A 461,373-nucleotide genomic window follows, 5' to 3' on the forward strand; every position below is an offset into this window, starting at 1 on the left:
GCGGTCGGAGCGCCGGCGAGCTTGGCGACGGTCGCGAGCTTGCGATTGTCGATGCTGACGAGCCTGCCACTATAGGGTGCGATCATATCCGGTTAAACTTGGCCACCGGCGGTTCGCGCATGCCGCCCTGGGCTTCGCAGATGCGCTGAAACTTCGTCCAGGCCCGACCGCTCTGGAGGCTCTCCAGTGCGCATGCAAATCCTCCGCCGGTCGGTGTCGCTCCCGCCAGTTCGAAGAGGCCACCGGCGAGTTCGCATGCGCGGTTCGCCAAATCCTCCGCGCCGGGTTCGCCCAAAAGTACGATCAATATGTCCTGGGCTTCTAGCGCCGGCCCGATATCGCGTCCGATCGGCTCTGCGCCAGGGCCGCACATCACGCGCGTGCGCAAGCCAAAGGCCTCGGCGACCGAGGTCAGCGCCGTCGAGAGTGTTTCGGCCGCATCGGCGCCGCGCACCTTGGCCGTCGGACCGAACAGGATATCGATCACGAGATGGGTCGCGCCGGCGGCGATCTTCTGGGTAAGGACCGAGCCCACCATCTGGCCGACCGCATCGATGTCGAGCACCCGTTCGACCCCGATGATCACATCATCGGCCGGACTGAGCTTCACGGCCCCGCCCCAGGCGATACAGCCGCCTTCGCGCTCGACCACCCGGCGGATCGCGGGCACGTCGAGGTCGACGGGCGCCAGCACTTCCATCGTGTCGGCAGTGCCGGCCGGCGAGGTGATCGCCATTGAGGACGTCTTGGGCATAATCAGGCCTTCGGCGGCCATGATCGAGAAGATGATCGGCGTCGTGCGATTGCCCGGCAACCCGCCGACGCTGTGCTTGTCGACGATGACGGCACCGGGCCAGCTCAGCCGCTCGCCGACGTCGACCATGACCCTGGTGAGGCCGATCATCTCATCGCGGTCTAATGGCACCGCCGAACAGGCTGTCACGAAGGCCGAGAGATGGACGTCGCTGTACCGGTGCTCGGCAATGTCGCTAATGATCGCCGAGAAGGCCTCTTCGCCGAGCCGGTTCCCGTAGATGCGACGGCGCACGTCGCTGAGCGAGGCGAGCTGTTGGGCATGCGCGTTCTCCACCAGATCGCCGTCACCGACACCGAGCCTGTGCTACTCGCTCCCGCACGATCTGCCCCGATCGCTGAAATATGCCCAGGGAGAAATGCGCTTTGCCGTAGTTAGCGATTTCCCGCGACTTGTTGGGGCTGGCCTTGATCTTGAACATCAAGGACGGCGGACATCATTCTGACACGACCGCACTCAATGGCCGGTCTCACTTCCCCTCTGCTCATATATTGGCCAAGAGCCTCGACACAGGGCGCGTACGGCAACAGCCAAGCGAGGTCGCAGCCCGGCGGCGTCAGCGATCCTCATTCGACGGAGTTCGGCAGGATCGTAAGCTGCGTCGTGCTAATCGGCGATGCCCAGGTCCATAGTTGCGACCGTCAGAACAATCGCGCCCAACTCTTTGACCTCGGACAAGAACTTTATCTACGTAGCTGACATGATGAACGAGCGTATCTGGATACTCCTACGTGATATCGATCAGCCGCCTGGAGCGATCGGTCTCGTCGGCGGGCAAGCAAGCCAGTTTACCTGGCCGCAACCAATCGATACCGACAGCCAGGGCAATATCTACACGACGGAAATTAGCATTGGCCGGCGCATAAGGAAGTTCGTGTTCGACGGGCTGCGCTGACGCTGACTCGCGACGAACAAACGAACGATTTGAAAGGAGATCCCTGATGAACCCTGTCTACGACTTCACTGGCCAGGTCGCGCTGGTGACCGGCGCGGCCATGGGGCTGGGGCTGGCGACAGCGCGCGCCTTTTCCGATGCGGGGGCTGCTGTTGTTCTCGTCGACCTCAACGGTGACCTTGCCGCCGAAGAAGCACGCAAGATCGTCACTTCGGGTGGGCGCGCGATCGGGCTCACATGCGATGTCGCGAACGAAGACCAGGTCGCAGCGGCGATTGATCAATCAGTCAAGAACTATGGCCGCCTCGATTTTGCCTATAACAATGCCGGGATCCAAGTCCCGCCGAGCGATCCTGCCGACGAACTCGTCGAGAATTTCGATCGCATCACCTCGGTGAACATTCGCGGCGTTTGGGCCTGCATGAAGCATGAGCTACGCGTGATGCGGACTCAAGGGTCTGGCGCCATCGTCAACTGCTCGTCCGGCGGAGGCCTGGTAGGTCTGCCCGACCAAGGTTCTTATGACGCGACGAAACACGCCGTCATCGGGCTGACCAAGAGCGCAGGGTTGAAGTATGCGGCGCGCGGCATTCGAGTCAATGCTGTCTGCCCGGGGCCAATGGATACACCAATGCTGTCGGGCCTAATCGAGCAGGACAAGGACATGATCGACGAGATGGTCAAGGTCCAGCCGATCGGCCGCATCGGTCGTCCGGAGGAGGTCGCCGCGGCGGTGTTGTGGCTGTGCAGCCCCGGCGCCAGCCTCGTCGTCGGCGCAGCTTTGCCAGTCGATGGCGGGTTTACCGCACAGTGACTTTACAATGCCGAGCCTGAACGGGCCCTCTATATCGAGAGCGATTGTTTGAAAGACGAGGTGTTTCCACTTTTCATGCTGCTAAGATCGCCCGGCATAGCGAGGAACTGTAACGTCAACTCCTTTAGCCATTGCGCTAGGGTCAGGACTCGATGATCATAGCCAGAAGATGACGGTGGCAGCGGGGGCGATGGCGGAGAAGAAGACGGTCGGGCACCGGTCGTAGCGGGTCACGACGCTGCGCCAGTCCTTGAGGCGGCGAACATGATTTCGATGCGGCTGCGGCGTCGGTAGCGGCGCTTGTCGTATCTGACCGGCTCGTTGCGCGATCGCCGGCCCGGGATACAGGGCTGGATGCCTATGGCCTGGAGCGCGTCCCTGAACAAGTCAGCATCATAGCCGCGGTCGCCGAGCAACCACTGCGCCTTTGGCATATCATCGAGCAGCGCTGCCGCACCGGTATAGTCGCTGACCTGCCCGGCGGTCATGGAGAAGCTCAAGGGGTGGCCATTCGCGTCGGCGACGGCATGGAGCTTGGTGTTCATGCCGCCTGTGGTGCGGCCAATTAGGCGGCCGAGACCCCCTTTTTAACTCGCAGGCTCGATGCCGTGCGGTGCGCCTTCAGGTAGGTGGCATCGATCATCACCGTCCTTGGCTCAGCGCCAACCGCAGCAAGCCCTTCCATCATCGCGTGAACACGCCCGCCTCGGCCCACCGCTTCCACCGGTTGTACAGCGTCTTGTGCGGCCCGTAGGCGCTGGGCGCATCGCGCCACCGCGGCCCGTTGCGGTTGACGAACACGATGCCGCTGAGCACCCGCCGGTCATCCGGGGCTTGCCGTGGCTCTTGGGGAAGAACGGTCGCAGCCGCTCGATTTCGTCCGTCAGCCAAAACAGGTCGCTCATCCCGGTCTCCTCGCAGAGCCTGAATCAGATCGGGAGCCTCACATCAATAGGTCCTGACCCTAGGTTGCGAAGGTCATCCGCCGGATCGGGGTTCGGAGCAAACCTTTTACCGCTGGTGAAAACTTTATTCCATGCCTCTCATGGTTTGCCGAGGAGACTTCGGTGCCTGCTCGAAGACCCACGTCAGGGCCGCCATGCTTGCAACGCCAAAAGCTATCGGATGCTCGTCCCTGCAAATGGCCTAGCAGCTCGGCAAGGACAACGGACCGCTTGCCTTGATTCAGCGCGGATCCAGTACTTGTTACGGAGTTCGAGCGGTTCGATCCAGGCACGTGTTAGCGGTCGTTCTCGTCAGCCCTGACGCGCTCGAGGAGTGACAGCCGCGAGAGCATGACGAGCCATACGAGCCGCCATTTCCTCGGGTGGTTCCATTTCCGTCCGGCTGTACCAGCGGTGTGACCAGCGAACCATGCCGACGACGATCTGTGCGGAGATGAGGGGATCATCTACATCAAAGGCGCTTATCCGCGCTCCATCCTCCAAAATACCGGCTACAATTCGCGCAAATTTATCATAGTCATCCCGCGACCTTTTTTGCATATACTCTGACAGACTGCGCTCTTCATTTGAAAAGATGACAGCCATCTCCGTGTGAGTAAGGCTGACAATCGCATATCGTCTTATCAGCTCGTAGAGCTGGGCATCGGGCGTCCGAGATACTGAAAACACCTCATCAAATGCATCGAAGAATATCTCTCGTAGAATCTCGTAGATATTTTCAAGCAGTGAGGTTTTGTTCGGAAAGTAACTGTATATAAACGGTTTTGTAACGCCTAAATGCGAGGCGAGTTCGCCTACGCTCGTCTGCTGAAATCCCTTCTCTGAGAAAAGCTTGATAGCTCCTGTAAGAATGATCTTGCGCTTCTCGATGGGCGAATAGCGCTTAATGCGCCCGTCTGCCTCAGTCACTATTCCGCTCCAGTTCGCTGTCCGGTCTGGTGGACGCGCGACAGTTGCTTGTCGCGGTCAGGTAGGTTGTGTGCCCAAAGCGCGCAAGCTCCACTTTTTGACTCCCGGCGCGCCATGTCCAGGCTCGAGCCAGATTGATCGTATCGATGGCGGCCCTCTTCAAAAATACCGTTGATCTCTGGATTGTCGCCATATATGCACCATCGTATACGATCTACCAAGCGGTAGAATCGCGCTTGGAGGGATTTCTTGTGGCAGGGCCGGGGTCGCATGCGACCACGGTCTAGCGACGCTCTTTGATATGTTTCTCGCGGAAAGAAAAATGTAAATTCGCGAGATAAAAGGCGTCGATAATTAATGCTGAACAAAAGGGGGCGCATAATGCTTAGTTATCGCAAAAAATCGTTTCAATCGTGCCTGATGTCTGGCGCAGCCATTATATTAGGGGTAGGCGTTGGTTCGGCTCCGTCATTTGCACAGTCGTCTTCATCTGTTGGATCGTCTGCCGATGCCCAGCAAAATGACGAGCTTGTCGTTACAGGAACTCTGATCAAGAATGCTGCAGTTGCCTCTGCTACACCAGTGCAGGTGACGGGGAGCGAGGAGATTCGTCTTAGGCAATCGAATACTGCAGAAGACCTTCTGAAGACATTGCCTGGTGTTGTTCCAAGCCTTGGAAGCTCCTTCAATATTGGTAATCCAGGTTTCTCGTTCGTGGATCTCCGTGGTTTGGGCTCGAACCGAAACGTGGTGCTTCTTGATGGCCAGCGCATTGCGCCGGCTGATCTTCTCGGTCGCGTCGATCTCAATAACATTCCGCTGGCTTTGGTGGCCCGTGTAGAGAATCTGACCGGTGGTGCGTCCACGACATACGGTGCGGATGCCGTTTCTGGCGTCGTTAACTTCATTACCAGGCGAGATTTCACCGGCGTCGAGCTGAACATGTCCGATCAGATCACGTCACGCGGTGATGGCAACTATTTTCGTGCGGATGCGACATTTGGTGGCAACTTCGCAGAAGACCGTGGGAACATGGTTCTCTCTTTCGGATATCAGAAGGCCAAGCCCGTGTCTCAGGGCGCGCGCAGCTTCTCCCGCATCGCGATCGATTCCTTTGACAACAGTCCTGCAGGCTCGAGCTATGCCTTCCCTGCCGTGTTCGACCTCATTGGGCAGACCGGCGGCCGGATCCAGTTGCGGCCGCAGACCGGCACGGTCAATAACGGCATCTATGCGCCGTTCAATTTCAATCCCGACAACATCTTCCAGCTGCCGTTTGAGCGTTATAACATCTACAGCTCCGGTCACTATGAGATTGCTGACGGTATAGAGATATATGGTCGCGGAATCTATTCTAAGAACAAGTCTACGACGATCATTGCGGCATCAGGAGTCACTGGGGCCAATGTGGCGATCCCGCTGTCCAATCCCTACCTTCCGAGCGCAGTGCGCAATCTTTTCTGTGCCGACTCCGGCTTTAGCGCATCGGTCTGCAACGCGGCCGCGTCGGCGACCAATCCGGCTGATCCGAATTACCGGACGGTGACGGAGTCCCTGCGCTATCGCTCGGTCGATCTCGGGCCGCGTATCGATCGATATGAGACGCAGGTCTTCGATATTCGGGCAGGCGTTCGCGGTGCGCTTACGAGCCACATCGATTTTGACGTCTCCGGCAGCTACGGAGAAAGCAGCAACGATCACTCGCAGCAGGGTTATATGTCGCTCTCGCGAACCCGGGACGCTTTGCTTGCGACAAATACTTCGTCGTGCCTGAGCGGAAATACCGGCTGCGTGCCCATCAACGTTTTCGGCGACCGCGGCTCGATCAATGAGAATATGGCAGGCTATGTCTCGGTGCCTGCCCTCAGCGTCGTCCGGTCATCCCTAGCTCAGGCACAAGGGCAGATTTCGGGCGATGTCGGCATCGCTAGCCCGTTGGCAGAAAGGCCAGTCGATTTCGCAGTGGGCGGCAGTTATCGCAAATATCACGCGTCGCAGTCGGCCGACGCGTTCAAGTCGCTGGTCGGCGACCTCGGCCTGGATTCTGCTCTGACCCCGTTCGAAGGCGGCTACAACGTTGTCGAAGGCTTTGCCGAAGTGATCGCGCCGCTGGTTACGGATCGCCCGGCGTTCCGCAACCTGACACTCGAAACGGGTGTCCGCTATTCGCGCTACTCCGTTGATGCGCCGAGCAGCCCGAAATTCAACACGACGACCTATAAGGCGGGTCTGAACTGGACGGTGGTCGACGGAATCAAGCTGCGCGGCATGTATCAACATTCGGTTCGCGCACCGAACATCAACGAACTCTTCTCCCCGCCCGTATCAGGTTTCGGGAACCTGTCGGTTGATCCCTGCGCTGGATCCGCACCGGTCGGGAATGCCGCGCTTACAGCAGTGTGTATCGCACAGGGCGCTCCTGCGAGCCGGATCGGCTCGATTGGTCAGCCGGCTTCAGGCGAGGTCAACATCGTCAATTCGGGCAATCTGGCGCTCAAGCCGGAAACGGCGAACAGCTTCACCCTCGGCGTTGTTCTTGAGCCGCGGAACATGATCCCGGGCCTGTCGGTCACCATCGATTATTTCAACATCAAGATAACGGATGCGATCACCGCACTTTCGACGCTCGACGCGATCAGCGGCTGCTTTGGAGGCGTAACAGCAGCCAGCGCCTCAAGCCCGGCGTGCCTTGCGATCGGCCGCAATCCGAGCACTGGGACGCTTGACGGTGATGCAGCAACGACCCGCGGTCTCGCTCTGCCGCTCACCAACTCGGGGCGGGTGTTGACGGACGGCATCGACCTTGGCGTCAACTACCGTCGGGACGTCGGTCCGGGGCTGCTCGCGCTGAGCTTTGCGGGGACGTGGACGAATCGCGCGGTGTTCAAGGCCAGTGCTGCCGCCGTGAGCCGCGAATGCGCCGGCTATTACAGCGCGAACTGTGGTACTCCGGCCGCTCCCGATCGCGGCGCGTTGCAACCGAAATATGTCTGGAACCAGCGTACGTCCTACACGGTCGGGCCGGCGACTCTGTCGCTTTTGTGGCGTCACATCGGTGCAATGAGCTACGAACCACTCGCTCAGCTTTCGACCGGTCCGGCTTACGTCGGCGGCGGCGTCGACTATGGTCATATCAAGGCCTACAATTATTTCGATCTTTCCGCACGGATCGAAATCTCGACGAACTATGAGTTGACGCTGTCGGTCCAAAACCTTGCCGACAAGCAGCCGCCCTTCGTCGGTTATGATATCGGTGCGACCGGGTTCAACGCCGGCAACACCTTCCCGTCCACCTACGATACGCTTGGTCGTCGCTTCGCGGCGTCGCTGCGCATCAAATATTGATGGAGTGCGGTGCCGGACGTGCGGGGCAAAGACCCGTACGTCCGGCGTCGATGGCGCGGTCCAGAGCGCACCCGGGGCCGGTGCTCGCGCTCAAGCGGGGAACATGATCCGATGACCATTAGCGGGACCCACGACTATCGGTGCGAGCCAAGGCGCGCCTCGCGCGCTATCGCCGCAGGGCTTGCGATTCTGCTTGCGGCGCTGCTGCCGTTGCGAAGCGTCCCAGCTCAGACGGCGTCGGCCGCCGATATTGATGACCGAGTGGCGCAGGCGCTGGGGTTCACGAGCCAGACGCTCAGCGGCAAGGTTCTGAATGCCGGTTTGACCTTTCACTGGATCGGGCAGGGCAGCCGCTTCTGGTTCCGTAAAGCTGTTGCGGGCGGCGGAGATATGTTCATCTCGGTTGAGGCAGCAACAGGAAGCCAGGTGCCGTTGTTCGACACGCAAGCAATGGCCCAGGCCTTGGTTTCGGCCGGAGCACCGGCAAGTAGCGGTGTCCCCCGCATCGTTGATGCCTCGGTTGCCGAAGATGGTCGCACGATCGTGATCGCCGTGGCCAAGCCCGATGCCGCCTGCCGTTGGCCGCAACTCTATGATAAATGTGAACTGGCAACGCAGCATTATCGCTGCGATCTTCCAGCGCCTGCTTGTGTCGCCCTGCCAGACTTACCGGGCGCCGACACTCTGCTGTCGCCGGATGGCCGATTTGAAGTTCATGTCCGGAAGCACAATCTGTGGCTTCGAGATCTGCGAGGCGGCGAGGAGCGTCGCCTCACGAGCGATGGCGTGGCGGGTTTCGCTTATGGTGAAATGCACGATCAAATCGAGACATTTGCGGCCTCGCGGCGTCGGATCGGACTGCCGGATCCGCTTCTGGGTATTCGTTGGTCGCCTGACGGTCGCTACCTAATTGCGCTGCGCCACGACGTCCGGCCTTTTGGTAAGCGGCTCGTTCTCACCGAATATCTGCCACCCGAAGGCGGCGCGCCTGTTGTCCACGAGAAGCGGGAGGCCGCAGCAGACGACGCCGTCTATCCGGCAGCGGCATTGTCGGTGATTTCGGTTGCAGATGGCGCGATCCGGCAGGTCGATCTCGATCCGCATCTCTTCGAAGACGTGGCCGGGCGCTATTTCAATGCGGTTCACTTCGGGAATGGCGGCCCGATGACGTGGGACATGGACCGCCGGAAGCTCTGGCTGATCGGTGCAAAGAGGGGCGGCAAGGAATTGCGGCTGATCGAGGTCGATTTACCAACGGGTAAGGCACGATCGGTAGTGACGGAAAGGGGACTCGTGCCGATAAGCCTCCATCCGGGAGGTGGCTCGCCAAATATTGCGGTGTTGCCGAAGTCTCGCCGCTTCATCTGGTATTCGGAGCGGGACGGCTGGGGCCATCTTTACCTGTACGACCTGGATAGCGGCAAGCTGCTCACGCAGCTTACCAAAGGCGCATGGGCGGTGGCAGATCTGATCCGGGCGGATGAGGAGAGGGGGATCGTCTTTTTTGCCGCGAACGGGAAAGAACGCGGCAATCCCTATAACCGATATCTTTACAGCGTGTCGCTGCGAGGCGGTACACCCAAGCTGTTGACGCCGGAGAATGCCGATCATGCGCTCGTCGCAGGTTCGGGTAGCGACGGCAGCATCTCGCCGATAGGGGACTATTTGATCGACGACTATTCGACCGTTTCGCTGGCAGATCACTTCGTCCTGCGCCGTGTCGATGGAAGCCTTGTGGGTGAGATCGCGACAGCGGACATATCCGCCCTCGCGGCAACCGGCTGGAAACCGCCGGAACCTGTCACGGTGAAGGCGGCGGACGGCAGGACCGACCTTTATGGTGTCATCTATAAGCCCCGCAATTTCGACCCCGCAAGGCGTTATCCGGTCATCGAGATCACTTATCCGGGCACTTGGTCAAAATACGCTCCGAACAATTTCAGAGGTGTCTTCTACGGTTCTGCCGTGATGAATGCGTATGCTTTTGCCGAGCTGGGCGCTATCGTGGTCTCTGTCGACGGTCGCGGTACGTCGTATCGATCTGCAGAATTCCGCAATCATTACTACGGAAAGGACGACGCAACCGGGGCCGAGGACCATGTCGCGGCGATCCGCGGCCTGGCTGCCACCCGTCCGTTCATGGACCTCTCTCGCGTCGGGGTCACTGGTCACTCATCCGGGGGCGACGGCAGTCTCCGTGCTGCGATGCTGTACCCGGACTTCTTCAAGGTCGTAGTGTCCGGGGAAGGCCCGACCGACTATCTTACGTTGCCGATGGATGTCGCGATCGAGCGGCCGCTGGGGGTGCCCGACACGCCCGAAATCAGGGCATATTACGAGCGGATCGCGACCAGGAATATGGTGAGCAGGCTGACACCTGCCAACAAGGTGCTCGTCATCTATGCGGGGGCCGACGAGCAGGTGCCGCTCCAGCAAGGGTTTCAGATCTTCCGTGCATTCCAGAGTGCGGGCTTTGTCTATGACGAGTTGATCGTGCCGGATGCCGGACATTGGGGCGGCCGGCACCCTTATGGCGTGATGCGGACCGCCCGTTACTTCGCCGAAAATCTCGGCGGGCCGCAATGACCCGCGATCCTCTTTCGCTCCCAGAACCGTTGGAGATATCCTTGCCGAATTCCACGCTATCCCTTTCGCGCCGCGACCTTCTGCAAGGTGTCGGCGCGGCCGGACTGGCCGCGACGATACCCAATCTGGCAACGGCGGCAACCAGAGGAGGCGATGTCGCGGCTATCAAGTCCGTCGTCGCGCGCCAGCATGACGACATGATTCGACGCCTTCGCGACTGGATCGCTCTGCCGACCATCGCGGCCGAGAGACGCAATCTCCAGGAAGGCGCGCAGATGATGAGCGCCATGCTGACCGACGCGGGTTTCCAGCACACCGAGATCATTCAGACGCCTGGCACTCCGGCCGTGTTTGCCACCCTTGATGCCGGTGCCGCCAAAACGCTCGGCGTCTACGCGATGTACGACGTCAAGCAGTATGACGGACCGGGCTGGATCGCACCGCCTCTCGAAGGACGGATCGTCGAGGATCCCGATCTGGGCAAGATCATGATCGCGCGCGGTGCGATCAACACGAAAGGCCCGCAAATGGCTTTTCTGGCGGCGCTGCATGCAATCCGGGCCGCCGGCCGGAAACTGCCCGTCAACATTGTTCTGATCGCCGAAGGTGAGGAAGAAGTCGGCTCGGTCCATCTCGAGGAGGTCCTCAACAAACCCCAGGTGGCGCAGGCATTGTCCCGCTGCACAGGCATGATCTACGCGGATGCCGCACAATCCCCGTCAGGCGATGTCACGCTCGACCTTGGATCGAAGGGAATGCTCGAGGTCGAACTGACCGCATCGTCGCAGGCGTGGGGCCGAGGCGCGGCCGAAGAGGTTCATTCAGGCTATGCCGCCGCGATCGACAGTCCGGTGTGGCATCTCGTTCAGGCCCTGGCGACGATGACGTCGCCTGACGGAACGCGCGTGACGATCGACGGCTGGTATGACGATATCCGGGCGCCAACGCCGCACGAACTCGCGCTCCTGGCAAAGAATGCCACACCCTCGAGCGAGGAGAGCATGAAGAAGATTTTCGGCGTGCGGCGCTGGCTCAACGATGTGCCTTATCCGCAAGCCGTCGAGCGGCTGGCCAACGCGCCAACGGCGAACATCGAAGGGATTTATGGCGGCTATACTGGGCCTGGCGGGAAGACGAGCCTGCCTGCTCGCGGCGTCGCGAAAATGGATTTCCGCCTCGTCCCCAACCAGACGGCCAAGGGCGCTGAAGCAAAGCTGCGCGCTCATCTGGCCAAGCACGGCTTCGGCGACATCGATGTGAAAGCGACCGGCGGGGTGGATCCGAGCGAGACACGCGAGGACACTCCGCTCATTGCGGCGGTGAAGAGCGTCTACGCCAAGGAAGGCGTGCCGCTGACGATCAACCCGCGCAACCCGACATCCGGCCCAACCTACCTGTTCACCAACCCGCCCTTCAGCCTGGCGTTCAGCAGCTTCGGCCTTGGGCATGGTGCACGCTTCCATGTGCCGAACGAATATTATGTCATTGAACCCAAGAACCCGCTGCTCCGGGGATTTGACGGAGCGACATCATCATTCGTGGAACTGCTCTATGCGCTCGCCTGAGCGGGACGTACGGCCCGGGGAGCCAAGCGGTATGCGCAGCGCGCGGCGACGCTCGGGAATACATCACGCCGCTCTGCTCGTGGCGGCATCGCTCGCCGTGCCTGCCATCGCGCAGGAACAGGGCCCCAAGCCCGCCGTGAGGGCTGCTCATGCGATGGCATCATCTTCCAACCCGATCGTGACGCGCACGATGGTGGAGGTGATGCGTCGCGGCGGCAATGCAATGGACGCAGTGCTCGCCTCCATCCCCGTCGCGACCGTCGTCGAACCGCAGATGGTCACGCTGGCGGGAGGTGCGGGCATCCTTTATTTCGAGGCGAAGACCGGCCGCTATCACTATCTCGACGCCGAACTCGACCATACCGCTGACGGGGCGGCAATGACGGCCGGCTGGACCGATCTGACGGTCGGGCGGGGAGAGCAGGTTCCCATCACGTCCGGTAAGCGGGTCGCTGTGCCCGGCGTCGTCGCGGGCATGAAGGCTGCGGCCGATCGCTTCGGAACGCTGCGCTGGGCGGACTATTTCGCGCCGGCGGTGAAGATCTCGACCCAGGGCTTCCCGATGTCCTCCTTTCTCTACGGAGAGCTGTCGGCTGCTGCCCAGACCGTGCTCGCCGCCTATCCGTCAGGCCGGGACGAATATCTGCCGCAAGGCTATCCCGCGCCTGTCGGAACGACGGTACGCTTTCCTCACCTAGCAACCGCCATGCAGCGCCTGCAAGCGGAGGGGCCGGACTATATGTATTCCGGTGAGTGGGCCCATCATCTTGTCGAGCAGGTACACGCCGCCGGCGGCAGCATGACGCTCGCCGACCTGGCGCAGTACAAGCCCCGCTGGGAGGAGCCCGTGCGCTCCACGTTCCGGAATTTCGAGATCGTCTCGGCGCCGCCCCCTGCAACCGGCGGCATCCTGATTGGAATGACCCTCAACATTCTCGAACATTATGATCTGGCGGCACACCCTGATTACGCGGCTTCCGCCGCGAGCCTCGAGATGGTGCGGCGCGCCGTCGGCGCTGCGGAAACCGCCACCGACGAATATGTCCGTGATCCACTGAGCTACGAGGTCCCGGTCGCGTCCCTTCTGTCGAAGGATTATGCGCGCATGCTGTACAATATTGCAGCAGGCAGCATGCCGAGGGCGGCCGGACTCCCGCCCCTCACAGCAGTGCGGCCTCCCGCATCCGGGCTTCAACTCGCTGCCGATTTCACGGCTCACGGGCGCCACACGACCGATACGACCCACGTCGTCGCAGTCGACAAGGACGGCAATATGGCCTCCCTGACCCATTCGGTTTACGGTAATACGTTCGGTCCGGGTTTCGTGATCGACGGAATTCAGGCGAACAGCGGCAATTCGTTTCCAGGCAATGTCGCCGGAGCGGGACGACGGACGATCTCACCGTTCCCGCCCACCATGGTGGTGAAGGACGGCAAGCCATGGATGACGATCGGTTCGCCCGGGCTGGCATCGGAGGCGGTGGCGATCACGCTGATAAACCGGCTCGGATACGGGAAGGACCTGCTGGCGGCGACAGATGCGCCCCGTTTCTCCGGGAGCCAGGTCGGTGTCGATTTCGTGGTCGAGAACCGTCTGGCACCAGGCGTTTTGGATGAGCTGAAAACGCGATATCAGGTATCTGCTCGGCCTACGGTGCCCTATATGTGGCACTTCGGATCCATTCAGGCGATCGAGCGGCTTCCCGACGGTTCGCTGCTGGGTGTGGCCGACGCGCGACGTGCGGGTTCTGTCGCCGGCTATTGAGACGCGCGTCGGCTGCGGCCGGCGCTCAACGACAATCACTCCGATCAGGATCATCTCGATGAAGACCTTTGCGCGCCGACCGAAGCTGTTCCTGTCGATGGCGACCGCATGCCTGTTCGCGGGGATCGCCACGGTGCCGGCATATTCTGACCCTGTATCGAAGCCGCAGGTCGCTGATCCGATTCCGGCCCGTACAGAAGGCGAGGGGCCTTTCAGCCGGCTGATCCTGCGCGGGGCCATCATGGTCGATGGAACCGGCGGACCTGCACAGGGTCCGGTAGACATCGTGATCGTGAACGACCGGATCGCGGAGGTCGTAACGGTCGGGGCGCCGGGTCGTATCGAAGAAGACCGGCGACCGGCCAAAGGCGATCGTGAGATCGATATGACCGGCTATTATGTGATGCCGGGCTTCATCAATTCACACGTCCATCTTCTGTCGCTCAATGACCCGCAGAAGATCCCCACCGATTACATGCTGAAGCTCTGGCTTATAAACGGCATCACATCCGTGCGCGAACTCGGCAGCGATCGTCCTCCTGAATGGTTGCTCGATATCAAGCGGCGCAGTGCGCGCAACGAAATCACGGCGCCGCGCATCGACGTCTATCCCTATTTTTCGTGGGGCCAGAAGACGATCACGACCGAGGCGCAGGCCCGCGAACGGATCGATGCAATGAAGAAAATCGGCGTCGACGGTGTGAAATTCGGGGGCGGGCCGGCAAACCTCACGCTCGCCGGGATTGCTGAGGCCAAGAAGATCGGCCTTCGTTCGACGATGCATCATGACCAGCTCGCCGTTGCTGACACTAACGTTCTGGACACCTCCGGCGCCGGCCTCGAAAGCATGGAGCATTGGTACGGGTTGCCGGAGGCGATGTTCACCGATCGCGCGCTTCAGACTTACAGCCCGAATTATATATACGACAACGAGCAGGATCGCTTCGGGGAAGCCGGGCGGCTCTGGCAACAGGCCGCGGCACCTGGTTCACCCAAATGGGAAGAGGTGATGAGCACGCTGCTCGATCGCCATTTCGCCTTGAGCCCGACCTTCGTTCCCTACCTCGCCAGCAGGGACCTGTGGCGCATGATCCGCATGCCCTGGCAGGAGGAATATACGATGCCGGCGCTTTGGGACTTCTGGCGCCCCAACCCCCTCAATCACGGCTCGTTCTGGTTCGACTGGACGACCGAGGACGAGGTCGCGTGGCGCGACAATTTCGCCAAATGGATGAAGTTCGTCAACGAATACAAAAACAGGGGCGGCAGGGTGTCTGTCGGGGACGATGCCGGCTACCTCTATAATCTGCCGGGCTTCGGATATGTGCAGGAGCTTGAACTCCTGCGCGAGGCGGGATTCAGCTCGCTTGAAGTCATTCGCGCTGCGACCCAAACCGGTGCACGCGTGCTTGGTCACGAGGATCAGGTCGGTGTGATCGGACCCGGTCTCAAAGCGGATATTATCGCTGTGAAGGGCAATCCACTGGCCAATCTCAAGCTGCTCTACCCGACAGGAACAATCCGGATGGACCCTGAAACCGGCAAGGTCGTGCAGGTCGGCGGGATCGATTGGATCATCAAGGACGGTATCGTCTATCAGGGCAAACGGCTCCGCGATGAGGTCAAGGCGATGGTCGCAAAACAGAAAGCAGAGCGCGGGATTGCGCCCGGCATGATGCGCGTGCCGTCCTGACGCACTGGCGATCGGGGCGCGATCGACGACAAGGGCAACCTGTTCATCCTAGCGGATTCAGGTCCGTCGAGATGGCCCCTCGGCGGTACCCGCGTCTCGGTGGTCCATCGAGGACGCTGAGGCGGCCGGCGTGCCTTTGCCAATGGGCGGTTGTGCTTCCATGTGCGCAACCGCCGGTGACGTTAGATCGCTTGGCCTCCGTCCACGACGAAATTCGTGCCGAGCGTGAAGGCGGACCAGTCGGAGCAGAGCCACAGGACCTGGGCTGCGATCTCTTCCGGCCGGCCCAAGCGACCATTGGGCTGTCGCGCAACCGCAGCCTGCCGGCCATCGCTCGTGCCGCCTGTAAAGCGGGTCATCATCGGTGTCTCGATAATCCCTGGGCTGAGGGCGTTGATCCGGATGTTGCGAGCGGCATAATCGAGTGCTGCGGCCTTGGTGAGTCCGATCACACCAAACTTGGCGGCGCAGTAGGCGGCCTTGCCAGCGACACCGCGAAAACCCGCACCTGATGCGGTATTCACGATCGCACCATGCCCCTGGCCCACCATCTGCGCGAGTTGATGCTTCATCGCGTAGAAGACACCCGTCAAGTTGACGCCGATCTGACGTTCCCATTCGGAGGAGGAGAGGTCAGCGACAGCCGCCCCGGGCTGTTCGATACCGGCATTGTTGAAGGCAAAGTCCAGTGAGCCGAAGGTCCGGATGGTTGTCGCGATCGCGGCCTGAACCTCCCCCTCGCGGGCGACATCGGCAGGAAGCGCGATGGCGCGACCGCCTTCGTGCCCGATCAGGGCGACGGTCTCGTCGATGGCCGCCTTGGTGCGACCGACGGCAACGACGATCGCACCGGCGTTCGCGAAGGCCAGCGCGGTGGCCCGGCCGATCCCTGTACCGGCGCCGCTCACGAATGCGACCTTGTCGCGGAAGTCGAACGTTGGTCCCATCGGTCAGTTGTCCCGCATTTGGTCGGCTTGCATTCCGCGTGCCTGGCTGTTTTGGCTTTCCAGTCGTTCTACACGCAGTCTTACGGCCACCAGCGCGGAGCCGCAGACGAGAAGGGCCGACAGCAAGTAAATCTGCCCGATACCAGAGTGATCGGCGACGAAGCCGAAAACCGGACCGGCCGTTCCGAGCGCCAAATCGAGAAATGCCGTATAGCTCCCCATCGCCGCCGCGCGGCTTTCCGGAGGGGTTCGACGAACGGCCTCGACGCCCAGCGCCGGGAAAACCAGTGCATATCCGAAACCGGCCAGTGCCGAGCCGCCGATCGCCACGGGCGGCGTCTGTGCGAGCCAGATCAGCGCAAGGCCGGCGGCTTCGACGAGCGAAGAAAACAGGGCAACCTTGGCGCCTCCAACGCGGTCGGGAAGATGCCCAAAGAGCAAACGTGCCAGGATGAATGCGATGCTGAACGCGGTGAAAGCCGCCCAGCCTGACGTCCATCCGTGCTGTGCGAAGAGCAGGGCCGCGAAGATGGTGAGAGCGCCGAAGCCCAGACTGGCAAGCGACAGACCGATGCCAGGCAGGCGCACATAGCCGATCACCGTCAGGATTCCGGCTCGAGGAGCCTGTTTCGGGACCACGGGCGCAAACGGCGTCACGCATAGAATGCCAAGCAGCGGAACAGCTGCAGTGGTGAGTGAAATGGCGGCGAAGCCGAACGAGGCGTAGAGCGCGGAGCCGAGCGGCGCGGCGAGCGCGAAGGCAGCATACATGGGCAGCCCCATCCATGCGATGACCTTGCCTGCATTGTCCGAGCCGCCAAGTGCGAGCCCCCAGGCGAGCGCCCCGGTGATCACGAAGCTTTCGCCGATGCCGAGCAGCCCCCGCCCCATGATCAGAATGGCGGCGGAGGCAATAGGAGGCCAGTCGATGTCGACCGAGCACAGATAAACGATTCCGGACGCAGCGGCCGCGACACATCCGACGATGATTGCCGATTTCCCGCCCCGTGTATCGGCGAACCGTCCGGCCATGATCCGCGAGACCAGGGACGCTAGGAACTGGCTACCTGCAACGAGCCCGATCACGAATGATGGAAGGCCGAGCCGATCATGAATGTGGAGCGGCAGGACGGGCATGGCGAGCCCGATCACGCCGAAAATGAGGAAGACAACGCATGCCATCGGCATGATGGCGATCGCCAGCGGGTGGTGCGGGAAAGCGCTCATGCGAGGGGTCTCGTGGCGAGGATCGCGAAAGGACGAAGGCACTAGGCCAGTGGGATTTGTTGCGGTGCAGCAATTCGGGGAAGGGAGCGGATCTCGGGTACCGATTGCCTGATATGTCCAATAATTGGGATTTCAGGGTTTATGACGCCGCAAACGCGCTATCGTTCCGTCGATAACGTTTAAAAAATCCTGTGATTTGAAATTTTCACTTGAACAGATCATGCTGCAGTGCGATAAGGAGCTCGCCTTTCAGGCATCCTCTCCTAACTTCTGAGGTCACCTTGCGGTGGCCTCTTTTTTTTGCCTGCGCCTCCAGCGCGCCGGAAATGGTCCTTTGGGATCGCCTCCATGAGGCCCTCATGGAACCGGGGCAGCAAAGCGGGGAGGTCGGGGCTGCGTAAGATGGGAATGGCCTCAAACCTGAGTCGATCGCGCCGCCGGTTCCTGCAACGCAACGATGCTTTCACGTCTGTTTGTTGCCTGCACCGGGGCGGCCTCGGACCGCGCAATGGCGATGAATTCGCTTTGTCAGATTTTCAGATCGACAAGGAGGCCATGTCGATCACGAAACGATACCGGACGTCGGCCTGTTCCATACGATCAAATGCGGTGTTGATCTCATCCATGCGGATCATCTCGACATCCGGCAGGATGTTATGCTTGCCGCAGAAGTCGAGCATTTCCTGTGTCTCGGCCATGCCACCGACGGGAGAGCCGGCAATCTTGCGGCGCCCCATGATAAGACCCGGGGTCATGACTTCGGGCAATGGTCCGATCTGACCGACGATGTTGAGCACGCCTTCGACGTCGAGAAGCGCAATATAGGGATTAATATCGTGCTTGACCGGCACGGTATCGATGATGAGATCAAAACTGGAGGCAGCCGAAGCCATGGCTGCCTCGTCCGACGAGACCAGCAGGGTATCGGCTCCCAATGTCAGGGCATCCTGTTTCTTGGAGTCCGTGCGGCTGATGACTGTCACTTCGGCTTTCATCGCCTTGGCGAGCTTTACCGCCATGTGACCTAACCCGCCGAGACCGATTACGCCGACGCGGCTGCCGGGCCCTACCTGCCACATGCGGAGCGGAACATAGGATGTCAGACCGGCACAGAGCAGAGGGGCGGCCTTCGCCACATCGAGCGTCTCCGGCACATGCAGAACGAAATGATCTCGCACGACGATATGTTTGGAATAGCCGCCCTTGCTATTCTCCTGGGTGACGCGATCGGGGCTATTGTAGGTCTGGGTCACGTCGTGGCGGCAGAAGATTTCTTCGCCGCGTGCGCACTGGTCGCACTCCATGCAACTGTCGACCACGCATCCGACGGCACCATAGTCGCCGACCTTGTGCCGGGTGACGTCGGACCCGATGGCCGTGATGCGACCAATGATTTCGTGCCCTGGGACCAGCGGATAGACCGCGCCGCCCCAGTCGTTGCGCGCTTGATGGAGATCGCTATGGCAGACACCGCAGAACAGAATCTCCATCGCGACGTCGTTCGCTCGAAGCTCGCGACGCTCGAACGAGAGCGGGGCCAGATCGGCCTTCTCGGCGTGAGCGGCATAACCGATGGTCTGCATATGTCTTTCCGTTCTGAATTGTCGCACATCAGAGCCGGCGACTTTCCGATATCTGTACCAGTCTCCAACGTCTGGTTTCGTGATCGTGGCGGCGCTGCGCAAGTGTGCATTGCTCAACGACGCAGTGAGCCGCGCTCATCGCGCTGACGCGAAGAAAGGTTCGAGCCCGCTATTTACGCCGGGTGATGGGAAGCTATGCGATATGACATTGATATTTTAGGCAATGTTGATGTCATCACTCCACCTGGTCGGACAGCGATGTTTCGATGTGAACCTGGATACGGGGTCAGCGTGGTGCTGCCACGTGGTCTCCTTTCTTGGGCGCGCACCTGCCTCGGCAAGGTGGGCATGCGTGTGCGATCGCCGCGCAAGGGGTGAAAGAAGATCATGAGCAAGCGATGCTGGTCAAAAGACTGATGGCGGCAAGCGTGGCGTCGGCGCTGGCCTATGTCGGCTCCGGCGCCATGCCTTTTCAGATAACGGCGCTGATGCGCAGGGATGGTCTTGGCGCGTCGGCTGCAGGAATGTTCGGGTTCTTCGAAATCCTGTCCTTCGCTCTTGTCATGATGATCGCGTCGCGCCTCCTTGGGGCGCGCTGGTTGCGGTCTGCCGGGCTTGCAGGGGCGTTGGGCTGTCTTTGTGCCAATCTCATTCTCGCCACGGTCGGGGGCGATCATTATGCCATCTGGACGGAGGCCGCTTTTCTTGGCGCTTCCCAAGCGCTGCTCGGGCGCGCTTATGTTTGCACGGCCGCTGCGAGTGACAATCCGGATCGCATGTTCCTCCTGGCCAGTGCTCTCAGCACGCTGATCATCGTCAGTCTGATCGCGACAATTCCCTTCTTCGGCACCTGGTTTGGGGATGCCGGCGTCTTCTTGGCCTATTGCGCCTTCATCGTGGTGCTTTCGCCTTGCCTGTTCATGCTGCCGCGGTCGGCAGGTGAGGCCGCTCATTTGGAGGATTTCGTCGAAGAGCGACGACAACTCCGCTTCCCGGTATTTGGGCTGATGGCGATAGCGCTGGGCATGTCGCTCGCTGTCGGCATGGCCTGGTCCTTTTCGCACCACTTCGCTGAACTGATCCGCATGAGCGAGGTGAAGATTGCCTTGATCGACAATATCGGTCTGCTGTCAGGAGTGGCGGCGCTTGTCGCTGCGTCCCTTGCTGCCGGCAGGCTGAACACTATCGCCGTGCTGGCGGTGGCGGTAGTCGGGGCAGGAGGTGGGGCTGCCCTGATCTGCCTGGCGCAGACGCCCTCGGTCTATGCAATCGCGGTCGTGATAAACTGGATATTCGCCTCGACCGCCTGCTGCTGGATCCCGGCTGCATCGGCTGAACTGGATCGGACCGGGCAGGCCGCGACTTTGTGCAGCAGCGCCGAGCGGATCGGCTATGCCTTCGGAGCACCGTTTGGCGGGTTCATCCTCGATCATGCATCACACCAGTTTCTGGCTGCCGCGGCATTCCTGTGCTGCGTGACTGCGCTTCCCTTCAGCTTGCCGCGAATAGCCCGTGACGTGCGCGCCAGCGCTCCTGGGCGGTCGGCAAGCACGGCCGGGGCCGGATGATCGCCATCATCTGCCGCCCGCATCCGGCCGGACGGCGCCGACGTTGCCAGCGTGATGCGCACATGCGCCGGAACGGGCATTGTTCGATGCATTGACAGTGCTGTCAATTTTTGATCTGTCCCTATGCCGTAGGAGCGAAGATTCCGATCGGGAGGGTGAGGATGAAGGTGCTGAGCATCGGCTTTATGGTATCGGCTGCCACGACGCTGGCCGCTCCCATTGCCGCGCACGCAGGCGGCCTGAGGGCAGGGGCAGGGCGAATTGAGATCACCCCGCCAGAACAGTCTCTGGCCAAGGGCGACCGGATCGTTGACCGCCTTTATGCCAGGGCGATTGTCCTGGAGGATATGGGGCGATGTGCCGTCATCGTGGGCGTGGATCAAGGAGGTCTGCGCGATCCCGTTGTCAAACCCGCAATTGAGCGCGCGATGCACGTTACCGGCTGCCCCGCCGAGAATTTCGTGATCTCAGCCACGCATACGCACAGCGGTTCGACAGGGGGGCTTGGGGCCGGTGAGCCAGGTCCGAAAGTCGTCGAGAATGCGATCGTCGCGGCCGTGCAATCCGCGCAGACTGCCTTGCGTCCGGCTCGCATCGGCTATGCGACGACCAACGTGTATCTGAACGTGAACCGCGACGATTTCATCGATGGCCGATGGACCCAGGCACCGAACATTGATGGTCGTTCTGACAAGACGCTGGCTGTCGTAAATGTTCTCGACGAACGCAGTAATCCGATAGCAGTCTATATGAACTATGCGATGCACCCGGTGAATTTCTATCATTCGGGTGTCATCAGCGCTGATTTTGCCGGGGAGGCCTCCCGCTATATCGAGCAGCATTACGCACCCCAGACCGTCGCGATCTTCGCGCAAGGGGCGTCCGGCGACCAAAATCCGCGTCTCCAGCGGCCTGAGCGGCAATTGATCTACGTGCGCACCCATTCGCCGGCGGCAAGAGATCGAGCCATTACCGGGCCTCAGCCGTGGCAGCGTGCCACCAACGAACGCAATCCCGTGGCGCGCGACGATGCGCAGATGAAGATACCGGTTTCCACCGAAGAGAGGCCTGCCTACGACGCGGCCGTCGAAAACGTCGAGCAAGTCGTGCAGGCGATGGGAACGATCATCGGCGAAAGCGCGATCCAGGCGATGATCGATCAGGGGCGGCTGGCGGACACGGTGGAAATAAAGGGGGCAGGCCGAGCGGTCCAGTGTCCAGGCCGGGACCGGCTCGATCGCGAAGATCCGATCCGGGAGGGGGCATTGCCACCTTATGCCGACGGTGCGCCGGTGAACTTGAAAGTCGGGATGCTCAGGATAGGCGATATCTATATCGGGACGGTCAACGGCGAGGTCTATGGCGACATTGCCGCACGGCTGAAGCGCGAAGCGCCTGTAGGGAAGCTGATGATGACGACGCTTGCCAACGGTGCCGCCAACTCGGGCTATATTTACTCGAACGAGGCAAGCGCGCGGCTGACGTTCCAAGTTATCTCGTCACGCCTGAAACCGGGCTGCGCCGAGGATGCGATCGTTAATGCCAGTCTCGACATGATCGGCCAGCTTTCCCACTGATGATTGTCGGGCTCGTTGCTGCCTTTACGGAAGGTGGGACGGAAATGATGGACCATGTTCTGCTTGGGCGATCCTGCATCTACGTTTCTTGTCGGGCCGACAAGAAACGATGGCGCGGTTCGCTTTCCTGGTGTGGACTAGCGGCCGCGGACCGTCCGCCTTTTGGAGCGAAAAGCGGCCCGGGGCCTCTCTGCCCGGATCCGGGGAAGGCGCCGTGAAATGACGCTATCCATCATAGGCTATGCGTTCGATTTTTCCGGTGAGCAGCCCGTATGAGAGCGCGCCCATGACGGTCAGGCACGTTACGAACACGAGCGCGGGAGCAAAGTTCTTCCCGTCCGCCAGATAACCGATGCACAGCGGTACCAGGATGCCCGCGATACCGCCGGCCGTGTTGAAGACGCCTCCTGTAAGACCAAGCAGGCGTTTGGGCGCGAGCGCGGATACCAGTGACCAGACAATCGAGGCAAAGCCCGTGCCGAAGAAGGCGATTGCCATGAACAGAATGACCAAGCGGGAATCTTCGACGAAATTGGCACCAATGATGGTCGTCGAAAGGATCATGCCGCCGACGATCGGAGTTTTTCGCGCAACGCCTATGCTGAAGCCGCGGCGCAGCAGGAAGTCCGAAAAAAAGCCGCCACAAAGGACTCCGACGAAACCGCACAGGAACGGGACGGATGCCGCGAACCCGGCGTTGATGAAGCTCATGCCGCGATAGTCGACCAGATAGGTCGGAAACCAGGTCAAGAAGAACATCGTCGTACCGCCGAGGCCGATTTGCCCGAGGTAAAGGCCCCACAACTTCCTGCGAGAGAGCAGGAAGCCGAGATGGCGCCATCGGAAGCCGAGCCTGTCGCCGTCCACCCGCTCAAGTTGCTCTGAGAGATCCGGAATGCCGCCGCCGTTGCGGATCAGGTCGAGTTCGGCCTGGTTGATCCGAGGGGCGTCGCGAGGCTCGCGATACAGCAGGAACCAAGCAACCGCCCATGCCATGCCGAGCATGCCGGTAAACAGGAACACCGACTGCCATCCGAACCGGACAAGCATCCATGTGAGCAGGGGATTGAGGAACGCGATGCCGACGAATTGCGCTGAGCCGAAGATGCCGACGGCGGCGCCTTTTTCCCGTTCGGGGAACCATGTCGTCACGACGCGACTGTTGATCGGATAGCTTGGCGCTTCCAGCGCTCCGACCAGGAAGCGCAGCACGATCAGCGCCGCGAAACTGGTCGTCAGTCCAAGACACAAGGTTGCACAAGACCAGGTAAAGATCAGCACTGCCGCCAGAAGCCGCGGCCGCACCTTGTCAGCCAGCCATCCGCCCGCAATTTGGCAGACCGCATACGCCCAACCCCATGAACTGAAGATCCACCCCATCATGTGCGGGGTGAGATGAAAATCATCCCGCATCCGCGGGGCTGCGATCGAGATGTTGGTCCGGTCGAGGTAATTGACGAGGACCGTCACGAACAGCAGTCCCATCACGCCGAAGCGCCGTCGCGTTGCCGTCATGCCGTGCACCGTTCCGGTTGCCATCCCGCCGTCTCCGCAGTCAGTTTTTCGGGGGCGCATGGCATCACCAATTGGTCACCGATCCGTCGCGTCGCTGGAGATGCGGCGCTTCCCAGAAACGGAATTCGGCACGCTCGACCAGATCCTCGTTCACCTCGACACCGAGCCCGGGTCCGTCCGGCACTCGGTAGATCGCGCCGTCCAGCTTCGGTTGGATCGGGAAGATGGCGTCGTCATCGAAGCCCAGATGGGTTTCGGCGGGGCTGGCACGGGTTTCGAGCCAAGCGAAATTTGGGACCGCCGCCGCGAAATGTATCGATGCCGCGGTACAGATCGGGCCGAGCGGATTGTGCGGCATCATGTCGACATAATGCGCTTCACTCCAACCGGCGATCTTCATGGCCTCGGTCAGCCCCCCCGCGAGGCATACGTCGACCCGGTTGAACTGGTGGATATCCTGCTCGACGAACGGCACGGCGTCCCATTTCGAGGTAAATTCCTCACCGATTGCAAAGGGAATGTCGGTCAGCCGGCGCAGCGCCGCATAGGCTGAGGGTGTCTCGGCACGGATCGGCTCTTCGAGGAAGTCCAGCGTGCCTGAGGACATTTTCTGACAAAAGCTGGCCGCTTCGGCGACCGTCAGCCGGTGATGGTAATCGATGCCCAGAACGACATCGGGACCCAGTGCTTCGCGCGCGGCCACGCACCAGCGCGCGGTCTCGGCGATATGTTCGCGCGGTTCATAGACGGATTTCTCTTCGGCGCCCGACGGTGAGAGGCGAAGTGCCGTCCAGCCATGCTCCACAAGCATGCGGGCCTGCTCGATCATCGCTTCGCCAGGTGCGGCAGACGTGCTGGCGAAAGTCGGGACGACGTCTCGCTGCCTGCCGCCCAGGAGTTCGTATACCGGAAGTCCCAGAGCCTTGCCCTTGAGATCGTAGAGCGCAATGTCGACGGCGGCCACAGCGGCCTGAAGAACCCGCCCGCCCTCATAATATTGGCTGCGATAAAGCTCCTGCCAGATCCTGCCGATCCGGAACGGATCCTGCCCGACCAGGAATTGCTCGAAATGACGGAGGGTCGCGCTGACCGCCAGTTCACGCCCTGACAGGCCGCTCTCGCCCCAGCCGAAGACGCCCTGATCGGTCTCTATTTTCAGCAGCAGCTGATTGCGGATACCGACCTTGACGGGAAACGTCTTCAAGCCCGTTATTTTCACGAAAGCTCCTTCCGCTTAATATGCTGAGGGGGCGTCGATATGCTCGATCGCCCCCTCGTTCATTCGATCAGAACTTGTAGCTACCCGTCAGGAAGAAGGCCCGAGGAGGCGACGGAATAACGGCGATCAGCTGGTTCGGATTGGCGGCAACGTCCGCCTTGGTGAGGTTCTGGCGATTGAGCGCCTCTGTAAAGCCGCCCCCCTTCGCCCACGACAGGATGCCATAGTTGTTGAAGACATTGTTCACATTGAACTGAATGTTGAACCGAGATGTCACATCGTACGAAATGCCAGCATCGACCGTGCTGAAGCCCGGCAGATAAAAGGCATTGTTACGATTGGCCGCGCGCTTGCCAAGGTAGCTGTATGTGGCGAAGAGCGATAGACCTTCCTTTGGCGTGTAGGTCGCTGTCGAACGAACGATGATCTTTGGATTGTTGTCCGCGTCGCCTTTGGGCGTCATCGTCAGAACATCGTCAAACCGCGATGCTGTTGGGCCGGCGCTATAGGCACCAAAACCCGATGCCTTGGGGTTCTGCAACGTGACCGCGGCATAGAGATTCAGCTGTCGTGTCAGATCGACATTGCCTTGGAACTCGACGCCATACGTCTCGATCTGCCCATAAACCGGCGGCGGCGTATACTGGATATTGTTCTCATCGGTCAGCAGCGTGACGTCGAACACCTTTGTCAGTTTGCTGTAGAACGGATAGGCTTGGAGGCTGAGGCCGCGCCGCTGATACTTGATCCCGATCTCGGCCTGCTGGATGCGCTGCGAGACGGGAAACACGGTGTTCACGGCCGCAATGGTGTTTATGTTGGAGATCAGGCGGAAGTCTGGCGCCTTCTTGCCATCCGTGTAGCGGACGTAGGTCTGGAACTCATTCGTCCATTGATAGGTGGCCGCCGCAGAGAAGTTGACATAGCCGAAGTTGCGTTTTGCCCGGACCGGGAAATAGCTGTACGTCGCGTTATCGTAGAGCGTGAGTGGATTGCCGTCCACGCCACCATCGGTCAGCCGGTTGCCGGTGTAAGGGCGGGCTACTGTGTTGGTGACGTCATAATCAAGGAGTTCGCCACGGACGCCCACGTCGATGCTGAGCTTGTCGGTCACCTGCCAGGTATCGCCCGCGAAGCCTGCGAAGTTGTTCTGGGTGCCGCGGAAGCCCTGGCCGAAATTCAGGCCGAGATGATTGCCGAAGCCGGACGGGTCGGTGACCTGGTAGACCGTGCCGCCGGGCGTGGTCAGCGTCACGTCGAGCATCTGTGGCTTGTTCGTCAGTTGCGCGAAACCCACGCCGCCATCGAGAACCTGCCGGTTGAGGCGCCCGAGGAAGATGTAGGTACCAACCGTCACCTTGTGGTTTCCGATCGACCCCGACAGGGTGAACTGGTCTTGAAACTCGGTGGCGCGATATTTCTGAGCGAATGCAGACTCGTTGATGACGCCGTTGGCGAGAATCTGCTGGTTCGGCAGATTGTTGCTCAGCACGCTGTAGCTGGATCCGTTGGTCGACACTCTCGCAAGCGTCGCGCCCGAGTCTCGATCGCGATAGGTCAACACGCCGCTCAATCCGTTCACGCCGAGATAGCGGTTACCCGTGGGGTCCGTGAGCGGGACGGCAAAGGTATTGGCGCCCGTGGCCCAGTCCGACGTGTTGTGTGAGAAACGCGCATTGTTGGCGATGTGCCAGTCGTCGTTAATGTCGTGGGTCCAGGAAAGTCCGATCGACTGGGCTCGAGTATGGACCAGGTCTGCAGCATCGTAGGATTCCTGCCCTCCGGTGCCGTTCGCGTAGGCATGTTTGGAGCGCGCAGGCAGGACGGACGAATAGTTATTGAAGGGCGCCGCGATCTTCGGATCCGCATAGTTGAACGCGGGCAGGAACTCGGGAAAGCTGATATGATCGTCGAGGAATTTGCCCGAAAGCGTCAGCGTGCCGTTGCCATAGTCCCATTTGAGATTGCCACGGATCTGGCCGCCATAATTGAATGCATAGCCGGCGTCGCGAGCTCCGTCGCTGTGCCGATAGAAGCCGCCGACGGCATAGGAGAGGTTCGTGCCTCCGATCCGGCCGCCGGTATAGGCGTCCGCACGATAATATGGGTTACGGCCATCCCCTTCCAAGCCGACCTTGGCAGATATCTCGGTGCCCGGTCGATGGTCTCCGTCGCGCGACTTGTAGTTGAACACGCCGCCCGGGGCGTTAGGGCCAACGATCGCGGCCGTGCCGCCGCGCAGCGCCTCGAGACGGTCAAGATACAGGTCTGTTCGCGTGAAATAATCAGGGCCGAAGTTGCTGGCGAGCATTCCTTCGACCGGAAGGCCATCTTCCTGAAGTGACACGTAAAAATAGCCACCCGATGCATCGAGTGAGTTGGCGGATACGCCGCGCGAATAGACAACCGCGCGAGCTTCGCCGAACGCCGAGTTCACGAACACGCCTGGAACGTTCTTAAGCAGTTCGGCCGCGCTCAGCGGGCTCTGTTGGCGGATCTTGGTGTTGTCCACAGCCGTGATCGAGATCGGCGCGCGTTCGATGGTCGTGGCGCTCAGCGAGCCGGTGACGACAATATCCGCGGCTTGTGAAATTTCACTGCTCGAATCGCTGGAAGCGGATGTCTGCGGCGAGTCGGCATTTTGCGAAGATGAAACGGATAATGCCGGGGAATCCGCCGTCCTGGCATAAGATGCACTGGAAATGACAGCAGCAAATAAGCTAATTGAAGATAGATAATATGCTTTGTGCAATTTAACCTCCCCTTGATTTATTCAAATTGCTTGCAGGAATTTGAATTCTTGCTTCCATTATACTTGGAATGACAAGATATTGACGATTGAAGACTCGCGAGTGTTGTTCGCCGTCCTCTGCCGTCCCATTAGAGGAATGCAAAATGGGCTGCAACAGAAATTTCAGATGGGGGCGGGCGCGGCTGGTCCCGAGGGGCTTGGCGAAGCCCGCAGCCTAGCGAGCCGCCCTGGGGCGGGGGGAGAGCTTGGCGAGTACGCCGTAAACCTCGGAGAGCATCGAGCGTACGATTTGCTCAGCCTCGATGGGGTCTCCGTTGAGAACAGTGTTCACCAGCGTCAGGTGCATCGCGATCGTTTCGTCCAGGCTTTCGCGTGATCCCAGGCGCGAATGAAACAGCCAGCCGGACCGGCGATATAACGTTTGCAGCGGCATGAGCGTGTTTCCCAGCAGCGGCTCGTCGGACGCCTTGAGTACCAGCGCGTTAATATCTCGATCGACCACATTGAATTCGGCAAGCGACATGGTGCCTGAGCCTTGTGCAAGCATTGCAGCAGTCTGCGCCAACGCCTCGCGGCAACCGGTGTCGGCGCGTTGCGCAGCGAGCTTGGCCGCGAGCGCCTCCATCTCGATGCGAACCGGAAGGAGGAGGCGCTCTTCCTCAAGGTCGAGCGGTGCGATCCGCAGACCTGCGCGCGGCAAAACCTGTATGAGTCGAGCGACGGCCAAACGCTTGACCGCGTCGTGAACCGGAGTTCGCCGAAAACCGGATACTTCCTCCAATTCACTCAGTTTTGTTCGTTCGCCAGGGGCTAGGTCGGATGTGACGATCAGCATCTCCAGCTTATCATAGGCTTGTTCAGAGAGGCTTGCCTGCACGTGTGTACCCTAGTGAATTTGCTGTCCGCGGGATGGGGAGATCGTTGCGCGTCGATCCCCATCCCGTCATAGGTATCGATGTTGGTCCTGGACAATCCATTTCGCCATACACGAAGGCTCGGGCATATCTCCGGCGATGATCCCTGTTGACACCCGCGCGCCGTGTCCAAGGAATATGCTCAAAACGCCTGGATGATTCGGGTGCTGCCTCTGTGATGGTCGCAACATATCTGAGCATATAAGGGCCGGACTTTGCCTGACGATTCCCGCCCCACGCCAGGAATAGTGAAGGCCTACGCCACACTGTCTTGTTGCACATATCGTATAACGTATACTAAAGACCCGGACCTCTGTGGTGTCCGAGGTGGATGTCGCTAGACAGGCAGGCAAAGTGTTTGTGATGGCGCTCGTTATCAGGAACCTTTCCAGCCAAATTGTCGAGCTCGTTCGCGATCGCATTCTGTCTGGAAGCGTGGCTGGTGACGGGCCGATCCGCCAGGACGCACTCGCTGCTGAGCTAGGCGTGAGCAAAATTCCCCTACGCGAAGCGCTCGGCCGCCTTGAACAGGAAGGTCTGGTCCGTTCAGAAACCAATCGCGGGTTTTTCGTCCGAACGTTGAATGCCGAGGAGGTGGAAGAGGCTTATGAGGCACGCCTCGCCCTCGAGCCAGATGTTGTGGGAATTGCTGCTTTGAGAGCGACTGACGGTGAGCAGCGGCTTGCGATCGCAACCTGCGATGCGCTTAATCAAACGACTGAGATGGGCGTCGGGGTTAGCGCCTTCAATCGCTCGTTTCATCTTGCCCTCATCCGCCCGAGCCGACAGTCGATCAGGATCAGCATTCTCGAGAGGCTCCACGTTTTGTCCGAGGTCTATATGCGCAAGCATCTCGAGCCCCTCCGCCGAGACGGGCGGGCGAATGAAGAACACCATTCGCTGCTGCAAGCCTGGCTCGCGCGCGATCAGGTCAAGACCGCAGACCTGATGCATGCTCATATCAACCAGACGCTTCTTGACTTCCGTCAGCAGTTGTCCCGCCATGCCGGCAAAACGAAGAGCATGGGAATGCCATAGGGCCGGATGCCGTTAGTCTGCACGCAGACGGGGCGAGCCTGTAAACGGCAAGCGAACGTCGCGTCCCCGATATATGGTCCCCGATATATGTCGGTCCGATCGTCGGACCGCACCTGTATCCAGCAGGTCTTACCAAGAGAAATGCGCTTGCACTCAGGATACGATCGTGAAGCCAGACCCTGACCTGATCGGCAGGATTTTCGCGCTGGTTGTCCCGCCTGCCGCCGCTTTCCGGAGAGGACTGTCAGCCGGCAAAGCGAGGCGGTCGCGTCAGCTGTCGTCGTCTTCGACCAGAAGCGTCGCGCTGCCTTCGGCATTCAGGTCCAGCATGTGTTTGCGATCGCGGGAATAGGGCTGCCAGATCGGCAGACCAGAACCGTTTGGATCACCCGTGCGGACGAAGTTGACCATATACCGACTCGCGACCTTGGCCGCTGCGCGGTCCGTCGCTGTCGTTTCCCCGCCATATTTGACTGCGGCGGTATCGAAGAAGAAGGGGATATCGGTTGCGTGTCTGGCGCCTTTCGTCTCAGGCGTTCGGGCGGATCCGGCGACGTAAGAAAAACGATAATAATAGACCGGTACGCCTTGGCCGGCGAGCGTGGTGACGGCCTCGCGTGTTCCGGTGACCATCCGTCCCTTCGGGCCGCCCATATCGTCGCTGGTCGCGCCGATCATCGCCGGAATATGCCTGAAGTGGCCCTCACGATAGGCCTTGAGATTGTCGACGGCCAGGCGACCGTCGATGACCGGCCCCAAGAATGGGCGAGGACCGGGCGCGCTCATCGTGCTCATATTGAGGCCGTTCATGACGCGATCGGCCGGCAGCGCGCGCAGTCTCGACACTGCGTCGGGCGCATCGCGTGCGATGCCGTTTGCTTCGGCGAATGTAGCGCCCGCGGTCTCTGCAGCGTTCAGGGTCGCGTCCGCGGGCCGACCGGAAGGCCCGGACAGTATCACCATCCGCTGGAACAGCCCTTGCGCTATCGGGGAAGTGGCGAGCGCGTGGATGGACATGCCTCCCGCGCTCTCGCCGACGATCGTAACGTTGGCGGGATCTCCGCCGAATGATGCGATGTTCCGCTTGACCCATTTCAGCGCGGCGAGCTGATCCATATAGCCATAGTTCGCCAGCAGCCCGTCATCATCATTTTCCCGCGTCAGGGCGGGGTGCGCGAAAAAGCCGAACCGACCGATCCGGTAATTGAAGCTGACGACGACGATTCCTTGCTTGGCCAGCTCTGCACCCGAATAAGTCGGCGGCGAGGCTCCGCCGTTGACGAAGCCTCCGCCGTAGATCCAGATCATGACAGGCAGCTTTCCGTCCGATCCCGCCGGCCGCCACACATTTGCGTAAAGGCAATCCTCGGCGGGTGGCATGCCCAGCGGAGCGGCGTCGCTCGGGACGGGGATCTGCATGCAGTCATTGCCGTAGCCGGTCGCAGCGCGAACTCCGGTCCATGACGCGGGCGGTTCGGGCGCCCGCCAACGCAGGGATGCAACGGGTGGGGCGGCAAACGGAATGCCTTTGAACATGTTCACTCCGTCCACGGTGGCGCCACTTAGCACCCCGGTCTCGATGCGGACCTGCGGGGCATCCGTGGCGGCAACACAAAAGCCCATTGCGACGAGGCAAAGGATCGAAACAGAAAATGCGTTTCTCATGCCAGTCTTCCTTGGTGGGAAGGGTGGGGGGGGCGAGGCGGCAGATCCTTCGGCGCGCGACCATATTGCAATAACCGATGATCAACGTTGCGATGACCAGTAGGCCGACACCGCTCCAAGCCACCAGCCTAGTCCGAGAAGATGCGGACCTTCACTCACGGAAGGCGCATCCCCGCACCATGCCGAAAATGACGATCGAGGCCGTGTGTATCGCCCACGGCGAGAAGCCGACCTTCCTCAACTGGCCCTCGCCCATGGTGTAGAAGGGGGGGCGACTAGGCGCTCGCATGGTCGCGCGCCGATCCCTGCTGACAGGGCTCGAAAGCGAGGCGGCTCTCATGCTGTCAACAGATAGGCCAAGAATGGCCGTAGGACAGCGGTGCCGGCAGCGATCATGCCCGATCCTCTCTTCCAGTATTGTCGGTTTGTCCGACTTGCCATTCGATAGGACAATTTAGTAGGGTTCTGACGAGGAATCGTCAATGCACGCGAATAAGACAGCGCTGTCTTGTTTGGGGGCGGTGAAGCACTTGTGGTTCTGAGGGAAGGATCTGGACCGCAAAAGTCCGACTGCTTTTCCGTGAGGCAGATGACGATTGAATAAGGACGGTAGAGCGTCCGGCTGAGGGGGGTGATAATGGATTGTTCTCGTAGAGCGATACTTGCCGGCGGTGCGGCTCTCGGCTGGGCGACGGTCGCTCCGGGCCTGCTTGCAGCCGATGCCGAGGTGGTTGCCACCTCGATCGCACAAGGGCGGCTGCAGGGGCTGCGGGAACGTGGAGCCTGCGTTTTTCGTGGTATCCCCTACGGTGGGAGTGTCTCGTCCACCGAGCGTCGCTTCAAGGCGCCACCGCCACCGCCGTCATGGACGGGTGTGCGGGACGCGACCGTCTATGGCTCGCCGTCGATCCAGGCGGGGGCTTTTCCAGGGGAGCCGGTTGCAGCAGAGGATTGCCTGTTCCTCAATGTCTGGACGCCGGCGCCCGATGGCGCGCGGCGGCCGGTGATGTTTTATAGCCATGGTGGTGGCTTTACCGTCGGTTCGGGCAACCGGCCTGCGCAGAACGGGGCCAATCTCGCGCGTCTCTACGATGTCGTTGTGGTCGAAGCGAACCACAGGCTCGGCCTGTTCGGTTATCTTTATCTCGGCGGTCTGCTCGGGCCTGAATATCAGGGCAATCAGGGCCTGCTGGATCTGGCGGCGGCCCTGAGGTGGGTGAACGAGAATATCTCCGCGTTCGGCGGGGACCCCCACAATGTAATGATCTTCGGCGAGAGCGGGGGTGGCGGTAAAACTGCCGCACTCTATGCGATGCCCGCCGCGTCGCCCTATTTTCACAAGGCGTCGATCGAAAGCCCGATCGGACCCGGCAACCGCACGCCCGATGAGGCGACAGACGTCGCACGGGAAACTATGCGCGCGCTTGGCCTGACCGATCCTCGCAAACTCCTGGAGTTGCCGGCGGAACAACTGCTGCGTGCACAGACCGGCGAGGCCGATGCTACCGTCCCTGGCGCACGTAGTGGTGGCGCGCCGCGTAACAGCCGCGATCGCATGTTCTGGCCGATCATCGATGGGAGCATCCTTCCTGAATCGCCGTTTCATCAGCACGCGCCGGTCATCTCCGCGACCAAGCCCCTTATCGTGGGCGGGTGCAAGGACGAGGCGGTGTTCTTCAATTTTGGCGACGCGTCCGCATTTTCGATGAGCGAGGCCGACCTTAAGGACCGCCTCTTGATGATGTTGGGTGACCGCACGGATGCCTGGATCCGGACCTTCAGGGCTTCGCGCCCGGCCGCGTCGCCGTCCCAACTCTACATGGCGATCGCGACGGCGACGCCTTGGCGCGCCTATGCCGTACGGATTGCGGAACAGAAGGCGCAGGAAAAGCGGGCGCCGGTCTTTTCCTATATCCTCGACTATCAGTCTGAGAACACGGTGCCAGGCACGAACTATCCGGTGGGCTCGCCCCATGCGTCAGACATCGCGACCAAGTTCAACAATATCGGGCCGCAACCCGGCGAACCGGTCAGGCCGGCCGGACCGTTGGGTGATGCCAGCCCCGGCAAGCAGGCGACCGCCGCGAATATGAGCGCGATGTGGGCCGCCTTCGCCCGCACCGGGCGACCGACCATTCCCGGTCAGCCGGAATGGAAGCCGTATTCCCTGGCGGCCCGCGAGACGATGCTGATCGACGCACAATGCACTCTCGTGTCCGACCCAGAAAAGCCGGAGCGGCTTTTCTGGGAAGGCGAAAAGGACGCGGGTGCGATCCGATGAAGGGCATATATCGCATGCGACACGCGCCTTTTTGCTTCGCTCTCGCGTTCACCGGCCTAGCATTCTCGTCAGTCGCGCAAACGGGCAGCGACGGCGACACCATCCGTCCGATCCAACCCAGTGCGACTGCCATGCCGCTCAACCAGCTGCTCGATGATCCTCGCGCAAAGGAGATTGTCGGCCGTCATGCACCCAAGGTGCTGGGAACGGGCGGACCGCAGGCGCGATCGATGACGCTTGCGGATATCCGCGCCTTCGCGCCGGATAACCTTCCCGCGGATGCCTTTGATCGGATCACAGGCGAATTGGCGGCGTTGCCGCCGACACCCGCTGCGATTGCCGCAGCGCGTGCCGCAACCGACGCGGCCGCTCAGGCACGGCTTGATCCGGCAGCGCCCTGGATTACGCATCCTGCCGCCTTCTCGGCGGATTTCCGACAGGCGCCCGTAGCGCTCCAATTTCGCCGCACGATCAGTTTGACGATGAAGCCGTCGACGATGCCGATCCGCGTCAGCGCGGACAATCGGTTCATCCTCTACGTGAACGGAGTGCGGGTAGCAGCAGGCCCTGCGCGCGGCGATCTGGCTCATTGGCGTTACGAGATCGTGGACATCGCCCCGTATCTCAGGCCGGGCGCCAACACGATTGCCGCGCAGGTTTGGAGCGATGGCAAGGTCGCGCCGGTCGCGCAGATTTCGACGGGCCATACCGGCTTCATGCTCAAGGCGGAAAGGCCTGAGGATTCCACCATCGATACCGGGCCGGACTGGAGCGTGCGCGTCGATGCGTCACGTCAATCCAGTTCGGGAATGCGCCAGCTGATCGGCGAGGTTGGCCCGACTTACTACGCAGCAGGCGCTCCCGAACAGCTTGTAGCGGGTTTTCAGCTCGACGGCTGGGCGACCGGTGCCGACCGCGCGCAAGACTGGCGGTCCCCGGTAGCGGCGATCACCGAAGGGGCCAGACGACGAACCTTGGTGCCGGATGTGCTGCCGCAGATGCGCTATGCGACCGTGGCGAGCGGTCGTGTGGTTCGGGCAAGCGGCATTTCGGCAGGGGCCTTCCCGCGGGGGGCCGTAATCGTGCCGGCGCACAGCGAGGCTAAGCTGCTGATCGATGCCGGTCGCGTACTCGCCGCCTATCCGGCGCTGATCGCAAGTGGAGGGCGGGGCGCGACGATCACGCTGACATATGCCGAGGCGCTGTACGATCCGGTCAAGCGCGGTGACCGCGGTGGGCCAGTCCGCTTTCCTGACCGCGCCAAGGTGGATGACGGCCTGGCTCTGGGGCTGACCGATACTCTGATCGCCGACGGGCGTCCGGACCGGGTTTTCGCGCCCTTCTGGTGGCGGGCGTGGCGTTATGTCGAGGTCCGCGTGAAGACGGGGGACCAGCCTCTCACGCTCGATCGATTCGAAACGCGGGAGACGGGCTATCCGTTCGAGCAGCGCGGCCATTTCACCAGCAGCGACCCGCAATTGAACGAAATTTGGCGGATTGGCTGGTTAACCGGACTGTTTGATGCACACGAGACCTATCAGGATTCGGCATATTGGGAGCAACTTCAATATGTCGGCGACACGCGCATTCAGGCGCTGTTGTCTTACGACGTAGGTAGGGATCCGAAGCTCGCCGTGCAGGCACTGGATGCCTTTGACGGCTCCCGGGTGGTGGATGGCCTGCCCCAATCGTCATGGCCTATCTCAGGAAGCAACCCGATTCCTCCCTTCGCCTTGTTGTGGATCGGGATGCTTCACGATTACTGGCTGCGGCAGCCAGACACTGCGGTCCTGAAACGGACGCTGCCGGGCATGCGCGCCGTGCTCGACTGGTATGCCCCCTATGTCCGTGACGACGGCATCGTTCGGGCGAGCCCGGGCTGGCTGTTCGTGGACTGGCGCGATGGCCAGGACGGCGGGCGGGATCGTACCGGCAAGGCGCCGGACAATTGCGTCATCTCCCTGCTCAGGCTCGGCGCCCTGAAGGAGGCGGCCGATATCGAAAATGCGGTCGGCGATCCGGCACGCGCGCGGAGCGATGCCGAGCAGGCCGGCATCGCGGCTCGCGGTATCCAGGCGCAATGCTGGGACGCCGGACGGCGCCTTTATGCCGACACGCCGTCAAAGACCGGGTTCAGCCAGCATGCCAATACGCTGGCGGTCCTGTATGATGTCGCGCCCAAGGCCGAGCAGAAGGCGCTGCTGGAGCGGGTCATCGTCCCAGGGCACGGTATCGATGCGCCAGCCGGGATCATGGGCACGACCTTCTACTTTTCTTTCTATCTCGCGCGCGCGCTCGATCATGCCGGATTGTCGGATCGCTATCTGGGGCTGCTGGATTCGTGGCGCGATCTTCTGAAACAGCACTTCACGACGTGGCCCGAAAATCCGGATCCCAGCCGATCGGACAGCCACGCATGGAGTGCGCATCCGACCAGCGGGCTGCTGACGTACGTGGCGGGCATCCAGCCTGCGGCCAGCGGCTTCTCCAAGGTGAGGATCTCGCCACATCTCGGCGAACTTCGAACGCTGGACGCCGCGATGGCGCATCCGGCGGGACTGATCAGCACGCGTTACAGGCAGGTGGGCAACGGTCTTGAGGTCGAGATCGACCTGCCTCGCGGTCTGACCGGAACATTTGTCCATGCAGGGCGCGAGTGGCCGCTTAAGCCAGGCTCCAATCGCATCAGGTCGCCTGCAGGCAAACCCTGAACTGACCCACGAACATTCAGAAAGGGGGAATGAAAGTAATGACGTTCGGAGGATTTGCAGCGGCAGTCGCGATGACAGCGCTGGCGGCGGCAGCGACCGCAGCTCCGGCCCAGCGGCCATGGATGGACAAGAGCCTGTCGCCCAAGCAGCGTGCGGATCTGGTGAATGCGCAGCTGACGCTGGATGAACGCATCTCGCTCGTACACGGGATTGCAGCGGTACCGATCAAAGGCAGGAAGGTACCGCCTGGCATCCCCATTGCGGCCGGCTACATACCCGGTGTAGCCCGGCTCGGCATCCCGGCGCTGTATGAGACGGACGCAAGTTTGGGGGTGACCAATCCGATGCGGTATCGCGTTGGCGACGGAGCGACCGCGCTTCCGTCCGGGCTTTCCTTGGCCGCGACCTTCAACCCCGATATCGCTTATGCCGGCGGCAAGATGATTGGGGCGGAGGCGAGGGCAAAGGGCTTCAACGTCCTGCTGGCGGGCGGCGTCAACCTCACGCGCGACCCGCGTGCGGGTCGCAACTTCGAATATCTGGGAGAGGATCCGTTGCTCGCTGGCCTGCTGGCCGGCGCGTCGATCCGCGGCATCCAGAGCAACAATATCGTCTCGACGATCAAGCATTTCGCGCTCAACGATCAGGAAACGCTGCGCCATTCGGTGAACGAAAGGATCGAGGAGGGGGCTCTTCGCGAGAGCGACCTGCTGGCATTCGAGATCGGTATCGAGCAAGGGCGTCCGGGCTCCGTCATGTGCGCCTATAACCTCGTCGAGGGAGCGCAAGCGTGCGGCAATGATTTCCTGCTGAACCGCGTCCTCAAAAGCGACTGGTCTTATCCGGGCTGGGTCATGTCGGACTGGGGCGCTGTCTATGCGACCGACTTCGCCGTTAAGGGCCTGGACCAGCAATCGGGTGAGCAGATCGACAAACAGGTCTGGTTCGGTGCGCCCCTCAAGGCGGCTGTTCAGGCGGGCAGCGTACCGGCCGCTCGTCTGAACGACATGACCGGGCGCATTCTCCATGCGATGTTTGCGACCGGGCTTATCGACCATCCCCTGCCCCCCAAGAAGATGTCGATCGACTATGCCGCCAACCGCAGGATCGCGGAGAAGGCGGAGCAGGAAGGGATTGTCCTGCTGCGCAACCGTGACGGGGCATTGCCACTCGCAGCGTCTGCCAAGAAGATTCTCGTCATCGGCCATTATGCCGATCGCGGCATGATGTCGGGTGGCGGTTCGTCGCAGGTCTTCTCGCCGGACGTCACCGCCAAGCAGATCATCGAGCTTGGCACCGGCGGCCGGACGGAGATGGTGGCCTGGCGTCGGATGGTACTTCAGGGGCCCAGCCCCTATGATTCGATCCGTACACGTGCGCCGGGCGCGACGGTGGAATTCGATGACGGGCAATATAGCGCAGCTGCGGCAGCGCGGGCGAAAAAAGCCGACGTCGTCATCGTCTTCGCGTCGAAATGGATGGCCGAGGGCGCCGATGCACCCGACCTTACGCTGCCGGATGGGCAGGACGAACTGATCGCGGCGGTCGCTACGGCCAACCCGAATACGATCGTGGTTTTGGAAACGGGCGGACCTGTCGTCATGCCTTGGCTCGATCGCACCGCCGGCGTTCTCGAGGCCTGGTATGGGGGTGCCGCTGGCGGCGATGCCGTGGCGGACGTTCTGTTCGGGCGCATCGTGCCGTCGGGTCGGCTGCCCATGACATTTCCCCGCTCGGTCCAGCAACTTCCGCGGATGGACATTGCGGGCATGTCCTCCGCGCCCCTCGCGTCCGTTGACGCCGATCACGACGAAGGAGCCGATGTCGGCTATCGCTACATCGCGAAGACCGGGCACGAACCATTGTTCCCGTTCGGCTTCGGCCTCTCTTATACGCGCTTCGATTATTCGGGCCTGAAACTCCAGGGCGGTCGAACGATGACTGTGACATTCGATGTCACCAACGTGGGCGATCGCGCGGGGATGGATGTGCCGCAGGCCTATCTGACCCAGGCTGGCGGAAAGGCAGTAAAACGGCTCGTGGGCTTCCAGAAGGTCGCACTTGCTCCCGGCGAAAAGAAGCAAGTCACGTTGACAGTCGATAGCCGCCTGCTCGCGAACTTCGATGCTGCTGCCCGTCGCTGGTCCGTACCGGCGGGGGCTTACCGGGTGGTTGTCGGTGCCTCTTCGGCAGACAGACGGCTGGAAGAGACGACCAATATGGAGGCCGCGTTTATCAAGCCCTGAGGAGTGGGGCCGGAGCGGATCGCTAGCATGGTCCGACCGTTCTGTCCATTATTGACAGGGCTGTCATATTCCATCACGCTCCAGGCAAGGGACTAAGAGCCCGTAAGGCGGCAGGAGGGACGTGATTTGCGCATCGCCGCACAATTCGTGCGTGGTCCGGAGGACGGAGCTGGCGGCTTGACGGTCCCGGATCTGCGTCGCCATCCCTGTTCCGGCGAGGCTGGGCGCGTTGTGCAGACCGGCCAGGACATGGCTCCGGGGGCGGCCTTTCGATCGGGATCGCTCCGCTCCGAAGCGCTTCGGGACGAGGGGGCGGAAAATGGAGCGAACGACTTTCTTCCCGTGCTTCCAGGAACGGAAAGCTTGGCAGTGGCTGCGGGAGCGTGGCTCGTCCTGGCTTTCCACTGCGAACCGGACAAAGCGCCTCGTGTTCAGTTGATTGTCGCCGAAAATATCGCTGTCGCAGGGCGCGTGGCCCCCTTCGACCGGCCGGTCTGCGCCGTTCCCGCAGCTGCGATTGAACGGTGGAACACGTCCCAGCGCGTGGGCGAGATCGGCACGATCGGGATCGAGCCAGGAATGTACTTCCTGACCCCGCGATTGGAGGATCTTTGCCGAATGTTCGTCCAGGTGTCCGGCGCGCATGTCGCCAACAGGGCGCACAGGTCTGTCAGGTTCAATGAATTGGTTTGCGAGACGATTGACGCGTTCGTCCAGAACGCGCTTTTCGTAGCGTGCGGAGGTGAGCGCTTGGCAGCCACAGAGCGCGATCGGCTTGACCGGGCGCGCCGGCATATCGTGACGCACTATGCCGACAAGCTTACCATCTGCCAGATCGCACGGGCGGCGGGGATCGGGCGTGCGAAACTCATTCGCGGTTTTCGCGAGCTTTACGGCTGCACAGTCCATGAAATGATGACGACGACGCGGCTTGAAGTCGCCGCGACAATGCTTCGCGGAACGCTGCAGCCGATCTCCCGGATCGCGTTCGAATGCGGTTATCACAGCAGTGCGGCTTTCGCGCGTGCCTTTGCCAAATATTACGGCTCCTCGCCATCAGCGTTTCGCAGCGAAGAGTAATCTTATTTTCTCAAACTTCTGCCGGATGCGGGCGCGGCAGAATATCTTCTCATAAGCTCGCGCGGAGAGGGCAATTGGAGTGGGGCGGATCGTCGATCGCCGTGGCTGCGGCCGTGGCCAGTCTGGTGTCAGCGCACGCGGGGGCGCAGTTCGAGCCCCTGACCGTGCAAAAAGGGCCAAAGCTCGAGGCGGTGACGGCTTTTCCGCCACCCGGGACCTATGCCAACACGACCGGAATAGCGCTTGGTGCCGCTCCTGGTGCTGCGATCCACTATACCTGGGACGGCAGCAAGCCCACCGAACAGAGCGCCCGGATCGTGCCAGGCCAGCAGTTGTTTGTCGCCGGCGTCTATGAAGGCCAGAGAGGGGTGACGTCGGGCTATACGATCCGCGCGGTTGCGACGAAGGACGGGTTTACCGACAGTGATCCGGCCACGTTCTCCTACACCGTGGAGCGCCGAGATCGGACCACGTACATTTCCGAAGACGTCGCCGACGGCGTGCGCATGATCCGCGATTCCGACAACGACAAAATGTTCCTGATCCGAGGAACGAAGGCCTATGCGCTGATCGATACGGGCATGGGGCAGGGGGCATTGCGCGACTATGTGGCGCGCTTCACAGGCGGCCTGCCGGTGATCGTCATTTTCACGCACAGTCACGGCGACCATATCGGGCAAGGCGGCCAGTTTGTCGCCGATTCCACAGAATATGTCGGCGCAGGGGACCGTGCCGCAGTTGCGCAGTTTCTTGCCCGCCAGGGTGCCGAGCCGGCGATGATCGAGGCGCATCTGAAGGTTGTCGGCGATGGAGCCCGTGTCGATTTGGGCGACCGGGCGCTCGAAATATACGAGGTGCCGGGCCACACGCCCGGATCGATCGCAATCTTCGATCCGGCCAGCGGCAATCTGTTCACAGGCGATACGTTCGGGAACAATTCTCCGCTGCCGCCGGATGTGATGTGGATGCAGGGATATCGGCAGTCGCTCGATATCTATCTGGCCAATGTTCGTACCGTGCGCGCCAAACTGGCCGGACGCGTAAAGCGGATCTTCACCGGGCATAATGACCGCCCGCTGGAGGGCACCGTCTTTCTCGACAATCTGCAGCGGGCGATACAGCGTGGGCTGGACGAGGGCGATCAAGCGCTGATCCCCTCGTGGAGGCCGGCAGGCATCGTCCAACTCGTCCAAGGCGACCGCCGCGCGGATCCCAACTGGTTTGGCGTGAACGTCAACCGCGAAACTTACCTGCCGGCCGCGCCGGACCAAATCGCCGGTCTGACCGGTCTGGCCATCAGCGGCGGCGTGCTGTCTCGCCGGTTCGATCCCACGATACGAGACTATGTCGTGACGCGGCTCGGGCGGAGCGCGGTGACGATTGCGGCTATCCCCACGTCCAGCCGATCGCAGGCTTTGCGCATCGACGGCAGGGCTGCGCGCTCCGGTATGCCTGTCCGGATCGTCTCGGGGCACAACGACGTCGTGATCGAGGTGGTGGCGCCCGACGGCAAGACGAGGGCCCGCTACGGGCTGAAGATCGAGAACGGGCGCCCGGGCGGTTGAGCCCCAAACGGCATCCATCCGCGTCGGTACCGGCCGTCTTTGGCACCAGTCACTTCGGGAAAGCCAGATCATGACCCACAAGCTCTTGTTCACCTCGCTTCTTGCTTCCGCCGGCCTGTGCGGCATGGCCACCTGCCTTGTCGCTCAATCGCCGGCAAAAGCGTCTGATCCCCTTCGTTCGGGATTTGCGGATCCTGGTGCGTCGGCGCGGCCGCGTGTGTGGTGGCACTGGATGAACGGGAACGTGACACCGGAGGGTATCCGCAAGGACATGCAATGGATGAAGCGGGTCGGGATTGCCGGCCTGCAGGCGTTCGACGCGGGGCAGGCGACGCCACAGGTGGTGACCAAGCGGCTGCCCTACATGACGGATGGGTGGAAGGCGGCGTTCAAGGAGGCCGCGACGCTGGCGGACAGGCTGGATCTGGAACTGGGGATCGCGGCGTCGCCGGGCTGGAGCGAGACCGGCGGCCCGTGGGTGACGGCGCCGGATGCGATGAAGAAGATGGCGTGGTCCGAGACGCGGATCGCGGGCGGCAAAAGGTATCATGGCGTCCTGCCCAAGCCGCCTACGACCACGGGGGTCTTCCAGACCAGCGTGGGCGGTACGATGCTGGGTGGGCGTGCGCCGGGGCAGAACCCGCCTGAATATTATGCGGACCAGAAGGTGATCGCGGTGCGTGCGCCGGACGATTCCGTGCTGCCGGTGCCGACGATCACATCGAGTGGCGGCACGCTCGATGCCGCCGCCTTATCGGACGGCGACATCACCAAGACGGCCGCCGCACTGACGAGCGCAAAGGATGTGGGCGGCATCTCGTGGATCCGGTTCGATTATGGAAAGGTCGTCGTGGTGCGGGGGCTGACGGTCGCGTCGTCGATCATCGCGGCTTATTATGACGCGCTCGAGCCGAGCTTGCGCGAAGGCACGCCTCCGTCATCCTTTCGCCTCGATGCCAGTGATGACGGCGTGACATGGCGCGATACCGGCGCGGTCGTGTTCGCAGGCCGGCCTCAGCGGACCATCTCCGTGGACAGCGTCAAGGCGCGCTATTTCCGGTTTGTCAGCATCCGGCCGGCCCAACCCGCACCGCAGCCGGTCAAGCGCTTCTCGCGTCCGGTCGGTCCTGTGCCGGACAGTATCGACATCAGGGAATTGGTGCTGCGCGGCGAGCCCACCGTGCACTCGTTCGAGGAGAAGGCGGCCTTTTACAACAACACCCATTATTACGGCCTGCCTGGGGGCACGGCGGGCGCGGCGCCGAAGGCAGGCGAAGTGATCGACCTGACGGACCGGATGCAGCCGGACGGCACGCTCGACTGGCAGGTACCGCGCGGCAACTGGGTGGTGTTGCGGATCGGCTATTCGCTGACGGGTGCGATGAACCGGCCGGCCTCGCCGGAAGCGACGGGGCTGGAGGTCGACAAGCTCGATCCGGCGGCGGTGAAGCGCTACATGGATCATTATCTGGGTATGTATCGCGATGCGAGCGGTGGCCTGATGGGCGAGCGCGGCCTGCACGCGATGATGTTCGACAGCTGGGAGGCCAGCAACGAGAACTGGACGCCCAAGATCATCGCCGAGTTCACGCGTTTGCGCGGCTACGATCCGACGCCGTGGTTGCCGGCGCTGGCGGGGTTTGAGATCGGCAATGCCGGCCAGAGCGACGCCTTCCTGTTCGACTGGCGGCGGACGCTCCAGCAGCTTTTGAAGGTCAATCATTATGAGCAGCTGACGGCCATGCTGCACGATATCGGTATGATCCGATATGGCGAAGCGCACGAGGAGCTGTTCGCCACGATGGGCGACGGCATGGAGATGAAGCAGTCGGCCGACGTCCCGATGGCGGCGATGTGGCAGGTGAACAAGCCGGGCGAGATCGAGCCGGTCTATTATAACGACATCCAGGAATCAGCTTCGGTCGCGCACATATACGGGCAGAATATCACCGCTGCGGAATCTCTGACCGGGGGGGCGCCTTTTGGTTCGGCACCATGGGATCTGAAGCCGACCGCTGATGCGATCCTGCTGGCGGGGGTGAACCGCTTCGTGATCCACACATCGGCGCATCAGCCGATCGACAAAGGTCCGGGCATGACGCTGGGCGTCGGCCAGTATTTCACGCGCAATGAAACGTGGGCGGAGCAGGCCAAGCCTTGGGTCGACTATCTGTCGCGCGCCTCCTTCATGCTCCAGCAGGGGCGCGGGGCGAACGATGTCGCCGTCTTCTACGGGGAGGCGGGACCTGTCATCGGCAGTTATCGTGAAATCTATCCGGCGGTGCCGGAGGGGTACCGCTACGATTATGTCAACGCCGATGTGATCATCAACCAGTTGGGGCTTCGGGACGGGCATTTCACGACACGGAGCGGAATGGACTATCGCGCACTGTTTCTGGGGCGCGGCGCTGAGCGCATCACCTTGCCGGTCCTCGAGAAGCTCAGATCGTTCGTTGAAGGTGGTGCGACCCTGATTGGTCCGAAACCCCTAGGCTCGCCGAGCCTGTCAGACGATCCTGCCAGGGTGAAGGCAATTATCGACCTGCTCTGGCCCGGCGGAGATGTCGCGATGGTGGGCAAGGGGCGTGTGTTTGCTGCGGCCGATGCTGCGGGCGCGCTGGCGGCGATCGGACTGGCTCCCGACGTTACCTACGCAAAGCCGCAGGCGGACAGTAAAATGATGTTCATCCACCGGAAACTGGAGGATGGGGACGCGTATTTTCTGTCGAACCGCCACGATCGCGCGGAACGAATTGAGGCCAGCTTCCGGGTCGCGGGGCTGAGGCCGGAATTGTGGGACCCGGCGACAGGGCAAGCCCGTCCCGTCTCCTATCGCACCGAAGGCGGCCGGACGCTGGTCGATATACCGTTCGACCGGTTCGGCTCGATCATCGTGCTGTTCCGGGGGGCTGCGCCAGCGCCGTCGCGACAGGTGGCGGAGGCGGCACCGCACATTGTCGCGACGATTTCGGGGCCCTGGGACGTCACCTTCCAGCCGGATCGGGGCGCGCCTGCCGCCGCGCGCTTCGATCATCTGAGCGATTTTCGCGCCAATGCCGATCCTGGCATCCGCTATTTCTCCGGCATCGCCACCTACCGGACGACGCTGGACGTGCCCCGCATGACGGCGAAACGCGCGTCCGGCTTATGGCTGGATCTCGGCGACGTGCGCGATCTGGCGGAGGTTGTGGTGAATGGCACGCCGGTGGGAACGGTGTGGAAGCCACCTTACCGCGTCGACATATCGAGAGCGGTCAGACCGGGACGCAACATCGTGGATGTCCGATCGGTCAATCTGTGGGTCAATCGCCTGATCGGCGATGTCCAGCCCGGTGCGACGAAGAAGGTCACGTTTACGGCAGCGGACGGACAGATCGACGCGACAACGGCACGGGGGCGCTCGGCGCAGATGCCCTATAAGCCCGACGCTCCGCTGCGCCCATCCGGCTTGCTGGGCCCTGTGACGCTTGTCGAGCAGCAATGACGAAAGAAGGCGGGTTTGCCGATCGCCAGTTCAAACCCCGCACGTTGGCGCCGTGCCAACGTAAAAGTCAAAAATGACAAACTCTCGCGCTCGATAGCATTTCGCATACTCGGATGTTCTGGCTATCGTATTTGAATATAAGGATAATATATCAACATATTTGTTTCTAAAGAAATTGACAGCGCTCCCGGAATCGCCTTAGAAAGTCGATGCAATGCGGCGGTCGGGAAAACCCGAACAATGATCCGCAGGCGGAGGAGAGGGGCTGTGAAACATTCGAAGCTATTCGTGCGTCGGCTGCAGATCGTTATGCTGGCGGGGACTGCATCGTCGGCGATCTTGCCGGCTTTAGCTCAGGCGCAAAGCATGCCGGCTACACAGCAGGATGCTGCCTCATCACAAACGCCAGAGCCCGAAACTGGGGAAAACTCGCCCGCGGTGCTTCCAGCGAGAGCCGCGTCTTCCGGGCCAAGTGATGCCGAGATCGCCGAGATCATCGTGACCGGCACAAGCATCCGTGGAGCGGCGCCGGTAGGCTCGGCCCTGATCAGCGTGACGCGTGATCAGATCACGGCGATCGGCGCGCAGACCACGCAGGACATCATTCGCAATACGCCGGCCTTTGGCGCATTCGGACAAGCTCTCGTGCCGACGGGGGACTTCGGTCAGGTCGGCATCAAGCCGTCCATCCACAATATCGGAAACGGTGCCACTCTCACGCTGATGAACGGCCATCGCCTGGTCGGAGCGGGCATTCTTCAGACCAACGCCGATCCGTCTGTCATACCGCCCGCAGCCGTGGAGCGTATCGAAGTCATCGCGGACGGTGCGTCGGCGATCTATGGCTCCGATGCGGTGGCTGGCGTGGTGAACATCATCCTGCGGAAGAACTTCAACGGCATCGAACTGTCCGGGCGCTACGGTTTCGCCGACAATTATCGCACGTTCGACCTCAACGGGGTCATCGGGCGCAGTTGGGGGACAGGATCGATCATGGTCGCGGGCGAGTTCACCGGCAATGACTCGCTGTTCGGACGCAATCGCGATTATGTGCTGCAGGACCAGCGCTCGATCGGGTTCAACGATCTGCGGACCACCGCGTCGATCCCGCCGAACATCACCATGCAGGGCGTGACATATGCATATCCCGGTTTCGGTACGACGCCCAATCTCTACGATAGTTCGCAAGTCGGCAGCCTAATTCCCCGCTCAAGGCGCTACAGCTTCGCCGCTTATGCCCGGCAGGAAGTCACCGACCACATCGAACTGTACAGCGATGCCTTCTATTCTCGGCGCAAATCCGTCGTGACGGTCGATCCCGGCGGCATCACGCCAACCATCACGACTGCCAACCCGTTCTTCGTGCGCGTGCCAGGCACGACGGCGAACACGCAGATCGCGCGTCTCAGTCTGCTCCCTTTGATCGGGGCTCTCTATACGCCGTCCAAGCTGAAAGGCATGGGCATCGTCCTCGGTACGAATATCGATATCGGCAGCGACTTCCGGGTGACGATCGAAGGAAACCTTGGGCACGAAGACGATACCAACAAGCAGCAGACCATCAACAACAGCGCGGTGGCGGCGGCCGCCGCAGGCACGACGACGGCCACAGCGCTCGATCCCTATACGGGGCGGACGAATCCGAGCGTGGTCGCGGGCCTGGTTGGCGTGAACGATGCCCGAAACATCCAGAATCTGCGGGAGGCTATGGCCAAGATCGATGGCCCGCTCTTCGATCTTCCCGGCGGATCCGTGAAGATCGCGGCGGGTATCCAATATCATTATGAATCGTTGAAGCAATCATACAACACCATCGGCGTTAACGGCACCCTGGTGTCGAAGCTGAGCCGTAACTTCCTTTCGCAATATGCCGAAGTTCTGATCCCGGTGTTCGGTGACGATTTCGTGTTTCCATTGTTGCGAAAGGTCGATCTGTCAGCATCTATCCGTCACGATAAATATAGCGATGTCGGAAATACGACGAACCCGAAGTTCGGTATCAACTGGTCGCCGGCGAGGGGCATGAACCTGCACGGCTCCTACGGAACGTCGTTCCGCGCCCCACCGCTGGCGGACAAGAATCCGGCGAGTATCGACACGCGGGTGCAGCCGCTCTTTGCAAGTACGCAATTCGCGCCCCCCGGCGCACTGCCTTCAAACTATTTCTATCTGGCGGGCAGCGATCCCGGTTTGACGCCGGAGAAGGCGAAGACTTACTCGGCGGGCGGCGATTATTCTCCGCCGTTCATTCCCGGCCTGACCCTGGGGGCGACGTGGTGGCGGGTGAAATATTCCAACATCGTCTCCATCGCATTTCCGCCTGCACTTTATACAGATTCTAGCCTTGCGCAGTATTTCACCAACAATCCCACAGATGCGCAGATCGCCAATTTTATCGGAAATCTCCGTGTCGACGGTCTGGCCGCGAACGACCTGGCGTCGCGCGTAGCCTTGCTGTCGGGCGCGACGCGGATGATCGATCTGCGACGTAAGAACCTGGGCGTGCTTGATGCGCGCGGCATCGACTTCACGTTCAATTACAAGCGCTCGATCGGACCGGGCACGTTCCTTGCGAACTGGTCCGGAACGCGGATGAGCAGTTGGGAAACGAAGGTTTCTCCGACCGCGCCCACGGTGGATAACTTTGCCAACGGGACGCAGATTCGCTGGCGGTGGCGTGGATCGGGAAGCTATTCGATTGGTGGTGCAAACCTCCTGCTTGCCTATAATTATGTAGGTGGCTTCACCAATCTCGGCGTCGCGGCGCAGCCCAGGGTCAAGGCGTTCAAGACCCTTGATCTTGTGGCGAGCTACGAGATCAAGAGCGATAGCTTCCTGAACGGACTGGAGCTTACGCTCAATATCGACAATCTGACCGATCAGGATCCACCCATCCGCTTCTCGGGCAATGGATACTCTACCGTATCCAATCCGCTCGGGCGCACATTCACCTTCGGCGTCCGCAAGAAATTCTAGTTCCCCACCTCGGGCCGGGTTCCGCAACGAGCCCGGCCCTGTTTTCTCAAGCGGGAACGGTCGAGGTCCGAGGTGACGCGCGATCGGCTTCTCATGGATGGCAAGGCTATGATGATGATGCACGACCGACACGTCTCGAAATCGATGATGTGGGCGCTGCTCTTAACAGCGATGCCTGCCGTCGCTCATGCGGCCGTCGCCTCGCAACCCGCATCGTCTGATCCGCTTCTTTCGGGATTTGCGGATCCTGGTGCGTCGGCGCGGCCGCGTGTGTGGTGGCACTGGATGAACGGGAACGTGACACCGGAGGGTATCCGCAAGGACATGGAATGGATGAAGCGGGTCGGGATTGCCGGCCTGCAGGCGTTCGACGCGGGGCAGGCGACGCCACAGGTGGTGGCCAAGCGGCTGCCCTACATGACGGATGGGTGGAAGGCGGCGTTCAAGGAGGCCGCGACGCTGGCGGACAGGCTGGATCTGGAACTGGGGATCGCGGCGTCGCCGGGCTGGAGCGAGACGGGCGGCCCGTGGGTGACGGCGCCGGATGCGATGAAGAAGATGGCGTGGTCGGAGACGCGGATCGCGGGCGGCAAAAGGTATCATGCCGTCCTGCCCAAGCCGCCGACGACCACAGGTCTCTTCCAGACCAGCACGGCCGGGTGGACGCTCGGAGGGCGTGCGCCGGGGCAGAACCCGCCGGAATATTATGCGGACCAGAAAGTGATCGCGGTGCGCGCGCCGGACGATTCCGTGCTGCCGGTGCCGACGATCACATCGAGTGGCGGCACGCTCGATGCCGCCGCCTTGTCGGACGGCGACATTCTGAACGGCGCGATTGATCTCCCGGCCGGTAACGAGACGGGGGGCGTCTCGTGGATCCAGTATGATTATGGGAAAGCCGTGACGATCCGGGGACTGACGCTCGCGACGCCTTTGTCATCCCGTTATTATGATGCTCTGGATCCGCGCCAGCCGGGTTTTGCACCCACGCTCTTCCGTTTCGATGCGAGCGACGATGGCGTGACCTGGCGCGATACCGGTGCACAGGTGCAGGCGGGGCTGCCGCAGCGGACGATTTCGGTAGACGACGTGAAGGCGCGCTATTTCCGCTTCGTGAGTGTGCGGCAGGCGCCGCTGCCTCCACCCGTGCGCGTTCCGCGCTTCGCGCGCCCGTCGCCGCCGCCGCCGGCGACCGTACAAGTGAACGAACTGGTGCTGCGCGGCGAGCCCACCGTGCACTCGTTCGAGGAAAAGGCGGCCTTCATCACCAACGGCAACTATTACGGCCTGCCTGGGGGCACGGCGGGCGCGGCGCCGAAGGCAGGCGAAGTGATCGACCTGACGGACCGGATGCAGCCGGACGGCACGCTCGACTGGCAGGTACCGCGCGGCAACTGGGTGGTGTTGCGGATCGGCTATTCGCTGACGGGTGCGATGAACCGGCCGGCCTCGCCTGAAGCGACTGGGCTGGAGGTCGACAAGCTCGATCCGGCGGCGGTGAAGCGCTATATGGATCATTATCTGGGTATGTATCGCGATGCGAGCGGTGGCCTGATGGGCGAGCGCGGTCTGCACGCGATGATGTTCGATAGCTGGGAGGCGGCGAACGAGAATTGGACGCCGAAGATCATCGCGGAATTCACGCGGCTGCGCGGTTATGATCCGACGCCGTGGCTGCCGGCGCTGGCGGGGTTCGAGATCGGCAGCGCGGCGCAGAGCGACGCCTTCCTGTTCGACTGGCGGCGTACGCTCCAGCAACTGCTCAAGGTCAATCACTATGAGCAACTGACGGGTATGCTCCACGATATCGGTATGATCCGCTACGGGGAGGCGCATGAGGCTTTGTTCGCCACGATGGGCGACGGCATGGAGATGAAGCAGTCGGCCGACATCCCGATGGCGGCGATGTGGCAGGTGGAGCGGCCGGGCGAGATCGAGCCGGTCTATTATAACGACATCCAGGAATCAGCTTCGGTCGCGCACATATACGGGCAGAATATCACGGCGGCTGAATCTCTGACCGGGGGACCGCGCTTCGGATCTGCCCCGTGGGATCTCAAAACGACCGCCGATGCGATCATGTTGGCCGGCGTGAACCGTTTCGTGATCCACACCTCGACGCACCAGCCGGGCGACAAGGGCCCGGGAATGACGCTCGGCCCGGGCCAGTATTTCACGCGCAATGAAACGTGGGCGGAGCAGGCCAAGCCCTGGGTGGATTATCTGTCGCGCGCGTCCTTCATGCTGCAGCAGGGGCGCAGTGCGAATGACGTGGCGGTCTTCTATGGCGAGGGCGATCCCGTCATAACCTTCTACCGTACGCGCTATCCGGCGGTGCAAGAGGGCTATCGCTACGATTATGTGAATGCCGACGTCATCCTGAACCGGCTCAAGGTGGTCGATGGGGCGCTCGTGACGGAAACAGGGATGCGTTACGGCGCGCTGTTCTTCGGGGCCGGGGCGGGCCGCGTTTCACTGGCAGTGCTGGAGAAGACGCGAGCGCTGGTGGAAGCGGGCGCGATCTTGATCGGCCCGAAGCCGGCAGGCTCGCCGAGCCTGTCCGACGATCCGGCCAAAGTGACGGCGGCGATCGACGCGCTGTGGCCGGGCGGCGAAGTGGCGAACGTCGGCAAGGGAAGAGTGTTCGCGGCAGGGGACACAGCGGCAGCGCTTGAGGAGATCGCGCTGCCCCCCGATTTCAGTTATGCCAAGCCGCAGCCGGACAGCAACGTCATGTTTTTGCACCGCCGGCTGGATGATGGCGACATCTACTTTCTGGCAAACCGCGTGGAGCGCTCCGAGAGGGTCAAGGCGAGCTTCCGCGTGACGGGGAAGATACCTGAATTGTGGGATCCGGCGATGGGACAAGCCCGTGCCGCGTCCTACCGGATTGCGGGCGGGCGCACAGAGGTCGATGTGCCACTTGATCCTTTCGGCTCGTTGTTCGTCGTGTTCCGAAAGCCCGCAGGGAGCATGGAGCATGCTGCGCCGGACCCCGTATGGCAGACGCGCACGCGGCTGATGGGGCCATGGACCGTGGCTTTCCAACAGGGGCGAGGCGCTCCCCCGACCGCCACCTTCCCGGACCTGGCCGATTTCCGAGACAATAAGGATCCCGGCATCCGCTATTTTTCGGGCATTGCGACCTACAGCAAGGATATCACCATATCCCGCGCCGATCTGGTTGATGGCAAGGCGGTGTGGATGGATCTCGGCAAGGTTAGCAACCTGGCCGAGATATGGGTGAATGACAGACTCGCCGGCACGGCGTGGAAGCCGCCTTACCGGGTCGATATCACCCGCTTTGCGCGGCCAGGCCGAAATCATGTCGAGATCCGCAGCGTCAATCTCTGGGTCAATCGCCTGATCGGGGATGTGCAGCCCGGCGTGACGAGCAAGATCACCTTCACCGCAGCCGACGGAGTGCCTCGAGCCGGAATTACCGCCGAAGAGGCTCAACGCGAGCGACGAATGCCCTATGCTGCGAGTGATCCGCTGGTCCCGTCCGGATTGCTGGGCCCCGTGACAATACAGGTCGAGCAGCCGTAAACCCGGCAAGCCTCGATTCGAGGGGAGCGGGAGGTTCCATTTGCCAACGATCTACGACCTGGCAGAGCTGGCTGGTGTCTCGATCAAGACTGTCTCGCGTGTTCTGAACAACGAGCCGCATGTGCGACCTGCGACTCGCGAGCGCGTCGAGGCTGCGGCTCGCAAGCTATCGTACCAGCCCAGCCAGGCTGCCCGGCGGCTGGCGGGTAACCGGTCTTTCCTGATTGCGCATCTCTATGAGGCCAGCGAATCCGCTTATATCGGCGGGATCCAATCCGGTGCGATCCGACGGTGCCGGGAGCTTGGCTATCATCTCGTGGTCGAATCGCTCGAGGCGAATTCTGTCGATATTCCCGCGACCGTCGAGCGGATCATCTCGGTTCTCGCTCCCGATGGGATCATTCTGACGCCGCCTCTCTCCGACAATCGGGAGGTGGTGGACCTGGCACGCAAGCGCGGAGTGCGGCTCGTGCAGGTCGGTTCGATGGAGCATGAGCATGGATTGCAGGTGTTCATCCAGGAACGCGCCGCCGCTCAGGCAATCACGGAACATCTGATCGAACTCGGCCATGAACGCATCGGGATCGTGCGCGGCCACCCCCAGCACCGCGGTGCTGCCCTGCGATTCGATGGCTTCCTTGACGCGCTTGCGGCCGCGGGCATGGAGCCGCAGCGGCATTATGTGACGCAGGGTTATTTTGATGTGCAATCGGGGATCGAGGCAGGGCGGGCCATGCTCGCGCTCCAGTCCCCGCCGAGCGCGATCTTCGCTGCCAACGATCAGATGGCGCTGGGCGTTATGATCGCAGCACGGGATATGAGCATCGAAGTGCCGAACGCCCTGTCGGTCGCGGGGTTCGACGACACGCCCATGAGCCGGCTGATCTGGCCCTCTCTGACAACGGTTCGGCAGCCACTGCTCGAGACCGGTTCGCTTGCTGTCGAGATTCTGGTCCGACGGACGGAGGTCGAGCTTCTCGAGGAATTACCTTTCGCCCTCCAGATCCGGGCGAGCACCGCACCAGCGAGCTGATCATGTGCGTCGGCTTGGCCTTGCCGGGGTGACCGTGTTTGCGAGGTCGTTAACGATACGTTCGTGAACGCCCAGCCTGAGCGGAGAAAAGTAAGCGGAGATACCGCTTCCGATCAGTCCGGTCGCCGAGAGGCCAACCATGACGAAGCCGAGTGCCTCGAGCGTTCCCGCCGTCATTTCTGTGTTGGCGTGGAAGCCGATCGTCGAAAGAGCTGCCCCGTATATCGCGACCGCGAGGCCGAAGCCTGCTTTCTGGACAAACATGAACAGGCCGAACAGGAACGATTCGTGGCGCACTCCGGAGCGCCACTCGCCATATTCCACCGTGTCCGGAAGCGTGCCCCAGTAACCGACCTGAATGCCCACGGTTGCGATCTGCATCCACATGAAGAAGGCGGTTGCTGTCGTCGGCGTCGTCGGTCGGACGACCAGGAAGCCGAACAGGCCGACAACTCCGCAGCCGACCGCTGCGAGCCACATGATGCGCTTGCCTGCACGACGCCCGAGGATCGCCCAACCGGGGGCTAATATGAGCGATATGAAGGCTCCAGAAGACAGGGCATAGCGGGCGCTGGCCTCGTCATGCACGACATATTTGAAATAATAGATCAGCGACTTGTTGAGCGATGTCGTCGAGACCGTCGTGAATAGAAGGCCCAGCGCCAAGGCGATGAAGGCCGGATTGAGTCGCACGCACGCAAAGTAAGAAGAAAGCGCCACCTTCGGGATGGCATGCTGTTTTTCCGACGGCTCGCGCGTCGAGGCGAAGGCCACTAGGAACGCGAATGTCGCCACAGTGCCGAGCACGACCGCAACCAGGAATATCCCGTGCGCTTCGCTTCCCGCGCCCAGCGTTGCGGCCAGTGGCTGCGTGACGAAACCGACCGTGGCCGTAGCACCCGCACCGAACAACATCCGCAGGGATGCCAGGGTGGTCCTCTCCGACGAACTGTCCGTCATGCGCGCGGACAAAGACGCCAGCGGCACAGCGATAATGGTATAGCAGATGCGGAAGAAGAGATGTGCGACCAGCAGCATTGCAAGCAGCGTGTAGCCCTGGCTTTCCGGCTTCCAGTAGAGCAGCCCGAACGACACAGCGAGCGGCAGCGCACCGATCAGCAACCAGTGTCGATAACGGCCGAAACGGGTTCGGCCGCGATCCATCAGTGCGCCGACGACCGGATCGATGCAGCCGTCGAAGATCGAGGCCGTCATATAGATGAGGCCCGCAATGCCGACGGGTATGCCGACGATATCGGTGTAAAAAAACAGCAGGAAAAACGAGATGCTCTGCCAGTACAGATTGCATCCGTAATCACCGAAAGCATAGCCGATCTTGCGATGCAGGGGCATGCGGGGCTTCATATCAGCCGTTGTCTCCTCTCGGCTGCGGCGCCGGACCGCGTTACCGCGAGCCGCTCCTATCACGCCAGCGATTGGAAGAGTGTGCAGCTCGGATTTTTGACTTGCCCGATCGGTTCCGAAGGTTAGCTACGCCTTGTTCGCTGGTGATGCTCTGGCATTGCGCTCTCATGACGATGAGACATTCAGATGATCAGTGACCGCCTGACGATTGTCGGCGACAGGTTTCGGGACACAAATGGTCGTTCCGTCATCTTGCGAGGAGTCAATCTCGGTGGCGATTGCAAGCTGCCTTACCCTTATGGCGGGACGAATTTCCCGACCGATTTTTCGGATCACCGCGACGTGTCTTTCATCGGCCGGCCGTTTCCGATCGAGGAGGCGGACGAGCATCTCGGGCGGTTGAGCCATTGGGGGTTCAACGTCATCCGCCTGCTGACGACATGGGAAGCCGTCGAGCACGGTGGCCCCGGAGTCTATGACGAACCTTATCTGGAATATCTGGCGGAGATCTGCCGGCGTGCGGCCAGATACGGCCTGTATGTGATGGTGGATTTCCACCAGGATGTCTGGAGCCGCATGACGGGGGGCAGCGGCGCGCCCGGATGGACCTTCGAGACCGTGGGCCTGGATTTCACCAAATTCCACGCCGCGGATGCGGCTCATGTCATGCAAAATGTATATGATTATGATCGGGGGGGCTGGCAGGACGCTTATCCCCAGATGAGCTGGGGCCGCAATCACCGCCTGCCGCCGACCAACATCATGTGGACCTTCTTCTGGACAGGCCGCCTGTTCACGCCCGACTATCGGATTGACGGCGTCAACGTGCAGGATTTTCTCCAGCAACATTATTTGGGCGCGATGGATCAGGTCGCGCGCAAGGTGGCGGGCATCGAGAACGTGATCGGCTTCGATACGCTGAATGAGCCTGTTACGGGCTGGCTCACCCGTCGGATGAATTATCGCCATGTGGCGCCGACCGAGGAGAATCCGCTTCGACCCCGGCCTGGACTGGCGATGTCCCCGATGGACTGCCTGCTCGCAGCACGCGGCATTCCTGTGGAGGTGCCATTTGTGGTGCGCGATCCGAAGACCGGCGCGCTGTCGGCCTCGACTGAGCGGACGGTCAATTCGGCGCGCGTGCCGATCTGGCGTGAGGGCATCGATTGCCCGTTCGAGGCGGCGGGCGCCTATCGTCTGGATGGGGAACGGGCGGTCGACGTGAGGGAGAACTTCTTCCAGCAGCGCGACGGCCGTGCGCTCGTCGCCAGCGAGGATGCCTATGCGCCGCTGTTTCATAGGGTGGCCCAGGTCACCCGGTCACATGAGCCGGACTGGGGTGTGTTTGCGGAGATCGAACCCTATGCAGGACTGTCGGGCGAGGGCTTTCCGGCCGAGATGCCAGAACGCTCGATCAACGCCAGTCACTGGTACGATTTCTCGGTCCTCTACACAAAGAGGTTCACGCCGGAGGCGGCTTACGACTTCGGCACAGGAGAGACGGCCTATGGTCGGGCTGCCCTGAAGCAGGTCTATTGCGACCAGTTGGGGCGCATAGCCAGTCACGCCAAAAGGTTCGGGCCTGCGGGGGCTCCGACGCTGATCGGTGAGTTCGGCATACCATATGATCTCGATCATGGTGCGGCGTTTGCGGCCTGGGCAGAGGGCGATCATGGCAAGGCGCCGTGGGTCGAGCATGTCGACGCCCTCTCGTTGATGTACGAGGCCATGGATGCGCTCCAGCTGCATTCGACCCAGTGGAATTATACGGCGAGCAATCGCAACGATCTGATGGTCGGAGATGGCTGGAACCAGGAAGACCTCTCGATATTCTCGCGCGACCAGCAGACGGATCCGGCCAGCCCCGGCTCAGGTGGCAGGGCAATAGAGGGGTTCTGCCGTCCCTTTGTCAGGCGCACGACAGGCGTGTTGCGGGAGATGGCATTTGACGCGGAGACGAAGCGATTTACCGCTTCGATCGGTGAAATTCGAGATTCCGGAATCGACGAATTCGCCGAGATCTATGTTCCATTCGCCCAGTTCGGTATATCGCCTGACATCGCAGTGTCCGGTGCCGATTGGCGATTTGACTCGCCGACGCAGATCCTGCGGCTTTTCTATACCTATCGCGATGAAGTTCATGTAGTCATCACATGCTGAACTGCCGTTTCCCCACTGTGGGAAGCAATAAACCGCATTTTGGCCGAGTTGTTGGCTTGACGACGAATTTATTGGGTCATAGCGCTACGACAGCGCAAAAATGACAGCGCTGCCATTTGTTAAACGAGTCGCCTCAAGAGAAGGCGAAGAGGGGATTGTATGAAGATGAGATCCATTCTGATCGCAGGTGTCGCGTCCGGCGCCTTGTCTCACGCCGCAGTGTGCGCGCAGGCGCCATCCGCCGCTCCAGAACCGCCGGCATTGTCCGCTCCCGCCGCGGCTTCTCAGGAAGCCGCCAGCGAAATCATCGTCACCGGATCGCGTACCATCCGCAATGGAGCTGCAGCGCCGACGCCGGTGACGACGCTCACCTCGCAGGCGCTGACGCAGACTGCGCCCAGCAACATTCCTGATGCTCTGAACCGGTTGCCGCAGTTCCTCGGCTCCTCAAGTCAGTATCGCAGCACGACGTTCAACGCCACGGCCGGGCTCCAGGGCAATTACCTGAATCTGCGCGGCTTGGGGCCACAGCGGGTTCTCGTCCTGATCGATGGCAACCGTGTCCCCCCGACGGCCACGAGCAATGCCGTCGATTCCAACATCATGCCCCAGATGCTGATCGAGCGGGTCGATGTCGTCACGGGCGGTGCTTCGGCCGCTTATGGCTCGGATGCGGTCAGCGGCGTCGTCAACTACATCTTGAACAAGAATTTCAACGGTGTGCAGGCAAGCGCGCAGCGCGGCGTCTCGACCTACGGCGATGCGGGCTCGTACCGGCTCGGCGTCGCTGCCGGGCAAGGCTTTGCAGGCGATCACGGTCATATCGAGGCGAGCGTTGAGCATTATCGCAATGACGGCATTCCCAGCCAGTCCCAGCGGCCGGACTATTCGCGACTGGCGCTCATTACGGGGACGGGCGCTGCCAACAATCCCTATACGCTGGTAACGAACGCGCGCTTCAATGACGTCACGTTCGGGGGGCTGATCCGCTCCGGGCCGCTGGCGGGAAGCCAGTTCAATCCCGACGGCACCGCGTCTCCCTTCACGGCCGGAGCGCCGACGGGGACCTCGCAGGTGACGGTGGGCGGGCAGGGCGCTGTGGTTCCGCCGACGGTTCTCGTTCCCAAGCTTGAGACCACGCAGGCATTCGGTCGGGCGTCCTACGAGTTCACCGATACGATCAACGGTTTTGTCCAGGGCGGCTATAGCCGAAGCAAGACCGGCTATCTCTCTGCGTTCGCAACGCGGCGTGCCGGGACGAGCAATGGCATCACGATTTTCGCGGACAACCCCTATCTGTCGCCGTCGGTGCGCACGGCGCTCGGCGCCGCGCCGAGCTTCACGATGTCGCGCCTGTTCAGCGATGCGCCGGGCAACGAGCAGACCTCGCTGACGCAAAGCTACAATGTAATGACCGGCCTGGAAGGGACGCTGGGGGGGCTTCACTGGGACGTGAACTATACGCACGGCCGCGCTCAGCTTGATCTGTCGCAAGTCGAGCAGAACAACCGCAATTTCTATGCGGCGGTCGACGCGGTACGCGCACCGAGCGGCCAGATTGTCTGCCGAGTGACGCTCGTCAATCCGGCGTTTGGGCAGGGCTGTGTGCCGATCAACGTGATGGGGCTTGGCAATCTGGATCCGGCAGCGCTGGCCTATATCCGTCAGGATTCCCGTTCGCGTATCGTGAACCGGCTCGACGTGGTCGGCGCGAACCTGCGCGGCGATCTGTTCGATCTGCCTGCAGGCCCGGTCGCCTTTGCGATCGGGGGCGAGGCGCGCTGGCAGAAGCTGCGCCAGACGTCGAACGCGGATCCCTCGATAGCCGTCGACTATACCGGCATCCGCGGCGTGCCGAGTGGCGTGCTGCCGTTTGCGACCACGAACGTTGGCGCGGCGCGTGGCAGCCAGGACGTTAAGGAGGGCTATGCCGAACTGAACGTGCCGATCTTCAAGGACCAGCCTTTCGCGAAGCGGCTCGAGCTGAACGGGGCCTTCCGCTATACCGACTATAAGACCAGCGGATCGGTGAAGACCTGGAAGGTCGGGGGGATCTACGAGCCGATGGGCGGTATCCGTTTGCGCCTGACGGCATCCCGCGACATCGCGGCGCCCAGCCTGTTTGATCTGTTTGCCGGCCAGCAGGCGCAGGTGGGCACGAATACCGACCGGCATACTGGGGTCACCTCGCTCTCGACGATCGTGTCGTCGGGCAATGCGAGCCTGCAGCCGGAGCGGGCCAACACGCTCGTCGGCGGTCTTGTGCTGCAGCCGAGCTTCATCCCGCGCCTGACCTTCTCGATCGATGCCTATCGGATCGCGATCAAGGATGCGATCGGCAGCCAGGACGCACAGACCGAGCTCAACGATTGTGAGCTCAGCGGCGGAACAGCGCCGGTCTGCGCGCTGATCACGCGTCCTTTCCCTTATAGCAACACGACGCCAGCGAATTTCCCGACGACCATCGTCGTCGCGCCCCAGAACCTGTCGGCGCTGCGCGTGAAGGGTATCGATTTCGAGGTGAACTATACGGTCCCGCTGGAACCGGTGGTGGGTATCGGTGGCAATCTCGATCTTCGGGCCTTCGTATCCTACCTCGATTCTTACCAGACGAAGGCCAATGCGACGGCGAATTTCATCGAGCGGGCCGGGCGTGTCACCACCGTCGCGACGACGGCGGGCCTGCCGAAATGGCGTGGTCTGGTGCAGCAGGCCTATCGCAATGGTGGCCTGACGATCCAGCTGACCGAGCGATTTACCGGTAGCTATCGACGCACAACGACGGAAGCCTTCGATCCTGCCTTCGTAGAGGCGCCGAACAAGATCTATACGGATCTTTACGTGTCGCAGGGCTTTGATCAGAACCGCTATTCGTTGTTCGTGCAGGTCGACAACCTGTTCAACGTCAAACCCCCTCTGCTTCCGGCGACCGTCAATCCGGGCTTCACCTACCCCACCGACAAGCAGAATTACGACATTGTCGGTCGCGTGTTCACGATTGGCGCGAAGGCGAGGTTCTAAAACCGGCAAGTGCCGATCGTCCGGGCCGATGCTCCGGATGATCGGCTCGCCATGCGGGATTGGACGTGTCGATGACCTTTTCCCCAGACAGATGGCATATCCAGACAGCCGACGGTGTGGAGTCCGGGCGCCGCCGTGAATCCGCAACCTTGCAAAATGGGCTCGATATTCTTGAGCTTGTTGCGGATGGATCCATGTCTCTGGCCGAGTTGGTGCAGCGAACGGATCTGCCGAGGGCGACGGTTCGCAGGCTGTCACTGGCGTTACTGAGCCGGAATCTGTTGGTGGCGGACGCAACCGGTCGATTTCGGCCTGGCCCGAAGCTCCTGCTTCTGGGGGAGAGCGCTAAATCGCAGATCGATCTGATGAGGGTGGCGCGTCCCTGCCTGCAGGCCCTGACGACACTGACCGGCCATTCCACGTTTCTCGGTAGGCGCGACGGCGATTATTGCGTTCATATGCATCGCAGCACGGGACGCGAGCGGGTGACGGTGATGACTGGCCCCGGCACACGCCGCCCGCTTGCGGAAACCAGTCTCGGCAGAGCCCTGCTGATAGACGATAATCCTGGAGCGGTGGATAGGGCGCTCGCGCTGGCCAATCCCGATTACATGCCCGCAGCTGCTCGGGACGATATGCAAACGAGCGCCGGGCGTGGCGTCATTCTGAGCCAGGGCCCCGGTCCGCACTTCGTCAACGGGATCGCCTCTCCCGTGCGCGATGCCAGCGGGGCGATCGTCGCTGCGATCAGCGTGGCCAGCGCGGCATCCTATCTTCCTTTGGACCGTATGCGTCTGCTGGCGCCGGTGGTTCGTCAGGCGGCAGCGGAGATCAGCGGCATGTTGGGGCACGCTCTCGGCGCGCGATGAGATGCGGCGGCGGATCGCTTGCGACCTAGCCGCGCCAATCGTCACGCGCCCGGCTCGCCTCACCCTCTTGCGTGATCGCGGACTTGGGCGTCCGCTATCAGTAATGGACCAAGGCCACTCCCGGGCCTGATGTCAGCCTCGCCACCCATAGGTTCGGTGAGCGGCGAGGAGAGATCACGCTGCTGCGTCGCAATTGAGGGACCAACGGACGAGCGCATCTCGTAACTCGATGACGCGCCCAGCCTTGAGGCGCTTACCAAGCGCTGGGACGTCCTTACGGACCTGGGAGAGCGATCGCCAAGCAGCCCGCGCGACACCTGACACGGTGGATGTGGGGGCGGGCGGGCCACTGATCGCAGTGGCGGGATTGCGCTGCACGTGCCTTGCGGGGATCGAATTTCTCCCCGCTCTGTTGGTTTTTCGAGCGACGCTCGTCCGTCTTTCGTTCCCCGCAGTAAAGGCCGTGCTCTAGACGCCTCGTGGGTAAAGAAACGCCAAGGGTGGCGTCAGCGCTCGATTGAGATAGCTGCGGACCGCCGCGTCGCAGGAGGCGTGGCCCCAGCTGATGAGCTGCTCCTGAGTGGCTGCGTCTATCTTTGCGAGCCGGGTCGGGGTGAGAGCGAGCTTACTCGTCTGCGCGAACGGACAATTCAGCCTATTGGGTGCCGGATAGGCGTCAATGTCCGAGCGAGCGCTCCAATAGGCGCCCTTCCGATAATTGGGCGAGGCCAGCGGTTCGGCGAAGCTCCCGATCAGCTGGCGGTTGCGCAATGACCTGACCTGACTGTCTTCGATGTCCGCGACGCGGATCGACCCGTAGAGCCGCCATAGCGTGCCTAGATGGAAGAGCATCGCCCGGAAGCCCCCGCCAGACACAGCAAGGCCATGCGCCCGAGGCTCGGGTCGAACGCATAGACTTTGAGCGGACGCCGGCCCGGGAAAGACACAGCATTCGGCGAATTGCGTGTCACCATGCCGGAGGTCTCGTGACGGAGGTTCCGCGGACGCAAAAACTTTGAGGGAGTACCAGCAGCATCCTATCACGGGATGGCTGGGTTCGCCAGCGTAACGACTAAGCTATAACATCCATTATCGGTGGGATTGGCGTCGAGTTGAGAGGAAGTCATTGGCCGTTGAAGAGCATCCGGACGGGCCGATGGAGCGCTGACATGCGCCGTTCGGTCGCATGCAGCATATCAAGATCATCTGAGATCTTCGGATATGCTTCGCCTGAGGCGTCAGCCATCTATCCTGATCTGGGAGCCGCTATCGGTGACGCGCAGGCTGTAGCTCTGCGCGACGGCGGCAGCGAAGCCTGCAGGGTCGCTTGCGGAGAAGGCACCGCTGATCCGGTGGGCGGCCACCTGCGGATTGGGGATCACGATCGGCTTGTCGTTGTAGCGCGCGAATTCGGCTGCAGCCTCGGCCAATGTCGTATCGCTGAAGGTGATCCGTCCCTCGCGCCATGACAACGTCCGTTCGATCGCAGCCTCGTCGATCGCGCCGGTTTCGATGGTATCGTGGTTCGCGGGCAGGTCGGCGCGCATATTGTGCACCAATCGAAGCGGTGGCCGCGCATCTGGTCCAGTCGAACCGACCTCGACGACACCTTCGCTTACCATCACGCGTACCGGTTTATCGGCGTCGCGACGGACCGCGAAAGCGGTGCCGACCGCGCGGACCTGCATCGGCCCCGCCGTCACGATGAACGGTCGTGTCGCGTCCTTTGCGACCTCGAACAGCACTTCGCCACGCGAGACCGTGATCGCCCGCTTTGTGTCCGAAAGGTGCACGGTTATGTCGCTGGCCGTGTTAAGAATGACGATGCTGCCGTCGGCCAGCGTCACCCGGCGCATCTCGCCGATCGCGGTGGCAAAGCTCTGCGCCGGACGGAACAGCGAAAGGCCGAGTGCGCCGACACCGCTCGCGGCCAGGGCCGCGCCACCGGCCCGAAGCACGTGTCGGCGTGAAATCCGCCGACCGATCGGTTGATCCGCAACGGACTGTTGAACCGCGCTGAAAGCCGCCGGATCATAGCCTGTGCCCAGAGCGCGGGCCGCTTCCGCGCGGGCCATGACGGCTTCGGCGCGGGCGAGCGCTCCGACGCGACGTATGTCGCCGGCCAGCCACGCGTCGAGAGCGACGTCATCGGCTTCGTGGAGCGCACCACGATCGATCCGGGCAGCCCAGTCGGCCGCCGCGGCGTCGATCGCATCACTCGGTTCGCGCTCTGCCATCCCGCTTCGCACCTAATCCACGCAAGCTAGACACGCGAACCTCTTCGTTTCCGCCATCTCCGAATATCCTCGCCAGCTGGCGGACGGCGGTGGCGATGTGCTTTTCGACCGTGCTCTCTGATATGCCGAGTTGCTGGGCCGCCTCCCGCTGCGACAGGCCATGAACTTTACGTAGGACGAACGCGTCGCGACAGCGCGGCGGCAACTGGGCGATCGCCTCGGCAACAAGGCGCAGTTCCTGGCGGCCCTCTATCTGCACGTCGGGTGTCGGTTCGGGCAGCTCGATCTCGAGCCGTTCGAGTTCACCGATCGCGTCGATCGGCACGACCTGGGCGCGCCGCACCTCATTGGCGAGGATGCTAAACGCGGCCTGGAAGAAATAAGCGCGGGGATGAGCGATGTGATCGACCGACGGCAATGCCGCCAGCCGCGCATAGGTTTCCTGCACGATATCGTCCGCATCGTAACAGTCGACGACCGTGCGACGCGAAAGCCACCGCCGCAGCGCCGGCTCGTGCGGGCAAATCATCCGTGCGAGCCACCGCGCGCGGTCATGATCGATGCGAGACACGGGAAAGCAATCAACAGTGGAATGTTGCAACGCACAAGTGATAATTTGGGAAAATGTCACCTATCACCGCTTCATGGAAAAAATATTGCGGTCAGATGGCGGATTGGTCGCGGTCACCTGTCTATAGCTTTGTAGCTGCACGGCGAGCGGGAAGAACAGCCCGCCGAATAGATGCCGCCGCAAAGGAGAGCGCCAGGAAGGCTTTCGGGGGCGGTTCGGCGCATCTCATTCTGATGAGAGCGGCGGACCCCGTGTTCGACACCGGCGGCATGAACGGGCTGCCGCACGGTGTTCCAAGGCCGGGGGGACTGTGCTTATGCGAAACGGGAAGTGGGTTGGGCGAGCCCTTGCGGGGATCAGCATCGCTGCGCTCTGGGCCGGCGGTGCGGTGGCGCAGCAACGGCCATTCAATCTGCGCGCCGGCCGCGCCGTCGTGACGCTACCCGATTTCGCGATGCAGAGCGGTTTGCAGATCATCGCCGCCGCCGATCAGCTCGGCGACAAGATGACGCCCGCCATCCACGGCACCTATGACGTGCGCTCGGCGCTGCGTCAGCTTATCGCTGGCACCAATCTCACCATCGCGTCCGACAGCAATGGCCTCATCACGCTGAGGGATCGCGGCACGGTCACTGCCTCGTTCCGCCCGGTCGCCTTTGCAGACTATCGTCAGGCGGATACGGCAGCCGAGGCACCGGCTCCGGCGCCCGAGGCGCCGCCGCCCGAAACGGCCTCCAGTTCGCAGATGCCGGCGGACGACATCGTCATCGTCGGCTCCCAGATCCAGGGCAGCAAGGTGACCGATGCGCTGCCCGTCACAGTGGTCGGCAAAACGCAGATCGCGAACACGGCGGCTGTCTCTGGCGATGAGCTCTTCCGCTCTATCCCGCAGATGGGGAGCATCACCTTCAACAGCCAGTATATTCCCGGAAGCAGCAATTCGCCGCGCGGCGACGTGGGTTCGGTCAACCTGCGCGAGCTCGGGCCCGGCAATACCCTGGTCCTGCTCAACGGCCGCCGTGTCGTCCAGCATCCGGTCAGCACTGCCGACGAAAATCTGGTTCCCGTCATCAGCTACAACACCAATGCGATACCGGTTTCGGGTGTCCAGCGACTGGAGGTGCTGCGCGACGGTGCCGCAGCCATTTATGGTACCGACGCCGTCGCGGGCGTGGTCAATACTGTTCTGCAGGAGAAGTTCAGCGGCGTCGCGTTGGAGACGCAATATGGCTATGCGACCGGCACGAACCTGCGTGAATCGACCACCAATGCGACGGTCGGCCACAATTTCGAACATGGCAACATCACGCTGTTCGCGAGCTACACGCACCGCGATGCGCTCTACGCGTCCGACCAGAATTACACGTCTTCCGCCGACAAGCGCGCGCTGTTCGCGGGGACGCGTTTCGCCGGGGCGACGTCCCTAGATGGTCGAAGCACCAATTCCGCCTTCGCCAGCCTGTCCACTCCCGTGACGACGGCCGTGCGGGTGGGCGGCACGGCCATCACCACGGCCGCAGGCCTGTTCCATATTCAGCCGACCGGAATTTCCGGCTGCGGCTATGGCGGCGCGCCTCTGACCGGGGGCACCTGCATTGGCTCCGGGACGCTGGCGACGGCGGGTGCTGCGCGCGACACGCGCTACGATTCCCCGGTCGCCGACAATACGACGATCATGCCCAAGCTCGACCGCATCAACCTGTTTATGACCGGACAATATGAGGTCTCGCCCGACGTCACGGTCTATGGGGAGGCGGGCTATTATCATGCCAAGACGGTGAACAGGGTCGGAGCCACGGGGACCTTAGCATCGGTCCTGATCAACGTTCCGGCATCGAATTACTGGAACCCGTTCGGTGCGACGACGATCAACGGCGTCGCCAATCCTAACCGCATTCCAGGGCTTGTCGGCGTGCCGGCCGCCGGCCTTCCGGTGACCATCCGCGCCTATACTTTCTCCGACGCCGGCGCGAACACGGTGATCGACCGCAACAACCAGCTTCGCCTTCTCACGGGCATCAAATTTCCGCTGTTCGGCTTCAAGTGGGATTCGGCGGCGGTCTATTCGCGCGCCCACGTCAGCGACTGGTCGACCGGCATCTCGGCGACCCAGCTCCAGCAGAACCTCGCTCTCGCTACGCCGGATGCCTATAACATCTTCAACGGTGGCAATACCGGCGTCTACAGTCAGGCCGACACCTCTCCGAGCAGCCAGGCGGCGCTCAACGCGATCCGCATCAGCACGGTCCGCAAGGACACGACGACGCTGGCGATGGCGGATCTGAAAGGCAGCAACGCCGCATTGTTTCACCTGCCTGGTGGTGATGTCGGCTTCGCCCTGGGTGGCGAAATCCGTCGCGAGACGCAGTTCGACAATCGGGATCCCCGCGTGGATGGTACGACGACCTTCACAGATAGTGTGAGCGGAATCTTGTATCCGAGCGATCTGATCGGCACGAGCCCGAACCCGGACACCAGGGGCAGGCGCACCGTCGCTTCGGCATACGGAGAGCTTGCCATCCCGGTCGTCTCTCCGGAGATGAACATCCCGCTGATCCGCAAGATCGAGCTTCAGGTCGCCGGTCGCTACGAGCATTACAGCGACATCGGATCGGTGGCGAAACCGAAGGTCGCCGGATCCTGGGATCTGGTCGATGGCGTACGCCTGCGCGCCAGCTGGGCACAGGGCTTCAAGGCGCCGAACCTGGAGCAGATCAATGCGACGCTGATCACCCGGTCGAATACCCGCACCGATTATGTCCGCTGCCAGGCGGACCTGACTGCGGGCCGCATCACCAGCTTCGCCAATTGCGGGCAGAGCTTCGCGACCTCGGTGCAGCGTGCCGGCAATCCCGATCTCAAGCCGGAAGAGAGCGAAACCTGGTCCGCAGGCGTTGTGCTGCAGCCCAAATTCATTCCGTCGCAATTCGGCCGCTTCACGATCACCGCCGATCTCTGGCATGTGAAGCAGACCGGGATCGTCGGCCTGTTCGGGGAGGGCAATGCCCTGATCCTGGATTATCTGATGCGTCAGCAGGGATCGAGCAATCCCAACGTTATCCGCGCCGCACCGAACTCCGATGATCAAGCATTGTTTGCAGGCACCGGTCTTGCGCCGGCGGGGCTCGTGCTGTTCGTACGCGACCAGTACCGAAATCTGCTGCCGCAGACGGCCTCCGGCATCGACATGGGCCTCAACTGGCAGATCAATAATACGCCGGCCGGCAGCTTCAGTCTCGACGTCAACGTGGCCTATCTGCGAAAATTCTACCGGGATCCTTCGCCGGATATCGCGGCGCTGCTCGCCGCGCGCGCGGCGGGCCAGATCAATGCCGGTACGACGATCACGGGCGGGGGCGATCTGATCCAGTTCGGCAGTCGTCCGCGCTGGCGAGGAACGTCGTCGCTTACCTGGAGCCTGAAGCAGGTTCAGGTGGGTGCCTACGCCCAATATACCGGTCCTGTGGACGACACCGCGCTGATCGATTCAACCGGCGACTATTGGCGGCAGAAGAGCCTTCTGATCGGCAATCTCTACGTCCAGTTCACGATGCCGGCTTTCGGCAACGAGTCCAAATATCGGCTTCGGCTGGGCGTCCGCAACATCGCCGATGCCAAGCCCCCGCTGGTGGCAGCCGGTTATAACGGCGATCTCTATAATCCCTATGGTCGCTATCTCTATGTCAACGCACGCGTCGAGTTCTGATCCCGTGCCAGATCGTGGAGACGCGGCTGGCCGGCAGACCCTATCCTGTGACTATCGAACAACGGCGCAGCAGCCTGTCCCTTGGCTGCATGTGCCCGTGACGGAGATACCAGCATGAAGAAGACCATGTTCGCCGCGCTCACGGTAACGACGGCGATCGGGTTGACCGCGACACCCAGCATCCTTGCTGCTCCGAACGAGAAGATGGTCGCGATTGTCGGCGCGACCGTGTTCGACGGCACGGGGGCATCGCCAAGGCCCGCCACCGTGCTGATCCGAGGCGAGCGCATCGTCGCTGTCGGCGCGAATGTGAAGGTACCATCGGGCGCCAAAGTGATCGATGCCAAGGGAGAGGCACTTCTGCCTGGTTTCTATGATCTGCACACCCATTGGACCGCCGGCGGCGATCCGGCGGTGACGCCCGCCATCGCGAACGCCTATGTCTCGGCAGGCGTCACCACCAGCAACGACTTCAACTCGGCCCCGGAATCCTTCGAGGCAAGGCGCAGGTGGATCGCGTCGCTGGCCGTCGCGCCGCACGTCAACATGTGCGGCCGCATCTCCACGCCGGGCGGTCACGGCGCGGACTGGGCGGACGCCGCCACCACCAGAATGATCGTGACCCCGGCAGCCGCGCGCCAGGCCGTGGACGAACTGGTCGCCTACAAGGCAGACTGCTTCGGTGAGACGATGGTCGATGGATGGCGCTATGGCCTGTCCCCAGACAATACGAGCATGAACGAAGACGCGCTGACCGCGCTGGTGGATGAGGCCCACAAATATAACCTGCCCGTGCTGACGCACATCCTGCGAACCGAAAAGGCGGCGGAGGCGGGGCGTGCCAAGGTGGATGTGATCGCCCACGCCTTGCAGGATCTGCCACTTACGCAAGACCAGATTGAGACCATCAAGAAGGGCGGCGGTTTTTATGCGCCGACGCTCGCCGTCTACGATCCCAGTAAACCGAGCCGTCGTGCGGCCCCGCCTGGCAACGAGGCTGCCCGCGCGCGCGGTACCGCCAACTGGAGCAACGCCCTTTCGAGCACTAAGAGGCTCTATGACGCAGGAGTGCCGATCGCGGCAGGCACCGATGCGGGCATGCCGGGCACGCACCATGGCACATCGGCGCTGCATGAGATGGAACTGCTCGTCCAGGCCGGCCTGTCACCGTCCGCGGCGCTGATCGCGGCAACCGCCAACAGTGCTAGGGCCATGCGTCAACTGGAGGATCGTGGGATGATCGAGGTCGGTAAGCGCGCCGATCTCGTGCTGATCAAGGGCGTCCCCTGGGATACGATCAGCGATGTCCGCAAGACCGATCGGGTCTTCGTCGACGGCAAGCTCGTCTTCGGGCCTGGCGCGCCGCCGCTGAACCCGGTGGTGCCGATGCCGCCGGTGGCGGTCGGCCCGCTCGTGGACGATTTCGAAAGGCCAGATGGCCGTTCGAACCTCGACACGCTGGTGGTGACCGAGCCCGACAGTGGTCTTGGTCGAAGCATTGAGATGATCGATACGATCGCCCGCGAGGATGGCGGCCATGCGCTGACCATGATCGGCACGATGGCTTTCAAGCCCGAACCGCAGATCGCGGTCGTGCTGCCCCTCACCAAAGGCTCGGTCCAGCCTGCAGACGTTCGGAAGTATAAGGGCGTGAAGCTTGATCTGCGCGGCGATGGCCCGTTTGAAGTCGCGCTCAACACGCTGGGAGGCACGTATATCGCGACCGTCAGCGGTGGGCCCAAATGGCAAACTGCGGAATTGCCATTTGCCGATTTCAAGAAGCAGACAGGCCGCGCCGAATTTCCTGCCGATCATTGGACCGGGACGGACGTGATGGAGATCGAGGTCAGAGCCAAACGGAAAGGCGGAGAAAAAGCGTGGCTCGTACTCGATAACATTGCGTTCTACTGAGATTGCCTGGCCGTGGCGTTCTCCCCCTGATGCCCGCAACGGCACCGCACCGCCGATCGTCGCTTTGCAGCCGCGGGTTCTCGACGGCATCAGGTCGCTCTGGCTGACGCCAGCATCGGCTTTGGGTCTGTCTTTCCGGGAAACCGGGGGCCTGTAACAGACGAAGTCGAGCCGTCGCTCGACCTGTGTCAGAGCGGCTGTTCTCGCCGAGCCCCGCCATTTGCGTCGACCACGGCCTGACGATGCGGGGCGAACGTCGAAAGCCTCACTTGTTCCGAAAGCGGGCTCAACATCGGTTCTCCTGCGGGCAGGGACGGGCGCCCTGTCGGACGGATGGTGCCTGCGCCTGGGTGGGCTCGCGCAGGCACCTGTCTATCAACCGTTCAGGCGATCCCTGATGGCCTTGGCCGGCGCAAATCCGAGCTTCTTGGACGCTGCGATCGTGATCGCCTCGCCTGTCGCAGGGTTCCGGCCCTTACGCTCGGGCTGATCCTTCACCTTGAACTTGCCGAAGCCCGCCAGCGACACTTCGTCGCCCTTGGCCGCCGCGTCCGCGATCGCGGCAAACACGGCATCGACCAGCTTTTTGGCATCAGCCTTCGCGATGCCCTGGTCGTTCGCCAGTGCCTCGGCGAGGTCAGCATTGTTCATGTCTTCGGTCCTCCTTACACTCATCGAAAAAACGATGCCGGGCAAGCCGTGGCCGCCCCTTTGCACCGTCGACCCCGCCATAAACGGCTCGCTTTGGGAGGAAAGCCCCCAGCAGCCGCGGGCCCTGCGTTCAGGCCTCGGGACCCAGTGCTCTGATGGCTCTGCGTGGACTGTGGTGCGTGGGCGGACGTTCTTAACTCTTCCAGACGATATCGAGGCGTGCACGAAATTAGCCATTTGCCATCGACCCTGCGATATTGGTCGGCGTAGATGCCGAGCAACAGAAGGGGGTTGGGATCGGGCTTCGACGCGGTCTCGAAATCGATCAGATAGCAGCGCCCGGATGCCGCATCGCCGTTCAGGGCGATGTCGTGATTGGCAATCGCGTGGACGAACGGATAATCGCGTGGACGAACGCATAATGGTTGCGTGCATCGCGATCATAGCGCCGATACGCTTCGGCAAGGCCGGCCTTGATGGCGGGAAGCCCGGACATCTCGCCATCGGCCACCGCAACCACGGCATCGGCCGTAAAGACCTGATCGAAGCCTTCAAAGTCGCCGCCACCCAGGCAGCGCGCATGACGGATCCGCAACTGGCGGATCTCCTCGACATCGAGCAGTGCTGTCAGCCGTCCGTCGAACATGGGATGCATCTCACGCATACTGCACCGCCTGACGTTCTTCGGACCAGACCGGGTAATCGGTATAGCCTCGCTCGCCTGACGAGCCGTACCAGGGGGCGCGATCCGCAACGTTGATCGGGCGGTCATGCCGCATCCGCTCGACGAGATCGGGGTTGGCGATAAAGGGACGGCCGAATGCGATCAGGTCGAGATCTCCCGACTGCAAGGCCAGTTCACCGCTGTCCTTGGTGAAGCCTCCGGCGGCGATGAGCGGACCTGTATATGTCTTGCGGAACGAGGCGGCGAAGCTGTCGGGCGTTTTCTCGGCCCCGATCGTCAGCTGGTCGCTCAGACGAACATAGGCTAGTTCGCGCTTTTCGAATTCCGCTGCGAGTGTGACCCAGATCTTTGCCTCTCCAATATACGGCTCCATGCCGAACAGTCGCCCGAACGGCGATATCCGGACGCCGACCCGGCTGCCGCCGATTTCTGAGGCGATCGCATCGAGCGTCTCGAGCATGAAGCGGAGCCTGTTGCCGATCGAACCGCCATAACGATCGTCCCTTCGATTGAGTGCGCCGTTGACGAACTGCTCGAACAGATAACCGTTGGCACCGCGCAGTTCGACCCATCGAAGCCCGCATCCACGGCCACTCGCGCGGCGCGCACGAAGTCCTGGGTGATCCTGGCGACCTCTTCTGTTTCAAGGGTGCGCGGTGGGCTCGCCAGTACGCTCGCCGGTTCTCCCGCTTCGTTTCGCGCGAATGCCCAGGCATGCTCGCTTGTGGTCGCATTGGACGACACCGGTGCCCGGCCGTCCGTCTGCGATGATACGTGCGAGACGCGCCCGACATGCCATAGCTGCGCGAAAATCCGGCCACCTTCGGCATGCACGGCATCGGTTACGCGCCGCCAGCTTGCCGCCTGCTCCTGCGTGTAGAGGCCGGGATTGAACAGATAGCCGCATCCCTCAACCGACACGGGGGCGCCTTCGCTGATGAGCAGGCCGGCACCTGCGCGTTGGCGATAATAGAGGATCGTGAGATCATCGGGGATGGTGTCCGCTCGTGCACGGGTCATCGGTGCCATGACGATGCGGTTGCGCAGCGGCAGGCCCGCAAGATCGAACGGCTCGAACAGTTTGCTCATGCATGCATCCCTTGGAAAATGGCTGCGACGGATCTCGTCACAGCATCTCGGGGCGATTTAATTATATCTGGGAAGACGATAATCCGTTTGGCAGGAAGATCACTCCGTCCAAAAATTCCGGAGTGAAAGTTCAGGATTCCTTTGTCGGGCTGATGGAGTTCGTCACAACCGCGCGGATCGGGAGCTTCACATCTGCCGCAGCATCCCTCGGCGTCACGGGGGTCGGCGCTGGGGAAAAGCGTTTCGCGGCTGGAAGCCCGGCTCGGCGCGAAACTGTTGCACCGGACGACGCGGCGGCTGACTCTTACCGCCGAGGGACACGAATTTCTCGATGCATGCCACCGCGTGCTGGATCATCTGAACGAAGCGCAAATCGCTATAACTTCGGGCCGGGACACGCCGGTTGGGACCCTGCATCTTAGCCTGCCTGCCGCATTATTGGCTGGAGGCGGGTGCCGCGACCGGTCTGGCTGCTGAGGGATCCATCGGGTGTTATCGTGCCGCACGAAGTGAATGTACGGCTTGAGTTCAGGGATGGCGAAGCGATGGTCCAGGCGGTGCTTGCCGGCAGTGGGCTGGCCCAATTGCCGACCTGGCTTATCAGCGATCATCTCGCTCGGGCGCGCTGGTGCCAGTACTCGATCAGTTTGCAGGCGCCGAGATGCCGATCCACGCCTTATGGCCCAGTTCGCGCTATATGCAGCCACGCTTGCGCATCGTCATAGACGCCTTGGCAGACGCCGCCAGACGGGCCGGATCGGGCTTCAATCCTTGAGAAGGGGCAATCGCCCATTTTGTCTGTGAGCGTGTGCAGGATGCGAGCCTGTTCGCTTCGTCTTCGCAGATCCGCCTCCGGCAAAACCGCGATCCTGCCCAATTGATCGAATGAGGGGAGGAAATTGTCGGCACACAGTCGCGCCCCTAGACGAGATCGAGCGCACAGACGCCTCAAAGACGGTGTCTCTGTCGCCCCCGCGCAAACCCGGACCATCATTTCCAGCCGGGCAAGATCATTACCCGTCCGTGCGTTGAGCTAGGACAGAAGCTTCCGTACGCTGGCCTGGGCCGGGCGACGATCGGATCAGAAGGAGGAGCGGCCCTCGTGCCGACCTGCCTTCAGGAGAAGGTCCAGGGCACCTTCGATCAACTGCGCCATGAGCGTCGATGCACCTGCAGCATTGCCTCTGATGATGGCGTTCGCAACACGTCGGTGATCGATCGCGCTGGCGCGGCTGACACCGGCGTAGGAGTTGGTCCGCCGGATGCTGAACCGCAGCGTGGCTTCCGATAGATCGGTGAACTGGCGCATGAACCGGTTGTTGCTTGCCTCGATCACCGCACGGTGGAAGGCGATATCGGCCTCGAGTGGATCATCGTCATGGATTTCCGATGCGAACATCCGGTCGATCGCCGACATGATCGCCAGTCGCTGAGGCCCGGTCGCGCTGTTCGCGGCGAGGCCTGCAGCGCGAGGTTCGATCGCCATCCGCATCTCGGTGAAGTCGATCAGGAGATCGATCGAAAATTCACGTTCCAGCAGCCAGCGCAGCACGTCCGGGTCGAGCAAATTCCAGCTGTCCTCGCGCTGGACGACCGTGCCTGCCCGCTGACGGGGCCGCAGGAGGCCCTTTGCCGTTAGCATTTTAACGGCCTCGCGAACGACTGTCCGGCTCGCTCCATATTGCTCGCACAGGCGGGCTTCGAACGGGAATCCCGTCGTTTCCGTGAAGCGCTCGGTGACGATGGACCGGCCCAGATCCTCCACGATCCTGCGCGTGACGTTGCGGCTTTGCGTCTCGACGCTGGCGGCCGGGCTGCTTCTCTCTATCGATTCCATTCCGTTACCATAAGCGTGCGTCGTGATATGGTCAGCCGCTATCGCCGTCGCCGCTCCTCGAGTCGACCTTCCGTCTCTCATCAGCCGAGAAAGAGCGTCGGCGGCAGGCCGGCGACGCCCGGGGCGAGCTCGAAGAGGGCGCCCGCATGCCGTTCGTCCTCCCGTCCGATTGTCGAGGAGGTCACGAACAGACGGTCCAGCCTGTCGCCGGCGAACGCGCAGCTGGTGATATTGCTGGCAGGCAGCGCGATGGATGTCCGCCACACCCCATCCGGAGAGAAGCGGCTGATCCGTCCCCCGTCCCAGTGAGCGATCCAGATGCATCCCTCGGCATCGGTCGTCATGCCGTCGGGATACCCCCATTCCTCCTCGAACGTCAGCCATAAGCGCTTGCCCGAGAGCGAGCCGTCCCGCGCCATATCGAAGGCGTAGATCTGCCGTGCCGCACTGTCGGTATGATAGAGGGTGCGCCCATCGGGAGAGAAAGTGGGGCCGTTGGCGATGCCGTATCCGTCGTCCTGTCGGGACCAGGAAAGCGACGGATCGAGCCGGTAGAGCGCGCCGGACGCAAGTTGATCGCTGTCATCCTTCGATCCGGCCCAGATGCGTCCCATAGGATCGACCTTCGCATCGTTGAGGCGGTTCTGAGGGCGGTCGGATTCGGGTGTCCCGATGGCGCGCCTGGCCCCAGTCTCGAGATCTAGGAAGTGGAAGCCGCTGCGAAAGCCCGCGACGAAATCGGTGGCACCGGCGCGGGGAAGTACCCAACCGACCGGCTCGTCGACGGGCATTGTATCGACACGTCCGTCCTCAAGTGACAGGCGATGGACGCACGGTGCGAGAATATCGACCCAAACCAATTCGCCACGTGCCGGATCCCAGACGGGGCCTTCACCGAGCGTATCACGCACCGCGCGTTCGACAATCTTCATGCTCCGGTACCTCCCGGAGCAAAAAGTACGATATTTTCTTGACCCCTGTCGAGGCGGCTTGGTACGACCGCTCCATCGTTCCGGCCGTATGCGTGCGGACGGTGCCCTCACAGAATGAGGACCAGCCACGACAGCATCCGGTCCGGCTGCCGGTTCGTGCTCGTCCCATCAATCATAAGGATCATCAGGATGTCGAACGGCTCAGTCGACCGGATCGGCCGTATCGAATGCTTCCTGGTGCGCCCTCGCTGGGTGTTCGTCCGCGTGGAGACGGCGCAGGGCGCGGTCGGTTGGGGCGAGGCGACGCTGGAGGGGCATGCTGAGGCGGTGGTCGGGGCGTTCGAGGCAATCCGCGATCGGCTTGTCGGGCATGATCCCGATCGGATCGAGGATGCCTGGCAGATGCTGCACCGTTTAGGCTTTTACCGCGGCGGTCCCGTCCTTCTCTCCGCCATATCAGGGGTCGATCAGGCCTTGTGGGATATCAAGGCCCGCAAGCTTGGCGTTCCTGTCTACCAGCTTCTTGGCGGACGCGTGCGGGATCGGATTCCAGTTTATGCCTGGATTGGTGGCGATCGGCCGAGCGACGTGGCCGATGCCGCCCGGGCGCGTCTCGCGCAGGGATTCGCCGCCGTGAAGATGAACGGCACCGAGGAGATTGGCTGGCTCGACAGTCCGGCCCGGATCGACGAGGTGGTCGCCCGTATCGGGGAAGTCCGCGCGGTCGGCATCGATGTCGGTGTCGACTTTCACGGGCGGGTACACAAACCCATGGCCCGAATGGTGCTACGGGCGATCGAACCGTTGCGACCGCTTTTTGCCGAGGAAATCGTGCTGAGCGACAATCCTGCGGTGGTGGCGGGTCTTGCGTCTTTCAGCAGTGTGCCGCTGGCGCTTGGAGAACGGCTTTACAGCCGCTGGGATGTCCGGCCGTTCCTGGAAAGCGGTGCGATCGACATCATCCAGCCCGACCTGGCGCATGCGGGTGGCATATCGGAGGCACGCCGGATCGCGGCCATGGCGGAAACCTATGATGTCGCCTTGGCGCCGCATTGTCCGATCGGTCCGATCGCGCTTGCCGCATGTCTCAATCTGGCGGCTGCGACCCCCAATTTTGTGATCCAGGAGATCTCGCTGGGCATTCATTATAACGGGCCCTCGCAGGATCTGATGACCCTGATGAAGAACCCCGAAATCTTCGAGATCAGCGGCGGATCGATCGCGATTCCCTCAGCGCCTGGCCTTGGTGTCCAGATTGACGAGGAGGCGGTGCGCGCGATGGCGCGGGATCCGCATCGGTGGCGCAATCCGGCCTGGCGAGGGCCGGACGGGGAGTTGCGCGAATGGTGAGCCGAAGCGTCATCGTAACGGGCGGGTTGGGCGATATCGGTTTCGCAGTGGCCCGGGCCTTCGCGCAAGAGGGCGCGTCGATCCTGCTGGTCGATGCGCGGGAGGACACAGAGGGCACCCCCGCCTCGCTTCTTGCGATGGGGGCGGCGGCTGCCCGTTCCGTTGTGACGGACGTCGGGGACGACAAAGCGGTCGCAGCAGCCGTCGACGCCGCGATTGGCAGCTTCGGTGGGCTGGACGTCGTGGTTAACGTTGCCGGGATGATGATCTACAAGGCGATCGCCGAACTGGGCGCAGCCGATTGGCAGCGTCTTCTCAGTGTCAATCTCGTCGGTGCGGCGCTGTTTACCGCGCATGCCTTTCGTCACATGCGGCCCGGCGGATGCATCGTGAACGTCGCGTCGGTCCATGCGCGCCGTACATCGGCCCTGGTTGCTCCTTATGCCGCTGCCAAGGCCGGCTTGGTGAGCTTGACGCGGTCGGCCGCAATCGAGGGCAAGCCACTCGGTATCCGCGTCAACGCGGTGCTGCCCGGAGCCATCGACACGGCGATGCTGCGCGCCAGTCCGAATATTAAATCCGGAGCGGAGGTGATCGATCCGGCCGATGTCGGCCAGCCGGACGACATTGCGGAACTGACCGCATTTCTTGCATCGGACGCCGCGCGCTTCATCACCGGCGAAGACATTGTCGCGGACGGCGGCAGGATGGGGAGCCTCTGAATGCAGATCATGGATGCCGGCGCGCCGGAAGGGCCGGTCGCGCCTCTCTCTTCGGCGCCGCCGACCGTCTGGCTCGCGGCCGGCGTGTCCGCGCTCGGCGGCCTGCTGTTCGGCTACGACTGGGTCGTCATCGGCGGAGCGAAGCCTTTTTACGAGGCGCGCTTCGGCCTTACCGCGCCGACCGACCAGGCCTGGGCCGTCAGCTGCGCGCTAATCGGCTGCTTGGCCGGCGCGATGGTGTCGGGCGGGGTCGCGGATCGCTGGGGGCGCAAACCCGGTCTCCTTCTGTCCGCGCTCATTTTCGCTGTGTCCTCGATCGGAACGGCGCTCGCGGGTGGCTTCGGCACCTTCGTGCTCTGGCGGATTGCGGGGGGCGTTGCCATCGGCATGGCGTCCGGCCTGTCGCCCCTGTACATCGCCGAGATCGCGCCGCCTGCCCATCGCGGCCGCCTGGTGTGCCTCAATCAGATCGCGATCGTGCTCGGTCTGCTGGCGGCTCAGATCGTCAACTGGCTGATCGCAGAACCCGTCGCTCCTGATGCGACGACGGCCATGATCGCCCAGTCATGGAATGGCACGACCGGCTGGCGCTGGATGTTCGCAGCGGCGGCCGTGCCTGCGGCAGCCTTTTCGATCGGCGCGGCCCTGATCCCTGAAAGCCCTCGCTTTCTGGCGCATCACGACAAATGGGGTGCGGCGCATCAGGTCCTTGCGCGCCTGTTCGGGGAAGCCGGAGCGGATGCAGCGCTCGAGGATATCCGCGCCGCGCTTTCGGCCGCACCGGGCCGCAGCCTGGCAGCCGTCCTTTCCGAGCCGCGGTTCCGACGGGTTCTGGCGATCGGGATCGTCATCGCTGTGTTGCAACAGTGGTGCGGAATAAATGTAATATTTAATTACGCGCAGGAGATTTTCGCGGGCGCGGGCTATGCGGTGTCCGATACGCTGTTTAACATCGTCATCACCGGTGTCGTGAATTGTGTTTTCACGTTCCTGGCTCTGGCCACCGTGGAGAAATGGGGCCGCCGCCGGTTACTGCTGCTCGGCTGCGCCGGTCTGGCGCTCATCTATGCGGCAGTCGGCGCAAGCTATGTCGCGGGCGTACAAGGCTGGCCGCTGCTCCTGCTCGTTGTCGTGGCGATCGCCATCTATGCCATGACATTGGCACCGATGACGTGGGTGGCCTTATCCGAGATATTCCCAGGGGAAGCGCGTGGAGCCAGCATGGCGATCGCGACAACCGCTTTGTGGGCCGCCTGTTTCCTGCTGACCTACAGCTTCCCCATCCTCAATGCGGCAGCCGGCACAGGCATGACGTTCTGGATATACGGCCTGGTCTGCGCAGCGGGCTTCGTGTTCATCTTCCGGACGCTGCCAGAGACGAAGGGCAAGACGCTGGAGCAGATCGAGCAAGATTGGCGGTAAACCCGATCGAGGGCGGGAAAGGATCGCCGGTCGCCTCCGCTTTGGCGGGCGCCTGCTGTCCATGCGTCGGCGAGAGACGGATGGCGCACGGCGCGGCACGGTCCAGCATGCCTTCGATGGCCCGCGCCGTCCGATATCGCGAGGCGCGGGCAAACGGATCCAGACGGTTCGCCCGGTCAGTCGCGCCGCAGACGAACCGCTGTGATGGCGCGCGGAGCAGCGATTGCAGTCGGGACGGATGAACCGGCCGCGCAGGGGGCCTGTCCAACCAGCCGGCCGTCCCTCGTCACCGATGCTACTGTCCAGCGCCCCTTGGGTAGGCTTGCGGTTGAAAATGGCAGCAGCCGGTCGTAAGGACCGTGGTTCACATGGACGGCGACAGCTTCGCGCCCATCCGCGGACAGAGCGGTGATCGTATCGGGATCGTCGTTGCGGACGAGACGGAAGCCCGGGCGGATGGCATGGCTGAAGGTCGCCATCGCCCAATATTTCGATGTTATATGGACGCTCGTATCGGCCGGGTGCGCCTGCGACATGTCGGCACGGAGCAAACCCCAGTTCGACCCCTTGTCCTCGCCCACGGCGCTCGGCTCCACGGCCTGCCAGAAAACCCAGCCGGCAGGTTCGAGCCGCTTGAAATCGAGGACGAGCTGCTCACCCAAGGCCAGCGCGGACGAGACGTTGTCGAAATCCTGGACGCTGTTGGGTGCCGACAGATCGACCTCCGACATCCATAAGGGCAGGCCGGTCACCGCCGCGACATCACGCGGTCCGGTTGCGCCGGTCGTGCTGTAGCTGTGCACGTTCAACTGCCGCACGACCGCCTTCGCACCTTCCGAATATCTCGACCAGTCTTTGACGAACGTGTCGTGATTGGTCTCGTCCATTGCCGACAGGATGGCGCCCGAGCGATGCGCGCGCAGTACGCGATCTGTCGCTTCCAGCATGCGGGCCTGGCCTTCGGGCGAGAAGTAATTGCCCTCCTGGCGGTTCCCGGACACCCAGTAAGGCGTGTTGGGCTCATTGAGCGGGGCTATGCTGTGGAAGCGTACGCCGTGGCGCCGTTCCAGTCCTTGCATGGCGCCTACGAGATATTCGGCGAACAGTGCCTCTTGTCCCGGACGGAGATTGGGCTGGTAGGGTTTGGCCGCGCCAGCGACATCGCCGCTGACAGTCATGAACCAGGGCGGCGAATAGCTTGAGGCTTCGAGAAGGAGAGTCGCCGCAGGTACGCGTGCCTTGACCGCCTCCAGCCACCATTGCTGCCCGCTGTCGGCCGACCAATCCCACATTGCCGGATTGTCGGGGTGCCACCAGTCGGTTCCGGTGGCGCCAGCCGGCATGCGCCACAGGCCAGGCACATTGGCATTTGCGCGCGCGAGCGGAGGTGAACCGGGCTTTCTCCCGCCGCCGATATTGTAGCGCGCGATCGTCCAGCCAAGCCCGTCGGCGCCGTAGAGAAGGTCGGCGATGCGCGAGCGGACAGGGTCAGGCCAATTGCCCGTGGTGCTTGCAAACCAGGCCAGCGACGTGCCCCATCCTTGAAACGTCGTGCGTGGCCGTGCCCAGTCGGCGCCCAGTTCGATGAGGATTGGCGCTCGGCATCGCCCTTCAACAGCCGGACGGTGTACAGGCGGTGCGGCCGGAAGAGGAGACGTCGCACCGAGGCAGGCGACCATCACCCAGAGTGCGCAATTGCCGGCGGGGCGCCGAAATCTCCTGGTCATGCTCATGCTTTCACCAGGCTACGAAGCTGCTCGGGCGAGACTCGGACGGCCGGGCGGAAGCCCGTTCCGCTCATGTAGCGCTCAAGGCTTGCGACCAACTGGCGGCTGACAGGGTCCGCTGCGTCCGCTCCATCGAGCGCAAAACCGCAGATGATGGCACGTCCCCTGCCCACCGTGACTTCGATGACGAGCCCCAGCGGTCGGGCCGTGAACCAGTCATCGATGATGCGGACGATCGGTGTGACGCCTGCCGGTAGAAGGTCGAGCCGGAGCGCGCCGGCCCTGTGCAACAGATACCACCACTGCCAGTTGCTGTGCGCGTCCGTGGGGAAATCGGCCAGGGCATCGTGGCGTGGGTCACACAGGATGCCGAGCGTCGTTGGCGCCTGGCCCTCCGTCCACAAAGTGTTCCAGAAGATCGACGAGAAGCCGAGCTTGACCGGATTGGTCTTGTGGTTGGCGACGTCCGACCCGGGGAGACCGATGAGCGCATCGCCGCCCGATGCAAGATGCTGAAGGACGGCCTCGTCGATGTGGTTCGCACGCAGGATCGTGCTGGCTGCGGGTGCCAGCGCAGGCGTGGGATAGACCCAGAGGTCCCAGTCATTTTCCGCGACGACCCTGCCGTGCTGGCGGATGGTCACCAGCAGTCGTGCCGCCGTGGCCTGACGGACCGACAGGGTCGCAGTGGCGGCCAGCGACAGCGGCGCATTGCCGAGCGGAACGAGGCGCGACGGGAAGCCGCCTTGGGCCAGTTCCGTCCCCGACGTCGATGCGATCGACCAGTCGATCGCCGCATCATCCAGCGGCGTCGCACCGAAGTTCGCCACGTCGATCGTGAAGGCGAACGATGCGCCCGATTGTACAATCCGGCTGTCCATGCGTGCGAGCGGGACGACCGGTGCGCAGAAGCGTCGATATTCGGGTCCGCTCACATAGCCTTTGTCATCCCAGAAGGGATCCAGCACGCCGACGAGGGCCGTTCCCTGACCCGGGAAATCCTGAAGTCCAAGGAGCTGGAAGCCGCCCATTCCATGCGTCCGCAGCGCGCTTTCGATATCTTCCTTGTAGCACAGCACTTGCAGCCGGCCGGACGCGTAGAGAAATTCAGGTGCATAGCCGATCAGACCGTTGTCTCGCAGGCGGTCTTCGAAAATGTCGAAATTCTTGGCTTTCAGATATCCGGTGTATTTTCTGCGTTCGTCGAGATTAGGGTAGACGCACCATTGCCCGATTTCGTGGCTGATCACGGGCACGCGATATTGTCCGATGAAGTCGCGATAGTCCGTCTGCGTTTCCGGCGGTTTGGCGTTGATGCGCGACTTCAGCTCGTCAGCCCATTGGTGGATCCGCGGGAGCGGCGTCACATGATACTGGTTCTCGTCGATCGACGGCCAGCCGGATCCCGAGGTCCACAGCCTGCGCGCATCGCGCTCGCGATAGTGGCGGACATAGGCTGCGAGGAACGTGTCGCGCTGCGCTTCTTCCGTCTTGGGCGTGCTGTTGCCTGGCTCGTTGCCGTGCGTCATCAGCACGAAGGAGGGGTGGTTCCCGTGCGCCGCGAGCACGCGATCTGTCTCGCTATAGACCCACTTGTCGACCGGCAGGCCGGCGCCGATCCGTACCGACTGATTGGCCCAGACCGTCTCGATCTGCACATAGACGCCTGCCTCGTCGGCTGCATCGAAGGCGGCTTCGGGCGGGCAATAACTATGGAAGCGCAGATGATTGAGGCCGTAGTCCTTGATCCGGCGCATGATCCGGCGCCAGCTCTCGATATCGGTCGGCGCGTGCCCGGACAGCGGGAATATGCTGCACTCCAGGGCGCCCCGCATCATGGCCGGCCGGCCGTTGATTTCGAAGCCCGTGGGCGTAGGCGTCAACGCCCGCCAGCCGAACCGGCCGTGCCAGGTTTCTCCGTTGGTCAGCCGTACCGCAACGTTGTGGAGAATTGGGTTGAACTCGTCCCACGGCTTCAGCGCAGCGGTATCGGCGGGCGAGGGGCGGATTTGCGCCTCGAAAATTCCCTTCATGCCCTGCCATGAAACGGTCGCGCTGACGGTCTGGCCGGCGAGTTCGATCGCCGCGCCGTCGATCGTCTGCGCGTTCGCCATGCGTGCGAGCTGGCCGCGCACGGTGAGTGTGCGATCGGCATAGGAGGGATGAAGATCGATCCGGTCTATCCAGACCGGCTCGGTTGCGCGCAATTCGATGCGCCCGGCAATGCCGTTCCAATTGCCCTGGGTATGATCGGTTACGCCATGCCCGTTATAGCCGACCTCGACGATCATCCGGTTATCGACCCTGATCGTGAGGCGATGCGGGCCTGGCTCCAATGTGCCAAGATCGTAAAGGTGGGGGACGTGCAGCGCATCGCTTCGGCCGATCGACCGGTCGCCGATCCAGACCCGGGTCTCCCAATGCGGTCGTTCGAGAAAAAGTTCGACGCGCTTGTTTCGCCAGGTCTCGGGGATCGTGATGTCACGTTGGTACCAGGCAACACCACGGTACCAGCTGTCGGGCTGCAGGAAAAAGGGGACCTTGAAATGAGCGGGATCCCGGTAGCGGGCATAATCGGGCGACGTGAAGAATGAGCGGTCGTTGATATCGCCCGTCCATGGCGTGTCGATCGTCACCGGATTGCCAACGCGTCGTTCCTCCAGGCTGCCGGGCAGGGGAAGCGCATCGGCCAAGGCATGGCCGAACCAGCGAGCTTTGAGGCCCTTATCGGACGGGTCCAGCGCGCGCCGCCAGATTGCGGCCAGATCGGCAGCCTGTGCATTTGGAAGCGTCGCTGCTTGCGCCCCGGCGGCAAACAGGCCGAGAAACGGGGCGGCGCCCAGCGACTGAACAAATGCGCGGCGTCCGACGCGATTCTCCAAAAATCCGGATGCCTTCATCGGGTTGCTCCCCCCTCTCGAGTTTGCTGGCGCCAAGCTGGAACGCGTGGGCTATTAAAGTACGATATTTATAATTGGGCTTACCAGCATGCAAGGCCCGCGAAGCTCACGAGCGACGGTTCAGTACCGAAATGATGGCCCGTTATGTGGCAAGTTATTGCAGAAAATGGACTTTTTGCATGATCGTGCTGGCTTTTGTCCGTCGGCGGCAGCCGGCATGGCCCCCTCCGCTCTCATGTATAAGTAGGATATAATTGACGGGGTCGGCATTCGACATTATTCGAGGATCGCTCGCGGCAATGGTCGTGAAACAAAAATCAACGGAGGCCCGGGGAGGCTATGCGACACACCTTTTTCAAACATGTCTCGATCGGTGCTCTCGGCGCGGCGCTCGCGATGCCTGCGGCCGCCCAGGTGCCTGCGGCACCTATGCCGCAGCCTGCTGGTGACGGGCAGGCGGCTCCGGCCGGCGGCGCTGAGGATATTGTCGTGACGGGCATGCGCGCCAGCCTGAACACCGCGCAGCAGATCAAGCGAACGAGCGACCAGATCGTCGATTCGATCCAGGCGCAGGACATCGGCAAGCTTCCCGATGCCAACACCGTGGAATCGCTCCAGCGCATCACCGGCGTGCAGATCCAGCGTCGCTACGGCGAGGGCGGCACGGACGTTGATCATCGGACGCAGTCAGCGGTCGCGATCCGCGGCCTGACCCAGATCCGTACCCTGATCGACGGCCGCGACACCTATTCCGCGTCTGGCGGGCGCAACTTTGATATCGAGGCCCTGCCGCCCGAGCTGCTGGCTGGTATCGATGTCTACAAAAACCCGTCGGCCGACGTCATCGAGGGTGCCATCGGCGGCGTGGTCAATCTGCGCACGCGTCTGCCATTTGACCAGAGCGGCGAGGTGATCAACGCCTCGGCGCGGATCAACTATTACGATCTGGCCAATAAGGTCGGCGGCACAGGCTCGGCGCTTTACAGCAATCGCTGGGACAGCAGCCTTGGCGAGATGGGGTTGTTGGTCAACGTCGTGTACGGCGAGAGCAAATATCGTCAGGATGCGCTGCTCGTTCAGCCCTTCTTCAACGTTGCGGGCAGTGGTGCAGCAGGCACGCCGGGGATCATTCCTGGCGCACCCGCAGGCGCACGCGCGCCGCTGGGTTTCCAGATCTATGACGAACTCGGCTCGCGCAAGCGTCTGACGGCGGCTGGCGCTTATCAATGGAAGATGAGCGACCGTCTAGATTTCACCGCACAGGTCCTGCACAGCCGCTACAAGTTCAATCGCGACGGTCGGTACTTTTACAACACCACGCACGGCCAGAATCTGATCGCGACGCCGGGCGCCACGTTCACCTATGGAGATGACGGGCGCGTGGTCAGCGGCTCGTATAACAATATGGTGTTCGAATCCGCGCGCTATCCGCAGGCGCTGAACGCCATCAACACCAACATCACCGGCAATCTCGCCTGGAAGAGCACCGACACGCTGACGATGACGTTTGATGCGCAATATCTGAAGTCCAGCTACGATGTCGATTCAGGTGGCTTCGTGATATCGCAATATTCCGGCGATCCGGAGCTGCCATCGGCATCGCCGAACAAGAGCATCGTCGACTTCGATCTCTCGGGAACGCCGACATGGACTGTGCGCAATCCGGCGCTTCTGACCGATCCGACGCGCTACCGTTTTGCCTATTTGGCCGATTACACGACACGCAACGACACCAATCAGTTGGCGCTCAAATATGACGTCAAGTGGACGCCGATCGATTCTATCGTGAAGGCGCTGAATGCCGGGGTACGCTACGCAGAGACCAAGGTGACGCTGCGCAATCTGAGCGATGGCTTTTGCGTGTACACGACCGGGAACAGTGCAAGCTGCGTTGCGCCCAACGGTGGCAGCTATGTTCCTAACTCCTCAAGCCTGGCGCAGCTCACCACGACCGGGCCGTCGTCGAACTTCTTCGAGGGGCGGACGATCAACGGGACCATCTATCCCGCTTCGCCATCTGGTAGCGTGTCTCAGGGCCTGACCGAGACCTATCGCCTGTTTGGCGCGACCCGGCGTGGCTTCTACCCCGCAGACATGAACCAGCAGCGCGAGCGGATCATGACCTTCTATGCGAGCGGCAAGGCAGGGACGACGATATTCGGCTTGCCGGTCGATGCGACGGCTGGCGTGCGCGTCATACGGACCAAGACGACCTCGGAAGGCTATCTGTTCCCGTCGAACAGTACGGTCGATGCGTCCAATCCAGCCAATCTCCAGGCGGTCAACGTCGGGCGGACCTATACGTATGCGCTGCCCAGCGTGAACTTCCGGGCGCTGCTGACCGAAAAGCTGCAGGTGCGTCTGGCCTATGCGAAATCGATCGCGCGGCCCGATTTCACGCAGCTGGCGACGAACGTCACTCTTGGACCGCCGACCGTCGTCAATCCGTCGACCGGGCGTCCTAGCGGCTCGTCCGGGAACCCGCTTCTCAATCCCATCAAGGCGACATCTTATGACGCATCGGCGGAGTGGTATTTCGCGCGCGCCGGCTCGCTGACGGCCGGTGTATTCAAGAAGGATGTGAATGGCTTCCTGACGAGCGGCCGTGTCGTTCGTAATTTCAACGGCATCGATTACGACATCAGTACGACTGTCAACGCCAATTCGGGGACGATCAAGGGGTATGAGCTTGCCTATCAGCAGTTTTATGACTTCCTGCCCGGACTTTTGAGCGGGTTGGGCCTGCAGCTCAACTATACCTATGTCGACAGCAGCGTCGAAAATCCGTTCTCGACGCCTGGCAGCTCCATTCCCACGCGGGTGCCTCTCGAGAAGCTCTCGAAGCATAGCTACAATATCGTCGGCCTGTACGAGAAGGGACCGGTGAGCGCTCGTCTCGCCTATAGCTGGCGCGGGCGCTATCTCGACACCACCGTCGGAAGCGGGGCGAACGGTCAGCCGCAGATCCAGGCACCTTATGCCAGCCTCGATGCGTCGATCAGCTACAATGTCACCAAGCATATCGCGGTCACTGTCGACGCGGTGAACATCAACAACCGGATGAACCGGACCTACATCGGGACGCCCTCCGAGCCGCTGCAATATACGCTGAACGACAGGCGCTTAGGCTTCTCCGTTCGCGCCACTTATTGAGGCAGGGATCTTGAGTAGGTGCTCGTTTATCGCAGTGGACTGGGGCACCACCAACCGGCGCGCCTGGCGGATCGAGAGCGGGCGTGTCGTGGCGGGCGAGCGGGACGGGAAAGGCGTCGCGTCTCTTACGCCCGATGATTATCCCGGTGAGCTCGAGGCGGTTCGCGCCCGCCTGGGGGATCATCCGGTCCTGCTAGCGGGCATGGTTGGGTCGAACCGGGGATGGAGGGACGCGGGCTATATCGACACGTCGGCGACGATCGATGCGCTCGCGTCCGCCGTGCTGCCGGTCGGAGACAGGATAGGCATCGTGCCCGGCGTTCGAACGCTGACGGCGGGGCGGGGCGACGTCATGCGCGGCGAGGAGGTCCAGTTTCTGGGCGCGGCGGCGGCGGGGCTGGTGCCTGATTCCGCGCTGCTGTGCCAACCTGGCACGCATACCAAGTGGGCTAGGGTAAGCGGCGGCGCCATCACAACATTCTCGACGGCCATGGTGGGCGAAATGTTCGCATTGTTGCGCGCGCATTCGCTGATCGGTGCGGGCATGACCGGGCTCGCACGGGATTGTGCAGCCTTTCGACAGGGCGTTGTTCGGGCAGGTGGCGCAGATTTGCAGACGGCGCTGTTTGAGGCGCGGGCCGCGAGCGTCCTCGGGGCTCGCACGGGCGACGACATCACCTCCTTCGTCAGCGGACTTTTGGTCGGGGCTGACGTCCGCGCCAATGTTGCCGCCGGCGATGCGGTTCATCTGATCGCCGATCCCTCGCTGGGCGCTCTTTATACAGCGGCAATCGAGCAGGTCGGGGGCGCCGTCTTTCGTGTCGATAGCGAGGCCGCATTCGTCGCCGGCATATGTCGGGTGTGGGATAAAATGGCGTGATCGACTTCAAGAGCGCGTTTGCGTCGCTTCCCCTTGTTGCCATTCTTCGGGCGTAACACCAGACGAGGTGCTTCCGATCGGCGACGTGCTGTTCGAGGCAGGCTTTCGGCTCATCGAGGTCCCGCTCACCTCACCCCAGCCTCTCGCCAGCATCGAGCGGCTTGCGCGGCATTTCTAAGGACGTGCGGTCATCAGGGCCGGTACTGTCCTTGCGCCCGGACAGGTGGCGCAGGTCGCCGCGGCGGGCGGGACGATGATCATTTCGCCCAATACGGACCTGGCGGTGATCGCGGCGACTGTGACTGCGGGCATGGCGTCGCTTCTCGGCTATTTCACGCCGTCCGAAGCATTTGCCGCGATCGGGGCGGAGGCTACTACCCTCAAGCTCTTTCCGGCTGAAGTCGCGTCGCCTGCCGTTCTCAAGGCCCATCGCGCCGTACTTCCACCTGCTATCCCGTTGCTGGCGGTGGGAGGCGTCAGCCCCGATGATATGGCCGCATGGCGAGCGGCTGGTGCGAACGTGAGGTGGCCCCCTAAATGACCTGACAGGGTCTCGCTCTTAGATAAGAGTGAGGCATATGACTGACGGTACGACCAGGCGTTACAATGACGGCGAGGTTCTCTCCGGTGTGCAGCGCCGGAGGCGGTGGACACCGGAGGAGAAGGTCCGGATCGTCGAGGAGACGTATTTGCCGGGGATGAGCGTGTCGCTCGTTGCCCGTCAGCACGGCATCAGCGGCAGCCAGGTGTTCACCTGGCGCAGGCTGATGAGCCAGGGCGCGTTAACCGCCGCGGCAGCTGGCGAAGAAGTGGTGCCGGCGTCCGAGTATCGCGCCTTGGAGGCGCAGGTGCGCGAACTGCACCGCCTGCTCGGTAAGAAGGCCATGGAGAACGAACTGCTGCGCAAGGCCGTGTCCCGGGCCGCAGGCCCAAAAAACGTATGGCCCGCCCCGTCCGCAAGAGTGTTTATCTGATCGGCAACTGACAGGTCTGCATCAACGTATACGGCATAGCGGCTAAGCCGTTGCCAAGATGGAGATCCGCACGCTCCAGGCCTCATAAACTTCACGACATCGAGTGTCATTTTTTTGGTCAGGCTGTTGGGGCGTCGGTATACCGTCAGGCCATCTTCAAAATTCCTCCCGCAGACATCTCGTGGGCCAGCCGGCCGTTTTGCCGCTGCTGACCGATACCGTCAGGCGATCGCCACACGCTGGGTGGCGAACATCGTGTCTCGCCGCATCAACACCCAAGCGATCCGGGCAAGCTTGTTGGCGAGCGCCACCACCACAGTATTGGGGTGACAGCGCGCCTGGAGGCCGCGCAGCCATGCACCGAGCGTTGTGTCGGCTTTCGCCAAAGTCGGCAGAGCCGCTCGGGCGCCATGGATCAGCAATGTTCGGAGATAAGTGTTTCCCCGCTTGCTGATGCCGAGCAAACGCGGCTTGCCGCCGGTCGTATGCTGCCGCGGAACAAGGCCGAGCCAAGCCCCAAGATCTCGTGCCTGATCGAACGCTTCGGCTCTACCGACGGCAGCCACCAGCGCCGTTGCGTTGAGCGCGCCGACACCGGGGATGGATGTCAAACGACGGGCGACCTCGTCGGTGCGGGCGAGCTGGACGAACTCCTCATCGAGAGCACCAATACGGCTATCGAGCGCGGTCCACTCCGCACGCATGTCGAGGAGCAGATCGCGCAGTCGACCAGGCGTAAGCGCGGCTTCATCCGCGAGCATAGCATCAACAGCGCGTTCGAACTTGCGACGACCTTGCGCAATCGTGACGCCGCGTTCGAGTAGCAGAGCGCGCATCTGGTTGATCAGGGTCGTTCTTGAACCAACCAACCGAGATCGCACACGATGCAGCGACTGGATATCGAGCTGTTCCTGGCTCTTCAACTCGACAAAGCGCATCGTTGGGCGTGTTGCCGCTTCCGCGATCCCTTCGGCGTCCCGGTCGTCATTCTTCTGTGCCTTCACATACGGGCGCACATATTCCGGCGGCATAAGCTTCACGGTGAGACCGCGAGCGATGAGCTGCCGCCCCAGATAATGGGCGCCACAGCATGCCTCCATCGCCACCGTGCAAGGTGCATATTTAGCAGCAAACTCCACGATGCTCGTGGGTCGCATCCGCCTCCGAAGCACAACAGCACCCCGCTCGTCGAGCGCTGCGATGCTGCAGCTGTTCTTGCCTAAATCGACACCGATCATCACAATGGTCATGGTCCGTCCCTCTCTGCTAGCACCGGCATCGTATCCGATGTCGGAGGGTTGGGGCGGGCCATTCCATAAACTGCTCTTGCGCTCGACCTCGTTGCCCGGGGACATTCTGTGACCGCGGTGGCCGACGCGCTTGGCATCACCCGCCCGCATCTCTCCGCGATGCGCAACCGACCACCGCCACGCCCGCGTGGGCGACCGCCGCTGCCGGACGAAGAACTGGTCGCCGACATCCGGCTGCTCGTCGCCGATCTGCCGACCTATGGCTATCGTCGTGTCCATGCTTTGCTACGCCGCCAGGCGGAAAAGAACGCGCGCGCAGCGCCCAATGTCAAACGTGTCTACCGCGTTATGAAGGTGCACGGGTTGCTGCTCCAGCGAGGCGGCGAACAGCGTGAGGAACGCCGTCACGACGGTCGCGTCGCCGTCGACCAGCGCAACACCCGCTGGTGTTCGGACGGGCTCGAGATCGCCTGCGACAACGGCGAGAAGGTGCGCGTCGCGTTCGCGCTCGACTGCTGTGACCGGGAGGCCATGGGGCATGTGGCGACCACAGGCGGCATCACCGCCGAGGACGTTCAGGACCTGATGGTTGCCACCGTCGAGCATCGCTACGGCCGCGTAAACCGTGTGCCCGAGCTGATCGAGTGGCTAACGGATAACGGCAGCTGCTACACTGCTCGCGAGACCCGCACCTTCGCCTGTGACATCGGGCTGGTCCCGCGAACGACGCCCGTCAGCAGCCCACAATCCAACGGCATGGCAGAGGCGTTCGTCCGCACCCTCAAGCGCGACTACGTTCGCGTGAACCCCAGACCTGATGCGCAGACCGTCATCGCGCAACTGCCAGGATGGCTCGCCCATTACAACGAGGTGCACCCGCATCGCGCTCTGGGCTATCGTTCACCCCGCGAGTACATCGCGCAAACCCGCGAGGCTCCGTCAGGCCTTTAGGGGGCAACAACATCTCGCCGTATGGCGAGCCATCAAAGTGATAAAGCGAAATGAGCAGTTGTGTGGGCTCGGGCGTTAAAGCGAGCGTGGAGCGAAGGTCGATCGAGACCGTGACGCTGGCTGGCAGGTCGGCAGTCGCGCCCATTCGCCCTGGCCGATGCCGAACAACGTGCGTTCAAACACCGCCTGTCCCGATATCGTCGCTGCGTGCCTGACGATCGACAGGGTAAAGGAGAGGGGGGCTGCTCACCCCACGCAGTGAAAGCGTCCCGCTTGCTCGATAACGATCGCCGCCGAGATGCCGTAAGGCTGTCGCACGCCAGCTCGCGGTTGGATAGGCGGCAACCGAGAACCATTCGGCTTCGGGCAACGCGCTTTGCTGTTCTGCGTCGGCGGCGAACATGGAGGCCGTATTGATGGTGATTGTGACAGACGCCTTCGCCAGTTCAGCGAGATCGAAGATGATCTTGTTGCCGGCTCACGTCAGCCGTGACAAACGAGGTATCGATCGCCGCGTCCTTGACGCCGACCAACCCCGCTCCACGCAGCGCCTTACGGTCTGCTCGAACAGCAGGCGGAAAATTCCGACGTCGCGGAAGCGGCCGTGCCGCTTCTTGCTGAACGTCGAGTGGTGCGGGATGGGCCGTCGAGGGCAAGTCGGCAGAACCAGCGATAGGCGAGGTTGAAGCGCACCTCCTCGCACAGCCGGCGCTCGGAGGTGGCGGCATACAGGCGATCGATCAGTGTCATGCGGTTCAGCGCTCAGTCGCGATCGAGGGGCGCCTCTGCCGGCTGTAGTGCGGCGTCAGCGCGGCGCGCAGCTCAGCCATGTCGAGTCGCCGTTCGATACGACAGACGAGGTGATCGGCGGGAACAGTCTTGGCCAGCGCCCGGCAGCTTGCGACTTTACCGCCCTGCTGCTGCTCACCCATCATTGCCGCTGCCCCACTTGCTCAAAAATGGACCCTCGGCGGGCGAGCCGGCTTTCGAGAGAGTTACGCTCTTCAACAGCCCCACATGTTTTCCGACAGAAGGCGATGCTATCGGCTTCACGGGGCGATGACGACCGTTGCTTGTGGACGACAAACCCTGTCGCTTTGACTTGGTGTGCGCCAACACGGTCGGCGACGGGGGGGCGGGCGGCACCGTAGGCGAGCCCCTTCGTGCAGAAGAAGAAATCTGCCGTGATCCCGAAGGCTTCGGCGGCTGATGCGGCGCGGATCCGGCCAAACGCCGTAATGACTTCGGCGAAGATCAGAATGATGCCATGCCGTTGCGTGATTTCGTAAAGGCGCTCGAGACATTTTTTGGGCGCGATCAGCACTTTGGTGGAGCCCGCAACGCGCTCGACTATCACGGCTTCGATCGTCTGCGTACCGTGCAGGGCGGTCAGGTGTTCGAGTCGCCTTCGTGATGCGAAACGCTGCTCCAGCCATTTTAAGCCGTCGAGAGAGGCAGGTATTTTGCCCTGCAGCAGGTTTGTCAGTCGCCGTGGCGAGCGACATTAGTGATCAAATCGCTTAACCTCGGTCCGCCAATGACCACGCATCTTTCCTGTCGAGGCGCATTTGCTCCAAGGGCGCTTATCAGACGTCTTTGGCCGCCCCGCGCAAACGGGACGGCCGACGTCATCACTTCGTGCCAAGCGGTCGCAGTTCTTTCCACTTCTCAATAAACTGAACGGCGGCGTTGACGAACTTTTCGGTTTCGTCGTGCCCTTGTTCGGCGGTTGCGGTGCGCGGATCCAGTGAGCTCCACGACCCCGTGTCGGTCATGTTCTTGGTCGTGGTTCCTTTCCCAGTCCCCTCCGCTTTCAGCGCCTCCACGAGGAAAACGAGGTTGGCCGTGGGATCGCCAGCCTCAATCATCGGGACCATCTTGGTCAGATGATCAGGCATCGTCAGCTTTGCCTTGCGGGCTCTGTCGAGATCTACGAGGCTCGGAATGAGATATAGGGAATTGCTCGTCTCGCCGACGCCGGCATGGCGATCGAACGGAGCCGTCTTGCCAGGCGTTTTGGGCTCGCGTGCCATGAACGGCGCTGCCGCCGTGGCGAGATCAACAGCGATGCCAGGTGTTTCCTGATTGATACGATCAACGATGAACGCCGTCGTGGCGGCGTTTCCGCCGTGCGAGTTGAGGAACATGAAGCGCTTGAAGCCCTGCTTGATCAGGCTTTGCACGACCTCGACGTAAAAATGCTGCAGCGTTTCTTCGGAAACCGAAAGCGAGCCCGGAAAGTCGAGATGATAGCCTGCATTGCCGACATTGGTGATCGGGGCGACCAAGACGTCGGTATATTGCGCGACCAGTTTCGCTCGCTCCAGGCCATTGAGATAATCGGTGCCGAGCGGACCTTGTGGACCATGCTGTTCCGTCGAACCGACCGGAATAATCACCATATCGGTCCGCTTAAGCAGATCGGCAACTTCCGCCCAGGTCATCTCAGGCAAATAGTTCTTCGTCTTGTGCGGCTGCCACAGCGGATTAGTCGGAGGCAGTTTGATGGCCTGCGGTGCAACTTTCGCCGGCTTTTGGGCTGATGCGGGAAACGCCGGCAATAGCGCCGCACACCCCATGAGCATATATCGTAGCATGTCGACCTTCTCCCTTAATAAGTGACGCGGATACCGGCGGTATAGATGCGCCCGAGAACGTCATAGAGAGCGCGCGCGGTGCCGGTCTGGGTCAGGGGCGGATCCTTGTCGCCCAGGTTTTGGATTTTGCCGAACAGAGCGACCCTGTTCGAAGAGTGATCGATGATCGTCCATTCGCCCGACAGATCGAGATAAAGGCGGCCGGAGACACGCTTCACGTCGATATTGTTGTCCTGCGTGAGGATGCCCCCACCGACGTATCGGCCAGTCAGGTTGATGTTTACACGGCTGGTCTCGTAGCCGAGGTTGGTGTTGAAGCGCCAGTGCGGCACGCCGCCGATACCGATCGTTTCGGTGTTACCAGCGAAATGGCGGGTTGCCGCACCATCGATCAGATCCAGCTTGTTCGTATAGTTGACCAGCGAACGAAAGTTTATTCTGCCAGGTCCGACCGGCACCGCGTAGGCGAGCTCGAAATCAATTCCACTCGTTTCCAGCCGCTGGAGATTGGCGGGTGCTGCACGAACAACTGTGATGTTGGCGGTTGCACTCGGTCGCGTAATAAGCGCGCAGAGTTGCGGCGTATCGGTGTAGCATCGCTGGACGATTTGAGAAGTGGTCAGCGTGTTGATCGCCCCCTTCAGCTTGATCTCGTAATAATCGACCGAGAGCCTGAGACGAGGCACGAAGCTAGGCTGTACGACGATCCCGCCGGTAAACGTGTCAGCCTTTTCCGGCTTCAAGTCGGGATTTCCGGTAGCGAGCTGCTGCACGTTGTAGGTCGTCCGAAGCAGCGGATCATTGATACTCGGAAGAGTAACGCCGCCGGCGGAAAACAGTTCGTCCATGCTGGGCGCGCGGATGTCGCGGGAGCGGGTCGCGCGCAGGCGGATCGAGTCATTCACTGTGTAATTCAGACCGGCCTTCCACGTCTTCACCGTGCCAGATGTCGAATAGTCGGTGATGCGGCCGGCGATATCGAGATCGATGTTCTGCGCCCAGCTCTCGTCTTTCGCGAGAGGCACGACGATCTCGACAAAAGCCTCTTTGACATTCTGTCTAGCAGACCACGGCTGGTTATTTCCGATGCGGAAAGAATTGGTGACCGATAATGGGTCGCTGGTTACTCGCACCGTCTGACGTCGATACTCGCCACCGGTGGCGAAGGATATCGGCCCCGCCCAAAGCGAGATGGGCTCGCCGCGAAGCGTCAGCGAAGCCACAGTCTGCCCGATATTCCAATCCCGGACGGAGGTGCCGTTCATCCAAGTCTTGGCGGCCTCACTAACGTTACCGACGCCGAAGAAGTTGGCTGGCACGCAGCCGTTGGTTGGGCTGGACAGCGTCGAACGGCAGACGATCTGGCCGTTGGCTGGATTGACTACGGCATCGATCGACTGCTGCCAGCGGGTGGTGATGCGATCGTCAGTGAAGAGCGTCAGCGATCGGGTTTTGCCGTGCGCGAAATAGCTGTCGAACGACCAGCTTCCACCAATTTTGCCCTTCAGGCCGCCAGCCGCTTGCCAGGATTTCGTGGTAATATCAAAGAGCCCGCGCGCATAATCATCGAAGCCGCGGCCCATGGTGAAGCTGCTGATGTTATTCGCTGCCATTTGCGCGACGAGCGATGCTGGCAGATAGGCGTTGTCGCGTCGGATGGTGATCGAATCCACACGCAAATTACTGTCGCTGTTCACATCCGTTCGGGCATAGTTGAATTCGGCTGAAGCGGTAATATCCGCGAACAGATTATAGGTGGCCCGGCCGAAGCCGTTCCAGCGCTTGACGGGAGATTCAAGGACGGAAACGCCGTTGAGCGGATACCCGTCGCCGCCGTCCATCGTGGTCGCCGTCGCGTTCGCACCATATGCAAATGGGATCGTGCCCGTGCCGCTGCTGGTGAACTGGGTTCCGCGCAGCGACGCGGGCGCGCTGATCATGCCGGCATATGTGGCATTCGAGGCACGGACGTCATTCACGAGTAGCAATTGCGGCTGGCCGTTTGTGGCAGTGTAAGCAGGGTTCTGGATCGTGCCGGCATTACCCCATTTCCGGCTGTTCAGGGCTCCAACTCCCTTGTTCTGCTGCAATTCGCCGCCAAGCAATAGCTTGCCGCGTCCATTGCCGAATTCGCCGCCATATCCCAGCGAGATCAGGAAATTGCGATGATCGTTATGGTCGCTGATGCCTGCCTGCCCCGTCGCTTTCAGTCCCTTTAAGTTATTGTCGAAGCGCAGATTCACGACGCCCGCGACTGCGTCAGAGCCGTAAGCAGCCGACGCGCCTCCGGTCACTACGTCAGCAGTGGAGATCAGCGCTTGCGGGATGACGTTGATGTTCACGCTGCCCGTCGTCGTCGTGGGAACATAGCGCTTGCCGTCGATCAGGGTCAGCGTGCGCAGGTTTCCGAGCCCCCGCAGATCTAGATAGTTGCCGCCGATGGTCACGGAATTGGATGTGTTCGACGTCGGCGTCAGCGAGCCACGCAATGCCGGCAGTTGGTTGAGCGCGTCGGCAACGGTCGGCGCGGCAATACGCGCCAATTCGGCCGAGCCAATGACGGTGGTCGGGGTCGGGGTCGTGAAGCCGCTGCGGGAGACCTGCGAACCGGTGACGACGAGTTCGCCCTCGTCGGCCGATGTGCCCGCAGATGGAAGCGGATCCGAGACGGAGGCGGTCTGCGCCCACGACGGTGTGGCGATCGCGAGCCATGCAGCTGCCAGCATCAGGCCTGCCTTAGCGATATTATTTCGACGAGGGCCGATTGCCGTCGTCACTTCATTTTCCCTTTTCAATGCCAGTATCCCCTGTTTTTTCGGGCCGCCAGCATCCCCCAAAGTCGTTAGTTTTTATGGTCCATAGCGTCCGCGAGTTTGGCGATATCGCATAGGACCAAGAGCGATTGCCCCTGTTGCGGGTTGCGCAACGTGATGAGGCCGCGGCGGTTCGAAGGCGGTCCTGCAGCGGCCATGTGACACCCGTGCCGATTTGTGCGGTGCAGCATTGATCGGTTGTGCAGCCGCCCCTCCACTGTCATAATTGCGTCAAATATAGGGTGTTGGCGATGTTTCCAGATCCAATGCGGGCATTTCAGTGTGTGGTAAGATCAGGATCCATCCGTAAAGCGGGCGATTCCCTCGGTCTGGCACCGTCCTCCGTAAGCAGGCAGATCGCGATCCTGGAACGGCAAATGGGCACGGCACTTTTTAAACGCTCCGTGACCGGTCTGGAATTGACCCACGCGGGCCAGCTCGTCGCCGATTATTCGGATGTCGTGGTGATGGGGTTCGACTCGCTCCGATCCGATCTCGACGACATTAAGGGTAGCTCGCGTCTCATCCGCCTCATGATGGTTGAAAGCGTCGTTTCGGCCGGACCGGCGCAGGCAATCGCCGAATTCGGTCGCAAGTTCGAGAACGTGCAATTCGAATTCGAGATTGTGCCCGCACCTGCAGTCGTGGATGCCGTGCGTAGCCAGAAATGCGATATGGGCATCACGTTTTGCGCCGAAGTCGACAGTGCAATCAACGTGATAGCCCGTGTACCTGAGCCTTTGCTTGCGTTAGTTCCCTGGGGCCATCCGCTGGGGCAAGTCGAACATTTGCCGCTCGGCGATCTGACGCGCTGGCGTGTCGCGCTGCCTACGCGCGATTTCGGTGTCCGCCGCATTTTTGATCGCGCGTGCGCACAGGCAAACGTTCTCATTCGCCCGCATCTGCAGAGCAACTCGTTCGAGGCACTTCGCGATTTCGTTCGATCAGGTGTCGGCATCGCTATCCTGCCAAAGCGGGCCGCCCTACGGGAAGCTGAAACGCAGCGGGCCCACTGCGTGCCGCTGGCGGGCCAGGTCTTCGGGGAGAGCACTCTGGATCTTATCAGTTATCGCCAGCAGCGTACCCCGCGTCTCGTGCGCTTGTTCGTTGATACCCTGCGCCAATCGATCGAGGCGCATCATTGATGCCTTGCTGTGTTGCGTCGAATGCAACGGGGGCAGTGAATATCGGCTCTGTCGCTGCCACGCTGCATCGCGGAAAACCCGGCCCATACAAACGAGGTCGGTCATGGTGTTCCATCAATGAAGCGTGCGGCAATTTTTGGAATGGGCGCAATTGGCACTTCGCTGGCGCGTGATTGGCAAAAGGCGGAGCTTGCAGCATGGACCCTCGCGGGGGTTTGCGCTCGGCCGCACAATGTTGTGTCGCTTCAAGCGCAACTCGGGGAAGGGGTCGCCGTTGTAGATACGGTCGATAAAATGCTTCTCCTTTCGTTGGATGCAGTAGTTGAGGCCGCTGGCCATGACGCAATTCGTACGGCAGGTCCTGCAATCCTTCGCGCCGGATGCGATTTGCTTCTGCTGTCGTCGGGCATTCTGGCCGAAGACAGCACTCGCAAGACGTTTGTTGAAGCGGCGCAAGAAGGGGATGCCCGCATCATCATTCCGACAGGAGGACTTGCCGGTTTCGACGGCCTCATGGCCCTTGCCCAAGCCGGAGCCGCGGACGTGTTATATCGCTCCACCAAACCCGCTTACGCGTGGCGCGGCACGCCGGCGGAGGATCAATATGACCTCGAGGCACTGCCCGGGCCGACGACGATTTTCAGCGGGTCGGCGCGCGAGGCGGCGCGCCTCTATCCGCGCAATGCCAACCTCGCGGCCAGTGTCGCACTTGCGGGCATCGGATTTGATCGAACGCGAGTGGAACTGATTGCCGATCCCGCCGCGACGGGTAATACTGCGGCGATCGAGGCCTTTGCCCCGGAATGCAGACTTTCGGTCGATCTGTCCGGCGTTTCCGAAGCGCAGAATCCCAAATCCTCAGGAATCGTACGTTTTAGCATCCTCGCCGCTTTGAATCGCTCATCAAGCAGGCTGACGCTTGGCTGACGCTACGCTGGCCGTCAGGCGCGGTGCGCGGTAGAGCCATGGCACAATGCGAGGATGCAGCGATAATGAACACGAGCTTCGAAGATCTCGCTGCCGCGATCCGCGATCGCCGAGCCATGCTTTTCGCCGGTGCCGGTGTTTCGATGAGCGTCGGCCTCCCGTCATGGGACGAACTGATCGGGCATCTGCAGAATCAACTTTCTCTGGAGACGGTTGACAAGCGGATCTCCTACCATACGCTCGCCGAATATTATCGGTTGAGGCAGGGTAGTATCGGGCCATTGCGCAGCTGGATGGATCGCACGTGGAATGTCTCGCGAGATAAGGTTGCCAGTTCCGAGATTCATCGGTGTATAGTCGATCTCGATTTTCCGATCGTTTACACAACGAACTACGACAATAATCTCGAAATAGCATATGACATATATCAAAAGCCTTACCTGAAAATCACCAATACACATGATTTGGTTGGCATTGACGGCCTGCGCACGCAAATCGTTAAGTTTCACGGCGATTTTGCCGATGATACGACCTTGGTAATTGCCGAGACGGATTATCTAAAGCGACTTGCATTCGAAACGCCGATAGATACGAAGTTTAAGGCGGATTCGCTTGGGCGGACGCTGCTGTTCATCGGCTACAGCGTTTCCGATCTTAATATCCGTCTCCTTCTCTATCGACTCTGGCAGACTTGGCGAGACACAGGGCGTGAACGTGAGCGGCCGGGGGTCTACGTTTTTACGCCGAACCCCGATCCTATTCAGACAGCGGTGCTGCAGCAGTGGGGGATTACCGTCATCTCACGTGCAGGTACTCCGCAAGAAGCGTTGATCGCGTTTCTTGGCGAACTTCGCGATGCTGTGTTGGAGGGCGCTCCGCGTGCCTGAACAGCGTTGCACGTGGCGCAACGCGCCCGACGCCGATGAGTAAGCAATCCTATCTTCCGCAATGATAGCTTTGGTTGGCCACTGCAGATCGAGATCACTATGAACCTTCCTAAGCGCTTCTCTTTGATTGTGTTCGGCGTGCTGATTGCGGGCGCGCTTGTTGGTAGCCTCGTCCATGCCTTCGCCTCGCCGGCACTGGCGGGGTCTGTGATTGCGGTCTGCCGGGTGCTGAGTACGATCTTCATCAATCTTGTGAAGATGATTGTCGCACCGCTCATTTTTGCCACTTTGGTTACCGGTATAGCCGGCATGGGCGACGGGCGAGCTATAGCCCGGATTGCACTGAAGGCGATGCTGTGGTTCCTGATTGCCTCGATCGTCTCACTCGCGCTGGGCACGATCATTGCATCAGTGCTGAGGCCGGGTGCGGGCCTCTCTATTCCGCTGCCGACGGGGCATGCCGACGGGTTGAATGCCCCCCTTTCGGCAGAGAAGGTCTTCATTGGTGCCTTTCCGTCATCTGCAATCGATGCGTTCGCAACCAACAATATTCTGCAGGTCGTTGTGTTCGCGATCTTCACTGGCCTCGGGCTTGCGGCGATTCGGGAGAAGGGCGAGGCGATACAGCGGGGGATCGGCCAGCTTGCCAGCTTGATGCTTGCCATCACGGGGCACGTCATGCTGCTCGCACCTATCGGCGTATTCGCCGCAGTAACGGCGACTGTCGCGAAAGAAGGGTTGGCTGTGATCGGCGCGCTTGCGTGGTTGGTTGTCGGTTATTATCTTGCGCTTGCAGTTCTCATTGCCATCTTGCTCACAGTCGGTTGGTTCATGCTTGGTCGACGGCTTGGGAGGCTTCTTGCTCTCATCCGCGATCCAGCGACGATCGCATTCTCGACTTCTAGCTCTGAGGCTGCCTACCCGCGATTGCTCGCTGCGTTGGAGAGCTTTGGGGTGCGCCGCGATATTGTGAGCTTGGTCCTGCCGCTAGGATATTCTTTCAACCTCGATGCATCGATGGTTTACTGCACTTTCGGTGCCCTCTTCATTGCCCAAGCCTATGGTATCGCGCTGCCGTTCGGCACGCTGGTACTGCTCATGCTGATGCTCATGCTGGCAAGCAAAGGAATCGCCGCCGTGCCGCGGGGATCGTTAATTGCGCTTGCCGCCGTCCTTCCGGAATTTGGCTTTCCGCCCGGGGGGCTGCTGTTGTTGCTTGGTGCTGATCATCTGTTGAATATGGGACGCTCGGGTACCAATGTTCTGGGTAACGCTCTTGCAGTCGTCGCGGTCGCGAAATGGGAAGCTGATGCGGGCCCTCAAACGGAATTGCTCGATGACAGGCAGTAAAACACGTCCAATTAACGGCAGGGCGAACCCTAGAGAGTGACGACGCCGAGGTGCGGAACAAAAGCGTAAGCTGGGAATGCCGTGAGATCCAGCACCGTGGCGGGGTATTTAAGGCTTCGGTTGCTCAGCCGCACGCTTGGCGATGATCCAGCTCATATGGGTAGAGCCCGCGAAGTTGATGCGGCGCCCTTCGGGATGATCGATCAGCGCGCTGACGATCTCGGGGGCCTCGGCGAACGCCTCGATAATCAGGCTGTGCGTGCGCGGGCATTGCTCGGATGCTTCCAGCGCTACGGTGCTGTCGCAGGCCAGCGGCACGGCGATCGCGCGAATCCGGAGGATGAGGGCGCATTTCAGGATTCGATGCCGAGGATTATGCCGACGGGCTCGCGCTGCGCCATCTCCATCCAGCCGGACTTGTCGGAGAGGATCACCTCGCCGGCAATCGGGGTGGGCAGGGCGGCCGTCTCGTGCATGATGCTGACCGCGAGCATCAGGTTGCAGGTCCAGCCCTCGGTCGCGCCGATCTCGCTCATCATCGCATCGAAGGCATCGGGCTTGCCCGCGAGCGCGTCGGCGGCCTTGGTCAGGATCGTGCCGCTCGAATTTGGTGGATTGGATTCGGGCAGATGATCAACGGTCGCGACGGCTCTTACACGGCTATTGGCATGAGGGACAACCATGGCTGCCAAGCGCGCGACCCGGATTTAGGTCGTCGTTTTGCTGTCAGTAATTGGTTGGAATTTCTCTCGCTTCGATCCGACGAACGAGGCTAAGCAGGACCGAGCGCTCTTCATTGCTGAAATCGGCGAGCAGCCTTTCCTGATATTCTTGGAGCAATTTCGTGCAGCGCTCCAGCATCTTTTTCCCTGCGGCGGTCAACTCCAGCTCAAAAGCTCGACGATCTTCGAATGACTGGCGCCGGTCAACATAGCCTGCGTTGATCAAATCTGTCACAAGCGCAACCATATTGGCACTTTGTATGCCCAAGGTTATGCCCACTTCCCCTTGGCGGATGCCAGGATTGGCAGCGATTACGGACAGGATCGCGAACGGGACCTGACGCATGCCTTCATTGCCGACCGCGTCAGTAAAGTCGTTGCCTAGCACCGCAGAGGCGCGACGGAGATGGTAGCCTACCAGCGTGTCGAGCACGCCGAGTGGCCTGTCGCCGCTTCCTTCCAACACAGCCTCGCTCATCCAATCTCCTATCAATTCGACCAATGCTCACCAGCCGGTAGCACATAGCCTACAACGAACAGCAAGCCGGCGATCACCGGTGCCAGCGCGGTTCCTCCTCGTCGGACACCGATAACAAAGCCGGTTGCGCTCGCCCGTACGGCAATGAGGATGCTGCGGGCCCTCAACACATAGAACGCCACACCGGCGGCACTAGTGCAGAAGCCTGCCGCTGGGGCGAGTCCCGACCATTGGCCGGACGGCATCTCGTCGAGACACATCCGTCTAGGACTGCGCAACGTTGCTTGCCGTTCGGCGCACACGAAAGCATCCCGACGCCCTCTTCGACAGGCGTTTCACCGGCGTCCCGGGAATGTCCAAACCCGCCGTTATCCGCGCGTTAATCAGGCGGCGAAGCATCTCCCATTGTTCGACATCTCGATGATTTTTCCAGGTGAGCGCTCCACCCCTGGGTCGCGGAGAGAGATGCGCGATGAGGAAGATGTGCTCCGACCCGGTTTTATCCGAAGGCAGCTTACCGGCGGCTCGTAGCTCCTCGTCGGACCTTGTGCGGCCGTCGGCGTCCCGACGCCAATAATCGGCGAGGGACAGTGGTAGGCAGCCAGGATCGTCTGGGATCACAAGCGGTGTAAGGCGTTGCCCAAGAGAAATCGTCTGCCCGCTATTGAGCAACCACGCAGGGCGCGGATATTCCTCATCGGCACTGGGTTGTTTGGTGGTTGCACCTACATTTCATCGGTCGTCATCGAACGCCCCCAACCGGCCCCTAATCGATGAGGTTAGGCGAAGCCGTAGACTCATAGGCCCGCAACCACAGCCGCATCGAGGCGATCTGGATCATGGCGAGGAAGTTGCAGCCCAGTTTGTCATAGCGGGTGGCGACGCGGCGGAAGTGCTTCAGCTTGGAGAAGAAGCGCTCAACAAGATTGCGCTCGCTGTAGAGTCGCTTGCTGAAGCACTGCTTCCAGTGCCGGTTGCTCTTCGGTGTGGATCAGCGTGGAAAAAGGACCCCGTCAGCGGGGTGATCGGCGTGGAAAAGGGCCCCCCCATCCCGGTGGTCTAGGTACGTGCGCTTGGCGGTGGCCAAGCGGCAAGATCGGGATGTTGGCATTGGTGACGGGCGGCGCCGGTCGTGGGCCCCTCCTATGGACTACCGCGACAACCGCCATTCGCCTGCAGAGGGGTCCCTTTTGCATGCCTATAGGGGGGAAATTTGGACGCCGATCGAAAGCTATGGCCCAGCGAAGCGCGATCGCAACTGTGGTGTATCGCGGCGACTTCTCGCCGCCTTGTTCGTCTGGGCTCATTCTCGATATTCCGCTTTGCAAATTCCTAGACGATCGGTCTGGTTCCCACCCACGATCAGGAGGCAAAAGGATGTCGGGGTGGGCCGAGGATTGTCTCGGCCTCAGACACAGAGGCGCAGATCTTGCGCTTTGCGATTGGCACGGAGGACGAGACGATCCGGCCCCGTTGCGCGAGTATGGCGTCGGGGGCGCCTCTGGCTATGACGGCACCTTAGCTTCAGCGGCACTCGAACGCGCTGGCAGTCTCCTTGTTACCTCCAACATAATGAGCGCTCTTTAGAAAAGGGCACAGCGGGCGGGTGCGCCCGGGCCAAGGGGTTGCGGGGCCAGCAATGGCGGTGATCATATCAGGCGCGCGCTTTTTCTCGACCCAATCGACAACCGCGCCGAGCGCATCATATTGATCAGTAGCGGGACCACCACCGCAATGGTTCATTCCTGGCACCGGAAAAACCCGCACGAAGCTCGCCGCAGCGCCATGAGATCGACCGTCGACCTTACGATACCAGTCTATCGTATCGTTTATGGAGAAAACGGGATCGGCAACGCCATGTGGAACAATCAGTTTGCCGCCATGTGCCCGGAATGCGGCGATGTCCGGGGCCTGTGCCGAGACGTCTTGCCACGCGGATCGCGCAAAGGTGCCGTCCGTTGCATAAATGCGATCGGCATCGGTGCTAAAATCGTAACTCAACTCCCAAGCCAGAAGAGCGTGCGGATCTGCCGGGACGGCGAGGGGAGGGACGCTCAATACGGAAGAGAGTGATGCGCCGCCGAGCACGACGTTGAGCGCGGGCACCTTTCCATCAGCGCTGCCTAACTTCCACAGGCGCCAGCCAGGTGCGGCGATATCGGGATCCTACGGCCAACTGGCGTAAATCGGGACTCCCGCTAGCGTGCGTGCGCCCGCCATCACCAAGGTGATCGCGGTGAGTTGCGGTAGCGAGAGGCAGGCCTGCGCCTTCTCACCGGTGCAGGCAATGCGGGCGAGCGCGCTTTGCACCTTGCTGTTCGCGCATTGCCCGACAGCGGCCACGATCCCGTCGGTTAGTCCGTCCTCCTGATCGCAGACCGCGAGAACGGTGTGCCCCGCGAGCGCCAGATCACTATCGGAGAAGGCGCCGGCTAAAGACGCGAGCGTGACCGGCCGATTCGGGGTTGAGCCGGCCAGCGTTTGGACGTCCCAAACCTGCGCAAGCGCGGCTTTCGGCAGGGCAAATCCCGGTGCGGCAGCTACGATCCCGTTGAACAGGTTCGGGTGCTGCTGCGCAAGAACCATGCCCTCCTCGCCACCTTTGGAGCAGCCGAAAAAGTAGGAGAAAGCGGGCGGCGTCCGATAATAAGTAGTGATGATCGCCTTGGCCGCGCGGGTCACAGGCGCAAGCGATGCATGGCCATAATCGGCGCGCGCTTGCGGGTCGAAACCGAAAGCGGTGGGCCCACCGCGCGCCGGATCGTTGTTCGTGCGATTATCGTGTCCGGAGTCCTGGCTCACAACAGCATAGCCGCGCAGCACGGCGGGCGTCTGTCTGGGACCTACAGGGCCGAGAGCGCTGCCAATCTCGCCGTTGGTGCCACCGCCCCCCTGAAACAGAAAGCGCCCATTCCAATGATCGGGCAGTCGCAGGTGGAAATGGATTGCATATTCTTGGCCATCGTTTCCCCATGTTCTCCCAAGATGCCGAAAACTTCGCAGTGAGGCGGGATCGGCGCAGGGGCGCCGGTGCTTGCAAGCACGTGTAGGGCGCGCTCGATACGAACGCCCGTCTGGACGAGACGAACAGGCAGGGCAGAGTTGCAGCGATCCGGGGAATCCGCAACAGCCGTCTGTTTGGCGGCGGCCGGAGCGAGGGCCGCCGCAAGCCTGATACCCGACACCGCAAGCATTATTGACGTCCGATGACAGAAGATGTTGCCCATCTCGCGCCTCCACAATGTGGCTTTCATGCCACTCGCTAACGCTCTTAGCGAAAAACAGTTATGTAACATAGTCGATATGAGATATAACCATTTCTGACAGCGATATCAGTGCCGACGTAGAGCATGGTCGCGGTCGGATAACCGGCGAGAGCCGCAGGAGGGGCGAATGAAAGTCTGTTACTTGTTGGGATCGTGTGCGCCGCTGTGCCTGATCTCAGTTCCGGCCTTCGCACAGGTGGGGCATCCGAGCGTTCCCGAGCAAGGCCAGTTGATGCAGCACCAACCCAGTGCAGTGTCCGGCACGAATACCGCCAATGATGGTCTCGCAGAGATCGTGGTCACGGCACAGCGGCGATCGGAAAATCTCCAAAATGTTGCCATCTCTGCGACAGCGCTATCCGAACGCGCTTTGACCGAGAAGGCGGTGACGCGCTTGTCCGATCTGCAGTTCGCGGCGCCATCACTCAGCGTCACAGACGGCGGCCTGGTTCAGTCGGCAAATATCCGTGGCATCGGCCTCGCCTCGGGCTCGCCGTCGGTTGCAAACGGCGTGGCGACATATGCGGATGGGCTGTTCCAGCCGCCGATTGTCGCGACGGGCGTGTTCTACGATATCGCCAGCGTCGAAGTTCTGCGTGGTCCTCAAGGCACGCTGGTGGGCTCGAATTCCACCGGTGGCGCGATCTTCATCAATTCGCAGACCCCCAAGCTTGACCGGATCGGAGGCTACGCCGAAGCGCAATATGGTAATTACAATGCGGTCGGCATCCAGGGCGCGCTCAATCTTCCGGTCACCAAGACGTTGGCGGTGCGCGTAGCTGGCATCTATCGCCGCAATGACAGCTTCTATCATGACCTCGGTCCTGGCGATACCCATCCGGGCCGGCTGGACGAGAAGTCCGGTCGGGTGCTGGTCTTATGGAAGCCGGGTAATTTCCAAGTCCTGCTGAAGACCGAGATCCTGGATCATGACACGGGCGGCTTTGCCTACCGTCCGGTTGCAGGCACGCTTTATGCTGCGGGGCGAACGGGCGGCATTCGTACGCTCGACTATAATGCGCCGATGCGCGGCCACGAATACGCGCAGATCCATAGCGCGGAATTGAAGTATAATTTCGACAGTGGGATAACGCTACGTGGCATCGTCGGCTACCAGGATAAGCACGTCGATTTGCTGTACGATAATGACGCGACCGAACTCGCTTCCATTGCGACGGACCAGTATGTCCGCGAGCGCCAGCTCAGCGGAGAGGTCAATCTGATCTCGCCGACCGATGGTCGCTTCGATTGGATCCTCGGTGGCTATTACCAGCGCAACCGGATCAACGTTCGTCTCTCGCAGACAGATCCCGCTGGCGTCGGCCTCAACGTCATGCAGCAGCAGTACAAATATACCACTGGCGTATTCGCGCAGACCAATTACAAGCTGACCGACAAACTTGAGGCGCAGTTCGGGCTCCGATACTCGCATTTTGAAGCGAACGGAGCCGGTGCGGTCCGCATTGGCGTCGGTGTTCCGGGTTTTCCGGCCGGCGGCATCCAAGTCGCGGATCTTGCAGCAGGAAACAGCGACGGTCGTGTAACCGGTAAGTTCGCACTGAATTACAAGGTAGATCCAAATAACCTGATCTATAGCTTCGCCGCGCGCGGGTACAAACCCGGAGGATACAACTCTGCGACATCGAAGTTTAAGCCGGAAACGGTATGGAATTACGAGATTGGTTGGAAGTCTACGCTTGCGGCCGGTCACCTGCGTACGCAGCTTGACGCCTTCTATAACGATTATCGCGGATTCCAGTTCGGTGTGATAGACGTGACGAGTGGGCAGAACGGCGTGACCAACCTGCCCAGTGCCACGATCAGGGGCATTGAAGCGCAGGTTCAAGCGAAATTCGGGGGTTTCAGTGCTGACGCGTCCCTATCTTATATCGACAGCAAGCTGCCTGCATTCAGCACCGTCAATCCCCGCCTGTTGCCAGCCGGCAACCTGGGGCCGCAATGTGCGGTCGGTACTCCGTCAAATCCGCCGAGTTGCTTCGACTATGGTCCATTCACGGCCACGGCGGGCGGACGATCGAACCTGCTGTCGCCCAAATGGACCTACAGTGCCGGTGTGCAATATGGATTTCATCTCGACAGAGACGGTACGCTCACGCCGCGGGTGAATTACGCGTTCGTTGGTCAACAATATGCCGGCCTATTCTATTCTCCCACCTTCGATCTTCTGAAGTCGCGCGGCCTTCTGTCCGCCATGCTCTCCTATCGTCGGGGGGATTGGCAAATCGAGGGGTTTGCAACCAACCTGACCAACAGGAAATATGTGTCAGGCCAGACCGGCAACAACGAATTCTACGGGGCACCACGTCAATACGGCGTTCGAGCGAATGTGACATTCTAGCCCGGGATCTCCGCGCCAGCTCGGCGCAGGCGCGGAGGTGCTCCCTTTCGATCACGTGCCGCGGGCAAGATTGGTCGAAGATCGGGATGACCGGAGTTACGCAAACGATTGGGGTGCCAAGAGTATGATGAGAAGGTTGGGAGCCTGCACGTCGCATCGTCATTCCAAGCGGCATCAGAATAATCGGCTTCGATGATCTGACGGCACTATCTAAATTCGTCATGAATAAGCGGATCCTAGAATTATGGGACGGACGAGTGCGCAGATCCTAGCTGTTCAACGGTCGGCTTCGGTTTTCAGGTCGATCGACAATGTTGGGCGTTGTCAAACGCCCGGGGAAAGAGGGGTGGAGATGAATTGGTCTCGAAGAGCAATCCTTGGCGGTGGCGCCGCACTCGGCTGGTCCACTATGGCGCCGCGCGCGCTTGCAGCGGAAGGTGAAGCGGTGGCGGCAACCGTTCAGGGGCAATTGCGCGGCACGCGCGAAAAGGGAGTGTGCGTGTTTCGCGGCGTGCCGTATGGTGGCAGCGTCTCCAGCCCTGAGCGTCGTTTCAAAGCTCCGCCCCCGCCAGTCGCCTGGACAGGGATCCGCGACGCTACGATCTACGGGCCACCGTCAATCCAAGCCGGGGGATTCCCAGGTGCGCCAGCAGCATCAGAGGACTGCCTGTTCCTGAATGTCTGGACGCCTGCGACCGATGGGGCAAAACGCCCAGTCATGTTCTACAGCCATGGCGGCGGGTTCACGGTGGGATCTGGCAACAGTCCTATGCAGAATGGCGCTAATCTCGCGCGCTTGTACGATGTCGTCGTTGTCGAATCAAACCACCGTCTAGGCGCATTCGGATATCTATATCTGGGTGAGCTTCTGGGCCCCGAATATCAGGGCAACCAAGGGCTGCTTGACCTCGTCGCGGCTCTGTCTTGGGTCAACCAGAACATTGCCGGCTTTGGCGGCGATCCCGACAACGTTATGATCTTTGGCGAAAGCGGCGGCGGTGGCAAGACTGCCTCACTGTACACGATGCCAGCGGCTGCGCCCTTCTTTCACAAGGCCTCGATCGAGAGCCCCGTCGGCCCGGGCGATCGTAGCCCCGACCAGGCGACGGAGGTTGCTCGCGCAGCGATGCGCGCGCTCGGTCTAAGCGATCCACGCACGCTTCTCGAAGTGCCGGCCGAACAGTTGTTGCGCTTCCAGACCGGGAATGCCGATGCCACGGTCCCAGGTGCGCGAGCGGGCGGTGCTCAAAGGAATAATCGCGACCAGATGTTTTGGCCGATCGTGGACGGGATTGTTCTGCCGGAATCGCCTTTCAAGATGCATGCACCGACGGTTTCGGCGGCAAAGCCGCTGATAGTTGGGGGGTGCAAGGACGAGGCGGTGTTTTTCAATCTCGGCGACAAATCGGCGTTCTCGATGACCGAGGAGGATCTTCGTCAGCGCCTGGCGATAACGCTGGGTGATCGCGGGGATGCGTGGATCCGAACATTCAAGGCCTCGCGACCGAAAGCTTCGCCTTCGCAACTGTATATGGCGATCAGCACAGCAACGCCGTGGCGCGCTTATGCCGTGCGCATTGCTGAACAAAAGGCCGAGCAGGCGCGCGCGCCCGTTTTTTCCTACATTCTCGATTACCAGTCGCCGGCGAAGGTACCCGGTACGGACTATCTGGTCGGCTCACCGCACGCATCGGATATTAACACCAAGTTCAATAATGTCTTGCCACCGCCCGGCGTGAGTCTCCCCCCCGGGCCGTTCAGCGATGCCAGTGCAGCCAAGCAGAAAACGGCGGCTAACATGAGCGCGATGTGGGCGGCCTTCGCGCGAACCGGGTGTCCATCGATCAAAGGGCAACCCGAGTGGAAGCCCTATACTACCGCACGGCGCGAGACGATGCTGATCGACGCCGATTGTACACTCGCCTCGGATCCCGAGAGACACGAGCGGATCTTCTGGGAAGGCGAAAAGGACGCGGGATCGATCCGATAAGCCGGCCGGGACTAGTCTGCAGCGACGCGCCGGCGCGGTGATTGACAGTGCCAGCGCCATGATCAAGAGTGGGTAATCCAGTGACGATTTCGCCAGGACAGGGCCGGAAATCAGTCCCTCGCATGAATGTTCAGGGAAAGCGCCTGCTACCTTTCGTCTTCGCGCCTCGCATAATTGCCGAGCCCTCACGGGAAGCGCTGTCCGGTATGCATATCGACCGCAAAGCTCGCCTGCCCGAGTAGAAGCGTCGGTCCGAAACGAAATCGCACTTGCCCGATTTCAGCACTCAGCGCGTTACGCCGTGGGCTCGGAGATAATCCGCCTCTCCCGGATACCAGTATGTCCGGTGACAGGACTCGCACGCCGCATCGATCGCTGCGCCGGCATCCGAAAGACGGGCGGAGTTATGTGCCTTTGCTGCATCGACGGCTTTCAGTGCGGCCGTCTGGAGGTCGGCCGCGAGCCGCGCGAACAGCGCGGGATCTGCCACGATTTTTTGCTCGATCTGTTCGGCGGTCAAATTTCCGGGCGCATCCACGTCATCGAGAGACTGGCCCCCATGGGCGACCCGACGGCCAGGCACGACGAGCAGGTTCGGCGCTTCGGCCAGTCTCAGCGCCTGGCTCTGTACCGTTTGCCACTCGGCGGTGGTGTGAGGCTGATGCTCCTTTACGCCCTCGGACGTGACGTCCGTACTTACCGATTCCCATACGAAATCGGCAGCAGGATCTATTTCGTACAGCATGATGTCGCGGATGCTCGCGTGAGGCTTGGGTCCCTCACTTACAGGGGCGCTTCGATGACATGCGGCAAGCCCTGCGATCGAGCATAGACCGGCGGTGAGCCCGAGAAGGTTTCGGGCGGATCGAGCGAGCTGGCGCATCAGAAACGTGTCCGCAGGATCGCAGCGACATAGCGGCGGGCGCCGATGCCATCGTAGCCAACCGGCGCCGTGTTGCTGAAATCGTTGACGCTGGTCGTATATTTCGTGTCGAACACGTTCTTCGCGACGAGGCTCAGTTCGGTTTTCAGGCCGGCCACTTCGCCGATCACGCCAATACCCAGATCGGTGAGAGTATAGGCTTTCTGCCAACCATAGTCTGACAGAAGCTGCTCGAGATTGTGGCGCGACCGCCAGCTGCTGTTGCCGAACAGGTGCAGTGACGCGCCCGACCCGGCGACCTCGCGAACATAATTGAAGCCTAGAATGCCCGTCCACTTCGGCGCTCCCACGATCTGGCGGCCGGTATTGTCGCAGATCGGAATGGAACTGGGATAGGAACGGGGGCAGGTTGCCGTGGACCAGTCGCTGTAGGTCGCCTTGTTGTAGGCGCCGCCGGCGGTGATCGTCAGAGCGCGATCGACGGTGAAGGCCGCGTCGAACTCGACGCCGCGCGCCTTGATTCCGGGAATGTTGCCGAGACGGGAACTGTAGCCGGTCGACGAGGTCGGATCGACCTCGCTGGTCACGTTCTGATAGTCGCGGACCTTGGTATGATAGAGATTGACGTTCAGCGTCAGGCGCCGATCGAGCAGGCTCGCCTTGATGCCCAATTCGTAGTCGGTCGCTTTCTCCGGCAGCACGTTACGTTTGGTGCCGTTATTTTCAAACGCCACCGCGCCCGATTTTTCGCCCGAACTGGCGGATGCATAGAGAAGGATCGCATCGGTCAGCTTGAAGCTGGGATTGATAAGCCACGCTACTGCATCATTCTTGATCTTGTCGCCGTCGATCCTCGCATAATCGGTGCCGACCTGGGCGGCGCGGATCGCATCCGCCGTGGCGTTGCCGGTAGAGATTAGCGGTGCTCCGCTGAGCAGGGTTGTCGTACGGGTGATGCTGTTGGTCTTCTGCTCGCGCGTATAGCGCAAGCCCGCTGTGACACTCAGGCGATCGGTGGCGGCCCAGTTGACCTGCCCGAAGACGGCTTGGCTATCCGAGACCGGATCCTGATAATTGGTCTGGAACACATCGCCTAGTGCGGCCCGCAGGAAGGTGCGGCCGGCGGTCGTGTTCAGCGTGCGATATTGTGCGTCGGTGGCGTAAAAGGCTCCGGCATCGGCGCCATAGGTGCTGCGGCCGGTGGTCTTCGTGTCGATTTTGAACAGATACAGGCCGACCTGATAATCGAGCGTAGGGATAACCTTGCCCGCGAGCCGGAATTCCTGCGAATATTGCTTAGTATCGACCAGGGTGCCGCTGCGCGCGATGGCGAAGCGGGTCTGCTCGCTGTCATTCTTGGCGTCGAAGGAAAACCAGCGCACCGCGCTGATCGAGGTGAGTTCGACCGCACCGGGCGTCCAGTTGGCGATCAAAGAGACGCCGGAATTCTCCGTGACCACCGGACGGGCCATATCCAGATCGATCTTGCTCCAGGATCCGATGATCGGAACGTAGCCGCCGAAATAGTCCCGGCTCAGCCGTGTAGTGTAGGTGGTCGTGCGTACCGAACCGTCGTTCAGCGTCGTGGGATCGACCATAAACGGCTTGGTGTTGCTGTTCTCGTCGGTCTTCGCGGCATCGGCATTCAGCTTCAGCGTCAACGTGTCGCTCGCATTGAGCAGCAGTTGCAGCCTTCCGCCCCAGCGATTGCGCTCGTGCCAGTGCCCTCCGTCCGAATTGACGTTCAGGATGTCGCCGGTCTGCTTGTCGAGGAAGGCCGAGACGCGGAAAGCCAGTTTATCTGGGATGAGCGCGTTGGAATAGGATGCGCGCACCTTGGTGGCCCCTGGCGACAGGCCCGCTTCGCCTTCCACCAGCCCTTCAGGGGTGAAGGTCGGGACCTTGCTCGTATATTTGATGACGCCCAACGTGGTGTTCTTGCCCAGCAGTGTACCTTGCGGCCCGCGCAACACTTCCACCTGCGCCAGATCGGTGAAGTCCTGATAGGTCATGCCGACATGGCCGAGGAAGACGTCATCGACGATCACGCCGACGGCCGCCTCCATATTGTCGTTGCCGCTCGTCTTCCCGATGCCGCGGATCGAGATACCGGAGCGACGCGCGTTCGGCGTCGTCGCGGTCAGGCCGGGCGCGCGCTGCGTAAGATCGGCGATCGTCAGAACCACCTCGCGGGACAAACGGTCACCACCGATCACCGAGATCGGAATCGGTACGCTCTGGGCGCTTTCCTGCCGGTTGCGTGCTGTCACCAGGATGTCGTCTGCGCCCTCGGCCTCGGTAGCCGCATCGGCATCAGCTGGCGCAGCGAAGGCTGGTGGCGCGACCAGGAACGCGCTGCCGGCGCAAGCGGCCAAAGCGTGTGAGCGAAAACGTGACGACGCGCGTCGGCCGGCGATGTGATGCCGCATCAAAACTCCCCAAATAAAATAGACTGTGCCGACGTCACTTGCCCGGCCGGGCGATACCCTTGGCGAGCGTGGCGATTCGATAGACGGCGCCGCGACCCACGACGAAAAGGCGAGACCGATCTCCCCCTCCGAATGCGAGATTCTGAGGCGCGTTCGGCAGTGCGATGACACCCAGTTTCCGTCCATCGGCCGCGAAGATCTGTACGCCGATGCGGGTGGCGACATAGACGCGTCCATCGGCGTCGACGACGATTCCGTCCGCGCCGCTCGCCGTGCTGCCAGCGGGCTCTGGCGGCAATTGCAGTTGCGCGAAGTCGCGTCGATCGGCAGCGCTGCCGTCTGCCCGGACCGTAAAGGCCAGGAGCCGATCGCCGGCTGTGTTCGCGACGTACAAGGTCCGCTCGTCGGGGCTCAGCGCGATGCCATTGGGGCGCGCGATATCGTCCGCGATCAAGGTCACACGCCCGCGAGGATTCACGCGATAGACGGCGGTAGCAGCCGGAGGCGAGCCCGGCTGCGGCGCCGCGCCTGGGTCCGTGAAATAGACGTTTCCGGTGTGGGCGAGAACGAGATCGTTGGGCCGGTTGAAGGCCTTTCCCTTATAATCCTTCGCGATAATTTTCGCCGTTGGCTTCAGTATGGCGATGGCCGAAGGCTGGGTCTGCGCGGCATAGAGATCACCTTTTGCACCTACCGCCAGCGCGTTCGCGCCGCCGACATGATCGGCATAGGTGGAGATCGTGCCATCGGGCGCGATCCGGACGATCTTGTCCGCGCGGTTCTCGGTGAACAGGATCGATCCGTCGTCGAGTGCGACGGGGCCTTCGGTACCGTTGAAGCCTTCGCGTATCACCTCGATGCGGGTATCGGCCTTCGTAACCCCCGCGATCGCCGGCGCGACCAGTGCCTTGCCGCTGCGGGCGTCGCCCTGCGCCGCATAACCCTGCGCTGCGGCTACTCCTGTAAGCGGCCCGCCGGCGGCGCCCAAGAGAATAGAGCCAGCGCCAGTAACGCCTATCAGAAATCTCGTCATTCAACTGGCCCCTATTTGATCATAGGTCGGCTAGGACTGATCGAGCGATATCCGAAATATGGTTTCGCTATATGTTATGCAGCGATGTTATGAGACTGCACTGATGTTGTCCGATCCACGGGAGGCCCGGAAATAAGGCGGCCCCTGATCGAGCAGGATCTAGCGCCATCATGCGCAAGTGGCTTCTATCCTTGCACCTGATGAGCATCGATCCAGCCTAAAGATTCCACCGGGCTCCGGCGCGAACGGAGCGAGGCTCCATCACGCGGCTCAGACGCCCCTCGACGGGACCGTGGGTGTCGAAGGCGGGAACATAGGATTCGTAGTAATAAGCGATATCCTTGTCGCGACTGTTGAATACGTTGAGCAACTCTCCGTAGAGTTCCAGGCGCTTCACCTTCCAGGCCGCGCGCAAATTGACGACGGTACTGCCTTTGTCGCGAAGGCTGTTATCCTCCAGCAGCGGATAAGGACCGAGATGGCGAAGGCGGACGCTTGCCTCCCAACGGTTCCAGACGATCGAGGCTCCGGCCGATGCCGCATTCTCGAAAGCATTCGGGATGCGGTCGCCATTGTCGAAGCGGGCATGGTTGGCGGTATAATTTCCGTCCAGCGCGAGCCACGACAAGGGGCGCCAGAAGGCGACGAGTTCGTAGCCATGGCGTCGGCTCGCACCCGATGGCTCGACGGCATTGGAATCGCCGACGAAGCGCAATTCGCTGCCGACGTTCAACCACCAATATGTGGCGGTCAACGTCAGTTTCGACCGCTGCCAACGCGCGCCCAGTTCCTGTCCCGTACCGCGGACGAGAACTGGGACGGGCGTATCGACATTGGCGGCGCCACGCACATCGTTCGAGTGAAAGCCGCGCCCCCAATTGCCGTAGAGCTCGAGTGCGGGCGTCACGACATAAGCGAGCGAGGCCTTGGGCGAGACGATCCGGTCATGCCCGCTGCCCTCTCCGAGGGCCGCCGCCGCTGCGTCCCGTGCCCGAACCGAGTAATGATAGGCGTCGGCGCGTAGACCGCCCGTGACGCGCAATCCTGCCAATGGCCTCCAGGTCGCATCGGCGTAAGCGGCGGTCGATGCTTCTCCGACATGGTAACGGCCAAGCGATGCCACGAAGGTGCGGTCGCTGGTGTGCGAAACCCCGACGTCACCGATATGATCGTATCGGCCCTCGACTCCGATCTGGGCGGTCAGGCTCGGGGCAATGTCGAGAGTCTTTTCGCCCCGGCCACCGGTGATCCAGCGGCGATCATATTGGCGGATCTGCGCGCTCGTTCCGTCCGGGTTCGCGTATGTGGGGTTGGAGTACATCGCCCAATCATAATATTGACCGTAAAGGTTTGCGTGCCAGCCCGACTGGCGGACGGCGACATTGCCGACCAGTCGCGTGGTCTCGCCGTGGGCGGTGGGATCGGGCGAGCAGAAGACATTTTCGCAGACAGGCGAGCCGATGATGCGCTCGGGAATCTGCTCGGTCGGGTGCCAGGTTGCACGATAGGCCTGTAGGGAGGCCTCGATGCGCCCGGATCCGGCCGGCCGGCTATATTTGACGAAGCCGGCATAATGGCGAAGCTGCTCTGGTTCCTGCCAGGGGCCGTCATAGCGTTTCGCCTGCCCGACGAACGTCAGCGCCCCGCCTGCGGAGTCCACGATCGTGGCGCCTCCCGCGAGGCGCCGGTAGCCATAGGAGCCGCCTTCGGCGGACACCCAGGGCCGGTCGAAGGCATCGATCGTCGTCATATAGGCGGCTCCGGCCAGTGCGAAATCGCCGCCGTCCGCCCGGTACGGGCCTTTGCGGAAATCCTCCCGCGCGACGATTTCGGGGATGAGCCCGTTCAGATCGAGATAGCCCTGGCCGTGGCCGTGGCTCCGCAGATTCATCTGCACGCCATCGATATAGGTTGTGAAATCGCTGCCGTGATCGAGATTGAAGCCGCGCAGGAAATACTGGTTGGCCTTGCCGCTGCCGGAATGCTGGGCGGCGACAAGACCGGGAACGGCCTCCAGCAATTCGGCTACGCGCAGCAGCGGCCGCACGAGCAGGTCGGACCCGGCAACGGTTCCTTCGCTGGCGGCCGCCGCGACGCCGATCTTGGCCTCGCCGCGGCCGAATATCAGGATATCCGACGCGTTGGGATCTCCCGCATCATCGGAACCGATGGATGCGGCCGGTGCCTCGGCCGCGATCGCGGCCGAGGTGGTCCAATGAAGCAGCAAGGCAAGCGACCCGATATGCCTGATCCGCATTATCTGAACTTGCTACTCACGACGGCGCCGATCCACCGGCGGCGCTGATAGACGGTGTAGGTGTTCCAGCCCGGATCGCCGCGGTCCTCGTCGAAGAGGTTGCGAACGACCAGATTGACGTCAAACAGCCCGTCCCGACGGCCGAAGCCGATCGAAGCATCGGCGATGCCATAAGGTTTGCGGAAGCCATAAGCTGAGAGGGCGGTGTCGCCATTCTCCCGGCTGGTGTACGTGTAGCCAGCGCTGGTGTGGAACAGATAGTTCTCGAAGATCGGCCGCCTATAATCGCCTGTCACGTTGAACTGCAGCTTTGGCGCATTGGGCAGGGTAAACCCGCTCACGTCGCGGAAACGCTGGGTCAGGTTCGCATTTTCCGAAGGCTGGCCGGAAAATGCGAAGTCCAGATATTTCGCGTCCGTATAGGCTCCGGAGAAACGGAACGTCGTGTAGCGCAGCCCGCTATAGACGAGGTCCGTCTCCAGTCCTTGCGTCCGCACCTTTCCGACATTGCCGACACCGCTCGAATAATACAGCGTCCCATCGTTGTTCAGCGCGGTCAGGAGATCGTCGAGGAAATAAACGGTCTGCTGGAAATCCTTGATGTAGGACCGGAATACATTGGCGTTGAGCACGAGGTCGCCGCCAAGCCAGTTGGTTCGTACGCCGACCTCATAGGAGATCGTCCGCTCTTTTTTCGCGGGTAGATTGCGCGGCGCGCCGCTGGTCCCCGGAACGAGCCCGTTGAACTGCGCGATGCCCGGCTTTTCGCCATATTGGACCGTCGCATAGCTTGTGAGATTTTGTGAGAAATCGTTCCGCACGCTTAACTGGCCGGTGTAGATATTCCCAATCCAGGGCTTGGCCGCGGTTTCGCTGAACAGGGTGCTGAAGGTCCGCAGGCGGATGGCCTTCGCCGCCGCGACCTGGCGACGCTGGGCTGCTGTCAGGCTGTTATAGGCGCCTCCGGGCGTGCCGGTCGCCGCGACGTTGAAATATTGCTGGGCCACGGCATCGGCCAGCGAAAGCTGGGCCGCACTCTGGCCGGCGACCAGCGTACCCGCATTGGCGGCGGTGAAAGCCGTGCTGTTGAAGCCGCCGAGCTGTACCGCACCGACGTTCACGGGATTGAGAGACGAGCCATATCCATTGTCGAGGATCGAGATGCTCTCGCTCAGCCTGCGCGCCTCGCGGGAGATGCGCCCGCCGGTGGTGAGCGTCAGCGTATGCGTCAGGTGCCAGTCGGCCTGCGCGAAGGCAGATTTGCTTTCGCTCCGAACGTAGCTCTGGTCTCCTCGATAGACCCGCGCGAGCGAATTGGTCAGCAGTTCGCGGCCGGAGCTATTCGCGTCGAGCGCGGCATATTCCGCCACGTTGGCGTTGTAGGCGCCGGAATCGTTGCCCTGGCGACTGCGATTGAGCGAGTTCGTATGTGCCTTCAGGTAGAACAGGCCGGCGGTGTAGTTCACCAGCCCGTCGCCCAGCTCGCCCGTCAGCTTCGCCTCGTTGGTGAACTGCCAATATGTGCTGATGAAGCCGCCGTTCCTGCTGATGTCGAACGGGGTGCCATCGTCATTGGCGGCGAGGAAATAATGCTTCCGCGCCGACGACAGAACCGACAGGGTCTGATCGCCGATGTCCCATGATGCATCGACGAGACCGCCTTTGCCTCCCGTCGTGATGGCACGGTTGGAATCCAGATAGACCGGATATTTGTAATAATCGTTGGCGGTATAGGCGCTCTGCTGCGTGAACCACCGACGGCTCAATTTGGCGATCACATCGTTGGTTTTGTCGACTGGCGCGCCATTCGCGTAGAAATCGGGCGTCGGCTTGTTGAAGGCCAGGCCGTTCACATATTCGTCGCCGTTCGGCTGGTGATCGTACAGCACGCGCACACGGAAATCTTCGGTGGGCGTGAAGAGCAGCTGCACGCGGCCATATGTGCGGTCGATATTGCCGTGGCTCTGCAGCCCGCGCAGGTCGGGATATTTATTCCAGTAATCGCCATCGCGCTGGTCGCGGGTCGCCGTGATGCGGAAGGCGAGCTTGCCGTCGATGATCGGGCCGCCACCCTCGACTTCGGCACGTAACGCATTGTTGGAGCCTAACGTGAGCGACGCGCTGGCATCGGGCGTGAAGCTCGGTCGACGCGTGGTCACATTGATCTGGCCAACGCTCGTGTGGCGCGCGCCGGTCGTGCCCTGCGGTCCGCGTGTGACGTTGACCTGCTCGATATCGACCAGATCGGTGCCGACCGCCATCGCGAGGTAGGCATATGGCACACCGTCCACGGTCAGGCCGATCGAGGGATCGATCGTGTCGGTGCCGGCGCCGGCGGTGAGGCCGCGCATCGAGAAGCTGCCGGTGCGCGGATTGCCGTCATTGAAGCGGACGTTGCCGAGGCGGCTCAGAACATCCGGCAATGTGACCTGATCGAAGATCTTCAGTTCGGCCTGCGTGACGACCGAGACGGGCTTGGGATTGTCCTTGAGGTCGCGCAGCGCGGCGCCGACGATGCGGCCGACGACCTTGACTTCATCCTCATCGGCGTTGGCGACGCCTGTCGCGGGAGCGGGCGCATCCGCTGCGGCATTGTTTAAGTTCTCCGGAGCCGCGACGGGCGGATGTGCCGCTGCCGGATGCGCACCCTGAGCGGAGGCAAGCTGCCGCCGTAGCTCGTCCAATTCCCGCCGAAGCCGCACATTCTCCGTCTGCAGGTCGCTGCCTGCGGCGCCGTCGGCGGTCTGGGAGTGCAAGGGCGCGGCCAGCAGGCCCATCGACAGCGCGACGCCGGCATGGAGACTTTGCTTGGCGGCACTCAGCCGGGAGGCGCGCGCGTTCGTGTTGACAGACATGATTGGTCCCCTTTCGATGAAGCCCCCGCCTGCGCCTGCCCGATCGTCTGGTGGATCGCGGTCAGAGGCGGGGGGGCACGTTGCTGGCCGATGCCCTCTCCCTGCCGGTCACGACCGGGCATCGACCGTGGGTACGGCCTGGTTTGGCTGAAGGCCGGTCGTCAGGACGGAGATGCGGCGGATCGATATCGGCTTGGTGCCAAGCATTCCTGGCTCGTGCGCATCATGCCGGTAGATCGATTACCAATAGCTCCGTCCTTTCGACTGAGCTGGTATGAGAATCGTTCATTCTACGGAAAGAACATCCGGTAACCTCGACATAACGCAGGCGATATGTTGAGGCGGAAGGGACGGATCAGTTCGATCTTTATTGCTGGCAGTTCAGCCGTCGCTCGGCTCGAAGGCCGCGCAGCGGCGCCGGCCGTTGATGACCCGGTCGAGGCGCAGGCAAAGACCGCTCGATGCCCAGACTGAAGATTGGGCCGAGGCCATGGCCGATAGCCCTGGCAGCGCGGCTTCCATCTGATGGGGATCGTTGGAATAATGACGACAGGACACGCACCCCTCCGCAGGCTGGCGGAACAGGCGCCGCACTCTGGTGAGCGCCTTGGTCAGCGTCATTGACCAAGGCTCTCCCAATGGGCTCCGAAAACGTGGACGGACAGGATGTAGCCGAGGATCACGTTCACGATCACACCCGCCGTGAAGGCGATCAGCGGACGCCGTCCTGCCGCCGCGAGATCACGGAAACGGGTCGTGAGGCCGATGCTCAGGAAACAGAAAATGAAGCACCAGGTTCGCAGATCCTTCACCGGCGCGATGAAGCCCGGAACCGCGATCTTATTATAGGCCTCCAGCGACAGGGCCGAGGTTGCGGCCGTGACGAGAGCGGAGGTCAGGAAGAAGCCGATCACGAACTTCGGAAAGCGGCGCCAAATTTCGCGGGCGTCCGGGCCGTTGCCGGCGGACTGCGTTTCCCACCGCGTCGTGGAGACGATCGCGAGAATGACGGCCCAGATCCCGATCCACACGTCCCGGCCGACCACCTTGATCAGCGTGAAAGCTTGCACGGCCTGGTCCGGCGTGCCGGCGATCCCGTCGATCTTGCCTGCGAAACCGCCATAGGCCTGCGCTGCCGCTATGCCGGCTGCGTCCGCGAATTCGGACGTGCCGATCCAGGCTCCGGCGATCCCGGTCGGCAGATGCAGCAGCCGGCCGACGAACGGCAGCAGGAAGATCATGACGATGGCCCACAGCACGACCGTGGTGATCGTGACCGCCGTATCCTCCTTCTTGGCGCCCACAGCGGCCGCCACCGCAATCGCGGCCGAGACTCCGCACACCGCACCGCCGACGCCCAGAGTCGCGGCAAAGGGGCGGTCGAGCCCGACCCGGACGGCGATTGCGTAGATGACGCCGAAGGTGACCAGCGAGACGATCGACGCCTGTAGGATCGCGGTCGGCCCGGCTAGTGCGATCAGCGACAGGGGAACCGTGGCCCCAAGCAGGACAATCCCCGTCTTCACATACAGCTCGCCCCGGAAGCCGGCATCCAACCATCGGGGCAGGCCACCGAGATTGGCGACGACGAGCCCCAGAAACAGCGCGATCAGCGGCGGCTCAAGATTGTAGGCTGCCGCATTTTCCCACTGACCGATGATAAAGATCGCATAGGCGGCCACATAGAGCAGCGCGAAGGCCGGCACGAAGTGCTTCAGCCTGAAGCCGAGCAAGCCCAGCGCGAGCGAAAAGGCTGCCAGCCAGAATCCGAATTGAGCGATATAGCGTGGCCAATGATCCGCCAGATCGGCCGTCACCTGCGACACGCTCGACCATTTGGGAGGGGTCACGGCAAGCCAGCGCAGGCTCGCTCCGGTCTGGAACAGGAGGATGCTGGCGACGACGACGGCGAGGCCGATCCAGATCGCCCACCAATCATCCTTGCGCCACAATTCGCCAAGGCCGCCCGAGGGCTTCACAGTGATTGGCGTCGTCATCGTATGATCCCCCAATGTGTCGACCGGACACGTAAAAGCGAGGCGGCGGAGGGCAGCATTTTCAGTGGGCCTGCCGGCCGCGTAAAGCTGAGGATATCTCCGGCAGCGACACGCCGTGATGGCCAAGGATCCGGCGCGCATTCTCGTAGAAGACCTGCGTTTCGTCCGCAGGCGCGAGACGCGCGGCCCGGACGTTCGCGATCACGGGGGCGATGCTCGTGCCCGGAGCGAAGTCCGATCCGAAGACGATCCGCTTGGCCCCCAGGATCCGGGACGCCGCGGCGATGGCGGCAGGCCCCTGGCCTGCGGCGCCGGTATCGAGGACGAGCCGATCGAAGCGGCTTTTACGCGGTTCGCCGGTCCGTCCCGGCAGGGATGTCGCCTCGGCGATGAGGGCGGCGACCCCCGATCCGCCGAGCATCGCCACCTGGATCGTGATGTCCGGATAGGCGTCGAGGAAATCGGTATAAGCCAGGGTGATCACGGAGGAGGCGAATTGGGTCGCCGTATCCAGGGCGCCGCGCGTCTCGATCGCATCTGCATGAAGCGGGCTGACCGGCTGGCCGGGAACGGTTTGATGCGCGAAGCCGGTGTGGAGGAAGACGTGGCTCTTTTCGCGCTGGGCGACCTCGAACACCGGAGCGAAATGGCGAGCTGCTTCCAGCGAGGCGAAGCCGTTGACAGGCAGGACCGCTCCGATCAGCCCTAGATCGCCGTGCGCGCGCTTCAACTCTTCAGCCGACCAGGCGATATCCGAAGTCGAAAGCACGGCCAGGCCGCTAAGTTGGCGCGGCGCCGAGCGCACGGCGATGGCCAGATCGTCATTATAGGACCGCCACAGCGTCCGCGACTCCGCCGCCGATATGGCTGGATCGATCCCCAGCGTCGTCGGCCACGAGAGAAGCTGATGCACGACGCCAATCTCGTCGAGGTGGCGCAACCGCGCGTCGATGTCGAACCATTGCGGACCTAGCGGGAAGGGTGGGGTCGATTGACCCGCCGTGCTGCGATGGAGTGCCCGCGTCCCGTCGGCGTCGACGGTGATGCGCGGTCCGAAGCTGCGGGCAGACAGCGCAGCCACTGCGCTGGGCGAGATCCAGTGGCTGTGCAGATCGACGATCGGAGTAGCGGACGTGCGTGGAGCGGTTTGGCCCGGACCGATGATGAGGCCGGTCGCCAGTGTGGGTGCGGCCCCGATGAGATTTCTACGGGTCAGGATCATGGCGTCTCGCAACACGATGTCTGTGGCGGGTGGCGGGCGTATCGACACGCCCGCCCGGTGCTAGCGATCGATGATCGGGTCGGTCAGCGGCACGCCTACGGCACCTCCGCCGAACGGGCCGTTATTCTCGACGCACATCCGCTCCATCCTTTCGTGCAGCAGCGGTTTGCCTGGACGGTTGGCGACGTTCGCCTCATAATGCCATTCGCCGCCGGCTGGGTCCGCCTCCGTATAGCGGCGCGCGGGGATCGTTGCGGTCCACGGGCGCGAATAGACGGTAGGGTCTTCGAAGGTCGCGACGTAATTGTATCTCTTGCCGTCATTGTCGAAAATGTAGCGCTCGACGATGTGGACATTCTCGCTGGCGAAGTCGCCGGTACGACCGAACAGCGCCTTGGCATTGTTGTTGGAAACGTCGACGACGAGCGTATTGCCTTCCCAGTGGCCGCGGGAGTCCGCATTCCATAGCTTGATGTTGGCGGGAAGATGCGGCTTGCCGTCTAGGCGGATGATACGCGTGCCGGAATTAAACAGGAAAACCAGATAGCCGGGATATTGGCGGATCTCGTAGCCGTGCCAGATGAAGGACTTGGGAACGCCGCCGGGAGCGCACCGGGCGAGCGGCTCTATATATTGCGGCTTGGTCGGGTTTGCGAAGTTCTTCGCGAAATCCTCCTGGAGGGCGCGTGCGGCGGGAAGATACGGCACCTGCCCGTCGGCGGGATCGGACACGCGGCTGGGTGCGCGCTGGTCGCGCGGTCGCTCGGGGCCTCGCGGTTTCTCGCCGGGCGCACCGCCCTGCGGATCCGTCCAGTTGCTGTGATTGGCGATCGTGTTCGACCAATGCCCGGCGATATCGGGCTGACCATCGGCAAGCCGCGCGCCATTCCACGCGCCGGATGCGATCTGCGGCACCGTTTTGGCGAACCCTATCCCGCCGCCCGGCCGGGGCTGCCCCGGCGTGGGCGCGGGAGGCGTCTGGGCAATACTGAGCGACGCCGTCAAAGAGGCGCTCGCGATGAGGAGGACGTGGAGGCGACGCATCGTCATTTCCCTCCCTTGTGGGGATAATATTCGTCGTATGGCAAAGTGTAGCAATAATCTTCGATCAGCTCGAAGTTCTTGTCCCGACGGCGGTTGAGCAGAACATGGATCGTCCAGGGGCGTGAGAAGACACTCTTGTCGTCGAGCGTTGCCGTATAGGCGATCGTGTCCTTGTCCACGAACGTCCAGCGCTCGACCACGTGGAGGTCTTCGCTGTGATAATTTCCGGCACGGTCGAGCCATGTTTCGTCATTATTGTCGGTGACATCGACGACGAGCGTGTCACCCTCCCAATGTCCGCGTGAATCGCCGAGCCAGAAGTTCGATTCCACGCTCTCGGGATGCTGCGTCTCGTTGGTGTGGATGGTCCGCACCTGATTGCCGAGCTGATGCACGAGCGTCAGATCGCGATCGCGCTGGAAGATCTGGAAGGGCGCGGGATAATAGACGCTGCGCGGCACGCCGAGTGACCAGCATTTCAGACGGGGATCGTCCTTGGCGCGGGCCGCGAAATTATGCTGCTTTTGCGCTAGCGCTTTCGGCAGATAGGGGATCTGCCCGCCTTCGACGATGCCGGCGCTCGGGGGCGCATCGCGGCGTCCGGAATGCGGCTCCAGATCATAATCGGCTTCGCTCAGCGTTTGCCAGATGCCCGAGAAATCGGGCTTGCCGCTCGCTAGACGCGGGATTTGCGCCAAGGGATGGGTTTGGGCCTGATCCGGGTTCTGCGATTTCCCCGAGGGGCTCCTGGCGTCGCTCGTCGCACCGTTCAGTGCAACAGCGGCGATACCGGCGAGCAGGATCCCGCCCGCCGATTTCCACGGCATCGATGCCCGCATCATCGTGCTGCCGCCGGAGCGGGCGCATCCATGGCGCCGCCGGTCTGGATGGCGCGTCCGCCCGCGAGGGTCGCCAGGCGGGAATAACCGAAGGGACCACCATTCTTGGCGCGATAGCCGTCGATGCGGATCGCGGTTCCAGGCAGTAGATCCTCCTTGCCGAGCCCCTTTTCGCGCAAGCCGGCGGGCGTGCTGAACTCGAAGCCCCAGTTGGTAACCGAACCATCCTTGTTCTTGACGTCGAGATACACCCAGCTGTGCGGGTTCACGAGGCGCGCCTTCGTGATCACGCCGTTCACGGTGATCGGCTTGGCGGCGTCGAATTCGGCCGAGAAAGAATGATGGGCGGATGCGGCACCCGCCAGCGCTCCGGTCATACTGAGCGCCCAGATGATGCGGGACTTGGGAAAACGCATGATGGCTCCTCGGCCGGTGGCGCGTGGGTGAATTGGAGTGGCGGAATGCTGTCGATTCCTGCCGGTTTCGGACGTTGAGGCTCGTACGCGCAGCGTGCCCGCCCGATTTTCTGACGAGCCACCCTACTCAGATCACCTCAGAAACAATCAAAACTTATTGGAAGATCACATAGCCGATCGTTCTGACGCGATCGGCCTGGATGCACTTCAGACGAAGCCGATCCAACGGCCCAGCACCACGATCGCCGTCCATGAAGCGAGCGAAATCGCAGCGCTACCGCGAAGCAGGGGCGAGACGTGGCCTTCAGCCGCAAAGAGGCGTTGATGGGGATGAAAGTGGAAGAGTAGGACGTTGAGGCCCGCGAGCGCCATCAAGGCCATCTTGGCGAGAAACGCAGGATTCTGGACATAGTCGGTTGCCGCGTTGCTGAAGAGCAGAACCCCCGTCAGAACTGCGATCCCGAACCCGGCCCACGTCCAGGGCAGGATGTCGTGGGCGAGCGTTTCCAACCGACGCGCAGGCCACGCGATGCCGAGGATCCGCAGATCGAACGCGGCGATCGATCCCACGACGAACGAGAGCCCCAGCACGTGAAGAGTTTCCAGCGTGGGAAACAACCACGCGGATTCGGCGATCGCGGCGGCAGGGGGCGTGCTTTCCAGCCACGCGAAAAAGTCGGTCATATCGTCATTCCCCGCCCGAAAGGTCGCCGAAATAAGCGATGAAGCGCCCACAGAAGAGGATCGCGACCCATGCCGTGATCGAGATGGCGGCCAGCACAATCTGGGTTCCGCGTGACAGTCGATCCTGGTTCGCGCTGGTGAGTGATCGCTGGAGGATTACCGTCAGCACTGCCGCGACGATCACCAGAACCAGCTTGATGCGGAAAAAGATGTTCATCAGCGATCGCTTCGGCTCGCCGGTGATCAGAATGACACCCGAGACCAGCAAAATCGCCAGAGCGGTCCACGTCCAGCGATAGGAGCTGGTCAGCCACGGCAGCGCCCGCGTGGCTTGCGGGCTCCGCACGACGGCGAGGTTGGCGGAAAAGGATGCGAAAACCAAAGCGGCAATGGCCAGGATGTGGACGGACTGGACGGCGGGAACGACCCAGAGATGACTCTGGATCTGCCCCGATATCCAGGTACGCGCGATCTCCGCGGAAAGACCTCGTAACATGTTCTATCTCCGGGCCCGATCCGGGCGGGCGTGCGGCGGGGCGTCAGGTTTCGGGACGATCGCGCGCTGGCTTCCCGGCCTGCCGTCAAGCGACGAGACAGACCGGGCTTTGCAGCGAGCGAGGTTTTACGGCTGACGAAAAGGCCAGCGTTTGCGATCGATGTTCGGTCAGTTTGCGTGCGCGCCGTTTCCAGCCGGGGCAGGGGCCGGCTGACCGGCGACTTTCTTGCCGCTCAACGTGCCACCCTGCGCTTCGTAATCTTGCACGCCCGCCGCGCCTGCCACGCGGAATCCCTTGCCTGTCAGCAAGGCGGCGGCGCGGATCGCGCGATGGGCGTGGTTCGATACGGTGATGATCTGGCGATCACGCGGGATGTAGCCAAGGCTCCGCTCCAGATCCGCATTCTGGATATTGAGGAAGACCGGAAAGCTACCGATGCTGCTCAACTCTTCCGGGCGACGAACGTCGAGGACTAGTACCTTATCCGGCTTCGCCAGAAGGGCATCGACCTGTGCCCGGTCGAGGACCTTGATCGCCGCCTCGGCTGCCGTGAGCGGCGGCGTTTGCGGCGCCTGAGCAGATGCGGCCACACCAAAAGTCAGTGCTGCGGCGAGCGTCGCGGAGCGAACGATGCGCGCGAGGAGGGGCGTGGGGAAGCGCTTCGGATAATCCAGCATTTTTCGGCACCTTTAACAGGAGGAGGGTTACGCTTCGGGGCGGACGGCTCAATCGGTTGCCAGGAACGGACGCCCGCATCCGCCGTCCTTATGGAGTAACGATGCGGATATACGGCGCGACCGCCCTTCGCAGGTCGACCGGCGGCGGAAAGTGGCTGGCGCACGGGTGGGACCGAACATGCCGATAAAGAGCGGATATTCCCGTGACCGCGCGCTGGAAAAGAACATCTGGTTATACCGAGATTACAGTTCCTGCCGGATCGCATTCGCGCGAATTACGGCATTCATCCGGCTGGTTCAGGCATATTGACGCGTGGGAGTGGAGATTGCGCTGCGAGGCGCGCCGGCGAGGTCTTGCGTTGGTACGAGATGGATCGGCCGGGCGCCTTCCCACGATTTCGCTCGCGGCAATGCCGTCGCATCCGACCAGGTGCGGACGTTGGCGAAGACCGCATCCGGCTCCACGTCTCCCGCGATAAGACGGCGGATCACGAGCGGCGTCAGTCCGGATAGCGAACTCAACAGATGGACGAGGCAATCGCGTAATACGCAATCGCGGCGCAGCACGGCCCATGTCGTGCACCGGGGAAGAAGCCCGGCGAGCGGGATCACGTGCAGATCGCGATCCGCCTCGGCGTCCACCGCCATTTCCGCCAACAGACCGATACCGGTGCCACTTCGGACCGACGCCTTGATAAGGTTGGCCTCGCGCACGGTGAAGGCGAAGCGCGGCGAGAGCCCCGCTTCGACGAACGTGCGCGCCATGGAAAGAGGGGCGGTCTTCGAATGGTCGTATGTGATCAGCGGAAATGCCGCGAGCATCTCCAGCGTTATCGGCACGGACTGCCGCGCGATCGGGTGATCTGTCTTCACGATCGCGACTGGATTCCAATGATAGAGGGGGATCGTGATTTCGCCCGTTGGGCGCGAGCCGTCGGTACTGAACATCCGCAGATCCACAGAACGGAAACGTTCCGATGCATCGTCGACATCGGCCGCGAACCCCAGCGTGACATCTAGCGTTGGAAACTGCGCTCTGAGCGAGGTCAGTGCGTCGGGCAGCACGAAAAGCGCCTGAATATGGGTGGTCTCAATGTGCAGCGAGCCATCCTGCGCGGTACGCTGACTCAGCGCGAACTTGCGGATGTCGTCCGCTTCACCGGCAATGATGCGTGCCCGCCGGACAATCTCTTCCCCTGCCGGTGTCAACCTTTCCAGATTACGGCTTCGGCGCACAAACAGCCTTAGTTCTAGCTGTTCTTCAAGCTGCCTCAGTTGTTTGGATAACCCCGGCTGTGTGGCGTTGACCCGCTCTGCTGCGACGGTGATGTTGAGCCCGGCATCAACGATGGCCAGCAAATAGCGTAATTGGGCAAGCGTCACCCCCGTTTCCCCCTGTAAAATTGAAATCACCCTGGAAAATCTTATGGGGTTATTTCCTACCGATATCGTAGGATTTCAAACAAGAATGGCTTTATGCCGGCAAGCCAGAGATATCCGGATTGAGATATCACGAGGAGCGCTGCTGGCTGCCAAATGGGCGCCTTCGACGCTGCAGACTGCTAGCTGACAATCGCAGGTTACTGACCTCTGAACTGTTTCCCAAAACAGCCGTTCGAAAATCATGAACGCGTAGCAAAAACTGGGGAGGCCAATCGGAAACACGAAACCCTCGGGATTGGCTCCGAAGCGCCCGGACCACGTCAAGGTCAGCTCGATGCGTTTAACCGCTGCTACTGTCAGGGATGTAGCGTCGTATCCCTGCGATCAGGCGGTTTGGATCGGCGTGGAAAAGGGACCCCGGTAGCGGTGTGATCGACATCGAAAAAGGACCCCTCATCTCCGTGATCTAGGCTGCTCGCTTGGCGGTGTGTCAGGCGGCGAGATCAGGATGTTGGTGTTGGAGACGGTGTTGAGGATCCGGCGCGAGCACGCGTCGGGCAAAGCCATCAAGGCGATAGCGCGCGACCTGAATTTATCGCGTAAGGTGGTTCGTAAGGCGATCCGGGCACCGGAGGCGGACATCGCGTACCGGCGTGAGGTGCAGCCGTTACCGAAATTGGGGCCGTTTCAAGCGCGGCTCGATGCGCTGCTGGAGGAGGACGGGGCGCGGCCCCGGCGTGAGAAGCTGCGCATCACGCGTATCCACGACCTGCTTTTACGCGAGGGTTTGACGGCTCGTACGATGCGGTGCGCAGATATGCGTCTCGCTGGCGTCAGGCGCGGCGACGCGATGTGATGGACGCGCCAGCTTTCATTCCGCTGCTGTTCCGACCGGGTGAGGCCTACCAGTTCGACTGGAGCCACGAGGATGTCGAGATCGCCGGCAAGCCGATGCGCGTGAAGGTGGCGCATGTGCGGTTGTGCGCGTCGCGGACGATGTATGTGCGGGCCTATCCTCGCGAGACACAGGAAACGCTGTTCGACGCGCATGCGCGGGCCTTCGCCTTTTTCGGCGGAGTGCCGACGCGCGGCATCTACGACAACATGAAAACGGTCTGACGACCGTGTTCATCGGCAAGGAACGCGTCTTCAACCGATAGTTCCTCGTCATGGCGAACCACTACATGGTCGAGCTGACGGCGTGCTCGCCGGCTGCCGGTTGGGAAAAGGGTCAGGTCGAGAACCAGGTGCAGACGGCGCGTGGTTAGTTTTTTCCAACCGCGCCTGCGCTTTACCAGCATTGAGGAGTTGAGCGGCTGCTGCATGCGGAGTGCCGTCGCTGGGCCGATATGCGCCAGCATCCTGAGCAGAAGGAGCTGACGGTCGCTCAGGCTTGGGTCGCGGAACGAGATGCCCTCCCGCCGGTCGTTGCGCCCTTCGACGGCTTTTACGAGAGCGAGCATTCCGTGAGCGGCACGTGCCTGATAAGCTTCGACCGCAACCGCTATTCCGTCATGGCCAAGGCCGCGCGTCGCACGGTACAGGTCCGTGCCTATGCCGACCGCATCGTCGTGCGCTGCGGTGGTGTGGTTGTCGCCGACCATCCCCGCTTCTTCGGGCGCGACCGGACGATCTACGACCCATGGCATTACCTGCCGGTGCTGGTGACCAAACCCGGCGCGCTGCGCAACGGTGCGCCGTTTGTAAACTCGGAATTGCCCCCGCGCTGTCTCGGCTGCGACGCAAGCTCGGCGCTGGAGACGACGCCGACCGGCGGTTCGTCCGCGTGCTGGCGGCCGTACTCGATGATGGGCTGGAGGCGGTCGAAGCTGCCGTGCAAGAGGCGTTGGTGGCAGGCGTCACCAGCGACGACATCATCCTGAACATTCTAGCCCGACATCGTGAGCCGCCCCGGCCGCTGCCATTGTCACGCCCGAGGATCTTATACTGCGCCATCCATCACGAGCGGACTGCAACCGTTACGACAGCCTGCGAGGCCTCCATGCAGCGGCAGGAGATGATGAAGGCCCTGATGGGTCTTGGGCTCAAGGGCATGGTTGGCGCCTTCGACGAGGCGGTGACCACCGGCCTGCAACGCAACCGAACGACGATGGAAATCCTGACGGATTTGCTGCGTGCCGAGGCAACCCACCGTCATGCAGCGTCGGTGCGCTATCGCATGTCGGCCGCCAGGCTGCCAGCGGTGAAGGACCTCGACGCCTTCGTCTTCGATGGCACGCCCATCAATGAAGGACTGGTGCGGTCGCTTCACAGCGGCTCGTTCCTTGCCGGCTGTCGCAACATCGTGCTGGTCGGCGGTACCGGCACCGGCAAGACACATCTCGCCAGCGCCGTCACTGCCAATGTCGTGCGAGAGGGCGCTCGCGGACGCTATTTCAACACGGTCGACCTGGTGAACCGGCTCGAGGAAGAAACCCGCCTAGGCAAGGCTGGTGCGCTTGCGGCCCAGCTATCCCGGCTCGAGGTGGTGGTGCTCGACGAGCTCGGCTATCGCCGTTTGCACGGTCGGGCGGGCAACTGCTCTTCCATCTCGTCAGCAAGCTCTACGAATGTACCTCGGTCATCGTCACCACGAACCTCGCCTTTGGCGAATGGCCGACCGTCTTCGGCGACCCCAAGATGACCACCGCGCTGCTCGACCGCATTACCCACCATTGCGACATCGTCGAAACCGGCAACGATAGCTGGCGCTTCAAACATCGCAGCTGACGCCCAGAGCGCCTGAGCGAAACACTTCGCGCTGGTCGGGCCTCCGGTCGGGCTACGCCCGCCCTACGTCGCGACCAGCGCGGATGCTGCGACCCTCATACCGCTCAGGCCGCTCAACAGAGGGGCCCTTTTGCACGCCGATAGGGGGTCCTTTTTTGGAGGCTAATTGACAACGCTCGGGTGCGGTCTGGCCATAGGGCCTGCTGCATGGCTGGAGAGGGAGCGCATCGTCGAGACTGCTACTGGGCAAGAGGTCATATCCGTCGGAATGCCTGCGTTAGATGACGGGTGGCCGCATCTCCACCATGCCCTTGATCTTCATCAGCCAACCCTATGCCGTACTTTTCAAGATGGCCACGCGGTCTGCGGTACAACGCCTTGCTCACCGTCTTTGATCGTGAGGCTGACCTGGCCCAAAATTGCGCGGTGACACCGGCGGCAAGCTCTTGGGTATCAAGACAGCACATCCGGCCGCCTCACTCGCTCATCCTTATTCCAGTAGGAATGCGAGATTTTTCAACGCGAATTCCATGCCGGCGACATGATCGGCTTCACTGATGCCGGATGGCACCTGCTCGGCCTGAAAGCTCACTTTCGTGCCGTTGGCCACAGCCTTCAGCGTCGTGGTGAGCGTCATTTTGCCCATGAAACGCGGATCAGCGCCTTCAAATACCAACTCCTCGACGATCTTTTCGTCAGGGACCAGTTCGACAAACCTGGCCTCGACGATGTCGCTGTCGCCAGTCGATTTGGGATCTGCTTTTGCCGGATACCGGTAGATGAGCTCCATGCGATACCCACCACCGATGCGACCTTCGAACGAGAGGATCCTGGCATCCATCTGCGCCGGCACCCGCCACTTCGGAATGACTTCCGGATCCAGGAAAGCCCGAAATATGGCGCGGGGCGGTGCAATGAGGGTTCGCGACGCAGCATGGGTCCGGGATGTCATCATATGGTCGCTAACCGGAAGGTCCAAGAACGCCAATGCCGTATTTTTCTTCCTCTCAACAAAGTGGGGTTCGATCGACACGCTTCGCTATCGAAGAGATCTGCAGCACGCATGGACGAAAATGCTCTACGACTCTATGGTCAAATGCCGCAGACCGCGCCCCATAAAGTGGCAGCCACTATCGAATTGCTGTTGATCTGGCGCGAATGCGCCCCTGCTGGCGAAGGCGCTCATACAGGGCTATCTCCGCCTCGTGTGAAATTTCGCCAGCAAGGGCAAAACCCTGCGTTCTGGAATCGCCCGATCAACCGCCCGCGCAACGGACGACCACGTATAGGCATTGCCGTAGCCGCTGATGTCGCGGGAGAAGGTAATCGCTGCGCTTTGCGAGCTCGACTTCTCGCGGACGGTGGATGGCGGTGTCATCGAGCAATTGAAACGCGCAGCCCACCGAGTAATTCTAGGCGGTCGAACCGTCTCGTGTCACCATATGCTTTAGCAGCTTCCCCGGCCGGAACCTTGGCCTAGCCACGGCGCCGATCTCGATCGGTTCACCTGACCGCGGGTTGCGACCGGCTGAGGGTTTCCGCGTTGCGACGGAGAAACTGCCAAATCCAACGAACCTCACCTCCTCGCCCTGTCGGAGAGAGTCAGCAATCTTGTGAAGGCAGGTTTCAAGAATCCGTTTAGCCTCGTTCCGATCAATACCCGTGTCGTGCGCGATCTCTTTGATCAGCTCTTGCTTGTTCATCCAAAGCCCCTTCCGCGCAATTCTAGGAAATTTGTCCGAACGGACAACGATGTTCCGTGGGGACAAAATTTCTTACGACCACCAAATTCACAACATTCCGGCAGGTTTCGAGTTCCGAGACGTCAATGTCAGTCGCTAAGGGGCTATAAGATTAGTCATGGGGGTATGCTGGACTTTGGTTTCGGTTCCTGCGGGATGGGACGGGATGCGTGAACGAAGTCGTCTTTTTAGTCGTCGCGAGTCTTGAGTTGTGAGCACAGGAGGTATTTTCCTCGGGTGTCCTTGTGCGCCGTCGTGCCTTCCGCTTGTTTGCGGTCGTACGGTCTGGTCAACATAGGGTCCGTGCGTAAAGAGAATGTCTGGCGGTTCCGCCGAAGGTCATCAAAAGCTTTTCGCTCCGATCGGCGCGGCCGTTAGACCCCCGGGATGGGACTGGACGACTATCCCGACTGGGACACACTTTCGCTCTGCGTCGACAGCGCTCGCCACGAGATCCTCGAAGGGTACATCCGTGACCATCCCGGCATCAATGAGCGTTGCGGCGTGTGGCTGGTCGTCCCCCCTACTGCGACAGTCTGCGCCATGGCCGCTCGCGAGGCGATAACTTACCGGCTGCGCTCTCATTCGCTACTATCTCGACGCAGATAAGGCTCAAGCCAGCGTTCCAGATCGCGCTGCAAATCCTCTCCATCGCCAGCCTCCATCAAAGCTGGCTCCCTATGAATCACGCATCTCCCGCGGCGCCCGCAGGATGCATAGCGTCTTCGTAGCCCTCTCGACCCACATCATCTTCATCGTCCTGCTTGGCACCATCCTGACCTGGGCAGCGTATTCGAGCGTTGCGATCGTCCTGCTCGCGATGAGGCTCTCGCCCCACGGTGTCCGTGACATACCGGCGGGAATCGCGCTGGCCCTCGGGACCAACCTTGGCACTGCGATCATTAGGGTTCTGAAGGGAGAAGCGCGCAACGCCCCCGACGGAAGGCTGCGGCTTGGCAATCCGCGAGGTACTGTCAGCAAACTGGGGGCAGCAACATTCGTCAGCGCGATTGTGCCTATTCCCCGTTAAGATTGCGTGGCCAGCCAATAGACCGACTGGCCGCCATTCTCGCTTCCCACTGGGCGACGCGTTCACGGCATCGAGCTGCCAAGCTAAAGTGGATCTTCCGAGTAGTTTCATCGCTAGCAGCATTAGCCAAAGCGTTATGCTCATATAGCCGACGCCGCCAATAGCGGGTCTCCTCTTCGGCTAAGCGATCATTGGATCCCATAGATCCCTCTCGTTCCGGTAACGAGAACCTAAAGCCGGCCCATCTATGAGTCTACTGGATTAAGCTATGCCAAGATCAAGACGCTGCAGCCCATGTCCCGCAGACTATCGCCTTCGCTACGAAGCCCGCCTTGGCGAACGACGTGATCCGGCGTGCACTGGCTGCCGATGTCCCGTTCTCATGGGTAGCCGCCGACACGGTGTACAGCGTGGGCGACATGGCGGGTACGCTGCGACGTGCGTGCAACGGCTATGTTCTCGACGTCAAACCCGCATCTCGGTTGCGCATAACTACGACCTTTATCTGATCCTGTCCTCGCAACCAACACCATCCATACCAAAACCGCCCAGGACATCCTGCGGCGGTTTTTCTATGCCTGCTTTCCACAGCTTAGGCCCGAGTCGCGACGTCCGCAGCAGGCCGTCCGAGGCCCAGAAAACCCCAGGACGTCGATTTGACGGCGGGGGTATTTCTAGCGGTACGCTCCGATCCAGCAACGGAGGTACCCCCATGGCCCTCAAGGAACTGGAAGCCCGCTACGCCACCAAGCGTTCGAAGGACTACAAGCTCGCCGATGGGGGCGGGCTCTACCTGCTCGTCCGGCCCACCGGCTCCAAGCTGTGGCGGATGAAGTATCGCTTCGCCGACCGGGAGAAGCTTCTGTCGTTTGGCCGCTATCCGGATCTGAGCCTCGCTGACGCTCGGCTGAAGCGGGCCGAAGCCAAGCTCGCCTTGGCGGCCGGGCGTGATCCTGGCGCCAAGGAGACAGCGCCTGCGGGGAAGACGTTTGAGGAAACTGCCACGGCGTGGCACCAGAACCGCGTCGAGGCGCTCGACGAGGCCCATGCCAACCGGATCATGGCGCGGCTCAAGCGCGATGCCTTCCCGGCGCTGGGAGCGATGTCGCTTCGCCAGATCAAGCCGGCTGATGTGCTCGCGATGATCCGGAGCGTGGAGGCGAGGGGGGCGCTCGACGTCAGTCGGCGGCTCAAGCAGCATGTCAGCCAGGTCTATCGCTTCGCGATTCCGCAAGGCTGGGCCGATAGCGACCCGGCTGCCTATCTATCGGATCTGCTCAAGCCCAAGCCCCGCGTGCGCCATATGCCGCGTGTCGGGATCGACGAGCTCCCCGCGCTCGTGCGCGCGATTGATGGCTATGACGGCGAGGAGAATCCAAAGCGGCGCGCGATTACGCGGGCCGCCCTATTGTTCACTCGGCTGACCTGGGCGCGGACCAGTGAGACGCGGCTCGCCACATGGGCCGAGATCAAGCGGCTCGACGGCCCGGAGCCGATCTGGAGGATGCCGCCTGACCGCATGAAGATGGAGCGCGAGCATATCGTGCCCCTCTCCACCCAGGCGGTCGACCTGCTGAAGACGCTGCGCGCGCATAGCCGCAGCGCCTTCCTCTTCCCCGGCGAAAGGCCCGACAAGCCGCTCTCGCAGAATACCATGATCTATCGTTTCTACCGGATGGGGTATCGCGGGCGGCAGACCGTCCACGGCTTTCGGGGGCTCGCCTCCACCTGGGCCAACGAGGCGGAGTGCTACCGGCCGGACTGGATCGAGATGGCGCTTGCTCATGCCGACGAGGACGAGATCCGCAGCGCCTATAACTCCGCTCTCTATCTCTCACCCCGCAGGCGCATGCTTCAGGATTGGGCCGACTCCATCAATCGCATGGTTCAGGGTGGCAAAGCAGCTTCGAGCTCATCGGAAATGGCGCATTTAATGGCGCGTTAGGCCATGTTTTAAGTGGCCCATTCGGACAATCTTTGTAGGGAGAATTCCTCATCGCGGGGGCGATAGGGGGCAAGCTTGGAAGGGTGTCTTGATAGCGCACGCTTGCGTGCGCGCGCTTTGCGGGATTTGTCGGAGCGACGCAGGCTTGTTGCGTCGCTCGTCACCAACGGTAAAGATGCAGCGATTATTCGAGACGCAGCGCAGGCCGCCGAGGCGGAGGCGAACCATATCATGGCATCGCTGCCCGCCTACGATCAACACATGGCGTAACCCATCGACTGCTGCTTGCTTCGTGTGTTGTTGAGCGGGTGCCGATATCAAATGCCCTGCTAGCCAGTCGCAGATTTGACCGGGGATTCACGGCCGCTCATATTCGCAGCGTGGCATATATCAGTTCCTGGCCCGGGCGGCTGACCGCTCTTATCCGAGACCCCTATCGGTGGCTGGCAGATGGACTCACAGGATCCGGTCCGCACCGTTGGCTCGCGTTGGTGACCGTCCCTTTGTGGCTCACGCCAGCGCTCCACACGACCCACTTGCGTGACGGCAAGCCCAGGCTTGGCCGTAGCGTGATGTGGACTGCAGCGGGTCTTTGGCTCGGCACGATGATGCTGATGGGTTTGCCGTTCACCGCCTTGGTTCAGGAACCCTTTGCCAAGCTCGGGCACCTGATCGGCTATTGGGACGATGCGTTTGCATCACCCGTGATCGCCACTGTGCTGACAGCCCTGTCGTTTTTGCTCCTGCTCCTTATCTCGACGCTGGAGTGGTCACTCATCTGGGCGGCGTGTGGGATCGACGCCCTCTTTGGCGACCGTACCATCTCACCACCCCCATTCGGGTATGTTGCGATTAAGGTCGCGGGCGCGATTGCCGGAGTAGCCGCGCTGACCTCCGCTTCACTGTTTGCAATCAAGCCGCTGAACGATCCGGTTTGGCGCTGGATCGATACCGCCGGGCTTGTCCCGACAATCCTCATGCTCACCCTGGGCGCGGCGCTCATGCTTGGATACAATCGAAAAACCAAGGTAGCGCAAAGCTGCGGTGAGCAAATCTATGGAAGCCGGGGCAAGGCCACGGCTTATCAACTCGGCACTCTGATGCTTCTCCTGTTCGCGGGGTGGGCCTTCGTTCACTTCCAGCCCAGCCGCACCCGATAATTTAATGATTGAGCTCAAACTGGCTGTTAGCAGTACCATCGCGGCGCGTGAGCGATCGGAACGGCACATGCTCGATCAATAAGCTGGCGGGCGGAATGACCCGGTTTCAGACATTCAGTGCGGTTAAGGCGGCTCGCTAGAGCTGATGTTTGTTCTTGTGGGCCTACGTCAACCGGCGCTTTTCGCGAGGTTGCTGAAGCTGCCAGCGGTCGGGATCGCGGAAGATTCAGGTGACTGCGCCCGATCTCGTTGGCTGGTCGTTCAAAACTGATGCCTGACCACATTGCACCCGATCCCTACATCCTCCTTTTAACGGCGGCGGGGCTGCTAATCGCGCTGGTCGCTTGGCTGCCGCTCGCGCTCAAGCGGTTGCCGCTCTCGCTTCCGATCGTCTGCATCGCTATCGGGGCCGGACTGTACCACCTGATGGCGGTTGGACCGGCTCCTCTCCCGTGGCGATTTCCGGAAGCGACCGAACGCTTTAGTGAGCTGGTCGTGATCATCGCGCTGATGGGCGCCGGGGGTGCTGTCAGTCTAACTCGAACTCATCTCTCCATGCTGGAGCATGGTCTTTGAAGCTGGCGGCCTAGCTCACGATGGTTTGCCACTCAGCCAGGGCGGCTGAGCGGCGTAGTTTGTAGGTCTGTCGGTCAACGAGGTGGCGTTCGAGATTGAAAGGGTTGTGAACGTTGGCGTGAACAGAGGCGAACTTCTGAAGGCTCGCCATTCGCCTGAAGCGCAGCATGGCCCGCTCTCGTTATCGGAATGGTAGGTGACTGTTCTCGACACGATTGTTGGCGTGTCGCCCTATCTCTTGCCGATCGCCATTGCCGAGCTCGCGCATGGCGGCTTGGTAGGATCGCAAGCCATCCGTCGTGACCCGCTCGGGCGAGGCGTTGCGCTTCAGCGCTTTCTTCATGAAGGCGAGAGCGGCCTTCTTATCTCTGGTCTTGGTGACGTAGCTCTCAAGGATCTCGCCCTCGTGATCGACCGCGCGCCAGAGGTAGTGAGTCTCGCCGTTGATCTTCACGAACACCTCATCGAGGTGCCAGCGCCATTGGCGGAAGCCGCGCATGTAGCTGACCCGGCGCTGCCGAACCTCACCAGCGAACATCGGGCCGAAACGATTCCACCAGAAGCGGATCGTCTCGTGGCTCAGGTCGATGCCACGCTCGAACAGCAGATCCTCAACGTTCCGGAGAGACAGCCGGAAGCGAACATACATGAGTACCACGAGCCGGATGATCTCAGGCGACGAGTTGAAACAGCGGAATGGGGAAGGCGGCTTGGCTAGCAAGCGCCACGAAGCTCTGACAGCGCCCGCTCGAGTGCTCCGCTATTCATCGGCTGTTCCGTTACGAGTCCGATCGGAAATCAAACAACAATCTGATTGACGCTCCCGACAATCGGTAAGATTATTAGACCAATTAACGTGAATGACCGCGGCGAAGGCGGCGGGGACAGGGGAGATATGATGGAAGTGTCGGCTGCTCGCGACCAGCGCTCTGGCGCGCCATCTCTGAGCGCGCAAGGCGTCCCTGCTGATCCGCGCTTACGTCACGGTCGGTGCGACGACGGGTTCCCAGAGGCGACGCCCATCAGTCGCCGCATCCTCCGGTCGCGCCAGGTGCGGGTGCTGGCAACGCTCGGGCCCGCAAGCGCCACGCCTGATACGATCGGCCGCCTGTTCGAGGCCGGGGCGGACGCCTTCCGTCTCAACATGAGCCATGGCGATCAGGCGGCGAAGGTCGACCTGATCGGCGCGATCCGCGATTTGGAGAGGCGCTTTGGGCGGCCGACGACGATCCTCGCCGATCTACAGGGTCCCAAACTGCGTGTCGGACGCTTCGCCGAGGGGCTGGCACTGCTGGAGACCGGCGCGATCTTCCGGCTTGATCGAGACCCGGCGCCCGGCGACGCGATCCGCGTGCACGTCCCGCATCGCGAGATCTTCGAGGGGATACAGATCGGCGCGCGGCTGCTGCTGGACGATGGCAAGATCATGCTGCGGGTGCTCGCGCACGACGCTGATCACATGGTCACGCGCGTGGAGGTCGGTGGGGCGCTTAGCAACAACAAGGGGCTGAACGTGCCCGACGTGGTGCTGCCGATGGCGGCGCTGACGGACAAGGATCGGTTGGATCTCGCTTTTGCGTGCGATGTAGGAGTGGACTGGATCGCCCTATCGTTCGTCCAGCGGCCGGAGGATCTCGCCGAGGCGCGCAAGCTGATCGCCGGGCGCGCGGCGTTGCTGGCGAAGATCGAGAAGCCTGCCGCGATCGATCGCCTCGAGGAAATCGTCGAGGCGTGCGATGCCGTGATGGTGGCGCGGGGTGACCTGGGTGTCGAGCTGCCGCCGGAATCGGTGCCGCCGCTTCAGAAGAGGATCGTCGAGACGGCGCGGCGCATGGGGCGGCCGGTGGTGGTCGCGACACAGATGCTGGAATCGATGATCAAATCGCCTTCGCCGACGCGAGCCGAGGTGTCGGACGTGGCGACCGCCATCTATGACGGTGCAGACGTGATCATGCTCTCGGCGGAAAGCGCGGCGGGAGACTGGCCCGTGGAATCGGTCGCGATGATGGACGCGATCGGCCGATCCGTGGAGCTCGATCCATATCACGGGGATAGGGTCCACTTCACCTCCCTGCGGCCCGATCCCACGACGGCGGACGCCTTGGCCGAGGCGGCGAAGACGATCGCCGCGACCGTGGGCGCGAAGGCGATCCTGTGCTTCACGGCCTCGGGCCTGACCGCACGGCGCGTGGCGCGCGAGCGGCCGGGTGCGCCGATCCTCGTCCTGACACCAGATATCGATGTCGCGCGGAGGCTCGGCATCCTGTGGGGATCCCACGCCGTACATACGCTAGACGTGAATTCCTTCGAGGAGATGTCTACCCGCGCGGCGGCGGTTGCGCTGAAAAGCGGGATCGCTGTGGCGGGAGATCGGGTGGTTCTGGTGGCGGGTGTTCCGTTCCGGATGCCGGGATCCACAAACATGATCCATGTGCTGCGTCTCCCGGTAGCTTAACCTGCAGACGCGGTTCGCGCCGTGGCGCCGATCGCACGTCGCGATTCAAGGGCGTGAACGGCCGGGATGCGAGCCTGCGCTTCGTCTATCGCGGCTACTGAGGGCCAGGCGCGCCTGGACGGCTAGACGAACCGGCGGCCGTTCGCTCCGCTTTGTAATCGTCTTCACCCCGCCCACGGCATACGGGCGGGCTGTTCGAAACGCACGTTTACACGAGCGCAACAATCCGATTGACCGCACTTATTTCCGGTAAGATTATTATACCATATGATACGACTCGCCTCAATGGCGGGCGGAAGAGAGGATACATCGGCATGTCTGACAGCGAAATGGGACGCCGAGCCTTGCTTTCTGGGGCCATGCTGGCGACGGCCGCCGCGGTGATCGCGGAGTCATCCGGCGCGGCAGTTATCGGGGGCGGCACCGCGAGCGCGACGCTGGCGGGCCGTACGCTCCGCTTTCTTGACCTGACACACGCGCTGACGACCGCTTTCAATTGGATGCCCGCCCGGCCTCGCATCGCGATGGACCCGATCATCGGATCGGGTCTCGCAGTGGGTATGAACCTCAACCGGCTGATGCTCGTCGAGCATACGGGCACGCATATCGATGTGCCGCGCCACTTCGCCAGCGACGGCAAGAGCGTCGGCGAGATCCCGCTGAGCGACCTGATCGTGCCGCTGGTGATGATCGACCTTCGCGCGCGCTCCAAGGTTGATCCCGATGCGGGGCTGACGCCCGACGACATCCTCGCCTGGGAAAAGGCGCACGGGCCGCTGCCCAAGGGCGGCTGCATCGCGATCAACAGCGGCTACGATCCGCTCGCGCGGATGCAGGAGGTGGCGAAGGGCAGCGGGCGCGGCAGCCCAGGCTTTTCGCCCGAGGCGTGCAAATTCCTGATCGCGCAGCGCGAGGTGAAGGGCATAGCGGTGGATGCCATGTCGATCGACCAGGGGACCAACGGGCCGGCTTACCCCGTCCATCAGGAATGGCTGCGGAGCGGGCGCTGGGGCATCGAGGGGCTGACCAATCTGGACGCGGTGCCGGCAAGCGGCGCGCTTCTGATCGTGGGCGCAGCGCCGATCGCGGAGGCGACAGGCGTGCCGATCCGCGCGATCGCGATGTTCGCAGGGAGCTAAGAGCAAGCGGCGCGGCCCGATCTTACCCATCGACGAACCAAATAAACAAAACAGGGAGAATGTCATGAACCGGATTACCCTCTCGGCGCTTTGCCTCGGCAGCGCATCGATGCTGGCGCTGAGCGCGCCGGCTTTGGCTCAGCAGGCGGAAACGCCGCCGGCTGTGGGGTCCTCAACCGCGACGCCGGCCGAGAGCGAGGCACCCACGCCCGCCGCCGCCGAGGATATCGTCGTCACCGGATCGCGCATCGTCCGATCCGGCTACAATGCGCCCACACCGGTTACGGTCGTCTCGACCGACCAGCTGACCAAGACCGCGCCCAGCAACGTGCCCGACGCGTTGAACCAGTTGCCGCAGTTCCAGGGATCGATCAGCGCCGCCGCGCAGGCCGATACGGGCGCTTCGCGGGTGCGATCGGGCAATTATCTCGATATCCGCGCGCTGGGGCCGCAGCGCGTGCTGATCCTGGAGGACGGCAAGCGCCTGCCACCGACGAGCAGCAACGGCGCGACCGACGCCAATCTGATACCGCAGATGCTGGTGGATCGTGTCGAGGTCGTCACCGGCGGCGCGTCCGCGGCCTACGGATCGGATGCGGTGTCGGGCGTCGTCAATTTCATCATGAACAAGAAGTTCACCGGCCTGAAGCTGAACGTGCAGGGTGGCCTTTCCACCTACGGCGACAACGGATCGTATAAGGCGGGCGCGGCCGGCGGGATCAGCCTGATGGACGATCGGCTGCACGTGATCGGGAGCGCCGAATTCTATCACGCGAACGGCGTGACCGATCGCTCGTCGCGCTTCACCTCGTCGGGCCAGAATACGGAATCAGCCTTCACGATCGCGGGTCTGGGGACGGCTGCGGCGCCCTATTATTATATCGGCGGCATCCACAACAATGCGCAGGCCTATGGCGGTTATATCGTCGACGGGCCGCTTGCAGGACTTCAATTCCTGCCCAACGGCCAGACCGCGCCCTTCACCAAGGGCACGACGCTCGCCGGGCGGCCGGGCTACGGCGTGGGCGGCGACGGCATCGTGAATCCGTCGGTCAGCCGCACCGGCGTGCCGACGCTGGAGACGGTCCAGCTCTTCGGCCGCGCGCAATATGAGCTGGCCGATGATCTGACCGCGTTCGCCGAGGTCAGCTACAATACCGGCGCGAATGCGGACAAGAACGGCACACCCGGCACGATCGGGCAGGGCGCGATGGTGTTCCGCGACAATGCCTATCTGACGGACGGCGTGCGTGCGGCGCTGGGCTCGACGCAGAGCTTCGTCGTCGGGCGGCCCTTCGCTGAATGGTCGCTCAACGACCAGAGCCAGAAAAGTCGCAACACGGTGATCAATGCCGGGCTGGAAGGTAAGATCGCTGGCTTCCACTGGAATGCTTACTATACGCACGGCAAGTCGTCGTTCCGCACCAAGTCGCTTGGGATCGACAACCAGCGTTTCTATGCGGCGGTGGATGCGGTGCGGAACGGGGCCGGGCAGATCGTCTGCCGCGTGACGGTCACCAACCCCACGCTGTATCCGGGCTGCGTGCCGCTCAACATCATCGGCGTTGGCAGTTCGTCGGTCGAAGCGCAGAACTGGGTGCGGCGCTATTCGACGTGGAACGCGGACAACAAGATGGACCTCGGCGCGCTCTCGATCTCGGGCGAGCCCTTCTCGCTGTGGGCGGGGCCGGTCGGCGTGGCGTTCGGTGTCGAATATCGCCGCCAGACGCTGAACCAGACCAGCAACAGCAATCCGGCGACCGCGGTGGACTTCACCGGCCTGCGCGGCGTGACGAGTACCAACCAGTTCCAGTCGGTGAATGTCGGCTTCGCCAAGGGCTCGTACAACGTGAAGGAAGTGTTCGGCGAGGTCGACGTGCCGCTCGCCAAGGATTCGGCGATCGGATCGCTCGACCTGAACGGCGCGGTGCGCCTGACCGACTACAGCACGTCGGGCTCGGTCACGACCTGGAAGGTCGGCACAACCTATCAGCCGATCCCGGACATCCGCCTGCGCGCCACGCTCTCGCGCGACATCCGCGCGCCTTCGCTGTTCGAACTGTTCGCGGGCCGCCAGCAGACGACCAGCCCGCTCACCGATCTCCACACCGGGCTCAGCCAGACGGTCAACGTGATCTCGTCGGGCAATCGCGATCTGCAGCCGGAGGTGGCGACGACCTATACGATCGGCGCGGTGCTCAGCCCGAGCTTCCTGCGCGGGTTCAATTTCTCGGTCGATTACTACAATATCAAGATCAAGGACGCGATCTCGCAGCCCTTCACCTACATCCAGCTCGCCGATTTCTGCGAGCAGAGCAACGGCACGAGCCCGCTCTGCGCGCAGGTGATCCGGCCGTTCGGCTTCGACAACCGCACGGCGGCGAACTTCCCGACCGAAATCCGGCTCCAGAATCTCAACCTCGCCCGGACGCAGACGAGCGGGCTGGATCTGGAAGGCAGCTATCGCGGCGAGGTTGCCGGCGGGGCGTTCATGGCGCGCCTGCTCGCGACGCGGCTGATCAGCTATCGCCAGCAGAATTCTACCGTGCTGCCCGAGCGGCAATATGCGGGCAATGCCGATTTTATCCAGGGCTTCTATCCGCTGCCCATGCCCAAATGGCGCGGCACGATGAACGTGAGCTATGCGCTGCACGGCGTCTCGGTGGGCGTGCAGGAACGCTATGTTGGTGCATTCCACATCTCGGACATCTTCCAATATGTGAACAACAAGGTGAAATCGACCTATTATACTGATCTCAACCTTTCGGTGGACATCGGCGGGACGCAGCCGAAGGGCATGCAGGTGTATGTGACGGTGAACAACGTATTCAACCAGAAAGGGCGGCTGTTCCTAATCAGCCCGGTGCCGGGCCTCAACATCCCGACCGCGCGTAGCATCTACGACATTATCGGCACCTATTTAACGGCTGGCGTGAAGGTCGGTTTCTGAGCCTCTCGCAAAAGGCTGAATGACGGATCGCGGCAGGCTTCGTCTTTGGACGGGGCCAGCGTAGGCCTGTCTATTGCCGCCATGGTCCAGCGTAGCGAACTTTCGCAGCGTCGGACCCAGCGCTCGGGGTCGCCAAACAAAGTGGTTAGGTCGGAAGATTTGCGCGTTGCAATCTTTGGTTAGAATACATATCCAAAAGCACCCCGGTGTGACCGGAAATGATAGATATAAGTTGGAGGAGGGGGTAGTGGGTAACCTGTCCCGCACGAAAATGCTGCTGGCTGGCGCCAGCATGATGGTGCTTTGCGATCCGCTGTGGGCACAAGCGGCCGAGGCGCCGCCGCAGCCGGCGCCCGAAGCCATCGCCCAGCCTGCGGCGCCGACCGAGGCAGCCGCCGCCGATATCGTGGTGACGGGCAGCCGCATCGCGCGCAGCACCTTCCAGACGCCGACGCCGATCACGGCGATCTCGTCCGCCCAGCTGGAGCAAAAGGCGCCGACCAGCGCGATTGATCTGCTTCGCGACATTCCTACGCTGCGGCCGAACCAGACGGTCGGCAGCGGGCGCAATATTGGTGTCAGCAATTTCAACATGCGCTCGCTGGGCTCCACGCGCACGCTGGTGCTGCTCGACGGGCAGCGGATGATGGATTCGAGTCCCGTGGGCGGCTTCGACCTTAACGTTATCCCGGCACCGCTCATCTCGCGCATGGAGATCGTGACGGCGGGCGCATCCTCCGTGTATGGATCGGACGCCGTGACCGGCGTGGTCAACATCATCCTCAACAATTCACTGGATGGCGGCAAGATTGACGCCCAGTACAGCCAGTCGACGCATGGCGACCTCGCCACCTATTCGGCGAGCCTGCTGTATGGCGGAAGCTTCGGCGGCGGGCGCGGGCGCTTCATCGCCTCGGGATCGTATCAGAAGACGCCGAACATCGCCTATCAGGGGCAGCGCGACTGGGGCAGCCAAGGCTATACGCTCGTTCCCAACGCGGCTTACACGCCGACGAACGGCCAGTTTCGCCAGCTGATCGTGCCCAATGCGCGCTTCTCTTCGATGACTCTGGGCGGCGTCATCACCACGGCCGGGGCGCTGCGCAATATTCAGTTCGGGCAGAACGGCGCACAAAGCCTATTCCAGCAGGGCACGAACGTGGGCGCCGTCTGGATGCAGGGTGGTGACGGGCTGATGCCGCAGCCCGATTTCGCGCTGATCGGCGTGCGGCGCGAGCAGTATAGTGGCTTTAGTCGCGTCACCTACGACCTAACCGACGACATTCATGCCCGGCTCGACTATCTCGGCACACACTCGCGCAACGAGGCGACCAACAACTGGAACTACAACAACGGCGACATCACCATCCGCCGCGATTACGCTTACCTGCCGGCCAATATCTTGGCGGCGATGGTCGCCAACAACCTCCAGACGATCCGTGTCGGCCGCATTAACCCCGAAACGGGGATCAACTACAACACCACGACCAACGATTATAATCGCGTGGGCGGCGGGCTGAACGGCGGGCTGTTTGGCCAGTGGAAGTGGAATGCGGACGCCGCGTACAGCTGGGCGCGGGCCGAGCAGCGCGGCGATTTCAACCGCAACAACATCAATTGGAATCTGGCGCTGGATGCGGTGACGGGCCCGAACGGGCAGCCGGTCTGCCGTTCGACGCTGAGCGCGCCCGGCAACGGCTGCGTCCCAGCCAATGTCTTCGGCCTCAATTCGCTGACGCCCGAGGTGGTCAAATATGTGACCGGCACCTCGATGCAGCGTTCCTATTCGCGCAGTCTCAATTGGAGCGCCGGCGTCACTGGCGATCTGGGCTCGACCTGGGCGGGGCCGATCAAGCTGGCCACCGGCGTCGAATATCGCCACGATCGGGTCAACAACAAGTCGGATCCGATTTCCGATATCAACGGCTGGCGGCAGGGCACGTTCGGATCCTATCGCGGTAAGCTGACGGTTCGCGAAATCTATGGCGAATTGGGCGTTCCGCTCGCCAAGGAATCGGTGATTGCTGAGACGCTGGACCTCGATCTGGCGGGGCGCTTCGTCGATTACAGCACAAGCGGGTCCACGTTCGTGTGGAAGGCTGGCCTGAACTGGGCTGTGATCCGCGACATCCGCTTCCGCGGAACCTATTCAAAGGATTTCCGCGCGCCCAAGATCGACGATCTCTTTTCGGCCTCATCGCTGCGCGCGGGCAATGCCGTGATCGATTATCTCAACAACCGCGCCACCAACGTGAACACGCTCGCGGGCGGCAATCCGAACCTGAAGCCCGAGGTCGCGCACACCCTCACCTTCGGCGTGGTGCTGCAGCCTTCCTTCATTCCTCGCCTTCAGCTTTCGGCCGACTATTTCGATATCGTGCTGCGTGATGCGCTGACCGTGCCGCTGGCGCAGGAGGTGGTCGATCGCTGCGGACGCGGCGACCAGACCTTCTGCGCGGGCATTGATCGGGACGCTTCCGGCGCGATTTCCCTGGTCCGCGTCACGGCTTTCAACGCGCAGACGCTGAAGACGCGTGGCGTGGATCTGGAGCTTCAGTATCGCGTGCCGGTCGGCCCTGGAGAGATCGGCCTGCGGACGGTGGCGAGCTATGTGCCGAAACTCATCACCTCCACCACGGGTGGCAACGTCAATACGGCCGGGCAGCTCACCGGCACCTATGCGACACCGAAGTGGCGCGCCTCGACGACGCTCAGCTATATGCAGGGGCCGCTCAATTTCCGTGCGCTCTTCAACTATATCGGGCCGGGCAAGTACGACAATAGCTACGGAGTGCTTGATCTCGATAAGAACCATTATCCGGCCTACCTCTATACTGACCTCTCTGTGAATTACGACGTCACGGACAATCTCCAGATATATGCCAAGGTCGAAAATCTGTTCGACACCGATCCGCCGCTGCTCGCCAACAATACGATTACGGTCGCGGCGGCGGCATCCTCGCAATTCTACGATCTGCGCGGACGCGTGGTCGGCATCGGCGCGCGCTTCAAATTCTGACGATCCACATCGAGGAGATGACATGAAGATCGGATTCATCGGCGTCGGCATCATGGGGCGGCCCATGGCGGGCCATCTTCAGGCAGGCGGGCACGAACTGCTGCTGGTGCAGCACCGCTCGCCGCTGCCGTCGGAGCTAATGCAAGGCGGCGCGATGGCTTGCTGCTCGGCGCGCGAAGTGGCGGCGCGATCCGACGTCGTGATCCTGATGCTGCCCGATACGCCGGACGTGGAGCGCGTGTTGTTCGGCGAGGACGGCGTTGCGGCGGGTGTGCAGCCGGGCGGCTGCGTGATCGACATGAGTTCGATCGATCCGATCGCCACAAAAGGCTTCGCCGGGCGGATCGAGGCGCTGGGTGGCGATTATGTCGACGCGCCGGTCTCCGGCGGGGAGGTGGGCGCAAAGGCGGCCAGCCTGACGATCATGTGCGGTGCCGCGGCGGAGAGCTTCGTGAAAGTCCGGCCGCTGTTCGAACTGATGGGCAAGAACATCACCCATGTTGGCGATGTCGGTGCGGGGCAGGTAGCGAAGGTCGCCAACCAGATCATCGTTGCGCTGAATATCGAGGCGGTCGCTGAGGCTTTGCTGTTCGCGTCCAAGGCGGGCGCCGATCCGGTCAAAGTACGCGAAGCGCTGATGGGCGGCTTCGCCGCCTCGCGCGTGCTGGAAGTGCATGGAAAGCGGATGATTGACCGGACCTTCGCACCGGGCTTCCGCATCGGGTTGCACCAAAAGGACCTCAACCTCGCTCTGTCGAGCGCGAAGGCGTTGCAGATGGCCCTGCCGAACACCGCCTCCGCCCAGCAGCTGTTCAGTGCCTGTGCGGCGCAGGGCGGCGCGGAGTGGGACCATTCGGCGATGGTTCGTGCGCTGGAGGCGCTGGCCAATCACAAGGTCGCGCCGGAAAGCTGAGCCGGTGTGAGCCACATCCAACGATATCGGCGTGAGAGGGGAACGAGATGATCGACGACGGACAATCCGGGCAGCCGACGCGGCGCACCGTGCTGCAGGGGCTCACGCTGACGGGGCTGGCGATCGGGGGCGGTGCTGCGGCCGCCGTCGCGCAAGCCGCAAACGGTGCCAGCGGGTTTGATCGCAAGCGCTGGTGGACGCAGGATTATCGGATCATCCAAACCAATCTGCGCGAGATCGATGCGCGCGAAGACCCGCGTGAGATCGCGAAGGCGGTCAGGGAATTCGGCGGCAACGTTATCGTGTCGAACATTGGCGGGATCGTCGCCTTTTACCCGACCAGCCTAGAATATCAGTATAAGACGCCGTACCTGAAGGGCGATTTCGCGCGGCGGATGATTGACGCCGCGCACGCCGAGGGCCTGGCTTATATCGGCCGCTTCGATCTCTCTAAGGCGATGAAGCCGGTCTATGATGCGCATCCGGACTGGTTCATGCTTAACCGCACCGGCAAGCCGCGCGAATATGAGGGGACCTATCAGGCGTGTCCCAATGGCGGCTGGGCACAGGATTATGGCTTCAAGATCCTCGAGGAAGGGCTGACGCGCTTCAAGGATGCGGACGGCGTGTTCTTCAACATGACCGGCTATCCGCAGACGGACTATTCAAACGTCAACCACGGCATCTGCGTCTGCGCCAATTGCAAGCGCGTGTTCCGCGAGATGTACGGCCGCGATCTCCCCAAGGTAGACAATTTCTCCGATCCGGCCTGGCGCGACTATCTGGAATTTCAGGGGCGAACGGCCGGGGCGCTCGCCGACAAGATCTCCGCCTTCGCGAAGCCGCTCATTCCAGGCACGCCGATTACGCGCTTCGACGGGCAGGAAGTGGTAGGGCGTGGTGAGGTGCAGCGGCGCATCGATCGGCCCGCGCCCGAATGGGCCTATCAATCGGGCGAGCAGTGTCGCGTCGCGATGGCGCGCGCGCCGGGCAAGCCATGGTCTTCCACGTCGGCCGCGCATGTCGATTATCCTTGGCGGCAGGTGACAGAGACGGCCGCCTATCATCAGGTCCGCTTTGCGCAGATGCTGGGCGTGGGCGCGAAGCTGGATCTATACCTGATGGGCTCGCTCGCCGATCAGGACGACCAGACCTATCTCCCGCCGCTCTCGCAGCTTTACAAATGGGAGGCGGCGAACAGCGCGCATTATGTCGGAATGACGCAAAGCGCGCGCGTCGGCCTCTATCAGTCGGCGGCGACCGATCGGCTGGCAGGGCTTACGCCTTACCGATCCTATCAGGCGACGACCTTCAAGGGGGCTTATAGCGCTCTCGTCGATTCCCGCATTCCGTTTCAGGTGGTGAGCGACGCGCGGGTTGCGGATGGCACAACGAAGCTTTCCGGGCTGTTCGATGTGATCCTGATGCCAAACGTCATGATGCTCTCCCCCGCCGAGGCAAAGGCGCTCGATGCTTTCGTGGAGGCGGGTGGCCTGCTGATCCTGTCGGGCATGCCGGGCGCTTTCGATGCCAAGGGCAACACGGCGTCGGCGATCCCGCTCGCCTGCTTTCCGTTGGAAAGCTACGGGACACCCGAAAAATGCGAGGGCTGGTCGCTCGATCCGCTCGCCACCAAGAGTAATCTTGGGCTCGTCGGGCGAGTGCCGCTCGACAGCATCTATTTCGGCGGTCCGATCAAGCCGAAGGCGACGAACCTTCTGGCCTTCGCCCCCGACCAACGCTTCGGCCCGCCGGAGTTCAGCTATGCGATCCCGAATGCTCCGATCCGCAAGAGCCCGGGTGTTTCACTCATGCCCTTCGGCAAGGGGCATGCGGTCCATATTCCCTGGCTGATCGAGTGGAATTATTATCGCGACGGACTGCCCGTGCACCAGCAGCTCATTGCAGGGCTGATCGTGCGCTACGGAGCGCCCCAGCGCGTGACTCTCGCCGGGAACGGACCTGTCGAGGTCATGCAGCTGACGCGCGCCGCCGATGGGGCCACGCTGATCCACGTCGTCAACTATGCGGGGCAGCGCAACGGCCGATACGATGTACCGCCGCAGATTTCCGGGCTGCGCGTCGGCGTGCGCGGGGCGGCGAACGGGCAGGCACGCTCTCTCGTCGGCGGCACCGCGCTCGCCGGCCGGCAGGAAGGCGACATGACATGGTATGATCTGCCCCCACTCGGTGCGTTCGAGGCGGTCCTGCTACCGGCATGAACACGGGCCGCGACGCGATCGGCTCTCTTCCGAGGAGCGGCAAGAGTGGCTATATCCCGGCCATGGATCGCAGAACGGCGCCGCCCGGAAACAGCAACTCGATCAGGCCGGCCAAGCTCGCCGACGCCATCGCCGAACATGTGCAGCAGATGATCCTCGAAGGCTCGCTGCATCCGGGCGAGCGGCTGCTTTCGGAGCGCGAGCTTTCGGCCAAGCTGGACGTTTCGCGCCCGTCATTGCGCGAGGCGCTCGACAAGCTCATCGCGCTCGGCCTGCTGACCACCAACGCGCAGGGCGTGGCTTATGTGAGCGAGGATATCGGCAGGAGTCTGCGCGATCCTCTGGTGATGCTAATGGACGTGCCCGAGGCGCGGTTCGACTGCCTCGAGCTGCGGTCCGTCGTCGAGGCCGAGGCCGCCGCCTTTGCCGCCGATCGCGCGACGGATGTGGACCGCGAAACGATCCGTGCCTGTTTCGAGGCGATGGCCGCCGCGCACGAAGACCAAAATGTGGATGCGATCGCCAAGACGGACGCGGAGTTCCACTTCTCGATCTACGAAGCGAGCCACAACTTGATGATGCTGCATTTCATGCGCGGCATCGAGGGAATGTTGCGCTCGAACGTCTATCTCAACCGCAAGAATCTGTACGAGCATCGCACGCAGAAGGACAGTCAGCTCCACGAGCACGAGGCGATCTACACCGCCATCATGGCGCGCGATGCTGATGGCGCGCGCCGCGCGGCATCGCTGCACATGACGACCGCGATGCGGACCCAGCGCGACATCTATGAGGCCGAGCGGCGGCTGGAGGCCTCCATCCGTCGGCTCGCGCGCAACGATCTCGTGGCGTCACGCAAGCCCCGGAGCAGTGTCGCTCCGGCCTGATCGTTCGTCTGGCGCTCCGCCCGCGACTGTGTCGCACCGCCGGCAGCCGCGGCTCCGAGCGGTCATCGTTCAGCCGGGGCAGGATTCGGCACTGAACCTCACTACGCCCAGCGGCCCATAATCTGCGAGATAGGCGCCCGGCGGAAGCCAGCCGCGCTCGCCGATCTTGCCGGTGATGACGAGATCGCCGGCCTTCACCCGGTGTCCCGATCGCGCGATCGCGCGGACGACCGCGAGCAGGCTTTCCCGTTGGCTGCCGAACGACTCCCGACCGAAGCCTTTCGTGATCGGCATGCCGTCGCGCGTCATCGCGACGGCCAGCGCGTCGAGATCGAGGACGCCGGGCGGCCCCGTCCTGCCAACGACATAGCGCGCGGCGGAAACATTGGCGGCAATCATGTCAACGGCCGAATAGGCGTCGGGATTGCGATAGCCGATATCCGGCAGGTCCACGACAGGCACGACGCGCGTGACCGCTTGCATCAGCGTCGCGGCATCGCGCGCCGGATGGCGCGGCGCACGGCCGAAGATGAAGCCGAGCTTCATCTCGAACGAACCCTTGCGATAACCGCAAAGCGAGACTGGCGTTCCGCTGTCGACCTGACCCGAGCGGAACAGGACGGCCGACAGCGGCTCCGCCACGCCGCGCGCCTTGAGCGACGCCTGCGACATCAATCCCCCCTTGTAGCCGGCGATCCGATCGCCGGTGGCAAGGCGGCGCCTCACCAGCGCGGCCTGCACCCGATAGGCGCCGGGCAAGGTCAGCGATGCGTGCGTATCGGTGACGGGGGTGAAGGGGCGCCCCGCCTTCTCGGCCGTGTCATAGGCATCGAGATAGGCGCGATCGGCGGGCGGCAATGTCGCGCATCCCGCCAGCATCGCCGCTCCGCAGGCGGCGGCGATGCGTAGGGCCGTCGTGGCGATCAACGCGGGATCACCCAGGGGAATACGAACTGCTGGAGCATCACGATGATGCCGAGCACCAGCGTGAGGAAGATGCTGTGTTTGAAGGTGCGTGCGAGGATCGCACCTTCCTGGCCCTTCAGATCGGTGGTCGATGTGCCGGTGGAGATGTTCTGCGGAGAAATCATTTTACCAAGGACACCGCCCGAAGCGTTCGTCGCAGCCATTAGCACCGGGCTCAACTGAAGCTGGTTGGCAGCCACGACCTGCAAATTGCCGAACAGCGCGTTGCCCGAGGTATCGCTGCCCGAAAGGAACACGGCCAGCCAGCCGAGAAAGGCTGAGACGAGCGGAAAGAAGATGCCGACCGAGGCGATGCCGACGCCGAGCGTATAGGCGATGCCCGAATAATTCATGAGATAGGCCAGGCCGACGATGATCATTGTCGTCGCCAGTGGCAGGCGGACCTGCCGAAGCGTTTCGCGTATGGCGGTCAAGAACTGCGCGGGGGTGACGCGTACGAGCAGCGAGGTGATCAGCGTCGCGACGAGGATCGCGGATCCCGTCGCCAGCGGCTGGAAGCTCCAGATCGCGGCGTAGGGCTGATTGTAGGTCGTGATGAAGATCTGATTGTGCAGGCCTGGCCATTGGACCTTCAACTCGCCGATCGTGTTGATCTTAAGATGGACCCACACGATCACGGTCAGCGAGAGCACGAGCCACGGGAGCCATCCTTGCCAGCCGGGCAACGTCCGCCCGCCCGCGATCGACGGCGCTGGCGCTACACCTGCCGGTCGCAGCGCATATTCAGGATCGGGTGCGACCTTCCACACCTTCACAAAGATCAGCGTCAGGATCAGCGAGCTGAGCGACGAGAGCACGTCGGTCAGGGCGTATCCGAGATAGTTGGACGACAAGAACTGGACGAAGGCGAAGGAGCCGCCCGCTACGAGCAGCACCGGCCACACGCCCCGGATCGCGCGCGCGCCGCCATAAACGGCGATCACGTAGAACGGCAGCGCCAGCGCAATGAAGGGAAGCTGGCGTCCGATCATCGCTCCTAGCGTCACGTCATGAAGCTGCGTCACCGCGCCGAGCGTGGTGACGGGCGCACCGAGCGCGCCGAAGGCGACGGGAGCAGTATTGAACATCAGGGTGAAGACGACCGCGTCTATCGCCTTGAAGCCCAGCGCGACGAGCAGCGCGCTGGTGATCGCGATCGGCGCGCCGAAGCCGGCGACGCCTTCCAGTAGACAGCCGAAGGAGAAGCCAATCACGACCAGCACGACGCGGCGGTCGTTCGGCAGATGCTGGACCATCCAGGCGCGAAACGCGTCGAAACGCCCCGATACGACCGAGATGTTGTAAAGGAGTAACGCGTTGAGGACAATCCACATCACGGGCCATGCGGCGAACGTCGCGCCCGCGGCGATGCTGTTGATCGCTAGTCCAGCCGGCATTTGCCAGACCGTCACGGCGAGCACGAATGCGACGACGGTGCCCGCGATCGATGCCTGCCAAGCGGGCCGCCGGACTATGCCGAGCAGAACCAGCACCACCGCGATCGGCACTGATGCCGTCAGGAAGGAGGCTGCCAGATTCCCGGCAACTGGCGTGACCAATTGATGAAACATCATCCTCCCCTTTCAAGGGCGCATTGTTCGCCCATCTGCCGCGACGATATCGGTGCTCGACCAATCTTTCAACTGGTCATATTTGATATCCATATTATTTTATCAGGTAGAAACTCAGCGTAGTGCGACTTAGGAGCATAAGGCAGGAAGGAGGATATCAAGGCATACAAGGGTGAACCGGGCGCCCCCAATGCGATCTAGTCACTTCAAATTTTGGTAATAAGGACTAGCCAAAATGTTCAACTCGTGCTTCTTTGCCGTGACAGGCGGGCGCGAATCCGCCGGACGACGGGAGAGGGCGATGGGGCGCTTTTGCGGGATGGAGCAGGCCGGATGGGCGCGTCGCTGCGGCGACCCTGCGGGAGCACGCCGATGACGGCGGCGATCGATCAGGCGGCGTACTGGACGGATCGGGAGGTACGGTCGCTGCTACGCGCAATGTTCGATGCTGCGGTGCGCGCGGCTGATCCGCTCGCTGTGCTTGCTCCTCATCTGCCGCCTAGGCCCGGCGGCCGATGCATTGTCGTCGGCGCGGGTAAGGCTGCTGCATCGATGGCGGTGGCGGTGGAAGCGGCCTGGCCGGACGTCGATCTGTCGGGCGCGGTTGTGACACCTTACGGGTACGGCCGTTCGGCTTCCCGCATCCGCATCCGCGAGGCGGCGCACCCAGTGCCGGATGCCAGCAGCGAGGCGGCCGCGCGCGAGATGCTGAATCTAGTACAGGGGCTCGCCCCCGAAGATCTCGTGCTGGCGCTCATTTCCGGCGGCGGATCATCGGTCATGGCGATGCCTGCCGAAGGGCTGACGCTGGCGGACAAGCAGCGCGTCAATCGCGCGCTTCTCGCATCGGGGCTCGACATCCGCGCGATGAATGCTGTGAGGCGCCGGCTTTCGGCGATCAAGGGTGGGAAGCTCGCGGCGGCGGCGGCCCCTGCGCGGGTGGTGACGCTGACGATCAGCGACATTCCCGGCGACGATCTCGCCGCGATCGCCTCCGGTCCCACGATTCCCGATCCCGATGCCGGGCGCGATCTTTCGGCACTGGCCGATCGCCTGAAGGACGCGATCAGCCCGGCGGCATATGCGCGGCTGGTCGCGCCGCCCGGACCGCCGTCCGCCGCGGCGATGACGGACGTGCGCTTGATCGCGACGCCGCGCGCATGCCTGGAGGCCGCCGCCGCGGTGGCGCGAGCCGCCGGCATCGAGGTCGAGATGCTGGGTGACGATCTCGAAGGCGAAAGCAGCGAGCTTGCGCGGAAGATGGCGGCGCTTGCCGTCAACGCTTCGGGAAAGCCGCGCGTGCTGCTGTCGGGCGGCGAGACGACTGTGACGCTGGCCGGCCAGCGGTCCGGACGCGGCGGGCGGAATACGGAATTCGCGCTAGCGCTGGCGCTGGCGGCGCGCGATCGCGCCACGCTTTGGGCGCTCGCCGCCGATACGGACGGCGAGGACGGGGCGAGCGGTGGCGGCGCGGGAGCGATCGTGGCGCCCGATACACTCGACCGAGGTGATGCGTCAGGGCTCCGTGCCCAGGATTATCTGGCAGGGCATGACAGCGGGAGCTTCTTCGCGGCGCTCGATGATCTACTGATCACCGGCCCCACCTGCACCAATGTCAACGATTTCCGGGCGATCTTTGTGATTCCCGAAAGCGATAGGGAAAGCGCATGAGCCAGCGCAACCAACAGCCTCGCCGGCAGGGCGCCGGTCGCGTGCGCGCGCCGCTCCCCAATGGCTGCCGTTACCTCGATCCGGCGGTGGCTTCGCTTATGGTCGCCGCCGTCCATGCGCAGACCGACGAGGCCCTGACCGACCAGTTCGGACTGAGCTATAACACGTGGCGGAAGATCAAACTCGGCATGCCGATCCGCGCCTCGCTGGCGGACCGGGTGGAGCAGCGGGTGAGGGGACAACAGTGCCCAACATAGGGCCGGGAACGATGATCCTGAGCAGCGCGTCGTGCCGTCTTGCCCCTCAGCCAAGGCGGCCGAGAGGCGAATCTTGCAGGTTTGGCGATCGACGAGGTGGCGTTCGAGATTGAAGTGGTTGTGCACGTTGACGTGGGCAGAGGGGAACTTCTGCAGGCTCGCCATTCGCCTGAACCTAAGCATGGCGCGCTCGCGTCGTCGGAAGGGAAGGCGGCTGTTCTCGACCCGGTTGTTCGCGTGGTGGCCACCCCAAGGCGTCAACTGGGTCACCCAACTCAAGAACAACAAGGACGTGGTGCGAGCCAGCCGGCAGAGGGCCCAATTGCGAGGATACGGCCGCCTTTCGAACCGGTGGTGCTGAAGCCGTCGTTCGCGCTCGACTTCGCTGTCGATCGGAGCGAACAGACTGATGCGACTCGCTGGTAAGCGAGCCGCCTGCTCCGACGACTTTGATCGTCGGGGCTGAGGCTGGTGGGAGCGGCGACGGTACCGCTCTCCTCGACCAGAGGACCACCATATGCCCAAGCTTTCCGACACCCAGACGATTCTGCTTTCGACCGCATCCCGACGTGATGATCTCGCCTTCTATCCGCTCGAGGGCATCACCGAAGGCGCCCGCGTCACCAAGGCGACCGCCAGCTTGATCAAAGCGGGCCTGGCCGAACAACGCGGCGAAGATGCGGTGTTCGCGACCATCGCTGGCCTTACCGCCATCGGTGTGGATGTGGGGGATGGCGGTGAGGCGGAGGCGGCAAGCGTCGGCGAGGCAACGCTGTCGGCCCCGCGCGCCACGAAGTCGGCGGCAGTGCTGGCGCTGCATGGCCGAGAGCAAGGCGCCAAGCTGGCGGATCTGATCGCCGCTACGGGATGGCTCCCGCGCACGACGCGTGCGGCGCTGACCGGCCTGCGCAAGAAGGGACACGCCATCGAGCGGTTCAAGCGCGACGACGCGACCTGCTACCGGATCGTCGGCTGATGGTGAGCCTGAATCAGCGGCTGGCGGCACTCGACAGCTTGTCGTCCGATAAGCTCAGGAAGGAGTGGGCTCGCGTGCCCAGCCCCGGTCAACGCGGCTCCCCGGCGCGACCGCCAATTCCTCGTTCCCGTGCCCAGATCACTGCTGCGCTGCGTCGGTTCACACCGATCTTCGCATAGAGACGCGAAACGTGATTTCGGACTGCACTCACGCTGCCCAGGCCCAGGAGACGACATTGAGGCGCCCGTTGCGGCGCTCCAAAACTAACCGTTCATTCACATAGAGTACGTCCGACAGCGCCCCATCGAAACACGGGTGGCATTGGCTCGATCAGGCGCGGGCGGCGCAATCGCTAGTCACGCGGCCGCCCGCCCGCTATGGAGGGACATGGGCATCGATCATTTCCAAGTGAACAACTACCGGGCATTTACCGCTGTCAGCGTGGAAGTTCAGCCACTAACACTTCTATTCGGATATAACAGTGCCGGGAAAAGCGCACTCATGCGCTGGCTGCCGACCTTGCGTGATACAATCACGTAATCTGGGAATTCCCCAATCAATATGAATGCAGCCGCCCTTCGCGGGATGAGCTTTCAGAATCTTCTATCAACTTTCGGTTCGAGTTCCGCCTTGTCATTTACCTTGGTGGGCGAAGGATACGAGTTTGAGTTCGTTGTTCGCGATCTTGCCGACCAACATACGCAGGTGATCGAGTCACTTCGAATAGCTAAAGATGGTACACTCATCGGAAGTCTGCGCTGGGCGGCATTGCGCGAGCGGCTCACAACGTATTTCCTAGAGACTAGCGCTGGGGTCGAAGAGGTTGAAGTGACCTTCTCGGGGATATTGCCGCAAGTGTCAGAGGCCTCTGACCCTATCAGCGTGGCCGCGATCTGCAGCCAGATTCTACCAAAGTTGGTGGGCAACACTTATTGGCTACAAGCCAATCGCGCGACGCCGCCTCGGCATGAGACTTATCGACCTGATGCACCTCTAGCCCCAGATGGCACTGGCATAACCCAGCTGATTTACGCGAACGACATTTCGGGCTCAGATATTATGTCGGCACTTGCCGATTGGTATCAAACGGCGATGGGGTCCCGATTAGCGATCAGGAGGGGGGCTTTCGCTTCTGAAGAGCTCTTTTCCTTTTGCATCGAATCGTCAGGTTCTCTCATAGAACTTGCGGATACCGGTGAAGGAATGGGCCAGGTTCTTTCTATTATCGCCCTACTCCTACTTGCGGAGCGTGATCTCCTAGGCCCCAATCCAATTCTGGTGTTGGAGCACCCAGAGCTTCATCTACATGCTGCGGCAGAACCCGCCCTCGCGCGCCTACTTTGCCGAGTTGCCGCAAGCGGAAAGGCTCAAATCCTAGCCGAGACGCACTCGGAGAGCTTTTTGCTCGCCGTTCAACTGGCGATCCTTGATCAGCAGCTAAAAGTTTCTGACGTGCTTGTTTATTGGGTGGAGAAAGAGGCTAACCAACCAGCCAAAACAGCCCCAATAAGGTTCGATTCCGAGGCACGACCGGCTGGGGGATCATGGCCACCAGGGGTGTTCAACGAGCGGGCCGAAATGGCCCGCGCGGTCGTCTTGGCTCGCCGACCAGATAGTAACAATGCGAGTTGAACTTGATGCGGCGCTGTTTTCCGGAGTGGGAAATGCGCTGGATCTACATGTGATCGCGTGGGCCGCTTTGAAAGGGCCGTCACAGAGTTCTCATCTCTGACGATCGAGACGCGCGTTTTCTCAGGTGGTTCGGAGGTTTGGGTCATCAAGAGCGTGAAGAGTGGGAACTGGCGCTATCGGACGCCTACTCGCTTGAGTCTCGCGAGCCGGCTGATCGCGCAGCACTCGTTTTGCCCATTCCACAATCGGTGTGGAACACCACTCCTCCACGACTAACGCTCAGCGACGCGGCAACGTTTGTCCAGCAGCCTTTTTTGGCATTGTTAGAAAATGGAACCTCGGATCGCAGTTTCATTCTTGCCGTGGCGTCTACCGCAGAGCGCTCGTTCTTCGAACGAATGGAGGCAGCCGGCAGTCTATTTTTCGAGAGCGCCGGAGGCATAACGAGCCTGACAAGGCGAGTGAACAACCTGGACGCTCCAACTAGGCACAGAATGTGGGCGCTGTTCGATAGCGACGCACTCAGACCAAACGCGCCGAGCGGACAATCCAATCAGGCCGTCGCCGCCTGCGTCGCAGCCAGTGTGCCGCATCATCGGCTTCAACGGCGCAGTATCGAAAACTATCTCCCATCGGGGCAACTTCAGACGTGGGCCAACGCCAGCGGAGCCGGCCGACAGGAACGGCTGCGAAAGGTTCGAGCATTGGGACGCCTGAGCGGCGAGCAACGCGCCCATTGGAGTATGAAGGGCGGGTTTGCTGGGGATGAGAACAGACAGGGCGATAGCGCAGGAGCGCTTTTTGTTACGGTTGAGGCGGCTGACCGGGCGACATTGCGGACCGGCTTCGGCGATCACGTGTGGGAAATTTTCCGAGATAACTTGATAGGGGATAACGATCTAACGGCGGATAACAGCATCGCTGAGCTTCAGGTCGTCATCATAGTTTCGGGGTTTGCGCATGATGTCCTCCGGTGATCGGTCGGACGATCCAGTTAGGCGGCGAGGACGTGGACGAAGCTGCCTAATCCTCGTCCTAACGGTTATGTTGCCCGTCGATACCGGCGCGATCTTTGCTCGCTCGTCGGCGCTTTCACCCGCTCTCCTGCGAAGGAAGCTTTGCGCCGAAGGGAATATCTATCCTAATCTCGACGCGATTGTCATTCTCGTCTGAGATCGGCCTAATTGACACGGCCGTCGTCTTCGCCGGAACGATGCCGTTGACTGTCATGCGGCGGGCCGCGATCACCACAACCAGTTGCGATGACAATGCGAGCCCGTAGCGCCGCCCTTGCGGGCGACGGCGACGGCGGCGCGCTTGAAGCCGAGCCGCTCTCGGAGCTGCAGCCCCCATCTGCGTAGATCGCATTCGGACCGGCTGCGGGTGAGAAGCACGGTAGCGGCTTCGTAGAGCAGCCCGCCAGATGGCTGTCGCCACGCCGGGAGATGTGACCGTCATAGTTGATCTAGCCGGACTGATAGCGCCGAGTGGTCAGCCCCACCCAGGCACCTACTGATCGGGAGCGCTTGAAGCTGGACGGGTCCTTGATCGCGGTGATAAACGAGGTGGCGGTCACGACGCCGACGCCGGGGATCGACATGAGCAGCTGGCAGGCATCGCTGCGTCGAGCATCAGCCGGCAGCTTGCGTCCAAGCTCTGCGGCGCGAAGGCGGATGGCATGCCAAGCCTCGAGCAACGGTCGAATGATCCGGGCCAGGTCGACATTGTCGGCCAGCAGCGCTTCCACATGACGCTCGAACTTCCTGCCCATGACAGCCGGAACGATGAGGCCGAATGTCTTCATCAGGCCTCTGATCTGGTTCGACAGCTCCGTGCCGATCCGCACCAGTCGAGTCCGCGCTGCCACTAAGGTGCGCGCGAGCATGCTATCGAAGCTTTTGACCCGCACTTCCTTGTAGAAGCCAACCTCCGCCAAATGGGCGAGACCGTCGGCATCGTTGGCGTCCGTCTTGTTCGCCGCCATGTCGAGTGCCGCTTTGGCATGACGCGCATCGATGCAGATCGCCGGCATCCCCTCCGCGGTCAACGCGTGGAAGAACCACACCGACAGCGGACCGGTCTCGAACACGACCCGCTTGGCGGCAGGCGCATGCTTGCGGATCAGCGCCGCGAGCAGTTGCGGGTCCGACGAACACTTGCCGCGCCAGACGCGCTTGCCTGCGCGCCGAATTGATACCGCCGTCTCTTTCAGCGAAACGTCGAGCCCGATATACTCGTCCATGGCTGTTCTCCATCAGATGCTTGGGCCCGGCTTCCGGTCGTGAGCCCGTACTTCCATCTTAGTCGGGAACAGCCACCCGCCTCCATCTCGTGACAGCCTGAGGTCTCGCTCCCGCGATTACCCCATGCTGATGTTGCTACCCGTGTGCGAAATGTTCATATTGCTACCCGTGTGCGAAGCTCGGCAATGTGCGAGGCGGCAGTGCTGATGTCGGCGCAGTCCTACTTGCCGGGGCGCTCAATCTTTTCGCGGAGGCGAAGCGGCACGGCGGCGGTCGTTCGGACGAGCGGTTGTCTGTCGACCTTGCTACGCTTCACCGCACGCTGGATGATCATATCGCCGACGGGGAGCGGCCTTCGCTTGCCCGGGACGGTCTCATTCTTGGCGGACCCGTGCCGACCATTCGCTCCGACCAGCAGCGCTAGGGTCGACGACGTCGGTGCCAGCGGTGCTTGGAGATCAACCGGCTTCGGCCTCGCGCCGATCCAGACGAAGCGGCGAGGCATTCGGGAGGCTCGCCCTTTCAAGCGGTGCTTGGCGCAAGGGCAATTTCAGATAAAAGGTCGGCCCATGAGCTGCCTGAGTTATCATGGTCGTGCGCCAACGCACTCGCGCCGGAGCATGGCGCCGAGGGCGCCGGCATGATGTACCGTTATGAAGACCTGGGAGACGATCAGTTTGAATCGCTAATCGTCCTTCTCTGCCGTCACCTGCTCGGTGTTGGTGTGAAAGGGTTCGCCAAAGGCCCAGATGGCGGCCGAGACGCGAAGTTCGTCGGCACCGCCCAGCTTTTTCCGAGCACTGCAGGTCCGTGGGTGGGAACCGTCATCGTTCAAGCGAAGCACACTAACGGCTACAATAAGAGTTTTTCTGAGCCGGAATTCTACAGCACCAAGTCCGACAAGACCGTGATCGGTGAAGAAGTCCTGCGCGTGAAAAAGCTGCGTGAGGCCGGCCAAATCGATCACTACATGCTGTTTTCAAACCGAAGGCTTGCCGGCAATGCCGAGCAGACGATCACGACCTATATCGCGGAAGCCGCCGGCCTGCCCGAAAGCTCGATCTATCTGTGCGGCATCGAGCAACTCGAGTCTTGGCTGAAGCAGTTTCCCGAAGCTGCGAAGCTCGCTAATCTCGATCCGGTCGACTCACCGCTGATCGTGTCACCTGATGAGCTGGCCGAAGTGGTCGAGGCGTTCGCCGCGCATAGTGCGCTGATCGAGGATACGATCGACGCGCCGCCCGAGGCGCGCACACCCTATGAGGTGAAGAACGTCCTCAACCAGATGACCCCGGAATATGCGACGCTGCAGCGCCGGCGTTATCTGAAGGATACCGCCCAGATCCGCGCCTTTCTCGCCGCACCCGAGAACCAGCATATTTTGAAAGCCTATGAGGCAGCAGTCGACGAGTTTGAGCTCAAGATCATCGCGAAGCGCAAGGAGTATCAGAATTTCGACGCGGTGATGAACTACCTCGTCGACCTGCTGTTCGATCGCGATCCGGTCCTGCGGCAGCACAAGCGCCTGACCCGCGCGGTCGTCTTCTACATGTACTGGAACTGCGACATCGGCCTCGGGGCGGACGATGCTGCGGCCTAGCAAGCACGCTCATCCCGACCGCACGGTCGTCAACGTCGCGATACTGCTGTTGAAGCGGCTCAAAGCGAAGCGGCTGGCCGACTACAGCTCGTTGCTTTCCTATGCTCGCAAGAGCGTGTCGGGCGGCGACGTGCTGTTCCTGCCCTCGCTCAACTTCCTGTTCCTGCTGGGCTTGGTGATCTACCATCCGAAAACGGACTCGTTCGAATATGTTGGCCTGAATGAAGCCGTCTAAGCTCTATACCGACCAGCCGGACCGGTTCGCCGCGGTCGAATTCACGCCTGAGCTTAATGTGGTCCTCGCGGAGATCCGGCTGCCGGAGAACCAAGATCAGGACACGCATAATCTCGGCAAGACGACGCTCGGCCGGTTGCTCGACTTTGGTTTCCTGGCCGGCCGGGATCAGAACTTTTTCCTGTTCCGGCACGAGGACCGGTTTGGCGAGTTCGTATTTTTCCTTGAGGTGGAGCTGCTCGACGGCACCTATGTCACGGTGCGTCGGAGCGTTGCCGGGCATAGCCGGATCGCGTTCAAGAAGCATGTCGCACGCCATCAGGATTTCTCTGACCTCCCCGATCGCGACTGGGACCATCTTGACGTCCCGTTCGAGCGGGCGCGCGAGCTGCTCGACAGCTATCTCGACTGGCGGGCGCTCAAACCGTGGCACTACCGCAAAGGGCTTGGCTACTTCCTTCGCTCGCAGGAAGATTTCGGCGACGTGTTCCACCTGCGCCGCTTCGCCAACTCGCACGCCGACTGGAAGCCGTTTCTCGCCCACATATTGGGCTTTGATGCCGCGCTCATCGGTGAACATTACGCCAAGGAAGCGGCGCTTGCCGAAATGGAGAGCAAGTCGGCGACGATCCGGCAGGAGCTGGGCGGCGGGGACATTGAGGACGCCGGCAAGATCGACGGCATCCTCCTCCTGAAGACGCAGGAGGTCGATAAGAAGCAGGCGCTGCTCGACGGCTTCGATTTTCGTAGCGAGGACAAATCCGAGACGAAGCTTCTGGTGGACAAGGTCGACGAGCGGATCGCGGTGCTAAATGCGCGCCGCTACTCGCTGATGGCCAACCGCAAGAAGATCGTCGCGTCGCTGCAGGACGACCAGATCCTCTTCAATCCCGATGAGGCCGCTGAGCTGTTCGAAGAGGCGGGCGTCCTGTTTGGCGGCCAGATCAAACGCGACTTCCAGCAGCTGATCGATTTCAACAAGGCTATTACCGAAGAGCGCCAGGGCTATCTCGTAGAGGAGCGAGCGGACATCGATGTCGAGCTGAAGACGGTCAATGCCGAGCTCACCGCGCTCGGCAAGCGCCGCGCCGAGATGCTTGCCTTTCTCAGCGAGACCGACAGCTTCGCCAAATACAAGCGGTTCAGCAGCGAGTTAGTGACGCTGCGCGCCGACATCCAGTCCCTCCAGCGGCAGCGCGATTTTGTCCATCGTCTGCAACAGCTGCGGACCGACATTCGCTCGCTACAGGAAGAGAAAATCCATCTTCAAAGCGCGATCGAAGCCGATGTCGAGGCGAAGAGCGCGAATGCCGACAGCCTGTTCTCCGCGATCCGGCTCTACTTCAACGAAATCGTCGAAGAGGTCATCGATAGCAAGGCGCTCCTCAATGTCTCGGTCAACCGTGCCGGCCATCTCGAGTTCAAGGCCGAGCTGCTGGACGAAGCTGGCAACGCCACGAGCGCCGATCGCGGCCACAGCTACCGCAAGCTGCTCTGCGTCGCCTTCGACCTCGCGCTGATCCGCGCGCACCTGTGCGAAGCGTTCCCGCGCTTCGCCTATCATGACGGCGTGCTGGAGTCGCTCGACGACCGCAAGAAGGAGGTCCTGATCTCCGTGTTGCGGCGCTACACCGGCATGGGGATCCAATCGATCGTCACGCTGATCGATTCCGATCTACCGAAACGTTCGGTCGACCAGCCCTTCTTCGAAGGCGATGAGATCGTGTTGCTTCTGCATGACGAGGGCGAGAGCGGCCGCCTGTTCAAAATGCCATCATGGTAAGGTGGAAGGATGCCGCTTGGCGGCGGCGATTTCACACCGGCAGCCGCGCGCCGAACTTGTTGGCGATCAGCATTTCTAGCCGAAAGACCAGCATCAGCTGGATAAACAGGCGGGAGCTGCGCGCGAGGTAGGCGGCGTAGCTGATCGTCTCGACCTCGCCCTGGCCGCCTTTGCCCGCGCGATACTCGATCATCCCCGACGCGCGATCGAACGTCATGCCGCCGTGGTGCGAGGCATTGCGCAGCTGATTGTCGAACTCGCCGGCGACCGCCGCTAGCGCCGGATTGCCGGCAAACGCCTTGGTGCGACCGGCTTTGTCGGTCGCCCGATACGCCTCGAAGGTGATCGACCGCAGCTGGTCGAACGGGCGATCCTCGATCAGATTGTTCACCGCGGTCAGCAGCTCCACGTTGTCGCCGAACGCCTCGAACGCGTTCCCGTAGAACATGCGCGTAAGATCGAAATTGGACGACGCGGCGACATGGGAATCATCAACCGTGATGGCCGACGCCACGAGCTGATGCACCTGTGAGAATTCGGAGTAAGCGCCGAGGTAGGCCTTGCAGACCTCGAAGTAGCGGCGCCCGTGCGCGGCGCTCAGTTCAGCGCCATAATAGGCAACGAAGCGCTCAAAGTCCTTTTTCTGGACCGCGACGCTGACCTGGTCGAAAAGTCCTTCCCACAGCCGCTCGTAATAGGGGCGGGTCAGGTCTCCGATAAATTGGAAGATCCAATCTTGGATCGAGCTGGGCGGGTCTTCGTACCCGGCGGTGTCGACAAACCCATCTATCCGCTTCTGGGCCAGATCGAGCTTACCGTTACGAGTAAGGGACCAGGCCGCCCGGAGTTGCGGCCACTCCTCCATGACCCGCGCTCGTCGCGGCTCGTCAACCGAGAAGGGTGGGAGTTCTTGCGACAGGCCTGCCCGCGCCCTTGCATCCAGCATGGCATCAACAAGGTTTCGGCCATGTTCGATACTGGGAAACGCATCGGCACTGCCAATCTCTTCCTTGGTGAACACGAAGCTTGGGTGGAGATTGACGATCGACCCCCCATCATCGGGCGCCGCCCGCGTAGCGTTCGGCCCGAACGACATGCCAACCTTATCCTCGATCAGGATACCCATCTCCTGGCCGCAGTTCCGGCACGCGAAATGATGGGCTTGGACCGGCTCAGCGCCCATCCCGATCCGCAACACATGGACGGTCCCGCACTCGTCGCAGGATGCATATTCTCGAACGATCATGCATCAGACGATAAAAGGTGCGGTCAGCGAGGTCACTAGCCTCACTCCACCGCACCGATTGAAAGCCGCGCCGCTCAATGCGCGCGATTGTCGTAATGAGGCCAGAGTTCCTCGTCAGGCACGGTAATGAAGGCCGTGATCCGATCCGGCGAAATCGCATCGTATCGCATCAGGCCGCAGCCTTCCTCCTGCGCGGCCGTGTCGTCGTCACCGGTGGTAAGCCACCATGCGACCGCCCCGATCAGCTCGGCCAGCAGGTTCGGCTCATCACCGATCTCGCCGCGCGGATTGGCGGCGGCAATCGCCTCTTCGCCGGTAAGCCGAAACTGCAGCAACGTGCCCTGTCCGCGACGCCGGTTCTCGTCGTGGCAGATCTCGTTAAGCAGATAGTTGGCGACGTGATGATCGAATTCCGATCCTTCGACCAGGTAGTGGTTGCAGCCACGGACGAGCCCACTCCTCGAGAACAGACCGTAGACCATGCCTTCGCGATTGCCGGCCCGGCTGCAAACGAACTCGATCGCTTCGGCAACGCGACCACCGATCTCGGGCCACCGGGGATGTTCGCCGAGAAAGGCCTCGATAGCCGCCACCCGTTCAACGGCGATCAGCGGGCGCAGCCCCTCCCGCTCGATCGAGCGACGTTGCGCGTCGTTGATACGGGTGCCGTGATACGCGAAGACGTCGCGTACCAGCAGCCAGGTACGCGCGGCCTCCCACAAGCGACGCTTGTCGGCAATCTGGTACAGCGCGAACCGTGCGCTGACGGGGCTTTCAGGATCGGCGTCCCTGAGTTGCTCGCCTGCGTCAACGGGCAAGAGGTCGCCGAGCTGGAAAACCAAGCTCGGCAGCCATCGCGGACCGTCATCGAATTCCACAATGGGACAGGGTGGGGGGCGGGGACAAGGCCTCTCACGCGTTCGGCTTCTCGATTGCGCCATGGCTGGTAAACGCGCCTGTGTCGGCATTGCCTCTGAACGCGTCGATCCAGCCCGGCACGGTGCAAAACGCGTCAGGGTCGAAGCGAAACCCGCGCATGAGCGCAGGCACGCCAGCGTCAACTTTTGATGCCGCGGCCAACGCCGTCCCAAGCGCCGCATAGCGCGCTTGGGTGGCGTCATAGGCGAGCGACCGGACCTGCTCGACGAGACCGATCAGACGGCGCGCAAACTGCGCGCGGTTTTGCGCCCGAGCCGAATAGAACGTGATGCCAATACCCTCGCTAGCCTTGCGCATCACCAGCGCCTCGCTGACCAGTGACCCGTCGGCCATCTCGGCTGCCTTGCCGAAGTGCGCCAGCGCATGATTGCGCAATTCCATCGTCTCGGCATGAAGCCCGCGATCGTCGCCCTTCAGCTTCTCGCGCCCGAACCACTGTTCCCGCTCGATCGGCTTGGTCTCAGTCGCTCGCGCGTAAAGGATTATAGCTTGAGCAAACAGGCAACCCACTGCCGTCGATCTCTCTGCTCCCGTCAGCCCGCCATGGCCGTCACTCTTGGTGAGCGAGCCGAGTAGCTGGAGTGCATCGCCAGCGTCGCTCAGATCCTGATGGGCAGATGCCACCCATAAAGCCCGCTCGATCGCGGTAATCAATTCTTGCTGCCCGCCGCGGTCTCTCAGGGCAGGAAGCGCCGCCGAAAGATCATATTCGAAATCAGTCGCCATTACATCCGTTATAGCGGCTCTCGATCGCAGGCGGCAGTGGGGACCGAACAGGGGGCGCAGCTTTAAGCTGCATACCCGCTTCGCCGAGCTGCTCGGCCACCTTGCCAGTCAATGCCAGCCGTCGCCGCGGACAGGTCGACAACGACCATGCCGCACCGTCGGTGACGCGAACGTCGGCTTTCGCTGAAACCCGCCATTTGGGTAGCACAAACCGGCCGGTCGGCTTAGCGCCCCAACAGCGGTCATCCCGGCAGTCCGCCTCCCATCCTGAAAGCCGCCTTTCTCCAAGATAGTGGCGGCCGAATGCCGAGCCCGAGATACATTTGCCACGAGGCAGTTGGTGTTGAACTGAAAGCACCGCGCGGCGCTATCGGTAATGCGCGCGCGCAGATCGGCAATGACGGCATGGGAGGCCATGGCACCATTCAAGGCTCGGGCGTCGGTTGATTTGCTCTCTCTTTGTTCCAACGTGTCCTTTTCGCGTCAAGCAGGCGAGCTGTGGGCAACTGTTCCTGTTTGGTGCGGCAGGGGCTGCCTTCGCTCGGGAATCTGAGGCTTTGGCGGCACGATAAATATTTGCTGGCAGCAGTGGGACACGCAGGCGATGAACAGAATCTTGGAGCAGGACGATCCTTTTGAACTGCAGCGATTCATCGATGCACAGGCAAGAAGCTACGACATGGCACTCGCCGAAATCCGCTGCGGCGCGAAACGCAGCCATTGGATGTGGTTCACCTTTCCACAGGTCGCCGGGCTAGGTTCGTCGGCGATGGCACAGCATTATGCGATCGGCTCACTGGACGAAGCGCGCGCTTATCTCGCGCATCCAATGCTTGGAGCAAGACTGCAGGCCTGTGTTGCCGCACTCCAGGATCTGACCGGCACCACCGCCGAAGCGGTGTTCGGCAGCATCGATGCGCCGAAGCTGCGGTCGTCGCTGACCCTGTTCGTAATGGCGGGTGGCGGGCCGTTGCTTGAGGCGGCGCTGACGCGCTGGTTTGGCGGGTCGGATCAGGCAACGCTCGATATTCTGGGCGGGGGTTGACCGATGGAAACCGGGCGCAGGAAATTGGGGCGTGCAACGGCCACCACACCGACGCCGCCCTATATCGCGATCGCCTGCTGGCTCGACCTGCTCGGGTACGGCGGCGAGATCGACAAGGCCGGGTTCGATCCGACTCATCCGGATGCGAGGGCGCCGCTGCGCCGACTGCGCGATTTCCAAGCGGTCGTCGCTGAACATAGCAGCGGCGGATTCCCGACCCTGGTGATGAACGATGGCGCTGTGGCTTACAGCAACATCGAACCGAGCCGCAGCGACAAGGCTTGGCGTTTCATCGCCCGTTGCTGGGCGCTCTACCAGGCAGCGACCGAAATCGATCTGGCCAATGGCGGACCCGGGTTGCGCGGTGTGATCGCGGTTGGGTTGCGCGCCAAAGGCAGCAATCGCGGCATTCTCGCACAGGACAAAGCCCTGACCGGGATCATCGAGCAGCTCGTTGCCGGGACGATCGACCGCAAAGAGGCGCTCGCCGACGCGCGCAAGGTCCGGCGGGTTTTCGATATCATTCCGCAGCTCCAAGCTAATTTTGCCTTCACTCGGGCCTATGAGGCCGAAACGGCAGGCACCGCTGCCGGACTTCCCGGGCCAGCGCTTTATCTCGACACGGCGGTCTTCGCGCATGACGTACCGCACTGGATTCGTTCGGGGCCGCCGGTTCCTTGGCGGCCAGCCAAATCTTCGCTTGCGACCAGCTTCGTTGCCCTCGAAGCCATCGAGCCGGTTGCCGACGAAGTGGCGCACACCGCGCTCCGTTCCGGGCAGGTCTTGCGGACCATATTGCAGGGGCGGCAACCAGCTCGGGTCCAACGGGACGCCGATCCTCACCTCTACAAATACACGTCCTTCGAGACCGCGCGCATCGTGCTCGGATCGGGCCGGCTGCGCTGGACCACGCCGCCGTTGCTCAACGATCCCTATGATTTGAGCTTTGACCTCCATCTCGACTTTCATCAAGACAGCGTGCGCGACATGGCGATCGATCTACTCTGGGCCGATTGGCGCGACGATTCAGTGCCGGCGCCGCAGGCGTTGTTCGAGGCGTGGAAGCGGGTCAACAAGGCGACGCAACCCGATCTCACTCGTGCCGCATTCGCAGAGATGGTCGCGCCGATCATTGAGGAGTCGATTGCCGCCGCCGCCTCGATCGTCGAAATGAACGCCGAACTTCAATTTCATCTTCAGCGCGCCAAATTGCTCTGCCTGACCGAAACGCCAGGCAATATGTTGATGTGGGCGCACTATGGTCAGCAGCATCAGGGCGCCGTCCTGCGATTCACCCGCGAAGGCGACAACAATGCTTTCGGGATGGCGAAACCGGTCCGCTACGCCCGGGCCATGCCACGCTTCGGGGACAGCGCGACACTGGCTCGCATGATCACCGGTCGTTTGCAGGATCCCAAGGCGCTCACGGACGCCCAGATCTATACCAAGGCGATCGACTGGGCCTATGAGCGCGAATGGCGCATCCAGTTCGGCTTCGGGCGCGATCGCGATGCGGCGCATGAGGATCTTCCCTTTGGGGCCGAAGAGCTCACCGGGCTGATCCTGGGCTATCGGATGGACGCAGCGGGGCGGGCCGAGCTGGCCGACCTCGCCCGGAGACTCAATCCCGAAGTCGAGATTTTCGTGACCCGCCCGTCGACGCGCGCGTTTGAAATGGCTATCGAACCCTGGGTCGAGACCGGTGCCTGACAGGCGGGCCGCGGCGCCCGGTTCGAGACATGTTCCACCGGCTAATCGCTCGACCGGGATGGGCGAGCGATGAACGGCCGCGAAACACTGCGTGGTGACGCAGCAATGGCGATCATCGAGCGCGAGATCATGCACCACGGCGACGCGGTGATCGCGCACCTCGCGCCGTTCGAAGCGGCGGGCGCAATCGCGACCTGGCATGCCGCTATTCGTTCGGCCGAGGAGTTCATCAACATACCGCAGTTCGCGGTCCCGGATGCCTTGGAACACCAGCTGCTGTCGCTACCACTGGGCGACGCGCTGGCGGCTGACCCCAGTCCCGCGATTGCCGCGCGCGATCTACTCGAGCCTTTGCTCGGCGAGGCCGTAGCCCGCCGCTTCATGCTTTCCATGATCCAGCTAACCATCGCCTCGGTCGGCCTGCGCGAATCCGGTCATTCGATGGCGGGCGGCTTCGTGCTAGACTGCGTCGCGGCGGGGATCGATTTTCTCCAGTCGCGGCGGCGCCATATGGTCTCGCTGCTCTACGCTATGCCCAAGGCCTGCACTGGCACACAAGCCCTCGCGCCCGAGCTGGCCTGGCGTGTGATGCTGCCGCTCCTCGAATACTGCTGCGATGGCGTGACCGGATGGAGCTGGAAGAAAATCCAGCTGCTTTGCCTGCCCGATTTCGCGCTCGAACTGGATGGGGTCGGGGCAATGGCGAGCCAGGCCTTCAACCCGCTTGGCACGATGTTCCTCGAACCCGAGCGTGTCTCGATCATGGATATGATCGACCATCGCGGCGAGCAGATCGGCGCGGCGCGGCGCGAACCGCAGGATCTGCGTCTGGTCTTCTCGGCCGCGGAGCTGCGCAACAATGTCCGGCTGCTTGAAGCGGTCTTCGCGCAATTTGGGGTGGGCGACGCCGCTTATGGCGCGATCAAGCGGCTGTTGATCCTGTGCTCCCGTCACTGCCGCGACGACTATTATGTCGAGCTACCGCGGACGTTGTTTGACGCGGCGATCGTCTGCCAGGATGCGATCCCGGCGCCCGAGCTGGAGGCGCTGCTGATCAGTCCGTCGGGCAGCTATGCCGATTGTTCGAACGATTATGCACCGTTTCTCGCGCTTGGGGACCGACTGATCAGCAACGTCGTGCTGCTCTCGCGCTTCGCCAACATGTTCAAAAACATCCACCTCGGCAGTCGGCGAAGTTTCCTCACCAATGCCGGCTTCATCTTCGAGGATATGGTCAAGCGTGGCCTCGCCAATGCCGGGTTCACGGTCACCGACATCAAGCGGATTAACCGCAAGGAATTCGACGTCGTCGCCACACTCGGGCGGGTAATTCACAACTTCCAGTGCAAGAACAACTGGATCGATCTCGCCAGGGTCGAGCGCGATCCCGTGCTCTACGCGCGCTATAACCGGCGGCTGGTGCGCTACTACAAACGTGCGCTCGGGAAAGAGCGCCGTCGCGAGGGGCTGTTGACCGAAACGCTCGCGCGAGACAAAATTCGACATCATGTTGTCAGCCGCTTCGCGGTGATCACCGACGATCCGGGCATTATAAACTACAACCAGCTTGGAATGCGCGCGCAGGCGATCATCGCTGAGGCTGGGTAATTTCCGCGACGTTGCGACACGTTAGCCGGTTCGCTTTTCGGCGCCGAGCAAATTGCCCAGACGGGATCGAGGCGAGGTAAGGGACGAGGGCAGTGGCAAAAGATTCGGTCGAGGATCAAAACGATCAACGAGGGACCAGCGGCTCGCCCGCGATTTTCGACGCCTTGAACCACGCGTGGGATCACGGTGAGTCGATCAAGGGGGCATTCCCCTCGCTCACGCTGGACCTTCCGCAAATCCCGCGCATTGAACTGCCGGTCCTCGCCATGCCCGCCGCCGCTGAGCTGTCCGAAGCCATCCAGCGCTGGCAGACGGCGATCGCGCCCTTGATCAAGATCGGTGAAGAGTTTCGCCACCGCTACGCCGAGATCATGGCGCCCTTCGCCGGGTTGAGCGCGCCTTTGCGCCATCTTCAGGTCATTGATGCGCAATGCGGCCGCCTCGAAGCGCTCGGCTGGTTGCCACACGCCAATTCGCCGCTCGATCTCGTCGCCGACGACCCGGAAGATCCCGCTGCGGTCAATGCCGCGATCCACCAACATTATGCGATCCACTGGCCCGATATCGCGCGTGCGCTGTGCGCCGACATCGACGCCAGCGCATTGGATGACGAGGCAAAGGCAACCTTTGCCGAAGCGGTTGCCGCCCATGGCGCGGGCTTGCATCGTTGCGCGCCGCGCCTGCTGTTTCCCGAGATCGAGCGGGTGTCGCGTAAGGAAATTCATGGCGGCGCGCTCGACAAAATGGCGAGCCAGCAGCGGCTGATGGAAGCGATCGGCTGTCTGACCCCCGCCAAAATGTCATCGACCGGTGTCGTCGGCCTGCGCTTCTATAAGAAGCTCACCAAGCATCTCTACATGCATATGAAGGATGAAGCGGCCGTCGGGATCGCATCCGCGGATCCTGTGCCCAATCGGCATGCCTCACTGCATGGAATCGTTTCCTATTCTTCCCCGCAAAGCAGCATCAACGCGATCCTTGCAGCCGACTATCTCCTGCGCGCGATATCGACGATCAAGCAGCTCGCGGCCGAGGATGCGGCGGCCGCTCGTGGCCGCGCCGTCGCGTCAAGCTGAGGTGCAACCATGGATCTTGATCGATACGTGGACGCCGCGTGGCGCGAGATAGCCTGGTATGTCGAACGGCTCCGGGCCGAAGGCGCGGACGCGCTGTGGCGTTCGGGTGTCGTGCTCGGCGCCGCCGGGATCCACGCCATCCTCGAGGATCAGGGCACGGAGCTGCGCGACTTCATGGGCGCGCCACCTGCGAAAAGGGCACGAGCGCTGGCAAGGCATAAGGATCCGGTCGAACGGCACGGCTTCTTGATTGCAGCGGCCTATTTGGCACGCTGCGCCGCTGCCTGGCTCGACGTCGCATGTCGCTACGGCGTGTCCGCCGGTTATGGTCCGGAACCCCGCTTTCTGCTCGGCCAGGCTGCTGCTGCGGCCATCGAGCTTCGCGATGGTTTTCCGACGCTATGGCCGTTCGAGGATCATCCCGACCCCTTTGGACCTAGTGAAACCTAGAATGACGCTACGGCGGAAGCCGAAGCGCCGCTAAGATCCTTACCGGCGGTCCTTCGCGCTGAACTTTATCGCCACTGAAACCGGCTAGTGGCTTGGTCATTCTGACCCTGCGGCTTACTGCATGGTAATTTCAAGAGAAGCCTCCATGGTGCGATCCGCATTGGAGCGAGCAGCTATCGATTTTGAACGCCGTTACCGACATAGTTGACGATCTAGTGGGCCATCCGATGTTCTGTCTTCCCGGCGGAGCGCGGGAAGACACAAACTTGCCTGTTGTCCATCCCTCCCACGAAAGACGATCACCCTCGCCTGGGAACGCAAGCTGGAGCGCTATTCCGAGATCGTTTTGTGTTCCGACAGCCGGCTTACCGGTGGGGGCAACATCGATGTCTGCCAGAAAATCTTTCCGCTCCCGCGAGGCGATGCGGCTGTGGGCTTCTGCGGAAGCACGCTAATCGCTTATCCGATCATCAATCAGTTCATCTCTTATGTGAGCCACTACACGAAGAATCTCGATCGCGCCCTCGATGGCACGCAGCTCTCCCGGCGGCTCGCCGAGCTCGCCGACAAATTCCTCGAATCCTACATCGACCCCGTGGATCTGAGGACGGAGCTCATTGAAACATCGTTCATCATCGCGGTCTTTTCGTGGAAGCTGCAGCGGCCCATCATCAATAAGATCGTCTATGACGGCGGCCCGAAGAGATATGTCGCGGCTTCATCCAGCTTCCCGAAGACCAGGAGCCACAGCCTGCAGAAGAAGGCCGGCCAGTTCGCTTTCATCGGCGATATCGGCAATCACTATTTCGACACGCTTGGCACCCTGATCGATTACGACACGAGCACCCAGTTCGACATGGAGCCATTCTTGGCATTGGCCGCAATGCTCCGAAATCCTGCGTTCGTCGATCGCAGGGCCGTGTTAAAAGGACCTATCGGTGGAACGCCGCAGCTCTTCAAAATCTATCCCTATCTCAAGACGCTGGAGATCGCGGTTCGCTGGGCGAATGCGGCATTTGGTAACCTTTTCCTGAACGGTCGCGAGATCTTCGATTTCGAGAAGATCATGGTTCCGGAAATCGATGCGGAAACGCTCGAGACCTTCTTCCCCTTGGCGGAGCTCGATCCTGCGGGTTATTTTCGCGGGTCGGCGGATATGGCCACGGTGAGCGGGATCGCCGATGACGATGCTTGAACGGCAGCCGTCGTGATGGCCGCCCGGCTGTCGGGCGATGCGCCGGCGTTGGCCTCGGCAAGGTCGTGTCGTCCTGAAATGAGGTGACCATGACGACTAGGCACGGCACCGGCGCCATTCTGATTCACCCTCAAGCCGATCGCTTGGGCAATCTGCTCTGGCCGGGGTCATTGCCCGCGGAGCACAGCGCGGCATTGACGGCTGCGCTCGAGGCAATGCGGGCTCAGGGGTATTGGGCGAGCGCATTTCCGGAAGGCGATGGCGTCGCCTTCCAATGGCACGGTGGCACGCCGTATGCGGAGGACAGCGGCCTTGCGGCGCTCAGCGCGGCCTTCGACTTCCTCGACGTCGAAGTGCTCGATCCTTGCGAGACGGCGGGAAAGGCGCTCGCGCGGCTGGCCGCAAGCCGGCTCGTCGCATGTACCTATCTCGTCCCGGTAGAAGGCCTGCGCCTGGAAGCTTCCTTCAGGCTGGGTGACACGCGCTTCCACGCACCGGTCGACGGCGAATATATTCGCCTCGCCGATCATGCCTGGAGCGAATTGTGCGACGTGCCGGGGGCGGACGTAAATCCCGACTGGGCGCCGGATGATAAGGCGAGCGGCACGACCGAACTGCTCGGGCGGCCGCTGATCGAGCGTCGCATCACAATACCGATGTCGCTGATCTACGAGGCCGAGTCCGGCTTCGACGGGCAATCCGCGCTGCTTCGGCGTCTCATGGAGGATGCCGACCACGCTCTCGACCCGATCCGCTACGATCGCTGCAGCTATCGCCGGCTTGAATATCTGCCGGCCAAACCCGGCTGGGTTGGTGAATTCGCGCTTGCCTATCTGGTGCCGGACGAGCCCGCGCATGCGGCGCGACTGTTCGCGGGCAAGCCCTACGTCCTGCGGGTTCACAACAACTGGCTTGGCCTGGACGTCGATCGCAGCGAATTGTCATGGGCCGAGCCGCTCGCCGCGATGATCGTCGACAATGACGACACGGACGACATCACGCTCGCGCTCAGTAGCGCCCTTCGCGCCCTCAACCGCGCATTCTATCTCGTCGAGCTAGAAGCCTCCTTCCTCCACCTCGTCTATGCGATCGACGCGCTATGCGAACCCGACAGGCTGCGCGGCGATCGCCATCGTTTATGGATCAGCGCCTTCGCCTGTGGTGGCAAACCCGGCCATTTCGCCAAGATCCTAGACGACTTCGATCGCCACTATGCGGTGCGCAACAGCATCGTTCACCAGGGCGCGACCTTTGCGAGCCTCGGGCTCGGAGGGGAGGCGGAATGCCAATTCGTGCTCGACCTGCTCGGGTCGTGCATCCAGACCATCGCGATCTCGGGGCTCTCCACCCGACACGAAGCGGCTGATTTCGCCTTCGCGATCCTGACATCGCCGACCATCGCTCCGCTTGTGGCGGCGAAGGCCTCCAAGCATTTCACGCTGCCACTGACCGCCGACAGGGGGTTCACTGAGCATATGCGGAGCTAAATAGCTGACTTCACCCTTTGCGTAGTATTGTAGTCACGTTGGCCGCTTGTGGCGCAGTAGTAAGGCCCGTCGAGCTGCGGAATCCAGTCAAAGTCACAGCTGGCCGAGTGTAAATACAGATAATGCATCTTGCTACACCGGGGGTCACTACAGTTCTAACGTCCGCTATAGCTAGGGTCGTAGCTGGAACCCGCCAGTCTGCAGGCGGCCCCGCTACTGACGTTCCGAGACACCGGTCGAGCGAACGTTGAACATCGGCTTCTGACAAAAGCCGCCGTTCGACACGCCGCTGGCGAACGGCAGCAATGTCCCATTTTCCGCCGTCGCGGTCGGTTGAGTAGGCAGGATGAACGAATGTCGGAAGTTGGGAAGCGAGGAAGGCGGCCTGGCCGACCGATTATGGGTCCTCGCGGACAGGAGCGGGAAGGGCGACTAACGACCAAAAGTGGTCCTAGGCTCAATACAGACTATACGACAAAAGCTGCCATTCAAACGAGAGCTACGGTTAGGGTGCGGGAAAACCGGAATGGACGGTTCAAGTCAATTATCGCCGCCGTAAGAAATGGACCGGCCACTACCAGCCGTGCTTACAGTACTACAGTGGGCGCGAAGGAGAGTGCCAAAGACAAGACTGCCCCATCGACTAAATGTATCCGGCACGTCGTTTGCCCGGCAGCTGACGTTGCGATCAGGCCATCGGCCACTTCGAGAGTATTTATCTCCACGGGATCGATCTGCGAAGCCATCCCGACAGCCTTGGCGTGCGCTTCCTTGGCGAGCCAGCGCCGGATCAAAGCGACCCGGGATGCACCGAAGAGATCGCTCTGCTCACGGCGTGTGAAGACATCCGACGGCGGCGGCTCTGCATCGATTGGTTCGACATCCACGCCGATCGGGCCTGTTGCCAGCCCGATAAGACAGTGCGGCCATTGCCCTGCCACGCTGACGTACCAGCCTCCGGGTGCTTCCACGCGCAAGGCTCCGGTTTGACACCGCCTTATGGTAATACGATCCGGATGCGTGCTGGCCACTTGAGCAAGCAGCGCTTTGGTCAATCGCCGCCTCAGGCTCCGCATTTCTGCCTGAGGTAAGACCGCAAAGTCGCTGAGATCGGCTGCCGACAGTGCGGCGCGCGCCGCTGCCCGCTCGGCGTCGATGGTATCCAGCCGAACATACCAGCAAACTGCCGAGCCGATCCCAATGCGCAGGCCCTCGAGATCACCCGTATGCCAGATCGGGGTGCTCATCCTGTCCGGGTGAGCGCAGCCGGCGATCCTTCCCACGATGTCCCCGGCGGCAGCGTCTCGCCCTTCATGACGACGGACAGATCGCCCAACTGCGCATCTTCGCCAATCTCGGCGTCGTAAAGGACGATCGCGTAGGAGCCGATCGTCGCCCGGTCGCCCACGGTCACGCCACTCACCTTCATCACCCGATCCTCGAACAGGTGCGTCTGCAGACCGGAGAAGTCGTTGAGCGCGACATCGTCGCCGATCCGTACTAGATCATGCTCGGTCACATCGGTCGTATCGAGGTAGCAGCGCCGCCCGATCCTGCAGCCGAGGAGTCTGAGATAGGCGGGCAGCCAGGGTGTTCCGCGCAGCGGCTCCAACAGGTTCGGCACGGCCAGATTCTCGTAGGTCGCTGTGATGAGTTCCGTCCGCCAGACGAAGGTACTCCATAGCGGCTGGGTGGTCGCCCGATAGCGCCCCATCACAAGCCATTTCAGCAGCACGACCGACAGGCCGCAGGCCAGCGCGAAGCCGACATAGAGGAATGGGAATGTGTAGAGGATCTTGTAGCCGCCGTAGCGCAGCTCATCGATCTCACCCACCGCCGAGAGGAGGAGGCTGAAAAAGGCGATGAACAAGGCCAGCGACAGCGTCACGCGGATCGCCTCGATCGAAAGGCGCGTCGCGATCAGACGCTTGCCGGGATTGAAGCGCGAGCCCTCGTCGAACAGTCCGATCGTCTGCCGCACCGGCAGCGAAATGGGCGGCGAGCCGAACCAGGTGCCGTCGGGCTTCTCGGCGCCGCCATCTTCGGGCGGCTTGGACAGCACGCCGATCAGCACGCCGTCGCCGATCGAGGCGCCGGTCGGCAGCAGGGCCGAATTGCCGATGAAAGACCGCCGCCCGATCTTCGTATGGGCCAGCACGATCGCGCCGGGCTCCACCCGCGCCGCGCCGAACAGCACGGCATCGGCGATGAAGCTCTCCGGGCCGATATCGACGAGGTCGGGAACGATCGCCGCCGCCGTCGAGATCTCGGCCCGCCGCCCGACCCGGACGCCAAGCGCGCGATACCAAGGGATCACGTAGAGCGTCGCATAGATCGGATGGAGGAGCCGTAGCGCGAGGTCGTTGATCTGCTGCACGAACCAGAAGCGGACGTAGAACCAGCTGTGGATCGAGTAGCGCCCGGGATGGACAGGGCCCAAAATAAGCCGCTTCGCGAGCACGGTCAGCACGCACATCAGGATTACATAGGTCATGGCCAGAAGCGGCGAGATCAGCAGATAGGTGTAATTGTCGCTGTTCCAGTCGATCTCGATCATCGAGATCAAGCCGGGCGCAATCGGCAGGATCGAGACGATCGGCAGGATCAGAGCCGCGATCGTCAGCGCGACGCCTATCAGCGCGCGCCTCACGGGACCGGCCGTGTCGTCGGCCCGCTGCGGTAGCCCTTCGGAGATGCGCCGCCCGGGCGATCCGCTCCAGCTCTCGCCTGCCGGAATATGTACGCCAGCCGGGAGTGCGGAGAGATCTTCCAGCGCCGCGCCCTCGCCAATCACCGCGTCCCGTCCGACCACAGCCATCGATCCGACGAAACCGCCGTTGCCGATCCTCGCCGTCCCCAGATGCAGCAGGCCCCGCTCGACCGAACTGGTCGCCAGCATCGCATAGTCGCTGATCACGGCGTCATCGCCGATCGTTACCAGATCAGCCGCGTCGATATTGCCCCGGCCGATGAAGGCGCGCTGGCCCACTCTGGCGCCGAGGAGCCGGTAGTAGGTCCGGATCATCGGCGTACCGGCCAGATAGGGCGTGGCGATCACCTCGGAGAAGCGCCGCACGAACCACCAGCGGAAATAGTAGGCGCCCCACAGCGGATAAACGCCGCGCCGGAAGCGCCCGATCACTACCCATTTGACGACGATCGAGGCCGCCATCGCCAGCGGCGGGATCAGGATGAAGCTCAGCCCGCTCAGCAGCAATGCGCTCACCCGGTTCATGTCGCCGGCCAGATGAATGTAGGCGACGTACGGGAAGAACCATTGCAGCCCGGCCACCGAATAGATCGGCAACAGCGCGATGGTCTGCGCGATCCAGCACAGCCAGCGCTTCCATGCCGCGATGCAATGAAAGGGTTGTCCGGCCACCTTGTCCGGTACGATCCGGTCAGCCAGCCGGGCGGCGAGCCCGCGGATCGTGGGCGCGGCATAAACGTCCTGAATCGAGACGCCCGCCAGCCCCGGGAAGCGGCGAATGGCGGAGACGAGCCGCGCCGCCTTCAGCGAATGACCGCCCAGATCCTCGAACAGATCGTCCAGCACCGAGACCTTCTGCGGCGCGAACGCCTCTGACCAGATGGCGTGGAGTCGCTCCTCCAGCGGCGTCGCGGGCGCGACCGTCTCGCGCTCCTCAGCCGGGGCGACGACGGGGCGCTGCAGGGCTTTGCGATCCACCTTGCCGGACGCCGGTAGTGTCGGTAGCGCCTCTAGCACCTGATAGGCCGCTGGCCGCATATAATTAGGCAGCCGGTCGCGCACCCGCGCGCGGACCGCATCCAGATCGATGGCAGTACCGGAGCGGGCGACCACGAAGGCCGCGAGAAATTCCGCGCCATCCTCATCCCTGAAAAGATGGACGACGGCCTGTGCGACAGACGGATCGTCGGCGATCACCGCCTCGATCTCGGCCAATTCGACCCGGAAACCGCGGATCTTCACCTGCGTGTCGATCCGGCCGATGAACTCGATGTCTCCCACCGCATCGAGGCGGACCAGATCGCCCGATCGATAGATCAGGGCAGGCGCACCGTCCGGCCCGTCGAACGGCGTCTTCACGAACTTCTCAGCGGTAAGGTCCGGCAGGTTGACGTAGCCAGCCCCGACCCCCGGCCCGCCAATGACCAGTTCGCCCTCGGCGCCGGCCGGCACCGGCCAGAGCTTTTCGTCCACGATCCAGGCAGTATAGCCCGGCAACGGCCGGCCGATCGTCACCCGGCGGCCGGGCTGCAGCTCGGTCCACGTGGCCGTCACCGTGGTCTCGGTGGGGCCGTAGGTGTTGAGCATGCGCAGCCCCGGGCGCGCCCAGCGATTGACCAGATCGGGCGGACAGGCCTCGCCACCCAGATTGAGCAGGCGCAGCGTCGGCATGTCGGTCTCGACCAGGGTCAGCAGCGACGGCACGACATGCCAGATCGTCACCCCCTCCGCCGCCAGCACGATCGCGATGTCCGGCCCGGCCTTGGCCAGCGCCTCGTTCGCCACGAGCAGTTCGGCGCCGACGAAGAAGGCGCTCCACATCGTCTCGACCGACATGTCGAACGCCAGGCTGAAACCGCCGAACACCTTGTCCTCAGGCTCCAGCGCCAGGATCGCGCATTCGGAACGGACGAGATGGCAGGCATTGCGATGCGTGATCGCCACGCCCTTGGGCCGCCCGGTCGTGCCGGACGTGTAGATGATATAGGCCAAATCATCCGGGACCGCACCGCTTTCCGTGCGGTCGATCGCCCTCGCCTCATGCGCGGCGAGATCGCCCAGTGCAGCATCGACCACCAGGGTACGTCCCGGCATGTCGGCCGCCCGCTCGCTCTCGGTGACAATCAGGACCGCACCGCTGTCCTCCGCGATGAAATCGATGCGGTCCTGCGGATAGGTCCAGTCGACCGGGACATAGCAAGCGCCGGCCCAAAGCGTACCAAGGATAGCCATATACTGATCGAGGCTGCGCGATAGGCAGAGTACGACCCGATCGCCCCGCTCCACACCCATCGCACGCAACTGCCGGGCGAAGCGCACCGATCGCTCACGCAACTCCCAATAGGTCAGCGTCGTCTTGCGGTTGTTCTCCGGATCGTTGCCGATCAAGCGAACGGCACAGCGAGCGAGGTGCGCGCGGCACGTGGCGTCGAATATTTCATGCAGAAGTTCGTCCCGCGCATAGGGCTCATCTTCGCGCAAGGCCGGTGCAGGCGTGATCGATGCGTACACAGTCGGCAGTGCCTCTTCCGGCGGCGGCACGGCCAGGTCGGGGCGATTTTCCAGCATCGTCTCTCCATCATCCGCTGGGACAATCACCCTTCGCGTGGAAGGTTCAATTCGATCGATCGCGCGGACTCACGCTTACTTTTTGTTAATCATGCGTTTGTATTTCCCAGCTGGCATGCTGGACGCTGTGCGTCTTTTCAAGATGCGCCGCGATGGAGTCCAGATCCGTGTCGATCGCCGCCGTGCTGATCAGCTTCGCACGAATTTCAGCATGTCCATTTGATCGTTCTTGGATTTCCGTATCGGCGACCGGATATCGCATCAGTTCGAGATGATCGACGAGCAGGTCCCGCACTTCTGGGGCCATGGCAGGGTCTGCGGTCACCACGACCGAATAGGTCGCTTCCAGGCCGGAGCCGGCCAGCGGGATGCGGTTGATCGCGTTCACGATCGGGCGAAGCAGCGTGTTGCCCGCGATTACGAAAATTGTGAGCGTCGTCGCCTCCGCCGCCATGTCCGTCCCCGCGCACGCTCCCACAGCGGCAGAGCACCAGAGCGTCGCGGCCGTATTCAGACCGCGGACGTTCATGCCCTTCTTCATGATGACGCCGGCGCCGAGGAAGCCGATACCCGAAACGATGTAGGAGATAACTCGGATCGCCTCGACGTCGCCGGCGAGCTTCTGGGCCAGATCCGCGAACGCTGATGCGCCGAGCGCCACTAGGGCGTTGGTCCGCAGCCCCGCGGTCCGCTGCCGATACTGCCGCTCTGCCCCGATCATCGCTCCAAGCAGGAGGGCGACGGCATAACTGACGAGCGTGTCGAGATAGGAATCGAGGTGAAAGGTTTGAGCGAAGTGCATGATCGATCCCCGTGCGGGAGCCTGGCATGACAGGCGATTCTCGGGGATGCCGATGACGGCGCGGAGACACCCGCGCCGTCGGCCGGTTTCCTAGAGCAGCGTGCCGGACAGAATGGCCAGCGCGATTGAGAAGTAGATGACGAGGCCGGTGACATCGACGAGCGTCGCGACAAAGGGGGCCGACGCGCTCGCGGGATCAAAGCCGATCCGCTGGAGCAAGAACGGCAGCATCGATCCGGCAAGCGAACCGAAGGTCACGATGCCCACCAAGCCCGTGGCGACGGTCGCGCCGATCAGGCCCCAGTGGGGCCCGTAGTCGTAGAAGCCAAGCCCCTGCCACAGCGCGATCCGCGCCAATCCCACCGCACCAAGGATGCCGCCCAGCACCAGACCGGCGGGGATCTCACGCAGGGCTACGCGCCACCAGTCCTTCAGCCGAACCTGGCCGAGCGCCAGCGCGCGGATGATGAGAGACGTCGCCTGGCTGCCGCTGTTGCCGCCCGAGCTCATGATCAGCGGGATGAAGAGCGTCAGCACGACCGCGCGCTCCAGCTCGGTCTCGAAATGCTGCATGGCGCTCGCGGTCAGCATCTCGGACAGGAAGAGCACGCTGAGCCAGCCTGCGCGCTTGCGGATCATGGCGAGGAAACCCGTCTGCAGATAGGGGCCGTCCAGCGCCTCGACGCCGCCGAATTTCTGCGCATCCTCCGTATGCTCAGCGACGAGCGCATCCAGCACGTCATCGACGGTCACGATGCCGAGCGGGCGATCGTCTGCATCCACCACGGGCAGCGCCAGCAGATCGTGCCGACGGATGAGATCGCCGATGATCTCGCGATCCGTGTCCGGTGCCACCGTGATGGGATCGCGATCACGGGCGAGGGCGATCGCCGGCGACGCCGGGTCGGCCGCGATCAGCCGCCGGAGCGAAATCGTTGCCGCCAGCCGCCCCGTCCCATCAATGAGGAAGATGGAATAGACCGTCTCGCGATTATGCTCGACGGTCCGGATGTGATTGAGGACGGCGCCGACCGTCGCGTCGGACGGAGCTGCGACATACTCCGTCGTCATCATGCCGCCGGCGCTGTCGGACGCCCAGGCGAGCAGGCTATCGAGCGAGCGACGGACTTCGGGCGACAGCGCGGCGAGGATGGGCGCGGCGGTCGCCTCATCCATCGCCGCGAGGACGTCGGCAGCCCGATCCTCGGCCATCTGCGAGACGAGGCGGACCGCCCGCGCCGGCGGGAGCAGGGCCAGCACGTCGGACGCAGCCACGAATTCAGGCCGGTCGAGAACGCCGACGGCGCGGACGTCGGGCATGTGGAGCAGCTTTGCCGCGGCCTCGGCAGGCGGCAGCGACTGGAGCATCTCCACAAAGTCGGCGAGATAGAGTCCGCGCTTTGCGGGCCGGAAGCCGGCGGCCACGCCGGCGATCAGGTCGTTCACCATTTAACACCTCTCGTCCGCACGACCCCGGCGGACGACAGCCAGCGCGAACTAGCGGACGACCTCGGGGCGAGCGGCCCTACTGGAACTGTCGCTGGACATGTTCTCGCTTCCTGGAACGACGCGGGAATCCGCGCCGGGGCGCGCTTTGGCCCAAGGGGTGCGAGTGGTCAACCGCTGTGAGATTTTGGCGTGTCGGCTCCCGATAAGTCAGGATCGGCGCCTAACAACTCCGGATCACGTCCTCACCGTCGGTCGAGCGATCGCATCGCCAGCGTGACCGTTAGTCCGTGAAGAAAGACGGAAGCTAGCATGACCAATTTCAGCAACGCCCACAGGCGGCGTTGCTCCTGTTTGCGTGATATGACCGTTGCGCGATAAGTCGACCGATGACGACGGTTAGGAAAAGCTGACATTGATCAGAATATTGATCGTTTCATTGATGTGTATGCTGTGCGCCTGTGGCTCTGAACACGATGCGCCGGCCTCGAATGCATCGCAGCAACCCAAGGTGCAGTCGGCGGTGTCGTCTGCCGCCGACTCTTCCGTCATTGAAGGAAGTTGGCGCATCTTGTCTTTTGATGGCGAACCGCCCGTGGCCGGTCACGGCGGTGGCGGCAAAACGCCAACAATTACCTTCACCCAAACCCTCTATGGCGCCTCGGCTGGCTGTAATGAGCTGGGGGGCATCGGGCTTCTCAGCCGCGCGCGATATTACACGATGCCCGGTCCGCAGACGCTGATCGGCTGCATGCCGCCGTTGCAGAAACAGGAGATGATCCTCGACGCCGTTATGCGCGCAGCGCCGGACGTAATCGCCACCGAAAGGGGACGATTGACCTTTTCCGGTGGAGGACATCGTCTGGAAATCGTGCGGCAGGTGGAAATATCGCGTGCGCCATTCGATGGGCCACCTCCGTCGCTGTCCGGCGCGCGGTTTTTGATTATGTCGGTCGATGGCACATACCTGACGCCACGCAACCAGAGGGACAGGCGTCCGCTAGCGTTCGACGCGACCCGATGGCAAAGCCGGCCTGTCTGTAACGTTATCTCTGGCGGCTGGCGCCAAAGCGGCTCGACAATCAACGCGGCGGTCGAAGATCGCCGACCTTCTCGCTGCGATGGCGTGGGCGCAGCCATCGATACTGCGGTAACGGTTTTGTTCGCGGCCGAGCCTCGCTTTGCGCTCGGGCCAAACGGGGAAATTTTGATAGCAGGTGGTGGACACTGGCTGGTCGCGGAACGAGATCCACTCAAGCAGGTGCCGCGCACAGGTCGCCGATGATCAGCCTTTTTCAGCGTGCCGGATAAATCGTAGTCACGATCCCGTAATCGCTTAAGCAGTCTTTTCAGGGTCTACTCGACAGAGTTGCGGCAGCCCGCCGGGACTAGTTCATCTTCTTCTGGGTTACCAGTCGGTTGAGCGTCAAGATTCGTCTTCCGTCATGAATACGAGGCAGCGATCCAGTGCGGCCGATAGGGTTGATGCTGAGGGCGGCTCTTTTGATTCCACGCTCGAAAGTTGCCCGTCGGCTATGTCCCACATGCCGTCAATCCAACGAGCCTTGATCGGCGACACCGCTGCCGTCATTGCGTTGGGGCAGGCGCGAAATCAGAGGAGGTCAGAAGCGCACCGGAGCTCAAATTCAGCTCGAAGGAAAGTAAGCGGCGGCAATGCACGCCGCGCACGGACAAAGCCACCGTACGCGCGAGCGCTGCCCATCTTGGGCTTGTAAAACAAAAGCTTGGGGTGAGGACCTCAAAACTGCCGGAACGTATTCTTTGTCATTCAGGCGCAAAAATCAACTCCAATCTGAGGGGCATAACCCGCTCCATTCTGTTTCAAGACAGACATAACGAGCGAGGAGACCGGGTTGTGGCTCTACTTTTCATGAAGCGGTGAGCGCTGCTCATGAGTCAAACGACCTCTAGGGGATGCGCGCGTGAAAGATGCTTGCCGTTCCGCCTGGCTTACCGTCGCTGGCGACGACTGCGATCTCGCCGGTTCCGGGTCGGATTGCGAGGCTGGTGAGATTGAGGTTACGGCCTTGATCGCGGCGGGGCAGCACGATCTGGCCGATTGGCAGCCCTGTCGGCGCAAAGATCAGGATGCGGCCTTGGCCGTAGAGGCAGACATAAACGCGCCCTTGCGCGTCGACCCGCATCGAGTCCGGCGCTGGACCGGTGAAGTGGTACGCAGTGACAGCCTGGAAGGGCGCTGGTGTCGTGGCGTCCTTGAGCCCGATACGATAGAGGCGGCCCAGCGCGAACTCGCCGACCCAGAGGTTTTTGCCGTCGGGACTGAGGGCGATGCCGTTGGCAACAGCGAGGTGCCGCAGGACCGGCACGGGCGCGGCACGGGGCGCGACATACCAGACGCCGCCGCTTGCCTCTCCCACGGTTCCGCGAGCGTCGGTGAGATAGAAGCCACCATGGGCGTCGAACACAAGGTCGTTGGCAGCAATGCCGGCCCGCTCGGGCACGATTGTCGTCCGGTGCGTTCCATCGGTCGCCATTGCGATGACGGAACCACCGCCACTCGCGGTCGCGGCGGCGACGTAAAGGCGGCCATCAGGCCCGATGGCCATGCCACCGGGCATCAGCCCGGCAAGGCGGGTCACTGTGCTGATTTGCCCCGCAGGATCGAGTCGAAGCACCCGGCCGCCCTGCACGTCAGAGAAAAGGAGAGTACCGTCGCGCAGATAGACCGGCCCTTCCAGGTCAAGCGCCGCGCCCGGTACGACGATCGGGCGATCCGCGACAATTGTCGGCAGCGCTTGCTCGGCAGGCGGAATCGGCATCGCGCTGGAAGCGAAAGAGGTAGGCTGGGTTTCCGCAAGTGCCGGGTGAGCGACGCCTAGCGCCAGGGTCACAAGCATGTTCCGAACTGTACCGGCCATTACGCGATCCCCGGCAGCTTCTCGAGATGCTTGTCGAGCGTAACCGGATACTCGCGGACGCGAACTCCCGTGGCGTTGTAGACGGCATTGGCGATTGCTGGAGCAACGCCCGAGAGGCCCAGCTCGCCGACGCCCTTGGCCTTGACCGGCGACATGGTCGCGTCGACCTCGTCGATGAAGTGGACGTCGAGATGGGGCACGTCGGCGTGGACCGGCACTTCATAGCCTGCGAGATCGTGGTTGACGAAAAAGCCGAAGCGAGTGTCGACCGCCATCTCCTCCATCAGTGCGGCACCGATCCCCATCGTCATGCCACCGATTACTTGGCTGCGCGCGGTGGTGGGGTTGAGGATGCGTCCTGCTGCGCACACCGCGAGCATCCGCCGCACCCTGACCGCGCCGGTATAGGCGTCGACCGCTACCTCCGCGAAGTGCGCGCCGACCGTCTGCTGCGCGAAGCGTTGCTTCAGGTTGCCATATTCCATGCTGTCCTCGACGACGATCTCGCCGTCACGCGCGGCCTCGGCGAGCGGGACGGACCGCCCTCCCGAGTGGACGCGACTATCAGCGAAGGTGACCTCGGTCGAATCGAAGCCCAGCCGCTGCGTCACCCGGTCGCGGAGCATGGCGCAGGCGGCATAGACGCCGGCGGTGACGGAGGCGGCACCCTGCTGACCGCCCGACCCAGGCGTCTCCGGGAAGGTCGAATCACCGAGACGTGCTACGACCCGGTCGAGCGGCACGCCCATCATCTCGGCCGCGGTCTGCGCGACGATAGTGTAGCTGCCGGTGCCGATATCAGTCATATCGGTCTCGACCGTGATCGTTCCGTCGCGCCCGAGCAGCACGCGTGCGCCGGCCTTGGAGATGGGCGCGCCGCGGATGGCGCTCGCCATGCCCATGCCGATCAGCCAGCGGCCGTCGCGACGGCTCGCCGGCCGGGTCGGACGCCGCGCCCATCCGAAGCGCTCGGCACCGGTCCGCAGGCATTCGACGAACGGCCGCGTCGAGAAGCGTCGTGCCGGTTTTTCTGGATCGACCTGGGTATCGTTGACGATGCGCAGCTCCACGGGATCCATGCCCAGCTTCTCGGCAAGTTCGTCCATGGCGATCTCAAGCGCCATCATACCGGGCGCCTCGCCGGGCGCGCGCATGGCATTGCCTTCCGCGAGGTCAAGCGTCGCGAGATAGCGCCGAAGCAGGCGGTTCTCGCCGCGATAGAGCAGCCTGGTGGGCAGGGTGGTAGGCTCGGTCCGGCCACCCTGGAGATTCCCGGACCAGCTATCGTGCCCGATGGCGAGCAGACGCCCATCGCGACCGGCGCCGAGCCGGATACGCTGGATGGTCTTGGGCCGATGGATGGTGTTGTTGAACATCAGCGGACGCTGCAGCGCAAGTTTCACGGGACGCCCGGCTACGCGTGCCGCGAGCGCGGCCAGGGCAAGGTCGCTCTGGGTTGTTCCTTTGCCGCCGAACCCGCCGCCGATAAAGGACGAGATCAGGCGAATGTTTTCCTTGGGCGTGCCCGTTATGAGGCCGAGGTCTCGCACGCCCCAGTTGATCTGCTGGATCGATGTCCAGCAGGTGAGCTTGTCGCCGTCCCACCGCGCGATCGTGGCATGCGGCTCCATCATAGCGTGCGCCTGATCGGGCACGGTATACGTTTCGTCGACCGTGACCGGCGCTGCGGCGAAGGCGGGCTCGAACCGGCCGACGGATGTGATGGCAGGACCGGACGGCTCGTCCGGTGCGATCGGGGTCTGCGGCTTCTGTCCAGCGAGGTCGAACCGACCCTGCTCACGGCAATAATCTACAAGGATCAGCGCAGCAGCGGCCCGTGCCTGCTCGAACGTATCGGCGACGACCACAGCGACTGCCTGATGATAATGATCGACCCGGGGACCGGCGAGAACGCGCTGGACGTAGAACTTGCCGATCCCGATCGGCCCCACATTCTCATGCGTCACGACTGCGCGGACGCCGGGGGCGGCGAGGGCCGTTGCTATGTCGATACGGTCGATTTGTCCTCGCGCAATCGCCGCTCCGAGGATGTATCCATAAGCGACGTTCTCGGCGACCTCGTGATGCTCAGCTGCATAGCGAGCCGTACCCGTGACCTTGAGCGGCCCCTCCACACGCGGATGGGCTCGGCCGATAACCGTCTGCCGGTCAATCGGCGTCGAACCGACAGGAGTATCGAACCTCATGCCGTCATGTGGTCGTTCAACGCGGCGAGGAACGCATCGTGCGTCATGGGCCGGGAGAACATAGGGAAGTTCTTCGAGACCGCCGCCTCCTGTTCTGCGGCGCTGAGCGTCGCGGTGCAGTCGGTCAGCGTGACCACACCGTAGCCGCGCTCATAGGCCGATCGCATGGTGGACTCGACACAGCAGTTGGTCAGGAAGCCGGCGATCGCGAGGTCGGTGATGCCGCGCTGCCGAAGGATGAAGTCGATGTTGGTGCTGGCGAAGCAGTCTAGGCCGCGCTTGCCCTCGACGATGATGTCGCCGTCCTCGGGGGCCATCTCGGCAGCGATCTCGGCGCCCCAGCTGCCTTTCCGGAAGGCCTGCGCCTGCACAATCCCGGCGAGGATGCCATACGGCTCCGTGGGGATTTCGGGATAACCGTCGGCAAACGTGATGGGGGCGTGCATGACCGCCACGCCGCGACGCCTGGCTTCGGCCGCGAGCGCCCGGCTATGTGCGAGCATGTTGGTGTCCGCCATCACCGCCGACACGGCGTCGTGCTGCGCGCCGCCTTCGCTGACGAAGTCGTTCTGATACTCGATGAGCAGCAAAGCCGTCTTGGCGGGGGTCATCATGGTCTCCGTCATTGCTGTGTCCCGCACCGGCCAAATGCCGGGCGGCATGGTCAGGCGATCGCGGGCAGCCGCTCGAGGTGTTTGTCGAGCGTCAGCGGATAGTCGCGTACGCGAACTCCAGTGGCATTGTAGACCGCGTTCGCGACGGCCGCTCCGACGCCGCACAGCCCTAGCTCGCCGATGCCCTTGGCTTTCATGGGATTGGCCTTGTCGTCCGCCTCATCAAGAAAGACGACCTCCTGATGGGGAATGTCCGCATGGACCGGGACTTCGTAGCCGGCCAGGTCGTGGTTCACGAAGAACCCGAACCTCTTGTCGACTGCGAGTTCCTCCATCAGCGCCCCGCCGACGCCCATGGTCATGGCGCCGATGACCTGGCTGCGCGCCGCCTTGGGATTGAGAATGCGGCCGGCCGCACAGACCGCCAGCATACGACGCACACGCGTCACACCTGTATAAGCATCGACGCCGACTTCGACGAAATGCGCGCCGAACGTCGAGATCTGATAGGTCTTCGCTAACGTGCCGGGTTCGACCTTGTCCATCGCGACGATCTCGCCGCCCCGCGCCGCCTCAGCAATGTCGGCCGTTCGATTTCCGCTACGGACCTTACCGCCTTCGAAGACGACGTCGGCCGAGTTGAAGCCGAGACGCTGGGCGATGGTCTGGCGCAGGGAGACGCAGGCGGCATAGACGCCCGAGGTCGAACTCGCCGCGCCGAACTGACCGCCGGAGCCGGACGATACCGGAAACCGGGAGTCGCCAAGCTTCACGCGGACGCGGTCGAGTGGCACACCCATCATCTCGGCGGCCGTCTGGCCAATGATGGTATAGCTGCCTGTGCCGATATCGGTCATGTCAGTTTCAACCGTCACGATGCCGTCGGAACCGAGCCGCACGCGCGCACCCGAGGAGAGAACGCTGCTGTTGCGAAAGGCCGCGGCAACGCCCATGCCGACCAGCCACTTGCCGTCGCGGACCTGACCCGGCGTGGCGTTGCGCCGGGACCAGCCGAAGCGGTCGGCGCCCTCATTGAGGCAGCGGACGAGTTGGCGCTGCGAAAAGCGCCGCTCGGGCTTTTCGGGGTCCACCTGCGTGTCGTTCTTCACGCGAAAGGCGACAGGATCGAGCCCGAGCTTTTCGGCCATCTCATCCATCGCAACTTCGAGCGCCATCAGGCCCGGTGCCTCGCCAGGCGCGCGCATCGCATTGCCTTCGGGGAGATCCAGGACTGCGAGGCGCATCGACGTCAGGCGATTTGCGCCGGCGTAAAGCAGTTTCGTCTGGCTGACGGCGGTCTCGGGACCGCCGCCCGGCTGATCGCCCGAACCGCTTTCATGCGCGATCGCGGTGATGGTGCCGTCGCTCGCCGCACCGATGCGAATCCGCTGCCGTGTCGCTGGACGATGGGTGGTGTTGTTGGCCATGAATGGCCGGGTGAGCGCCAGCTTGACGGGGCGGTTGGCCGCTTTCGCCCCAAGCGCCGCCATCACAGCATCCGTGCGCAGGAACAGCTTGCCGCCGAAACCGCCGCCCACATAGGGCGACAACAGGCGGATCTTCTCCTTCGGCATGTCGAGCGTCGTAGCGAGATCCGTTCGACTCCAGTCGATCATCTGGTTGGAGGTCCACACCGTCAGCTCGTCGCCGTTCCAGGCCGCGATCGAGGCGAACGGCTCCATCATCGCATGGCTGTGATCGGGGGTCGTATATTCCGCGTCGAGCTTGACCGGTGCTGCAGCGAAGGCCTGCTCGAACATGCCGACCCGGTCGACCGCCGGGGCGCCGCTGCCTTCATCAGTCGAACCGCTAGTCAATGGCGCGGTCTTGAGCGCTTCGTCGAGATCGAAGCGGCCGTTGCCGCGGGCATAGTCGATCCGCACAAGGCCGGCGGCCGCACGCGCCTGCTCGAACGTCTCCGCCACCACGATGGCGAGCGCCTGGTGATAATGATCGACGGCGGGTCCGCCGAGGAGTTTGGCCGTATTGTACTTGCCCTTGCCCATCTTCGCGACGCCCAGCCGGCCGAGGTCGGCGGCGGTGACGACGGCAAGAACGCCGGGGGCGGCTTTGGCGTCCGCGGTGTCGATCGAATTGATCCGGCCCTTGCCGATCGCGGAACCGACAACGTAGCCGTAGGCGGGGTTCTCGACCTCGCGGTGATGCTCATAGGCGTAGGGCGCGAGACCCGTGGTCTTGAGCGGCCCTTCGATGCGGTCAGTCGCCTTTCCGACGACTGTCATGCGGTCGATCGGGTTGGCGCCGGCGGGGGTGTCGAGCTTCATCGGATCAGGCTTTCGCTTCGGCAAGGATGGATGCGAGCGCGCGAGTGGCGAGCGGCAGCTTGAAGGCGTTGTCTTTGGTCGGCGTGGCGCCCTGGAAGGCGCGCGCGGTCACCGCGACTGCGCCCTGCGGGAGCAGCGCATCGGCTGCCTCGACGCGCCAAGGACGCGGCGCGACACCGCCAAACGCCACCCGTCCGGTGCCATCCGGCTGGACCACGGCCGCAACTGAGACCAACGCAAAGGCATAGGATGCGCGGTCGCGCACTTTTTCGTAGAAGTGCTTGCCGCCGAGAGGTCTTGGCAATGTGACCGCGGTGATGAGTTCGCCCGGGCGCAGCACGGTGTCCTGCTCGGGATGATCGCCCCAGAGCCGGTGAAAGTCCGCGATCGGGATCGCGCGATGCTGCCCGTTCGCGTCCACCGTTTCGATTACTGCGTCGAGCACGCGCATCGCCACCGGCATGTCGCCGGGGAAGGTCGCAATGCAGGCGCTGCTGACGCCGATCAGCCCAAGCTGGCGGGAGTAGCCACCGATGGCGGCGCAGCCGGACCCTGGCTTGCGCTTGTTGCAAGCCATGTTGGTGTCGTAAAAATACGAGCAGCGGGTCCGCTGAAGCAGATTGCCGGCGGTAGACGCCTTGTTGCGGAGCTGGCCGCTCGCGCCCGCGACAATTGCGCGGGTGAGGACGCCATAGTCGCGGCGGACGCGTTCATCTGCCGCCAGATTGGTGTTGGTGACCAAGGCTCCGATGCGAAGGCCGCCGTCACGGGTCTTCTCGATCCTGTCGAGCCCGAGATCCTGTACATCGACGAGATGGGTGGGCGTTTCCACCTCGATCTTCATGAGATCTAGGAGGTTAGTGCCGCCAGCGATGAACTTGGCGCCCGGGCGCTCGGCGACAGCTTGGGCCGCGGCGCGGGCATCCTTGGCCCGCTCGTACGTGAACGCCTTCATGCCTGTCCTCCCGCCACTTCGGCCATGGCATCGGCGATGTTCGAATAAGCGCCGCAGCGGCAGATGTTGCCGCTCATCCGCTCGCGCATTTCGGCGTTCGTCGGTCTCGGTCTGATAGTCAGGTCAGATTGGGCGTGGCTTGGAACGCCGCGCTTGATCTCGTCGAGCACTGCTATGGCGGAACAGATTTGTCCTGGCGTGCAATAGCCGCATTGATAGCCGTCATGTTTGATGAAGGCCGCCTGCATCGGATGGAGCTTCTCAGGCGTGCCCAGCCCCTCGATCGTGGTGATCTCGTCGCCGTCGTGCATGACCGCCAGACTGAGGCAGGAGTTGATCCGAACGCCATCGACCATAACGGTGCAGGCCCCGCACTGGCCGTGATCGCAACCCTTCTTCGTGCCGGTCAACTGCAGGTGCTCGCGGAGCGCATCGAGCAACGTGGTGCGCGGATCAAGCGACAGGTCGCGCTGCTGCCCATTGACCTTTAACCGGACAGGCGAGCTCTGTGCCGGTTCGGCCCGAACGGGGGCAGAAGACGCGGCCGAGATCGGTGTTGCCGCGATGACAGCAGACGCAGCGCCGGCAGTCAGGACGCCGCGTCGCGACATCTCAATTTCTGACCTATCCGACATGACGCGTTCTTCCTCACTGGTCGATATTTTCACAGATATCTCACGAATTTATGGCGACGACGTCCGGAAGTATAACGCTTCGGCATCGCGATCGATCATAGCATTACGTTCATCGCTGCCATGAGTGTGTCTCATCGCACTGGATCGGCCGCCGGGGCTGGATCGGTCGGCAATCGGTCGAGGCTTCGAAGGCTTGCACCACCTGCGCCATGATCGAGATTGCTAAGGTATGAGGGTCGCGGCTCGCCGCGATCAAACCAACCGGACCGGTTACGCACTCGACAACGTCCCGCTTGACGTGCGCGTCCAACAGGCGGCGTCGGCGTTCCTCGTGGGTCTTCCTGCTGCCCATCGCACCAATGAAGAAGGGTTGCTGCTGTAGCGCCTGGATCAGTAGAGCGGTTTCCCAGTCGTGATCGTGAAAGAGCGTCACCACTGCAGTCCAGGGGTCGGCTGTCAGGCTCTCCGATGGTCCCAGGGTCCGAAGGAGTTCGACATCGACGCCCTGTTGCCGCGCATCTTCAAGGAGCGACGTTTGGGGCGTCAGAAGCAGCGTTTGCGCGCCATAGGCTCGAGCGATCGCGATCAGGGCCATGGGCTCGGCCCCATGTCCCAGCACGACGAGGCGCAGATCGGGGTCGTGGCGCGCGAGGAAGGCGGGACCGAGCCACCTGGTACAATCTTCTTCGGCCGCCTCGCGGACGGTGAGCGAGCCGGTTGACGAAAGGACTATGGCGACGGAACGACGCATCTCAAGGCGCCCGATCGCCCGGTCGATCTGTCGCTGATCGGGATCAGGTGTGAAAAGCAGGTCGATCCCGCCGCCGCAGGGAAGACGGATGTCGATATAGCGTGAGCCGGCACCGAAGCGAACGAGCCGGGCCTGTCCCGCTGCCAGCGCATTGAGCGCCTCCGCAATGACCGCAGCCTCGACGCAACCACCCGAAAAGGAACCGATCGCGGAGCCGCTCTCGCTCACCGCCATATGCTGGCCGGGCGCGCGTGCCGCGCCGCCGATCACGCCGGTCAGCGTCACCAGTACAGCGCGCTCTCCCCGCCCTGCACAGTCGCGAATGAACCGCAGGAGAGGAAGCGCCTGCCTCATCAATGGCTCACGCTGCGATCGGATGCGGCAGGAGGGAAGGGAGCCGGCCGATCGTGAAACCCGCCACGGCGGCCAGGCCGAGCAGGCCCGCGCTTGTCAGGAACTCCACGTTGGGGCCGGCGGCATCAAACACCATGCCGCCCACCGTGGCGCCGAGCGTGATGGCGAGCTGCACGATCGCCACCATTAGCCCGCCGCCGGCCTCTGCTTCGTCGGGCACGGTGCGCGCCAGCCACGTCCACCAGGCAACCGGTGCTGCGGTTCCGGCGAAACCCCACACCGCGAGCAGCGCGGCGGTGGCCAGGGTCGATCCGCCGAGCAGCGCAAGAAGCACCGCGACGACCGCCATCATCGTCGGCAGCACGCCGAGGGTTAGGAAGAGGCCCTTGTCGAGGACGCGGCCGATGAGCACCGTACCGGTGAAGCCGGCCACGCCGACGATCAGCAGCATGGCTGACAGCATGGCGGCGCCGACATGCGTCACCTGCTCGAGGAAGGGACGCAGGTAGGTGAAGAGCGCGAATTGCCCGACGAAGAGCAAAGCGACGGTCACCAGGCCAAACACGACCGGCGGGCGCTTCAGCAGCGCCAACATTGCTCGACCACCCTGCGATTGCTCCATCGGCAGCCGCGGCAGCGTCACCGCCTGCCAGACAATCGCGGCGACCGCGGCCGGCACCACGCTGAAGAAGGCTCCACGCCATCCGATCAGCCCGCCCATGAAGCTGCCGAGCGGTGCCGCGATGACAGTTGCGAGCGCGTTGCCGCCGTTGATGACGGCGAGCGCCTTGGCGACCTGATCCTCCGGGACCAGTCGCATTGCGATCGATGCAGACATCGACCAGAAGCCGCCGATCGCCACGCCGAGCAGCGCCCGTCCGGCCATCAGGACGAGATAGGTCGATGCAAAGGCGACGATCGCACCCGAGACGACGAGCAGCGCCGTCAGCGCCAAGACCACGAGCCGGCGATCAATCCGCCCCAGGACAGTCGATAGCGACAGGCTGGTGATGACAGCGAAGACACCGGAAATGGCGATCGCCTGTCCGGCCTGACCTTCCGTGAGCGACAGAGTGCGCGCGATAGGGCTAAGCAGGCTGACCGGCATGAATTCGGAGGCGACGAGCACGAAGCTGCATAGCGCCATCGCATAGACCGCGCCCCAGCGCGTCGTGTTCTCTGCCGTCCCGGCTGGGACTATCGATGCCGCAGGTGCGGCCGTAAGGCTCGCCATAAAGGCTCTCCTGTTAAATCATGCGGCCCCGGACCGGGGCACGGAGGGGAAGGGGGCGTTCGGCCCATGCGCTTGCGGGACCGCCGAAACGGATGGTGACCCGCTAACTGGTCAAATCTAGGATGCAGGCAGATGGTGAACAATGTGCCGGTCCGTTCATGGAGCGATGAGCGAAACTCATCGTCGAGATGCCGAGCGGGTGGATCGTTCGATCCGGTAACGCAGCCATAGAATGCCACCGTTCAGCAGCTCATGCTCCTCAAGCACCAGTGCGGTCAGCTCGATAGGCAAACCTTCTGCGCTGTCCGGACCGTCGAACGTCGCCGGCGCGCCGCCGGCACCGTCGATCGCTGGGACGATCATTAGGCTGATCTCATCTACCATCCCGGCGCGAAGGAGGGCGCCATTAATGTGGCCGCCCCCTTCGAGGAGAAGGTGGTCGATGTGAAGTTGGCCCTTCAGAAAGGACATGGCGGCGTCGAGGTCGAAACTCTCTGTTCCTGCGAATACATAACCGACGCCATCGCCGCGAAGGCCGGCGAGGTGGCTGTCTGAAACCTGTTCGGTCAGCAGGACAATGATGGGATCGCCCCCTACGTCAGCACGACCCCATGCGATCTTGCCGTGTGCGTCGGTCACGATCGCGTAAGCGGTGGCATCCGTCTTCGGCAGCCACGCCGTGCGCGGAAAGCGTTCGGTGGTGTCCTGCGGGTAGGCTTCGCGTTTGGCGAACTCCTGCCCGGTCGCCCGCCCCACGATCCACGACCCACCACCAAGGCGTTCGTGGAGACGATCGTAGGTCTCATGCGAGTGGGCGCCCGTGGGCGACCAGCGTTGCGGCAGGATGCGGCCGTCAATGCTGCTTGCCATATGGCAGGTGATCCGGGGCCGGGGCATGTGAATTCCTATGTGTGTTCACGACTACTAACGCGTCAATCAGGTCAACGGCGCTAGTTTGTAGCTGAATCCTCTGCAACGCTACGATGATAACTGCTCACGGAAGCGCAAGGGTGGGTTCGCGTTCTAATCCCATAATCGGGCCGATCGCCCGATCAGCACGGAGCCCAAACCATGACAGCCTCATTCAACTTCTCCTTCGCCGGCAAGGTCGCATTCGTGACCGGCGCGGCGAACGGCATCGGTCGCGCTACCGCGCGAGCGTTTGCAAAGGCTGGCGCCAGCGTTGCTGTGGTCGATGTGTCCGAAAGCGGGGCCACCGCGGTTGCCGACGAAATCGAGGGGGCTGGTGGAAAGGCGCTCGCGATCCGCTGCGACGTGTCGAAGAACGCTGATGTCGAAGCCGCGCTGGCGCAGACGGTCGAACAATTCGGGGGCGTCGATATCGCCTTTAACAACGCCGGCATCGAGCAGGGACAGATCAAGCTCGCCGAATTGAGCGAAGATGATTTCGACCGCCTGACAGCGATTGACCTCAAGGGCGTGTTCCTTTGCATGAAGCACCAGATTCCGCTTATGAAGCAGCGCGGGGGCGGCACGATCGTCAATACGTCGTCGGGTGCCGGCGTCGTCGGCATCCCGGGCCAAGCCGGCTATGTCGCGGTGAAGCATGGCGTCATCGGCATGAGCCGCTCGGCTGCGCTGGAATATATCGCCGATGGCATCCGGGTTAATGCCATCTGCCCCGGCATCATCGAGACGCCGATGATTACCGACCGCGTGTCCGGCGGAACAGCCGAAGGTCAGCAGAAGATGGTCGAGCAGGAGCCGATTGGTCGGATGGGCAAGCCGGAGGAGATCGCTGCGGCCGTCCTTTTCATCTGTTCGGACGCGGGGGGCTTCATGGTCGGCCATGCGATGGTCGTCGATGGCGGCCAGACCGCCGGTCTGAGCGGCTGATTGCGGCACGACGCGACCCGACACGGTTGCCCGACTTCATCATCATATTTCGGGGAGCATCGCTTCCTCGTGAAAAGGAAGCATAAATGCCCAAATCGCCTCTGACGCTTATAACCGCTATTGCACTTGTAAGCGGGGCGCCTGCAGCGGCGCAGCTGACGAATGGCGTCGGCTTGCCTGCCGAGGGAGCGCGAGCGCCCGACGGGCCAGTCACGCCAGGTCAGCCGCTTGCCGTGAATCAGGCACCGGTGCCGACGCAACGACCCGCCTTTCCCGGCCAGGCACGGGCCCCGGCGGTCGTCACCCGCACGCCAATTGCCGTCGAGGTCAAGGCGCACAATCTGAACCACCCGTGGGGGTTGGCCTTCATCGGCGACGGCCGGATGCTCATTACAGAAAAGCCCGGGTCGATGCGCGTCCTCGATATGGCAAGCGGCACGCCCGTTGCAGGTGTACAGGGCATTCCGGCTGTAGTCTTCAAGGGCGATGGCGGCTTGCTGGATGTCGTAACCGACCCTGCCTTCGCGCAGAACCGGATGATCTACTTCACCTATGTCGAGCCACGCGGCGAAGAGGATAGCGGGCTTGTCGTTGCAAAAGCCCGGCTGAAGCCGCCTAAGTCGGGCGGCAACCAGGCACCGATGTATACGCTCGAGAACGTCACGACGCTTCTGCGCGCGACAGGCGCCAAGGAACCCGGCCATTACGGCTCGCGGCTGGTTTTCGATGCCGAAGGCTACCTGTTCGTAAGCCTGGGCGAGCGCTTCTTCTATCCGACACGGGGCGAGGCGCAGTCGTTGTACTCGATCCTCGGCAAGGTGCTGCGCATCTCGACCGACGGCAAGGCCGCACCCGGCAATCCGTTCGACCGCGACCAGCAGCTCGAGGACCATCCCCGCGCTGAGATCTGGAGCTATGGCCATCGTAATCCGCAAGCGCTGGCGATCAGCCCGGTCGACGGCCGGCTTTGGGAGTCCGAGCACGGCCCCAACGGTGGCGACGAGGTGAACCTGATAGGACGTGGCGCCAACTACGGATGGCCGCTCGTCGCTTACGGCAACAATTACGACAAGACGCCGATAAACGGTGGTCGCACCGTGCTCAAGGACACCGAACAACCGCGCTATGTCTGGCAGGCGACGGTCGCTCCCGGAGGAATGGACTTCTACTCGGCCGGCCTTATTCGCGAATGGAAGAACAACCTCTTTGTGGCCGCTCTCGCCGGACAGCATCTCGCGCGGCTGGTAATCGAAGGAGACCGGATCGTGGGCGAGGAACGCCTTCTCCAGGATCAGCATCAGCGTATTCGCGACGTGAAGCAGGGGCCGGACGGGGCTCTTTGGGTCGTGACCGACGATGCCGATGGCCGGCTGATCCGGCTCGCGCCCAGCTAAGTCCGGCCTGAGCGATGCTCACTGTGGTCGACTGAGCATAGCGTTTGCCTGACCGGCCACATCATCGTCCTGATCGTCGAGTCACTCCTGTGCAATTGCGCGGGCCAGGCGGATCTTTCGCTCGCGGCTGAAGCTGTAGCCGTGAAGGATGTCATCCTCAAAGCCGTGGACGATGCCGTCGTCCCGGTTGCTGAAAGGAGCCAGATGATGAACGCGTCAATGAGCCTCTCTAGGTTATAGGTCAGCGAGACAGCTCGGCCCGGATCCTGCGATCACCCGACGAACCTCGTCGACGGTCCTCGGACCCCTGACCGAGCTCGCCGGCCGCTTGCGTGACCCTGCGCGATCAGCTGTCTTCGAGTGCGGGCATCAGGCGTTCGCCGCAGGTGCCTCATACCAATGGGCTGCCCGGTAGCAGCCCGCCGCGTGATCGCCGTGCAGATAGGCAAGGCGGTGCGCCGCACCCACGAGGAAGTCACAGCTGGATCGAAGCCCCGAAAATGCCTTCTTCACCTCCGGACTGGGTGAAGGCCCCATCAGATGATCGGCGCAGATTTGTGCCAGGACTGCGAAGATATCCATCTGCGCGGTAGGCGTGCGCACCGTGCCCAAGATAACTCCCGTGCGATCGACAATTGCTTCATCTCGCTTGAAAAGCTCGAGAACGGCCTCCCCGAAGGCCTCCTTTGAACCGAATTGGGCATGGAATACGGGATGGCCTGGCTTCTCCTCGTCCATGTCGTAGTGGGCGCCGTACACGTGCTCTAGACTGCCGGCCTTCTGCCGAAAGTAAGCGACCTCGGTCCCGAACGTCTTGGTCCTCAACGGCATTGCCTTGAAGTCCGGCCCTTCCAGCGTCAGCCATCCTTTCGCAACTACGAAAAGGTCGGGACCTCGACGATTTGGCCGCTCCGGCACGTAGAAGACGATCGGCCCGAAGTTCAGCTTTACGACATCGTCGGGCGCAGCCGGATCGATCCGGAACACCTCGAAGCCACTCGAAGGCGCAACCTGACTGGCCTGATACATCTGCATCAGCCCGAATGTCGCGGTCTGCCATGCGTCCGCCACGCGCTGCAGCACTCGCGGTGCGTCCTTGTTCACGCCCCCAAGCTCCCCTCACAAACCCAGCAAGGGAGCCCACTCGTCGTAGAAGTCCCTTTCTACGCGACAGAGCTGCGCGCCAGATGGAATCCAGCTGCTCGATGGCACGGAGCAATCGGCTCGCTCACACACCGGCCGCACGGTGAATGGACACCAAAAGCCGCCCTTCACCCCGCCGCATCGATCGCAGTCATGCGTCGCCAAGGGTCGGCCGAGCGCTTCCTCGACAAGCCGACGATTGAGATCGGCAAATGACTCCAAGTCCGCCTGATCGAGGTCGCCGCCGAAGCCATCGAGGATGCGATCCACATCGCCGCGCCAGAAATAGCTGTGCCCCGCGCTGAACGGCCCTGTGTAACGGGCATCAGCAAACAACGGCTCGATCGCTTCCGACTCTCCCAACGTCGTTGCCATGTACGCGCACAGACTATGTCGAGAGAGGATCGGACCGGGATACTTCAGAATCGCATTGCAGAGGACGTGACCCAAGACATAGGTGAGCAGCCTGATCTTATCCGCATCATCGGGCTGGTCTTCTCCAGCGAAGCTGCGAAGCTGCTGGAGCAAAGCCGAGTTCGAAGCGCCGAGCCGCGACATGTAGGCGGCGAACTGGCTTTCCAAACGCGAGCGTCCGAGCAGCGACGAGAGCACGGCGGCAAGGCTCCGCCTTTCCGTGAGGAGCGCTGGCGCCTCCTCGATCCCGCTACGCAGACTACGAAAGCCCCTGAACGTGGTCGCGACGAACGCCGCTCCATGCTCATCATCTGTCGGCACGCGGAGTTCGAAGAGGTTCGGCTCTTTTGGGAGATTCGCAACATTGCCGCGCGAGAAGTCGCCCACGGGGATCGCCTTCTTCTGGCACCAGCCTACGATGCTGAGGCCGAACAATCCCTTCACACTGGTCGTGAGATCGTAATCGGTGATCACGAGTGCAGTCTGATCGTCGACACGGGCTTCAAAGGCCTCGGCCGGCGGACCATCTTCCTCGGTCGGTACCCAGGTCCTGATTTCGACTTCTTCCGCCGGCATGAGCACGGCCAGACGCTGACGAAGAGACTCCAAGCTTTCGGGGTTGTCGTCAATCAATAGCAGATTGGGCGTTTCATCGGCCACTATCGGCTCCCTCCTGCCGGAAGCGGCAGGCGAACCCGCACGCATGTCGCAAATTCAGCGGGTGGGTCGACCAGCTCCGCCCTGCCTCCGAACGCTTCGGCGCCCCGCCGTACCAGGGCGAGGCCAAGGCCCATGCCGGACCCGAGCGGATCGTTCTTCGACTGGGTAGTGGTGAACAGCGGATCGAAGACCCGTTCCTGCAAGGCGTTTGGGATACCAACGCCCGTGTCGGAGACCTCGAGGTAATGCCATTTCCCTTCGTTCCAGGCTCGAAAGGCGATCTTTCCCCTTTGCTTGCCAACCTTTGCTGTCACCGCTTTCAGGGCGTTTGTGTATAGATTGAGCGCAATCCCGTTGTAGAGCGATACCGGGACGGGAGCGGCGGTAAGATCGGGCTCAGCCGAAATCTCGACGTCGATGTTGCGCTCCTCCGCATACTTTCCAAACACCCGCTTAACTTGTTGCAGGCGCGGCCTAACTGGGTATGGCTTCGCGGGCGTCGCCTTCGATCCTTGGATGTAACCCGACGAATAGGTGACGAACTCCCTCAGCCGTCGAATGTGACCGGCGAACGCCTCGACCTGAGGTTCGAACTGCGGAGCGGCCTTCGCGAGTTCGACAAGGTCCTTGTGAGTTTGCTCAAGCTCCTGCAGGGCAACGCCGAATTCGTGCGTCATGAACCCGGCAACGACGCCGAGGAGGCTCATCACCTCAAGCTGCTGCTCACGTTCCTTCGCATTCTCTTCCTGACGCTCGACAAACTGTTGGGTCTCCGCAATCGCTGCGACGATCTTGACCTTATCGGCCGCGGCGATGTTGGGGTTCTGCTGAACCTCAAAAATCGCGGTCCGAGTGCGGTCACGGATCGCCGCGACGATCGCCTCCTGCTCGGCCTGCTTCTCCTCCTGCTGAAGCCGTCGGTCTGCGAATGCTATCGCCTCGACTGCCCCGCGGATGAGGTCCGACAACTGGGCAAAGGCTCGGTTCTCGACGAAACCTTCGCGGTCGGCCGAAGCAATGAGTCCTTCCTCGTCGCCTTCCGGATCAAGCTCGTTCGACCTTTTGCCCTCGACCTGAACCAATCCGACAAGCTGCGCTGACTGTGGCAGCCTCAGCATCCAATTCTGTGATGTGTCCGCCCTGACCTGCGGCGACATCGCGAAATGCTTGGCCGCGATGGTCGATCGTGGATCGCGGTGATTGCGGGCGGCATCGGCCTGAAGCCGCAGCCAATCGTCGGATTGAGACCCGTAAGGCTGAACACGGAAGCTGCGATCGAACACTGCGACGCCGTGGTTCGCACCGATCCACGACTGAGCTCGTCGACCGTCGACAGGCATGTTCGTGAACGTGCCCGTCCGGCGCGGGAAAAAACGTATGTCGGCATAAAACTTGCCGATCTCGTTCGGGTACGTGTCAACGATCTTGAGATAGGGCGACTTCTGACCCCGGCGATGGATGCGGAGGTCGATCTTGTCGCCCTGCAGCCGCAACCTGGCCCGAAGCACGTACGCATCGAGGATCGCCGCCGCGACATCTCCCTCGTCGTCATCGTCACCGACTTTGACCTTCAGCAAAAAGCCAGGATCGGCGGATATTCCCTCCTCGTCGCCGATCTCAACGTCGTCGCCGTCGGTCATGGTACGGAAAAGCGAGCGAAGTGGCGTTAGAATGCCGATCGATCCGGTTCTCACGGTGTTGAGATCGAGCCGGCTCGCTTCGGTGCGCAAGCGTGTGATGGTCAGCGTAGTCCCGGTCGGCGTATCGGCAGGCACCTCGACAAGCTCGTAGGGTACCTGGACTTTGCCCAAGTCCTCATGACGGTCGAAGTTCGGCCAGTCGAAGGTCGCCGTCAGCCTCGTGCGAACACCACGCTCGTCGTCGTCGGCCACAGAACTAAGGCTCAGCGCTCGCCCGAGGAACCGCACGGCAAAGCGTCCGATCCCTTTCTCGCCGGTGATAAGGCGGAAATAAGTGTCGCTGAACCGAATATCCTCTTTCGCGCTGGTGCCGATCCGCATCCATCCATTGGTGAAGCGGTCCAGCGTCATACCCGCGCCATCGTCGGAAACCACGATGGATCGCGGCGGGTCGTATTCGACCGAGCATTCCGTGGCGTCGGCGTCGTAGGCGTTCTTGATCAGCTCGACGATCGCGACCTCGGGCTGCTTCACCAGCCGTTCGCCAAGCTCACGTAGGATCCTGCTCTCGATCGTGAACGAAATCGTTCCTCGATCCAGCACGTCGCTGTCCTTCGCTGGCAGGGTGTTGGCCACGCTACTCTGCCGCCGGGACAAAGCGACGGAGAAGAAGAGAGTTTAGCTGATTGATCTCGATCTTCCGAAGTCCGTTCGAATGAGCAACGACCCTATCGCGTAGGTCCTCGCCGTCGAGGCCGCTGATGATCGTCGTAATCTGCTCCTCGCTCGCATTATAAATTCCCGACACGCCACCGACGGCCCGGGCTCCAATCGCATTGCGTACGCCCTTCGGGAACTCGCCCTTGAAACTTTGAGCAATCAAGACGTCGGGGACAGGAGGCATCTTGAACGCCCACCATGTCTCCCGTTCAAGGCAGGTGGCCGTCTGATACTGGGCTGGCGGTACACCGTTCAAGTAAGCCGCGAGAGTGGCGCTGGGCGTCACATCCGTTCGAATGAGCCAGCACTTCTGGCCGGGCGCACGGAAATATCGCCTGAAGGCAGCATCATCCAGGTCACGCAAGTCGCCGGGCAACACCCTTAATGTCGTAATGCACGGCACGACATCGCGACCGATCGCCAGGCCGCTGCGCGCGCGCTCGCCTTCGGTCAAGGTGAGCACCTTCTGTGTCCCAGGGCTCAATCCGCGGATAGCGCGAGGGGCTCCCTCCGGAATGTCGCTCCTTCGCACATAGTCGATAACCCCGTCTTTGGAGCCGCTAGCCGATTGCATCGGCAGATAGGCGCCGTCCGCTGTCTCTTCGAAATAGCTCCAGCGTCCCGTCCGCTTTGCCTTGTCGACGATCGTAATCGATGAGGTCGTCAGAACGCTGTCGAAGGTCGTGTCGATCAGCCGGTAGACGTTAACCTCCCACTGCTGCTCGGCGATATAATCGCGTAAGGCTCGAGCCGACGGGCGCGACACCCATTCGAACGGGATAACCAGCACACAAAGACCGTCATCCTTCAGGCTCGCCAGAGACTGAAGGAAGAAATACTGCCACGCATTGGCGAGACCGGACACGGAAATGCCCAGTCGTCGCCGCAGCACTTCGGAGGCCTGCTGGCGCCAACCCGCAGGCAAATCCTGGTTCCGCACGAAAGGCGGATTTCCAATGCACAGGTCGGCGTCATCGACGTCGTCAGAGAACGCGCAAAGATTGACCAGGCGTGCGTGGTCCGGCAATCGCGCATTTGCGCATCGTTCGGCATCGATTTCGTAACCGATATACTCGGCGTACACCCCGCCGACCGCAAAACGGGCGTCACCAGCACCCAGGTCGAGCACCTTGCCAATGCTGGTCCGCAAAGAATTGACATGATCCCAAGCTGCCCGCACCAGCTCGCTCGGCGTATCGACTTGGCAACGGTCGAGATAAAGTGAAACAGAAGTCCAGTCGCCCCAATCACGGGTAAGGTCGATCACCCGGCGTGACTTTACCGCTGGTTCGCAACCTGCTTGCATATGCTGTAGTCCATCCGTCACTTCGTGTTCTGTCGGCCCGAATCTCTCCAGAGCCCCCTGTAGACATGAGCCTAGCGATACGGCTGCGCCCGGACAATCGCTTGTACTCGCCAAGCCGTTAACATCGCTCTTTGGGCGGTCTCTGCGCCGTCTGTCGCGCGGCATGCTCGTCTGCCCAAGCGTAGCGTCAACTGACATGGCTTCGCTCCGCCGCCGGCAAGCGGTCGTTTTTCACCGCCTGTAATGCCTTGTGGAGGGTGGACCGGTGTACGCCCAGTGTTCGCGCCACCTCCGACACCGAGGTATCGGGATTTCCCAAGAGCCGCGTCGCGAACCGCACCTTCTCGGGGCTTAATTTAGCCGGCCGGCCTCCTTTTCGGCCTCGCGCACGCGCCGCAGCCAAGCCGGCCCGCGTGCGCTCACGCCCCAGCTCTCGCTCGAACGCCGCAAGGGCGCCAAACAGGTGAAATAGGAGGCGACCGTTCGGCAGGGTCGTGTCGATGCCTTCGCTGAGGCTGCGCAAATCAGCCCCGGCGGCCTCAAGCCGCTGCACGATGGCTACGAGATGCGAAAGCGAATGCCCGAGCGCATCAAGCCGCCAAACGACCACGGTGTCTCCCGTCCGCAGGTTGCCCAGCAACTCGGTCAGCACCGGCCGCTCGGCTGATGTACCTGACGCCCGTTCCGAGCATATCCGCTCACAGCCAGCGGCCTTCAGCGCATCCAGCTGAAGACGCATGGTCTGCTCATCCGTCAACATTCGCGCGTAGCCCATCAACATGTCGAAAAAGGTAGCAGCGCATGCGTTTGCGCGACAGTGATTTCTCGACGGCTTTTGCGACGGCAGCGAAGGTGTTTGGTTGGCTGTGCCGCCGGACCGGACAAGGTCCCGGAACGCGCGATTGATGAGCCATACTCATGACGGCAATTGGTATGCGCCAGCTATTCGGCTATGCGGCAGAATGCTAGACTAGGACTCCGGGTGTAACCTCAAGCGAGGAGCTGCAGCGTTGCTCCAACCGACCGGTGGCAAGAAGCGGGGATTCCGACAGCCGTGACCTTGGTTGAGCAGCCCAACGGAATTATGAAGCATACGGCGAGCGAGCCGCTATTCCTGGCAGAGAATCGTCGAGACTGCACGGCGCGGCCACGCCATCCGAGATCCGTGGCGTTTCAATGCGCTCACGTGGGACGCTTGATCGAAAGAGGTCTCGCTTGAGCGCGTAAAGGGATGATGGACTCCCCGGAACCGATAAAGCCTTCAACGGCAAAAGTCTCCGATGCTTCGACCGAAACGACTGGCGACGCGCCCGTTCAACAGCTTCTTGCCCTTCTTGAGATCGATTATGATACGCTGCGGATGCGCCTCTCGGCGCACCTGCGTTCCCCGGAGGCTGCGGACGAGGCGCTTCACGACGTCTATGTGAAGTTGAGAGCAAATCCCTCGATCGGCGAGCTTCATAACCCTCGTTCCTATCTCTATCGAATGGCCATCAACCTGGCAAAGAACAGCGAGCGAAGCGGCTGGCGGACGGCGAACACAGAGGATGCTTCGCTCATCGACATTCCGGATAGCGCGCCGAACCAGGAAGCCGTCGTCCTGGCAACAGACGAACTGAACCGCGCACTGCGGGCCCTTCATGACCTTCCGGCAAAACGGCAGGCGATTTTTCTGGCCAAGTGGCGGGATGAGAAATCTCTGGCGGAAATTGCCGAAGAGTTTGGGTTGCACAAACGCTCAATTCAGAAAGAACTCGCCCGATCTGAAAAATATCTCAGGACGGTCTTGCGCCGTCCCAAGCGTCCACTCTGAAAGGGATGGCCGCTGACGGATCAGCTTCTCGGCTGGGCCGCTTCTGGATAAGGCGCTGCGGGGCGGCATTCAGCCGGGTTCTTCGGGAGCATAGCCGCAGTGCCTATGTGTTTCCGGGTGAGAAGGCTGGGCAGCCGCTCTCCCAGAATACGGTGATCTATGGCTGTTACTGGATGGGATATCGCAGGTGGCAGACCGTCCATGCTTTCCCGGGGCTGGCGTCGACTTTGGCCAATCAGGCCGAATGCTACCGGTCGGACTGGATCGAGATGACGCTGGCTAGTGCCGATGAGGATGAGGTGCGGAGTGCCTATAACAGCGCCCTCTATCTGTCGCCCCGTAGGCACATACTCCAGGCTTGGGCCGATCATATCGCGGCGATGATTTAGGGCAGGGAGCAGGTGGCATAGGATCAGGGCTCAAAAAGCCGCACACGGATTGGAGTACGGCGGGCCAAGACAACCGGCCGTGCTCCCTCCCTTGCCGGATCGAGCGGGTCGGCCAACACGTTCCATAACGACGCTTGTCACAGAAGCTTGCCCACCATTTTGGTATGAGCGGCGCGGCGAGATATCGACCTCGGCAAACTGTCTGCTTTTACGCTACTCTGGTCGGTAGCACGAACCCGCTGCGCGGGAGGGGTACGTGCGGCACGGTTGAGGTGACAGATCGATCGTTGCACTCGGATTGAGCGCTACGGGAGGCAAGCAGAGCATCGGGGCTCCACGAGAAGGAGCCCTGCCATGACCAGTCTCATTCCTGTTGCCGTCAGCCCACTACGCCAGCGTCTCATCGACGAGATGGAGATACGGCGGTTCGGCCGCGAGACGCAGCGCAATTACCTTCGTGACGTCGGTAAGCGTGGCCGGTAGGCCGCCTTGCGGTAGCGCTGGCGGTCAGGATGCTTGTCGCCTTTGACGAGGGCGCGAGAGGTGCGGGAAGTTGTGGGTTCTGTGACTGGTTATACGAGTGCTCGTATGACCAGTCGTATGGAGGTGGTCGGCCGCGTGTCGGGTCGACGGAGATGGTCGGACGCGGAGAAGCTGGAGATCCTGACGGAGGCGTTCCGGCCGGGGGGGCGGGTTTGCGACGTCATCGCCCGGCGTGAGGTGTCGAGCAGCCTGATCTACACGTGGCGCAAGCGATTGCGGGAGGGCAAGCTGGCGTGTGCCGTGCCGTCGTTGCCGGAGTTCGCCGAAGTGCAGGTGGCGCAACCGGTTGTGCCGACACCGCAGCCGGCGCCGTGTTCATCTACGCTTATCCAGATCGAACTGCCGGGTGGCGTGCGGGTGAGCGTGGATGCCGCCGTGGATGCAGGGGCGCTGGCACGGGTGCTATCGGTGCTGCGATGAACCCCGTGCCATTGCCGACGCGGGTGTTTCTGGCGTGCGGCGTGACCGACATGCGCAAGGGGTTCGATGGCTTGGCGGTGCTGGTGCAGCAGGTGCTGGCGCAGAACCCACATTCGGGTGCCTTGTTCGTGTTCCGGGGCAAGTGGGGCCATCTGGTCAAGCTGCTGTGGTTCGACGGCCAGGGGCTTTGCCTGTTTTCCAAGCGGCTCGACCGTGGCCGCTTCGTCTGGCCGGTGACCGCGACCGGCACGGTGACGCTGACGCCGGCACAATTGTCGATGCTGCTGGAGAGCATCGATTGGCGACGGCCCGAGCGGACGTTCACGCCGACGCTGGCGGGGTAGGAACGGCAGTTTTGGGTCGCTTTCCTCGCTCGCCGACCTGCAATCTGCTATGGTGACAGCGTGTCGGAAGCGCCTGTTTCCCCTGCTGATGCCACCGCGCGGATCGCCGCGCTGGAGGCCTTGCTCGCCCGGGCGAATGCCGCGCTGGCCGCCCGCGACCTGCTCATCGATACCCTGCGCGGACAGATCGCCCGGCTGCGGCGAATGCAGTTCGGCGCGTCGTCCGAAAAGCTGGGGCGCGAGATCGCGCAGCTCGAACTGGCGCTGGAGGAACTCGAGGCCGAGCGCGATGCGCTTGGGCCTGAGATGGTTGACCCTGGCGTGGCGGTTCGGCCGGTGCCCGTCCGTAGTCTGCCAAGCCATCTGCCGCGCGAGGAGGTCGTCCACGAGCCGGCGTCGGGTACCTGCACCTGCCCGGACAGTGGCGGTGCATTGCGCCCGCTGGGTATCGACGCGCACGAGATGCTCGACATCGTGCCGGTGCGCTGGCGCGTCGTGCGCAACGTCCGCCCCAAAATACAGCTACCGGTCCTGCGAGAAGATCGTCCAGACGCCCGCGCCGGTGAGCGCCATCGCGCGGGGCAAGGCGACCTTCGCCACGCTGGCGCACGTCGTCGTCTCGAAATTCGACCACCATTTGCCGCTCTATCGCCAGGCCGAGATGATGGCCGCGCAAGGGCTCGACATCGACCGCTCGACGCTGGCGGGGTGGACCGGACACGCAGCAGCACTCCTCGACCCCATCGTCAGCCGCTTCCGTGACGAAGTCCTCAAGGCCGATAAGATCCATGGCGACGACACGCCCGCGCCGGTGCTTGACCCCGGCCGGGGCAAGACCGCGACCGGGCGACTGTGGGTCTACGCCACCGACGACCGGGCATCCGGCAGTACCGCGCCGCGCGCAACCTGGTATCGCTTCACGCCAGACCGCACCGCCGAGCACCCAACGTCCCATCTCGCCGGGTTCCGCGGTTTCCTGCAGGCCGATGCCTATGCCGGCTATGACCGGCTCGATCGCAGCGGCGTGACGGAGGTCGCCTGCTGGGCGCATTTCCGGCGCAAGGTCTTCGACCTGCACGAGCGGTCGCTCACTCCGCTGACCACCGACATCCTCGAGCGGATCGGCGCGCTCTACGCTGTCGAGACCGAAGTCCGCGGTCAACCACCGGATATGTGATGCCGAACCCGCCAGGAGAAAAGCCGGCCGCTGGTCGACGCCTTGCGCAAGGTGCTCGACGCCGCTCTTCGCCATCTGTCGCCCAGGTCCGACATGGCGATGGCCGTCGTCTATGGCACGAAGCGCTGGCCAGCACTGTCGCGCTTCCTCGACGATGGTCGCCTGGAGATCGACAACAATATCGCGGAGCGTGTGCTGCGCGGTGTCGCGATCGGACGCCGCAACTGGCTGTTCGCTGGCTCTCGCGCAGGTGGCGAACGGGCCGCTGCCATCTACACCGTCATCCAGACCTGCAAGGCGAACGGCGTCGACCCGTAGGCTTATATGGCCGACGTCATCGCCAAAATCGCGGACGACTGGCCTGCCAGCCGCTGGGATGAACTCATGCCGTGGAACTGGGCTCACGAACCTGCCAAACTGGCGGCATGAGCGCCGAGACCATCGCCCGCCTGCATATCGTCCTGGACGACCTCGAACCCACCATCTGGCGCCGGGTCGACGTGCCCGTAACCGCCAGCCTCAAGATGCTCCACGACATCGTCCAGGCCGCGATGGGTTGGGAAGACTACCACCTCTGGCATTTCGAGGCCGGCGACCGGCGCTACGGCATCCCCGACCCGATGTGGCCGGAGAGCGGCATGACCGCTGCAAAGAACGTGAAGCTCGCGACGCTCATCGACCGGGGCGTGCGGGCGCTTGTCTACACCTACGACATGGGTGACGACTGGCGGCACACCATCACGCTCGAGACGGTCGGTCCCGGTGAACCCGACGTCAAATATCCGCGCTTCGTCGATGGTGCCCGGCGCTGCCCGCCCGAGGATGTCGGCGGCTTGCCCGGTTTCGAGATGTTCCTCGATGCCATGGCCGACCCCAGTCACGAAGAACACGACCGCTTACGTGAATGGTATGGCGGCCCCTACAACGCCGACGACATCGACGAACGCTTCACCCGCCGCGCCATCGCCGCGATCGCCATCCGGCGCCACGCCGGCAAACTCGCCTACCAAAAGAGCCGCGCTCAATAACAAGGTGGCCTAACGGCCACGCTTACTGACGTCGGGCGGTTCGCGACGTTTCTGGTGCGCTCGCTGGATACGGCTAGGACGCTCGTTCACCCGGCTAGCGCCGTCAGCAAGCACTGGTTATGACCGTGAGCGATAAGCGCTCCTATTAACGGCATATGGATCTTATATTTTGCCGACGCTGAATTTGCTCAACCGCGTCAAGATTGAGACTACGAAGGACTGGCGGCATGCTCGGTAAAGGCGGCTTGACGCCACCGAGCGCAGGCGAATTTGTTAATGTCCGGGGGCGTCCATGGCTCGTTGACGGTGTAATAGAGGCTGGCGAAGGCCTCCACACCCTCTCGCTCTCGTGCATCGCCGACGACGCCAGCGGGGAAGCTCTGGAAGTGATACCCGCGCCGCGCCGATGATGACGCGGCCAGCGCTCTCGGAGAGCGGCGTCTTCTTCGCGTAGAATAAGCAGAGGGAGGCTCCGAGCTCGAGCGCGCCGAAGAACGTGTCGAGCTTGACAAGCTGGTTGCTTTTGTCTTGGATCCAGCTGGTCTCAAAGGACAGCTCGGGCTCGCGGTCGGGGTCGTAGCCGAGCCGTAGGGTGGCGGCCTTGCCGACCTCGCCCGACTTCTCGTCACCTTCGACGTTGGACTTCAGCATCCAGCCGAATGGTATGCAGGCGGCCCAATACGCTTAGAGACGCAGCGTGGTCTCGCCGAAGTGGCCGTGCGTTTCCTCGCTGGACGACTTGTAGGGATGCTGCTTCTTCAGGATCAGGTCGTGGTCCGCCATGAAGCTCACCCGCTCGTCGACGCACGGCGGCGGTCAGCTCCTCGAAGGGGCGTCCGCCATGCTCGTCCTGGTCGTCACGCTTGCCCGCCGCGATGCGGCTCAGGACGAGGCAAGAGGTGTTAGCCGAGGGCGCATTGCAAGCGCGTCGTTCCAGCCCTGAACGTGCCAGGGCACGCGTATCGTGACATGCTGCGACGGTAGTTTCCTTGATCCCGAGATCATTCGTTCCCCCCTCGACCGGTTCTCGGTCTCGCTTCCGGCAAAAACTCGGGATACCAAACGGATTCTTTTGCCGTCCGTCCGCCGCGCCCCCCGGTACCGGGTGAACCTACAGTCGCCGCTGGCGATTGAAAGAGTGGCTTCGTGAACTCTCGATGCTTAGCAGGGCTGCCTATTCCCAGGCGAAGTCCCCCATGAACAAGTGTTCGCTTCTGGGAAGCGGTTCGACCTCTCCGAATGGCCGAGTATGGGTCTATCGCGCCGTCTAAAAAGGGCCCTGTCGTGCAGACCAGCGTTCCCGCCTGACAAGCGCGGATAGCGCGCCTAAACGAAGCGCATGAAAGCGGATATGTTTAGCGGCAGCGTCGGGATTAAGCTGCGCGATTTGGATTGGGCGGCCACCGAGCTTGGTTCGATCGAGAGCTGGCCTATATCGTTGCGCAACACAGTGGCAACGATGTTGGCGTGCCCCACGGCCATGTTCCTGGCGTGGGGGCCGCAGCTGCGGTCTTTTTACAATGACGCTTATGAGCCGATCCTCGGCTATCGCGCGAAGCATGCGCTGGGCACGCCGTTCCGCGAGCTGTGGGCGAGTATTTGGGACGAGATCTCACCGCTAGTCGACGAGGCACTTGCGGGCAGGTCCACCCGCGTCACCGACATGCGCTTGGACCTGTCGCGCAGCGGCGAGCCCGAGGAAAGCTACTGGACATTCACCTACTCTCCGGCTTATGATGACGAGGGTAAGATCGGCGGCATGCTGTGCGTGACTGCCGAGACGACCGACCGCGTCATCGTCCAGCGCGAGCGCGACGTCAGCGATGAGCGGCTCGACCTGGCGCTAGCGGCGGGTGCCATCATCGGCACGTGGTTCTGGGACCTGCCTACCGACCGGTTCACGGTCGACGAGGCGTTCGCCAACGCCTTCGGCCTCGACCCGCATCTCGGGCGCATCGGCCTCAGCCTCGCGCAGGTGGTGGAGACAGTCCACCCCGACGATCAAGAGGGACTGGCGACGGCAATCAATGAGGCGATTGCGCGCGGGGGCGCTTACGCGCATCAATACCGGGTCCGGCGGAGCGACGGGCGCTATTATTGGATCGAGGCGAACGGCCGCGTTGAACACGGTCCGGACGGCACGCCGCTCAGCTTCCCAGGTGTCTTGCTCGACGTCGAGGAACGACGCGCGGTAGAGGCAGAGCGGGATGGGGTCGCGGCGGCGCTGCGCATCCTCAACGACACACTTGAGCAGCGTGTCGCAGATCGCACCGCGGAGCTCCAGCAGGCGGAGGAGCGGCTGCGCCAGAGTCAAAAGATGGAGGCGGTCGGCCAGCTTACTGGCGGCCTTGCCCATGACTTCAACAATCTGCTGACGGGTATTAGTGGCAGCTTGGAGATGATGGCGGTACGGATCGGCCAGGGCCGGATGGGCGACGTCGAGAAGTACAATGTCGCCGCACAGGGGGCGGCCAAGCGCGCGGCTGCGCTGACCCACCGGTTGCTAGCCTTCTCCCGACGCCAAACTCTCGATCCGAAGCCGACACAAACCAATCACCTCGTCGAGAGCATGATCGACCTAATCCATCGGACGGTCGGCCCCGAGATCGACACCCGCTTCGTGCCGGGCGAGGGCATCTGGACCACTTTAGTAGACCCCCATCAACTGGAGAACGCCCTGCTGAACCTATCGATCAATGCGCGCGATGCCATGCCCGATGGGGGTACGCTGACGATCGAAACAAGCAACCGGAAACTAGATGAGCTCACCGCCCTGTCGCGGGGCATGGACGCGGGCAGCTACGTAGCATTGTGTGTGTCGGACACCGGCACCGGCATGACCGCGGATGTGATCGCCAAGGCGTTCGATCCGTTTTTCACCACTAAACCGATCGGGGTAGGTACAGGCCTCGGACTGTCGATGATTTACGGCTTCGTCCAGCAATCGGGCGGTCAGGTGCGCATCCATTCCGAGCCCGGTCACGGCACCAGCGTCTGCATCTATCTCCCGCGCCACTGGGGCGAGGCTGAAGCCAGAGAGGATGCGGCTGACCTTTCCGAAGCGCCGCGTGCCGATGTGGGTGAGACCGTGCTCGTGGTAGACGACGAGCCCGCGGTCCGCATGCTCGTGACAGACGTTCTCGAGGAGTTGGGTTACACCGCCATCGAGGCGGCAGACGGCGCGGCCGGTCTGCGGGTGCTTGAGTCGAATGCTCGCGTCGATCTCCTCGTTTCAGACGTGGGATTGCCCGGCGGCATGAACGGACGGCAGATGGCCGACGCCGCTCGCGTGCACCGGCCTGACCTCAAAGTGCTGTTCATCACCGGCTATGCGGAAAATGCGGCGGTCGGCAACGGGCTTCTCGCACCCGGAATGCATGTCATGACCAAGCCCTTTGCTATGGAAGCGCTGGCGACGCGTATCAGGAAGCTCCTTGAACCCGCAGGCCAGAAGGCTTGCGAGCCTTGAGGTCCGCACCTAACCGGCTCTTGGCCGCGAACATAACAGGGTAAAGTGTAACCCTGAACGACGGCCGAAAGTGGAAAAGCGAAGGAAGCCTACGAACGGCCAGGAATGGGTTTCGTCGGTCGCGTAGTTCGCGAGCTGGTTTCCGGCATGAGGCCTGTCCGATGCGGTTCCTGTCAGCCGACCTTCCTGAGCGGGAGCCAAGTCCAGTCGACGCCGCGTGATTGTTTGACTGTATTGTTGGCAGTCGGCCTCCTTGATCTGACGATTTCGCCGCATGAACGGGCGTCCGCTTGCGAGAGACGCTAAAGGGCGGCTGAACCTCCGCTTCTGGATCGTTCAAAAAGTCGATGCTGGATCCAATTTGGCCAGCCTGCGGGCGACGCCGACTGTGTGCTTGATGAACAACATCAAGAGAATGCAGCCAAGGCCACCTAAAAAAAGATCGAATCCTGAAATAAGGCCGAACATGCCTGGAGCCGGTCCCAGAACCATCATCGCCACCGTCAACAAAATCAGCATTAAACGCAATTCTGTTGGCCCCGCTGCCGCATATGTCAGTTTAAGCTCGCCAAGAACACGGGCGCACAGAAAGGCATGTACCGACAGAAGCAGATAGCCAACGAGCCCGAGCAGCGCGATGTCCATCCTGACATACGGGCTCACGCCGATCCCTGCTAAGATCAGGAAGGTGGTTATTCCATCGCAGCTATGATCGAGAAAATAGCCATAGGAAGGTCGCTCGATCTGACGAAACCGCGCCAGACTTCCATCGAGGGAGTCTACGAACCACTGTATAAAATAGCCGGCTAGCGAGAGAAGCAGCCAACCGGCACCGAAATTGCTCCCGGCATAGCCCGCGAAAATTGCAATCGAACCCAGCATGCCAATGCTTGTGAGATGGTCCGGCAGCATCCAGCGGGGGAGTAATCCGCATAGGCGTAGGAGCAAGTGCCGCTCTGCGTTCGCAAGGATGTTAGTCTGCATCCGCGTCAAAGCGGGTGGGGCGGCGGGGCGGCTCTCGCTCATGGTAAATCTCTTGCTGATGGACCGCCTTCGGCTGATATTGCCTGGATCGCAACAACGGCTGGCTCGACCGGGCCGTTGTAGGAAAGCGCTCACCGTTTTTCGACACGATCCGCGTTCTTGTTCCTGCCTTTCCGCCTCAGACATGAATAAGCGGCAGAAAGTGGAGATCAGCGTTAGATGCGAATGGCCGGATATGGGGCGCATCAGCCGCTGGTCGCTTCGTAACCGTCGTCGGTTTTGGTCGCGCTTGCTCCTCAGCTATTCGCGGTCCTGGCGTGGCTACGTTTGGAGGCTTCCCTTGGGTGACACAGAAAACACGCTGAATGGGCAATGTCATTGCGGCATCGTCCAATTCGAGGTGAAGCTCTCTGAAGGCTTCGAGACAATCCGCCGGTGCAATTGCTCCTTCTGTCGGATGCGCGGAGCGATCGCGGTGTCAGCGGAAGTCAGCGGAATGAAGATCCTGCAGGGCGCGGATGCGTTGACCCGCTATCGGTTCAACACGATGACAGCTGAGCATTTTTTCTGTTCTCGCTGCGGCATCTACACCCATCACCAGCGCCGCTCCGATCCAAACCTTTATGGGGTGAACGTCGCCTGTCTGGACGGCGTCAGTCCGTTCGACTTTTTCGAGGTTCCGGTCACCGATGGCATCCACCACCCCAAGGACACAGGTGGCAAAGCGCGGTCGGCAGGAACGCTGCGCTTTTTCCCGGCGGACCGGAACGCTGAATGATCAGATCGTCGCGATGAGCGCTCGACGGGGATGACGCTGGGCGTAGTCACTATCGTGCTGCTCGCGGCGGTCCTCCACGCGAGCTGGAACGCGATGCTGCGTGCTGGAGCCGACCGCTTATGGTCGATGACGGTGATGTGCCTCGCGATCGCGGTCGTCTGTACCTGCCTGGCGCCATTTGTCGCCCTTCCGGCCCGAAGCAGCTGGGTCTATGCGATCGTCTCGGCTCTTCTTCATACCGGCTACAACCTGTTCCTCGTCCGCACCTACCGGAGCGGCGATCTCGGCCAGACCTATCCGATATCGAGAGGATCATCACCGGTCCTCGTTTCGCTAGGAGCCGCGGCCTTTGCAGGCGAAATACCGGACGCGGTCAGCGCGGTCGGGATTGCCCTGGTTTCGGGCGGAATCGTCTCGCTTGCTTTCCAGAACCGAGGAGTCGGCCTCGATAGTCTGCCCTACGCATTCGGCACGGGCTGTTTCATTGGCGCCTACAGCGTCACGGATGGAATTGGGGTTCGACTGTCGGGCGCACCCGTAGGATATACGGTGTGGATGTGCCTGCTCTGGGGCGTGTCCGCACCCTTGGTCTACGTTGCGCTTCGTGATGGTCGCTCACTCGTAAGAGGGGGGCCGGAGACGCTGACCGCCGCAGGCGGTGGCATCGTGTCCCTCATCGCGTATGGCATCGTGATCTATGCGATGTCGCTGGGCGCGATGGGGACGGTATCGGCCCTTCGTGAAACGAGCGTGGTGTTTGCGGCATTGATCGGTCGCGTATTCCTGCACGAGCGCCTGACCGCTTACAGGATAGCAGCGTGCCTGGTCGTCGCAATCGGTGCGATTTGTATTGGCCATCAGACATAGCTTGGCCTTCAATCGGATGCCAATCGTTCGGTGGGTGTAGTCAGCCGGTGGGGCAGGGTGCCTGTCTGCGGTTACCCACCATTCTCGTCAGTCTGCGGCCGATGGCATCTCGGACCGCGCAGACTGTTTGAGGTAAGAGCGGAATTTTCGGATCATCTTTTTGATCTCAGGATCCCGAACCGCCCGCAGTGCTTCCTTGATCGTGAACCACTTTCGCTGGCGCTGATGCATTTCCTGCCAGACATCCAACTCATCCGTCACGCGCAGCGCAAAGGCGTGCACGACCAGCACTTCACCGCGATCTGTGCCGCCGCCGATAGGCTGCCGATAGGATCCAACCGGCTCCCGGCCGATGCGCCCGAGCACGCCCGCTTCCTCGAAAGCTTCTCGTTCGGCTGACCGGCGCGGTATCATTCGGTTACCAATCTTTCCTTTGGGAAAGATCCATCGTCCCTGAGTTCGCGAGCTTACGAGCAGCAGGGCGACTTCGCCCGCCTCATCGATCCGATACGGTATGGCCGCCGACTGAAGCGTCACCGAGGAAAGCCCAATTCCACCATCGCGCCCTAATATAATGTGACACTTTTATGACAATCGATTTTCTTCCCGGCTGATCGGCAGCTAGGCTTTGGAACGATTGCGGCGGCTTCCCGGTTCGCACGGAGTGATTAGCGAAACTGACATACTGCTGCGCTTGACCGTCGCGGCCTTGCTTGGAAGCCTTGTCGGCTTCGAGCGTGAAAGACTGCTGTGGTCGGCCGGCATCCGTACGCACATGTTGGTGAGCGTCGGCGCCTGCCTGTTTATGATCGTTTCCGCCTATGGTTTTCAACGCTCGACGCAATTGCCGCATGTCGTGCTCGACCCATCTCGCGTCGCGGCTCAAGTTGTCTCCGGCGTGGGATTTCTCGGTGCCGGATCGATCCTGCTTCGCGGTGGCACAGTCCGGGGGCTCACTACGGCGGCATCGATATGGGCCGTGGCAGCCCTCGGGCTGGCAGCAGGCGGTGGCCTGTTCTTTGCCGCGGCTGTGTCCACCGCCATCATCCTGGGCATCCTCGCCGGCCTGAAGCCTTTTGAGCGAGCCTACAGGGCTCGTGTCCAGAGCTGTTCGTTCAGGTTCCGTTGCGAGCGCGGTGCCGTGTCAATCGAGGATTTGCAAAAAATCCTGCGCGTCCGGTCAGGGCAGATCAAGCGAGTGCATGTGACGCCTGCCGATGACGGCGGCGATGAGACCTTTGTGCATCTCACGCGCGTGTCAGAAGCTGACATCCGAGCATGTGCCTCCAGGCTGGAAGAAGCGCCCGGCGTGCATAGGGTGAAGGTAATCAGAAAAAGGCAGATCGTCGCCGAAAGCGATTGATTATCGCGACACGCTCCTCATATCTTTCAGATGCGAAGATACCGTCGCAACTTTATGAACAAGCGTCTGATCTTAAGGAGCTCGTCTCCGTTTTCGAATTAGCTTCAAGAGCCGATACTAGCGGACAGGGCTGATCCGTGAGCGGTGCTGTCCCCGCTGTAGGCGGTGAGTTGCTACCCGTTCTTGGACCACCTGGCTGGCGGTCATTCACCTCCTGCCGACAGCGGCGGGCCATGTGCCGCTGATCGGTTCATCAACGATATCGGCGTCTTGTTGCCGATCGCGCTGTGCGGTCGCACCTCGTTATAGTCTCTTCGCCAATTCTCGCATTTTCCGACCGCCTCGTCGAGGCTCATAAACCAGTGCTGGTTCAGGCATTCCGCCCGGAACTTGCCGTCGAACGATTCGATGAACGCGTTTTCGGTCGGCTTGCCGGGCCGGCTGAAGTCGAGGATCACGCCGCGCGTGTACGTCCAAAGGTCGAGATCGCGGGTGACAAACTCGCTGCCTTGGTCGCCCCGGATCGACGCCGGATAGCCGACTTGACCTCACACCCGCTCGAGACCTCGATGACATCGGGCGCACGGAAGTTGAATTGCAGGACGACCGCCGGCGAGATTCGGCTGAACGTGTCGACCACGGTCAGGATGCGTAGCTTTGACCCTGTGGCAAGCTGATCATCGACGAAGTCCATGGTCCACACCTCATTCGAACAAGACGCCGCGCAGCGACCTTCGCTAAGCTTCGTTTTCACGCCGCGCTTTGGGGGGCGACGTTGCGGGCCCGTCTCGTTGTAAAGCCGATAGATACGCTTCGCGTTCACGTCCCAGCCCTCCCGCCGGAGCCGCACATGAATCCGCCGATAGCCGTAGCGCACGCGCGTCTCAGCGATCTCTTTCATCCGCTTCTTCAGGTCGGCCTGATCCGCGCGGCACGCACGATAGTGGTAGCTCGACCGCTCCGCCCCAAGCACACCGCACGCCCGCCGGATGCCAACTCGCCATGTGCTCCTGACATCATCGACGAGCTGCCGACGCCGGTTGGTCCTCAGAGCTTTCGCGAAACGACATCCTGTAACATTGCTTTGTCCAACGACAGATCAGCGACCAGCCGCTTGAGGTTGCCGTTTTTTTCCTCGAGCTGACGCAGCCTGCGCTTCTCCGACGGCATCAGACCCGCATATCCCTTCCGCCATGTGTAGAACGTCGCCTCGCCGATCCCCGTCTTGCGGCACACCTCGCCGACCGTCGTGCCGTCCTCGGCCTGATTCAACGCGAGCGCGATATGCGCGTCGCTGTATTTCGATCTCGTCATCACTCGCTCCGCTTCCCGGCCCTCCAATCATAACTGGAATTTCCAGCTCAAAACGGTCCAAGAAACGCGCAGCAGGTTCACATCCAGGCCGGCAACTCGGGTCTGATCCTCGCAACGCCAAGCGACCCGCCACGATCGGCGGGACACTCCGCTTTCGCATGCGATGTGTCGAAGGATGGCTTGCAGAAATCGTCCGCCAAGGATCACGACGGATGCTCCCGCAAGCGGGATCGGGCCTCGTAATGCCCACCCGACGGTTAGGCTCGAACTTGGCTCATTCCCGAAACACCATCGTTTTCGGAACGGCGGCGGTAGCCGTCGGCCTCTCAGAATCTATCAAGCCGCTCTCCACCATGTCAGCTATAGCAATGCACGGGTTCCGAGGCTGCTTAAGTGGGTAGAGCGCGCAGCTGACTGAACTGCGATATCCTTCGTCGGGGTGGGGCGAACGGAGTTCTGGGGCGCCTTCGAGGTTTTGACCGAACCGGGTGAGACGAGCCGCTCTAAGGATTGCGATCAGGGGCACATTCCAAGCCAGATGTGCCGAGCATGTCTCTTATTCCCAAACGATAGCCGCTCTCCGGATGGCGAAGCATTCTGGGAACTGGTCGAAGACCGGACCCGCTTCCGTAATGATGTACGGCCAATCATCGGTCGACCGGAAGAAAGGAGGGCGCTTTTCGAGTCTCCGATGTGTCTCTCAAACGGGAATAGAAGGGCTTCCTCCTCTGAGCGCGCGCACCGGGTTGCGCCGTAGCGGGTTCTGGGTGGTGGCCGATGAGGCAGTGTGCCGAGGTTCCCCGGCGCAATGATCTGCCTTGCAACCCATTGGGGGTCGCCATGGCGGCTGTTGGAAGCGCGAGCGCGATGTCATGCGCTGCGTCGGCGCAGGCACACGCGCACGATGCGCAGATGGAGCGGCACAGACGTTCGAGAGTGCGCCGGACGCAGACGAGAGGTCAGCCAATGCTCGCGCCTTGGCAAGTCAATCTCGCAATGCGCACGATGCGTCGAGATCTGTGCAACCCGGTTTCGATCACGGAAGTCGCAGGTCTCTGCCGGTTATCGCTGTGCCATTTTGTACGAGCTTTCGCGAACACAGTCGGGCTCGCGCCTTATGCGTGGTTCGTCCAGCAACGCATCCTGCGCGCAAAGAGCCTTTTGGCCGAGAACGCGCTTCCGCTCGTACAAATCGCGCTGGAATGTGGGTTTTCCGACCAGGCGCACTTCACCAAGGCGTTCGCCAAGGCGAATGGCATCACGCCTGCGAAATGGCGTCGGCAGCTTGCCGAGAGCCGTCCTGTCGTCGGCTTGCAGGATAGATGAAGTAATGCCCTATGCAGTCATCCTTCCTCGTCGCTGCGCGTCGTGGACTGCCGTTGCGCGAATTTGAAAAGGTTTGAATCAAGCTCGGGCCGATCCCAGCGACCTGAATCGCGCAATATCACGAGATCGTCCAGATGTGTGATGAACGTGAATACCTTGTTGACGATCTCGATCATGAGCGCCTTCATCTCCGCGTCGGAAATCCGGGAAAGCTCCGTTCATGCGATTTCCCGATAAGGTGTGACGACCTTCACATCGCTGTAGTCGCCTTTGACGCTGCCAGGCGCGATGCCCGCGTGAAAAGTCTCTAGTCCGGATTTTCGAACGCAATGCTCCACAAGGGCAAGCGCGATCCTGCGCGCCGCTGCGTCAGGGATCCGGTCGTCTGGCATCATGGTCTCCCGACGGATGAGGCTGTCGTTCGAGATCCCCTGTGCGGCCATCGCGGCAAGCCTGGCCGGCAACCAGAATGCATCACCGATCTCAAGCGAACCCGACAATCATGCGTGCGCCGCTACTGATCCATAGCGGGTTGGCCTGGAACAGCGTGAACCTGCGCGGACAGATTATTGTTGCCGCGCAGGCTTGCTTGGGGCTCACGCAGATTGTGCCGACGACGCTTGCCGGCGATGGCCGCCAGCAGTTAGCCGTTCAACCGGTCCTTGACCGCCTTGGCCGGCGCGAAGGTGAGCTTCTTCGACGCAGCGATCTGGATCGTTTCGCCCGAGGAGGGATTGCGACCCTCGCGCGCGGGCAGGTCCTTCACCTTGAACTTGCCGAAGCCGTTCAGCGAAATCTCCTCGCCCTTTGAGGCTGCCTCGGCGATCGCCGTGAAAACGGCATCGACCGCCTTGCGGGCATCTGCCTTCGTCGCTCCGGTCTCGGCAGCCAGCTTGTCGGCCAGATCGCTGTTGTTCATTCTGCTTCTCCTGCAATATTAAGTCTGGTTTGCGCGATGGCATCTACAACTGGGCCCGCATTTCAGCTAGTTTTTGCTGGCACAGTTCGTTCACGATCGTGCCAAGCAATTCGATGCGTTCGGAAAGATAGGTAAACTCCTCTTCCGTTATAGTGAATTGATCGGAATGTTTCGCCTTCACATAGGCGTCCTTGAGCTTCAGGAAGCGCGCCTCGATCTTGCGTGTCTCCCTCGGCCAGACCTCCACTAGGCGGGGAGTTAGCCTCTCGGCCAATGCGCGTAGGAATTTGAGGTTGTGGCTATAGGGGGTGTATAAGGTGTAAACGAGCAGGATGCAGTAATAGAGCCGTTCACATGCCTGCTGCAGATTGTACGCAGCGTCTTCATATAACTTATTGCCGTGGCAAAACTGAAAAATCATCCGAGCAGATACGGCTAAGTTAAACCATTTATCGAAATAGCCCTGCGCCATATCATAGGCTTCCTGCGGGGTCTTTGGCTTGGGTGTGTGCAAGTCGCTGTCATCGACTTGATACAGTGCAATGCCGTCGCGCGCGATATCCATGAAAAAATATCGGCCATGGGCAAGACCGTCATTCACTTCCTGGAGGGTATGGACGATGAAATTGACCGGCGTGCGCAGCCGGTTCACGATCATCGCTTCCCGATCTAGGCGCTCCGCCGCCTTGTCCCAATAGCCGACCCAATCGGTCAGCTCCTTCTGGTTCACGATGATGAGCAGGTCAAAATCCGACCGGTAACCTCTCTTGGTGTGAGGCTCGTGCACCCAGCCGCCGGTCGCATAAGATCCGTAGAGGATGATCTTGAGGATCCGGCCGAGCTTGCGCGTGCCGGTCGGCTCGCCATGCGCGTCCTCGAATTCCTCGAATAGGATGCGCACGACGCGATCGAGCTCGCGCCGTTTGTTTACAGGGAGATGGTCGAGCTCGGTTTTCATGTCTCGTCATTCGGATCATTGGAGTGGGGAAGGGCGTTCTCGACATCGGTGTGGATAAAGTCGTTGCCCTTGAACAAAAGAGGTTCGTCCACGGCTTTCGCCAGGGCATAGGCAAAACAGTCGCCGAAATTTAGCTGGGCTTTATGGCGTCCTTTGCCGAAATCGAAAAAGGCCTGCCGCGCGATGTGCCCCTGTTCCACGGTGACGTGTTCGATCTGAATACCTGCGCGCCTTACGAAGTTCTCCGCATGGCGAGTGCCTTCCAGGCCTAGCTGCTTCTCAATCACCATTGTCAGTTCAAGATAGTTCGCGACACTCAGCCGACAGATATCGGCACGCTGGATGATCTGCGTAAAACTTGACGCTTCGTCTTCCCCATAGAGAATGGCTACCAGAGCTGAGGTGTCGATAATCATTTCGGCAATCCATCGACGCCGTAAAGCTCATCTCCGTGCGGAGGATAGGGCCGGGTTACCAAATCTGCAGACCGGCGCGCTATGGCCATAAGTTCGGCTATTGTGGCACGCTCCCGCTGCCGTTGGATCCGGGACAGCCGATCACGCAGGGCCTCCACCACGACGCGCGTCATGGGCTCGCCGGTTTCCCGTGCGATGGCCAGAGCAAGCCGGTGAGCCTCCGGATCCTTGATGTTGAGCGTCGCTCCCATAAGTTCTACCTATTGTGCCGATATTCCTCCATTCTGCCACGACGGGTGCGAAGGTTCCAGAACAATCTCGGCCAATCTGACGTAATCTCCAGCGTTATGAACCTGGAGAACGCGACCGTTCTGCGTTCAATCCGCGCCTTGGCTCTGCTAGCGCAACGGCATGAGAAGCCGTCGAATTCGAACCAGCGAAATTTGTGTGAGGAGGAGGGGTCGGTCGGGCGTTCAGTCGCTTCGACTTCAGCCCCTCCGTTGGCCATTCGAGAGTCATCAGGTGATGATGCTGCCCCCGCAGCCCAGGATCTCAGGATCCGATTGCGGCGCGAGGTTGGCAGCGGGAGCCGACTGAAGGCTTGGTTGAGCACACTGCTATCACGCTTATAGATTGGGCACCGATGGTCCGAAGAATCTTGACGTGGACCAATGAATGGTCCGAATTAATCGACAGGGAATACCGGTTTGGAGTCTTGTCGTGCAGGTTTCCGTGAGCGATGCAAAAGGTCAACTGACCGAATTGGTGCGGCGCGCCGAAACAGGCGAGGAGATCATTCTTACCCGGCACGGGCTCGCGGCGGCGAGATTGGTGCCGGTTCGGGCGGTGACGGATGGCGTAGCTCGCAGGCAACTTTTGGAAGCCGCTCGGAAGGCAGGCAGGGCGAAGGCAACGAGCGGGCCGGATGCGGCGCGCAGTCAGGACTTCCTCTATGGCGATGATGGCATGCCTGCATGATCGCGCTCGATACGTCTGCTTTGATGGCGATTGTTCTTGATGAACCGCAGGCAGCCCAATGCATCTCCGCGATCGAGGCTGAGGACGAGCTGGTCATTTCGGCAGGGACGGTTGCCGAAGCCCTGATGGTGTCAGCAAGACGGAACGTTGAAGAAGAGGTCGCGAGCCTGCTTGATGGACTCGGAGTGGAGGTCGTGCACGTTAGTGCCGCTGCCGCCAGACGCATGTCGGTCGCCTATTCGAAGTGGGGTAAGGGGATGCATCCGGCTGGCCTGAACTTTGGAGACTGTTTTGCATACGAGGTCGCCAAGACGCGTGGCTGCCGTCTTCTTTATGTCGGTGACGACTTTTCGAGAACCGACATAGAGAGCGCGATCTAGTAGAAAAAAACGACATCCAAATGCCGCTCTCCACCTGCGGTTAGGAAGCGAAAACTGGATTGTGTGTGCAATTGATGGTATCGCGTTGCGGAAAGGATTTCCCGATGGAAGCTCCCATCGAAGATCAGGAAATTGCGAGCGTCACCGAGCGGCCTAAGCTGTCAGCATGGCTCTGGCAGCCGTGGTACGCCAAGCTCTGGTGGGTCGCGATCCCGGTCTGGTGGCTCGGTATGGCGGCTTCCGCCCGTATCGATTTCCTGGAGTCCTTCTATCGCGGAGCGCTTGCGGGCTATCTGAATATCCTGTTCTTTCCGATGACCGCGCTGATGGTGCTGGGCGTCGGCTATGTCAGGGAACGTCTTGATGATTTTGTGGGGCAGGGTCACGGTATGCCGCTGTCAGCCGATGAAGAAGCCGATGAAGAAGAGGTCTTCTTCAGAAGGCGCGCTCTTGAAGAGCACGAACGATTGGCGAAAAGGTGGCGGTCCGGGTTCGACCCATCAGATCCGCGGTCTGGGCCACTCTGGATTGGTAGCCCGTTGAACCCGCACAATCCGGGCTACATCAATCCGCACACCGGGAAATTTAACGCTTCTTGAATGTGCTGTCGCCGTCACCGGGACTGCCTTGGATATCGGTTGAAAAGCTTCCTTTGGAGAGAACGGAGTTTTGCTCCAGCGAGGTCAATGGACCCGTGATATCGAAGGTGGCGCGTCCATTGTCCGCCTCCTGAAGGTAGCGGTTGCGCATGCCGGCGCTGCCGAGGATGCGATTCGAAAGCTCACGGGAGAAGGTCGTCGCGGGATCGCTGGAGCGTGCTGCGGCACGCTCAGCGGAGGCAATTGACTCCCGTACATCGTAGTTGACGATGTCGAGATTTGATTGCGCGCTTTCGCTCGTGGTGCCTGTATCATGGCTTTCAAAGCCAACCTTCGCGCCGAGATGTCCTGCCGTAGTACGGTCGGCTCTTTCGATTGGTCCTTTCGAAGCCTGACGGCCCCGACCTGGACTGTTGCCGCGACCCGTCGACGTCTCGGTATCCGAGACACTGATATCCCTGCCAATATCGATGCCGAGATTGGTTCCCATCGTCGTTTGATCCTGGGCCAACCGTGAAAGCGATCTCTGCCAGCCCGTCTGGGCCATGATGGCCTGCACATCGCGCTGGAGCGTGTCGGCGACCTGCGGCTTCAGGCGCCATTCGCCCTTTCGGTCCATCTCGAACCCACCGCGCAGCCAATTGGCGAGCATGGCCTGGCCTTCGGCACCGCCGCCCATGAAATGCTCGACCGTATCGGGTCCCGCCTGCTTGCCGGCTTCGAACCGCGTGCTGGTGTCGCTGCGGGCCGATCGGCTGAAATCCGTACCACTGGAGACGAGAAGGTCGTTGTGCGCGAAGCTGAAGCGCGCGTGGCCGCCATTCGCGATCGCGCCGAGCTGGCTTTCGTTGATGAGGCCAGCCTTCCACATAGCGGCCGCCGTCTCAGGGGTGAGATTGAGGCTAAGGTCGCCATTCTGGTCCATGGCGATTTGCCGCTTCGACAGGTTGATGCCGCTCTTGGCGAGCAGGCCTTGCATCCGGGTCAGCCTCTCGCGGTCGACGATCGAGGTCAGGCGCTCGTTCCGCGCGCGATCGGCGATCCCACCAGCGCCGCCCTCGACCATATCGACCTGATTGCCCGCAGTGCGACCCAGCGCCTGGATGAAGCTGTCGAGCCGCGCCGCCTCGCGTGTCGAGACGCCGGCAGCGGCAGCCCCCTCCGCATAGCCGAAATTCTCCGACTGCCTGCGCTGCTCGCCGATGCGCGCCGCGCCCTGCGTGCCGTCGGTTCCGACCTCGCGCTGCGCGTCGAGCCTGCCTGAGCGTTCGGCGAAGTCGTAGCCGGCGGCCTCGCGCGTCCGTCTATAAACACTGGTGCCCTCGCGGCCTGCCTCGGCGCTGGCGCCATCGGCTGTCCCGACCTGCACGGCGGCATTGTAGTGTTCGAGCGCTGCTACGACCTGCGCCTCGTTTCTCCCTGTCGAGCGCGAAAGCTGGGAAATGGCCGAGCTGCGCGCCTCGCCGGAAAGCGCGTTGATGAATCCGACCCGGCGCGCGGTCTCGTCGACGGAGAGACCAAGCATGGAAGCGGCCTCGCGCTGGCCATGGTTGCTGCCGCTGCGCCAGCCCTGCTCGGTCGCAACATTGGCGCGCTCGATGCCCGCGACATTATCGCCGGCATGGTCGCGGCGCCCCTCCATAGCACCGACCTGGACCTGCGCCGATGTCAGGTCGTTCCTCAGCATCTGCTCCTGGTCGAATGTGTTGGCGATCAGCTTGCCGAACATCGGATCCGCCTGCGCCTCTCCAATCACGCCGGACGCCTTGAGCTCGGCATCGGCCGCCGAGTAGCCAGCCCGCTCGAAATGACGCGTCGCGCCCTGCATCATCATGCCATAAGCCCTCTGATCGCCGAACGCGCGCCATTGGACAAGATTTTGGCTGAAGGCCGCGAATGCCTTCTCGCCGGCTTCGCCTTGGCCGAAGTAGCTTGTCCCAAGACTGCGCAGTGCGTCCTTCTCGGCGAACTGGTGGATCGCGGTAGTCGCGGCATTGGCCTGCACGGCACGCGCCACAGCAGGATCGGCCAGATCCCGGCCGCCAAGCGCTGGCGCGAGGCTTCCCAGTTGGCGCGAGCCCTCGATGCCGCCGAGTGCGAGCGCTGTGCCCCCCGCAGTGCCAGGGCGCTCGCCAAGGATATGGCCAGCTTCGCCGAACATGCGGTTGGCGCCGAATGTCGAGCGTTCCCCAAAATCGCCGAAGCTTGAGGTCGCGGCCGCGCGTGAGCGGGTGCCCATGGCCGATGCTTGCGCTTCGAGCGCCGACGCCCGGCCCTCGGCCGTACCCATCGCCGCCGCCGCCGCTGTGCCCTGGCTGGCTACTCCAAGCGAACCCGATGTGAAGGAGGTGAAGACATTCCCGCTGAAACGGAAGACAGTGAAAACGAATGCGCCAGCGAGGCCGGCGGCGGCCGTGCGAAAGCTGCCGAAGATCGCCAGCGCTTTCATCGCCGCTGAAGGAGCAAGGAGCCAAGCGTTGGCCGCAAGCGCGTTCGAACGTAGTTCCGCAAGCGTCGCGGTCGCCCGGCCTAGCGTGAGTTGATAGATGCCGGCGTCGATCACGCCCCAAAGCGCGACGAAGACGAACATGCCGAGCGCAAAGCTCGCGACCCGCAGATTGATCGGCGTCAGGATGAACAGGAGCGCGATCGGGATCATGAACAGCATGATGCCGAACACGGTCGCCCGGATCGTCGGCATCCACTCGTTCGCGACCGACATGGTCGCAAGGCCGCTCGAGATCACCGCGCGATTGGCCATGACCCTGGCCGCGCTGGCCGGCGAATCCTCGAAGAGGACATCGCCAACCGTGTTGCCGAGAAGGATGTGCGTCAGGAACGCCTGCGCACTTAGCGGCCGACCGAGCATCATCTGCCCCATTTCGCCGAGCTGCTGTCGGCAGCGAACCATCTGCTGAGCGTTCTCCGTGTCATAGCCGGTCCGGGCGCAGATCTGTTTGGAGTAGCCGTCGAACAGGACCGGGTCTGAGAGACGATCCGAGATATGTGCCCACGCATCGCTGCAGCTGACCGTCGTGCCGCCCTTGTCGGCCGCGGTATAGACCGTCGAGAAGGTAGCGGGCCCTGCCATCGCCCCGAGAGAAGAGGGCAGGTCGGTCGACGTCCGAAAGAGCTGGTCATCGTCCACGCCATAGGCGGCTGATACCCGCGCGACCGGATAACATTGCCGGACATAGTCCTTGATCGTCGCATCAAGGAAAATGTCGGTCATCGGCCCGCGCGGCGAGACAGCGTTGAGGAATAGGTCGAAGCTGTGCCCGCCCGCGCCGAACTCGATCTTGGCATTGGGATCGAGTGTGTTGTCGTCGATCGTCTCGACCATCGCGCGTTCGATCATGTTGGTCGCGCCGGCGACAAGCACGAGGAGATTGGGAACACCGCCGACCGGCTGATAGGCATTGCGTACCCGGTCATAGACATGGACCGTGCCGGTTGTGGCGATCAGCCCGACGAACAGCCCGACGCCGATCAGGATCTGGAAGCCGAAGGCGACCAGCCCCATGCCCGACCCCCTGATGCTGGCGATGATCGCGCCGAGGCCAATCCCGACCGTCGCGACGATCATCACCAGCGTCTCGTAGCGCGGATCGCCAAAGATCATCGAGACCAGGCGGAATGCGTCGACTGTTTCGGCGAAGCCGTCATAGGTGTGGAAGCTTGCGTCGACCGCAAGGGCGGGTGACGCGAGGACGATGGCGGGGAGGGCGGCAAGAAGCCTCAAGAGCCGGCGCATGACGGTTCGATCCTATTGATTGCGGGCAGCGGCGCCGGCAGCGTCGCGGGCATCGCGATCACGCTCGCGAAGCAGCCCCGCATAATTGGTGGAGAGGTTGGCTTGGTTGAGGGCGGCCATGTAGCTCTGACGCATCTGCGCGCGCTGGCGCAGCACCTCGTCCCTCAGGTCCCGTAGCTGCTCGATTCCCTTCGTTAGAATGCGGGTCTGGCAGACATTGGCGTTGTTGCCGTCCGCCGAGCCCGCGACCGTCGCCCCGCGTTCCGCATTCGTCACGGTGAAGTCGATCGTGCGGGTCAGGTCATTGAGCATCTGGTAGGCGAGGGTGAGCGCGACCAGTTCATCCGTGTCGCCGATGACGGACTCGACCACGCCCTGGCGCACGCCCCATTCGAGCATGCGATAGACGGGAAGCGTGCGGACGTTGGCCACGAACTGCCGCTCTTCGGCCGATAGTGCAGCACGCGTGCGGATCTTGGTAGCAATCGACTGCATGCGTTCGCGCGCGAGAACAAGCGCGCCCCGTCCGCTGCCGTCCTGGGCGCAATCAGCGCTTGTCGGCGGAAAATTGAGCGTGCGGCGCTGGACGCGCCCGGTCAGGAAGTCCTGCGCGCTCTCCGTGTCCTGCGCGGGGCATTGGGGTATAGCCGTAAAGAGTGGGACCCGGTCACCATCATCCCAGCGCATATACACGTCACCAACCCGCGCACGCATCACGCTCGCCCAGTCGCCCGCGCCGACCCGCGACGCAGCATGCGAAAGCAGCGAACCGGTCCGGAAGATGTCGGTAACTTCGGCCGGGCAGTTCGCGAGCGCGTCCTTGAGATCCTCGGTGGGATTGTTGTTGTTGGCCTCGATCTTCTCCCGGCTCTGCTGATAGCTCTTGGCGAACCCTTGCTTGACCGAGCGATACCCGGTCATCTCCTCGATTATGCCCGACATATTGTCGTCGCCCTTCGCGATCTGGACCATGCGGTTGGCGAGACGGCAGTCGTTCACTTGAATCGAATTGAGGAAGTTGGTGGCCGCCTCCATCTTACTGATTATATTGCCCATCTTTTCGTCCAGGGTTTCCAGCAGATACTGAAACGCAACGGCCGGTGCTGCCTGAAGAATGCTCTCCAGCTTCTGCACGAGATAGTCGGGATCAAGGAACGACATGCCGCCCAGAAACATGTCGATGCCGCCGCAGCCGGCGCGGACCTTGGGCAGGCTCACCGACATGAGATAATCGTTATGGACATCGACGCGGCCAGACATGCCGCCAGCGGTCACATAGCCGCGCGTCTGATCCTCGAAGCTGCCGGGCGATGAATAGGTGACATTGTCGAACCAACTCTCCGCCCAGCTCTGCGCGTGCGCGGGGGCTCCGAACGAGAACGCGGCGAGGACAAGAACGATCAACGCGCGGATGGTGGCGCGGCGGCAAGCGAACATGGCGGGCTCCGGACGATGGGGAATGAAGATGAAAGGACTGAGGCCGCCATTGCTCAGTGCCTTCCCGGTCGGGTCACCGGCAGCCCCACGATGCCGGTGAATTTGGACATGGCCCTGACGCCGACCGCGGGCCTCACCCCCGTCAGCATCTTCGCGGCAAGATAGAGATTGCGGGCCAGATTGGGTGAATGGTCGGTGCCGATCGCCACCGGCACGACGCGTACATCATCCGCCAAAGGCCTCACCCAGGCGACGGGATGTCCGACCCAGGGCAGTCCAAGACGCCCCGAACGGATCATCGCTTCCTGGCTGCCGATCGTGCGGACCTGCCAGCCATAACGCGCGCCCAGCGCCGTCAGCTTCGTCCAGAGATCGCCGCACGGCACGCAGCCAGGTGTTGTCGTCATCTCAATGACGAACGCGGCGCCATGTCCGCGCAGCGTGCTCGTGAAATCGTCGGGAAAGTCACGGGTGACGGGAACCCGCGAGAGCCAAACCTGCATCGACTTCGCGTCGCCAACAGGGTGGATTGCGGCGCGCATCGCGTCGTCGCGGCTCACTGCCTGCGCCGCAGCCGAACCCATGCCGATGACGAGACCGGGGATGCCGAGAAGGATGAGCCCGCGTATCACGGCCTCGGTTCGCCCGATGCCTCGACGAGATCGCCGCCCAGAGCCCTTGGGTCGCTCGCCGAAACTGGGCCGTTGCCCAAAGCGTCGAAGAAGCCCGCGTCCTCGCCCGGACCGGTCATGAATTGCTCCGGGCGGATGTCGCCGCGCAGGAGGCGTACCGCCTGATAGGCCATCTGCGCCAGGTTGGGATAAGCCTCCACGCCCGAGGCGATGATCATGCGCTGCTGACTCCCTCGGCGGATGATCATCGTCGTCGGCGTGATCTCGACCCCAAACCGCTCTCTGACGTCGGGCCGCTTGTCGATGTCCATGAGCGTGACCTGCCAGCCCATCTCCTCCTGGAAGCGCTGGATGATCGGCCACTGGACACGGCAGTAACCACAGGTCGAACGTGAGAACATGACGAGCGCGAACTCGCCGGCATGGGCTCGCAGGTAAGACCGCCGGATGGCATCCTTCTGCGCCGAGAGCTCGGATCGGGCATCGCCGACCATCGGGTTGGCCGATTTCGAGTTGAGCTCGGGATATTGGAGCATCGCGATCTGGGTAATGCCGGCGAACGCGCGCGCCTTGCGCCGCGCAAAATCCTGCAGCCGCCAGAAATCGGCAACGGCATCGACCGTCAGGACGGTCGCGGCGTAATCGCGCTGCTCCTCGATGAGCTTGCGGATCTTCGGCGGAGTCCAGGTCGCGAGTTCTGCCATGGGCGGAATGAAGGGCTTTACCGCCGCGTCCTTCTCGTCCGGCTTTTCACCGGAGACAGGCGGGGCCTGATACCACCAATAGCCCTGCTTGGAGGCCACTGCAGCCGAGGGCACACCTTGAGCGCTGGCTGATTGGGATACGACGAGAAGGCCCGTAAGGCCCATGCCGACGACGGAAAGTCGATGACGCCGGAACCGCACTTGTATTGACATTGTCGTGGCAAATTGCCAGATGTCGACAAGGAGTTTAGCGAAATGGCACAGCACGCCCCTTCCGATCGCAGCGCCTCTGCGCGTAAGAACGATGTCATCCAGATCAGGGCCGCGGCCGAGCTTAAGGCGATGCTCAGTCGCGCGGCCTCTCTGCGCGGCCAGAAGCTGTCCGAGTTCATGCTTGCGAGCGCGCGGCGGGAAGCCGAGGCCGCGATCCTCGATCAACGCACCTTCTTCCTGGATGCCGAGAGCCATGAGCAGTTCCTCAGCCTTCTCGATGCACCGCCCATGCCGTCGCCGCAGCTTGCGAAGCTGATGAAGCGCGAACCAATCTGGAATCGCTGATCGGACCCGTCGCCTGTTTCCATGTCCAAGCGCCGTGTCACACCACCCGAAAGACTGAACGCCGACCATGAGGTCGCCACGTTCGCCAACGGTCGGCATGCTTCGCTCGACCAATGGCTCCGCGAGCGCGCGATTGGCAGCGAAGGCTCCTCCGCACGCACCTATGTGGTCTGCAATGCCGACCGTCCCCGACAGGTGGCGGGCTATTACACGATTACTACTGCCATGGAGGAGCGGGCCGCGCTGCCCACGGCCAAGCTGCGCAAAGGCATGCCGGACAAGGTGCCTTTGCTTCTCATCGCCAGGATGGCCGTGGATACCGGTTTCCAAGGGCTTGGCCTTGGCACCGATCTGCTCGCCGACGCACTCCGCCGCTGTGCCGCCGCCTCCGAGATCGCCGGCGTTCGCGCCATTATCGTGCATGCCATCGACGAGCACGCCGTTGGCTTCTACACGCGGCATGGTTTCGTCGCTTCGCCGCTGGGCGAGCGCGTTTTGCTGATGCCGATCGAAGTTGTCCGGGCCTTGCAGGGCTGACCGCAAGCACCATTGCAAAACGAAAAGCGGTGCCTCCTGAGGCTCCGCGGAACGAAACGTCCCCCGGAACTCCCGTTGATCACGCGCCCTCACAGGATGCGCTCCATGCGGGTGAGAGTTGCGATCGGCAGCAGCCCGAAATAGCGGCTATCAAATCCGCGTACGTGCGGCGAACCGACATAGGCCATGCCGGCCGGGATGATGCCACTCCACCTCATATGGTCGAGTTTCATCCCGTTATGAGCTTGCGGAACGCTGACACCCAGAAGCTCCCCGTTGCAATAATAATGACCGTCCCTGCTGTTGCGGACGAGGGGCGACGGCGTCTCGAACATCGTCAGTCGGTCGCCCGGCATGCAGAGCGCGTGCTTGGTGACGGAAACCGGGTTTGGCCCGGCGATCGGGTGACGAAGCATGAACATGACATAGTCCCCGCGCGCGATCGGTCCCGGACTCCTGCGCACCGCGAAGGCATCGATCGAGGGGGTCATAACCAGAGTCACCTGCGGGACGACGAGCGCTGCAAACAATGCCACCGGCAGGACGACGAGCATGGCGCGCCAAAGCCGGTCGGGCCGCGCCGGCTGATCCGGTCCGGGTGCGCCAAGCGCCATCGCGGCCTTGCGCGGCAAGTGGCGAAGACGCGGCCAGAGGCCGGCGATCGCTCTAGCGAGCGCCCAGAAGAGCCTGAACATGATTTGCCTCCTCCTTTCCGCCGAGCCGGGCATATTCTTCGAGCATTCCGGAAAGCGCGCTGTCGCCGAAGACGACATGGGCCGCGCGCGGGCTTTCATCATCACGCTCGCAATAGGCCTGGGTTGGATCGCCCGGGATCATTGCAAGCGCGGGAACCCGGGCGATTCCATGCTGGCGGAAGACGATCGGGTCGACGATGAGCTGAACGTCGCGCATGACGCAGTTCGGCCCTTCGCAGCCGGGGTCGAGCCTGAGGATTTGCGCCGTCAGTTTCGCCATCGGACCCATCTTCCGCAGACCCCCGGGCACCCCGCGAAACGCCATGACGCCGCGCACCTTTTCGAGCTGGACAGCATAGTTGCGCAGCGTCGAGATCGGCATGGACGACGACACGAACAGCACTGGCACCCAACCCTTGGCAGTTGCCGCCGGGTTTGCCTTGGCAAGCGCCTGCTCTTCGGCAGGCTCAAGCCCCAGAGCTTGGCGCAGCGCCTTGGCTTGCCGCTCGCGCTCAGCCGCGAGACTTGCCTCGCCGCGCGCCTGTGCAGCCCGAGCGCGCGCTTCCATGTCCGGCGCCGGGGCCCGCTTGTGCAGACCTTCGAACGCGCGTCGGCGGTCGGCGGCGTTGTCGGTGCGCGGAAGCCGGGGATCCGGCTGATGCGCTGCATCCTCCTTGCCGCGCGAGACTGCGTTTTCCAGCCGGTCCAAGCTCGCCTGGCCCTGATCCGCGGCGGACTGCCGCGCGCTATCCTGTGCAAGCGCGGCGGTCGCAGCGCCCAGAAGCGCGAGAAGGGTGGCGCTATGGATTGACTGCTTTGAGATACGCATCGATGCGCTCCCCCATGTCGATTTGGATGTCGGACTGAGCGCGGGCTTCGATGTCCGCATAATATTCGGAGAGATCCATCTTGCTGAAATCCAGCGCCTGGAATTCCTCAGGTGTGAAACCCCGGCACATCGGCTTCTTGGCCGTACCCCAGAGATTGCCGTTGAAGGCCTTGAGCTGGGGACGGCCCTGCTCCTGGATGATGCGGCCGAGCTTGGTGTTGAAGCAGCAATTGCCGCGCGCTTTCTGCAGGCAGACGCCCAGGAAGCTCGATGTGCAGTAGCTTCCGATCTCATGGCACATGCCCGACGAGCGAAGCATCGCCGTCTCCATGTCCTGCTGGTCGCAGCCGGAGAACAGGAAATCGATCATGAAGTTGATCGCGAGGCTGACCGCCAGCGAGGTCGGGTCGAGGCCGACGATCAAGGCGTTCGCGCCGGCGCTCGCGGCCTGGCTGGCGGTCGCGCCCGCCTTGAAGGCGACATAGGCCGCCTTCATGCCGGTAAATACGCCCTTGGCGACCGCGATCTTGGTGCCGATCGACGAGATGGACGAGCCCATCCCGTCCTTGACGATCTTTCCTTTATCCTTGCAGCAATTCGCGAAAGTCGTCGAAAGCCCGGCGGGCCGGCACCGCACCCCGCGGCCCGAGAATATCTCGATGTTCCCGAGGCAATTGCCGTCGGCATCGATGCCGCCGTCCGGTGCGGTTCCTGGATCGTCCATCGGCGGCTCATCCACGATCGGATTGCTCGCGAGATCCGCACATTGATTGGGCGAACATGCCGGCGCGCCACCGTCGGTCTTCACGAGGCAGGCATATTGCGGGCCGACCGGGCAGCTATACTGGCCCATGGCATCAGCCACGCAGTCGACCTCCTGGATCGGGCAGAGCCAGGCACCGCTGGTCGTGGAACGGCAGCTCGCCTGCTCGCCTTCATCGGCGGCGTCTCCATTGTTGTTGAGATCGGCAGCGCAGAACTGCTGGGCGCTGGCGGCAGTGGGACAGGCAAGAGCGAAACCCACGCCGAGCGCCAGCGCGAGCGCGGCGCCACGCGGGTCGAGATACCAATATCTCGTTGCCGGGAGGCCCGTCATTGCACGCTCCCCGTGCAAACCAGGTCAGCGCCAGCAAGACGCACGGTTTGCATCATCACGACCGCCTCGGGAAAATCATCTAGGCACCCGCAGGCGGAGACGACTTCTTCCCCGGGGCCTGCCGGGCATTGATTGTCGGCGGTGCAGGCGTGGAAGAAGGTGTCATAGCCGGTGGGCACATTCTGTTTGGTGCCAATAACCCCATCGATTGCCGCTTCACTGTTCGCCTTGGGCGCGCGGGTCTTGCAAACCGGCTCACAAGCCGGAACCGAGCCGCGATCGGGCAGGCTGAACGCCCGGGTCGACGTAGCGAAGCTGCCGTCGCTCTGTCGTGCGCGGTCGGCGAGCAGGGTCTCGGTCGAATGGTCGGTAATATAGGCGCCGCGGCTCGTATCGGGCTTCGCTATGTCATCGACGGTGCAGCGATAGGTCCTGTCTTTCAGGAAGAAATCACGTGTGAGGTCGGTCGGGCAGGCGGGGCCACCCAATATCCGGGTCTGAGGCAGGGGCCGCAGGCCCGTCGCGACACCATTGATCCAGGTCTGGACGCCGTCGACCAGCTCGCTGTCCAGCTTGCATTGTGGATCGGCCGCAATCGTCCCACAGCTATCGACGACCTGCTCGAGCGTTTTGCAGCTATTGTCGACATCGACATGGATCTGCGCGAAGCCTTCGCCGCCTTCCGCGACCGCGACGCGCAGCCAGACCTCGTGATCTCCGGCGGTAAGAAATGGTTTAAGATCGAAATTTGGATAGGAATAGAACGTCCTCTTGAGTTCGCATTTGCTGGGCGGCAGCCCCATCGACGTCCAGGACGAGGGGCCCGACCCGACGAGTTGCCCATCGACCCGCACCTGCGCCCAGTCGTCCGCGAAGAACTGGGTCAGGCGGGCGTCAACGATGCGCTCGGGATCGCTGACATGCAGGGTCATGCGAAAATCGATCAGCGTGCAGCTTCCGCCGGCAAGGCTGTTGTCCGCGGGCGAGCCCATCAGGAAATCGAACGAGCTGCCGTTTTGAACCGTCGAATAGCCGCCCGAGGTTCGGCTGATGATATCCTCCGCGCCGGGCTTCAGCACGGTCACCCTGCGTTCGATGCTGCAATGCCGATATTGAAGCGAGGTGCCGGTGCCGACGGCCGAGCCCTTGAGCGCCTGAAAGACGGCGCTGCCGCTCGATGCGGAATAGGCGTCGGGAACGATGACCGTGGGATTGGATCGATATGCCGTCTGGGGCAGGTTGGGGTTTGACGAGCAGGCGGTCGACTGGGCGCCGACATAACGGATGGCTGGCCCGTCGATGACGGCTTCCGCGACCCCATAACGTGGATCGGCGGTCGTGAGCGCGCCGATCATCCCACCGCCCAGATCGCGCAGCACCGAGGCCATATTGCCCCAAGCGAGATTGGTGCCGCAGCTGTTGTTGACGCAGTAGCAGCCGGCGAGCCTGGGCATATCGACCGATGTCAGCTTCAAGGCCTTGGCCGCATCGACCTCCCAAAGGTAGAAGCTGCAGCCGTTCCAGCTGCCGGGCTGGCACGACACAACGCCGTTCGCGCAAATGCCCGAGACCGGCACAGGCAGGTTAGAGGTCATGTCGACCGTGCCATCGAGATCGGTGTCGCGCGCGATCGTGACCCTGCCCAGATCCCCGGTTGCCGAAGGCTGGATAAGCACCTCGAGCATCGTCGCGGTTTTCTGGCAGGCAATGTTGGGCGCGAAAGTGCGGCTGTTGTCGACAGTCGAGATCGGCTGCCCGGCAAGGCCCGGCGTCACGTAATTCTGTTGCAGCGCCTCGCTGTCGCTGGTCTTGGCGCGTGCCGCGTCTGCTGCCGAACGAGCGCGCTCCTCCATCGTCTGCGCCAAGGCAGGCGCTGTCAGAGGAATGGCCAGCGCGGTCGCGATGATGGAACAGGCGGAGAGGAGGCGCCGGTCCCACCGGGGGAGCAGTGCGGCCGCGCTGGCCGGGGGTGGAGCGACGCCGCCAGGGGGGCTTGGCGGCGCCGCTCCGGTCCCGCACGGCAGCCATCGGCCGTAGGGGCCTTGGCGAACAGACCTCCGGAATGGACGACTGTCGCGTGCGGGAACCTGGGGAAATGACCGGCTCATGGCACCGGGATCCCGGCGCAGCAGATCACCTTTTCGAAGAGCATGAACTGGGCATTGTCCTTGCCCGGCGCATGTTTGGCCGAGGACCAGAGTGCGCCTGGTCGGCCGATGTTGACACACTTGCCGCCCTTGACCGGCTCCATGATCTGGAGCTTGTAGCGCGACTTGGTCCAGACGGGCTGAGGGATGAACGAGCAGCCGTCGGCCGAACTGATGGTGAGCGCGCCCAGGCGCCCCATCATGAACACGCCGCGCGCGGCAAGCCCCGCCCAGGCTTCGACGCTATCGTCGAAGTGGATGTCGCCGGCGATCGGATAGGTCGCACCCCACGATCCCATACACCAGAAAAGGGGGTCGATGACCTTGCCCGCAGCCGCTGCGGCGCTGTCGCCCATGCAGGCAAGGCCTGCGGCGGGATTGCCGAAGAGAATGCCCTCGGGTTGGATGATCGCTCCCAATGTCCCCGACTGCCAGGTCGGCAGCACCTCGGTGATCATGGCGACGTCGAAACCGTCATTCTCAAGGCACGGCAGGTCGGTGAACATGTCGAGCATCGCCCAGACCGGCGATATGTAATAATGCATCTGCGCGAACATCTTGCGGGTGTTCGTGCCGTCCGAGATGGACGACTGGCTGCCCTGCAGCCTCCCCCCGGTCGGCAACAGATCGGCGCCGAGCGCCATCATGCAGCCGGGTTCCGTCACGACATCGACCATGCGGTTGGGCGACCAGTAGGAGACCTTGACCCCGAACCAGAACTGGATGCCCTTGCGGCAGGCGCACAACGGCTTGGAGGCAGATTGGGCGTCGAGCGCTTTGTCGAGCTTGTCGAAGCTCCCCACCCGGATGCCCCCCACGGTGATGGGGAAGATGCAGGTCCAGCGCACCTTGGTGATCGGATTGAAGACGGTGCCGGCCTCGCATTTGGAGGCATGTGCCTGGCTCGGCCAGGCGAGCGTCATCAGGAGCCCGAAGACGAGTCCCGTGACGAAGACAGGAAGACGTCCGATCATCGTATCGCTCCCTTCGTGGCGGGTGCGACAGTCCGGCTCTTCGGTCCATATTCGCTGAGGACGAGGCGCGTTCCCGACTGCTCCACGATGACCGGGGCCACGGTGAGCCCCAGGCGCTGTTTGACCCGATCCTCGAGAATGAAGATCGCGCGGCCGGTCTTTTCGCTCAGGTCAATCGGGTCGCCATTCTGGGTTCCGAGCGCGGAAAGCAGGATGAAGTCGCTCGGTCGGGCATTGCGAAGCGCCCAGCCCAGATCACGCGGATGCACGACGACAAGGCGCTGCGGCAGCTTTACATAGGTGAGCGGGTTGAAGGTGAAGCCCTTCGGATAGAGCGTCTTCCCGCCCGGCAACGTGACGTCGAAGTCGAGCGTGTAGAAAGGCACGACGCTGCGCACCCGATCGGCGCCCGCGACGCCGAGCGACGCGGCTTTAAGGGCGGTCCATTTGTCGCGCGGGCCGAATGCCTTGCTCATGTCGCTGGGCAGGGTCGCGACCTTAGCCTCTATCTCGGTAAGCGCATCAGGCTCCGCGATCGGCCAGGTCCGCCCGATCGTGCTGCGCGACTGGGCTCCGCTCGTGACCGGCCCAGCCGCGGCGAGCGCGGCCGCAACGGCCAACGCATTGCCGGTCAAGAGTATCAGGAACATGGGTCCGCAGTGAACCCGGTGCAGTATGTCAGCGGCCATGACGTTGCCTCCAGTTGCGTTCCGGGGGCTCGGGAACCCCGATGAGGGCAGCGACGAACGCGCAGATTGAAAGCGGGGTCAGGGTCCAGATCAGGACGCCATTCTCAGAGCCTAGCGATGGCGACATCAGCAGCAGCGCGCTCTGGATCAACATCAGGAGGAAGCCGCTGACTATCAGCCGGATCGCCGATTGCGACGGCGCGGAAGAGGTGAGGCCGTTCATTTGCGCTTGCCCTTGCGCAGGCGGCTCATGAGTTTCGCGGTTGCAGCAGAGAGGCTCAGCAGGAGCAGCCCGGTCGCAAGGCAGGATGCCGCGATGATGAGCGAGGCCCGCAGCACCATCATGGTCGGCTGCTTGAGCACGAGCCCGGCGACGAGCACCAGAAGGCCCATCATAACCGTCTCGATCAACACGAGCCGAAAGCGCCACTGAAACGACTCTGCCTGGAAGCGCTCGGCAACACGCTGCTCGACGATAACTTCGATGGCTTCGTTGTCGGACCAGTTGAGCGGCAGCTGATCGGGATGCGGTGCAGATCGTGCCATGGCGATCACACTCCCACCAGGCCAGTCGCGGCAGGCGTACCCAGGATCTGCGAGGGCTCGACGCCAGCGAGACGGCAGATCGCTTCGAGTGGCGAAAGTCCCTCTCGTAAGAGCGCCTCGAACGCGGCAACCTCATCGGGCGCCGAGGTGTTGATCCAATAGGAGAAAGGATCGACTACAAGCCGCGCGATGCCCAAGCCCAAGGGTGAGTCGATGAACACCTCGCTATAGTTGGGCTTGGAGTTGCGGACCGACTTCAGGAGATCGAGGACAAAGCCCGAATAATCGAGGATCTTGTTGTCGACCGCCCGGTCATAGGTTGAGCCCTGCAGCAGGAACCGTGTCGCGGCATTTTCGAGGATCACCTGACCCGTGCCACCGAACAGCGCGAGGTCGTTCATCGACTGCAGCACGATTCCGAACGAGCCGCGATATTTGCGTGCTCGCCGATAGCCCTGGCCGAAAGCCTCGGCGAGGCGCGAAAGATCCTGCCCATCGGTCCGGGTCATGAACTGCGCGGCCTCGTCGCACAGGACGAAGCGGGGACGATCGCGCGCGGAGAGATAGAGTTCCTGCGTGACCGCGTTCACTACCACCATGACGATGACGTTGAAGAGGTCCGGCATCGACTTGAGGCGCTCGAGCTCGAGCACCACGAACTCATCGTTGCGGATGTCGAGCGTCGAGGGGCCATTGAAGTAATGGCCATAGGCGCCGGCCGAGCCGAAATCCCGCAGGTTGAAAGCCAGTTCGCGTGACGTCGGTACGAGATGATCCACCCGATCGAGATCGGTCTCGACCAGCGATGGATAAGTGCCGAGCCATTCACGCACCGCATCAATGCCATGATCGGCACGGCCAGTGTCGATCGTCCACTGGACAGCGGACTTGAGCAGATTCCACTCGGAGGTGGTCACGCCCTTGCGAGTTGCGGCGTTCGCCATCTCCGCGACGATCGCGACCGCCATGGTGATCGCCGACTGCTTGTCATCGCCGTCGAGTGCGAGCCCCATATCGAAGGGGTTGAGCACCAGATGCTCTTCGCCGATGTCGATATAGCGGCCCGAGCAGAGCGTGCAGAGCTTCCGGTAGCTGCCGCCGATATCGATGATCCGGATCAGTGCCCCATTGGCGTAATATTGCTGACAGAGATTGTTGAGCAGGAAGCTCTTGCCCGCGCCGCTCTCGGCCGAGACGATGAAGTTGTAGTTGTTGATCCTGGGATCGAAGAGGTCGAGCGTGACGAGCTGGCCCTTGCGGCCGGTATAGAGAAGCGCCGGGCGCCCGCCGCCCCGAAAATCGGTCTGGATCGGCGCCATGAGCACCGCCGCCTTGACCGGCATCCGGAAGTCGCGTTCGAGCAGGCGCAATGTCGTGCGGTCGGGATAGAGGCCGAATGGCAGGCTCATCACCAGCAGGGTCGGGTTGAGGTAACTCTCTTCCTGCATCGAGAAGGGCAAGGGCTCGCCTTCCCACAGGCGCTTGGCGCGGGCGGCAAGGTCGCGCGCATGCGCGCGGTCGCGGCCGAACACCCAGACGGTCGGAATAACGCGGACGAACTTGCTGTTGCCCGCCTCGTCCAGGATCCAGCCTATCTCCTCAATCTGCTTGCCGACCTCAACCGCGAAGCTGCCCGCCGCCTTTTGCGCCGAAAGGATCTGAGCGCGCTTGTGAATCTCGAATTGCGAATGATCGAACAGGATGTTGAGCGTGTAGAGGAACGGCCCACCGATCTGGTCGCTGTCTTCCGAGGCGCCACGCATGCCGCCCATGAGACGATTGGCGCGCTCGGCGGTGATACGCCGGGCCGGTGCCTTGGGCGTCAGGCAACGGGCGACCTGGTTGCCCAGGAACACCTCCGCGCCCTCGAATACGAGATCCGGACCTGCATCGATGATCTGCTTGGCAATCGGCGGCGCGCCTGTGGTCGTGCCGTCTGCAAAGACGCCCGGGGCCGGATCGGCGACGCCGTTGAAGACGCGTCGATAGAAGGCGACCATCTCCTCTGGCGGGAGCCGCCGGATGCCAAGCTTCGACAATTGCTCCTCGACTTGCCGGCGTAAATCCTCGCCGAGCGGGCGGCGCGTCTTGATTGAGAGCAGCGTGCGGAAATTGCGGACCGGGATGCCGTGGAGCGCCTTGAGACCATGGCGGCCTTTGCTGAGATAAGCGTGCGTATAGCGCGCCGAGGCCTGAATGAGCGGGTCGTCGCGGGTCTTCAAGTCGAGGAATGCGTCGAGCGCGTCGTCGATCAGCGGGTCCGCGAAGGTATGGAGCTGCAGGACCGTCCCATCGGGAAAATGGATATTGAGCAATCCCTGCAAGGCGCCCTGGACATGGGCGAACATATAGGCGGTGGGCATCACCTCCCAGGCATGGCCCCAGGTGTCGTCGATGCAGAGGAACGCCTCGGTCTCCTCCTCCCATGCGACCAGTGGGAGATAATCCGAGAAGCTGTCGCGTCGCACCGCATTGCGAAGGCGTGCATAGCTGAGGCCGCTCACGGCCTTTGCTCCGGTACCGGCGGCACGATGGCTGGCGCGGGCGGGGCGCCGGGCGCGGCTTCACCATCGGGATCAACCGTGTCGCGCACGCGGACCTGACCGAGGATCGGCGCCTGAACCGCCCGATCAGGCGCGGCGACAAATGCGCCGCCCACCACCCAGACGGGCTTATCGACCACCGAATAGACATAGCGGGGCATGTAGAGCCGGTCCGGGCGTTGCCGATCGGCGTAGGGCAGGATCAGCGTGCGGACGGTCTGCGCAGGCTTGAGCATCGGGGTTACCGGCGCTTCGATCAGACCTTTGAGCTCGCGATAGACGCTGTCGCGGTAGCTGCCATAGGCGTTGCCCGCGATTTCGCCCCGCGATCGGGAACCCGCTCGACCAGCATCCCGCCCGCGCAGCATGGCACGATCATTGGTAACCTTGGGGTCCGACTTGGAAGTGACGCCTGCTACCGCATCCGCATAAGCCAGATCGGGATGGATGCATTGACCGTGGTCACTGTTCTTGCAGTCGAACTTCTCCGAATAGGGCGACATCATCGAGCCGACCGTCGCGCATCCGCTCAAACCCACAAGCAGGCCAAGCGCGACGAGCGAGCGATGGAGAGACTGGTAAGCCAGCAAAGGCATGGCGGAACCTCCAATAGGGTAGGGGGAGCGTCGCATCAGAATTTGCCCGCGACGGTCGGCTTGATCTCGAGCGCCAGGCCTTCCTGGATGACGACAACGACATCCTTGGCCGCGCCGACTTCCACGACGGGACCGGCCTGGCGCGCGAGGTCGAGATAGAAATCCGTGAGCTTGTCCGACGATTTGGAGAGGCCCCCGGCAATGCCGGACTTGACGGCATCGCCAGCGTCGAGACTTCGCACGCTCCCCAACGCTGATGTCGAGAGGCTCCCGAACGTTCCTTCGACCGATTGCGAAATGCCGGCGATCGTGCCGGCAATGAACGAGCGCGCGAGCGTCGCGCCGGCGCGGGTCACGACCTTGCCGGACAGGCCTTTCTTGCCATCGGCGTCGACAAAGAAGCCCTTGATCGCCTGGTCGACCACGGCATGGCTGTCGAAGTCCACGCAAGAGATCGACACGAGCTGGATCTCGACCCGTTCTTTGGCGAGGCTGCCGGTCGCGTTTCCAATGACGAAACAGCCAGCGAGATTGGCCTTCACCTCATTTGGGAGCACGGCCGGCGCCTGAACCCGGGCGATGATCGGCTCGGGATTACTGGTCGCGTCCCGGCTCGCCAGCGCGTCGATACCGGTCAGCAGCCGCGCCTTCATGAAACCAGGTGGCAAATAGATCGTCCGCTTTCCTTTTTTTGACGCGGCCCCGCTGCCCGCGCCTCCTTCTGCCGCTTGGGTCGCGGTCGCAGCGCCGATCGCGCCGACCTGCCGTTCGGTGGGCGGTGCAGGCGGAGCCGGCGGGGCCGACGGGGCACTGGGCGGGGCAGGAATTTCGTCGGCTGCGCCCCTGGCCTCGGGGGGAGCTGGCGGATAGGCTGGAGCCTCGCCTGGTATTGCCGGGGGGAGATCGCCGCCATCGCCGGCAGTCGTTGCGTGCGCGCCGCCGCCCGCTCCGGGAACCACCTTTCCTTCCTCGATTGCCGTCACCCGGTCGCCGAGCAGCGTTTGGCCGTCGAGTATCTTCTGCAGGTCTCCCCGCAGCTTCACCTCAAGGCTGTCGCCGCGGAGGCCGGCACCCATGTCGAGATTGGAAGCCTGGGGCGCCTTGGGTGCCTCCTTCTGGCCGCTGGTGCTTGCCGTGTAGAGGCCCAGGCCGAGCAACGCGATCGTCGAGACGATGCCCAGCTGTTTGGCGCGCAATCTCTGGTCGGAACTGAGCTTCGACCACTGCGCCGGAAGATCGAGCAGAGCGGGGCGAGAGGCCGTCGGCGTCTCGTTGACGTCCTCACCCTGACGGGCCGACGGTCCAGGCCCGCCCTGCAGATTCTCTTCGGGCGCGGTCATGGCTGTACACTCCGGCGGACGACGATCAGCCGAGCGGTCTCGTTGGGATCCAGCGTCAGCCGGTCTATCGTGATGGCAAAGATGTCGGCCCCGAGTGCCTGATCGAGGAAGTCGCGTTCATCGAGCGAGATCGCAACGCTGGCACGGACCAGATATTCGCTGACCGAAAGCCCAGCGCCCTCGATCTCCAAACGCCTCCGCTCGCTGAGCGACGCCGAAGGAACGCCGGCAAGGGTCAGCCTGTCGCGGTACGGCGCGACTTCGGAGAAGGACGCGGGCACGCGATCCTGCAGGATCGCAAGCGCGATCCCGACTGCTCGCTCTTCCTCGACCAGTGGACCCAGCAGCGCATCATTGGCACGCGCGCGCTGCGCACCGCCGGGGACCAGCGTTACGGTCTGGGCGGCGATGTCGGCGGGCTCGGCGTAGAGCGGATAGATGGCGCCGTTGCACGAGACAAAGAACTCGGAGGGAGTCGTCACATAGGTGCGCGTCTTCGTGCTGCCCGCCGCCACGCCCGGGTCTTCGGTTTCGAGAACGAGGAACTTGATCCACGCGTCCGACCCACCGCGCTCGACCGCGAGGCCCTTCTCAGCCGAGAATTTGACGTCCTCGATCTCGCCACCGATGCAAACGACATGATTGACGTCGCGATTGGAGAGCCGGATGCGGCTCGTCTGATCGGGCAGTGCAGCGATCGATTGGGCGAAGGCGGGCACGGAAAAGGGAAGGGACACGACAAGCGCGCCCGCGAGGCAAATGAATCCCGCTCGGTTACCGGATGTCGGCACTGAAATTCTCCTCCTGGAGGGCGGTCAGCCAGAAGCGGCCGTTCTCGAGCGCGTAGCGAATGCGCAGATTGCCGCGGAACTTGCGGATGACGCCGCCGATCACGCGGACCTTCTCGACGGGCACGAGGATCTCGCTGCCGGTCCAGGTGACGGGCTGATCGCCGCGAACATAGGTTGCGATCGAAAGCGTCGGGTTGTTGCCGAGTTCGTCCAGCAGTCGGTTCAGACTATCGCGCAGCCCATTGTACGCACTGGGGTGCGCGATCCGCAGCAGTTCCTGGAACTGTCGGTCGGCCGAATAGGCGGAATAGGTACCAGCGAGGCCGACAATGTTGAAGGTGATCGAACGCAGATAACTCTCGGAAGGCTTGTTGCCCGTCACATAGAGATCGCCGTCCGCGCCGAAGGGCACGATTACGGTGCGTGTATTCTGGTTTGATGTGTAGATGAGTGTCCCGAGAACCGCGGTGATGCCGAACAGCCCGGCGATCGCCACCTTGAGCAGCCGGTTTTCTTCGAAGAGGTTGGCCGATCCCTGCAGATAGCGGTGCAGGTGCCAACTCGGGCGCGTGTCGCCGATCATGTCGGCCTGAGCCTTGCGTCGGAAGGGATGTGCCATCTCGCCTACTCGAAGAAGCGGGTCTGGGTCGGACCCGGATAATTGCGGAAGCGGGCAAGGCCCCAGCGCCAGGCCAGGTGCGGGATGAACCCACGCGGCTTGGTCCGCTTCCACGGGATGAAGAGGAGAAGAGCGCCAATGAGCGCCCAGCCGATGATCCCGCCGACGATGACCGCGACGAAGATCACGCTCATCACGACGATGAATTCCTGACTATCGAACCAGAGGATCTGGACCGGCCGGTGCAGGAACTGCGGCAGACGTTCGTCCACGCCCTTCTCCCTTGCTTCACCACGCCGTTGGGCGTGGGGTCCGAAAGGCGACCATCGCCCTCCGTTGCGGTAGCCGGGGCGCCGACACACCGGCGTCCCAGCCGGTCTTCAGATCACCATGCCGAACGTCTGGAGGATCGAATCCGCCTTGATGAGGCAGACCGCCGCCACGATCGTCGGGATGCCGATCATGATGTTTGAAAAAAGCCGCGAGACGCCGAACAGGAAGGCGGCAACGCCGCCCACAAAGCCGAGCGGACCTTTGACGCCCTGATTCACGACGATGTCGTAGATGTCGTAGCCGAGGTCGCCGGCGGCCGGCGCCTGGAAGGCGTAGGCGACGCTCGTGCCGGCGATCGCGGCCAGCAGGAAAAGGACCGCCGCGTCGATCGTGCGGAACGTCCTTCCCCGAAGCAATGTCAACATATTCAGTCTCCTTGTGGTCACCAGAGCCGTCCAGGTCATGCTTGCCGGTACCGATCGGTGGTCGTGTCCGGCCGGTGGCTTCGCTGGACGGCCCCTGGAGGCGCGCTGCCGCCGGCATCCCGGTTCTCGCCGGCACAGCCTTCGCCGCGCGCGTGCGAGTTCCGCCAAAAACCTCGGGCCCGTCCCTTCAGGGACTGGGCTTGTGCTTCCGGCTTTCGGTCTCGAGAAAAGCTTCGAGTTCGGCCTGCTGAAAGCCCGACACGAGTTTGCCGTCGACAAAGAGCGTCGGCGTGCCTGAGACCCCCATCTTGCGGACGGTCTCGGCATCGCGCGCGACTTTCTCGGCGCCGGGCCGGCATTTGTGCAGCGTGGCAGGTTGGGCACCCGAGTAGACCGACTTGAAGGCTGCCTGCTGGTCCGCGGAGCAGAGAATATGCTCGGCTTTAGCCGCTGCCTGCGGGTGAATGCCGCTCACGAAATAGATGAGGCGCTGAACCGGTTTCCCCTCGGCTTCCTTGGCCAGCCAGAAGCGTTCGAGTGCCTGGCAATAGGGACAGTCGGGATCGGTGAACTCGATCACCTTTGGCGCATTCGCCGGGCCGATTACCAGAGCATCAGCCGGATTGATGACGCCGAGACGCTTTCTCGCACTGGCATCCTGGGCCAATGCGGTCAGATTGACGCCGTTTTTGTCATAAATCGCCGCGAATAGCAGATGCTGACTCTCCGGCGCGAAATAGATGACTCGTCCCCCCGCAACGGCCTGATATATTGGACCACTGACAGGCGCCGGACCAAAGTCCTCGAAGGTCAGATTGGTAAAGGTTTGGCGCAACTGACGCTGAGCTTCTGCGCCGGCCGCGGTAAGCGGCTCGGCGCTGTTCTCTTGCGCAAAGGCGGGAGCCGATGCGCAAAGCAGCGCAGCGAGAAGCAGTTTACCGCTGCGAGGCATCGGACAGCTCCGGATAAACGAGGGAGGTGCGCGAGAAAATTCCGCGGTCGAAAGTGAACGAGTTTCCGAGCTTGATCGCGGTGGGCGTAGGCGCCGGCGCCGCGGTGGCAGGAACCACGCGTTCGGTCTTTTCACGGATCGAGAAGCCGGTCTCGCTCTGGACGACCACGAGCTGGGAGGTGCGGGCGCAAGGGTAACCCTCGGCGTCGGGACGATAGGTTTGGGCGCTGACAGGGGTGGCGCCGATGATGAGCAAAAGGGCTCCTGCAAAAATGGGCGGGGAGCAAGGAAAGTCCATGGCACGCATCTCCTCGTGGCGCCGCAAGGCGCTCGGATTGGGGTTTGGTTAGTCCGGTGGGGCAGCTGGACTGAAAGCCATTCACTCCGCCGATCCGGTGCGTCCCGAGCAATGACCACCTAGAATGTCCGCTGCAATAGGCAGGGCACTGAAGTGCCGAAGCGGAGAAACAAAGCATAAGAGGAGCGGAACTGCTCAATGAAGATGAAGAAGCGCTTCCAAGAACCACTCTGCGCGAAAGCGGCACTAAAGTGCCGCTTTTGCTTCAGTTCGTCGTGGGAATGCACCGGTTCGGAAACTCGGCTCGGTATTGAGCGCTAGCTTTGCCAGGAGAGAAGGCGATGGGTCGAGCAAGACGCAGTTTCAAGCTCCGGCTCTCGCCGGCCGGATTGGACATCCTGATCGATTCGCACTGCCATCTGATTCGTGCGACACGGTCGCTGATCGCCTGGGGAACTACGCTTCATGTCGCGATCGAATACCTAAGCACCTTGCCAACGCGCGATATCGTTGACCAACTGAGAGGGCAGCAAGTGAGTTGCCTTGGAGGAAACGAAGAACATCATGTCGGGGCTTCCAGCCAACTCTGGGAGATGGCGACTAGCATCACCGAGCGCATTCAGAAGGACGTGCCCGACGCCAGGCAACCCACTCTGGGCACAATCTATATCGTGGCTCTTCTGCAGGTCACCAAAGCAGACCGGAGTGCCTTGCTGCACGCTTTCGATCGCGCCTTGCAGTCGGGAGCAAGAGCGCCAGCATCCCGGGATGCCAATGATCTTACTGGGTAAAGCCGACAACATGGCCGAGGTTCCCAATTGACAGTGGTGGTAAGTACACCTTAGCGTCGAACCCATGAAATAGCCTTGGCGGGCGGGATCTCCCGTAAGGAGACGCGGATATGTCGCATCTATTAGCGACTTCCGTTGCTGAAAGTCCGATCCTGTACGTCAAAGTGATATCGGGACGGCAAATTGAAGAGGCACGGAAGAAGCTGCGCCTGACGCAACGCGAATTGGCGCGCGAACTTGGCATGGGCGTGCGCTGGCTTCGGGAGATCGAAGCTGGCAATCCACGTTCCCGTCTCGATGACCATCTCGCCTGCGCCTATACGCTCGGGCTTTCGACGGGCCACATCCTCATCCCTTTGTTGTTTGCAGGGCAGAAGATGTGCTTTCCAAAGCAATTGGCAACAGGTGACCTCAGCGAACTCGAGCGGATGTGCGTCGAGATGATCTCGCAGAGAAACCTTGACCATCTGACGCGGGCTCTGACACCCACATGGGCGACAAAGCAGGCGCCGGCCGAAGCGGGACTGTGATGTCGGCAATGGATCCGCCGCTTCAGGAGCGCGTCTATGCCGGGCTTAAGGCGGATTACCTGGCGGGACATTTCGTCCCGGGCAAGCGGATCGACCTTCAGGACCTTGCAAACCGGCACCGCTCAAGCAAGACGCCTGTCCGCGAAGCCGCGTTTATCCTGGTAGGAGAGGGGCTTCTTACCCATCATGCCGATGGAGGGTTTCTCGTTCCGGTACTTGCTCCAACCGACACCGTCGAACTGCTCGAGTGGCACATGCAACTGATGCTGGCGACTATATCGGCTCTGAAGGAGACTGCCGTTCGCTCCGTGCTCTCCCAGTATTCGAGCAAAGGTACGGTACTCTCAGCGGTCGAAGTCGCCAACCGGACCATGGAGTTCTTTACCTCAATGGCTAGCGCGATAGGGAACCGAGAAGCGTCTGCCCAGGTGCGACTCGTAAACGAACGCCTGCACTACATACGAATCGCGAATTATGAAAATCCGATCCTTGCGGAAAAGGAGCTGGCAGCACTCACGAGCCTGAATGTGAAAGACGTTCAAAAGGCAACGCGTCGCCGTGTCGAGACGTACCATCTGCGGAAAATCCGTCATCAACGAATGATTATCCAAGAAACGGAGCTGGGAGAAAGATAGAGTTTTTCAAAGAGATATCGCACTTGTGCTGCCCACTGCCGGCCAAAAGTTGCAGCGCACCACCTGATTGGCGAATATTCCGCCAGCCTGTCCGGATATATTTGGACCAGGCCCGACCCCGTCCAGCTTACTCTGAAGCTGCCGTCCTTTCGCGGCAATCGATGAGGAGCATAAGATGGAACGCAATGACGATCGCATCTGCGATGAGCTGATCGATCTCGGATCCGTTTCCGAGGAAACCAAGGGCAACTCGGGTGGGCTGGGCGATACGGTCATTCAGCGGCAGCTGATGGGAATCGGTCTCGAGGACGACTGAACGCCTTTGGCGCGCGCCGCGCCGCGGCGCGCGCCACTGCTTCGGGATCAGCTAGATGTACTATCGACTGAGAGAAGGCCTCCATCACTGTTTGGCTGGACGCAGAGTGATCTTCCTCGACCTGGCCCAAGATCGCTATCTGGCTTTGCCGCCAGCCAGTGCGATCGCCTTTCAAAGATTGGTAAGTCGTGGTGGAGAAGCGTTCGACGGCGCTCGAGATGCGCTGTCGCCGCTGGTGGAGCGAGGAGATCTGATTGAAACCGAATCATCTGACCCCTCAATATTCCCAGCTTCAATCGCCATCCCCAAGACGGACGACCGTCGAGACGGACTGTCTCTTCTAAGTTTCCCAACCTTCGTGGCCGCCCTATACTGGGAATTGCGAGCATCGTTGGCATTACGAAATCAAGCGCTATCAGCGGTAATCAGGCACACAGAAAGCATACGCTCACGCAAGCCGCCCAATGCAGCAACAGCAAAGCGACAGCTTTCGGAGATTGCGGCTGCGTTTGATTACACGGCTTACCTTCTGGGACGCGCAAACCGCTGCTTGCCGCGATCCCTCGCAATGTACTCCCTCTGCCGCAAACGCGGCGTCGCCGCCGAACTTGTCATTGGAGTTAGGTCTGACCCGTTCGCCGCGCACGCCTGGATACAAAATGACGCCATGGTGCTCACCGACACTGCCGAGCAGGTTGGCCTGTACACGCCTATCTTGGTGCTCAGATGAGCATAAAATTTGTCGCCCGGATCAGCCGGTCGGGTATCAAAACCGATCCCGCGGCCCCTCGATCTACAAAATTTCCTCTCATCCGGCAAACTCCTTCCGCTGAAACTTGCGTGGATATCAGCGATGTCGGCGCGTTGATTACTTTGCCGGGCGGGAAAGGTTTCATCATAGGCATTCTGTTCCATCGACACGGTCCGACGGATCGCGCGGTGCAATTTAGCCCAACCGAAATCGACGCGATAGAAAGATCCAACGGCCAACACCTGATCGAGCGATACTGGGGAACATACGTCGCCGTTCTCACAACTGCTGATGCGCTCACGATCATCCGCGATCCTTCCGGGGCCCTGCCATGTTACTACTCGAGGCACCAAGAAGTATTATATCTAGCATCGGAGCCCTCGCTGTTTGTCGATGCAGGGCTGCCGAGTCCAAAGATTGACACATCAAGGATCGCCAGGGCGCTCCTTGTCGCTGGGATGCCGGAACGGGCGACCGCGCTGAGCGGCATCGCACAAATCCTTCCCGGAACATCCCTGAAAGTCGAGGGCGCGCGTACGACCACTGCCGTCAGATGGAACCCGTGGAGCTTCGTCCCCCTGCACGCGGACCAGCCTCCGCCTGAGCGAGCAGACGAACTTCGCAGGACAGTTCAACATTGCGTTGGCGGCTGGGGAAAGCAGTACAACAAGGGAGTCCTCGGGATCTCCGGCGGGCTTGATTCATCCATCGTTGCAGCATGCCTTCAAGCGAGCGGTAACGAGCTATCGCTCCTCACGCTGACAACCAACGATCCGCTTGGCGACGAAAGACTATTCGCTTGCTCGCTTGCGGAATATCTAAACATCCAGATGTTTGAAGAGTCCTATCTGTTGGAACACATCGATCTCGGCACGTCGTCTGTACGCCATCTGCCGACGCCGGCTGGCCGCCTCGACGCTCAATCCTATGACCAGGCGGCCGTAAAAGTCGCCGCGGCAGTGGGGGCGAACGCGATTTTCACCGGCAATGGTGGCGACAATGTCTTCTATATGAGCCATTCCGCACGGCCTTTGGCCGACAGATATTCAGCGGAGGGGCTTTCCCCGGGCCTGCTGCACACATTGCGAGACATCTGTACCATCACGGGAGCCCCAGCCCGACAGGTGATCGCACAAGCAATCGTGGCCGGGAGAAATTCCACGAAGGGATACATCTGGGGGACAGAGGAATCCTTCATCGCACCCGAGGCCCTCGAAACAGTATTACAGGAGCCAGTTGAACATCCTTGGCTCGCGGTGCCTGAAGGCACAAGGTTGCCCGGCAAGGCCGCGCACATCGCAATGATCCTTCGAATGCACTATTCCCTCGACGCTTACTGCGAACGTGGAGGGTTTCCGGTCGTGCATCCGCTAGCATCGCAGCCGATCCAGGAAATCTGCCTTCAAATTCCGACATGGCAGCAATGCGCTATGGGGCGGGATAGAGCCGTGGCGCGCGAAGCTTTCAAGCAGTCGCTCCCGCATGCTGTGATTGAACGTCGAGCGAAAGGTAGCCCGCAAGGCTTCATGTTCGAGATTTTTGAACGGTTCCGCGCCGAGATACGTGAGAGGATGCTGGATGGCTTCTTAATACGCAACGGAGTCCTCAACCGACCACACATTGAAGCAGCTCTCATCGGGTACCGGCAGATGACGGCTGCTGAGATCATGCGAATACTGATGTTTGTCGATACAGAAGCATGGATCGAACACTGGAGATCCGCCGGTCTCTCACAGAGCTGTTAAGGACTGAGAGAAGCTGCTGTATTCAACATCAAACCCTCCGCGAGCGATCGGCATTTTTAATTTTCTATTCCCCATTCTTGTCCGCCGCCAACGCCCTTGAGCCAATAGTCGAACCAGCGTAAATTGCGTTCATATGCTGCCAATCGATGTGCGGGCTGCCATTTTACATGATGTTCATCCGGAAAGACGAAAAGTGAAACCGGCCGCCCCGCCTGCTTGAGCGCTGTGTAGCTTGAGACGGCAGCGCGAAACTCATCATCCGACTGCTGCATCAATAGTGGCATCGTAATCTGCTTGGCGTTCTGAATCAGCGACATGCGCGACCAGAATTGAGCATTGTAGTCGATCAAGCGCGGCCACCCAATCTCGTGGAAGGCCTGTGATGCCCCTGGGCCGACAAAAGCATCCTGAAACGGCTCCCAACAGCAACCGCTGACCGACGCCGCTTTGAACGCCGTACTATTTATCGCAGCGAACTGAACCGTCGACGATCCGTCGCTCAGCCCTGTGAGCCCAATCCTCCCAGGGTCGACAATGCCTCGCCTGGTCAGAACCTGAACAGCGACTTCTATCGACGAAAGCACGCTGCGCCGATCAGTGAAACCGGCCAAGAGATGACGTTCATAGTCCGCCATTGTCGCCGAACGTGGCACAAGGTTTCGGGCGTCGGGCCTTTGGACGCTAAGGACCGCGTAGCCCCGATTAGCGAATGCCTGAATGGGAAATTCGTCACCAACCCCGCCGCGTAAAAATCCCCGTGATGTATATTGAACCACAATTAGGGGATACGTCGTGCCACGGACATACCCTACCGGATAAACGAGGTCGCCAAAGGTCTCGACCCCGAACGCGTTTCGCCAGTTTAGACGCTCGACTTGCCCGAGGGCTAAACCGCCGAAGGTCGGATTAGGATTATAAATTACCCGCGCATCACCGGTGCCAGGATTGAGCATGACAAGGTGGCGCGGCACGCGAGATTGCTCACGGGCACATATGAGATTGTCCCCGAGGGCTTGGCATTCAACAAGAAGATCCGCAGTGAGGTAAAGCCGCCGCGGCGAACCCCGACCGGGCTGCCACTCATAGATGGCCAACTCACCCCGACCCCAGCCTTCCCGCCGAAGATAGCGTAAGCGCTGACCGCCCTTCACCCACCAAATCAAAGTCGCCCCAGAACAGGCCTCCTCTGCACAGCGGCTCGTCCGATTCCCACGATCCCTTACCAAAATCTGCGACGGCTCCGACCAGCCCGGAACGCTCCCGCGCTGCACGGAGGCCGCGCGTCCCTGCGGCGACGTTACTACTGAGGAGCTGCCTGCAGCGCCGCCGGCGCCCAGGGCGTCGACATCAGCTCCTGTTGCGCGATCAACCACACCCGTTGCAAGTTCGAGGCTTCGTACGACAATTGTGTCTGTGCGGAACGCCTCCGGTCCATTTGCGAACAACGGTATAAACCGTTCATCATACCGGTAACCGCGGAGGGCTTCGTCGCGGCGACTCCTTTCCTGGGCGGTTTCGGTCGAACCGGTCGAGAAGATGACCCGCCGACCGTCAGCTGAAATTGCGAAATTCTCAACATCCTGTGCCTCAGACGTCAGGCACTCAGTCTGGCTACCATCTGACGCCGACCGCCAAACCTGGACCTTTCCGGCGGGTTTCTTGAGAAAATATACCGACTTTGCGTCTGCGGACCAGATGATCGGGGCCGAGGCCGCGTATCCGGTGCTTACAGTAGCGCCGCCGATGCCGCGCACTATTTGAGGTATGAACCCGCCACCGGCATCGATCGTCTTAGGCGGCGAATCGTCATAAATGTTTGCAACGACAATTTCGATCTCATATTGGTTCGAGGACGGATCGGCTCGCCTGATCTGGAACGCCACCTTCTTCCCGTCGGGCGAGACGCTAAATACATGCTGTCCGGGCTCTGGGTAGGTAGGGCCAATATCCGTCAGTTGAACGAGATCGGCCGCCGTCAAGGGTCTGGCGGCAGGGCTGTCCGGGTGCGTTGAGCTCGCAGGTTTCTGACTTCCCGCCGAAATGCACGGTGCGCTGCCGCAAATAAGGGCGAGCGCCACCGCTCTCCAGAATCTCAGGAATGGCATCAGAAGCTCTTGCTGATCGACAAACTTAGAAATCGCCCAGTACTTGGAAAATTGTTGGAGTCGTAATTGTAACCGATCGGACTTATCGTCCGAATAAATGGCGGCTTCTTGTTGAAGACGTTGAGAGCAGAGACAAGGAAAGTTGTGTTAGCGAGCGGGCCGCCCACGTCTCCGGTTTCAAAGCGACCGACGAGATCGAATGTCGCGAAAGAGCCCACCCTTTGAAAGGGCGCAACGCGGTTATCAAGCGACCCGCCGATGTAAGACAGCACTCCGGACAGCGAAAATCCGCCCCGCTGCCATTCAAGAGACGACGAGGCCCGCCAGTGGGGTTGCCTGAAGATAATCCCAGCGAGCTGGACCGACGGCTGGTCGGCGGTAAGCTGTTGAATGCTTTTCAGATAGCTTGCTGCACCGACGAGATGGAAATGGTCTCGGTCACCTAGCGAGAACGCATAATCGGCGGCAATATCGACGCCCTCGATCTTCTGTCGCGCGGCGTTCTGAAGGTAGTTTGTGACAATCGCCCCAACGGGTGCGGTGGTGGGATCGCCGCCGCCTTGGTCATAAATCGCCGAGAGGCCAGAGAGCGCTGCTAACACCTGTTCGCGTGTTGGGTTAAGCGTAATATACGGGCTATAGATGGGCAAGAACGCCAGCGAATTCAGAGGAATTGGCGAGACCGCCCTGTCCCGATACTTAATCCGGAATAAGCTTACATCCACCCTCAATCCTTCTGCGAATGAGGGGGTGAACGACGCAGTGGCGGTCCAATTGGTCGCGCGTTCCGGCTTTAGCTCGGGATTTCCGCCAATAAGATACAGTACCGCCCCTGGCACAGGACTAGGTGGGAGGAAAAAGGTCTCGCCGGGCTGAGAAGCGCCCTGTCGGGGCTGTCCGGACTGGTAAAGGGTGGGGGCTTTGAAGGACTTTCCCCAACTGAACTTCAGCGCGATGTCTCTGACGGGAGAATAGGCTACACCAAACTTCGGGGTGGCGACGTCGCCAACACCGCCGACATCCTCATATCGCATTGCTGCGCTCAAGCTCAGCCGATTCACAAACGGAATTTCGTTGGACGCCGAGATGAACGGTAGCGAAACCTCTGCGAAGCCATAATGTACAGGCCGGCTTTCCACAAAGTTTAGGGACGGAGTAGCCGTTCCCGATTCTATTGTGGCAACGTCTATGATGAGCCTCGTATCGCGGACCCCCCCACCAAGGGCAATGCGCGCGTCGCCTCCCGGCAATTCGAATAGCGGTCCGTCTGCACCCAGCTCGACTGACCGAATGCGATTTGTGTAGAGGCCCTTTTGGACGAGGAAGAACGATCCGTCGAAAGCTATGGCAGCGTTTTGATTCACTCGACTTTCGCCGATTACGCCGGCCAATCTTACTTCCCATGCACTGCCGACGGCAACTTTCAACGCTGGGGCAACCGTCCACGAACGGGTATCCACATTGATATTGGTGCCCGACACGAGGCACCCATCAGTCACAGTGTAGTTCACGCAGAGAGAGCTATCGCGCTTGCTGAACTGGGCATCCAGTTCCAGAGCGACACCCTCGGAGAGATTTTGGTGTCCCGCGAGGACAGCACTATACTGCGTCATGCCGCTTTGGAGCGTTTCAGACGGATGATTTGACTGAGTGTACGAGCGGTCGCCCGCCTTGATAGGCGTCGTATGTCGATAGTCGACAGCCGCCATGAAACCGCCTGTCGACCATCGCCGCCCTGTTACGAGATTATATTGCTGTTCGAAATTGCCACCGTCAGTCGCTCCGCCCACTCGAGCAGATACGATTGCCCCGTCAAAATCCCGGCGCAGTACGACGTTTGCCACCCCGCCAACGGCGTCAGATCCATAGAGCGCCGACGATCCATCGGTCACGACTTCTACTCGCTCGACGGCAGCGAGCGGCACAGCTGAAATGTCGACACCTTGGCTTATGGCGTCATAGGCGACACGATGGCCATTGAAGAGGGTCAAAGTCGCATCCGCGCCCAAGCCCCGCAAATTCAACGTCGATGACGAGGTGACATTTTCAGAGCCGCCCTGTCCTCCGGCAGCAACACCTGGGTTCTGGCCGCCAGAATAGTTCTGGACGAGGCTCCGTGCAAAGCTGCCCAAATCGCTTATGCCACGCTTCTCAATCGCGGTCTTGGAAGCGACGACCATCGGCGAGATTCCCTCGCCGCCACGAATATGGCTTCCAGTGACGACAATGTCCGCATCGCCCGCCGAGCGTCCCGCTACTTCGCCCGGCGGCCCCGATCGCCCCCGGATGATGACGACATCCTTCCGGTATTGCGCGGTTAGACCGGATCCTTCGAGCAGTGCCCGGACGGCCTCATTCGCGCTGTAAGTGCCGCGCAGGCGAGGCGCGCTTCGTCCGAGCACGGCCTGCGAGTTGAAGATGATCTCCTTCCTCGACAGGCGGCTCACGGTCTTGAGGGCCTCACCCAGGTCCCCGGCCTCGATATTATACTCAACCCGACGCTCGTCCGCGGCGAGGGCAGGGGCGGCCGGCACGAGTGTACCGATCGCCACCGCTGCAAGAAGTGCGTACCGAAACCGAGACCCCATTCGAACCATCTTTTTGCCCCCTTGGAAATTCCCGACAATTTGGCGGGATTTTGAGGGAGCATCGCAACAAAACTGCAAACTACGGGGTAGGTCTCAAAAATTTCCGGATTATTTCTTCCGAAGTGTGATCTCGTCCGGTTTGGTCCTCTCGGCGTCCAGGTCGAACAGGGTCGCAAGGCGATCGGCAACCTGATCGGCATCATCGACCCGGAATCGGCCGCTGACCCGCAACGTCCCAAGACTTGGATCGCCTAGACGGATCGAGGTCGCGGAACCCCGGTTGGCTTCAGCGACCACTGCCGTCAGCGGCGTGCGCTCATATTCACGCACCGCCGAGATCTCGGGCGTGACGGCAGCAGGTTGAAGTTGAGTGCTTGTCTGCATGGCTCGATGAACATCCGACGTGACAGCCGCGAAACTGAGAGTCTCGCCTGGTTCCAGCCGCGCAACAGCAGTCGGACCAGTCGTTCCCTTGATAACACTGGGCCGTTCGACATCGACCGCCCCGCGCAGCAACGTGACGATCACACGCTCGTCCCTCCCCACACTGACTTCGAAGATCGTGCCGCGTGCTGTCACGCTTCCGCCACCAGCCAGCACAACGAAGGGGCGGATCTCATGCGCCACATCAAAGCGGGCACGACCGCGTTCGAGCTTCAACTCGCGCCGTCCGGTGCTGAAGCGCGCGAAGAGCTCGCTATTGCGATCGAGTTCGACCAAGGAGCCATCGGCGAGCCGCACCCTTTCGGAGGCATTCTGAGTCGCGTAGCGCTGACGCTCGGTCGCCTGATCAGCCTTCGGCTGCGCCACCTGGACTGGAGCATGCTCCAAGCCCGGTAGCTCCACCTTTGCAATCCAGCCTCCGATGCCAATGGTCAAAAGCAGGCTGGCAGCGATTCCGGCCCATCTCAAACGGCGACCGCTCGCTTCGTTGTCATTGGCTTCCTGGCGTTCGTCTTCGCTCTGAGCCGCCATGAAACGCCCCAGAGCGAAAATCTCGCCGGCGTGATCGTAAGCGCCGCGGTGCGTTGCGCCGAGGGCAAGCCAATGTTCGAACTGCGGGCGCCACTCCTCCGCATCAGGGCCCCGCATCCTGGCGAACCACAAAGATGCCTCACGCATTTGCTGGTCCATCCTCGGCATAGGCTCCGGCATATCGTCCTCAGCCATGGGCATTTCCGATGCTCTTGCCGATGCGCACAATGGCCTCCGCCACATGCCATTCCACGGTTCGGATACTGATATCGAGTTTCTCGGCTATCTGCTTATATCCCAGTTCTTCGGCCCGATGTAACAAATATACCTCTTTCGTCCTCTGCGGAAGGTTTTCGACAGCCAGTCGGTAGCGCTCTCGCATCTCGTTTACTTCCGCGATGGCATCCGGGCCGGCAACGTCTTTGCCGACGGAATAGACCACGGGGTCGAAGGATTGTGCCTTGGCCCAGGCGCGCACGCGGTCGGCCAGGAGATGCCGGACGATTCCCTGCAAATAGGCACCCGGATTGCTGGACGCAGCGGTGGATCGCGAAGCGACGAGCCTCGTGAAAGCCTCCTGCACCAGATCGTGCCGGTCCTCCTCAAGCCAGACGCGCGGCTTGAGGAAGGACAGCAGCTTCGGTGCCTCCCTTCGATAGACGGCTTCGAACTGGCGATGGTCATGGCATGCGGACGCACCCGCACAGGTGCCCTCATTCTCACTGGCGCGAAACATCGGGTCACGCGCACGGTCGGAGGTCGCAGCGCGCCAAAGCGCGACGGCAGAAATGGAGCGAAGACAGCATGACAAGACCACCCAAGGGTGGCGGGCAATATCGTCCATTGCTTTCGCCCAGCCGTCGAGGATGGGCATCTAGTCATGCCTGGAAGGTTTATCCTGCAGACGGTCCCCAGCCGTTTACCGCACTGCGGGAAAACTCTGCAACGATTTCCAGGTCGTTGCAACCCGCCACGTGCATGGGAACGGTCATTCGCCGTTCTGCATCGCATCCTCAGCGGTCGCTCGGCTCGCGCGTCGGCAGAACAGCAAAGAGTTCGACCATCCGATCGAAGAAGCGATCGAGCAATTCTGTCGCTTCCGGTTCCAGCTCGACAAGGATCCGTCGACCGTCGTTTGGATCGCGTCGAAGATTGACCAGCCCGCGTTCTGCCATGCGATGGACAATGCGTTGCGAGTTCCGTTCCGATGCGCTCGACGCTCCAGTCAGCGCGGTCAGCGAACGCGGTTGCCGACTTTTGCAGGTATAGAGATCGAGAAGCATTTCGAACGCCGGCATGGTGAATAGATCCCGGCCGAACTCATCCGCTCGCAGCCGCTGCACCTGTTCGGTCAAATCGACCACGCTGCAGCGGCTTACGTTGGCGATGATGGGTGGACCATGCATCATTTCAACTGCTCCCTGTCCGACTTGTCCAACGGGCAGAAAACGGCGGCAATCAGATTCGGCAGTATGAGCATGACACGCTCCTTTCTCGTGAGAGAGGAATTTGCATGTCTCCCGCCCGGCATATTGTAAGTTCTTGTCTGTAAAGCGTGCTTGGACCATATCCATCCATTACGGATGATTAAGTATGTAACGATAAATTAACGTCGCTTTTGAATAGGTCTCGCGAGGATCGGGGTGTTGCACCAGCTCAGCCTGAGCGGTGCTCGGGCCGGTCGCCTCTGTAGCTCGCATTTATAGTGTCTGGCCGCGATGATCAGTCTTGGCCGCGCGAAGGGCAACCGCGCTGACATGAAGACCGGGTTCCACTTGTATTGATTTCTTGGTGACAGACGTCGGCATTGCATCGCTTGCAGAGAAATCAAGAAAGTTGGCGCAATATGAGCGTTTGCCCGAGGCTGACAGGGGATGGCGATGCTTGTCAGGCCTGACCCGGACGGCGAACGAGCGCGCAAGCACTGTTAGCAATAACCCGGCCCTTGGAGTCTATCGCTTGGACGATGCCGGATAGAAGCTCGGGCGGATCAGCAGGATCGAGCAGGACCAGCTTTGCCTCCATCCGCCATGGCCCTTCATCTGGGATAGCTGGCATGGACAAAGTGATCGTCAGCAAGGCCGGCTCGATCTGATATGAGCCGGCGGAAACTCCTGTCACCGCGATCGTCACGGCTCCATCATCAAGTATGAGTTCGTTGCCGGCCGGATTGCGTGGCGTCCGATGCGTAAAATCGAGCCACCAACGCCCTTCCATCGCATTCGCCATGGTTGGAGATCCCGCTCTGGATTGCCGACTCAGTCTACCACAATGTTTGGTATCACGCAGCTGACATCGGCCAGCAGCGTTAGAACTGCCGGATCACCGCCAAGCGGGCTACGATACTTCGATGGTCCGACAGTATAGGCTTCGCTTATAGCTCGACATGTTCCGCTTATCTCTTGGCGACTGATCCGCGGGATTCCAACGGACGGTGCGCGGATCCGCCGATCGCGCCACAACTGGCCGCACGCATCTAATGGTGCTCATCCAGACGTTGCGTTCGAGATCTGGACCTTCGGACGATATGATATCTGGGTCTGGCTTGCGTGCGTTCCGGGAGGGGAGGGAGAGCAGGGTTGCTGGACGATTCAAGGCTGCCTCAGCCCGGCAATCGCCAGCACCTGCCTCACCGCCCCGCCGCCAGACGTCGTTGACCGTTCGTCTCCCGGAAAGAGCGGGCTGGGCCAATCGCTCGGAAATGCCCATGACACGCACCAACAACAACCGAAACCCGCAATTAGAGGCGATCGGTTCCGACATCGTCAAACGCCTCGGCGGTACATGGAGGCCGGGCGGCGCGATGTGCCTTTGTCCAGCCCATGCAGATCGCAGGCCCAGTCTGTCTGTGCGCGTTGGGCACCATGCGCTGCTCTTCAAATGTTTCGCGGGTTGCGACTCCCGCGACGTCATCAATGAGATCCTGCGTCTCGACGAGAACGCGCTTCACCATGTGGAACAGGCCTCTCACTCCTCGGCGAGAATGCCGTCGGACCTGTGGCGCCGGCAGCAGGCACTGCGGATATGGGATGAAGCCCGGCCGCTCGCCGGCACACCCGCCGAAATCTATCTGCGCCGCAGGCGAATAGCGCTGCTGCCCCGTGCCTTGCGCTTCCATCCCCGGACACCTCTCGGGCAGGGGGACGATGTCGAGTTCCGGCCCGCCATGATCGCGGCCCTGCACGATGGGGGCCTGCATGATGAGGGGCGCTTCATCGCTATCCAGCGAACCTTCTTTGACAGTGACGATGCACGGCGCGCCCGCGATCTTGCCGATCCACGCATGACGCTTGGCCGTCCCGAGCACGCAGCCGTGATGCTGGGCGCGGCGACATCGACCCTTGGCCTCGCCGAAGGAGTCGAGACCGCAATCTCCGCGATGATCCTGTTCGGGATACCGGTCTGGGCCACCCTTGGCAGCGAGCGGCTTCATCAGATCGCGATCCCAGATCGCGTCACGCGGCTGGTTCTCTTCCCGGACAACGACGTGGCCGGTGAGATCGGCGTTGCTCACGCGCTCGAAAGCTACGCGATGCCGGATCGCTGCATCGATGTCGAGTTCCCGCCGACCGGCTTCAAGGACTGGAACGACGTGCTCCGGATGGGAGGGGAGGGAGTGGGGGAGTGGTGGCGGCAAGTGGCCTGATGGTCAGGCTTTCCCCGCCAGGAGACTACCACAATGACGCAACTTCCCATCCTCGTCGCCGCGGCTAACCTCACCAAATCGCCGAGCAACGTCCGGACTGTCGGCAATCCCGTCGCCGATGCCCAGCTCGAGGCGAACATCGCCGTCAAAGGCGTGCGCCAGAATCTGATTGGCGTGCCTGTGTCGCGCAAGAAGGGGCATTACCGCATCATCGCGGGCGGCAGGCGCCTCGACGCGGTCCATCGGCTGATCGAAAAAGGTGTGCTCGATGCCGACTATCAGCTCGCGGTCCTTGTCTTGGGGGACGCCAAAGACGCGATCGAAACCAGTCTGGAAGAAAATTTCTTCAACCTCACGATGAACCCGGCCGATACCTGCCGGGCCTTTCAGGACATCATCGAGAGCGAGAAGAAGACCCCCGAGGACGTCGCCAAGCGCTTCGGCCTCACCGAGCGGTTCGTGCGCAGTCGGCTTCGTCTTGCCGATCTCGCCGATCCGATCTTCGAAGCGCTGCGCAACGATGAGATCACGCTGAACGTCGCGGTCGCCTATGCAAGCAACAGCGACCGCACCAAGCAGGCCGAGGTCTTCGAACTGCTCAAGGATGGCTATTACGGGGCCAACGTCAACGAGATCAAACGCCAGCTCACCCAGGACACCTATGTTGGCAGCGATCCCAAGGCTCTCCTCGTTGGGCGCGATGTCTATATCGAGGCGGGCGGTCGGGTCGATCTCGACCTTTTCAGCGACTCGACGACCGAGCGCTGGATCGATGGCGATCTCCTCAACCGTCTGGTGGCCGACAAACTTGCGTCCGCCGCGGAAGCGCTGCGCGCACGCGAGGGGCTGGCGGAAGTCCGGATCATTCCCTCGACCCATGTCACCTACAACGACACCTGGGACCTGCGCCCGCTCAAGGGCGACACGCCCGAACTCACGGCCGAGCAGCAGGCGCGTCTCGAGGAAATCGAGGCCGAGATCGAGGCCGCCAACGAAGCCTGGGAAGATGCCGATGAAGACGGCCAGACCGAACAGGCCAACCGTGTCGAGATGCTCGAAGCCGAATATCGCGCGATCGAGAAGCCCGCACCTGTCCTTTCCGAGGAGCAGAAGGCAGGGGCGCTCGCCTATGTCGTCATCGGCCATGACGGCCGGCCGCGCCTTCACGAGCAGCTCTATGTCGCTCCGGTCGACGAGCCTGACGATAAGGAACTGGGCGATCAGGTAGAGGACGAGGATGACGATGTCGTCGCCGGCGCCGGCAGGCCCGCCTATAGCCAGCGGCTCAGTCAGGAACTGGCCGAGATGAAGAGCGAGTTGCTGCGGGTCCATATCGCCAGTGATCCGCGCTTCGCGCTCGACCTTGGCACCTTCTGGATGGTCGACAGGGCAACCCGCCATTCGAGCGGTTTCGATCTTGCGACCGAGCTCAAGGCCGACAAGCCCTACTCCGGGCTGACCGGCTACCAGAGCGGCACCATGGCGGCCGAGGAATGGGGCAAGATCGACGAGGCGCTCGATCGCAGCTGGACCGAGGTGGGTGACGTCTGCCAACGCTACGACGCCTTCTGCGCGCTTTCCGATGAGGCTCGTGCGGCCTGGCTCGCCTGGGCAATCGCCCGGACGCTCCACGCGGTCGTCGCGGGCAAGACGGGCGAGGCCATGATCGACCATCTCGGCACCAAGCTCGAGATCGATGTGGCGGCCTGGTGGCGTCCGACCGCGAACAATTATTTCGATCGCCTGAGCAGCAAGGCCGCCATCCTCACCCACCTCGAAGAGATTGGGGGCAAGGAACTGTCGAGCCGCTACGGCGCATCGAAGAAGCATGACCTCGCAACGTCGGCCGAAAAGATCTTCGGCGGTTCCGTCCCCATCGAGGCGGAACTGCGCGAGGCGGCTCTCGCCTGGGTGCCCGACGTCATGCGGTTCGGGACGACTGCTACCGCGCCGGAACCGATGCCTGCGAACGACGAGAGCATTACCGACACCGGCGACGGACTCGATCAGGCCGCCTGATCCGTTGCCCTTGGGACCGCAGCCTCGCGCTGCGGTCCCTTTTTTTGTGCACTTTCGCCTCGCATGGCAAACCAGGTTCGAGGAGCCAGACCATGGCCGACATCACCCAACTCCCCGTCATGACCGCGCGCGATGCCGAATCGATCGGCTTTGCCCGTTTCAACGATGTGCCGACCTTTCCGATCGAAATCCCGGACGGGAACTTCACGATCAGCGCGCGCACCAGCGACGGACGTCGCATCACCTTCTTCTTCGGCGAATATGAGCGTGGCGCACCGCCAAGCTTTGTCGACATCCAGTATCACGACAATGGGACCGCCATCCCCAATGCGAATGGCGGCACATCACCCAGCTTCGATATGCTCACCATCGGGCGCGGTGGCCAAAATGCTTATGACAGCCGGCGCCATCCGTCGGATGAGAAGCCGTCGATTGCCGTGATCCTGCTCCGAGCATCATAGGCCGCCGCCAAATTCATTTCTGCCATCTGTTTCCAGCTCAGGGCCTGGCCTCGCGCCACGGCCCTGTTTTCATGTTGGCCGCAGACCGGGAGGGAAGGGGGAGGAGGAGTGGTGGGCCGCGATGGTCCTGATCCAATCCGGAGTTATGCCATGTCTGTTCCCCTGCTCGCGCTCGCGCATCCCGACGAGCCCGAAAATTCCAAGCCCGGCCGCCTGTTCAACGCGGCCACCCGGATGGCCGACCTGCTCCGACGCGGCCACTCCATTCGGCGCCAGGACCTCAGGCGCCTGATGGAGGAAGCCTTCAACGCCTCCGATGCTTCAGGCAGCTGGTCGATGCGCGACGCCTATGACGCGCTGGAAGCCGCCCAGGTCATCCTGCTCAAATCGTCCGGTGGCTGGACCGGCGTCGATCTGGCCGGCGCTGATACGTTCGCCTCGCTGCGTCGTTTCGAGCGAGGGCTTCCTACCCAGAGCTATCGCAGCGAGCATCAGGTCGAGATGCAGCAATTCAGTACACCGATCTCTCTCGCCTGGCTCGCCGCCCAGGCCGCGCATATCCGCCCGGACGATCAGGTGCTCGAACCCTCTGCCGGAACCGGCATGCTGGCCGCTCACGCCGTTCGCGTCGGGGCCGCGCTGACCCTCAACGAGCGCGATCCCGGTCGCGCGGCACTGCTCGGCAAGCTGCTCGGCGAGCCTGTCACGACCCATGACGCGGAATTCATCAACGACCTTCTGCCCGCCGACCAGTCGCCAAGCGTCGTGCTGATGAACCCGCCCTTCAGCCGGAGCGAGGGTCGGGGCAAGGACCGCTTCGCAGGCGCCCGTCATCTGCGTTCCGCACTGCTGCGCCTGGCACCTGGCGGCCGCTGCGTCGCGATCATGCCACCCAGCTTCGCAGCGGACGGCACCGGCGCCACCGGCTATGCGATGGTCTGCGAGGCAGCGAACCCGCGTGTCGAGATCACCATCCTCGGTCACCCCTATGCCAAGCATGGCACCAGCATCGCCGTCCGGCTGATCCTGTTCGACAAAGGCTGGGCAGGACCGACAGAACGCTTGACCGCCCAATCCATCGAGGCGGCCGCATCCCTGGTCGCTTCCGTCCCGCCGCGTCTTCTGTTCCCCGAACCGGAACCGCCCGCGCCGGCCGTCATCCCCCTGCGCCCGCGCCGTGCCATGATGTCTTCGCCTTCGACGATCTTCGGTGGCATCCAGAAACGCGCGCTGGTCGCGCCCGACCGCATTGCGGCGGATGGGAGCGCCCGGTTGATCGACTATGCGGTTCGCGCCACGCCGCTGCCAGCGGGCGATCCGGTCGGGCACTACGCGCCCTGGCGGCCCGCACGCATCGAAATCCCTGACGCCCGGCCTCATCCGGACCAACTGGTGGAGTCGGTTGCCATGGCATCCGTGCTGCCGCCCGCACCCAGCTATCGTCCGATGTTCCAGCCGCAGGCCTTCGCCGCTTTGTCCGATGCCCAGCTCGAAACCATCATCCATGCCGGTGAAGCCTGTGAGCGCGATCTCAAGGGCACCTTCTCTCCCAACACAGCGGGCGACCAGCTGCATGAGGATCCGGACGGCGCCGTCTACCGGACAGGATTCTTCATTGCCGACGGCACCGGTGTCGGCAAAGGCCGTGAGGGTGCGGGCATCATCCTCGACCAATGGAACCGCGGTCGCCGCCGCGCGATCTGGATTTCGCGCAGCTCGGCGTTGATCGAGGACGCAAGGCGGGACTGGAGCGCACTGGGTGGTGTGCCGATCGATATCCAGCCTCTCGATGCCTATCCGCTCGGTGACCCGATCGGCATGGCCAGCGGGATCATCTTCCTCACTTATGCGACGCTCCGCTCCCAGCGGCATGACCGCGCATCGCGCCTGCAGCAATTGCTCGACTGGGCCGGCCCTGATTTCGACGGCGTCATTCTGCTCGACGAATCGCACGCCCTCGGCAACGCAGCCGGCACCGAGACGGAGTTTGGCGCGGCCAAGGGGTCGGAACAGGGCCTGGCCGGGGTCCGGCTGCAAAATGCGTTGCCGCGTGCCCGGGTCATCTATGTCTCCGCGACCGGGGCCACCAAGCCTGAAAATCTGAGCTACACCGCGCGGCTTGGACTTTGGGGACCCGGCACCGCCTTCCAGGACAGAGACGCTTTTCTCGCCGCGATGGAGGAGGGCGGCATTGCGGCGATGGAGATCGTCGCGCGCGATACCAAGGCCATGGGTCTCTACACGGCACGCGCGCTCAGCTTCGCAGGCGTCGAATATGACCCGCTCGAGCATAGGCTGACACCCGCCCAGATCGAGATATACGATGCTTATGCCGACGCCTGGGCCGTGATTCACCGCAATGTCGACACCGCGTTGAAAGCCGCCAATATCGTCGATCGCGCGTCGGGTCGGACCCTGAACGCCATGGCGAAGGGATCGGCGCTCAGCCGGTTCGAAAGCTCCAAGCAGCGCTTCTGGTCGGCATTGCTCATCTCGATGAAAATGCCGACTGTCTTCGAGGCGATCGAAACCGAAATCTCGGCCGGCAATGTCGCCGTCATCCAGCTCGTCAGCACCGCCGAAGCGATCCTGGACAGGCGGCTAGCCGAACTCTCGCCTGAAGAACGCGCCCATCTCGATCTGGAACTCTCGCCGCGGGCGACCATGATCGACTATCTCAAAAACGCCTTCCCGACCCAGCAGATGCGCGTCTTCGCCACCAGCGACGGTTCGCTCCGATCGGAGCCGATGCGCGACGAGGCGGGCAATATGGTCGAATGCGCTGAAGCCATCGCAGCGCGCGACGCGCTGATCGAGGAACTCTGCGCGATGCCTCCGGTCCCGGCCGCCCTCGATGCGTTGCTCGCGCATTTCGGGACGGCAAAAGTCGCCGAGGTAACGGGTCGATCACGGCGTATCATCATCGGCAACGATGGTTCTCAGAAGCTCGAACGGCGCGGCGCACGCGCCAATCTTTCCGAGACCCAGGCGTTCATGGATGGGCAAAAGCCGATCCTCGTCTTCTCCGACGCTGGCGGTACGGGCCGTTCCTACCATGCCGATCTGGCGTGCAGGACCGCCGATAAGCGTCGGGTCCATTTCCTGCTGGAACCGGGCTGGCGTGCCGATGTCGCGATCCAGGGTCTGGGACGCACCCATCGCACCAACCAGAGCGTCCCGCCGGTCTTCCGGCCGGTGACGACCGACTGCAAGGGCGAGCGACGCTTCATCTCGACGATCGCGCGGCGTCTCGACAGCCTGGGCGCACTGACACGCGGCCAACGCCAGACAGGCGGCCAGAACCTCTTCGATCCGGCGGATAATCTGGAAAGCGACTATGCCCGCGAAGCCCTCACCCAATGGTACCATCTCCTGCATGGCAACAAGCTCTCGAGCGTGACCATGGAGAGCTTTCAGGCCATGACCGGGCTGAAGCTTAGAGACGAGGACGGCACGCTGCTTGAGAAGCTGCCGCCGATCCAGCGCTGGCTGAACCGCATCCTCGCGCTCAGGATCACGACCCAGAACGCGATTTTCGACGAATATATGGGGCTCATCCAGGCGCGTATCGATGCGGCGCGCGAGGCCGGCACGCTTGATGTCGGAGTCGAGACCATCCGCGCCGAGCGGATCATCACAAGGTCCGAGCAGACGCTGCGCACCGATCCCGTGACCGGCGCCGAAACCCGATTGCTCCGGCTCGAACTCCATCTGCGCCCGCGGGTCATGCACTGGAAGCGGCTGATGCAGATCTGGGACGGAACGCGCGAAATCGCATATCTCTGGAACAGCAGGTCCAAGCGCGTCGCGCTGAAGGTGCCGTCATGGTCGATCACCGATGAGGAGGGGCGCATCGTGCCCATGTGCCAGCTCGTTCGCCCGACCGGCGGAACCCGCATGCAGGAAATCGCGATGTGGGCCAGCCTATGGAAAGAGATCGACCGCGACCAATTCCAGCAACTTTGGGAAGCGGAAGCCACTGACGCGGAGGCCCAGGTCGATATCGAGACCGTCAACGTCGCGACCGGACTCCTCCTGCCGGTTTGGCACCGACTTCCACAGGATGATGTCCGGGTCTGGCGGATCGACGATGGCGACGGCACTTCGATTATCGGCCGGCTGATCCCACCCGCTGCAATGATGGAACTGCAATCTGCCTTCGGTCTCGATGGCACGATCGAACTGACCGCTGCCGAACTCGGCGCTGCAGCCCAGAACGGGACGGGCGTCGTGATCCCGGGCCTGGGCGGCGCGACGTTGGCAACCGCGCTCGTCAACGGCGCCCGCCGGCTGGAAATCCGCAATTACCGGCCAGAGGATCGCGAGCGGCTGAAGGCCCACGGCGTATTCAGCGAGGTCATCCAGTATAAGACCCGGCTGTTCATTCCGCTCGACCGATCGAACGAAGTCATCGAGGCGATCCTGGCGATGACGCGGATCTGATCCGCATCTCAAAGTCCGATCACCCGTGGAAAGCGGTCCGGGAACGAGATGCGCCCGGACCGCATCGATCAACTTGCCGAGGGCGTGCTCTCCGGCGCGGGCTCAGCCGAAGGAGCCGGCTCAGCGTCTGTCTTCTTTGTCCGAATGCGCTTCGGCTTGGGTGCCGCATTTGCTTTCGTGGCAGGCGCCTTGGCGGTAGCCCCGTTTGAGGCCTTGCGTTTAGACTTTGCCGCGGCGGCGGCCGGTTTCACCTCAACCGCATTGGACGAGAAACCATCCCGTGCTGTCTCTGCTGGCGGCGTGTCAGCAACGGCCGGTCCAGGCGCATCGGCAACAGGCGGTGCAGGTTGATCCGAAGCGACAGGCCCGGGAGAGGCATTGCGCTTGGGCGTCCTCGCCACAGGTTTCGGCTTGACGTCTCCAGTCTTGGCACGCGGGCGCCGTGCCGATGCGGCCTTTGCCGGAGGTGTGTCAGCAACGACAGGCTCGGGTGCCTGCGCAACCGGGGATGCAGGCACCTCCTCCGCGCCAGACGCAGATGAGCTCTTGCGTTTGCCGCCGAGGCCGAGCTTCAGTGCGACTTCCCGCCGGGCCGCCGAATATCCTTGCGCGACAATCGGATAGTCTGCCGGAAGGCTATACCGGGTCCGATATTCCGCAGGCGTCAATCCATGCGCTGCCAGATGGCGTTTGAGCGCTTTGTAGGGTTTGCCATCGATCAGGCTCAGTATGTGATCGGGCGAAGCCAGACTTTCCTCAATCGCGACCTTCGGCTTGTGTTCCGGCGCGGTACCTGGCGTGGCCGGAACAGCCTCATCGGTCACGGAAGCAGCGACTGATGTGGCACCGGGGGCATCTCCCAGCAAAGCCCGTCGCGTTCCCTCCACCAGCGCCGGCAACTCGGCGCTCGGCACGGTATTGTTCGCGAAATAAGCGCTGAGCAACGTCACGGTCAAAGACATGACGCCCGAATCTTCGGTCTCGGCCATTTAGCATCCTTCTTCTTGCTGGAAACACGGCTCTTGAGCCAGGCGCACTTACGCAAGCGTAAACGAACTGGTGCCTCCATTCCACGCCCAAGTCAAAGGGAGGGGAGGAGGAGGCAAGTGGGTGGTGCGGCAATCGGGCTGCCCAGCATCTTCATGGAGAGCCCATGGCAAACCACTTCATCCAGGGCACATTCGCTTTCACCTGCTCGATCGCCGAATCCGCGTGATCGAAAATGCGCCGCACACTCGCGAACGGTGTGCCCACCGCCATTTTCTGCGTCGGCATAGCGACAGATGAGAAGACGTGTCGCTTCGCGCGCGATGATTGCGAAACGACAGAACAGGCGCTTGCTATCTTTCGGCGCTATGGCTCGCTCGACCATGGCTATTGCCAAGCCCCGCCGCCACCGGGTTGCGATAGCTCACCAGCGACCCCATCGCCGCTTCCTCTGCTGGCGGACCTGTTCGGCGCAATCCATCGGCCGGCTGTGATCATGCCGGACATCGTCGCCCAGATCGACCAGGTCGCGATGAGACGCGACCGCGTCCTCATCGCGATGTTAGCGCGCCCCGGACCCCGCGAACACTAACAACATCCGGCCACCGCACTGGCCGCACATCATCACCACGGAGAAAGAGCATCACCGACGTTTCGACGCCGGGCGCTTCCGCGCGCCTGTACAGCCAGACCCCGTTCGACGAGCGGGGCAATTTCCACTATGAGGGCGATCTCTATCGAACCGGCGACAATCTCGCGACGCTTGCCGCGCGCATCGAAGCTCATCTCAAGAGCGAATTCCCCGACACGCGCTTCGCGATAAGGACCGAAACGTTCGCGCGCGGCCGCAAGATCTTAGCCGAAATCCTCGACACCCCAGCGGATCTTACCGCGCGTGACGCCCAGAACGACGTCTTCGTGGCGGTGCGGGACCAAATGGAGCGCTTCGGTTTCACCCGCTCCAACCTGCTTCAGGACTTCCACAACTGTTCCTTCTATTGCGAGGCACGGATCGGACAGGCTTATTGGGCGGCGCTGGCCGGCCGTCGAGGCCAGAAGAACCCGGTCGAAGCCAAGGTCTCGCTTGCGGCGTTCAAGAAGCAGGTCAAGGCCGGTGACAGCCTGAAGCTGGTCGACGCACCAGCCGGGCACCGGGCGCTAGGGACGACAAGGGCCATCACGCAAATTCGCTCTGGGGATCTCATTCTCGAAGGCCGCTCCTATCTGAGCTTCCCGCGTGCCTCCGCCTTTGCCTGCGACGGAAGGCTTGTGCGGATTTCGAATGGCTCGGAATATGACCCCGACGCGCATCTGCTCTATGAGTGGCTACGCAGCGACGCCGCCTGAACAATGGTCATTCCTGAGACGTCACACGGTGCTATGAGGGCATCAGTCGAGACAGCGGATCAATGGTCGAGACAGCGGATCGATGAGCGCCTCGCCAATGGGGATCGGAAGATCGGTCCGGCGAGTGCCGCTATGTATTGGCATATCAAACAAGAGCGCGACGGTGAGAGCAATCCGATACCCCGCCAACGGACGGTCAAATCCGCAATAGCTACAGGAAGAGTCCGAGAAACGACGCACCGGGGACCGGATTGAAGGAAATAGGCTCGGCCGTGGCAAATCCGAGAGAATGATACAGCATACGTGCGGGAACAAACTTCGCCTGCACATCGAGCCTCATCTCGTTGTAGCCCACAGTGCGAGCCTCTTCGATCAACCGTTCTGCGAGGGCACGACCAAGCTGACGTCCCTGAGCATGGGGCCGAACATAAAGGCGTTTCATTTCGCATATTTCGGGAGTGACCCGGCGCATCGCGACGCACCCCTCGATTTCGCCCTCGCAATCTGCAAGCAGCACGCATCCACTCGGCGACGCATATTTGCCCGGAAGGCTCGCGAACTCGGCATCGTTATTCTGATAATCGAGATTCACCGGGGAGTTCGCGATAAACTCGCGCCAGATGCTCAGCACAGCGACTATGTCTTCGGGAAAGATCGCGTGTCGTATGAGCGTCATGGCATCCATATCATGCCGAAGATCATGGCTGTGATAAGGCGCGCTTGAGAGCCTTGTCGTAATGCGAAAAAGCCATCAACAACCATATGGTAGACAGCCGTTACGGCTTGCCTCTCGTCGCCGTCCGCTATGCTCCTGCTTTAGAACGGCAAATTTCCGTACGACAGTGAGCCAATGCCTTAATCGGCGTTCCTGCGAAGCGTTCTTTCGATCAACCAAAAGTGTAAGAGTTGCGCCACGACGAGCGTCGCCCCCATGATAATCAGGACCGGAAGGACAAGGCCTTCCTGCCCTGCTCTGGGCGCAATATTGATCGACATGTACGTAAAGAAGCCAAGAAGCGCGGCCGCTAAAATTGGCATGAAGGCGAGCGCGACACCGCGGGGCGCTGACCAGTTAACCTGACCTGTGAGCCCCCATTGCATAGGGAGGCGCGCTTCGCTGTGGAAGCGCACGTTTGCACGGCAAGCTAAGGCACAGATCGTCAGGATAAAAATTACAGAAACGATCAGCGTGCCCATTCGTGCGCTCCTTTCCCGCACATCATAGCCCATTTGTCTTTGATAAGCACCGGCATCCCGGCTGTGATTTCCCCGAAATCGCCTGCGCCACATGGAAGCCCCGACCCGGACTTAATCGACGCTTTGGGCCGAGCAATGGGCGGCCGACATCCACCGCGAGCGCGTCACACGCTAGGCCATGCACCGGGGCAGCACGCGCCGGGACGGAGGGAAGGGGGGTGGGGAAGGGTGGCCGGTCCGAAGCGGATCGGGCCGTTCCAACCAGGAGATGTCCCATGGCAACGCTTGCCCAGCATATCGACGCGCCCCAAGTCTCGGGCGCTTACAAGGTCGACATATCCCGCGGTCGCAACATCGGACGGGTCTCGTCCGAATGGTATTCGCGTCCCGATGACGAAAAATTCCTGTCGCTCGACGACCTCTATGAGAATGTACGCCGTCGCGCTGAACGTGCACGCACGCGTGTCGTCGAGAGCCGCGCCGTCCGGGTCGAGGCGAGCATGGACAATGCCGAACGCTTAAGCCTCATCGTTCCCGGCGAACCCGAACCGATCGCGCCCACCAACTGGTCATTCGGCCAGCTCTCCAGCCTGGTTGGGGCCCCGGCCTCCTATCTCCGGGGCCTTCCGGCCGCGCTCGCCGGCATCAATCTCCAGCATGGGCTGCTCAGCCATCGCGGCGAGCAGGTGAAGCTCCTCAAGACCCATGACGGCCGCGCCGAATTGCGGGCCGTCACCGGACCCGATTATGGCCGGATCTGGGACCATGAGCTGGTCGCGGCGGTCATGAAGATTGCCGGCAACGGCGTCTCCGATACGCGCTGGAAGGTTCCGGGCGTGCTCGACTGGCAGTCGATGCGCTATAACCCCTATGTAGACGTCACGCGCGAGACGACAACGCTCTATGCGTCGGATCGCGACGTCTTCCTGTTCCTGGTCGACGACACGCATCCGATCGAAGCGGGCAAATTGCCGAATGGCGACCCCGATCTCTTCTTTCGCGGCTTCTATTGCTGGAACTCGGAAGTCGGCTCCAAGGCACTGGGAATTGCGACTTTCTATCTCCGCGCCGTGTGTATGAATCGCAATCTGTGGGGCGTTGAAAATTTCGAGGAGATTCGGGTCCGCCACTCGAAATTCGCCGCCAACCGCTTCGCCCATGAAGCTGCGCCCGCGCTCGAAACCTTCGCCGATTCCTCGGCCATGAGCTTCATCGAAGGCATCAAGACCGCGCGCGGCCGCATCGTCGCGCGGTCCGACGAGGACCGCGACTCCTTCCTGCGCAAGAACGGCTTCTCCAAAACCGACACCGCGAAGATCATCCAGTCGGTGATCGCAGAGGAAGGTCATCCGCCCGCAAGCCTGTTCGATTTCGTGCAGGGGATCACCGCGCACGCACGGACCAAGTCCAACCAGGACACGCGGCTCGAAATCGAAGGCAAGGCCCGCAATCTCTTCGCCAAGGCGAACTGAGGAGGACGTCATGCCGAGCTTTACAATCGAAAGCACCTACCGGCTGCCGGTCTTCCGGCACCGGACCTATGAGGCGGCCACCGCCGAAGATGCCTGCCGGCTCGCCATCGCGGACGAGGACTGGACCGGCCAGAAGGAGGACCATGAGAATAGCGGGGCCACATACCTGACCGGCATCTGGCCCGGTGTGGATAGTGCCTACATCGCCCCCGCTCTAGCGCTGCCGCCGGGTTACGGCGAAAGTGAAAATCCGCCGACGACGATGCAAACGGGATCGGCCCCGCCTGCAGCGGCTCCGCTCATGCCGCGCTGTCGCCATTGCGGCAGCGCGGACATCTGCCAGGACGCGAACGCCATCTGGAACGAGATCGCGCAAGCATGGTCGCTCCTCGTAACCTATGACAGCCAGACCTGCGAGCGTTGCGGCGCGGACAGTAACAATCTCGCCCTCTGGGTCCCGGTCGCCGAGGCTGGTTCGGCCACCGCTTTCCTGTGGGAAGTGATCCAGGCGTTGGAAACCACGTCCCTTGCCTCGGACGCGGAGTTCCAGCGCTTCTGCACAGAGAGTCATGGCCAGCTGACGGCTGATGAAGCCGCCACCCGATGGCGAAGCACCGCAGCCGCCTGACCATCCGATCCGACCAACGGACCGGCCTCAATACCCGCTCACCCCAAGGCGGCTTCGACCCAAGTCGGAGCCGCCTTTTTCTTATCGGAAGGAACTGATCATGCACGCATCCGCCCAGGTCGAAATGCAGACCTTCACTGTCACCGTTGAATTCTCCACCGGCGGCGAGCCCTATGCCACCGAGACTTACACGGTCGAAGCGACCGACTGGTATCGCGCCCAGCGCGACGCGATCGAGATGTCGGTCTCCAGCCCCTACGACAACGCGCGCATCCCCCACCTCACGCGCCGCGTGATCGCACAATAGTCAGCCCGGCTTTCTCCCGCAGCCGATTGCGGCATGGCGGGAGAAGTCGCGGCCGCAACCGGAGTTGCCGCTCATGCTCACCACCAGGAGTCAGCGCTGGCGCGATCGGCGTTGCCGTTGGGTGCCCGGCGCCACCGAGATCGATCCCCGGTGCTTTACCGTGGATATCATCGATACCGTCAAGCAGGCCGCCCCCTTTGTCCGCCAGCATCATTATGCCGCCTCGATGCCGGTCACACGCCTGTCGGTCGGTCTTTTCCGCAATGGCGCGGCCGGGCAATCCGAGCTGGTCGGCGTTTGCGTTTTCGCCCATCCGGTCAACAATGCCAGCGTTCCCAAATCGGCCGGGCTCCCCGATCCGCGCAGCGCCTGCGACCTCGGGCGCCTTGTGCTGCTCGACGATACCGGCGGCAATGCCGAGACTTGGATGCTCTCGCGCGCCTTCAAGCTGCTACGCCGCGAGAAACCCGAGATCGTGTCGGTCATCTCCTATGCCGATCCGATCCGTCGTACCGACGAGCAGGGCCAGATGTTCATGCCCGGCCATGTCGGCACGCTCTATTGCGTGATGGGTAGCCGCTATACCGGCCGCTCGTCCGCGCGCATCGATCTTATCCTGCCCAATGGCCAGCCGATCTCGAGCCGGGCGATCTCGAAAATCCGTAACGACGAATGCGGCCAACGCTATGCCGCCGAGCAACTCGCCGCCGCCGGTGCCCGCACCCGTCGCTCCGGCGAGGATGGAGCGCACTGGCTCGCCGATCTCGAACGGTTCGGCTTCCTGCGCCGTCAAAAGCACCCGGGCAACCATGTCTATCTGTTCCCGCTCACCAAAGCGGCGCGGATTGCGGCGCGCGCGGTGCCGAGCCTGCCCTATCCGGTTCTCGACCGCGCTACGTCCGCCGGAGACGTCACGGCGCTCCCGCTGCTTGCCCGCGCAGCCTGAGGCAAATCGAGGCAGTCGGAGGGAAGGGGGCGGGAATGCGTGCCGGTCAAGGATCGGCTCAACGGAGACCCCACCATGTCCGACCATGACGCCCGCGCCCTCCTTGTCGAGGCGCTCGCTTTCTTCAACGACCATCCCCGCTTCAGCCTCCGACGCGACCGGCGTCGGACGAGCTACGAACTCGCCGCGCGGATCGACGCCTTCCTTGCGCCCGACACGGCGGTTCCGCCGATCGTGGCTGCCGCCCGCGAACGCTGGGCTAACACGCATATCCTCCGGATCGACCCCGACGAGCAGACTGTCCAACATGATGGCGACGGCTACTGGGTGCGGGCATGGGTGCACGTGGATGCGGCCGGTCTTGCCGGTGTCGGCGCTGCGCCCATCGACCGATACGGCCGTGCGGTTGCTGCACTGCCGGAAATCACCCGTCAGGTTCTTCTGGCGGATTTCCTCGGCCGCGAGGATTTCACTGCGATCGCGGTCCGTTTCGGCATCACCACGCAGGAAGTCGAGCAGCATATCGCCGACGCCCTAGCCGCCATCGCACAGGCACTCGACCGGGCCTGATCGGACGCTCGGGCTGCCCGTTCGCGCACTCGGCACATCCCCAAGGAGACAATCCATGACCCATATGACAAGGGACGATTTCGCGCGCCTGCTGGCGCGGGCACGCACGGTCATCGCCGACGCTGCACCGCACACCCATATTCTCTGCGACGAATTGGCGCAGGCTGAGCGACTCGTGCAAGATCACGTTGTTCCCTGGCCGGCCGATATCCACGTGGCGTTCATCGACCATCGTCATGGCGGCGATCTCTACGCCGCCTTCGCCCGCGACGCGCTCATGGCCGAGGTCGCCTCATTCTGCCGCGAATGGTGGCCGGAAATCCGCGACGGGCGCGATCCCTCGACGCTCTCCGACGAAGACGCAAGTTCGATCTATTTCGACGCGCACGAAGAGGAATATCTCTGGACGGAGCGCATCTCAATCGAGGCACCCGCAATCGACTCATCCCATGCACTGCGTGTCGGCCGCCATCTCGTGATCAGCACCAGCCATATCCGTCCCGCCACCGCCGACCTTCTCGACCAATGGGCGCCCATGATCCCCGAATCCCGCCCCCTCGGTGTCGCTGAGGCCGGCTATGGTTGGTTCGTCCTCGCCGATCCACTGGACGGACCAGAACGCGAGATGGTCCCGAACGAACTTCTCGCCGCCATCGAATTCGCGCGCGCACAGGGCTGCCGCTGGCTTTTTCTCGACCGGGACGCGGATTGCGTCGACGGTCTCGAAACGTTCGAGTGGTGAGGGACGCCGCCATGACCCACCGCTCCTCCCGGGCCGAGGTTCGCAATCCGGTCCTCGGTCTTCCCGCCGCGCGCATCATCCTGGCTATGCCTGCCGATATCCGCGCTCTGCTCGCGGTGCTGCTGCTCGACCTGGCTGCCGATTCGCGCCGCCGCGCCCGGTCGAGCTGGGACAGCCGGAAGGCGTTTGTCGCTGCTTACTGGGCCACGGTCGCCGTCTATGCCGGACATGTTGCCCGCATACTGGGCGGGGCAGGGCGGCGAGCCGCTTCGCGCAAGCCCTTTCGCGTCATCCAGCGCAGCTTTCCAGAGCTTGCCGCTGCGGACTGGGCAGAAGCCTCCAACCTCTATTGCGAGCGCCGGGACCGATCGGGTCTGGGCGCCAGCATGTTCCCCGAGGCTATGCTCCTGATTGCCGAAACGCCCGTGGGGCGGATCAGCTATAACGGCCGGATCTGGCTGCCCGCCGGATGGGAGCCCGACGCAGAGCCTCTCTACGACAACAGAGTGCCTGCCGACCGCTGACCGGCGCGCGGTCGCGCCGATCCACCGCACCTGAGGAGACCCCGCATGGGCGCAGCTCTTGCGCGCGGCTTGCTTGCCGCGCATGCCGATCCTTTGCCCGCTATAGACGACACGGTGTTGGCGGCTGTCAGGCGCGGTGCCTGGTTCGCCTTCAACCTTTCGGGCGGCAAGGATTCGACCGCCTCCGCTCATGCCGCGATCTCGCTGCTCGACGCCCTGGGCCATCCGCGCGATCGCCGCATCGCGATCCACGCAGACCTCGGCCGCGCGGAGTGGCGCTCGACCCCGAATATGGTTGCAGCGATCGCCGACAGGTTGGGGATTCCCCTGCTCGTTGTCAGCCGATCGGCAGGCGACATGGTCGCACGCTGGGAGCAGCGCTTTCTTTCCGGCAAGCGCCGTTACGAGGCGCTCGAGACCTATAACCTCATCGGCCCATGGTCATCGGCGTCGCTGCGTTTCTGCACGTCGGAACTGAAGGTCCAGGTGATCGGCCCCGAACTGGCACGCCGCTACCGGGGGGAGACCGTCGTCTCGGTCATCGGACTGCGCCGCGACGAGAGCCCAAGCCGGCGCTCGACCCCGATTTCCCGAAGCGACGAGCGCTTCGCCAAGCCCGGCAATGCCGCCGGCACGCGCATGCTCAGTTGGCATCCGGCGGTCGATTGGAGTGCTGGCGATGTCTTTGGGATCCATGAGCGCCACGGACTGCCGTTGCACGAAGCCTATGTGCGCTATCGCACGACCCGCCTGTCCTGCGCTTTCTGCGTGCTTGCATCGGCGCACGATCTGGCCGCCTCCACCGAGGCTCCCGGAAACGTCGATCTCTTCCGCCATCTGGTGGCGATCGAGGCCAACTCGACCTTTTCCTTCCAGCCGCAGCGATGGCTTGCCGATGTTGCGCCGCGAATGTTGTCGGCCGCACTTATTCGCGACGTCGCCCGCGCCAAAATGCTGGGCCACGAGCGCCGGACGCTCGAAGCGGCAATGCCCCCGGAATTGCGGTTCGTGAAGGGCTGGCCACCGCGAATGCCGAGCCTGGCCGAGGCTTCGCTAATCGCCAAGGCCCGCGCGCCGATCCTCGTCCATCACGGCCTCGTCGACAATTTTCCGGGTGCCGCCGCGGTCCGGGCTCGGTTCGCAGTCCTCCTCGCCATGAAGGCCGAACGGTCACGCTAGCGAGCCGGAGGGGAGGAGTCCTGTTGAAGCTGCGTCGGGCGGAGTTCGCTTGGGCGATTCCTCTTGCTGCTGACCGCGCAGCCCCGTCCCTCCATCATCAAAGGAACAGCCAATGGACGTCATCGTCGCTCGGTCCCGCATCCCGGGCACCGCCTCGACCTATCACTATCGCGCCCTCGTGCCGCTGGCCGAGGTGGCGGCGACGCGACGCGCGCGCTGCGTCGTCATCCAGGCTCGGATCGGCAATGGACGGGTACCCTCGACCCGCATCGCCGACGTCGTAGCACCCGCCGCCTGGTATGACCGTGACCTGGCTACCCCCTTTGGCCTCGCGGCGCGGCTCAATCTGGTCGCAAGGCGGATCGAGGCGATCATCATCCGCACCGTCTTCCCCGAGATGACCGCCCGGCTGACCCCGCTGACGCTCGCCCTGGAGTTCGATCCTGGGGAGGCCGGCTACCGCGTCGCCGTCTCCGACCTGAACGCAGCGTTCGACCGGATCGCGCCCGACATCGACACTTTGATGGCAGCCGATCTCGGCCTCTACCAGGGCTGCGACCTGCGCGCCGCCTGACATCGAAAGGCCCGCCGTGACACATCATTCTGAAGCCAGCCTCGAGACCGCCGCCTGCCTCTGGGAGGCGATCCTGACCTTGCGCGCCAGGCCGATCACCGATCCTGACGCGATCGGCCTCGCTCTCGCAATCGACAAGACGTTCGATGCGCTCGGCACCGCGGCACTGCGGTTGACCGTGATTGGCTGGACCGAGATCGTCGAGGCGGCCTGGCGCAAGGTCGCCAACGACTATCCGCTCTGCTTTGACTGGGATTTCGTGTCTGTCTGGATCATCGACCATATCGACTGGTCCGACCCATCATGTCCGACCGTGATCCAACGGTAGCGGATATACCGCATGAGGGCTGGCCTTTATGCGGGACAGGTGCGGCAACATCGAGCCCGTTGGATCTCGCCGAGAGAATCGGCGGGCAATCCTATGCCGCAGCATGACCAGGCGGCCTCGCTGCGCACACGTTGCTCTAGACTTCGCAACATGGTCATCCTATATGACCAGTCAATAGATCTGACTATCTGGGTGTCTTATGCGAGCTGAAACCTATGGCGCTGCCGACTTCAAGGCCAATTGCCTAGCGATTCTGGACCGTCTCGCGCGTCGCGATCTCGATCGGGTGACCATTACCAAGCGCGGGCACGCTGTTGCCGTGCTGACGCCGCCGCCCAGCGCGGCTGAAGCCGTCGAGACGCTGCACGGTTTCATGCGCGGCTCCGTCGGTATCTCCGAAGGGTTCGATTTGCTGGCGCCTATACTCGATGAACCATTGACCGCGAGCGACGGCAAGCTGCATCAGTGACGAAGAAGAAAAAGCCCGAGCCTCTACCAAGGGCAGTGCTGCTGGACACCTGCGCGGTCATCTGGCTGGCCAATGGCGACCCCATTGGCCCTGATGCGCTGGCGGCAATCTCACATGCCGCGCTCGCGGACGGTATTTTCGTGTCCCCCGCGTCAGCCTGGGAAGTAGGGTTACTCAGCCGCATCCGAGGCGACAAGCGGCCTGCCGTTTCATTTCTTCCTGACCCGAATAGCTGGTTCGCCCGTTTCATGGGCGGTCCGGGAATCAAGGAAGCACCACTTCTTCCCGAAATTGCCATTGCGTCGTCGCATCTGCCTGATCCGTTGCATGGCGATCCCGCCGACAGGTTTGTTATCGCGACGGCACGCTATCACCAAATCCCAATCGTTACGCGAGACGGAAAGATCATCGACTATGCCGCCGAGGGGCATGTAGGCGTAATAGCGTGCTGAAATGATGGTAGCGCGCAAGGGCGCAAACAACTCTCACCGGAATGCATGGAGACCGCAAGCGACGGCCGCCTGAAGGTCACGAAACCCGGCCCCTTGTTCCGCGGGAGACCCCATGGTGGCAATGATGCGCGCTCGGTCGGCGTAACCGGCAACCTTTCCTCATTTTTCGATTCTTCTGCCGGGACATGACCATTTTCGAGCCCGCGTTTGCGGTGCTTATGGCACATCCTGCGCGGTCGCACCTATGCAACTGAAAGCGTTCGCTGCCTCTAGATCACGGCTCTGCGGCTGACGGTGGTTGGCGGGACCGACCTTGCAGGAAGAGCCGATCCACCACGCCCGACCACGCTCCAAAGGGGAGGGGGATGAGGTCTCGTGCGGCGGGGAATTGGTCTCCGCCGGACAGGAGCCGCATCCCATGTCCTTTCCCGCCACCATCCGGCCTGAGGTCGGTCAGTCGCTCATCACCAAGGTCTCGCGCCTGTTCAACGGCACGCTCGGCGATGTGCTTCAGGAGCTTTTCCAGAACGCCCGCCGCGCCGGTGCCCGCGCGATCCATGTCGCGGTTTATAACCTTCCCACCGGCAGTGCGCTGTCCATCTATGATGACGGCTGCGGCATCGACGATCCCGCCAACCTCCTGACCCTTGGCACATCGGGCTGGCAGCAGGATGTCCGTTCGCGCGAGGATCCGGCCGGCATGGGCGTGTTCAGCCTCGCCGGTCGGGATGTGCTTGTCCGCTCCTGGTCCCGACCGGCAGGGCGTGGCTGGGCGGTCCATATTCCGGCTGATGGATGGGAAGGGGCTGTCCCGCTCGCGATCGAGCCATGCGGGATCGTGCGCGGCACCGAAATCCAGATCATGTTGCCGGCCGCCTGGGAGCAGCAGCTTGCGTCGGCGCTTCGACTCGCGGCCCGATATTTCCCGCTTCCCGTTCATTTCGAGGGCGCGCAGCTTCCGTGCGAGGACTTTCTCGCCGGTGCGGGACAGATCAAGTTATGGGAAGGCTGTCGCATCGGCATCTTCCACGACAGCACGACCGAGGCCGTCCACACGCCCCGCATCAATTTCCATGGCGTGACGGTCGCCGCACGGCTTCCCACGCTGAGCGAAATCGAGAGACCCCATAACTGGCGGGTGCGGATCGATATCGTCGACGCGCCGGCGCTTCAGCTCGTGCTCCCCGCGCGCAAGGAAATGGTCGAGAACGAGGCGCTGTCCCGGCTCGGGGAAGCGGCCGAAATCGCGCTTTACCGCGCCATCGCCTGCGAGAAATCCCATCGGCTCTCCTACAAGGCCTGGGCGCGCGCACGCGACCTTGGTGTCGTTCTTCCCGAAGCCGAACCCTGGCTCAATGCCTGGACGCCCAACATTGCCGACACGTCCAACCGTTATCAGGGCGAGGCCGTTCGCTCGGGCCCTATGATCATCATGTCCAACCACGAACCCGACATCGAGCAGGCACTGTCGCGCGCTCTTGCGAAGGAAACGCCGCTCGGTGGGCGCCTGGTTCACGAGAACCGCGATTTCGAGGGCTATCGCTGGTACGACGGATTGCCGCGTCTTCTGTCCTGCAGCTTCGTCCTGCGGCGCGATGGCACCCTCTATCGCTATGCCGATGACGTCGCTCTGCCCGACGATTTTGAGCCCGGGCCGGTCGAGGACCTCTTCGCCGAGATCCTTCTACGGCCCGGTGGTCCGTCACCCTCCGAACCCACCCTATACCGCGTGCCCGCGGACATGCTGGTCTGCAACAATGGCTGCTGGACGCTCGACGAGGCGACCATCCTGTTCGACGGCCAGGCCAACGTGCAGCCCGACGCGCTTGCCGATCTGATATATGCCAGCCTGTTCTGCTACTCCGACGACTGCGAGCGCGACAGCTGGGATACGCAATCGCTTTCGTTCGAGCATGAAGCCCGCAATCTCGCCAACCTGCTGCTGCTGGGCGAGGACGAGGCGCTGCTCGCCCGATTGCGTGAGGCGGTCTTCGAGCATGTCCAGTGGCTCATTCCGAGCGGCCGCAGCCTGACCATCTCCGCCGACAAGAACAGGCTCTCGCTCTCGCTCGATCAAGCGGCCTGAGCTCCCGCCGCCTGCAAATCACCCAATCCCTCGTGAGGGAGCGTTCCCATGCGCCATGCCACACTCTTTGCCTGCTCGACCGCCCATCTGCCTGTGGCCGAGCGTCGTCATATCGATCACCTCATCACCACCGCACCGCGCGGGGCGGACGGGCGTGTCGAGGTCGGCCATCCCGATCTGGTGATCGAACCCTATGCCTATGGATTCTTCGTCCACACCTGCGTCGTCGCGTGCGGTGGTGAGGCGCCCGACATCAGCCCGGAGTTCTGGGCGATCCTGCGCGCCGCATTCGACAGGGATGCCTCCTGGGTCCTGTTCGACCGCGACGAACCCGCCTGGTCGCAACTGCCCACCTTCGCCGACGCCAATCAACCCGAGGATACCAGTCATGACCAGCACCTGCTCGATGCAACGCTGCTCGCCCAAGCGCGCGGCGCTGGCATCCTTTGACCATGCCTACGCCGTTGCCCTGCGGATGCGGCACGAGACCGGCCATCCCCAGTTCGTGCTACGCACCGGCGATCCCCTCCAGCCCTTTCGCGTCTCCAGCACCGGGCCGCACCGCCGTCAGGCGCTGATGACGCTCGTCGCCTGATCCGGCGCCAGCTTGTGCCGGAGACGGCTCTCACAATGAGGATCACTGCCATGACCGATGGCATATTGCGGCCGCCCGCCGGCGAGGCGCCCGACGCCCCTCCACCTGTCATCGAATTTCTCAGCCTCACCGAGGATGAGTTCGTGGACAGGTTCCGACCGGTGCCCAATCATCTGCTCGCGACCGCCGGTTTCGACTTTGGCCATGGCGGGTGCCTTTTCGAAGCCTCTGGCCCGGACCTCGCCTTCATTAGATCGTAACCCATCGCAAATGTCTGGACGGCGATCGACGGCGATGAATGCCTCGAGATCACCGACGGCCTGCATACCGTCAATCGACTTGGCTATCTCCTGACCGAGCAGCCATGTCCCCCAGACGCGATGGTCAGCGTCCCGCTCGACATCTGAGCGGCCGCACGCCGCCACACTCGAGGCCTGGGAGACGAGGCGATCGTCGCATTCCGTGGACCCGCCGTCCGCAGGCAGCCACCACCAATGACGCCGACGGTCCTTCGGGGCGCCCGGCCTCCTTCCTGGAGATCAGCCATGTACGACCCGAAGCGACCGCCGCTCGCGGCGGCGAACCACGACGCCTGCCTAGCTGCCCTGTCCGGCGTTCCTGTGATCGCCGCCTGGGGCATGGGCGTCGACAGCACCGCGATGATCATCGAATGGGTCAAACAAGGCCTGCCGCTGTCCGCAGTCCTCACAGCCGACACCGGCGTCGAGCGCGAGGAGACCTATGCCTTTCTGCCGATCTTCCAGCGCTGGATGGACCGGCATCATATCGAGCATCATGTCGTGCGCTATGTGCCGAAGCGCTTCAAACACTGGCCGCCTTACTTCTCGCTGCTCGAGAACTGCCTCACCAACGCGACACTGCCGTCGATCAGTTTCGGCCGCCATAGCTGCTCGTTAGGTCTGCTTGGACCGAGTGTCATCTTAGCTCGCCTCTGAAGAAGGATCAGGCCGGACGACGCGCTAACCCAAAGAGCTGGCGGCGGCCGGCCTGATCCTTCTTCACGTCCGCACGCGCTATTGGCGAAAACCGAAAACTTCGCCGTGCTGGTTGATGCGCTAAGGGGTGAAATTAGTTGCGAGCGGTCTGACGGATTACGGGAGAAAGGCTAAGCGTTAGCTGCAGGCCCAAAAATGATCGGGAATGGGAAGGCCCGCGAGACGGCCAGCGTGTTCTCGGTGGAATCGTTGATCGGAAACGCCGCTATCCGCTCGCAATATGATCCGGATGCGTTAGCGGGAACACCGCCGGGTCGAAGGTGGCTACGTCCAAAAGATATGCACGATCCTTCGCGTCCGCCCACCCCTCCGGCCAGTTTCCCAAAAGCCAGATGCCTTGATCGAGCCATGCCAGTTCCAGGATCGACGACCACGCCGCCAGTTCCGCGTCAGTGAAGACGACATGCTCGGCATAGCCCATCAAGAAGGCCGCCCACTCGTTCGGCGTCCATAATCGACCGGGAGCGGTGGAGAGGTCGCAGTGGAACAGGAGCAGCGCGACAGCGAGGTCATAGAGCCTTGGCATCCGTGCCGCATGGTCCGGATCGACCAGCGTAGGCTTCGGGCTGAAAACGAGGTTCGACGCTTTGAAGTCGAAGCTGCAACCAGCGAGCGGCAAACCCATGACGGGTTCGGCCGTGGCGAGGCGTGCCCGCGTTGCCTCCCGGAATGCGCGCCGATCCGCACCGGCGGTTTCGATGGCGTCTTCAGCCAAAACAAGGTGCGGCTCGATCCATTCGGCATCTCGCACCATCGGCTCACTGTAAATCGCCAAGGCATTCGCCTCGGGCGGATCGGCCGCGTGCATCCGGCCGAGCAAACGCCCGGCGTCGACAATCTCGCTTTCATCGGCATGGTATCCGGTGCCCGACACAAACGGATAGACCACCCACTCCTGGCCGTCTTCAAGGCGGCGGGGATTGGGGTGGAGGTGCGCTGCCGGAGCCACCACATCGACGCCCAAGCCATGTAGCGCCGTCAGCCATTGTCCAATCGCCTCGCCGTCCGAATGGACCAGCCCCGTTCGCTTCAGAACCCAATCGCCGCGACGATCACGAACACGCAGCACGGGCGCATAGTCGTAGAGCGACACGGGCTCGCCCGGATGATCGAACGGGAAGGCGGCGACCACATCCATTGGTCCATCTCGCACCTCTATGCTTTCTCCCTCAAACAATGGTGCTTCGGTAAAGTCCCAGATTGTCAGCAACTCAGAGCGTAGCAACCCATCGTGCCACAGAGGCATCTGTCATCTGCCCTCCCGGCCAAACCACCTTTGGGCTGTACCATTGATTGCTGCCCCGCAGCCTGTGCCGGTAGACCTTAAGCGAGTAGCTTAGCCGGGCGTTACCGCTTGGAAGCGGTATCTCGACGTTGTCTATGTAAACGGTATCGGCCGAGGTCGGCTGGCCGATATGCGTGACCCCCGGCATGCGGGTGACAACATCGGCAAAATCCAGACAGGCGCTGGCACATCGCATGTCCGTGAGGAAGAACACCTTGCCTTTGAACGGCGACGTGTAACCTGACGGAAGGCCGCGCGACGTCGGTAGTTCGGCGTCGGTGAACAAGTCTTGCCCTTTGGCCCTTGCTGCATCCATCTGGTCGGCGACACGGTTGCGGCCTCTTGCATCCTCGGTCAGCCCCGCCGCCATTGAGCGAGCGGCGGATGCGCGAGTGAGCTGGGCGTTCTGGGCCGATGCCCTCCAATCGACCGTCTGATCGAAGCTATTGGTGATCGCCAAGACGGCGTTATCACTCCAGAGGGCGGATGCGATCTCGCTGGCCCACTGGCTGTTTCCGCCCGGATTACCTCGAACGTCGATGACAACTCGGGAAGCGGAATGAAGCGTGCCGGCTTGCCGCTTCACCTCCTCCACCATCGCCTGCATCTTGGCCGCCTGATCGCCCCACCAGTTGAAGGATGGCAGGGAGACGAACCACACGCCGTTGATCTGGCGCACAGCCAAGGGCGGCTCCACCCTTCCTTGCGCTTCAGGAAGTCGTTGCGCGAGGTCGGCCTTGTCGATGGGTTTCCAGTCCAGCAGAATACGACGCGGCGCACCGACGCCCGTCTCGATCCTGCAAGCCTTCATCAGCTTCGGCCGATCGCCCGCCTCGCCAACGAACAAGTAAGAAGCGGTAAGCAGGCGCTCATGCGCTATGCCAGCGTTCGTGAGGTATGGATGGACCCGCTCGTCCAGCAGGCGCGTGGACGGCACACCGTCGCACTCTGCCACTCGTGCGCCGATCGGGGCCGCCGCGATCGTGCTGACGGTGATGCGTGTAACCCCCAACGCATCCGTGGAAGTCAGGAAACCAGGCCAGACTTGGGCCACACTGCCATTGCGCCTGACTGTGAGGTGTCCGTCCTGAAACCCGTTGATGTAGAAAGTCAGCGCCCGCCAGTAATCACTTTCGGTGGTCGCGGCCTTGGCCTGTGCCAACGCCTGTAATTGGCCCCTTTCAAGCCAGTCCTTAAACCTCGGGTTCGACACATCAACCGGGCCAGGATGGTTGTCCCGGATAATATCATGAGCAGATGCAATGTCCTGCCGCGCCTTTGAAGCCCAATCCTGCCCTTTGAGCGGCGCGGTCATTGACGCTGTCGCAACAAGAAGCAAGGCGGTCAGCGCGGCACCGTTAAACAACACAACTGGCCCCCCCATTCACATGTGGCATCGATCTAAATCGGCTACGACCCTCCTTATGAGGGTGGACAGCACCGCACCAGCTTTCTCGATTAGGAACGTCTAACAGGCATGGGCTGGCTCGCCGTCACAGCGCTGCTCCATATAAGTTGTGTTTCCCAAAACTTGTACTGATTGCGTTTTCCCGAAATGCGCTGCTCGATATGCAAAAACCGGGACAGGTGAGTCCGGCTTGAATGACGGTTTTCCGAATGACACGTCTCCCGCTTGAACGTTCAGGGGTGGTCGAGCCCTGACAATCAGTCGACGGGTAGGATTCAACTACCAGGCGACACTACGCCTGCGACACTAATCTCGAAAGTCGGACCGCGTTCGCAAAGATAGTCTGTGATGGATGTGATTCGCTCGTCGAGCACCCCCGGCTTCAGTCGCGACGAGATCTGACGGATGAACCAGGCTCCCAAAGCGGCAATATCGTGATACTATACCGGTCTCAGCTTGTCGTTCAGTGAGACAGCCGGTGGTATCGATCATTCGAGCCGGCGCGGGCGAAAGCAATGTCCCCGCTGGCTTTCCAATCCTGCTTAATGCGGAGATGGCGATCATTGAGCCGGCCTTCGTCTGGCTCATGGAGCACGCCGAACTGAGCGGCCGCGCCCGGGCCACGGAAACCGTGCGGACCTACAGCGAGCATCTCCACGACTGGTTCGACTCACTCGAACAATCGGGGATCGAATGGCGCGAAGCCGACGAACGCGTCATCACCGCCTATCGCAACCGGATGTTGGAGAATCCCAGCACGCATACCGGGCGGCCCTATGCCCGGACCACGATCAATGCGCGTGTCTCGACCGTCTGCCGCTTTTATAGCTGGACCCTAGATCGAAAGCTTATCGACCACTGCCCGTTCCGGTTGACCGAGAAGATGACGCTGATGTTGGACGGCGCCTATCGCCCCGGACTACAGCGGCGCCAGGTCAACGAGCTGATCGTCTCGCGCCCGGAAAAACTGCCGCGACCGTTGCGAGCCGACGAACTGGCACGGCTGTTCGCGCATCTCAGGCCTACTGCTCGACTTGCCGCGCAATGGGCGCTTGGGGCGGGGCTGCGCCGCAAGGAGCTTTGCGCGCTCGCCGTCGACCAGATCCCGGATAGCTGGCCACTCGACCTCGACAGCGATCCACTTGTCGGCGTGCCGCTCCATATCACCAAGGGAGACCGGCCAAGGATAGTCTATCCGCCGCTTCGGCTGCTCGATCATACGCACTGGTATGTGGGCGAGGATCGCGCCCGGATCGTCCGCCGTATCCGCCGTTCCGACCGTGGCTATCGCGCGCCGCCCAATCTGCTGCTGAACGAGCATGGTCACGCCATGACGCGTAAGCTCCTGACGACACAGCTTGCGGAAGCGTTTGGGGCCGCGGGACTTCAGGGCACACTGCACTGGCTGCGGCACACCTTCGCGATGGCAATGCTGGTTCGCCTTCAGATCCAGGCCCGCACCAATCCCGATCTCAACCCGCTCAAGGTCGTGCAGGTGCTGCTCGGCCACGCCTCGATCACGACGACGGCAATCTATCTGCGCTGTGTCGAACTGCACGAACGCGACCTGAGCGAAAGCCTCGCCTATCTTTATGGCGAGCTGATCCCCGCCGATGGCTAGGGGCCGCCTCGATCGGACGCTGAGACTTGATCAGGCACCGGCGAACCATCCGGCGGAGGTCGCCGAAATCCAGTTCCGCGACGAATGGAGCAAGATCGTCCAGCGCTTCGACCCGGCCCTGTTCGGAATGCCGGACGATATCAGCGCCGCCATCGCTCGGGCCTTCCGCGATCATGATGTAGCATCCAGCGCCGCGACCCGCACCGCGCGCTGGTTCGCGCTGCGCGTGTTCGGGAGGTTCCTGCGCGAAGACGCGCGTGTCTGGCGCGCGGCAGACCTCGACACGGCAACGATCCGCCGGTTCATCGCCTGGCTGGCGATGCCCACCAACGGGCGCAGGCGTGGCGTCCGCTCACAATCCGGTCAGCTTGGTATGATCCGGCCGGTCCTCAAGCGCGCGATCGCGGACAATCCAGGCTTGTTCGCACCGGGCTTCGCCGTTCCCAACAATCCGATCCCGCTCGCCGGCGTCCAGCGGTTACCGCAAGACCGGCTGACACCCGCCGCAATGCGCGCCCTGCTGGCAGTCTGCTATTCCGAGATCGACACGGCTTGGGCCAAGTTCCAGCACGGGCAAACCATCGTCAATCTTCCGAATGCGCCGCTCCATAGTGGGCGGACCGCCGAACGAGATCGCTGGATCTGGAAGCTCCATCGCCGCGGCCACGGCATCATGCCGCCCTCCCGCGGCTCGGATTTTAGTAAGCCCGATCGACAACGGATCGCCGACATAGGTGGGTTCCGCGAGCTCGAGGGCTATCTCCACCTCACGACCGACACGCTGGTTGCGTTTTATATCGTGCTACTGATCCAGACGGCGGCCAATGCCGGTCCGCTCCGCCAGATCAAGCGGGACTGCCTCGTGCCCCATCCGCTCGATCGGCATCGCGTCATGGTCGAGTGGGTGAAGCCTCGTGCTGGCGGCAAGGTGAAGCGCATGCAACGGCGCTCGTTCGATAACCGTCGACCCTACGCGGCGCCTCGTCTGATCGAAAAGCTCCTGGCGATGACTTCGCCTCTGCTACCGCATGTGGAGCCGTCCAAACGCGACCGGCTGTTCCTGCACCGCTTCCTCATGACGACAGGACGCCTCGAGCGCGAGTATCTCGCCGGTCATATCGTGCAGGCCACGTTGCGATCGGCAATGTTGCGCTTCTACGTGCAGCACAATCGCGCGATAGCCTCCTGGAACGATGCGAATCCCAGCAAGTCCCGTTCTCTGCTTCCAGACTTCTCGCCAAAGCTGTTCCGCAGCAGCATGGCAAGCGCCCATTACACAGCGTCGCAGGGCGATATCATGGCGGCCAAGGCGGTCCTCAATCATGCGAATGTCGCCACCACCGACATCTATGTCGATGGCGAGGCCGTCCGCCGCCTCGAACGCGATACGATCGCCCGGCTCCAGTCGCTGATGATCACATGGGTCACTGGCGAGACGTCCTCCCATGACTCGCAACATCAAGGGCCGGATACCAGCGTGCGGGTAACGGCGCTGTTCGGGCACAACTGCCTTCGCCCGATCGACAACGGATACGCCCGCCCTGGCGGCGTGTGCCCAAAACTGGGAGGCTGCCTTGCCTGTCCGGGCCTGATCGTCCCAATCGAGCCGAATCATCTGGCGCGCATCGTCCAAGCCACCAGGCATCTTGAAGCGGCGCGGCAACGGATCGACCCGATCCGGTTCGGCCTCTTCTACGCACCTAGTCTTCAAGTGCTGACACAAGACCTGCTGCCGGCGTTCCCGCCCGAAATGATGCCGGACGCGGAACGGCTCATGCCCGCTCTGCCGCCGCTGCCGGACCTAGAATAGCCTCATGGCCTCCGTCCCGACATCCGTGCCTGCCCATCTTCCGGCGCCGTTGCTCGGGAACGAACATGTCCCCGCCGCCACGACGTTCAACTGGGGCTTCGAGATGCCGGATGGGAGCCGATTCAACGGCGATCAGTGGACGCCGCTCCGGCACGCGGCCGAACTGTTCCTGCTCTCGCTGCGGAGCGATCCGCCCGAAGGGCGAATGCCGCTCCGACACGAAACGATCCATGGTCACTTCAGCAATATCCGCTTCCTCGTTCGATGGATGGCGGTAGAGAACGTTCGAAGCTTCAGGGATCTCGATCAAGACGCCGTTGACCGGTTCGTGGCGATGCTGCGCGCCCGGCCAGGCAGGAACGGCGCGTTGCTCTCGCTCAGCACCGCCGAAGGCCATCTCGGCACGATCCGCACCTTCCATATGCAACGCGACAAGTTGGACGACGCGCCGCCAGCGGCACCGCCTCGCGCGGCCTCGATCGGGAAGCGGCACTGGAAACCTTATGGCGGTCACCCCTATACCCCCGACGAGATCGCCGTGCCGTTGATCAGCGGCGCTATCGAACTGCTCGGCGATCCCGCAGACCAGATCCTCGCGCTGCGCGACCGTCTCGAAGATCTGTATGAGCAGTTCAGACCGCAGCATCAGGGGCGAAGGCTCCACTGGCATATCAGACGCGCCATGTTGGCCGAGCCATGCCCCTGCGCGAGCATGTATCCGAATCCGGAATGGCCGCTGCGCCGCCTGGCGTTCATGCTGGATCGGCTTGGCGACGCCTGCTTCGTCGTCATCGCCTATCTCGTTGGCGCGAGAGCCTCCGAGATACTCAGGCTTGAGGAGGGTTGCCTCGAACGGCGCGCGACCGATGGAGACGGCGAGGAACACGTCTATCTGGTCGGCACGATCACGAAGACGTCGCGGACGGAACATGGGGACATCCACCGTTGGCTTGCGCCCGAGCCGGTCCAGCGGGCGATCCATCTCCTCGAACGTCTCTCCTCTCCGCTTCGCGAACTCAGCGGGCAGAGGAATCTCTGGCTCCACCAGATCGGCCGGGGACGATCACCACTTCCGACGAAAATGCCCGTCGCCCGACTGCGGTCACCAATGGTCAATGTCCGCTTGAACGAGCGGCTTGCGCCGTTCCTCGCCTTGCCCGACCACCAAGGCGACACCTGGCGCCTGACCACCTATCAAGGGCGCAAGACATTCTCGCGGTTCATCGGGCGGCGCGACCGTACCGGGCTGACTGCGTTGCAACGCCATCTCGGACACGTCCACCGCGCGATGACCGACCGGGCCTATGTTGGCACCGACTTCGAGCTCGCCGAGCTGATCGACGACCAGGCTGCCGAAGAAACCCGCAAGGCGCTGGAAGACCTGCTCCTGGCGCCGAACGTCGCCGGAAAGGCGGGCGTCATGCTCTCCGAGCGATCGCCGTTCCGCGGGCGCACGCGGTCGGGCGACGTCGATGGCTATATCACCGAGATCCTCGCCGAAACGGATATGCGCCTCGGCGTGTGCGACTGGGGCTACTGCCTCTACCGCCGGGAGACCTCCGCTTGCCTCGGCGGCGAGCGCGAGCCGAACCCGCTGCTCCGCACACAAAGCACCTGCTCGACGTGCGCCAACTTCGCTGTGACCGACCGGCATAGGCCGGTCTGGGAAGCGCGCCTTGAACGGAACACCGCATTGATCCAGCGCGATGACCTCGATCGCGAGAGCCGAGCACTTGCCGAAGCCCGCATCCAGGAATCTCGCCGTATCCTCGACCAGCTCAACGAAGGAAATGCCGGTGACGTCTGAATCTGCCCCATCCACCCCGCAGGCCCGTCGCCGGGCGAACACCAATGCACGCCTGCGCGAAGCCCTTGGCGTCCTCGCGAAGGACCCGTCCGCCGCGCCAACGGTCGCCGCTCTCGCACGAACAGCCAAGGTCGGCCGCAACATCATCTATACGCACCATGCCGACGTTCTCGACGCCCTGCGCGAGCTTCAGTCGCAACGTAAGGGCGCCACTGAAACGGCTGCTGGCAAGGCCGATCGCACACGCGCCACTCTTCATGACGCGATAGCCAAGAACATCGCCCTCGCGACACATAATGCCAGCCTGCTGAAACGCGCTGTCGAAGCCGAGCAGCGCGCGCAGCGGCTCGAACGCCGTAACGCGCAACTTGTGCAGGAACTCGATCGGATACGCCGGCCCGTCCCTATCCGCACCAACGCCGAAGAGCCCGATCCTACCGCTGCCTGAAGGCGGTCACGCCCTAATCGGGCGTGTTGAAAGGGGAGGAGGAGTGGGAATGGCGGAATTACGCGCTTTGCGAAGCCAATAAGACAGGTCGATCCAGACCTAATGCTCGCAAAAGTGGAAAATACAGCCTCAAGATCAATGGGTTAATGAATGGGATCCGGCCCGGAAAATATGGGCCCAGGGCGGCAAGGTCGTCAAGCTCATCGGCTATGACAGCTCGCCCGCCGACAGCCGCCGCTATGCCCATCGCGAAGGCCATATCAGCGATTTTTACGACTATCATTATCCCTTACGCGCCTGGGGCTGGGATCGCGACGCCTGTATCGCGCGGATCCGCGCCGAGGGCCTGCCCGTGCCGATAAAATCGGCTTGCTGGCTTTGTCTCGCACAGAAAACGAGCGAGCTGATGAGCCTCCCGCGCTGGTGCCTTCGCCTGATCATATTGGTGGAAGCTCGCGCCGCGCCCCGCCTTGTGACCGTCGAGGGTCTGTGGCGGAAATCGACACGTGAGCGCCCCGGCTCGATGACCCGCTTCATCCGGGAACGCGCTCTTCTTCCCGCGTCCGAAATGGACGCCATCATTGCCGGCGCCCCGGTTGATCTGATCGACTTCCAAAGCGTCGCGGCCCAGATCCCGCTCGCCGAACGTCCGACCATGCGGGACTGGATCGATCGCTTCAATGCCGGTGTCCAGCGTCTCGCGGCATGACGATACCGTCAATCTGTCTGCGACTGTTGTTGACTGCCAAACAGCATCACCGAAAAACTCTCTTGATGCGACTTATCGATGATCTGGCCGCCACGAGACTCTATTATAACCGGCCACTCGCGACATTGCCGGATATCCTGCTGATCGACATCCCACCTCGCTTTTCGGGAGGAGGTCTGGCTCTCGGCCGCTACTATCCCGTGATCCTCGAAAGCCTCGCAGAGATGCACGAGTTCGAAGCGTTCCTCTGCGAGCCGCGGAAAACTCTTGTAGCGCCTGCTCTTCTCGACCGGCGGCCGTCCGGCCTGCGCGCCAGCGACATCATCTTCGCTCGTTACGAGCCCCAGGCACCGAACTGGCCCTGGCTCCTCATCTGCTTCTGGCCACAATCCTACACCGCCATGGTGCCGCCCTCGGACGACAGCTTCGCGCGGGGCAGCTATACCATCGATGCGTATTCCACCGAGCGAGAACTCATAGCGGCGGAGCTGAAGCTTCTCGGCACGCTCGGCCCCGACCAGGCCCGCATAGTGCGCTCGGCGGCGACCCGCGTGGGACACGCCTGAAGGTCACGCATCGCGCCGCCCCCCGGCCAATATCTGCGGGCAAGCCGAGGATGATGGGCGGCAAAGACGCGATCACGCCGGCGACGGCCGCGTCAGTGGCGATAACCGAGCACGGCCGCGATCGGCGGCGCCATATCGGCCCGACGCCTCATCATGTCGGCGAGCCATGCGAGATGCGCGGCTGCATCCGCCAAAGGCAGCACGCAAACTTCGTCGAACAGTTCACGCTGGTAGGCAAGATCGCGGTCCAAGATATCATGCAGCCGAACACGGGCCGGGCTATCTTCCTCCTCGACCCCCGCATTCGCTTCGCGGGCGGCGTCGAGAAACGCCTCGGCCATCTCCTGCGCCTCATAATAGCCGCCATCCAGACCTTCGCTTGCAGCAACGCTCGCCAGCCTGCGGCGAACCAGCGGAAGGTCAGGATCGACCACCGCATCGTCCAGCGGCAAGTTATAATCATAGCTGGCGAGATAATCGCGGATTATCGCGTGGCTCCTCAGTCTGCCTGAGAACGTAGAACGAACAGGATTGCAAGCATAAGCGCGCTTATGCCATGCCAAGGCAATGTCTGTTCCGTCTGTCTTGCCGATTCCTTCTTTGGCAGTGTCCATGCTGGCTGTACTCGTTCATGACTGACAGCAAGGCGCCGTTGCGACTCTATGGGATATTGCGCCTCAACGAGCGCGGCCCGTTCTTGGAAATCGACGAGGGGCCGCTCTGGCGCCTTCAGACAGACTCGGACCTTCGGACGCATCAGGACCGGTCGGTTCGGGTCGAGGCCTGGCAGCGCGGAGCGAGCATCCTCGAACTGCTTTGGATCGGTCCTGCCTGAGGCCGGATGGTCCCGGCAAGGGCCGAACTATGCTTCGAATCAGGGCTCAGATCAGACCCGACTTTTAATCGGCCAGTATAACGTCGGGCTGAGGGGTGGCACGCGGCCAGGCGCCGGCGTCGGTCACGACGTCCGTTGGGCTACCCGCCGTCTCTCAGCTGGGATGCCGGTTGGTCCCGGCCTGCGAAGAGATCACGCTCCCACCTGGTAAGCTCCGCGGCGTTCAGCGCTTCCAGCCGGCAAAGGCGATCGATCTCTTCCCGCCCAAGCGACTGCCGCGCGCTTCCCTCCCGGACGAAATCCTTCAGCATCCTATTCTGAAGGAGAAGAAATCCCGCGAACCGTTTGCCCGTCTTCACTGCACGCCCGTGTGGCCCGCGGCGGCGACTCCCTTGATCCGCGTCATTGCCATGTGCACCGCAAGACCGAGCCTGCCATTCTAGCAAATTTTCATAAGACTGGAAGATAACATATGCATTTTGGCGATCCATGGTTGAAATCTGATGTATGATACATCATACAGTCCGCATGATCACTTCACAGCAGATGCGCGCGGGACGCGCGTTGCTCGGCATCGACCAGAAGCGGCTGGCGGAACTGGCAAAGGTGTCGCTTCCGACGATCCAGCGCATGGAAGCGTCGGATGGGCAGGTGCGAGGTGTCGTGGAATCGCTGGTCAAGGTCGTATCCGCCCTCGAACGCGCGGGTGTCGAGCTGATCGGCGAGAATGCACCCAGTCAAACCGGGGGACGCGGTGTGCGCTTGCGCCAGGCCGTCGCGACCCAGGGATGACTGACCAATGGACACACACAGATGACCGATAGCAGCGAAGATTATGTCTATGATGAGGAAAGCGGCGAATGGCTTCCGGCATCCGAACGCGCCGAGCGCCAGCGCGCCGCCATTCACCCTGAGGTCCGGGATGCTGTTGGCAATCTTCTCGCCGATGGCGATCAGGTCACACTGATCAAGGATCTGGACGTCAAGGGCGCTGGTCAAACGCTCAAGCGCGGAACGCTCATCAAGGCGATCCGCCTGACCGGTGACGTCCAGGAGATCGATTGCAAATTTGATGGCATCAAGGGCCTCGTGCTGCGCGCCGAATTCGTCCGCAAGCGCTGATGGCGCGGCGTCGGATCCTGTTGCCCTCCGCGACCGAAATTCGCGCGCTGGCGGATAACAACGGGCGTCTCGCGCTGCGCGCCACGCCGAACGCTTCGGCCGACGCGATACTGCTCCCTTCGGGGGCCGGGTTCCCGGAACTGCATGTCCGCACGACGGCGACAGCTGAGGGTGGCAACGCCAATGATGCTATCCTGCGCCTTCTCGCCGCCGCGCTGGGCCAGCCGGTCTCTTCGATCCAGCTCCTTCGCGGCGAGACAAGCCGCACCAAGCTTGTGCGTATCGGGCAGCCGCGCGGATGATCGCTTTATGCTGATTGCCAAAGGGGATGCACGCGACAGCCGGCTGGACCGCAAACTTGCCTTCGCGCTGGCGTCGGTGGCGGGCGGACTGAATGCCGCCGCTTTTCACGAGGTCGGCTTCTTCTCCGGCAACATGACCGGAAATGTGTCCGCTCTCTCCAGCCTGCTCGCAATGGGGCAACGGCGCCAAGGTCTTGGTTATCTTGCCATCGTCCTGTCCTTCATCATCGGCTCTCTGGTTTCGACGCTCGCGATCAGCGCCGGCCTGCGACGTGGGATTGGCACGATCTACGCGCATGTGATCCTGGTCGAAGCCGCTCTTCTCGCCGCGCTGGGTCTCGCACACATGGCGCTGGATCGCTCTGCCGGAGTGCCGATCCTGATCGGCGGCCTCGCTTTCCTCATGGGCCAGCAGAACGCCATCGTTACCCACATCTCGAACGCGCGCGTTCGCACGACCCATATATCAGGCATGGCCACCGATATCGGCATCGGACTTGCCCGCATGCTCGATATCCTTCGCGGGAAGGCGGACCCCTCGGAACGTGGAGAGATTGCGACCCGGCTGAGCCTTCACATGGGCACGGTGCTTTCCTTTCTGCTCGGCGGTGTCGCCGGCGTGCTGGCGTGGCGCATCGCCGGCGATCTCTGTTTCGTGATTGCGGGCCTTGTGCTCGCGGCCCTCGCGGCAACGTCGATCCGAAGCGCTGGCCAAGTCATGCCAAATGGTCCGCTCGATTGATCACCATAGCCTCATCGCTCATGACTATGGTGGAATGAGGCCCTCGGCCCGAACAATCACAGGGGAGCGATGAGCCTGCTGCCACAATGGACGGAAAGGACTGACAAGCGCGGGCTCGACCCGCTCGGCATGCAGAATAGCGGCGTGCTGCTCTATCAGTCGCTGCTCCCCGGCATCAGCAATGTCACGTTGCGGATGCGATACTATGGCTATTACTGCTGGGTCAGCGAAACCTATGCCCGCCGGGGCGCGACCAGCGACTTCGAAGCCTGGCGAGGCTGGGTACGCCGTGCCGAGGCGCTTTATGCCCTCGTATCAGCACGCGCCGGCGAAACCGGCGTCAGCGGCATCGAATGGGCCAATCGCCGCCTCGCGGCCGCAGGACGTGTGATCGACTTCGAGGCGGCTGCATCGACCGATCCGACGCAGGAACGGTATCTTCGCCAGTCGCTCGGCGTCTTCGGCGGCGCTTATTACAGCCAGATGGCCGAAATGAACCTCTTCACCGAGAACCGTCATGGCATCCAGGTCGCCAGCAAGGATCTCGGCCATCGCGCGGCTGTCCTGTTTGCTGACGCCATCGGACCGGACCTCGCCAGGCTCCTGCGAAACAAGATCGCCGACGCGCGTGTCAGCCTGCGCGAACTCGACCGGCTTCAACCCATCGCACCTTCCCAGATCGTCGAAGAAAGCGAGGAGCGGACCTTCTACGAAACATTGCTCTTTGCCCGAACCGGTGACGCCGGACTGACCGGACCCAGCCGCGCGGCCTCGCTCACGCTCATCCTCGAAACCGCCTTCGCGCAAGAAGAATGGCCAGGCCCCGAAGACGTCCGCTGGCATCTCTTTGATCCACCCGAACAGGCCCTTGCTTCCCAGTTGGAGATCCAACGCCTCGCCTGGGAAGCCTATCAATGCCAGGACATGCTGCAGGTGGCATGCGCCGCGCTGCTTGGCTGGGGCCTGGCGATCATCAACGCCGAGCCACAAGGTCGATCGCTCCCGGAAATCCGCGCGGATGTCGTCGCGTATCTGGAGGCGCTGGAGACCCCCGATCCAAAATTGAGCTGGCGCGCGCTGCGTCTCGGGGTCGATTCGCAGAACTTCTCTTATGCCGATGTGTGGGACGAACTCACCAGCGCCCGCGGCGCGGTTGCCGACAAAGCCGTCAGCGCGCTGCTGCTGATCGCAGCGCTCCACCAGAGGCTCCTCGACCGCCCCGACCTTGCCGCCGCCGCCGCGCAAGGTCTGCCCGATCGCGGGGTGGCCCATTCGCTGCGGACCGAAATATCCTGGCTGCAAGACAGGGAAGGGGAGGGCATCGTCCCTCTCGTCGCCGACTATATGAGCGAGCGCATCGTGCGGCGACACAGCCATGTCGCCATGCAGAAGCTCAGGCGACAAGGCGATTATACTTTCCTGTTCGAACAGCGGGAGGGGCGCTTCGTGTTTCTGGCCGCCTATCAGCCGGTCGCCACCACCCCGCGTCTGGCATCCGCAATCCAGTTTCTCGCCGACATCCATCTCCTCGACGAGAACGGCCTGACGCCGCTCGGTCTGGCGGCGCGAGACACCAGCCAATGAAGCTCCCCGATCGTCTGGGCCGCCGCAGCGGCCGCCCGTTCCATAGTGCTTTCGCCTCCAGCTTCGCGCTGGAATTCGCCGCGGTCGAGGAAATCCTGCTGCCGCAGCTCATGGCCAGCGGCGCCACGAACCTCCTCCTTCTGACCGATCCGCGCATGACCGCGCTCTCGCTCTCGGACGGCGCCACCCTCCCGGCCGCGCTCGGCCGCGACTATGCACTCTACAGCCCGCCAGCCGCCGACGGTATTTTTCACCCGAAGATCATTCTGCAGCTCGGCCGGGAAAGCGCCCGGGCTTTCGTCAGTTCCGCCAACCTCACCGCCTCCGGCCTCGCCGGCAACGCCGAGGTCGCGGTCGAGATCGAATGCAAGAACGAGGAAAGTCCCGAGCGCGACATCATTCGCGACATCTGGCGCTATCTTGACGCACTGGTGCCCGTCGCCAGTTCCCCCGCACGCGATGCGCTGCGCTGGGCGCACGAGCGCGCGCCCTGGCTCGATGGACCGGTAGGGCCCGGCCCCCACGAACTAGAGGACGGGACCGGCGTCGCATTCCTGCATGGTCCCGGTGCCATGGGAATTGCGGATCGGTTCGTGTCACTGATCGATGGGGCGAAGGTCCAGGCGCTGATGGTGATCAGCCCCTATTGGGACCACGATCTTGCTGCGCTGGCCGATCTGTCGCGGCGTCTCTCCCCGACCAGGATCATCCTGCCGATGGATCGCAACCATCATGAATTCCCGGTCGATGCGCCCTTTGCAAGGAAGGCGCGGATCGTCGATCTTCACTGGCCATCCCGGCGTTTCACCCACGCCAAAATCATCATCGCCTCGAGCGCGCATCACGATCATATCCTGTTCGGCAGCGCCAACTGTACCAGCGCCGCCCTCGGATCAGCAGGAATGCCAGGCGCCAATTCCGAAGCCTGCATCTATCGCAGGCTTCCGTCCGGCGCAGCGCGAGAAGCCTTGGGACTCGAACGCTGGATCGGCGCGGAACCCATCAAGCTTTCCGACCTGTCCCCTCCGATCGCGACGAGCCCGATACCGCTCGATGCGATCCAGGCCCGGCAACCCGGTACGTTCGAACTCGACCATGGCGAACTGATATGGACACCGGCGAGAGCAGGCATCGGGACCGGAGACATCCAGTTACTTGACCGGTCCGCCCGCATGATCGGCACGATCCCGGTGACATGCTTCATCCAGATCGTTGACCGGCGGCGCGCACCTGTAGAGCCGGCATTGCACAAGTCCCTCTGCTTTGCTCGTCTTACCACAGGCGGCATGGTCTCGACTCTCGCGCACGTCACCCATCGGGAGATGCTGCGCGCCCGGCGCCGGGAGGTAGCGACCGGAAGCGTAGCCCGCGCGCTCGCGCCCTTCACCGACGGCGCCGATTTCGATCTCTGGATGCATCAGGCATTCGAGACCCTTGTGCGCGCGGACTTTGAGTCCGTGACACAGCCGCGCGGCCTGTCGGCCGCCCGACCACAGGGGCGCAAGAACGCAGGCGAGCCGGCAGCGCCTGTTCCCTTAAGCTATGAGGAGTTCACCCAAGCACGCTTGGGTGCAAGCCGCTCCTTCGGCTCGGGCGATAACAGCCTGTCCGGCACCTATAGAGACACGATTCGCGACTTCCTTAACCTGCTCTCCGGCCGAGGCCCTGCAACGGACCAACCCGCTGAAGACAACACCGCCTTCGATGACCTCTCGGACGAAAGGTCCGAAAGTGGCCGCGATGATGACCGGGGCGATGCCAAGGTTGAGCCTCGCGATACGGACACGCCATCGATCCCGCCCACGCCAGTCGATGCCAGGCTCTATGAGCGGCACATTCTTGGCTATACCGAAGGGCTCGAAACCGGCGAGGAGACGCTCGGGTCAAGCGACGTGCTGCGGTTACGCTACTGGATCCTGTTCCTCCTCTACAAAGCCAAATGCCCTGATCTACCGAAGGGCCTTAATACGTCCAGCGCCCTCCTTGGCTGGCCACGCTTCATCGTGCGCGTCCTTGTCGCCTTCTTCTGCGGCGTGAATCCCGCGATTCGGCGCGTCATGCTCGCGCGAGACTTCGAGGCCATGCCGGTCGATTTCATGGAATGCTGGATCACCATATTGTGGAGCCTGGAGGCGATCGAGAGGCTGCTGGCGGACCAGCGCAAGGACCGGGAGTTTCTCAAATATATTCCCGAGCTGCGCCGACGCGTGGTGTCCCTGCTCGGTCTGAGATCCGACGAACTGAATGGTGAGATTGCAGTCGCCATTCGCGCCGGTCTCGACCAGTCAATCGGGATCAGGCTCGGCCTTGACGCGCTTGCCGTTCGGCTCGACGTGCCCCAGCCATAAGGGCAGCCTGCTGTTCTCGAAGTCCCAATGTCCAAGCGGCGCAAACCACTCGGGCACTGCCTCGCCATGGAGCTGGATCACCTGATCGCCATCGACCGTCTGTGCTGCATAATAGCGACTGAAAATCCGGCTCGCCCAGCCGATCCCGTCAAAGCCTTGGTCCGACGGTTCCTCGGGCTGCGCGACGTATTCGACACCGCCGATTTCGTTGCCGTCCATCCGGGCGACCGGGTCAGCCACGGTCCAATCGCCGAACAGAAACAGGATCTGGGCCAGCCTGCGATCCCGGGGATCGGTCAGTTCCGTGCCCCCGCTATATATGCGGACCGCACCGATCATGAACTCCGCCAACCCCTCCGGGCTCAACGTTCGCGGCATCTTCCTGTCGGCGTCGACCACGAGGCGGAGCGGCGGCCGCGTCATGATGATCACCTCGCCGAGCCTCCCAAATTCATTCGCCATGACCGCGTCCTGCATGGTCACGAGCAGGCCGCCATCGGGACGGCGAAAGCGCTCTGGCGAGACGATCGTCCAGATATTCCAGAGCGACCAGAAGATCGCCAGTCTAAGAGGCGTGCCGACCATGTCGGCATAAGTCTGCAGCGACCTGAGATAGGCGGCCGACATCGTGCTGCGCTGTCGGAACGGCTTGATGCTGCGGACATTCTTGACCTCGACCAGCCATTGCTCGCCATCATCCAGAACGATTCGGAAATCGGGAGCACGCGCCCTGGCAGGGCCGTGCACGCGTCCGATGTCCTCGGTCTTCAGCATGCGATAGCGCCCGAGCGTCAGAACCGTCGCTTCGAACAGCCGCTCGGTCCGCGAGCCGTGAATCAGCGTGGCGTCGGACAATGCCGTCTCCAGCCTCGGTCGGGCGTCGGTCATGAATCTGTCGATCAGCGTCGGATCGTTGAAGGCGATTCCTTCACGCTGGGCGAACGCCGACAGCGACGCCAGCAAGTCGAATGGCTTTGGTTGCGGTTGCGCAGGCCCCTCCGTGCTCACGACTCGCTCTCACTCGGGCCCGGCGGCTCGACATCAGGCGGGTTCATATAGTTTCGGAAACCGGCGAAATCCTCCTCGCTCGGATCCTGCGCCTCGGGGAGAAACCGGATGGTCTCGGCAATGTCGCGACGCGAGACATAGCCTATGATCGAGCCGCCGTTGCTCATCTCATAATCCATCGAGCCGGTATGCCGATTGGGGAGGGCGAGCCCCGGGGCAAAGGCAATGGGCTTCTTGTTGCCCTTCTTGCTGACCTCATGCTTGGCAAGCGCAACCCGGATAAACTCCAGCGTGGTGAACCCCATCTCCGTGCGACGCAGATCGAGGCGCATCTGCTCGACCAGTTCCGGCCGTTCCTGCGCGTCACGCAACTGCTGTGCGCGAAGCTCCCGATCATAATGGCGATATCCTAGCTCGCGCTCGAGATGGGTCGCCTTCTGGTCGAACCCACCATTTTCGGCCAGCTTGATGACCTCCTCGCAGCGCTGCCGCCATGTGCGCAGCAACTCATAGGCCGCGAAGATCCACATCGGTGACAGCGCCTCCACCATGGCGATGGTCGAACGTGGCGGATCATCCTCCAACATCTGTCGCAGAACCTGCTCTTCAAGGCCGTTCAACAGATTGTCGACATGGCAGAGCTGGCTCGCCTGCATCACGAGAAACGGGTTCTCGGAGAAGCCGGCCAGAGACTTCAGTGCCTCGAACAAATCGCTCCGCCCGATGTCGGCCACACGCCTGTAGCGTGGTTGTTCGTCCGCCGGTTCAACCTCCGCCACCCTGTCACGCCCGCCCATAAGTCGCGTTCGTAACCGCCAGGGGAAGGGGATCGGCGAAGCCCCAGAACCTTGTGGCAGCCCGTAGGTAACGCTCAATGTCTGCCGGCCGGATGCGCACATGCTCGCTCGCAACCACCGTCCCGGGCAGGAGATCATCATAGTCGCCGGCATCTTCGTCCCAGAGATCGGGTGCCAACGTGCGCAGTCGCTCGCAGGAACGGCCCTCGCCATGCCGCACGACATTTGCGACGACGAACATCTGCGTCAGCTCTTCTCCCAGTCCATGTAATGCGAGATCCATTCCAGCCTGCTGCGCGCAACCGCCAAGCAGCGTTTCGAACCCGCAAAGTCCGTTCATGTCAGCGAGTCCGCTATCCTGTATCGCCCGCGCCCATCGGCTCAGCTGACGCTCGAACAGACCTGCGAGGGTCAAGGTGAACGCCTTGGCCACCTCATTGACCGTATAGGTGTCGACCTGCGCAGCGGCCCGATCAAGGACCTGATCAAGGCTGCTTGCCTCCCCGCCCTCCAGCACCGGAGAGGCCGGCAGACTCTCGATCACGGGGTGTATCTCGCGCTCAAAGAAGCGGCTGAGATTGGGTTGAACGATCCTCGGTAGCTGACCCACTGTCGAAGTCATCAAAGGCCCCCGGCGCAGGTTCTGGCGCCCAACCAGAAAAGTGAACCAATCTCTGGCGGTTGCAAGTCATCATGTCCTCGCTGTCGCGATGACGATGCGATACGGTCAGGCGCAGACAGTCGAGCAGGGGGGATTGCATGAAAAGAGCCAGAGGCGATGCCCACCGAAAATCTTCGAGGAAGCCCTATAACGAGCGCACAGACCTTGAGAAACTCCAGTCACAATGGACCAAATTATCCGGGCTTCATGGACGCGATGAACCGTCCGCAGCGATCATCCGCTGCGCCACGGCCGCGGAAATCGCCGCGAATTACGCCGTGCGAACCGAGTGGAGCAAAAAGACCTAGTTCGATACCGCCATTATCGACCAGTTCCTGCGATGGGCAAATGGTCTGCCGCTGAAGGTCGAGCGTCTGTTCGTACCCGCCTTCTTCGCGACCCCCCGAACAAGCCCGACCGCAAGGGCGCTCATCAGCTCAGCGGGCAAGATCAACACCATCCGCAATGCCGTCGTCCACCAGGGCTTGTTCAGCAACAGGGACGAAGCCGAAGCGGTGATCGCGCAGGCCAAGGCGTTCATCAACTTGATCGTGGGCCTCTCGATCGACGGCTTTGATGTCGACGCACAGGCCGCGTCGGCCAGGGCAGCGGACCCTGCCGCGGGTGCGCCCGTATGACCGCCGGCCGGCCCAGGCGGCATCATTATGTGCCGCAATTCTATCTGCGTCGCTTCGCCTGCCGGGACGATGCCAAGAAGGTCCGGGTTGTCGAACGGCATGGCGATATCCTCGCGATCGACCGCAAATCCATCGACCGGATCGGCTATGAGGACTCCCTGCACGACTATGTCGAGGACGGAGTTGCCGGCTCGATCGAAGGCCCGATCAACCATGTGATCGAGACGCCCTTTTCCAACAGTCCAACCTGGCGGAAGATCGTCGAAAGCGCCGGCACCAGCCTCAGTGAGGACGACAGGATCCCGATCTGTGGGTTCGCCAGACACCTCCAACGACGCAATCTCGAAACCTTGCGCTTCATCGAAGGTGAATCCGCCCGCGTCGCGGACGGTCACCTCGATGCCGACCTGAGCGAGGAGGAGCGCGAGATGCACGCGTGGATCGCCGCATCCGCTGACAATGCGCATGCCCTCTTTCGCGAGGGTGCCATGGACACGAATATTCCCGAAGACGCCGGCGCCATCAACCTCATGATCTGCCATTCGCCGATCCCCTTACGCACCTCGACGAACCCGACGCTGATGATCTCGGCGCCGGGCCACCAATCCATCTTCGGTGCCTTCTTCAACGACCTGCGGGCCTGGTGGCTTACGCTCGATCGACAGTGTGGCGCCTTCATCGTCGCCGGTGGTCCGCCCGGGTTCAGCAATGCGCCCATGCCAGCAGACGCGGCGCGCATGATCAACCAGCAATATCTGATCCAGCACGGCAGCAGCATGACAGTCCGCTACCTCCTCGCCGATGATCCCTATCTTGATGACGACCTTGTCTGGGCTGGCTATGGTTTCGAGCGGTCCACCACCCATGGTGCCCGGTGGCGCAAGCTTGTCACCGGGCAATGATCCGGCAACCGCGATCCAGTACATTGCAGTAGGGTCCGCCCTCGGTTTGTCGAGAAGACCGGGCATTTCGGGATTGCACGCTGAGCGATCGACGACAGGATCGGTATCCCGAGGTTGGGCGGATGCCCGCTAAGGCGGGCACCGGGCTCTATCTCCGCTTCGCTCCGACCAAGCCCCGGCGGGTCTTGGCCCCTCACGGGGTAACGATCCCTTCCGCGGGGGCACGGGCAGGGGAGGCATGCTTCCCGAGGCGTTGGGACGCCCGGCACGACCATCGCAATGCAGGCTTCGCCTAAGAATCGCGCTAGTCGCGCGATGCGGATCGTGGAGCCAGCCGACAAGCATCGCCCCCTTCGCCGCCCTCGCAGGATCCGTGCGTTGCAGGACGGGTTTCGTCCGCAAGAATTGCGTCGGGACAAAGCTACGCTAGGCGAAAAGGGGCCGGCGATGTTTGTCTGTTTTCAACAGAAGCGCCGGCCCCTTTTCGCCAAGCTTCGCTAGAGCCCCTCCCGTGCTTCTTGCGGACAAGAGCCCCGCCCTGCGCCTTCGGACCTGCGAAGGCGGCTCCGGGTGCGATGACTTGTCAGCCGGCCCACGCTCCCTTTCCATTTAAGCAGAACCGGCCGCAAGCGGCCGGTGCGTCTTCGTCATTTGTGGGCCGCTGACGCGGCCGTTCGATGCTCAGGCTCACCAGGCACGATGGATTTCTGTCAAGAAATCAATGACATGGAAGTAGTGGAGGGGAGGGAGTAGGGTTCTGATGTGGCCGGGAAAGAGAAACGAGCCACAGCACAGAGAAAGGATGAAGTCATGAAGATCGGTAGCTTCAAATTCGACGAACGCGCCAGCGACATTATCGGCAAGATCGCCACCCGCGAACTGCGCTTTCCCTACCTCATCATGCGCCGCGTGGAGGATCGACAGAGCGACAGCGCCCCCGTCTATGAGATTTACGAGACGAGCAGGGCTGGCGACGAAATCCAGATCGGCGTCGTGTGGGAACGCAAGATGCGCTCCAATGACGAGGTGTTCCTGTCTGGCATGGTCGATGATCCGAGCTTCCGCGAACCGCTCCCCATCGCCCTGTTTGGGGACGAGACGAACGGCTTTGACGTCCAGTGGCGGCGTGAACGCGAACGCGAGGCACAGGGCGGCGGCTTTGGCGGACGCTTGGGCGGCGGTCAGCGGTCAGGTGGTTTCGGTGGACGGTCGGGCGGCGGTTTCTCCGGCGGCAGCACCGCAGGGCCGGACGGCGGCTATACCGGCAACGGACGCAGCCTTGACGACGAGGTGCCCTTCTAAGGCAGTCAAGACGGGCCGGGGGAGCGCTGGAACGCTTCCCCGGTCCTGAACCGTCATCCCGTCACAAGGAGTCCATCCCATGAGCAAGCCAACAGCCTTGCACAGCGTTAGCAGCTTTGCCGACTTGCCGGAACTCTATGCTGAACAGACCGCGACACCCGATTTCGTGGCGTCGTTCGGCGATCCGCTGCCCCTGACCATCATCGACGCGCACGAGGAACCGGGCGAATTTCTCATCCCTGACCCGATCGCGGCACAGGCGGAATGCGGCGGTATCGTCGCCGCCATTTTCGACCTGCTAGGCGATACCCGGCTGGACACGCTCGCCCCGGAACTCGCTTGGGGGTTCGTCAACAGTTTTCATTTCGTGGCGAACAAGCTCGAAGGCCGCGAGGACAGGCTGGCCGATACCATCCGCGACATGGCCCGCCGTCTGGAACCGGGCGAAGTGTTCAACAAGGAACTGGAGGACACCCAGCTTGAATGCCAGTCGGTCGCGGAACAGCGCGCCGCCATGGAAGCCATGCGCGATTATGCGGCGGCAATGTATCGCGCCTATGCCGGTCGCCCATGGTCCCCCGCCAAGGGTTCGCGCGCGTCCCATGTCACCACCGCCAGCCAGATTTCGGCACTCGATTTCCTCCGCGCCCGATCCGAACGGCGACGCGACCGATACGACCCGCAAGGCCCCGTCGTCGTCGTTTCCGGCCCGCAGGACTGGCACGATTGGCGGACCATCTGGAACCGGCTCGACCAGATCAGGGCGCGCATTCCCCATATGGTGCTTGTAACCACCGGGCAACGCGCCGGAGTCGATGCAGCCGCAGCCGCATGGGCCGGACAGCGCGGCGTTATCTGCATTGCCTTCGGTCTCTATGGGCGCGGCAACGGAAAAGCCTTCAAACGCAATCGCGACATTGCCGAGCTTATGCCGGTTGAAGCGCTCTTGTGCGAAGGGTCCGGCATCCAGTCGAGCCTCTATGACCTGTTCAACCCGGAGAAGGGCCACCGTGTCCCGACCCATGTTTTCATGCGGGCAGATCAGCAACCCGATGTGCCGATCAAGAAGAAGCGCCGCGTCATAGCGGCCTGATCGGGAGCCACCAAGCGAAGGGCCGGGGGGGGAAACCGCTCCCGCCCCCTTGTCGTGCCTTTGGCACGAGCGGGGGAAACCCGAACGGTTTTCCCCGCGCCGCTCCTTTTGCCGGGCGTACCGCCCGCCAACGTCGCTCCCCTTTCCGCTAAGGATGCACAGGCGTTGAGGCATCATCCCCGCCAGCGAGGCGAACGACCGCGCGCTTGCGAGCCGCAGCCGGAGACGGTTCCGCCTGGACGCCTTGTGCCGTCAGGCCCTTGAGCGCAGAAATCGCAGCGCTACCGCCAACCCGGATCGCTTGGCCGATTACATCGCGAAACTCCCGCTCGCTCAACTGTTCGACCGGCAATTCCGTCACCAGCTTCCCATATTGCGCGCGCAACCCACGCCGCACCGCCTCGGCTTCCCGCGCGAGGTTCCGCTGATCGGCCTCGATCTTCGCGAGCCGCTCGCGTTCCGTCATCTTGGGCATTCTTAGACTCCTTGCTCAAGGAGGTCTGCCCGCCAGCACCCAATATCCATCAGGGATCATCGCCATGCAATCCTTCCCCTGCATCGGGACCATGATTGCGCAACCAAGACACCCGGCTGGGGAAGCCCCCGCCAACAAAAATCGACAGGCGCAGCGGGCAAGCGCGCTGCGGAGGAGGGACGCACGCCGAAGGCGGATGTAATGCACCCCACGCACGGGTGCTGCGGGCACGAATCGCCCGGATTTGCGCCGCTTCCTGTCGGCACTGCGCGGCAGTCGGTTCGGCACTGATCGGCTGCCGCTGGCAGCCAGCCTATGCGGTATCGCCGGCTAAGTAGCTGATCGCGCTCGGCACTAGGTGGCTGCCACCGGCAGTTCCGATAAATTGTTGAGATCGCGGTGTAATTCGACTATAAGGACGACGCTTCACCACGCTGCTGGGCGCCGGACAAGGAGTCCGCCGCTTGGCACGCATCACAATCCGCATAGACGACGACCTCTATGCGCGCCTTACAGTGCAGGCGCGCAATGCCGGTCTCGGCGCCGCGACCTATTGTCGCGACATCCTCGAGCGCTTCGAAGGCACCGATCCGTCGGGCTATCATGCCCGCTTCGACGAGCTCCACGCGACCGCCATCCAGGCCTTCGCGATCCTCGCGACGTCAGTGGGTGAGCGTTCTCCCGACATCCTCCAGAAGGGGTTGGGCGAAGCCCGCCGCCTCCTCCGTGAAAGGGGGCTGCTCGATCCCGAGCAGGACCGGCCATGAGCATCTTCCGCCACGACACGCTCGGCTCGTGGACGAGGGGCGGCCAAGCCATCGTTCATAACGTCCGCATGACCACTCAGGTCTTTTACCAGACCTTTCTTGCCGGGCTGGTGATCTGGATCGGTGGCACCGTCTGGTACGCGCTCGAAAAGTCGTCCGAATATGAGCGCTTCGTGATGCTGAAGGTCACGCAGGCCTACTTCATGGGCGACACGCTTCCCGGCAATGCCACCCCGATTTTGTTCAAGACGCCGGTCGGCAAGCAATACTGGACCACAACCAAAGGGCTCGTCAGTTCTGGCGTCGCGCACAAGACCCTCGCCGCCTTCGAGACCTATCTGCTCCACGGCGCAATGCTTGCTGGTCTCTTCGCCCTCGCCATGCTCGGGTGGGCCTGGTTCTACTTTACCCGTACGGGAAGGGGGCTCGGCTCCAACCAGTTCCTGCGAGGCGCGCGCTTCGGCACGGTGCGGCAGGTCCGCCGGGCACTGTGGCGCTATGCCAAGGGCAGCTTCGACATTGGCGGGGTGAATGTCCCCGACGCGTTTGAGCCGGAACACATCCTCATCTGTGGCGCCCCCGGTACCGGCAAGACCAACATCATCGTTAAGATGCTCGACGGCATCCGCAAGCGGAAGCGCCGCGCGATCGTCTACGACACCGCCGGGACCTTCGTGGAGAAATTCTACCGGCCGGGGATCGACGTGCTGCTCAACCCGCTCGACGCCCGGGCGGACTGCTGGTCGCCCTGGGTCGATGTGCCGCGGGACTATCACTACGACCAGATCGCCGAGTCGACGATCCCCGACAAGGCTGGCGATCCCTTCTGGGCGAAGGCCGCGCGTGGCACGCTGGTCGCCGTCATGCGAAAGCTGGCGCGGCAGGAGCGTACCCTCGTTTCCATCCTGCTCGACACGCTGCTCCGCTCCAAGTTGAAGGAGCTCGCCGCCTTTGCCGCCGGCACCGATGCGGCAGCCTTCATCTCGACTGAGGGTGAGCGCACCAGCGCCGGCATCCAGGCGGAGCTCGCCTCGGTGATGCGTAGCTTCTCCTATCTCGACGACACCGCCGACGGCTTCTCGATTCGCGACTGGGTCGCCAACGAGAAGGACGACAGCTGGCTCTTCATCACCGTCAAGGCGGACCAACTTCCCTCGCTGCGCCCCCTGATCACGGTGTGGCTCGATATCGCGATCAGCGCGATCATGAGCATGACCCCCGATCGCAACCGACGCCTCTATTGTGTGATCGACGAGCTTCCCACGCTCCAGCGTCTGCCCTCGCTCGGCGACTTCCTTGCCCGCGCGCGGAAATATGGTGGCTGCGGCATCCTCGGCTTCCAGAGCTACCCGCAGCTCGAAGCCACCTACGGCATCCAGGATGCAGCCGCGATCACCGGCTACTGCTCGACCTGGGTGGCGCTGCGCGCCAACGACACCCCCACCGCAAAGCATGTCAGCGAGAACCTCGGACAGGTTGAACAGGTCGAGGCCAATGAGGGCATGTCCTATGGCGTGAACGACATGCGCGACGGTGTGAACCTCTCGCGCATGCAAGTGACCCGCCCGCTGGTCATGCACACCGAGGTCACCAACCTGCCCAACCTCATGGGCTATCTGCGGTTCGGGCGCAGCCTGCCGGTTGTCCGCTTCGAGGACAGCTACAACAAGGTGGCATCCGTCGCCGACGCTTTCGAGGAACGCCAAACCGCTCCGGTGCGGATGGCTGTGCCGGAGCCCGCGGTGTCCCCCGCGCCAGCATCGTCGCGACCACCGGCCGCACCGAAGGCGCCTTCCGCGAAGCGACGTCGTACAACCCGAACCGATCCCGGTGCTGAGCTACCGTTCGCTGCGCCCGACGACACGATGGATCGTGAAATCCCGCCGACGAACGACGAGCCTGCTCCGCCGCCACCCCACGCTGCGGAGAAAGGGGAACCGACCGCCCCGCCCCCTCCACTGGAGCTGTTCGGCAAGCCAGCCGGATTCCGCCTCAGCCAACATGGCCGTCATGACGGCACCCGCAATGCAGCGAGGCCGGCATGATCAACCCGATCCGGCTCAAAGGCAAACCTGCGAACATCGCACGCTATTATACCGTCGGCGATTATTACACCAAAGGCTCCGAGGAGCAGTCCCAATGGGGCGGGAAAATCGCCGCCGAACTTGGCCTGGAGGGCGAGGTCGATCTCGGCATCTTCAAGGAATTGCTTGCCGGTAAGGTCGGCGAGCAGCAGCTTGGCCGTCGGCGCAAGGGTGGCGAGATCCAGCATCATCCGGGATGGGATTTCGCCGTCAACGCGCCCAAATCGGTGTCGATCATGGCTCTGGTGGCGAACGACGAACGGATCGTCGACGCCCACGAAAAGGCCGTCACGGCGGCGCTCTCCTATCTGGAAGAACATGCGCTCATGCGCCATCGCGTGGATGGCGAAGTCACCGAGAGGACGACTGGGCGCCTGATCTGGGCGCGCTTCACCGAGCATGCCTCTCGCGAGCTCGATCCGCACCTTCACACCCATGTCGTCGTCATGAACATTACCGATGAGCGGGATGGCGCAAGGAAGGTCAGCCTCGAAAGCCGTGCCATGTTCGCCGAGCAGATGACGGCCGGGCAGGTCTATCGGAATGAGCTTGCCCACCTCCTGCGAGAGCGGGGCTACGACGTCGAATTCGACCCGCGCCGGGGCCTGTTCGAGATCCGGGGCGTGCCCAAAGGCCTGATCGTCGATATGTCCCAGCGGGCCGAGCAGATCGATGCCCATGCGAAAGAGCATGGTCTGGACGGGCAGGCGGGGCGTCAGAAATCCTTCTATGCCACCCGCGGACCCAAGCAGAAAATGTCGCTCGAAGGGCTTCACGAGCGGTGGGAAGGGCGCCTGGGACAACATGCCGAAGCGGTGCGGCAAATCCGGGCCGACGCCGAGAAGGTCGGTGAGCGCCAGGTAGACGTGGAGGCCCCAACAGCAGCCCGGGCAATGCTGTTCGGTATCCGACAGTCGGAAGGAAAGCAGGCGGTCAACAATCTCGGTCGGCTGTTGCAGACAGCGCTTGCCTCTCATGTCGGCGAGGTTCGCCTGTCGGATGTGCGTCCCGTTGTTGAGGGACATCAGGCCCGTGAGAAGCTGCTCGCAACGCACGAGCGGACAGGCGACGAGGTTCACACGCGGGGACGAACAACCCGCAAGACCGCTCGACTGGAAATTGCGCTATCGGATCAGCTGGCACTTGCGCTGAACGATGCCCGGCCGTTGGCATCAGTCGAGGCGTTGCGCGACGCCGGGATCGCCCGCGATCTCAAACCCGAACAGCGGACAGCGCTCCTCCATCTTGGCACATCCGACCACCGGGTCGTCGCGGTGCATGGCGTTGCCGGCTCGGGCAAGTCGACGATCATCGGTGCATTGCGAGAGGCGGTAGGGGATGCAGCGACGCTCATCGCCCTTGCTCCCACATCCTCTGCCGCCAGCGAACTGGGACAAAAGGCCAGTATCGAGTCGCGCACGGTGGCGAGCCTGCTTGCTACCGGGGGAGCGAAGCTCGACGACAGCCATGTCCTGGTTGTCGACGAGGCGGGCCAGCTCGGCAACCGGCAAGCGATGCGGCTGCTCGAGATCAGCCGTGCCACCGGAGCGCGTCTGATCCTGCTGGGCGACACCCGGCAGACGGGGGCGATCGAGCAGGGCAAACCCTTCTGGTTGATGATGCGGCTCGGCATGCCCAAGGCTGAGCTCAAGGATCCCGTTCGTCAGGAGAACGAGGGGATCATGCAGGCGGTGCGGCTAGCCCGCCTCCAGAATTACGATGGATCGCTCAAGGCGCTCGAGTCGGTCACCAGCGGCGCGAACAGCGAAGACCTTGCCAAGGCGCTGGTCGCCGACTGGACGAGGTTGAGCCCCGAGCAGCGCGCGAAGACCAACATCCTCGTCCTGGAGAATGCGACCCGTCTGATCGTCAACACGCGGATTCGCGAGGCGCTGAAAGCGGAGGGCGGGCTGGCGGCCGAGGAAGCTCGGCTGTCGATCCTGTCGCCGTCGGGCATGACGGACCAGGAGAAGCATTTCGCGAGGTTTTATTCCCGAGGCCAAGTCGTCGTGTTTTCCCGCGACAATGTCGGCCTCGGGGTCGCCCGCGATGCCGAATACAAGGTGATCGGGATCGGGCGCGATGCGCGCGGTCGCCAGACGGTCAATCTGGTCGACGAGCACGGCAGGACCATCCAGTGGGATCCTCGATTAGGCCGTGCCTCTCAAATCAACGTGTTCAAGGAGGAGCAGCGGAGCCTCGCCGACGGGGACCGTATTCAATGGCGCTTGGTCAGTAAGGAGCTTGGCCTCAAGAACGCCGAGCGCGGCACGGTGCAACGCCTCGACGGCTCGGTCGCAACGATCCGATGGGATCGCGGTGGGCGAAGCCAAGAGATCGACCTGTCTCAGCACAAAACCTGGGACCACGGCTACGGCGAAACCGTCTACTCCGCCCAATCCAAGACCTACGATCGGGTCTATGTCCTGGCGCCGGTCAACTCCCCACTCGTGACCGGCCAAAACTACTACACTGCGATCACGCGGGCCCGCTTTGGGGCGCGGCTCTGGACGGAGGATCGGGAGCGACTGGTCGATCGGCTCAGGACCCGATCCGGCGAGAAGACGTCTTCGCTTCAGGGATTGGGCCGCATCGAGCGGGACAGCGTCAAGGGACGAACCGCCCAACATGGAGAGCGTTGGGACCGGCTTCGCGAGGAGCAACGCGGTCAGCGAGAGGCGCGAAAAGATCGATTACTAGCCGAGCGGGCGGAGCGGTCAACACCTTCCAGAGACAGCCTTGCGGCCTATTTTGCTGATCGGGCTCAGGCCGCCGCGAGATCTCTGGACCAGTGGCTCTCCGGCCTGCTTGAACGCGCCCGCAGTGGCGTCGATCGTGTGGGGAACGGCGGCCGAGACGCTCATCAAGCACCGGCTCCATCGACATCCCTGCCAGAACGATCCCCATCACACGGGCACGAGCATGGAGGCGGTCATGACCGCTGACGGCATGCGCTTCGCGTCGCTGGCTCTTCTGGGGATCATCACCCTGTCCTTTCAACCGACCAGCGCGGCAGTAAGATCGCCGGCCGAGCATGAGGCTCGTCTTGCAGCTTGTATTCGCGATGCAGCGGGCGGTCGCGTATGGCTGGAAAAGACGCTGTGGGGCCTGCGCGACCAGGAGGGTGGCTGGGTCGGTGCGGAGGTGCCGAACGGCAACGGTAGCCATGATCTTGGACCGCTCCAGGTCAACAGCTACTGGGTGCTCAAAATCGCCACGATGGTGAGCAGGCGACCCGCCGACGTCAGGGCGTGGCTAATCGCGGACCCTTGCTTCAATGTACAGGCAGCGCGCTGGATCTTCCTATCGGGTCTGAACGCGACCGGCGACTACTGGACGGCCATAGGCGTCTATCACAGCCCTACGGCCTCGCGGCAACGGATGTATGTCGCATCCGTCTCACGCCATCTCGCGCGTCGCTTCGGTCGCAGCGCTTTCTCGGCCCAACGACCGTGAGACGCGCGAGATTGGAAGGCACCTCCTATGGTGAGGTAAGCTCGGTCACGGACGACGCCGGCGAATTTCCGGTTACGCTTCGATCGGATGGTGCGGAGGGTAGAGAGGACCGATGGGCGATCCGAAGAGGCGCGCTCTCCAGGCAACTGGTTCTGGATGCCCGTGACCTGTTCGAGCGAAGGCTGCAAAGGCCGGTGTCTGAAAACGAGGCGCGCAACCTATTGGGCAACTTGGCCGACTATGTCTGGATGCTCGTCCAATGGGAGGTGTCCGGTCCAGACCCGAATGCATCACCAAAGGAAAAAAACGTGACGAAGAGACCCCGTGGTCGTCCCCGAAAATCCGACATTAAGAAGAGAAAGCCGCCGGTCCGACATCCCTCTGCGTAGCCGTGTTTGGCTGCCGGTTAGAGGGGAGAGGGGGCGGCAAGCTGAGTCAGGTTGGATAGGATTGAGTAAATGGCACGTCCACGGAAACCCAAGGTCTCTACCACCGCGCAGGGGCGAACCAGCGGAGGTCAAAAGGCTGTTCTCTACGCTCGCGTATCCACAGCCGAGCAGGAGAAGGAAGGCTTTTCCATCGATGCTCAGGTGGCCCTGATTCGCGAGTACGCTGATCGGATGGGCTTCGTTGTCGCAAATCAATACATCGACGTTGAAACCGCCAAAAAGACCGGACGCACGCAGTTCGAAGCGATGCTCAAATATCTTCGGAGCCACTCCGGGGTGCGGCATCTGCTGGTGGAGAAGACCGATCGGCTGTACCGGAATATCAAGGACTGGGTCACGCTCGATGGTTTCGACATCGAACTCCATCTGGTGAAAGAGGGGACGGTCCTCTCACGCGATTCGCGTTCGTCCGAAAAGTTCATGCATGGGATCAAGGTCCTTATGGCAAAGAACTACGTCGACAATCTTTCCGAGGAAGCCCGCAAGGGCATGCTGGAGAAGGCCAAGCAAGGCATTTGGCCGTCACAGGCTCCGCTCGGCTATCTCAACGTTGTTGGCCCCCAGGGCAAAAAGATCATCGTGCCCGACCCCGATCTCGCTCCAATCGTCTCGCGCCTTTTCGAGTGGTTCGAGACGGGCGACTACGCGCTGAAGGACGTTACCCAGAAGGCGCGGGCTGCCGGGCTCAGGTATCGGCGAAGCCAGAAACCCGTCGGGACGAGCACGGTCCATTACATGCTCCGAAACCGGCTGTACGCGGGCGCCTTTGAGTGGGGCGGACGCCTCTATCAAGGAACTCACGAACCCCTTGTGGCCCGTGAGACATGGGAGAACGTGCAGGAGGTTCTTGATGGACGCAGCGCGAGCAACGTTCGAGCAGAGCCGCTCCGATTCGCTTTCACAGGATTGATTACCTGCGGCCACTGTGGGTGCGCGGTGGTCGCCCAGATGCAGCGGGGGCGCTACATTTACTACCACTGCTCTGGCTTCAAGCAAAAGTGTCCCGAGAAATATGTTCGTGAGGAGACGCTCGCCGACGCCTTTTCCGAGCAGCTCTCCCGTCTTCACATGGATGACGAGATTTTCGCGCTGATCGAGCGCGCCATCCGTGAATCGCACGGGGATAAAAGCAGGGAGCGACTCGAAACGCTTGGACGCTTGAAGGGCGAGGCTGATCGCCTGCAACAAAGATTGGACAAGCTATACATCGATCACCTCGACGGCCGTATCACCGCCGAGATGCACGACCGTATGGCGGCCACCTGGCGAGAGGAGCGGACCGGTTGCCTTCGGAGGATAGAGATCCTGAACAATGCGGAGGACGCCTATGTCGACGATGGCATCGCTCTCCTCAACCTCGCTCGGAAAGCGCATTCGACCTTCAACCTACAATCGCAAAGTGGCAAAAATTCCGCTTTGAATCTGTTGGTTTCGAACAGCACTTGGGCAAACGGACAACTATCCGTCGCCTTCCGAGAACCGTTTGATATGCTTGAGAAAATGTCGCTTGGCGCTTCAGGATCCGAGCCCCCGGCAGGGCCGGGTGGCTCGGACAATCCTGAATGGCTCCCCGAGCAGGATTCGAACCTGCGGCCATTCGATTAACAGTCGAATGCTCTACCGCTGAGCTATCGGGGAACAACGGGAGCGGCGCCTATATGGCGAGCCGGCGCGGGCTGCAACCCCGCCTTGCATGTTTTCCTGCATCATCCTGTGGATGATCGGGCACAGTGCCGGCTCTCACACTGACGCGCGTGCCTAGAAAGCGAACTGCTCGCGCGCGATACGGTCGTCCAGCGCATGTTCGGGATCGAACATCAGGGTCAGCTGCGTGGCGCGGTCCACCGAGACGTCGATTCGCGCCACGTCGCGGACCTCGCGCTGGTCCGCCACGGCGCTGACCGGGCGCTTCACCGGATCCAGCACGCGAAAGCTCACGCGCGATCGATCGGGCAGGATCGCGCCCCGCCAGCGGCGGGGACGGAAGGCGCTGATCGGCGTCAGGGCGACCAGCGAGCTTTCCAGCGGCAGGATCGGCCCCTGCGCCGAGAGATTATAGGCGGTCGATCCCACCGGCGTCGCCACCAGCACGCCATCCGCCACCAGCTCGGGCAGCACGACGCGCCCGTCGATCATGATCTCGATCCACGCCGTCTGGCGCGTCTCGCGCAGCAGCGAGACCTCGTTGATCGCGGGGATGGAGATCTGCGTGCCCTCCACCGTCTGCGCGTCCATCCGCAGCGGCGAGACCTTCACCGTCTTCGCCCGCGTCAGCCGGTCCTCCAGCAGATCGGGGCTATATTCGTTCATCAGGAAGCCGACCGTGCCCAGGTTCATGCCGAAGATCGGCAGCGCGCGGCGCCGGTCCAGCATCGCGTGGAGCGACTGCAGCAGGAAGCCGTCGCCACCGAGGGCCACGACCACCTCGGCCTCGCCCATCGGCACCCATTCGTAGCGACGCTTCAGTTCCTCGGCGGCGGTCATCGCCTGCTCGGTGGGGGAGACGGCGAGGGCCAGCCTGCGTTCGCCGCTCATCCGCCGGTCACGCTCATGTGGCGGCCGACGGCGGGGGCCGCGCCGCGCCGGCTGATATGGAAATCATGCGCCAGCGGCTTGGTGGCGAGCGCGCGGTCCAGCGCGGCATCGATGCCGGCGCGGCCGCCCTCGCGCCAGGCGGCGCGCAGGTCCACCTTCCGCTCGCTCCCCAGGCACAGGAACAGTTCGCCCGAAACGGTCAGACGCACGCGATTGCAGCTTGCACAGAAATTCTCGCTCAAGGGCGTGATCAGGCCCAGCTTCACACCGAGCGCTCCCACGCGGAAATAACGCGCCGGGCCACCCGTGCGCTCGATCAGGGGCACGAGTTCGTGCCGTTCGGAAAGATGTGCCTTCACGCCGTCCAGCGGCAGGAAGCGGTCGACCCTATCCTCGTCGATGCTGCCGAGCGGCATCGTCTCGATCAGGGTCAGATCATGGCCTTCCGCCGCGCACCAGCGCAGCATCGGCTCGATCTCGTCCTCGTTCAGGCCCTTGAGCGCGACCATGTTGATCTTGATCGCGATGCCCGCCGCGCTCGCCGCCGCGATCCCCCCCAGCACCTTCGCCAGATCGCCGACGCGCGTGATATGGCGGAAGCGATCGGGATCGAGGCTGTCGAGGCTCACGTTGATGCGGCGCACGCCCGCGTCGCGCAGCGCCTTGGCATGATCGGCCAGCCGCGTGCCGTTGGTGGTGAGCGTCAGTTCGTCGAGCCCGTCGCCCAGCCGCACGCCGATCATCCGCGCCAGCTCGGGCACGCCGCGCCGCACGAGCGGTTCGCCGCCCGTCAGCCGGATCCGCCGCACGCCGCGATCGATGAACGCATCGGAGATGGCGGCGATCTCCTCCAGCGACATCACCTGATTGCGGGGAAGAAACGTCATTTCCTCCGCCATGCAATAGCGGCAGCGCAGATCGCACCGATCGGTCACGGAGATGCGGACATAGGTGATGTGGCGGCCGAACGCGTCGATCAGGGCGGGGGCGTCGCTCACTGTCGTTAGCTAGGCCTGCACAGGCCCGCCGACAAGGGCGGCGGTATGGAGGCGGCGCTATGGGGTGGCGGTATGGGGGCGCCGACATGGGCGAGCGACGGCGCCCCCGGTTGCGCGCATCGCCTGCGCGCGCCATCGTCGCCACGATGCATCATTTTCCTGTCGAGCGCGCCGGATGAGCGGAGGCTGGCGATTCGCCGTCGATCGCGGCGGCACCTTCACCGATATTGTCGGGATCGACCCGCACGGCCGCCTGCACACGGCGAAACTGCTCTCCGAAAACCCCTCCGCCTATCCCGATGCGGCGGTGGAGGGGATAAGGCGGCTGACCGGGGCGGGCGCGGGGGCTCTGCCGCCGCTGGAGGTGCGGATCGGCACGACCATCGCGACCAACGCCCTGCTGGAGCGCAAGGGCGCGCCGACCCTGCTGCTGATCACGCGCGGCTTCGGCGATGCGCTGGCGATCGGCTATCAGGACCGGCCGGAGCTGTTCGCCCGCGCGATCGTGAAGCCCGAGCCGCTCTATGCCCGCGTGGCCGAGGTGGACGAGCGCGTCACGGCAGAGGGCGAGGTGATCGTGCCGCTGGACGAGGCGGGCGCGCGGGCCGCGCTGGGCGAGGCGCGGGCGGCGGGGATCGCGGCGGTCGCGATCGTGCTGGTCCACGGCTATCGGCACACCGCGCACGAAGCGCGGCTGGCCGAACTGGCAGCGGAGGCGGGCTTCACGCAGATTTCGGTGAGCCACCGCGTCGGCGCTTTGATCCGGCTGGTCGGGCGCGGGCATACCACCGTGGCGGACGCCTATCTGTCGCCGGTGCTGGGGCGCTATGTGGCGGAGGTGACGGGCGCGCTGGGGGGCGTGCGGCCGCTGTTCATGCAATCGGGCGGCGCGCTGGCGGATGGCGCGGCTTTCTCCGGCAAGGACGCGATCCTGTCCGGGCCGGCGGGCGGCATCGTCGGCATGGTGCGGACGGCGGCCGAGGCGGGCTTCGACCGGATCATCGGCTTCGACATGGGCGGCACCTCCACGGATGTCTCCCATTATGCCGGCACCTATGAGCGGCAGGACGAGACCATGGTGGCGGGCGCCCGCATCCGCGCGCCGATGCTCCGCATCCATACCGTGGCGGCCGGGGGCGGATCGATCTGCTCGCTGTCGGGCGGGCGGCTGACGGTCGGCCCCGCTTCGGCGGGGGCGATCCCCGGACCTGCCGCCTATCGCCGGGGCGGGCCGCTGACGGTGACGGACTGCAACGTCGCGCTCGGCAAGCTCAGCCCCGCTTTCTTCCCGCGCGTCTTCGGCCCGGCGGGCGACGAACCGCTGGATGGTGACGCCGTCACCGCGCGGATCGAGCAATTGCGCGCGGAGATGAGCGCGGCGGGCATGGCGGCGCCGTCACCCGAGCATCTGGCCGAAGGGCTGGTGGGCATCGCGGTGGCGAGCATGGCTAATGCGATCCGCAAGATCTCGATCGAGCAGGGGCATGATGTGACGCGCTACACGCTCGCCTGCTTCGGCGGGGCGGGCGGGCAGCACGGCTGCCTCGTGGCGGATGCGCTCGGCATGGATCGGGTGATGATCCATCCGCTGGCGGGTGTGCTGTCCGCGCACGGCATCGGCCTCGCCGCGCGCGGGCAGGTGCATGAGGCGACGGTGGCGATGCCGCTGGAGGGGGATCTGGCGGCGGTCGCGGATCGCATCGCGGCCGAAGCGGACGCGAAGGCGGACGAGGCGGGGCTCGCTGTCGAGCGCCGGCGCGATCGGATCGCGCGCATTCGCCGCGCCAATTCGGAATGGTTGGTCGATCTGCCCTTCGGCCCGGCCGAGACGATGCGAGCCGGCTATGCCGAACATTATCGCAAGCGCTTCGGCTATGCCGACGATGCCGCGCTGGTGCTGGAATCGATCCGGGTGGAGCTGGCGGAGGAGGCGGCGCCCGTACCGCCCGTCGCGGCGCCTCCCGAGGGCGAACTCGGCGCACCGATCGCCACGACGCCTTTGTTCGCGGGCGGCGAATGGCGCGACGCCCCCGTCCACGATCGCGCGGATATTCCCGAAGGCGCCGCGCTGGCGGGCCCGGCGTTGATCCTCGATCCCGTCTCCACGATCGTCGTCGAGCCCGGCTGGGCGGCGCGGGTGGACGCGCATGGCAATTTGATCCTCGAACGGCGCACCGCCCGCGCCGTCGCGAGGATCGGTGCCGAGGCCGATCCGGTCCGCATCGAATTGTTCAACGGCCTGTTCATGGCGCTGGCCGAGGAAATGGGCGCGGCGCTGCAGGCGAGCGCGCTGTCGGTGAACATCCGCGAGCGGCTCGATTTCTCCTGCGCCCTGTTCGATGCGGGCGGCGCGCTCGTCGCCAATGCGCCGCACATGCCGGTCCATTTGGGCTCGATGGGCGACAGCATCCGCGCGATCGTCGACCGGCGCGGCGGCGGCAAGGACGGGCGCGGCATCCGCCCCGGCGACGCCTATGCGCTGAACGCGCCCTATGATGGCGGTACGCATCTGCCCGACATCACCGTGATCATGCCCGTCTTCGCCGATGGGAAGAGCGATGCGCCCGCTTTCTTCGTGGCGGCGCGCGGGCATCATTCGGATGTCGGCGGCATCAGCCCCGGATCGATGCCCCCGAACAGTCGCGACGTGCGCGAGGAAGGCGTGCTGCTCGACAATCTCCTGATCGTGGAGGAGGGGCGCTTCCTGGAAGATGCGGTCCGCGCTGTCCTCGGCTCGGGCGACTGGCCCGCGCGCGATCCTGCCCGCAACGTGGCGGACCTGCAGGCGCAGGTGGCGGCCTGCATGCGCGGGGCCGAGGGGCTCGCGCGGATGGTGTCGGATTATGGGCTGGAGATCGTCTCGGCTTATATGGGGCACGTTCAGGCCAATGCGGAAGCGGCCGTGCGCGCGCTGCTCGACGGGCTCGACGAGGGCAATTTCGCCTACGAGATGGACGATGGCGCCATCATCCGCGTCTCGATCCGGATCGATCGCATGGCCCGCAGCGCGACGGTGGATTTCACCGGCACGAGCGAGCAGCGCCCGACCAATTTCAATGCGCCCAGATCGATCACGCGTGCGGCCGTCCTCTACGTGTTCCGCACGTTAGTCGATCAGCCGATCCCGATGAATGACGGTTGCCTCGCGCCGATCACGATCGTCGTGCCGGAAGGATCGATGCTCAATCCGCATTTCCCGGCCGCCGTCGTGGCGGGCAATGTCGAGACGAGCCAGGCCGTCACCGATGCCCTGTTCGGGGCATTGGGTGCGATGGCGGGCGCGCAGGGAACGATGAACAATTTCACCTTCGGCGATGCCCGCCGGCAATATTATGAGACGATCGCGGGGGGATCGGGCGCCGGGCCGGGCTATGCGGGCGCCAGCGTCGTGCAGACGCACATGACGAACAGCCGCCTCACCGATCCCGAGATCTTGGAGACACGTTTCCCGGTGCTGCTGGAGGAATTCTCCGTGCGCGCCGGATCGGGCGGGGCCGGGCGCTGGCGGGGCGGCGATGGCGGCCGCCGCCGCGTGCGCTTCCGCGAGCCGATGACGGCGGGCATCCTCGCCAATCGCCGCCGCGTGCCGCCTTTCGGGCTCGCAGGGGGCGCTGCGGGCGTGCCCGGCCGCAACTGGGTGGAGCGGGCGGACGGATCGGTGGAGCTGCTTGGCTCGACGGGCGCGGCGGACTTGCGGCCCGGCGACGTGTTCGTGATCGAGACGCCGGGGGGCGGGGGCTATGGCGCACCCGATCCCGCACAGACCGCTCGTGCTGAGCTTGTCGAAGCACCGTCCTTCTCTTTCGACGCCGAAGAGAAGGACAGCCCTTCGACAAGCTCAGGGCAAACGGCGGTGGATGAGGTGCTGGCGCGGTGAGCCATGCGCTCGCCTTGTCCGGTCTCGCCGTGATCCTGGTGGGCTTTCTGCTGCGGCTCCAGCCTTTGCTGGTGGTCGCGGTGGCCGCCGCCGTCACCGGGCTGACGGGCGGGATGGGGCCGGTCGAGATCCTCGCGGCGTTCGGCAAGGCGTTCAACACGAACCGCTTCGTCACCGTCGTCTATGTCGTGCTGCCGCTGATCGGCCTGATCGAGCGCAACGGCCTGCAGGAGAGGGCGCGCGCGGTGGTGGCGGGAATGCGCGGGCTGTCGCTGGGGCGGCTGCTGGCGGCCTATATGCTGCTGCGCCAGATCTCGGCCGGGCTGGGCCTCGTCCAGGTGGCGGGGCATCCGCAGACGGTGCGCCCGCTGCTGGCGCCGATGGCCGAGACGGCGGCCGATCCCGACGACACGATGCCCCCGCCCGAGCGCGAGCAGGTGCGCGCGCTGGCCGCCGCGACCGACAATATCGCGCTGTTCTTCGGCGAGGACGTGTTCATCGCGATCGGATCGATCCTGCTGATGAAGGGCTTCCTCGATCAATATGGGATCGTGCTGGAGCCGCTGGCGCTGTCGGTCTGGGCGATCCCCACTGCGATCTGCGCCTTCCTGATCCACGGCGCGCGACTGATGTGGATGGACCGTCGCCGCGCCGCTCGCTCACCTTCCCCGTTCGTCCTGAGCGAAGTCGAAGGACGTGCCCCGGGCGAGTCGCTTGAAGCCCGTGCTTCGACAGGCTCAGCACGAACGGGGGAGGGGAATCGCGGATGATCTCCACCGGTTTCCCTTATGCCGTCGCGGGCGCGATGTTCGCGGGCTTCGCGCTCTGGTCGCTGGCGTGCCGCCGCTGGCCGAACGGGCTGATGTGGGGGCTGCTGTCGTTCAGCTTCTTCGCGGGCGACCGGATCGGCGATGTCGCCAACGGCGTGCTGGTTCTCGCGCTGGTCGTGGTGGCGACGATCGGGATGAAGCGCGCGTCCCCGTCTCCCGCTGACCCGGAAGTCCGTGCCGCCTCCGCTGCCCGCTTCGGCAATCGCCTGTTTCTGCTCGCCCTGATCGTGCCCGCGATCACGATCGGCGGCACCTTCCTGTTCAAGGCCTTCCCCGCGCTGATCGATCCCAAGCAGGCGACGTTGATCGCGCTGACCGTGGCCGCGATCGTGGCGCTGCTGGTCGCGATGCGCCTGTTCCGTGCCCGCGCGGTCGAGCCGCTGGAGGATGGCACGCGCCTGATGGATTCGGTCGGCTGGGCGGCGATCCTGCCGCAGATGCTGGCGGCGCTCGGCGCGCTCTTCGCCGCCGCCGGCGTCGGGCAGACGATGGGCGGGATGCTGGGCGCGTTGATCCCGGCGGACAGTCTCGCCGTCGCTGCGATCGTCTATATGGGCGGCATGGCCCTGCTCACGATGGCGATGGGCAATGCGTTCGCCGCCTTCCCGGTGATGATGGCGGCGGTCGGCCTGCCGCTCCTGATCCATGCGCATCACGGCAATGCCGCTGCCGTCGCCGCGATGGGGATGCTGGCGGGTTTCTGCGGCACATTGCTCACGCCGATGGCCGCCAATTTCAATCTCGTGCCCGTCGGCCTGCTCGATCTGTCGAGCCGCTATGCCGTGATCCGCGCACAGGCGCCCACCGCGATCCTGCTGTGGATCGCGAACCTTTCCCTCCTCTATCTGTTGGCTTTCCGATGATTCCCCTGACCGAAGACACCGCCGCCGCCTTCGCCCGCCTGACGCTGGGACATATCGGCCGGCAATATCCGTACAAGATGGATCATGTGCTGCTGGGCGACGAGGATGCGCTGCCGCCGCGCGTGCTGCACCCGATCTTCCACGGCAGCTTCGACTGGCACAGCTGCGTGCATGGCTGGTGGCAGTTGCTCACCGTCGCGCGCCTGCATCCGCGCATCGCCGAGGCCGCCACGATCCGCGCCCGCGCCGACGAGATGCTGGTGCCGGAGAAGGTGGCGGGCGAACTCGCTTATCTCTCGCGCCCGCTCTCCACCGCGTTCGAGCGGCCTTATGGCTGGGCGTGGCTGCTGGCGCTGCATCAGGAGGCGAACCGCCACGCCTCCGGCTGGGGCGAGGCGCTGGCGCCGCTGGCGCACGCCTTCGGCGATCGCTTCACGGTCTATCTGTCGAAGCTCACCTATCCGCTGCGTGTGGGGGCGCATGGCAACAGCGCCTTCGCGCTCGTCCACGCCTCGCGCTGGGCGCGCGAGCATGATCGCGCCCTGCTGGCCCTGATCACGGAGAAAGCCGAGGGCTGGTACGGCCGGGATCGCGCCGCGCAGGCGTGGGAACCGGCGGGCGACGATTTCCTCTCGGGCACGCTGTGCGAAGCTTTGCTGATGTCGGAGCTGATGGCGCCGGACGCGTTTCGCGCCTGGTTCGATGCCTTCCTGCCCGACGTGGCGGAGGGCCGCCCCGAAGCGCTCTTCGCGCCCGCTTTCGTGCAGGACCGCACCGATCCGAAGATCGCGCATCTGGACGGGCTGAACCTCAGCCGCGCCTGGTGCTGGCGCACGATCGCGGCGCGGCTGGGCCCGGCGCACCCGGCCTATGAACGGGCGCGGGATACGGCCAATTTCCACTTCATCTCGGCCATGCCCCACATTTCCGGCGATTATGCGGGCGAACATTGGCTGGCCACCTTCGCCCTGCTGGCGCTGACGGCCTGACCCGGGCGATGCCGCACTCCGGCGAAAGCCGGAGCCCAGAGCTGCAGGCGTCGCGTTCGTAGCTCTGGGCTCCTGCGTTCGCAGGAGCACGGACGCTACTTCAGCGGCAGGTACAAATCCGTGATCGCCTCCTGCTCGGGCACGTCCGGGAAGAAAAGCACGCGCCGGGCGTAGAGCGGGAAGTCGCGTGGTTCCTCGCCGCTCTCCGGCAGCCACCTGCCGTAGAGGAAATGCGCGGCCGGTCGCAGATCGTCGCTGTTGCCGATGATCCGCAGCACCGCGCAGCGTCCGCCGGGGATCAGCCCGGCCTCCATCCCCTCGTCGGCCGGCGTGATCGCTCGGCCGGTGGCGGCGGCCAGATCGATCCGAACCTCTTCGGGCGGCACGCTGTCGGGATCGTTGTGGAAGATCGTGTAGGTGGCGTGGGTGGCGGCGCGCACGCCATTGGCCTTGCGCCAGGCGATGAAGCGGCGGATCGTCTCGCCGATCCGTTCGGGCGCGCCGTGATGCGCCATGAAGGCGACGGGCACGTCGGGCTCCTCGCGCAGGGCGACATCGTCGATCGAGAAGGTCTGGGTCATGATCCGGCTCCGGGCTTCGGCCAGCGGCGCCATTGCCGCGGCCCATGCCGACCAGTCCGGATCCTCGCGAAACGCCGAGGGCGTCTGCCCCACCTTCCGGCGGAAGGCGCGAGTGAAGCCGTCGGGCGCCTCATAGCCCGCATCCAGCGCGATCTCCGTCACCGACAGCTGGCCGCGATAGGCGAGCCGCCACGACGCCCGCTTCAGCCGCGCCAGCTGCACATAATGGAGCAGCGACACGCCGAAGACGGCGCCGAACTGGCGATGGAAATGATACGGCGAGAAAGCGGCGACGGCGCTGAGGGCATCGAGCCCCAGATCGCCGTCGAGATGCTGATCGATATGCGCCAGCACGCGCTGCATGCGCTGATGATAGCGGGCGGGATCGACCGGAGGCTGGGGCACGAGGAGGTCCTTGCTGGTGGCCCGTCCGAAATGCCGGTGATGGGGCGGTCGCGCTCGGCCGATCTTGCGCTTTTCAGGCGCATGACGCGACAGGCACGGTCGTCGCGATGATCAGCAGGTCATCCGATCGCCGGAGCGCGCGCAGGGCAAAGGGCGCCAGATACGATTGAGGGGATGCATCGGCATCGCCACCTCGCCGGGATCCAGCGTGAGGCGCCGGATCGTCTGGCGATCCGCACCCTGCGCGAGCGCATCGAGCGGCATGACGGCGCCGACGCGAGCAAGGGGCGCATCGCCCATACCATAAAAATCCAGCGACCCCGGCGAGACCGCGAAAGCCGTCACCGCCATCGCCGCAATGAACGCGGATACCATGCGCGTTCAACCCTCATGCCCGGCCCGGCGTTCCCCTCGGAACGGGAGAAAAGATGGTTAAAACGCGCCGGGCATCCTGTCGGGCGAGCGGGATTTGGAGTTTGTTTGGGAATGCGCCTTTCGGCGCGTGGCCGCGCCGGCCCATTCCCCCACCCGGCCTGCCATTAAGATGCTGCGGGGTGGGGGAGTGGGCTGGTGCGGCCTCGAAATGCGGTCTTCCTCGCATTTCCAAACAGCGCCTTACCCGTTCAGATCGGGCTCCAGCAGACGGTGCATGTGGACGATCACATAGCGCATCTCGGCATCGTCGACCGACTTCTGCGCCGCGCCGCGCCACGCGCTTTCGGCCGACTTATAATCGGGGAAGAACCCGACCACATCCAGCGTCGAAAGATCGACGAAATCGAGTTCGCGAGGATCCTTGACCCTGCCGCCGAAGACGAGATGGAGCTTGCTCAACTGGCTTTCCTTCGTTCGGCGGCAGCCGGCTCAGCCGCGCGCCTTCATCCGTTTGACCAGCGCGTCGAAGCCTTCGCGCTGGATGACGCTGTCGAAATCAGCCGCCTGCGCCATGGCGACGTTAATGCCTGCCACGCGCAGATTCGCAACCTTCCATGCGCCATTAACTTGCGAGACGGACCAGACGGCGGGCATCGGCTGCTGGCCGGGCTTCACCACCTGCGTCATCACATCGACGCCGCCGGCGGCCGGCTGGGCGCGGATCACCTTCACGGTGGCGTTCGCATATTCGAACAGGCGATCGGTGTAGGTGCCGACGATATAGGCCGGCAGCGCCTGCTTGTAGGCGGCCTTCTGCGCGGGCGTGATCGTGGGCAGCCAGCGGCGGATCAGGCGATCGCCGATCTGGTCGACCGCGACATTGCCCGACAGAAGCGTACGGAACTGCGCCTTGGCGGCGGTCTTGTCGCCGGATTTCATCGCGGCGAAGCCGTCGGTGGTCAGCGTCTGGATGAAACGCTGCGGATCGGAGGAATCGACCGCCGCCTGCGCGGGGGCGAAGGCCAGCGGCGCGGCGATGCCGGCCACGGTGCAGGCGAGGGCGGCCAGAAGCGAACGGGTGGGCGTCATAGGATAGTGTCTTTCGATGCTGTTCGAATGCGAAAAGCGATGGGGCCGCCTAGCGTTCCCACGGTGAATGGAAGACGAATGGGGATGGGAGCCTCTCGTCCCGTACCCGTCATCCTGAACTTGGTTCAGGATCCATGTCCGGACTTCGCCTCACCCCGATCGCCCGGGGTGTGCCGCTCGCATAGATACTGAACCAAGTTCAGGATGACGGGACGGAGGGGTTATCCTGAAATCTTCTCCTTGCCTGCCGCGAAGGCCGCCAGCCCCGCCGCGCTCGCCGCCTTGGTCGCCTCGCCGAACAGGCCGCTGACCTGTTCGCGCAGCGCATCCTTGTCGAGCGAGCCGCCCTTCAGCGCATCCCCACCAGCCTCGCGACCGGCCGCGATCGCGGCCGTGGCGGCGGCGGCCAGCTTGTCGCCGAGCGGCGCCAGCAAAGCCTTCTCCTTCTCGCCGCGCGGGATCAGCGCGCCGGCGGCCGCGCCCAGCGCGATGCCGCCAAGCAGGGCCGCGAGCGGATTGGCTTCCAGCAGCGCGATCGTGTCCTGCACGGCGCCCACCGCCTTCCCGCGCGCCGTCTCGAGCGCGCTCGGCTTCATGGTCTTTTCCGCGGTGGCCTCGGCTTTCGCGGGCTTCTTGTCGCTCTTGCTCATGAGTCCTTGTCTCCTTGGGATTTCCGGCGGCGGAACAGGCGCATGCCGATCAGGGCGCCCACTCCGGCCGCGACAGCCGATGCGGCGACGGGGCGGCTCCGCACCGCCTCCACCGCCTCGTTCGCCATTTCCGCGCCGACGCGCCGCACGCCGTTTACGGCATCGCCCGCCAGACTGGCGGGGCGCAGCCGCTCCTGCAGCGCCGTGATCACGGCATGCAGATCGGCATAGGCCGCCGTCGCCGCCGCGCGGGCGCGCTCGCGGGCTTCGCTGAGGTCCGGTTCGCTCATCTCACTTCATCAGCGCGAGGAAGCGCCGGGCGGCCAGCCACAGCAGCAGTCCCGCGATCAGCAGCGCGATCACGGCCGCCACGGCCAGCCCTCCGGCCAGCCCCAGCCATTGGCCGAGGGCCACGCCGAATGCCGCCAGCAGCACGATCGCGCCTGCAAGCGCCAGCACCAAAGCCACCGCGATCAGCGCCACGCCGATCTTCACCGCGCCCGCCCAGGCGGCGGCGGTCGCGCGGACGAGCGCGATCTCCGCCTGCGCGAAGGCCCTGGCGCTGTCGATCAACCGCGCGAGCAACTCGCGCAGCGATACGTCCTGACGTCCCCCCACGCGCGATATCAGGCCGAGGGCGCATCTTTGTCGGAGGGGGTTTCGAGGCCCGCCTTCGCCAGTCGCGCGACGATGAAGCCCAGCGCCGCCGCCGTGCCCACCGCGATGGCCGGCGCCTTGGCCACCATCTCGCGCGCTTCGTTGAACAGATCGTCCACGTCCTTGCCCTTCAGCGCATCGTTGAAGGAGGCGAGGCCGTCGGCGGCGCGGCGGGCATAATCGCCATATTGGGCGCCCACCTTCGCATCCACCTGGCCGGCGGCATCGTTGATCATGCGGACGAAATCGTCGAGCGCGCCGGTGGTGCGGTCCTTGCCGACCAGCGCATATTCGCGGGCGCGATCATAGCCCTGCGCCTTCACCTCGTCGAACTTCTCGAAGAAGGCGCCGCGCGCGGCGGTGCCGGCTTCGCCGCCGGTCGCATGCGCGGCTCCGCTCGTCTCGTCGGTCGTGCTGGCGCCGTTGATGATGTGATCGGTGCCTTCCGGCAGGGGCGTTTCGGCTGCGGCCATGGGCTGTCTCCTTCTTGCCATTCCAACACATGGCCGCGTCGGCGCGTTCCATGTCGGTCCCGTTATTATTGCCCTTTTCGAGGGGCCCCGATAGAGCCCGCGCGAGTTTCCAGAGCATCCATTTCCAGAACATCCGGAGGATTCCCGTATGACCGCGATCGTCGACGTCCACGCCCGCACCGTGATCGACAGCCGGGGCAATCCCACCGTCGAGGTGGATGTCACGCTGGAGGACGGCAGCTTCGGCCGCGCCGCCGTTCCCTCGGGCGCGTCGACCGGCGCGCGCGAGGCCGTGGAGAAGCGCGACGGCGACAAGAGCCGCTGGCTCGGCAAGGGCGTCGACGATGCGGTCGATGCGGTGAACGGTGAGATTGCCGAGGCGGTCGAAGGCCTCGAGGCCGAGGATCAGGGCGAGATCGACGGCATCATGATCGAGCTGGACGGCACGGACAACAAGTCCCGCCTCGGCGCGAACGGCATTCTCGGCGTGTCGCTGGCCGTGGCGAAGGCCGCCGCCGAAGCGCGCGGCCTGCCGCTCTATCGCTATGTCGGCGGCGTCGCCGCGCATGTGCTGCCCACGCCGATGATGAACATCATCAACGGCGGCGCGCATGCCGACAATCCGATCGACTTCCAGGAATTCATGATCATGCCGCTGGGCGCGGAAAGCCTGTTCGAGGCGGTGCGCTGCGGGGCCGAGATCTTCCACACGCTGAAGAAGGAACTGCACGACAAGGGCCTGGCGACGGCGGTGGGCGACGAGGGCGGCTTCGCGCCGAACCTCGCCAGCCCCAAGGCCGCGCTCGATTTCATCATGCAGTCGATCGAGAAGGCCGGCTATCGGCCGGGCGAGGATGTCGCGATCGCGCTGGATTGCGCCGCGTCCGAATTCTTCAAGGGCGGCGTCTATGATCTGGCGGGCGAAGGGCGGAAGCTCTCGTCGGCCGAGATGGTCGATTATCTGGCGGAGCTGGTCGGCGCGTTCCCGATCGTCTCGATCGAGGACGGCATGGCCGAGGACGATTGGGCCGGCTGGAAGATCCTGACCGATCGGCTCGGCGGCAAGGTGCAGATCGTGGGCGACGATCTGTTCGTCACCAATCCCGCGATTCTGGCCGAGGGCATCGAGAAGGGCCTCGCCAACTCGCTGCTGGTGAAGGTCAACCAGATCGGCACGCTGTCGGAGACGCTGGCGGCCGTCAGCATGGCGCAGCAGGCCGGCTACACCGCCGTCATGTCGCACCGCTCGGGCGAGACCGAGGATTCGACGATCGCGGACCTCGCCGTCGCCACCAACTGCGGCCAGATCAAGACGGGCAGCCTTGCCCGCTCGGACCGGCTCGCCAAGTACAACCAGCTCATCCGCATCGAGGAAGAACTGGGCGCGATCGGCCGCTATGCCGGCCGCGGCGCGCTGAAGATCTGATCCGCTTTCGATAACCCGTCATCCCGGACCTGTTCCGGGGTGACGCGGTGGCGAGAGCGACGGGCCAGAGTTGAGGAATGCGCTTGCCCCCACTTCGTTCGTGCTGAGCCCTTCGACTGCCTGCCAAGGCAGGCGCTCAGGATGAACTTCAGCCCTTCGGGCTGAAGTCGAAGCACGGGCCACATACCATGCCGCCTGAAGCACGTCCTTCGACTTCGCTCAGGACGAACGGGGTTTTTGCGTGCGAGGCACGAGTAGGCGCTTGGATGCCCGAACCAGTCGGGCATGCCGGGGCCCTATATTCGCCCTCGAATCGCCTCCGGAACGACGCATGCGGAAACTGCATGCAAGCCGAACTGTGCCGTAGTTAAGCCACACTTCGTTGTCTGACGTTCATCTTCGCATATCCTCGTGAGTGCCCCGTTTGGAGTCGCCCACGATGTTGTTCGAGGAAGACCTGCGCCGCTCGCCCACCTGCCTGATCGTGCCCGGTCTCGGCAATTCGGGGCCCGGCCACTGGCAGACCATCTGGGAGCAGGAGCGGGGCGATTGCACGCGAGTGGAGTTGGGCTGCTGGGATGCGCCCGTCCGCAACGTGTGGATCGGCCGGATCGATCAGGCGGTGCGCGCGGCGGGCGGCCCTGTCGTGCTCGTCGCGCACAGCCTCGGCTGCGTCGCGGTCGCCTGGTGGGCGGGGCTTCTGGGCGAGGATGTCACCAGCCGCGTCGCCGGCGCCTTGCTCGTCGCGCCCCCCGATGCCGACCGGATCGGATCGGCCGACGTGATCGCGCGCTTCGCGCCCACGCCGCTCGCGCCGCTGCCTTTCCCCGCGATCGTGGTCGCCTCCAGCGACGATCCCTATTGCCGTCCGCATCGCGCGGAGGAGATGGCGTCCGCCTGGCTCGCCGATCTCGTGATGCTGGAGGATCATGGCCACATCAACGCCGCCACCGGCCTCGGCCGCTGGAGCGAAGGCCAGCGTCTGCTCGATCGCCTGATGGAAGGTGACGTCCGCCGCGGCGCCACCCCGCGCGCGCCAGTGACGCAGACGGCCCTCCCCAAGCACGCCACGATGCGCTGAAGGGAGCGCTTCGCGCCCGTTGTGGAGGTTCCAGGAATCCCGTCACCCCGGGCTTGACCCGGGGTGACTAAAGGTGCGCCTTCAGCGGCCTGCGTCCGTCCTCCGAAGCGTCCTATTCACGCGGTCTGCGTATCGTTCAGCCCGATCTCCGCCGGCGTCTCGTTCCGATCCAGCCAGCCCTCGCCGCGCAGCGTCGCGATCCGATTGCGTGCCACCGGCACCTCCATCCCGTTGGCAAGCCGGAGGCGCAGCGAGCGCCCGTCCTCCACCACGCCCCGCACCGCATCGCGCGCGACCCACCAGGAACGATGGACCTGCAGCCCGCGCTCGGGACCGATTTGGTCGATCGCCTCGCGCAGCGTGCCGAGCTGGAGCCACGATCGCTGGTGCGCGTGGATGCGGACATGATGGTCCTCCATCTGCAGGCAGAGAGCGTGCGCCAGCAGATGATCGGGCAGCCGGTGATCCGGGTCGGAGACCGGCGACGATGGCCGCGCGGCAGGAGCCGGGGCGGGGGGCGCGGCCTCGGCGGTCGCGGCTCGCCGCGTGCCATGATAGTGCGTCTCCAGCCAGAGTGCGCCCGCCGCGATCGGCAGGACGATCAGCGCCGTCTGTCCATACCATTCCAGCGCGCGCATGCCCGAGGCGCGGACGGGCCAGAACAGATGGCCGCCCGCCGCCGCCAGCATCGCCATCGGCACCGTCGCCACCAGCAGGGTCGCCCCCACCGCGAAGGCCAGCGGAAAGCCGCGTGACGGGCCGATCACGGCCGCCGCCGCCACGCACGGCCACAGCAGCAAAGTGCCGCTCACGAACAGCCCCGCCCAATAGACGGTGCGCGTGAACAGGTTGGCGGGATAGCTGCCGAACGGGCCGATGATGCCGAACAGCAGGCCCAATGCGAGTGCCCACCCCAGCAGCCTGGCCCAGCGTTCGGGCCTCCCCAGCAGGTCCGAAAGGGTCATGAGCGGATTATGCGGTTCGTCGCACCGATCGGCAAGGGCGTTCGCCCATTCGCCCATTCGCGAAGGGAGGCTCGCGGGAGTGTCGGGGCGCCTGCAATTTTCGCGCATGGCCTTGCTCGATCTGCTCCCAATATTGCCCTCACAGACTGTCATCGGCGACGGGGGTGCTCGCGCTCCCGTCGCGCGGAACAATGCGCGGTCCGAATGGGCGGCGTCTTTGCTCAAATTCGGCCGGATGGCCCGGTTTCGCGGATATGGGCGCGTGGGTGGTGCGCTCGCGGGGGCCGCCTGGTCGCTCGCGCCCGATCTGCGCGCGGCGCGGCGCGAGGTGCTGCGCCATCGCCCGCGTGCCGCTGGCGATGTGCCGCATCTCGGCTCGGTCGCGATCGGCACGACGGGGCTGTGCAACGCCTCCTGCCTGAGCTGCCCTACCGGCAAGGCCAGCACGGCGCACGTTCCGCGCACGCCGATGGCGATGCCGCTATTCCGCAAGATCATCGACGGGATCGAGGAGGAGGGAGTCGATATCCGTCACATGATCGGCTTCGGCCTGTTCGGCGACGGCCTGCTCGATCCCCATGTCGTCGAGCGTGCGCGCTACGTGCGCGAGAAACTGCCGGATGTCCTGTTGTCGGTGAACACCAATGCAGCCGCCTATAACAGCGCGCGTCACAAGGCGCTGCGCGATCATGTGAGCGTGATCGCGCTGCACTGTGAATCGCTGACGCCGGAAACGTTCGATCGGCTGATGGCGCCACTGCGCGCGCGCAACGTCTTCGCGAAATATGAGCGGCTGCTCGATGACTTTCCCGGCCGCGTGCGTGTCAGCGTGCCCGTGAGCCGGATGAACCTGCACGAACTGGAGGCGATGCGCGCCTGGTTCCTCGCGCGCGGTGCGCATGTCGTCGCCTTCGATCCGCTGTCGAGCCGCTGCAGCCCGGATCGTACCGTGTTCGATGCGCTCGCACTCGCGCCGCAGCCGATCCGGTGCGCGCCCGAGGTGATGACCGATCTGATCGTCGATTCCGATGGGCGCGTGCTGGCCTGCTGCCAGGATTTCGAACGGATCGAGCCCATTGGGGATCTGTCCCGCGCGGGCTTCCGCGAGACGATGCTGGGTGTCGCCCGCGCGCAATTCCGGCAGCGTCTGGCCGAGGGGCGACACGCGGAGGTGGCGACGTGCAGCCGCTGCCATGGCGACGTGCGCTCGGCGAATTTTCCGTTCGATCAACTGGCCGATATCGCGGCGGGATGATGTCCTCGCACCTGATCCCGGCAAGCGAATTCAACTCCCTGTAAAACCGGGAAATCGTTGGATCGGGCCGCCGCGACCTTATCGTCGACGTCGACCAGCCACGGTTTCGCGCCCGCGTCGCGCCAGCCGCGCCAAACCGCCGATTCTGCTCGGCTCGTCGCGCGTCAAGCCGGTTAGTTTCATCTCCGAGAAATTTCACCTCTTGCGCCCGGAATCGCGGAATGACACTATCTGTGGTGTCGACGCCATGTGCGAGGCACACCTGATTGAGATCATCCGGAGCGATCCCCATATCGTATCCGGCGCTCCGTCCCTGTTGTCGCAGGGGTGAGGGCGAAGCTGTGACTCCGGTGTGTCGCGCTCTGATGGTAGAAGGGGCGGTGGCCTCGGTCGAACGGATACAGAACGATATTTGGGGGCTGCGATGGATCTCTCGGGTAGCGGTAGCGAAGGACAAGTGAACGACATGGCAGCCCTGCTCGAGCCAGAGGCGAAGGCCGCCAGCAGCGGCCCGCGCGCGCCCTATCCGCTGGATGTCGATCATGGCCGCGATGCGCTCCTCACCGATTTCGGCAAGGAGACGCTGAAGGACCGCTATCTGCTGCCCGGCGAAAGCTATCAGGATCTGTTCGTGCGCGTGGCCTCGGCCTATGCCGACGATGCCGCGCACGCCCAGCGCATCTACGATTATATCTCGCGCCTGTGGTTCATGCCCGCCACGCCGGTGCTGTCGAACGGCGGCACGGGGCGCGGCCTGCCCATCTCCTGCTTCCTCAATTCGGTGGACGACAGCCTGAACGGCATCGTCGACACCTGGAACGAGAATGTCTGGCTCGCCTCGCGCGGCGGCGGCATCGGCACCTATTGGGGGCAGGTGCGCGGCATCGGCGAGCCGGTAGGCCTGAACGGCAAGACCAGCGGCATCATCCCGTTCGTGCGCGTGATGGACAGCCTGACGCTGGCGATCAGCCAGGGCTCGCTGCGGCGCGGCTCGGCGGCGGTGTATCTCGATGTCTCGCACCCCGAGATCGAGGAGTTCCTCGAGATCCGCAACACGACCGGCGACTTCAACCGCAAGGCGCTGAACCTGCATCATGGCGTGCTGGTGCCGGACGCCTTCATGGAGGCCGTGCGCGAGAATGCGGACTGGGAGCTCAAGAGCCCCAAGGACGGCTCGGTGCGCGGCAAGGTCAATGCGCGCTCGCTGTTCCAGAAGCTGATCGAGACGCGGCTGCGGACGGGCGAGCCCTATATCGTGTTCCAGGACACGGTGAACCGCGCCATGCCGAAGTTCCAGCGCGACGTGGGGCTCAAGGTCTCCACCTCCAATCTGTGCTGCGAGATCACGCTGCCCACCGGCCGCGACCAGCACGGCAAGGATCGCACCGCCGTCTGCTGCCTGTCCTCGCTGAATCTCGAGACGTGGGATCAGTGGAACGGCGACAAGCGCTTCATCGAGGATGTGATGCGTTTCCTCGACAACGTGCTCGACGATTTCATCGCGCGCGCCGAGCCCGGCATGGAGCGCGCGGCCTACTCGGCGGGGCGCGAGCGCTCGGTCGGCCTCGGCGTGATGGGCTTCCACTCGTTCCTGCAGGCGCGCGGTCTGCCGTTCGAGGGGGCGATGGCCAAGAGCTGGAACCTCCGCATCTTCAAGCACCTCCAGGCGCATGTGAACGAGGCCTCGATGGCGCTCGCGATCGAGCGCGGGCCGTGCCCGGACGCGGCCGACATGGGCGTGATGGAGCGCTTCTCGTGCAAGACGGCGATCGCGCCGACCGCGTCGATCAGCATCATCACCGGCGGCACCTCGGCCTGCATCGAGCCGATCCCCGCCAACATCTATACGCACAAGACGCTGTCCGGCAGCTTCTCGATCAAGAATCCCTATCTGAAGAAGCTGCTGGCGGAGAAATCGAAGGATTCCGACGCGGTCTGGAATTCGATCCTCGAGAAGGGCGGCTCGGTCCAGCATCTCGATTTCCTCTCGCCGGAGGAAAAGGACACGTACAAGACCAGCTTCGAGATCGATCAGCGCTGGCTGCTCGAGCTGGCCGGTGATCGCGCGCCCTATCTCGATCAGGCGCAGTCGCTGAACCTGTTCATTCCGGCCGACGTGGAGAAATGGGATCTGCTGATGCTCCACTTCCGCGCGTGGGAACTGGGCATCAAGTCGCTTTACTATCTGCGCTCGATGTCGATCCAGCGCGCCGGTTTCGCCGGCGGGGTCGAGGCGGACAACACGCCCGACCTGAAGCAGATCGAGCTGGACGTGAAGGATTATGACGAGTGCCTCGCCTGCCAATAGTCCCCCGGACTATTGGCTGTGCGCGACACTCTCGCCTGCCAATGATCCTCCGGACTATCGGCATGGTTCTCGGCCCTCTCGCCTGTCGATGGTCCTCAGGGGCGTGGTCGGCGGAAGAGGCTGACATTCGGCCTTTCGTCATTGCGAGCGCAGCGAAGCAATCCAGTCCCGCACGCTAGGAACTGGATTGCTTCGCTGCGCTCGCAATGACGATGTGCTGGGCGGCGGCGTCCGCATCGAGATCCGTCGGCGGCCGTCGGGCCGCCTCAGACGGGAGGCGCCCGCGAAACGATGCCTGCGTGGTGCGGGCGTGTCACAACACAGCCTGTTAACGCACACGCCCGTGACGCCACATTGTAACAAGAGATGAGCTCGGCTAATGTTCGTCGGCAATTAACCCTTCGAGCTTACCAGCCCGATATGCCCGTGCGAACCGCCTCTCTTAAAGACGATAGTGCCGAGGCATTCGCTAAGGCGATTCTCGTCGGTGTCACCTATTTCTTTGCCGCGCTCTTTTCGCTCGAGCTGAGCAACGGCCTCTTCGGATTTGCACCGATCTGGCCGGCCAATGCGGTGCTGCTCGCCGCAATCCTGCACGGCGGCCGCCCAGGGCGCCGCTATCTTGTCATCAGTGCGATCGCCAGCATGGCCGCGAACCGCCTTTCGGGTGGCACCTGGCTGATGTGTGCGGGCTTCACCGTCGCCAACCTGTCCGAGCCGCTGCTCGCCCGCGCGATGGTACGCAGGCTGGGCCTGATGCCCGGCATGCCGACCGTATCGGGGCGATGCCTGGCCCTGTTCTGTCTGGTCGCGGCGGTCGCGGCCGCCGCCAGCGCCGCCATCGCGACCAATTTCGCGGTCGGCAGCTACGCGATTTTCTTCGCGTCCTGGTTCCTGGCCGATTGTCTCGGCATGCTCATCATCACGCCGATCGCGATCATGGTCGCGGATGCGCTGGATGAAGGCGCCTGGCAGCGCCTGCGCCGGATCCCGCGCCAATATGTGATCGAGGCCGTGCTGCTGCTGTCGCTGGTCACGGTCGCTTCGCTGATCGCCTTCATGGCCAATCGCTATCCGATGCTGTTCCTGCCGCTGGCGGCGATGATGCTGGTCGTCGTCCGCCTCGGAACGGTCGGCGTCTCGCTCGGCGTGGTGGTGGTCGCCGCGATCGCCACGGTCGCGACGGGCCTCGGCAGCGGGCCCGTGGTGATGATCCATGTCGGGCGCCTGCAGGAAGTGCTGTGCGTCCAGCTCTATCTGTTCGTTCTGTACGCGGCCTGTCTGCCGTCCACCGCCCTGCTCGGCGCACAACGTCGCCTGCTGGACGAACTGCGCGAGAAGAACCGCCTGCTCAATCTGGCGGAGGCGGCCGCGCAACTCGGCCACTGGCGGTTCACGGCGGACAACCGGCAGATGTTCTGTTCGGCCGAAACCTATCGCATCCACGGTGTCGATCCGTCCGGTCCGCCGATCCCGCCCGAGGATGTGTTCGACGTTTATTATGTCGACGAGGATCGCGATCGCGTCCGCGCCATCGTCCACGCCGCGATGCTGGAGGGGGAGGGCTATGAATATCGCTCCCGCATCCGCCGCCCGGATGGAGAGGTCCGCCATGTCTTCGTGCGTGGCGAGATCCATCGCGATCCGCAGGGCGCGATCGTCGCCATCTTCGGCACGATCCAGGATTGCACGGTCCAGACGGAGCAGGAAAGCGCGCTCGATCACGCGCGCATCGCCGCCGAGGAGGCCGCCGCCGCCGCCCGCCTCGCCTCCGAAACCGATGCGCTCACCGGCCTGCCCAACCGGCGCCAGCTGCTGGTGGTGCTGGATCGCTCGCACCAGCAGGCGCGCGATCTGAATCAGGCGCTGGCGGTCGCCATTCTCGACATCGATCACTTCAAGCGCGTCAACGACACGTTCGGCCATGTCATCGGCGATCGCGTGTTGCAGCGCGTCGCCCGCGCGGCCGCGTCGGCGCTGCGTGGCTCCGATTTCATCGGCCGCTTCGGGGGCGAGGAGTTCATCATCGTCCTGCCCAATGCGCCGCTCGATGTGGCGGAGACGATCGCGGACCGGGTCCGCGCCGCGATCGAGGCGGATGCGATGGAGGGGCTGGGGGACCGGCCCCGCGTTACGGCCAGCCTTGGCGTCGCCGGCTGGCAGCCGGGCGAGGCGATGACGGCGCTGCTCCAGCGCGCGGACGAGGCGCTGTACGATGCGAAGCGCGGAGGGCGAAATCTCGTCCGCTGCGCCCAGCGGCGCATCGATGCCGGCCCGGCATCGGATATGATCCGGGAAGCCTGATCCCCAGCGGAGTCAGGTTTTTCGGGGACGGTTCGGCGGGCCGAGGCGCATCGGCACCCGCCGATCGCGCCCCGATCCGGCCGGTCGGGTTCAGCCCTGTTCGACGGCGAACAGCGTGACGCCCTGATATTTCTCGCTGGAGGGATCGAAGATGCTCTCCGGCTCGAACGGCTGATCGGCCGCGACCGCCAGATCCTGCAGCCCGGTCAGCTTGAACGTCCCGATCTTCACTTCGCGCGGCGGCTGGCCGTCACGCTCCTTCGTCACGGCATCGAGATAGAGTTCGTCGTGGCGCGTGTAGAGGATGTGGGGCGCGAGGCGCACCTGCGTGCGATTATAGGTGGCCTTCACGCACTTCTTGAGAGCGATGGCCTGGAGGACGAGAGCATTCTGAGACATCGCTGCCAGTTACTCCGCCGCGCCGAGTCGGTTCAAGCCGCTCTTGTGCGTCGCAGCATCAAAAGCTGTAACCGATTGTCTCGTTTCGCCCTGCGTTCGTCGCGCGGTGTCGCGCTTTAGGCAGAAAACCGCGCTTTTGGGTGGGAAGTGCCTCCACCTTCCCTTCGTCATCGCGAGCGGAACGAAGCGATCCAGCCTCTCGCGCCGGACTGGACCGGTTCGCTGCGCTCGCAATGATGCAGGGCTGTCTCGACAGCGATAGGTCGCCTCAGCCCGCCACCGCCGCCTTCAGCGCCGCGGCCACCTCGCCGGACTTGGCCGTCTTCAGGTCGCCGCAGTGGCGGATGCGCTCCACCGTCCGCGCGAAGGCCAGTTCGCCCGCGCCCAGCGCCTTCACCTTCGGCCCCAGCGTGTCGGCGATCTCCCTGGCGCGATCGGCCGAACATTGCGTGCCCAGCACGGAGGGCAGGCGGCTGGAGATGAAGATGCCGTTGCCCTTCGCGATGCTGTCGTAATGGGCGAGGATCCAGTCGGCGGTCATATCGCGCGTCTGCATCGCCCCGGCGAGGCCGCCGATCAGCGCGACGCGCTCGGTCGGGCGCAGGCGCGTCTCGTTCAGCGTGAACACCCAGCGCGCTATGTCCGGATGGCCCGCGCCCGCGATCGCCTGCAGCGCACGCGCGCGGAACAGGGGATCCTCGCTGGTCACGAGCCGCTCCAGCAACGTCTTCGCGGTCGGCAGCCCGCCCTTCTGCACGGTCAGCGCCAGCGCCGTGCCGAGGAAGGCATCGTCCAGCGCCGCCTTGTTGCCGGCCAGATAGGCGTCGGCCGCCGTCAGCAGCTTGCTCCGCACCGCATCGTCCTCCGCCTCGGACGCGACCAGCCGGACCAGATCCTGGCGCAGCTTCTGCCGGTCGGGATCGTCCGCCTTGTGCGCGCCGGCCGCAGGATCGAAGCCGATCGCGGCGAGCTTGGGCGCATAGAGGCGGCCCATCAGCGTGCGATAATCGGCGGTCGAGTCATCCCCGATCAGCCCGACCGCGCGCAGACCCGCCAGCCGCTTGCCGCCGTCGACCGCGACGTTCGAGTCCGCCGATCCCGCCATCGCCCGCGCCGCCGCGATCAGCTGCGCCGCATCGGCCTTGCCCGATCGGAAGGCGGCCCACAGGCTGTCGCTCGCCGCCAGCGCCTCGCCGGCGGGGAGGGTGGGGGAGGCCACGATCAAGGCCGCCCAATCCTGCGGCGCCAGCGTGAAGCGATAATAGCCCGCGCCGCCCGCATTGGGGATGATCGCGCTCGCCGCCGCCGGGCCGATCGCCATCGTCGGCTTGTCGATCAGCGTGCAGGTCTTGGCGTCGCCCTGCCGCAGGCACAAGGGGATCACCCAACTGAGCGGCGCGGGCGTTGATCCCAGGAACGCATAGCGCGACTGGCTGGCGATCAGCTTGCCGTCCTTGCGGCGGATATCCACCACCGGTACGCCCTGCTGCTCGGTGAAGCTCTTCAGCGCGGGCAGCACGCGCGGATCGTGCGCCGCATCTGCCAGTGCCTGGAAGAATTCGTCTGACGTGGCATTGCCGTAGCGGTGGCGCGACAGATGGAGGCGCACGCCGTCGCGGAATTCCTCGTCGCCCAGATAGGCCGCGATCATCGCCACCACCTGGCCGCCCTTGCCATAGGTGATCTCGTCGAAGGCGCTGTCGATCTGGCCGTTCTCGGTGATCGTCTGGTGGATCGGGCGGCCCACTTCCAGCGCGTCCGTGTTCATCGCGGCCAGCGCCTCGTCGATCGCGCCCACGCCGATATTCATCTCGGGCCGCCACTCGTTGCCGATGCGATAGCCCATCCAGTTGGCGAAGCTCTCGTTCAGCCAGATATCGTCCCACCAGGCTGGGGTGACGAGATCGCCGAACCACTGGTGCGCCAGCTCATGCGACACGACCATGCCGAAATTCTGCTTCTGGCGCGTGGTGGCGCCGTCGCCCAGCAGGAGGATGTCGTCGCCGTAAATGTCGGCGCCCGCATTCTCCATCGCGCCGGGCATCACCGGCGATCCGATCTGATCGAGCTTGGGGAAGGGGAAGGGCTGGCCGAAATAGGCTTCCAGCAGCTCCACGATGCGCGGGCTTTCCGCCAGCGCATAGTCCAGCTTGCCCGCCTGCGCCCTGGTGGCGACGATGCGGAGCGGCAGCGGGGCGGGGCGGTTGGCGGCCGGGGGCGCCTTGCCGTCGGCGGTGATGTACGGGCCCGCCATCATCGCCACCAGATAGGTGGGAAGCGGCAGCGTCGGCTGGAAATGGTGGACGTCCAGCGTCTTCGGCACGGGCAGCTTGTTCGCGCGGGCGAAGCGCGCGGCGGCGGAAGTGGGCGCCACGCGGATGTGCGTCACATTCGTCTCGGGCGCGTTGCTCACCGCCTTGGCGCCGGCCTTGGTGGTGATCGTCACCGTGAAGGGCGTCTTGAAGCCCGGCTCGTCGAACGAGGGGAAGGCCGCGCGCGCGTCGATCGATTCGAACTGGCTCCAACTATACCAGTCATTGCCCACCTTGATCCGGTAGAGGCCCGACGGACTCTCCCCGAAGGGCGCGTCATAATCGAAGGCCAAGGTCACCTTGCCGGCCGGCAGCGGGCTCGCGAAATCGAGTCGCGCGGTGCCGGTCTGGTCCACCTGCACCCACTTTGCGGGGATCGTCCTGCCGCCGACGATCGCGGTGGCGAGGCCCATCTTCAGGTCGCGCCCGTGGAGATAGAGGTGCTGCGTCTCCGCCTTCACCAGCGCGTCGATCTCGACATGGCCCGAAAAGCGCGGTTGATCGGGCAGGATCGTCAGGTCCAGCCGGTAGGAGGTCGGGCGTGCCTGATCCGGCAGCTTGCCCTTGGGCGCATCCGCGTCGGCCACGATGGCGGTGGCGGCGGGCGCTTCCGCCGCCGCGATGGCGAGCGGGGAGGCGAAGGCGAGGGCGGCGAGCAGGATGGCGCGCAAGACGATCTCCGGGGAAGTGTATTGCTCGAATAATACGATGGAGGGCCGCATGGCAAGCGGCCGGATACGAAAACGGGCGCCGCAGCCGCGACGCCCGTTTATGGTTTTGGCCGTGCTCCTGCGTTTGCAGGAGTGCGAAAATCAGAAGATGTCCGGGCCCTTGAAGTTATCCGCATAGGCCTGGATCTTCAGCGCGCGGGGATCGGCGCCGCCGGTCACGTGGAAGGCGAGGCCGTTGCGCGTCGCATACTCCTTGGCCGCTTCCAGCGTCGGGAAGCCCAGCCGCACCTGATCGCGCGTATCGCCCGATCCTGCCCAGCCGGTGAGCGGATCGGGGCGCTTGGCCTCGGCCGGCTCATATTCCAGCACCCAGGCGCCTTCGCGGGCGCGGCCGGATTGCATGCTGCTCTTGATGCGGGGGCGGATGCGGGCTTGGACCATGACCCTCTCCCTATCGCGGCCAGCACCGGCGTCAACAGTCGGTTGCAGGCGAGAGCATGTCGATCATCGAGCCCGTTGCCTTCGAAGAGGAATTTCGACATGATCCGTCTCTGGGGACGGACGTTCAGGCTTGGGGGAAGCCATGACGGACTGGCAGAAGAATACGGCCTCGGTCATCGCGCTCGTCCTGGTGGCGATCGTCGTGCTGCTGCTGTTGGGCGCTGTGATCATCCTGCCCGTCCTGCAGCCGAAGGGCGACTCGCTGTGGGGCGGCATCTATCTCGGCGTGATCCTGTCGCAGGCTGATGCGAAGGTGGTCATCGGGGCGCTGCTGGCGATCGTCAGCGTGGGCTCCGCGTTCGCCGGGAAGGCGAAAACCCCGAACTTACGGATCTATGCGTCGATCGCGTTATGCATCGCTGGGCTTTTGATCTGCGCCGGCCTGTGGGTCATCGTGGATCAACCCGGGATCGCGCAGCCGCTCTGGGCCTATTCGCCTTTTGACGGGATCCAGAGCAGCGAAGGCCTGCTCACCGCCCATCATCGCTTTCTGGTCGTCGTCAGCGGCTGGCTGGGGGCGCAGCTGCTGGCGATGCTGGCGATCAAGGCAACCGATGGGAGCGGGGGCTGATGACGGCGCGGATTGGGCTATTGCTGGCCGGGGTACTGTGCCTTTGTTGCGAGTGGGCGGAGGCCCAGGCATTGCCGCCGCCGGTGCGCACGAAAATCGTCGTCAGATGGCTCGATCGCCAGCCGACCGGGCTGGTCGTCATCACCGACGCTGGCGAACTGGATTTTCCCTACGACGCCACGGGCAAGCTGTTTTCCGTCGAGCTTCCCGAGCAGAAGGAGGTGCTGGGATCGTGGACGCTCGTGGCCCGTTATGGCGGGGCGGCCGTGCCGATTCAGCTGCGCGTGCGGAGGGAAACGCCGAGCCTCGCTTTCTCGCTGCCCCGGCCCGAACCGACGTCCTGCACCAAACGCGCCGCTGACCGGGTCAGTGTCGCGCAGGACAATGTGCTGGACTCGCTTCGTCTGGCCCTGGAGGCGCGCTATCTGCTTCAGATCCAGACGGATGGGTGCGATCTTTCCCTCAAGCAGCGCATCTCGGAGGCGTGGCTCGCCCGCATGAACGAGTTGGTGCGCCGGGCGAACTATTTCGAGATCGGGGATGATCTGCGGCAGCAATATCTCGCCGTGAACGCAAGCCGGCAGGGTGCCCGCGTCGCTCTGGCAAGCAGCGTCCGGGTTTCGCAGGGGCTTCAGGCCAAGGTCGCTTATGAATATCAGGCCGATGCGATCAAGGCAGGCAATCTGGTCGCCGCCGCGTCCATCAACGATGCCCTGATCGAGCAGGCTGCCAAGGATCCCGCGCTCAGTGCGGGTTTGACCGAGGCGAAAGTCGATCGTCTCAAGCGCGATCGCGATCTGATCAAGATGGCGATCGAGGCTAGCCCCAATCCGATCGGACCGGGCGCCGTGGCGGCAGCCGTTCCCAAGCCACCGACAAGCTAGAGCCGATCACCTCTGGCGGGATCGGCATCGCTTCGCCGTGCGCGCAATGACGCCTGCGTCTTGCAAAGACGATCGCCCCTTTGCGGTGGTTATCCCCCGCTCGCGCGTTTCGTCCTGAGTGTAGGCGCCGCCCCCGCCGGATCGTCGGGCCAGGGGTGGCGCGGATAGCGGCCGCGCATCTCTTTCGCCACCGCCGCCCAGCTGCCCGCCCAGAAGCCGGGCAGGTCCTTCGTCGTCTGGATCGGGCGGCCGGCGGGGGAGGTGAGGCGCAGCGTGAGCGGCGTGGTTCCCACCATCGGGTGGCGGGCGAGGCCGAACAGCTCCTGCACGCGCAATTCCACCGCCGGGCCGCCATCCGCCGCATAATCGATCGCGTGGCGGTTCCCCAGCGGCGAGGTGAAATGGCCCGGCGCCGCCGCATCCAGCGCGCGCTTGCCGTCCCAGCCCAGCAGAGTTTCCAGCGCCTCGAACAGGGCCGATCCCGGTACGTCGGCCAGCTTGCGCCGTCCGGTCACCAGAGCGGGTAGCCATTCGTCGATCCGTTCGATCAGCGCCGCGTCGGACAGGTCCACCGCCGCGCCCGCATAAGCCGCGCGCTGGCGCAGCGCCGTGGCCGCATTGGACCACGGCAGCAGATCGATCCCGTGATCCGCCACCGCCACCACCAAAGCCTGCCGGATCGCGTCCGGATCGGGCTCGGGATCGGCGCCGCCCGACAGCCGCACCGCGCCCAGCCGCCGCTCGCGCGTGGCGACGATGCCACCCGTCGCCTTGTCGAATTTCATATGGCGCTGGGTCTGGATCCGGTCCGCATAGAGCGACTCGATCTCCTTCTGCTCGATCGGCGCGGCCGAGAGGATGCGCGCGCCGGCCGCCGATCCCTGCGTCTCCGCCACCGCCAGCCATTCGGCCCGCGCCAGCGAGGAGGTGGTATCCAGCCGGAAGCCGCGCCCGCCCGCCGAAAGCCAGTCCGCCCCGTCACCGCTCCGCCGCCGCGACACGCGATCGGGGAAGGCGAGCGCGACGCACGCGCCAACCTCATCGCCCCTCCCGCTCGCGGGAGGGGGCGGGGGTGGGCCCGCGCCGTCTCTGTCGGATTGCCCACCTCTCGGTCCGCTCCTGCCGGCGGGAGGGGAGGAAAGGCGCGCCCATCGTTCCGCCAGCTTGCGCGCGCCATCGGCGCGCTGGCCGCGCTCCGTCCGCCAGCGCCGCAGCCGCACGTCCAGATCGGGATCGTTGCCGCCCAACCCCTGCTCGGACAGCAGCACCGCCACCTCCGCCGCGGTGCGCGCCATGCCCAGCTCGCCCGCGCGCACCAGCATATGGCCGAGGCGCGGGCCCACCGGCAGCGCTGCCACCTGCTTGCCGTGCGCGGTCGGTCGCCCGTCCGTATCGATCATGCCGAATGCCATCAGCCGCGTGCGCGCCTCGGCGATGGCGGGGGCGGGGGGCGGATCGATCCAGCGCAGGCTGGTGGGGTCGCTCACGCCCCACAGCGCGCAGGCGAGCAGCAAGGCGGAGAGGTCCGCTTCCAGCATTTCGGGCGGATCGTGGGGCGGGAAGCCCGCCGTCGCCGCCTGCTCCCACAGGCGATAGACGGTGCCCGGCCCCTGTCGCCCGGCGCGGCCCGCGCGCTGCGTCGCGGCCGCCCGGCTGACCCGTTCGGTCACGAGCCGGGTCAGCCCGGCCGCGCGATCGTAGCGCGGGCGCCGCGCGAGCCCGCTGTCGATCACGATCCGCACGCCGTCGATCGTCAGGCTGGTCTCGGCGATGGCGGTCGAGAGGACGAGCTTGCGCCGCCCGTCGCGCTCGGGCTGGATCGCCGCGCGCTGCGCCTGCGGCTCGGCGCTGCCCGACAGCAGATGGAGCGCCACGTCGCCGGGGAGGTTTTCCAGCCGCTCGGCTGTGCGTCGTATCTCCGCCACGCCGGGCAGGAAGGCGAGGATGCCGCCCTCGCGTTCGGCCAGCGCGCGGCGGATCGCGGCGGCCATGTCATCCTCGATCCGGTCGCCCGCGCGGCCGAGATGGACATGCTCGATCGGGAAGCTGCGTCCCTCGCTCTCGATCACGGGCGCACCCTCCAGCAGGCGCGAGAAGCGTTCGCCGTCCAGCGTGGCGGACATGGCGACGATCCGCAGGTCCGGTCGCAGTGCCGCCTGCGCGTCCAGCGCGAGCGCGAGGCCGAAATCGCCGTCCAGGCTGCGCTCGTGCACCTCGTCGAACAGCACGGCCGAGATTCCCGCAAGCTCGGGATCGCTCTGGATCATCTGCACGAAGATGCCCTGCGTCACCGCCAGCATGCGCGTCTGCGCGCTCTGCTTGCTGTCGAGCCGCGTCGCATAGCCGATCCGCCCGCCGACCTGCTCGCCCGCATTGGCCGCGATCCGCTCGGCGGCGGCGCGTACGGCCAGACGGCGTGGCCCCAGCAGCAGCACGCGGCCGGTGCACCACGGCCGATCGAGCAGGGCCGGCGCCACGGCGGTCGTCTTGCCCGCGCCGGGTGGGGCGACGAGCACGGCATTGGGCGCGGCCTCGAGCGCCGCCAGCAGATCGGGCAGTACGGACAGGATCGGCAATTCGGCCATGGCCTGCCTTTAGGCCAGTGTCGCGCCGGCACGAAAGGCCGCGCGTGTCGCCGTTCGTCTAGTGCGCCGTTCGCCTGAGCGGGCTCCCGTCATCGGCCCGATCTTGTCCGTTCCTCGGCAGGGAATCAAACAGCGTATAATCCGCGGCATACAGACGGCGGACCCGCGCCTCGGCTTGCGGCGACAGGAGGGTCGATTTCCGGCCCCCGCAATTGATGCGGCCGATCGGTCGCATCAATTGCGGCAGGATCGTCGAAAGCTGCGCGAGATCGCTCATCGGCAGCAGGCGATCAACCGCCACCGCGCCGGTCTCGTCGGTCACGTACCAGCTTTGCGGGCGGAAGATGTGATCGATCTCGTAGGGCGATCGCGCCGCCTCCACATGATCCAGCGCATCGTCGACCGAGCGGAAGCGCATGTAGCGGCGCCGCATCCCGTGCGTGATCCGATTGTCCGGCTGGCCCCCGGAAAGGCCGTAATGATAGGCGGAGAGAAAGCGGTCGGCCGGATCGCGCAGGATCGCGAAGCTCGGCAGACGGGCGAGATCGGGCATCGCCCGGCGATAATAGCGGATCGAATTATGCCGGATCTGCATCCGGTAGAGCGCCTCGCTCACCGATTGCCCGGCATTCTTGGGGACATGGACGAACAGCATGCCGGCGCGCTGCACGGCCGCGAGCCGCTTCCTGCGCTTCTTCCCGACCGGCAGGACGATGCCAAGCTCGCTCGCCCGCTCGTGCACGTCGCTGATCAGGCGCAGCCCCAGCAGGCGCGCGGCGGCGTAGCGTATCTGTTCGGAGAAATCCTGATGCCACGGATCCGCCACGACGGACCTGGGCGGACGGGTCTGCGCGAACTGCGTCATGAGGCCGGATCACGCCTGCGGCTGAAATCGAGGGGAGGGCGACTAACGCCATGCCGCGCGTGAACGGGCACTGACGGAAATTGCCGCTCGGCCGGAACGCCGGGCGGCGCTCGTCAGCCGCGACTGGACGCGCTAGCCTCGCCCGAAAGGGAGTGATGTGATGCAGGATCTGAATCGGCGCGATTTTCTGGCCTCGGGTGCGGCGGTGGCCGCGCTGGCCGCCCTGCCTGCCCGGGCCGCCGCAGGCAGCGCGACCGATGCCGCCGCCGAAAACCTGCTCGCCATGATCGCGCAGGAGCTGCTCGGCCAATATCCGGAGAATGCCAGCTATTACGGGCTCGACAGCGGCCCCGGCGCCGCGCTGAAATCACGTCTCGCCGATCGCTCGATCGCAGCCGAGCAGTCCCGCGCCACCTGGGCCGCCGGCCGCCTCGCGGATATCAAGGCGATCGACCGCGCCACCGTGGCCCCCGGCACCGCGCTCAATCTGGATGTCGCGCAAACGGCGTTCGATCTGGCCGTGCAGGGCTGGAAATTCCCGTTCGGCGAGATGGGCGTGCTCAACGGGCAGAACAGCTTCCGCAACGCGCCCTACGTCACGTCGCAGCTGTGCGGCGCGTTCGTCGACCAGCCCGATTTCCTCGACAGCCGCCACGTGATCGAGAATGCCGCCGATGCGGATGCCTATCTCGCCCGTCTCGACTCCTACGGGCAGGAACTGGCGGACGAGAATGCGCGCATCGCGGCCGATGCGGCGCGCGGCATCATCCTCCCCGATTTCCTGCTGGATATCACGATCGGCCAGATCGCCGGCGCCGCCGCCCAGCCGGTCGACCAGTCCGGGCTCGTCCGTTCGGTCGCGGATCGCGCGGCCAAGGCGGGCGTGGCGGGCGATTACGCCACCCGCGCCGCCGCGATCGTGAACGCCAAGGTGCTGCCCGCACTGCAGGGCCAGCTCGAGGCTCTGCGTGCCGCGCGCGCCAAGGCGACGCCGGATGCGGGCGTGTGGAAGTTCCCGGAAGGCCCTGCGTGGTATGACTGGGCGCTCCGCTTCGCCACCACGACCACGCGCAGCCCGGAGGAGATCCACGCGATCGGCCAGCAGCAGGTGAAGGAATTGCAGGCGCGCATGGACGCGATCCTCCGCACGCAGGGGATGACGCAGGGCACCGTGGGCGAGCGGATGGACGCGCTCGGCAAGCGCCCCGACCAGCTCTTCGCCAATGACGACAAGGGCCGCGCCGAACTGCTCGCGTACCTCAACGGCCGCATAGCCGACGTGCGCGGCCGCCTGCCGCGCGCATTCCATACGCTGGTGAAGGGCAATCTCATCATCAAGCGCGTGCCCCCCTCGATCCAGGACGGCGCGCCTAACGGCTATGCGGCGGCGGGCTCGATCGACGGTACGCGGCCGGGCAATTATTATATCAACCTCAAGGATACGGGCATCTGGCCGCGTCTCTCGCTGCCCACGCTCTGCTATCATGAGGGCATTCCCGGCCATGTCTGGCAGGGCGAATATGCGAACCGCCTCCCGCTGATCCGCACCTACCTCACCTTCAACGCCTATTCCGAAGGCTGGGGTCTCTATGCCGAGCAGCTGGCAAGCGAGCTGGGCGTCTATGAGGGCGATCCGTATGGCGAGCTGGGCTTCCTCCAGTCGATCGCGTTCCGCGCCTGCCGTCTCGTCGTCGACACCGGCATCCATGTGAAGCGCTGGACGCCGCAACAGTCGGTCGCGTGGTTCCAGGCCAATACGGGCATGCCGCGCGGCCAGCTCGTCAGCGAGGTCAATCGCTATTGCGCGATGCCGGCGCAGGCCTGCGGCTACAAGATGGGCCATAACGAAATCCTCCGCCTGCGCGACAAGGCGAAGGCGGCGCTCGGCCCGCGCTACGATCTGCGCGGCTATGACGATGTCGTGGTGGGCTCCGGCAACGTGCCACTCACTTTGCTGGAGCGCGTGGTGGACACCTATATCGCGAAGGCGCGCGGCTGATCGGATGGCCAAGCTCTATTTCTATTATTCGTCGATGAACGCCGGCAAATCGACGAACCTGCTGCAGGCGAGCTTCAACTATCGCGAGCGCGGCATGCAGACGATGCTGTGGACCGCCGCGATCGACGATCGCTACGAGGCGGGCACGATCACGTCGCGCATCGGCCTGGCGGCGGAGGCCTCGGTCTTCGCCGCCGACACCGATCTGCGCGCGGCGGTGGAGGCGCGCCACCGCGCAGGCCCGCTCGCCTGCGTGCTGGTGGACGAGGCGCAATTCCTGACGCGCGATCAGGTGCTGGCGCTGGCCGGCCTGTGCGACGAGCTGGACATTCCCGTGCTGGCCTATGGCCTGCGCACCGATTTCCAGGGGGAGTTGTTCGAGGGCAGCCGCTATCTGCTCGCGCTGGCGGACACGCTGACCGAGATCAAGGCGGTGTGCGAATGCGGCCGCAAGGCGACGATGAACCTGCGCGTGGACGGCGAGGGCCGCCCGGTGCGGCAGGGCGAGCAGACCGAGATCGGCGGCAACGATCGCTATGTTGCGCTGTGCCGGCGGCACTTCATGGCGGCGATGCGGGGGTAGCGGAGGGCCTCTCTCCTCCCACACACCACCACCCATCCGTTGGGTTCGAGCGGAGATCGAGCTTGTCGAGATCGAAGTCGAGAAGGGGTTCTGGACCGGCTCGAAGGTGCTCGAACCCAGGGAAAGGATCATTCCCACTCCCCCGTTGGGTTCGAGCTTGTCGAGAACCTGTTAGGCTTCGAGCGTAGCCGAGAAGCCGGGATGCGGAGCACGGGCTCTCGACTTCGCTCGATCCCTGGGGGTTCTCGACAAGCTCGAACTAAACGGGTGGGGGTTGGCGGGCGAAGTGTTTTACCCTTCCAGCACCAGCCCGAAGCTGGTCATCTCATAACCCCGGAACAGCAATTTCACATGGGGATCGTCGCTGTAGGGCGGCAGGTCCACATGCCGGTCCACCTCGCCCTCGCCCCGGCTCCAGTTCGCCGTGGTGCCGAAGCCCTTCGCCGCCGCGCGCTCGATGATCTTCGTCAGATCGCGCCTGCGATACAGCACGGTCGCCCCGCGCCGCCGCGTCCGCCACGTATCGTTGAGGTTATGCTCGGTCGTGTGAACCGCCAGCCCGCCCGGCTTCAGCGTCTCCAGCGCCGCGATCACGAAATCCGCGCCGGCCTGCAACGTCCCGAGATGCTCGAACGCGCACGACGAAAACACCACGTCATACTCGCGGAAGTGCGGGGGAATCGCCCGCATGTCCGCATGTTCGTGGCGCACGTTGGCGGCGAACATGTCCGGATCGCAGATGCCGCGCCCGTTCAGCGCGGCGAGGTCCGGCGCATGCTGGCTCGTTTCGATCCAGGCGCCCGCCGCAGCCGCATCCGGCGCGAGATCGGTGGCCGTCACCTCCAGCCCCTGCGCCGCCAGCACCGCCGTCAGCGGATCGAAGCCCACGCCGAAGCCCAGCGCCCGGACGCCGGGGCGCAGCAGCCCCCGGCTCTCCAGCACGCGCAGGATATAGACGAATTCCCATTGCTTGCGGTGCGTGCGCACGGGCTCGCGGATCGCCTCCACCCAGCGCGCATAATCGGGCTCGGCGAATTGCGCGGCGGTGCAGGCCTGCGAGACGGGGGCGGCCAGCGTCGGTTCGCCAAAGGCTTCGTGAAAAGCGGCCATGCGAACAGCAACCACCGCGCGCCAGCGATCAGTAAGCGCGCGCCACCGCGAATTCCACCGCCTCCACCAGCGCGGCGCGGGCCGTGCCGGTGCCGAGCCCGCTCAGCGAGTCGATCGCGAGCTGGCCGTAATGGCGCGCGCGGGCCTGCGTGTCGGCGATCGCATTGGTCGCCTGCAGCAGTTGCATCGCATGGGCGAGGTCCTCGTCGCTGGTGCGGCGGCCTTCCATCGCCTCGCGCCAGAATTTGCGGTCGGCATCGCTGCCGCGCGCATGGGCGAGGATCACGGGCAGGGTGACCTTGCCGTCGCGGAAATCGTCGCCGGCATCCTTGCCCATCGTCGCTTCGTCGGACACGTAATCGATCGCATCGTCCACGAGCTGGAAGGCGATGCCCAGATTACGGCCATAGCCATCCAGCGCTTCCTCCACGGCCTCGTCCCGCTCGGCCACCACGGCCGCGATGCGGCAGGCGGCGGCGAACAGGGCGGCGGTCTTGGCGCCGATGATGTCGAGATAGCGCGCCTCGCTCGTCGCGATCTGGCGCTGGGCGGTGAGCTGGTTCACCTCGCCCTCGGCGATCACGGCGGAGGCATTGGAGAGGATCCGCAGCACGCGCAGCGATCCGTCCTCGGTCATCAGCTCGAAGGCGCGGCTGAACAGGAAATCGCCCACCAGCACGCTCGCCGGATTGCCCCAGATCAGGTTGGCGGTGCGGCGGCCGCGCCGCGTATTCGATCCGTCCACCACGTCGTCATGCAGCAGCGTGGCGGTGTGGATGAACTCCACGGCGGCGGAAAGCTTGTGGTGGCGCGTGCCCGGATATTCCAGCAGCCGGGCGCAGGCCAGCGTCAGCATCGGCCGCATCCGCTTGCCGCCGCCCGCGATCAGATGGCCCGCCAGCTCCGGGATCAGCGGCACCTCGGACTGCATCCGGGCGAGGATCACGGCGTTCACGGCATGCATGTCGGCCGCGACGAGCTTCATCATCGGGTCGAGCGAGGCCGGCTGGTCGCGGCGGAGGGGAGTAACCTGTCCCATGTGCCGCCCTTGGAGCGGCTGGGCGCCAAAGGCAACAGGCGGCGCTTGCGCTTGGGCTCCCGCGCCCACAAAAGGCGGCGGAATGAGGAGACCATCGTGAGCGACGCACAGCTCGACGCCTATCGCCAGAGCATCGACAATATCGATACCGCCCTGATCTGCCTGCTGGCGGAACGCTTCAAGGTGACGCAGGCGGTGGGTCATTACAAGGCGAAGGCGGGGCTTCCGCCGGCCGATCCCTCCCGCGAGGCAAAGCAGATCGAAAGATTGCGCACACTGGCTAAGTCGGCGCAGCTCGACCCCGACTTTTCGGAGAAGTTCCTGCGCTTCATCATCGATGAGGTCATCCGACATCACGAGCGGGTGCGCGAAAAGATCTGATCGCCGATCGGATGCGGCAAAGGAATCCATGTCTTCAATACGACGAGGATGGTGTTTTCAAATCGTTAACACCAATTTTTCCCGATAATCTCGACAAATTGACTTACAAAATGTCAATTTCCTATGTTATCGTATGAACATGGCCGGCGCATCCCCTGGCGAGCCTTCAATGTCTCCTTCGGTCGAGACTGTGCGTCAGCGTGCGGTCGATCGGAGCGGCGTGCTGGGCGGGCGGGGTTCCGGCGATCTCCAGCGCATCGTGGAGCGAGCGGCCAAGATCTTCCAGACGCCGCTCGCCGCTATCTCGATCATCGACCATCAGCGCCAGTGGTTCGCCGCCGGCGTCGGGCTCGGGGGGAGCGAGACGCCGCGCTCCGTGTCCTTCTGCGCGCATGCCATCCACCGGCCGGGCGAACCGCTCGTCGTGGAGGATGCGAGGCAGGATCCCCGTTTCTCGAACAATCCGCTGGTGACGTCCGATCCGGGCGTCCGCTTCTATGCGGGTGTCCCGCTGGTCGATCGAATGGGCTATGCGCTCGGCGCGCTCTGCGTCGTGGACATGACCCCGCGCGAACGGCCCGAAAATCTGATCGAACTGACGATGCTCGGGCACGAGGCCGAAGGCGCGCTGCGGCGCTAGGGGCAAGCGAGAGCGGGTCGTCCGTGTCGACTATGATGCCGTATTCCGGCGAAAGCCGGAGCCCAGGGCTGCTGGCGTGGCGCTCGGGGCTGGGTTCCTGCTTTCGCGGGAACCCGGAATAGCCGTTCGGCCCTCGCTCACCCGATCAGGCTGGGCCCCAGCAGCGCCAGCAGCTTCACGTCCATCACCATTCCCTCGGCACGCTTGGCGTCGATGAAATCCGCGATGCCGGCGATCGGCACGCGATGGACGATGATGTCCTCGTCATCCACGCCGCCGCCCGGCCCGATCTTCTCCAGATCATAAGCGCGCACCAGGGTGAACGTCTCGGAAACCATGCCCGGCGAGGAGGCGAAGCGGCCGACGATCTTGATCCGCCCCGCGCGATAGCCGGTCTCTTCCTCCAGTTCGCGCGCGGCGGCGATGTCGATCGCCTCGCCTTCGGTCTCGTCGCCCACCAGCCCCGCCGGCAGTTCCAGGCAGCGCGCGCCCAGCGGCGCGCGCGGCTGATCGACCAGCAGCACGTGGCCGTCGTCGATCGCGAGGATCACGGCCGCGTGGATGCCGCGCGCGCGGCCGACATATTCCCAGCGTCCGCGCTTCTTGGCGACGATGAACTTGCCGGCCCACATCGTCTCGACCGGCTGGTCGCTGTCGGGAAAATCCATGGGGGTGCTCTTTCGCTGAGGTGTAACCCTCCGTTCGCCCTGAGCCTGTCGAAGGGCCGTCCTTTTCTTCAACGATGCGCCAAGGAAGGACGGTGCTTCGACACGCTCAGCACAAGCGGGAAGGAGAAGGCAGAGATTAAAGCACGATCAGCCGGTCGGGCAACTCGTTGGGATCGTCACCGCGCGGGAAATGCGTGGCCAGCACGTCGCCGATCCTGGCGATCGCCGCCGCAATGCCTTCGCCCGGCCGATCGTCGCGCACGGCCGCGATCAGCATCGTCATCGCCTCGCCCCATTGCTCGGGCTTCACCTTCGCGTGAATCGCCGCGTCCGCCACGATCTCGGCGCGATGCTCGGCCAGGCTGAGATACAGCAAAACCCCCGTCGCGGTGGCGGTGCGCTGCTCGGTGCCGGTGCGAAACAGCATGATCGCGCGGCGGCGCACGCGGCGCGCCTTGGTGGCGGCGGGCGTCAGCGCCATCCGGATCTTCGGTCGCCCGAGGATGAGGCGTGCGATCAGGAACAAAGCCACGCTCTTCACCAGCAGGATCGTCAGCATCAGCCGCAGGTCGGGCGCTTCCTCCCATCCGCCGGTGACGAGTTCCGCGCCCCACACCAGCAGGCCGGGAAAGGCGGCCGACATGCTCAGCGGCAGCAGCGCTACGAGCAGGGACCAGTGCAGAACCACGTCATGATAGCTGTCCGAATTGGCCGCGACGATCGCGGAAACCTCGCCGTCGGTGCGCGCCTCGGCCGCGCGGATCGCGTCCGCCACCAGCTGCGAGTCGCGTTCGGTGAGCTTCATCACCAGTCTCCCGAGGCGCCACCGCCCCCGAAATCGCCGCCACCGCCGCCGGTGAAGCCGCCGCCGCCCCAGCTTCCGTCCGATCCGCCGCCGTTTCCGCCGCCCCAGCTTCCGCCGTCACCTCCGCCACCCCAGCTATTGCCGGAGCCGCGATTGTCGCGGGTGGCATGGTCGATCAGTTCGCTCGCCGCCCACAGCCACACCCAGCCGCTGCCATCGTCGCTGCGATAGCGCCGCTGGCCCCACGGACCTGCCGCGCCGCTGCGCCCGCGCCGCATCGCGAGGATCACGAAAGCCACCACGAAGCCCCAGAAGATCAGCCCGAACGGCACGCCGCCGCCGGAGGACTTCTTGTGCGCCTTGTCAAAGGTGGCTGCTGCCTTGGCGGCTTCCGCTCTGGCCTGATCGTCCGGCGCGCTCAACTGCTGGATGATCGCGTCGGCGCCCGCCGTGATCCCGCCCGCCATGTCGCCTGACTTGAAGGCGGGGAGAATACGGGTGCGGATGATGATGCTGGAAAGCGCGTCGGTCATCACCGGCTCCAGCCGGCGGCCGACCTCGATCCGTACCTTCCGTTCCTTGGGCGCGATGATCAGGATGACGCCATTGTCGGCATCCTTGAGGCCCACGCCCCAGCTCCGCCCGAGCCGATAGCCATAATCCTCGATCGCATAGCCCTGCAGATCGGGAATGGTCGCCACCACGAACTGGCGCTGCGTCTGCTTCTGGAAGGCTTCCAGCTTCGCTTCCAGCGCGGCCTTCTGATCCTGCGGGATCACATTCGCCGCATCGACGACGAGGCCGGTGAAGGCGGGGAAGCTCTGCGCCACGCTGGCTCGGGGAAAGAGGCTCCCCAATGCGAGGGCCAGCAGCGCCAGAACGATCGCCAGCCGTACCCCGGCAAATGCCGGAGCCCAGAGCTTCGGGCGCAGCGCGGGCAGCTCTGGACCCCGGCTTTCGCCGGGGTACGGGAAAGGGGATGTCATCGTTCGGCCTTAAAAATTCACCTTCGGCGCGGTGTCAGCGCCCGCGCTGGTCGCCTGGAAGGTCGCCATCGGCTTGGCGCCGTAGAAGACCTTGGCGCCGATCGCGTCGGGGAAGGTGCGGATGCGGGTGTTATAGGCCTGCACCGCCTCGTTATAATCTCGCCGGGCGATCGTGATTCGGTTCTCGGTGCCTTCCAGCTGGCTCTGCAGCGTCTGGTAGCCGGCCTGGCTCTGCAACTCCGGATAGGCCTCCTGCATCTTCTGCAGCGACAGGCCGAGCGTGGATTGCGCGCGATCGAACTGGGCGAGCTTGGCGGGATCGCTCAGATCGTTGGCCGAGACGCGCACATTGTTCGCCGCCGCGCGCGCCTGCGTCACCTCGACGAGGATGCTCTTCTCCTGCGCGCCGGCGGCCTTCACCGTGGCGACGAGGTTCGGAACCAGATCGGCGCGCCGCTGGTATTCATTCTGCACGTCCGCCCACTTCGCTTTGGCGGTTTCCTCGGCGGTGGGGATCGAATTGATGCCGCAGCCGCCCAGCGCGAGCGCGGCGATCGGCGCGACGAGGGCGAAACGGGTCTTGGCGGAAAGCGACATCGTGGGTCCTCGGAAGGATTGTTTCGGTTGCGCCGTTTTACTTGGGTAGGACACACCCCGCAATCAAGATCGGCGGATCGCCGGGGTTGATCCCGTCTGCGGGAGCGAGGAAAAAGGGCCGGGGACGGGACCGACCGAAGGGAGCTTCGATGTTCAAGGAATTCAAGGCATTCATCAATCGCGGCAACGTGATGGATCTCGCCGTCGCGGTCATCATCGGCGCGGCCTTCGGCAAGATCGTCACCAGCCTGACGGACGACATCATCATGCCGATGATCGGCAAGATCTTCGGCGGCCTCGATTTCTCGGGCTATTTCCTCACGTTGGGGCCGATCCCGGCGGATTATAAGGGCTCGCTCGCCAGCTATGCCGATCTGAAGAAAGCCGGCGTGCCCCTGCTCGGCTATGGCGAGTTCGTGACGCAGGTCGTCAATTTCGTGATCGTCGCTTTCATCATCTTCCTGCTGCTGCGCGCCGTGAACAAGGCGATGGCCAGCGTCGCCGCGGACAAGGCGCGCGAGGAAGCCGCCACGCCCGCGCCGGACAGCGCCGAAGTCGTGCTGCTGCGTGAAATCCGCGACGAGCTGCAGAAGCGCTCCGGCGCCGCATGATGCACCGGGCGGCGAGGCGCGGCATGGCGCCGTCGCTTCGCCGCCGGTATGACGAGGGGGCTGCAGGGGGCGATGACGGATGATGCTTGAAAATGGATCGCGTGCGGCCCCCTGGGTGAGGTCGATTCTGATTTTCGCGGCGTTGCTCGGCTTCGCGAACATGGTGTGGCGGGTGCGCGGCGGCCTCGATGTCGTCGATTTCAAGCTGTTCTGGCTTGCCGGCCGCACCTGGGCCGCGGGGGTGAACCCCTATCTCCAGGATCATTACGAGGCGATGGGCGTCGCGCTGTTCGGCCAATGGTCGCCCGTCATGATCTGGCCCTATCCGCCGCATGCGCTGCCGGTGATGATGCCCTATAGCTGGGTGCCCTATCAGACGGGACTTCTGCTCTGGAACGCGACCGGCCTGATCCTGTCGCTGGCGGGCGCGGCTCTGCTCGGACGATTGTTCGGGCGCACCTCGGAAGGCGCGCTTGTGCTGACGGCGGCGGTCGTCGCCTATCTCGGCCTGATGACCGCGTCCGGATCCACTTTGGTGGTGGGGCAGACCTCGTTCATCATCCTGTTCGGGATCGCGCTGATCGCATGGGGCATCGGCCGTCAGGCCCCGGTGATCGGGGGCATCGGCATGGCGATCGTCATGCTGAAGCCGCATGTCGGGCTGGTCCTTTGCTGCGTCATTCCTTTCTTTTTCCGGTCCGGTATCCGGATGACGGCGTGGGGCGTGGGGATCACGGTCCTCGCTTCCATTCCGGGCCTTGCCATCGGCGGGGTCGGCGCCACGATCGGGGGATTGATGCATAATCTCATCGATTATCGCGCCATCGCCTACAACACGCCCCGCCTGATGACGGGCGTCGCCAATCTGATCCAGGCGGCGACGGGGCACGACATGTCGGCGCTCGTGATGAGCCTGATCGGCTGCGTCGTGATCCTCGTCGCGATGACGGCGCTCCATCTGCGCTGGCGGAAGACGGGGCGTCCCGAGCCGGTCGAGGCGGCCGCGATCTATCTGCTGCTCTCGCTGTCGACAGTGGCTGCCTTCGTCGTGCTGCATGTCTATGACATGGTGATCCTCTGCCCGCTGATCGCGATCCTGCCGTGGATGGGGCGGTCCGCCGCTCTGATCTGCGTGGCGCCGCTCCTCATCCTGATGCGCCCGGAAAATATCAGCCGGGTCGTGGGCGTCGAGGAAACGGGCGCGACGGTGGCGGCGGTGGGAGGGCTGCTGCTGCTGATCTTCAGCCTGATCTTCCTGCTGCGGCGCGCGCCGGAGAGCGGATCCGGGGCGATCGGCACGTTGGCCACCGTAGCGCATTGAAGCCGCAGGTTTTCGCGCCTATATCGGCCGTGCCGGGGTTCGCCCCGGCTATGGCGATAAATGGTGCGACGTTTCGAAGCAGCGGACCCGGGGGCGGTACCCGGCGGCTCCACCAAAACTCCTGTCTTCGGGCAGGGGCTCTGATGGGGCCGAACTAGGATCGACGTGTTTGCGGGATGCGTATTTTTGCCCGGGCTGAGTAACCCGTTAAAGGCTCGAAACCACAAGTGCCAACGACAACGAGGCGCTCGCGATTGCCGCGTAATCAAGGCCTAACGGCTTAGATTACAAGGCTTGAACGCGGTTCGGGCCACACCGGGCAACAGAAGTGGATTCCGGCGGCCGCCGGGGGGGCCGAGCAACAGAACCCCCCGGACCTCTTTCGCCTGTGGCGGGTGATGACGCCCGCAGGGCCAGCTATTCAGTCCAAGCGCAGAGATACCCTCTCGGAACAGGATCCCGGACCATTCGACGGGCTCAGGGAGGGCTTATGCGCGCGGCCCGCCTTACGGCTGGATCAGCAACCCGAGGAGCGAGCGGACGGGTGGGTGCCGGAACACGTCCGGCATGACGGAGGCTTTTCGAAGGGGATAAGCGCCAAACGCCTTCAGGATGACGGCTTTTGGGGGAATGAGGTGCGCGCAACCGTTGCGCTGGCAGGCTTACGCCGCCTGGCAGGTGATCGTCGTCGACGCGTTGTAGCTGCCCGCCTTGAAGCCGCTGGTGTTCACCACGCGCGCATCGATCGTCAGCGTATCGGCGACGGGGGACACGTTGACCGAGAATCCGGTGTTGGTGAAGGGAATGTTGGTACCGCTGAGTGTCTTCAGCGACTGATAGGTGATGGGCGAGCCCGCCCAGCCCGTGGGCCCTACGATCGATAGAGGCGAGAAGATCAGCTGCGGCGTGAGATTGAGGCTGACGACCGCCATCACGGCGCTGAGCCCTCCCGTATTGAGCGAACTGATCGACATCCCGTCGCCGCTCATCGTCAGCTTGCCGGATGTGGTGAGCGTGAGCGTGCAGCTGCCGACGGCGTTCGCCGATGTCGCGCCGAGCGCGAAGGCCGCCATCCCGATCAAAAGTTTACGCACGACGCCTCACCTCCAGCACTCCTGCCGTCAGGCGTGCGGCGGCAGATTAGGCTATCGTGGTTAACGATTTCTTCTCGTCAGGCGGCGGCGGTCCGGTAAAGGGTACGCCTTTGACATGATCGTCATTGCGAGCGCAGCGAAGCAATCCAGTCTCGGCAGTGCGAACTGGATTGCTTCGCTGCGCTCGCAATGACGAATGTGTCAGAAACGTTAGCCCGCGACGGGCAGGGCGACCCCGCCATCCGCGTGGCGCTCCAGCGGACCGTAAGCGATGACGGTCTCCAGGCTCAGCGGCTGGCCGTAAAGATGCGGAAACAGCTGTCCGCCGCGCGATTCCTCCCAGCGGATCGCCTCGCCCAGTGCGTCCAGATCGACGGCGGCGACGTGAAGATGCTCCTGTCCCGCGAAATGCTTGTCGACCGTCTCGGTCAGCTGGGCGGCGGTGGAGAGGTGGATATAGCCGTCGGCCAGATCGATCGGCGCGCCGTCGAAATGGCCCTGATGTTCCAGCGCCTCCATCTGGTCGGCGGTCAGCACCTTGTAGGCGATCGGATCGGGCATCGGGATCAATCCTCGCTATGTTTGTTCAGGACGGCCAGGCACCGGTCGCGCGCGGCGATCAGCTTCGGCTCGGTGATCACGGCCAGCGCGTTGCGGGTATGGACCTCGAACACCTTGTCGTCGATCGGCCGGGTGTCGATGCGCTGGTAGCAGATATCTTCGGCCCGGATGGTGGGCCCCATCATGCCCAGCACGGCGGGCGCGTTGCGGCGCAGGGCCGTGGAAAGCGCGCTGAGCAGCGATTCTCCCGCCGCGCCCGTGGCACCGGGCCGGAGAGCCGAGGCTACGTGCAGCCAGCCCGCATCTCCGCTCTCGATCGCGATCATCAAAACGTCCCAGCGGCTGCCGCGTCCCGTTCCATCCGGAGAGAGGGTGGCGACTGCCCGCTCGGGCCCCTGCGTCTGCACGATCTGCTCCACGGCGGCGCGCCGCTCGGGCGACATCGCCTCCATCAGGCACGCGCCGACGCAGGCGGCAGCGGAAGCGACGGATCCGGGTGCGAAGAACATGGTGCGTCCTTAGCGGAGGCCACAACGAGTTTCGAGCGTCACTGCACACTCCATCCGTACTCCTGCGAAAGCAGGAGCCCAGGGCATCACGCGATGCGCTTGCAGCTCTGGGCTCCGGCGTTCGCCGGAGCACGGATCCGTTGGAAGCGGTGAAATGGGCTCAGCCCCGGCTCAGGCCTCCTCGCCGCCGTCGGCCAGATCCTCGCCGGTATCGCCTTCGGGCTGCGGATCGGTTTCGGGCGCGGTGATGTCGCCCTCCTCGCGCACGTCGGCCTCGGCCTCCTCCTCGGCTTCCTCGATCCGCGCGGCGGCCACGACATGCTCGTTCTCGGCAACGTGGAACAGGCGGACGCCCGCGGACCCACGGCCGATCACGCGCGTATCGCCCACGGACATGCGGATCAGCTTGGCCTGATCGGTGACGAGCATCAACTGCTCGCCCTTGTGGGCCGGGAAACTGGCCACCACAGGCCCGTTGCGCTCCAGATTGTCGATGTTGGTGATGCCCTGGCCGCCGCGACCGATCCGGCGATATTCGTAAGCCGAGGAGCGCTTGCCGTAGCCATTGGCGCAGACGGTCATCACGAACTCTTCCGCCTCGGCCAGCTCGGCCATGCGCTCGACGCTCAGCGTGGGCTCGGCCTCGTTGTCCTTCCACGGAGCGGCGCGGAGATAGGCCTCGCGCTCCTCCGTATCGGCGTTCGAGCCCTTCAGGATCGACAGCGAGATCACCTCGTCCGCGCCCAGCAGCTTGGCGCCGCGCACGCCGGACGCCGTCCGGCTCTGGAATTCGCGCACGTCGGTCGCGGCGAAGCGGATCGCCTTGCCGTTGCGCGTGGCGAGCAGCACGTCATCCTCTTCGGTGAGCAAGGTGACGCCGATCAGGCGATCGCTCGCATCCTCGCTCTCCTCGTCCGTGCCGAAGCGCATCGCGATCTTGCCGGCCGAGCGGATGTTGGTGAACGCATCCATGGAATTGCGGCGCACCAGACCCTTGGCGGTGGCGAACAGGATGTGGAGCTTGCCCCATTCCGCCTCGTCCTCGGGCAAGGGCAGCACGGTGGAGATGGTTTCGCCCGGCGCCAGCGGCAGCAGGTTGATCATCGGCCGGCCGCGCGCCTGCGGGGCGCCTTCCGGCAGCTTCCACACCTTCATCCGATAGACTTTGCCGGCGGTGGAGAAGAACAGGACCGGCGTGTGCGTCGAGGTGACGAACAGCTTGGTGACGGCGTCCTCATCCTTGGTCGCCATGCCGGAGCGGCCCTTGCCGCCGCGCGCCTGCGTGCGGAACGCATCCAGCGGCGTGCGCTTGATGTAGCCGCCGAGGGTCACGGTGACGACCATGTCCTCGCGCTCGATCAGATCCTCGTCGTCGATGTCGTCGCCGGCGGGCGCGATCTCGGTCTTGCGAGGGGTGGCGAAGGCGGCGAGGATCGCGTCGAATTCCTCGACCATGATCTCGTAGAGCTTCACGCGATTGCCGAGGATCTCCAGCAGCTCGCCGATCGATTCCGCGAGCTTCGCCAGCTCTTCGCCGATTTCGTCGCGGCCGAGGCCGGTCAGGCGGTGCAGGCGCAGGTCGAGAATGGCGCGGACCTGGATTTCGGACAGGCGATAGACGTCGCCCGTCACTTCCTCTTCCACCGCCTCGACGAGGCGGATGTAAGAGGCGATCTCCGCGATCGGCCATTCGCGCGCCAGCAAAGATGCGCGCGCCTCGGCCGGCGAGGCCGATCCGCGAATGATCCGGACCACTTCGTCGAGGTTCGTCACCGCGACGACGAGGCCGAGCAACACATGCGCCCGCTCGCGCGCCTTCAGCAGCTCGAACTTGGAGCGGCGGGTGATCACTTCCTCGCGGAAGCCGACGAACGCCTCGATGATGTCGTAGAGCGACAGCGTCTCGGGACGGCCGCCGCGCAGCGCGAGCATGTTGGCCGGGAAGCTGGTCTGCGCCTGCGTGTGGCGCCACAGCTGGTTCAGCACCACCTCGGGCGTCGCGTCGCGCTTCAGATCGATCACGATCCGCACGCCGAACCGGTTCGATTCGTCGCGGATGTCGCTGATGCCCTCGATCCGCTTTTCCTTCGCGGCTTCGGCAATGCCCTCGACCAGGCCGGCCTTGCCCACCTGATAGGGAATTTCGGTCAGCACGATCGAGGTGCGGTCGCCGCGCTTCGTCTCGATCTCGTGGCGCGAGCGCATGATGATCGAGCCGCGCCCGTTGGTGTAGGCGTTGCGGACGCCGCCCTTGCCGAGGATCAGCGCGCCGGTCGGGAAGTCCGGTCCCGGCACGATCTCCATCAGCTCTTCGATCGTCAGCGGATCGCCGCCCGAGAGCATCCGCTCGATATGCGCCTTGCAGGCCGCGACGACCTCCCCAAGGTTGTGCGGCGGGATGTTGGTGGCCATGCCGACGGCGATGCCGCCCGCGCCGTTGACCAGCAGGTTCGGGAAGCGCGCCGGCAGGACCAGCGGCTCCTCGCGCGAACCATCATAGTTCGGGCCGAAATCGACCGTGTCCTTGTCGATATCCTCCAAGAGCGACATCGCCGCCTTGGACAGACGCGCCTCGGTGTAACGCATCGACGCCGGCAGATCCGGGTCCATCGATCCGAAATTGCCCTGGCCGTCGATCAGCATCACGCGCATCGCCCAATCCTGGGCCATGCGGGCGAGCGCCATGTAGATCGAGCTGTCGCCGTGCGGGTGATAATTGCCCATCACGTCGCCGACGATCTTGGCCGACTTGCGATAGGGCCGGCCGGGGACGAATCCGCCCTCCTGGCTGGCATAGAGAATGCGGCGGTGAACGGGCTTCAGGCCGTCGCGCACGTCGGGAAGCGCGCGCGCGACGATCACCGACATCGCATAGTCGAGATAGCTCGACTTCATCTCGTCGACGATGTTGATGGGCGAGATGTCGCTGCCCTCGGGCGGCGGCGGGATGGTGGCCAAGGATATGTCTCGTTGTCGCTGTCGGGAAGGGCGCCGTGCGGCAGGCCCGGTATGACCATTTAGCGACATGGATGCGCTTGCGCCACCCCGCTGCGCCACGCCGCCCGCTGTCTGTACGGGCGCGCGTACGCGAGAGGGATTCGATCGTGAGCGGACTCTCGAAACCAACTCCCCCTGAGCGGGTTCAAGGGGCGTTCAGTCCCGCGCGGTCAGCTTGCGTGCTTGTCGCCGCCGCTCGCCGGGGTTAACGACGCGACCGACTACTCGGCCAAGCGACGCCAAGAGGAGATGAAGCCAGATGAAGATGCTTTCCACCACCGCGCTGGGTCTGGCGCTGGCTTTGGGCGGGGTCGTCGCGACCGCGCCGGTCATGGCTGCGAAGGAAAAGCCCGCCAAGCCGGCCGCGATGGAGCTTTCGCCGAAGATCCGCGCCGCCGCCGTCGCCGCGCAGGCCGCGATCGCCAAGGCCGATTGGGCCGGCACCAAGGCGGGTCTCGACGCCGCCGAGCCCGAGATCAAGACCGCCGATGACAAATTCATCATGGGCCAGCTCTATCTGCAGGTCGCGCAGAAGGGCCAGCAGCAGGATCTGTTCCCCAAGGCGGTGAACATGATGATCGACAGCGGCAAGGCGCCGCCGGAGATGGTCAGCCAGCTGCAGATGGTGAAGGCCAAGATGGCCTATCAGGCGAAGGATTACCCCACGGCCGAGCAGTCCCTGCTCGCCGCGCAGGCCGCCGGCAGCACCGATGCGGATCTGATCCCCGTGCTCGTCTCGACGCAGCATGAGCTGGGCAAGGACATGGTCGCGCTGCAGACGCTGAACGGCGCGATCGACAAGCAGGTGGCCGCCGGCCAGCCGGCTCCCGAAGGCTGGTATCAGCGCGGCATCGCGATCGGCTATGGCGCGAAGGCCGGTCCGGACAAGGCGGCCATCCAGGGCATCACCGCCGATCTCGCCAAGAAGTGGATCTCGGCCTATCCGACCAAGAGCAACTGGCGCGATGCGCTGGTCATCTATCGTGACAGCTCGAAGCTCGATCCCGATACCGAACTCGATCTGTATCGCCTGCTCTATTCCACGGGCGGGATGAAGGGCGAGCGCGATTACATGGATTATGTGATCGCCACCTATCTGCGCTATCCGGGTGAGGCGCTGATGGTGCTGAACGCCGGCACCGCTTCGGGCCAGGTCAATCCGGCTGGCAAGAATGCCACCGAGATCAAGGGCATCGTCGCGGCGAAGGCGCCGGCCGACAAGGCATCGCTGGCGGGTGCGCCCAAGTCCGCCGCCGCCGCCGCCAACGGCAAGATCGCGCAGAACACCGGCGATGCGTTCCTCGGCTATGCCGATTGGCCCAAGGCCGTCGAAATGTACAAGCTGGCGCTCTCGAAGGGCGGCGTCGACGCCAACGTCGTGAACATCCGTCTCGGCATGGCACTCGCCAAGTCGGGCGACACGGCCGGCGCCAAGGCGGCCTTCGCCGCCGTCACCGGCCCGCGCAAGGCGCTCGCCGATCTGTGGACGGTGTACGTGGATCATCCGCCGGCCTGATCGCCCGCCGATCACGGGCCACGAAAGCGCCGTCCCGGTTCCTGCCGGGGCGGCGTTTTCTTTTTCCCGCGGCCGCTTTTTCCCCTGCGGCCTCACATCCGGCGCCGGCATCCGGCGCCGCCGGCGAGATCGCCTTGCGGCGGGCGTTCCGGCGCGCCAATCACGGGGAATGCGGATTGCTCTTTTCGAACCCGAGATTGCGGGAAATGTCGGTGCCGTCCTGCGGCTTGGTGCCTGCCTGGGCGCCGCCGTGGATCTGATCGAGCCGATGGGCTTCGTGTGGGACGACAAGCGCGTGCGCCGAACCGCGATGGACTATATCGACCATGTCGAGATTGTCCGCCATGCCGGTTTCGAGGCCTTTCGGGCCACCATCGGCTCCCGCAGGCTGGCCCTGTTCACGACCAAGGGCAGCCAATCCGTCTATGATTTCGACTTCAGAGCCGACGATGTCCTGTTCTTCGGAAAAGAGAGTGGCGGCGTGCCGCCCGACATCGCCGATGCCTGCGATGTTCGGCTCCGCATTCCGATGCGAGCCCAGGTGCGCTCGATGAATCTCGCCATGTCGGCGGCGCTCGGTCTGGGGGAAGCGCTGCGCCAGACGGCCGCGTTGCCGCGCTGATACCGCCCGAACGCAGCGTGCCGGATGGCCGGGGGACGCTTATCGTCCCCGTTACTTCCGGGTCTGCAGATAGGCGATGATGTCCGCCCGGATGAGGGGATCCGCAACGCCGTCGAAGTTCATCGTCGTGCGGGGCACCATGGCATGCGGATCGGCCATCCAGGCATCCATTCGCGCGGGCGTCCAGACGCCGCCCACCGCCTGCAGCGCCGCCGTATAGCCGAAGCGGTCGCTATGGTGCCCGATCGGGGCGCCCATGATGCCGAAGAGATTGGGCCCCCCGAGATCCGGTGTGCCGGGGGCGATCGGGTGGCAGGCGGCGCAGCGCCGGAACGCGACACTCCCGGCCTGGGCGTCCGCCACGCGGGCGAGCGCCTCCAGCGAGGGATGGGGGCCCGCCGCCTGGCGCCGCGCCTCCCGGTCATCCCTGGAGCAACCGGCGAGGATGCAGCCGGCGATCAGAAGGGCCGAGGCTGATCGCAGGGAGGAACGGCTCCGGGGCGGCGGGACGATCATCGCGCTCCCTTTGCCGCACGCCGCGGCCTTGGCAAGATCGGGATGGGGGGCTCCGCGTGGTCGCCTCAGCCCTGCTCCACCGGCACGCCCGGCACCTGCTTCGCGGTGCGGATCGTGAGCGAGGTCTTCACGCTCGCCACGTTCGGCGCGGGCGTGAGCTTGGAGGTCAGGAAGGCCTGAAACGCCTGCAGATCATGCGCAACGATCTTCAGCACGAAATCGATCTCGCCGTTCAGCATATGGCATTCGCGCACCTCGGGCAGCGCGGTCACATGCTCCTCGAAGGCCAGCAGGTCGGCCTCGGCCTGGCTCTTCAGGCTGACCATCGCGAAGACCGTGATGCCGAAGCCCAGCGCCACCGGCTCCAGCTCCGCATGATAGCCGCGGATCACCCCGGTTTCCTCCAGCGTCCGGACGCGGCGCAGGCAGGGCGGGGCGGTCAGGCCGACGCGCCCGGCCAGCTCGACATTGGTGATTCTGCCCTCGTCCTGCAGCGTGGCGAGAATGGCGCGATCGATCGGATCGAGGGTCGGATGGGACGGCACGGTTGTTCCTTGCGGCGTAGGGCTATGATCGGCAATCATATTGCGTCATGTCGTAATTTTCCAAGCAAGACTTTGCTTCTCCCATCCGGCCGGGCGCGATATGATGGCGCATTGCGGCGCCGCGCGCTGATGGGGGAAAGAGTGCGCTTCGACGATCGTCTCGCGACATTGCTGGCATGGGAGGCGCAGGCCGCGCCCGATCGTGTCCGCATCTGGCGCCAGCTGGCCGATCTCATGGAGGATGCGCCGCAGCAGGATCCGGCGGTGATGGATCGCGTGATCGCGCGGTTGAGCGAGACCGAGCAGGACGTGCCGCTGGCGGATCGCCGCCGTACGATCGCGGCGATCGATCTGGCGCGGGCGCCGGCCGCGTTCACGGCGTATCTCGCGCGCGATCCGCTCGCTTATGGCCCGTTGCTGCCGACGCCCGCCGATCGCGCGACGTTTGCGGTGCAGGCGGTGCGGATCGGCCCCGCGCGGGATCTGTTCGGGGACGATCTGTTCCACGAGGATCCGCCGGAAGAGGAGCGCGATGATGATCGCGCTTATGATCGCGAAGACGCGGACGCGCCGGTCGCGGCCAGCCAGATCAGCGATCTGCTGGCGCGGATCGATGCGTTCAACGCGCGCCGGGACGGGCCTGTGGAGGGCGCCGGCTTCGCCTTCGAGATCGATGCGGAGGGCGCGTTGCACACGCGCGACGATCACCTCCAACTCGCGCATTGCGCCGAGCCGCCGCAGGGCGTGGACGGCGGCGTCGCCGGAGCTTGGCGCCGGGGCGAGCCCTTCGCGGACGCGCGACTGACCGTCGAGGACGGGCCGCATGCGGGCGAATGGCGCATCTCGGCCGATCCGGTCCGCAGCGAGGGTGGCCGCACGATCGGCTATCGCGGCGTGGCGCGCACGCCCCGACCGGACGAGACTGCCGTCGTCGCGCCGTCGGCCGATGTCGCGCCGGCCGTGAATGCGTCGCGGCTGGATGCGGCGATCGATCGGCTGCGCGATCCGCTGGAGGCGCTGTTCGACGCCGCCGATCCGGCCAAGCTGCCGGCCGGCGGTGTGCGCGATGCGGCGGATGAGGTGCTGACGCGCAGCGCCGCGCTCGTCTCCGCGATCGAGGCGCTGGAACTGGCCGTGGCGATGGCGGGGGATGGCGGGCTGGATGCGGCGGCCCTGCTCGTCCGCATCGATGCCGCGCTCCAGCCGCTGGCGGATGCGCGCGGGCTCAAGGTCAGTTTCCGGCTCGCGCGCGGACTGCCGCCGGTCGATGCCGATCCGCAGGCGGTGGAGCGGATGGTGGCACGCCTGATCGGCGCGGTCGTCTCGCTCGGCCGCCGCAACGAGCAGATCGTCGCGCGGCTGGGGCGGGACAAGACGGACGGGCGGATGCTGGCGCTCAGCGTCACCCGGCCGGGGCGGTTCACCGGGTGGCCCGCGCAGGCTTTGCTCTATCCGCCTGCGGAATTGCAGGATGCGGACGCGCCCGAACTGGGGCTCAGCTTCGCGCTGCGGCTGGTCGACCGGCTGGCGCAGGAGGCGGGCGGGCGCCTCGCCATCCATGCCGATCGCATCATCCTGTCGCTGCCGCTGCCGGCCGAGCCGCGCGTGATCCGCTTCCGAAAGATCTGAGGCGGCTTGCAAGGACGGATCGCGCTCCGCTATCGCGGCGGCGCTGGGCCTGTAGCTCAATGGTTAGAGCTGGCCGCTCATAACGGCTAGGTTGGGGGTTCGAGTCCCTCCGGGCCCACCAAGATATCCCTCTTGGCCTCCAGGGTATTTTATAAAACCTTTGTTTTATAACGATTTATTTCCCAGTGTTCGGGCGCGACCGAACATGGCTTTCGGGGCTTTTCAGCGACTGGGCCTCAAATCGAGGCTGGTATCGACTCCCGCTCGGCAACGGCAAGACGAGATTGGCTGCTGAGAATTACGGCGACCAGCCCGATCGCCGAGCAGGCCGCACCCGCCAGTGCGACCGCCGGATAGCCGAGATCGGACGCGATCACCCCGCCGCCCAAGGCTGCGCCGATCGCGTTGCCGAGGTTGAACGCACCGATATTGACGGCCGAGGCGAGGTTGGGCGCGTCGGCGGCGGCCTGCATCACGCGCACCTGCAGCGGCGGCACCAGCGCGAAGCTGGCGATACCCCACAGGAAGACCAGCACGGCAACCGGGGCGGCATGGCCCATCAGTAGCGCGAACAGGATCAGGATCGCCGAGAGTGAGCCCAGTGTCACGATCAGCGTGCGATCCACCGACCGATCGGCGAAACGACCGCCGAGCAGTTCCCCACGGTCAGCCCCACGCCATAGACGACGAGCATCGCGGTGATGAAGCCGAGCGAGGCATGCGTCGCCTCGCGCAGGATCGGCGCGATATAGGTGAAGACGGTGAACATCGCGCTGGAGCCGACGACGGTCAGCGCCAGCGCGCCCAGCACCTTGCCGCGACCCAGCACGCGCAGTTCGGCCATCGCGTCGCCGCCGGCGGGCGCGGGCAGGGCGGGGAGGGTGAGGCGCAGTGCCGCCATGGTCAGCAGGCCCAATCCGGCGATACCCCAGAAAGCGGCGCGCCAGCCGAGATGCTCACCCGCCCAGGTGGCGAGCGGCACGCCGATGACATTGGCGATCGTCAGCCCCATGAACATCGCGGCGACCGCGCCGGCCCGGCGCTCGGGCGGGACGAGGCTCGCGGCCACGATCGAGCCGACGCCGAAAAACGCGCCATGGTTGAAGGAGGTCAGCACGCGCGCCGCGAGCAGCAGGCCATAGCCGTGCGACACCGCCGCCAGCAGATTGCCGGCGGTGAAGATGCCGGCCAGCAGGATCAGCAAGGTCCGGCGCGGCATCCGCCCGGTCGTCAGCGTCATCAGCGGTGCGCCCAGCATCACGCCCAGCGCATAGGCGCTGATGAGGAGCCCGGCGATCGGGATCGAGACGCCGAGATCGCGGGCGATGACCGGCAGCAGGCCCATCGGCGCGAATTCGGTCACGCCGATGCCGAACGCGCCGACGGAAAGGGCGAGCAGGCCCGGATTGAGCTTCATCATGTGATCCTCAGACCAACGCCGGGTTCAGGCGGGCGAAGCCCTCCTGCTGGCGATAGGGGGTGTGCGGGTAGGGCGGCAGCACGTCGCTGGCCGTGTCCAGCCGGGCGACCTGCTCGGGCGTCAGTACCCAGCCGACCGCGCCGAGATTCTGGCGCAGTTGTTCCTCGTTGCGCGCGCCGATGATGACCGAGGAGACGGTCGGGCGGCGCAGCAACCAGTTGATCGCGATCTGGGGCACGGTCTTGTCGGTCTCGGCGGCGATCGCCTCCAGTTCGTCGATCACGCGATAGAGAAGTTCTGTTTCGACCGGCGGGGCGAATTGCTCGGTCTCGTGGAGGCGGCTGCCTTCGGGGAGCGGGCGGTTGCGGCCGATCTTGCCGGTCAGCCGCCCCCAGCCGAGCGGGCTCCAGACCAGCGCGCCGACTCCCTGATCGGCGGCGAGCGGCATCAGGTCGGCCTCGTAAGCGCGGCCGATCAGCGAATAATAGACTTGATGGGCGACGAGGCGCGGCCAGCCGTGCCGATCGGCCAGCCCTTGCGCCTTCATCACCTGCCAGCCGGGATAGTTGGAGACGCCGGCATAGCGGATCTTGCCGGCGCGGATGAGCAGATCGAGCGTGCCCATCACCTCCTCTGTCGGAGTCGAGGCGTCGAAGGCGTGAAGCTGGAGCAGGTCGATCCGATCGGTGCCGAGCCGGCGCAGCGCATCTTCCACTGCGTGAATCAGGCGCGCGCGCGAGGCGCCCCAGTCCTGCGGGCCGTCGCCCGTCGGCAGGCCGGTCTTGGTGGAGATCAGCACATCGTCGCGCCGGCCCTTGATCGCCTGCCCAAGGATTTCCTCCGAGGCACCGTCCGAATAGACGTCGGCTGTGTCGAACAGGTTGACGCCGGCTTCGAGGCAGATGTCGATCAGATGTCGCGCTTCTTCGGTGTCGCTCGTGCCCCAGGCGCTGAACAGCGGCCCCTTGCCGCCGAACGTGCCGGTGCCGAAGCTGAGCGCCGGTGCGCGCAGGCCCGACGATCCCAGTTGCCGATATTCCATGTCTCGCTCATCCTTGCTACGTCGGCGCATAAGTGCGGCAGGTGATCAGGACCCGGTAGCCTGGATCGACGCGGAGGATCTTTGTGATGGATGCAAAGCTGGCGGGCGGTGCCGATCGGGCGCGATCGCTTGGCCTCTTTGCGATGGTGGTCGAACAGGGGAGTTTCTCGGCGGCCGGGCGGGCGCTCGAACTCAGCCCGTCAGCGGTCGCCCGCGCGGTCGATCGGATCGAGGCGCGGCTGGGCGTCCGCCTGCTGCTGCGCTCGACGCGCGCTTTATCGCTGACGGCGGAAGGGCAGACCTATCTCCAGTCGGCCCGGCGCATTCTCGCCGATCTGGACGAGGCGGAGCAGCGGATCGCCGACCAGGGTGCGCCGCGCGGACGGCTGCGGATCAGCGCGGCGTTGTCCCACGGGCGGCTCTGCGTGGTGCCGTTGCTGGGCGAATTTGCCGCGCTCTACCCGCACATCCTGATCGACATCGCGCTCACCGATACGCTGGTGGATATCGCTGCGGGACAGGCCGATGTCGCGATCCGCTTCGGCCCGCTGGCCGACAGCATGCTGACCGCGCGCAAGCTGGGCGAGACGCGGCGGGTGATCGTCGCCTCGCCCGACTATCTCGCCCGCAACGGCGTGCCGCGTGACCCTGAGGACCTGCACGCGCACAATTGCCTCAACTTCAACTTCCGCCGGGCCGAGCCGATCTGGCCTTTCCGCCGCGACGGGCAGGATTTCACGCTGGCGGTAAAGGGCAGCATCGAAGCCAACAACGGCGAAACGCTGGGTCAATTGGCCGCGTCGGGGGTCGGTATCGCCCGCGTCGGAGCTTTCAGCATCGCGGACGAGATCGAGAGCGGGCGCCTCGCCCCGATCCTCGAGGAGTATAATCCCGGCGACGTCGAGCTCATCCATGCGGTGTTTGTCGGTGGGACGACCATTCCCGCACGGATCCGCGTGTTCGTCGATTTTCTCGCGGCACGGCTGCGTCAGGGGGCCGGGTGACGCCGAGATCGCTCGACAAGTTCACTCTGGCGGTCGATCGAGCCGCAGCGGGCCCAGCGGACCGCCGACCAGACCGCTGACGAGGGCGGCCTGAATCCGCGGCACCGGCCAGAGTTTCGAGATCGGCCCGACGAGGCGGTCGCGGATGAACGGGATCAGGTGGCTGTCGGACTGATAGACCGGCGTGAGCAGCGCCGTCAGTGCCTGATAGAGGCGGACGTGCTTGTGCCGTAGCGCGATCGCGTGTGCCAGGGCATCCTCGACATCCGCGAATTCCCGCAACGCGATCGCCAGTGCGTAGGCGTCGAGCAGCGCCATGTTCGCGCCTTGCCCCAGTTGCGGGCTGGCAGAATGCCACGCATCGCCGAGGTGAATCATGCCGGTCTGCGCGGGTGCCGCCAGCGTCCTGTGCGCATAATGCGCGAAGGTCAGCAGGTCCGCCGAGACGATCTGATCCAGCAATGGCCGGGTCGCGGGCCATAGCTCCGCGACCTCGGCCTTCCAGGCATCGAGCCCGGCCGTCCGCCATGCATCGAGCCGGTCGGCGCGCAGGGACCAGAAGAAAGCGGCTTGCCGCGTGTCGCCACTTACGCGCCTGCCCACCGGCATCACGCCGACCATGGCGCTGGCACGGCGATAGCGCTGTTCCAGCGCCGCATCGTCGAAGCCGCACGCATCGGGCCAGTCGACCGTCCCCCAGAGTGCGCCATAAGCAAGGGCGCGCCCGCATGGCGGCGCCAACGGGGTGCGGGTGCCGAGGGCATCGACGACCAGATCAAACGGCCCAGCGCTCTCGCCGTTCTCGAACATGAGGCGACGCTGGTTCCCGGATCGCAGTTCAGTGCCGGCAATCGGGCGTCCCGCTTCGATCGTGATGCCCTCGGCCGTGACAGCGGCGTGCAGCAAGGCGAACAAGGTTGCGCGGTGAATACCCACGCCGAACCTGTCGCGCCGCCCCAACGCAGCGTAGCGGACGTCGAGTACCACACGGCCACCAGCGCCGGATTCACCTCGAAGCCGCGCGATCCGTGCGCCATGATCGAGAAGGGGGCCTGCCAAGCCCAACTCCCGTAGCACGGCCAAGCCTGTCGGCTGGATCATCAGTCCCGAGCCGATTGGACGAGGGGTGTCGAACCTTTCGAACAGAGTTACTGCGTGGCCATCGCGATGAAGCAGCAACGCGGTTGCGAGACCGGCCGGCCCGCAACCAGCGATGGCAATGTTGAGGGGTCGCATATGGCGGCCTTAGCTGATCATCCACCGATCGAAAGTCTGCTCAGTTCGTTGGTAGGTCGGGTGGTGAGCGGCACGGCCGCTTTCGGGCGGTGCGGGCCGCCAGCCGGGTCCGCTTCATGCCCTTGCAGCAGCTAAAATCGAAGTGAACCGATGTCCGGTTTCGGGCTCCGCACAACCTGCACGAATGGCCGATTTTCGGTCTCATTGTCTCGGAAGCTGCCGACCAGTTGAAGTCATCCTTCCGCCAGCGGGTGAAGCCCGCTTGTGCCGCACAGACCATTGAGCCGCTGGGCAGTTCGCGCCTGATCCCGGTCGTTGGCGCGGGCCACGATAGACATTGCGATGGGACTATAACGAGAGCAGGCTTCATTGGCCGGGGTTAATCCGGGCGGATGCAGGCCTGAAGCTTGCATCACGCCCGGATGAAAAAGCGGGGCATCGTGAGCTAGGCAAACCGGGCCGCACTCCCGCAAGCGGGATTAGTTGGCCCCCTTCAGGTAGCGCCCGAACCAATCGTCCCATTCGGCGACGACCTGGCCCATCGACTCCCGCGCGTCATAGCGATGTGCCTCATAGGGCAGCATCGTCAGGCGCGTGGTCACGCCGTGGCCCTTCAGAGCCGCGTAGAATCGTTCGCTCTGGATCGGGAAGGTTCCCTGATTGTCGTCAGCCATGCCGTGGATCAGAGACAGCGGGTATTTGATCCTGTCCGCGTAAGAGAAAGGCGACATCCGGAAATAGAGATCGGGCGCCTGCCAATAGGTGCGAGCCTCGTTCTGGAAACCGAAGGGCGTCAACGTGCGGTTGTAAGCGCCGCTCAGCGCCACGCCGGCCTTAAACAGGTCCGAATGCGCCAACAGGTTGGCCGTCATGAAGCCGCCATAGCTGTGACCCGTGACGCCGACCCGATCGCGGTCGACCACGCCCAGCCGCGCTCCCTCATCGATCGCAGCCTTAGCGCCCGCGACGATCTGCTCTACGAACGTGTCGTTGGGCTCGCTCTTGCCTTCGCCGATCACGGGCAGCGCCGTGTTGAACAATACGGCATAGCCGCGATAGGCGAGGATCGGGTAAAGTTGGTAGAAGCCGAAGACCGGGAAACGGTTGGGCGATCCTTTGACCTGCCCCGCTGCCTCCCGAGATTTGAACTCCGCCGGATAAGCGTGGAGCACGGTTGGCAACGGGCCGTCCGAGGACTTGTAATGGGGCGGCAGATAAAGCGTCGCGGTCAGCGGCACGCCATCTGCACGCGTATAATGGAGCAATTTCTTCTGCGCGAGCGCCATGCCGCCAAACGGATTGGCGAAGTGGGTGAGGCGCGTGGCGCTGACGCCGGGCTTCACAACATAATAATCGGGCGGAATGACCGAGCTTTCGCGGCTGACGAGCAGGCGGCCATCGGGCAGCACCTCCTTCGCTTCCTCATAAAGATTGGCCGCCGATCGCCACGCGATGGTGCGCGCTCCAGTGTTGAGATCGAGCTTCGCCGCGAAGGGGCGATCCCCCTCTGGCGTGCCACCGGGACCGGTTAGCCAAACCTGGCCTTTGCCTGCCGGCGCGATGATGGGCGCACCCTGCACATTGGTGGTCATCAATGGCAGGCCGGGATCGGCATAGCCGTCCTCGCTCGATCCTTGGTAGAGCGTGTGCAGGCCGGTGCTGGTCAGCGCGGAGAGGCGCCGTAGCCGCGTCTTGCGCCAATGCTCTTCGACAAGAGCGCTGCCATCACTGCTCCAACTCACCGCAAACAGGCGCGACGAGAGTTTCGCGAGGCTGGTCGGCGCGGCGGTGAAGGGAGCGGACAAAGCAAAAAGCTCATCACGCTTGTCGGTCTCTTGTGCCGGATTGCCGCCGTCGAGCGCGCTTACCCACACAAGCGTCGCGGGCGCATCGGATCGCCAGTCAATCTCGCGCGGGCCGGGACCGACCGCATCCATCGCGATCGGCACCTCGGATTCCAGCGGCTTTTCGACGATCGTCCTGGTGCTGCCGTCGGCGATGTTGATCACCGAGACGCGCTGGGGGAATTTGTCGATCGGGAACTGGTACGAATAAGGCGCGACGCGCTCGCTGGCGAGCAGCCATTGACCATCGGGTGACGCAGACAGGTGATCATGGAGCGCGGCATGCCCGATGCGGCGGACCTTGCCGTCGATGCCGATCAGCGCCAACTCGGTGGTCATGTGATAGGTCAGCAGGCGCTCGTCTAGGGGGGTCTTGAGCAGATCTTCATACGTGCGTCCCGGTGCGGCCTTGCCCTCGCTGGACTGCACTGCAGGAACGATTGCGTCAGCCCCAGCGGTGGGCGTGGGACCGCGTCCTGCGGGAACGGCGAGACAGGCGAGCTTGCTGCTGTTGCTCAGCCAGGCGCAGGGTGCGCCCAGCACGCTGTTGACGTCGATATCCTCGATCTGCGTGGCGCGTGCGGTCGCGGCATCGATCAGCCACAGGCCGTGCCCCTTGCCCCCGTTATAGCCTGCAACACTCACGGCCGCCCTCGCACCGTCCGGTGACCAGGTGACGCTGGAAATCCGTCCTACCGTGGGCAGCCCCGCAATGGCGCGGGTCTTGCCGCTTGCCAGATCGATCAGCGAGAGGCTGCGATAATATGTGACGGTCCAAGGTTCACGACCCCGCGCCCATGTCTCGGGATTGAAGCGGAAGCCAGCGAGATGCAGGTCCGGCTCTGCCAACTCGGCAATGGTGCGAACGCCATAAGGCTGGGCGACGATCGCAACATGTCCTTTGCCTGGAGCTGGCAGGACGTGCGGCGTGAGTGGTGCGGAAATCAGCTTGTCGAGATCGCCCGGAGCGGGCTTGTAGCCGGCAGCCTCGGGGGCGGCGACAGCGGCCGTCGAAAGCAAGGTTGCCATGAAAAGCGCGGAACCCAAAAGGCTGCGCGAGGAGGAAATCCGGTCATTGATCAAGGCAATATCTTCCCGAGAATATCTGAGTTGGCGGCCGGAGTGCGGATGAGCGCTGTCGAATCTTGGTAGGCGTGAAGGGCAAAAGGGGAGCTAAGGCGAAACCGGTCTTGCGGCCGATGTTGAAGCGCCGGCCGGATGCGGGCACGAAATGCGCGGTCCCGATGTTCCTGGTGAGCGCCGTTCCCGCAGTTTGCGCGGCGGCCGAAACCTCCGTTCGATTGATCGCGGTCAGATCGAGCGTGAGGTGGGCGTAAATCGCCGAAAGCCCTGACAATTTCCCGTTCGCGCATCGCACTGTCGAGTTTCGTCATGAACCAACCCCTTCGGTGCGGCGACAAGGTCGAGGCGCATTGCCCTCAAGGGAAAGACGATGCCCTTTCATAAAACCGACAAAAAGTTTGATGCGGGTCTCGGTCTGCCGATGGCGCGCCGCCGCCCGGTGCGACCGGTGGTTGAGCTTGCGATCGAGCACCCTCAGCGCCACACGCTCGTGGACGCTCGCCATCTGGTAACGTGTCGCGGTACTGTGCTTCCGACGCAATTCGGCTGATCAACATGAACGAACGTCGGCTTTCGGAGGGCGAGCCTTGTTCCGTAAATGTCGCCTTGTGGGTCTGACTATCTTGGCAACTGCTGACCACAATGGGTCGTAATAAAGGTGGAGCTGGCGCCCTAAAGGTGCAGTTTGATTGTCGGCTATGTGAATATCGTTGAGTGACGCGAAGCCATCGAGCCGAAGCCGGTAGAAGGGCATGGCGTGGTCGTGAGTGGGTCATAGCCCGTCGGGCGTCGCCGCACGGCCCATGCCTGACATGCGAGCGCTCAGGTTCATGCGCTATTGACTGGTAGCGCTATCATATTAGTCGTACAAATAAGCTTGTGAGGGAGGGGTGATGAGGGCGCGCGAACTGATTGCAGCTTTGGCTGTTTTGGGAGCGATGCCTTCGGTGCGCGCGCAGGCGCCCTGGCAGCGGCTCGCGAATGTTCAAAAGGCGGCTGTCGCCTTGTTGGACAAAAGCCCCGTCGGCGCGACTTTTAAGCGAGGTGAAACGTCCGTCACCATCTCCTTCTGGAATGAACGCGCCGTACGCATAACGACGCTGCCGCCGGGCGTTGCGGCTGCAGGGCGCGATTTCGCGATCCTGCCCGCGCCGCAGAGCGCCCGCTGGACGATGTCGGAGGACGACGCTCGTTTCCTGATGGCAACGCCCGCCATGCAGATCTCGCTCGACAAGAAATCTGGCGCAGTCGCAATGCTAGGCGCGGATGGCAAGCCGATCATCGCCGAAGGAGAGGCACAGGTCCGGAAGGCAGGCTCCACACCCAATCCTGACTGTGCGCTGACGCAGCGCTTCCGATTGGAAGGACAGCAAGGGATTTACGGCCTCGGCCAGCATCAGGCCGGCGTGCTGGACCTCGTCGGCACCACAACGCGTCTTCAGCAGGCCAACACCGATGTCGGTGTCCCGGTGCTGGTATCGACGCTCGGCTATGGTCTGTTCTGGAACAATCCCGCTGTTACGGACGTGGATATCGATGTCCCGCAGGCGCGCGAGCAGATCGTGTTCCGATCGCAGGCGGGCAACTGCATCGATTACTTCCTTTTCGCCGGGCCGGATGTCGACGACATCATTGGGGCGTATCGCAATCTGACCGGGCAGGCGCCGCTGATGGCGCGGTGGACGTGGGGGCTCTGGCAGTCAAAGGAGTGGTACAAATCACAGGCCGAACTGCTTGGCGTAGCTGCGGAATATCGCCGGCTTGGCATCCCGCTGGATGCGGTGGTTCAGGACTGGCAATATTGGAGGCCGGGCGGGTGGGGCAGCCACCTGATGGATCCGGTCCGGTATCCGGATCCCAAGAAGATGCTGACCGCGCTGCACGATCAGCACATTCACAGCATCGTCTCGGTATGGCCCAGGTTCGATCCGGGCCTCGATACCACAAAGGAGCTTGATGCCGCGGGCGCGTTGTATCCGAAAACATATAGCAATGTTTATCCCGCCGGGCAGGGGCGTTGGTACGATGCCTTCTCGAAAGGTGGGCGACGGATTTACTGGAAGCAGATTTCCGCGCGGCTGGGTGTCAACGGGTTTGATGGCTACTGGCTCGACGGCAGCGAGGCCGAGCTTGGCGGCGCCTGGGGCGAGATGCGCGACGTCATGACGGCGGCCGGCCCTGGCGCAGATGTCTATAATGCATATCCGCTGATGCACACGACTGCCGTTCATGACGGCATGCGCGAGGACTATCCCGCAAAACGGCCGATGATTCTCACGCGGTCGGCATGGGCTGGGCAGCAGCGCAACGCCGCGATCACCTGGTCGGGCGACGTGGCGGGACGGTGGGATGTGTTTCGGAAGCAGATTCCTGCAGGCGTGAACTTCTCGATGAGCGGCATTCCGTATTGGTCGGTCGACATCGGCGGCTTCTTCGGCGGCGGGCCTGACAATCTTGATTATCAGGAATTATTCACGCGTTGGCTCCAGTCGGCAGTGTTTAATCCAATGTTTCGCATTCACGGCACGAGCGCTGGTAAAGAGGTCTACAGCTTTCCGGATGTCGCGCGTGCGCCTTTGCTTTCCGCGATCGCATTACGATATCGCCTGCTGCCATATCTCTATGCCCAGTCATGGCAGGTCACCGATCGAGGGGCCTCATTCCTCTATCCGGTCGGGATGAGGTTCCCCAATGACGTAGAGGCGCGCGATCTGCCGGACGAGTATATGTTCGGCCGTTCCGTTCTGATCAGCCCTGTCGTGCAGAAGGGCGCGTTGTCGCGTGACGTCTACCTCCCAGCGGGTACCGACTGGTATGATTTCTGGACCGGCCAGCGCCTCCCCGGGGGAAAAAGGCTTTCCGTCGCGGCGCCTATCGAGCGCTTCCCGGTCCATGTCGCGGCCGGAACCATCCTGCCGCTCGGCTCCTCAGTCCAGTATGCCGATCAATCGCCGAGCTTGCCGATCGAGCTGCGAGTCTATCGAGGAGCCGATGGGCGATTTACGCTCTACGATGACGCCGGAGATGGCCAGGGCTGGCGTCGCGGCGAGCACTCGACGATCGAACTTAGTCTGGACGACAAAGCCGGGATGCTGACCTTTGGACAACGGAAGGGGCGTTACCCGGGGATGGTTCGGAATCGCATCTTCCGGATCGTGGTAGTGAGGCCAGGCACGGGGACCGGCATTGGGGAAACCGCTGGACGGGAAATCCGCTACAGTGGCCAGCCGCAGCGAGTGCCTCTCGACGCCGGGTCATAGGTTCGGAGAAGAAAACGACCCGGCTCGTCAAATTGGACCTTCAGCACTCTCGAGATTTTGCCAGAAGCTGACATTCCCGAACGTCCCGCCTTGGACATCCAGCTGTCCGATTGCAGCGGCTCAATCGCTCGTCGCGCCAAGATGAATGAATGGCTGAAGTTGGGAACGGCGGATCAGGTTTTGAATGGCGACTTATGGGTCGTCGCTGACGGGTGGGGGCAGGGCGGCTTTGGACCAGTTTCGGTCATCAAGAAGCGCTCACATTATAGCCGGAACCAGCCGGCGCATATGCGCACGTGAATGAACGGATCGCAGCGAGCAGCCGCAATCGCATGGGGAGGCGCCGCTTGCTCGCAGAAAAGGGACGCATTACCGGCCGGTTAGGGTCGTCATCGTCGACCATCCGGCTACCGTGGAGGCGTGAGTCGGTCAGCGTGGAGCCGGCAGGTGGCGACGGTAGTGAACGAAGGGCGTGGTACCCAGTACGGCGATCTCCTGCTCGACGAAGAGTGTCTGTTCGCGATGCGAGATGGCACGAAGGTCCACTTCACCCGGAATGAGCGCGCCATCCTGCTGACGCTGTCGGGCAGTCCGAACCGGCTCCTGACCCGGAGCAGACTGCTGGACGAGGTCACGGAGGACGAGGACCGCTCGGATCGTTATATCGATTTCCTCGTCAACAGGCTCAGGTCCAAGCTTGGCGACGATCGCAAATCGCCGACTTTCATCCATACCCGCTATGGCGAGGGCTATGTCTGGGTAGCGACGCCGACACCGGCGCAAGTCGTCGATGCCGTGTTGGCTGTCACAACACAATTTCGTTCCGACGGTCGTTCCGTGAGCCGAGACGCATCCACACTGATCCCAAGGCTTCACGAAGCGATCGGTGCAGGCATGGCCCCCGAAAAGGCGATTTTCGTTGGCGAGGACTGGCATCCGGGCACCGAAGACAAGGTTCGCCATCTTCTGCATCTCAACCTCCAGGCGGACCAAGATGCGGCCAGCTGCCTGGTCACGTTGCGGGAGATGCCGTCGAGGCGGATCGTTGCGTCTTTTCCACTGGACCTTGACCCGGGTGACGCTTCCAACGTCGCGGCGGACGCTGAGAAGATCTCGGGTTCCGCGCTGGCAGCTCTGCGGCGCGCGCTTCGCGACGCCTCCACAGCTCTCGGCCTGACGCCGGGTGGGCCGACCGATGATCACCGGCAGGAGGCATCGATCGTCCTGCTCGGCGCGAACCCGCGTTGGGCGGGCGGAACGGATCTGGCCAGCGAAAGGGCGCGGGATCCCCGTAATCCCGACCTCGCCTTCCAGTGGTGCTTTCACCTCTTTTCGCGCCTCACCATCGCGAGCCCGTTTGAATCCGTCGGTCTGGGCGAGCGCCGACGGATCGAACGCGAGATCGAAGCAACGGTGCTGGAGTTTCTGCCAGCAGCTGAAGACAATCCGCTGCACATGTTCGCAGCCGCCAAATTGCTCTATTTCCTCGATCGCGGGCATCTGGGGCTGGCGGAAGATCTGGCGGAACGTGCGCTTGCCCGAACGGGAGATCCGACTGGCTCTTTCGCGCTCATGGGGCAGTTGCGCTGCGCGCGCGGCCGGTTCGACGAGGCGGTGCGGTTCTTCGATCAGGGCATCGCGCGGGACCATGGGCGCGACTTCCAGCTGCATATCAGGGCGATGAAGTGCGTCGCCCTCCTCGCGGCGGGAAGGCGTGCCGCGCTCGATATCGCGCTGGCGCAGGTCGACCTGTCCCCGCCTGTCCCTTCGCACATCGCCTTGATGATGCGATGGACGTTCCTGCCCCATGACCGACCGCTGCCGGCAGCTTCGGCAAATGCGCTTGCGGATATCGGCCCGACGGGGGCGGCGAATGCGATCGAATATTCCTGGTTCACATCGGCGAGACAGATCGTTCACAGCGAGGCTCGTGCGAATGTCGTGCGAGGTCTGATCGCGCATGCCGTGGGCATACACGGCGAACAGGCCGTGCCGGACGTCGTCGCTCGCGCCATCGGGCTGAGCGCCGCCGTCTGATGGGGCGTAATTCCTTCGCTTGAGAATTTTATGGTTAACCAAATATCAAGCAAACAATTCGGAGCTAGGCGGCTTCCCGGGGGCGATGTGATCGCCGCATTGAGGGGGAAGTGCTGCGATGTTGCGTTCGATTTGTGTGGTGGCGGTCGCGACCGGCTTGGCCATGTCAGCCCAGGCGACCGTCACCACCATCGGTACACTGACCATGTATACGACCCAGGCGGAGTTCACCGCTGCGCTCGCAGCACTTGGTGAGACGGCGCGGGAGGACAATTTCGATACGCTCGGCACGAGCCTCGGCGGATCGATCGTCCGTTCTGCAGGAGATCTCGGCTACACCGCCAGCAGCATCAAGTTCAATACGGGCGAACTGAGCACGCTCGCGCGCACGGGAACCGGCGGGAATTACGCCCTGACGACCGTTCCCGTGACAGCCGGCCGGCGCGAAACCACGCCCGGCAATTATCTGGATTTTTCCGGTTTCGCGAGCGGCGTGAACGCGGCCGGCGTCTTCGTCGGTGAGCTCGGCAGTTCCTCGGCACAACTGGTGGTCCAGGGGTCCGACATCAATCTCGGGCTGGGCCACGGCCTGACGCTGGCACCCGGCACGAACTTCGTCGGCTATATCTCCACCGAAAAGCTGACCGATCTGCAGGTCTATGTCCGCAACTGGCCGGCCGGCATCGAACCGGTCGTCACCAACCTCTACCTCGCAGCGCCCGCTGCGGCGTCCGACGTTCCCGAGCCGGCGACATGGGCGATGATGCTGTGCGGTTTCGGCGTGATCGGGGCGGCGATACGGCGCAGGACCATCGCGGTCCGTTTCGCCTGATCGGATCGGCTGGCGTCGAGCAATCAGAGTGAGCGCCCGACGGCCACCGCCTTCGGACAGGCCTGCAAACCAGCCTCACAATGGATCCGATGACGTCGCGGGATCGATGTCTGATGCCGTGACGACGGGCACCGCCGAAAGAAGAAGGCGCAAACCGTTACCGAATCCGATCAGGATGCGCGGCCGACCATCGAGTGGATGTTAAATGAATAGCGGAGCTGAAATCATGCGCAGGGCTTATCTGGGTCTTTTGGCACTCCTCGTCGCGGCTTCGCCTGCAGGCGCCGCCGTCGTGGTGACCGTCCAACAAGTCAATTCGGATGTCTCGATCAATTTGTCGGGCTCGCTCGATCTGAGCGGATCGAGTGCAGGCACGGGCTGGCTCAGTGGTGCGTCCGCCGGCATAGGCGTGGCCGACAAGATATTCTCGATTGGAGCGAGGCAGGCTCCGCAGACGCTGTACACGCCGCTTCTTGGGCCTTCCCAATGGGGCACCGGAGAGTCTTTCCTGGCTACCCAAACCTCCGGGGACGCTATCTTCTTTGATGGTACAGGGATCTATCTTCCGGCCGCCTATGTGAGCGGTAGCCCGCTCAGCGCGTCCATGACGCTGGGCAATGTGGACATGAGCCAGCTCGGTCTGTCGGGCGATGTCGTGTTTTCGCTCGTCTCCGGAGACACTTTGACGATCCGCGGCGTGTCCGGCGCGGTGCCGGAGCCTGCGACCTGGGCGATGATGGTCGGCGGCTTTGGCATGATCGGCGGTGTGATGCGAAGCCGCAGGAAGGCGGTGTTCACCTTCGCCTGATCGGGCGTGCTTTGCACCGTGCGGGTCGCCGGTCAGGTGACCGGTGGCCCCGAACCCGCTGAACCGCTTCTCACCCCTTCCGGGATGTTCCGGCCGTCGATCCGGATCGATGAAAGCGGCCGAGTGATCGACATGAGCCAATGGCTGGAGTTGGGGAGCGGGCAGAGCTGCCTGGACGTCCAGTTGCGGGTCAAGAAGTGGTATGTAGCGTTGCCCGGCACGCTAAGGCTGAATGCGACGAGCTTCTAGGTGCCTGGTCACCAGCATGAGGCGGATGATGAGGAAGCGGTGCTCCAGGGAAACTGCGCTTGTTTCTGCTGCCGAACGGCGCAGCTCACGTCCGAGGGGAAGGCAGACCTTCCCCTTCCATCGCGCGTGAGCCTGCGTCGCCGTGAGCCCCTAACGTTCGATTACTAAATCCTCTCAGGGATGGCCGGTTAATCGGCTCGAAAAGCACAGAGAAGTAAAGGGCGTCCGCTATTGATAACTCCCGTCGGATGACGGTTACGCTGCGGCCAGCTGGGTTATTTCTGGTGTCGGTGATCCACGCCACCGATATTCGAAATGGCCAGCCGGTCGGACGTCAAACACCAGACGAGGGCGATAGCAGGCGAGACATTCGCCACCCGCGTGACGCACGCTACGGAACGCGATGCCGTTCGATCCCGAGCGCCGAAGCTGAGTGCCCAGACGCTGCGACGCCGTCCAGCTTTCTGGATCATGAAGCGGGGCGAAGAACGGCTCGTCCTCGCGCACATCGTGGAAATCGGTGTCGAAATCCGCAAGATATTGCCGCATCTGAACAGCGGTTTCGAACACGCCAACCTCGGCCAGCTCCTTGGTGCGATGATAGGTCGATTCCGCGAGAGCCGTCTCCAGATCGAAAGCGGCATACCAGGCACCGAGATCGGCCGTGTTGAACCGGCCTCCGTTGGGGGCAGGGTGGCAGAAGGCCGCCATGATCGCCGTCGCGTGCGGGCGTCCCACCACCCATTCGTTGGCGGGCAGCATGCGGATGATCCCGAGCTCCGCGGCGATCCGGTCGTTGGTCCAGCCCTCCAGCTCGAACATCAGTTCGAGATCCTCGGGCAGCGTCACAACGTCGAGAATGCCGGTCGGCGGAAATCGGCTTGGGATCAGGCGATGCGTATCCCTGAGCGTGAAGTGCGTGACCGGCGGCGTCAATTCCAGCCCCCGCGCCGTGCGTCGAGCAGGCGTCGGGTACGGTGGAGGCCGTCGATCCCGTTCTCGATCATGAAGGCAAGCGCCGGGTGGCCACCATATTGATCGTTGCTGTTCGGCAGCTTCGGCCATCGATCGGCCAGTGCGTCCTCGTAGAGAATATGGAGCGCCTTGTAGATGCCAATCACCAGCGAGATGCGCGTCAGCATATCATAGCTGAGCTGTGAAACGTCGCCCGCTTTATATTTGTGGAAGGTCGAGGTCGCAGGCCAGCCGAGCAAGCCGCGCTGCTCGTCCACGCTCAGGCTCCATGCCTTGGCGATTGCGAAAAAGGTTCGCATTGCGGGAGCTGACATACGCTTGCGGACGGCCGGGTCGCGCTGGCGAACGGCACCGATCGCGCCGGTAGGTTCGGCTAAGAGGGCTGCATTCTCCATATCGAGAGATATAACTCCATATCTGGATTTTTCAATGCGCTTTTGACGATCGCTGTAAGGCGCTGGCGATCGACCTTGGGCGCCCCATTTGGAATGAAACGCAAAAGGCCGACAACAGCATGCCCTCTCGCAATCGTTACTATGACGGCCCGGTCTCAGACCATTTCGACGGACTTCGCTTCTTCAATTCCGACCATCCGCTTGGCAACGACACGATCGTCCGGGCGGCGATACCTGATGCCCGCCTCGCGGCCGGCGACTGGGGCGATCGCATAGCGGTGACGGATGGCGCGGACCGCGATCGTGCCCGCTTACCACTGGTCGGCACGCGGCATTGGCGATCGCCGTATGGCGCTTTGGGGCGGGTTCATGCTCCGGTCGATCGCGGGCCAGGTCTATTTCGCGGGTGATACCGGCTATGGCAATGGCGCCATCTTCCGCGCGATGCGGGCGGATTACGGCCCAACCGACATCGCGTTGCTGCCGATCGGAGCCTATGCCCCGCGCTGGTTCATGGCTGCCCAACACACGGATCCGGATGACGCCGTTCGGATCATGCTGGATCTGGAAGCCCGGCTGGCGATCGGCATTCACTGGGGCGGTTTCCAGCTGACCGACGAAGCGCGAGAGGAGCCGGTCGCGCTTCTGCGTCAGGCGCTCATCGAACATGGCATCGAAGAGGCGCGGTTTCCCGCTGCCACCGCCGGCGATGTGTTGGAGCCTTTATAGAATTGGCCGTTCAATGACGGTTTACCGGCGTTTGTGACTGAGGTCGTCGAGGCGTTGGTTTCTCACCAATAACGCTTGTCCCTAGGTGCGAAATCGGCTCCGAAAACGTTGAAATTCGCAACCTAGCCCGCTAGGCTGCGAATATGGGGCAGCAAGTGGATAACTTGCTGAACCGAAGCGGAAATGCCGCCAAATCAATACCCCAAAAGCGGGGTAGGGGTAGAATTGGGGGTATCGCTCAGGTCTTGGGCAGAATTTGGTTTTTTCTTCAAGATCTTACATCAACGCTTCGGTGGGCTCCGGGCCCACCACTCCTTCTGGAAAGCTACCAGACCTAAAGCGGTCATCAGTGGAATTTGGGGGCTGGTCGCGTTGCCCGGGCGGGCCGGCGAGGCAGCCGGCCGCATCGAGGTAACGCCGCTAGGTAACCGTGCGCAGCAAGCCGCTGTCGCTCACGATATCCGCCATGCAGATACGCTGTGCGGGGCGATGGTCGCTTCGCCCAGCACGAACCGGGCCCCGGCTTGTGCCGGCGCCGGCTGGGCGGTCGCGCCATAATTGGACGCGAACATGAGATCGCCCCTTCGGCGCACGCGCACGTCGGCCGGCAGCGCGATCGGCGCCAGCCCGGCCATGCGTGCGGCATGGGCAACCAGGCCGTCCAGAAGCCCGGCGTCCGGCCAACCCGCGACATAGATATGCCGTCCGGCCGCCACCACGGCCTTTTCCCCGTCGGCGAACGTCGCCAGCGCGGGCAGATCGGTCTCCAGCCATTCGCGCCAGTGGACGATGTGCCCGGCCAGCCCGTCGCCTTCCACCTTTTCGGTCAGCCCCGGCCGCATCGAGCCGACCTGCGTCACCTTCATCGGCAACAGACCCTGCAGCGGGCCCGGGGGCAGATCGTCGGGGATATGGACGTCGGGCGTCTTGGAGCCCGTTCGCGGGCCGAACAGTGTGACGGCCTTGCTCGCCGCCAGCGCGGCGACGGCATCGGGACGCGGCATGGCCAGCATCGGGGCGACCACCAGGCGATAGCCCTCCAGCGAAGCACCCGGCGGCACGAAATCGATGTCGAAACCGTGCCGACGCAGCGCCGAATAAAAAGCGAAGGCCAGCAGCGTCGCGTTGAAATCCGCGCCCTGCGGCTGGACCTTGGCGTACCAGACGCTTTCATAATCGAAGATCAGCGCGACCGGTGCCCGTCCCGCGGGCCGCAGAGGCCCCAGGCGGACCAGTTCGCGATGGACCTGCTCCGCTTCGATCCCGCCGGGCGAGATCTTCCGATCCGGGCGGTTGAGGCCCGCATGCATCTCCTCCTGAGCGAACCGCGCCTGTCGCCACCGGAACATGCTGACCGTCGCGGCCCCATGCGCGAAAGCCTCCCAGATCCAGGTCCGGACCATGCCCGGTTCGGGCACGCCATTCCAGGGCGACCAGTTCACCGGCCCCGGCTGCTGCTCCATGATCCAGAAAGCGCGACCACCCGAGGCGCCCCGCATCAGATCATGGTTGAAAGCCGGGACGTCCGGATGGCCGGTGCGCGCATAGCGCCGCAGCTCGGACTCTTCGCTCAGATATTCGGCGGTGTGACCGAGCGGATACGAGTCCCAGCTCATGAAATCCACTTCGCGACCCAGCGCGAAATGATCGAAATCCGGAAAGAACGCCATCGCGTTGGTGGTGACGAACCGGCCCGGCGAGCCCGCCCGGATGAGCGCACCCTGCATGGCGGCATAGGCAACGAGCTGTTCGGAGGAGAAGCGGCGATAATCCATGCGCGCGGCCGGCGCCGTTTCCGTCACGGCGCGGACGGGCAGAATCACCTCGTCAAACGTGGTGAGCTGCATCGACCAGAAACTGGTGCCCCAGGCTTCGTTCAACGCTGCAATCGTCTTGTATTTTTTGACGAGCCAGCGCTTCCAGGCGGCAAGGTCGACAGGCCCCCACGACATCACCGTGTCATGGCAACCGAGTTCGTTGTCGATCTGCCAGCCGGCCAGCGCCGGATGGCGACCATAGCGCTCGACGATCGCCGAGACGATCCGGCGGCTTTCAGCCCAGTATCTCTCGCTCGAAAGCGTGCAATGGCGGCGGGATCCGAAATTCCGGACCGCGCCATCCTCCGCGACGGGCAGGATGTCCGGGAAGCGATCGACCAGCCACTTGGGGGGCGTCGCGGTCGGGGTGCCCATCACGACCTTCAGCCCCGCCCGTCCGAGGGTCGTCATCGCCTCGTCCAGCCACTGCCAGTCGAAACGGCCGGCCTCCGGCTCGATCAGCGACCAGTCGAACTCGCCGATGCGGACGAAGGTGATGCCGCGCCGCGCCATCTCGGCGGCGTCGTCGGCCCAATAGGATCGCGGCCATTGTTCGGGATAATAGCAGACGCCGAGCGAGGCCCCGGATTGGCCGGGCGCCTCGGCGCGCGCCAGTGACGGCGACGACGGCAGACAGGCCGCCAGTCCGGCGACCAGGCCGGTTTGAACGACTTCGCGGCGATCCATGGCCATGACGAATTCCTCATCGACAAGACGGGCACGGTGCGTGGAACGATCCGAGGCAGCGCGCAACGACGACGTGTGACCGACCGTCTCCGTCCGCCGCTGTCTGGCGCGGCGGACGAAGCGGCGGCCCGCGATCAGTAGCTGACCGAGACGCCCAGAAAGAGCTCACGACCCATCGGATCGTAGAAGCCGGGCGACGTGATGTTCGGCATGTCGCGGTTGGCCAGGTTGTTGGCGCCCGCGTAGATTTCCATGCGCTTGGCAACGAGCAGTGTGAACGACAGATCGAAATAATTCTGCGCACCGATCCGCGGATAGGCGAGCGTCGCGAGCGAGGGTGTCGTCGCCGAGCCCTGCCGCAGCGGCACTAGATAGCGATCGGTGGTGACCGGCCCGATATAGCGATGCTGCAGGCTCAGGGTGAAATCGCCCACGCTCCATGTCACGCGGTTCGAACCACGCCATTTCGGCTTGGGATCACCACAGCTATTTCCAAAGGAACCCACGCATTCATTGACAACAGGAAGATCCTGAACGGGCGTGTTGTTAAACTTCAACAAGCGGGAGAATGTCGACCGTATTGCCAACGAACTCGTCGGCGCGAGGCCTAACCCGGTGTTGAGAGGTAGTCTGTAGGCCAGCCCGAAATCGATGCCTCTCGTCTTGATGCCGCCGGTGTTCGCGTTCAGCGCCTGGATCGGCGCCGAGATCAGAACCTCGCCGGTCGTCGCGTTGCGCGGAATGGCATTGCAATAGCTGCTGCTGGCGTTCTTCGTGACATAATAGCAGAGGTTCATGATGTTCTGCACGCCGCCGCCGAGCTGGCCGATCGCGCCGCTGACGGCGATATCATAATAATCGATGCTGAGGCTCAGGCGCGGAATGAAGTGCGGCGTGAACACGAGGCCGGCCGTGTACGTCTTGGCCTTCTCGGCATCGAGATTCGGGTTGCCGCCGGACAGAACGAACACCGTCGATTGCGGCTGGACGGCCAGGGTGAAGACGTTGGCGGCCGGCACGCCCGTCGCCACGCAGAGCGCGCGCACTTCGGCGGTCTGCTGTGCCGTCGCCGCGCGGCTCGAACAGGGATCATTGGCGTTCGCGAAATTGTTGACCTGTCCGGCGAAAAGCTCGCCGACGCTGGGAGCCCGGATCGCGCGCTGATACTGGCCTCGGAAATTGAGATCCCGCGTCACCTGCCATTCGAGACCGTAGAAATAGGTGGTCACCGTGCCGACGCCGCTCAGCGAATAATCCGAGACGCGGGCACCCGCATTGGCGGAGAGCGACTTGATCAGGAACGTGTCGTGGATCAACGGCACGCGGATTTCTCCGAACACTTCCTTGGCCGTCACGCTGCCCGTGGTGGGCAGGATCGCCGCATAGCCGGCGACGTCGCCGGCGACGAGATTGGGGCCGGGCAGGAAACGTCCGTCGGTCTTGCGCCATTCCGCGCCGATCGAGAAGCCGATCGGGCCCGCCGGCAGGGGAAGGAGCGAGCCGGCGAGACTGGCCTGCCCGACCTGGAGCTTGGCCCTGGTGGTCGCCTCGGCGTCCGTCCGGATCGTGGCCACGCATGCCGCGCTCAGATTCTGGCCGAACATGTTGCACAGGGGGGAGGCGCCACCCGTCCCGCGCAGGAGGCTCTGCTGGAAAGCGGTCTTGGAAACGCCGTTGAAGACCTTGATCGTCTCCGACGATCGCGAGAGCGAATAATAAGCATCATATTTGAGGTCGGTGAGGAAATTGTCCGACACGCTGCCGATGTCGCCGCGAAAGCCGATCATCCCGCGATAGACGTTACGGGTGTTGATCTGGGATCGTGCGCCGACCTCGGCGAAGCGGCGCGCCAGGCTGACGACCGCCAGACCGTCGTTCGGCGTGGTCGAGAAGCTCGTCGGCCCCTGCGAAATCGTCGTTCGTCCGCTTTCGGAGGAATCCAGCAGGCGCAGGATGGTCTGCATCTGCGGCGAGAGATAGGGATTGTCGACGTTGAGGAGGAATGGGGAACTGTAGTTGACGGGCGCGACCTGCGAGAAGACGCGGTTGTGGCTGAAATGAAATTCGCCGTAGGCCTTGAGCGCGTCGCTCACGTCGAAATGGGCGAACGCATTGCCCATGTAGCGACGCTGCCCGTTCTGCAGCGAATTGAAGCTGTTGATGTTGTAGCTGTCGGCAGGGCTGGCGTAGGGGCGGGCGACGGTGCCGGCATCGTTGAAGGTGATGCCCGTGCTGTTGAAGCCCGCGACGCCCGCTGCCGCATAAGCGGCGTTGAGCGCCGCATTGGGCCCGCCGGACGCCGGAAGGCCGTAGATGCGACCGTTCGGGATGTCGTTGCTGCCGGAGAAGATGTAGCCGACCATTCCGCCGGCCTGCTGGCAGGTCTGCCCGGCAGGAACGGCCAGCGCCTGGCCCGGAAGCGTCGCCGTGCCGGTGCCGGCGACGACGCAGCTCTCGCCGAGATTGTAGCTGAAGGGCGACCATTTGAAGTCGCCGCGCGTATTGGCCTTGCGGTTCAGATAGTTGAGCGAAACGGCGACATTGCCGCGACCCTCCGCGAAATCGACACCGCCCGTCAGATCGGCGCTGAACGTCGGCGTGCGGCTATGCTGGACCAGATTGACCTGGGACCGGGCCTTCAGCCCCGTGAAATGGTCTTTCAGGATGAAGTTCGAAACGCCCGCGATCGCGTCCGATCCATAGACCGCCGACGATCCGCCGGTGACGATCTCGACGCGCTCGATCAGGTCCTGCGGGATCGTGTTGACGTCGGTGATCTGCGATGGATTGACGATCGCGAACCGGCGGCCGTTGACCAGCACCAGATTGCGGTTCGAGCCGAGGCCGCGCAGATTGAGATCGGCGAAGCCGCCACCCGTCGCCGAAACCTGGTTGGAGAAGGCGTTGGTGCCGCCGAGCGTGACCTGCGGCAGTTCGAGCAGCGAGCGCTCGACATTGACCTGTCCGGAGAGCTTGAGTTCCTGGGAATCCGCGACGGTGACGGGCGTCGGCGCGTCGAAGCCCTTGCGGGCGATGCGGGAGCCGGTGACGACGATGTCCGATGCGGGCGCCGGCGCGTCGCCCGTAGCTGCCGGCGCGGCATCGGTGGCCGCTGGAGCGGCCTGCGCCAAAGCGGGCGCGCTGCCGAGGCAGGGCGCCAGCGAGGTCGACAGCAATGCCGCCAGCTTCAAGGATGTGCTTCTCATGTTGAAATTCCCCTCCTGAATTTGATTTTGATTTGGTTGGAAGCGGGTGGTCTTTATCCGCGCCTCAGCGGTTCGATGATGGCCGCGATGTCGCTGTCATGGTGTCCGGCATCGGCTGCCGTATCGAAGCGGGCCCTGGCCGCGACGGCGCTGGGCAGGTCGATGCCGGCCTCGGCGAAGGTGGCGTGCGCGTAGGCCAGATCCTTGGCCATCAGCGGGACGAGGAAATGCGGCTCATAGGACCGGTCGAGCATCCGCGCGGACAATGCGCCGACCAGCGGACTGCCGGCGGCGCCGCCCGCCAGAATCTCGACCGAGCGGCGCACGTCGAGACCGCTGCGCTCGATCATCGCGATCGCTTCGGCGAGGCTGGCCACCTGCACGCCGCACAGGAAATTGTTGACCAGCTTCAGGGTCGCGCCGCTGCCGGTCGGACCGAGATGGACGGCTTCGCTGCCCATCGCAGCGAAGGCGGGCGCGGCGCGCTCCAGCGCGGCCGGATCGCCGCCGACCAGAAAGCGCAGCTTGCCCTCGGCCGATTGCTGGCGGCTACCGGTCACGGGCGCATCGAGGAAATCCATTTCCCGCGCGTCCATCCGCTCCTTCAGGGCATGCACCCAGCCGGTGGTCAGCGTGCTCGCCTCGATGGCGATCGCGCCGTCCTGCATCGCGGCGAGCGCGCCGTCCGCCTCCGCGAGCCAGGCCCGCCGGGAGGCATCGTCATCGGCCAGCATCGCGATCACGATGTCGGCGCCGCGCGCGGCGTCCGCCGGCGTTTCCGCCTTCCGCGCACCGATCGCCGCGAGAGCATCCGCTTTCTCCGGCGAGCGGTTCCAGACGGCGGTCTCGAACCCGGCCGCCAGCAGGCTCCGGGCCATGCCGCCGCCCATGATGCCAAGCCCGAGGACGGCGACCTTGAGCGCGGTCATTCCGTCACCTCGAACTGAGCCAGGGCGGCCTCGTCGACTTCAAGCCCGAGGCCCGGCACGTCGTCCGACAGGCTGATATAGCCGTCCTGCGCGACCGGCTCGCCCTTGAAGATGTACCAGAACAGCTCGTTGCCGACTTCGACGTCCACCTTCGGGAAATATTCGGCGATGGGCGAGTTCAGGCTCGCCATCACGACATGGTAATTGTGCATCTGTCCGGCATGGGGGACGACCGGGATCGAGTGCGCCTCGGCCAGCGCCTGGATCTTGCGGGCGGCCGTCAGACCGCCGACGCGATTGGTATCGAACTGAATATAGTCGAGCGCGCGCGCTTCGATCAGCTGGCGGAAGCCGTAGCTGGTGAACTCATGCTCCCCGGCGGCGATCGGCGTGGTGCCGAAGCGCCGGAGTTCGTGATAGCCGTGGATGTCATCGGGGATGATCGCCTCTTCCAACCAGCGCAGGTTGAACGGCTCGATCAGCCGCATCATCCGCTTCGCATAATCGAGGCTCCAGCCCATGTAGGCGTCGGCCATGACGTCGATCTCGTCGCCCACCGTTTCGCGGACCGTGCGGATCAGCTCGACATTGCGCGCCATGCCGGCGGCGCCATCGTCCGGGCCCCAGCCGAAACGCAGCTTCATCGCGCGATAGCCCTGCTCCTTGTAGCGCGCGGCCTCGGCGGCGAGTTCGTCGAGCGGGATGGAATAGAGGCGGCTCGCATAGACCGGGATGCGCGGCTTGGTGCGCCCGCCCATCAGGCGGAAGCAGGGCTGGCGCGCATCCTTGCCCATGATGTCCCACAGCGCGATGTCGATCGCCGAGATCGCGGCCATGACGACGCCCTTGCGGCCGAACGCCATCGTCTTGCGATACATGTGCTGCCACAGAAAGTCGGTGTCCCAGGGATCGTGGCCGATCAGCAGGGGGGCGAGGTGGCTGTCGATCAGCTGTTTCGCGGCGAGGGGAGCGAGCGCGGCGTTGCCGATGCCGACCAACCCCTTGTCGGTGAATATCTCGACGATCAGCCAGCCGTGAAAGGCGAAGCTCCCCATCGTTCCCGGGGACAGCAGCGGGGCGACCAGATCCATCGGATTGGTGCAGAAATGGGGCGGCAGCGGCTGGGTCTTGCCTTTCCACTGCACGACGCGGGTGCGGATTTCGGTGATCTTCAAGAGAGAGCCCCTTCTAGGTCGAGACGTTTGATGAGCGGAATGCTGAGGCAGATCAGCGCGAAGGCGAGGACGTGGAGCGAGGCGGCCACGGCGAGGACCGGCGCGTAGCCATATCCATGGTCCAGCGCCCAGCCGGCGGCCTGCCCCATGACGATGCCGCCGAACGCGCCGCCCATGCCGACCAGCCCCGCGAGCCGGCCAAGCGCCGCCTGCGGGATCATGTCGGTCGGCAGCGTCATGATCAGGGTCGACCAGCCCTGCTGGCCGAAGAAGGCGAGGCTGAAGATCGCCAGCACCAGTCCGACCGATCCCACGTGCGGCACCAGCATGACCCAGGGCATGCAGGCCGCGCACAGCCCGAGCGCGATCTTGCGCGCGGCGTTCACGGACATGCCGCGCGCCAGAAGCCGGCTGGACAGGAAACCGGCCGCGATGCTGCCGATGCCGGCGGCGGCGTAAGGGATCCAGCCGAGCGTCGCCGCCTGTCTCAGATCGAAGCCGTAAGTGTCGAAGAGATATTTGGGCAGCCAGAACAGATAGAAATACCAGGCGCCGTCGCTCAGAAACTTGGCGCCGACGACGCCTGCCACCTCCCGTCGCGCCAGCAGCACGCGCAGCGTATGCGGGCGGGCGCCCTCGTCCGTAGCGGGAGCGTGCGGCGGGTCGCGATAGAGCAGGCCCCACCATATCGCCCAGGCCAGCCCCATCGCGCCGGTGACGAAGAACACCCACCGCCAGCTGGCCAGCCCCAGCCAGTCCGCCCGTGCGAGGAGGAGGGCGATCAGCGGCGGCGCCATCACCGCGCCGACGGACGTGCCGGCGTTGACGATGCCCATCGCCGTCGCGCGTTTGGAGGCGGGAAAGCATTCGGCGATCGCGCTGGTCGCCGCGGGAAATCCTCCGCCTTCACCGATGCCGAGAAGCAGCCGGCTGACGATGAGAGCCGCGATCCCGCCGGCGAGGCCATGGCTGGCGCATGCCAGCGACCAGAAGGCCATGATGACGACGAAGCCGGCGCGCGTTCCGATCCGGTCGAGCAGCCATCCGCCGCCCAGATACATGAGGCCATAGGTGGCGAGGAAGGCGGAATCGAGCAGCGCCTTGGCCTGATTGCCGATAGGGATGTCGCGCTGGATGTGCGCGATCGCCCAGGGCAATGTCTGGCGATCGAGGTAGCTGATCGCGATCGCGACCGTGACGACCAGTGCGATTCCCCAGGAGCGGGGCGGCAAAGCGGCGTGGCTGTCGAGGCGCTCAGCGCGCATCAAGGATCACCAGCGCCACGCCCTGCCGTGGCACATCGATCGACATGTCCACCGTTCCCCGCTTGAGCGGCGAAAGCTTCAGCGGCTCCGGCCGCATCGCGGACGCTTTTTCCAGCGCGGCATATTGATCCGAATCCGGATTGAGCGGCGATCCGATCTTCTTCCAGGCGGTGAAGGCGTCGGCATGATCGGAATCGACGCGCCAGATCGTCGCTGTCGGGGCTGCGACGCGCGCGATGCCGTCGATCGAGAGGCGAACGGCGGCGCTCGGCCCCGCCACATCGTCATCATGATAATGCCAGAGCAGCACGGCGATCTTGCCGTCGGCGGTGCGCGTGGCGATCGTGCCGACATCAGCCGGCCCGCGCACGCCGTCCGCCATCACGCGATCGAGCGGCAACTGGCCGTCGCTCGTCGCGGCTAGCTTCTGCGTCCCCAGCTTGGCGAACAGCCGCAGGACGTTGAGCACGGGCAGATCGACGCCGTTGGTCGCCAATTGCCGGTAGCCCGCGAACCACGGCTGATCCTCGAACTCGAACGACCAGGACAGCACGCCTTCCAGATTGACGTGGCGCCGTGCCGCCAGCTCCCAGATGCGCGCGAAGCTCGCCGCAGTATAGCTGGAGTACATCGTCCCGTTTCGATAGGCGTTTTCCGGTCCGGGGCAGGCCGCGCAGCCCTCCGGATCGCTCTCGCCGATGATCACGGGCTTGGTGGCGAGGGGCGCGACCGACAGGGTCTTGTCGAAGCCCTTGTTCACCTCCTTGAGATGCGTCGAAAGCCCCATGCGGACATGCCCGTCGACGAAGGTCGGCTGCCCCTTGGCATGGAAGGCGAGGAAGTCGGTCGGCGTACCGATCTGGCCGGTCGCGTAGTTTTTGCCCGATGTCACATGGCGCAGGAAGCCGTCCATGAACGCGCCGCCGGAGCCGCCGGAATCCGGACCGCCCACCCGCGCATTCGGCAGCGCGCGGCGGATGCCGTCCACCGCATAATCGTGCATCTTGTAGAATTCGTCGAACGAGGCTTTCCAATACCACCCGTTGGCTTCGTTCCAGATCTCGAAATACCAACGCTCTACTTCAGCGCGACCGTAGCGCTCGATATTGTGCAGGGTCCATTGATAGACCAGCTCGCGCCACTTGTCGTAATCCTTGGGCGGATAGGCCCAGCCGGCGATGATATATTTATAATCGAAGCCCGGCCGCCAGCTGTGACGATAGGGGGTTCCGGGCGGCGCGGACGAGAGCGCCTCGGGCATGAAGCCGATCTGGAGATAGGGGCGTATGCCCTGCGCCCGATAGGTATCGATGATGCGGTCGACGTTGGTCCAGTTGTAGACCGGCTTGCCGTCCTTCGTCTCCGTATAGACGTTCGTGCTGCCCCATTTGAACGCGGCTGTTCCATCGCCGGTGTTGAGCAGATTGTGCGCCCGGAAGAAGACGTCGTCCTTGCGCAGCTTGCCAAGCTCCGCCAGCAGCTTCTCGCCATCCTTCATCGTCGCGTAATTGGGCTCGTCGGCGCCGAAGAAGCGCCACACCGGGGGAAGCACGCCGTCCGGCGTCCTGGCGTGCACGGTCGTCGTGACGATGCGCTGCGGTATGGCCTGGGCCGCCGCCGTGCCGGGGATGGACAGGCTGGCGATCGCCGCCGCGATCGCCACGCGCGCGGCGCCCCGGACAGGGCGAGAGAGGGCATGTTGACGCGAGACGGGAGCCGCCGCGCCGATCCTCTCCGCGCGCCCGATCCCGCGCTCGCAAAACCGATCTCGATCGTTCGGGGTGGCGCCGCAGCCCGGCGAGCGGTCCTCGGCGTTGTGGCCGTTGCCGCTGGCCCCGGCCGGACGGGGAGCCTCGGGCTGTGCTTCGAAGGCGGTGGTTGACCCCATGATCCTGCATCTCTCCGAATCGCCGTTCTTGCGGCCTTATGGCGGTGATATCTGGTCCTACCAGATTCTGCAACGATCGTTCTCAGGTAGAAATAAAAGGCAAGAATCAGATAATTCTCGTCCTACCAGACGAAAAGAGGTGTCCGCTTGACCTTGGCTGTCCGCTGACCAATCTTCCGGCGATGACGAGACCAGCCGCAGCTTCGGGGCACAGCCATCCCATCCGGTCCGACGACGTTCGTCACGGCATCGCGCACGAACTGGGCGTCGCGATCGTCAGCGGTCGGCTGATGCCGGGCACGGCCTTATTGAGCGAGGAGCGCTACAGTACGGAGAACGGCGTCTCGCGGGGGGCCTATCGCGAGGCGCTGCGCATTCTCGCCGCCAAGGGGCTGATCCAGAATCGACTGAAAAGCACGACGCTCGTCAACGAGCGCTCCAAATGGAGCATGCTCGATCTCGATGTCCTCGGCTGGATGTTCGAGGAGGGCCCCAGCCGGGCCTTCGTCGACAGCATCTTCGAACTGCGCAGCATCGTGGAGCCGTCTGCGGCGGGTCTGGCGGCCATGCGGCGCACCGAGCGCGAGCTTGCGCGGATGGGGCATGCTCTGGAGGAAATGGAGCGTTACGGTCTGCGCGACAGTCGCGGCCGCGCGGCCGATCAGACCTTTCACCTCGCCATTCTCACCGCCACGCGCAACGAACCGTTGATGACTTTGTCGACCTCGATCGCCGCCGCGGTCGAATGGACGACCCGCTTCGCGCGCGACGACCACAAGAGCGATCGCGATCCGATGCCGGATCATCACGCGGTTTTCGCCGCACTGGCCGCCGGCGATGCCGGATCGGCCAGGCGCGCGATGGGAATGCTGATCGACAATGCTCTGTTCGACGCCAGCATCACGGCGTAACGAGGCACTGGGATCGCAATTGATCTCCTGATCTCCGGCCGGCTTGGACGATTGCCGTGAGCCACGGGACGATCGGCGGAGGGGGCGGCCCGGCCGGATAGGCCGCCGACCCTATAAGGCCGGCCCGTTTGTACGATCCGCATCCAATCGTTGCTGGCGGTTGCCCGGCGGTTGCGCGGCGGGACTTGCTCGCTACGTTCGGGGCGATCAATCGGAGTGTCGTTTTGGAAGCAGTATCGGTCGTCCTCATCCTTCTGCTCGCTGTCGTCGTCAGCGGGGGCATATCGAGAGTGTTGCCGATCTCGCTGCCGACGCCGCTCGTGCAGATCCTGCTCGGGGCGGTGATCGGCCTGTCCACCTCCTACCGCGTGGAACTGGACCCCGAGCTGTTTCTGCTGCTGTTCCTGCCGCCGCTGCTCTTCCTCGACGGCTGGCGCATTCCGAAGGACGAACTGCTCAAGGATATTCCGACCGTCGTCGAACTGGCGCTCGGCCTCGTCCTGATCACGGTCGTCGGCATGGGCGTCTTCATCCACTGGATGATCCCTGCCATGCCGCTCACGGTGGCCTTCGCGCTGGCGGCGGTGGTGTCGCCGACCGATCCGATCGCGGTTTCGGCGATCGCGGCGCGGGTGCCGATCCCGAAGCGCATGATGCACATCCTCGAGGGGGAATCGCTCCTCAACGACGCGTCGGGCCTCGTCTGCCTGCGCTTCGCGGTCGCCGCCTCGCTCACCGGCACCTTCTCGGCCGGTGCGGCGGCGCTGAATTTCGTGTGGGTCGCGGGCGCGGGCCTCGTTCTCGGTGTCGCGGTGACGCTGGCCGTGACGGGTGCGAAATCCTGGTTCAACCGGCGCTGGGGCGAGGATCCCGGCTCCCAGATCCTGGTCAGCCTGCTGATCCCGTTCGGCGCCTATCTGCTGGCCGAGCATCTCCACGCCTCGGGCATTCTCGCGGCGGTCGGCGCGGGCGTGACGATGACCTTCGCGGAGATTTCCCGGCAGACGCTGGCCGTCACGCGCATGCGCCGCAATTCGGTGTGGGATACGATCCAGTTCGCGCTGAACGGCATCATCTTCGTGCTGCTCGGCGAGCAATTGCCCGCCATTCTGGCCGGCGCGAAGCATACGGTGGTCGTCACCGGGCACGGTTCGGCATGGTGGCTGGCGGCCTATGTCGCGGCGATCGTCGCGGGCCTTGCGATCCTGCGCTTCGTGTGGGTCTGGATGTCGCTGCGGCTGACGATCCACCGCAAGCGGTATCGCGGGGATGCCATGGTGACGCCGGACTGGCGACTGGTCGCGGCCATGTCATTCGCCGGGGTACGTGGCGCGATCACGCTGGCGGGCGTCCTGACGCTCCCGCTGGCGCTGGACGACGGAACACCGTTTCCGGCGCGGGACCTCGCGATCTTCCTCGCCGCCGGGGTGATCATCGTGTCGCTCGTCTTGGCGAGCATCGCGCTGCCCGCCCTCCTCAAGGGGCTGGCCATGCCCTCGGAACCGTCGAAGCAGGCCGAGGAAGACGCCGCCCGCGTTGCGGCCGCCGAAGCCGCGATCCGCGCCATCGAGAGGCGCCAGCATGAGCTGGCGGAGGATCATGGCAATGCCGACCGTTATGCGGTGGCCGGCGCGCGGATCATGGATCTGTATCGGGAGCGGATCGAGAGCCGCAGCCAGGAGCCGACCGACGCCTCGCGCATCGAGGAGCGGCTCGCGCGTGAATATCGGCTCATCGGCGTGAAGGCGGAGCGGATCGCGATCCGCGATCTGGCGCTGGCGCGGAAGATCGGCAGCGCGACCGCCCAGAAGCTGACGCGCGAGCTGGATCTGTCGGAAGCACGTTTTCGCGGCTGAGGGCCGCAGGCGGGGATGGCCGGTCCGCCATCCGCTTTGCGTGCGACAGCGAACTCACGCCGCTGTCGAAAGCGCGAAGCGGCGGCAATGCTCCAGATAGGCTGCCTCGTGCAGCCCGATCTGTTCGACCACGCTGTTCCAGAGCCACGACGGCGCCTCGATCGTGCCGCCGCGTCGTTCGGCAAGGGCGGCCCGCCAGAAGCCGCGGGTTGCGAGATCCATCTGCCGCGCGTGGGCATGCCCGACGATATAGGCCAGATGACGCGCCGCCTTCTTCGCCTCGCCGCTTGAAAATTGATCGAGTTCGATCTTGAGATCCTGCGGCAGCAATTCACGGACGAAGATCGGACGGCCGAGCACGTGATCGGCGCTCATGCGCGATCCTAGATGAGGGGCCAGCGCTTCGGCCCCGGCTACCACGCGCAGGCCATTATCGCGCGGCATGCGCGCTTTCGGAGCGGCCGGCGCGACGGACGGGACGGCCTCCTTGATGTCGAACAAAGCATATTCGTCCGGCTTTCGCTTGGAGCCGCCGATGGCCACGAGCGCGGCGTATCGAAGGTTGCCGAGCGAACTGCAGCCCTTTACCCAATAGGCCGCATCGACCAGCTTCACCCGATCGCGCGCGTGGCGGCGATCGAGCTGCCGGATCAGCGACTTGATCGGGTCGGACGCGAACAGGGCCTCGATCGCGGTTCGCTCGGCGGACGCGAGCGGCCAGAATTTCTTGCCGAGCGGAATAGACGGCGTGACGTCCGCGATCCGTTCCTCGGCCAGATGCTTCCATCGCCGCCCCCAGGCGCGGCGCTTCGCGGCGCGAACGACGTTCGGTTCGATATCCTCGCTTTCGTGACGCTGGGCAAGGGCATGATCATAACCCTCGACCATCTGCTCGATCATGTGCGCGGTCGTGACGCCCGGCAGCTTGGCGCCGCGTGCGGCGGTCGCGAGGCTCAGGCCCAGACGGATCAAATCGTGCACGGGATTGCCGATCACGGTCTGATCCAGATCGCGGATCTGAATCTCGATATCGCCGTCGCTGTCCGCGATCGGGCCCAGATTGCCGAGATGGCAGTCACCGCAGATCCAGACGGCGGGGCCTGTCGGAAGAGCCTTGGCGAATTTCGATTGGGCGAGCCATCGATAGAATTGGGCCGTGTTGCCGCGCACGTAGGCGTGGGTCGAGGCCGCCATCTTCAGGGCGCGTATGCCGAGTAGCTTCGTTTCGCGATCGTCGCCGCCGTTCGGTATGTCCAAGCTTGCCCCCGATGTGGAAACCGTTTGGCAACATAACGCACGGCCTGGGCCATGCGCTCCGAAGGGGGATATGGCGGGAAAACAAGCGCGCCCGAGCCGCATGCCAGGTTCTGTCGATGCGCGACCTTCCGGTGCCACGCATCGCCAGCGGACGTCAGTGCGGTGATGGGAGCGCGGCGGGCATCAAGGGCTTCAGCGCGAACAGGCACCCCACCGCGCTGATCAGCAAGGCCAGCGACAGGCCGGCCATCGGCGCGAGATTGCTTCCCGTCGCGTCATGGATCGCCGGCACCGCATTCTGGGCGATGAAGCCTCCGAGATTTCCGATCGAGTTGATCACGGCCAGGCCGGTGGCGGCGTGCGTGCCGGATAACAGCCGCTGCGGTACGCTCCAGAAGACGGGCTGCGCGGACAGGATCGCCGCCGCGGCAACGCACAGGCAGCCGAATTTCAGCACCACGCCGGGCAGGAGCACGCTGCCGAGCAGCGCGATCGCGGCCAAGAACAGCGGGCCGGCGATGTGCCAGACGCTTGCGCCGTGCCGCTCCGCATGGCGCGGCACAGCCCACAAGGCGACGGCGACGCACAACCAGGGCAGGATGTTGATCGCGCCGTTCTGGAGATTGGACGCACCGAAGCCTTTCACGATCGTCGGCAGCCAATAGCTCAGCCCGTAAGCGCCCAGAGGCATGCCGAGGTAGAGCGCCGCGAACATCAGCACGCGCGGATCGATCAGCGCGCGCCAGGCTGGCCCGTCGGCGGGAGGCTTCGGCTCGCCAGCGAGCGTGGCGGCCAGCCACCTTTTCTCGTCTTCGGCGAGGAAGGCGGCTTCGGTGGGGCCGGCCGGCAGTCTGGTCAGGATCAGCGGGACCAGCAGCATCGCCGGAATGGCGGTGGCGATGAACACCCATTGCCAGCCCGCGAGCCCGGCCAGCCCGTCGAGGCCGAGCAGCGCACCGCCGATCAGCGCGCCCACCGCATTGGCGACGGCGCTGGCGAGCATGAACAGGCCGACCATCTGCGCCCGTCTGGCCTGCGGATACCAGAGCGTCAGCACGTAGAGGACGCCCGGAAAGAAGCCCGCCTCGGCGACACCGAGCAGAAAGCGCAGGATGTAGAACATCGCCGCATTCTGGGTGAAGCCCAGAGCGAGCGTCACCAATCCCCAACTGCCCATGATCCGGGCGAACCAGAGCCGCGCGCCCACCTTCGCCAGGATCATGTTGGCGGGCGCCTCGAACAGGAAATAGCCGAGGAAGAAGAGGCTGGCGCCCAGCCCGTAGGCGGCTTCGGAAAGCCCGAGGGCGTCCACCATCTCCAGCTTCGCATATGAGACGTTCTGGCGATCGATATAGGCGATCAGATACATCACGCAGAGCATGGGCATCAGGTGCCGGGTGATCTTCGCGAGGGTTTGCTTCCCGAGGTCCGCGTCGATCGCTTCAGAACCTGTCAAATGCCCGCTCCCGCCCTTTTATGGCCGCAGGGTATCGAAGCCTGCGAGGCGCGTCGAGCGCGGTGGCCGCGACAAGCGGCGGGACCCAAGCCACGCAGCCGCGCCGGATATCGTCCGGCGCGGCGTCCACGCCGGTCTTACAGATCGAACTGGAGGTTGGCGCGCAGCGACAGAGCGGCGCGGCCCTGCTGCTGTTCGGCGTTGAACTCGCTGCCGATCCGGAAGACCGAATTGCCGCCGGTGGCGCGCAGCTTGCCCACCCAGCCGCTGGTGCGATCCTCCGGCAGGAGGGTGAAGTCCCGCCCGCCCGCGAAATGCGCGGTGGTGGCGCCGAGCGCACCGCCGACGAGCTGGCGGCGGCCGCCTTCCACTTCGATGCGGAGCCAGCCGCTGTCCTGATCGGTGCCGCCGAAATCGAGGCCGGCGGCGACGCTGCCGGTGACGGCGAGTTCGTCGCTGGTGCGGGAGGCCGCGATGAGATCGAAGGCCGAACCGCCGCCCGTCTCGCTATGGCCGTCCTCCTTCAGGCGATAATAATCGACCGCCGCGATCGGGCGGAACGAGAAGGATCCCAGCGCGACCTCGTAGGACGCGCCGCCGGCGGCGGAGACCATGTCGCCATCCCACTTGCCCTTGGTGGCGCGGGTGACGCCCTCCGTGCCGGTATTGCCGGAGAAGCGGCGCGTGCTGCTGAAATTGATCCGGGCGGCCGAGGCGCGGGCGTAGAGGCGCAGGCCATCCCAGTGGCCGCGCCAATAGGTGGCGAGTTCCCACTGGTTGGAGTGGACGTCATTGTCCGTGCCGCGATCATTGTCGCGCCCGGCGATATAGCCGACCGAAAGGCCGAAATTGCCGAAGCCGGTCTTGTATTCGCCACCGGAGGAGAGGCCCCAGCCGTCGATCGAATAGCCGGCCGTATCGTCTACGCTCTTCGAACTGCTGAGCGCGATCTGGCTGATCCAATAGCCCCAGCGGCCCTCGTCCTTGAACGGGCCGCGCGGATCGGCGAGCAGGCGCCCCATGGCGCGCGAGCCCAGCGACGCCAGCGCGAACGTGCCGCCGGCATGATCCGGGAGCATCTGGCGCAGGGATTTGCGAAAGGTGTCGCCCTCGGTGATGTTGAGGAAGGAGGCGCCGAGCTTCTGATCCTGGCCGAGCGCCTGATAGGCGGCGTCATAGATCGAGGCCTGCGAACGATTGAGGCCCAGTTCGCCGCTCGACTTGCGGACGATGTCGACGGCGAGATCGGTGGTGCCGACCGTGGCGAGCGAACCCTTGAACATATAGGGCAGCAAGGCTGTCGTGGCCGTCAGGTTCGAGGCGCCCGTCAGCGTGCCCGCGCGCAGGATCGTGTAGCGGCCCTCGGCATTGGCGACGCTCGCCAGCTTCACCGACACCTTCGAGCCCTGCGCGAACGAGGCGTCGCCCGACACCTGCACGATGTTCGACAGGATCACCGAGGCGGGGCCGCCGCTGCTGTTGTCGAGCGTGACGGCCAGCGTGCCGCCATTGCCGATCGCGAGCGACCCGATCGCGGTACCGCGTCCGGCCTCCAGCGTGCCGCCGTTCACCGCGACGGCGAGGCCCTGCGCGTTCAGCAGCGTGCCGCTGAAACGGGCCGTGCTGCCGATCGTGAGCGTATCGGCGCCACCGCCGAAATCGGCCGTGCCGGTGAAGACCGAGGTGCCGGCGAGCGTAAGGCTGTCATTGCCCGCGCCGAAGCTGGCGGTGCCGTTGAACACGGCGTCGCCGGACAGAGCGAAGCGGTTCGTGCCCGCGCCGAAGCGGACATTGCCCTTCACGCTGCCGTCCGCGACATCCAGCACGTCGTCGCCGCTGCCGAGGCGGATGTCGCCGACGATGCTGGGCGCGGCGATGCCCGCCGCCACGGCCGTCTGCCGCACGGTGACGCCCGACGTGTTGGCCGAGAGATCGATCGCGACATTGCGATCCGAGGTGGCGAGCGCGCCCGTGGCGGAGATGGCGCCGCTATTCTCGATCAGGCGCACGTTGCCCGATCGATCGAGGATCGCGCCGGCATTGCCGTCGGCGCCGGATGCCGTCGCCTTGATCGCGCCGCTGTTGCGGATCGTGGCGACGGTGCCGCCGGTGTCGATCAGGATCGCCGCCGTCCGCGTCGTGGCCGCGCTGCCGCCCGTGGCGGAGACGCTGCCCGACACGCGGATCTCCGGCGTGGTGGCGCCGCCGCCGATGCGGATCGCTGTGGCGTTGCCGCCGTTCGAGGTGGCGTTGATCGTGCCCGCCACCCCGATGCCGCCCGCGATCGTCACGGCACCGCCGAGTCCGCCCACCGAAAGCGCTGTGGCGTCCACACCCGAATAGAGGCCCTGGCCGGAAATCGCACCGTCGACGATCAGGCCGAAGCCGGTGCCCGTGCCGGCGACGGCGCCGATCGCGATGTCTCGGCTGGCAGCGCCGATCTGGACGGCGGGTGCGGCGCCGTAGGAGGTGACGCTGGCCGAGCCCTCCTTGCTGTCGTCGATTCCGTCCTTGTCCTCGTCATTGTCGGTGGGGCTGGTGTCCTTGGGCGGCACGGCGAAGATGATGCCGCCCGAGACATCGCCCGCCACGGCCAGCGTGGGACCGCCCTGCAGCAGATCGTCCGCGTCCAGCTTGCTGGTGTCGGACGGCACGGTGACGGTGCGGTAGCCGGTGCTGGCGAGCGACCCCTGGACGACGAGGGCGCCCGCAATGTTCCCGTCGATCCGCGCGGCACCGGCGCCTTCGCCCTGCGCGTTGATCGTGCCGGCCAAGCGGACATTGCCGGCGACGGAGTCGATCCGCACGCCGACCGACCGGTCGCCGATCACCGAGATCGCGCCGTCCTGCGTGAGATTGCCGGTGAGCGGGCCGCCGAGCCAGATGGCCGCGCTATCATTGCCCTCGATCGTGATGGTGCCGCTGTTCGTGATCGGGCCGGTATAGGCTCCGGCCGTGCGGATGCCGGTGCGGTTGGTGCCGGAGGCGAGGGGACCATCGAGATCGCCGTCCTTGTCGGTGTCGGTCGGCTCATAGGTTTCGTCGAGGATGATCTTGCCGGTGTTGACGATGCCGCCGCTCGCGCCCGCATCGGCCAGTACGCCGATCGCGCCATCGGCGTTGGTGATCTGGATCGTGCCCTCGTTGGTCACCTTGTTGGCGCTGTCGATCGTCACCGCCGTACCGGACGCGGGGTTGATCGTGCCGGCGCTGGTGATGCGGAGGTCGTCCGCCGCGCCGCTCTTGATGGTGGAGGTGCGCGTGGCATCGGTGCGCTTCGCCTCGACGAGGGTTTCGGCCTGAAGCGGCAGGGCGGCGAGGGCGGCTGCGGGCAGGCAGACGGAGGCAAGCAGGTGACGGCGCATCACAATCCCTTTGTGGTCCAAGCGGCGCTTCGATCGCGCCTTTCGACCACAGGACGGAGCCGTGCGTGGGCTGCCTTGGAGATCCGATCTGGTTTGTTATGTCTGGATTGTGAAACCGTATCGGATCCAGCTTTTCAGAAGCTGGCGTCGAGGCCCAGGCGGATGGTGCGCGGGCGCAGCGGCGTGATCTGGCCTTGCCCGACCGCGAAGGGCGTGCCGAGCGCGAAGCGATTGCCGACCTGATCGGCGATGTTGGTGACGGACAGCGTGGCGCCGAGGCGCGGGCGGCCGAGCCGCATCGTCAGCGCCGTATCCAGATAATCGCCCTGCGCCTCGCCCAGCATCGGACCGATGCCCAGCCGCGACTTGCCGACATAGCGCGCCCAGCCGTTGATCCGGAGCGTCAGGTCGCCATCGACCGGCCGGACATAATCGAGGCCGATGCGGCCCGCGTAGCGCGCCACATTGGGCACGCGGCTCATCCGGGCGAGCGCCGTCCGCATGATCGGCTCGACCGGCTCGCGCACGCTGCTGTCGTTGAAGGTGGCGCCGATATCCAGCCGCAGCGCCTCGATCGGTTTCCAGCCGGCGGCGAAGCTGGCCGTCCAGATGCGGCCGTCACCGATATTGGCGGTGCTGGGCAGGCCGGTGGCGTCGATGAAATCCGCCTGGATATCGTCCCAGCGCGTGTGCGAGACGCTGGCGGTGAGATCGAAGCGGTCGCGGCGCGGCTGGCCGAAGCGCAGCCCGCTTTCCAGCGTGGCGACATGATCGCCATCGAAGCGGCGGACGAAATTGCTTTCCACCGCGAGACCGCCGGGCCGGAAGCCTTCCTGATAGCGCACGAACGCGCTGAGCCGGGGCAGCAGCGTCGCCACGGCCGAGGCGGAGGGCAGGACGGTGGTGGCGTGCCGATCGCCCTCGGCCGTCGCGCGCAGGGCGAAGATGGGCGGCACGTCCACGGCCGCGCCCGAGAGGCGGGCATGGCTGATCCGGCCGCCGCCCGTGAGGATCAGCCCGCGCACCGGCGCGACGCTGGCCTCGCCATAGAGCGTATATTCGTCGGCGCGGTTGACCACGCCCGTCGCGGGCAGGATCGATCCGTCCGGGCCGATCGCGCGCTGCTGCTCCGTGCGGTTGCTGGTGAGGCTGGTGCCGATCACCCAGCCGAAGCCGCCCGCGAGCGGACGCCACAGGCGGCTCTCGCTGGCGAGCAGGCGCGTCTGGTTCTGCTGGATGAAGACGCGCTCCTCGCCCTTCGAAAGCACGGCGCCGGCGGCGAAGGGCAGCACATCCACGCCCGTGCCGGGAAGGACATATCCGGCCGGGACGCCGGCATCGTAGCGTTCGCGCAGATGCTGGCTGGCGATGCCGTTCGAGGAGCGGAAACGCAGGCCGCCCCAATCCTTCGACACCACGACCGAGCCCATCGCGTAGGAGGCGAAGAAGCCCTGCGCGATCGCGCTGGAGCGCGTGAGGCGGGTGGCGTTGCGATCGGCATATTGGCTGTCGTCGCCGCGCGTGCGCTGGCCGACTCCGCCCAGATCGATCGTCCAGCCATCGCCGGCCTCCAGGCGCAGCGTGGCGCGGCCGCCGATCGTGCGCGTGCGGTTGATGTCCTTCTCGTCGCGGAGGGGATTGTCGATATAGCCGCCCTCGCTGATGCCGTAGCCGACGATCCGCAGCGCCGCCCGATCGCGCACCACCGGCAGGTTCAGCATGGCCGAGAGATCGCCGCTGGGATCGCCGTGCGCAGTGGTGGCGACGCCCGCCGCGATCGATCCGCCGGCCTGCCCCAGGGCGGGCGCCGTGGGCGTCAGGCGGATGATGCCGCCCAGCGATCCGGCGCCGTAGAGCGTGCCCTGCGGCCCTTCCAGCACCTCGACCGAGGCCACGTCGTACAGGCGCAGATCGGGATCGGGCGCATTATAGGTGAGGCGCAGATCGCCGATATATTGGCCGACGGTCGACTGTGTCGGCCCGGTGAAGCTGGAATCGGCGATGCCGCGGATGAAGAGCTTGTTGCGGCCCGCGCCGAGATGGGTGGACGAGACGCTCGACAGGCGGGAGAGGATCGCGTCGGTGCCGCCGGGGCCGCCGAACGACAGGTCCGCGCCGTCGAGCAGGCTGACCTGGCCGGCCAGATCGGACAGGCGCACGTCGCGCTTGCTGGCGGTGATGATGATATCGTCCTGCGGCGCCGGCTGGACGGGCGCGCGCGCGATATGATGAGGGGCGGCGGCCACCACGGCGCGAGGACGGGGTGGTGCCTTCGCCAGCAGGCGATAGCCGTTCGGTCCGGCCGGGCGCATCTCCGCGCCGGCGGCTTCGGCCAGCCGGCGCAGCGCGGCACGGGCGCTCATCTTTCCGCGAAGGGCGGGGACGGGGCGGCTCCACAGCGCCGGATCCTCGACGCTGATGCTGGTCTGCGTCGCGCGGCCGAGCGCGCGCACGACATCGCCCAGCCGCCCCGCCGGCAGATCGAGGGCCGGGGAGGCGGCCGTCGCGGGCCATGCCAGCAGGGGAAGCAGCGGCAGCAGGGGGCGCCACAGGCTCACGGCAGCGGTGCGATCTCCCAGGCGTCCCCGGCGCGGCGCACCTGCGCGTCGAGCAGGGGCGCCAGCCGCGACGGATCCTCCTTCAGGCCATCCAGTGCGATCGTTCCCTGGAAGGGGCGTGTGAGAAGCGCCGGGGCGACGGTGATGCGCACGCCCAGTTGGCGCGAGAGATCGGCCGCAACCTGCCGCAGCGGCGCACCGACATAATCGAGCGAGCCCTGGCGCCAGCCGCCGACGCTATCGGGCGCGACGGCGGACAGGCGAACCACGCCGCCGCGCTCGTCAAACTCCAGCGCGCGGCCCTTGTCGAGCCGCGTCCTGGCATGATCGGGATCGAACATCACCGCGCCTTCGGACACGCCGACACGCAACCGGCCATCCTCGTGCGTCACGTCGAAGGCGGTGCCGACGTCGAGCAACTCCTTGTCACCGGCCGACACGCGGAACGGGTGCGCCTCATCGTGGCGGATCGAGAAGTAGGCCTCGCCCCGATCGAGGCTGGCGATGCGCGGATCGGCATGGTCGAGCGTGAGCTTGGTATCGCCGTTGAGCGCGACATGGCTGCCGTCGCCCAGATCGACCTGCCGCGTCTCGCCCGGCGCCGTCTGGATCACGTAGGGATCGCTGTGCGGGCGGATCGCCTGATAGCCGACCAGGGCCGCCACCGAGGCGGCGACGGCGCCCATCATCCAGCCGGCGCGACGGGCCGGGCGGCGTGCGGGCGGCGCGATCTCGTGCACCGGCGTAAGCACGGGCGCGGGGATGATCGTCGCCATGTCGGCGGCGTCGGCCTCCAGCGCATGATAGGCCTCGGCATGGCGGGGATCGCTCTCCAGCCAGGCGGCGAACGTCTCCCAATCCTCGAACGCCGGATCGCCCAGCCGCACGACCCAGTCGAGCGCGGCAGTTTCGATCGGGCTTGAACTCTGCGTCATCACCGCCTCCTGCCCGAGAGGACGGAATCGCTCGCGTCACGCCTCATCGATGCGCCTCCGGGCCTCGACGAGCGCGCGATAGGCGGCGCGCAGATCGCTCTCGACGGTGCTGATGCTGACCCCCATCTCGTTTGCGATCGCGCGCTGGCCGATGCCGTCGACGCGGTGGCGGCGGAAGATGGCGGCGGCGCGCGGCGGGATGGTGGCCAGCGCCGCCTGCGCGATATCGAGCGCCTCGCGCGCGATCAGGATGCGTTCGCCCGAGGGCGCGTCTGATCGGCCGGGAACGCTTTCGCCCACCGTCTCGCTCCAGTCCTGATCGCGCAGCGCCGCCTGCCGGATCGAGCGGTGGCGATCGACCATCAGATTGTTGGCCGCGCGATAGAGATAGGAGAGGGGCGACGCGATCGGGCCGCCGGCCGGGGCCGACGACAGCCGGATCCACAATTCATGCAGCAGGTCCTCCGCCGCGTCTCCCGCGCCGTGGGCGATCAGGAAACGCACGAGCTTGTCGCGATTCGCCAGGAAGACGGCTTCAAGGCCGGCTGTCGTCATGTGTGTCGATCATGTCGCTCCAGCAGGTGGGCGCCGCTACCCTGTCACAAGGCGCTTGGCCAGTCCAAAGGATGTGATCGGGCGCTTGAGCCTGTTTGCGAATGCGCCTGTCGGCGCATGGCGGCATCGGCCCGCTCCCCCACGCATCGGCCCCAGCAAAGTAATACTCTGCTGGGAACCCGACGGCCTCCCATAAGATACTGCCGTTGGGAGGCCGGGTGGGGGAGCGGGCCGATGCCGCCTCGAAATGCGCTCTGCCGCGCATTTTCAAACGGCCTTCACGCCGCGCTCGCGCTCCAGGTGGTGCGGGCCGAGGCACCGTAATTCCAGACCATGCCGACGAGGATGCCGGCGACGGCCGCCAGCTCCCACGGCAGGCCGTGGTCGAGCAGGCGGGTGGCGACGAACACGTTGGCGATCGCGCCGATCGTGCAGACCAGCGCGAAGGAGGCGAGCCCGATCGGCCAGCCCCAGCCACGCCTTTGCCGATCCGGATAGGTCAGCAGATTGTTGATCGCATAATTGCTGGTGATCGCGGTGAGCGTGGCGGCGATGTGCGCGGGCAGGAAGGCGATCCCCGAAAGCCCGAACAACAGGCTCAGCACCGTCAGATGCACGAGCAGGCCGACCGTGCCGACGGCGGCGAAGGAGAGGATGCGGACCGGGATCGCATGGCCGATCATCTTGTCCGCCAGCATCATCACATAATCCCAGGCGACGCGCGGAGAGAGCTTGCTCTCGCCATTCTCGCGCAGGGAGAAAAGCAGCGGCAGTTCGCGGATGCGGAGCGAGGGGCCGGCGGTCAGCACGATATCGAGCATCACCTTGAAGCCGATCGCGGACAGATCGGGCGCGCAGCGATCGATCACCTCGCGGCGGAGCGCGAAGAAGCCGCTCATCGGATCGGACAGCTCGACCCCCGCCACCGAGCGCGCGAGCCAGGTGGCGACGCGGCTGGTCGTCACGCGCGATCGTGCCCAGTCGCCCAGCGATCCGCCTTCGACATGGCGGCTGCCGACGACGAGATCGGTCTCGCCGCCGCGCAGCACCCGGAGCATCTGCGCCAGCAGAGCGGGGTCATGCTGGAGATCCGCATCCATCACCGCGACGAACGGCGCGCTGGAGGCCAGCATCCCTTCGAGGCTGGCCGAGGCGAGGCCGCGACGGCCGATGCGCCGGATCACGCGGATGCGCGGATCGCGGGCGTGGAGCGTGCGGGCATGCTCGGCCGTGCCGTCCGGCGAGTCATCATCGACGACGATCATCTCCCAGCGGATCCCGCGCAGCGCCGCGTCCACACGCGCCAGCAGCGTCGCCAGATTGGCCTTCTCGTTGAAGGTGGGCACGATCACCGCCAGTTCGACGGGGGCGTGGGAGGGCGCTGCCGGGACGGGCCTCGCGATCCTCTCCCGCAGCGGCGGAAGGGGAGAGAGAAGGTCGCTGGCGCGCATCTGCCCGCCGTGGATCGAGAGTGTCGTCATTCGCCATCCGAGATTGGGAAGCCGCGTGGATGTCGATGAGACGGAGGCCTGGGCCGAGCGCCTTGGTGCGCTCGAACGGCGCGGGGTCTTCCCATCCGATCGGAAAGCGAGGATGTGGGAACCTTGCTGTCGCCGACTGCGCAAGGTGAGACATGACGGAAAAGCCGACCGAAGGGATCAAGCCTTATCCGGGGCCGGCAGGCGGATGGGGCGCCTTGCGCGCGGTGGCGAAGGCCGTGCGCGCCGAAATGGGCGCCAGCACCAATACGCGCGCGCTGCTCAGTATGAACCAGCCCGAGGGCTTCGACTGCCCCGGCTGCGCCTGGCCCGATCCCAAGCACACCTCCTCGTTCGAATTCTGCGAGAATGGCGCCAAGGCCGTCACCTGGGAAGCGACCCAGAAGCGCGTCGATCCCGATTTCTTCGCGCGCCACAGCGTGTCCGAACTGTGGGGCTGGTCCGATTATGCGCTGGAGGAAGCGGGGCGCCTCACCCACCCGCTCCGCTACGATCCCGCGACCGACCACTTCGTGCCCGTGGAATGGGACAACGCGTTCGAGCATGCCGGCGCCGTGCTGCGCGCGATCGCCGATCCGAATGCGGTGGAATTCTACACGTCCGGCCGCGCCTCCAACGAGGCAGCGTTCCTCTACCAGCTCTACGCCCGCGAATATGGGACCAACAATTTCCCCGATTGCTCGAACATGTGCCACGAGGCGACCAGCGTCGGCCTCCCCCAGTCGATCGGTGTCGGCAAGGGCACCGTTTTGCTCGAGGATTTCGAGGAGACGGACGCGGTCTTCAGCTTCGGCCACAATCCCGGCACCAACCATCCGCGCATGCTGGGCACGCTGCGCGAAGTGTCGCGCCGGGGCGTGCCGATCATCGCGATCAATCCGATGCGCGAGCGCGGGCTGGAGCGGTTCCAGGATCCGCAGGCGCCGGTGGAAATGGCCACGTTCGGCGCCACCCCGATCTCGTCTGCCTATCATCTGGTGAAGGTCGGCGGCGATCTCGCGCTCGTGAAGGGCATGATCAAGGCGCTGCTGGAGGCGGATGCGGCCGATCTGGCGAATGGCGGCGAAGGCCTGCTGGATCGCGAGTTCATCCGCGTCCACACCACCGGCATCGACGCCTTGCGCGCCGATATCGAGGGCACGGACTGGGACGATATCTGCCGCGTCTCGGGCCTGACGCAGGACGCGATCGAAGGCATGACGCGCGTTTACTCGACCGCGAAGCGCGTGATCATCTGCTATGGCATGGGCATCACCCAGCATCGGCATGGTACGGAGACCGTCCAGCAACTGGCGAACCTGCTTCTGCTGCGCGGCAATTTCGGGCGCGAGGGCGCGGGCATCTGCCCGGTGCGCGGCCATTCGAACGTGCAGGGTGATCGCACCGTCGGCATCACGGAAATTCCGGGCGAGGCGTTCCTGAAGCGGCTGGATCTCGCCTTCGGTATCACCAGCCCGCGCGCGCACGGCCACAATGCGGTGGAGGCGATCGCCGCGATGCGCGACGGCACGGCCAAGGCGTTCATCGGCCTCGGCGGCAATCTGGCGGTGGCGATCAGCGATCCGCAGACGACCTTCGCCGCCTTCCGCAATCTGGACCTGAACGTCCAGATCTGCACGAAGCTCAACCGCACCTGCCTGCTGACCGCGAAGGAAAGCCTGATCCTGCCCTGCCTCGGCCGCACCGAGATCGACGTGCAGGCGGGCGGGTTGCAGTCCGTGACGGTCGAGGATTCGATGTCGATGGTCCACGCCTCGCGCGGGATGCTGCAGCCGGTGGCGGAGACGCTCCGCTCCGAGCCGGCGATCGTCGCGGGGCTCGCCAAGGCCAGCCTGCCGAAGACGGTCGTGGGCTGGGACGATCTCGTCGCCGATTATGATCGCATTCGCGACAAGATCGAGGAGGTCTTCCCCGATTTCTACGATTTCAACGAACGGGTACGCGTGAAGGGCGGCTTCCGCCTGCGCGTCGGCGCCTCGCAGCGGCAATGGGATACGGCGGACGGGAAGGCGCATCTCCTCGTCGCGAACATTCCGCTCGGCGTGGAGCGGGAAGACCACCCCTATCTGCTGACCACGATCCGCAGCCACGATCAGTACAACACCACGATCTACGGGCTGAACGATCGCTATCGGGGCATCACCGGGCGCCGCGACGTCGTCTTCCTGAACGGGGACGATCTGCGCGATCTGGGCCTTGCCCATGGCGACCGCGTGGATGTGATCGCGGGGGACCGGATCCTCGCGGGCCAGACCGCCGTGGCGCACACGATCGCGCGGGGATCGGTCGCGGCTTATTATCCGGAGGCGAACTGCCTCGTCCCGCTGGACAATCACGACAAGGCCAGCGGCACGCCCGCCTACAAATCGATCCCGGTGATGGTCCGACGGGCGGCGTGATGCCGGCCGACACGATCGCCCCGCTTTCGCCCCAGGCCCATCGCAGCATCCGCTTCACCCGGATCGCGGCCGACGGACAGGCGGTGGAGATCGAGCGCGAGATCGCGGCCGAGGTGCCGATCGCGCTGGAATATCAGGGGATCGGTTATGCCGTTCTGATGGCGACGCCGGCCGATCTGGAGGATCTGGCGGTCGGGTTCAGCCTTTCCGAGCGGCTCGTGGACGTGGCCGACCAGGTGCTGGATGTCGATGTGCATCCGGCTGGCGCGGGTTTCGTCGTTCGCGTCTCGCTGCGGCACGATGTCGCGGAGCGCATCCTCGACCGGGTGCGACACCGGGCGACGGATTCGTCCTGCGGCCTGTGCGGCATCGAAAATCTCGAGCAGGCGCTCCGGCCGCTGCCCCAGGTGGGCACCGTCTCCGCTGCCGAAGACAGCGCCTGCTTCCGCGCTTTGGCGGCGCTGGGCGATCATCAGCTACTCAACCGCACGACCGGAGCGGTCCATGCGGCGGCGGCCTGCTCGGCGAATGGCGAGATCCTGCTCGTGCGGGAGGATGTCGGCCGTCACAATGCGTTCGACAAACTGATTGGCGCGATGCTGCGCGCGGAGCAGGATTGGGACGGCGGCTTCGCGCTGGTCTCGTCGCGCTGCTCCTACGAGATGGTGGAGAAAGCGGTGCTCGCCCGATGCCCGATGCTGGCCGCCATTTCGGCCCCCACGGCGCTGGCGGTCGATCGCGCCTCTGCCGCCGGATTGCGCCTGCGCGCGCTGGTGCGGGCGGACGCGTTGCTGGCGTTCGATCCCTGATGCGGATTCTGGGCGCGATCCTCGCCGGCGGCCGATCGTCGCGCTTCGGATCGGACAAGGCCGAGGCGATGCTGGAGGGGCGCCGCCTGATCGACTGGGCCCACGACTGTATGGCCGGGCATGTCGATCACATCGTCGTCTGCGGGCGGCCCGGTGGCATCGCCGATCGGCCGCATCCCGATCTGGGCCCGCTGGGGGGCATCAATGCGGCCCTGCATCATGCACGGGATCGGGGGTTCGAGGCCGTTCTCACGGTGCCTTGCGACGTGCCCATATTACCGTCCGGTACGATGCGACGACTGGCGGATGCGCCATCGCAAGCCTTTCTCCGGAGCTTGCCCGTCGTCGCGCGCTGGGATGCAAGCTTCGCGGATCAACTCGACCGGCATCTGGAAGGGGAGGAGCGATCGGTGGCGCGATGGGCGCGCCGGATCGGAAGCCTGCCGATTTCAGCGGACGACGACATCGATAATGTGAACACACCCGCCGATCTGGAACGGTTGTCGACGCGCCGCGCGGGATTGAGACGGTAGGGTGGACGCTTTGGGGAGCGGGCGCCGATCGGTCGGCGCCCGCTCCCGACGCAGGATTATTGAGGAGTGTAGCCGCCGCTGGCCGTCGGGGTGGGCGCTTCGCGGACCGCGCGATTGCCGGCCTCCGAAATCGCCTTCCACTCGGCATTGGTGTGGCATTCCTTTTGGCGGCTGACGAGAGAGCCAGTCGCCTGAAGCTTGACGCAACGAACATAATCAGGAGCATTCTTGTTCGCGGGCTCCATCGTCTTGGGAGCCGCGATCGCGATGGTTGCCGTTGTTGTCGAGAGGACGGCCACGGCAAGGATCAACCTGTTCATGCAAACTCCTTCATGCGGGCGCGCAGATGAATCGCCCGGTTGCAGGACGGAGCCGAGGAGCAGGAGCCTTGATCCATTTGCGTCAATTGCGAGGTGCGACGACGCGACAAGCCATCATGGTGATCCCGAAAGATGAAAAGACCGGAAACTCTTCGGTCGTCTTCTCGGGCAAGATCATTTTGGGACCGTTTCCAGCGAGAAGGTCAGTTGTCCGCTTGCCCGACTGCGATCGGCCTTGCTCGCGATGGTCCAGTCCAGACGATAGGTGCCGGCCGGGAAGGGCGCCTTGGCGCCGATGTCCAGCGATCTCCCATCCTTGCCGGGCTTCACGTCGATCGCCGCCATTCGCATCGCGCCGTGATGCGGCATGCCCGGCATGTCGGTCATGACGAGTTGAACGGTCGAGGCCCTGGCGTCGATCGGCTCGCTGAAGAGAAGCCGCAGGCGATCCGTGCGCGGCGTGGTGCTGCCGGCGCTGGGGTTCGAGCCTGTCAGGCTGGGCTGGCCGATCGCCGGTCCGGCGACGAACAGGGACAGAATGGCGGCAGGCATCAGAATTTTCCGCATGACGAACTCCAGCAATCGAACCTAGGCGATACGCGGGCCGTCATCGCGGCCCTCGCCGGCGGAAATTCCTTCGCGGTGATGAGGGGCGCGGGCGGTGGCTGCGTACCGAGGCAGGAAAGGATGTTGCGGATGATCGATGATCCGGTCTCGGCCCGGCTGGAGGAAGCGGCGCACGCGCCCGTGCCGTTGCGCCTGCACGCGATGGACGATGCGATCCTGGCGCGGATGGGCGAAATCCGCGACGGGCGGCGGCAGGCCGCCGTCGTCGGTAGCGGCATTGCCGTCGCGCTGTTCGCGCTGTCCGTCGGCCTCTTCGGGGGAATGCTGCCCGCCGCATCCGCTCCGTCGCGCGCTTTCGATCCGGGACTGGCCTATGCGCCCTCCACCTTGCTGGCAGGCCGGGGCTGATGCGCTGGCGGGCGCTGGTGGCGGTCGCGCTGATCGCTTTCGCGGCGGCGCTGGCGGGCGTCGCCTTGGGGCGCATGCTGCTGCCTGCTGCGCCCGCACCGCGCGATGATCTGCACGAGATCGTCCATCGCCGGCTGGACCTGAGCGACGATCAGCAGGCGACGATCGCCGGGCTGGAACAGAGCTATCATCGCCGCCGCGCCATGCTGGAGGCGGCGATGCGCGCGCAGAACGGCGTGTTGGCCGAGGCGATCCAGCGCGAGCACGGCAATGGCCCTGCCGTACTGGGGGCGGTCGACCGATCGCACCGGATCATGGGCGATCTGCAGAAGGAGACGATCGCGCACGTCTTCGCCATGCGCCGCGTGCTTCGGCCCGATCAGGCCGCGCGCTATGACCAGTTGGTCTCGCAGACGCTCACGACCGGGCTGAGGTGACCTCGTCCCCGTCGTCGGACGAGGACGACGCATCCTTCATCGCTGCCGCGCTGCGGGGCGAGCCGGCCGGCTTTTCCGGGCTCTTCGCGCGCCACCGGGCTCCGCTCTATCGGTTGATCCGCGCGCAGGTCCGCGACGAGCAGGAGGCGCTGGACCTCGTGCAGGAAGCGTTCGCCTCGGCCTTCGCGGCACTCGGCCGGTATGATCCCGCGCTGCCGTTCCGCCCCTGGCTCAGCCGGATCGCGCTCAACAAATGTCGCGACGCCGCGCGCCGTCGGATGGTGCGACGGCTGTTCGCCTTCGCGCTGCCGATCGGGGAGGCTGCGAGCCTGCCGGACCCGCAGCCCGACACGGAGGGGGTTCTGGTCGCGCGCGATACGCTGCAGCGGACGATGGCGGCGATCGCGTCGTTGCCGGCATCGCTGCGCGAACCGCTGACGCTCTGTACGCTCGACGAATTGAGCCAGCGCGAGGCGGCGGGGGTGCTGGGCATCAGCGAGAAAGCGGTGGAACTCCGCATCCGCCGCGCCCGCGCCCGCCTGTCCGAAATTCTTGGCGGGTAGCGGGCGCTGCGAAAAGCGCTTCACCCCTCTCTCCGTTCGTTCTGAGCGAAGTCGAAGAACGTGCTGCGGACATCGCGCGTGATGCGCGTGCTTCGACTTCGCTCGGCACGAACGGAAGGTTGGCCGACATCGAGACGTTTATCGCCAGCCATTGAGGGCCGGCCGGCTGCGGTGCGTATCTTCCCCGTGAACAATGGGCCCTCGAACCCCATCGAGGCGGAGAAGCAAGATGACGATCAGGCGGCGCGATCTTCTGCGCCACGGGGCGGGTGCCGTAGGTGCCCTCGGCGCGGCGGGGCTCCTGCCGTTCTGGGCGTCGTCGTTCGCGCATGGCGTGCAGGCCGCGCCCGACACGCTGACCGGGACCGATATCCTGCTGCGCGCCGAGCATGGCAGCTGGGCGATCGACGGGCGGCATGGCCATGCGACGATGCTCAACGGCACCGTGCCGGGTCCGCTGATCCGGCTGCGCGAGGGCGACGATGTCCGCCTGACGATCGACAACCGGCTGGACGAGGACACCTCGGTCCACTGGCACGGTCTGCTGGTGCCGCCGGAATTTGACGGCGTGCCCGGCGTGAGCTTTCCGGGCATCAGGCCGGGCGAGCGCTTCACCTATCGCTTCCCGCTGATCCAGTCCGGCACCTATTGGTATCACAGCCATTCCGGCCTGCAGGAGCAGATCGGGCTGTTCGGCCCGCTGATCATCGATCCCAAGGGCCCCGATCCGATCGCGTCCGATCGCGAGCATGTGATCCTGCTGTCCGACTGGAGCTTCCTCCACCCGCACAGGCTGCTGATGAAGCTGAAGCAGCAGAGCGGCTATTTCAACCGCCAGAAGCAGACACTGGCCGGATTGGCCTCGGGGCGGGACCAGCCCGCAAAGGATCGGCTCGACTGGGGGCGGATGCGGATGGACCCGACCGACATTTCGGACGTGACCGGCTCCACCTACACCTTCCTCGTCAACGGCCATGGCCCGGCCGACACCTGGACCGGCCTGTTCCGGCCCGGCGAGCGGGTGCGGCTGCGCATCATCAATGCGGCGGCGATGACGGTGTTCAACGTGCGCCTGCCGGGCCTGAAGGTGACGGTGGTGGCGGCCGATGGCCAGCCCGTGCGCCCCGTCACGGTCGACGAATTGCAGATCGCCAATGCCGAAACCTATGACGTGATCGTCACGCCCGACGAGGACAAGGCCTATGCGCTGGTGGCGGAGGCGGTCGACCGCTCCGGCATCGCGCGGGCGACGCTGGCGCCGCGTGCCGGGATGGTCGCCCCGCTGCCCCCGCGTCGCCGCCGCCCGCTCGCCACGATGCGCGACATGGGCATGGATATGGGCGGCATGTCCATGAAGGAGATGGGGGACATGGGTGGCATGTCGATGGCGATGCGCGACCAACGCAACGCGCCGTCCGTGCCGCTCAACCCCGGCGTCCAGACGATCGCCCCGATGCCGGCCGATCGCACCGGCGATCCGGGGCAGGGGCTGATCGGGCTCGACCACAAGGTGCTCGCCTATCAGGATCTCGTCGCGCTCGTCCCCAATCCGGATGCGCGCGCGCCCTCGCGATCGATGGAGATCCACCTCACCGGCAATATGGAACGCTATATGTGGGCGTTCGACGGGAAGGCCTTCAGCGCCGTGACCGCGCCGATCCCGTTTCGAGAAAACGAGCGGGTGCGCGTCACGCTCGTCAACGATACGATGATGACGCACCCTATCCACCTGCACGGCCATTTCTTCGAGCTGGTGACGGGCAAGGGCGATCATGCTCCGCGCAAACATACGGTGGCGGTGCTGCCCGGCGGCAAGGTGACGTTCGATCTGACCGCGAATGCGGTGGGCGACTGGGCATTCCACTGCCACATGTTGCTCCACATGCATGCCGGCATGTTTCAGGTGGTGGGCGTGCGGCCCGATCCGGCCCCTGAATCTGCCGGCGAGGCGAGCGCGTGATCGCTCTGCTCCTCGCCGCAGCGCTCGCCGCCGATCCGCAGGCGCATGATCATCACGCGATGGACATGCCGATGCCGGTGACCGCGCCCGCCTCTGAACGGGCGGCCACGCCATCGCAGCCGGCCGAGGTGCCGGTGGGCGATGCGCCGCCGCCGAAGGCTCCCGCCGATCACTATGCCGATCGCACCTACGATCCCGCCGCGATGGCGGCGGCGCGCGATCTGCTCCGGCGCGAGCATGGCGGCGGCACCTATTCGCTCGTCTCGCTGCCGATCGCGGAATGGCGGCAGGGCAAGGGGCGCGAGTCCTTCCGCTGGAATGGCGAGGCCTGGTATGGCAGCGATGTTCGGCGCGCCGTGTTCAAGACGGAAGGCGAGGCCGAGCGCGGCCGCGCCCCGGACGAGGCGGAGGTCCAGCTTCTCGCCTCGCGGCCGATCGACGCCTATTGGGATCTGCAGGCCGGTGTGCGGCAGGATGTGGGGCGCGGCGCGAAGCGGACCTATGCGACCGTCGCCGTGGAAGGACTGGCGCCTTACTGGTTCGATGTCGAGGCGGCCTTGTTCCTGTCGACGCGGGGCGATCTGCTGGGGCGGGTGGAGGCCTCCTACGACCAGCGCCTGACCCAATATGCGATCCTGCAGCCCCGGATCGAACTGGAAGCGGCCGCGCAGGACGTGCGCCGCAGCGGCATCGGCCGGGGCCTGAGCGACGTGAAGGCCGACCTGCGGCTGCGTTACACGATCGTCCCCGAATTCGCGCCTTATGTGGGCGTGGGCTATGAAACGAGGGTGGGCCGCACGCGTCGCTTCGCCGAGCAGGCGGGGGAGAAAGCGCGCGGCACCTATCTGCTGGTCGGCATCGCCAGCTTCTTCTGAGGCAAAGTCAGCGACGCCCGCCCGGATCGTGCACGCCTAGGGGCGATGCGCGAGGCGAAACCGATGCGCGAAGCGATTGCAGGGCACTTCCACGAGCTTGAAGCTGGAAAAAGCCACTGCGGTGGAGGCCGCCAGCGTCAGAATGACGAAGAGCGGCTCCGGAAGATAGGCGAGCCCGGACTGGCGCATGCCATAATAGCACAGGGCGAGGACCGGCATGTGAAACAGATAGAAACTGTAGCTGATGTCGCCGAAGAATTTGCCGGTGCGGGAGTGGCCAAGATACTGAAGGCCGCCAAAGAACAGGACGAAGGCGAGCGAATAGGATCCGAGGGCGCGGACGGAATGCACATCGAGCCCGGCCCTCGCCTTCAGGATCGTATAGGCTGCGAGGAAGGCCAGGATGGCGGCAAAGAAGGCCTTCAGATCCAGCGGCATGCTTCCGATGAAGCCGGTTTGCCGCCCCTCTCTGGAATCCCAATATTGCCGGGTTCGCGCTCCGGCGAACATGATCGACAGGTGGAGCAGGCCCAGGAAGACCTTGTCCTCCGAAAGCGAGGCGGCGTGATGCGTAACCGTCATGATCGCCGCATAGGCGAGGCTTGAGAAAAAGAGAAAGAATGCCATCGCCATGTAGGCATGGCTGTTCTTGTACGCGACTTTGTAGATCGCGCTTATCATGAGATAGAAGATGATCTCGATCTGCAAAGTCCAGAATACGCCGATCGCATCGTTATATCCGAGCAGATTTTGGAACATGGTGGCGTTGGCGGCGATCTGTTGGGCGTGCAGATGATTCGCCATGTTCGATATGTCGGGTATTTTTGTGATGGCGATCACAGAGGCGACGGCCAATGCGAGCCAATAGGCCGGATACAAACGGAAAAGACGGTGGATCCAGAACAGCCGGATGCCCTCGATCGTGGGAGTCCGGATCGCTCGGGCGATCACAAATCCGCTGATGAGAAAGAAGATGACGACCCCGATCCGCCCGAAATCGATCACTTCCGCGAAGATGGGATCGTCGCCCATGCCGTTCGAATAGGATTTCAGGCAGTGGTGGAGAAACACCAGCAGGACGGCGGTGCCGCGCAGCGTATCCAGTTGAAGGATGCGGGCGCCGGCTTTTCGGGTTTGCAAATCCGCTCGCAGACTTTCCTCGACACCCATGGCACGCCCCTCCCAATCCGTCCCAAGGGCGCTTCGAAAGCGCCGCAATCGATCCCATGTTGCCCGCATCGGCCCTTAGGGGCAATCCCGGCGGCCGGGCGCTGGCCCCCGGAAATCTGTGGCGGAGAGGGGGGGGCTGCGCAAACCAGCGTTTGCCGGGCTTGCTGGGGAAGGCCACGCATTACCGATGCATCAAGATCGCATCAGGAACGAAGCGCCGGGCCGCCCTCGGAAATCGTCGCAGATGCGAACCTGGACGCAAAATCCGTCTGAATTCAACGATTTCAGACGGATTTTTGCGATGGTCGGGGAGAGAGGATTCGAACCTCCGGCCCCTGCCTCCCGAAGACAGTGCTCTACCAGGCTGAGCTACTCCCCGACGGAGTCCGAAACCCGTAAATGCCTGTGGGTCAGGCGGGTCCGGCGAGCCAAGATGGCGCCCTTTAGCGACCACCTTTCGCGGCGGCAAGGCCCTAATCCGCATTGGCGCGACGGAAGCGTCATTCCCTGGGGATAAGCCTAGAAGCGATAGCCCAGCCGTGCCTGGACGAGCGCGGTGCCGCGCACCCTGTCGGCGCCCCGTATGTCGGGCAGGGAGGTGCGGGCGAGCCCGGCGATGGGCGTGGTGAGCAGACGGCTGCGGAGCAGCATCCCGCCTTCCAGCGCGAAATTCAGCCCGCGCACCGGGCTCTTGCCGTAGCCGAGCATCAGAGCGGGCGCGAATTTGCGGACGATCCGGCGGCCGCTCAGCGATTCGAGGCCGCCGACGAAGCTCATGCCCCGGACCGATCCGGCGTGCAGCGAGGTCCAGTTGCGCGCGCCGCCGCGATCCGGGCGATCACGGGCCGAGAGACTGAAGCCCTCCCCGAACGGCGCCAGCGCGATCATCCCGCCGCCGGCATGGAGCAAGGCGTCGGTCTGGTCGATCAGTCCGAAGGCGCGGCAGCAACGAAGCGTAGAGGCGCGGGCTCGGCGAGGATCGGTCGGTCAGCAGGCGATCGAGCGACGTCGCCTCCGGTGCCGCTGCCGGGGCAGGGGAGGGCGCGAAGAACAGTGCCCCCGCACCGATCCCCGAGCCGATCGCGCTCCTGATCATGCCGTGTCCCCCCGGACGTCCATTGCGAACCACCCGGGACAGACTCTATCGCGCCTTTCGGTGAAACTTGCGCCACATTATGATGACAACTCGTTGAATCCCGTGGGTTCCTATGGGTTTACGGATCGTTACTGGTTTGATCCCGGGCCTTGCGGTAGGCTTGCGCATCGTGAGTTGGCTCGAGATCACTGCCGCCACCCTCGGGGTGATCAACATGGTGCTGCTCGTCCGCCGCAGCATCTGGAATTATGCGTTCGGCATCGCGATGGTGGCGATGTACGTGCCGATCTTCTTCCAGCAGCGGCTCTATAGCGACGCGCTGCTCCAGATCTTCTTCATCGTCGTCCAGCTCTACGGCTGGTGGGAATGGCGCCGGTCATCCGGCCGCGCGGGCGAGGTGGTGGTCGAAAGGCTCGGCTGGCGCGCGCGCACCGTGTGGGCGGCCTGCGGGACCGTCGCCTGGTTCGCCTGGAGCAGCATGATGCATCGCTATACGGACGCGGTGAATCCCTATTGGGACGGTGCCGTCGCGGCGATGAGCGTGGCCGCGCAGATGCTGCAGGCGCGCCGTCTGGTCGAGACATGGCCGTTGTGGGTGACGGTCGATGTCGTGGCGATCGCGCTTTACTGGAGCCGGGACTTGAGGGTGACGGCCTTGCTCTACGTCTTGTTTCTGCTCATGTCGGTGTGGGGGTGGCTCGCCTGGCTGCGGGCGGAGCGTGGGAACAAGGACATGCGGGCGTGAGGGTGACGGGGGCGTGACGCACGGCCTGATCTTCGGTCGCTTCGATCCGCCGCACGAGGGGCAGATCATGCTGGCGCGGACGGCGCGCGAGCTGGTCGATCGCCTGACGATCGTGGCGCTGGGAGAGCCGGGCGGCACGGTGCCGCTGGGCCTGCGCGTCGCGTGGCTGAAGGAATTGCTGCCGCAGGTGGATGTGGTCGCGCTCGATTTGCCCGAAGGGCCGCCGCGCGCGGCGGGCTTCGCCGATCTGCTGCGATCGATCGTGGCCGAGCCGATCGACGTGATGTTCGCCGGCAGCAGCCAGGGCGAGGCCACGGCCGCCCGTCTGGGCGCGCGCTTCGTCGAGCTGGATCACGACCAGCGCGTGGTGCCGATTTCCGGCGCCGAGATACGCGAGGATCCGTTCGCGGCGTGGGGCTTCCTGCCGCCGCCGGTGAAGCCTTATTTCGCCAAGACGATCTGCCTGCACGGGCCGGAAAGCACGGGCAAATCCACGCTGGCGCCGCGCCTCGCGCGCCATTTCGAAACGCTCTATCTGCCCGAATATGGGCGCACCTATTGCGAGGCGTTCGGCCTGGCGCTGACGATGGCCGATCTGCTGGCGATCGGGCGCACCCACGCGGCGATGACGCGGGCGACCCTGCGCGTGTGCAACCGCCGCCTGATCCTTGATACCGATCCGCTGATGACGGCGGCTTGGGCCGAGATGCTGTTCGAGCGCAGCGATCCCTGGTTCGACAGCTTCGACGAGACGGCCGATCTGTACCTGCTGCTGGATATCGACATGCCGTGGGTGGACGATGGCACGCGCTTCTTCGGCGATGCCGAGCGGCGGCGGAAATTCTTCGATTGCTCGCGCGATCAGCTGGAGCGGCGCGGCCTGCCCTATGCGATCGTCTCCGGCGCGCCGGAGGAACGGTTCGAACGATCTTTGGCGGCGATCCGCGAGGCCGGGCTGGGCTGAGACGAGGCTGCGCGGACGCCGAAAGTCACACGAAGGTCACGCCTCCACGTGCCCGTGCGTGAAGGTCGCCACAGCGCGGGCGGCAGACGCGAAATCGGAATGGACGGGGGCATGAGGTCCGACTCTTTGGCGGGTGGCGGACCGACTAAGTGTCACGGCAAATCCTGCATCGCAAAGGGCGGCGCGGGCTCTTGAGGACCGGCTGCTTCACGTGGCCGCGCAAGAGGATTGGTTTCACGCAGAGGCGCAGAGACGCGGAGAGAAAAGTGGGAGGGGGCTGCTTTCTGGTGGAAAGCGGACTGTCTGCTGGCGAGCGGGAAATGCAACGAGCTATGCTTCCGCGTAGCCATACGAAAGCTGCACTTCGCCGCTTCTGATCTCGACATTGAAAACCCCATCGAGCGTCGCGTGGCGCGGCGAGAGATAGGCAGTCGCTCCGGAAAACTCGTGTTCTCCCAACACGATCCCTTCCGTCGCGTTGGGAGTGTCACAGCCGAGCCGGAAAGGCTCTGGAACATCGCGGGTCGCGCCTTCAGCGTCCACCCACCCGTTGCCGTAGATCGGGGTTATTTCACGGACCCAATTTATCATGCTCGACAGATGCGGCATCCCCTAAATGTCCGCAACGGGGCGGGAGCCGCCATTCGCCTGCCTCCTCGGAAGCCCGGCCGGTCAGTTCGCCTTGGGCGGGCGGGTGCTGGCGTCGGTCAGGTCGACGATTTCGAGGCGGCCGGGGCCGGCGCGTCTCCGGATCAGGCTGCCCTTGGGCACCATGTAGGTCGCGCGCATCGTGAAGCGTTCGATCCGGTAGACTCCGGGGGCGGCGCTGTCTTCGTTCAGGCGGGCATAGCGGCGTGCGGTGATCTGGTTCAGCACCGGATTGGCCCAGGCGCGGGCGGGAGAGCCGCGCAGGATCTCGACCTCGTCGGTGTGGCCGTCCGGGCGGACCCAGAAGCCGACATCGGCCCACTTGATCGGGTCGTTATCCGTGGAGCGTGTGTCGGTAGGATCGAACACGCCCAGTCTGCGCGCGCTATCCTGGGCCGCGGCATCCGCGCCCTGCTCATAGGGAGGCGCCCAGACGAGAACGGGTTTGTCCGCGGTGCCTTTGCCGCCCAGCGTATCGACGGCGCGGGTGATCTCGGCGTCGTTCGAATTGCGGATGGCGAGCCGCAGGCGGAGTGCCGGAAGGATCGCCTGAATGGCGGGATCCTGCGCGATGGGATCGCGGGCGATTTCCTCCAGCAGGTGGGCGGCGCGATCATGCTGATCCATCGAACTGGCCAGCCAGACGCGGCGCAGCGCCGCCGACAAAGCGATATTGGTCTGCCCCTGCTCCCGTGCCTTTCGCTCCGCCGCCTGATAGGCCGCATCGGCGTCGCGCGGACTCTGCAGCTTCACCCACATGTCGCCCAGCGCCAGCGCCGTATCGGTCACGGCGGGATCGTCTGCCGGGAGATTGTCGCGCAGCGTCTGCACCTGATTGCTGACCGCGCGGCGATAGACGTCCTTGTCGCCCTCGTGCAGCGCGACCGTGGCATAGGCCTCGTAGATCGCGGCCACGGGGCGGGGATCGCTCCGGGCGAAGCGGCTGTTGCGATCCACCGCCTTCGACAGCGAAACCTTGGCCTTCATATAGTCGCCGTCGCGAAACAGCTTCTCGGCCCAGGCGATCGAGATCTGTGCATCGCGCAGCGGCGTGCAGCCGCCGGCGATGCATTCGGCATAGGCCTTATCCAGCGACTTGCCCGTCACCACGATCTGCGGGGGAGCGGCGATGGCCTGGGCCAGAGCGAAGGCGAAAAGGGCGATCATGCGCGCATCTGCATCGGGCAGCCTCCTGGCGGCGAGCCCCATCGGTTCGCGCCGATGGGGAAATATCCGTGATCGGCGGGGTCCTGTCCATGGCGGGCGCGCAGCTTCCCCTCCATTCTGGCTGGTTTCGGAACGGCATATCGCGACGAACGGTTGATGGAGATATTGATAATGAGTTGCAATACCTCGTCGGATTGCTATCGGGCCGGTCCGGAATAATCAAAGGGAAGCTCGTTACATGAACCTGTTGCTCGCGCTGATGGCCGCCGCCCCCGAAGCGGCCGTCGAACCGCGGACCGACGATATCGTCGTCACCGCCCAGCGCACCGAGGGCAGCGAGGATTATACGACCACCGTGCAGTCCACCGCCGTGCGCCTGCCGCTGTCCAAGCGCGAGACGCCGCAATCGATGAGCATCGTCACGAACGCGCAGATGCGCGATTTCAAGCTGACCGACGTGAACCAGCTGCTGGCGACGGTGCCGGGCGTGAACGTGCTCGCGGTGGAGACGGACCGCGTTTATTATTCGGCGCGCGGCTTCGACATCCAGACCTTCCAGATCGACGGCGTCGGCCTGCCCTTCGCGTTCCAGATCCAGACCGGATCGATCGACACCTCGATCTACGATCATATCGAGGTGATCCGCGGCGCGCCGGGCCTGCTCTCCTCCACCGGCAATCCTTCCGCCGTGGTGAACTTCATCCGCAAGCGCCCGACCAAGGACCTGCAGGCGACCTTCAGCGCGCAATATGGCTCGTACAACGATCTGCGGCTCGATGCGGACGTGAGCGCGCCGCTGACCGGCAACGGGGCGCTGCGCGCGCGCGTCGTCGGCGCGTTCGTCGACAAGGATTCCTATCTCGATCGCTATCATCTGCGCCGCTGGACCGGATACGGCATCGTCGAGGGCGATCTGGGCCCGGATACGACGGTGAGCGTCGGCTATGGTCATCAGGACCATAAGAGCAACGGCGCGATGTGGGGCTCGATCCCGCTTTACTATACGGATGGGGGACGCATCCCGCTGGATCGCTCCTCCAGCACCGCGCCGGACTGGTCGAGCTGGAATGTGATCGACCGCCAGATCTTCGGCGACGTGACGCACCAGTTCGGCAATGGCTGGATCGGCAAGGTGACGGCGGTGCGGCGCGCGATCAGCGAGAAGGACCAGCTGTTCTACGTCTATCAGAATCCGGATCGGGCGACGGGTCTGGGCGTCGTTACCTATCCGGGTGCGTTCGACGGGCCGACGCGCAACCTGACGCTGGACGCCTATGTCGGCGGCCCCGTCACCCTGTTCGGGCGGACGCATGACCTGATGTTCGGCGTGAACCGCAGCGCGCAGCAGTACAAGCAATATTCGTCCTACGATACCAGCGCGATCGGCGTGTCCGTGCCGCTCTCGCAGCTGTTCGATGGCAGCTTTCCGCGCCCGAACTTCCCAAGCAATTATACGCTCAGCCTGAACCAGCATACGCGCCGCGAGACGGCCTATGGCCTCGTCCGCCTGAGCTTGGCGGATCCGCTGAAGCTGATGGTGGGGGTGAACGTGACCCGCGCTATTAGCGACGGCGAATCCTATAGCGTCCCGAGTAATTACAAGAAGACGCGCGCACTGCCTTACGCGGGCGTCACGCTGGACCTGACCAAGAATATCAGCGCCTATGCGAGCTATACCACCATCTTCAATCCGCAGACCCAGTCGGGCGCGGACCGGCGGGTGCTGGCGCCGATCCAGGGCAAGAATCTGGAAGGCGGCGTGAAGGGCGAGTGGCTGGGCGGTCGCGCGACCGCGAGCCTCGCCATCTTCCAGACGCGGCAGGACAATACGGCCGAATCGGCAGGTTTCGATCCCACGATCGGCCAGACCATCTATCGCGGCGTGGACGCCAAGTCCGAAGGCATCGAACTGGAATTCGGGGGCCGCGTGACCGACGAGATCCAGGCGACCGGCGGCTACACGATCATGCGCGTGCGCGGCGAGAATGACGCGCCCGTCCGCACCTTCGTGCCGCGCCAGACGGGGCGCCTGAACCTGACCTATGCGCCGCATGCGCTGGACGGGCTGAAGCTGGGTGCGTCGCTCCAGTATCAGAGCAAGATCTACACGGTGTCGGCCTCGCCGCTGACCGCCGGGCCGAACACCGGCCAGTTGGGCAAGCTGACGCAGAGCGGTTACGCCGTGGTCGATCTGCTCGCGCGCTATGCGCTCAACGATCACTGGGAAGTCAGCGCGAACCTGAAGAACGTGGGCAATCGCAAATATCTGACGTCGCTCGTCGTCGATCAGGGATATTACGCCGCGCCGCGCACGATCCTGGGCACGATCACGTGGAAATATTGAGGCGGGTGCCGGGGGCGGCGGCGTAGGAGCCTCGCGATGGCGATGTCCCAGAGCAGGGTGAAGGCGTGGTATCTGGTCCACAAGTGGACCAGCCTCGTCTGCACACTCTTCCTCCTGATGTTCTGCATCACCGGCCTGCCGCTGATCTTTGCGCACGAGATCGACGAGGCCACACGCGCGCCGCAACTGGCGCAAGGCGTGGCTCCGGATGCGCGCGCGAATCTCGATGTGGTGCAGAAAGCGTCCGTGGCCGATCATCCCGGCTGGAAGACGCTCTACATGACGTGGGACGAGGACAAGCCTCTGCTCTACGTGACGGTCGCGCCCAGCTACGGCGCGTCGGCCACCGACATGAAGTATAAATTGTTCGACGCGCGGACGGGGGCGGAGGTGCAGGCCGCGCCGCTGGACGAGGGCGTAATGGCCTTCCTGCTCGATCTGCACGCGCATCTGCTGCTGGGGCTTCCGGGCGAATTGTTCCTCGGTGGGATCGGGCTGGTATTCCTCGTCTCGATCGTCTCGGGCGTGGTCGTCTACGCGCCCTTCATGCGAAAACTGCGCTTCGGCACGGTGCGCAAGGATCGCAGCCGCCGGCTCAAATGGCTGGATACGCACAATATGATCGGCATCGTCACGCTCGGCTGGGTGACGGTGGTGGGGCTGACGGGCTTCATCCTCACAATGTCGCTGCCGATCACGATGATCTGGCAGGCGGACGAGCTGGCCGAGATGGCGGCACCCTATAAGGGGGCGAAACTGCCCAACACGCTCGCTTCGGTGGACAAGGCGGTGGCGACGGTGCGCGCGGCCGCGCCCGCGGCGCGGGTGAGCTTCATCGCGTTTCCGGGCACGGGCTACAGTACCCCGCATCATTATATGGTGGCGCTGGCGGGGGCGACGCCGCTGACCGAGCGGCTCGTGAACCCGGCGATGGTGGATGCCGAAACCGGGCGCCTGACCGACCTGCGCCAGATGCCCTGGTATGTGAAGGCGGTTTTCCTGTCCGCGCCTTTGCACTTTGGCGATTATGGCGGGCTGCCGCTGAAGATCATCTGGGCGCTGCTGGATGTCGCGGCGATCATCGTGCTGGGTACGGGCCTCTATCTCTGGCTGGGCAAAAGGCGCGCGTCGCTCGACCGGCGCGTGCTGGAGGTGCGGACGGGCGGGCTCGTGGTGCCGGAGCCGGCGGAATGAAAATGTCCAGGGCGCCGTCGCCGGGCGCGCAGAGCAACTGGCGCATCTTCCGCTGGCCGATCGTGATGGCCTTCGCCAGCGCGGTGGGGCTGATCGCGGCGCTGGTGGGCGACGGGGTCTACGATCTCGTCTCGTGGCTGACCTTGGGACTGACGATCGTGGTGATGATCGCGGCGTGGCGGGGATGGTCGGCGGGGTAGGGGCTGCGTTTACTTCCCCCGCCAGTCCGGAGATGGCAGGCAAAAAACTCCGTTCGTGCTTCGACTTCGCTCAGCACGAATGGGTAGGGGCGCTCGCTGTGACGCTCCCTCATGCAAGCGGGCTTGGGCTCTTCCTCACTCCCTGCTAGGCGCACGCGATGACCCCGCTCGACAAGATCCGCAATTTCTCGATCATCGCCCATATCGATCATGGCAAGTCCACGCTTGCCGATCGCCTGATCCAGCGCACCGGCGGCCTCGCCGAGCGCGAGATGAGCGCGCAGGTGCTCGATAATATGGATATCGAGAAGGAGCGCGGCATCACGATCAAGGCGCAGACCGTGCGCCTCGACTGGAAGGGCCATGTCCTCAACCTGATGGACACGCCGGGCCATGTCGACTTCGCCTATGAGGTCAGCCGCAGCCTCGCCGCGTGCGAGGGCGCACTGCTGGTGGTGGATGCGGCGCAGGGCGTGGAGGCGCAGACGCTCGCCAACGTCTATCAGTCGATCGAGCATGATCATGAGATCGTGCCCGTCATCAACAAGATCGATCTGCCCGCCGCCGAGCCGGAGAAGGTCCGGCAGGAGATCGAGGATGTGATCGGCCTCGATGCCTCGCAGGCGATCATGGCCTCGGCCAAGTCGGGCATCGGCATCGACGACATTCTGGACGCGATCGTCGAGCGCATTCCGGCGCCGAAGGGCGATGCGACCGCGCCGCTGAAGGCGATGCTCGTCGACAGCTGGTATGACCCCTATCTGGGCGTCGTCATCCTCGTGCGCGTGATGGCGGGCGTGCTGAAGAAGGGGCAGGAAATCGCCTTCATGGCGGGCGGCACGCGCCATCTGGTGGACCGGGTCGGCTGTTTCCGCCCGAAGATCGAGCAACTGGCCGAACTGGGGCCGGGCGAGATCGGCTTCATCACCGCGCAGATCAAGGAAATCACCGAGACGCGCGTGGGCGACACGATCACCGACGCCAAGAAGCCCGCCGCCGAGCCGCTGCCGGGCTTCAAGGAAGTGCAGCCGGTGGTGTTCTGCGGCCTCTTCCCGACCGACGCGAACGATTTCGAGAAACTGCGCGAGAGCATCTCGAAGCTGCGCCTGAACGATGCCAGCTTCTCGTTCGAGATGGAGACGTCGGCCGCGCTCGGCTTCGGCTTCCGCTGCGGTTTCCTCGGCCTCTTGCACCTGGAGATCATCCAGGAGCGGCTGATGCGCGAATATGATCTGGACCTGATCACGACCGCGCCGTCGGTGGTCTATCACCTGCACCTCACGCATACGAAGAATGAGGATGCGAAGACGATCGAGCTGCACAATCCGGCGGACATGCCCGATCCCAACCGGATCGAGACGATCGAGGAGCCGTGGATCGAGGCGACCATCTATTGCCCGGATGAGTATCTCGGTTCGCTGCTGAAGCTGTGCCAGGACCGGCGCGGCATCCAGAAGAACCTGACCTATGTGGGCGGGCGCGCGCAGCTTGTTTACGAACTGCCGCTCAACGAAGTGGTGTTCGATTTCTACGATCGTCTGAAGTCGATCTCGCGCGGCTATGCGAGCTTCGATTATCACCAGATCGGCTATCGCGAGGGCGATCTCGTGAAGATGTCGATCCTCGTGAACGAGGAGCCGGTCGATGCGCTCAGCATGATCGTCCACCGCACCGGCGCCGAGGCGCGCGGCCGGGGCATGTGCGAGCGGCTGAAGGATCTGATCCCGCGGCATCTGTTCAAGATCCCGATCCAGGCGGCGATCGGCGGCAAGGTGATCGCGCGCGAGACGATCGCGGCAATGCGCAAGGACGTGACCGCCAAATGCTATGGCGGCGACGCGAGCCGCAAGCGCAAGCTTCTCGACAAGCAGAAGGAAGGCAAGAAGCGCATGCGGGAATATGGCTCGGTCCAGATCCCGCAGGAGGCCTTCATCGCGGCGCTGCGTATGGGCGACGAGGGGTAGGGGATCTTTCCCCGTCCTCCCCCGCCAGGGGGAGGTGTCAGGCTTTAGCCTGACGGAGGGGGAGGACGCGGGCGGGTCGCTAACCTCCCCCTCCGTCGCCTTCGGCGCCACCTCCCCCTGGCGGGGGAGGACGGGACGCTCGATCTATTCGTTAGGCGCCGCCCTCAGCGCGCCGAATTGGAAATGGTGTTGCCGGCGTTGCTGAGCGCGTGGCCGGTCGCGTCGGCGGCGTTGTCGATCGCGTTGCCGGCAGCGGTGGCGCCGTTGGCCAGCGCGTCGCCCGCATTGTTCAGCGCGGGCGTGGCGCTGTCGGCCGCATTGTCGGCGGTGCTGCTCAACTCGTTGAGATTGGCCTCGGTATCGTTGGCGGCCCCGTTCAGCGTGGCGCTCGCGGCATTCTCGGTCGACGAGCTGCAGGCGGCGAGGCCCAGCAGGGCGGTGACGGCGAGGGCGGCAAGCGGCTTGTTACGCATCTATAGTCTCCTGCGATGATGGCAGGTCGAACGAAGCGGGACCGAGGAGGTTTCACGTCCGGTCCGATCGATGCGGCGGGCGGAATTTGGGCGCGCTTCCCCTCGCTCTCCTCCAGTCATGCTGAACTCGTTTCAGCATCCATGACCTGACGGGCCGGCTTGGCTCGACGGTTCGGGTCATGGACCCTGAAACAAGTTCAGGGTGACGGTCTCCTTTGACCCTGAGCGGGCGCTTGCGATCCCGCGCACGCACAAAAAAACCGCCGGAGCAGCCCGCCTTTCGGCGAACGGCTCCGGCGGCCAGATCGGGGATATTAGAAGGAGACGGTGCCTTCGACGCCGAAGGTGCGCGGCATGTTAAAGTTGCCGTAGTCGCCCATGATGTTGCCGATGCTGCCGGTGGTCGCGCTCGTGGTCGGCGTGCCGGGCAGGCTGTTCGACGGATCACGACGATAGACGTAATCCTTGTCGAAGATGTTCCGGCCCCAGACGGAGACGGTCAGCTTCTGGCCGCCATCGCCCATCCGGATATCGGCCAGCGCGATGCGGCCGTTGAAGATGGTCGAGGAGTCGGCCTTCGTGGCGAACTGGTCGAAGGCCTGCGTGGCCTGCGCATAGTTGCCGTCGAAGTGGAAGCGCAGCTTGGCGCCCGCGCCGCCGACCGGCAGATCATAATCGATCGAGGCGTTGGCCGCGTTGCGCGGCGTGAACACGATGAAGAAGCGCTGGTTGACGGTCGTGGTGGCGCCACCGGTGCTCACCGTGATCGGGACCAGCGGGATCTTCGTGTAGGTGTAGGCATAGCCCGCATTCAGCGTCAGCCCGGCGAGCGGACGGACCGTCATGTCGACCTCGACGCCGCGGATCTTGGTCTTGCCGGGCGCATTGATCGTGACGAGATTGTTGAAGCTCGACGACCCCAGGAACTGGATGTTGCTGATGTCGACCTGGCTATCCTTGCGATCCATGATGTACGCCGCGACGTTCAGGCGCGCCTTGTGATCGAAGAAGTCGGTCTTGGCGCCGATTTCGTAGGACTTCACGTCCTCCGGATCGAACGCCTGATAGTTGATCGTGCGCGAGCTGGCGCCGCCGGCGCGGTAGCCGGTGGCATACTTCGCATAGAGATGGATGTTGTCCGTCGCGTCGAACGCCACGGTCGCCATCGGGTTGAAGCGGTTCCAGCTCTCGTCCAGCGGCTTGTAGCCGGCGTTCGTGGCGGCCGTCGGGTTCAGGGCGTAGGTGGTGCCGCGCGAGATGAGCAGCTGGCCCTTCTTCTTGTCGTTCGTGTAGCGGCCGCCGGCCGTGATGTGGATGCGGTCGGTCGCGTTCCAGGTGACCTGACCGTAAGCGGCGTAGCTCTTGGTCTTCACGGCCGAGGCGCGGTCGATATTGCGGCAGCCGAGCTCCGAGCCGAAGCCACCCGAACCGCGGCAGGAGTCGAGCACCAGATACTGGGCGACGCCGTTGACGAGGGCGACGCCGCTGGAGTTCGGCGTGGCGGCGTCATCCGTCACATGCTCGTTGAAGTAGAACAGGCCGGCGACATAATCGAAATTGCCGACCGAGCCGACCGCCTGCAGTTCCTGGCTGAACTGATCCTGGTGCAGCGAGGCGAGGCTGTAGCGGCTGAACTGGCAGGGCGAGGCGACGGTGCAGGCCGTGGTGAGGTTCACGACCGGCGGACGATGCGCGCCACCGGAGTTATCCCACTGGGTGACGTCCACGCCGCGCCATGCGGTGATCGCGCGCAGCTCGACCCAGTCGGCGGCCTTCCACTTCAGCTGGTTGGTGAAGCCATGCGTCTTGTCGACGCTGGGCTGCTGCGGCACGCCGATGTCGGCGGTGCGCATGCGCTTGTTGCCCTCGACCACGACGCCCGGAAGCGTCGGGCGCACGGTGCCCGTCAGCGTGGTGTAGGCGGTGCCGGGCAGGTAGCAGTTCGGCGCGGCGGACTGAGCGCCGGCGGCGCAGCCGTTCGGGTTGTAGTTCAGCAGCTGGCTGTAGAACGGACTGTTCTTGTCCTTGGCGTAATCGACCGAGAAATCGTCGGTAATGTCCAGCTCGGACGGCTTCCAGCGGACGGCGGCGCGGCCACCGACGCGGTCATAATAGCCCCAGCCGGTCTGGCCGGCCATCGGGTTCTTGGTGACGGCGCCCTGATACTGCTTGATCGCGTCGACCTTCAGCGCGAAATCGTGGAAGGCCGGCAGATCGATGTGGAGGTCGCCATTATAGGCGCCGAGATTGCCGATGCCGGCGGTCACGCGGCCGCCGAATTCGCCGGTCGGGGCCTTCGAGACGATGCTGAGCGCGCCGCCTTCGGTGTTACGACCGAAGAGGGTGCCCTGCGGACCCTTCAGGACTTCGATGCGCTCGATGTCGAACAGGCCGGCGTTCAGGCCGTGCTGACGGCCGAGATAGACGCCGTCGATGTAGATGCCGACGCCCTGTTCGCGGGCGGGCTGGTTGGCGTCGAGCGGCACGATGCCGCGGATGCCGATCGTGAGCGCCGACTGGCGGGCTTCGAAGGTGGCGACGCGGAGCGACGGCACCGAGCCGTCGGCCATGTCGTAGAGGCTCTGGATGTGGCGATCCTCGATCGCGGCCGCGTTCACGACGCTGATCGAGATCGGGGTCTGCTGGAGGTTCGTCTCACGCTTGGTCGCGGTCACGACGATGTCGCCGAGCGCCTGATCTTCCGCTGCCGGTGCTTCGGCCGGAGCCGCATCGGCCGCTGCCGCCATGGCGGGCATCGCCAGAAGAATCGTCCCGCCGAGCATGAGCCCCGAGCGGAATCCTGCGCCAAATCGCATGTGTAACCCCCATTTGAAATTTCGTGATTGTCGGGGCGCGCTCTAGGGAAGGCCGATGACGCTTATGTGACAAGCGGCCCCGAAGTGTGACAGGGGATGAACGATATTGCAGGGCGTGCCAGGGCGGCGGAGGGCGCTTATTTTCCTGTTCCGGGAAGGCATTGGGCGGCGAGCGAGCGGTGGAATCGGCGGCAATCCCAATAGGGTGCCGCCGTCTGGAGGATGCTGCTGCGGCGATAGAGGAAAGCCAGTGATCGCAACGCGATAGGCGTGATCGGGAAGGCGCGGGGAACCTCGTCCACACTGGTCCATCCCATCACGATGCAATCGGGTTTTCGAGTGCAGATGGTGAAGCCCAGCACGGCATAGCTGCCCGGATTGGCGGACGGATTCAGCTGCAGGATATACTGGCCTGCCTCCTCGTCCTTGAGGCGGACGACCGCGCCGTGCAGGGCCGATTCGGGCACGCCTGTAACGAAATGTTGCTGGAGCGGGGGCTGCGGGAGAGGCGCCCCGTCATCATCGCGCGGCACGAACGGCGCGGTGCCGGGGACGAGGCCGGCGAAAGCGGCGACTCGCGGATCGATCGACTCGCTGCCCCGTCCGGCCGCGACGAAACTGGCGGGCAGGCCCCAGCGGCCGGGCCAGCGATAGAAGATATGCGGCGCCACCACCGCGATCTTGGCCAGGCTCGGCCCCCAATAGGGCACGACATAATCGGCATGATAATGGGTGGCGGTGCCGACCTCTTTCACGACACGCCCGTCGAGCGCGTGGGCGGCGATCGCGGTGGCGCGCGCCCAGGCTGCGGGCGCGGGCGTGCGGGCGAGCGCGCCATCGCAGGTGAAGGTGAACTGGCAGCCGGTGTGCCGTTCCGATCCCTGGAACACGACGCCGCAGACCGTCTTCGGGAAGGCCGGGTGGCGCAGGCGATTGAGCACGACCTGTGCGACCGCCGCCTCGCCCGCAGGATCATCGCCGGCTTCGAAGAGGACGGCGGCGGCGAGGCAGGCGGTGGCGCGCGCCCGATCGGCCGGATCGCCCGCAAAGCGGAAGGGCGGGGCGGGGACGAGCCGGCCGGCGACAAGCGGCACGGTGGCGTTGAAGGCGCGGGCTTCGTCGGCACTCATGTCCGCATATTCGATCGGTTCGACCGGAGGCGGCGCGGTGGTGGGGACGATGCGCTTGCCCGGCAGGCTCCGCGCGATCGGCACCGGCTTGCGGGGGAGCGGGGCGGAGCTGCCGAAGCCGATGCTCAGCGCCACGATCGCGATCAGGATCGCCAGGCCGAGCAGCAGGAAGCCGCCGAGCGCCAGCCTGTCTACGCGCGTCGTCATGCGGGGCGGCTCATGTTTGGGAGGGATAAGCGGGCGCCGAGGCGGCCTCGGCCAGCGCGAGGATGGTGGCGGCGTGACGCGCGCCGAGGGCGTGCATGTCGGGTCCGTAGCCGCCGCCGAGCGTACTCGCGAGCGGGATGCCGCGGTGCAGCGCATGGTTCATCACCATCCGGTCGCGCGCCAGCAATCCTTCCGAAGACAAAGCGAGGCGGCCGAGTCGATCGTCGCCATGCGGATCGACGCCGGCTTGATAGAGCAGCAAATCCGCTGAAAATCTGTCGAGAACCTTGTTCAAGGTTTCGGAAAGAATTGCGAGATAGGTTTCGTCGCCGGTTCGGTCGGGAAGTGGGACGTCGAGCGATGACCGGGCCTTGCGGACAGGAAAATTTCTTTCGGCGTGGAGCGATACGGTGAAAATATCATCGCGCCCGGCCGTCAATACAGCCGTTCCGTCGCCCTGATGAACATCCAGATCCACAATGAGGATGCGCTGCGCATCGCCCTCGGCGATCAGCCGGTTGGCGGCGATGGCGAGATCGTTCAGCACGCAATAGCCCGCGCCCGTATCGGGCAGCGCATGATGGCTGCCGCCCGCGATATTGGCGGCATAGCCGTAATGGAGCGCGAGGCGTGCGGCGAGGAAGGTGCCGCCGACCGTGAGCTGCGAGCGGCGGGCGATGGCGGGCGTGACGGCATAGCCGATCCGGCGCTCCTTTTCGGGCGGCACGGACGCGGTGAGGACCTGTTCGGCATAGAGGGGATCGTGGACGGCGGCGATCCATTCGGCGGCCATCGGCTCCGGCGCATGGACCCGCATCGGCACGGCGCTTTCGCGCAAAGCCGCCAGCACGCACGCATATTTATCCGGCAAAAGCGCGCCGTTCTGGAAGCGCGGCACGAAATAGTCCGGATGGTGACAGATGTTGAGCGGAACGATCGCGTGCCTCTTTACTTGGACTGTTGGCGCGTACGATCCGCGCGCCGCCGGGCTGAACCCGCACGATCGGGGATGGTTGCGCGCTGCTCCTGTACAGCAGGTGCGGCATCGGCGAGAATAGAGAGATAGTATGGAAAGCGCCCCTGGCCTCGTGATCACCGGATCGCACGATCCGATCCTCGTGACGATCTCGCTGCTGATCGCGGTGGTGACGTCCTTCACCGCGCTGGATCTGGCCGGTCGCGTGCGCGCGGCGGACGGCTGGACGCGGCGGCTGTGGCTGGCCGCCGCCGCCGTGGCGATGGGCGGTGGCATCTGGGCGATGCATTTCGTGGCGATGCTCGCGCTCGTGATGCCGGGCATGGCGCTAAGCTACGATGTCGGGCTGACCCTGCTCTCGCTGCTGGTGGCGATCGGGGCGACGGGGATCGCCTTCGTCGCGCGGGATCGTCTGGGCATCCGATATGGCGGGCTGGTCCTCGCCGGCCTGTTGATGGGCGGCGGCGTTGCTGCGATGCACTATATCGGCATGGCCGCGATGCGGATGGAGATGAGCCTGCGTTACGATCCCCCGCTGGTGATCCTGTCGGTTCTCATCGCGGTGGGCGCGGCATCGGCGGCGCTCTGGCTGTCGGACCGGCGCAGCGCGCTGTATGAGCGGATCGGGGCGGCGCTGCTGATGGGCGTCTCGATCGCGGGCATGCATTATACCGGCATGGCCGCCGCGACGTTCGTGGCGGCGCCCTCGATGGCGATGAAGATCGGGGTGCCCGGCGTCGGCCAGCCCGGCCTCGCTCTGTCCGTATCGGCGGCGGCTTTCCTGATCCTGTTCATGGCGCTGGTGGCGGCGATGTTCGACCGGCGGTTCGTCTCGATGGCCGAGCGCGAGGCGGATGCGCTGCGCGAGAGCGAGGAGCGCTTCCGCACGCTGTATCTCGGCACGCCGCTGCCGCTCCATTCGCTCGACGAACAGGGCAATATCGAGCGCGTCAGCGACATGTGGCTCCAGCTGATGGGTTATACGGCGGACGAGGTGATCGGCCGGCCCTTCATCAATTTCATGACGGAGGCGTCCGCGCGCCAGCGGCGGCTGCAGGATTGGCCGGAGCTGCTGGAGAAGGGCGAACTCAGCCCGCGTGAATATCGCATCGTCACCAAGGAAGGGCGCTTCCTCGATATCGTCTGCACGGCCCGCGTCGAATATGACGCGAACGGGAATGTGCGCCACGTTCTGGGCGGCATCACCGACGTGACCGAGCGCAAGCGCGCCGAAGAGGCGCTGCGGCAGGCGCAGAAGATCGAGGCGATCGGCCAGCTCACGGGCGGCGTCGCCCATGATTTCAACAATCTGCTGGCCGTCATCACCGGCAATCTGGAGTTGCTGCAAAAGCGGACGGACGGCGATCCGCGCGCCGCCCGGCATGTCGCGAGCGCGCTGGAGGGCGCGCATCGCGGCGCCGCGCTGACGCAGCGCCTGCTGGCCTTCGCGCGCCGGCAGGATTTGCGGCCGGAGCCGGTCGACGTGCCCGAACTGGTGCGTGGCATGACGGACATGCTCCAGCGGTCGCTCGGGCCGATGGTGCGGGTGGAGACGCATTTTCCGCTGCGCCTGCCCACCGCCAAGGTGGACGCGCACCAGCTGGAAATGGCGTTGCTCAATCTGGCGGTGAATGCGCGCGACGCGATGCCGGACGGCGGCCTGCTGGACATCACGGCGTCCGAGGAACTCGCGCCGGGCGGCGAAAACGGTCTGGTCGCGGGCCGCTACGTCAAGCTGACGCTGGCGGACAGCGGCCAGGGGATGGATGCCGAGACGCTGGCGCGCGCGGTGGATCCCTTCTTCACCACGAAGGGCGTCGGCAAGGGGACCGGGCTGGGCCTGTCGATGGTGCAGGGGCTGGCCGCGCAATCGGGCGGGCGCCTGCTGCTCAAGAGCAAGGTGGGGCAGGGCACCGTCGCCTCGCTTTACCTGCCCGTGGCGACCGATGCCGTGGCGACGGCCGCCCCGCCCGAGGAAGAGGGCGAGGTTCCGCCGATGCCCGCGCTCACCATCCTCGTGGTGGATGACGATCCGCTGGTGCTGGGCAATACGGTCGCGCTGCTGGAAGATCTAGGCCACCGGGTCATCACCGCCTCGTCGGGACCGGAGGCGCTGGACCGGCTGACCTTCGACGCGGCGCCGGACATGATCGTCACCGACCAGCTAATGCCGGGCATGACCGGGATGGAACTGATCAAGCGGATCGAGGTGGAGCGACCCGGCCTGCCGGTGCTGCTGGTGAGCGGCTATGCCGACATGGCGCCGTCGATGGCGCCGCACGTCCACTTTCTCTCCAAACCCTTCACGCAGCGCCTGCTGGCGCGTGCGGTCCGGCTGGCGGCGGGATCGGCCGAGGTGATCCCGCTGCGTCGACGCAGGGCGCGACCGAGCAAGATCTGACGATCGGGCATCACGGCACCAGGATCGTGTCCTTCGCCTCCGGCAGCATCTCCGGATAATCGAGCGTGTAGTGGAGCCCGCGGCTTTCCTTGCGGTGGAGCGCGGAGCGGACGATCAGGTCGGCCACGTCGACGAGGTTGCGCAGCTCGATCAGGTCGGCCGTCACGCGATAATTGCCGTAATAATCGGCGACTTCGTGGCGCAGCATGTCGACGCGGTGCTTGGCGCGTTCCAGCCGCTTGGTGGTGCGGACGATGCCGACATAATCCCACATGAAGCGGCGGATCTCGCGCCAGTTGTGCTGGACGACGACGTCCTCGTCGGCCTCCGACACGCGGCTTTCGTCCCACGCGCGGATCGGCGGCGGGGCCGGGAAGCGATCCCACTGCGCGAGGATGTCGCGCGCGGCCGCCTCACCGAAGACGAGGCATTCGAGCAGCGAATTGCTGGCGAGGCGGTTCGCGCCGTGCAGGCCGGACTGGGTGCATTCGCCCGCCGCATAGAGGCCGGGCAGATCGGTGCGGCCGTCGAGGTCCACGACGATGCCGCCGCAGGTGTAATGCTGGGCGGGGACGACCGGGATCGGCTCGCGCGTCATGTCGATGCCGAGCGAGATCAGCCGCGCGTCGATATTGGGGAAATGCTCGCGGATGAAGGCCGAGGGCATGTGGCTGATATCAAGATGCACGTAATCGAGGCCGAAGCGCTTGATCTCGTGATCGATCGCGCGGGCGACGATATCGCGCGGGGCCAGCTCCGCGCGGGGATCGAAATCGGGCATGAAGCGGTGGCCGCCATTGGGCACGCCCGGCGGCAGCTTCAGGTGGCCGCCTTCGCCCCGCACCGCCTCTGTGATCAGGAAGTTCTTCACGTCCAGATTCCATAGGCAGGTCGGATGGAATTGCATGAATTCCATATTCGAGACGCGGCAGCCCGCGCGCCACGCCATCGCGATGCCGTCGCCGGTGGCACCCCGGGGCGCGGTGGAATAGAGATAGGTACGGCCGGCGCCGCCGGTGGCGAGGATCGTGGCGCGCGCGGTGAAGAGCTCCACCCGGCCCGTCTCGCGATCCAGCGCATAGACGCCCCAGACATGGCCCTCGGCCGAATAGCGTTCGCCGTGGCGGCCGGTGACGAGATCGACGGCGGCATGATTGGCGACGAGCGTGATGTTCGGATGTGCGGTGGCGGCGGCCTCCAGCGAGCGCTGGACGGCGGCGCCGGTGGCGTCATCCACATGGACGATGCGACGGTGGCTGTGCCCGCCCTCGCGCGTGAGATGCAGCGCGCCATGATCGACGGTGAAGGGGACGCCGAGCCTGGCGAGCCGCTCGATCGCGATCGGCGCGTTCTCGACCACATATTCCACGGTACGGCGATCGTTCAGGCCCGCGCCCGCGACCATCGTATCCTCGATATGGCTTTCGAACGTGTCGCCTTCTTCCAGCACGGCGGCGATGCCGCCCTGTGCCCAGGCGGTGGAGCCTTCGGACAGCCCGCCCTTGGCGAGAACGCCTACCCTGACGTGATCCGCAAGATGGAGGGCGGCGGTGAGCCCGGCCGCGCCGGAACCGACGATGAGAACGTCGAAATCGTGAGGAACGCTCAACCCGGAACCCTCTTCTGTCTTCCCGGAAGAGTGAGCCGCTAGGCCTGCCGAAGGCCGGTTGCAAGCCGTGCATGTGGGGAACAAGCGGTTCGCCGCGCGTTCCATGTCACAGGACGCGGTTTCGTCGCGGAGTCAGCGGGTGTTCAAGCGCCCCGTTCCGGGATGGTCCCGACCAGCAGAGTGAGCGTGAGCATGACACCGGCCGACACCAGACAGAGACAGCATTATTGGGACGTGACGCGCGCGTTCCTGATGCTGCTCGGCCTGCCTTATCATGTGGCGATGCTCTACCATCCGGGCGGCTGGATCGTCGCGGTGGATCAGGAATCGGGCGCGCTGGGCTGGCTGGCCGCCTTCATCCATCTGTTCCGCATGCCGGCCTTCTTCGTGGTGGCGGGCTATTTCGCGGCTTTGCTGCTGGCGCGCCGCCCCGCTCTGCCGTGGCTGGGATCGCGCGCCTTCCGGCTGGGCATCCCGCTCGTCACCAGTCTGTTCGTTCTGGTGCCGGTGCTGAACATGCTGGGCGAGCTTTCGGGGCGCGGCGTGCATGCGGCCTTCGCCGAATGGCGATACCAGACGGCGACCTCGGGCGGCTATTGGGTGCGCCATCTCTGGTTCTTGATCGTGCTGCTCTATCTGAGCGCCCTGGGGGCGGGCGCGGTCGCCCTGTTTCCGGCGCTCGGCCGCTGGCGGCTTTCGGCCGGGTGGGATGATCGCATGGCGCGTGCTTTGCCGCTGACCTTGCTCGTCATCGGCGCGGCGATCGGCCTGTTCGAGGGCGCCGCGATCGAGCTGTTCTACAAGGCCGGGCTCAACACCAATCTGATCCAGGAGATCTTGCGTCTCGACGATCTGATCGGCTTTGCGCCTTATTTCCTGCTGGGCGCCTTTCTCCAGCGCAGCCCGCAGCTGACGGAGGCGCTCGGGCGGCCTTCGCCGACGATCATCGCCGCCACGGTCGGCCTGGTCGCGGTCAGCCTGCTGTATTCGGAGAAAGTCTGGCCGCCGCTCGGTCGCTTCCTCGTCACGCTGACGGCGGTGGCGCTCACGCAGGTGACCGTGTCGCTGGCGCGGGCGCTGTTCGATCGGCCGAGCCGGATCGTGCAGAATCTCGTGGCGGGATCGTTCGTGATCTATCTGTTCCACATGCCGATCCTGATCGGCCTTTACGATGTGGTGAAGCGGATCGGCCTGCAGCCCGGCATCGGCTTCGCGGTCATTCTCGCGCTGACCTTCGCGCTGTCGTGGGGCATGTGGCTGCTGGTGCGGCGCACGCCCGCGCTGAACCTGCTCTTCAACGGGATCGCGCCGGGGGCGGAGCCGGTCCGCCCCAAGGCGCAGGTGGCGAAGGTGACGGCGAACCGCCCTTGCTGAGAATGGCTTGAGCCTGAACCGTCCTTGCGACCCCGCTCAAGGCCGGGGTCGCCATGACGCGTGTTATGCGGCCGGATCGCGGGTGAGGTTCAGGAAGATATCTTCCAGATCGGCTTCGTGCGTGGAGACATCGACCACGCCGAGGCCGGCTTCCTGCAGCGCGGTCAGCACGTCGCCCGCATTCACCTTGTCCTTCGAATAGGTGATCTTCAGCGTGCGCTCGCCCATGATCTGGGTGCGCTCGAAGCAGGGGGCCTGCGGCAGCTCGACCAGATCGCGATCGACGATCACGGTGACGGCCTTTTCCTGTGCGAGCTGGAGCAGCTGGCGCGTCGGCTGGTTGGTGACGACGCGGCCGTGATTGATGATCGCGATGCGATCGCACAATTCCTCGGCCTCCTCCAGATAATGGGTGGTGAGGATCACGGTCGTGCCGCGCTCGTTCAGTTCACGCACATAGGCCCAGAGCTGCTGGCGCAGCTCGACATCCACGCCGGCGGTCGGCTCGTCCAGCACCAGCACGGGCGGATTGTGGACGAGCGCCTTGGCGACGAGCAGGCGCCGCTTCATGCCGCCCGAAAGCGTGCGGGCATAGGCGTTGGCCTTGTCCTCCAGATGCACCGCGCGCAGCAGTTCCATCGTGCGGCGCTGGCCCTTGGGCACGCCATAGAGGCCGGCATAGATTTCCAGCATCTCGAACGGCGTGAAGAAGGGATCGAACACGATCTCCTGCGGCACGATGCCGATCGAGGCCTTGGCGTTGCGCGGATGCGCGTCGATGTCGAAGCCCCAGATCGAGGCGCTGCCCGACGTCTTGGTGACGAGCCCGGCGAGAATGTTGATCGTGGTCGATTTGCCGGCGCCATTGGGGCCGAGCAGACCGAAGATGCTGCCGCGCGGCACGTCCAGCGTCACGTCGGTGAGCGCCTGCTTGCCGCCCTTGTACGTCTTGCTGAGGCCCTGGATCGAAATGGCTGCGTCGCTCATGGCGCGCGCCATAGAAGCAGCCGCGCGCGCGGGCAATTGCCCTTGGCCGGGCAGTTCGCTATCGAGCGCAACCATGCTGCCCGCACCCGAAACCACCAAGGTCCACAGCCACCGCGTCGCCTGTGACGGCGCCACCGAGATTCCGGGGGGCGCGGCGCTTGGCCATCCGCGCGTCTTCCTCGAAATCGACGAGAAGGGCTTCGTGGATTGCGGCTATTGCGATCGGCGCTTCATCCTCGAGGGCGGCCCCGCCGACCATTGAGTCGCGGGTGGCCCGTGGCCGCCCGCATGACCCGGCCTTCCGGCCAATCCTGACAGGCCCCGATCGGGGCGAGGCGCGCACCGCAGCGGTGACGCGCCTTTTCCATATGCGGCATCGATCCATTCCGTAATTCTTTTATGGAACGGTATTGGAGTGCTTTTGGAATCGTCAAAGTCGTGTTAACCATCTGTTGCCGGCCATTTCTGGCAGGCCTTTGGTTCGTAGGCTTTGGGGGTGTACATGGTTGCGTGGAAGGTTTTGCCGCTTCTGGCGGTGCTTGTCGCCGCGTGCCCGGCGGAGGCGACGGTCACGTTCGACGTGGCCCGCACGTCGTTTCAGGTGCGCGCCGGCGCCGGCGCGCTGGACACGATCCGGACGTCGAACGATCAGTTGCTCAATCTCGGGACAGACACGCAGACCACCGCATCCTCCGATCTGACGGAGGAGCGTTTTCTCGCACAGGTGAAAACGTCAGCCGCGGGGGCCATCAGTTTCGATCGCCCGGACAGTGCCGATTTCTTTCTGAGAACGCAGGTCGTCACGGATGCGCTGGCGTCTCAACCCGCAACGCATGGCTTGGCGAGCGCGAGCGCCTATTACCGCTTTTCGATCGATACGGAATCGACCCTGTCGTTCACGCTCTTCTCGGCGCTGGCGAACACGAGCGCGGCGACCAATCTGACGCTGGGCCTGTTTGGGCTCGATGCTTTCGGACGGACGGAAACCACGTATCGGGACGGCTTCGTCTCCGGCACCGTGAATGCGGTCTATACGCTGCAGCCGGGTGACTACAGCCTGATGATCGCGGCATTTTCGGAGGACAGCACGCCGGAGAACGCCCCGGTTGCGACGGGGGCCAGCCGCAGCGCGGGCGCCAATCTGTCGCTGACGATCTCGTCACCGCCACCGCCGACCTCGCCGGTGCCCGAGCCCGCGACCTGGGCGACGATGCTCGTCGGCTTCGGCGCGATCGGCGCGGTGCGCCGGCGTACGCGGCGGATCGCGCAGAAGGTCGCTTAACGCGGCCGGGCGGAGCGCCTATATCCGTGGCATGACCCATGCCGCAGACCCCCGCCGCTTCCTTTATCGCGATCTCGATCCGGAGACGGCGATCCGGCTGACGGGCGATGCGCTCCGCAATTGCGACGACGGCGAACTCTATCTCCAATATATCGCCAGCGAGAGCTTCGGCTTCGACGACGGGCGGCTGAAGACGGCGGATTTCAACACGCAGGGCGGCTTCGGCCTGCGCGGGCTTTCCGGCGAGACGACCGCCTTCGCGCATGCCAACGACGTGAGCGAGGCGGCGATCCGCCGCGCGGCCGAGACGATGACGCTGCTGGATCCGACCAAGGCGGGCCTCGCGCCGGCGCCGCGCAAGACCAACGCCGCGCTCTATACGGGCGAGGATCCGCTGTCGGCGATCCCGTTCGCGCGCAAGGTGGCGCTGTGCCAGCAGATCGATGCGGCGGCGCGCGCGCGCGATCCGCGCATCGTGCAGGCGACCGTCGGCCTGTCGGGATCGTGGAGCGTCGTCGAGATCGTGCGCGCGGACGGCTTCGTCGCGACCGACGTGCGGCCGCTGGTGCGCCTGAACGTCAGCCTCGTGGTCGAGCAGAATGGGCGGCGGGAGACGGGCTTCTTCGGGCTGGGTGGCCGCTATCTCTATGACCGGCTGTTCGAGCCGGCGACGTGGAACCGCGCGATCGACGAGGCGCTGCGGCAGGCGATCGTCAATCTGGACAGCGTGCCGGCCCCGGCGGGCGAGATGACGGTGGTGTGCGGGCCGGGCTGGCCGGGCGTGCTGCTGCACGAGGCGGTCGGCCACGGGCTGGAGGGCGATTTCAACCGCAAGGGCTCCTCCGCCTTCGCGGGCCGCATCGGCGAGCGCGTGGCGGCGCCGGGCGTGACGGTGGTGGACGACGGATCGATCGCGGACCGGCGCGGCAGCCTCACCATCGACGACGAGGGCACGCCGACGCAGACCAACGTGCTGATCGAGGACGGCATCCTGAAGGGCTATATCCAGGACCGGCTCAATGCGCGGCTGATGGGCGTGGCGCCCACCGGCAATGGCCGCCGCGAGAGCTTCGCCCACGCGCCGATGCCGCGCATGACCAACACCTTCATGCATGGCGGCAAGGACGATCCGGCCGAGATCCTCAGCCGCGTGAAGAACGGCATCTATGCGCGCAGCTTCGGCGGCGGGCAGGTGGACATCACCAGCGGCAAGTTCGTCTTTTCCTGCACCGAGGCCTATCGCATCGAGAACGGCAAGCTCGGCGCGCCGATCAAGGGCGCGACCCTGATCGGTGACGGGCCGACCGTGCTGACCAAGGTGGCCGCGATCGGCAACGACATGGCGCTGGACGAAGGCGTCGGCATCTGCGGCAAGGGCGGGCAGTCCGTGCCGGCGGGCGTCGGCCAGCCGACCCTGCTGATCGAGGGCCTGACGGTGGGCGGCACCGCCGCCTGAGGCGGTCTTCGGCCGCACGTCTTTCCCCGCCATCCTGACCACGTTTCAGGATCCATGAGGTAACCTATCTGCACGCGACCCGCCTGAGGCGGTGTCGGTCGATGGATCCTGACGCGCATTCAGGGTGGCGGTGAAACGCGGTTTCGCGGAACCGTTTTCGCGTCTTCCGGTTGTTTCCCGGCGTCATCCGGCTGCCCTCCCGTCGTCACATCCGCGTAACGACGATGCACGCTTTTTGTGCATTCCTTCAAACTTGCCTAAGCTTCGGGCTGATTTCAGGCGATTCCTGCGCGCTGAACGGGCTGACCGCCTTCCTGCTCTGGCTTATTGTGGCTGGCACGCTTTTTGCGTCGTGATTTTCCACAATAGGCAGGGAGGCCCGATGAAACTCGTCATTGCCATCATAAAGCCGTTCAAGCTCGACGAGGTGCGCGAGGCTCTGTCCGCGCTCGGCGTCCAGGGCATGACGGTCACGGAGGTCAAGGGGTTCGGCCGTCAGAAGGGCCAGACCGAGATCTATCGTGGTGCCGAGTACAGCACCAACATGGTGCCGAAGATCAAGGTGGAGGTGGCCTGCGCGGCCGAACTCGCGCCGCGGGTCGTGGAGGCGATCCAGCAGGCGGCCAACACCGGCGCCATCGGCGACGGCAAGATCTTCGTGCTCGATCTCGGCCAGGTGGTGCGCATCCGCACCGGCGAGACCGACGAGACGGCTCTCTGAGAGCGAAGGGGGACACATGAAGCTTATCAACAAGATCGGAGGCATGGCCGCGACTGCGGGCATCGCCGCCTTCGCCGCGCTTCCCGCCTGGGCGCAGGATGCCGCCGCGACCCCGGCGCCGACCGTCAACAAGGGCGACACCGCCTGGATGATGGTTTCGACGCTGCTCGTTCTCATGATGATCGTGCCGGGCCTCGCCCTGTTCTACGGCGGCCTCACGCGATCGAAAAACATGCTCTCGACGATGACGCAGGTGGGCGCCGTCGCCTGCTTCGCGATGCTCATCTGGGTGATGTGGGGTTATACCGAGGCCTTCGGTGACGGCGGCAACGGCTTCATCGCCGGCTTCGGCAAGCTCTTCCTGAAGGGCATCACGCCGGATTCGACCGCCGCGACCTTCACGCCCGGCGTCGCCATTCCCGAATATGTGTTCATCTGCTTCCAGATGACCTTCGCCGCGATCACCGTGGCGCTGGTGCTGGGTTCGGTGGTCGAGCGCATGAAGTTCTCGGCCGTGATGGTGTTCGCGCTCGTGTGGCTCACGATCGTTTATTTCCCGGTCGCGCACATGGTGTGGGCGTCGAACGGCATCTTCTTCACGATGGGCGCGCTGGATTTCGCCGGCGGCACCGTCGTCCATATCAATGCGGGCGTCTCGGCGCTGGTCGCGTCGATCATCCTGGGCAAGCGCATCGGCTATCCGGGCACCCCGATGCCGCCGCACTCGCTGACGCTGACCGGCGTCGGCACTGGCCTGCTGTGGGTGGGCTGGTTCGGCTTCAACGCGGGCTCCGCGCTGGAAGCGAACGGCTCGGCCGCTCTCGCCATGATCAACACGTTCGTCGCCACCGCCTCGGCGGGCCTGTTCTGGATGCTCGCGGAGCGTCTGGTCGGCCACAAGGGTTCGGCGCTGGGCTTCTGCTCGGGTATCGTCGCCGGTCTCGTCGCCGTCACGCCGGCCGCGGGCAATTCCGGTCCGTTCGGCGCGATCGTGCTGGGTGCGGTCGCTTCGATCATCTGCTTCTTCGCGGTGTCGAAGCTCAAGCCGATGCTCGGTTATGACGACGCGCTCGATGCCTTCGGCGTTCATGGCATCGGCGGCATGATCGGCGCGATCGGCACCGGCATCGTCTATGCCCCGTCGCTCGGCGGGCCGGGCAAGCCGGACTTCAACATGTCGCACCAGCTGATCGTACAGATCGAAGCCGTCGTCACCACGATCGTGTGGGCGACGATCGGCACGATCATCGCGATCTTCATCGCCAAGGCCCTGACCGGCCTGCGCGTCTCCCCCGAAGTCGAGCAGGAAGGCCTCGATCTCGGCGAGCATGGCGAGCGCGCCTACAATTGATGACGGAGGCGGGGCGGCCCGCGAGAAGGCCGCCCCGCCCCGAGAGTTCGGGATGGTCATGCCATCCCTCCCGACGTTCCTCCTGCGAACGTACTGGCCGGCGGGGCAACCCGTCGGCCTTTTTTTGTGCGCGAGGCACGCATTCGCCCGTCATCTCCGCGAAGGCGGGGATCGCTCCCGGTGTCGCGGCGCCGGTGCTGGCGATGTTCTCCGCCTTGGGAGATCCCCGCTTTCACTGGGATGACGAGAAGGATCGGCGCGGGCTTCGGGCATGCAGCCCATTGGTGGGGCCGCAACGGCCGGTTGCCACCGGACGCGCCGCCCGCTAGAGGCGCCGCCAAATCCCCCACCCTTATATGGAGACCGCTCGGCCATGACGACCGAACGCACCTTTTCGATCATCAAGCCCGACGCCACGCGTCGCAACCTGACCGGCGCCGTCACCAAGATGCTGGAGGAGGCCGGCCTGCGCGTCGTCGCGTCCAAGCGCATCCACATGACGAAGGAGCAGGCCGAGGGCTTCTACGGCGTCCACAAGGAGCGCCCCTTCTTCAACGATCTCGTCAGCTTCATGATCTCGGGCCCCGTGGTCGTGCAGGTGCTCGAGGGTGAGGACGCCGTCGCCGCCAACCGCAAGGTGATGGGCGCGACGAACCCGGCCAATGCCGACGCCGGCACGATCCGCAAGGAACTGGCCGAGTCGATCGAGGCGAACTCGGTCCACGGTTCGGACAGCGCCGAGAATGCGGCGATCGAGATCGCCTTCTTCTTCAAGCCGGAAGAAATCGTCGGCTGACGACATATCCTCCCCACGCACGCGTGGGGAGGGCATCCATGTATCGGATGGCGAAGGGCGGCGCGCGAGCGTCGCCTTTTTCATTGTCTGCGGCACGTCTCGATCGATTGCCGTGTCACGCAGCGCCATTCCTCCTTTTCTTCTCCGCGCCTCCGCGTCTCTGCGTGGAAAAGAGAATCACGCAGAGGCGCGGAGACGCGGAGAAGAAAAGAGAATGGGCCTTCGGCTTGAACAGTGCGGATATAGAGCGGCTGGGCTGATCAGATCGTCATTGCGAGCGCAGCGAAGCAATCCAGTGCCGCACTGTCGGAACTGGATTGCTTCGCTGCGCTCGCAATGACGGGTGTTTTTTAGCCCAGCACCTTCTTCGCGGCGGCCTCCAGCGCCGCATCGCCGGCCGAGCCGGGGGCCGCGACACCGACGCGCGAGATGCCACGCATCTTCACGGTCGTGCCCGCCAGGAAGCCGTGGCCGAGCGTGTAGGCGACCGAATAGATGGCGCTGTCCTCATGCTCGATCCCGCCGACGAGGAACCGGGTGGTGATCTGCACGGGCAGGCGCTGGTCGCCGGGGGCGCGCTTCGTCGCCTTGGCTTTCTCCAGCGCGTCGGTCAGGCCGCGTTCGAACCAGACGCGCTCGATCCGCGCATCGCCGCTCGTCTCGATCGGGGACAGGCCGAGGGCGGCGGGGAAGCGGATCGTCTGCGCCTGGATCGTCTGATCGGGATCGCGCGGCGCGAGGCTGAGCAGATTGCCGTCCTTCTCCACGGTCGCACGCAGCACGAGAGTTTCAGCCGCCTTGGTGGTGCGCGCCTCGGCATTGGCCTGCTCGGCCTCGGCATGGGTGCGTTCGCGATAGCTGTTCCAGAGCGCGGCGCCGGAGATGACCACACCCGCGATCGCGAGCAATTCGCCGAGGTTCAGCCAGCGGCGGCGGACGCGCGCGGCTTCCTTCTTCTCTTCGGACGCCTCGTTCATTCCGGCACCATCTCCCTGAGTTTCGCCGGTGCTGCCAGGCGCCAGCTCGCCACCACCTGCGCGGCGAGCTGGTCCCAGTCCGACCGCGAATGATCGGTGCGTATAGCGATCCAGCCTGAATGGCCGATGTAGGCGGGGCGATAGTGAAGGTCGGGATCGGCCTCGATCAGCAGCGCCTGCCATTCGGGGCCGCTGGTCTTCACCATCACCGCGCTGCGGCCATCGCCATGATGATCGTGCCAATATTGCGCGAAGAGCTTGCCGCCCTCGATCAGGAAGACGGGCATGCCGTGGCTGATCTTCTCGGCCGCGCGGGGCAGCGCCAGCGCGATGGCGCGCAATTTTTCCAGATCCCCGGTGGGATCCGGGCTCATCGCGCGGGCGGGCCCGATCGGATCAGGGCGGCGAGGGCGGCCGGATAGAGCTTATGCTCCTCCAGCAGGACGCGCGTGGCGAGCGCATCGGCATCGTCGCCATCGAGGATCGGCACCTCGGCCTGGGCGAGGATCGGGCCGTCGTCCAGTTCCTCGGTGACGAGGTGGACGCTGCAGCCGTGGCGCGCATCGCCCGCGTCCAGCGCGCGCTGGTGCGTGTCGAGCCCCTTGTAGAGCGGCAGCAGCGAGGGATGGATATTCACCATGCGACCGGCCCAGCCCGCGACGAACCCCGGCGAGAGCAGGCGCATATAGCCCGCCAGTGCGACATAATCGACGCCGGCATCGCGCAACGCGCCATCGACGAGCGCATCGAATTCGGCGCGCTTCATGCCCTTGTGGCTGACCGCGAAGGTGGGGATGCCATTGGCGGCGGCGAAGGCGAGGCCGGGCGCATCGGGCACGTTCGAGACGACCAATGCCACGTCATAGGGCGAATCGGGGAGGTGCGAGGCCTCGACCAGAGAGGCCATGTTCGAGCCGCGCCCGGAGATGAGGATGCCGACGCGGGCGCGGGTCATCGCTCCCCTCCCGCATGCGGGAGGGGTTGGGGGTGGGCAACCCAAGCCGGAAGCGTGCGCGATCGATCGAGGGCGCGGATGCCCACCCCCGGCCCCTCCCGCAGGCGGGAGGGGCGAGTCACGTCACGCCTCATGCGTGGCGCGCCAGGGGGCTTTCGCGCTCCACGTCTCGACCGAGCCGGAGACGGTGCAGCCGCGCGTGCCCTCCACGATACGGCCGACGGTGAAGACCGTTTCGCCCGCCGATTCGAGATTGTGGATCACGTCTGCCGCGACATCCGGGCGGACGGCGGCGATCATGCCGATGCCGCAGTTGAAGGTGCGCGCCATTTCCTCGGGCTCGATCGCGCCCTGCGCCTGCAGGAACGCCATCAGGCGCGGCTGGGGCCAGGCATCCGCGTCGATCTCGGCATGCAGGCCCTCGGGCAGCACGCGCGGGACATTTTCCAGCAGGCCGCCGCCCGTGATGTGCGCGAGCGCGCCGATCTGGCGTGCGCGCACCATCGGCAGCACGCTCTTCACGTAGATTCGGGTGGGCTCCATCAGCGCATCGATCAGCAGGCGATCCTGATCGAACAAAGCGGGGCGGTCGAGCTTCCAGCCCTTGTCGGCCGCGAGGCGGCGGACGAGCGAATAGCCGTTGGAATGCACGCCCGACGAGGCGAGGCCGAGCAGGATATCGCCCGACTGCACGCGATCGCCGACCAGCACGTTGGCCCGCTCGACCGCGCCGACCGCGAAGCCGGCCAGATCATAGTCGCCATCGACGTACATGCCCGGCATCTCGGCCGTCTCGCCGCCGATCAGAGCGGCGCCGGCGATGCGGCAGCCCTCGGCGATGCCCGCGATCACCTTTTCGGCGACGCCGTTGTCGAGCTTTCCGGTCGCGAAATAATCGAGGAAGAACAAGGGCTCGGCGCCCTGCACGATCAAATCGTTCACGCACATGGCGACCAGATCGATGCCGACCGTATCGTGGCGGCCGCTGTCGATCGCGAGCTTCAGCTTGGTGCCGACGCCGTCATTGGCGGCGACGAGGAGCGGATCGTCATAGCCCGCCGCCTTCAGATCGAAGAAACCGCCGAAGCCGCCCAGCTCCGCATCGGCGCCGGGGCGGCGCGTGGCGCGGGCGAGGGGGGCGATGGCTTTCACCAGCGCGTTGCCGCCGGCGATGGAAACGCCGGCCTTGGCGTAGGTGTAGCTGTCGTCGGCCATTCAAGCTCCGTGGGTGCGGAATGTCTCCCGTTCGCTTCGAGCGAAGATCGAGCTTGTCGAGATCGAAGTCGAGAAGTTCTCGACGGTCGCATCTCGGCAGGCTCGATGCTGCTCGAACCAAACGGATGGGTGGGGTCGCCCCTAGCGGGCGCAGTCAATTAACGCCATCGCCTCTTGGCAGGCGGCCGGCAACTCGCCAGAAGGCGAAACGTGACGATCGTCCGCCGAAATCCTTTGCTTGCGGGTCTGGTCGCGGCGCTGCTTGTCGTGATGCTGGGAATGGCCACGCTGTTGCGCGCCCAGATCGAGGGCGGCGATCGCGGCGTGCCGCCGATCGACAGCTCCGCCAATTACGAGGTGGGCGGCGTCCAGGTGGACGTGACCGCCAAGACCTCCGATCTCGCCCGCAGCTTTGGCTGGCGGCTGGCGCAGCGCAAGGCCTGGAAGCAATTGTGGGCGCGCGTGAACGGTCAACCGGCCGAGGCGGCGCCGGGCCTGCCCGACGGCACGCTCGATTCGATCACCGCCGGTATCGCGGTGGAGGACGAGGAGATCGGCGCGCACCGCTATATCGCGCGGCTGGGCGTGCTGTTCGATCGCAATCGCACGGGCGAGTTGCTGGGCGCGCGCGCCGGCGGCCCGCGCTCGGCGCCGATGCTGGTGATCCCGGTGATGTGGTCCGGCGGCGTCGCGCAGAGTTTCGAGAAACGCACCGAATGGCAGCGGGCTTGGGCGCGCTTCCGCTCGGGCGGGAGCCCGATCGATTATGTGCGGCCGGTGGGTTCGGGCGTCGATCCGCTGGTGCTGAACGTCGCGCAGGCCGGGCGGCCGGGGCGTGGCCAGTGGCGCGCCGTGCTGGAGCAATATGGCGCGGCCGACGTGGTGGTGCCCGTCGTGCAGATCGTGCGGCGCTGGCCGGGCGGGCCGGTACTGGCCCACTTCAGGGCGATCCACGGGCCGGACGGGACGGTGATCGCGCGCTTCGATCTCGCCGCCGCCGACAGTCGCGGCGTGCCAGTGATGCTGGACGAGGGCGTGCGCCGGATCGACGAGGCCTTGTCCGCAGCCCTGCGCGCGGGCGGCCTGATCAGCGATCCTTCGCTGGTGGCGGAGCCGGCGGCGGTGGAGGAACTGCCCGAGGATCAGGCGGTGATGGAGGGCGACGTGGCGCCCGCCGCCACCGGGCCGACATCGCTGGCGCCGGTGCAGGCGCTCTCGCTGCAGGTGGACACGCCCGATGATGGCGCGCGTGCCGCGATCGAGGCGCAGCTTCGTGGCGTGCTGGGGGTGCGATCGGTGACGACCACCAGCCTCGCTTTGGGGGGCGTATCGGTGATGCGCGTGGACTATGAAGGGGATGCGGCGGCGCTGAGGGCGGCGCTGTCTCCCCGGGGCCTGACGCTGGACGAGGGCCTCAGACTGCGACGGGCCGTCCCGTGAGCCAGATCGCGCTCCCGCTCGACTGGCCCGAGGGCAGCGAGGAGCGTGATTTCATCGTTACTCCCGCGAACGAAGCCGTCGTCCGTCACTTCCGCCACTGGTCGCTCTGGCCGGTGATGGCGACGATCCTGACGGGGCCGCGCAAATCGGGCCGCTCGCTGCTCGGCCGGATCGTGGCCCTGCGGACGGGAGGCGAATTGATCGATCCGGGCGAGGATGCGGACGAGGAGGCGGTGTTCCACGCCTGGAACCGGGCGCAGGGCATCAGGCGGCCGCTGATCATCGTGGTGGATGCGCCGCCGCCCGCATGGGATATCGCATTGCCCGATCTCAAGTCGCGGATGCTGGCGACGCCGGTGATCGCGATGCCGGAGCCGGACGAGGAACTGACGGGCGCGCTGATCGAGAAGCTGTGTCATGTGCGCGGCCTGCCCGCCTCACCCGAACTGATCCGCTATCTGGTGCCGCGTATCGAGCGCAGTTTCATGGGCATTCACCGGACGGTCGATGCGCTGGACGAACTGGCGCTGCAAAGACGGCAGGCGCTGACCGTGCCGCTCGCCCGGCGGGCGCTGATGACGATGGGCGTCATCGACGAGTCGCACGACGCTGGTTAAGAAGAGGGCATGGATCAGCCCGGAAGCCTCGTCAGTGTCAGCGCCAGCGAAGATCGCGGCGAAATGCCCCACGCGCCGATCGGCCTGAGGGATCGCTATTTCAACCGCGAGCTTTCGTGGATCGCCTTCAACGAGCGCGTGCTGGAGGAAAGCTGCAACCCGGCCCATCCGCTGCTGGAGCGGCTGCGTTTCCTCTCCATCTCGGGCAACAATCTGGATGAGTTCTTCATGGTCCGCGTGGCGGGCCTGAAGGGCCAGCAATTGCAGGCGATCGAGGATCGCTCGCCGGATGGCCTCACCCCCGGTCAGCAACTCGCCGCCGCGGCCGAGGCGGCCGACAAGCTGACCGACGTGCAGCAGACGGTGTGGATCGCGCTGCGCGAGCAACTGAGCAACGCCGGCATCAGCCTGCTGAACGTCGAGGATATCGAGGGCGACGTGGCGGAGGTGTGCGAGGCGCATTTCCGCGAGCAGATCTTCCCGATCCTGACGCCGCAGGCGCTGGACCCGTCGCATCCCTTTCCGTTCGTGCCGAACAAGGGCTTCGTGCTGCTGTTCGATTTGAAGCGGCTGTCGGACGGGGAGCCGACGCGCGAACTGCTGATGCTGCCGACCACGGCCAGGCGCTTCTTCCGCGTGCCGGGCGAGGGCGCGCGCTACGTGGCGATCGAGACGTTGATCCGCCGCTTCACGGGAATCATCTTTCCGGGCTTCGAACTGCTGGGCGAAACCTCGTTCCGCGTGATCCGCGACAGCGACATCGAGGTGGAGGAAGAGGCCGAGGATCTCGTGCTGTTCTTCAAGACCGCGATCAAGCGCCGTCGCCGTGGCCGCGTGATCCGGCTGGAGCCGAACCCGAACATGCCCGAGGCGCTGGCCGAACTGGTGCGCGAGGAATTTGGCGAGATCGATCAGGTGATCGTCGACACGCAGGAATTTCTGGGCGTCGCGGACCTGGCCGAATTGTGCGACGAGGATCGGCCCGATCTGAAATGGCCGCCCTTCACGCCGCGCTTTCCCGAGCGGATCCGCGAGCAGGGCGGAGATTGCTTCGCCGCGATCCGGTCCAAGGATCTGATCGTCCACCACCCCTATGAGACGTTCGACGTCGTCCTCGCCTTCCTGAAGCAGGCGGCGGCCGATCCGGACGTGGTGGCGATCAAGCAGACGCTGTATCGCGCGGGCAAGCAGTCCGCGGTGATCCGCGCGCTGATCGATGCGGCCGAGGCGGGCAAGTCCGTCACCGCCGTGGTCGAGCTGAAGGCGCGCTTCGACGAGGAGCAGAATCTCGCCTGGGCCGACCAGCTGGAGCGCGCGGGCGTGCAGGTGGTCTACGGCTTCATCGACTGGAAGACGCACGCCAAGGTTTCGATGGTCGTGCGGCGCGAGGGCGACAGCTTCCGCACTTACTGCCATTTCGGCACGGGCAATTATCACCCGATCACGGCGCGCATCTACACCGACCTGAGCTTCTTCACCGCCGACCCCCGCACGGGCAAGGATGCGGCGCAGCTGTTCAATTACGTGACCGGCTATGTCGAGCCGACCGATCTGCAGATGCTGACGCTCTCGCCCCACGGGCTGCGCGACCGGCTTTCGGACTGTATCGACGAGGAGATCGATCATGCCCGCGAGGGGCGTGAGGCCGCGATCTGGGCGAAGCTGAACAGCCTCGTCGATCCGGCGATCATCGAGAAGCTCTACCGCGCCAGTGCGGCGGGCGTGCAGGTGGATCTGGTCGTGCGCGGCATCTGCTGCCTGCGGCCGGGCGTGCCGGGGCTCTCCGAGAATATCCGCGTGAAATCGGTGGTGGGCCGCTTCCTGGAGCATAGCCGCATCATCTGCTTCGGCAACGGCGCAGACCTGCCCAATCCGAACGCGAAGGTGTTCATCTCCTCGGCCGACTGGATGCCGCGCAACTTCGACCGGCGCGTGGAATATCTGATGCCGATCGTGAACGACACGGTGCACGCCCAGATCCTGGACCAAGTGATGGTCGCCAACCTGATCGACGACGAGCAGAGCTGGCACCTGCTTCCCGACGGCCGCTACGAGCGCGTGCTGCCGGGCGATCGGCCGTTCAACCTGCACCGCTATTTCATGACCAATCCGTCGCTCTCCGGGCGGGGCGCGTCGCTCAAACGATCGGGCAAGGTGCCCAAGCTCACCCTCCGTCGCCAGTGATCCCCGCGATGTTCCGGCTTGCCGGGGCCGCGCGAGCCGCTAATCCTGCCCTCGCATGACGTCGATTCCCTTCTTCCGGGCCGCGGCGTCGCGGACGCAGGGGCCTGTCGGTATTATCGACATCGGCTCGAACAGCGTTCGTCTCGTCATTTATGAGGGGGCAAACCGGATCCCCTCGATCCTGTTCAACGAGAAGATCATGGCCGGGCTCGGCCGTGGCCTCGGCAAGTCGGGCGCGCTCGACGCGCAGGCGGTGGAGCGCACGTTGGTGGCGCTCGCCCGCTTCAAGCGGCTGGCCGAGGATATGGGCGCGGCTTCGTTGCGCACCGTCGCCACCGCCGCCGTGCGCGATGCGAGCAACGGCGCCGATTTCATGGCGCGGCTGGCGGCGATCGGCCTGCCGGTGGATCTGCTGCCGGGGCGCGAGGAAGCGTCGCTCGCGGGGCATGGCGTGCTGGCGGCCATTCCCGAGGCGGACGGTATCGTCGGCGATCTGGGTGGCGGCAGTCTCGAACTGGCGCCGGTCGCGCAGGGCGAGGTGGGCGAGGGCGTCTCGATCCCGTTCGGCGTGCTGCGCATCGCGGCGATGAAGGCGCGCACGGCGCGCGATCTGGAGCGGGCCACCGCGAGCGCGCTCAAGAAAGCGGGCTGGACGGGCACGACGGCGGGCAAGCCTTTCTACATGGTCGGCGGATCGTGGCGGGCGCTCGCCCGGTTGCACATGACGCTCTCGGCCTTTCCGCTGCCGATCATCCACCAATATGGGCTGGAGCCGGCCGAGGCGGCGCGCCTCGTCCGCGCGCTGGGCCAACTCGATCCGAAGCGGGTGAAGGCGGTGGCGGGCATCTCCTCCTCACGCGTGCCGGCGCTGCCCCATGCGGCGCAATTGCTGGCGGTGCTGGTGCGGATGCTGAAGCCCTCGCGGCTGATCGTCTCGGCATATGGCCTGCGCGAGGGGCTGCTGCACCGCAGTCTGCCGAAGGACGTGCGCGCGCTGGACCCCCTGATCTGCGCCGCGCGCGAGGAAGGCGTGCGGCAGGGCCGCTTTCCCGAGCATGGCGACGTGCTGGACCGCTGGATCGCGCCCTTGTTCGTGGGGGAGACGGCGGGCGCCGCGCGGCTGCGTCACGCGGCCTGCCTGCTCGCGGACGTGGGCTGGCGCGCGCATCCCGAGTTTCGCGCCGAGCGCGGGCTGGAGACAGCCCTGCACGGCCATTGGGTCGCGATCGACGCGACCGAGCGCGCCATGCTGGGGCAGGCTTTGTTCACCCATTTCGGTGGCGAGGGCGTGCCCGAACTGGTCGGCCGCCTGATCGACGCGGACGCGGTGGAGACGGCGCGACGCTGGGGCCTTGCGATGCGGCTGGGGCAGCGGCTTTCGGGCGGCGTGGCCGGGCCGCTGGAGACGAGCCGCCTGCTGACCGATGGCCCCGCGCTCCGACTGGAACTGGCGGGCGGCGATACGGCGCTTTATGGCGAGGCGGTCGAGCGGCGGCATCGCCTTCTGGCCGAGGCGCTGGGACGCAAGGCGACGCTGACGACCAACTGAGGCTAGAAGTGGGGCGAGACCACGCTCCACGTTTCCGTTCGTCCCGAGCGACGTCGAAGGACGGGCCGCAAGCGACATATCCGACGCACGTCCTTCGACGTCGCCCAGGACGAACGGTTTTTGGTAAGGAACGGTTTTGGTGGGGAATGTGGAGGCTGAGCCACGGCCGTCTCCCCACATAAATTGACAATATATCATCGCAATGAGAGCCTTCCTCCCAGAGGCGCTCGTATCGGGGTCGTACTCGATATCCGAACGGTGCCCGGGAGAGAGGTGCCATGTCGTATTCGGATGAACGGAAAGGCTTCAGTCCCGCGTCCATCGGCACGGTCGTCGCGGTGCATGTCGCGATCGGCTATGCCTTCATCAGCGGCCTTGCGTATCAAGTGATCCACAGCGGTCCTGTCGTGACGACGGCGCAATTGCTCCCGGCCGATCCCGTGCCGCCGGAACATATGCCGCCACCTCCGCCACAGGCGCATCGCTCCAGCACGCCCCCCGTCGCCGTCGAGCGGATCGTGCAGGTGCCGCTGACCCAGATCGATCCGGTGAAGATCGACAATGCCCCGCTTGTCCGCCCCGTGTTCGAGGATACGCCGCCCGCGCCGTCACAGATCCAGCCCACGCCGCCTTCCGCGCTTGCGCGGGGCGCGGTGCCGGCGGGCAATCGCGCGGAATGGGTGACGAACGACGATTATCCGACCGCCGCGCTGCGTGCCGAAGTGGAGGGATCGGTCGGCATCGACGTGACGATCGATGCGCGCGGCCGGGTGAGCGACTGCATAGTCACCGCCAGCAGCGGAAGCGACCTGCTCGATCAGGCGACGTGCCGGATCTACGCCCGTCGCGCGCGCTTCACGCCCGCGCTGAATGAGGCTGGGCAGCCGGTGGCGGCGCATCGCGCGGATCGGGTCCGCTGGCAGATACCGCGCTGACTCGAGGAAAATCCGTTTGTCCCGAGTGTGTCGAAGGACCGTCCTTCACTGTTCCCTTCCCAAGGAAGGAGGACGGGGCTTCGACAGGCTCAGCCCGAACGGGAGAGACGGACGAGCGAGCCTAGCGCGGGCAGGGGGTGAAGAGGCCCTTGTTGTCCGTGCAGAGGTGGGCCTTGCGCGTGCCCGCCATCAGCATCTGGCGCTGGGCGATGGCCGTGGCGGCCGAAGAGCTGCGTGCGGGCGAACTGTCGGGCTCGCGCGTCGCCACCGATTCGCGGGCCGGTGAAGGGTCGCGGGGCGATGTCGGTGCCGTCTCCTTCGGGGCCGACATGGTGGTCGTCCGCGCGGGTGCCTTGCTGAGGATCGCGCGCGCGGTGCTGTTGGCGGCGCGGGGACAGGGCGTGAAGAGGCCCTTGCTATCGCGGCAGAGCGATGCGGCCAGCGACGGCTGCACGAGCAGCAGGGCGGCGATCAGGCCGGCCATGCCGCGCACGCGCATCAGCTGCCGACCTCGCTCATCACCATCTTGCCTGCCTTCACGCTGAAGCCCAGCCGGCCTTCGACCAGCGCCAGGGCGTCCTTGCCGAACACATCGTTGCGCCAGCCCTCGAGAATCGCAAGGCCGTTTCGCTGTCCTGCGGCGAGCGCATCTATTTCGTCGGTGCGTGCAATGAGACGGGGGGCGACATCGGCGTCACGCGCGCGCACCTTGAGCAAAAGCTTCAGCAGATCGGCGACGAGCGCACCGTCCTTGCTGAGCCCCGGACGGCGATCCTCGCGCGCGGGCATCTCCTCATCGGGCATCACGGTGGCGCCCTCGATCGCGCCCATCAGGCGCGCGCCGATATCGTTGCCGGCCCAGCTGGCCGCAAGCCCGCGGACCTTGGCGAGATCGCCCTGCGTGCGCGGCGGATGCACCGCCAGATCAGCGATGGTCTCGTCCTTCACCAGACGGCCGCGCGGCAGATTCTTCTTGCGCGCCTCGCGCTCACGGAAGGCCGCGATCGCCTTGAGGCGGCCCAGCACCTCGGCCTTGCGGCTGGGCACCTTGATCCGCTGCCACGCCAGATCGGGATCGTTCACGTAATTGGCGGGATCGGCGATGCGCTCCATCTCCTGATCCAGCCACGCGCCACGACCCGTCTTGCGGAGCTTGTCCAGCATGCGCGGGAAGATTTCGGAGAGATAGGTGACGTCGCCGATCGCATAATCGATCTGGCGCTTGTCGAGCGGGCGGCGGCTCCAGTCGGTGAAGCGCGCGCCCTTGTCGAGCTTCACGCCCGTCATGCTCTCGACGAGGTTCGAATAGCCGACCTGCTCGCCCATCCCCATCGCCATCGCCGCGATCTGCGTGTCGAACAGGGGGTGCGGGCACTTGCCGGTGAGGTTGTAGACGATCTCGATATCCTGCCCGCCCGCATGGACGACCTTCAGCACATCCTCATTGTCCACCAGCAGATCAAGCAGGGGCTTCAGATCGATCCCCGGCGCCAGCGGATCGATCGCGGCGGCTTCCTTCTGGTCGGCGATCTGCACGAGGCAGAGCTCCGGCCAATAGGTGTTTTCGCGCATGAACTCCGTATCGACCGCGACGAAATCGCTTTGGGCGAGGCGCTCGCAAAGAGCAGCAAGAGTGGCCGTGTCGGTAATCAGCGGAAGAATCTTCATCGGCAGGCCTTATCGCAACCTTCTCGCAACACAAAGCGTCCGCGCGTTTCCCTAAGGTGCAGCGGCTTGACAATATGGGGGTCGCCCGCGAAGCGCACGCCATCAGCCCCATCGCCAGTCCAAAGGCCCGAACCATGCACGCCTACCGTACCCATAGCTGCGCCGAGCTGTTTGCCGAGCATGTCGGCGAGAGCGTCCGCCTCTCCGGCTGGGTTCATCGCAAGCGGGATCATGGCGGCGTGCTGTTCGTCGATCTGCGCGATCATTACGGTATCACGCAGGTGGTGGCCGATGCGGACAGCCCCGCGCTGCCGATTCTGGAAAGCCTGCGTGTGGAGTCGGTCGTCACGATCGACGGCGTTGTGAAGGCGCGCGCCGAGGGCACGGCCAACACCAATCTCGCGACGGGCGAGATCGAGGTGTTCGCCAAGAGCGTGACCGTGCAGTCGGCCGCGCAGGAACTGCCGCTGCCGGTGGCGGGCGAGGCCGACTATCCGGAGGAGATTCGCCTCCGCAACCGCTTCCTCGATCTCCGCCGCGAGACGCTGCATGCGAACATCGTGCTGCGCTCGGGCGTGATCGCCAGCCTGCGCCGCCGGATGATCGACCAGGGCTTCACCGAATTCCAGACGCCGATCCTGACCGCCTCCAGCCCCGAGGGCGCGCGCGACTATCTTGTCCCGTCGCGTGTCCACCCCGGCAAGTTCTACGCGCTTCCGCAGGCGCCGCAGATGTTCAAGCAGCTGCTGATGGTGGCGGGCTTCGATCGCTATTTCCAGATCGCGCCCTGTTTCCGCGACGAGGATGCGCGCGCGGATCGCAGCCCGGGCGAATTCTACCAGCTCGATTTCGAGATGAGCTTCGTCACGCAGGAAGACGTGTTCCACGCGATCGAGCCCGTGCTGCACGGCGTGTTCGAGGAATATGCGAACTGGCAGGGCAAGGGCCGCACCGTCAGCCCGCTGCCGTTCCAGCGCATCCCCTATCGCGAATCGATGCTGAAGTATGGCAACGACAAGCCGGACCTGCGCAACCCGATCCTGATCTCGGACGTGTCCGAGGCGTTCAAGGGTTCGGGCTTCGGCCGCTTCGCCTCGATCGTGGAGACGGGTGACGTCGTGCGCGCGATCCCGGCGCCGAACACCGCTGACAAGAGCCGCAAATTCTTCGACGACATGAACAGCTGGGCGCAGAGCGAAGGCTTTGCCGGCCTCGGCTACGCCACGCGCAAGGGCGGCGAATGGGGCGGCCCGATCGCCAAGAATCATGGCGAGGACAAGATGACGGCGCTGGCCGACAGCCTCGGCCTCGGGCCCGACGACGGCCTGTTCTTCGCGGCGGGCAAGGAGGCGCAGGCCGCCAAGCTCGCCGGCCTCGCGCGTACCCGCGTGGGCGAGCAGCTGGGCCTGATCGACGAAAAGCGCTTCGAATTCTGCTGGATCGTCGACTTTCCGATGTTCGAATATGACGAGGACAACAAGAAGGTCGATTTCAGCCACAACCCCTTCTCGATGCCGCAGGGCGAGCTGGAGGCGCTGGAGACCAAGGATCCGCTGGATATCCTCGCTTATCAGTATGACATCGTCTGCAACGGCGTGGAGCTGTCGTCGGGCGCGATCCGGAACCACAAGCCCGAGATCATGTACAAGGCGTTCGAGATCGCGGGCTACAGCCAGCAGGACGTGGACACCAATTTCGCGGGCATGATCAATGCGTTCAAATATGGCGCGCCGCCGCATGGCGGCTCGGCGCCGGGCGTGGACCGCATCGTGATGCTGCTGGCCGACCAGCCGAACATCCGCGAAGTGATCGTCTTCCCGATGACGCAGAAGGCGGAAGACCTGATGATGGGCGCGCCGGCCCCGGCCACGCCCAAGCAACTGCGCGAGCTGCACATCCGCACGATCGATACGGGCGGCACCAAGCCGGCGGCGTGAGGCTGCATTCCCTATCGTCATTCCCGCGCAAGCGGGAACCCAGCCAAGACTGTTGAAACTGGGTTCCCGCGTTCGCGGGAATGACGAAAGAAGAGCGGGGATCGCTCGCCCGTCATGTTCGTTACGTGTGCATGACGATCGATCTCAGCGATTACGAAGCCGGCCATCGCTATCATGGCCATTATCAGCACGATCTGGCGGCCCTGCAGCAGCGGCTGGATCGCATCCTCGTCGCCCATATCCTGCATGGCCGCCGCGCGGTGATCATGTTCGAGGGGTGGGATGCCGCCGGCAAGGGCGGCATCATCCAGCGCCTCTCGGCCGAGTGGGATCCACGCCATTACGAGGTGTGGCCGATCTCCGCGCCGACCGCCAAGGAGAAGGCGCACCATTTCCTGTGGCGTTTCCGCGAACGTCTGCCCGATCCGGGCGAAATCGCGGTGTTCGATCGCAGCTGGTATGGCCGCGTGCTGGTGGAGCGGGTCGAGGCCTTCGCGACCGAGGCGGAGTGGCGCGCCGGCTATGACGAGATCAACACGTTCGAGGATCAGCTGGCCGAGGACGGCATCACGCTGGTGAAGCTGTTCGTCCACGTCACGCAGAAGACGCAGGACAAGCGCCTGCGCGATCGGGTGCGCGATCCGTGGAAACGCTGGAAGACGGGCGCGGAGGATTTCCGCAACCGCGCGCGCCGCGCCGATTATCTCGCGGCGATGGCGGAGATGTTCGTCCGCACCGATCGCCCGAAGGCGCGCTGGCATGCGATCGACGGCAACGACAAGAAGGCGGCGCGCATCGCGGCGCTGACGATCATCGCGGATTGCCTGGAGCGCGCCGTGCCGATGGCGCCGCCCGCGCTGGATCCGGATGTCGCGGCGTTGGCCAAGGACGTGCTGGGGATGAAGGTGGCGAAGCTGCTGTGAACCTTGTTCCTCCCCACGTTCGTGGGGAGGAACAGGAGGTCACACCGGATAGGCGATCGCCATCACCTCATATTCCTTCGCCCCGGCCGGAAGCTGGACGGTGCGCAGATCGCCCACCGCCGCCCCGCGCAGCGCGCGGGCGAGGGGAGAGCGCCAGCTGATGCGGCCCGCAGAGGCATCGGCCTCGTCCTCGCCCACCAACGTCAGGATGCGCCGATTGTCATCCTCGTCGGCGATCGTGACGGTGGCGCCGAACCAGGCGCGGGCGCGATCCTCCTGCTGGGCGGGATCGATCACGCGCACCGCTTTCATCCGGCGGGCGAGGAATGACAGCTCGCGATCGATCTCGCGCAATTTCTTGCGGCCGTAGATGTAATCGCCGTTTTCGGAGCGGTCGCCATTGCCCGCCGCCCACGAAATCACCTCGACCAGCTTGGGCCGGTCGTCCGAGAAGAGCTGGTGGTAACGCGCCTTCAGCGTAGCCATGCCGGTCGGCGTGATCGGTGCCTCGTCGGCCATCCTATCCGGCGCTCTTCTTGCCGAGATAATAGCTCAGACGGTCCTTTTCGGGGGTCTTCGCGCGCTCGGGATTGAACAGGTCGTAGACGACCGCATTTTCCAGCACCTTCTGGACATAGCCGCGCGTCTCGCTGAGCGGGATCGCCTCGATCCAGTCGACCACGTCGACGCCGGGCATGCGCGGATCGCCATTGGCGCGCACGAACTTGTTCACGTTGCCGGGACCGGCATTGTAGCTCGCGACCGCCAGCACGTAGCTGCCGTTATAATAGGTCAGCATCCGATCGAAGAAGCTGGAGCCGAGCATTACGTTATAGCCCGGATCGGCCGTCAGGCGCGCCGGATCCCATGGCATGCCGAGCTTGCCCGCCTGCTCCTTGGCGGTGGGGTTCATCAGCTGCATCAGGCCCTTGGCGTTCGCATGGCTGAGCGCCTCGCGATCGAACTGGCTTTCCTGGCGCGAGATGGCGTGGATCATCGTCCAGTGGCTCTCCATCACCGGCGGCACCGGGATGGTGGGGAAGCCGATGCGGATCGGATCGCGCGCGCCGGAGGTGCGGGCCTGACGCGAGACGATCACGCCGAGATCGGGTCGGGCGATCTCGCGCGCCAGTTCGCCGGCGAGAACATGATCCTGATCGGTCTTCGCATTCAGTGCGATCGTGCGGACGAACTGCGTCTGATCCTGCCAGCGGCGCTGCTTGCCGAGCAAACGGGCGGCACGGACGATCTCGCTCTGGAAGAAGGCCGAGCGCGTCGCGGTGGGGACGGCGACGGCGGGCGGATCGGCCGGCACCGCGATCGATTTCCCCAACCGCTCGGTGGCGAGCTGGCCGTAGAATTGGTCCACGTTGCGCGCGGCATTGGCATAATGGGCCTGCGCGCCGGGGCGGTCGCCCGCCGCTTCGGCGGCGCGGCCCGCCCAATATTCGCCCTTGGTCTGGCTGCCCGACGTCTGCGAGGCGGTGGCGTAGCGGACGAACATCGCCTCGGCATCGCGCGGCCGGTTGAGCTTCTTCAGCGCGGTCTGCCCGGCCAGCCAGACGAGGCTGGTGTAGGGATCGCGCTCGGACAGCGGCCGGTCGCGAACCAGAGTGCCGGTGGCGAAGGCCGCATCGGCATTGCCGGCAATGTCGTAGGCGAGCGTCGACTGATTGTCGGTCGCGGCGCCCTGCGCGGCGGTGAGCAGGGTCTTGAGATAGATTTCCGGATCGAAGGGCGCGGCATCCCAGCTGCGCGTCTGCGACAGGTACGCCCGCATCGCCGGGCTCTGCGCGGTGTTCCGCAGCCAGTTGGCACGGTCGATCGCATAGCCGGGATCGCGATCGGCGCCGCTGACCGTGATCGATCCGGCATCGGGCGCGCGCGTCTGGAAGGCGAGGCGGGCGGCATAAAGCGGCTGGCGGGCGGGGCTGACGAGCGCGATCTGGCGCTGGGCGGCGGCGGTGGCGTTGCTCCACAGCAGGCGCTCCATGCGCTTGTCCTGATCGGCCTGCGTGAAGCCGGGGCCGAACTTCGCGGTGAGTCGCGCCTCGTCGTCGGGCGACAGCGTGCCGCCGATCCAGGCGGCGGCGGCGGCGGCGCGCGCTTCCTCCATCCGCCCGGACGCGGCGAGCGCTTCGGCCAGCCGCACGCGCCCGGCGCCCGTCTGCGGCGGGAAGGTGGTGAGGAAGGTCGCGACGAGGCGCGGATCGGTGACGTCCGGCTGGATCGCGCGCTCGGCAGCGCGGCGCAGCGCCATCTCGCCCGGCCAGCCGCGATGCGCGAGCAGGAAGCTCGCATAATCGGCGAAGGGCAGGCTGTCGCTCTGCCGCAGACGATCCCAGCTGTTGATCGCGCCCCACAGCGGATCCGTCTCGGGCGGCAGCGGCGGGATGGTGGATTGCGGCGGCGCCGGGGGCGTGCCGAGTCCCTCCGGGGCCACGCCCGGCTGGCGCATCGTCAGCGCCGTGGCGGCGGTGCCGATCGACAGCAGCAAGGCTGCGGGAATGACATAGCGACCTACCACGCTGGACAGGGAGGCCCTTGCATCCCTATCTGGCGGCGATCGATCGAGCTCGGGAGAGCGGTGGTCGCGGTTCGGCTCCATGGTCCCCATATGGGCCAGCCGATCAGCGAGGTGAAGGGAGCCAAATGTTCAGCGGGTCGATTCCTGCGCTTGTGACGCCTATCCGCGACGGGCGGATCGATGAGGCGACGTTCCGTGGGTTCGTCGATTGGCAGATCGAAAATGGCTCGTCCGCGCTCGTGCCCTGCGGCACGACGGGCGAGAGCGCGACCATGTCGATCGAGGAGCATGACCGTGTCGTCGCCATCTGCGTGGAGCAGGCGGCGGGGCGCGTGCCGGTGATCGCCGGCTGCGGATCGAACCAGACGACGGTGGCCGCCTCGCATATGGATCGCGCCAAGGCGGCGGGTGCCGATGCGGCCTTGGTGGTGCTGCCTTATTACAACCGTCCCAATCAGGACGGGATCGAGGCGCATTTCCGCCATCTGGCGGCGCATAACGATCTGCCGATCATCATCTACAACGTGCCCGGCCGCACCGTGACCGACATTACGGTGGAGACGATGGCGAAGCTCGCCGCGCTGCCGACGATCGTGGGCGTGAAGGATGCGAGCGGCAAGGCCGAGCGGGTGACGGCGCAGCGCCTCGCCTGCGGTCCCGATTTCTGCCAGCTTTCCGGCAATGACGACATGGCGCTCGGCTTCATGGCGATGGGCGGCAAGGGCTGCATCTCGGTG

At 63.7% G+C, this 461,373-nt stretch carries 382 protein-coding genes, 3 tRNA genes, 1 other RNA gene and 17 pseudogenes (2 of these 403 cut by a window edge); 205 read left to right on the forward strand and 198 right to left on the reverse strand.

Annotation, left to right across the window (positions count from 1 at the left end):
* Positions 1–86 carry the beginning of a hypothetical protein gene (locus tag HL653_RS24210; RefSeq protein ID WP_253717903.1) on the reverse strand. Its footprint begins 157 nt before the window's first position, so only the first 86 of its 243 coding nucleotides appear in the window; its start codon is at positions 84–86; the stop codon falls past the left edge of the window.
* A complete protein-coding gene (locus HL653_RS11265) occupies positions 83–1,090 on the reverse strand; it encodes a thymidine phosphorylase (protein WP_253717905.1) in 1,008 nt (335 codons plus the stop codon). Before HL653_RS11265 ends, HL653_RS24210 begins: the two co-directional genes overlap by 4 nt.
* Before the next feature lie 424 nt (positions 1,091–1,514).
* On the opposite strand from HL653_RS11265, the gene HL653_RS11270 reads away from it, so the two are divergent.
* Entirely contained in the window at positions 1,515–1,709 is a 195-nt protein-coding gene (locus HL653_RS11270; RefSeq protein WP_171744602.1) for a hypothetical protein, read from the forward strand.
* A gap of 46 nt (positions 1,710–1,755) precedes the next feature.
* Complete coding sequence (locus tag HL653_RS11275) at positions 1,756–2,523, forward strand: SDR family oxidoreductase (RefSeq protein ID WP_171744603.1); 768 nt, start codon at positions 1,756–1,758, stop codon at positions 2,521–2,523.
* A 156-nt stretch (positions 2,524–2,679) separates the two neighbouring features.
* On the opposite strand, the pseudogene HL653_RS11280 reads toward HL653_RS11275, so the two are convergent.
* Together HL653_RS11280 and HL653_RS11285 are read right to left on the reverse strand one after the other, a co-directional pair.
* A pseudogene (locus HL653_RS11280) lies at positions 2,680–3,428 on the reverse strand (IS5 family transposase).
* 351 nt (positions 3,429–3,779) lie between these two features.
* On the reverse strand, positions 3,780–4,397 hold the full coding sequence (locus HL653_RS11285; RefSeq protein ID WP_171744604.1) for a TetR/AcrR family transcriptional regulator: 618 nt from the start codon (positions 4,395–4,397) through the stop codon (positions 3,780–3,782).
* A 381-nt stretch (positions 4,398–4,778) separates the two neighbouring features.
* Between HL653_RS11285 and HL653_RS11290 the strand changes: the two genes are divergently transcribed.
* The 5 genes from HL653_RS11290 (at position 4,779) to HL653_RS11310 (ending at position 15,351) form a co-directional block, all read left to right on the forward strand.
* Complete coding sequence (locus tag HL653_RS11290; RefSeq protein WP_171744605.1) at positions 4,779–7,742, forward strand: TonB-dependent receptor; 2,964 nt, start codon at positions 4,779–4,781, stop codon at positions 7,740–7,742.
* A 111-nt stretch (positions 7,743–7,853) separates the two neighbouring features.
* On the forward strand, positions 7,854–10,328 hold the full coding sequence (locus HL653_RS11295; RefSeq protein ID WP_171744606.1) for a DPP IV N-terminal domain-containing protein: 2,475 nt from the start codon (positions 7,854–7,856) through the stop codon (positions 10,326–10,328).
* Positions 10,329–10,369: 41 nt separating this feature from the next.
* On the forward strand, positions 10,370–11,893 hold the full coding sequence (locus HL653_RS11300) for a M20/M25/M40 family metallo-hydrolase (protein WP_253717907.1): 1,524 nt from the start codon (positions 10,370–10,372) through the stop codon (positions 11,891–11,893).
* Between the two features lie 31 nt (positions 11,894–11,924).
* Positions 11,925–13,658, forward strand: coding sequence for a gamma-glutamyltransferase family protein (locus HL653_RS11305; RefSeq protein ID WP_171744608.1), 1,734 nt, complete (start codon positions 11,925–11,927; stop codon positions 13,656–13,658).
* Positions 13,659–13,716: 58 nt separating this feature from the next.
* Complete coding sequence (locus HL653_RS11310) at positions 13,717–15,351, forward strand: amidohydrolase family protein (RefSeq protein ID WP_253717911.1); 1,635 nt, start codon at positions 13,717–13,719, stop codon at positions 15,349–15,351.
* Positions 15,352–15,533: 182 nt separating this feature from the next.
* On the opposite strand, the gene HL653_RS11315 is transcribed toward HL653_RS11310, so the two are convergent.
* The 3 genes from HL653_RS11315 to HL653_RS11325 all read right to left on the reverse strand — a co-directional run bounded on the left by HL653_RS11315 (position 15,534) and on the right by HL653_RS11325 (position 19,108).
* Positions 15,534–16,298 carry an SDR family oxidoreductase gene (locus HL653_RS11315; protein ID WP_171744609.1) on the reverse strand — a complete coding sequence of 255 codons (765 nt, stop codon included), beginning with the start codon at positions 16,296–16,298 and terminating at the stop codon, positions 15,534–15,536.
* 3 nt (positions 16,299–16,301) lie between these two features.
* On the reverse strand, positions 16,302–17,525 hold the full coding sequence (locus HL653_RS11320; RefSeq protein WP_171744610.1) for an arabinose transporter: 1,224 nt from the start codon (positions 17,523–17,525) through the stop codon (positions 16,302–16,304).
* 536 nt (positions 17,526–18,061) lie between these two features.
* The gene (locus tag HL653_RS11325; protein ID WP_171744611.1) at positions 18,062–19,108 is read right to left on the reverse strand and encodes an NAD(P)-dependent alcohol dehydrogenase; all 1,047 of its coding nucleotides are present in this window, start codon (positions 19,106–19,108) and stop codon (positions 18,062–18,064) included.
* Between the two features lie 398 nt (positions 19,109–19,506).
* Between HL653_RS11325 and HL653_RS11330 the strand changes: the two genes are divergently transcribed.
* Positions 19,507–20,676: a hypothetical protein gene (locus HL653_RS11330; RefSeq protein WP_171744612.1), complete on the forward strand. Its 1,170-nt coding sequence runs from the start codon at positions 19,507–19,509 to the stop codon at positions 20,674–20,676.
* A 161-nt stretch (positions 20,677–20,837) separates the two neighbouring features.
* Entirely contained in the window at positions 20,838–22,253 is a 1,416-nt protein-coding gene (locus tag HL653_RS11335) for a neutral/alkaline non-lysosomal ceramidase N-terminal domain-containing protein (RefSeq protein WP_171744613.1), read from the forward strand.
* Between the two features lie 225 nt (positions 22,254–22,478).
* Here HL653_RS11335 and HL653_RS11340 read toward each other — a convergent pair whose 3' ends face one another.
* From HL653_RS11340 to HL653_RS11355, 4 genes are all read right to left on the reverse strand, one after another.
* Positions 22,479–23,792 (reverse strand): MFS transporter, encoded by a 1,314-nt coding sequence (locus tag HL653_RS11340; RefSeq protein ID WP_171744614.1) that lies wholly within the window; start codon positions 23,790–23,792, stop codon positions 22,479–22,481.
* Between the two features lie 40 nt (positions 23,793–23,832).
* Positions 23,833–24,972 carry a mandelate racemase/muconate lactonizing enzyme family protein gene (locus HL653_RS11345; protein WP_216599977.1) on the reverse strand — a complete coding sequence of 380 codons (1,140 nt, stop codon included), beginning with the start codon at positions 24,970–24,972 and terminating at the stop codon, positions 23,833–23,835.
* An 82-nt stretch (positions 24,973–25,054) separates the two neighbouring features.
* Positions 25,055–27,739, reverse strand: coding sequence for a TonB-dependent receptor (locus HL653_RS11350; RefSeq protein ID WP_171744616.1), 2,685 nt, complete (start codon positions 27,737–27,739; stop codon positions 25,055–25,057).
* 214 nt (positions 27,740–27,953) lie between these two features.
* On the reverse strand, positions 27,954–28,616 hold the full coding sequence (locus HL653_RS11355) for a GntR family transcriptional regulator (protein ID WP_171744617.1): 663 nt from the start codon (positions 28,614–28,616) through the stop codon (positions 27,954–27,956).
* Positions 28,617–29,016: 400 nt separating this feature from the next.
* Here HL653_RS11355 and HL653_RS11360 point away from each other — a divergent pair, with 400 nt between their 5' ends.
* Complete coding sequence (locus tag HL653_RS11360) at positions 29,017–29,691, forward strand: GntR family transcriptional regulator (RefSeq protein ID WP_171746918.1); 675 nt, start codon at positions 29,017–29,019, stop codon at positions 29,689–29,691.
* Between the two features lie 270 nt (positions 29,692–29,961).
* Here the strand turns inward: HL653_RS11360 and HL653_RS11365 are convergent, their stop codons facing one another.
* A complete protein-coding gene (locus HL653_RS11365; RefSeq protein ID WP_253718037.1) occupies positions 29,962–31,314 on the reverse strand; it encodes a carboxylesterase/lipase family protein in 1,353 nt (450 codons plus the stop codon).
* A 679-nt stretch (positions 31,315–31,993) separates the two neighbouring features.
* Between HL653_RS11365 and HL653_RS11370 the strand changes: the two genes are divergently transcribed.
* The 9 genes from HL653_RS11370 (at position 31,994) to HL653_RS11410 (ending at position 52,281) form a co-directional block, all read left to right on the forward strand.
* Positions 31,994–33,637: a carboxylesterase/lipase family protein gene (locus HL653_RS11370; RefSeq protein ID WP_171744619.1), complete on the forward strand. Its 1,644-nt coding sequence runs from the start codon at positions 31,994–31,996 to the stop codon at positions 33,635–33,637.
* Positions 33,634–36,348, forward strand: a complete 2,715-nt coding sequence (locus HL653_RS11375) for a family 78 glycoside hydrolase catalytic domain (protein WP_171744620.1) — start codon at positions 33,634–33,636, stop codon at positions 36,346–36,348. The genes HL653_RS11370 and HL653_RS11375 overlap by 4 nt, the downstream gene beginning before the upstream one ends.
* Positions 36,349–36,470: 122 nt before the next feature.
* Positions 36,471–38,594: a glycoside hydrolase family 3 protein gene (locus tag HL653_RS11380; RefSeq protein WP_253717912.1), complete on the forward strand. Its 2,124-nt coding sequence runs from the start codon at positions 36,471–36,473 to the stop codon at positions 38,592–38,594.
* Between the two features lie 126 nt (positions 38,595–38,720).
* Positions 38,721–39,674, forward strand: a complete 954-nt coding sequence (locus HL653_RS11385) for an AraC family transcriptional regulator (RefSeq protein WP_171744622.1) — start codon at positions 38,721–38,723, stop codon at positions 39,672–39,674.
* Positions 39,675–39,748: 74 nt separating this feature from the next.
* Complete coding sequence (locus HL653_RS11390; protein ID WP_171744623.1) at positions 39,749–41,239, forward strand: MBL fold metallo-hydrolase; 1,491 nt, start codon at positions 39,749–39,751, stop codon at positions 41,237–41,239.
* 232 nt (positions 41,240–41,471) lie between these two features.
* A complete protein-coding gene (locus HL653_RS11395) occupies positions 41,472–44,723 on the forward strand; it encodes a glycosyl hydrolase (RefSeq protein WP_253717913.1) in 3,252 nt (1,083 codons plus the stop codon).
* A gap of 267 nt (positions 44,724–44,990) precedes the next feature.
* Positions 44,991–47,699: a TonB-dependent siderophore receptor gene (locus HL653_RS24480; RefSeq protein WP_171744625.1), complete on the forward strand. Its 2,709-nt coding sequence runs from the start codon at positions 44,991–44,993 to the stop codon at positions 47,697–47,699.
* Between the two features lie 285 nt (positions 47,700–47,984).
* Complete coding sequence (locus HL653_RS11405) at positions 47,985–51,248, forward strand: glycosyl hydrolase (RefSeq protein WP_253717915.1); 3,264 nt, start codon at positions 47,985–47,987, stop codon at positions 51,246–51,248.
* A 40-nt stretch (positions 51,249–51,288) separates the two neighbouring features.
* On the forward strand, positions 51,289–52,281 hold the full coding sequence (locus HL653_RS11410) for a LacI family DNA-binding transcriptional regulator (protein WP_171744627.1): 993 nt from the start codon (positions 51,289–51,291) through the stop codon (positions 52,279–52,281).
* Here the strand turns inward: HL653_RS11410 and HL653_RS11415 are convergent, their stop codons facing one another.
* Complete coding sequence (locus HL653_RS11415) at positions 52,282–53,646, reverse strand: MFS transporter (RefSeq protein WP_171744628.1); 1,365 nt, start codon at positions 53,644–53,646, stop codon at positions 52,282–52,284. It abuts the gene before it with no gap.
* Between the two features lie 186 nt (positions 53,647–53,832).
* On the opposite strand from HL653_RS11415, the pseudogene HL653_RS24635 reads away from it, so the two are divergent.
* The 4 genes and pseudogenes from HL653_RS24635 to HL653_RS11430 form a co-directional block, all read left to right on the forward strand.
* A pseudogene (locus HL653_RS24635) lies at positions 53,833–54,156 on the forward strand (hypothetical protein); the annotation flags it as partial.
* A gap of 252 nt (positions 54,157–54,408) precedes the next feature.
* The gene (locus HL653_RS11420; RefSeq protein WP_367613611.1) at positions 54,409–55,806 is read left to right on the forward strand and encodes a hypothetical protein; all 1,398 of its coding nucleotides are present in this window, start codon (positions 54,409–54,411) and stop codon (positions 55,804–55,806) included.
* 165 nt (positions 55,807–55,971) lie between these two features.
* Positions 55,972–58,827 (forward strand): TonB-dependent receptor, encoded by a 2,856-nt coding sequence (locus HL653_RS11425; protein ID WP_171744630.1) that lies wholly within the window; start codon positions 55,972–55,974, stop codon positions 58,825–58,827.
* Between the two features lie 71 nt (positions 58,828–58,898).
* Positions 58,899–59,696, forward strand: coding sequence for an IclR family transcriptional regulator (locus HL653_RS11430; protein WP_253718041.1), 798 nt, complete (start codon positions 58,899–58,901; stop codon positions 59,694–59,696).
* A gap of 1,238 nt (positions 59,697–60,934) precedes the next feature.
* Here HL653_RS11430 and HL653_RS11435 read toward each other — a convergent pair.
* A complete protein-coding gene (locus HL653_RS11435) occupies positions 60,935–61,933 on the reverse strand; it encodes a FecR family protein (protein WP_171744632.1) in 999 nt (332 codons plus the stop codon).
* Complete coding sequence (locus HL653_RS11440) at positions 61,911–62,504, reverse strand: RNA polymerase sigma factor (protein ID WP_171744633.1); 594 nt, start codon at positions 62,502–62,504, stop codon at positions 61,911–61,913. Before HL653_RS11440 ends, HL653_RS11435 begins: the two co-directional genes overlap by 23 nt.
* Before the next feature lie 316 nt (positions 62,505–62,820).
* Between HL653_RS11440 and HL653_RS11445 the strand changes: the two genes are divergently transcribed.
* Both HL653_RS11445 and HL653_RS11450 read left to right on the forward strand, forming a co-directional pair.
* Positions 62,821–66,210, forward strand: a complete 3,390-nt coding sequence (locus HL653_RS11445; protein ID WP_171744634.1) for a TonB-dependent receptor — start codon at positions 62,821–62,823, stop codon at positions 66,208–66,210.
* Between the two features lie 114 nt (positions 66,211–66,324).
* Positions 66,325–68,121 carry an amidohydrolase family protein gene (locus tag HL653_RS11450; RefSeq protein ID WP_216599979.1) on the forward strand — a complete coding sequence of 599 codons (1,797 nt, stop codon included), beginning with the start codon at positions 66,325–66,327 and terminating at the stop codon, positions 68,119–68,121.
* A gap of 375 nt (positions 68,122–68,496) precedes the next feature.
* Here HL653_RS11450 and HL653_RS11455 read toward each other — a convergent pair whose 3' ends face one another.
* The 4 genes and pseudogenes from HL653_RS11455 to HL653_RS24645 all read right to left on the reverse strand — a co-directional run bounded on the left by HL653_RS11455 (position 68,497) and on the right by HL653_RS24645 (position 70,546).
* Positions 68,497–68,772: an HU family DNA-binding protein gene (locus tag HL653_RS11455; protein WP_171744635.1), complete on the reverse strand. Its 276-nt coding sequence runs from the start codon at positions 68,770–68,772 to the stop codon at positions 68,497–68,499.
* A gap of 20 nt (positions 68,773–68,792) precedes the next feature.
* Positions 68,793–69,155: a nuclear transport factor 2 family protein gene (locus tag HL653_RS24640; RefSeq protein WP_216600018.1), complete on the reverse strand. Its 363-nt coding sequence runs from the start codon at positions 69,153–69,155 to the stop codon at positions 68,793–68,795.
* A complete protein-coding gene (locus HL653_RS23975) occupies positions 69,131–69,436 on the reverse strand; it encodes a nuclear transport factor 2 family protein (RefSeq protein ID WP_216599980.1) in 306 nt (101 codons plus the stop codon). Before HL653_RS23975 ends, HL653_RS24640 begins: the two co-directional genes overlap by 25 nt.
* Positions 69,429–70,546: pseudogene (locus HL653_RS24645) on the reverse strand (alkene reductase). Before HL653_RS24645 ends, HL653_RS23975 begins: the two are co-directional and overlap by 8 nt.
* A gap of 249 nt (positions 70,547–70,795) precedes the next feature.
* On the opposite strand from HL653_RS24645, the gene HL653_RS24650 reads away from it, so the two are divergent.
* Both HL653_RS24650 and HL653_RS24655 read left to right on the forward strand, forming a co-directional pair.
* A complete protein-coding gene (locus tag HL653_RS24650; protein WP_367613612.1) occupies positions 70,796–71,023 on the forward strand; it encodes a hypothetical protein in 228 nt (75 codons plus the stop codon).
* A gap of 68 nt (positions 71,024–71,091) precedes the next feature.
* Positions 71,092–71,271 carry a hypothetical protein gene (locus tag HL653_RS24655; RefSeq protein ID WP_367613613.1) on the forward strand — a complete coding sequence of 60 codons (180 nt, stop codon included), beginning with the start codon at positions 71,092–71,094 and terminating at the stop codon, positions 71,269–71,271.
* Between the two features lie 356 nt (positions 71,272–71,627).
* On the opposite strand, the gene HL653_RS11475 is transcribed toward HL653_RS24655, so the two are convergent.
* On the reverse strand, positions 71,628–72,311 hold the full coding sequence (locus HL653_RS11475; protein ID WP_253717917.1) for a FadR/GntR family transcriptional regulator: 684 nt from the start codon (positions 72,309–72,311) through the stop codon (positions 71,628–71,630).
* Between the two features lie 152 nt (positions 72,312–72,463).
* Positions 72,464–73,315: an SMP-30/gluconolactonase/LRE family protein gene (locus HL653_RS11480; protein ID WP_171744637.1), complete on the reverse strand. Its 852-nt coding sequence runs from the start codon at positions 73,313–73,315 to the stop codon at positions 72,464–72,466.
* 189 nt (positions 73,316–73,504) lie between these two features.
* On the opposite strand from HL653_RS11480, the gene dgoD reads away from it, so the two are divergent.
* The 3 genes from dgoD (at position 73,505) to HL653_RS11495 (ending at position 76,809) form a co-directional block, all read left to right on the forward strand.
* Positions 73,505–74,665 carry a galactonate dehydratase gene (dgoD, locus tag HL653_RS11485; protein WP_171744638.1) on the forward strand — a complete coding sequence of 387 codons (1,161 nt, stop codon included), beginning with the start codon at positions 73,505–73,507 and terminating at the stop codon, positions 74,663–74,665.
* The gene (locus HL653_RS11490; RefSeq protein WP_171744639.1) at positions 74,659–75,387 is read left to right on the forward strand and encodes an SDR family NAD(P)-dependent oxidoreductase; all 729 of its coding nucleotides are present in this window, start codon (positions 74,659–74,661) and stop codon (positions 75,385–75,387) included. Before dgoD ends, HL653_RS11490 begins: the two co-directional genes overlap by 7 nt.
* 84 nt (positions 75,388–75,471) lie before the next feature.
* Positions 75,472–76,809 carry a sugar porter family MFS transporter gene (locus HL653_RS11495; protein WP_253717919.1) on the forward strand — a complete coding sequence of 446 codons (1,338 nt, stop codon included), beginning with the start codon at positions 75,472–75,474 and terminating at the stop codon, positions 76,807–76,809.
* 176 nt (positions 76,810–76,985) lie between these two features.
* On the opposite strand, the gene HL653_RS11500 is transcribed toward HL653_RS11495, so the two are convergent.
* Together HL653_RS11500 and HL653_RS11505 are read right to left on the reverse strand one after the other, a co-directional pair.
* Positions 76,986–78,536 carry a glycoside hydrolase gene (locus tag HL653_RS11500; protein WP_216599983.1) on the reverse strand — a complete coding sequence of 517 codons (1,551 nt, stop codon included), beginning with the start codon at positions 78,534–78,536 and terminating at the stop codon, positions 76,986–76,988.
* A gap of 2 nt (positions 78,537–78,538) precedes the next feature.
* Positions 78,539–81,436, reverse strand: a complete 2,898-nt coding sequence (locus HL653_RS11505; RefSeq protein ID WP_171744640.1) for a sugar-binding domain-containing protein — start codon at positions 81,434–81,436, stop codon at positions 78,539–78,541.
* Between the two features lie 498 nt (positions 81,437–81,934).
* On the opposite strand from HL653_RS11505, the gene HL653_RS11510 reads away from it, so the two are divergent.
* The 4 genes and pseudogenes from HL653_RS11510 to HL653_RS11525 all read left to right on the forward strand — a co-directional run.
* Positions 81,935–84,589 carry a TonB-dependent receptor gene (locus HL653_RS11510; RefSeq protein WP_253718046.1) on the forward strand — a complete coding sequence of 885 codons (2,655 nt, stop codon included), beginning with the start codon at positions 81,935–81,937 and terminating at the stop codon, positions 84,587–84,589.
* A 34-nt stretch (positions 84,590–84,623) separates the two neighbouring features.
* Positions 84,624–85,469: a 2-dehydro-3-deoxygalactonokinase gene (locus tag HL653_RS11515; RefSeq protein ID WP_253717921.1), complete on the forward strand. Its 846-nt coding sequence runs from the start codon at positions 84,624–84,626 to the stop codon at positions 85,467–85,469.
* Positions 85,466–85,986 (forward strand): annotated as a pseudogene (locus HL653_RS11520) (2-dehydro-3-deoxy-6-phosphogalactonate aldolase); the annotation flags it as partial. The gene HL653_RS11515 and the pseudogene HL653_RS11520, both read left to right, overlap by 4 nt.
* Before the next feature lie 61 nt (positions 85,987–86,047).
* A pseudogene (locus HL653_RS11525) lies at positions 86,048–86,383 on the forward strand (transposase); the annotation flags it as partial.
* Between the two features lie 281 nt (positions 86,384–86,664).
* On the opposite strand, the gene HL653_RS11530 reads toward HL653_RS11525, so the two are convergent.
* Positions 86,665–87,693: an IS110 family transposase gene (locus tag HL653_RS11530; RefSeq protein ID WP_171744644.1), complete on the reverse strand. Its 1,029-nt coding sequence runs from the start codon at positions 87,691–87,693 to the stop codon at positions 86,665–86,667.
* 69 nt (positions 87,694–87,762) lie between these two features.
* Here HL653_RS11530 and HL653_RS11535 point away from each other — a divergent pair.
* A pseudogene (locus HL653_RS11535) lies at positions 87,763–88,644 on the forward strand (IS3 family transposase); the annotation flags it as partial.
* 175 nt (positions 88,645–88,819) lie between these two features.
* Here the strand turns inward: HL653_RS11535 and HL653_RS24660 are convergent.
* The 6 genes from HL653_RS24660 to HL653_RS11560 form a co-directional block, all read right to left on the reverse strand.
* Complete coding sequence (locus HL653_RS24660; protein ID WP_367613602.1) at positions 88,820–89,047, reverse strand: YceI family protein; 228 nt, start codon at positions 89,045–89,047, stop codon at positions 88,820–88,822.
* A gap of 149 nt (positions 89,048–89,196) precedes the next feature.
* Positions 89,197–89,394 carry a transposase gene (locus tag HL653_RS24240; protein WP_253717923.1) on the reverse strand — a complete coding sequence of 66 codons (198 nt, stop codon included), beginning with the start codon at positions 89,392–89,394 and terminating at the stop codon, positions 89,197–89,199.
* Positions 89,395–89,399: 5 nt separating this feature from the next.
* Positions 89,400–89,579 carry a hypothetical protein gene (locus HL653_RS24245; RefSeq protein WP_253717925.1) on the reverse strand — a complete coding sequence of 60 codons (180 nt, stop codon included), beginning with the start codon at positions 89,577–89,579 and terminating at the stop codon, positions 89,400–89,402.
* Positions 89,576–90,001 carry an aminotransferase class III-fold pyridoxal phosphate-dependent enzyme gene (locus HL653_RS11550; protein WP_253717934.1) on the reverse strand — a complete coding sequence of 142 codons (426 nt, stop codon included), beginning with the start codon at positions 89,999–90,001 and terminating at the stop codon, positions 89,576–89,578. The genes HL653_RS24245 and HL653_RS11550 overlap by 4 nt, the downstream gene beginning before the upstream one ends.
* Positions 90,002–90,275: 274 nt before the next feature.
* Positions 90,276–91,241, reverse strand: coding sequence for a creatininase family protein (locus HL653_RS11555; RefSeq protein WP_171744646.1), 966 nt, complete (start codon positions 91,239–91,241; stop codon positions 90,276–90,278).
* A 14-nt stretch (positions 91,242–91,255) separates the two neighbouring features.
* Entirely contained in the window at positions 91,256–94,018 is a 2,763-nt protein-coding gene (locus HL653_RS11560) for a TonB-dependent receptor (protein WP_171744647.1), read from the reverse strand.
* Between the two features lie 302 nt (positions 94,019–94,320).
* Here HL653_RS11560 and HL653_RS24665 point away from each other — a divergent pair.
* The 5 genes and pseudogenes from HL653_RS24665 to HL653_RS11580 all read left to right on the forward strand — a co-directional run.
* Positions 94,321–94,431: pseudogene (locus tag HL653_RS24665) on the forward strand (LysR family transcriptional regulator); the annotation flags it as partial.
* Positions 94,432–95,199, forward strand: coding sequence for a LysR substrate-binding domain-containing protein (locus HL653_RS11565; protein WP_253717936.1), 768 nt, complete (start codon positions 94,432–94,434; stop codon positions 95,197–95,199).
* A gap of 117 nt (positions 95,200–95,316) precedes the next feature.
* Positions 95,317–96,126, forward strand: a complete 810-nt coding sequence (locus HL653_RS11570; protein ID WP_171744649.1) for an aspartate dehydrogenase — start codon at positions 95,317–95,319, stop codon at positions 96,124–96,126.
* 65 nt (positions 96,127–96,191) lie between these two features.
* Positions 96,192–97,013 (forward strand): SIR2 family protein, encoded by an 822-nt coding sequence (locus HL653_RS11575; protein WP_171744650.1) that lies wholly within the window; start codon positions 96,192–96,194, stop codon positions 97,011–97,013.
* A gap of 99 nt (positions 97,014–97,112) precedes the next feature.
* Positions 97,113–98,363 carry a dicarboxylate/amino acid:cation symporter gene (locus tag HL653_RS11580; protein ID WP_171744651.1) on the forward strand — a complete coding sequence of 417 codons (1,251 nt, stop codon included), beginning with the start codon at positions 97,113–97,115 and terminating at the stop codon, positions 98,361–98,363.
* Between the two features lie 108 nt (positions 98,364–98,471).
* On the opposite strand, the gene HL653_RS24670 is transcribed toward HL653_RS11580, so the two are convergent.
* The 7 genes and pseudogenes from HL653_RS24670 to HL653_RS24255 all read right to left on the reverse strand — a co-directional run bounded on the left by HL653_RS24670 (position 98,472) and on the right by HL653_RS24255 (position 102,790).
* Positions 98,472–98,681, reverse strand: coding sequence for a hypothetical protein (locus tag HL653_RS24670; protein ID WP_171744652.1), 210 nt, complete (start codon positions 98,679–98,681; stop codon positions 98,472–98,474).
* 35 nt (positions 98,682–98,716) lie between these two features.
* Entirely contained in the window at positions 98,717–99,055 is a 339-nt protein-coding gene (locus HL653_RS24675) for a hypothetical protein (protein ID WP_171744653.1), read from the reverse strand.
* Between the two features lie 34 nt (positions 99,056–99,089).
* On the reverse strand, positions 99,090–99,563 hold the full coding sequence (locus HL653_RS11595) for a MarR family winged helix-turn-helix transcriptional regulator (RefSeq protein WP_171744654.1): 474 nt from the start codon (positions 99,561–99,563) through the stop codon (positions 99,090–99,092).
* Positions 99,564–100,329: 766 nt separating this feature from the next.
* A pseudogene (locus HL653_RS11600) lies at positions 100,330–100,512 on the reverse strand (transposase); the annotation flags it as partial.
* Positions 100,513–101,087: 575 nt separating this feature from the next.
* Complete coding sequence (locus HL653_RS11605; RefSeq protein WP_171744655.1) at positions 101,088–101,669, reverse strand: tannase/feruloyl esterase family alpha/beta hydrolase; 582 nt, start codon at positions 101,667–101,669, stop codon at positions 101,088–101,090.
* A gap of 60 nt (positions 101,670–101,729) precedes the next feature.
* A complete protein-coding gene (locus HL653_RS11610) occupies positions 101,730–102,509 on the reverse strand; it encodes a tannase/feruloyl esterase family alpha/beta hydrolase (protein WP_253718048.1) in 780 nt (259 codons plus the stop codon).
* A complete protein-coding gene (locus HL653_RS24255; RefSeq protein ID WP_253718227.1) occupies positions 102,407–102,790 on the reverse strand; it encodes a hypothetical protein in 384 nt (127 codons plus the stop codon). The genes HL653_RS11610 and HL653_RS24255 overlap by 103 nt, the downstream gene beginning before the upstream one ends.
* Before the next feature lie 166 nt (positions 102,791–102,956).
* On the opposite strand from HL653_RS24255, the gene HL653_RS11615 reads away from it, so the two are divergent.
* Positions 102,957–105,188: a TonB-dependent receptor gene (locus tag HL653_RS11615; protein ID WP_171744657.1), complete on the forward strand. Its 2,232-nt coding sequence runs from the start codon at positions 102,957–102,959 to the stop codon at positions 105,186–105,188.
* Positions 105,189–105,540: 352 nt separating this feature from the next.
* Complete coding sequence (locus HL653_RS11620; RefSeq protein ID WP_253718051.1) at positions 105,541–107,178, forward strand: carboxylesterase/lipase family protein; 1,638 nt, start codon at positions 105,541–105,543, stop codon at positions 107,176–107,178.
* A gap of 286 nt (positions 107,179–107,464) precedes the next feature.
* On the opposite strand, the gene HL653_RS11625 is transcribed toward HL653_RS11620, so the two are convergent.
* The 15 genes from HL653_RS11625 to HL653_RS11695 form a co-directional block, all read right to left on the reverse strand.
* Positions 107,465–108,061 (reverse strand): cytochrome c, encoded by a 597-nt coding sequence (locus HL653_RS11625; protein WP_171744659.1) that lies wholly within the window; start codon positions 108,059–108,061, stop codon positions 107,465–107,467.
* Positions 108,061–110,331 (reverse strand): TonB-dependent receptor, encoded by a 2,271-nt coding sequence (locus HL653_RS11630; RefSeq protein ID WP_171744660.1) that lies wholly within the window; start codon positions 110,329–110,331, stop codon positions 108,061–108,063. Before HL653_RS11630 ends, HL653_RS11625 begins: the two co-directional genes overlap by 1 nt.
* A 193-nt stretch (positions 110,332–110,524) precedes the next feature.
* A complete protein-coding gene (locus HL653_RS11635; protein ID WP_171744661.1) occupies positions 110,525–111,523 on the reverse strand; it encodes an SMP-30/gluconolactonase/LRE family protein in 999 nt (332 codons plus the stop codon).
* Positions 111,524–111,740: 217 nt separating this feature from the next.
* Complete coding sequence (locus HL653_RS11640; RefSeq protein ID WP_171744662.1) at positions 111,741–113,780, reverse strand: TonB-dependent receptor; 2,040 nt, start codon at positions 113,778–113,780, stop codon at positions 111,741–111,743.
* Positions 113,780–116,635, reverse strand: a complete 2,856-nt coding sequence (locus HL653_RS11645) for a TonB-dependent receptor (protein WP_171744663.1) — start codon at positions 116,633–116,635, stop codon at positions 113,780–113,782. The genes HL653_RS11640 and HL653_RS11645 overlap by 1 nt, the downstream gene beginning before the upstream one ends.
* Positions 116,636–117,016: 381 nt before the next feature.
* Positions 117,017–117,256 carry a hypothetical protein gene (locus HL653_RS11650; protein WP_171744664.1) on the reverse strand — a complete coding sequence of 80 codons (240 nt, stop codon included), beginning with the start codon at positions 117,254–117,256 and terminating at the stop codon, positions 117,017–117,019.
* Positions 117,253–118,632: a YeiH family protein gene (locus HL653_RS11655; RefSeq protein ID WP_171744665.1), complete on the reverse strand. Its 1,380-nt coding sequence runs from the start codon at positions 118,630–118,632 to the stop codon at positions 117,253–117,255. Before HL653_RS11655 ends, HL653_RS11650 begins: the two co-directional genes overlap by 4 nt.
* A 61-nt stretch (positions 118,633–118,693) precedes the next feature.
* Positions 118,694–119,854, reverse strand: a complete 1,161-nt coding sequence (locus tag HL653_RS11660; RefSeq protein ID WP_171744666.1) for an amidohydrolase family protein — start codon at positions 119,852–119,854, stop codon at positions 118,694–118,696.
* A gap of 60 nt (positions 119,855–119,914) precedes the next feature.
* Positions 119,915–120,904 (reverse strand): hypothetical protein, encoded by a 990-nt coding sequence (locus tag HL653_RS11665; RefSeq protein ID WP_171744667.1) that lies wholly within the window; start codon positions 120,902–120,904, stop codon positions 119,915–119,917.
* Positions 120,901–121,740: a hypothetical protein gene (locus HL653_RS11670; RefSeq protein ID WP_216599986.1), complete on the reverse strand. Its 840-nt coding sequence runs from the start codon at positions 121,738–121,740 to the stop codon at positions 120,901–120,903. Before HL653_RS11670 ends, HL653_RS11665 begins: the two co-directional genes overlap by 4 nt.
* Positions 121,737–122,153: a DUF6152 family protein gene (locus tag HL653_RS11675; protein ID WP_171744668.1), complete on the reverse strand. Its 417-nt coding sequence runs from the start codon at positions 122,151–122,153 to the stop codon at positions 121,737–121,739. Before HL653_RS11675 ends, HL653_RS11670 begins: the two co-directional genes overlap by 4 nt.
* A 207-nt stretch (positions 122,154–122,360) precedes the next feature.
* On the reverse strand, positions 122,361–122,837 hold the full coding sequence (locus tag HL653_RS11680; protein ID WP_171744669.1) for a DUF6644 family protein: 477 nt from the start codon (positions 122,835–122,837) through the stop codon (positions 122,361–122,363).
* Positions 122,838–122,841: 4 nt separating this feature from the next.
* Positions 122,842–123,333 (reverse strand): hypothetical protein, encoded by a 492-nt coding sequence (locus HL653_RS11685; RefSeq protein WP_171744670.1) that lies wholly within the window; start codon positions 123,331–123,333, stop codon positions 122,842–122,844.
* A 168-nt stretch (positions 123,334–123,501) separates the two neighbouring features.
* Positions 123,502–124,011, reverse strand: a complete 510-nt coding sequence (locus HL653_RS11690) for a rhodanese-like domain-containing protein (RefSeq protein WP_171744671.1) — start codon at positions 124,009–124,011, stop codon at positions 123,502–123,504.
* Positions 124,012–124,308: 297 nt separating this feature from the next.
* Complete coding sequence (locus tag HL653_RS11695) at positions 124,309–125,394, reverse strand: LysR substrate-binding domain-containing protein (protein ID WP_171744672.1); 1,086 nt, start codon at positions 125,392–125,394, stop codon at positions 124,309–124,311.
* A 508-nt stretch (positions 125,395–125,902) separates the two neighbouring features.
* Between HL653_RS11695 and istA the strand changes: the two are divergent.
* Together istA and istB are read left to right on the forward strand one after the other, a co-directional pair.
* A pseudogene (istA, locus tag HL653_RS11700) lies at positions 125,903–127,407 on the forward strand (IS21 family transposase); the annotation flags it as partial.
* Positions 127,397–128,124, forward strand: a pseudogene (gene istB, locus HL653_RS11705) (IS21-like element helper ATPase IstB). The pseudogenes istA and istB, both read left to right, overlap by 11 nt.
* Before the next feature lie 490 nt (positions 128,125–128,614).
* On the opposite strand, the gene HL653_RS11710 reads toward istB, so the two are convergent.
* On the reverse strand, positions 128,615–129,157 hold the full coding sequence (locus HL653_RS11710) for an SRPBCC domain-containing protein (protein WP_253717938.1): 543 nt from the start codon (positions 129,155–129,157) through the stop codon (positions 128,615–128,617).
* Positions 129,158–129,536: 379 nt separating this feature from the next.
* The gene (locus HL653_RS11715) at positions 129,537–129,827 is read right to left on the reverse strand and encodes an HU family DNA-binding protein (protein WP_171744673.1); all 291 of its coding nucleotides are present in this window, start codon (positions 129,825–129,827) and stop codon (positions 129,537–129,539) included.
* 751 nt (positions 129,828–130,578) lie between these two features.
* Here HL653_RS11715 and HL653_RS11720 point away from each other — a divergent pair.
* The 6 genes and pseudogenes from HL653_RS11720 to HL653_RS11745 all read left to right on the forward strand — a co-directional run bounded on the left by HL653_RS11720 (position 130,579) and on the right by HL653_RS11745 (position 134,577).
* Entirely contained in the window at positions 130,579–130,896 is a 318-nt protein-coding gene (locus tag HL653_RS11720; RefSeq protein WP_171744674.1) for a hypothetical protein, read from the forward strand.
* A gap of 284 nt (positions 130,897–131,180) precedes the next feature.
* A pseudogene (locus tag HL653_RS11725) lies at positions 131,181–131,366 on the forward strand (transposase); the annotation flags it as partial.
* A 242-nt stretch (positions 131,367–131,608) separates the two neighbouring features.
* Entirely contained in the window at positions 131,609–132,841 is a 1,233-nt protein-coding gene (locus HL653_RS11730; protein WP_171744675.1) for an integrase arm-type DNA-binding domain-containing protein, read from the forward strand.
* A gap of 75 nt (positions 132,842–132,916) precedes the next feature.
* Positions 132,917–133,111 (forward strand): hypothetical protein, encoded by a 195-nt coding sequence (locus HL653_RS11735; RefSeq protein WP_171744676.1) that lies wholly within the window; start codon positions 132,917–132,919, stop codon positions 133,109–133,111.
* A gap of 335 nt (positions 133,112–133,446) precedes the next feature.
* Positions 133,447–134,001 (forward strand): hypothetical protein, encoded by a 555-nt coding sequence (locus tag HL653_RS11740; protein WP_171744677.1) that lies wholly within the window; start codon positions 133,447–133,449, stop codon positions 133,999–134,001.
* A 270-nt stretch (positions 134,002–134,271) separates the two neighbouring features.
* Positions 134,272–134,577, forward strand: a complete 306-nt coding sequence (locus HL653_RS11745; RefSeq protein WP_301337969.1) for a hypothetical protein — start codon at positions 134,272–134,274, stop codon at positions 134,575–134,577.
* Between the two features lie 10 nt (positions 134,578–134,587).
* Here the strand turns inward: HL653_RS11745 and HL653_RS11750 are convergent.
* Positions 134,588–135,247: pseudogene (locus tag HL653_RS11750) on the reverse strand (IS6 family transposase).
* A gap of 351 nt (positions 135,248–135,598) precedes the next feature.
* On the opposite strand from HL653_RS11750, the gene pyk reads away from it, so the two are divergent.
* The 7 genes from pyk (at position 135,599) to HL653_RS11785 (ending at position 148,162) form a co-directional block, all read left to right on the forward strand.
* The gene (gene pyk / locus HL653_RS11755; protein WP_253718054.1) at positions 135,599–137,032 is read left to right on the forward strand and encodes a pyruvate kinase; all 1,434 of its coding nucleotides are present in this window, start codon (positions 135,599–135,601) and stop codon (positions 137,030–137,032) included.
* Positions 137,033–137,346: 314 nt separating this feature from the next.
* Positions 137,347–138,171 (forward strand): cyclase family protein, encoded by an 825-nt coding sequence (locus HL653_RS11760; protein WP_171744678.1) that lies wholly within the window; start codon positions 137,347–137,349, stop codon positions 138,169–138,171.
* A gap of 64 nt (positions 138,172–138,235) precedes the next feature.
* The gene (locus HL653_RS11765) at positions 138,236–141,121 is read left to right on the forward strand and encodes a TonB-dependent siderophore receptor (protein WP_171744679.1); all 2,886 of its coding nucleotides are present in this window, start codon (positions 138,236–138,238) and stop codon (positions 141,119–141,121) included.
* Between the two features lie 247 nt (positions 141,122–141,368).
* Positions 141,369–144,140, forward strand: a complete 2,772-nt coding sequence (locus HL653_RS11770) for a TonB-dependent receptor (protein WP_171744680.1) — start codon at positions 141,369–141,371, stop codon at positions 144,138–144,140.
* Positions 144,094–145,053, forward strand: coding sequence for a 2-hydroxy-3-oxopropionate reductase (locus tag HL653_RS11775; RefSeq protein WP_253718056.1), 960 nt, complete (start codon positions 144,094–144,096; stop codon positions 145,051–145,053). Before HL653_RS11770 ends, HL653_RS11775 begins: the two co-directional genes overlap by 47 nt.
* 47 nt (positions 145,054–145,100) lie before the next feature.
* Complete coding sequence (locus tag HL653_RS11780) at positions 145,101–147,275, forward strand: alpha-amylase family protein (protein WP_171744681.1); 2,175 nt, start codon at positions 145,101–145,103, stop codon at positions 147,273–147,275.
* On the forward strand, positions 147,272–148,162 hold the full coding sequence (locus HL653_RS11785) for an FCD domain-containing protein (protein ID WP_216599987.1): 891 nt from the start codon (positions 147,272–147,274) through the stop codon (positions 148,160–148,162). The genes HL653_RS11780 and HL653_RS11785 overlap by 4 nt, the downstream gene beginning before the upstream one ends.
* A gap of 69 nt (positions 148,163–148,231) precedes the next feature.
* On the opposite strand, the gene HL653_RS11790 is transcribed toward HL653_RS11785, so the two are convergent.
* Both HL653_RS11790 and HL653_RS11795 read right to left on the reverse strand, forming a co-directional pair.
* Positions 148,232–149,089 (reverse strand): 2-keto-4-pentenoate hydratase, encoded by an 858-nt coding sequence (locus HL653_RS11790; protein WP_171744682.1) that lies wholly within the window; start codon positions 149,087–149,089, stop codon positions 148,232–148,234.
* Positions 149,086–150,699, reverse strand: coding sequence for an L-lactate permease (locus HL653_RS11795; protein ID WP_171744683.1), 1,614 nt, complete (start codon positions 150,697–150,699; stop codon positions 149,086–149,088). Before HL653_RS11795 ends, HL653_RS11790 begins: the two co-directional genes overlap by 4 nt.
* A gap of 372 nt (positions 150,700–151,071) precedes the next feature.
* Between HL653_RS11795 and HL653_RS11800 the strand changes: the two genes are divergently transcribed.
* From HL653_RS11800 to HL653_RS11830, 7 genes are all read left to right on the forward strand, one after another.
* Positions 151,072–152,370, forward strand: coding sequence for a glycerate kinase (locus HL653_RS11800; protein WP_171744684.1), 1,299 nt, complete (start codon positions 151,072–151,074; stop codon positions 152,368–152,370).
* Entirely contained in the window at positions 152,367–152,627 is a 261-nt protein-coding gene (locus HL653_RS11805; protein ID WP_171742670.1) for a hypothetical protein, read from the forward strand. The genes HL653_RS11800 and HL653_RS11805 overlap by 4 nt, the downstream gene beginning before the upstream one ends.
* Positions 152,628–152,708: 81 nt before the next feature.
* The gene (locus HL653_RS11810; protein WP_171744685.1) at positions 152,709–153,053 is read left to right on the forward strand and encodes a hypothetical protein; all 345 of its coding nucleotides are present in this window, start codon (positions 152,709–152,711) and stop codon (positions 153,051–153,053) included.
* Between the two features lie 91 nt (positions 153,054–153,144).
* A complete protein-coding gene (locus tag HL653_RS11815) occupies positions 153,145–153,603 on the forward strand; it encodes a DUF3489 domain-containing protein (protein ID WP_171744686.1) in 459 nt (152 codons plus the stop codon).
* A 387-nt stretch (positions 153,604–153,990) separates the two neighbouring features.
* Positions 153,991–154,143: an AAA family ATPase gene (locus tag HL653_RS11820; protein ID WP_171744687.1), complete on the forward strand. Its 153-nt coding sequence runs from the start codon at positions 153,991–153,993 to the stop codon at positions 154,141–154,143.
* A 45-nt stretch (positions 154,144–154,188) separates the two neighbouring features.
* Complete coding sequence (locus tag HL653_RS11825; protein ID WP_171744688.1) at positions 154,189–155,235, forward strand: AAA family ATPase; 1,047 nt, start codon at positions 154,189–154,191, stop codon at positions 155,233–155,235.
* A gap of 137 nt (positions 155,236–155,372) precedes the next feature.
* Complete coding sequence (locus HL653_RS11830) at positions 155,373–156,212, forward strand: hypothetical protein (protein WP_171744689.1); 840 nt, start codon at positions 155,373–155,375, stop codon at positions 156,210–156,212.
* Between the two features lie 267 nt (positions 156,213–156,479).
* On the opposite strand, the pseudogene HL653_RS11835 reads toward HL653_RS11830, so the two are convergent.
* Positions 156,480–157,477: pseudogene (locus HL653_RS11835) on the reverse strand (IS110 family transposase).
* Between the two features lie 641 nt (positions 157,478–158,118).
* Here HL653_RS11835 and HL653_RS11840 point away from each other — a divergent pair.
* Genes HL653_RS11840 through HL653_RS11850 form a run of 3 tightly spaced genes read left to right on the forward strand, consistent with a single transcriptional unit; the run spans position 158,119 to position 161,096 of the window.
* The gene (locus HL653_RS11840; RefSeq protein WP_171744690.1) at positions 158,119–159,078 is read left to right on the forward strand and encodes an ABC-three component system protein; all 960 of its coding nucleotides are present in this window, start codon (positions 158,119–158,121) and stop codon (positions 159,076–159,078) included.
* Positions 159,065–159,313, forward strand: a complete 249-nt coding sequence (locus HL653_RS11845; protein WP_171744691.1) for an ABC-three component system middle component 8 — start codon at positions 159,065–159,067, stop codon at positions 159,311–159,313. The genes HL653_RS11840 and HL653_RS11845 overlap by 14 nt, the downstream gene beginning before the upstream one ends.
* A complete protein-coding gene (locus HL653_RS11850) occupies positions 159,300–161,096 on the forward strand; it encodes a DUF2326 domain-containing protein (protein ID WP_171744692.1) in 1,797 nt (598 codons plus the stop codon). The genes HL653_RS11845 and HL653_RS11850 overlap by 14 nt, the downstream gene beginning before the upstream one ends.
* Before the next feature lie 31 nt (positions 161,097–161,127).
* Here HL653_RS11850 and HL653_RS11855 read toward each other — a convergent pair whose 3' ends face one another.
* The 3 genes from HL653_RS11855 to HL653_RS11865 all read right to left on the reverse strand — a co-directional run bounded on the left by HL653_RS11855 (position 161,128) and on the right by HL653_RS11865 (position 164,007).
* Positions 161,128–162,222 (reverse strand): hypothetical protein, encoded by a 1,095-nt coding sequence (locus tag HL653_RS11855; RefSeq protein WP_171744693.1) that lies wholly within the window; start codon positions 162,220–162,222, stop codon positions 161,128–161,130.
* Between the two features lie 194 nt (positions 162,223–162,416).
* On the reverse strand, positions 162,417–163,184 hold the full coding sequence (locus tag HL653_RS11860) for a hypothetical protein (protein ID WP_171744694.1): 768 nt from the start codon (positions 163,182–163,184) through the stop codon (positions 162,417–162,419).
* Between the two features lie 70 nt (positions 163,185–163,254).
* Entirely contained in the window at positions 163,255–164,007 is a 753-nt protein-coding gene (locus HL653_RS11865) for a hypothetical protein (RefSeq protein WP_171744695.1), read from the reverse strand.
* 604 nt (positions 164,008–164,611) lie between these two features.
* On the opposite strand from HL653_RS11865, the gene HL653_RS11870 reads away from it, so the two are divergent.
* The 7 genes from HL653_RS11870 (at position 164,612) to HL653_RS11900 (ending at position 172,578) form a co-directional block, all read left to right on the forward strand.
* A complete protein-coding gene (locus HL653_RS11870) occupies positions 164,612–165,052 on the forward strand; it encodes a DUF1810 domain-containing protein (protein WP_171744696.1) in 441 nt (146 codons plus the stop codon).
* Between the two features lie 3 nt (positions 165,053–165,055).
* Positions 165,056–166,762, forward strand: a complete 1,707-nt coding sequence (locus tag HL653_RS11875) for a DUF2971 domain-containing protein (protein WP_171744697.1) — start codon at positions 165,056–165,058, stop codon at positions 166,760–166,762.
* A gap of 69 nt (positions 166,763–166,831) precedes the next feature.
* Positions 166,832–168,370 carry a hypothetical protein gene (locus tag HL653_RS11880; RefSeq protein ID WP_171744698.1) on the forward strand — a complete coding sequence of 513 codons (1,539 nt, stop codon included), beginning with the start codon at positions 166,832–166,834 and terminating at the stop codon, positions 168,368–168,370.
* Positions 168,371–168,462: 92 nt separating this feature from the next.
* Positions 168,463–169,446 carry a hypothetical protein gene (locus HL653_RS11885; RefSeq protein WP_171744699.1) on the forward strand — a complete coding sequence of 328 codons (984 nt, stop codon included), beginning with the start codon at positions 168,463–168,465 and terminating at the stop codon, positions 169,444–169,446.
* Between the two features lie 9 nt (positions 169,447–169,455).
* Positions 169,456–169,896, forward strand: a complete 441-nt coding sequence (locus tag HL653_RS11890; protein WP_171744700.1) for a hypothetical protein — start codon at positions 169,456–169,458, stop codon at positions 169,894–169,896.
* Positions 169,897–170,242: 346 nt separating this feature from the next.
* Entirely contained in the window at positions 170,243–171,091 is an 849-nt protein-coding gene (locus HL653_RS11895; protein WP_171744701.1) for a hypothetical protein, read from the forward strand.
* A gap of 83 nt (positions 171,092–171,174) precedes the next feature.
* Positions 171,175–172,578, forward strand: coding sequence for a hypothetical protein (locus HL653_RS11900; RefSeq protein ID WP_171744702.1), 1,404 nt, complete (start codon positions 171,175–171,177; stop codon positions 172,576–172,578).
* A gap of 587 nt (positions 172,579–173,165) precedes the next feature.
* Here the strand turns inward: HL653_RS11900 and HL653_RS11905 are convergent.
* The 4 genes from HL653_RS11905 to mgtE form a co-directional block, all read right to left on the reverse strand.
* Positions 173,166–173,825 carry a 4'-phosphopantetheinyl transferase superfamily protein gene (locus HL653_RS11905; protein ID WP_171744703.1) on the reverse strand — a complete coding sequence of 220 codons (660 nt, stop codon included), beginning with the start codon at positions 173,823–173,825 and terminating at the stop codon, positions 173,166–173,168.
* Positions 173,822–177,856 carry a Pls/PosA family non-ribosomal peptide synthetase gene (locus HL653_RS11910; RefSeq protein WP_171744704.1) on the reverse strand — a complete coding sequence of 1,345 codons (4,035 nt, stop codon included), beginning with the start codon at positions 177,854–177,856 and terminating at the stop codon, positions 173,822–173,824. Before HL653_RS11910 ends, HL653_RS11905 begins: the two co-directional genes overlap by 4 nt.
* Before the next feature lie 85 nt (positions 177,857–177,941).
* Entirely contained in the window at positions 177,942–178,658 is a 717-nt protein-coding gene (locus HL653_RS11915) for an MgtC/SapB family protein (RefSeq protein ID WP_171744705.1), read from the reverse strand.
* Between the two features lie 90 nt (positions 178,659–178,748).
* The gene (mgtE, locus tag HL653_RS11920; RefSeq protein ID WP_171744706.1) at positions 178,749–180,107 is read right to left on the reverse strand and encodes a magnesium transporter; all 1,359 of its coding nucleotides are present in this window, start codon (positions 180,105–180,107) and stop codon (positions 178,749–178,751) included.
* A gap of 424 nt (positions 180,108–180,531) precedes the next feature.
* Between mgtE and HL653_RS11925 the strand changes: the two genes are divergently transcribed.
* Complete coding sequence (locus HL653_RS11925; RefSeq protein WP_171744707.1) at positions 180,532–181,389, forward strand: META domain-containing protein; 858 nt, start codon at positions 180,532–180,534, stop codon at positions 181,387–181,389.
* Between the two features lie 643 nt (positions 181,390–182,032).
* Here the strand turns inward: HL653_RS11925 and HL653_RS11930 are convergent.
* The 9 genes from HL653_RS11930 to HL653_RS11970 form a co-directional block, all read right to left on the reverse strand.
* Positions 182,033–183,004: an SMP-30/gluconolactonase/LRE family protein gene (locus tag HL653_RS11930; RefSeq protein ID WP_216599988.1), complete on the reverse strand. Its 972-nt coding sequence runs from the start codon at positions 183,002–183,004 to the stop codon at positions 182,033–182,035.
* Entirely contained in the window at positions 183,004–185,211 is a 2,208-nt protein-coding gene (paoC, locus tag HL653_RS11935) for an aldehyde oxidoreductase molybdenum-binding subunit PaoC (RefSeq protein ID WP_171744708.1), read from the reverse strand. The genes HL653_RS11930 and paoC (HL653_RS11935) overlap by 1 nt, the downstream gene beginning before the upstream one ends.
* On the reverse strand, positions 185,208–185,822 hold the full coding sequence (locus tag HL653_RS11940) for a cysteine hydrolase family protein (RefSeq protein ID WP_171746929.1): 615 nt from the start codon (positions 185,820–185,822) through the stop codon (positions 185,208–185,210). Before HL653_RS11940 ends, paoC (HL653_RS11935) begins: the two co-directional genes overlap by 4 nt.
* Before the next feature lie 53 nt (positions 185,823–185,875).
* Entirely contained in the window at positions 185,876–188,110 is a 2,235-nt protein-coding gene (gene paoC, locus HL653_RS11945; protein ID WP_171744709.1) for an aldehyde oxidoreductase molybdenum-binding subunit PaoC, read from the reverse strand.
* A 4-nt stretch (positions 188,111–188,114) separates the two neighbouring features.
* A complete protein-coding gene (locus HL653_RS11950) occupies positions 188,115–189,065 on the reverse strand; it encodes a xanthine dehydrogenase family protein subunit M (RefSeq protein WP_171744710.1) in 951 nt (316 codons plus the stop codon).
* The gene (gene paoA, locus HL653_RS11955; protein ID WP_171746930.1) at positions 189,062–189,700 is read right to left on the reverse strand and encodes an aldehyde dehydrogenase iron-sulfur subunit PaoA; all 639 of its coding nucleotides are present in this window, start codon (positions 189,698–189,700) and stop codon (positions 189,062–189,064) included. The genes HL653_RS11950 and paoA overlap by 4 nt, the downstream gene beginning before the upstream one ends.
* 109 nt (positions 189,701–189,809) lie before the next feature.
* Positions 189,810–190,736 carry an XdhC family protein gene (locus HL653_RS11960; RefSeq protein ID WP_171744711.1) on the reverse strand — a complete coding sequence of 309 codons (927 nt, stop codon included), beginning with the start codon at positions 190,734–190,736 and terminating at the stop codon, positions 189,810–189,812.
* A gap of 76 nt (positions 190,737–190,812) precedes the next feature.
* Positions 190,813–192,039: an MFS transporter gene (locus tag HL653_RS11965; protein ID WP_171744712.1), complete on the reverse strand. Its 1,227-nt coding sequence runs from the start codon at positions 192,037–192,039 to the stop codon at positions 190,813–190,815.
* Between the two features lie 177 nt (positions 192,040–192,216).
* Positions 192,217–192,936: a RibD family protein gene (locus tag HL653_RS11970; RefSeq protein WP_171744713.1), complete on the reverse strand. Its 720-nt coding sequence runs from the start codon at positions 192,934–192,936 to the stop codon at positions 192,217–192,219.
* Between the two features lie 174 nt (positions 192,937–193,110).
* Between HL653_RS11970 and HL653_RS11975 the strand changes: the two genes are divergently transcribed.
* Positions 193,111–193,896 carry an SDR family NAD(P)-dependent oxidoreductase gene (locus HL653_RS11975; RefSeq protein ID WP_171744714.1) on the forward strand — a complete coding sequence of 262 codons (786 nt, stop codon included), beginning with the start codon at positions 193,111–193,113 and terminating at the stop codon, positions 193,894–193,896.
* A gap of 86 nt (positions 193,897–193,982) precedes the next feature.
* Positions 193,983–195,290: a PQQ-dependent sugar dehydrogenase gene (locus HL653_RS11980; RefSeq protein WP_171744715.1), complete on the forward strand. Its 1,308-nt coding sequence runs from the start codon at positions 193,983–193,985 to the stop codon at positions 195,288–195,290.
* A 369-nt stretch (positions 195,291–195,659) separates the two neighbouring features.
* Here the strand turns inward: HL653_RS11980 and HL653_RS11985 are convergent, their stop codons facing one another.
* From HL653_RS11985 to HL653_RS12005, 5 genes are all read right to left on the reverse strand, one after another.
* Complete coding sequence (locus HL653_RS11985) at positions 195,660–196,394, reverse strand: hypothetical protein (RefSeq protein WP_171744716.1); 735 nt, start codon at positions 196,392–196,394, stop codon at positions 195,660–195,662.
* Between the two features lie 15 nt (positions 196,395–196,409).
* Positions 196,410–197,507 (reverse strand): hypothetical protein, encoded by a 1,098-nt coding sequence (locus HL653_RS11990; RefSeq protein WP_171744717.1) that lies wholly within the window; start codon positions 197,505–197,507, stop codon positions 196,410–196,412.
* The gene (locus HL653_RS11995; protein ID WP_171744718.1) at positions 197,507–199,783 is read right to left on the reverse strand and encodes a sensor histidine kinase; all 2,277 of its coding nucleotides are present in this window, start codon (positions 199,781–199,783) and stop codon (positions 197,507–197,509) included. Before HL653_RS11995 ends, HL653_RS11990 begins: the two co-directional genes overlap by 1 nt.
* Position 199,784: 1 nt before the next feature.
* Positions 199,785–201,134, reverse strand: a complete 1,350-nt coding sequence (locus HL653_RS12000; protein ID WP_171744719.1) for a class I SAM-dependent methyltransferase — start codon at positions 201,132–201,134, stop codon at positions 199,785–199,787.
* A gap of 226 nt (positions 201,135–201,360) precedes the next feature.
* The gene (locus tag HL653_RS12005) at positions 201,361–201,912 is read right to left on the reverse strand and encodes a recombinase family protein (RefSeq protein ID WP_253717939.1); all 552 of its coding nucleotides are present in this window, start codon (positions 201,910–201,912) and stop codon (positions 201,361–201,363) included.
* 492 nt (positions 201,913–202,404) lie between these two features.
* Here HL653_RS12005 and HL653_RS12010 point away from each other — a divergent pair, with 492 nt between their 5' ends.
* The 7 genes and pseudogenes from HL653_RS12010 (at position 202,405) to HL653_RS12040 (ending at position 206,887) form a co-directional block, all read left to right on the forward strand.
* Complete coding sequence (locus tag HL653_RS12010; protein WP_171744721.1) at positions 202,405–202,986, forward strand: RNA polymerase sigma factor; 582 nt, start codon at positions 202,405–202,407, stop codon at positions 202,984–202,986.
* A gap of 107 nt (positions 202,987–203,093) precedes the next feature.
* On the forward strand, positions 203,094–203,375 hold the full coding sequence (locus tag HL653_RS12015; RefSeq protein WP_171744722.1) for a hypothetical protein: 282 nt from the start codon (positions 203,094–203,096) through the stop codon (positions 203,373–203,375).
* A gap of 354 nt (positions 203,376–203,729) precedes the next feature.
* A complete protein-coding gene (locus HL653_RS24485; RefSeq protein ID WP_301337970.1) occupies positions 203,730–203,858 on the forward strand; it encodes a hypothetical protein in 129 nt (42 codons plus the stop codon).
* Positions 203,859–203,963: 105 nt separating this feature from the next.
* A complete protein-coding gene (locus tag HL653_RS12025) occupies positions 203,964–204,338 on the forward strand; it encodes a transposase (RefSeq protein WP_171744723.1) in 375 nt (124 codons plus the stop codon).
* Positions 204,335–204,682 (forward strand): IS66 family insertion sequence element accessory protein TnpB, encoded by a 348-nt coding sequence (gene tnpB, locus HL653_RS12030; RefSeq protein ID WP_171744724.1) that lies wholly within the window; start codon positions 204,335–204,337, stop codon positions 204,680–204,682. The genes HL653_RS12025 and tnpB overlap by 4 nt, the downstream gene beginning before the upstream one ends.
* 42 nt (positions 204,683–204,724) lie before the next feature.
* Positions 204,725–206,288, forward strand: a pseudogene (locus tag HL653_RS12035) (IS66 family transposase).
* Positions 206,285–206,887, forward strand: a complete 603-nt coding sequence (locus HL653_RS12040; RefSeq protein WP_171744725.1) for a plasmid pRiA4b ORF-3 family protein — start codon at positions 206,285–206,287, stop codon at positions 206,885–206,887. The pseudogene HL653_RS12035 and the gene HL653_RS12040 overlap by 4 nt, the downstream one beginning before the upstream one ends.
* A 273-nt stretch (positions 206,888–207,160) precedes the next feature.
* On the opposite strand, the gene HL653_RS23990 is transcribed toward HL653_RS12040, so the two are convergent.
* Positions 207,161–207,538 carry a hypothetical protein gene (locus HL653_RS23990; protein ID WP_216599989.1) on the reverse strand — a complete coding sequence of 126 codons (378 nt, stop codon included), beginning with the start codon at positions 207,536–207,538 and terminating at the stop codon, positions 207,161–207,163.
* A 130-nt stretch (positions 207,539–207,668) separates the two neighbouring features.
* On the opposite strand from HL653_RS23990, the gene HL653_RS23995 reads away from it, so the two are divergent.
* Together HL653_RS23995 and HL653_RS12050 are read left to right on the forward strand one after the other, a co-directional pair.
* Positions 207,669–207,830 carry a hypothetical protein gene (locus HL653_RS23995; RefSeq protein WP_216599990.1) on the forward strand — a complete coding sequence of 54 codons (162 nt, stop codon included), beginning with the start codon at positions 207,669–207,671 and terminating at the stop codon, positions 207,828–207,830.
* A 408-nt stretch (positions 207,831–208,238) separates the two neighbouring features.
* Entirely contained in the window at positions 208,239–210,356 is a 2,118-nt protein-coding gene (locus HL653_RS12050; protein WP_253717945.1) for a PAS domain-containing sensor histidine kinase, read from the forward strand.
* A 336-nt stretch (positions 210,357–210,692) separates the two neighbouring features.
* Here the strand turns inward: HL653_RS12050 and HL653_RS12055 are convergent, their stop codons facing one another.
* A complete protein-coding gene (locus HL653_RS12055) occupies positions 210,693–211,382 on the reverse strand; it encodes a CDP-alcohol phosphatidyltransferase family protein (protein ID WP_171744727.1) in 690 nt (229 codons plus the stop codon).
* A gap of 298 nt (positions 211,383–211,680) precedes the next feature.
* On the opposite strand from HL653_RS12055, the gene HL653_RS12060 reads away from it, so the two are divergent.
* Complete coding sequence (locus tag HL653_RS12060) at positions 211,681–212,118, forward strand: GFA family protein (protein WP_253717947.1); 438 nt, start codon at positions 211,681–211,683, stop codon at positions 212,116–212,118.
* Positions 212,119–212,172: 54 nt separating this feature from the next.
* Positions 212,173–212,985: a DMT family transporter gene (locus HL653_RS12065; RefSeq protein ID WP_253717950.1), complete on the forward strand. Its 813-nt coding sequence runs from the start codon at positions 212,173–212,175 to the stop codon at positions 212,983–212,985.
* Between the two features lie 87 nt (positions 212,986–213,072).
* On the opposite strand, the gene HL653_RS12070 is transcribed toward HL653_RS12065, so the two are convergent.
* The gene (locus HL653_RS12070; RefSeq protein WP_171744729.1) at positions 213,073–213,522 is read right to left on the reverse strand and encodes an NUDIX hydrolase; all 450 of its coding nucleotides are present in this window, start codon (positions 213,520–213,522) and stop codon (positions 213,073–213,075) included.
* Positions 213,523–213,679: 157 nt separating this feature from the next.
* Here HL653_RS12070 and HL653_RS24260 point away from each other — a divergent pair, with 157 nt between their 5' ends.
* The gene (locus HL653_RS24260) at positions 213,680–214,348 is read left to right on the forward strand and encodes an MgtC/SapB family protein (protein ID WP_253717960.1); all 669 of its coding nucleotides are present in this window, start codon (positions 213,680–213,682) and stop codon (positions 214,346–214,348) included.
* A 203-nt stretch (positions 214,349–214,551) separates the two neighbouring features.
* Here HL653_RS24260 and HL653_RS12080 read toward each other — a convergent pair.
* Positions 214,552–215,662: pseudogene (locus HL653_RS12080) on the reverse strand (IS3 family transposase).
* Positions 215,663–216,628: 966 nt separating this feature from the next.
* On the opposite strand from HL653_RS12080, the gene HL653_RS12085 reads away from it, so the two are divergent.
* Entirely contained in the window at positions 216,629–216,988 is a 360-nt protein-coding gene (locus HL653_RS12085) for an AraC family transcriptional regulator (protein ID WP_171744730.1), read from the forward strand.
* A gap of 17 nt (positions 216,989–217,005) precedes the next feature.
* Here HL653_RS12085 and HL653_RS24265 read toward each other — a convergent pair whose 3' ends face one another.
* The 6 genes from HL653_RS24265 to HL653_RS12110 form a co-directional block, all read right to left on the reverse strand.
* Complete coding sequence (locus HL653_RS24265) at positions 217,006–217,164, reverse strand: hypothetical protein (protein WP_253717962.1); 159 nt, start codon at positions 217,162–217,164, stop codon at positions 217,006–217,008.
* A gap of 42 nt (positions 217,165–217,206) precedes the next feature.
* Complete coding sequence (locus tag HL653_RS24270; protein WP_253717964.1) at positions 217,207–217,488, reverse strand: hypothetical protein; 282 nt, start codon at positions 217,486–217,488, stop codon at positions 217,207–217,209.
* A 143-nt stretch (positions 217,489–217,631) separates the two neighbouring features.
* The gene (locus HL653_RS12095; protein WP_171744731.1) at positions 217,632–217,907 is read right to left on the reverse strand and encodes an HU family DNA-binding protein; all 276 of its coding nucleotides are present in this window, start codon (positions 217,905–217,907) and stop codon (positions 217,632–217,634) included.
* A gap of 43 nt (positions 217,908–217,950) precedes the next feature.
* Positions 217,951–218,865 carry a HEPN domain-containing protein gene (locus tag HL653_RS12100; protein ID WP_171744732.1) on the reverse strand — a complete coding sequence of 305 codons (915 nt, stop codon included), beginning with the start codon at positions 218,863–218,865 and terminating at the stop codon, positions 217,951–217,953.
* Positions 218,862–219,281 carry a type II toxin-antitoxin system VapC family toxin gene (locus HL653_RS12105; RefSeq protein ID WP_171744733.1) on the reverse strand — a complete coding sequence of 140 codons (420 nt, stop codon included), beginning with the start codon at positions 219,279–219,281 and terminating at the stop codon, positions 218,862–218,864. The genes HL653_RS12100 and HL653_RS12105 overlap by 4 nt, the downstream gene beginning before the upstream one ends.
* Positions 219,278–219,532: a type II toxin-antitoxin system VapB family antitoxin gene (locus tag HL653_RS12110; RefSeq protein ID WP_171744734.1), complete on the reverse strand. Its 255-nt coding sequence runs from the start codon at positions 219,530–219,532 to the stop codon at positions 219,278–219,280. Before HL653_RS12110 ends, HL653_RS12105 begins: the two co-directional genes overlap by 4 nt.
* A 469-nt stretch (positions 219,533–220,001) precedes the next feature.
* Here HL653_RS12110 and HL653_RS12115 point away from each other — a divergent pair, with 469 nt between their 5' ends.
* From HL653_RS12115 to HL653_RS12125, 3 genes are all read left to right on the forward strand, one after another.
* Positions 220,002–220,259: a type II toxin-antitoxin system Phd/YefM family antitoxin gene (locus HL653_RS12115; RefSeq protein ID WP_171744735.1), complete on the forward strand. Its 258-nt coding sequence runs from the start codon at positions 220,002–220,004 to the stop codon at positions 220,257–220,259.
* Entirely contained in the window at positions 220,256–220,639 is a 384-nt protein-coding gene (locus HL653_RS12120; RefSeq protein WP_171744736.1) for a type II toxin-antitoxin system VapC family toxin, read from the forward strand. Before HL653_RS12115 ends, HL653_RS12120 begins: the two co-directional genes overlap by 4 nt.
* A gap of 104 nt (positions 220,640–220,743) precedes the next feature.
* Positions 220,744–221,238 carry a hypothetical protein gene (locus tag HL653_RS12125; RefSeq protein WP_171744737.1) on the forward strand — a complete coding sequence of 165 codons (495 nt, stop codon included), beginning with the start codon at positions 220,744–220,746 and terminating at the stop codon, positions 221,236–221,238.
* Here the strand turns inward: HL653_RS12125 and HL653_RS12130 are convergent.
* The 4 genes from HL653_RS12130 to HL653_RS12145 are packed head-to-tail and all read right to left on the reverse strand — an operon-like array spanning position 221,225 to position 227,864.
* Complete coding sequence (locus tag HL653_RS12130; protein ID WP_171744738.1) at positions 221,225–224,992, reverse strand: conjugal transfer protein TraG N-terminal domain-containing protein; 3,768 nt, start codon at positions 224,990–224,992, stop codon at positions 221,225–221,227. The two genes, HL653_RS12125 and HL653_RS12130, sit on opposite strands and share 14 nt — an antisense overlap.
* Positions 224,993–225,004: 12 nt before the next feature.
* Entirely contained in the window at positions 225,005–226,429 is a 1,425-nt protein-coding gene (locus HL653_RS12135) for a conjugal transfer protein TraH (protein WP_171744739.1), read from the reverse strand.
* Positions 226,430–226,482: 53 nt separating this feature from the next.
* Positions 226,483–227,013, reverse strand: coding sequence for a hypothetical protein (locus HL653_RS12140; protein ID WP_253718059.1), 531 nt, complete (start codon positions 227,011–227,013; stop codon positions 226,483–226,485).
* Between the two features lie 44 nt (positions 227,014–227,057).
* Positions 227,058–227,864: a conjugal transfer protein TraF gene (locus HL653_RS12145; protein ID WP_253717966.1), complete on the reverse strand. Its 807-nt coding sequence runs from the start codon at positions 227,862–227,864 to the stop codon at positions 227,058–227,060.
* A 156-nt stretch (positions 227,865–228,020) separates the two neighbouring features.
* Here HL653_RS12145 and HL653_RS12150 point away from each other — a divergent pair, with 156 nt between their 5' ends.
* Positions 228,021–228,323, forward strand: a complete 303-nt coding sequence (locus tag HL653_RS12150; protein ID WP_171744740.1) for a DUF1778 domain-containing protein — start codon at positions 228,021–228,023, stop codon at positions 228,321–228,323.
* A 21-nt stretch (positions 228,324–228,344) separates the two neighbouring features.
* On the forward strand, positions 228,345–228,860 hold the full coding sequence (locus HL653_RS12155) for a GNAT family N-acetyltransferase (protein WP_171744741.1): 516 nt from the start codon (positions 228,345–228,347) through the stop codon (positions 228,858–228,860).
* Positions 228,861–228,949: 89 nt separating this feature from the next.
* Here HL653_RS12155 and HL653_RS12160 read toward each other — a convergent pair whose 3' ends face one another.
* From HL653_RS12160 to HL653_RS12240, 17 genes are all read right to left on the reverse strand, one after another.
* Positions 228,950–229,555 (reverse strand): S26 family signal peptidase, encoded by a 606-nt coding sequence (locus tag HL653_RS12160; protein ID WP_171744742.1) that lies wholly within the window; start codon positions 229,553–229,555, stop codon positions 228,950–228,952.
* Positions 229,527–230,384 carry a type-F conjugative transfer system pilin assembly protein TrbC gene (locus HL653_RS12165; protein ID WP_171744743.1) on the reverse strand — a complete coding sequence of 286 codons (858 nt, stop codon included), beginning with the start codon at positions 230,382–230,384 and terminating at the stop codon, positions 229,527–229,529. Before HL653_RS12165 ends, HL653_RS12160 begins: the two co-directional genes overlap by 29 nt.
* Complete coding sequence (gene traN / locus HL653_RS12170; RefSeq protein ID WP_171744744.1) at positions 230,356–231,480, reverse strand: conjugal transfer protein TraN; 1,125 nt, start codon at positions 231,478–231,480, stop codon at positions 230,356–230,358. The genes HL653_RS12165 and traN overlap by 29 nt, the downstream gene beginning before the upstream one ends.
* Positions 231,477–233,333 (reverse strand): hypothetical protein, encoded by a 1,857-nt coding sequence (locus HL653_RS12175; protein WP_171746935.1) that lies wholly within the window; start codon positions 233,331–233,333, stop codon positions 231,477–231,479. The genes traN and HL653_RS12175 overlap by 4 nt, the downstream gene beginning before the upstream one ends.
* Positions 233,334–233,584: 251 nt before the next feature.
* A complete protein-coding gene (locus HL653_RS12180; RefSeq protein ID WP_171744745.1) occupies positions 233,585–234,601 on the reverse strand; it encodes a TraU family protein in 1,017 nt (338 codons plus the stop codon).
* Positions 234,598–235,251 carry a conjugal transfer protein TraW gene (locus HL653_RS12185; protein WP_253717968.1) on the reverse strand — a complete coding sequence of 218 codons (654 nt, stop codon included), beginning with the start codon at positions 235,249–235,251 and terminating at the stop codon, positions 234,598–234,600. Before HL653_RS12185 ends, HL653_RS12180 begins: the two co-directional genes overlap by 4 nt.
* Before the next feature lie 28 nt (positions 235,252–235,279).
* Positions 235,280–235,513: a hypothetical protein gene (locus HL653_RS12190; protein ID WP_171744747.1), complete on the reverse strand. Its 234-nt coding sequence runs from the start codon at positions 235,511–235,513 to the stop codon at positions 235,280–235,282.
* Complete coding sequence (locus tag HL653_RS12195; RefSeq protein WP_171746936.1) at positions 235,510–235,836, reverse strand: hypothetical protein; 327 nt, start codon at positions 235,834–235,836, stop codon at positions 235,510–235,512. The genes HL653_RS12190 and HL653_RS12195 overlap by 4 nt, the downstream gene beginning before the upstream one ends.
* 5 nt (positions 235,837–235,841) lie before the next feature.
* Positions 235,842–238,340 carry a TraC family protein gene (locus HL653_RS12200; RefSeq protein WP_171744748.1) on the reverse strand — a complete coding sequence of 833 codons (2,499 nt, stop codon included), beginning with the start codon at positions 238,338–238,340 and terminating at the stop codon, positions 235,842–235,844.
* Positions 238,337–238,975, reverse strand: coding sequence for a TraV family lipoprotein (locus tag HL653_RS12205; protein ID WP_171744749.1), 639 nt, complete (start codon positions 238,973–238,975; stop codon positions 238,337–238,339). Before HL653_RS12205 ends, HL653_RS12200 begins: the two co-directional genes overlap by 4 nt.
* Positions 238,976–239,010: 35 nt before the next feature.
* Positions 239,011–240,315, reverse strand: a complete 1,305-nt coding sequence (locus tag HL653_RS12210; protein ID WP_216599991.1) for a TraB/VirB10 family protein — start codon at positions 240,313–240,315, stop codon at positions 239,011–239,013.
* Positions 240,312–241,052, reverse strand: a complete 741-nt coding sequence (locus tag HL653_RS12215; protein ID WP_253717970.1) for a type-F conjugative transfer system secretin TraK — start codon at positions 241,050–241,052, stop codon at positions 240,312–240,314. The genes HL653_RS12210 and HL653_RS12215 overlap by 4 nt, the downstream gene beginning before the upstream one ends.
* Before the next feature lie 37 nt (positions 241,053–241,089).
* Complete coding sequence (locus HL653_RS12220; protein WP_171744751.1) at positions 241,090–241,725, reverse strand: TraE/TraK family type IV conjugative transfer system protein; 636 nt, start codon at positions 241,723–241,725, stop codon at positions 241,090–241,092.
* Positions 241,726–241,730: 5 nt separating this feature from the next.
* A complete protein-coding gene (locus HL653_RS12225) occupies positions 241,731–241,997 on the reverse strand; it encodes a type IV conjugative transfer system protein TraL (protein WP_171744752.1) in 267 nt (88 codons plus the stop codon).
* Positions 241,998–242,105: 108 nt separating this feature from the next.
* Entirely contained in the window at positions 242,106–242,423 is a 318-nt protein-coding gene (locus HL653_RS12230; RefSeq protein ID WP_017500136.1) for a hypothetical protein, read from the reverse strand.
* 187 nt (positions 242,424–242,610) lie between these two features.
* Positions 242,611–243,375, reverse strand: a complete 765-nt coding sequence (locus HL653_RS12235; RefSeq protein ID WP_171744753.1) for a DsbC family protein — start codon at positions 243,373–243,375, stop codon at positions 242,611–242,613.
* On the reverse strand, positions 243,359–243,631 hold the full coding sequence (locus HL653_RS12240) for a hypothetical protein (RefSeq protein WP_171744754.1): 273 nt from the start codon (positions 243,629–243,631) through the stop codon (positions 243,359–243,361). The genes HL653_RS12235 and HL653_RS12240 overlap by 17 nt, the downstream gene beginning before the upstream one ends.
* Positions 243,632–244,062: 431 nt before the next feature.
* Between HL653_RS12240 and HL653_RS12245 the strand changes: the two genes are divergently transcribed.
* The 6 genes from HL653_RS12245 (at position 244,063) to HL653_RS12270 (ending at position 248,441) form a co-directional block, all read left to right on the forward strand.
* On the forward strand, positions 244,063–244,464 hold the full coding sequence (locus HL653_RS12245; protein ID WP_171744755.1) for a hypothetical protein: 402 nt from the start codon (positions 244,063–244,065) through the stop codon (positions 244,462–244,464).
* 110 nt (positions 244,465–244,574) lie between these two features.
* A complete protein-coding gene (locus HL653_RS12250; protein WP_171744756.1) occupies positions 244,575–244,994 on the forward strand; it encodes a helix-turn-helix domain-containing protein in 420 nt (139 codons plus the stop codon).
* The gene (locus HL653_RS12255; protein WP_171744757.1) at positions 244,994–245,629 is read left to right on the forward strand and encodes a GntR family transcriptional regulator; all 636 of its coding nucleotides are present in this window, start codon (positions 244,994–244,996) and stop codon (positions 245,627–245,629) included. Before HL653_RS12250 ends, HL653_RS12255 begins: the two co-directional genes overlap by 1 nt.
* A 175-nt stretch (positions 245,630–245,804) precedes the next feature.
* Positions 245,805–245,945, forward strand: a complete 141-nt coding sequence (locus HL653_RS12260; RefSeq protein WP_171744758.1) for a benenodin family lasso peptide — start codon at positions 245,805–245,807, stop codon at positions 245,943–245,945.
* Positions 245,946–246,000: 55 nt separating this feature from the next.
* On the forward strand, positions 246,001–246,675 hold the full coding sequence (locus HL653_RS12265; RefSeq protein ID WP_171744759.1) for a lasso peptide biosynthesis B2 protein: 675 nt from the start codon (positions 246,001–246,003) through the stop codon (positions 246,673–246,675).
* Positions 246,676–246,785: 110 nt separating this feature from the next.
* Positions 246,786–248,441 carry an asparagine synthase-related protein gene (locus HL653_RS12270; RefSeq protein WP_171744760.1) on the forward strand — a complete coding sequence of 552 codons (1,656 nt, stop codon included), beginning with the start codon at positions 246,786–246,788 and terminating at the stop codon, positions 248,439–248,441.
* Positions 248,442–248,497: 56 nt separating this feature from the next.
* Here the strand turns inward: HL653_RS12270 and HL653_RS12275 are convergent, their stop codons facing one another.
* The 6 genes from HL653_RS12275 to HL653_RS12300 all read right to left on the reverse strand — a co-directional run bounded on the left by HL653_RS12275 (position 248,498) and on the right by HL653_RS12300 (position 256,338).
* Positions 248,498–250,519, reverse strand: a complete 2,022-nt coding sequence (locus HL653_RS12275) for an Atxe2 family lasso peptide isopeptidase (protein WP_171744761.1) — start codon at positions 250,517–250,519, stop codon at positions 248,498–248,500.
* Positions 250,520–250,545: 26 nt separating this feature from the next.
* Complete coding sequence (locus tag HL653_RS12280; RefSeq protein ID WP_171744762.1) at positions 250,546–253,134, reverse strand: TonB-dependent receptor; 2,589 nt, start codon at positions 253,132–253,134, stop codon at positions 250,546–250,548.
* A gap of 108 nt (positions 253,135–253,242) precedes the next feature.
* A complete protein-coding gene (locus tag HL653_RS12285) occupies positions 253,243–254,304 on the reverse strand; it encodes a FecR family protein (RefSeq protein ID WP_171744763.1) in 1,062 nt (353 codons plus the stop codon).
* Positions 254,297–254,983, reverse strand: coding sequence for an RNA polymerase sigma factor (locus tag HL653_RS12290; RefSeq protein ID WP_253716783.1), 687 nt, complete (start codon positions 254,981–254,983; stop codon positions 254,297–254,299). Before HL653_RS12290 ends, HL653_RS12285 begins: the two co-directional genes overlap by 8 nt.
* A gap of 139 nt (positions 254,984–255,122) precedes the next feature.
* Entirely contained in the window at positions 255,123–255,518 is a 396-nt protein-coding gene (locus tag HL653_RS12295; RefSeq protein ID WP_171744764.1) for a MarR family winged helix-turn-helix transcriptional regulator, read from the reverse strand.
* A 478-nt stretch (positions 255,519–255,996) separates the two neighbouring features.
* Positions 255,997–256,338, reverse strand: a complete 342-nt coding sequence (locus HL653_RS12300) for a hypothetical protein (RefSeq protein WP_171744765.1) — start codon at positions 256,336–256,338, stop codon at positions 255,997–255,999.
* A gap of 478 nt (positions 256,339–256,816) precedes the next feature.
* On the opposite strand from HL653_RS12300, the gene HL653_RS12305 reads away from it, so the two are divergent.
* The 4 genes from HL653_RS12305 (at position 256,817) to HL653_RS12320 (ending at position 264,678) form a co-directional block, all read left to right on the forward strand.
* Positions 256,817–257,755 (forward strand): toprim domain-containing protein, encoded by a 939-nt coding sequence (locus HL653_RS12305; RefSeq protein ID WP_171744766.1) that lies wholly within the window; start codon positions 256,817–256,819, stop codon positions 257,753–257,755.
* A 33-nt stretch (positions 257,756–257,788) separates the two neighbouring features.
* Positions 257,789–259,774, forward strand: coding sequence for a ParB/RepB/Spo0J family partition protein (locus HL653_RS12310; protein WP_171744767.1), 1,986 nt, complete (start codon positions 257,789–257,791; stop codon positions 259,772–259,774).
* A gap of 92 nt (positions 259,775–259,866) precedes the next feature.
* Entirely contained in the window at positions 259,867–260,235 is a 369-nt protein-coding gene (locus HL653_RS12315; protein WP_171744768.1) for a hypothetical protein, read from the forward strand.
* A 150-nt stretch (positions 260,236–260,385) separates the two neighbouring features.
* The gene (locus HL653_RS12320) at positions 260,386–264,678 is read left to right on the forward strand and encodes a strawberry notch-like NTP hydrolase domain-containing protein (RefSeq protein ID WP_171744769.1); all 4,293 of its coding nucleotides are present in this window, start codon (positions 260,386–260,388) and stop codon (positions 264,676–264,678) included.
* Positions 264,679–264,746: 68 nt separating this feature from the next.
* On the opposite strand, the gene HL653_RS12325 is transcribed toward HL653_RS12320, so the two are convergent.
* On the reverse strand, positions 264,747–265,667 hold the full coding sequence (locus HL653_RS12325; protein ID WP_171744770.1) for a MucR family transcriptional regulator: 921 nt from the start codon (positions 265,665–265,667) through the stop codon (positions 264,747–264,749).
* A 233-nt stretch (positions 265,668–265,900) separates the two neighbouring features.
* Between HL653_RS12325 and HL653_RS12330 the strand changes: the two genes are divergently transcribed.
* Both HL653_RS12330 and HL653_RS12335 read left to right on the forward strand, forming a co-directional pair.
* A complete protein-coding gene (locus HL653_RS12330; RefSeq protein ID WP_171744771.1) occupies positions 265,901–266,257 on the forward strand; it encodes a hypothetical protein in 357 nt (118 codons plus the stop codon).
* Positions 266,258–266,307: 50 nt separating this feature from the next.
* Complete coding sequence (locus HL653_RS12335; protein ID WP_171746939.1) at positions 266,308–267,012, forward strand: hypothetical protein; 705 nt, start codon at positions 266,308–266,310, stop codon at positions 267,010–267,012.
* A gap of 211 nt (positions 267,013–267,223) precedes the next feature.
* On the opposite strand, the gene HL653_RS12340 is transcribed toward HL653_RS12335, so the two are convergent.
* Together HL653_RS12340 and HL653_RS12345 are read right to left on the reverse strand one after the other, a co-directional pair.
* Positions 267,224–267,697, reverse strand: a complete 474-nt coding sequence (locus HL653_RS12340) for a GNAT family N-acetyltransferase (protein WP_253716785.1) — start codon at positions 267,695–267,697, stop codon at positions 267,224–267,226.
* A gap of 170 nt (positions 267,698–267,867) precedes the next feature.
* Entirely contained in the window at positions 267,868–268,209 is a 342-nt protein-coding gene (locus HL653_RS12345; RefSeq protein ID WP_171744772.1) for a hypothetical protein, read from the reverse strand.
* Between the two features lie 275 nt (positions 268,210–268,484).
* On the opposite strand from HL653_RS12345, the gene HL653_RS12350 reads away from it, so the two are divergent.
* The 16 genes from HL653_RS12350 to HL653_RS12430 all read left to right on the forward strand — a co-directional run bounded on the left by HL653_RS12350 (position 268,485) and on the right by HL653_RS12430 (position 280,037).
* Positions 268,485–269,681 (forward strand): DUF932 domain-containing protein, encoded by a 1,197-nt coding sequence (locus tag HL653_RS12350; RefSeq protein WP_171746941.1) that lies wholly within the window; start codon positions 268,485–268,487, stop codon positions 269,679–269,681.
* Between the two features lie 10 nt (positions 269,682–269,691).
* On the forward strand, positions 269,692–270,309 hold the full coding sequence (locus tag HL653_RS12355; RefSeq protein ID WP_171742671.1) for a hypothetical protein: 618 nt from the start codon (positions 269,692–269,694) through the stop codon (positions 270,307–270,309).
* Positions 270,310–270,409: 100 nt separating this feature from the next.
* Positions 270,410–270,616 (forward strand): hypothetical protein, encoded by a 207-nt coding sequence (locus tag HL653_RS12360; protein ID WP_171744773.1) that lies wholly within the window; start codon positions 270,410–270,412, stop codon positions 270,614–270,616.
* Between the two features lie 160 nt (positions 270,617–270,776).
* Positions 270,777–271,562: a hypothetical protein gene (locus HL653_RS12365; protein WP_253716787.1), complete on the forward strand. Its 786-nt coding sequence runs from the start codon at positions 270,777–270,779 to the stop codon at positions 271,560–271,562.
* A gap of 75 nt (positions 271,563–271,637) precedes the next feature.
* On the forward strand, positions 271,638–272,132 hold the full coding sequence (locus tag HL653_RS12370) for a sigma factor-like helix-turn-helix DNA-binding protein (protein ID WP_171744775.1): 495 nt from the start codon (positions 271,638–271,640) through the stop codon (positions 272,130–272,132).
* A gap of 55 nt (positions 272,133–272,187) precedes the next feature.
* The gene (locus HL653_RS12375) at positions 272,188–272,874 is read left to right on the forward strand and encodes a hypothetical protein (protein ID WP_171744776.1); all 687 of its coding nucleotides are present in this window, start codon (positions 272,188–272,190) and stop codon (positions 272,872–272,874) included.
* 11 nt (positions 272,875–272,885) lie between these two features.
* Positions 272,886–273,398, forward strand: coding sequence for a hypothetical protein (locus HL653_RS12380; protein ID WP_253716789.1), 513 nt, complete (start codon positions 272,886–272,888; stop codon positions 273,396–273,398).
* A 69-nt stretch (positions 273,399–273,467) separates the two neighbouring features.
* A complete protein-coding gene (locus HL653_RS12385) occupies positions 273,468–274,577 on the forward strand; it encodes a phosphoadenosine phosphosulfate reductase family protein (RefSeq protein ID WP_367613557.1) in 1,110 nt (369 codons plus the stop codon).
* Between the two features lie 112 nt (positions 274,578–274,689).
* The gene (locus HL653_RS12390) at positions 274,690–275,151 is read left to right on the forward strand and encodes a hypothetical protein (RefSeq protein WP_171744778.1); all 462 of its coding nucleotides are present in this window, start codon (positions 274,690–274,692) and stop codon (positions 275,149–275,151) included.
* A 16-nt stretch (positions 275,152–275,167) separates the two neighbouring features.
* Positions 275,168–275,479, forward strand: coding sequence for a hypothetical protein (locus HL653_RS12395; RefSeq protein WP_171744779.1), 312 nt, complete (start codon positions 275,168–275,170; stop codon positions 275,477–275,479).
* A 199-nt stretch (positions 275,480–275,678) separates the two neighbouring features.
* Entirely contained in the window at positions 275,679–275,948 is a 270-nt protein-coding gene (locus HL653_RS12400; RefSeq protein WP_171744780.1) for a type II toxin-antitoxin system Phd/YefM family antitoxin, read from the forward strand.
* Complete coding sequence (locus tag HL653_RS12405) at positions 275,945–276,400, forward strand: type II toxin-antitoxin system VapC family toxin (RefSeq protein WP_171744781.1); 456 nt, start codon at positions 275,945–275,947, stop codon at positions 276,398–276,400. Before HL653_RS12400 ends, HL653_RS12405 begins: the two co-directional genes overlap by 4 nt.
* 418 nt (positions 276,401–276,818) lie before the next feature.
* Positions 276,819–278,486, forward strand: a complete 1,668-nt coding sequence (locus tag HL653_RS12410; RefSeq protein ID WP_171744782.1) for an ATP-binding protein — start codon at positions 276,819–276,821, stop codon at positions 278,484–278,486.
* 48 nt (positions 278,487–278,534) lie between these two features.
* A complete protein-coding gene (locus HL653_RS12415; RefSeq protein WP_171744783.1) occupies positions 278,535–278,936 on the forward strand; it encodes a hypothetical protein in 402 nt (133 codons plus the stop codon).
* Between the two features lie 195 nt (positions 278,937–279,131).
* Entirely contained in the window at positions 279,132–279,341 is a 210-nt protein-coding gene (locus tag HL653_RS12425) for a hypothetical protein (RefSeq protein ID WP_171744784.1), read from the forward strand.
* 285 nt (positions 279,342–279,626) lie between these two features.
* Positions 279,627–280,037 carry a hypothetical protein gene (locus HL653_RS12430; protein ID WP_253716791.1) on the forward strand — a complete coding sequence of 137 codons (411 nt, stop codon included), beginning with the start codon at positions 279,627–279,629 and terminating at the stop codon, positions 280,035–280,037.
* Between the two features lie 265 nt (positions 280,038–280,302).
* On the opposite strand, the gene HL653_RS12435 is transcribed toward HL653_RS12430, so the two are convergent.
* Together HL653_RS12435 and HL653_RS12440 are read right to left on the reverse strand one after the other, a co-directional pair.
* Positions 280,303–281,235: a phosphotransferase enzyme family protein gene (locus HL653_RS12435; RefSeq protein WP_171744785.1), complete on the reverse strand. Its 933-nt coding sequence runs from the start codon at positions 281,233–281,235 to the stop codon at positions 280,303–280,305.
* Between the two features lie 73 nt (positions 281,236–281,308).
* Positions 281,309–282,748 (reverse strand): S41 family peptidase, encoded by a 1,440-nt coding sequence (locus HL653_RS12440; RefSeq protein WP_171744786.1) that lies wholly within the window; start codon positions 282,746–282,748, stop codon positions 281,309–281,311.
* Positions 282,749–283,268: 520 nt separating this feature from the next.
* Between HL653_RS12440 and HL653_RS12445 the strand changes: the two genes are divergently transcribed.
* The 6 genes from HL653_RS12445 to HL653_RS12470 all read left to right on the forward strand — a co-directional run bounded on the left by HL653_RS12445 (position 283,269) and on the right by HL653_RS12470 (position 289,751).
* Positions 283,269–284,411 carry a tyrosine-type recombinase/integrase gene (locus tag HL653_RS12445; protein ID WP_171744787.1) on the forward strand — a complete coding sequence of 381 codons (1,143 nt, stop codon included), beginning with the start codon at positions 283,269–283,271 and terminating at the stop codon, positions 284,409–284,411.
* Entirely contained in the window at positions 284,404–286,221 is a 1,818-nt protein-coding gene (locus tag HL653_RS12450) for a site-specific integrase (protein WP_171744788.1), read from the forward strand. The genes HL653_RS12445 and HL653_RS12450 overlap by 8 nt, the downstream gene beginning before the upstream one ends.
* Positions 286,222–286,225: 4 nt before the next feature.
* Positions 286,226–288,028: an integrase gene (locus HL653_RS12455; protein WP_171744789.1), complete on the forward strand. Its 1,803-nt coding sequence runs from the start codon at positions 286,226–286,228 to the stop codon at positions 288,026–288,028.
* Positions 288,012–288,476 carry a hypothetical protein gene (locus HL653_RS12460; protein ID WP_171744790.1) on the forward strand — a complete coding sequence of 155 codons (465 nt, stop codon included), beginning with the start codon at positions 288,012–288,014 and terminating at the stop codon, positions 288,474–288,476. Before HL653_RS12455 ends, HL653_RS12460 begins: the two co-directional genes overlap by 17 nt.
* Positions 288,477–288,882: 406 nt before the next feature.
* Complete coding sequence (locus tag HL653_RS24680; protein WP_367613558.1) at positions 288,883–289,185, forward strand: hypothetical protein; 303 nt, start codon at positions 288,883–288,885, stop codon at positions 289,183–289,185.
* Entirely contained in the window at positions 289,182–289,751 is a 570-nt protein-coding gene (locus HL653_RS12470; protein WP_253716793.1) for a hypothetical protein, read from the forward strand. The genes HL653_RS24680 and HL653_RS12470 overlap by 4 nt, the downstream gene beginning before the upstream one ends.
* A gap of 92 nt (positions 289,752–289,843) precedes the next feature.
* Here HL653_RS12470 and HL653_RS12475 read toward each other — a convergent pair whose 3' ends face one another.
* Positions 289,844–290,365, reverse strand: a complete 522-nt coding sequence (locus HL653_RS12475; protein ID WP_253716795.1) for a hypothetical protein — start codon at positions 290,363–290,365, stop codon at positions 289,844–289,846.
* Between the two features lie 17 nt (positions 290,366–290,382).
* Here HL653_RS12475 and HL653_RS12480 point away from each other — a divergent pair, with 17 nt between their 5' ends.
* From HL653_RS12480 to HL653_RS12510, 7 genes are all read left to right on the forward strand, one after another.
* A complete protein-coding gene (locus HL653_RS12480) occupies positions 290,383–290,586 on the forward strand; it encodes a DUF5818 domain-containing protein (RefSeq protein WP_171744791.1) in 204 nt (67 codons plus the stop codon).
* A 528-nt stretch (positions 290,587–291,114) separates the two neighbouring features.
* Positions 291,115–291,378 (forward strand): transcriptional regulator, encoded by a 264-nt coding sequence (locus HL653_RS12485; protein WP_171744792.1) that lies wholly within the window; start codon positions 291,115–291,117, stop codon positions 291,376–291,378.
* A gap of 21 nt (positions 291,379–291,399) precedes the next feature.
* Positions 291,400–291,708, forward strand: coding sequence for an alkylphosphonate utilization protein (locus HL653_RS12490; RefSeq protein ID WP_171744793.1), 309 nt, complete (start codon positions 291,400–291,402; stop codon positions 291,706–291,708).
* Positions 291,708–292,010, forward strand: coding sequence for a DUF167 domain-containing protein (locus HL653_RS12495; RefSeq protein WP_171744794.1), 303 nt, complete (start codon positions 291,708–291,710; stop codon positions 292,008–292,010). The genes HL653_RS12490 and HL653_RS12495 overlap by 1 nt, the downstream gene beginning before the upstream one ends.
* Before the next feature lie 7 nt (positions 292,011–292,017).
* On the forward strand, positions 292,018–292,752 hold the full coding sequence (locus tag HL653_RS12500) for a YoaK family protein (RefSeq protein WP_171744795.1): 735 nt from the start codon (positions 292,018–292,020) through the stop codon (positions 292,750–292,752).
* Positions 292,753–292,821: 69 nt separating this feature from the next.
* Entirely contained in the window at positions 292,822–294,336 is a 1,515-nt protein-coding gene (locus HL653_RS12505) for a hypothetical protein (RefSeq protein WP_171744796.1), read from the forward strand.
* Positions 294,333–296,684 carry a hypothetical protein gene (locus HL653_RS12510; RefSeq protein WP_171744797.1) on the forward strand — a complete coding sequence of 784 codons (2,352 nt, stop codon included), beginning with the start codon at positions 294,333–294,335 and terminating at the stop codon, positions 296,682–296,684. Before HL653_RS12505 ends, HL653_RS12510 begins: the two co-directional genes overlap by 4 nt.
* On the opposite strand, the gene HL653_RS12515 is transcribed toward HL653_RS12510, so the two are convergent.
* The 3 genes from HL653_RS12515 to HL653_RS12525 are packed head-to-tail and all read right to left on the reverse strand — an operon-like array spanning position 296,622 to position 299,111.
* Positions 296,622–297,647, reverse strand: a complete 1,026-nt coding sequence (locus HL653_RS12515) for a hypothetical protein (protein WP_253716798.1) — start codon at positions 297,645–297,647, stop codon at positions 296,622–296,624. The genes HL653_RS12510 and HL653_RS12515 overlap by 63 nt on opposite strands.
* A gap of 41 nt (positions 297,648–297,688) precedes the next feature.
* A complete protein-coding gene (locus tag HL653_RS12520) occupies positions 297,689–298,489 on the reverse strand; it encodes a hypothetical protein (RefSeq protein ID WP_171744799.1) in 801 nt (266 codons plus the stop codon).
* Positions 298,476–299,111, reverse strand: coding sequence for a hypothetical protein (locus tag HL653_RS12525; protein WP_171744800.1), 636 nt, complete (start codon positions 299,109–299,111; stop codon positions 298,476–298,478). Before HL653_RS12525 ends, HL653_RS12520 begins: the two co-directional genes overlap by 14 nt.
* A 554-nt stretch (positions 299,112–299,665) precedes the next feature.
* On the opposite strand from HL653_RS12525, the gene HL653_RS24490 reads away from it, so the two are divergent.
* The 4 genes from HL653_RS24490 (at position 299,666) to HL653_RS12545 (ending at position 303,085) form a co-directional block, all read left to right on the forward strand.
* Complete coding sequence (locus HL653_RS24490) at positions 299,666–299,788, forward strand: hypothetical protein (RefSeq protein WP_301337915.1); 123 nt, start codon at positions 299,666–299,668, stop codon at positions 299,786–299,788.
* Positions 299,785–300,690, forward strand: coding sequence for a DUF4238 domain-containing protein (locus HL653_RS12535; RefSeq protein WP_171744801.1), 906 nt, complete (start codon positions 299,785–299,787; stop codon positions 300,688–300,690). The genes HL653_RS24490 and HL653_RS12535 overlap by 4 nt, the downstream gene beginning before the upstream one ends.
* Before the next feature lie 762 nt (positions 300,691–301,452).
* Positions 301,453–301,992 (forward strand): DUF736 domain-containing protein, encoded by a 540-nt coding sequence (locus tag HL653_RS12540; RefSeq protein ID WP_253716800.1) that lies wholly within the window; start codon positions 301,453–301,455, stop codon positions 301,990–301,992.
* 79 nt (positions 301,993–302,071) lie between these two features.
* Positions 302,072–303,085: a DUF2493 domain-containing protein gene (locus HL653_RS12545; RefSeq protein ID WP_171744802.1), complete on the forward strand. Its 1,014-nt coding sequence runs from the start codon at positions 302,072–302,074 to the stop codon at positions 303,083–303,085.
* Positions 303,086–303,233: 148 nt separating this feature from the next.
* Here HL653_RS12545 and HL653_RS12550 read toward each other — a convergent pair whose 3' ends face one another.
* On the reverse strand, positions 303,234–303,560 hold the full coding sequence (locus HL653_RS12550; RefSeq protein WP_171744803.1) for a hypothetical protein: 327 nt from the start codon (positions 303,558–303,560) through the stop codon (positions 303,234–303,236).
* Positions 303,561–304,024: 464 nt separating this feature from the next.
* Here HL653_RS12550 and HL653_RS12555 point away from each other — a divergent pair, with 464 nt between their 5' ends.
* The 5 genes and pseudogenes from HL653_RS12555 to HL653_RS24275 all read left to right on the forward strand — a co-directional run.
* Complete coding sequence (locus HL653_RS12555; protein ID WP_169476413.1) at positions 304,025–304,327, forward strand: hypothetical protein; 303 nt, start codon at positions 304,025–304,027, stop codon at positions 304,325–304,327.
* Positions 304,324–306,372 carry a type IV secretion system DNA-binding domain-containing protein gene (locus HL653_RS12560; RefSeq protein ID WP_171744804.1) on the forward strand — a complete coding sequence of 683 codons (2,049 nt, stop codon included), beginning with the start codon at positions 304,324–304,326 and terminating at the stop codon, positions 306,370–306,372. Before HL653_RS12555 ends, HL653_RS12560 begins: the two co-directional genes overlap by 4 nt.
* Positions 306,369–309,356: a MobF family relaxase gene (mobF, locus tag HL653_RS12565; protein ID WP_171744805.1), complete on the forward strand. Its 2,988-nt coding sequence runs from the start codon at positions 306,369–306,371 to the stop codon at positions 309,354–309,356. The genes HL653_RS12560 and mobF overlap by 4 nt, the downstream gene beginning before the upstream one ends.
* On the forward strand, positions 309,346–309,867 hold the full coding sequence (locus HL653_RS12570; protein WP_253716802.1) for a lytic transglycosylase domain-containing protein: 522 nt from the start codon (positions 309,346–309,348) through the stop codon (positions 309,865–309,867). Before mobF ends, HL653_RS12570 begins: the two co-directional genes overlap by 11 nt.
* Before the next feature lie 458 nt (positions 309,868–310,325).
* A pseudogene (locus HL653_RS24275) lies at positions 310,326–311,312 on the forward strand (recombinase family protein); the annotation flags it as partial.
* A 204-nt stretch (positions 311,313–311,516) separates the two neighbouring features.
* On the opposite strand, the gene HL653_RS24280 reads toward HL653_RS24275, so the two are convergent.
* The 4 genes from HL653_RS24280 to moaA form a co-directional block, all read right to left on the reverse strand.
* Positions 311,517–311,690: a hypothetical protein gene (locus HL653_RS24280; RefSeq protein WP_253716804.1), complete on the reverse strand. Its 174-nt coding sequence runs from the start codon at positions 311,688–311,690 to the stop codon at positions 311,517–311,519.
* 189 nt (positions 311,691–311,879) lie between these two features.
* A tRNA-Asn gene (locus HL653_RS12580) sits at positions 311,880–311,954 on the reverse strand.
* Positions 311,955–312,074: 120 nt separating this feature from the next.
* Positions 312,075–312,851: an NAD kinase gene (locus HL653_RS12585; protein WP_171744807.1), complete on the reverse strand. Its 777-nt coding sequence runs from the start codon at positions 312,849–312,851 to the stop codon at positions 312,075–312,077.
* Entirely contained in the window at positions 312,848–313,849 is a 1,002-nt protein-coding gene (gene moaA / locus HL653_RS12590) for a GTP 3',8-cyclase MoaA (protein ID WP_253716806.1), read from the reverse strand. The genes HL653_RS12585 and moaA overlap by 4 nt, the downstream gene beginning before the upstream one ends.
* Positions 313,850–314,024: 175 nt before the next feature.
* Here moaA and HL653_RS12595 point away from each other — a divergent pair, with 175 nt between their 5' ends.
* The 4 genes from HL653_RS12595 to HL653_RS12610 are packed head-to-tail and all read left to right on the forward strand — an operon-like array spanning position 314,025 to position 320,408.
* Complete coding sequence (locus tag HL653_RS12595) at positions 314,025–317,726, forward strand: hydantoinase B/oxoprolinase family protein (protein ID WP_171744808.1); 3,702 nt, start codon at positions 314,025–314,027, stop codon at positions 317,724–317,726.
* The gene (locus HL653_RS12600; protein ID WP_171744809.1) at positions 317,723–318,496 is read left to right on the forward strand and encodes a DUF969 domain-containing protein; all 774 of its coding nucleotides are present in this window, start codon (positions 317,723–317,725) and stop codon (positions 318,494–318,496) included. Before HL653_RS12595 ends, HL653_RS12600 begins: the two co-directional genes overlap by 4 nt.
* Positions 318,493–319,419, forward strand: a complete 927-nt coding sequence (locus tag HL653_RS12605; protein WP_171744810.1) for a DUF979 family protein — start codon at positions 318,493–318,495, stop codon at positions 319,417–319,419. The genes HL653_RS12600 and HL653_RS12605 overlap by 4 nt, the downstream gene beginning before the upstream one ends.
* A complete protein-coding gene (locus HL653_RS12610; protein WP_171744811.1) occupies positions 319,416–320,408 on the forward strand; it encodes a DUF2891 domain-containing protein in 993 nt (330 codons plus the stop codon). The genes HL653_RS12605 and HL653_RS12610 overlap by 4 nt, the downstream gene beginning before the upstream one ends.
* Before the next feature lie 95 nt (positions 320,409–320,503).
* Here HL653_RS12610 and HL653_RS12615 read toward each other — a convergent pair whose 3' ends face one another.
* From HL653_RS12615 to HL653_RS12650, 8 genes are all read right to left on the reverse strand, one after another.
* Positions 320,504–321,394, reverse strand: coding sequence for a GyrI-like domain-containing protein (locus tag HL653_RS12615; protein ID WP_253716808.1), 891 nt, complete (start codon positions 321,392–321,394; stop codon positions 320,504–320,506).
* Positions 321,395–321,505: 111 nt separating this feature from the next.
* On the reverse strand, positions 321,506–321,769 hold the full coding sequence (locus tag HL653_RS12620) for a hypothetical protein (RefSeq protein ID WP_171744812.1): 264 nt from the start codon (positions 321,767–321,769) through the stop codon (positions 321,506–321,508).
* Between the two features lie 240 nt (positions 321,770–322,009).
* Positions 322,010–322,228, reverse strand: coding sequence for a DUF4170 domain-containing protein (locus HL653_RS12625; RefSeq protein ID WP_171744813.1), 219 nt, complete (start codon positions 322,226–322,228; stop codon positions 322,010–322,012).
* A gap of 30 nt (positions 322,229–322,258) precedes the next feature.
* Positions 322,259–322,858: a phospholipid-binding protein MlaC gene (locus HL653_RS12630; RefSeq protein WP_171744814.1), complete on the reverse strand. Its 600-nt coding sequence runs from the start codon at positions 322,856–322,858 to the stop codon at positions 322,259–322,261.
* 221 nt (positions 322,859–323,079) lie between these two features.
* On the reverse strand, positions 323,080–323,508 hold the full coding sequence (locus HL653_RS12635; protein WP_171744815.1) for a hypothetical protein: 429 nt from the start codon (positions 323,506–323,508) through the stop codon (positions 323,080–323,082).
* Positions 323,505–323,798 carry a hypothetical protein gene (locus HL653_RS12640; protein WP_171744816.1) on the reverse strand — a complete coding sequence of 98 codons (294 nt, stop codon included), beginning with the start codon at positions 323,796–323,798 and terminating at the stop codon, positions 323,505–323,507. The genes HL653_RS12635 and HL653_RS12640 overlap by 4 nt, the downstream gene beginning before the upstream one ends.
* A 1-nt stretch (position 323,799) precedes the next feature.
* Complete coding sequence (locus HL653_RS12645) at positions 323,800–324,126, reverse strand: hypothetical protein (protein ID WP_171744817.1); 327 nt, start codon at positions 324,124–324,126, stop codon at positions 323,800–323,802.
* An 8-nt stretch (positions 324,127–324,134) separates the two neighbouring features.
* Positions 324,135–324,638, reverse strand: a complete 504-nt coding sequence (locus HL653_RS12650; protein ID WP_171744818.1) for a hypothetical protein — start codon at positions 324,636–324,638, stop codon at positions 324,135–324,137.
* Positions 324,639–324,786: 148 nt separating this feature from the next.
* On the opposite strand from HL653_RS12650, the gene eno reads away from it, so the two are divergent.
* Both eno and HL653_RS12660 read left to right on the forward strand, forming a co-directional pair.
* The gene (gene eno, locus HL653_RS12655; RefSeq protein ID WP_171744819.1) at positions 324,787–326,064 is read left to right on the forward strand and encodes a phosphopyruvate hydratase; all 1,278 of its coding nucleotides are present in this window, start codon (positions 324,787–324,789) and stop codon (positions 326,062–326,064) included.
* Positions 326,065–326,503: 439 nt separating this feature from the next.
* The gene (locus HL653_RS12660) at positions 326,504–327,145 is read left to right on the forward strand and encodes an alpha/beta hydrolase (protein ID WP_171744820.1); all 642 of its coding nucleotides are present in this window, start codon (positions 326,504–326,506) and stop codon (positions 327,143–327,145) included.
* A 116-nt stretch (positions 327,146–327,261) separates the two neighbouring features.
* Here the strand turns inward: HL653_RS12660 and HL653_RS12665 are convergent, their stop codons facing one another.
* A complete protein-coding gene (locus HL653_RS12665) occupies positions 327,262–328,110 on the reverse strand; it encodes a LytTR family DNA-binding domain-containing protein (RefSeq protein ID WP_171744821.1) in 849 nt (282 codons plus the stop codon).
* 79 nt (positions 328,111–328,189) lie between these two features.
* On the opposite strand from HL653_RS12665, the gene HL653_RS12670 reads away from it, so the two are divergent.
* From HL653_RS12670 to HL653_RS12680, 3 genes are all read left to right on the forward strand, one after another.
* Positions 328,190–329,365: a radical SAM/SPASM domain-containing protein gene (locus tag HL653_RS12670; protein ID WP_171744822.1), complete on the forward strand. Its 1,176-nt coding sequence runs from the start codon at positions 328,190–328,192 to the stop codon at positions 329,363–329,365.
* Between the two features lie 466 nt (positions 329,366–329,831).
* Complete coding sequence (locus HL653_RS12675; RefSeq protein ID WP_253716810.1) at positions 329,832–331,673, forward strand: ribonucleoside-diphosphate reductase subunit alpha; 1,842 nt, start codon at positions 329,832–329,834, stop codon at positions 331,671–331,673.
* A 420-nt stretch (positions 331,674–332,093) separates the two neighbouring features.
* Complete coding sequence (locus HL653_RS12680; RefSeq protein WP_171744824.1) at positions 332,094–333,977, forward strand: sensor domain-containing diguanylate cyclase; 1,884 nt, start codon at positions 332,094–332,096, stop codon at positions 333,975–333,977.
* Positions 333,978–334,067: 90 nt separating this feature from the next.
* Here the strand turns inward: HL653_RS12680 and HL653_RS12685 are convergent, their stop codons facing one another.
* The 3 genes from HL653_RS12685 to HL653_RS12695 all read right to left on the reverse strand — a co-directional run bounded on the left by HL653_RS12685 (position 334,068) and on the right by HL653_RS12695 (position 337,800).
* Positions 334,068–334,376, reverse strand: a complete 309-nt coding sequence (locus HL653_RS12685; RefSeq protein ID WP_171744825.1) for a hypothetical protein — start codon at positions 334,374–334,376, stop codon at positions 334,068–334,070.
* A 268-nt stretch (positions 334,377–334,644) separates the two neighbouring features.
* On the reverse strand, positions 334,645–337,359 hold the full coding sequence (locus HL653_RS12690) for a M1 family metallopeptidase (RefSeq protein ID WP_253716812.1): 2,715 nt from the start codon (positions 337,357–337,359) through the stop codon (positions 334,645–334,647).
* Positions 337,360–337,500: 141 nt separating this feature from the next.
* A complete protein-coding gene (locus HL653_RS12695) occupies positions 337,501–337,800 on the reverse strand; it encodes an NADH dehydrogenase ubiquinone Fe-S protein 4 (protein WP_171744827.1) in 300 nt (99 codons plus the stop codon).
* A gap of 190 nt (positions 337,801–337,990) precedes the next feature.
* Here HL653_RS12695 and HL653_RS12700 point away from each other — a divergent pair, with 190 nt between their 5' ends.
* Together HL653_RS12700 and HL653_RS12705 are read left to right on the forward strand one after the other, a co-directional pair.
* Positions 337,991–338,431, forward strand: coding sequence for a hypothetical protein (locus HL653_RS12700; RefSeq protein WP_171744828.1), 441 nt, complete (start codon positions 337,991–337,993; stop codon positions 338,429–338,431).
* Positions 338,431–339,315: a hypothetical protein gene (locus HL653_RS12705; protein WP_171744829.1), complete on the forward strand. Its 885-nt coding sequence runs from the start codon at positions 338,431–338,433 to the stop codon at positions 339,313–339,315. The genes HL653_RS12700 and HL653_RS12705 overlap by 1 nt, the downstream gene beginning before the upstream one ends.
* 89 nt (positions 339,316–339,404) lie before the next feature.
* Here HL653_RS12705 and hrpB read toward each other — a convergent pair whose 3' ends face one another.
* Positions 339,405–341,900, reverse strand: coding sequence for an ATP-dependent helicase HrpB (gene hrpB / locus HL653_RS12710; protein WP_171744830.1), 2,496 nt, complete (start codon positions 341,898–341,900; stop codon positions 339,405–339,407).
* Between the two features lie 58 nt (positions 341,901–341,958).
* Positions 341,959–342,765 carry a sulfotransferase family 2 domain-containing protein gene (locus tag HL653_RS12715; RefSeq protein WP_171744831.1) on the reverse strand — a complete coding sequence of 269 codons (807 nt, stop codon included), beginning with the start codon at positions 342,763–342,765 and terminating at the stop codon, positions 341,959–341,961.
* A 160-nt stretch (positions 342,766–342,925) separates the two neighbouring features.
* On the opposite strand from HL653_RS12715, the gene HL653_RS12720 reads away from it, so the two are divergent.
* Together HL653_RS12720 and HL653_RS12725 are read left to right on the forward strand one after the other, a co-directional pair.
* Entirely contained in the window at positions 342,926–344,764 is a 1,839-nt protein-coding gene (locus tag HL653_RS12720; RefSeq protein ID WP_171744832.1) for a DUF885 family protein, read from the forward strand.
* 4 nt (positions 344,765–344,768) lie between these two features.
* Positions 344,769–345,347, forward strand: coding sequence for a thymidine kinase (locus tag HL653_RS12725; RefSeq protein WP_171744833.1), 579 nt, complete (start codon positions 344,769–344,771; stop codon positions 345,345–345,347).
* Positions 345,348–345,638: 291 nt separating this feature from the next.
* Here the strand turns inward: HL653_RS12725 and HL653_RS12730 are convergent, their stop codons facing one another.
* A complete protein-coding gene (locus tag HL653_RS12730; protein ID WP_171744834.1) occupies positions 345,639–346,457 on the reverse strand; it encodes a bifunctional 2-polyprenyl-6-hydroxyphenol methylase/3-demethylubiquinol 3-O-methyltransferase UbiG in 819 nt (272 codons plus the stop codon).
* A 28-nt stretch (positions 346,458–346,485) separates the two neighbouring features.
* Complete coding sequence (locus tag HL653_RS12735; RefSeq protein WP_171744835.1) at positions 346,486–347,496, reverse strand: polyprenyl synthetase family protein; 1,011 nt, start codon at positions 347,494–347,496, stop codon at positions 346,486–346,488.
* Between the two features lie 96 nt (positions 347,497–347,592).
* Between HL653_RS12735 and HL653_RS12740 the strand changes: the two genes are divergently transcribed.
* Positions 347,593–347,877, forward strand: coding sequence for a chorismate mutase (locus HL653_RS12740; RefSeq protein ID WP_171746951.1), 285 nt, complete (start codon positions 347,593–347,595; stop codon positions 347,875–347,877).
* 169 nt (positions 347,878–348,046) lie between these two features.
* Positions 348,047–348,517 carry a GAF domain-containing protein gene (locus HL653_RS12745; RefSeq protein WP_171744836.1) on the forward strand — a complete coding sequence of 157 codons (471 nt, stop codon included), beginning with the start codon at positions 348,047–348,049 and terminating at the stop codon, positions 348,515–348,517.
* A 137-nt stretch (positions 348,518–348,654) separates the two neighbouring features.
* Here the strand turns inward: HL653_RS12745 and HL653_RS12750 are convergent, their stop codons facing one another.
* The 4 genes from HL653_RS12750 to HL653_RS12765 form a co-directional block, all read right to left on the reverse strand.
* Positions 348,655–349,185 carry an NUDIX hydrolase gene (locus tag HL653_RS12750; RefSeq protein ID WP_253716814.1) on the reverse strand — a complete coding sequence of 177 codons (531 nt, stop codon included), beginning with the start codon at positions 349,183–349,185 and terminating at the stop codon, positions 348,655–348,657.
* A 136-nt stretch (positions 349,186–349,321) separates the two neighbouring features.
* Positions 349,322–349,990, reverse strand: coding sequence for a TPM domain-containing protein (locus HL653_RS12755; RefSeq protein ID WP_171744837.1), 669 nt, complete (start codon positions 349,988–349,990; stop codon positions 349,322–349,324).
* Positions 349,990–350,976 carry a YgcG family protein gene (locus tag HL653_RS12760; protein ID WP_171744839.1) on the reverse strand — a complete coding sequence of 329 codons (987 nt, stop codon included), beginning with the start codon at positions 350,974–350,976 and terminating at the stop codon, positions 349,990–349,992. Before HL653_RS12760 ends, HL653_RS12755 begins: the two co-directional genes overlap by 1 nt.
* A gap of 9 nt (positions 350,977–350,985) precedes the next feature.
* Entirely contained in the window at positions 350,986–351,573 is a 588-nt protein-coding gene (locus HL653_RS12765) for a LemA family protein (RefSeq protein ID WP_171744840.1), read from the reverse strand.
* Positions 351,574–351,722: 149 nt separating this feature from the next.
* On the opposite strand from HL653_RS12765, the gene mscL reads away from it, so the two are divergent.
* The 3 genes from mscL to ssrA all read left to right on the forward strand — a co-directional run bounded on the left by mscL (position 351,723) and on the right by ssrA (position 353,843).
* Positions 351,723–352,184 carry a large conductance mechanosensitive channel protein MscL gene (gene mscL / locus HL653_RS12770; RefSeq protein ID WP_171744842.1) on the forward strand — a complete coding sequence of 154 codons (462 nt, stop codon included), beginning with the start codon at positions 351,723–351,725 and terminating at the stop codon, positions 352,182–352,184.
* A 115-nt stretch (positions 352,185–352,299) separates the two neighbouring features.
* Entirely contained in the window at positions 352,300–353,505 is a 1,206-nt protein-coding gene (locus tag HL653_RS12775) for a glycosyltransferase family 87 protein (RefSeq protein WP_171744844.1), read from the forward strand.
* Positions 353,498–353,843, forward strand: a transfer-messenger RNA (tmRNA) gene (gene ssrA / locus HL653_RS12780). Before HL653_RS12775 ends, ssrA begins: the two co-directional genes overlap by 8 nt.
* A gap of 324 nt (positions 353,844–354,167) precedes the next feature.
* Here ssrA and HL653_RS12785 read toward each other — a convergent pair.
* The 4 genes from HL653_RS12785 to gyrA form a co-directional block, all read right to left on the reverse strand.
* Positions 354,168–354,599 (reverse strand): hypothetical protein, encoded by a 432-nt coding sequence (locus HL653_RS12785; RefSeq protein WP_171744845.1) that lies wholly within the window; start codon positions 354,597–354,599, stop codon positions 354,168–354,170.
* Positions 354,600–354,809: 210 nt separating this feature from the next.
* Positions 354,810–355,160 carry a DUF952 domain-containing protein gene (locus HL653_RS12790; RefSeq protein WP_171744846.1) on the reverse strand — a complete coding sequence of 117 codons (351 nt, stop codon included), beginning with the start codon at positions 355,158–355,160 and terminating at the stop codon, positions 354,810–354,812.
* Positions 355,161–355,165: 5 nt separating this feature from the next.
* Positions 355,166–355,669, reverse strand: a complete 504-nt coding sequence (locus tag HL653_RS12795) for a hypothetical protein (protein ID WP_171744847.1) — start codon at positions 355,667–355,669, stop codon at positions 355,166–355,168.
* Positions 355,670–355,840: 171 nt separating this feature from the next.
* Complete coding sequence (gene gyrA / locus HL653_RS12800; protein WP_253716816.1) at positions 355,841–358,627, reverse strand: DNA gyrase subunit A; 2,787 nt, start codon at positions 358,625–358,627, stop codon at positions 355,841–355,843.
* A 298-nt stretch (positions 358,628–358,925) separates the two neighbouring features.
* Between gyrA and HL653_RS12805 the strand changes: the two genes are divergently transcribed.
* Positions 358,926–360,182, forward strand: coding sequence for a hypothetical protein (locus HL653_RS12805; RefSeq protein ID WP_171744851.1), 1,257 nt, complete (start codon positions 358,926–358,928; stop codon positions 360,180–360,182).
* 169 nt (positions 360,183–360,351) lie between these two features.
* Positions 360,352–360,804, forward strand: a complete 453-nt coding sequence (locus HL653_RS12810) for a tRNA (cytidine(34)-2'-O)-methyltransferase (protein ID WP_171744852.1) — start codon at positions 360,352–360,354, stop codon at positions 360,802–360,804.
* A 51-nt stretch (positions 360,805–360,855) separates the two neighbouring features.
* Here HL653_RS12810 and HL653_RS12815 read toward each other — a convergent pair whose 3' ends face one another.
* Together HL653_RS12815 and HL653_RS12820 are read right to left on the reverse strand one after the other, a co-directional pair.
* Positions 360,856–361,320: a cytochrome c family protein gene (locus HL653_RS12815; protein ID WP_171744853.1), complete on the reverse strand. Its 465-nt coding sequence runs from the start codon at positions 361,318–361,320 to the stop codon at positions 360,856–360,858.
* Positions 361,321–361,385: 65 nt separating this feature from the next.
* Positions 361,386–361,904: an Lrp/AsnC family transcriptional regulator gene (locus tag HL653_RS12820; RefSeq protein ID WP_171744854.1), complete on the reverse strand. Its 519-nt coding sequence runs from the start codon at positions 361,902–361,904 to the stop codon at positions 361,386–361,388.
* Positions 361,905–362,006: 102 nt separating this feature from the next.
* On the opposite strand from HL653_RS12820, the gene HL653_RS12825 reads away from it, so the two are divergent.
* A complete protein-coding gene (locus tag HL653_RS12825; RefSeq protein ID WP_171744856.1) occupies positions 362,007–363,494 on the forward strand; it encodes a hypothetical protein in 1,488 nt (495 codons plus the stop codon).
* Positions 363,495–363,539: 45 nt separating this feature from the next.
* Positions 363,540–363,615 (forward strand) — tRNA-Ile (locus tag HL653_RS12830).
* A gap of 115 nt (positions 363,616–363,730) precedes the next feature.
* Here HL653_RS12830 and HL653_RS12835 read toward each other — a convergent pair.
* A pseudogene (locus HL653_RS12835) lies at positions 363,731–364,911 on the reverse strand (MFS transporter).
* A gap of 10 nt (positions 364,912–364,921) precedes the next feature.
* Positions 364,922–365,956: an aldo/keto reductase gene (locus HL653_RS12840; protein ID WP_171744857.1), complete on the reverse strand. Its 1,035-nt coding sequence runs from the start codon at positions 365,954–365,956 to the stop codon at positions 364,922–364,924.
* An 86-nt stretch (positions 365,957–366,042) separates the two neighbouring features.
* On the opposite strand from HL653_RS12840, the gene HL653_RS12845 reads away from it, so the two are divergent.
* Positions 366,043–366,960 (forward strand): LysR family transcriptional regulator, encoded by a 918-nt coding sequence (locus tag HL653_RS12845; protein WP_171744859.1) that lies wholly within the window; start codon positions 366,043–366,045, stop codon positions 366,958–366,960.
* Between the two features lie 21 nt (positions 366,961–366,981).
* Here the strand turns inward: HL653_RS12845 and HL653_RS12850 are convergent, their stop codons facing one another.
* From HL653_RS12850 to HL653_RS12865, 4 genes are all read right to left on the reverse strand, one after another.
* On the reverse strand, positions 366,982–368,196 hold the full coding sequence (locus HL653_RS12850) for an NAD(P)/FAD-dependent oxidoreductase (protein ID WP_171744861.1): 1,215 nt from the start codon (positions 368,194–368,196) through the stop codon (positions 366,982–366,984).
* 479 nt (positions 368,197–368,675) lie between these two features.
* The gene (locus HL653_RS12855; protein WP_171744863.1) at positions 368,676–371,069 is read right to left on the reverse strand and encodes a S9 family peptidase; all 2,394 of its coding nucleotides are present in this window, start codon (positions 371,067–371,069) and stop codon (positions 368,676–368,678) included.
* 50 nt (positions 371,070–371,119) lie between these two features.
* The gene (locus HL653_RS12860) at positions 371,120–371,434 is read right to left on the reverse strand and encodes a hypothetical protein (RefSeq protein WP_171744865.1); all 315 of its coding nucleotides are present in this window, start codon (positions 371,432–371,434) and stop codon (positions 371,120–371,122) included.
* The gene (locus tag HL653_RS12865; protein WP_171744866.1) at positions 371,431–371,595 is read right to left on the reverse strand and encodes a hypothetical protein; all 165 of its coding nucleotides are present in this window, start codon (positions 371,593–371,595) and stop codon (positions 371,431–371,433) included. The genes HL653_RS12860 and HL653_RS12865 overlap by 4 nt, the downstream gene beginning before the upstream one ends.
* Before the next feature lie 421 nt (positions 371,596–372,016).
* Between HL653_RS12865 and HL653_RS12870 the strand changes: the two genes are divergently transcribed.
* From HL653_RS12870 to HL653_RS12885, 4 genes are all read left to right on the forward strand, one after another.
* Positions 372,017–374,383 carry a TIM-barrel domain-containing protein gene (locus HL653_RS12870; RefSeq protein WP_171744867.1) on the forward strand — a complete coding sequence of 789 codons (2,367 nt, stop codon included), beginning with the start codon at positions 372,017–372,019 and terminating at the stop codon, positions 374,381–374,383.
* A 447-nt stretch (positions 374,384–374,830) separates the two neighbouring features.
* Positions 374,831–376,420: a helix-turn-helix domain-containing protein gene (locus tag HL653_RS12875; RefSeq protein WP_171744868.1), complete on the forward strand. Its 1,590-nt coding sequence runs from the start codon at positions 374,831–374,833 to the stop codon at positions 376,418–376,420.
* Between the two features lie 118 nt (positions 376,421–376,538).
* The gene (locus HL653_RS24285) at positions 376,539–377,252 is read left to right on the forward strand and encodes a PEPxxWA-CTERM sorting domain-containing protein (protein WP_171744869.1); all 714 of its coding nucleotides are present in this window, start codon (positions 376,539–376,541) and stop codon (positions 377,250–377,252) included.
* Positions 377,253–377,457: 205 nt separating this feature from the next.
* Positions 377,458–378,060: a PEPxxWA-CTERM sorting domain-containing protein gene (locus tag HL653_RS12885; RefSeq protein ID WP_253716819.1), complete on the forward strand. Its 603-nt coding sequence runs from the start codon at positions 377,458–377,460 to the stop codon at positions 378,058–378,060.
* A gap of 504 nt (positions 378,061–378,564) precedes the next feature.
* On the opposite strand, the gene HL653_RS12890 is transcribed toward HL653_RS12885, so the two are convergent.
* Together HL653_RS12890 and HL653_RS12895 are read right to left on the reverse strand one after the other, a co-directional pair.
* Positions 378,565–379,245, reverse strand: a complete 681-nt coding sequence (locus HL653_RS12890) for an RES family NAD+ phosphorylase (RefSeq protein WP_171744870.1) — start codon at positions 379,243–379,245, stop codon at positions 378,565–378,567.
* Positions 379,242–379,583 (reverse strand): DUF2384 domain-containing protein, encoded by a 342-nt coding sequence (locus HL653_RS12895; protein ID WP_171744871.1) that lies wholly within the window; start codon positions 379,581–379,583, stop codon positions 379,242–379,244. The genes HL653_RS12890 and HL653_RS12895 overlap by 4 nt, the downstream gene beginning before the upstream one ends.
* Positions 379,584–379,964: 381 nt before the next feature.
* On the opposite strand from HL653_RS12895, the gene HL653_RS12900 reads away from it, so the two are divergent.
* Positions 379,965–380,408: an MBL fold metallo-hydrolase gene (locus tag HL653_RS12900; RefSeq protein ID WP_253716821.1), complete on the forward strand. Its 444-nt coding sequence runs from the start codon at positions 379,965–379,967 to the stop codon at positions 380,406–380,408.
* A gap of 452 nt (positions 380,409–380,860) precedes the next feature.
* On the opposite strand, the gene HL653_RS12905 is transcribed toward HL653_RS12900, so the two are convergent.
* The 6 genes from HL653_RS12905 to HL653_RS12930 all read right to left on the reverse strand — a co-directional run bounded on the left by HL653_RS12905 (position 380,861) and on the right by HL653_RS12930 (position 391,375).
* Positions 380,861–382,918 carry a beta-galactosidase gene (locus HL653_RS12905; protein WP_253716823.1) on the reverse strand — a complete coding sequence of 686 codons (2,058 nt, stop codon included), beginning with the start codon at positions 382,916–382,918 and terminating at the stop codon, positions 380,861–380,863.
* Between the two features lie 128 nt (positions 382,919–383,046).
* A complete protein-coding gene (locus HL653_RS12910; RefSeq protein WP_171744872.1) occupies positions 383,047–386,118 on the reverse strand; it encodes a TonB-dependent receptor in 3,072 nt (1,023 codons plus the stop codon).
* Between the two features lie 53 nt (positions 386,119–386,171).
* On the reverse strand, positions 386,172–387,047 hold the full coding sequence (locus HL653_RS12915) for an NAD(P)-dependent oxidoreductase (RefSeq protein ID WP_171744873.1): 876 nt from the start codon (positions 387,045–387,047) through the stop codon (positions 386,172–386,174).
* Positions 387,044–388,222, reverse strand: coding sequence for an L-rhamnonate dehydratase (locus tag HL653_RS12920; RefSeq protein ID WP_171744874.1), 1,179 nt, complete (start codon positions 388,220–388,222; stop codon positions 387,044–387,046). The genes HL653_RS12915 and HL653_RS12920 overlap by 4 nt, the downstream gene beginning before the upstream one ends.
* Positions 388,219–389,487 (reverse strand): MFS transporter, encoded by a 1,269-nt coding sequence (locus HL653_RS12925; RefSeq protein WP_171744875.1) that lies wholly within the window; start codon positions 389,485–389,487, stop codon positions 388,219–388,221. The genes HL653_RS12920 and HL653_RS12925 overlap by 4 nt, the downstream gene beginning before the upstream one ends.
* Positions 389,477–391,375, reverse strand: coding sequence for a beta-xylosidase (locus HL653_RS12930; RefSeq protein WP_171744876.1), 1,899 nt, complete (start codon positions 391,373–391,375; stop codon positions 389,477–389,479). The genes HL653_RS12925 and HL653_RS12930 overlap by 11 nt, the downstream gene beginning before the upstream one ends.
* Positions 391,376–391,557: 182 nt before the next feature.
* Here HL653_RS12930 and HL653_RS12935 point away from each other — a divergent pair, with 182 nt between their 5' ends.
* Both HL653_RS12935 and HL653_RS12940 read left to right on the forward strand, forming a co-directional pair.
* Entirely contained in the window at positions 391,558–392,286 is a 729-nt protein-coding gene (locus HL653_RS12935; protein WP_171744877.1) for a FadR/GntR family transcriptional regulator, read from the forward strand.
* Positions 392,287–392,510: 224 nt separating this feature from the next.
* The gene (locus tag HL653_RS12940; protein ID WP_171744878.1) at positions 392,511–394,142 is read left to right on the forward strand and encodes a Na+/H+ antiporter; all 1,632 of its coding nucleotides are present in this window, start codon (positions 392,511–392,513) and stop codon (positions 394,140–394,142) included.
* A 54-nt stretch (positions 394,143–394,196) separates the two neighbouring features.
* On the opposite strand, the gene HL653_RS12945 is transcribed toward HL653_RS12940, so the two are convergent.
* From HL653_RS12945 to HL653_RS12975, 7 genes are all read right to left on the reverse strand, one after another.
* Positions 394,197–395,501: a DUF2252 family protein gene (locus HL653_RS12945; protein ID WP_171744879.1), complete on the reverse strand. Its 1,305-nt coding sequence runs from the start codon at positions 395,499–395,501 to the stop codon at positions 394,197–394,199.
* Positions 395,502–395,553: 52 nt separating this feature from the next.
* Positions 395,554–396,855 carry an MFS transporter gene (locus HL653_RS12950; protein WP_253716825.1) on the reverse strand — a complete coding sequence of 434 codons (1,302 nt, stop codon included), beginning with the start codon at positions 396,853–396,855 and terminating at the stop codon, positions 395,554–395,556.
* 137 nt (positions 396,856–396,992) lie between these two features.
* On the reverse strand, positions 396,993–400,220 hold the full coding sequence (locus tag HL653_RS12955; RefSeq protein WP_171744880.1) for an autotransporter domain-containing protein: 3,228 nt from the start codon (positions 400,218–400,220) through the stop codon (positions 396,993–396,995).
* Positions 400,221–400,354: 134 nt separating this feature from the next.
* Positions 400,355–402,778, reverse strand: a complete 2,424-nt coding sequence (locus HL653_RS12960; RefSeq protein WP_253716827.1) for a TonB-dependent receptor — start codon at positions 402,776–402,778, stop codon at positions 400,355–400,357.
* On the reverse strand, positions 402,775–403,713 hold the full coding sequence (locus tag HL653_RS12965; RefSeq protein WP_171744881.1) for a FecR domain-containing protein: 939 nt from the start codon (positions 403,711–403,713) through the stop codon (positions 402,775–402,777). Before HL653_RS12965 ends, HL653_RS12960 begins: the two co-directional genes overlap by 4 nt.
* A gap of 36 nt (positions 403,714–403,749) precedes the next feature.
* Complete coding sequence (locus HL653_RS12970; protein ID WP_171744882.1) at positions 403,750–404,268, reverse strand: sigma-70 family RNA polymerase sigma factor; 519 nt, start codon at positions 404,266–404,268, stop codon at positions 403,750–403,752.
* 278 nt (positions 404,269–404,546) lie between these two features.
* On the reverse strand, positions 404,547–405,749 hold the full coding sequence (locus HL653_RS12975) for a glycosyltransferase family 2 protein (protein ID WP_253716829.1): 1,203 nt from the start codon (positions 405,747–405,749) through the stop codon (positions 404,547–404,549).
* A 152-nt stretch (positions 405,750–405,901) separates the two neighbouring features.
* On the opposite strand from HL653_RS12975, the gene HL653_RS12980 reads away from it, so the two are divergent.
* The 3 genes from HL653_RS12980 to HL653_RS12990 are packed head-to-tail and all read left to right on the forward strand — an operon-like array spanning position 405,902 to position 409,508.
* On the forward strand, positions 405,902–408,166 hold the full coding sequence (locus HL653_RS12980) for an FdhF/YdeP family oxidoreductase (protein ID WP_171744883.1): 2,265 nt from the start codon (positions 405,902–405,904) through the stop codon (positions 408,164–408,166).
* Positions 408,166–408,975: a formate dehydrogenase accessory sulfurtransferase FdhD gene (gene fdhD, locus HL653_RS12985; protein ID WP_171744884.1), complete on the forward strand. Its 810-nt coding sequence runs from the start codon at positions 408,166–408,168 to the stop codon at positions 408,973–408,975. The genes HL653_RS12980 and fdhD overlap by 1 nt, the downstream gene beginning before the upstream one ends.
* The gene (locus HL653_RS12990) at positions 408,975–409,508 is read left to right on the forward strand and encodes a molybdenum cofactor guanylyltransferase (RefSeq protein WP_171744885.1); all 534 of its coding nucleotides are present in this window, start codon (positions 408,975–408,977) and stop codon (positions 409,506–409,508) included. The genes fdhD and HL653_RS12990 overlap by 1 nt, the downstream gene beginning before the upstream one ends.
* Positions 409,509–409,564: 56 nt before the next feature.
* On the opposite strand, the gene HL653_RS12995 is transcribed toward HL653_RS12990, so the two are convergent.
* Positions 409,565–409,828: a hypothetical protein gene (locus HL653_RS12995; RefSeq protein WP_253716831.1), complete on the reverse strand. Its 264-nt coding sequence runs from the start codon at positions 409,826–409,828 to the stop codon at positions 409,565–409,567.
* 174 nt (positions 409,829–410,002) lie between these two features.
* A complete protein-coding gene (locus tag HL653_RS13000) occupies positions 410,003–410,395 on the reverse strand; it encodes a copper resistance protein CopC (protein WP_171744886.1) in 393 nt (130 codons plus the stop codon).
* Positions 410,396–410,524: 129 nt separating this feature from the next.
* Between HL653_RS13000 and HL653_RS13005 the strand changes: the two genes are divergently transcribed.
* The 5 genes from HL653_RS13005 (at position 410,525) to HL653_RS13025 (ending at position 414,638) form a co-directional block, all read left to right on the forward strand.
* Positions 410,525–410,803 (forward strand): hypothetical protein, encoded by a 279-nt coding sequence (locus HL653_RS13005; RefSeq protein WP_171744887.1) that lies wholly within the window; start codon positions 410,525–410,527, stop codon positions 410,801–410,803.
* Positions 410,803–411,240, forward strand: coding sequence for a periplasmic heavy metal sensor (locus tag HL653_RS13010; RefSeq protein ID WP_171744888.1), 438 nt, complete (start codon positions 410,803–410,805; stop codon positions 411,238–411,240). Before HL653_RS13005 ends, HL653_RS13010 begins: the two co-directional genes overlap by 1 nt.
* Complete coding sequence (locus tag HL653_RS13015) at positions 411,237–411,803, forward strand: RNA polymerase sigma factor (RefSeq protein WP_171744889.1); 567 nt, start codon at positions 411,237–411,239, stop codon at positions 411,801–411,803. Before HL653_RS13010 ends, HL653_RS13015 begins: the two co-directional genes overlap by 4 nt.
* A 229-nt stretch (positions 411,804–412,032) precedes the next feature.
* Entirely contained in the window at positions 412,033–413,763 is a 1,731-nt protein-coding gene (locus HL653_RS13020) for a copper resistance system multicopper oxidase (RefSeq protein WP_171744890.1), read from the forward strand.
* Positions 413,760–414,638 (forward strand): copper resistance protein B, encoded by an 879-nt coding sequence (locus HL653_RS13025; RefSeq protein WP_171744891.1) that lies wholly within the window; start codon positions 413,760–413,762, stop codon positions 414,636–414,638. The genes HL653_RS13020 and HL653_RS13025 overlap by 4 nt, the downstream gene beginning before the upstream one ends.
* A gap of 36 nt (positions 414,639–414,674) precedes the next feature.
* On the opposite strand, the gene HL653_RS13030 is transcribed toward HL653_RS13025, so the two are convergent.
* From HL653_RS13030 to HL653_RS13040, 3 genes are all read right to left on the reverse strand, one after another.
* On the reverse strand, positions 414,675–415,778 hold the full coding sequence (locus HL653_RS13030) for an acyltransferase (protein ID WP_171744892.1): 1,104 nt from the start codon (positions 415,776–415,778) through the stop codon (positions 414,675–414,677).
* 332 nt (positions 415,779–416,110) lie between these two features.
* Positions 416,111–416,187, reverse strand: a tRNA-Pro gene (locus tag HL653_RS13035).
* 140 nt (positions 416,188–416,327) lie between these two features.
* Positions 416,328–416,717 (reverse strand): hypothetical protein, encoded by a 390-nt coding sequence (locus tag HL653_RS13040; protein WP_171744893.1) that lies wholly within the window; start codon positions 416,715–416,717, stop codon positions 416,328–416,330.
* 356 nt (positions 416,718–417,073) lie between these two features.
* Here HL653_RS13040 and pnuC point away from each other — a divergent pair, with 356 nt between their 5' ends.
* Both pnuC and HL653_RS13050 read left to right on the forward strand, forming a co-directional pair.
* On the forward strand, positions 417,074–417,649 hold the full coding sequence (gene pnuC / locus HL653_RS13045; RefSeq protein ID WP_253716833.1) for a nicotinamide riboside transporter PnuC: 576 nt from the start codon (positions 417,074–417,076) through the stop codon (positions 417,647–417,649).
* 13 nt (positions 417,650–417,662) lie between these two features.
* Entirely contained in the window at positions 417,663–418,613 is a 951-nt protein-coding gene (locus HL653_RS13050; protein WP_253716835.1) for an AAA family ATPase, read from the forward strand.
* Between the two features lie 330 nt (positions 418,614–418,943).
* Here HL653_RS13050 and HL653_RS13055 read toward each other — a convergent pair whose 3' ends face one another.
* Positions 418,944–419,222: a hypothetical protein gene (locus HL653_RS13055; protein ID WP_171744895.1), complete on the reverse strand. Its 279-nt coding sequence runs from the start codon at positions 419,220–419,222 to the stop codon at positions 418,944–418,946.
* Positions 419,223–419,285: 63 nt separating this feature from the next.
* Positions 419,286–420,428 (reverse strand): lipopolysaccharide assembly protein LapB, encoded by a 1,143-nt coding sequence (locus tag HL653_RS13060; protein WP_171744896.1) that lies wholly within the window; start codon positions 420,426–420,428, stop codon positions 419,286–419,288.
* Positions 420,429–420,666: 238 nt separating this feature from the next.
* On the opposite strand from HL653_RS13060, the gene HL653_RS13065 reads away from it, so the two are divergent.
* From HL653_RS13065 to lepA, 4 genes are all read left to right on the forward strand, one after another.
* Positions 420,667–422,772 carry a TonB-dependent siderophore receptor gene (locus tag HL653_RS13065; protein ID WP_171744897.1) on the forward strand — a complete coding sequence of 702 codons (2,106 nt, stop codon included), beginning with the start codon at positions 420,667–420,669 and terminating at the stop codon, positions 422,770–422,772.
* Between the two features lie 36 nt (positions 422,773–422,808).
* Positions 422,809–423,966: a PepSY domain-containing protein gene (locus tag HL653_RS13070; protein ID WP_253716837.1), complete on the forward strand. Its 1,158-nt coding sequence runs from the start codon at positions 422,809–422,811 to the stop codon at positions 423,964–423,966.
* Positions 423,963–424,166 carry a hypothetical protein gene (locus HL653_RS13075; protein ID WP_216599863.1) on the forward strand — a complete coding sequence of 68 codons (204 nt, stop codon included), beginning with the start codon at positions 423,963–423,965 and terminating at the stop codon, positions 424,164–424,166. Before HL653_RS13070 ends, HL653_RS13075 begins: the two co-directional genes overlap by 4 nt.
* 158 nt (positions 424,167–424,324) lie before the next feature.
* Entirely contained in the window at positions 424,325–426,130 is a 1,806-nt protein-coding gene (lepA, locus tag HL653_RS13080) for a translation elongation factor 4 (RefSeq protein WP_171744898.1), read from the forward strand.
* A gap of 164 nt (positions 426,131–426,294) precedes the next feature.
* On the opposite strand, the gene HL653_RS13085 is transcribed toward lepA, so the two are convergent.
* From HL653_RS13085 to HL653_RS13100, 4 genes are all read right to left on the reverse strand, one after another.
* Positions 426,295–426,603 (reverse strand): hypothetical protein, encoded by a 309-nt coding sequence (locus tag HL653_RS13085; protein ID WP_216599864.1) that lies wholly within the window; start codon positions 426,601–426,603, stop codon positions 426,295–426,297.
* Positions 426,604–426,917: 314 nt separating this feature from the next.
* Positions 426,918–429,419, reverse strand: coding sequence for a TonB-dependent receptor (locus HL653_RS13090; protein WP_171744899.1), 2,502 nt, complete (start codon positions 429,417–429,419; stop codon positions 426,918–426,920).
* A gap of 137 nt (positions 429,420–429,556) precedes the next feature.
* Complete coding sequence (locus HL653_RS13095; RefSeq protein ID WP_171744900.1) at positions 429,557–430,756, reverse strand: cell wall hydrolase; 1,200 nt, start codon at positions 430,754–430,756, stop codon at positions 429,557–429,559.
* Positions 430,757–430,766: 10 nt separating this feature from the next.
* A complete protein-coding gene (locus HL653_RS13100) occupies positions 430,767–431,654 on the reverse strand; it encodes a histone deacetylase (RefSeq protein WP_216600061.1) in 888 nt (295 codons plus the stop codon).
* A 169-nt stretch (positions 431,655–431,823) separates the two neighbouring features.
* On the opposite strand from HL653_RS13100, the gene HL653_RS13105 reads away from it, so the two are divergent.
* Entirely contained in the window at positions 431,824–434,133 is a 2,310-nt protein-coding gene (locus tag HL653_RS13105) for an MHYT domain-containing protein (protein WP_253716839.1), read from the forward strand.
* A gap of 10 nt (positions 434,134–434,143) precedes the next feature.
* On the opposite strand, the gene nadB is transcribed toward HL653_RS13105, so the two are convergent.
* Positions 434,144–435,742, reverse strand: coding sequence for an L-aspartate oxidase (nadB, locus tag HL653_RS13110; RefSeq protein ID WP_253716841.1), 1,599 nt, complete (start codon positions 435,740–435,742; stop codon positions 434,144–434,146).
* A 192-nt stretch (positions 435,743–435,934) separates the two neighbouring features.
* Here nadB and HL653_RS13115 point away from each other — a divergent pair, with 192 nt between their 5' ends.
* Positions 435,935–437,116 (forward strand): acyltransferase family protein, encoded by a 1,182-nt coding sequence (locus HL653_RS13115; RefSeq protein ID WP_253718064.1) that lies wholly within the window; start codon positions 435,935–435,937, stop codon positions 437,114–437,116.
* 63 nt (positions 437,117–437,179) lie between these two features.
* On the opposite strand, the gene HL653_RS13120 is transcribed toward HL653_RS13115, so the two are convergent.
* A complete protein-coding gene (locus HL653_RS13120) occupies positions 437,180–438,103 on the reverse strand; it encodes an ABC transporter ATP-binding protein (protein ID WP_171744903.1) in 924 nt (307 codons plus the stop codon).
* 73 nt (positions 438,104–438,176) lie between these two features.
* Here HL653_RS13120 and HL653_RS13125 point away from each other — a divergent pair, with 73 nt between their 5' ends.
* From HL653_RS13125 to ndk, 6 genes are all read left to right on the forward strand, one after another.
* Positions 438,177–438,365, forward strand: a complete 189-nt coding sequence (locus HL653_RS13125) for a zinc-finger domain-containing protein (protein ID WP_171744904.1) — start codon at positions 438,177–438,179, stop codon at positions 438,363–438,365.
* Between the two features lie 240 nt (positions 438,366–438,605).
* Positions 438,606–439,385: a PEPxxWA-CTERM sorting domain-containing protein gene (locus HL653_RS13130; protein ID WP_171744905.1), complete on the forward strand. Its 780-nt coding sequence runs from the start codon at positions 438,606–438,608 to the stop codon at positions 439,383–439,385.
* 31 nt (positions 439,386–439,416) lie between these two features.
* Positions 439,417–440,841 (forward strand): metalloprotease TldD, encoded by a 1,425-nt coding sequence (gene tldD, locus HL653_RS13135; RefSeq protein WP_171744906.1) that lies wholly within the window; start codon positions 439,417–439,419, stop codon positions 440,839–440,841.
* A gap of 382 nt (positions 440,842–441,223) precedes the next feature.
* Positions 441,224–441,562, forward strand: coding sequence for a P-II family nitrogen regulator (locus tag HL653_RS13140; protein ID WP_171744907.1), 339 nt, complete (start codon positions 441,224–441,226; stop codon positions 441,560–441,562).
* 16 nt (positions 441,563–441,578) lie between these two features.
* Positions 441,579–442,913, forward strand: a complete 1,335-nt coding sequence (locus HL653_RS13145; protein ID WP_171744908.1) for an ammonium transporter — start codon at positions 441,579–441,581, stop codon at positions 442,911–442,913.
* A gap of 373 nt (positions 442,914–443,286) precedes the next feature.
* On the forward strand, positions 443,287–443,709 hold the full coding sequence (gene ndk, locus HL653_RS13150) for a nucleoside-diphosphate kinase (protein ID WP_171744909.1): 423 nt from the start codon (positions 443,287–443,289) through the stop codon (positions 443,707–443,709).
* Positions 443,710–444,059: 350 nt separating this feature from the next.
* On the opposite strand, the gene HL653_RS13155 is transcribed toward ndk, so the two are convergent.
* From HL653_RS13155 to purM, 4 genes are all read right to left on the reverse strand, one after another.
* A complete protein-coding gene (locus HL653_RS13155) occupies positions 444,060–444,686 on the reverse strand; it encodes a hypothetical protein (protein WP_171744910.1) in 627 nt (208 codons plus the stop codon).
* The gene (locus HL653_RS13160; RefSeq protein ID WP_171744911.1) at positions 444,683–445,060 is read right to left on the reverse strand and encodes an MmcQ/YjbR family DNA-binding protein; all 378 of its coding nucleotides are present in this window, start codon (positions 445,058–445,060) and stop codon (positions 444,683–444,685) included. The genes HL653_RS13155 and HL653_RS13160 overlap by 4 nt, the downstream gene beginning before the upstream one ends.
* Positions 445,057–445,641, reverse strand: coding sequence for a phosphoribosylglycinamide formyltransferase (gene purN, locus HL653_RS13165; protein WP_171744912.1), 585 nt, complete (start codon positions 445,639–445,641; stop codon positions 445,057–445,059). The genes HL653_RS13160 and purN overlap by 4 nt, the downstream gene beginning before the upstream one ends.
* Positions 445,642–445,764: 123 nt before the next feature.
* A complete protein-coding gene (purM, locus tag HL653_RS13170; protein ID WP_171744913.1) occupies positions 445,765–446,856 on the reverse strand; it encodes a phosphoribosylformylglycinamidine cyclo-ligase in 1,092 nt (363 codons plus the stop codon).
* Between the two features lie 210 nt (positions 446,857–447,066).
* On the opposite strand from purM, the gene HL653_RS13175 reads away from it, so the two are divergent.
* The 5 genes from HL653_RS13175 (at position 447,067) to HL653_RS13195 (ending at position 453,581) form a co-directional block, all read left to right on the forward strand.
* Complete coding sequence (locus tag HL653_RS13175; protein WP_171744914.1) at positions 447,067–448,296, forward strand: heavy-metal-associated domain-containing protein; 1,230 nt, start codon at positions 447,067–447,069, stop codon at positions 448,294–448,296.
* On the forward strand, positions 448,293–448,913 hold the full coding sequence (locus HL653_RS13180; protein ID WP_171744915.1) for a chromosomal replication initiator DnaA: 621 nt from the start codon (positions 448,293–448,295) through the stop codon (positions 448,911–448,913). The genes HL653_RS13175 and HL653_RS13180 overlap by 4 nt, the downstream gene beginning before the upstream one ends.
* A 63-nt stretch (positions 448,914–448,976) precedes the next feature.
* Positions 448,977–451,097: an RNA degradosome polyphosphate kinase gene (locus tag HL653_RS13185; protein ID WP_253718066.1), complete on the forward strand. Its 2,121-nt coding sequence runs from the start codon at positions 448,977–448,979 to the stop codon at positions 451,095–451,097.
* Positions 451,098–451,152: 55 nt separating this feature from the next.
* A complete protein-coding gene (locus HL653_RS13190) occupies positions 451,153–452,646 on the forward strand; it encodes a Ppx/GppA family phosphatase (protein WP_171744917.1) in 1,494 nt (497 codons plus the stop codon).
* Positions 452,647–452,924: 278 nt separating this feature from the next.
* Positions 452,925–453,581, forward strand: a complete 657-nt coding sequence (locus HL653_RS13195) for an energy transducer TonB (protein WP_171744918.1) — start codon at positions 452,925–452,927, stop codon at positions 453,579–453,581.
* Positions 453,582–453,702: 121 nt separating this feature from the next.
* Here the strand turns inward: HL653_RS13195 and HL653_RS13200 are convergent, their stop codons facing one another.
* Both HL653_RS13200 and rnd read right to left on the reverse strand, forming a co-directional pair.
* Positions 453,703–454,080 carry a hypothetical protein gene (locus HL653_RS13200; protein WP_171744919.1) on the reverse strand — a complete coding sequence of 126 codons (378 nt, stop codon included), beginning with the start codon at positions 454,078–454,080 and terminating at the stop codon, positions 453,703–453,705.
* The gene (gene rnd, locus HL653_RS13205) at positions 454,080–455,249 is read right to left on the reverse strand and encodes a ribonuclease D (protein ID WP_171744920.1); all 1,170 of its coding nucleotides are present in this window, start codon (positions 455,247–455,249) and stop codon (positions 454,080–454,082) included. Before rnd ends, HL653_RS13200 begins: the two co-directional genes overlap by 1 nt.
* A 134-nt stretch (positions 455,250–455,383) precedes the next feature.
* Here rnd and aspS point away from each other — a divergent pair, with 134 nt between their 5' ends.
* Positions 455,384–457,186, forward strand: a complete 1,803-nt coding sequence (gene aspS, locus HL653_RS13210; RefSeq protein ID WP_171744921.1) for an aspartate--tRNA ligase — start codon at positions 455,384–455,386, stop codon at positions 457,184–457,186.
* A gap of 131 nt (positions 457,187–457,317) precedes the next feature.
* Positions 457,318–458,109 carry a polyphosphate kinase 2 family protein gene (locus HL653_RS13215; protein ID WP_171746964.1) on the forward strand — a complete coding sequence of 264 codons (792 nt, stop codon included), beginning with the start codon at positions 457,318–457,320 and terminating at the stop codon, positions 458,107–458,109.
* Positions 458,110–458,148: 39 nt separating this feature from the next.
* Here the strand turns inward: HL653_RS13215 and HL653_RS13220 are convergent, their stop codons facing one another.
* Positions 458,149–458,628, reverse strand: coding sequence for a GreA/GreB family elongation factor (locus HL653_RS13220; RefSeq protein WP_171744922.1), 480 nt, complete (start codon positions 458,626–458,628; stop codon positions 458,149–458,151).
* A gap of 1 nt (position 458,629) precedes the next feature.
* Positions 458,630–460,636, reverse strand: coding sequence for a lytic transglycosylase domain-containing protein (locus HL653_RS13225; RefSeq protein ID WP_367613559.1), 2,007 nt, complete (start codon positions 460,634–460,636; stop codon positions 458,630–458,632).
* Positions 460,637–460,761: 125 nt separating this feature from the next.
* Here HL653_RS13225 and dapA point away from each other — a divergent pair, with 125 nt between their 5' ends.
* Positions 460,762–461,373, forward strand: the 5' portion of a protein-coding gene (dapA, locus tag HL653_RS13230) for a 4-hydroxy-tetrahydrodipicolinate synthase (protein WP_171744923.1). 264 nt of this gene lie beyond the right edge of the window; 612 of the gene's 876 nt are visible here — the first part of the coding sequence; its start codon is at positions 460,762–460,764; its stop codon lies beyond the right edge, outside the window.

This window comes from Sphingomonas sp. AP4-R1 (assembly GCF_013113735.1).
In the GTDB taxonomy this organism is placed as follows: domain Bacteria; phylum Pseudomonadota; class Alphaproteobacteria; order Sphingomonadales; family Sphingomonadaceae; genus Sphingomonas_I.

Coding starts and splice junctions, on each gene's coding strand:
- HL653_RS13070 (WP_253716837.1), top strand. CDS start 422,809: ATGGCGATGTCCCAGAGCAGGGTGAAGGCGTGGTATCTGGTCCACAAG.
- HL653_RS12315 (WP_171744768.1), top strand. CDS start 259,867: ATGGCCGACATCACCCAACTCCCCGTCATGACCGCGCGCGATGCCGAA.
- HL653_RS12125 (WP_171744737.1), top strand. CDS start 220,744: ATGGAAGCTCCCATCGAAGATCAGGAAATTGCGAGCGTCACCGAGCGG.
- HL653_RS11330 (WP_171744612.1), top strand. CDS start 19,507: ATGCTGGTCAAAAGACTGATGGCGGCAAGCGTGGCGTCGGCGCTGGCC.
- HL653_RS11365 (WP_253718037.1), bottom strand. CDS start 31,314: ATGGGCTTTTGTGTTGCCGCCACGGATGCCCCGCAGGTCCGCATCGAG.
- HL653_RS12265 (WP_171744759.1), top strand. CDS start 246,001: ATGTACTATCGACTGAGAGAAGGCCTCCATCACTGTTTGGCTGGACGC.
- HL653_RS13145 (WP_171744908.1), top strand. CDS start 441,579: ATGAAGCTTATCAACAAGATCGGAGGCATGGCCGCGACTGCGGGCATC.
- HL653_RS12520 (WP_171744799.1), bottom strand. CDS start 298,489: ATGGGCGGGCGTGACAGGGTGGCGGAGGTTGAACCGGCGGACGAACAA.
- HL653_RS11950 (WP_171744710.1), bottom strand. CDS start 189,065: ATGAAGGCGTTCACGTACGAGCGGGCCAAGGATGCCCGCGCCGCGGCC.
- HL653_RS24280 (WP_253716804.1), bottom strand. CDS start 311,690: ATGCGCTTTCCGAGCGAGGTTGAGGAGAGCGATGCCATCGTCGACATA.
- HL653_RS13095 (WP_171744900.1), bottom strand. CDS start 430,756: ATGACGACGCGCGTAGACAGGCTGGCGCTCGGCGGCTTCCTGCTGCTC.
- HL653_RS24680 (WP_367613558.1), top strand. CDS start 288,883: ATGAGCCTCCCGCGCTGGTGCCTTCGCCTGATCATATTGGTGGAAGCT.
- HL653_RS12050 (WP_253717945.1), top strand. CDS start 208,239: ATGTTTAGCGGCAGCGTCGGGATTAAGCTGCGCGATTTGGATTGGGCG.
- HL653_RS11435 (WP_171744632.1), bottom strand. CDS start 61,933: ATGGCAGAGCGCGAACCGAGTGATGCGATCGACGCCGCGGCGGCCGAC.
- HL653_RS12425 (WP_171744784.1), top strand. CDS start 279,132: ATGACCGATGGCATATTGCGGCCGCCCGCCGGCGAGGCGCCCGACGCC.
- HL653_RS13130 (WP_171744905.1), top strand. CDS start 438,606: ATGGTTGCGTGGAAGGTTTTGCCGCTTCTGGCGGTGCTTGTCGCCGCG.
- HL653_RS11480 (WP_171744637.1), bottom strand. CDS start 73,315: ATGAAGATTGTCGAACGCGCGGTGCGTGATACGCTCGGTGAAGGCCCC.
- eno (WP_171744819.1), top strand. CDS start 324,787: ATGACCGCGATCGTCGACGTCCACGCCCGCACCGTGATCGACAGCCGG.
- HL653_RS12110 (WP_171744734.1), bottom strand. CDS start 219,532: ATGGGAGCGACGCTCAACATCAAGGATCCGGAGGCTCACCGGCTTGCT.
- HL653_RS12195 (WP_171746936.1), bottom strand. CDS start 235,836: ATGGCACGATCTGCACCGCATCCCGATCAGCTGCCGCTCAACTGGTCC.
- HL653_RS12205 (WP_171744749.1), bottom strand. CDS start 238,975: ATGCCTTTGCTGGCTTACCAGTCTCTCCATCGCTCGCTCGTCGCGCTT.
- HL653_RS11865 (WP_171744695.1), bottom strand. CDS start 164,007: ATGGCGACTGATTTCGAATATGATCTTTCGGCGGCGCTTCCTGCCCTG.
- HL653_RS12430 (WP_253716791.1), top strand. CDS start 279,627: ATGTACGACCCGAAGCGACCGCCGCTCGCGGCGGCGAACCACGACGCC.
- HL653_RS12490 (WP_171744793.1), top strand. CDS start 291,400: ATGACCGATAGCAGCGAAGATTATGTCTATGATGAGGAAAGCGGCGAA.
- HL653_RS12340 (WP_253716785.1), bottom strand. CDS start 267,697: ATGGATGCCATGACGCTCATACGACACGCGATCTTTCCCGAAGACATA.
- HL653_RS11870 (WP_171744696.1), top strand. CDS start 164,612: ATGAACAGAATCTTGGAGCAGGACGATCCTTTTGAACTGCAGCGATTC.
- HL653_RS12280 (WP_171744762.1), bottom strand. CDS start 253,134: ATGGGGTCTCGGTTTCGGTACGCACTTCTTGCAGCGGTGGCGATCGGT.
- HL653_RS12660 (WP_171744820.1), top strand. CDS start 326,504: ATGTTGTTCGAGGAAGACCTGCGCCGCTCGCCCACCTGCCTGATCGTG.
- HL653_RS24655 (WP_367613613.1), top strand. CDS start 71,092: ATGGTCCAGGCGGTGCTTGCCGGCAGTGGGCTGGCCCAATTGCCGACC.
- HL653_RS12305 (WP_171744766.1), top strand. CDS start 256,817: ATGACACGCACCAACAACAACCGAAACCCGCAATTAGAGGCGATCGGT.
- HL653_RS11415 (WP_171744628.1), bottom strand. CDS start 53,646: ATGAAGCCCCGCATGCCCCTGCATCGCAAGATCGGCTATGCTTTCGGT.
- HL653_RS12500 (WP_171744795.1), top strand. CDS start 292,018: ATGCTGATTGCCAAAGGGGATGCACGCGACAGCCGGCTGGACCGCAAA.
- HL653_RS11875 (WP_171744697.1), top strand. CDS start 165,056: ATGGAAACCGGGCGCAGGAAATTGGGGCGTGCAACGGCCACCACACCG.
- HL653_RS11325 (WP_171744611.1), bottom strand. CDS start 19,108: ATGCAGACCATCGGTTATGCCGCTCACGCCGAGAAGGCCGATCTGGCC.
- HL653_RS24265 (WP_253717962.1), bottom strand. CDS start 217,164: ATGATCGAGATCGTCAACAAGGTATTCACGTTCATCACACATCTGGAC.
- HL653_RS11640 (WP_171744662.1), bottom strand. CDS start 113,780: ATGCGGATCAGGCATATCGGGTCGCTTGCCTTGCTGCTTCATTGGACC.
- HL653_RS11595 (WP_171744654.1), bottom strand. CDS start 99,563: ATGAGCGAGGCTGTGTTGGAAGGAAGCGGCGACAGGCCACTCGGCGTG.
- HL653_RS12605 (WP_171744810.1), top strand. CDS start 318,493: ATGATCTCCACCGGTTTCCCTTATGCCGTCGCGGGCGCGATGTTCGCG.
- HL653_RS11815 (WP_171744686.1), top strand. CDS start 153,145: ATGCCCAAGCTTTCCGACACCCAGACGATTCTGCTTTCGACCGCATCC.
- HL653_RS24285 (WP_171744869.1), top strand. CDS start 376,539: ATGTTGCGTTCGATTTGTGTGGTGGCGGTCGCGACCGGCTTGGCCATG.
- HL653_RS11575 (WP_171744650.1), top strand. CDS start 96,192: ATGAACACGAGCTTCGAAGATCTCGCTGCCGCGATCCGCGATCGCCGA.
- HL653_RS13075 (WP_216599863.1), top strand. CDS start 423,963: ATGAAAATGTCCAGGGCGCCGTCGCCGGGCGCGCAGAGCAACTGGCGC.
- HL653_RS11975 (WP_171744714.1), top strand. CDS start 193,111: ATGACAGCCTCATTCAACTTCTCCTTCGCCGGCAAGGTCGCATTCGTG.
- HL653_RS12945 (WP_171744879.1), bottom strand. CDS start 395,501: ATGCGGCTCGGGCGCGCTTGTTTTCCCGCCATATCCCCCTTCGGAGCG.
- HL653_RS12630 (WP_171744814.1), bottom strand. CDS start 322,858: ATGACGCCCACCCGTTCGCTTCTGGCCGCCCTCGCCTGCACCGTGGCC.
- HL653_RS12790 (WP_171744846.1), bottom strand. CDS start 355,160: ATGCCCGATCCGATCGCCTACAAGGTGCTGACCGCCGACCAGATGGAG.
- paoC (WP_171744708.1), bottom strand. CDS start 185,211: ATGAGGTTCGATACTCCTGTCGGTTCGACGCCGATTGACCGGCAGACG.
- HL653_RS12980 (WP_171744883.1), top strand. CDS start 405,902: ATGACGGAAAAGCCGACCGAAGGGATCAAGCCTTATCCGGGGCCGGCA.
- HL653_RS11795 (WP_171744683.1), bottom strand. CDS start 150,699: ATGTTTCATCAATTGGTCACGCCAGTTGCCGGGAATCTGGCAGCCTCC.
- HL653_RS12850 (WP_171744861.1), bottom strand. CDS start 368,196: ATGCGACCCCTCAACATTGCCATCGCTGGTTGCGGGCCGGCCGGTCTC.
- HL653_RS12470 (WP_253716793.1), top strand. CDS start 289,182: ATGACGATACCGTCAATCTGTCTGCGACTGTTGTTGACTGCCAAACAG.
- HL653_RS11310 (WP_253717911.1), top strand. CDS start 13,717: ATGAAGACCTTTGCGCGCCGACCGAAGCTGTTCCTGTCGATGGCGACC.
- HL653_RS12535 (WP_171744801.1), top strand. CDS start 299,785: ATGACCGCCGGCCGGCCCAGGCGGCATCATTATGTGCCGCAATTCTAT.
- HL653_RS11340 (WP_171744614.1), bottom strand. CDS start 23,792: ATGGCAACCGGAACGGTGCACGGCATGACGGCAACGCGACGGCGCTTC.
- HL653_RS13195 (WP_171744918.1), top strand. CDS start 452,925: ATGTCGTATTCGGATGAACGGAAAGGCTTCAGTCCCGCGTCCATCGGC.
- HL653_RS11375 (WP_171744620.1), top strand. CDS start 33,634: ATGAAGGGCATATATCGCATGCGACACGCGCCTTTTTGCTTCGCTCTC.
- HL653_RS11800 (WP_171744684.1), top strand. CDS start 151,072: ATGACGGCGGCGATCGATCAGGCGGCGTACTGGACGGATCGGGAGGTA.
- HL653_RS13125 (WP_171744904.1), top strand. CDS start 438,177: ATGCTGCCCGCACCCGAAACCACCAAGGTCCACAGCCACCGCGTCGCC.
- HL653_RS12765 (WP_171744840.1), bottom strand. CDS start 351,573: ATGTCGCTTTCCGCCAAGACCCGTTTCGCCCTCGTCGCGCCGATCGCC.
- mgtE (WP_171744706.1), bottom strand. CDS start 180,107: ATGGTGAACGACCTGATCGCCGGCGTGGCCGCCGGCTTCCGGCCCGCA.
- HL653_RS13220 (WP_171744922.1), bottom strand. CDS start 458,628: ATGGCCGACGAGGCACCGATCACGCCGACCGGCATGGCTACGCTGAAG.
- HL653_RS11690 (WP_171744671.1), bottom strand. CDS start 124,011: ATGCTGGATTATCCGAAGCGCTTCCCCACGCCCCTCCTCGCGCGCATC.
- HL653_RS12685 (WP_171744825.1), bottom strand. CDS start 334,376: ATGTCTCAGAATGCTCTCGTCCTCCAGGCCATCGCTCTCAAGAAGTGC.
- HL653_RS13055 (WP_171744895.1), bottom strand. CDS start 419,222: ATGCCGCATCTGTCGAGCATGATAAATTGGGTCCGTGAAATAACCCCG.
- HL653_RS11915 (WP_171744705.1), bottom strand. CDS start 178,658: ATGCACTTCGCTCAAACCTTTCACCTCGATTCCTATCTCGACACGCTC.
- HL653_RS12510 (WP_171744797.1), top strand. CDS start 294,333: ATGAAGCTCCCCGATCGTCTGGGCCGCCGCAGCGGCCGCCCGTTCCAT.
- HL653_RS11395 (WP_253717913.1), top strand. CDS start 41,472: ATGAACGGGAACGTGACACCGGAGGGTATCCGCAAGGACATGCAATGG.
- HL653_RS12795 (WP_171744847.1), bottom strand. CDS start 355,669: ATGTTCTTCGCACCCGGATCCGTCGCTTCCGCTGCCGCCTGCGTCGGC.
- HL653_RS23995 (WP_216599990.1), top strand. CDS start 207,669: ATGAAGCTCACCCGCTCGTCGACGCACGGCGGCGGTCAGCTCCTCGAA.
- HL653_RS12755 (WP_171744837.1), bottom strand. CDS start 349,990: ATGAAGCTCACCGAACGCGACTCGCAGCTGGTGGCGGACGCGATCCGC.
- HL653_RS12620 (WP_171744812.1), bottom strand. CDS start 321,769: ATGGTATCCGCGTTCATTGCGGCGATGGCGGTGACGGCTTTCGCGGTC.
- HL653_RS11720 (WP_171744674.1), top strand. CDS start 130,579: ATGCATAGCGTCTTCGTAGCCCTCTCGACCCACATCATCTTCATCGTC.
- HL653_RS12120 (WP_171744736.1), top strand. CDS start 220,256: ATGATCGCGCTCGATACGTCTGCTTTGATGGCGATTGTTCTTGATGAA.
- HL653_RS12915 (WP_171744873.1), bottom strand. CDS start 387,047: ATGACCGCGCTCAAGGTCGCCGTCCTCGGGCTTGGCATCATGGGCGGC.
- HL653_RS11405 (WP_253717915.1), top strand. CDS start 47,985: ATGAACGGGAACGTGACACCGGAGGGTATCCGCAAGGACATGGAATGG.
- HL653_RS11445 (WP_171744634.1), top strand. CDS start 62,821: ATGCGAAACGGGAAGTGGGTTGGGCGAGCCCTTGCGGGGATCAGCATC.
- HL653_RS11615 (WP_171744657.1), top strand. CDS start 102,957: ATGAAAGTCTGTTACTTGTTGGGATCGTGTGCGCCGCTGTGCCTGATC.
- HL653_RS11510 (WP_253718046.1), top strand. CDS start 81,935: ATGCGCGCCAGCCTGAACACCGCGCAGCAGATCAAGCGAACGAGCGAC.
- HL653_RS13215 (WP_171746964.1), top strand. CDS start 457,318: ATGACGATCGATCTCAGCGATTACGAAGCCGGCCATCGCTATCATGGC.
- HL653_RS11850 (WP_171744692.1), top strand. CDS start 159,300: ATGAAGCCGTCTAAGCTCTATACCGACCAGCCGGACCGGTTCGCCGCG.
- HL653_RS12885 (WP_253716819.1), top strand. CDS start 377,458: ATGAATAGCGGAGCTGAAATCATGCGCAGGGCTTATCTGGGTCTTTTG.
- HL653_RS11880 (WP_171744698.1), top strand. CDS start 166,832: ATGAACGGCCGCGAAACACTGCGTGGTGACGCAGCAATGGCGATCATC.
- HL653_RS12350 (WP_171746941.1), top strand. CDS start 268,485: ATGGCAACGCTTGCCCAGCATATCGACGCGCCCCAAGTCTCGGGCGCT.
- tldD (WP_171744906.1), top strand. CDS start 439,417: ATGACCCATGCCGCAGACCCCCGCCGCTTCCTTTATCGCGATCTCGAT.
- HL653_RS12165 (WP_171744743.1), bottom strand. CDS start 230,384: ATGCGTATCTCAAAGCAGTCAATCCATAGCGCCACCCTTCTCGCGCTT.
- HL653_RS12400 (WP_171744780.1), top strand. CDS start 275,679: ATGCGAGCTGAAACCTATGGCGCTGCCGACTTCAAGGCCAATTGCCTA.
- HL653_RS23975 (WP_216599980.1), bottom strand. CDS start 69,436: ATGCGTGAGATGCATCCCATGTTCGACGGACGGCTGACAGCACTGCTC.
- HL653_RS11380 (WP_253717912.1), top strand. CDS start 36,471: ATGGACAAGAGCCTGTCGCCCAAGCAGCGTGCGGATCTGGTGAATGCG.
- HL653_RS12545 (WP_171744802.1), top strand. CDS start 302,072: ATGAGCAAGCCAACAGCCTTGCACAGCGTTAGCAGCTTTGCCGACTTG.
- HL653_RS12995 (WP_253716831.1), bottom strand. CDS start 409,828: ATGAACAGGTTGATCCTTGCCGTGGCCGTCCTCTCGACAACAACGGCA.
- HL653_RS12345 (WP_171744772.1), bottom strand. CDS start 268,209: ATGGGCACGCTGATCGTTTCTGTAATTTTTATCCTGACGATCTGTGCC.
- rnd (WP_171744920.1), bottom strand. CDS start 455,249: ATGAAGATTCTTCCGCTGATTACCGACACGGCCACTCTTGCTGCTCTT.
- HL653_RS12380 (WP_253716789.1), top strand. CDS start 272,886: ATGACCCACCGCTCCTCCCGGGCCGAGGTTCGCAATCCGGTCCTCGGT.
- HL653_RS11290 (WP_171744605.1), top strand. CDS start 4,779: ATGCTTAGTTATCGCAAAAAATCGTTTCAATCGTGCCTGATGTCTGGC.
- HL653_RS12955 (WP_171744880.1), bottom strand. CDS start 400,220: ATGCGCCGTCACCTGCTTGCCTCCGTCTGCCTGCCCGCAGCCGCCCTC.
- HL653_RS11425 (WP_171744630.1), top strand. CDS start 55,972: ATGAGATCCATTCTGATCGCAGGTGTCGCGTCCGGCGCCTTGTCTCAC.
- HL653_RS12665 (WP_171744821.1), bottom strand. CDS start 328,110: ATGACCCTTTCGGACCTGCTGGGGAGGCCCGAACGCTGGGCCAGGCTG.
- HL653_RS11940 (WP_171746929.1), bottom strand. CDS start 185,822: ATGACCCCCGCCAAGACGGCTTTGCTGCTCATCGAGTATCAGAACGAC.
- HL653_RS11980 (WP_171744715.1), top strand. CDS start 193,983: ATGCCCAAATCGCCTCTGACGCTTATAACCGCTATTGCACTTGTAAGC.
- HL653_RS12455 (WP_171744789.1), top strand. CDS start 286,226: ATGGCCTCCGTCCCGACATCCGTGCCTGCCCATCTTCCGGCGCCGTTG.
- HL653_RS12720 (WP_171744832.1), top strand. CDS start 342,926: ATGCAGGATCTGAATCGGCGCGATTTTCTGGCCTCGGGTGCGGCGGTG.
- HL653_RS11505 (WP_171744640.1), bottom strand. CDS start 81,436: ATGAAGGCATCCGGATTTTTGGAGAATCGCGTCGGACGCCGCGCATTT.
- HL653_RS12810 (WP_171744852.1), top strand. CDS start 360,352: ATGCGGATTGCTCTTTTCGAACCCGAGATTGCGGGAAATGTCGGTGCC.
- HL653_RS12130 (WP_171744738.1), bottom strand. CDS start 224,992: ATGCGCCGGCTCTTGAGGCTTCTTGCCGCCCTCCCCGCCATCGTCCTC.
- HL653_RS11620 (WP_253718051.1), top strand. CDS start 105,541: ATGAATTGGTCTCGAAGAGCAATCCTTGGCGGTGGCGCCGCACTCGGC.
- HL653_RS12525 (WP_171744800.1), bottom strand. CDS start 299,111: ATGACTTCGACAGTGGGTCAGCTACCGAGGATCGTTCAACCCAATCTC.
- HL653_RS12650 (WP_171744818.1), bottom strand. CDS start 324,638: ATGGCCGCAGCCGAAACGCCCCTGCCGGAAGGCACCGATCACATCATC.
- HL653_RS11680 (WP_171744669.1), bottom strand. CDS start 122,837: ATGACCGACTTTTTCGCGTGGCTGGAAAGCACGCCCCCTGCCGCCGCG.
- HL653_RS12105 (WP_171744733.1), bottom strand. CDS start 219,281: ATGATTATCGACACCTCAGCTCTGGTAGCCATTCTCTATGGGGAAGAC.
- lepA (WP_171744898.1), top strand. CDS start 424,325: ATGACCCCGCTCGACAAGATCCGCAATTTCTCGATCATCGCCCATATC.
- HL653_RS12220 (WP_171744751.1), bottom strand. CDS start 241,725: ATGGCACATCCCTTCCGACGCAAGGCTCAGGCCGACATGATCGGCGAC.
- HL653_RS11840 (WP_171744690.1), top strand. CDS start 158,119: ATGATGTACCGTTATGAAGACCTGGGAGACGATCAGTTTGAATCGCTA.
- HL653_RS12355 (WP_171742671.1), top strand. CDS start 269,692: ATGCCGAGCTTTACAATCGAAAGCACCTACCGGCTGCCGGTCTTCCGG.
- HL653_RS11660 (WP_171744666.1), bottom strand. CDS start 119,854: ATGATCCTGACCCGTAGAAATCTCATCGGGGCCGCACCCACACTGGCG.
- HL653_RS11805 (WP_171742670.1), top strand. CDS start 152,367: ATGAGCCAGCGCAACCAACAGCCTCGCCGGCAGGGCGCCGGTCGCGTG.
- HL653_RS12435 (WP_171744785.1), bottom strand. CDS start 281,235: ATGGATGTGGTCGCCGCCTTCCCGTTCGATCATCCGGGCGAGCCCGTG.
- HL653_RS13115 (WP_253718064.1), top strand. CDS start 435,935: ATGACACCGGCCGACACCAGACAGAGACAGCATTATTGGGACGTGACG.
- HL653_RS12095 (WP_171744731.1), bottom strand. CDS start 217,907: ATGAACAACAGCGATCTGGCCGACAAGCTGGCTGCCGAGACCGGAGCG.
- HL653_RS11295 (WP_171744606.1), top strand. CDS start 7,854: ATGACCATTAGCGGGACCCACGACTATCGGTGCGAGCCAAGGCGCGCC.
- mobF (WP_171744805.1), top strand. CDS start 306,369: ATGATCAACCCGATCCGGCTCAAAGGCAAACCTGCGAACATCGCACGC.
- HL653_RS12640 (WP_171744816.1), bottom strand. CDS start 323,798: ATGAGCGAACCGGACCTCAGCGAAGCCCGCGAGCGCGCCCGCGCGGCG.
- HL653_RS12415 (WP_171744783.1), top strand. CDS start 278,535: ATGCGCCATGCCACACTCTTTGCCTGCTCGACCGCCCATCTGCCTGTG.
- HL653_RS11910 (WP_171744704.1), bottom strand. CDS start 177,856: ATGCTGGAAAATCGCCCCGACCTGGCCGTGCCGCCGCCGGAAGAGGCA.
- HL653_RS12845 (WP_171744859.1), top strand. CDS start 366,043: ATGGATGCAAAGCTGGCGGGCGGTGCCGATCGGGCGCGATCGCTTGGC.
- HL653_RS12750 (WP_253716814.1), bottom strand. CDS start 349,185: ATGGATTTTCCCGACAGCGACCAGCCGGTCGAGACGATGTGGGCCGGC.
- HL653_RS24240 (WP_253717923.1), bottom strand. CDS start 89,394: ATGACACTGATCGATCGCCTGTATGCCGCCACCTCCGAGCGCCGGCTG.
- HL653_RS24485 (WP_301337970.1), top strand. CDS start 203,730: ATGACCAGTCTCATTCCTGTTGCCGTCAGCCCACTACGCCAGCGTCTC.
- HL653_RS12815 (WP_171744853.1), bottom strand. CDS start 361,320: ATGATCGTCCCGCCGCCCCGGAGCCGTTCCTCCCTGCGATCAGCCTCG.
- HL653_RS11625 (WP_171744659.1), bottom strand. CDS start 108,061: ATGCGCCAGCTCGCTCGATCCGCCCGAAACCTTCTCGGGCTCACCGCC.
- HL653_RS11450 (WP_216599979.1), top strand. CDS start 66,325: ATGAAGAAGACCATGTTCGCCGCGCTCACGGTAACGACGGCGATCGGG.
- HL653_RS11715 (WP_171744673.1), bottom strand. CDS start 129,827: ATGAACAAGCAAGAGCTGATCAAAGAGATCGCGCACGACACGGGTATT.
- HL653_RS11580 (WP_171744651.1), top strand. CDS start 97,113: ATGAACCTTCCTAAGCGCTTCTCTTTGATTGTGTTCGGCGTGCTGATT.
- HL653_RS23990 (WP_216599989.1), bottom strand. CDS start 207,538: ATGCTGAAGTCCAACGTCGAAGGTGACGAGAAGTCGGGCGAGGTCGGC.
- ndk (WP_171744909.1), top strand. CDS start 443,287: ATGACGACCGAACGCACCTTTTCGATCATCAAGCCCGACGCCACGCGT.
- HL653_RS12895 (WP_171744871.1), bottom strand. CDS start 379,583: ATGCGAACCTTTTTCGCAATCGCCAAGGCATGGAGCCTGAGCGTGGAC.
- HL653_RS12905 (WP_253716823.1), bottom strand. CDS start 382,918: ATGGCCATGGATCGCCGCGAAGTCGTTCAAACCGGCCTGGTCGCCGGA.
- HL653_RS12805 (WP_171744851.1), top strand. CDS start 358,926: ATGAAGATGCTTTCCACCACCGCGCTGGGTCTGGCGCTGGCTTTGGGC.
- mscL (WP_171744842.1), top strand. CDS start 351,723: ATGTTCAAGGAATTCAAGGCATTCATCAATCGCGGCAACGTGATGGAT.
- HL653_RS12505 (WP_171744796.1), top strand. CDS start 292,822: ATGAGCCTGCTGCCACAATGGACGGAAAGGACTGACAAGCGCGGGCTC.
- HL653_RS12460 (WP_171744790.1), top strand. CDS start 288,012: ATGCCGGTGACGTCTGAATCTGCCCCATCCACCCCGCAGGCCCGTCGC.
- HL653_RS11645 (WP_171744663.1), bottom strand. CDS start 116,635: ATGTCTGTCAACACGAACGCGCGCGCCTCCCGGCTGAGTGCCGCCAAG.
- HL653_RS12760 (WP_171744839.1), bottom strand. CDS start 350,976: ATGACATCCCCTTTCCCGTACCCCGGCGAAAGCCGGGGTCCAGAGCTG.
- HL653_RS13090 (WP_171744899.1), bottom strand. CDS start 429,419: ATGCGATTTGGCGCAGGATTCCGCTCGGGGCTCATGCTCGGCGGGACG.
- HL653_RS12935 (WP_171744877.1), top strand. CDS start 391,558: ATGACGAGACCAGCCGCAGCTTCGGGGCACAGCCATCCCATCCGGTCC.
- HL653_RS11275 (WP_171744603.1), top strand. CDS start 1,756: ATGAACCCTGTCTACGACTTCACTGGCCAGGTCGCGCTGGTGACCGGC.
- HL653_RS11675 (WP_171744668.1), bottom strand. CDS start 122,153: ATGCGTTTTCCCAAGTCCCGCATCATCTGGGCGCTCAGTATGACCGGA.
- HL653_RS11760 (WP_171744678.1), top strand. CDS start 137,347: ATGTCTGACAGCGAAATGGGACGCCGAGCCTTGCTTTCTGGGGCCATG.
- HL653_RS11820 (WP_171744687.1), top strand. CDS start 153,991: ATGGGCATCGATCATTTCCAAGTGAACAACTACCGGGCATTTACCGCT.
- HL653_RS11490 (WP_171744639.1), top strand. CDS start 74,659: ATGGTGAGCCGAAGCGTCATCGTAACGGGCGGGTTGGGCGATATCGGT.
- HL653_RS11665 (WP_171744667.1), bottom strand. CDS start 120,904: ATGACGATGCGTCGCCTCCACGTCCTCCTCATCGCGAGCGCCTCTTTG.
- HL653_RS13160 (WP_171744911.1), bottom strand. CDS start 445,060: ATGAGCCCGGATCCCACCGGGGATCTGGAAAAATTGCGCGCCATCGCG.
- HL653_RS12140 (WP_253718059.1), bottom strand. CDS start 227,013: ATGGGTTCGGCTGCGGCGCAGGCAGTGAGCCGCGACGACGCGATGCGC.
- HL653_RS12475 (WP_253716795.1), bottom strand. CDS start 290,365: ATGGACACTGCCAAAGAAGGAATCGGCAAGACAGACGGAACAGACATT.
- HL653_RS13005 (WP_171744887.1), top strand. CDS start 410,525: ATGATCGATGATCCGGTCTCGGCCCGGCTGGAGGAAGCGGCGCACGCG.
- HL653_RS13000 (WP_171744886.1), bottom strand. CDS start 410,395: ATGCGGAAAATTCTGATGCCTGCCGCCATTCTGTCCCTGTTCGTCGCC.
- HL653_RS24255 (WP_253718227.1), bottom strand. CDS start 102,790: ATGGGCAACATCTTCTGTCATCGGACGTCAATAATGCTTGCGGTGTCG.
- HL653_RS12675 (WP_253716810.1), top strand. CDS start 329,832: ATGGCAGCCCTGCTCGAGCCAGAGGCGAAGGCCGCCAGCAGCGGCCCG.
- HL653_RS11555 (WP_171744646.1), bottom strand. CDS start 91,241: ATGCTACGATATATGCTCATGGGGTGTGCGGCGCTATTGCCGGCGTTT.
- HL653_RS11780 (WP_171744681.1), top strand. CDS start 145,101: ATGATCGACGACGGACAATCCGGGCAGCCGACGCGGCGCACCGTGCTG.
- HL653_RS11420 (WP_367613611.1), top strand. CDS start 54,409: ATGTGGACCTTCTTCTGGACAGGCCGCCTGTTCACGCCCGACTATCGG.
- HL653_RS12870 (WP_171744867.1), top strand. CDS start 372,017: ATGAGGGCGCGCGAACTGATTGCAGCTTTGGCTGTTTTGGGAGCGATG.
- HL653_RS12155 (WP_171744741.1), top strand. CDS start 228,345: ATGTCCAAGCGCCGTGTCACACCACCCGAAAGACTGAACGCCGACCAT.
- HL653_RS24660 (WP_367613602.1), bottom strand. CDS start 89,047: ATGTTCGCCGCCGACGCAGAACAGCAAAGCGCGTTGCCCGAAGCCGAA.
- HL653_RS12185 (WP_253717968.1), bottom strand. CDS start 235,251: ATGTTCCTGATACTCTTGACCGGCAATGCGTTGGCCGTTGCGGCCGCG.
- HL653_RS11730 (WP_171744675.1), top strand. CDS start 131,609: ATGGCCCTCAAGGAACTGGAAGCCCGCTACGCCACCAAGCGTTCGAAG.
- HL653_RS12390 (WP_171744778.1), top strand. CDS start 274,690: ATGGACGTCATCGTCGCTCGGTCCCGCATCCCGGGCACCGCCTCGACC.
- HL653_RS13155 (WP_171744910.1), bottom strand. CDS start 444,686: ATGAACGAGGCGTCCGAAGAGAAGAAGGAAGCCGCGCGCGTCCGCCGC.
- HL653_RS12150 (WP_171744740.1), top strand. CDS start 228,021: ATGGCACAGCACGCCCCTTCCGATCGCAGCGCCTCTGCGCGTAAGAAC.
- HL653_RS12570 (WP_253716802.1), top strand. CDS start 309,346: ATGACCGCTGACGGCATGCGCTTCGCGTCGCTGGCTCTTCTGGGGATC.
- aspS (WP_171744921.1), top strand. CDS start 455,384: ATGCACGCCTACCGTACCCATAGCTGCGCCGAGCTGTTTGCCGAGCAT.
- tnpB (WP_171744724.1), top strand. CDS start 204,335: ATGAACCCCGTGCCATTGCCGACGCGGGTGTTTCTGGCGTGCGGCGTG.
- fdhD (WP_171744884.1), top strand. CDS start 408,166: ATGCCGGCCGACACGATCGCCCCGCTTTCGCCCCAGGCCCATCGCAGC.
- HL653_RS13060 (WP_171744896.1), bottom strand. CDS start 420,428: ATGATCGCCCTTTTCGCCTTCGCTCTGGCCCAGGCCATCGCCGCTCCC.
- hrpB (WP_171744830.1), bottom strand. CDS start 341,900: ATGGCCGAATTGCCGATCCTGTCCGTACTGCCCGATCTGCTGGCGGCG.
- HL653_RS12055 (WP_171744727.1), bottom strand. CDS start 211,382: ATGAGCGAGAGCCGCCCCGCCGCCCCACCCGCTTTGACGCGGATGCAG.
- HL653_RS12230 (WP_017500136.1), bottom strand. CDS start 242,423: ATGTTGACATTGCTTCGGGGAAGGACGTTCCGCACGATCGACGCGGCG.
- HL653_RS12320 (WP_171744769.1), top strand. CDS start 260,386: ATGTCTGTTCCCCTGCTCGCGCTCGCGCATCCCGACGAGCCCGAAAAT.
- HL653_RS12550 (WP_171744803.1), bottom strand. CDS start 303,560: ATGCCCAAGATGACGGAACGCGAGCGGCTCGCGAAGATCGAGGCCGAT.
- HL653_RS12855 (WP_171744863.1), bottom strand. CDS start 371,069: ATGGCAACCTTGCTTTCGACGGCCGCTGTCGCCGCCCCCGAGGCTGCC.
- HL653_RS12840 (WP_171744857.1), bottom strand. CDS start 365,956: ATGGAATATCGGCAACTGGGATCGTCGGGCCTGCGCGCACCGGCGCTC.
- HL653_RS12370 (WP_171744775.1), top strand. CDS start 271,638: ATGTCCGACCATGACGCCCGCGCCCTCCTTGTCGAGGCGCTCGCTTTC.
- HL653_RS11430 (WP_253718041.1), top strand. CDS start 58,899: ATGACCTTTTCCCCAGACAGATGGCATATCCAGACAGCCGACGGTGTG.
- HL653_RS13200 (WP_171744919.1), bottom strand. CDS start 454,080: ATGCGCGTGCGCGGCATGGCCGGCCTGATCGCCGCCCTGCTGCTCGTG.
- HL653_RS12595 (WP_171744808.1), top strand. CDS start 314,025: ATGAGCGGAGGCTGGCGATTCGCCGTCGATCGCGGCGGCACCTTCACC.
- HL653_RS12310 (WP_171744767.1), top strand. CDS start 257,789: ATGACGCAACTTCCCATCCTCGTCGCCGCGGCTAACCTCACCAAATCG.
- HL653_RS11845 (WP_171744691.1), top strand. CDS start 159,065: ATGCTGCGGCCTAGCAAGCACGCTCATCCCGACCGCACGGTCGTCAAC.
- HL653_RS12725 (WP_171744833.1), top strand. CDS start 344,769: ATGGCCAAGCTCTATTTCTATTATTCGTCGATGAACGCCGGCAAATCG.
- HL653_RS12730 (WP_171744834.1), bottom strand. CDS start 346,457: ATGGCCGCTTTTCACGAAGCCTTTGGCGAACCGACGCTGGCCGCCCCC.
- HL653_RS12635 (WP_171744815.1), bottom strand. CDS start 323,508: ATGAGCAAGAGCGACAAGAAGCCCGCGAAAGCCGAGGCCACCGCGGAA.
- HL653_RS11655 (WP_171744665.1), bottom strand. CDS start 118,632: ATGACGACGCCAATCACTGTGAAGCCCTCGGGCGGCCTTGGCGAATTG.
- HL653_RS12300 (WP_171744765.1), bottom strand. CDS start 256,338: ATGGCGAATGCGATGGAAGGGCGTTGGTGGCTCGATTTTACGCATCGG.
- HL653_RS11500 (WP_216599983.1), bottom strand. CDS start 78,536: ATGACCAGGAGATTTCGGCGCCCCGCCGGCAATTGCGCACTCTGGGTG.
- HL653_RS11930 (WP_216599988.1), bottom strand. CDS start 183,004: ATGGCCGGTACAGTTCGGAACATGCTTGTGACCCTGGCGCTAGGCGTC.
- HL653_RS12410 (WP_171744782.1), top strand. CDS start 276,819: ATGTCCTTTCCCGCCACCATCCGGCCTGAGGTCGGTCAGTCGCTCATC.
- HL653_RS11455 (WP_171744635.1), bottom strand. CDS start 68,772: ATGAACAATGCTGACCTCGCCGAGGCACTGGCGAACGACCAGGGCATC.
- HL653_RS12680 (WP_171744824.1), top strand. CDS start 332,094: ATGCCCGTGCGAACCGCCTCTCTTAAAGACGATAGTGCCGAGGCATTC.
- HL653_RS12290 (WP_253716783.1), bottom strand. CDS start 254,983: ATGCCCATCCTCGACGGCTGGGCGAAAGCAATGGACGATATTGCCCGC.
- traN (WP_171744744.1), bottom strand. CDS start 231,480: ATGACGGGCCTCCCGGCAACGAGATATTGGTATCTCGACCCGCGTGGC.
- HL653_RS11965 (WP_171744712.1), bottom strand. CDS start 192,039: ATGGCGAGCCTTACGGCCGCACCTGCGGCATCGATAGTCCCAGCCGGG.
- HL653_RS11740 (WP_171744677.1), top strand. CDS start 133,447: ATGATGCTGATGGGTTTGCCGTTCACCGCCTTGGTTCAGGAACCCTTT.
- HL653_RS11530 (WP_171744644.1), bottom strand. CDS start 87,693: ATGACCATTGTGATGATCGGTGTCGATTTAGGCAAGAACAGCTGCAGC.
- HL653_RS12260 (WP_171744758.1), top strand. CDS start 245,805: ATGGAACGCAATGACGATCGCATCTGCGATGAGCTGATCGATCTCGGA.
- HL653_RS12495 (WP_171744794.1), top strand. CDS start 291,708: ATGGCGCGGCGTCGGATCCTGTTGCCCTCCGCGACCGAAATTCGCGCG.
- HL653_RS11765 (WP_171744679.1), top strand. CDS start 138,236: ATGAACCGGATTACCCTCTCGGCGCTTTGCCTCGGCAGCGCATCGATG.
- HL653_RS11670 (WP_216599986.1), bottom strand. CDS start 121,740: ATGATGCGGGCATCGATGCCGTGGAAATCGGCGGGCGGGATCCTGCTC.
- HL653_RS11570 (WP_171744649.1), top strand. CDS start 95,317: ATGAAGCGTGCGGCAATTTTTGGAATGGGCGCAATTGGCACTTCGCTG.
- HL653_RS12235 (WP_171744753.1), bottom strand. CDS start 243,375: ATGCCTCGCAGCGGTAAACTGCTTCTCGCTGCGCTGCTTTGCGCATCG.
- HL653_RS12040 (WP_171744725.1), top strand. CDS start 206,285: ATGAGCGCCGAGACCATCGCCCGCCTGCATATCGTCCTGGACGACCTC.
- HL653_RS11305 (WP_171744608.1), top strand. CDS start 11,925: ATGCGCAGCGCGCGGCGACGCTCGGGAATACATCACGCCGCTCTGCTC.
- HL653_RS11635 (WP_171744661.1), bottom strand. CDS start 111,523: ATGACGAGATTTCTGATAGGCGTTACTGGCGCTGGCTCTATTCTCTTG.
- HL653_RS11685 (WP_171744670.1), bottom strand. CDS start 123,333: ATGTTACGAGGTCTTTCCGCGGAGATCGCGCGTACCTGGATATCGGGG.
- HL653_RS12190 (WP_171744747.1), bottom strand. CDS start 235,513: ATGAACGGCCTCACCTCTTCCGCGCCGTCGCAATCGGCGATCCGGCTG.
- HL653_RS12375 (WP_171744776.1), top strand. CDS start 272,188: ATGACCCATATGACAAGGGACGATTTCGCGCGCCTGCTGGCGCGGGCA.
- HL653_RS12285 (WP_171744763.1), bottom strand. CDS start 254,304: ATGGCTGAGGACGATATGCCGGAGCCTATGCCGAGGATGGACCAGCAA.
- HL653_RS24245 (WP_253717925.1), bottom strand. CDS start 89,579: ATGATGGGTGAGCAGCAGCAGGGCGGTAAAGTCGCAAGCTGCCGGGCG.
- HL653_RS12735 (WP_171744835.1), bottom strand. CDS start 347,496: ATGGGACAGGTTACTCCCCTCCGCCGCGACCAGCCGGCCTCGCTCGAC.
- HL653_RS12025 (WP_171744723.1), top strand. CDS start 203,964: ATGACCAGTCGTATGGAGGTGGTCGGCCGCGTGTCGGGTCGACGGAGA.
- HL653_RS11745 (WP_301337969.1), top strand. CDS start 134,272: ATGCCTGACCACATTGCACCCGATCCCTACATCCTCCTTTTAACGGCG.
- HL653_RS11650 (WP_171744664.1), bottom strand. CDS start 117,256: ATGACGCTGACCAAGGCGCTCACCAGAGTGCGGCGCCTGTTCCGCCAG.
- HL653_RS11370 (WP_171744619.1), top strand. CDS start 31,994: ATGGATTGTTCTCGTAGAGCGATACTTGCCGGCGGTGCGGCTCTCGGC.
- HL653_RS12560 (WP_171744804.1), top strand. CDS start 304,324: ATGAGCATCTTCCGCCACGACACGCTCGGCTCGTGGACGAGGGGCGGC.
- HL653_RS12005 (WP_253717939.1), bottom strand. CDS start 201,912: ATGCGTCTTCAGCTGGATGCGCTGAAGGCCGCTGGCTGTGAGCGGATA.
- HL653_RS13020 (WP_171744890.1), top strand. CDS start 412,033: ATGACGATCAGGCGGCGCGATCTTCTGCGCCACGGGGCGGGTGCCGTA.
- HL653_RS12485 (WP_171744792.1), top strand. CDS start 291,115: ATGATCACTTCACAGCAGATGCGCGCGGGACGCGCGTTGCTCGGCATC.
- HL653_RS12325 (WP_171744770.1), bottom strand. CDS start 265,667: ATGGCCGAGACCGAAGATTCGGGCGTCATGTCTTTGACCGTGACGTTG.
- HL653_RS11270 (WP_171744602.1), top strand. CDS start 1,515: ATGATGAACGAGCGTATCTGGATACTCCTACGTGATATCGATCAGCCG.
- HL653_RS11825 (WP_171744688.1), top strand. CDS start 154,189: ATGAGCTTTCAGAATCTTCTATCAACTTTCGGTTCGAGTTCCGCCTTG.
- HL653_RS11905 (WP_171744703.1), bottom strand. CDS start 173,825: ATGAGCACCCCGATCTGGCATACGGGTGATCTCGAGGGCCTGCGCATT.
- HL653_RS11335 (WP_171744613.1), top strand. CDS start 20,838: ATGAAGGTGCTGAGCATCGGCTTTATGGTATCGGCTGCCACGACGCTG.
- purN (WP_171744912.1), bottom strand. CDS start 445,641: ATGACCCGCGCCCGCGTCGGCATCCTCATCTCCGGGCGCGGCTCGAAC.
- HL653_RS12360 (WP_171744773.1), top strand. CDS start 270,410: ATGCACGCATCCGCCCAGGTCGAAATGCAGACCTTCACTGTCACCGTT.
- HL653_RS12180 (WP_171744745.1), bottom strand. CDS start 234,601: ATGATCGGACGTCTTCCTGTCTTCGTCACGGGACTCGTCTTCGGGCTC.
- HL653_RS13105 (WP_253716839.1), top strand. CDS start 431,824: ATGGAAAGCGCCCCTGGCCTCGTGATCACCGGATCGCACGATCCGATC.
- HL653_RS12585 (WP_171744807.1), bottom strand. CDS start 312,851: ATGAGCGGCGAACGCAGGCTGGCCCTCGCCGTCTCCCCCACCGAGCAG.
- HL653_RS13190 (WP_171744917.1), top strand. CDS start 451,153: ATGACGTCGATTCCCTTCTTCCGGGCCGCGGCGTCGCGGACGCAGGGG.
- HL653_RS12695 (WP_171744827.1), bottom strand. CDS start 337,800: ATGGTCCAAGCCCGCATCCGCCCCCGCATCAAGAGCAGCATGCAATCC.
- HL653_RS12610 (WP_171744811.1), top strand. CDS start 319,416: ATGATTCCCCTGACCGAAGACACCGCCGCCGCCTTCGCCCGCCTGACG.
- HL653_RS11970 (WP_171744713.1), bottom strand. CDS start 192,936: ATGCCCCGGCCCCGGATCACCTGCCATATGGCAAGCAGCATTGACGGC.
- HL653_RS11855 (WP_171744693.1), bottom strand. CDS start 162,222: ATGGGTATCCTGATCGAGGATAAGGTTGGCATGTCGTTCGGGCCGAAC.
- HL653_RS11785 (WP_216599987.1), top strand. CDS start 147,272: ATGAACACGGGCCGCGACGCGATCGGCTCTCTTCCGAGGAGCGGCAAG.
- HL653_RS12255 (WP_171744757.1), top strand. CDS start 244,994: ATGTCGGCAATGGATCCGCCGCTTCAGGAGCGCGTCTATGCCGGGCTT.
- HL653_RS12745 (WP_171744836.1), top strand. CDS start 348,047: ATGTCTCCTTCGGTCGAGACTGTGCGTCAGCGTGCGGTCGATCGGAGC.
- HL653_RS12820 (WP_171744854.1), bottom strand. CDS start 361,904: ATGATTGCCGATCATAGCCCTACGCCGCAAGGAACAACCGTGCCGTCC.
- HL653_RS12175 (WP_171746935.1), bottom strand. CDS start 233,333: ATGGAGGAGCGCGCTCGTTCGGCAGCAGACGCGGCACGCGCCAAGACC.
- HL653_RS13065 (WP_171744897.1), top strand. CDS start 420,667: ATGAACCTGTTGCTCGCGCTGATGGCCGCCGCCCCCGAAGCGGCCGTC.
- HL653_RS12990 (WP_171744885.1), top strand. CDS start 408,975: ATGCGGATTCTGGGCGCGATCCTCGCCGGCGGCCGATCGTCGCGCTTC.
- HL653_RS12210 (WP_216599991.1), bottom strand. CDS start 240,315: ATGACCGCGCCCGAAGAGAATCTGCAGGGCGGGCCTGGACCGTCGGCC.
- HL653_RS13120 (WP_171744903.1), bottom strand. CDS start 438,103: ATGAGCGACGCAGCCATTTCGATCCAGGGCCTCAGCAAGACGTACAAG.
- HL653_RS12480 (WP_171744791.1), top strand. CDS start 290,383: ATGACTGACAGCAAGGCGCCGTTGCGACTCTATGGGATATTGCGCCTC.
- HL653_RS11565 (WP_253717936.1), top strand. CDS start 94,432: ATGGGCACGGCACTTTTTAAACGCTCCGTGACCGGTCTGGAATTGACC.
- HL653_RS13085 (WP_216599864.1), bottom strand. CDS start 426,603: ATGCGTAACAAGCCGCTTGCCGCCCTCGCCGTCACCGCCCTGCTGGGC.
- HL653_RS12450 (WP_171744788.1), top strand. CDS start 284,404: ATGGCTAGGGGCCGCCTCGATCGGACGCTGAGACTTGATCAGGCACCG.
- HL653_RS12705 (WP_171744829.1), top strand. CDS start 338,431: ATGACGGCGCGGATTGGGCTATTGCTGGCCGGGGTACTGTGCCTTTGT.
- HL653_RS13185 (WP_253718066.1), top strand. CDS start 448,977: ATGCCCCACGCGCCGATCGGCCTGAGGGATCGCTATTTCAACCGCGAG.
- HL653_RS12910 (WP_171744872.1), bottom strand. CDS start 386,118: ATGAGAAGCACATCCTTGAAGCTGGCGGCATTGCTGTCGACCTCGCTG.
- HL653_RS12925 (WP_171744875.1), bottom strand. CDS start 389,487: ATGCGCGCTGAGCGCCTCGACAGCCACGCCGCTTTGCCGCCCCGCTCC.
- HL653_RS12295 (WP_171744764.1), bottom strand. CDS start 255,518: ATGATGCATGGTCCACCCATCATCGCCAACGTAAGCCGCTGCAGCGTG.
- HL653_RS12970 (WP_171744882.1), bottom strand. CDS start 404,268: ATGACGACAGCCGGCCTTGAAGCCGTCTTCCTGGCGAATCGCGACAAG.
- HL653_RS11320 (WP_171744610.1), bottom strand. CDS start 17,525: ATGAGCGCTTTCCCGCACCACCCGCTGGCGATCGCCATCATGCCGATG.
- HL653_RS12975 (WP_253716829.1), bottom strand. CDS start 405,749: ATGACGACACTCTCGATCCACGGCGGGCAGATGCGCGCCAGCGACCTT.
- HL653_RS12900 (WP_253716821.1), top strand. CDS start 379,965: ATGGCGCGGACCGCGATCGTGCCCGCTTACCACTGGTCGGCACGCGGC.
- HL653_RS12160 (WP_171744742.1), bottom strand. CDS start 229,555: ATGTTCAGGCTCTTCTGGGCGCTCGCTAGAGCGATCGCCGGCCTCTGG.
- HL653_RS12930 (WP_171744876.1), bottom strand. CDS start 391,375: ATGGGGTCAACCACCGCCTTCGAAGCACAGCCCGAGGCTCCCCGTCCG.
- paoA (WP_171746930.1), bottom strand. CDS start 189,700: ATGTCGGATAGGTCAGAAATTGAGATGTCGCGACGCGGCGTCCTGACT.
- HL653_RS12715 (WP_171744831.1), bottom strand. CDS start 342,765: ATGACGCAGTTCGCGCAGACCCGTCCGCCCAGGTCCGTCGTGGCGGAT.
- HL653_RS12100 (WP_171744732.1), bottom strand. CDS start 218,865: ATGAAAACCGAGCTCGACCATCTCCCTGTAAACAAACGGCGCGAGCTC.
- dgoD (WP_171744638.1), top strand. CDS start 73,505: ATGTCGAACGGCTCAGTCGACCGGATCGGCCGTATCGAATGCTTCCTG.
- HL653_RS12965 (WP_171744881.1), bottom strand. CDS start 403,713: ATGACGCAGAGTTCAAGCCCGATCGAAACTGCCGCGCTCGACTGGGTC.
- HL653_RS13140 (WP_171744907.1), top strand. CDS start 441,224: ATGAAACTCGTCATTGCCATCATAAAGCCGTTCAAGCTCGACGAGGTG.
- purM (WP_171744913.1), bottom strand. CDS start 446,856: ATGGCCGACGACAGCTACACCTACGCCAAGGCCGGCGTTTCCATCGCC.
- HL653_RS12085 (WP_171744730.1), top strand. CDS start 216,629: ATGCTCGCGCCTTGGCAAGTCAATCTCGCAATGCGCACGATGCGTCGA.
- HL653_RS12135 (WP_171744739.1), bottom strand. CDS start 226,429: ATGTTCGCTTGCCGCCGCGCCACCATCCGCGCGTTGATCGTTCTTGTC.
- HL653_RS12330 (WP_171744771.1), top strand. CDS start 265,901: ATGCGCCGCACACTCGCGAACGGTGTGCCCACCGCCATTTTCTGCGTC.
- HL653_RS13010 (WP_171744888.1), top strand. CDS start 410,803: ATGCGCTGGCGGGCGCTGGTGGCGGTCGCGCTGATCGCTTTCGCGGCG.
- HL653_RS12250 (WP_171744756.1), top strand. CDS start 244,575: ATGTCGCATCTATTAGCGACTTCCGTTGCTGAAAGTCCGATCCTGTAC.
- HL653_RS11890 (WP_171744700.1), top strand. CDS start 169,456: ATGGATCTTGATCGATACGTGGACGCCGCGTGGCGCGAGATAGCCTGG.
- HL653_RS11360 (WP_171746918.1), top strand. CDS start 29,017: ATGGCGCTCGTTATCAGGAACCTTTCCAGCCAAATTGTCGAGCTCGTT.
- HL653_RS11315 (WP_171744609.1), bottom strand. CDS start 16,298: ATGGGACCAACGTTCGACTTCCGCGACAAGGTCGCATTCGTGAGCGGC.
- paoC (WP_171744709.1), bottom strand. CDS start 188,110: ATGAAGCTCGACACCCCCGCCGGCGCCAACCCGATCGACCGCATGACA.
- HL653_RS12860 (WP_171744865.1), bottom strand. CDS start 371,434: ATGACGAAACTCGACAGTGCGATGCGCGAACGGGAAATTGTCAGGGCT.
- HL653_RS12010 (WP_171744721.1), top strand. CDS start 202,405: ATGATGGACTCCCCGGAACCGATAAAGCCTTCAACGGCAAAAGTCTCC.